Source organism: Streptomyces decoyicus (genome assembly GCF_019880305.1).
Classification (GTDB): Bacteria; Actinomycetota; Actinomycetes; order Streptomycetales; family Streptomycetaceae; genus Streptomyces; species Streptomyces decoyicus.
Genome location: NZ_CP082301.1, coordinates 230687 through 692059, shown reverse-complemented (window position 1 = coordinate 692059; position 461373 = coordinate 230687). Strand labels below are relative to the sequence as shown.

The following is a 461373-nucleotide window of genomic DNA, read 5'->3' as shown; positions in this document are numbered from 1 at the left end:
GTGAAATGCCCCCATTGCCGCGTATCTTGGCCCTGAGCGGCGGGCCGAGCCGCACCGGACGCGGCGGAGGGACGCCATGGAGCCGAGCGACCACGACCAGGGGGACGGGCCGCACCGCCCCCCGCCCGGCCGTCGTCCGGACAAGGCGGCCGCCGCCGGTTCATCCCGGGGGGAACGCCCTGAGAAGCCCTCCGCGGGCGAAGCCACCCGCCGGCATGCCGATGCCTCCTCACGGCCGGCCCGTGGCCGACGCGGCCTTCGCCTCCCCGACGGTCCCCCGCCCGGCCCGGCTCGCCCCGGGTTCTGGCGCAGTCCTCTGCGGGGGCCGTGGCTGACCTCGGTGTTCGGGCTGATCCTGCTCGTCGGCATCACCGTGCTCTTCGTGACCGGACTGCTGTCCTACGCCGCCTACAACCCCGATCTGGCTCCGGGCAACGACCGCACGCCGGGCAAGGGCTGGCTGGGCTTCTACCTCTTCTCCTGGCCGACCAGCCCGTATTGGCTCTACCGCCTCACCCAGGGCATCCATGTGACGCTCGGTGTGGTGCTGATCCCCGTGCTGCTGGCGAAGCTGTGGTCGGTCATCCCGAAGCTGTTCTCCTGGCCGCCGCTGCGCGCACCGAGTCATGCGCTGGAACGGCTGTCGTTGCTGCTCCTGGTGGGCGGGGCGCTGTTCGAGTTCGTCACCGGCGTGCTGAACATCCAGCTGCACTACATCTTCCCGGGCTCCTTCTACACCCTGCATTTCTACGGAGCATGGCTGTTCATCGGTGCGTTCGTCGTCCATGTCGCGTTCCGTATCCCCGTGATGGCGAAGGCCCTGCGCGGCCGCCGACTGCGCACCGAACTGCGCACGCCGCTCGCCCGGACGGTGAGCGAACCGGCCGACGACACCGGGCTGGTGACCCCCCGCCCCGCGCCTCCCACGATGTCGCGGCGTGGCGCGCTCGGCCTGGTGGGTGCGGGGTCGCTGGGTCTGCTCCTCGTCACGGCGGGGCAGAGCATCGGCGGCTCCCTCCGCAGGACCGCGCTGCTGGCCCCGCGCGGCCAGGACCCGGGGGAGGGGCCCAACGGCTTCCAGATCAACAAGACCGCGGCGAGCGTGGGGATCAGGGCCCGCGATATCGGCCCCGACTGGCGGCTGATCGTACGGGGCGACGGCCGCGAGCGGACCTGCACCCGCGCACAGCTCCTCACTCTTCCCCAGCACACGGCCGCCCTGCCCATTGCCTGTGTCGAGGGCTGGTCCACCGACGACCAGCACTGGAGCGGCGTCCGGCTGACCGACCTCGCTGCCCTGGTCGGGCTTGGTCGGAACCCGCCGGGCGTCTTCGTCGAGTCCGCACAGCGCGCCGGATCGTTCCGCTCGACACATCTGCGCGACAACCAGGTACGCGATCCCAGATCGCTGCTGGCCCTCCGGGTCAACGGCGCAGATCTCTCCCCGGACCACGGGTATCCGGCGCGCATCATCGTCCCCGCCAACCCCGGTGTGCACAACACGAAATGGGTCACCCGCCTCACCTTCGGGAGCACACCGTGAAGGGCCTCCGCGCACGCTACGGGGCGTCCCCTCTGCACCTCCTGCTGGTGCTGTGCTCCTTCTGTCTGGCCGGGTATGCGGGCGTTCGACTGCTCAAAGGGGACACCCTCGGCATCCTCGTCTGGTTCGTCGGCGCGGCCCTCCTGCACGACCTGGTGTTCCTGCCCCTGTACACCGCCACCGACCGTGTGGCGCAACGCCTCTTCCGGCGCCGGCGGCGCACGGCGAACCCTTCCGGCCCGGTGGTGGCAGGCGGGATCAACTACGTGCGGGTGCCCGCTTTCGTCGCGCTCCTGCTGCTCCTGGTGTGGTATCCGCTCATCCTCCGGCGCGTCCCGGGATTCTCCCTGTACACCGGCCTGCCGTCGGGTCAGTTCCTGGACCACTGGCTCCTGCTCACTGCGGCGCTCTTCGCGGCCTCGGCGGTGTGTCTGCTGGTGGCCCTGTGGCGCGCACACCGTCCACGCTCCGAGGACCCCCCGTCTCCGCCGGAGGCACCGTAGCTGCCGGCCCGCGTGGAGGCGGTCACCAGCCGGTCAGCAGCAGATGGTTGACCAGCAGCGCGAGGAGGGCCTGCGCGGCCAGCCACCAGGAGTGAACGCGGCGTGGCAGCAGGGCACTTGCGGGCAGCGTCCACACCGCGAAGGACAGCCAGATCCGTTCGGTCTCCGCCTTGCTCATCCCGGACACATCCGCGAGCAGCATCATGCACAGCCCTGCCGCGACCAGCACGGCGAGGGCCTCCCGCCCGCTCGGCGGCTCGCGCCGCATCCTCCGCACCGCATGCCACAGCGGACCGGCGGCGCGGCGCAGCCCGGCGACGGTGGCCAGGCCCACGGTCAGTAGCTGGGCCGCCAGGTTCGCCCAGAGGAAGTAGCTGTAGGGGCGTACTTTCGCGGCGCCCTGGTAGTAACGCTCGACCAGCGTCGTATACCCGTCCAGCCACCAGAACCCGGCCGAGGTGAAGGCCGCCGCCCATACCAGCACGCCCAGCAGCACATACGGCAACGGGCGGACCGAGCGCGCGAGCAGCAGCACCGCGGCGCCGAGGACGACGAGAACGGTCAGGCCGTAGGAGAGGTACCAGGCCCAGCCGAGCAGCAGCCCCGCACCCAGGGCGGTGAGACGCGGCACCCGCGTACTGCGGGTGGCCGCCAGGGCCAGCAGGGCGATGGCCCAGGCGGCCACCCCCGCGAAGTAGCCGTCGGCGCTGACCCCGATCCATACCGCCGCCGGGGCCAGTACGAGGAACGAGGCGGCCCGGCGCGCCAGTTCCTCACCACTCAGTGCGCGGACGGTCACCATGACGGCCGCGGTGAGCGAGCTTCCGACGGTGAGGCACCAGACGGCGGCCCAGGCGCCGCCGCCCAGCCCGATCCGGTCCAGGCCGACGAACGTCAGCAGCGCGCCGGGCGGGTGACCGGCCACATGTGCCGGCCAGATGCCGGGCGAGCCGACCAGAATGTGGTGCGTGAAGTCGCGCAGGAAAGCGCCCACGTCGTGCACGTCGTCGACGGATTGCAGGTACTCCAGGCTGGTGGTCAGCCGCTCGGCGACGCCACGGCTCCATCCGTCCACGAGTGCGAGCGACCAGGTCCAGGCCATCGCCGCGGTCCACACGGCCGGCACCAGCACCCGCCACGACAGACGCTGTGCGGTCGACGGACCGTAGACCACCACCGCCGCCGCGACGGCCACCGCCACCGGGGTGCCGGGGCCGACATGCGGCAGCCACCACGCGTACAACGGCGGCCACCCCAGCCGCAGGATCCCCTCGGAGCCGTAAACGGCCCGGTTGATGACGCGCCCGACGACTGCCGCCAGGACGAACAGTGCCACCGCACCCGCAGCCGCCCACAGGTCGCGGTGGCACTCCCGCTTCCGCACACTCGCTGTCACCCGGCCACGTTAGGCCAGGCCGGCGGCCGGAGTGCTGACCGCCACCGCTACGGCCGCGGGGAGTGGCCGCGTGCCGCCCCGGTGCCCCGCCCGGTGCTCCGCGGGGTCACTTGGGGTGGATGTCGGCGGCGACGATCACTCCGTCCTCCACGGTGTAGGTGCCGGTGAAGTGGCGGTGGGTTTCGTCGGTCAGCAGCTGGTCGAGCTCGACCTCGACCTTGTTGCCGACCACCGCATTGATGGTGACCTCGTACATGTTCGTGGTGTTGAAGGACTGCACGAAGGCGTCGAAGGTGTTCCCGGCGATGTGCTGCTTCCCGCCCAGCGCCCAAGCGGCAATGTAGTCACCCTCGTTGACGGCACTGAAATACGTCTGGACCACGTCCGCGGGATCCGGCGTGGATGACTGCGTCGGCGAGGCCTGGGGGCGGGGGTGGACGGCTTGTGTCCAGGTGTGGCCGAGCGAGGGGCCGACTGCCCTTCCCGCGACGGGGGTGGAGACCGCAGCCGTTCCGGAACCGGGGCTGTCCGCCCCGGCAAGGCCGAAGAACGCGCCGGTACCGGTGAGGGCCACGACAAGGGCCACGACGAGGGACACCCGCACACCGGTCGCCCTGGGAAGCCGGTGTGGGGGGTCGAGTGGCGCAGTTCCCGTCGGCGCTCGCGCCGAGCGGTCCTGCGGCACACGACGGCCGTTCGCACGGTGAAGTCCTGCATGCTCTGTCATGGGCCACCCCGAAGCAGTTCGAGGATCTGGATCTTCTTGTGTCCCCTATCGTGCGGGACACATCTCCTGGCTGCATCCGCTGGTCGAGTTGCGCGCATGGTCCTTCGGGGCTAGAGGCGGACGATGACCAGGGCGATGTCGTCGCGGGCACCGGCGCTGACGCCGAGGCGTGCCAGCAGTGCGTCGGCGAGGCGTTCCGGGCTGAACCTGCTGAAGCGGGAGAGGGCGTCGGTGAGGCGGGCGAGACTGGCGTCGATGTCTTCGTCGCGGCGTTCGATGAGCCCGTCGGTGTAGAGGACGAGGGTGTCGCCGGGGGTGTAGGCAAGGCGGGCCTGGGGGCGTGGCTCATGCTCGGGGTGGGCGCCCAGGGGCGGGTCGGTGGCCTGGTCCAGGAGCGTGTGGGTGCCGTCGGCGTGCAGCAGGACGGGGGGTGGGTGACCTGCGCTGCTGTAGGTGACCTCGTGGCGGCCGGTGTCGATCAGTACCTGGACGACGGTGGTGGCCAGCGCCTTGTCGACGGAGCGGGCGTACAGGCCCAGCACCTTCAGTGCCTGGGCGGGTCCCACGACCGAGCGGGCGGCGGCGCTGAGGGCGCTGCGGAGCATGCCCATGACGGCGGCGGCCTCCAGCCCGTGACCGACGACATCTCCGACCGCGACGGCGAATGCCTCCCCCGGGAGGTCGACGATGTCGTACCAGTCGCCGCAGATGTTCAGTGAGCCGATGGCGGGGAGGTAGCGCACCGCGATGTCGCGGTGCCGGGCGAGGTCGGGGGAGTGGAGCATGGCCTCCTGGAGGGTGAGCGCGACCTGGCGTTCGCGGGCATGGGCCCGGCGCAGTTCCTCGTTGAGGTGTTGCAGCGCACGCGCCCGGACGTACAGCTCGGCCTCCATCGCCTCCTCGCGCTCGCTCAGCTGCCCGCCCGGCATCTGACGGGCCCGGCGGGAGTGCACGAACGCCGTCACGTCCTCCACCCGGTGGATGATCCAGGCCACCGTGCCGCCCGGACCGATGACGGGAGTGTTGATGGTGGACCACCAGCGCTCCTCGAACAGGCCCGGCTGACCGGCAACGGGGATGTCGTACCGCTGGACCGCCATCGTGTCCGGCTCCCCGGAAGCCAGCACCCGGTTCAGCGAGGGATGCAGGTTCTGTACGCCTTCGGCGTCGGGGTCCGCGGGGTTGTCGGGGAAGGCGTCGAAGACGTACTGCCCGAGCAGATCGTCCCGGGTCCGCCCGGTTGCCTGGAGGTATGCCTGGTTGACGTCCACGATCACGAGGTCCGGGTCAAGGACCAGGCAAGCGCTCGGTGTCGCTGCGAACAGCGCCGCATGATCGAGCTCCGGTCTCCGCACGCGCTCCCTGCCCATCCTCCTCCGGCTCACGGTCCCCGCCCGTGCCAATCTATGAGGCGCCCGGTGCCCGCGCCCGCCGGGACACCTCCGCACCGCGCCACGGCCCGGCGGTGGCTTTCCCCGCACCCGGGCTCCGGGGCAGGGGGCGCGGCGGCGGCCGCGGTCCGGCCCGTCGTCGCGGTTCACCCGAATGGCTCGGGAGCTCCGGGGGCGGAGTCCGGCGCCCTTCGTCCGGGTCTGCCCCGGGGGACCCGGCGGGGGAGGGGACTCCTCGTCCGGTGGGCGTGCGGTGAGCGTGTCCGCCCCGTACGCCACCGGGCCGGCCTTCGGCGATCTCGGGAATTCGCCCGCGAGGCGCCACCGGCACGTAGCGTCGGGGGCATGCGTGCCTTCATCGTCGATGCGTTCACCGACCGGCCGTTCGCCGGGAACCCCGCCGGGGTGTGTCTGCTGGAAGAACCTGCCGACGCAGCCTGGATGCAGCGGGTCGCCGCCGAATTCAACTTGCCGGAAACCGCCTTTGTGCACCCGGTAGCGGAAAACACCTACGGGCTACGGTGGTTCACACCCACCGTGGAGGTCGATCTGTGCGGTCATGCCACCCTGGCCACCGCGCACGTCCTCCACGCGACACAGGGCATCCGGCCCGACGCCGCCCTGCGGTTCGACACCCTGAGCGGTGTGCTGACCGCCCGTCGGCACAGTCAGGGAGCATTCACCCTGGACTTCCCCGCGGATCCGCCGACCGCCGTCCCCGTGCCGGAGGGACTCGCCAAGGCGCTCGGGACCGAGCCGCGGTGGACGGGCAGCGCCCGGCACGATCTGCTCGTGGAGCCGGCGGACGCGTCGGCGGTGCGTGATCTGGCCCCGGACATCGCCGCGCTGGCCGAGTTCAGCGGCCGGGCGGTCATCGTGACCGCGCGTGCCGCCGACGGCGCCGACCACGACTTCGTCTCCCGGGTCTTCGCCCCCGCCGCCGGCATCCCCGAGGATCCGGTCACCGGCGCCGCCCACTGTGTCCTCGCACCCCACTGGGCGGGCCGGCTGGGGCGTACGGAACTCACCGGTGTGCAACTGTCCTCGCGCGGCGGGCGGGTGGGCGTCGAGCTGCACGGTGACCGGGTCACCCTGCTGGGGCAGGCGGTCACCGTCTTCGACGGCGAGCTGGCGCCCTGAGGCGCGTACGGCCTTGGGGACCAGCAGAACAGCCGGTAACGCCAAGCACTTGATGCGTCGGTCGACGCGCACATCCGGACCAACGGTCCGGTGATCTGAACGAAACCGCCTAGGCTGCAACGATGCAGTCTGCAGACCAGGCGAACGACTACGACAGCTTCGCCGCAACATACTCGGCAGAGAACGAGAACAGCCTCGTCAACGCATACTACGAGCGGCCCGCGATGTTGGCGCTCGCGGGAGACGTGACTGGCCGTCAGATTCTGGACGCCGGCTGCGGTTCAGGCCCCCTGACCGCTGCCCTGCGCGACCGTGGTGCAGTTGTCACCGGCATCGACGCCAGCGCCGGAATGCTGGCGCTGGCCAGGAGGCGGCTCGGTGACGACGCCTGCCTGCACGTGGCCGATCTGAGCGACCCCCTGCCGTTCGACGACGACAGTTTCGACGACGTGGTGGCGTCGCTCGTCCTGCATTACCTGGAGGACTGGGGGCCGACGCTTGCCGACTTGCAACGCGTGCTCCGGCCCGGCGGGCGGCTGATCGCCTCGGTGAGCCACCCTTTCACTGCCTACGCGCACCGGGACCCTCGGCCCGACTACCACGCGACCACCAGCTATACCTTCGACTGGACCCTCAAGGGGCAGTCCGTCCCGATACGGCTCTGGCGCAGGCCGTTGCACGCGATGACCGATGCCTTCACCACAGCCGGCTTCCGCCTTTCCGTCATCAGCGAGCCGCAGCCCGCCCCGGCCGCCCGTGAGCTGTTCCCGGACGGCTTCCGGGAACTTTCGACCCATCCCCACTTCCTGTTCTTCGTCGTCGAAGCACCGCAGTCGGCAACCGGCTCGGACAGCTAGCCGGTCGCGGATGGCCGGCGGAGCCGGATCCAGATCGGCAGCGGTCACAAGACCTGCCGGTCAGGACCCTACGAGAGCCGTTCGCCTGTCCCAGTACAGTGGCTGCGCATGACCGATTCCGAGATCGAGATCACCGCAGACCTCGTCCACAACCTGCTGCAGGATCAGCATCCGGACCTTGCCGGGCTGGCCATCCGCGAAGTAGCGGGTGGGTGGGGCAACCAAATGTGGCGCCTCGGGGACGACCTGGCTGTGCGCATGCCGCGTACAGAAGGTGCCCCGGACCTCCTGCGCAAGGAGTGCCGGTGGCTGCCCGTCCTGGCCCCGCGCCTGCCGCTTCCGGTCCCCCACCCCGTACGGATCGGTGAACCGTCTGCGCGCTTCCCGAAGCCCTGGACCATCATGACGTGGGTCCCCGGCGAGCCACTGGACTACACCTCCATCAGCCGCGGCGACCACGCGGCCGACACTCTGGCGGGCTTCCTCAAGGCACTCCACGTGGAGGCGCCCGAAGACGCGCCGATCACTGAGGACCGCGGCGACCACCCCAAGAAGTGCACGGACGGATTCGACCACTTCTTCCACGCCGTCGTCCCCGACGACCTCGCCGACGATGTCCGGGCTGTCTGGGACGACGCCGTCGCGGCGCCCGAGTGGGAGGGCCCGCCGCTCTGGGTGCACGGCGACCTTCATCCCGCGAACGTCGTCGTCTCGGACGGGACGCTCTCGGGCGTGATCGACTTCGGTGACATGTTCGCCGGCGATCCGGCGTGGGACCTCGCGGCCGCATGGGTCCTCCTTCCCGCCGACTCCGCCTCACCCTTCTTCGACGCATACGCGCAGGCAGACGAGGGGACGATCCGGCGCGCCCGCGGGCTGGCCGCCCTGAAGAGCCTGTTCCTCATGCTCATGGGCCAGAACGGCGACCGGGGCCTTCCTGGCGGCAAGCCGACATGGGGACCCGCGGGCCGGGCAGCACTCGACCGTGTTCTGAGAGGCGGTTCGCTGTAGGCACGGAGCGACCGAGCCTCATCAAGGCCGGTGTACCGCGGCCGGAGCGTTCGGGAGCCCCGCTTTCCGGTGCGACCGGGAAGCGGGGCGCACGATACGAGACGGTGCTGCGCAGGCCCGAGGGGCCGGCTCACGCCGTGGGCACCGCCTGCTGTGCGGTGAACTTCGCGCGCAGGCTTGCGCTGTAGCGGCGCAGGAGCAGGATGGCGGTGGCGGCGAGGCCGGTGAGCAGGCCGAGCCAGATGCCGAGGGTGTGGAGCCCGGCGGCGTAGCCCAGCAGCCATGCGGCGGGCAGGCCGATGGCCCAGTAGCCGACGAGGGTGATGCGGAAGCCGCTCTTGGTGTCGTCGAGGCCGCGCAGGAGTCCGACGCCGATGTTCTGGGCGCAGTCGAAGAACTGCAACACCATGATCACAAGGAGGAGGTGGGTGGCGATCGACACCGCCTGTGCGTCGCGGGCGCTGCTGGTGTCGAAGAAGGGGCTCAGTACCAGGTCGGGCAGGGTGATGTAGCCGATGCCCACCACGACCATGACGGCTCCGGCGCAGGCCAGGGCGGTGTTCTTGATGCGTAGCGCGGCCTCGGTGCGGCCGAGGGCGAGTTCCCGGCTGACGTTGATGGACGCGGCGTGGGAGAGGCCGACGGCGACCTGGAAGACGATGTAGACGAGCTGGTTGACGGCGGTGTGCGCGGCCAGGGCGGCGCTGCCGAACGAGCCGGCCATCAGGGCGGTGACGGAGAAGAAGCCGGCTTCGGAGCCGTAGGTCGCGGCGATGGGTATGCCGAGCCGGACCAGACGGCGGGCGGTGGCGCGGTCGGCCTTGGCGATGTTGAGGCTGAGGAGGGGGGCGAGGACCGCGTCCTTCTTCGCCGACAGGTAGAGGGCCAGGAAGGACAGCAGGTAGACCAGGGTGGTGGCCACGCCGACGCCCGGCAGGCCGAGCTTCGGCAGGCCCCAGGTGCCGTGGATGAGGACCCAGTTGATGCCGGCGTTGACGGCGACGGAGGCGATGGTGATCTGGAGCAGGGCCTGCGGACGGCGCATTCCGACGGTGAACTGGCGGATGGCCTGGAACCAGAGGCAGGGCACCAGACCGGGCGCGAGGGCCAGCAGCATGGTCTGCACGCGGGCGACGACGTCGGCCTCCTGTCCCAGGAGGGTCAGCGTCTGCCCGATGAGCAGCATGAGCACGGCGCCGGCGATACCGGCGAGGGTGGCCACGGCGAGGCTGGCGCGGACGATCTCGCGCACCTCGTCGTCGCTCTCGTCCCGCGCGGTGCCCGGCCCGGTGTCCTGGGCCGACTCCGCGCGGGCGGAGGCGGCGGCTATCTGGTTGCCGACGGAGGTGACGAGGCCGACGCCCATGGTGCGCAGCTGGTTGAAGAGGACGATGGCCAGTCCCCCCGCCGCGAGGTCGGCTGTGCCGAGTATGCCCATCATCACGGTGTCGGTGGTGGTCAGTGCGACCTGTGCGAGCTGCGTGAGGATCAGCGGGACGGCGAGGGTGGCCAGGGCGCGACTGTCGCGGAGGAGGGTGGTCAGCTGCATGGCGGGCATCAAATCCTGCGGAGTTTGGTGATCTTCTCGTCGATCTCCCGCTCCAGGGCGGGATCGAGGAGGTGGCGGGCGTTCATCCAGTCGTCGTTGAAGACGGTGTCCAGGTACTTTTCGCCCCCGTCATTGACCAGGGCGACCATGGTGCTGCCCGGCGGGAGCGAGGGCAGGCGGGTCAGGGCCTCGTGGACGACTCCGCCGGCCGAGCCGCCGATGAGCAGTCCCGTGCGGGCGAGCGCGCGAGCGGTGGCGAAGGCTTCGACGTCCCCGACCTTGACGCCCTCGTCGATCAGGTCGAAGTCGACGAGGGCACCGATCTCGGCGCCTTCGGGCGTGCCGGTCCCCGACTGGTAGTAGTCGTGCGCGGGGCCGCCGAAGGCAATCGACCCCTTCGGTTCGACGCCGATGGTGGTGAAGTCGGGTACGAGCTTGCGCAGTTCACGGGTGGTGCCGCAGAGCATGCCACCGGTTCCGACCGCGCCGATCACGACGTCGATCTCCCCGTCGAGTGCCTGGTGGAGTTCGTGGGCGACGGGGAAGTAGCCGACGCCGTTGGCGGGGTTGTTGTGCTGCTCGGTGAAGATGGTGTTGTCCTGGCCGCGGGCCATCTCCTCGGCGAGCTCTTCGCGGGCGGCGGTGGCCAGTTCCTCGGTGCCGTCGTCGACGACGTAGACCAGCTCCGTGCCGAGCGCCTGCATGCCGCGCAGTTTGTCGGCGGCGGCGTGGTGGTCGACGATGGCGGTGAAGGTGTAGCCGCGCTCGGCGGCGATGACCGCAAGGCCGAGGCCGGTGTTGCCGGAGGTGGATTCGATGATGCGGCCGCCGGGCCGCAGTTCGCCGGCCTGCTCGGCGGCGTCCACCATTGCGCGGGCCATGCGGATCTTGGCGGTGCCGGTCGGGTTGTACATCTCCAGCTTGAGCAGGAGGCGACTGCCCGTTTCGGTGCGGCACAGCTCCAGCAGCGGGGTGTATCCGATGAGGTCGGATATGCGGGAGACCACGGCGGGGCGCGCGAGGGCCTCGTTCATGGGAACACTCCTGGGCGGGTCGAAGGTCAGCATGCGGGGCGGCGGTCCAGGCGCCAGCGCGGGCGGTTGCCCAGTCGGTCCAGTACGACCTTGGGCGGCAGCGGCAGGTCGTGGAAGGGGGACTCGTTGGAGTCCATCTGGTAGCCGGCCGTGTTCGGGTAGACGAGGAGGTCGCCGACCCGCGGGCGAGCGGGGAAGGGGACCTTGCGCCAGGTGACCATGTCCGACTCCAGGCACGAGGCTCCCCCCACACACGCGGGGTGCGTTTCGCCGCCGTTTGGCCGGCCGGCGGGGGTCACCAGCTGCGGGTCGGGGAGGTATTCGCTGTTGAACCACTGCTCGGACAGGCTCAGGCTGGTGCCGTCGACGGTGATGATGCGGTAACCCTCACGGTCCTTGACGCCCTGGATGCAGAAGACCGTGGCGCCCGCTCCGTCCAGCAGTGCGCGGCCGGGCTCCATCATCAGCAACGTCCCGGTCTCCTTGAGGAGTTCGGCCAGGCTGGTCCGCCCGCCCTCGGGGACGGCGGCCAGGATGGTGCGCAGCGCGCCGGCTCCGGCGACGGGCGAGTGGTAGGGGTAGAAGTCGCCGCTCCGGAACGCCTTGTGTGCGTGGTAGTGCTCGGGGCGCTGGTCGGCGAGGAAGGTGCGCCAGTGGTCGGCGGGGCTGTAGTCGACGGCGAAGCCGCCGCCGATGCTGATGCGGTCGGCCTGCAGACCCAGCACCCGGGCCTTCAGGCACAGGTCGACGAGTTCGCCGGCGAGGTCGGCGCGCGGCTGGGTGGCATAGCCGGACAGATGGAAGCTGAAGCCTTCCATCCGTACCGCGTCCCCGGCCCGCACGCACCGGTCCAGCGCGGCCTCGACCTCGGCGGCGGTCAGGCCGAAGCGGCTGTGCGGCTGTGCGGGCGGCAGACGGCGCAGCAGCAGCCGGGCCGGGCGCACCGTACCGGTCAGCGCGAGCGTGATGAGCAGGTCCAGTTCGTCGAGCGCGTCGACGGCGATCAGACACCCCTGGAGGAGGGCCAGCCGCAGCAGCTCGTCGCTCTTGGCCGGTCCGGTGACGACGAGGTTCTCGCCGCGCACCCCGTGCCCGAGGGCCTCGCGCAGCTCCCCGACGCTGGCCACGTCGACGCCCGCCTGGTGGGCGGCGCAGCGCTCCATCCACACGGCCGCCTTGTTGGCCTTCTTCGCGTAGTACACCCGCCCCTCGACCCCGGCGTCGCTCAGCGCGGTGCGGAGGGCGGCGAGGTTGGCGTCGAAGCGGTGCGGGAGCAGGAAGTGGAAGGGGCCGCCGAAGGCGTAGGACAGCTCGTGCAGCAGGCCGCTGTCCAGCACCCGGTCGGTGTCCGGGTCGGTGTGGGCGGGCAGGGTCGGCACTGGCGCGGTGGGGAGGCCGGTCACTGCCACAGCGGCACCTGCACTCCCAGGCCCTGGTCGAGGGCGAGTTGGGCGAAGCGGTGGCCCAGCGCGATGTCGGTGACGACGAGGCCGCTGTTGTAGGCGAAGATGCGTTCCTGAGCCGAGCGGCGGCCCGCGGTGATGCCGGCGACGACGGGCGGGAACTCGGTGTCGACGGGCGGGAATTCGCCGTTGTCGCCGGCCATGTCGGTGCCGGTGACCTTCATTTGCGCCTCGCTGGTCGCCACGACGCGGTCGGCGCGGTGCAGGGTGGAGGGCGCCAGCCCGTGACCCACCAGGATGGACAGCGCGCCCGGCTTGAGCCACCCGGCCTCGACGGCTGCCGGGGTGTGCGCGCCGGCGGTGGCGACGACGATGTCGGCGTCGGCTGCCGCGGCCCGCAGATCGGTGACGATCTCCACGTCCCGGTCCGGGAAGTGCGCGCGCAACTCCGCATGTACGGCGTCGATGCCCTCGGGGTGGGTGCCGAAGAGCATCAGACGGTCCAGGTCCGGGAGGGTCGTCAGCAGGAACGGCAGGGCCAGGCGGCCTTGGGTGCCGGTGCCGATGACCAGGGCGCTGCGGGCGCCGGGCCGGGCGCATTCCCGGGCCAGGAGGGCGGAGACGGCGGGGGTGCGCAGTGAGCCGATGCGGCCGCAGTCCATCATCGCGACGGGCAGGCCGGTGACGTCGTCGTAGAGGGTGAGCGCGGTGTAGTAGTGCTGGTCGTCGCGGCCCTTGTCGAGTCCGTGCTTGTAGGAGGTCTTGATGGCGACGACGTTGCGGGAGCCGTCCCGGCCGAGCATCGCGTAGGAGACCGAGTGCCCGTCGTCGGGCTTGACGGTGAGCTTGCGGGGGTTGTCCGACCGGCCTGCGTGCAGCGTGCGGTAGGCGCCTTCGACGGTCGCGACGACGTCGGCCAGGGATATGTCGATCCCGGCGAGGTCCGTCGTCGACAGGATGCGCAGGTTCTTGTCGTCGGCGGGTATGGGGTGGGCTTCGTCGGCCACGGTGGTCTCGGTCATGTCCGTCCTTGGTGGGGCGTGGGGGCGGTCAGGCGGCGTGGGCTTCGATGGCGGCTTGACCGTAACCGTGCTCGTCCTGCTCGGCCAGGGGGCGTGTCCGGCGCGCGGGGACGCGGACGGAGGCGCGCTTGAGCCAGCGGTCGGTGCCGTCGTAGCGGGCCTGGAAGGGGACGCGGCCGTGCACGACGAGATCGTTGTCGACGACCAGGACCTCGCCGGGGCTCAGGCTCACGGCGCCCGAGACGCGGGCGAGTTCGGCCGAGAGACGCTCGTACGCGGCCCGGTGGGCGGGGGTCGCGTCATCGAGCGGGGTGTAGGCCGGGTCGAAGCGGAGGGTGAGGCCGTCCCGGGCGTGGAAGAGCGTCGGCACGCCGGGCGGCTTCCCGTCGTCGAAATTCCGGGCCTCGGTGTAGGCGTCGTCGGGCAGGATCGGCAGCCGTGGGCGGGTCAGCAGCGCGGTGTCCGCCTCGGAGAGCCGGACGTTGCGGATGCTGGCGGCGGTGGTGGCGATGTGGTCGTGGTTGCGCATGCAGCCGAGCATCAGCAGGTGGGCCCGCCCTGGGTGGAAGGCGTCCTCGGTGTGCGGGCTGAGCAGGACGGTGCTGCTGGCGCCGGTCTGCTCGGTCTCGTGACCGGGGGCGGGGACGATGTTGTGCACGAAGCGGCCGTCCTGCTGGCCTTCCCAGGCGATGGGGTTGCCCATGACGGTGGCGAGCAGCAGCAGGACGATGTCGTGGACGGCGGCGCTGTCGCCGGCCGTGGCCCAACTCGAAGGGGTGGGGCCTATCTCGGTGTCGTCGACCTCCGGCCCGCGCAGGACGAACAGGCCCGCGTCGGTGTCGACGGGGCGCAGCTCGTGGCGGATGGACTCGCTCAGCTGGGCGGCGAATTCGGCGACACGGGCGAGGAGTTCGGGGGAGGTGGCGGAGGTGCCGAATTCGGCGAGGATCTTCTCGGCGGCCTGGCGCAGTTCACCGGCGCCGGTGGCGTCGAGCTGACGGACGGGTGCGGCTCCCGTGCTCATGTCGAGGTGGTCCGTTCCGTTGCGGGTGGGGGACTGCGGGCCGGTTGAGGCGTGCGGGGTGGCGCAGCACTCGACAGCCCGGAAAGCAGGGCGACTTGGCGGTGCCACCGGTGCCACCCGGTGCCCGGAGTCCGGCGGACGGTGACGAAACTACCGACGGGAGTGAGGTAAGGCAAACCTAACTAGATATTGGGCGCTCTGGGTCGTTTTGCTCAACTCGCGCCTGATAAAGCCCTGTTGACGTCAATCAATCGATGTCTTCAGCGTCGCGCGCCCTTGCGGAAACGGTTGTCATTAGGGTAGGCAAACCTAAGCAAGCGACCCTGAGTGGAACGAGGCAACGTGAACTGGAACAGGCGTCAGGTGCTCTGGGCCGGCGGCGGTATGGGCGCGGCGGCGTTGCTCGCCGCATGCGGAGGCGGCAACGACGCGGCGTCCTCCGGCTCCGGTGGCAAGCCGAGAAAGGGCGGCACTCTCCGCATCGGCGCGCTCGGCCGGTCCTCGGCCATCGTCCGCGATCCGCACGGTGTCCAGGGCAACGAGAGCGACTACCTCGTCATCGCCCTCGTCCACGACACCCTCACCGCACCGGGTCTCAAGGACAACGCCGTCGGCCGCCTCGCGTCCTCCTGGAAGCCGTCGAAGGACCTCAAGACCTGGCGTTTCACCATCGCCAAGGGCGCGACCTTCCACGACGGGACGCCGGTCACCGCCGACGACGTGGTGTGGTCGCTGCGCCGCCTGCGCCACACCCCCGCCGGCGCTGCCCGCCTGCCCGGCATGAAGGCGGACCACATCACGGCGGAGGGCAAGGACACCGTCGTGGTCGTCTCCGACTTCGCCAATGCCGAACTTCCCGTGATGATGCGCCTGTCGACGTTCATCCTCAAGAAGAACACCCCCGACAAGGACATGGCCAAGGCCCCCGGAACCGGCCCCTTCAAGCTCGACTGGTACCGGGGCGGCAACGCCCGCCTGTTGCGCAACGAGCACTGGCACGGCGGCCAGGTCTACCTCGACGCCATCGAGGTGACCATGTTCGAGAGCCCGCAGGCGATGGCGAACGCCATGATGTCCGGCCAGATCGACGTGGCCTCCAACGCCGGTCCCGTGGCCGCCCGCACCGCCGACGCACGCAAGGACATCCAGGTCGTCCGGCGCCCCGACGACATGGCGATGCCGGTCGTGATGCGCACCTCCGGCGGCCCGTTCGCCGACCCCAAGGTCCGCGAGGCCATGAAGCTCGTCGTGGACCGCGAGGCGATGGTCAAGCAGGTCCTGTCCGGGTACGGCACGGTCGCCAACGACATCCTGGGCACGGCCGACCCCGACTACGCCAAGAGCATCCCGCAGCGCCACCGCGACCTGACCAAGGCCAAGAAGCTGCTCAAGGAAGCCGAGTTCGACCTCTCCCGGACCTACGAGCTGGTCACCACCGAGGACGTCCCCGGACTCGCGGAGTCCGCCACGCTGTTCGCCTCCCAGGCCCGCGAGGCCGGCGTCAAGATCAAGGTCGTCAAGCAGGAATCCGGCACCTTCTACCAGAAGACCTGGCTCAAGGGCGACCTCTACACCAACTACTGGGGCACCAACGACTCCCTCGTCTTCTTCGCCTCCAAGACCATGACCACCGGATCGGGCGAGAACGAAGCCGACTGGTCCGACAAGGGCTTCGACGCCGCCTACCACAAGGCCATCGCCGCGGCCGATCCAACGGCACGCACGGCCGCGCTGCGCGAACTCCAGCAGATCGAACACGACGCCTCCGGCTACCTGCTGTGGGGTATGGCCGACGGCATCGACCTGGCCGCCCCCAAGGTCCACGGCCTGCCCAAGCTCCCCGGCTACGGACGCGTCCAGCTCGAAAACGTCTGGCTGGCCAGGTGACCGACACGACCACGCGGCCGGCCGAGGCCGTCACCCGGCCCGTGGGGGCCTCGCCCGCGCGCCGCGCCGGTGTCCTCGGCCTGCGGGCCGCCGCCCTCGTGGGCAAACGCCTCGTGATGCTGCTGGTGCTGCTCGCCGTGGTGTTCGCCGCGATCGAGCTGCTGCCCGGTGACGCGGCCTCGGCCACTTCCGAACGCGGCGAGGGCGCCGCGGGCGTCGCCGCCCGCCGGCATCTGCTCGGCCTGGACCGGCCGGTGTGGGAACGCTTCTGGGACTGGATCACCGCCCTGCCCACCGGCGACCTCGGCACCTCGGCCCGCGGCGAGCGCGTCACCGACCTGCTCGCCGACCCCCTGCCCAACACCGTCCTGCTGGGCGCCACGGCGTTCGTCCTGACCGCTCTCGGCGCGCTCGCCCTCGGCCTGTGGGCCGCCGCCCGCCCCCGGGGCACCGTGGACCGCATCGTGGACCTCACCTCCACCGCCGCCTTCGCACTGCCCGAATTCGTGGTCTCCGTCGGCCTGTTGCTGGCCCTGTCCCTGTGGACGGGCTGGCTGCCGGCCGCCACGGTCACCAGCGCCGACGGCTCTCCGGCGAGCTGGAGCATGCTGGTGATGCCGGTGCTGGCCCTGACCATCCCGCAGACCGGCTGGAACACCCGGATCGTGCGGGCCGCGCTCGCCGACCAGGCCTCGACACCACATGTGGAGGCCGCCCACCTCGACGGCCTGCCCACCCGGCGGATCCTGCTGCGGCACGCCCTGCCCGGCGCCTGGCCCGCCATCGCCACCGGAGTGGCCACCGCCACCGGCCCCCTGCTCGGCGGCGCGGTCGTGGTGGAGACCCTCTTCAACTACCCGGGCATCGGGGCCGTTCTGGCCGGTGCCGTGGCCGACCGCGACACCCCCGTCATCGCCGGCGTCGTCGCCTGCGCGGCCGCGCTGATCACCGTCGTCCTCCTCCTCGCCGACCTTGTCCGCGCCCGCACCCTGGGAGCCCGCCCATGACCGCCACCGCGGTCCGCCGCCCGGCGGCGCCCGCCCGCCGCAGCCGGCCACGGATCCTCGCGCCGATCGCGCCCGCCGCCCTGCTGGTCCTGGTGGCGGTGACGGGCCCGCTGCTCGCCGCCCACCCCCTCGACAAACCCGTTACCGAGCCCTACGCCGAAGCCGGCGGTGCAGCCCTCCTGGGCGGTGACCAGCTCGGCCGCGACGTCCTCAGCCGGCTGCTGCACGGCGGCAGCGCGCTGATCGGCAACGCCCTGATCGTGGCCGTCACCATCACGCTGCTGGCCACGCTGCTGGGCTGCTTCGCCGTCCTCAGCCCCCGCCTGGGCCGACTCGTCGAACGCATCGCGGACACCGCGATCCTGCTGCCGCCCGTCCTGGGCATCATGCTGCTCGCCCTCGCCTGGCCCGGCGGGGGCCGCCTCGCCATCACCGTGGTGGCCATCTTCCTGGGCACCCCCTACGCCGTCCGCATCGTCGCCGGCGCAGCCGCTCCGCTCGCCACCACGGGATTCATCGAAGCGGCCACCGCGAGCGGCGAACGCATCGGGCACCTGGCCCTGCGGGAAATCCTGCCCAATCTCCGCGCCACCGTCCTGGCCCTGTTCGGTCTGCGCTTCGTCGACGCCGTCTACGTCATCTCCATGGCCGGCTTCCTCCAACTCGGCCCGCAACCTCCGGAAGCCGACTGGGCACTGATGATCCGTGAGAACGGAGCCGGCATCCTCCTCAACCCCTGGGCCGTCGTCGCTCCCGGACTTGCCATCGGCCTGCTCGCCATCAGCGTCAACCTCGCCGCCAACGCGTTGGCGCCCGCCACCGCCCGAAGGGCCGCCCTGCGATGACCACCACCGGCCGTTCCGCGCCCACCCCCCAGGACACTTCCTCGGCCATGACCGACTCCCTGCCGCCGGTGACGGTCACCGATCTCGCCATCGGCCTCCCCGACGGCCCGGCGCTGCTCCAGAACACCGGCCTCGGCCTGCGAACCGGCCGGATCACCGCGCTCACCGGCCCTTCGGGCTCCGGGAAGACCACTCTGCTCCGTGCCCTCATCGGAGACCTGCCCCCAGGGGCCCAGGTCACCTCCGGCTCCGTCGAGGTCTTCGGCCAGGACGTGTTCACCCTCGCGCCCGACGCCCTGCGCGCCCTGCGCCGCCACCGCATCGCCTACGTCGGACAGGATCCCGGCTCCGCACTCAATCCCCGGATGACCGCCGGACAACTGATCGCCGAAGTCGCCACCGACCCCACGCCCCGGGCCGTCGCGGCCCTGATGACCGAGTGCCGGCTGCCCGCCGAGCTCGCCCACCACCGCCCCGGCGCCCTGTCCGGCGGGCAGCAACGCCGGCTCGCGCTGGCCCGCGCCCTGGCCCGGCACCCCGATGTGCTTCTGCTGGACGAACCCACGGCCGGCCTCGACTCGGCCCTGCGCGACGAGATCGTCGCCCTGCTGCGCCGGCTCGCCACCGACCGTGGCATCGCCGTCATCCTGGCCTGCCACGATCCGCAGGTCGTCGAGGCCTGCGCGGACACCGTCAGCACCCTCCGCGCCCCCGCCCCGGTCCATGCGGCCCCCGCTCCGGTCCGCAAGCCCGGCCGCTCCCGCACCCCCGGACCCCCGGCCGCCCCCGATGACGGTCTGCGCGCCGCGCGTCTGGACGTCGCCTTCATCCACCGGGGCCACACGCACCAGGCCCTGAAGGAGGCCGACTTCCACGCCCCGCCCGGCTCGGCCACCGGTCTCATAGGTCCCTCCGGATCCGGCAAGACCACACTGCTGCGGACCCTGGCAGGCCTCCAGAAACCCGACGCCGGCACCCTCACCTGGAACGGCCGGCCGCTGCCCGCCACCGCCCGCAAGCGCAACCGTGACCAGCAACGGCGCATCCAGCTCGTCCCGCAGAACCCCCTGGGCGCCCTCAACCCCGCCCGCACCATCGGCGCGTCCCTCACCCGCCCCCTGCAACTCCACCGCACCGTCAGCAGGTCCGCGAGGCCGGCCCGCGTCGGCGAACTCCTCGACGACGTGGGCCTGCCCGCCGACTTCGCCGGCCGCTATCCCCATGAGCTGTCCGGCGGCCAGCGTCAACGAGCCTCCATAGCCCGCGCCCTGGCCACCGACCCCGACCTGCTGCTCTGTGACGAAGTCACCTCGGCGCTGGACCCGACGACGGCCACCGCGGTCATGGAACTCCTCACCCGCCTGCGCGCCGAACGCGGCCTGACCCTCGTCCTCGTCAGCCACGAACTCGACCTCGTCACCACCTACACCGACAGCCTCCACATGCTCCGCGAAGGACGCGTACACCTGGGAGGCGAGAGCGAGAGCAGCGAGGGCGAGAACGAGAGCGAGGGCGTCGCCGCGCAGCGGGCGTGAAGGTGTCGTGCCGGGCAGCGCGGGACCGGGGCGATGCGAGAGACGCGCCCCGGCGCCCCGGCGTCCCAGCGCGATGCGGTGCCCCCCGAAAGGACCGGCCCGGCGCGGAGAGTGACGGTGCCGCATGCGCCGGGCCCGCCGCCGGTCAGGTCAGTGCAGGTCAGTGCAGGTCACGTCAGGTCAGTGCAGGGAGGCCGCGGATCATGTCCGCCGCCTTCTCCGCGATCATGATCGTGGGTGCGTTGGTGTTGCCCCGCACCACGGTGGGCATCACCGAGGCGTCCACCACCCGCAGGCCGTCCACCCCGTGCACCCTGAGCCGGGAGTCCACCACCGGGCCGATCGAGCAGGTGCCCGCCGGGTGGTACAGGGTCTGGAGCTCACGACGGGCGAAGTCCAGCAACCCGGCGTCGTCCGTGGTGCGGGGAACGCGGTGGTCGGCGCGGCGGTGCTTGCGCAGACTGGGCCGGTCGGCGATGTCCAGCAGCATCCTCAGTGCCCGTACCATCGTCGCGCGGTCGTCCTCCGTGGCCAGATAGTTGTGCAGGATGTGCGGTGCGGCACTGGGCATCGCCGACCGCAGCGAGACCTTGCCCCGGCTGGTGGGGGTGAGCAGGACCGCGCCGAACATGAAGGCGTGGTCGGTGACGGGGCTGATGCCCTCCTCGTGGAACATCACCGGGGCGGCGTGTACCTGGATGTCCGGTGCGTCCAGCCCCTCGCGGGTCCGGTGGAAGCCGCCGACCTCGCCGACGTTGGACGTGAGCGGGCCGCGGGCCTCGGTCTCCAGCAAACGCACATTGTCCGGCGTCTCGGCGGTCAACAGGGTTGCGGTGTCGGTCAGATAGGACAGGCCGACATGCGGGTGGTCCTGAAGGTTCTCGCCCACCGGGAGGTCCACCAGAGGCGTGATACCGCAGGCCGTCAGTTCCCCGGCCACGCCGATGCCGGAAAGCATCAGCAGCTGCGGGGAGTTGTACGCACCGGCCGACAGCACCACCTCCCGCTCGGCGCGCCGTTGCAGCAGCTCCCCGCCCTGCTCCAGCTCGACGCCGATGGCGCGGTCGCCGTCGAACAGGATGCGGGTGCACTGGGAGCCGGTGAGCACTTCGAGGTTCGGCCGGGTCAGGGCCGGCCGCAGATAGGCAACGGCCGTGCTGCAGCGCAGGCCGTCGCGCTGGGTGAGGTGGTAGTAGCCGACGCCGTCCTGTTCCGGGCCGTTGAAGTCGGCGGTGAAGGGGTGGCCGGCCTCCTGGGCGGCCGCCACCCAAGCAGCCATCAGCGGATGCCGGGAGCGGCCTTCGCTGACGGTCAGCGGACCGCCGGCGGCGTGCCACGGTGGCAGCTCGCCCTGGAAGTCCTCGGCGCGCAGGAAGTAGGGGAGGACGTCGTCCCAGCCCCATTGCTCGGCGCCGGCCGCGGCCCAGGCGTCGTAGTCGCGCCGGTTTCCGCGGATGTAGATCATCGCGTTCATCGACGACGAACCGCCGAGCATCCGCCCCCGGGGCAGAAAGCGGCGCCGGCCGTCGAGGCCCGGTTCGCAGGCGCTGAGGTAGCTCCAGTCGTACTTCGTCTGGAACAGCTGGCTGAAGGCGGCCGGAACGTGGATCTCCTGGGCATCGTCCGCGGGCCCGGCCTCGATGAGCAGAACCCGGGTGTTCTCGTCCTCACTGAGCCGGGCGGCCAGAACGCAGCCCGCCGACCCGGCACCCACGATGATGTAGTCGTACACGTACACCCGTCCTTCGCAACCGGCGCATTCCCCGACCCTGTTCACCCAACCTGGAGGAACGGGTCGCACCACACCGGGAAACAAGCCATTGTCACCGGGCGCCGGGCCGCCGGGATCACGCGCGGGAGCGCGCGCCGCCGACGAGGGCGAAGGCGCCGCACTCACCGTGATTCTTCACAAACCAACACTGTCCGTTTTTGTCTGTGGTTTCGTGATACCTTCCTCCCGCTTCTTATGCTGCCGTTACATTCATGGGGGGACCGCGGTTGCGCCGTCGCCCTTCCCGGAAGGACCCCGGTGACCTCCCGCTCCCGCAGTCGGTTACGTGCTGTTGGAACAAGCTGCCGCTCCCGCGCGCCGAGAACGGCCATGTGACCTCGGCGGCCCCCGGCGTCCACGCCCGGAAGACCGCGCGGCACGCTGCCGGCGCCGCCCGTATTCCCGCTGACGGCACGACCGATGTCGCCAAGGTCTCCGGCCGCGGTGCCCGGGAACGGCCACCCGAGCGCCTGCACTGACGGCGCCGACGACACCCCGGCCCTGCCCGTGAAGCGCCGCGTCAGGACCTGACGCGGCCGCATCGATGTCACTTCTTCCATAGACAGGCTCATGAAACGAATAACCTGGGGGCGCGCCGCCGCCATCGGCGTCTGCGCCTCGATCGTTCCTGCCGTGCCGGCCGTCGCCGCTCACCCCTCGGCTCCGGCCGACGGGAATGAGATCACGTACCACGGCGCCTACCGGTCGCTGCCGGGCAACCGGCCGTCGCCGGCCTCCACCGCCCCCGCGGCGACTCCCGCACCGGACGACACGGCGAAGCCATCCAAGGGCGTGACGCCGGAGGAGATACGCAAGGCCCAGGAGGCGGAGCGCTACTGGACACCTGAGCGCATCCGTTCCGCCGTCCCCGTGGACGCGGTGCGGGACACCGAGAAGCTCCCGGACGAGCGGCGTCGCACCGGTGCGGCGGCGGGCAACCGTTCGTCGGCCGTGCCGAGCCATCCGGCGCACGCCGGAGTCGCCACGGTCGGGGTGTTCCTGATCCGCAACGACGACGGATCGCCCACCCCCAACCAGTTCTGCACCGCCAGTGCCGTGGCCTCGTCGACCAAGAGTCTGGTCCTCACGGCGGCGCACTGCCTGAAGAGCGACAAGCCGTACCGCAATGTCGCGTTCGTGCCGGGCTACCGTGCCGGGGCGTCGCAGGCGGGCCAGTCCGGGGAGACCCCGTACGGCATCTTCCCGATGGAGCAGGGCAAGGTCTGGATCGACAGCCGGTACCTGGCCAAGTCACCCAGCGACGATGTGGACTTCGCCTTCCTGCGCGTCGGCCCCAACTCCCAGGGGCAGCTGCTGGAAGACGCCGTCGGCCGCGGCAACAGCCTCACCTCCGTCCCCGCCACCCAGCTGGCCCGCCGTGATGTCACGGTCATCGGCTACCCGGGCGGTCAGAAGACGCCGTTGCAGTGCACGAACGACACCAGGGCCTTCCAGGGCCGGTTCATGGAAATCACCTGTGCCGGCTACCGTTCCGGCGTCAGCGGCGGACCGTTCCTGGAGAACTTCGACGGCAGCCGCGGCAACCTCGTCGGCGCCATCGGCGGCTACAAGACCGGCGGACTCAGCGACGACGTCTCCTACACCTCGCAGTTCGACAACGACGTCTTCCGTCTCTACCACCAGGCGGTCGACGACGCGGCGCCGGACACCGTCAACCCCCTGGGAAGCGCGTCCACTTGGCAGCACGCCACGGGCCTGACCACCGGCCGGTTCCATACCGACTCGGTGCGCAACGGCACCGGTGACCTGATCGTGCGCTGGTCCGACGGAGAGGTCTCGCTCTACCCCGGCAACCGCCGGTACGGCTTCGCCAAGGACATCCAGCTCGCCAAGAAGGACGGGCCCTGGAAGCAGGCGAAGGTCGTCACCGCGGGCGAATTCACCGGCAACACCACCGACGACCTCCTCGTCCGCTGGGCCGACGGCAAGCTGACCCTCTACAAGGACGTCGACGAAACCAACAAGTTCACCCAAGCGGTCCAGCTCAAGGGCCCCAACGACACCTGGACGCATGCCTCCGGCCTCACCGCCGGCCGTTTCGGCGGCGGCAACACCCGACGCGACGACCTGGTGGTGCGCTGGTCCGACGGCGAGGTGACGCTCTACACCAACGTCGACGGCAAGGGCCTGCACGCGGAGAAGCGGCTCACCAAGCGCAACACGACATGGCCGCACGCCCGTGACATCGCCGCCGGCGACTTCGCCACCGCGGCCGGCGACCAGGACCTGTTCGTCGCGTGGTCCGACGGTGAAGTCACCGTCTACGAGAACACCGGGGCCAAGGGCCTCACCGCCGCCGCGGAACGCCGGCTCCGGCCCGCGAAGTCCGCGTGGCGCAACACCGGCCTCGTCGTCTCCGGAGCCTTCGGCGGCGGTACCCGCCAGGACGATCTGATCGCTCGCTGGCCCGGCGGACAGCTCGTCCTGTACGGCGACACCACGACCAGGTCGCTGGGCCGTGAACGCGTCCTCGTTCCTCCGCAGATCAGCTGAACCACCACGTCACGCGCCATGGATGCCTTCCGGTTCTGCCACAGAACCGGAAGGCATTGTGCGTTCCCCGCGGCCCGGGCTGCCGCCGCCGGTCCTCTCGTGCCGTCGTCGTCCCGCCGGGTCGCATCATTTGGCCCCATTGAAGATGCACAGGTCACGAGGGCGACGAGACTTGGTGTATGGCAGAACAATCCCGAACGCGGGTTCGGTCGTCCTCGGCTGCCCGGAAAGACAAGAAGAAGCCGACGAACGATCCCGGTGCGGTGGCTCGCCGGGCCGCTGAGATGTTGCAGAGCCTGATCAGTCACCGGGTGGAAGGTGTCACGGCGGTACGGCGCACCGACGACGGCTGGTGTGTCGAGGTGGACGTGCTGGAGCTGGCGCGGATTCCGGACACCACGAGCCTTCTCGCGACCTACGAGGTGAAGCTCGACGACGACGGCGAGCTGCTCGAGTACTACCGGACCCACCGGTACCGACGTGGTGCGGCCGACCAGTGAACGCACCGCGCTGACCAGCTGAAAGGGCACTCCAGATGGCCACCACGACTTATTCAGGCATGTCCGGCGAGGTCATTCCCTGCCCGCCGAGAGCCGGCACGCTCTACGACGTGATGGAACTCATCCTGGACCGGGGGATGGTCATCGATGTGTTCATACGGGTGTCCCTGGTCGGGATCGAGATCCTCAAGATCGATGCCCGCATCGTGGTGGCCAGCGTCGATACGTACCTGCGTTTTGCGGAGGCGTGCAATCGACTGGATCTGGAGCGCGATTCGGGCAGCGTGACCGTCCCCGAGCTCTTCAGCGGCCAGGCCGCCAAGAGCATCGGAAAGCGCAAGGCGCAAAAGGCCGCCTCGTCAATCGGCGACACCGTCCGCTCGGTGGTGGGCGGGGGCGACGACTCGGACGACGACGCCGAGGAGGAAGCGCAGCCGAAGAAGAAGCGGCGCAGCGGTTCCGCCCGGTCCGGAGCCGCCTCCCGCCGGCGGCAGTCAGAGGAGGAGTGACCAGTGACGGACGACGGCATCTACGTCTACGGCATCGTCCGGGCCGAGCACCCGCTGCCCTCGCACCTGGGCGGAGTGGGGGAGCCCCCGGGGACCGTGGAGCGCATGGTCGAGGGCCGCGTTGCCGCGGTCGTGAGCCAGGCGCCGCCGAAGCTGCGCGCCCGTCGCCGCGACCTCATGGCGCACCAGGAACTGCTGCTGGCCCTGGCCGAAGACGGGCCGGTGCTGCCCATGCGGTTCGGCATGGTCGCGCCGGACGAAGCAGTGGTCCGCCGACAGCTTTCGGACGCCGAGGAGCGTCATCTGGAGGCCCTGGCGGACCTCGCGGGCCGGGTCGAGATCAACGTCAAGGCGATGCCGGCCGACGACTCGCTCGCCGCGCTGGTCAAAGGCGATGCCACCATCCGCGGGCTGCGGGAAGCGGTGCGCCGGCAACCGAGCTACGAGGCGAATATGCGTCTCGGAGAGGCGGTGGCCACCGCGCTGTCGCGCCGGGCCGCCGAAGCGGGTCACGAAATCGTGCGCGCGCTGACGCCCCGGGCGCACGCGGTCTCCGCCGGGCCGGAGGTCTCCGGGTGCCAGGTCAATGTGTCCTTCCTGGTGGACCGGAGCGACAGCGCCGACTTCGCCGCGGAGGCGGAGTCTCTCGCCCGGCACCGCCGCGATCGCGTCGTACTACGGGTGGCGGGCCCGCTGCCCTGCTACAGCTTCCTCGAACCACGCGCGCTCGCGGGCCGGGCCGGAGGCTGAGATGGGGCTGATCAGCGGCGTGCTCACCCTGCCGCTCGCCCCCGTGCGGGGTGTGGTCTGGGTGGCCGACCAACTCGCCCAGGCGGCCGACCGCGAGCTGCACGACCCGTCCGTGATCCGCGCCCGGCTCGCCGCGCTGAACCATGAATTCGAGTCCGGGCACCTCAGCAAAGAGGCGTTCGAATACGAAGAGGAGCAGCTGCTCGACCTGCTGTACGAGAGCTGACCGGCCGCCGGGGAGAGGTGTCACGCCCGGAGCGCCCGACGAACGGGAGCCAGGCCGGCAGCCGCCCTGGCCGGCGGTCACCTGCCGCACGCGACCACGACGAAGGAAGGAGGGACCACGTGACCGACGTCGATGAGAGATGGGGCGCTCCTCCTGCCAACGGTCCGACTACCTCGAACCTCGCCGACATCCTCGAACGCGTCCTCGACAAGGGGATCGTCATCGCCGGTGACATCAAGATCGACCTTCTCGACATCGAGCTGCTCACCATCCGGCTGCGCCTGTTCGTCTCGTCCGTGGAGACGGCCAGGAAGGCCGGTATCGACTGGTGGGAGACCGACCCCGCGCTCAGTTCCAAGGCGGCGCAGAACGAGCTGCGGGAGGAGAACCGCCGGTTGCGCGAGCGTGTGGACGCACTGGAGTCCGGCGACGACGACTCGCCCGCTGACCGGTCGAAGGACAAGGACACGGCAGGGGCGGCGACATGACGACGGAGTGGCCCGGTACCCCCGAGACGGCCACCGCGACCTATGTCTTTGCCGTGTGCCGGCAGCTCGATCCGGCGGCCCTCACCGGACTCGCCGGCCTGGCGGACGGCTTCCCCGTGCGCGGTCTGCGGTTCGGGGCCCTCACGGCGGTCGTCCAGCACGTACCCGCTGCCGGGTTCACCGAGGACGCATGGCAGCAGCGGCTGTCGGACCGGGAAGAACTGGAGCACTGTGCACGCGCCCACCACGATGTGGTGACCGCGGCCGCCGCCTGCGGGCCCACGGCGCCGCTGGCGCTGGCCACGCTCTACCGGGGCGACGAGCGGGCGCGGCAGGCACTGGAAGCCGATGCCGACCGGTTCGCCGCAGTACTGGCACGCGTCGAAGGCCACGCCGAATGGGGGGTGAAGGTCTATCTGCCCGCGACCGCCCCCGGGCCCGCCGCGACCGCGCCCCCCGGACCTCACCGGAGCGGCGGCGGGGCGGGGGGCGGAGCGGGCCGCGCCTACCTGGAACGGAAGCGGGGCCTGCACCGGGCACGGGAGCAGCACCATGACCGCGCGCTGCGGACCGCCGAGGACATCGACACCGCCCTGAGCCGCCTGGCCACCGCGACCCGCCGGCTGCGCCCGCACGGTCCGGAGCTGACGGGGGAGAAGCACCGCCTACAGATCCTCAATGCCACCTATCTGGTGTCATCCGTGCGCGTCAGGAGACTGCTGGAGGCGGTGGCGGGCCTGCGACACCGCACCGGAGCGGACGTCGAGGTGTCGGGCCCCTGGGTCCCGTACTCCTTCGTCGGGGAGGTATGAGCCGTGTCCGCTCCGCATCCCGTCCCCTGGGAGACGCCGGGCCCGCTCACCGGGCCCATCGGTGTCCCGTTGGTCGACCTTCTCGACCGCGTGCTGTCCACGGGGGTCGTCATCAGCGGGGACCTGGTCATCGCCATCGCCGATGTGCCTCTGGTGCGGCTCTCCTTGCACGCACTGCTGTCGTCGGTCAGCGAACGGGTGCCCGCGCCGTGGTCGGACTCGGGCCCGCTATGACGGATCGAACCGGTGCGCGCGAGGGCAGACTCGACATCGACCGTGAACAAATGGGGCGCGACCTGGTCTCGTTGGTACTCACCGTGGTGGAACTCCTGCGGCAGTTGATGGAACGGCAGGCGCTCCGCCGGGTGGAACAGGGAGACCTGAGCGACGCGCAGGTGGAACAGATCGGCGAGACCCTGATGCACCTCGAAGAGCGGATGACCGAGCTGTGCGATCAGCACGGCCTGCGCCTCGAAGACCTCAACCTCGATCTCGGCCCCCTGGGCTCCCTCCTGCCGCGGAACTGAGGGTTTTCAGCCGGCGGCCCTGGCGCCAGGGGCCGGTATGCCGGCGGCCCTGGCGTCGGGGTCCGGTACACCGCCGGCCGGGCCCCTGCCGGGGTCGCGCTTGCCCTTGGCCCAGGCGACCAGGACGAACGTCACGCTGATCAGGAGTGCCCAGGCTCCGATCTTCTCTCCGGCGACGGGCTGCCAGCCGTGCAGCTGATGGGGGTAGCGCCAGGCGCCGAGGTACGTGGCGATGTTCTCCGCCAGCCACAGGAAGAAGCCGATCAGGGTGAAGCCGAGCGCAAGGGGCATGCGGTGGCGGGTGTGCCCGACGGTGAATGCCACCTGGGTCCCGGCCGTGGCCGCGAGCAGCGCGACGGCGAGGGGCCAGCGCAGGTCCGGGAGCCAGTGATGGCTGAAGAAGTTCGCGTAGATCGCCACGGCCACCACCGAGGTGGCTCCGGCGCGGTAGCGGACCAGCTCCAGGTCCATCACATGCCAGGCGCGGCAGACGTAGCTGCCCACCGCGGCGTACAGGAACCCGCCGTACAGGGGCACGCCGGCGAACTTCAGCACGGCAGGCTCCGGATAGCTCCAGGACCCGAGGGCGACCTTCACCACCTCGAAGGCCAGCCCGATCACATGGCACACCGCGATGACCGCGAGGTCGCGCCCGCTCTCCCAGCGGCAGGCCAGGAACACCGCCGTCAGCAGCACTCCGTAGGCGACCAGCAGGTCATATCGGGCGATCGGCAGCTGCGGCAGCGCCTGGGACACGGCCACACCCGACAGCAGCGCGATGGCGAAGGCACAGCAGCGCGTCTCCAGCCAGGCAAAGAGAAGCGCCTTCCGCAGGAGGGAACCAACAGTCGACATATCTATGCCGACGCAACGGGCCCGCAGAACGGTTGCCCCGGCTCCGGCCCCCGGCCTTGCTCACGGGGCGCACCCTCGCCACGACCGGCGACCTCGCGGAGCTCTGGACCGCCCTCCAGGCCAGGGAACTCCTCCAAGGCCCCGCACGCACAGAGGGCTCTCGCTCCCACTTCCGTGGAGCCTTCCGTGGAGCGAGCCTTTAGGCGCGGCGGAGCCGGGCGGCCAGCATGTGGCCGAGGCACAGGTAGACCACGGCGGGCAGCCCGTAGTTCAGCACGGTCCGCACCCATGCGGTGTCCATGGTGAACAGGTCGTGCGACCAACCGGCCAGCCAACCGGCCACCGTGTGGACGAAGTTGACCAGGTCGTTGGCGCGATTTGCGTCGAGGAGGGCGAAGAGAATCCACAGACCGAGAATCAACGCAGTGAGGTCGGCAATGACGACGACGGCCTTCGCTGCTTCGTTGCTGCTGTAACGAGCGCGTCTGGACATGAACAACGCGTTACCGCTTTCCGCGCATTGAAACGCGCGACGCGCTCCCGCCCGCGCACCGCATCTCAGCAGGAGCGGCTCAGCGCGCGAGCAGTCGCTCCCAGTTGCCGTGGGCGATCCGACCTTCCGCCGGAAGCAGTCGCGGAGCGGCCGGTCGAGCTTGATCGTCGACAGGCCGTCGGGGCGGACGGCCCTAGTCGGCACGTGCAGACTCGTCGCCTTCCACGGCAGCGCCGACTGCAGCCACACCGCGGCGCCGCCGACGAGCGGCCACGGGCGCCCATGATCAGCTCCAGCCCCGACCGCCGCGACGGCGCTGTCCAGCCGCGCGGCGGGCCTACAGGGCCGTCCTCAGCCGTTGTCGGCCACGGCGGCGATGTGGGCGCGGTAGGCGGCGATCTCGGCCTCGGTGAGCGCCAGACGGCCGGGGCCGGGCTGGTCTGCCGGGAGCTTGGTCGCCTGGACCGCGGCCTCGTACAGGGGGCCGGGCAGGTTCAGCAGCAGTTGTCCCTGCTCAGCGGTCTCGATCACCACCCAGGAGTCCGCGTTCTCGTCGTGAACATCAGTGACGCCGATGGTGCTGATGGCGGTCACGGTCAAAACCGGAGGTATATCGCTCATGGCACCTCCCTATCAGGCATGGACCGCCACGGCGAATCGCTGTCGGCTACTCGTGAGTCCGGTACTCGGCCGCTGGGGTGTCGCTGCTGTTCCCCTGGCGTGACAGGGACGAAGGGCCCGGTGCGTGGAGGGAGCCGGTGGAGGCTCCGGGGCGGGCCCCACTACGGGCTGCTGCCGCGCCACGGGCTCCTCTCCACGGCTCCTCTCCACGGACAGTGACGACGCCGTCGACGCTCTTGGAGGAACAGGAACAGGAACAGGAACAGGAACAGGAACAGGAACAGGCACAGGAACAGGAACAGGAACAGGAACAGGAACAGGCACAGGGCCGGTGCCCGGGATTTCCTGCGGCGCCCTTTCCGCTCTCCGGTGAATGGCGGGGAAGTCCGGCCGGTCGCATTGACGAGGAGTGACGCATGTCAGGGAGGGGCGGGACCACACACCTGCGTGGTCCCGCCCCTCCCTGACACCCGCCGGGCGTCAGTCCTTGAGGGCGTCCTTGCCCTTTTCCTTTGCGTCACGCAGATATCCCTTGGACTCGCGCACGGCACCGTCGGCTTCGAGACGCTCATTGCCGACCGTGCGGCCGACTTCCTTTTCGGCCTTCCCGGTCGCCTGCTCGGTCTTGGCCTTCGCCTTCTCCACGGCGCTCATGATGCGATCCTTTCGTCGGCGTTATCACTCCGGTGCCTACAGGACTCTGCGGGAAACGCAGAAATTTCCCGGGAGGGCGCCGAGAGGTGCCCGGACGGACCGAGTGGGTGCGGCAACAAGGCTGTTGCCGCACCCACTCGGTGCTGTCGACTCGGGAGTCGGGGAGAGCCGATTGCGCCGATGCCGGCCCTTGCCGTCAGGCGGGGCGAATCGACCCTGGTGTCAGGCCCCGGTCCTAGCGCATGGCCCCGCCGCCGGTGTGCATACCGCCGACCGGACGGTGGTGGCGGTAGTGGTGCCTGTGGTGGCCGTGCTTGCAGTGGTGGTGCCTGTGGTGGCCGTACCAGTGGTGGTCGCGGTCGCGGTCACCCCTGCGGTGATGGTCGTCGCCGTCGCCGTGTGCCGAGGTTGCGCTGACCGTGGCGCTGTCCTCGACCGCGGGCGTGGCGATCGCGGTGGGAGCCGTCACCGCGAAAACCGCGGTGATGACGGCTGAGGCGAACAGGGTGCGGGCAGTGCGCATGGGCATGTTCCTTTCGGCCTACCACGAAGGACGACACAGTGTCGGCCTCCTGAATCGCAGTAGTAGCGACATATGACCCGCACTCAGCTGACTTGTCACGGCGCACCACTTGAGAAGGCCCTAAAGATCAGCTTTATGGGTGGCGTGAGGGGGAAGTCGACTCTTGGGACGGCGGGAGGGGAGGCGGGCGGAATCCGTTCCGCCATTTGTGCCGCGATGCGGTCTTCGCCGTTCGCCGCCGGTTGTCCACGGGCGGTTCGACGGTGACCGAGCGCGGCGCGCAGGACTCACCCGGGTGAAGGGTGTGCCCGATGCGCAAGGTCACCCACTTCTTCCTCATGTTTGTACGTCGCATCGAATTCCGGATGAATAATTGCCTCGCCGTGGCCGCCGCGCCTCTTCAAGGAATACCACTGCTCAGTCAACAGCTTGTTGCCGGTCCGTGAATGCTCCCTCCTCTGAGGCAGGCACGGCGGCGCTGATTTCCTGCATCGTCGGCGCGATCGCGGTGGTACTTGCGACGCGGGTGCCCGCCGAGCGCGGTGGCCTGTTCCCGGCGGCCCCGATCGAGTTCGAGGCCGTGATCGGCTGCGTCGGAAGTGGTGTGCCGGGAGTGAAGTGGCCCTCGACAAACCGACTTGCCAGTATAAATACTCAAACGCCAGCAGATCAGGGCGTGTTGGTGGTCTCGGCTCGCAAGTCCCCATGCGTGACGGTCTGTTACCCGGGTAGGGGAAGGGCGGGCCGGGGCGGGCCGCGGCGGCGGTCACCTCGCGGCAGCGCCCCGGCCCGTATCGCCACTCTCCCGGCCCGTATCGCCACTCTCCGGCCCCACATGCGAGGACCGCTAAAGCCGGTCGAGAGCCGCGCGCACCACGGTGTGCAGGTCCGCGCCCTGCAAGTCGAGGTGCAGGGCCGAATCCAGGACGTAGCGCGGTTGCGTCTGCCAGCCGCGGGTGTGCAGGCGGGTGCGATGGCGGGTGGTGTGCTGGTGCAGACCGCACAGGAAGTGCAGGCCCGTCACGTCCATGAACGGCACCTGCTGCATGTCCAGGACCACACTGGACAGCGTCGCGGGCAGTGAGGCAAGGGCTCGGTCGCATGCGGGATCGGCGGCGCGGTCGATCTCACCGCAGGCCATGAGCAGTACGGTGTCATCCAGATACTGGGTGCTGATGCTGAAAGGAATAACGCCCTCAAAGGGTTGGGGTGGCAGCCTCGAGCAGCCGAACACTGCGGGCACACGGCAGGCGCCGCGTGTGGTCCGGAGTTCGCGGGCCGCCACAGCAGGAGCTGCCGGGGGCCACATCCTGCCTTTCGGAGTGTCGCGTGAGTGAGGCTCACGAGCCGAACCAGGCTGTTCCGTCACCTCACTGTCCCATACCCCGTCGCCAAATCGTAACCATCGGCATGTCCTCCGACCGGCATACCGGGAGTGACGACGGGCGTGCGGGCGGTGCGCACGCGTCTCTGCGCCCTGCGGCGCTCGACGACGAGACCGTTGCGCGAGCCCCTCGACCGAGACCGTTGCGCGAGCCCCTCGTTTCGGCAGCCGTCCCGCTCGTGCCGGCCGCTCCGCACGCCGTCGTCGTCGTGTACGTGAAGCTGTCGAGCGGCAGGGCAACTCGGCTGCTCGGGGCCCGGGTTGAGCGTGAGGTGGGCAGTGCAGTGCTGTGACGGAGGGTACGGCAAGCCCCTTGTGCGCCCAGGTCTCATCGGGCGGCCGGCCCGGACGGTCCGGCCGGTGTGCCGGCCTGTCTGCTGCCCGGTGTTTCAGGCCGCGGGTCTGCCTGTCCCCGTCTGTCCCCCGTGGCGAAGCCGTGGACCGTCCGGCCAGGGCGACGGGCCGGCCGTAGGCATGTCCGGCGCTTCGTCGCCCGGTTGCTTGCACGCCGGCAAGTAATTCGTCCTCTCTTTCCGCGTAAGCGGCAGGGCAATTACCTGGGTATCCGCATCGGCCGCAAGGCATGGATTCCAGCCAATTAACCGACCGGCGAAAGTAAGCCATGGGGGGAGGGGTCGCCCTGGCCGACGAGCAACCGTGGATGCCGGCCACGATGGCCCATCGGCACCGTGGCAACGGTCTGGCCTGCCCTACCTCGATGCGGGCCGTCGGCCTGCTGAACCTCTTCGGGCTGACTGTGCCGGCCGTGGCCCTGGCCCGGATCTGCTCTTGAGGGCTTGCTCTCCCCGCAGTGGTTTTGCCAAGGTCTGCTTCTCGCCGAAAGCGGTGGTGGCATCATCGTGCGGCGGGGATGGGGGGTGCTCCTCGGAGAGCTGTTCCGCTCTCCAAGAAGTGCTCAATGCCCCTCTTCCCGCGTTCAGTTCGAACGGACGGTCGAACTCGCTTGTCTCACGCGCAACTAAGGTCGCTTGCGACCTGCTGGTTGGTGAAGGCAAATGGGTTTAAAAATCACTCTCAGTCAGACTGCGGGGGGTTGCTATTATATGACGGGGAGTGAAGACTGTCGGTCAAGCTGGACTGGCGTGAAAGCGCTCGGGGGCCCGGCTCGCTGACAACAGCAAACTGTACCTACCGGTAATGTTTACGTTTCTCTCGTTCCCTTTTGGGCGCCGGTGGCTCGTGTGCGGATCGCCACCCTTTTACTTGCGCGGGGTGTCTGGCACGCGCCATGTGCGAGGGGTTTTCAGTGGGGGATGTGTGGTAACGAGATGGTCAACGGCGGCTCCGCTGCCGTATGTCCGTGCAACGGTGAATGGCCGGGGAGGGGTTCTGCGGGCTTTTTCATCGAGTCGTGAGGCGGGTCCGTCAGCATGCTCTCGGTGGCCTGCGCCAAGGGCGAGGAAGGGTCTCGGTATGCGGAATTTCGCGCCCGGCTCTGTCCGTAATGGGCCGACGTTCCACCCACGGTGGCGTTCCGCTCGGCCGTCACGGCTGCTTATTTGTTGCTGTCGCCGCTGACCGCCCGGGCCGCGGTATCCCGGGCGCCGTCGACGCCGATCACTGCGCAGTGAGGCCGGCGCCGCCGTGCCCGCGCCGACACGAAAACCGGATTCAGGAGCCTGCGCTGTCGTTCCTTGCGGGGCCCGGAGGTTGGCCATATCGGCATGCCTTTAACCGATGTTCACGTTCGCGTTTCTTCATGAGCGGTCGTGCCGTCGGGAGGATTCTGGTGCCCTTTTTGGGTTACCGCGCCGACATTGTGACAGCCGTGCGCTCAAACCTGGCTCCGCTAATTCGCGCACAGGAAGTACAAAATTAATCAGAAGGCCGTCAAGGTCGCGAAAGGGCTGTGATAGTAAACCTGTTGCGTACACGGCGATCCGTATTTTCGAGGGGTACGGCCGCCGAACCAGTCCAGCGCTTAACTGCCGGGGAGGAACGAACCCTCCCGGACCTGCACTTCAGGGAGTACCGGTGACCAGCAACGAACTGAAAGAGGCACCTTTCGTCTTCGACGATCTGGTCGGCCGGTGGAGTGCCTTGAGCGAGGCCGACCCCGTACGCCATGACGAGCGGCAGAACCTCTGGCAGGTGCTGGACCACCGGAGCGTCGCCGCCGTGCTCGCCGACCCGGCGACCTACTCCTCGGACTTCTCCGGGCTGACCCCCACCCAGCCGGACTTCGAGACCTTCCGCCAGGGCAACTTCGTCGGCATGGACCCGCCGGAGCACCGCAAGCTGCGCACCCTCGTCAGCCAGGCATTCACTCCCCGCGTCGTCGCCGGGCTCGAACCCAGGATCCACGCCATCACCGCGGAACTGCTCGACGCCGTCGAGGACCGTGACCGGTTCGACGTGGTGGACGCGCTGGCCTACCCGCTGCCCATCCTCGTGATAGCCGAGCTGCTCGGGGTGCCGGCGAGCGACCGCGGGCTGTTCCAGGAGTGGGCGGCCACTCTCTTCGGCGGGGACGAGATAGGCGACGCGCTGGACATGAGCGATGTCGAGCGCGCGCTGGTGGCCATCGCGCCCACCGTGCGCGAGATGAACGGCTATATCCTCGAACACATCCGTCACCACCGGAGACATCCCGGGGAGGGCCTGACCAGCAGGCTGCTGGAGGCCGAAGTGGACGGGGTGCGCATGGCGGACCAGGAGATCGTCGGGTTCGTGGCCCTGCTGCTGGTCGCCGGGCACATCACCACCACCGCCCTGCTGGGCAACGCCGTGCTCTGCTTCGACCAGTACCCCGAGGCCGCCGCCCTGGTGCGCGCGGACCCGGGCCGGCTGCCGGACGCCATCGAGGAGGTGCTGCGGTGGCTGCCGCCCTTCCCCGAACTGGGGCGCCGCACCACCCGCGAGGTCGAACTCGGCGGCAGGACCCTGCCCGCCGACTCCATCCTGATGGCCAACCTGGCCTCCGCCAACCGCGACCCGGCACGGTTCGCCGATCCCGGCACGTTCCAGGTGACGCGCGATCCCAACCCGCACCTGACCTTCGGCCACGGCATCCATTTCTGCTTCGGCGCCCCCCTGGCCAGGCTGGAGGCGCACATCGCTCTGCGCCAACTGCTGGACCGCTTCTCCTGCATCACCGTCCCGGACCGCCGCGAGGTCGAGTTCCAGAACCCGGCCGTCATTGTCAGCGCGCGCCGTCTGCCGTTGGAGGTGCGGAGGGCATGACGCCGTTCGCACAGGAGGGCGCGCCCGGCTGCACGGGCCGGGCGCGCGTGAGGAGATCGGTCGCCGAGTGCCCTCGGCGACCAGGCCCAGGGGCTGGTTCGCCCACGCCGTGAGCGCGTTGGTTTCACGGTGAGCAGCGTGTCATTCCCCCGTGTTTCGAGTTCCGGGAGTTCCTTTCTCATGCCGCATGCTTCGAGCGCTCCGGTCGCGAGCCGGCAGCCGACACACATACGTCGCCTCTTACAAGAGCGCCTGGACACGCTCGCGCGTGCCCACCAGGTGCCGGGCGCCCAACTCGCCGTGCAGGTCGACTCGGTCACGTACACGGTCCAGACGGGCGAGGCGGACGTCGCCACGGGCGAGATGCTCACCGCGGACACCGCGGTGCCGCTGGGCTCCGTCACCAAGCCCTACACGGCCGCGATCGTCATGCTCCTGGCCGCCGACGGAGACCTCGAGCTGACCGATCTCGTCGGTACACATGTGCCGGAGCTGCGGCGGGCACCCCACCTCACCGTACGGCAGCTGCTCAGCCACACCGGGGGCCTGCCGACCGGGCCCGACTCCGATGACGCGGCGGTGCTGACCCCCGCCCGCTATCTGTCCGCGCACTGCTCCGGCCGGGACACGGTGTGCGCACCCGGCACCGGTTTCTCCTACTCCAATGCCGGATACGTCGCTGCGGGCCGGCTGATCGAAGCGGTCACGGGCATGTCCTGGCAGGAAGCCGTGTGCGCGCTGCTCCTGGAACCCCTGGGCACCGTGCCCTCCTTCCTCGGCGATGCCGCGCCGACGCGTCCGGTGGCCCGTGGCCACTCCGTGAACGTGACTGCCGGACGCGTGCGCCCGGTGCAGCAGACCCTGGCGCCGGTGGAGGCCCCGGCGGGTGCCCTGCTGGCGAGCGCGCTCGACCTGGTCGCGCTGGGCCGGGCCGTGATCGGAAACGGCCCCCGCGCGGTGCTGACGCCCGAGGCCGCCGAGGAGATGCGGCGCCCCGTACCGGGTGCCGCTCCGGGCGTCCTGGCGGACGCATGGGGCCTGGGCCTCGCGCTCTTCCAGCAGGGCACCCAGCAGTGGTGCGGACATGACGGCAACGCCCAGGGCACCTCCTGCCATCTGCGGGCCGAACCGGACAGCGGTGCGGTGGTCGCCTTCACCAGCAATGCCAACAACGGCACCGCCCTGTGGCACGAACTGGCCGAGGACATCGCCCTGATCACCGGGGTGCAGGTCCCGTCGGCCGCGCGCCCGCTCGACCGCGGCCGCGCCGTCGCACTTCCCCAGTGTGCCGGGACGTACCACAACGGAATGGTCGAATACCAGGTCATGACGGATGCGGAAGGCTCCCTGGCGCTGACCGTGAACGGCGATACCCCCGCGCCCCTGGTCTGCTACGCGGATCTGACCTGCGACCTGGTGGATCCCGCGTCGGGCCGCCGGGTTCCCGGCGGACGCTTCGTGCGCGATCCGGACAGCGGCGCCATCGACCGCCTCCAGATCTCCGGTCGCACGGCACGCCGTACCGCCACCGCCTGAATCGGGTCCGCCGCGGACGAACCCGGTGCGTCTCCCCGCTCCTTCGCACCGGATCGCCCGATTGCTCCGGCCGCTACCGCCCGGCACCGCTCCGCCGGGCTGCCCGATGCCCTGCTGCACGCACGCCCGTCCCCGCCTAGAAGGACCGACCTCCATGACGGACCAGCACGAGAGCTCAGCCCCGCAGTCCGCCTCGCCGCAGGCCCGGACCGTTCCTCCGGTCCCTGAGGGCGGCCAGGTCCGTCCGGTGCCCGGGTCATCGCTCGGTGACCTCTTCGCCGCATGGGCGGCCCGCACCCCGGATGCCCCCGCGGTGACGGACGGCCGGCGGACCTGGTCCTACCGTGAGCTCGACGCCCTGGCCAACCGCCTCGCGCACGACCTCATCGGACGCGGGGTGGGGCCGGAGCGGACGGTGGCGGTGGTACTGCCCCGCTCGGTGGAACTCGTCGTCGCGGAGCTCGCGGTGGCCAAGGCGGGCGGTGCGTTCCTGCCGGTCGACCCGGACTACCCCGCCGAACGCCGCACCCTGATGCTGTCCGACGCCGCCCCGGCGGCGGTCATCGACGATCCGGCGCAGACCCGGCCCGCAACGGGGCCGGACCACGCTCCGCAGGACGGCGACCGGCTCGCGCCGCTCCACGCCGAGCACCCCGCCTACGTCATCTACACCTCGGGATCCACCGGAACCCCCAAGGGGGTGACGGTGCCCCACACCGGTCTGGGCGACTTCGCCGCGGCGGCCGCCGCGCAGTACGACGTCACTCCGGGCGACCGCGTCCTCCAGTTCTCGTCCCCCAGCTTCGACGCCTCCGTACTGGAGCTGTGCATCTCCCTGCTGTCCGGCGCGACCCTCGTCGTGCCGCCCAAGGGGCCGTGGCTGGGGGACGAACTCGCGGCCGTCCTACGGGACCACCGCATCACCCACGCGCTCATCCCGCCGGCCGCGCTCGCGACCGTGCCCGCCCCCTCGGACGGCAACGCCCTGCCCGATCTGCGGACCCTGATCGTGGGAGCCGAAGCCTGCCCGGCGGAGCTGGTCGACCGCTGGGCCGTGGGGCGTCGGCTGATCAACTCCTACGGTCCCACCGAGGCCACGGTGGTGGCGTCCTGGACCGGACCGCTGGCCGTCGGCGGCGGTACCCCGTCGATCGGCAGGCCGCTGCCCCATGCCCGGGTCCATGTGCTGGACGCGGCGATGCGGCCGGTGCCGGCGGGGGGCACCGGTGAGCTGTACGTGGGCGGCACCGGGGTGGCACGCGGCTACCTCGGGCGCCCGGGTCTGACCGCCGCGCGTTTCGTGGCCGACCCGTACGGGCCGGCCGGCACCAGGCTCTACCGCACCGGAGACCTGGCGCGCCGGACCGCAGGCGGCGAGCTGGAATTCCTCGGACGGACCGACCGGCAGGTCAAGGTACGCGGCTTCCGCATCGAACTGGGGGAGATCGAGGCGGCGTTGGCCCGCCACCCCCGTGTCGGCGAAGCAGTGGTCATCGTGCGCGAGGACGAGCCCGGACGGCAGCGGCTCGTCGGTTATGTGACACCGGGCGACCCCCTCCGGGTCCCGCAGCCCGCGGAGCTGCGCGCCGCGGTCTCGCGCAGTCTGCCGGTCCATATGGTGCCGTCCGCCGTCGTCGTCCTCGACGCGTTCCCGCTGACCGCGCACCACAAGATCGACCGGCGTGCTCTCCCCGCGCCCGGCCCGGCCCGTGTCCCCGACGCGGGTCACGTGACACCCCGGACACCCGCCGAGCGGACCCTCGCCGCCATCTGGTCCGATGTCCTGTCGGTGCGCGGCATCGGCACCGGGGACGACTTCTTCGCACTCGGCGGCGACTCCGTCCTCGCCGTGAGGGTGTTGTCCCGCATCCGGGAGGAACTCGGCGACCGGCTGTCCGTGCGTGACCTGTTCACCGCCCGGACCATCGCCGCACTGGTGCCGCTCCTGGGCGACCCGGCCGCCGCGGATCCGACGACACCGGTCACCCCGGCCCCGCGCGACCGTCCGCTGCCGCTGTCCGGCGCCCAGCAACGGCTGTGGTTCCTCGACGACTTGACGGCCGGCGGCACCGAGTACAACACCGGGGTCGGGGTGCGGCTGGGCGGCCCGCTGGACGCCGGCGCGCTGGGCCGCGCCCTGGACCGGCTCGCGGCGCGCCACGACGCGCTGCGGACCACCTTCACCACGGTGGACGGGCGTGGTGTGCAACGGGTCGACGGCGCCGCCTCGCTGCCGTTGCGCACCGTCGACCTCGGCGCCCTCCCGGCCGGTGGCCGGGACGCGGAGGCCGAGCGGCTGCTCGCCGAGGAGCTGGCGGCCCCCTACGACCTGAGCGAGGGGCCCCTGACCCGGGCCCTGCTGCTCCGGCTGGCCGACGACGAGCACCTGCTGCTCCTGGCCCAGCACCACATCGTCACCGACGGCTGGTCGGTCGGCGTGCTGGTCCGTGAACTGGCCGCGCTGTACGCCTCCGAGGCGGACGGAAGTCCGGACGGCCTCGGAGAACCGATCCTGCAATACCCCGACTTCGCCGTGTGGGAGCGCGAGCACCCCACCCCCGCCCGGCACGCCGACGACCTGGCGTACTGGAAGCGGCATCTGAGCGGGATTCCGCAGCTGGACCTGCCCACGGACCGGCCCCGGCCACCGGTGCGCACCACCTCCGGCGCGGCACACCGCCATGAGCTGCCGGCGGACCTGGCCGAACGTCTCGGCAGACTCGCCCGGTCCAAGGGCACGACCGTGTTCACCCTGTTCGCCGGGGCGGCCTCGGTGCTGTTCTCCCGCTACACCGGCCAGCGCGACATCGCGTTCGGCACCGTCACCAACGGACGCAGCCGGCGCGAACTGGAGGAGGTGACCGGCTTCTTCGTCAACACCCTGGTGCTGCGCAGCGACGTCGACGGCACCGCCACCGTCGACCGGTTCCTGGACACGATGCGGGCGACGCTGCTGGACGCCTTCAGCCACGACAGCGTGCCGTTCGACCGGGTCGTCGAGGAGCTGGCACCGCAGCGGGACCCCAGCCGCACCCCGCTGGTGCAGGTCCTCGTCGTCCAGCAGACCGCGATGGTGCACCCCCGGGAGGCCGGCGGCGTACGGATCGAGGAGCACCCGCTGCCGCGCCCGGCCGCACGGTTCGACCTCGTGCTGGAGTTTTTGCCGCGCGGCGACGGGTCCTTCGGGCTGACCGTCGAGTACAACACCGACCTGTTCGACGGCCGGACCGTGGCCCGGATGAGCCGTCAGCTGCACCTCCTGCTGGAGGGCATGGCGGACGGACCGCACCGGAGGGTGGCCGAACTGCCGCTGCTGACGGACGACGAGCGGCGCACCATGCTCGACGCCTGGAACGCCCCGCGGCAGGACGGCCCGGACACCACGCTGCCCGAACTCCTGGAGGCGCAGACCGCCCGCACTCCCGGCCGGACCGCCGTCGGTTGCGGGGACACCCAGCTCACCTACGACGAGGTGAACCGGCGCGCCAACCGCCTCGCCCGGCTGCTGGCCGGCCGTGGAGTGGGCGCCGAGACCCTGGTGGCGCTGGCCCTGCCGCGCTCGGCCGACCTGGTCGCCGTCCTGTGGGCGGTGCTCAAGGCGGGTGCCGGATATCTGCCGGTGGACCCGGGCTACCCGGCCGAGCGCATCCGGTTCATGCTCGCCGACGCCGGTCCGGCCCTCGTCCTGACCACCCGGGACACGGCCGGCTGCCTGCCCGAGGGCACCGAGCGGCTGGTACTGGACGATCCGGAGACCGCGGAACAGCTGGCCGGGCACGCGGAGGACGACCTCACCGATGCCGAACGGGTGCGGCCGCTGGATCCGGGCCACCCCGCCTACGTCATCTACACCTCCGGCTCGACCGGCCGCCCCAAGGGTGTGGTGGTCACCCACCGCAGCGTGGCCGACCTGGCGGTCTGGGCAGGAGCACAGTTCGGCCGGCAGCGGCTGACCCACGTGGTGGCCTCCACCTCGCTCAACTTCGATGTGTCCGTCTTCGAACTCCTCTGCCCCCTGCTGTCCGGCGGCAGCATCGAAGTGGTGGCCGACCTGCCGGCCCTCGCCGACCGGCCGGGCACCGCGCCGCGGCAGGCCGGCCTCATCAGCGGGGTGCCGTCGGTGATCTCCCGGATGCTCACCCGGGGGGCCGGCACCGTCACGGCCGACACGGTGGTCCTGGCGGGCGAGGCGCTGCCCGCGCAGACCGTACGGGAGATCCGGGAGACGATGCCGTCCTCCCAGGTCGCCAACATCTACGGCCCGACCGAGGCCACGGTGTACGCCACGGCGTGGTTCGCCGGCGACGGCACGCCCGAGCAGGCCCCGCCCATCGGACGCCCCGTCGCCCGGACCCGCTGCTACGTCCTGGACAGCATGCTGCGTCCGCAACCCCCGGGGGTGACGGGTGAGTTGTACCTCGGGGGAGGGGGCCTGGCCCGGGGGTACCTCAGGCGTCCCGGGCTGACCGCCGCCCGGTTCCTCGCCGACCCCTTCGCCGGCCCCGGCAGCCGGATGTACCGCACCGGCGACCTGGTGCGGTGGACCTCCGACGGTGAGCTGGAGTACGTGGGCCGGGCCGACCAGCAGGTCAAGGTGCGGGGCTTCCGCATCGAGCTGGGCGAGGTCGAGGAGGCGCTGCTGCGCTGTGCGGGGGTGGCCCAGGCAGCCGCCGCCACCCGGGAGAGCGGCGGCCACAAGCGGCTGATCGGCTATGTCGTCCCGGCGCCCGGGGCGGAGCTCGTCCCGAGCGCCATCCGGCGCGCTCTGGGCCGCAGTGTGCCCGACTACATGGTCCCCGCTTCGGTCGTCGTCCTGGACGCGATGCCGCTCAACCCCAACGGCAAGCTGGACCGCGGCCGGCTGCCCGCCCCCGACTGGACGGCCGACGGCACGACGGACTACGTGGCGCCGCGCACCGCCACCGAACGGGCCCTCGCCGCCGTGTGGGCCGATGTCCTGCGGGTCGAGCGCGTCGGCGTCGACGACAACTTCTTCTCGCTGGGCGGCGACTCGATCCTCAGCATCCAGGTCGTCGCCCAGGCACGGCAGGCGGGCCTGGCCGTCACCTCGCGCGACGTCTACCGGCACCAGACGGTCGCCGCCCTCGCGCAGTGCGTGGACGCTGCCGGGCAGCCGGCCCCGGGCCCGGCCCCCGCGGCGGAGGCCACCGGCCCTGCACCACTGACGCCCATTCAGCACTGGCTGTTCGAGAGCGACGCCGAACGGGCCGGCCACTTCGGCCAGACGATGTCGGTCGAGCTGACCGACGACCTGGACGCCACGGCGCTGGAAGCCGCGCTGCACGACGTGGTCGCCCACCACGACGCGTTGCGCTCGCGCTTCGTGCCGGACGGCGACGGCCGGTGGCGCCAGCACATCGACAGCGAGGCGCCCGGATGCGCGCTGCACCGCCACACCGGCCCTGAGGACGACGCACCGCACCTCGGCCCGTTCGACCTGCGCCGCGGCCCCCTGCTGCGGGCGGTGCTCCACGACCGGAGTGACGAGCGGCCCCCCGTCCTGCACCTGGCCGTCCACCACCTGGTGGTCGACGGCGTCTCGTGGCGCCTGCTGCTGGAGGACCTGGACCGGGCCTACCGCGCACAGCGCGGGGGAGAGGGCGCCGCGCTGCCGCCGAAGTCCTCCCCGCTGCGCCACTGGGCGGGCCGGCTGACCGGGCACGCCGAAGCCGGCGGCTTCCAGGACGAGACGGCCTACTGGACGACGCTGGCCCGCACCTGCGACCCGGCGCTGCCGGCCGACCTCGCGGGCGCCAACACCTATGCGTCGGCCCGCTCGGTGACCGTGCGCCTCACCCCGGGGGACACCTCCGTCCTGCTGCACACCCTGCCCGGGGCCTTCCGCACCCAGGTCAACGACGTGCTGCTGAGTGCGCTGGGACGGGTGCTGCACGAGTGGACCGGACACGACCGGGTCCCGGTGGACCTGGAGGGCCACGGGCGGGAGGAACTCTTCCCGGACGTGGACCTGAGCCGCACCGTCGGCTGGTTCACGACCCGCTACCCGGTCGCCCTCGCCGTCGCCGGGGACGCGGACTGGGGCACCGTGCTGAAGTCGGTCAAGGAGCAGCTGCGCGCCGTGCCCCGCCGCGGTCTCGGCTACGGCGTCCAGCGGTATCTGACCCGGCCCGAAGACCTGCCGCAGCTGCCCACCGCGGGCATCAGCTTCAACTACCTCGGCCAGTTCGGCCTGCCGGGCGGCGACGGCTGCCTCTACCGCGGTCCGCACCGTGGGCTGGCGCTCGACGCCGACCCCGCGGCGCCGCGGCCGCACGCGCTGGAGGTCGTGGGCCGGCTGGACGGCGACGCGCTGGAATTCACCTGGTTCTACTCGACGCACCTCCACCACGAGGAGACCGTCGCCCGGCTGGCCGGCGAATTCGCCCGGGCGCTGGGCGACATCGCCCGGCACGGCGCCCGGCCCGGGGCCGGCGGCCGCACCCCGTCCGACTTCCCGCTGGCCGCCCTCGACCAGCCGACGGTGGACCGGCTGGTCGGCGACGGCGGCACCGTCGAGGACATCCACCCGCTCACCCCCACCCAGGCCGGCATGCTCTTCCACCGGCTCTCCCAGGACGACCAGAGCGTCTACTTCCAGCAGCTCACCTTCGTGCTGGACGGCGTGTCCGATCCGCAGACCCTGGCCGCGGCCTGGCAGCAGGTGACGGACCGCACCCCGGTACTGCGCGGGCGCGTCGTGTGGCAGGACGTGCCCGAGCCGCTGCTGGTGGTGGAGCGCGGCGCCACCGTGCCGGTCACCCACCTGGACTGGCGCGCCCTGCCGGACGGCGAGCGCCGGGCCCGGCTGCGGGAACTGCTCGACCGCGACCGGCGGCGCGGGATCGACCTCGAAACCGCTCCGCTGCTGCGCCTGGCCGTGGCCCGGCTGTCCGATACCGAGGTGCAGGTGGTGTGGTCCTTCCACCATCTGGTGCTGGACGGCTGGAGCCTGTTCCAGGTGCTCTCCGACGTCTTCCGGTGCCACGCCGCACTGCGTGACGCGGCGGCCGGGGACGGTGTCACGCCTCCGGACCCGGGCCTGCCCGGCCGCCGGCCCTTCCGCGACTACGTGGCCTGGCTGCGGGACCGCGACTGGGCGGAGGCCGAACAGCACTGGCGGACCCGGCTCGACGGACTGGCCGAGCCCACCGCACTGCCCTACGACCGTGAGCCCAGGGAGACCCACCGCGCGGAGTCCACCGAGGCGGTGCGCGTCACCCTGTCCGCCGGCACCTCCCGCCGGCTGGACGAGCTGGCCAAGGGCGCGGGCCTGACCATGAACACCCTGGTGCAGGGGGCCTGGGCGCTGCTGCTGGCCCGTCAGACGGGGCGGTCCGACGTCGTCTTCGGCACCACCGTGTCCGGACGGCCGCCGGAACTGCCCGGCGTCGAGGCCATGAACGGCCTGTTCATCGCGACCGTACCGACCCGGCTGACCGTCCCCTCCGACGGCACCCTGACGGACTGGCTGCGCCGGGTGCAGGAGATCCAGACCGACGACCGGCGCTTCGACTTCGTACCGCTCGCCCGGCTGAAGGCGTTCAGCGACCTGCCCGAGCGGGTCGGACTGTTCGACAGCATCGTGGTGTTCGAGAACTACCCCGTCGGCGACGACCTCGCCGCCGCGCACGGGCTGCGGCTGAGCGGCCTCGACGGCATCGAGACCACCAACTATCCGCTCAGCCTGGTCGCCTACCCCGGCCCGGAAATGGCCCTGCGGCTCGGCTACGACCCGGAACTGTTCGACACCGCCACCGTCGAGCGGATGGGCGAATACCTCACGGTGCTGCTGGAGGGCATGGCCGCCGACGACCGGCGCCCGCCCGCGCGGCTGCCGGTGCTCGGCGCGGCGCGCCGGCGCCAGGTGGTCGAGGAGTGGAACGACACCTCCGCCGCACTGCCCGAGGGCACGGTCGCCGGGCTGTTCGCCGCCCAGGCCCGGCGCACCCCCGACGCCACGGCCCTGGACGCCGACGGCGTCTGCGTGACCTACCGCGAACTCGACGCCCGTACCGATGCGTTGGCCCGCAGACTGACCGGGCTCGGCGTGCGTCCGGAGTCCCCGGTCGGCGTCCTCATGGACCGGTCGGCCGCACTGGTCGTCGCCCAGCTGGCCCTCGTCAAGGCGGGAGGGGTGTACGTCCCGCTGGACGGACGCGCCCCGCGGGAGCGGCTGCGGCAGGTGCTGGGGGAGACCACGGCGGACCTGGTGCTCACCGACACCGCATGGGAGGAAACCGCCCGCGAGGTGGCTCCCGGCGGGCACGCCCTGCTGGTGACGGACCAGGGCGCGCCGCCCGCGCCGTCCGGCACCGCCGCCGTGGAGGGCGCGCCCCTGCCCGTCCTCCACCCCGACAACGTGCTCTACCTGATGTTCACCTCCGGCTCCACCGGCCGCCCCAAGGGGGTCGCGGTGCGCCACCGGGACGTCGTGGCGCTCGCCTTCGACCGCGCCTTCGACGGACACGACCGGGTCCTGGTGCACTCCCCGCAGGCCTTCGACGCGGCCACCTACGAACTGTGGGTGCCGCTGCTGCGCGGCGGCCGGGCCGTCCTGGCCCCGCCGGCCGACGTGGACGCCAACACGGTGCGCCGGGCGATCTCCGAACACGGCGTCAGCTGCCTGTGGCTGACCGCCGGGCTGTTCCGCCTGCTGGCCCAGGAGGACCCCGAGTGCCTGCGGGGCGCCCGGGAGGTGTGGACCGGCGGCGAGGCCGTGCCGGGTGCCGCGGTACGCCGCGTCCTCGACGCCTGCCCCGGCCTGACCGTGGTCGACGGCTACGGCCCCACCGAGACGACCACCTTCGCGACCCGGCGCACCTTCCGCTCCGGTGACCCGCTGCCCGCGGCCCTGCCCATCGGACGTCCCCTGGACAACACCCGCGTCTACGTCCTGGACGACGCCTTGCAGCCCCAGCCGCCGGGCATCCCGGGGGAGCTGTACATCGCCGGTGCCGGGCTCGCCCGCGGCTACGGCGGCCGTCCCGGCGCGACCGCCGAACGCTACCTGGCCGACCCGTTCGGACCGCCCGGGACCCGGATGTACCGCACCGGCGACATCGTGCGCTGGAGCGCCGACGGCGAACTCCACTTCGTGGGGCGTGCCGACGACCAGATCAAGATCCGGGGCTTCCGTGTCGAACCGGCGGAGATCGAGGCCCAGCTCACCCGCCACACCGCGGTCGCCGAAGCGGTACTGACCGTCCCCGAGGACGGCGGCCGCAAGCGCCTGGCCGCCTACCTCGTACCCGCCCCGGGCGCGACGGTGCCGCAGGCGGAGGAGCTGCGTGCCTTCCTCGCCGCCGAACTGCCCGACTACATGCTCCCCGCCGCGTTCGTGACCCTGGACGCGCTGCCCCTCACGCGCAACGGAAAGGTCGACCGGCGCAGGCTGCCCGCCCCCGACTGGTCGGCCGCCGCATCCTCGGAGCACCTCGCGCCGCGCACCGAGGCCGAGCGGATCCTCGCGGAGATCTGGTGCGCGCTGCTGGGCGTCGACCGGGTGGGGGTCGAGGACAACTTCTTCATGCTGGGCGGCGATTCGATCCTCAGCATCCAGGTCGTCTCGCGGGCCCGCCGGGCCGGCCTGACCCTGACTCCCCGGGACCTGTTCCGGCATCCCACGATCGCCGCCCTGGCGGCCGCCACCGGCGCCGCCGCACCCGTCGCCGGCACCGGCCCGGTGACCGGGGACGTCGCCCTCACCCCGATCCAGCACTGGTTCCTCGACGCCCGGCCGCAACGCCCCGGGTACTTCAACCAGTCCGTCCTCATCGAACTGGCCGAGGACCCCGATCCGCAGGCCCTGCAACGGGCCCTGCACGCCCTGTGGACCCACCACGACGCCCTGCGGGCCCGCTTCGTGCAGCGCCCGGACGGGACCTGGCACCAGCACTGCCCGGCCCCCGACGCGCCGGAACCGCAGCTGCTGGAGGTGCACGACCTCAGCGGGCGGGACGACGAGGAGTGCGCGGCCGCGGCCGAGGCCGCCATGGCCGAGGCGCATGCCGGCTTCCGGCTGGCGGACGGGCCCCTGCTCGCCGCCCGGCTGTTCACCGGGGCGGGGACCCGGCCGCCGCGGCTGTTCCTGACCGTGCACCACCTGGTGGTCGACGGGGTCTCCTGGCGGGTGCTGCTGGAGGACCTGGAGAGCGCCTACCAGCAGGCACGCACCGGCGGGCCGGTGAGCCCGCCCGCCCGGACCACCTCGGTCCAGGAATGGGCCCGGCGGCTGCACGCCCACACCGAGTCCGGCGGGTTCGCCGGCGAGAGCGCGCACTGGAGCGCGGTGGCCGCCCACTGCGCGGCACCGCTGCCCGTCGACGCCGCCGGGACCAACACCATCGCCGACCTGCGCTCGGTCACCGTCCGTCTGGACCGGCAGCGGACCGGCGACCTGTTGCAGAAGGTGCCTGCCGTCTACCGCACCCAGATCAACGACGTGCTGCTCACGGCGCTCGGCCGGGTGCTGGCCGACTGGACCGGGCAGCGCACCGTCGCCGTCGGTCTGGAGGGGCACGGCCGTGAGGACCACCTCTTCGACGGCGTCGACCTGTCCCGTACGGTCGGCTGGTTCACCACCCTGTTCCCCGTCGCCCTGGACGTCCCGGCAGGCGACTGGGCCGCGGCGCTCAAGTCCGTCAAGGAGCAGCTGCGTGCGGTCCCCGGCCGGGGTCTGGGCCACGGGGCGCTGCGGCACCTCGGCACCGACGGCGAACTCGCTGCCACACCCCAGCCCCGGATCAGTTTCAACTACCTCGGCCGGTTCGACTGGTCGGGCGACGGCGGCCTGATCCGCGCGGTGCGCGGCGGACTGGACGGCGCCGCCGCGCCCGAGACGAACCGGCCGCACCTGCTGGACGTGGTGGGCCGGGTCGAGGAGCGATGCCTCGAACTGACCTGGTACTACAGCAGCGGAGTGCACCGTGAGGAGACGGTCACCGCGCTGGCCACGGGCATGCTCACGGCGCTGGAGGACATCGTCGCCCACTGCGCCGGGCCGGACGCCGGCGGCCGCACCCCCTCCGACTTCCCGCTCGCCCGCCTCGACCAGGCGTCCGTGGACCGGGTCGCGGCGGACGGCCGCGCCGTGGAGGACATCTACCCGCTGACCCCGATGCAGGCCGGGATGCTGTTCCACAGCCTGATGGACCCGGCCTCGCACACCTACTTCAACCAGGTCCAGCTGGTGCTCTCCGGTGTCACCGACCCCGTCGCGCTCGCCACGGCCTGGCAGCAGACGGCCGACGCCAACCCGATGCTCCGCACCCGACTGGTGTGGGAGGAAACCGCCGAGCCGCTCCAGGTCGTCCAGGCCCGTGCCACCGTGCCCGTCACCCACCACGACTGGTCCGGGCGGAGCGCCGACGCGGCCGAGCGCGCGCTGGCCACCCTGCTCGCCGAGGACCGGGAGGCCGGTCTCGACCTCGCCGCCGCCCCGTTGATGCGGCTGGCCCTGATCAGGCTGTCCGCCGACCGGGTCCGTCTCGTCTGGACCTTCCACCACATCCTGCTCGACGGCTGGAGCGCGGCCCAGGTCTTCGACGAGGTCTGCGAACGGTACGCGGCGCTCACCGGCGGCCGCCGCCCCCAGGTCCCCTCCCGCCCGCCCTTCGGCAGCTACCTGCGCTGGCTGGCGGAGCAGGACACCACGCAGGCCGAACGGCACTGGCGCACCGCGCTGGCCGGGTTCACCTCGCCCACCGAACTCCCGCGGGACCGCAAGCCCCTGGAGGCCCACCGCGCCTCCTCCTCGGGATCGGTCCGCGTCACGCTGGACGAGACGGACTCCGCGCGGCTGCGGGAGATGGCACAGCAGTCCGGCCTCACCATGAACACCGTCCTCCAGGGCGCCTGGGGGCTGCTGCTGTCCCGCTACAGCAACAGCGACGACGTGGTCTTCGGCACCACCGTCTCCGGGCGCCCCGCCGCGCTGCCCGGTGTGGAGTCCATGGTCGGACTGTTCATCAACACCCTGCCCACCCGGGTACGGGTCGACGGGCAGCGCGCTCTGCTGGACTGGCTGCGCGCCCTTCAGACGGCGCAGTCGGAGTCCCGGCGCTTCGACTTCGTCTCCCTGGCCGATCTCCGGACCTGGAGCGAAGTCCCGTACGGGACGAGCCTGTTCGACAGCATCGTGGTCTTCGAGAACTACCCCTTCGACAGCGACGCCCTCGCCCGGCACGGTCTGGGCATCCAGCAGGAACGTGACCTGGAGCCGACCAACTACCCGCTGAGCGTGATCGTCGCCCCCGGTGAGCGCCTCACCGTGGCCCTGGACTACGACCCGGCGGCCTTCGACGCCACGACGGTCGAGCGGCTGGGCGCGTGCCTGCGCGTCCTGCTGACGGAGATGGCAGCCGATCCGGACCGCCGGCTGGCGGACCTGCCGCTGCTCACCGAGGAGGAACGCGGACGCGTCCTGCGGGAGTTCGGCGGTCCGGCCGCCCCGCAGCCGCGGCGCGTGCTGCCCGAGGTGTTCGAGGAGCAGGCGGGCCGCACCCCGCACGCCGCGGCCGTGCTGGCCGGGGACGACCGCCTCACCTACCGGGAGCTGAACGAACGCGCCAACCGGCTGGCGCGGCTGCTGATCGCCTCGGGCGCGGGCCCGGAGCGGTTCGTCGCCCTCGCGCTGCCGCGCACGGCGGACCTGATCGTGGCCCTGCTGGCCGTGCTCAAGAGCGGCGCGGGCTATCTGCCGGTCGATCCCAAGTACCCGGCCGAGCGCGTCTCGTTCCTGTTCGACGACATCGGTCCGGACATCGTGCTCACCACCCCCGAACTGGCCGGCCGGCTGCCGGAGGGGCCCGCCACCCGGATCGTGCTGGACGACCCCGCGTGGGCGGACCGGCTCGCCGGGCAGTCCGCCGCCGACATCGGTGACGGAGAACGGACCGGTGCGCTGCTGCCCGCCCACCCCGCCTATGTCATCCACACCTCGGGATCGACGGGCCTGCCCAAGGGCGTGGTGGCGACCCACGGTTCGGTGGTGTCCCTGACCGACTGGGCGGCCGCCGAGTTCGGCGGCCGTGGCCTGTCCCACGTCGTGGCATCCACCTCGCTGAACTTCGATGTGTCCGTCTTCGAGATCTTCAGCCCGTTGCTGTCCGGCGGCTGCGTCGAGATCGTGAGCGACCTGCTGGCCCTGGCCGAACGCTCCGCCCCCTGGACCGCGAGCCTGCTCAGCGCCGTCCCCTCGGCCCTGGGCCGGCTCCTCGCCGAGGACACCGTCCACGTCACGGCGGACACCGTGGTGCTGGCCGGTGAGGGCCTCGCCGCCCGCACCGTCCGCGAGGTACGCGCCGCCGTCCCCGGCTGCCGGGTCGCCAACATCTACGGCCCCACCGAGGCCACCGTCTACGCCACCGCCTGGTACTGCGACCCCGCGGACCCGGACCGCACCCCGCCGATCGGCAGCCCCGTCGCCGGAGCCCGCGCCTACGTCCTCGACCCGTACCTGCGGCCGGTCCCGGTCGGGGCCCCCGGTGAGCTCTACCTCGCCGGTACCGGCGTGGCACGCGGGTACTTCGCGCGGCCCGGACTGACCGCCGGGCGCTTCCTGGCGGACCCGTTCGGCCCCGCCGGCGAGCGGATGTACCGCACCGGCGACCTCGTGCGCTGGGACGCCGAGGGCCGGCTGGAGTACCTCGGCCGGACCGACGACCAGGTCAAGGTGCGCGGCTTCCGCATCGAACTGGGCGAGGTGGAAGCCGCGTTGGCCCGGCACCCCGAGGTGGCCGAGGCCGCCGCGCGGGTCGTCGAGACCGACGGCCACAAGCGCCTGGTGGGCTATGTGGTCGCACGGGGCGCGGCGAGCGCCGACCCCGCCGCGCTGCGTGCCTTCCTCGCGCAGAGCCTGCCCGACCACCTGGTCCCCGCGGTCGTCGTCCCCCTGGAGCGGCTGCCGCTGGGAGCGACCGGCAAACTCGACCGGCGCGCCCTGCCGGCGCCCGACTGGGCCGCCCCGGCCGCCGGTTACGTCCCGCCGCGCACGGACACCGAGAAGGTGCTCGCCGGGATCTGGGCCGCCGTGCTGGGCGTGGACCACGTGGGCGCCGAGGACAACTACTTCGCGCTCGGCGGGGACTCGATCCTCAGCATCCAGATCGTCTCCGCGGCCCGCCGCGCGGGCCTTGCGCTGACCCCGCGCCATCTGTTCGTCCACCAGACCGTCGCCGCCCTGGCCGCGGCCGCCGGGCAGCTGCGGGCCGCGGTGTCCACCGCCGAACAGGGCCCGGTGGTCGGAGAGGTGCCGCTCACCCCCGTCCAGCACTGGCTGTTCGACAACGTCCCGGACAATCCCGGGCACTTCACCCAGTCGCTCTCCTTCCAACTGGCCGCCGAGGTCGACGAGGGCGCGCTGCGCGCCGCCCTGGCCGCGGTGCTGGAGCACCACGACGCCCTGCGCATGGGCTACGAGGCCACCGGCGACGGCCACTGGCGCCAGTACAGCGCGGCGCCCGGTGCGGCGCCCGCCCTGGAGGTGCACGACCTCTCCCGCCGGTCGCCGCAGGAGCGCGCGGCCGAACTGCGCGCGCTGACCCGCGACCTGTGCGCCGCCTTCGACCTGGCCGGCGGGCCGCTGCTGAAGACCGCGCTGTGCCACCTGGGCGACCAGGACCGCCCGGTCCTGGTACTGGCGGCCCACCACCTCGTCGTCGACGCGGTGTCCTGGCGCATCATCCTGGAGGACCTCGACACCGCCTACCGGCGGGTGCGGGCCGGCGGCCGGGCCGCGCTCGGCCCCAAGACCACCTCGTTCCGCGCCTGGGCGCAGCGGCTGCACGACCACACCGCCGCCGGCGGCTTCGACGACGAAATCGCCCACTGGAGCGGGCCGGACGGTCACACGGACCTGCCCACCGACCGCACGGGCCGCAACTCCGCGGACTCCGAGGACACCGTGACCGTCCGCCTGGAGGCCGAGGAGACCCGACGGCTGCTCCAGGACGTCCCGGACGTCTACCGGACCCGGATCAACGACGTCCTGCTGTGCGCCCTGGGCCGGGTGCTGGCCCGCTGGACCGGGCACGACCGGGTACGGATCGGGCTGGAGGGCCACGGCCGCGAGGAGATCTTCGACGACGTCGACCTCTCCCGCACCGTCGGCTGGTTCACCACCATGTTCCCGGTCGCGCTGGACCTGCCGCCGCACGCGGACGTCGCCACGGCGCTGAAGTCCGCCAAGGAGGGCCTGCGGACGCTGCCCCGCCACGGCCTGGGACACGGCGCGCTGCGCCACCTGCGCACCCCGGCGGCCACCGGGCTCCCGGCCGACCCGCAGATCGCCTTCAACTACCTCGGCCAGCAGGACCGGAGCGCGTCCGGGGGCGGCGGTCTGCTGCACGCACCGTACGGCGCGCTGGAAGGTGACATGGACCGGACGGCCGACCGGCCGCATCTGATCGACGTCGTCGGCCTGGTGACGGACAAACGGCTGGAGTTCACCTGGTCGTACTCGAAGAACCTGCACCTGCCGGCCACCGTGGCGAAGCTGGCCGAGGAGATGGCCGCCGAGCTGCGGGAGATCGTGCGGCACTGCGCGGAACCGGACGCCGGGGGCCGCACCCCCTCCGACTTCCCGCTGGCCGGCCTGGACCAGGAGACCGTCGACCGGCTCGTCGGCGACGGCCGGGACGTCACGGACGTCTATCCGCTGACCCCCACGCAGACCGGACTGGTCTTCCACGGGCTCGACGAACCCGACCAGGGGCTCTACGTGGAGCAGGCCACCTTCGTCCTGGACGGCGTACGCGACTCCCGGCTGCTGGCCGCCGCCTGGCAGCACGTCGTCGACCGCACCCCCGTGCTGCGCAGCGCGGTGGTCCTGCACGAGGTGCCGGTGCCCCTCCAGACCGTCCACCGCTCCGTCACCCTGCCCGTCACCGCACTCGACTGGAGCGCCCTGGCGCAGGACGAGCGCGACACCGCACTGGAGCGGCTGCTCGCCGACGACCGGGACCGCGGGCTCGCCCTGGACCGGGCGCCGCTGCTGCGGCTCACCCTCATCCGGCTCTCGCCGGCAGAGGTACGGGTCGTGTGGACCTTCCACCATGTGCTGCTCGACGGGTGGAGCGTCTTCCAGGTTCTCTCGGACGTCTTCGCCTGCCATGCGGCGCTCACCCGGGGCACCGACCCCGGGCTGCCGGACCGCAGGCCGTTCGCCGACTACGCCGCCTGGCTCGCCGCCCACGACACGGCCCCGGCCGAGGAGCACTGGCGCCGGGCGCTGGCGGGGCTGTCCGCACCCACCCCGCTGCCCTACGACCGCCGCCCGGCCCCGGGCGCCGCCACCCGCGCCGGCACCTGGCTCTCGCAGCGGCTCGGCGAGCAGGAGAGCACCGCCCTCCAGGACTTCGCCCGGCACCACCACCTCACCCTCAACACCGTCGTCCAGGGGGTGTGGGGCCTGCTGCTGTCACGCTGGAGCGGACAGCGCGACGTGTGCTTCGGCACGACGGTCTCCGGCCGGCCCGCGGACCTGCCCGGCGCCGACTCCATCACCGGCCTGTTCATCAACACCCTGCCGGTGCGGTGCGACGTGGACGGCGGTGCGGCCCCGGCCGATTGGCTGCAAGGGCTCCAGTCCGCGCAGGCCAGTGCCCGTGGCTTCGACCACGTCCCGCTGTCCGACCTGCGCGGCTGGAGCGAACTGCCCGCCGGATCACCGCTGTTCGAGAGCCTGGTGGTCTTCGAGAACTACCCGATCAACGACACCGCGGCCACCGCACACGGCCTGCGCGTCCGTGATCTGCACGCCCTGGAGGCCACCAACTACCCGCTCACCGTGGTGGTCTCGCCCGATACCCGTCTGAGCGTCGAACTCGGCTACGACCCACGGTACTTCGAGGAGTCCACCGCCGCGTCCCTGACCGCCCAGCTGGTGCACACCCTGAAAGCCCTGGCGGCACCCGGCGGCGCGGCGAGCGTGGACGCGCTCGACATCCTGCCGTCGGACGAACGCGAGCGGCTGACCGCGCGGCCGCCCGCCGACACGGTCCCGCCGGCCACCCTGGCCGCGCTCGTCGAGACGGCCGTCGACCGGTGGCCGGACGCCCCCGCGGTGACCGCACCGGACCGCCGGCTCTCCTTCGCGCAACTGGAGGCACGGGCCAACCGCCTGGCGCACCATCTCCTCACCCGGGGGGCGGGCCCCGGTGACGTCGTCGCCCTGGTCCTGCCGAGATCGGCCGACATGATCGTCGCCCAGCTCGCGACCGCCAAGGCCGGCGCCGCCTACCTGCCGGTTGACCCCGGGTACCCGGCCGAGCGGATCGCGCTGATGCTGCGCGACGCCGCCCCGGCCGTCACCCTGGAGGCCGACGAGGTACGAGACCTCCTGGCCGCCGAGGACGGGACCGCACCCGCCCATCGGCCCACCGACCGGGACCGCATCCGCCCGCTCGACCTCGACGACCCGGCCTATGTGATCTACACGTCCGGCTCCACCGGCACCCCCAAGGGCGTGGTCGTCACCCACCGCGGCCTGGCGGGCTTCGCCGGCGCCGAGGCCGACCACTACCAAGTGCGGCCGGGCGACCGGGTGCTGGCCTTCGCCACCCCCAGCTTCGACGCCTCGGTACTGGAGCTGTGCATGGCCCTGCCGGCCGGTGCCCGCCTCGTGGTGCCGCCGCCCGGACCGCTGCTCGGCGAGCAGCTGGCCGAGGTGCTGCGCGGTGAACGCATCACCCACACCCTGCTGCCGCCCGCCGCGCTCGCCACCGTGCCGCCCGCCACCGCGGGGACGCTGCCGGACCTGCGCACGCTCATCGTCGGCGCGGACGCCTGCGGCGCCGACCTGGTCGGCCGCTGGGCCCCGCACCACCGGATGATCAACTCCTATGGACCCACCGAGGCCACGGTCGTCGCCACCTGGTCGGGACCGCTCCTGCCCGACGGTGCGGCGCCCCCGATCGGCCGCCCGCGACAGGGCAGCGGGGTCTATGTGCTCGACGGGCGGCTGCGACCGGTCGCCGACGGAGTCGCGGGCGAACTGTGGATCAGCGGGCCCTCCCTGGCCCGCGGCTATCTCCACCGCCCGGGACTGACGGCCACGCGGTTCACCGCCGACCCGTACGGCGCACCGGGTGACCGGATGTACCGCACGGGCGACCTGGTCCGCCGCGACGCCCGGGGCGAGCTCCACTATCTGGGCCGCACCGACCACCAGATGAAGCTGCACGGCCACCGGATCGAGGCGGGCGAGGTCGAGACGGCCCTGGTGAGCCACCCGGCCGTGCGGGACGCCGTGGTGACCGTACGGGAGGACGAGCCCGGAACGCCGCGCCTGGTGGCCCATCTGCTCGCCGCACCGGACACCGACGTCCCGTCCGGCGCGGAGCTGCGCGCCCACGCCGCCCGGACCCTGCCCGGCCACATGGTCCCCTCGGCCTTCGTCGTCCTGGAGCGCTTCCCGCTCACCGAGAACGGCAAGACCGACCGAGCCGCCCTGCCCGCGCCCGGCCCGGACCCGCACGAGCCCGCCGCGCACGTCGCCCCGCGCACTCCCACCGAGGAATTCCTCGCGGACGTCTGGGCCCAGGCCCTGGAGACGACCGTGGGCGTCGAGGACGACTTCTTCGCCCTGGGCGGCGACTCGCTGCGCAGCCTGCTCATCGCCTCCCGGACCAACGAGACCTTCGGCGTCGCCCTCACCCCCCGGGACGTGCTGACCGCCCGCACGGTCGCCGCCCTGGCGGATCTGGTGGAGGAACACGTCCTGCGCGAACTCGAAGACGCCGCCCGCGGCAACAGCGACCACAACGAACGGTGAGGAACGACGACATGACGTCTTCGAACGCGAAGAAGGACCGTGCCGCGGCCCTGCCGCAGGAGTTGCAGGAGGCGCTGCGCCGCCGCCTGGCGGGGCAGGCCCCGCCGGGCGCCAAGGCCCGGCAGGGCATCCCGCGCGCGGACCGGTCACAGCCCCTGCCGCTCTCCTTCGCCCAGCAGCGGCTGTGGTTCCTCGACCAGCTCAGGCCCGGCGACTCCCGCTACAACAGCGCGGTCGCCCTGCGGCTGACCGGCACCCTGGACCGGGCCGCGCTGTCCCGGGCGCTCGACGCCGCGCCGGCCCGCCACGAGTCGCTGCGGACCACCTTCGACGACGTCGACGGACGCCCCGTCCAGACCGTGCACCCGGCCGCCCCCGTACCGCTGCCGGTACGCGACCTGAGGGCAGGACAGGGCCCCGCACCCGACGCGGGGGAGGGGACCGGAACCCGCCCGGACGCGCTGGACGACCTGCTGCTGGCGGAGTACTCCCGCCCGTTCGACCTGCGCACCGGTCCGCTGCTGCGGGCCCTGCTGGTCCGCGTGGCCGACGACGAGCACATCCTGCTGCTCACCGCGCACCACATCGTCACCGACGGCTGGTCCATGGGCGTGCTGCTGGACGAACTGTGCACGCGCTACGACGCCCTGGCCCACGGCGAGACGCCCGCGCCCGCCCCGGCGGCCACGCAGTACCCGGACTTCGCCGTATGGCAGCGCGAACGGCTGTCCGGCGCCCTGCTGGAGGAGCAGCTCTCCTACTGGACCAAGCAGCTGGACGGGACCGTGCCGCTGGAGCTGCCGCTCGACCGCGCCCGCGGCGGCGAGGAGGCCGGCGACGGCGCGGTCCACGAGTTCCGCGTCCCGGCGGCCACGGCGGCCCGGCTGCGGGAGGTGGCGGCACAGCAGCACACCACGCTGTTCGCCGCGCTGATCGCCGCCTGCCAGGCACTGTTCGCCCGCTGGTCGGGACAGGACGACATCGCCGTCGGGTCGCTGACCCCCGGGCGCGGACGCACCGAACTGGAGCGCGCGGTCGGCCTCTTCGTCAACACGGTCGTGCTGCGCGCTCCCGTCGACACCGCACGCTCCTACCGCGAGCTGCTGGACGTCTCCGCCACCGCCGTCCTCGATGCCTTCGCCCACGACGACACCCCCTTCGAGCGGATCGTGGAAGCCGCGGGGACGGTACGGGAAGCGGGCCGCAACCCGCTCTTCGACGTCATGGTCCTGCTCCACCCCGCCCCGCCCGCGGCCCCCGCCCTGCGGGGCATGACGGCCGGCACCGTCACCGTGCCCCGCCGCGCGGCGACCTTCGACCTGAGCGTCGAGTTCGTCCCGGACGGGGACGGGCTGGCCGGGCTGCTGGAGTACCGCACCGACCTCTTCGACGCCTCGACCGCCGCGCGGATGGCCGAGCAACTGGTCATCCTGCTCGGGGGCGTGGCGGCCGAACCGGACCGGCCGCTGGGCGAACTGTCCCTGCTGTCGGAGCGCGAGCGGCGGCGGCTGACCACCGAGTGGAACGAGACCGCCCTGCCGGTCGCGCCCACCACCTACCCCGCCGCCTTCGAGGCGCAGACCGCCCGCACCCCGCACGCGACGGCACTGGTGGCCGGGGACACCACGCTGGACTACGCCGCACTCAACGCCCGCGCCAACCGGCTCGCCCACCACCTCATCGACCGGGGAGCGGGCCCCGAGGGGCTCGTCGCGCTGCGGCTGCCGCGCACCGCCGACATGATCGTGGCGATCCTCGCCGTCCTCAAAACCGGCGCCGCCTACCTGCCGGCCGACCCCGAACTGCCCGAAGAGCGGCTGCGGTTCCTGCTCGACGACGCCCGGCCGACGCTGCTGCTCGACGAGGCGGACCTGCGCGCGGTTCCCGCCGCGGCCCCCGCGAGCGACCCCACCGACGCCGACCGCCGCGCGCCGCTGCACCCCGGCAACACCGCCTACGTCATCTACACCTCCGGGTCGACCGGCCGCCCCAAGGGCGTGTCCGTGGAGCACCGGTCACTGATGAACCTGCTGGCCGGGCACCGGCACGGCTTTGTCGCCGAGGCGGGCGGCGGCCCGCTGCGGGTGGCCCTGACCGCGTCGTTCTCCTTCGACACCTCGCTGGAGGGCGTGCTGCTGATGGCCGACGGCCACCCGCTGCACCTGGTCGACGAGGCGACCCGGCTCGATCCGGCCGCGCTGGTCGAGTACGTCGTCGAGCACCGCGTCGACTTCCTCGACCTGACCCCCTCCTACCTGCGTCAGCTCCTCCCCGCCGGGCTGCTCACCGACCCCCGCCACCACCCCCGGCTGCTGATGCTGGGCGGCGAGGCCGTCGGCCCCGCGCTGTGGCGGGACCTCGCCGCTCTGCCCGACGTTGCCGCGTACAACTTCTACGGACCCACCGAGTGCACGGTCGACGCGCTGGCCTGCCGCATCGACGGCACCGGGCGGCCCGTGGTGGGACGGCCGCTGGCCAATGTGCGCGCCCACGTCCTCGACCACCGGCTCCAGCCGGTGCCGCCCGGTGTCGGCGGTGAGCTGTACCTGGCGGGTGACCAGGTCGCCCGCGGCTATCTGCACCGCCCCGGTCTGAGCGCCGCGCGGTTCGTGGCCGACCCGTTCGGGCCGCCCGGCAGCCGGATGTACCGCACCGGCGACCTGGCCCGCCGGACCGCCGACGGACGGCTCGACTACCTCGGCCGCGCCGACGACCAGGTCAAGATCCGCGGACACCGCATCGAGCCCGGCGAGGTCGAGGCGGCGCTCACGGCCCTGCCGGCCGTCACCGGGGCCGCCGTCGTCGCCGTCGCCGACGAGCGCGGCCACGCCCGGCTCGCCGCCTACCTGGTGCCCGCCGCCGGGACCGGGCGCCCCGCCGCCTCCGAGCTGCGGGCGGCCCTTCAGCGCACCCTGCCCGGCCATATGGTGCCCGCGGCCTTCGTCGTGCTGGACGCCCTGCCGCTGACCACCAGCGGCAAGCTGGACCGCCGCGCGCTCCCCGCCCCCGACCTCGAAGCGACTCCCCGCGAGCGGGAGTTCGTGGCGCCGCGTACCCCCGCCGAGCGGGAACTGGCCGGGATCTGGTCCGCGGTGCTCGGTATCGCGCAGGTGGGGGTCACCGACAACTTCTTCGAGCTCGGCGGCGACTCGATCCTCAGCATCCAGGCCGTCTCCCGGGCCCGCGCCGCCGGACTGCGTCTGACCTCCCGGGACGTGTTCCGGCACCAGACCGTCGCCGAGCTGGCCGCCGCCGTGGAGCTGCGCGCCGCCCCGGCGCCCGCGGCGCAGCGGCCAAACGACGCGGGACCGGCCCCGCTCACCCCCATCCAGGAGTGGTTCTTCGCCACCCACGGACCGCTGCGGCACTTCAGCATGTCGATGCTGCTCGACCTGCCGCACGACCTCGACCCGGACGCCCTGGAGCGGGCCCTGCACGCCGTGGCCGCCCACCATCCCGCGCTGCGCACCCGCTTCGTCCGTACCGGCGACACCTGGCGCCAGCACCCCGTCGACGCCGTGGCGCCCGGCCTCCTGGCCCGGCACGACGTGTCCCGGACCACCGGCGCCGCCCGGGACGCCGCGCTCACCGCGGCGGCCGACGCCGCCCGCGCGGACCTCGATCCCGCCACCGGCACCCTGCTGCGCGCCGCCTTGCTCCTGCCGGAGCCGGGCGCGCGGGCACAGCTCTTCCTGACGGCCCATCACCTGGCCGTCGACAGCGTCTCCTGGCGCATCCTGCTCGCCGACCTGGAGACCGCCTACCGCCGGGCCGCCGCCGGTGAGCCGGTACAACTGGAGCCCGCCACCACGACGTTCACCACCTGGGCGGCACACCTGGCCCGGCACGTCCAAGGCGGCGGACTCGACGGCGACCTGGCGTACTGGAGAGCCCAGAGCGAGGTGGCACGCACCCCGCTGCCGGTGGACCATCCCGGCACCGCGCTCGCCGGCTCGGTCCGTACCGTACGCACCCACCTCGACCGCGACACCACCGAGGCCCTGCTGCGCCGGGTGCCCGGCGTGTACCGGACCCAGGTCAACGACGTCCTGCTCAGCGCGCTGGGCCGGGTGCTCGCCGACTGGGCGGGCACGGACCGGGTGACGGTGGCCCTGGAAGGGCACGGCCGGGAGGAGATCGACGGTCACGACGGCAACGACGGTCACGACGGCAACGACGGTCACGACGGCAACGACGGTCACGACGGCGACGCGGCAGCCGCTGCCGATGACACCGTCGACCTGTCCCGGACCGTCGGCTGGTTCACCACCCAGTACCCCGTGACCCTCACCCTGGACGGCCCGTCGCGGGAACCGGACTGGGGCGCCACGCTCAAGGCGGTCAAGGAACAGCTGCGGGCAGTACCCCGCCGCGGCCTCGGCTACGAGGCGCTGGCCCGCCTGGGCTCGCCCGACCCGGCCGCCCGTGCGCTGGGCGAACTGCCGCTGCCCCAGGTCTGCTTCAACTACCACGGCCAGTGGGAGAGCGCGCGGGGCCGGGACTTCGCGCCCGCCGGTGAGGTCCCCGGCCGCGACACGGCCGCCGGTGAAGCGCTCGACCACCTGCTGGACGTCTCGGCCGTGGTGGCCGACGGCGTGCTGGAGCTCACCTGGCACTACAGCGACCAGGTGCACGACGAGAGCACGGTACGTGAACTGGCGGACGGCACCGCCCGTGCGCTGGCCGCGATCGCCGCCCACTGCGAGCGGCCGGACGCCGGCGGCCGCACCCCCTGCGACTTCCCCCTCGCCCGGCTGGACCAGACCGGGGTGGACCGCCTGGCCGGGGACGGGCGGTCCGTCGAGGACATCCTCCCGTTGACCCCGCTCCAGGAAGGCATGCTCTTCCACCGCCTGATGGGCGGGGCGGACGACGTCTACCTCGACCAGGCCACCCTGCTGCTCGACGGCGTCGCGGACCCGTCGGCGTTCGCCCGCGCCTGGCAGCGGGTGGTCGACCGGACGCCGGTGCTGCGCACCTCGGTCGTCTGGGAGAACGTGCCCGTCCCGCTCCAGATCGTGCACCGCCGGGTGACGGTGCCCACCGTCCACCTGGACTGGCGGGATCTCGACGACGAGCGGCGGACGGCCGAACTCGCCCGGATCCAGGCCGAGGACCTGGCCCTGGGCCTGGACCTCGGCACCTCGCCCCTCATGCGGCTCACCCTGATCCGGCTGCCCGGCGGGAAGCTGAATCTGCTGTGGACCTCGCACCATCTGATCCTGGACGGCTGGAGCCTGGCGCAGGTCCTGACCGAGGTGTGCGAGGAGTACGCCGCACTCGTCGCGGACCGTGCGCCGGCGCCGCCCGTACGCCGCCCGTTCGGCGACTATGTGCGCTGGCTGTCCGGCCGGGACGGCCGCGCGGCCGAGGAGCACTGGCGCACCGTCCTCGCGGACTTCGCCACACCGACGCCGCTGCCCTGCGACCGCCCGCCCCGTGAGGCCCACCGGGCCCGCTCCGCAGCGGTGCGGACCGCGGGACTGCCCATCGAGCTGTCCCGGGAGCTGCTGCACACCGCCCGGCGCAGCGGACTCACCCTCAACACGGTCGTCCAGGGCGCCTGGGCGCTGCTGCTGGCCCGCTACAGCGGAGAGCCGGACGTGGTGTTCGGCACCACCGTCTCCGGCCGCCCGGACGCACTGCACGGCGTCGAAACCATGGTGGGGATGTTCATCAACACCCTGCCCACCCGGGTACGGGTCGACGGGCACCGCACGGCCGCCGAGTGGCTGCGGGACCTCCAGGACGCCCAGTCCGAATCCCGGCGCTTCGAGGCCGTCTCACTGGCACAGCTGGCGTCGCTCAGCGACGTACCGGCGGGCACCGCGCTGTTCGACAGCATGGTCGCCTTCGAGAACTACCCGTTCGACGACGCCCGCACCTCCGGTGCCGGGGTCCGCATCCTGGACGTCGCCTCGCGGGACGCCACCAACTTCCCGCTGGTCCTGCGCGCCCACCACAGCGACCGCCTCGGCTTCGACCTCGCCTACGACCCGGACCTCTTCGACGCCGCCACCGCCGACGCGCTCGCCGACCGGCTCTGCCTCCTGCTCACCGAGATCGCCGCCGGCCCGGACCGGCCGCTGCGCGAACTGGCGTGGACGACCGCCGAGGAGCGCCGGCGGATGCTCGTGGACTGGAACGGTACCGAGCACGGACGGCCCGAGCCGACCCTGATCGACCTGTTCGAGGACCGGGTGGCCCGTACGCCCGACGCCACCGCGGTCACCTGCGCGGGCACCTCGCTGTCGTACGCCGAACTCGACGCGCGGGCGGGCCGGCTGGCCCACCGGCTGGCCGAGAACGGAGCCGCCCCCGAGCGCTTCGTGGCGCTCGCCCTGCCCCGCTCCCCGGACATGATCGTGGCGATCGTGGCGGTGCTGAAGACCGGCGCCGCCTACCTGCCCGTCGACCCGGAGCTGCCCGGCGGCCGCATCGCCCACCTGCTCACCGACGCCGCGCCGGCCCTGCTGGTGACCACCGGTGCCGTCGCCGGGCGGCTCGGGGCAGCCGCCTGCCCGCGGCTGCTCCTGGACGATCCCGGGGTCCGCGCCGACCTGGCCCGGCGCCCCGCCACCGGCCCGGCCCCGGCCCGCCGCCCGCTGCCGGAGCACCCCGCCTACGTCATCTACACCTCGGGCTCCACCGGTCTGCCCAAGGGCGTGGTCGTCCCGCACGCCAACGTGGTGCGGCTGTTCTCCCGCACCCACGACTGGTTCGCCTTCGACGAGCACGACGTGTGGACGCTGTTCCACTCGTACGCCTTCGACTTCTCCGTCTGGGAGATCTGGGGCGCGCTGCTGCACGGCGGCCGGCTCGTCGTCGTCCCGAACGAAGTCACCCGTTCCCCCGAGGAGTTCCTGCGCCTGCTGGTGGACGAGCGGGTCACCGTGCTCAACCAGACGCCCTCGGCGTTCTCCCCCCTGATGCGCGCGGACGCCGAACACCCGGAGCTCGGGGCGCGGCTGGCCCTGCGGCGGGTGGTCTTCGGAGGGGAGGCGCTGGACCCGGCGCGGCTCACCGACTGGTACGAGCGGCACCCGGACACCGCGCCCGTCCTGGTCAACATGTACGGGATCACCGAGACCACCGTGCACGTCTCCTACGCGCCCCTCGACCACGCCACCGTGACGGGGGCCACCGCCAGTGCCATCGGCCGCGGCATTCCGGACCTGCGCATCCGCGTCCTCGACGGCGGCCTCGACCCGGTGCCGCCGGGCGCCGTCGGCGAGATGTACGTGGCCGGGGAGGGCCTGGCCCGGGGCTATCTGAACCGTCCCGGCCTGACCGCCGCGCGGTTCGTGGCGGACCCGTTCGGGCCGCCCGGCACCCGCATGTACCGCACCGGCGACCGGGCCCGGTGGCGGCCCGACGGGACCCTGGAGTACCTCGGCCGCGCCGACCAGCAAGTCAAGATCCGCGGGTTCCGGATCGAACCCGGCGAGATCGAGGCCGCCCTGACTGCCCACCCGGACATCGCCGAGGCCGTGGTCGGGGTCCGCGAGGACACCCCCGGGGTGCGGCGGCTGGTCGCCCATGTCGTGGCCGCCGGACAGGGCGCCCCACCGTCCGCCGCCGCGCTGCGCGCCCACCTGGACCACACCCTGCCCGCGCACATGGTGCCCGCCGCCTATGTCCCCCTGGACGCGCTGCCGCTGACCGTCAACGGCAAGCTCGACCACCGGGCCCTGCCCGCTCCCGGCCCCGACGGGTTCGCCGCCGGCGAGGACCGCACCGCACCGCGCACCGAGGCGGAGCGCCTCGTCGCCCGGGTGTGGGCCGAGGTCCTGGACATTGGGGACACCGGGGACATGGGCGTGACGGACAGTTTCTTCGCCCTCGGCGGCGACTCGATCCTCGCCATCCGCGTCACCTCGCGGCTCCGCGCCGTCCTCGGCGCCGAGATCTCTCCCCGCCTGCTGTTCACCCACCCCACCGTCGCCGCCCTGGCCGCCGCCCTGCCGGACCCGGCCGCGGCGCACCGGGCACCGGACGACACGATCCCGGCCGCCGACCGCGCCGCCGCACTGCCGCTGTCGTTCGCCCAGCAACGCCTGTGGTTCCTGGACACCTTCGAGCCGGACAGCACCGAGTATCTGACCTTCTTCGTGCTGCGCCTGCGCGGCCCCCTCGACGAAGCGGCCCTGCGCACCGCCCTGGACGCCCTGGTGGCCCGCCACGAACCGCTGCGCACCACCTTCGCCGAACAGGACGGCCACGCCCGCCAGCACGTCCACGCCCCCCGCCCGGTGGACCTGCCGCGGCACGACCTGTCGGACACGCCGCCGGACGACCGCCCCGGCGCGCTCGACGCGCTGCTGGCACGCGAGGGTGCCACCCCCTTCGACCTGGGCAACGGGCCGCTGCTGCGGACCCGGCTGGTCCACCTCGCCGCCGACGAGCACGTCCTGACCCTGGCCATGCACCACATCGTCACCGACGGCTGGTCCACCGCGGTGCTCGGCCGGGACCTGGGCGAGCTGTACGCGGCGGCCCTGCACGACCGCCGCCCGGAACTGCCCCCGCTGCCGCTCCAGTACGCCGACTACGCGGCCTGGCAGCGCACCCGCGCGGCCGAGGCCGACGCCGAGCAACTCGCCTACTGGCAGGAGAAGTTGTCCGGGGCCGCCCCGCTGGAGCTGCCGACCGACCGCCCGCGGCCCGCCGTACGGACCAAGAACGGCGCGCTGCTGGAGTTCTCGCTGCCCGCCCCGCTGACCGACCGGCTGCGGGAGACCGGCCGCGGCGCCGACGCCACCCTCTACATGACGCTGCTCGCGGCCTGCAAGGTCCTGCTCGCCCGCTGGGCAGGCCAGGAGGACGTCGCGGTCGGCACCGTCGCGTCCGGACGCGAGCGCCCCGAACTGGAGCACCTGGTCGGGATGTTCGTGAACACCCTCGTGCTGCGCAGCCGGGTGCCCGACGACCTGCCGTTCACCGCTCTGCTGTCCGAGGTGCGCACCACCGTGCTGGACGCCTTCGCCCACCAGGACGTGCCCTTCGAGCGGCTCGTCGATGTGCTCCAGCCGGAGCGCGACACCAGCCGCACCCCCCTGTTCCAGGTCATGGTGGCCCTGCACAACCTGGGCGGCGAGGCGCCGGACCTGCCGGGCCTCGACGTCGAAACGCTCCAGCCCCCGGGCCGGCACGCCGCCTTCGACCTCGGCTTCGACTTCGTGGAGCGCGACGGCGGAGTCACCTGCTTCGTCGAATACAACACCGACCTCTTCGACACGGCCACCGTCGAGCGGGCGACCGAACGGCTGCGCCTGCTGCTCGAAGCGGTCGCGGACGACCCCGGGCGGACGGTGGCCGAACTGCCGCTGCTGTCCGGCACGGAGCGGCGGCGGGTGCTGGAGGAGTGGCAGGGCGATACCCTGCCCGTACCGGACCTCACATTCGTGGACCTCTTCGAGGACCGGGCGGCCCGCACCCCGCACGCCACGGCCCTGGTGGCGCGGGACGCCACACTGGACTTCGCCGCGCTGAACGAGCGCGCCAACCGGCTGGCCCATCACCTCATCTCGCTCGGCGTCGGCCCGGAGCGCGTGGTCGCCGTCCAGCTGCCGCGCACCTCGGACATGCTGGTGGCGCTCCTCGCCGTCCTCAAGGCGGGCGGCACCCAGCTGTCCGTCGACCCGGAACTGCCCGCGGAACGCGTCGCGTTCCTCCTCGCGGACGCCGCGCCGCAGACCCTCCTGACGGCCGACGCGCTGCGTGACGCACCCCTGGACCGGCAGCCAGGGCACAACCCCACCGACGCCGACCGCACCTCGGCCCTCTGCGGCGCCCACACCGCCTACCTCAACTACACCTCCGGCTCCACCGGCCGCCCCAAGGGCGTCGCCGTCGAACACCGCCAGCTCGTCAACCTCTGCCACGACCACCTGGCGGGGCTCGTCACCCCGCACACCACCGACGGACGCCCGCTGCGCTTCGCGCTGAGCGCCGCCTTCTCCTTCGACACCTCGTGGGAGGGCCCGCTGCTGCTGGCGCTGGGCCAGGAGGTCCACCTCGTCGACGAGGACGTGCGCCTGGACCCGGCCGCGTTCGTCGGGCAGATCGCCGAACGCCGCCTGGACTGCGTCAATGTGACCCCGTCCTTCCTGCACGAGCTGATGGCCGCCGGACTGTTCACCGGCGACCACCGGCCCCGGATCGTCATGGTGGGCGGCGAGGCCGTCGGCACACCGCTGTGGCGGGAGCTGCGGGAGACCGCGGGCGTCACCGCGTACAACGTCTACGGCCCGACCGAATGCACCGTCGACGCCGTGTACGGCCGCTTCACCGACCACGCCGAGCGTCCCGTCATCGGCCGGCCGGGCCGCAACCTGCGGGCCTATGTGCTCGACGGCGCACTGCGGCCGGTACCGGTCGGGGTGCCGGGGGAGCTGTACCTCGCCGGCGCCCAGGTCACCCGCGGCTACCCGGGACGGCCCGGCCTCACCGCCGCGCGCTTCGTCGCCGACCCGTTCGGCCCGCCCGGCGCCCGGATGTACCGCACCGGCGACCGCGCGCGCCGGGACGGCCAGGGGCTGCTGGAGTTCCTGGGGCGCACCGACGAACAGGTCAAGGTCCGGGGCTTCCGCATCGAGCCCGGCGAGATCGAGGCCGCCCTGCTCGGCCACCCCGAGGTCGGCGACGCCGTGGTGGTGGCCCCCGAACACGCGGGCCGGAAGCGGCTGGTGGCCTATGTGGTGCCCACCGGCTCGCAGACGCCCCCGGCGGAGGAGCTGCGCGTGCGGCTGCGCCGGACCCTGCCGGACTACATGGTCCCCGCGGTGTTCGTCCCCCTGGAGCGGATTCCGCGGACCAGCAGCGGCAAGACCGACCGGCGCGCCCTGCCCGCACCCCCCGTCCAGCTCGACGCCGGGACGCCGTACGTGGCCCCGCGCACGGAGACCGAGACCTGCCTCGCCGGCATCTGGGCAGAGGTGCTGGGCATCCCCAGGGTGGGCGTCGAGGACAACTTCTTCGCCCTGGGCGGCGACTCGATCCTCAGCATCCAGATCGTCTCCCGGGCCCGCCGCGCCGGGCTCGCTCTCACCTCCAAGGACGTCTTCCGCCACCAGACGATCGCGGAACTCGCCCTGCGCACCGCAGCCGTGACCCCGCCGCCCGCCGACGGCACCGAGGCCCCGGCCGGACCGGCGCCGCTCACCCCCATCCAGCACTGGTACCTCGACGGCCGACGGCCCGGGGACGCACTGCGCTTCACCATGACCAACCGGCTGGAGCTGGCCCCGGACAGCGACGAGCCGGCCCTGCGGTACGCGGTCGACGCCCTGGTGGCCCACCACGACGCGCTGCGCACCCGGTGGTGCCGTACCGACGGCGCCTGGCGCCAGGAGGTGCTGCCCACCGCCCCCGGGGACGTCTTCGCACGCCACGACCTGACCGGCCTCGACGCCTCCGGGCAGGAGGAGGCCGTCCAGCGCGCGGCCGCCGATGCGCAGACCTCCCTGGACGTCACCGAGGGCCGGGTCGTGCGGGTCCTGTTCTTCGACTGCGGGCCCGGACGTCCCGCCCAACTCCTGCTCACCGTCCACCATGTGGCAGTGGACGGAGTGTCCTGGCGCATCCTGCTGGGGGACCTGGAGACGGCCTACCGCAATGCCGCCGCCGGACGGCCGGCCGGCCTGCCCCCGGCGAGCAGCGGCTACGGGCACTGGGCGGCCCGCCTGGAGCGGCACACCCGTTCCGGCGCCTTCGACGGCGACCTGGCCTACTGGACCCGGGCCTGCCGGGCTCCGGCCGGCATCCCCGTCGACCGTCCGGGCCCCAACACCCACGGCACCGCCGCCACCGTCACCGTCCGCCTGGGCCGGACCGAGACCGACGCCCTGCTGCGCCAGGTCCCGGACGTCTACCGCACCCAGGTCAACGACGTCCTGCTCAGCGCCCTCGGCCGCACCCTGGCCCGCTGGAGCGGCCGGGACACCGTACTCATCGGCGTGGAAGGCCACGGTCGCGAGGACCTCTTCGACGACCTGGACCTGTCCCGCACCGTCGGCTGGTTCACCGCCGAGTTCCCGCTCGCCCTGTCCGTCACCCCGGACGCGGACTGGCGCGACACCGTCCGGTCCGTCAAGGAGCAGCTGCGCGCCGTGCCGCTGCGGGGACTGAGCTACGGCGCGCTGCGCCACCTCGCACCGGAGAGCCGGCTGCCCGACGCGCCCGCCCCGCGCGTCGGCTTCAACTACCACGGCCAGTGGGACATCGCGTCCGGCGACCGCCCGGGTGACGACAGCCTCTACCGCGCCGCCCTGCCCCCGGCCGGGCAGGACACCGATCCGGACGAGACCCGCACCTACCTGCTCGATGTGACGGGCGTGGTCCAGGACGGCCGGCTCGAACTCGGCTGGACCTACCCGCCCGCCATGTACGACGAGTCCACCGTGCGCCGCCTCGCCGAGGAGACCGTCGCGGCACTGACCGACCTCATCGCGCACTGCGCCCGGCCGGACACCGGCGGCCGTACCCCGTCCGACTTCCCGCTCGCCCGGCTCGACCAGCACCAGGTGGACCTGGTCGCGGGCGACGGACGGGAGGTGGCGGACATCCATCCGCTCACCCCGCTCCAGGCCGGCATGCTCTTCCACGGGCTGGTCGACTCGGCGGGCGCCTACTTCGACCAGATGGCGGTCCGGATCGCCGGGGTCGCCGACCCGCACGCGTTCGCCGCGGCCTGGCAGACGGTCGCCGACCACACCCCGGCGCTGCGCAGCAGCGTCCGCTGGCAGGGCCTGCCCCGGCCCGTGCAGGTCGTCCACCGTCGGGCCGTCCTGCCCGTCGTCCACCACGACTGGCGGACCCTGACCCCCGCCGAGCGCGATCGTGCGCAGGAACGGCTGCTCGCCGAGGACCGCGCGGCCGGCATCGACGTGACCACCGCACCGCTGAGCCGGATCGCGGTGGCCGCGCTCCCCGGCGACCAGATCGTGCTGGTGTGGTCCTCGCACCACCTGATGCTCGACGGCTGGAGCACCGGAGCGCTCTTCGCCGACGTGTGCGCGCAGTACGCGGCGACGGTCGAGGGACGCACCGTCCGGCCGCCGGCCCGGCGGCCGTTCAGGGACTTCCTCCAGTGGCTGGGGGAGCAGGACGAGGAGGAGGCCGAGCGGCACTGGGCCGGCACCCTCACCGGATTCACCGCCCGCACCCCGCTGCCCTACGACCGGCCGCCCGTCGAGGCGCACCGCGCCCGGTCGAACGCGCTGGTGCACATGGAGCTCACCCCCGAGGTCTCCGCCCGGCTGCGGGAGACGGCCGGGCAGAACGGGCTGACCGTCAACACGGTGGTGCAGGGCGCCTGGGCGCTGCTGCTGGCGCGCTACAGCGGCCGCCAGGACGTGGTGTTCGGCACCACGGTCTCCGGCCGCCCGGCCGAACTGCCGGGCGTGGAGTCCATGGTCGGCATGTTCATCAACACCGTGCCGACCCGCGCCCGGACCGACGGTGACCGGGGCGTCCTGCCCTGGCTGCGCGACCTCCAGGCGCAGCAGAGCGACTCCCGGCGCTTCGACTTCGTCTCGCTCGCCCGTATCCAGGCGCTCAGCGAACTCCCCGCGGGCGAGGCGCTGTTCGACAGCATGGTGGTGTTCGAGAACTATCCCTTCGACGAGGCGGCCGCCGCCGGTGCGGGCATCCGCATCCAGGACGTACGCGCCGAGGACGCCACCAACTTCCCGCTGTGCCTGCGCGCCTACCTCGCCGACCGCCTCGGCTTCGACCTCGCCTACGACGGGGCGCTGTTCGACCGTGCGACGGTGGAGCGGGCCGCGGCCCATCTGGAGAACCTGCTGACCGCGGTGGCCGACGGCGCCGCCCGGTCCCTGGACGACCTGGGCCTGCTCACCGCCGCCGACCGTGCGGTGCTGCACCGGTGGAACGCCACCACCCGCCCCGCCCCTGCCGGCTCGCCGGTGGACCTCTTCGCCGAGCAGGCGCACCGCACCCCGGACGCGATCGCACTCGCCGACGTGGACGGGAGTGAGGTGACGTACCGTCAACTCGCAGACTGGTCGGACCGGGTGGCCCACCGGCTGACGGCGGACGGCCTGGCTCCCGAGGACCGGGTGGCGCTGTTCATGGACCGCTCGGCCGCACTCGTGGTGGCGCAGCTGGCGGTGCTCAAGGCGGGCGGCGCGTATGTGCCCGTGGACGGCCGCGCGCCCGAGGAGCGCCGCCGGACCCTGCTCGACCAGGCGGGCGTCACGGCCCGGCTGACCGCCGAGGAGGTGATTGCCGCGCGGACCGCCGACCCGGCCGGTGCGCCGGCGCTGCCGCCCGCGGACCCGGACCGGCTGGCGTACGTGATGTTCACCTCCGGCTCGACCGGCACACCGAAGGCCGTGGGGGTGCGCCACCGCGACGTGGCCGCGCTCGCCACCGACAGCCGCTTCACCGGACCCGCCTGCGAACGGGTCCTGCTGCACTCGCCGGTGGCCTTCGACGCCGCCACCTTCGAGGTGTGGGCGCCGCTGCTGAACGGCGGGCGCGTCGTGGTGGCCCCGCCGGGCGCGGTGGACGCGGCACTGCTGCGGCGGTCGGCCGCCGGGGGAGAGGTGACGGCGCTGTGGCTGACGGCCGGACTCTTCCGGCTGCTGGCCCAGGACGCGCCGGACTGCTTCGCCGGGCTGCGCCAGGTATGGACCGGTGGCGATGTGGTCCCCGCCGCCGCCGTACGCCGCGTGCTGGCCGCCTGCCCCGGTCTGACCGTCGTGGACGGCTACGGACCGACCGAGACCACGACCTTCGCGACGTCCTTCGCCATGACCGGCGCCGCGGCGGTCCCCGCCACCGTGCCCATCGGCCACCCGCTGGACGATATGCGGGTCCATGTCCTCGACGCACGGATGCGGCCCGTGCCGCCGGGCGTCGCGGGCGAACTCTTCCTCGCGGGCGAGGGGGTGGCCCGCGGCTACCTCGGCCGCCCCGGCGCGACCGCGGACCGGTTCGTCGCGGACCCCTGCGGACCGCCCGGCGCCCGGATGTACCGCACCGGGGACCTCGCCCGCCGCCGGCCCGACGGCACGGTGGAATTCCTCGGCCGCACCGACGACCAGGTCAAGATCCGCGGCTTCCGCGTCGAGCCCGGAGAGGTGGAGGGCGCCCTGGCGGCCCACCCCGGCGTCGCGGACGTGGCGGTGGTGGCCCGTGCGGAACGGTCCGGGACGAAGCGGCTGATCGCCTATGTGGTGGGGCATGACGGCCTCGACACCGAGACGCTGCGCACCCACGCCCGGGACACCCTGCCCGACTACCTGGTTCCCACGGCGTTCGTGGCGCTGGCGGCCCTGCCCCTGAGCGCCAACGGCAAGGTGGACCGCGCGGCCCTGCCCGCACCGGGTACGGGCACCGACCGGCCGGAGCCGGTCGCACCGCGCACCGAGGCCGAACGCCGCACGGCGGAGGTCTGGGCCGAGGTGCTCGGCGTGGAACGGGTCGGCGTGCAGGACGACTTCTTCGCGCTGGGCGGTGACTCGATCCTCAGCATCCGGCTGACCTCCCGGCTGGCGGAGGCGTTCGGGACCGACCTGACCCCGCGGGCGGTGTTCACCCACCCCACCCCGGCCGCGCTCGCCGCGCTGCTCACGCAACCGGAGACCGCCCCCGCGGGCCGGGGCGCCATCGTCCCCGCACCCCGGGACACCGCGCCGCCGCTGTCCTTCGCACAACAACGCCTGTGGTTCCTCGACGCGTTCGCACCCGGCAGCACCGAATACATCACCCCGCTGGCCCTGCGGCTGCACGGCCGGCTCGACACCGCCGCGCTCGGCGCCGCCCTGACGGCACTGGCGGCCCGGCACGAGTCGCTGCGCACCACCTTCGACTCGGAGGACGGCCAGGGCATCCAGGTCATCCACCCGCCGCAGGACGTACCGCTGCCGCTGCACGACCTGACGGCGCTGCCCGCCGACGACCGCGCGGCGCAGCTGGCACGGCTGCTGTCCGACGACCGCACCCGCCCCTTCGACCTGCGCCAGGGCCCCCTGCTGCGGGCCGGGCTGATCCGGCTGGCGGACGACGAGCACGTCCTGACGCTGACCCTCCATCACATCATCACCGACGGCTGGTCGACCGCGGTGCTCACCGGCGACCTGGCGCATCTCTACCGGGCCGCCATCGGCGTCACCACCACCGAACTGCCACCGCTGCCGGTGCAGTACGCCGATGTCGCGCACTGGCAGCGCACCGCTCACGGTGCGGCCGCCGAGGAGCAACTGCGCTACTGGCAGGAACGCCTGGCCGGAACCGAGCCCCTGCAGCTGCCCACCGACCGGCCGCGCCCGGCCGTACAGACCCGGAACGGGGCCACCGTCCCGCTCGTCCTCCCGCCGGAGACGGCCCGCAGGCTGGCGGAGTTCGGCCGGGCCCGGCAGACCACCCTGTTCACGACGCTGGTCGCCGCGGCGCAGACCCTCTTCGCCCGGCTGTCCGGACAGCAGGACGTCGCCGTCGGAACCGTCACCTCGGGCCGCGACCGCGCCGAGACCCAGCGCCTGATCGGCTTCTTCGTCAATACGCTGGTGCTGCGCTCGGCCGTCGACCCGGACCTGGCCTTCCCCGAGTTCCTGGCGCAGGTGCGGGAGACGGTCCTGGATGCCTTCGCGCACCAGGACGTGCCGTTCGAGCAGGTCGTGGACGAGGTCCAGCCCGTCCGCGACACCAGCCGCACCCCGCTCTTCCAGGCCATGGTCGTGCTCCAGAACGCGCCCGGAGCCGCGCTGGACCTGCCCGGTCTCCGGGTGAGCGACATCGAGCCGGACACCCACCACGCCGGCTTCGACGTCACCCTGGAGTTCGCCGAGACCGACACCGGCGCGCTGCACGGGCTGATCACCTACAACACCGACCTGTTCGACGCCCTCACCGCCGAGCGGATGGCCGGCCAGCTCACCACGCTGCTTACCGGCATCGCCGAGGACCCGCACCGCCCCCTCGGCGCGCTGCCCCTGGCCCCGGACGGCGAACTGCGGCGGCTGCTGGCCCACGGGTGCGCCGCCCCGGGCGCGGTGCGCCCGGCCACCCTGCCCGAGCTGTTCCAGCGGCAGGCGGCCCGGACGCCCGACGCGGTGGCGCTCGTCGACGGCGGGCACGAGCGGACCTTCGCGGAGCTGGAGCGCGCGGCCAACCGGCTGGCACACCATCTCATCGGCCGCGGCGTGGGCCCCGAGCGCGTGGTGGCGCTGGCGCTGCCCCGCTCGGCGGAGTCGGTGGTGGCACAGCTGGCCGTGGCCAAGGCCGGCGGCGCCTTCCTGCCCGTGGACCCGGCCTACCCGGCCGAGCGGCGGGACTTCATGGTGCGCGACTCCGCGGCCGCCGTGGTCCTCGACGACCCCGCCGACATCTGGCGTACGGACGGCCCCGACAGCGCGCCCACCGACGAGGACCGCATCGCCCCGCTGACCGACGGACACCCCGCCTACGTCATCTACACCTCCGGATCGACCGGCACCCCCAAGGCAGTGGTGGTCACCCACACCGGTCTTGCGGGTTTCGCCGCGGAGGCCGCCAACCGGTACGAGGTACGCCAGGGCGATCGGGTCCTCCAGTTCGCCTCACCCAGCTTCGACGCCTCCGTCCTGGAGCTGTCCCTCTCGCTGCTCTCCGGAGCCACGCTGGTCGCGGGCGAGGAGGGACCGCTGCTCGGCGAACGGCTCGCCGAGGTGCTCGCCGGGCGGCGGATCACCCACACCCTGATCCCGCCCGCGGCACTGGCCACCGTGCCGCCCGAGGCGGCCGACGGCCTGCCGCACCTGCGCACCCTGATCGTCGGCGCCGAGGCCTGCCCCGCGGACCTGGTGGAGCGCTGGGCCCCCGGCCGCCGCATGATCAATTCCTATGGCCCGACCGAGGCGACGGTGGTGGCCACCTGGACCGGCCCGCTGGCCCCGGGAGCCGGTACCCCGCCCATCGGCCGCCCCCTCGCCGGCACCCGGGCATACGTCCTGGACGCCGCCCTGCGCCCCGTGCCGGTCGGTGTGACCGGCGAACTGTACGTGGCGGGCGCCGGGCTCGCCCGCGGCTACCTGGCACGCCCGGGGCTGACCGCGGCCCGGTTCGTCGCCGACCCGTTCGGCGCCCCCGGTGAGCGGATGTACCGCACCGGGGACCTGGTGCGGTGGGGCGCCGACGGGGATCTGCGCTATGCCGGACGCGCCGACGAACAGGTCAAGGTGCGCGGCTTCCGCATCGAGCCCGGCGAGATCGAGAGCGCGCTGCGGCGCAGCCCCCAGGTGCGGGACGCGGTGGTCGTCGTACGGGCCGCGGCCGGGCAACGCCCCGCCGGCCCCGGGCGGCTGGTCGCCTACGTCGTGCCGGCCGACGGCACGCCGCAGCCACTGCCCGTCCCGGAGCTGCGCGACCACCTGGCCCGCCTCCTGCCGCCGCACATGGTGCCGTCGGCGTTCGTCCCCCTGGCGCGGCTGCCGCTCACCCCGAACGGCAAGACCGACCGGCGCGCCCTGCCCGAGCCCGACCCCGCATCGGCCTCCACAGGGCCGCACATCGCACCGCGCACCGACACCGAACGCCGGATCGCCCAGATCTGGGCCGACGTCCTCGGCCTCGACACCGTCGGAGCCGACGACAACTTCTTCGACCTCGGCGGCGACTCGATCCTGAGCATGCAGGTGGTGTCGCGGCTCCGCCGGGCCGGACTGCACCTGGCCACCAAGGACCTGTTCACCCACCAGACGGTGGCGGCACTCGCCACCGTCGTCACCACCGGGCCGGACCGGACCGACAGCGGCCCGGTGACCGGCGACCTGCCGCTCACCCCCATCCAGGAGTGGTTCTTCGCCACGCCCCGGGCCAACCACCACCACTTCAACCAGTCGGCGCTGCTCGAACTGGACGGCACCCCCGACCCGGCGGCCCTGGAGGAAGCGCTGACCGCCCTGCTGGAGCACCACGACGCGCTACGCATGCAGTTCACCGAGGACGACGGCCGCCGGCGCCAGCACAACCCGCCACCGTCCGCCCCTCATGGCCTCCTCACCCGGCACGACCTGACCGGTCTGCCGCCCGACGAGGCCGACACCGCCATGGAGAAGGCCGCCGACGATCTGCACACCGGCTTCGACATCGGCCAGGGTCCGCTGCTCCGGGCGGCGCTGTTCACCGGCGAACCGGACCGCCCCGCCTTCCTCCTCCTGGTGGCCCACCACCTGGTCGTCGACGCGGTGTCCTGGCGCATCCTGCTGGACGACCTGGAGACCGCCTACCAGCAGGCCGCAACGGGAGGGACCAGCACGCTCGGGGAGCGGACCACCGCCTTCCGGGACTGGGCCAGGGGCCTGGCGGCACATGTCGCCGACGGCGGCCTGGACCATGAACTGCCGTACTGGGAGGAGGCCGCGGCCTCCGCTCCGCTGCCTGTCGACCACGACACCGGCACCCCCGCCGGCGCGTCCCGTACGGTCACCGTGACCCTGGACGAGCCGGACACCACGGCGCTGCTGCGTGCGGCCCCCACCGCCTATCGCACCCGCATCAACGACGTCCTGCTGGCCGCGCTGGCCCTTTCGCTGGCGCGCTGGACAGGCCACGACCGGGTCTGCATCGACCTCGAAGGGCACGGCCGCGAGGACGTCCTGGACGGGGTGGACCTCTCCCGCACCGTCGGTTGGTTCACCACCGTCTACCCGGTCGGCCTCCAGGTGACCGATCCCACGGACCTCACTGCCTCGCGGGACTGGCGGGCCCTGGTCAAGTCGGTCCGGCGGCAGCTGCGCGCCGTCCCCGGCAACGGTCTAGGCTTCGGCGCCCTGCGTACCCATGGTCCCGCCGAGGTGCGCGAGCGCCTGGACCGCACCGGCCGCGGGCAGATCGTGTTCAACTACCTGGGCCAGTGGGACGCCCGGCCCGGCAAGGCCGCCGGCGCCCTCGTACGCGCCGAGCACGGCTCCTTCGGCCAGGACCACGATCCCCGCGACGGTGGCTCCCACCTGCTGGAGGCCGTCGGCGCGGTACAGGAGGGCCGCCTCTCCTTCACCTGGCACTACCGTCCCGACGTACACGAGGAGACGACCGTACGGGCGGTGGCCGGTGACTTCGCCGAGGCACTCCGCCGGATCGCCCAGCACGCCCGGGACAGCGCATGAGCGGGCGGGCCGGGGGCCGCGCGGCCGTGCTCGTCGCGGCCGCCGCCGTACCGGCGACGCTCGCCTACCTCGCCGCGTCGGTTTACCGAAAAGGCCGCCGCGCACCGGCCGTCGACGGCAGCCTGAACGGGATCACCCGCCCGCCCGGCCCCCTCGGACCGCACTACCGGACCGCACGACCCGGCCCCTGCTGCCACCCGATGAACCGCCCTACCACCTGATGAACCGCCCAACCACCCGATGACCTCCCCGACCGACAAGTCAAACCACGACAGGAGAGCGTGACATGGACGAGAACGCCCGATACCAGGTGCTGCGCAACGACGAGGACCAGTACTCGCTGTGGCTGGCCGACCTGGAGATCCCCGCCGGTTGGCACGCCGTGGGCAAGGAAGGCACCCAGGACGAGTGCTCCGCCTATGTCGACGAGGTCTGGACCGACATGCGGCCCCGCAGCCTGCGCGAGCGCATGGACCACGTCGGCTCCTGACCTGATCCGCCCCGCAGGGCCACAACTGACCGCCATGCCCTGCCCGTTCCCGCGCCACCCTCCGTGCGGGCCGCGGTCACCGGCCACCAGCCGGCGCGGCCCGCACGGACGCCCACGGCGACACCGCTGAACCGGGTTCGCCCCCTCACCCTGCAATACCGCGGCCACCAGGAGCGATTTCCTGGTGGCCGCTTTCCTTTCCCGGCCGGCCGCCGGCCGCAGCCCCTCGTATCCCTGCCTCCGACGCCCTACGGCAAATGACGTCGTACATCTCCATTACCCGGCATATCGGTTTTGGTGCAAAGTAGTGACGATAGGCGCCTATTACGCTATACCAGTGTCATGCGCCGCCCAGGCCGGATGCCTGAGAGTGGAGTTCGGGACTTCTACGGGGTGAGGAAACTGCGGATCGTGGGGGGACTTTCTCAGTGGCCGGCCCGTGACGAGGAGCCGTCGTGCCCGGCCGGTGGGTGCGGTGCCGCTCCGCTCCGTCGGTGAGCCGCCGCGTTCGACCGCATGAAGGGATAACTCCCGTTCCGTGGAACGGAGTTCAACGGGTGACATCGGGCTGAGATCACGGCCGCCCGCGGATGCCCGATAGCGGCCTGAGCGCCTCTCTCCGCACCGTGCACATCACCCGGAATCCGCCCCTCCCGCTCCGTACCGGCATTGCCTTTCACGCCACCGAGACCACGTGGCGTTCACGATGAGAAGGGAACCTGGAATGACCCCGATCCTGCGTACCGAACGACTGGTTCTTTCGCCCTACCGGCCCGAGGACGAGGATGCCTTCGTGGCCCTGCTCCGTGACGAAGAGGTCTGCCGGTGGATGGGGCAGGAGCGGTCACCCGAAGAAGAGATCAGGTCCGTATTCGCAGCAATTCTCAACGAGATCTATCCCAAGAACATGTTCGATGTGTGGGGTGTGTGGGCCGAGGGCGTTTATGTGGGCCACGCGGAGATCAAGAAAACGGGCAACGTCGACGGCTACGAGATGGTCGCCGCCCTGGTCAGGCAGAGCTGGGGGAAGGGCGTGGGCACCGAGTTGGTACGCGGTCTGCTGCACTACGCCGCCGACACCTTGAAGGTCGATGAGGTGTACGGCATGGTCGGCGCGGAGAACGCCGCCAGTCTGGCGCTTGGCAGGAAACTGGGATTCGCGCTCGTCCGCGATGTGGTCGGGGACGACGGCACGGTGACAAAAATGCTGGTCCTCCCCACCGCCAAGATCGAGAGACCCGGCGTGGACTCCGCCGCCGGACCGCGGGACGGCGGACCGCTCCTCCCACCCACCCCCACAGTCGTCTGACCCGCACGGCCCGGAGCGGACTCCGGCGCCCGCCGGCGCTCCCCTCCTGACGCGACGGCGGTACGGGAAGGGGCCGGGCCGGCCATGGCCGCATCCTGGGCACTCATGAAACCCTGGATGCGGCCGAGGCGCCGCCGAACCGGCCCCCAACCGGGGGATTTCACCCCCGGGCCCGTCAGAACTCAACCGAGCCCGTCAGTACGCACCGGAACTGTCAGAACACGGGACCGGTACGAGGCATCGCGGCCCCTCAGAACAGACCCTGCGTCAGGGCGACCGAGTCGGGCACGGCGATCTCCTCGGGTGCGCTCAGGGGCATGATGCCCAGAACCTGCTGGACGACATAGTGGGCCGACATCATGGCGCCCTCCTGCCAGCCGGGCAGTGGTGAGATCTGGTCGCCGGTGACGAAGAACGTGTCGGTGCCCTCGGGCTGGAGCAGTTGCTTGTACGCCTTCTTGTGGCTCTCCTTCTGCGGCGCCCACGCGGCCCATCCGCCCAGCTGGTAGGGCACCTTGTGCCAGGCGATGGAGACACCCTTGTCATCGGGTACGAGCTTTCGGTCCGCGAATTCGGGGTGCAGCTCGATGGCGCCGTCGCGGGCCAGCCGCAGGCGTTTGTCCGGGGAGAGCTTCCCGAGGGTTTCGGCCGCCGCCCCGAAGTTGTAGGCGCCGGTCAGGGTTCCCTTGTCGGAGAAGTAGTCGTTCGACGGGTACCACAGCTGGGTGATGTTGTGGCCGGTCCAGCTGATGCCGCCGTAGATCCCCTCGGTGTCGTCGATCCCGCCGAGGTCGCCCTCCCAGAAGCGGCGGTTCGCCTGCCAGCCGACCTTGCAGGTCTTCTCGAATTCCACGAGGCGGATCGCCTGCTCGAAGGGATCCGAGAAGCGGGTCAGTTTGACCTTGCGCAGCACCGGGACCGGGATGTTGCTGACGCAGTAGCGGGCGTCGGCATGGAACTCGTCGTCGCCCTTGCGGTAGGTGACAGTGGTCCCGAGGCCGCGCGGATCGATCTCGATCTCGCGGACCTCGGCGCCGAACACGAAGGTCGCGCCGGCCCGTCTGGCCTCCCGCGCGAGTGCCTTGACGATGTGGTCCATGCCGCCGACCGGCTGGAACATCGTGGCCTGCCACAGATAGTCGACCGGCTGGTAGAAACGGGCCTTCCAGAAGCCCGAGTTCACCAGGTCCTCGAAGGGCAGCGCCGGGGCCGGAACGGGCCACTCCTCGATCTCCGGTCTGTCGAGATAACCGGAGCGCGTCGAGCCACGGTACTTGCCGTTCGTGTCGAGCGCGCCGAACACCCGCAGCAGGTCGCGCAGTTCACCGGTGAAGGTGTCGGTGCTGACCAGTGTCTCGGCGAGCTTGGCCGCGAGGTGGCCCCGCGTGTCGTTCGCCACCCGCCGGTTGGGCCAGGTGACCTCGGCATGCGGCGGGCGGACGCGGTTCGCCGTGGTCTCCATGACGTACGGCTCCAGCTCCACACCGAAGTCACGGCAGTACTTGAGCACCCTGCGGTGGTGATATGGGATCCGGCCGGGCCCGAGGTTGAGGTACAGGCCGTCGTCGAATGCGCAGGTGTGCGTCCGGGTGACTGCTCCGTGCTCGTCGATCTCGTAGAGCTGGTCGCCCTTGCGCGCGGTGCGGTTGCGCCCGCCGACGCGTTCCTGCGCCTCCAGCACGGTGACACGGTAGCCGAGCGTGCTCAGTTCGTAGGCGGCCGTCAGACCGGCGACGCCGGCACCCAGGATCAGCACCTTCGCGCCCTCGCCGGGGCTTCCGGCGGGCCCTACGGTGCCGGTCCAGCCGGTGGCCTCCGGCCCGGACAGTCCGCTCATGGCGTGCCGGAGCGCCTTCGCCGAGGTGTCGAGCGTGACGCCCTTCGCCGTGGGCCGCTGTTCGTCCGGGCCGGTCATCCCACGCTCCCTTCCGACAGCGCGCCGCCGGACGGCGGACAGTTCTCGGTGATCTTGTACTTGAGTGCCTCGGGATAGTCGTGCCGCTTGAACTGCACCCGTACGACGACCGGGCCCTGGTTGATCTTGTCGCTGGGCTCGGCGATCCGTTGGAGGAGGGTGGCGAGTTCGTCGTGCGTACGGACGGCAACGCCGTGCATCGGGTGCTTGGTGGAGCCGAAGACCTCCGCGAGCTTCTCGTACTGCCAGGGGTGCAGTTCGTTGTAGAAGTCGGCGCCGTCGGAGGACGGTGCCCCGTCCTTGTAGTAGCAGGGGTGGACGAGCATCTGCTCGATGCCGTAGAAGGCCTCGTTGTCCAGGATGAAGACCACCGGGCGCAGACCGTGCCGCACATGGGTGGACATCTCCTGGCACGTCTCCTGGAAGGAGCCGTCGCCGACGAAGACCATCGGGCGCTTTCCCGCACGGCTCCGCCCGAGCGCCACCCCGGTGGCCGCGCCGACCGAGTAGCCGATGGACAGCCAGCTGTTCTGCGCCACGTACGAGGCGCGTTCCGCCATCCGCAGATTCATCGAGCCGATCAGCGCGAACGCGGCGTCGCACACCACGGTGAACGGGTTGCTGCGCTCGCCCGGGGGCTCAGTGGTCTGCGAGTCGAGGAAGGCGTTGATGTGGCGGAAGAAGCTGTCGTACGTCACGGTCTCCGGGTAGGGCCCGCCGGTCTGGGAAGCCAGGTAGGCGGCGGTGCTGTCGGGGACGTCGAGGCCCTCGCCATGGGCGCGGGCGAAGTAGTCCGCGGCGAAGGAGCCGCTTCCGAACTCGGCTACCAGGCGTTCGCGCAGCGCGGGGAGGAACCGGGCGAGCTGTACATCGGGGAAGTACGAGGCGCCGACATGCACCCCGTCATGGGCGGCGACCGCCCAGTCGTCGCCGATCGACCGCTCGCCGCCGAGGTTCTTCGAGGTCGCCCACGAACCCAGCCCGATGCGGCAGCCCGCGTTGTTGAAGACCTCGGCGACCTGCGGATTGCTGGCCTTGCCGTTGTAGACGCCGGAGAAGCCCGGGGTGTACTCCGACACCACGGACTTGGCGCCCACGGTCGTGCAGAACGGGATGCGGGTCTCGCGGACCAGCTTCTCGAACTCGTCGGACAGCCGGAAGCGGTCGATCTCCTCGCCGGCCCACAGAATCGGGTTCCGGTAAGTCCGGATGAGGTCCACACACGCCGCGACCGCCCGCTCGAGCATGCGCTGGTTCTTCGCGGTGACGGGCCGCTCGCGCCGCGTCAGACGGCCTTGCGGTGCGGGACACTGCGCCCCCCAGACGTCATCCATGATCTCCAGGTACACCGGCCTGCGATGGGAGAGACACGAGGTGATCGCGCTGTCGATCTGGGTGGGGGCCAGGCCCGGGTTGGAGAGGGCCTGGGCGTCCACCGTCACCTGACGGTAGACGTCCAGGTTGCTGTCGGGGCGCTGGGACATATGCGAGGTGAGCAGCCCGATCGCCTGCTGGTTGAGCCACGACTCGTACGACGGGGCGGCGTTGATCGCGATCAGCGGAACGTACTCGGCGAAGGCGCCGCCGATCGCATTGAGCAGGTTGAACGCGCCCACGCTGTAGGTGACCGCGACCGCGCCGATGCCCTGCTCGCCGAGCGTGATCTGCGCGTCGGCGGACTTCACCCGCGTATACGCGTCCGCGGCCTGGCCGGCGCCCCCCTCGGTGGGGGTGCCGACCCAGCGCACCGTGGTCTTCTCGTGCAGCGTCGACAGGAACGGGCCCAGGTGGTCGCCGGGAACGCCGAACAGATGGGTGATGCCGAGCTGTTCCAGCCTGAGGCCCAGGTACTCGGCCACCGTGCAGGTCCTGGATGTGGTCATGACGTCAGCACGTCCTCTCGTGACCGGTCCGGCGAGGTGGCGGAGCCCCGGCGCTCGCGGGGCGCCGCGGCCCGCCCGCCGAAGGCGCTCTCGTCCGCCGCTGGAGCCTCGTTGACAGCGATGGCGGCACGTACGGCCGTCTCCACCGCACCCTCGATCCAGGCATGCTTGAGCGACACATGCTCACCGGCGAAGTGCACAGGACCCTCGGCCCGCACCACATCGAGGTGGAAACTGGTCATCTGGTGCGGGGTGTAGACGGCCGCCTCACCGCAGGCATACGGGTCGCGCAGCCAGCTCTGGGTCTGGCCGGCACCGGTGTAGAAGACCTCGATCCGGCGGCCGTGCACGGACTGGAGGTTCTGGAGGGCGTAGCCGTAGCGCTCGTGGTCCTCGAAGGAGTCCCAGCGCGCGGCGTCGTCCGACCATGAGTAGCCGGCCAGCACCACGCCGCCCTGGCTTCCGGGGACGGGGTGGGAGGGGTAGTACATGAAACGGTTGGGGTTGTCGGTGGTGGAGCCGCCGCCGTAGGCGTTGGTGGCCGGCCGCACGCCGCCGCGCAGCCCGGAGTTCTGGTAGTACTCCACCTGCTCCCGGCTGATGCGCTTCTCGTCCACGCTCGGATGGGCGCCGAGCAGCCCGGTGGGCAGGTCCCGCAGGCTCTGCGGCACGGCGACCGCGGCCTCGGCGTCGTCCTCGCCCCACCGCTGGTAGTACTCGTACAGACCGGGCGCGACGGCGTCGAGCTCCCGCTTCCAGTCCTCCTCGGTGAACTCCCACCAACGGCGCGAGAACTCCAGGAGCACCTTGGTGGCCTGGTCGTAGTGCGTCTCGATGACGGCACGGCGCTTCTTGTACGAGAAGGGCGGGGTCACGGTGGTGAACCGCAGGCTGGAGAAGGGGATGGTGACGATCGCCAGGTCACCGGTCCAGGTCTGCACTTCACCGTACGGGTCGCCCTCGGGCACGGTCTGGATGGCGACGGCGGGGCCGCCCGGCCCGGCGAGCCCGCCGTGGTGGCCGTCGCGGCCCGCGTCGTAGTACTCCAGCCGGACCATCCGCTGGCCCATCACGATCTGGTCCCGCAGATCCTTGGCGAGCGCCTCGGGAAGCATCCGGCTGCCGCCCTCGATCTCCCAGTACGTGGCGGTGGGGTCGATGTCGCTGCGGCCCAGGAAGCTGTGGAAGAACGCGAGGTGCAGCCGTGACGTCATGTTCTCGATCGTGCCGATCGCCTCGATGGCCTCATCGCTGAACCCGGCGTACTCGCGCAGGAAGCGGCCCATCGAATAGCCGTCGAAGTCGCGGATGACCCCGGCCCAGCCGTCCAGCCACTCCTTGAAGGGCTTGTTGATCCGTTTCCCGTCGCTCTGGAGTACGGAGTAGTAGTCGCGTACCGGCTCCAGGGCCTGGTTGACCATCTCGCCGACGGTCAGCCGCGATTCGCAGCCGGTGAGGTGGAATCCCTCGTTGATCTGGGACGGGTCGGTGGCGTACTGGGCGCGCCGTGCCTGCGCGCGGTTGGTACGGATCCAGCTGTGATTGCGCTTGTCCGGCTCCCGGAACTCGGGGCTGGGGTCGCCGTTCGTCCAGATCTTGCCGTCCTTGAACGACTTGTAGACCACCGGGGGGACGGGGACGGTCTGGTTGCCCGTCGTGGGGTCGATGTCGACGTTGAAGAACAGCCGCCGCTTCAGGCCGAGTTTGTCGATCAGCGCCAGGGTCAGCGGATGGAAGCTGGGCAGGCGCATCGCCCCGGCTTCCGCGTACTGCGCGGGGTCGGTGAAGGGCGGTGGCTCGCCCTTCTTGGTGTGGAAGGTCTTGATCCGGCCGCCTACCCGGTTGGCGTTGGCCTCCAGGATCGTCACATCGTGCCCGGCGCGGGTCAGCAGATCGCCGGCGACCAGACCGGCGATGCCCGCTCCGACGATCAGGATGCGCTTGGGGGCTGCGGGGCGCTCCAGCCCCTGGTCGATCAGCACGTCGAGGTAGCGGAGCTTGAGGTCTTCGTTGGCCGGCTCGGGGCCGACCAGCAGGAGTTCGCGGGCGAGCTGCTGATAGGTCTTCTCGTTGGCGCGCTCGGCTCCGGTGTGCCGACCGTGCAGGTCATGGCGGGTGTCGTTCATGGCGGTCAGACCTTCTCGTGCAGGGACTGGTACGCGGCAAGCCGCCGCAGGGTGGTGATGGAGGGCGTGAAGGCGTACACCGCACCGGTGGTCCGCACGAACCGGTCCATCGACACGGTGCCTTCGTGGCCGTCGGCCAGCACGATCCGGGCGTCCGGGCTGCCGGGATCCCCCTGCTTGATGGTGCCGGTCACCTTGTCGATGCCGTTGGGCGCACCATTCGTTCCGGGCACGAAATTTGGGTTGTTCGACCAGATCCGCTGCACGAACTCGAACTGTCGCTCGAGCGAGGTGCCGTAGCACACGAACATCAGGCCGCGGTCCGTGTCGTCATTGTCCCCCGTGTACGCAGGACCGTACGGAATGCCGCGGCGCATGATGCGGTGACGCTGGGTGGGCTCGAAGCGGCGGGGAGTCGTTCTGCGGATATGCGCGGCGCACGGGGTCAGTTTCCCCTGCCCGTCGTTCTCGTAGGTGAAGTCATTGCGCCCCGGACCGACCCCGGTCACCGGGTTTTCGCCCTGCGCGAGGGGCGTGCCGTCTTTCATCCGACCGACCAGACACGCGCCCAGCCGCTCGGGGGAGATGCCGCTCGGCCGGAACTTGCCCGCCTCGCGTACCACTGCGTCATTCCAGGCGGCGACGTCCTGCCGCAGCCGGCGCACCACCTGAAGAGAACCGTTGTCCAGCCACTTGGGTCCCTCGGGCGGGTTTCCGCTCTCACTCTTGTGACCGAAGACGAATTCACCGGGCTCGACCAAGACGGCCCCCGCGCGGTTCTCGCGGAAGCCGGGGTTGTCCCGGTCCTCGCGGTGGAAGTCCTTGACTCCCGGCTGGGAGATGCCGTCCTTGTACCCGAAGTGCTCGTGCCCGCGCAGGTCGCCCGTCAGAGTACGGCCGTCATCCTGATGGACCAGCATCACACCGTGCGCCGAATCCGCTGCGGTGATGTTCTTGAGCTTTTCGTCGAGCGCCTCCTCCGTGTCCGCGGCGACGAGCAGTACGGCGTGTACGCCGGTGCGGTCCGAGCCGAAAAGCCAGTTCCCGGGGGCGCTCGTCCCCTCGTCCCCGAGGCTCGCCGCCATGCTGTCCGCGCCCTTCACGAACGAACCGAAGGAGGCCAGATCCTGTTTCACCTTTTCGGGCTCGCGGGCGACCTGAAGCAGGCCCTGGAAAGTTAAGGACACCCCCACCCAGGTGGCGGTGAGGGACGGATCCTGGCCGTAGGCCCGGCGGGAAAGGGAGAACTCCTCATTGAAGTCCTCGACCGCTTCGGTCACCGAGACGGTGTTCAGCATGACGGACAGCCAGCCGCGTCCACCTGCGCCCTTGTCGTCGGGGAAGCGCACATAGCGGAACGTCATGTAGTCCTTGTTGAAAGCGGCCAGGATGTTGCCCTGGATTTCCGTGGATCTGCGCAGTGGCGGTTCCGGCAGTTGCTCGATGTCCGGAGCGGCCGTCGGGCGCATGGAGGTAGTGGTCACTTCTCTCCTTTGCTGGAGCTTCGCGAGCGTCGGGGAGTTGCGCACCGGCGGATCCGGCTCCCGGCACGCTGAGGCGGCATGTGATGCGGAATGTGATGTGGAATGTGATGCGGAAAGACACAAGGGCACACCAAAGCCAGCCGGTGCACGGCTTGTGGAACCAGCCCAGCATCGAATCGGCCACCCCGCAAAGCACTGACGCCAACCGGAGCACAGGGTCACTCGCATTGGTGAGCACGCGTCCACCACGGTGCACGGCATCGCGCAGCGCACGGCATCGCGCAGTGCACGGCTTTGCGCAGTGCGCGGTCGGCGCAGGCCCGCGAGCCGCCCGACGGAACGATCCGGGGAGCCGTCGCCCCGAGCGCCAGGCGATCGTGCGCCGAGCGGGGGAGTGGGTATCTGGTCCGGGCCTTCGTCGGGCTCCTGCCGGGCGGGCCGCTCAACAAGCCCCGAAGACCGCCAACTCAGCCCAGGCGCAGGGGACTTCGTCCGCGTTCGCCGACGGGGGCGCTCGCGCTGCGCACTCCGTCGACGGGTCCTTCAACAGCGATGCCCCGCCGACCCGCTGCAAATGTGCGGGGGGCGGCGGGGCATCGCGGGCACGGCCCCCGGGCGGAACGGCGTCTCTCCGGGGGGACCAACCGTGATGTCAGAGGCGGCGTCCGAAGAGTTCCAGCAGATTGCGCCAATGACGCTCGGCCGCCTCGGCGTTGTAGGCGACGGTGTCGCTCTGGGTGTAGCCGTGGTGGGCGCCTTCGTACAGCTCGCTGCGGTAGGGCACGCCTTCGGCGTCCAGCGTCTGCTCCAGGATCTTGATCTTTTCGGCCGGCATCGAACCATCCTGGTCGGCGTGTCCGAAGTACAGCTCCGCCTTGATGCGGTCCGCGAGCCGGTGCGGGCTGTCCTCGTCGTCGGTGACCAGGCGGCCGGCGTGGAAGGACGCCGCGGCGGCGATGCGGTCGGGGCGGGCCGCGGCGGTGCGGAGGGCGAGGACACCGCCCATGCAGTAGCCGGTGGTGCCGACCGGGCCGTCGGTGACCAGAGGGGAGGCGGTCAGCCAGTCGAGGTAGGCGCCGGCGTCCCGCAGGGCCGGGCCGGGGGTGAGGGACCGCATCACCGGGGCGAGCTGCTCGAAGATCTCCGGCCGCCGGGAGGGGTCGATGAAATCGGGCAGGTCCACCACCGGGGCGCGCCCGGAGCGGTAGAAGACGTTGGGCACCAGCACCGTGTAGCCGTGCCCGGCCAGGCGCCTGGCCATCTCCTCCAGCGAGGGGCGCAGCCCGAAGGCATCCATGTACAGCAGGACGCCGGGGTGCGGCTCGCCGTCGTCGGGGTGGGCGAGATAGGCGTCGGCGGTACCGTCCGGGGTGGGGATGTCCAGAGGGGCACCGTGCACGCTTGTCATGTCCGCACCTTTCGTCGGGCTCTCCCAGGGCGGCGCGCGAGAGGCGGGCCGCCCGTCCGCCGGTTCCACGCCGGCGGATCCCCCCACAGTAATCGTCTGTGCGGAGGGAGCATCCGGTACGGCGGGGCGGGCCTCCCGCCGCCGGGGGAGGGACGCGCTTCTTCGGGCCGCCCGCCCCGGCCGATCTGTCCGGAGCCCACCACGGAGGCCCCGTAAGACTGTTCACGTCCGCACAAGTCCCTTGCGTTTCCCCTGTGTTGGAATCCAGGCATGGCCAGTACCTCTCCCGGAACCGTGTCACTCTCCCGGAACGAGCCCTCGCGCCGGCCGCGCGCCGAGGTCGAGCGGTTATGTGACGAAGCGACGCGACAGAAGGACCTTGCGCACCGCAGAGCCGAATTCTGGGTCAAGGTCGATATCGCCCTGGGCTTCCCCGCGGCCCTCCTCGCCGGCGTGTCCGGAGCGGCGGGGCTGGCATCGGTGGACGCACGTGTGCCCGCGGCGCTGGTGGCCCTGATCGCTGCCGGGTTCGCCGCCGGGGCCGCCTTCCTCCGGGGTGACAGCAGGCGTCTGGCCAACAAACGCGCCCGGCAGGCATGGGCCTTCGTGGAGGCCAAGGCCCGGATGAAGCTGGCGCAGGACCGGGTGGCCCCCGAGGACCTCGGCGAGGTACTGGAGAGCCGCCAAGCCGCGCTGGCGGCATACGAAGGGGAAGACGCCCAGGCCGGTCCGCCGCCGATGGTGTCGGGCTGAAACGGGGGAAGCTCGTCAGCCCGCGCGACGTATGCCCGCGCGGTGTATGGCCGCGCGACGTATGCCCGGTTGGCAACCGCCGAGCCGCGTTCCTCGATCCTTCTCCGTGGCAACGGCGGAGGCGGAGAGGAGCGTTGCGCCGGCGAGGCTGCCCCAGAGGGCGGCCGGGCCGTGTGGTGCGAGAGCGGTGATGACCGCCGGGGAGACGGCGAGGCCGAAGCCCGTGGAGAGCTCGAAGCGGGCGAGGGCGCGTCCCAGGACATGGGCCGGGGCGAGGGCGGTGACGAGCGCGGTGGCGCTGCCGGCATAGAGGATCTCGCCGAGGGTGCAGACCACGGACACCGTGGCGACGGCCGGGGCGCCCCAGCCGTGTCCCAGTGAGGTGGCCGCGAGGAAGCCGAGGTAGGACGCGGCCAGTACCACGCCGGCGAGAGCCAGCACGGTCCGCCGGGGGGAGCGGGACATCAGGACGGTGACCGGAACCTGGAGGGGGACCACCAGCACCGTCACGCCGCAGACCCCTGCTCGGGCGACCGACCCACACCGATCCGCGCAGTTGCCTAAGGGCTGTCCCGTTCGGCCAGCTTCTTGAGGGTCAGCAGCTGCTTGCGCATCATGACGAGATCGCCCCAGGCGAGCAGTCTGCGGCGCAGCCTCTGGGCGAGTGATCCCTTGACCTCGGCAACGACCTTGACCACCAGACGGCAGCCGCCCTCGTGCGGGCGCAGGGTGTAGCTCACCGCCATCTGCCCGTGCCGCTCGGCGAGCCGGGGCGGGAGGACACCGGTGAGGTGCGTGTCCGTCTCGAAGTCCGCGATCTCGAATACGAGGAACGGCTGTCCCGGGGCCGGATCCGGCAGTCCCTGGACGAGCTGCTGCGGGCTCTTGTGTCCGCGGAAGTCGATCCAGTCGTAGCTGTACGGGGCGATGGTCAGCTGCCGTACCCAGCGGAAGGTGAGGCCGGCCGGTGCCGACACGTCCACGGCCCGGATCCACCCCTCGGACGGGGCCTCCACAAGGCGATCACACGGATAGCGTGCTTCCTGCTCCGGCCCGGTGGCGCCCCAGACCTTCCCGGTCAAGTCCATGCCGCGACCCTAGGCGAACGCTGTTGCCGGCGGCGCCGCACGAACGCCGCCGGCAACCGGCAGGGCCCGGTCTGCGGCGCCGTGGGTGGCGGCGGCCGGCACCGTATGAGCAATGGCTGCTCATACGCCGACGGCCGGCAGGCATCATGCTGGGGAGGGCGAGGGCCGGACCCTGGCGCCTGTCGTCACGTCCGGGGCCGGGCACAGCGGTACGACAGGCAGGGAGCATCATGTGACGTCCGCCCCGTCATCTTCGGCACCGGACGGCCACGAGGCCGACGACCACGAGGGGTCCACAGCGGGTGCCGGCCGGCGCCACCGGTGGCCGTTCGCGGCCCGGTCCGAGGAGTTGGCCGCATTCGAGACGTACCTCGGCGGCGGCACGGTGTCCGCCCTGCTGGTGCACGGCCCGGCCGGCGTGGGCAAGAGCCGGCTCGCGGAGGAGTGCCTGCGCCACGCGGAACGGCGCGGCCATCGCACCGAACGGGTGGTCGCCACCACGACGGACGCCGCACTGCCGCTCGGCGCCCTCGGGCACCTGCTGCCGCCGGACGCGCCCGTGCACGACCCCGTCCTCACCTTCCACGCCGCGGCGAAGGCCTTCACCCCGTACCGCTCGGACGGGCAACCCCGGCGCGGGGTGGTGCTGGTCGACGACCTCCCGCTGCTGGACAACGCCTCCGCGGTGCTGCTCGGCCACCTGGCCCGGACGGGATCGGTCTTCCTGGTGGGCACGGTGCGCACCCCGGCCCCGCCCTCGGACGTGGTGGAGTCCTTCGAGCACGAGGAGAGCACCAGACGCATGGATCTCGGCGGGTTCGGCGAGAGGGAGGTCGCCGCTCTCGTCCGCGGCTGCCTCGGCGGCCCGGTGGAGCACGCCTCGTTGAGCACACTGGCCCAGGCCTCGCGCGGCAATGCCCTGGTGCTGCGCGAACTGGTCGCCGGTGCCCTCGACTCGGGTGCCCTGGTGTGCGAGGACGGGCTGTGGCGGCTGACCGGCCGGCTGGCCGGGACCCGCCGCCTGACCGGGATCGTCCGGCGCCGGCTGGAAAGCCGCAGCACAAGCCAGCACCGGCTGCTCGAACGCCTCGCCCTGTGCGAGCCGTTGCCCCTGGACGCCCTTCAGTACGGGGGCCACACCGACGACATCGAGACGCTGGAGGAGCAGGGGCTGGTACGCGTCCGGATGGACGGACGACGCACCGTGTGCGTGCTGGACCACCCCATGTACGGCCAGGTGCTGCGCCGCGGCATGCCCGCCGCGCGTCGCCGTGCCCTCTACCGGGAGCAGGCCGCTCACCTCGCCGCACTGGGCGCGCGGCGGCGTGAGGACGCGTTGCGCCTGGCGTCCTGGCGGCGGGCGGCCGGGCTGCCGGTCGGCCTCGACACGCTGCTTCCCGCGGCCCGGATGGCACGGCACGTATGCGACTACCCGACGGTCGTCACTCTGCTCGCCACGGTCCCGGCGCGGGACGCCACCTTGGAGGTCTGGCTGCTGCGCGGCGAGGCCCACCACCACACCGGCCGCTGGGCAGCCGCCGAGGAGTGCCTGCGCACCGCGGAACGCCTGGCGGAGCGGGACGAGGACCTGCTGACGGTCACCATGGAGCGCACCCAGAACCTCTACTGGGGACTCGGTGACACCGCCCGCACCCTGGAGGTCAACACCCGGGCCGCCGCCCGGCTGGACGAGAGCGGCCGGCGGGTGCTGCGGGTCAACGAGGCGGCTTACCTGCTGTACAGCGGACGGGTGCCCGATGCGCTGCGCCTGCTGGCCGACGCGGAGAAGATCGCCGTTCCGCGGCTTCGGATGTGGGCACAGTTGCAGCGTTCCCTCGCGCTGTCGTACACCGGCCGCGGCGGCGAGGCGGTGGAGCTGGCGCGGGCGGTCCACGAGGAGTTGACCGCCGCCGAGAGCGAGCGGCGGCACGGCAGAGCCTCCTCGCACGGCAGCGGGCCCGCGATCTACCGCATCGCGGCGCTGACCGATGCCGGCCGCACACAAGAGGCGCGCGAGGTGGGCCGGGCCGCGTTCTCCCAGGCGGTCGGGGCGCGGGCGCCGGCACCGCAGATCTGGCTCGCCGCGCACCTGGGGCGCTGTGAACTGATCGCCGGGCACCTCGGGCCGGCCCATGACTGGTTCACCGAGGCGCTGAGTCTGGCACGTGGCCAACAGGCGCGGCGGGCAACGGCCTTCGCGGGCGCCGGACTGGCCGTGGTGCTCGCCCAGACGGGCCGCGCCGACCGGGCGCGCACCGCGCTGGAGGCGGCCCGGTGCCCGGAGGAGGAGCGCCAGCACGCCTCCCGGCTGATGCGGCAGCTCGCCACCGCTTGGCATACCGCGGCACACGGCGCGACCGAGGAGGCGCAACAGGTGCTCGCCGAAGCGGCCGGACAGGCCCGTGAGGCGGGTATGTCCTCCTACGAGAGCTGGCTCCTGGCGGACGCCGCACGGCTCGGCGCCGCCGTCGAGGTCAGCGGCAGACTGGCGGAACTGGCCGCGGACGGGGACAGCCCCCTGGCCGGCCTCAGGGCACGGTTCGCCGCGGCACTCGCCGCCGACGACCACCGGCGGCTGCGCGAAGTGGCCAAGCGGTCCGAGGAACTGGGCGCGGACATGATGGGAGCCGAGGCCGCCACCGAGGCATCGGCCGCCGCCGAGCGGGCCGGTGATCCGCGGGCCGCCGCGGCCGCCGCCGTACTGGCCCGGCGGCTGCTGGACCGCTGCGGCGCGGCCCGTGTCACCGCTCCTCGGGCACGTGTTGCCGAGGTACGTCCGCTCACGGGGCGCGAGCAGCACGTCGCACGGCTCGCGGCGGACGGGCTGACCAGCCAGGAGATCGCGGCCCGGCTTGTGCTCTCGGTCCGTACCGTCGACAACCATCTTCAGCGGGCCTACGCCAAGCTGGGCGTCACCTCGCGCGGCGAACTCGCCCGGATCATGCGGTAGTTGCGGTAGTTGTGGCAGCCACGGCGCCTGCCGGGCCGGTGCCCGTACCTCACCCCGGCGGCCGCCGCACGTCGCCCCGGGGCCGCGGCGACGGGCCTCCGGGCCGCGACGACCGGGCTCCGGGCCGCGACGACGGGGCTCCGGCTCCGCCCCCGTCGACCCACGGCCCGTCACCTGCGCCCCGTTCGCACCGCTGCCCGCGGTTCACCGCACGACGGGCCTCGCGACGGGCCCCGTGGCGGAACGATGGACCGCCGCGCCCAGCGCCGTGCGGTCCGAGACCTCCAGCTTGGTGTAGATCCGCTGTAGATGGTTGCCGACCGTGCGGACCGCCAAGGTCAAGCGCGTGGCGATCGCACCGCTGCTGAGGCCGCTCGCCGCCGCCAGTGCCACCTCCAGTTCGCGTGCGGTCAACCGGGAGCGCACGAACGACGGCACCAGCCCCGGCGTGCGGGCACCCGGGGCCGGGCCCATGAGTGCCAGGGCACGCTCCTGGGCACCCTGCGCAAAGGCGTCGGCACCCGCGCGGAGGTAGGCGGTGGCGGCGGCGTTCCAGGCTTCCGCCGCGAGGAGCGCCGCCCCCAGGGAAGCCAGCCGTCCGGCACACCGCTCCAGCAGGTCGGCCCGTCCGGCGGCCAGCGCCCGCACCAGGTCGGCGCGGGCGGAGACCAGGGCGCTGTCGGACCCGGCAGCCAGTGCCCGCAGCGGCTGCTCGGCCTGCGTCGCCGCGCCCAGCCGTGCCGCGTCGCACAACAGGTGCGACTGCGCGGTCAGCAGACCGCGCCGGCCGGCCGCCCCGGCGGCGTCCAGCGCCACCCCGCGGGCCCGCCCCAACTGGCCCACCGCCGCCGCCATCCAGGCGCTGACCAGCGCCGCCTCCGGACGCCACCAGCGGTCGGGTCGCAGGGATCCGGCCTCCTCCCACCACTGTTCGGCGCGCTCGGCGTCGCCGCCCACCGCCGCGGTCAGTGCCTGCCCGCACAGCCCCGCCCACTCCCCGGAGCGCAGTCCCACCTCACGGGCGTGCGCCAGCATGCTGCCGTACCAGATGCGCGACTCGGGCAGCCGGCCGCGCAGGTAGCAGATCCAGCCCAGGTGCTCCGCCAGCCAGGTCTGGGCGCTGCCGGCGTGCGAGTCCATCGCCAGGTCGTACCCCTGCCGCGCCAGGTCCTCGGCCGCCGCCAGTGACCCGGACTCGGCCAGCGCGCGGGCCTCGGCGCCCACCAGCAGCGCCGGATGGGCCACGGCGTCCACGGCGGTGCACGGCCGGCGGCCGGCCCGCGACAGCCGGGCGGCCCGTACCGCCTCGCCGGTGCGGCCCGATTCGGTCAGGCAGTACACGCGCGGCACCGCCGCGATCACGTCGGCCCGTGAGCCAGGTTCCGGCGCGACCGCCCGCCAGGCCTGGTCCGCCCGCCGCACATCCCCCACCAGGCTCCACAGCGCGGTCTCGTTCGCGCCCAGCACCGCCTCGTCCGGGTGGCCGGCGAACGTGCGCCGGGCCGCCGCGTTGACCGTGAACGCCTCGTCCACCCGCAGCAGACCGAACGCCAGGCTCTGGGCATGCAGCACCACGGCGGCCAACCGCTCGTCGTCGCGGGTCGACTCGCGCAGCGCCCGCCGCACCGCCCGTTCCGCCTCCCGCGGATGCCCGTGTTCGTACAGTTCCTCGGCGAGCAGCAGCAGTGAACGGGGGCGCGGGCGGATCCGTGCCAACTCCCGTGCCAGCCGCAGCGCGAGGGCGTGGTCGTGGGTCCGGCGGGCCAGCACGAGGGCGTGCTCCAGCTCGTCCGGGTCGACGCCGTCGGCCGCGTCGAGGCGCCAGCGCACCGACCTCAGCCGCCCGGCAGGGCCGGTGTCCCGATCCCGCGACCGGATGGTCTGGTCCCGCAGGATCCGGCGGGTCCGCTGCACCGGCAGGGCCGCGCGCAGCACGTCCCCGTACAGCGGCCCGGCCAGTTCGGCGCAGGTGTACGGCCCCTCCTCGACGAGGCGTACCCAGCCGTCGTCCGCCAGGAAGTCCGCGGACGCACGGTGCGGCGGGTCCAGGGGGAGGCGCCCGCACACCGCCAACCGTTCGAGGAGGCCGCGGTGTTGCGGGTCGAGGTGTCGCAGCCGGGTCTCGATCAGCGCCCGCAGCCGCGGGGTCGCCGAGAGCGGGCCCACCAGGCGCCACAGGCCGCCCTCCGCCACCAGGGTCCGGTGCCGCACCGCACCGTCCACCAGTTCGCGCAGGTCTCGCGGTCGTCCGCCGCTGGCCCGGTGCAGCATGCGCACCGCTCTGCGCTCGACGGCCCCGCCCAGCACCCGCTCGACCAGATCGGTCACCACCGCCTGGGGCAGAGGCCGCAGATGGACGCGGTGCAGTGCAAGGTCCGGCCAGACGGGAGGACGCGCGGCATCGGTGGTGGCCACCAGGGCCACCCGGCCGGTGCGCAGCCAGGAGCCGAGCAGCCCGGCCGACGCCCCGTCCAGGTGGTGGGCGTCGTCCAGGAGCAGCACGGGTCGCTGCCCGGAGGCCGGCCCGGTGCCGCTCAGCGTGGGCGGGGCGCCGTCGGAGCCGGGCCGCAGCAGGTGGGCCAGGGCGCCGAACGGCACCGAGCGGGCCGCGGGGGTGGCCGTGACGCGCAACTCCGGATGACCTCGGCGGCGGGCCAACTGCGCGCACTCGTACGCCAGTCTGCTGCGGCCGGTGCCGCATGCTCCGGCCACCAGCACACCGGTGCCGCGCGGGTCGCACAGCGCGCGGGCCGCCTCGTCCAGCTCCGCGTCGCGGCCGAGCAGGGGCCAGGGGCGCTCGGGCCGGAGCCGGCCGGCCGGACTCGTTGTCTTCATCGGGGTGCTTCCTGCACGTCTCGGGTTGCTTCCTGCACGTCGGCGGTGCCGTGACGCCGTACGGCGACCCGTTGGTGACACCCTGCGGCTCGCCGTCACCGAATCGCCGTCACCGAAAGAGGACCAGTGGCTGAGCCAATGAACCGGACGGACGTAGCGTCACCCACCTGCCCGCCGTCCGTCAACGCGTCTGCACGGCCGGGGCGGGACGACGTGGGGACGACGCGGCCACCTGACGGGCCCGGGAGGCGGCCTTGTACGGTGGTGCGCGCACGGCACGGGCGGACGGCCGCTCGGGCGGCGCTAGTGGGGGAGAGCGGTGAGGGCGCCGGTGGAGGAACCGATCACCCGTGACACGACGGTCGACGCCTTGGAGCGCCGGCTGCGCGACGCGATCATCGACGGGCGGCACCCGGTGGGCGCACTGCTGCCGCCCGAGCGTGAACTCGCCGCCTCCTACGGGGTCAACCGCACCACACTCAAGCACGCGTTCGTCCGCCTGATGCAGTCCGGGCTGGTCGAGACCCGGCACGGCGTCGGTACCCGCGTGCGGGACTTCTGGCGGCTGGGCACGGCCGAGCTGCTGCCGGTCCTGGTGCTGCGCGACGACGCCTGGCTGGGTGAGATCTTCGAAGTGCGCCGCCAAGTGGGCGCGTTGCTCGGTGCTCTGGCCGCGCGCCGGGCCGGCCCGCCGCACATCGCGGAGCTGCGGCAGCAGGTCGCCGCGGTGCGCACCGGCAGCGACAGCGACCAAGTGCAGCTCGCCGACGCAGAGTTCCACCGCACGCTGGCCCGCGCCACCGGCAACCGCGTCTATCTGCTCATGACGAACACCCTGCTCGGCGGCTATCTTCCGGTGCGGCAGGCGCTCGCCCAGCCGTTCCAGGACGCCGAAGCCGCCGCGGACCGCCTCCACCCGGTGGCGGAGGCCGTGGCAGCGGGGGACGAGGACGCCGCCCGCCGGGCAGTCGAGGCCTACATGACGGACACCGAAGCGCTCATGCGTGCCCAGGGGGAAAAGCCGCCGGCGCGACGACGCCGCCGCTGAATCCACGCCCGGCGCCGGGCCGGCCCGCCCCGCCGGCCACCCGTACACCCGACGTCCCCGCCCGGTCCGACGCCCCCGCCCGGCCCGTCATGCGCAGGACGGAGCACCCGGGCCGTGCGGCCTCACACGGCGCTGCGCCGCGTCATCAGTACCCGTAGGTCCCGACGGTTCGCGGCGCCCACCTTCCGGTAGACCCGGTACAGATGGTTGTTGACCGTGCGCACCGACAGGCTCAGCCGCTCGGCCACCTCCTTGTCCGAGAGACCGCCCGCCGCGAGGCCGGCGATCAGTCTCTCCCGGTCAGACAGGAGCGCGGACCGACCGAGGAAGCGCAGGGGCGGGGTGTCCACCGGGCCGCAGCCGCGCAGCAGTTCCCGGGCCCTGGCCGTGGCGGCGGTGGCCGCCTTGGCGCCCCCGGCACGCTGGTGGAAGCGCGCGAGTTCGGCGTACGCCTCGGCCGCGAACAAGCCGGCCCCCATGTCCGCGAAGGCGCGCGCCACCCGCCCCATGAGCTTGGGCTCGCCCGACCGGCAGGCCTCCGCGTACGCCCACCGTGCCCGCAGGAACGCGCCCTCCAGGTGCAGATCGGCGGGGGCCCGCTCCGGGGCCGGCAGGGACAGCCGGGCGCACTCGTGCAGGCCGATGGCGGCGTCGGCGTGTGCCCCGTCCGCCAGCGCCCCCGCGACCGCGTCGTGCAACACCCGCCCGGCCGCGGCGGTGTCACCGCTCTCGTGGTGGCGCCGGGCCTGCACCACCGCCAGGAACATCGCGCAGTGCCCGGCATCCCCTGCCGTCAGCCCGTCGGGCAGCGGGTCGTCCGGCCGCCGGTCCGCCGGCAGGCAGCTCACCGCAAGCGCCGCGTGGATACCGGCCTTGACCTGCCACTGCCGCCACCCCACGCGGTAACTGGAGGTGAACGTGAAGTACTTCAGTGCGGCCTCGATGGTGCCCCGGTCGTGCAGCAGGTGCCCCAGGGCCAGACCACGCTGCGCATCGATGCGGACGTGGTGGCGCTGCACGGCCTGGGCGTACTCCCGCCAGTAGATCCGCTCCGCCTCGTCGAAGCGGCCGCAGTAGTGGAGCGCGGAGGCGTGCAGTTCCTCCAGGGAGTCGGCATGGAACTTCGTGGGCCCTCCCGGTGCGCGGTCCAACTCGGCGCGGAGCGCGGTGTACAGGGACAGCGCCTGCTCGGGCCGGCCCATGTGGCACAGCGAGCCCATCATGATCAGGCCCGCCTCCCACGCGTGTTCCGCCGGCCCGTTCCGGCGCAGGGCCCCCGCCAGCGCGCAGGCGTCGCTGAAGCGGCCCTGGAAATACCGGGAGGTCATCCGGAAGTAGGCCTGTTCGCCGGCCGGCAGCCGCGGCAGTAACCCGTCCAGCTCCTCGTACCGTGCCTGGAGCAGCATGCTGTGTGCCTCGGCCCGCTCCAGCGCACGGGCATACCCGGGGCCGCAGGCGCGCACCGTCGTGAGGAACGCCGCCAGCCGGGGGAAGTCGGCACTGGCCGTGAGAGCCCGTGCGTGCAGTTCGGCGGTGTCCGTGCCGGGATAGTGGCGCCACGCCGCCCGGGTCAGCCGTACCGCGCTCGGCAGCGCCAGGTCGCGCAGGCTCTGCTCGACCGCCCGGTCCAGCAGGGCCCGCGGCGGCGTCTCGTGGGCATCCAGGTGCCACTCGGCCAGACGCAGGCAGTCGTCGTCGGCCATCAGCGGAGTCAGCCCCTGATGGGCGGCGACCCAGTCCCGCAGCCGGCGACGGCGGCGCAGCGGCGGCAGGCCGCACGACATCGCGTACGACGCGAGCGGGTGGGCGATGCGCACCCGTGGTTCACCGGACGGGTCGGAGCTGCCGTCGACGACGCGCAACAGGTCCCTGCGCTCCAGCTCCTCCAGTTGTCCCGTGTCACAGAACTGCTCGACGGATGCCAGACGCGGACTGCCGGCCAGCGCCACCAGCTCCAGCACCGCACGGCTCGCCTCGTCGAGGTCCCGCAACTGCGGATCGACCAGCTCCAGCACGGAGGGCGGCATCGGAAGCCGGTCACCGGCGAAGTGCCAGCAGTCCTCCGACCGGACCAGGAGACCCTGTTCGACGGCCGCACGGGCCACCTCCCGCAGCAGACGGGGGCTGCCGCCGCACCACTGGGCCAGCCGGGCCGCACTGGTCTGCCCGAGCCCCCCTTCGAGCAACGAGTCCGTCAGTTCCTTCACGCCGGTGGCGTCCAGCGGCTGGAGGTCCATGCGCACCAGCGCCCGGTCGCTCCACAACGCCAGAAGTTCCGGCGGCAGCCCGTGTCCGTCGGTGGTCACCGAGACCAACAGTTTCCCCGCCGGATGCCGGGCAGCCTCGTGCAGCAGCGGCCACAGCTCCGGCCCCAGCAGATGCGCGTCGTCGACGCACAGCAGCCAGGAGTCGGCCGCGTCGCGCTCCGCAAGACGCGCGAGCTCGGCCGATGCCGCGGCCGTGGCGGGGGAGCGGTACGGGTCCGGACCGGGCCCCGAGACGGCGGCTTCGGCGGGCGGGTGCAGGCTGATCAGGCGTCGGCGTGGGGCGAGAGCCGGGGCCTCGTCCAGCAGGCGGGTCTTGCCGATGCCGGACGGCCCGGCGACCAAAATGCCGCGCGGGCCCCGCCGGGACAGCAACACCCGGCGGATCTGCTCCAGTTCACCGACCCGTCCGACGAAGGGGGAGCCGGTGGCGAGGACCGGCTGACGATCCGCCGCCGGCGGGAACGGGGAGAGCGGCATGGGTTCCATCGATTCCTGTGCGGGCGGCGGAAGGTGATCACCGGTCCCGGCCAGTCTCCGTGGCCGGTTCGCCACCGACCAGGGGAGCCGTTACTCAACTCGGCGCGCATACTCGCCGGCCGATCGCAGCCCGACCGTCCGCAGCCCCGGCCCGGCACTCCTACTCCGGCACCCCGGCCCCCGGCCCTCCTCCCTCGGCGCGAGGTTGGCGCGGGCGTGGCCGACCAGGAAGTACTCCGCCATGTTCCCGTCTCCCCGGGTGGTGAACCTGGCGGCACCCAGGATCACGCCGCCGCACTGCGATGTGAAGCCGCGTTGGCATGTCTCGCACTCGAAGCACGGCGTCACCCCGCTCACCGCCACCCGCTGCCCCACGTCCAGCCCGTCGACCGCCTCCCCCAGCGCGTGCACCACACCGACCGCCTCGTGCCCCAGCGTGACGTCGGGCGCGACGGTCATGGCACCCCTCTTCGTGTGCACATCGATGGTGCACACCATCGCGGCCGTCGTCCGCACCACCGCATCGTTCGGCCCAGGCCCGCCGCGTGAACGGCGGGCCTTCCTTGGGCGACGGCGGGCCTTCCCCGGGCGGTGGCGGTGGGCCCCGGGAGCCGACCGGGCCGCGGATCAGGTCTTCGGGATGAAGGCGTTGCTCAGCCCGATGGAGATGTTGCTCCCCCCGGAGGCGCCGAAGTACGTCAGGCCGGGGGCGCCGGAGTTCTGCGCCTTGGCGATGGCGCCATGGCTGACCGAGTACACCTGGTCCAGCTCGTCGGTGTCATCGGTCCACCACTTGTCCGGAATGGCGTCCATGATGGTGTTGGCGAGCGGGATGCCGGTGGTGCCGTAGCCGGTGACCGTCAGCAGCGCGTCGACGATCGCCTTGGTGAGGTCCTTGTAGTTGGTGCCGTCGTCCTCCTCCAGGAACACCAGGTCGGCGGAGTCGTAGCCGAAGTGACCCCAGTCGATCAGGTTCTGGTTCGGGTGGTAGTCGACGCCCGTCCAGTCGAGGTAGGGCAACTGGAGGGCCGGCTCGGCGAACGCCTTGTCGTTCTTGTCCCAGCCGCTGACGACCGCGAAGGCCTCGGCGCCGCCCTTCCAGAACGGCTCCTCGTTGCTCTTGTGCAGTTGGATGTTGTTGATGCGGGTGACGCTCTTGCCCTGCGGTGCGCCGGCCTTGCCGGCGGTGCCGCTCCCGGGCGCGGTGCCGTTTCCGGGCGCGGTGGCGCTCCCGGGCCAGGCGGCCTTGAAGCCGTCGCTCATCACCTTCGTGCCGGCCGCCACGATCCGGTCGCCGTCGGTGCCCACGATCAGCACCGGGACGTCCGCGGGCGCCGTGGCGCCGAGCTTCACCTCGGTGCCGTCGGGCCGGTAGGCGGTCAGCGAGGTGGCCTGCCGGTCGGAGGGCTCCGCGGCGATCAGCGGCTGTACGCCCTCGGCCAGCGCGGTCCGCGCCTGCGGATTGGCGAGCCGTACCTGCAGGACGTTGCCCGTCGAGGCGGGCAGTCCCTTGGCCGTGAGGATCGCGCTGTTGGACGACTGCACCGACGCACGGAAGCCACTGGCCGCCGAGCGGACCGGCAGCCGGTCCAGGCTCACCTCGTTCGCGGAGGTGAGCGTGCCGGCCATGACGTCCTTGACCTGGCCGGTGGCGTACGCCTCCCGCAGACTCCGCGCCGCCGCCTGCTTCGCGTGCTGCACGGCGTCCGCCCGTGTGGGCTGCGCCCCGGACGACGCGGTACGTGCCTCCGGCTGCGCCCACGCCCCCGAGGCGCCGCTCACCAGGCACACGGACGACGCGGCCACGGCCACCGCCGTCCTTATCAGTCCAGACCGGTACATGGTTTTCTCTCCATTGCTCGCGGCGGCGCGTTCGGATGCCGCGCCCGCCTCGGTCCACGTTTCGGCGCGGCAGCGGGACATCGCCGCCTTGTGGGCAGCGACCGCCCCGGACACATACCGCGTGTCGCGCGCCGAGGACCCATTAAGGCCATCCGCGGAGCACCTGTCGTGGGTATCCGCTACTCAACTGGCGTCAACTGGCCTTGGTGGCAAGGGAATCAGCCCAGCTCATGCGCACCCCGCGACCGGAGCCGCACATGATCGCCTCGCGGGCCTGGTGAACGGCGCACCACACCACCTATGTTCGCTCCTACTTCACGCGGCAAGGACGCAACCCAACGCTCCTTGTCGCAACGCCCTTGGCCGCCACGGCAGTTCCCCTCCCACGGGCGCCACCCCTCACTCCGGTCCCCCGGACCACACCACCGAAAGGCATCCCCACATGCCCCTGTCCCCACTTCGCCGGCCTCCCTGTCCCCTGCGCACGGCCCTGCTCACCACTCTCGCCGCCGTCACCCTCACGGCGACGCTCCTCACTGCTCCGCCGCCCGCACACGCAGTGGCGTCCGGCCACGGCACCGGATCCGCGGCCGGGGCCGAACAGGTCCCCGGGATGGACGTGAGCCGTTACCAGGGCACCGTCGACTGGCAGGGCGCATGGGACAACGGCGCCCGCTGGGCCTACGTCAAGGCCACCGAAGGGACGACGTTCCAGAGCCCGACCTTCCCGGAGCAGTTCCGGGGCGCCGGCGACGCAGGCCTGATCCGGGGCGCCTATCACTTCGCGCGCCCGGACCTCTCCGGCGCGGCAGAGCAGGCCACGCACTTCGTCGACCACGGCGGGGGCTGGACGGCGGACGGCAGGACACTGCCGCCCGCGCTCGACCTCGAACACAACCCGTACGGCCAGGACGCCTGTTACGGCCGTGGGCAGTCCGACATGGTGTCCTGGATCAGGGAGTTCAGCGATGCGGTAAAGGCACGCACCGGGCGCGCTCCCGCCCTCTACACCACCAGCGACTGGTGGACCCGTTGCACCGGCGGCGACACCAGTTTCGGCGGTACCCACCCGCTGTGGGTCGCCCGGTACGCCACGTCCCCCGGCACGCTGCCGGCCGGCTGGTCCGCTCACACCTTCTGGCAGTACGCCGACTCCGGTACGTTCCCCGGTGACCAGAACTGGTTCAACGGCTCCTACGACGAGCTGAAGGCCTTCGCCCGGGGGTGACGGGACCGCCCCTCCGGAGGCGGACCGCGCCGGAGCGACAAGCGTCCTCGACCGGGGCCAGGGCTCGGTCGAGCCCGAGTAGGACTACTCGTCCTCGACCGAGCCGCATGCCTCACCACGGCCAGGCATCAGCGCCGGGCCCTCTGGACGCGACGGGCAATTGTGGCGGTACGTCATGGCGGTCAGCCGTGGCGAACGGTCGCGCCGGTCACCGTTGGTGGCGCTGGGCCTGGGCGATCTGCTGGACGAGGGAGGCGGGCGAAGCTCTGCGCTGGGCAGCGGCCGCCAGGGTGGGGAAGAGCCCACCGATGGCGCTGCCCAGGCGCAGTTCGAGAGGTGCGACGTTGACTTCGGCACGGTTGCGTTCGATCGCGCTCACGGCGCCGGCCGCGACCTGTTCGGGGCTGACGGTCCGTATGCCGGCGGGTGGTACGGCGCCGGTGTCGGCGAACATCCCCGCCTCACGGACGAAGCCCGGCTGCACGATGGACACGCCTACGCCCGTGCCGTACAGATCCTGGCGCAGGCCATGGGCGAAGCCGCGCAGACCGAACTTCGCGGCGCTGTAGAGCGAGGTGCCGGGGGAGGACGTCCGGCCCGAGAGCGAGCCGATCATGACCAGGTGGCCGCGGCCGGCAGCCACCATGTGCGGGGCCAGGAGCCGGGACAGCAAGAGGGGCGCGCGCAGGTTCACGTCCAGCGACCGGTCGATCTGCCGGGGTGTGTAGTCGAGCAGGTGGCCACTGGAAGGCAGGGCGGCGTTGGCGACCAGGATGTCCACGGGCCCGGCCCGTTCGGCGAGATCCTCGACCGCCTCGCGGTCGCTGAGATCCGCGACCAGTGCACGGGCTCCCAAGGACGTTTCGAGTTGCTGGAGCACCTCGGCGCGTCGGCCGGTGACCACCAGGCGGGCACCTTTGGCCGCGAGCTTCTGGGCCAGGGCCGTGCCGATGCCTCCGCTGGCACCGGTAAGCAGAACGGTCGATCCCTTGATGTTCAACAAGTCGTCCTCCGTTACTGTTCGTTCGAACGAACAGTAACGGAGGACGGCGCTATCCGCGATGCCCGAGAGCAACTGCACGGTTCTCGGCGGCCGGGTGGCTGGGTGGCCGGGTGGCGGGGGGGGGGCGGAGAGCGGCCGGGGCGTCCTCCCGGCACCCGTCCGCCCCTGGTCACCACCGAGGTGGAGGACGTCCTGACCGGCCATGGGACGATGACGCCATGCCGAACACCTCCCAGGTCCGCGGACGCATCATCGCGGCCACGCTACGGATCATCGGCGACGACGGGATCGCCGCAGTCACCAACCGTCGCATCGCCAAGGAGGCCGGCGTCTCTCTCGGCTCCGTCACGTACCACTTCGCGACCCAACACGACCTGCTGCGCGAGAGCTTGCGTTCCTTCGTCGACCAGGAGACCTGTCGCTTCACCGACCTGGCCGCCCGCTACTGCGCGGACCGGACCACCACCCCGGAGCAGGCCGCCGCCCTGATCGGTGAGGTCGCCGCCGACACCGCCTTCGACAGCGAACACATCGCACCCTTCGAGCTCTACATCCAAGCCGGCCGAGACCCCCAGCTACGCGCTGCCGCGGCGGAATGCTTCGCCGCCTACGACCGTTTGGCCGCCTCTCTCCTGGGTGCGATCGGCACACCCGACGCCGAACGCCTGGCCGGCCCCACCGTCGCCCTCATCATCGGCCTGCAACTGCGCCGCCTGGCCACCGGCACCAGTACCGGCGACCTCGTCGATGCCCTGCTCCTGCTCGCGGGCGCTCCGCAGCAGGCGACTTGAGCGGCGACCGCGACGCGGTGACGAAAGGAGCGGCCGATGCGCCGACCGAGCCCGGCGGCGTGGCCGGCCCTGACCGTCGCCGCTTCGTGCCTGCTGGGGATCCAACCGCTGGGTAGTCTCGCGCTGAACCGCACCGGCGGAGGCGGGCGAGATGCTCCGGCCGGAGAGCAGCATGTGACCAACTCCGAGCAGTGACCGACCAGGACGGTGGTAATCCATGCCCGATCACGACTTGACCGGCTTCGACCGTGGCACGTTCACCCACGACGGCAGTACCCGCCGGATTCTGCGGCGTGGCACGGGGCCCGCGGTCATCGTGATGGCGGAAATACCGGGCATCACGCCCAAGGTGCTTCAGTTCGCGGAGCGGGTGGCCGCCATCGGCTGCACCGCCGTGCTCCCGGTGCTCTTCGGTACGCCCGGCCGCAACGCCGACCCCGCAGACGGAGGCGTGCTGAAGTCCGGTCTCTACACGGCCTCATCGATGTGGAAGGTCTGCGTGAGCCGGGAGTTCACCGTGCTGGCCACCGGGAAGTCCTCGCCCGTGGTGACCTGGCTGCGGGCTCTGGCCGCGCAGGAGCACCAGCGCTGCGGCGGGCCCGGCGTCGGGGCCGTCGGCATGTGTCTCACCGGCGGCTTCGCCCTGGCGATGGCCGCCGATGAGAGACTTCTCGCCCCCGTCCTGTCCCAGCCGTCCCTGCCACTGGCACTCACCAAGAGCCGGGCCGGCGGTATCGACATTTCCGCCGAAGACCTCGCCGCCGTCCGGGGCCGCTGCGAGCGTGACGGGCTTCAGGTCATGGGGTTGCGGTTCCGCGGGGACCGGTTGGTACCGGGCGACCGGTTCGCCTTTCTGCGCCGCGAACTCGGCGCCGCTTTCACCGCGGTCGAACTGGACGACTCCACCGCGAACCCCCATGCCGCGCTGCCGCCGCACTCCGTACTGACCGAGCACCTCATCGACGAACCCGGCCAGCCGACCCGCGCGGCGCTGGACGAGGTGCTCGGCCTCTTCCGTACACGCTTGCTCGATCAGCACCACGACACCCCCGACGCCCACGACGCCCCCGACGCCCACGACGCCCACGACGGAGCGTCGGACGGCCTGGATGGCTCAACCCAGGTGTCCTGAACGCCAGTTGAGGGAACGCCAGACCAACCAAGTGCTACGGCCACTGACGACGCATTTCGGCCGCCGCGACCGCTCGCCCCCGGGCGCCGGCCGGGGCCGTGAAACCCCGTCCGGAGCCGTGGCACTTCTCTCCACCCACGGTGGCTCTCAGGGCCCGGTGTTCTCCAGGTGGTCGTGAGGAGCGGTGACAGGGGCGGTGAGCAGCCCGACGATCGCGTCGGTGAGTGCGTCGGCGGTGCGCTCCCATGAGGAGTGCAGCGGCGCGCCGCCCTCCGCCAGGGCGCGTTCGCGCTCCGCGCAGGTGTGGGTGATCAGATGACGGGCCATGTCCCCGCGTTCGGCCCGTACTTGGGCCGACAGCGTGTGGAGACAGCGGCCCAGACCGTCGAGGGTCTGCCGCAGATGCGTCCGTACCAGGGCCTCGTCGGTGACGATCGCGCGCATCAGCGGGTCGGTCATGACCTGGACGGCGAAGCGGGCATGCCAGGACGGGATGCCGAGCGAGCCCAGATGCGCCGGTACGGGGCGCACCAGAGCGCCGACCCAGTCCCGGATGTCGTGGCTGTCGCCGATCTCGTCCAGGTACCGCTGCCGGATCCGGTCGACGGCCTCGCCGTGCTTGACCATGATGGCGCGCACCAGGCCGGGCTTGCCGCCGAAGTGATAACTCACGGCGGTGACATTGCCCTGCCCCGCCGCCTCGCCGATCTGACGGCTCGACACGGCGGACAGTCCGTGCTCGGCGAAGAGCCGCTCCGCGGACGACATGATCGCCTCACGGGTCTCCGCGAGACGGTCGGCCCTGGCGGTCCTGCCGCTGCCGCCGCTCACCACATCACCGGCAGTTCGCGCAGCGGGGTGGTCAGCAGCCCCTCGTGACGGCGCAGGTCCTCGGCGGCGACGCCGAGACGGAGGGTGGGCAGCCGGCGCAGCAGGACGGTGAGCACGGCCTGCAACTCGGTACGGGCCAGTGGCTGGCCCAGGCAGGAGTGCGGACCCGTACCGAAGGTGAGGTGCGGATTGGGGCTACGGCCCAGGTCCATGTCGTCCGCGCCCTCCCAGGCGCTCTCGTCGCGGTTGGCCGCGGCCATGCTGCACACCACCGTGGTGCCACGGGGCACCACGCCGCCGGGAAGCTCGGTGTCCTCGTGGACGTACCGGAGCATGCCGAAGCCGGCGCCGTTCGGGTCGAACCGGAGCACCTCCTCCACCGCTCGGCGGATCAGCGAACGGTCGGCCGGCAGCCGCTCCCAGCGCCGACGGTCGGCCAGCAGATGCGCCACCATCATGGCGATGAAGCCCGCACTGGTCTCATGGCCTGCGAGCAGCAGCGCCTGCCCGGTGGCCACCAGCCCGGCTTCCGACATGGGCTCGCCCTCGGCATCGGCGCCGTCCATGAGAAGGCTGAGAAGGTCGTCTCCCGGCTGTGCGCGCTTGTCGGCGATCAGGCCGGACATGTACCCGGCGAAGTCCTGATGCGCGGCCTCCGTCTCGGCCCGTGTGTACCGGGTCATGTTCAAGAAGGTGTCGGACCAGCTCTTGAACTTGTCCCGGTCGCTCTCCGGCACGCCGAGCATGCGGCAGATCACGAACACCGGAAGGGGAAACGCCAGGTGCGTGACCAGGTCCGCCGGCCGGCCGCGTTCCACCATCTCGTCGATGAGCTGGTCGGCCATCGCCTCCATGGCCGGCCGCAGCGCCGACATCCGCTTCGCCGTGAACCACTTGCCGACCATGCGCCGCCACCGCTCGTGGCCCTCGGCGTTGAGCGCCTTCGCCATCGGGCTGCTGAAGATGCCTTCCGAGTCACCGGCCGCCACGCGGGCGGCGTCGGGCGAGGCCAGCCCCTCGCGGCTCAGGCGCGGATCGGCGAGCGCTGCTTTGACGTCGCGGTAGCGAGTCAGCAGCGCGGCCTCGTCACCGCTCGGCAAGGTCACCCGCGCCACCGGGCATGTCCGTCGCAGCTCAGCCCACTGCCCCGGTGGCTCCAGCGCCGTCGGAGGGGTGATCGGGTAGCTCAACGACTCCGCGTCCCGGACTTCAGTCACGTGCGGCCTCCAGGGCTCAGCGATGCGGGCTGTGTCGTACCGCAGTCAAACGAATCCGCTGTTGTAAGTCAATCGACTGACTTACGGATTCAGGGCAGTGCAGCGATCAATGCGTCGGCCGGGCGTGCTCCGGGGCGGAGGCCGGTGGGGGCCGGTGGTGGCCGGAGGTTGCCGGCCTTGACCGCTCGGCCGCGGCGGCTTCCGGTCACCATGCCGTCACACCGGGTTGTCGGCGGGCCGACGGGCCCGGCACTGCGCACACTGGGAACATGGGCGGGTTGTCCGTGGACGCGACGGCGGAGCGCGAGGACATGCTGGCGGCGGCCGTCGTCAAGGCCGTGGAGGCGTCGGGCGCGTACGCCGGGAGCATTTTTCTCCGCTCCCGCGACCGCCGTTCGATCGTGCTCGCCGCGAGCTGTGGTGCGCCACCGTCTCTGCTGGGCGGCTGGCGCCGTATTGCGGTCAGCAGTCCGATTCCGGTCGCCGCGGCGTTCCGCTCCGGACGCACGATCCACCTGGCCGGCGCGGACGAGACGGCGCGCCGGTATCCCCAGCTCGCGGTGGCTTTGCCGTACGCGTTCGGCTCCTGCTCCGTGCCGGTGGGCGCGGGCGGGGAGACGTTCGGGGCGCTGGCGGTCGTATGGGCGGCGCCCCACGGCAGTGACAAGCTGCCCAAGAGCCGGCGCCGTCAGTTGCGGGCCATCGCCAACCGGCTCGGCGCCTCCCTGGCGGCCCTCCGGGCCCGCACGGGCGATCCGCTCGACTGCGACCCGCAGGCGGTCCCCGTCGAGACCCCGGCTCCCTCCGCCCCCTCGGTGCGGGCCGGCTTGTTCGACTGGGACCTTCTCACCGGCACCCTCACCGGGGACGACGAACTCTGCGCGATCTTCGGTATCGACCCCGGAGTCTTCGACGACCGGGCGGAGACGCTCGCGTCCCGCCTCCATCCCGGCGACCGCGCCGCCTTCCGGGCCGTGGCGCGCGTGGCAGCCGCCGAAGGCCGGTGCACGGCGCGGTCCCTGCGCATACGGGAGGGGGAGGGCGGCGAGCGGTACAGCACCGTGGAGTTGTGGGGCCGTGTCCCGAAGAGGGGAGAAGAGCGGGCGGGTCGCCATCTGGTCGGTGTGGTCATCGACGCGCGAGCCGGCCGTGCGGCTGCCGTGGCTGTCGACCGGCTGCGGGACGGGCTGTTCTCCCTGGCCCCGGACGGGCGGGTCGCCTACGCCAACCGCAGCCTGGGGCGACTGCTCGGCGTAGGGGGCGAGGCCCTGCTCGGGCAGTGTCTGTGGGACGTCCTGCCGTGGCTGGCAGACCCCGCCTTCGAGGACCGGTACCGGTCCGTGATGATCTCGCAGACGCCGGCTTCCTTCCTTGCCTGCCGCCCGCCCGACCAGTGGCTCGCCTTCTCCCTCCATCCGGGCGCGGACGGCGTGACCGGCCGGGCCGTCCCCGTCGGGCAGCCTCCCTCGGCCCAGGCGCCGCAGGCCGCGGTGGCCGCGCCGACACCTGTGGCCGCCACACCGGCGCGCCTGGGCGTCATGTACCACGTCTTGCAGTTGGGCAGCGCGCTGACCGAGGCGGTCACCGCTCGCGAAGTCTGCGAAGTCGTCGCCGACCAGCTCCTCCCGGCCTTCGGCGGCCAGCAGCTGGCCCTCTACGTGGTCCGTGACGGCTCGATGCACCTGATCTTCCACACCGGCCACCACGAGGGCTTCCTCGACTGGCTGGAGGGCATGCCGCTGCACGCCCACCTGCCCGGCACGGAGACCCTGACCTCCGGTGTTCCGCTGTTCATCGAGTCGCAGCAGGACCTCTCCCAGGGCTATCCGGGCATCCCCGTGGGCGAGGTGAGCTCCTGGGCGTACCTGCCGCTGATCGCCTCCAGCCGTCCCGTCGGCACCTGCGTTCTCGGTTTCGACGAGGCCCATCAGTTCACGACCAAGGACCGCGGCGTCCTGACCGCGCTCGCCGGACTGATCGCCCAGGCCCTGGAACGAGCACGGCTCTACGACGAGGAGTTCGCCCTCGCCCGCGGCCTCCAACGGGCCCTGCTGCCGCACCGGCTGCCCGTCCTCCGCGACTTCCGCACCACCGCCCGCTACCTGCCCGGCACCAGCGGGATGGACATGGGCGGCGACTGGTACGACGTCATCCGCACCGCCGACGGCGTGTCCCTGGTCATCGGAGACGTCGAGGGACACAGTATCCCCGCCGCGGCCACCATGGCCCAACTGCGCAGCGCCGTACGGGCCTTCGCGGCGGTCGGCCACTCGCCCGGCAACGTACTGGCAGGCGTCAATCACACCCTCATCGACCTCGATGCCGGGCTCCTCGCCAGCTGCTGCTACCTCCACCTCGATCCCGGCGGCCACCGCGCGTACGCCGTCCGCGCCGGTCACCCGCCGCCGCTGCTCCGCCACCCCGACGGGACCACCGAGGTGCTCGACCTGGAGGTCGGTCCCCTTCTCGGCGTGGACCACAGCAGCGCCTATCCGCAGACCCCGGTCGACCTCCCGCCCGGATCCGTCCTCGCCCTCTACACCGACGGTCTGGTCGAGGAACGCGGCACCGACATCGACGTGGGCATCGACCGGCTGCGGACGTCCATGGCCCACACCCGTGCCGACTCCCTGGACGACCTCGCCGACCGGCTCCTGCGTCACGCCCGGCGATCCTCCCACCGTGCCGACGACATCGCCCTGCTCCTCACCGAGGCCAAGGACGGTGACGCAGAGGCCTGTTGACCGGCCGAGGGGCACTCGGCCGGCTGGCCCCGCCGTTCCGTGCGCCGTCGGACGCACCCCGGTCGTGAACGGCACGGGGCCGCCGCCCGAAACCCGTATGCGCCGGCCCCTGTGGTTCTGGGATCATGCCGGAATGGGACACAGTCTCGAATCACTGGTTATCCGGCACACCCACCGCCTCCCCTTCCCCGCAGGACCCGCAGGGGACGGCGGCGTCGCGGCGCGGCAGTTCGACGGCGCCCTGATGCCGGTGGGCTTCAAACTCTCGGCGGACCTGCTGGAGCGTCTGTCGGGGCTGTCCGACGAGACGGTCGTCGACATCGCGGTGCGCACGCTGCGTACTGTCCGCGAAATGACCGGGGACCACGTCCAGCACAACGTCTACTTCATCGACTTCCCGGCCAACGTGCCCGACACGTTCGCCTTCTGGATGCAGTGCATCGTCGAGGCACTGGCCGAGGACGCCTCCCGTGAACGGACGGTTTCCCAGCTCCGGAGCGGTGTGGTCGACCTGCTCACCCTGCCGTCCTACGGCAACTACCGCCACACCTATGCCGAAATGCTCGCCGCCCACGACGAACTGATCGCGGCAGCGGGCGACCGTATGGCCGTGCTGCATCTGGGCGGCCCTCTGGACGACGAGGTCACGGCCCTGTACCTCGCCCTGGCCGGAAGCACCACCCCGCTGGGCGGTGACGACCTGGACGACCTGCGGGTGCTCGCCGGACACTGCGTGCACGGTCCGCAGCCCGAGGCGATCCCGGTCCGCGAGAACCGCGCCCTGATCAACCAAGCCCGCCTGGGCGTCGGCGCGGACCTCCTGGTGGACACCGTCACCGATGTGCTCCGCCTGGCCTGTGCGCTGTCGGACGGCGACGTGACCCTGCAGGAACCTACCCGCTTCAGGGCCCTCTCGCGCCCGGTGCGCCGTGCCCTGCTCGCGGCGCTCGACGGGGTTGTCGCCACGGCCCCCGCCAAGCTCGCCGACGTGCAGGCGCACCGCGAGCCGTTCAAGCGTCTCGGTGAACGTCTCCACCCGCACGAGTACCCGCGATGGCCGCACGCCGCCGCGGTGTTCGCCGTGGCCCGGGGCGAGCGGCAGGCCCGCTCCTTCGACAGCCGCGTCGAGGAGCTGCTCGGGATGCACGACGTCACCGGAGCGGTGGAACTCCTGAGGTCCGCGCCCGGCAAACTGTTCCGCGCCCTGGACCGGCTGCTGCGTATGGCCCTCACCGAGGAGGAGCGCGACGCCGTCGTGGCCGCTGCCGAGCAGGTCGCCCCACGGGTCTCGGGCCGGGTCGTCCTGTCGGTTCGCGAACACCTCCACAACCGTCCCGAGGAGACCGGCGAGCGCCGCGTCTTCGTCAACCGCCTCGGCCGCGCCTGGGTCGCCCCGGACGACCGGCCGCCCGTGCTGCCCGAAGGACGCAAGCGGCTGATCTCCGCTCTGGACGCCGAAATCAGCCGCCGCCTGCCCGCCCCGGACCAGCTGCTGATCGACCCCGACGTCCTCGATGTCGCGCTTCCCCTCAGCGGCAAGGCGGCCGCGTCCGGTCTCGGTGTGCTGCCCCGCGGCTCGGTCTCGCCGGTCGACGGCGAACTGCTGCGCTTCTTCGTCCACTGGAAGCAGGCACAGCGGACCACGGACTACGACCTGTCGGCGCTGATGCTCGACGCCGACTACTCGACCCTCTCCTGGCTGTCCTACACCGCCCTGACGGAAGTCGAAGGCGAGCACTCCGGCGACATCACGGAGGCGCCCGCGGGCGCCTCGGAGTTCATCAACCTGCGCATGGGCGCTGTCCGCGGCACTTTCATCGTCCCGCAGGTGAACATCTTCTCGGGGGAGGGCTTCGAAGACGTCGAGGAGTCGTTCTTCGGCTTCATGCTGCGCGACGCCGCCCAGCAGGGCCGCCCGTTCGAACCGCGCACCGTACGGCTGAAGTCGGAGCTGCGTGGCCCTGGCAGGGTGGCACTGCCGCTGGCGTTCCTGCGGGGGAGCGACGGCCGCTGGCGCGCCAAGTGGCTGCACCTGTACCTCAAGGGGTCCCCGAAGGCCAACCGGGTCGAGGGAAACCAGGTATCGGTCGCCACGCTGCTGCGCGGCATCGTCGAGCGCGACTACCTCACGGTCCGGTACCTCGTCGACCTGATGGCCGGCGGCACCACGACCGTGACGCCGTGGGACGGCAAGAGTCTCCCGGAGGGCCCGGTCACCTACCTAGGCATGGAACGCCCGGAGGGTCTGCATCCGGATTCCCGGGTCCTCACGCCCGAAAACCTGCGCGACCTGATCCCTGCCTGACTGTTATCGTTCATCGTGGCGAGGCCATGAAGGGGCTTCCTTCTCACACTCCTTGAACTAGTCCCTTCGCTTTCCTCGCCCTCGACGTTGCCTCGGGACGCGCCGGCCGAACGTACACGCCGTCAGCGCGTCCCGGGCGTGACCATCCGGCGGAAGCCTCGTATCAGCCGCTGTACGGGTCCGGGCCCGGGGCTGGACTCCCAGGCCCTCGGGGCGAGGTAGTGATTCGTGTGGCCCGCCTCAAGAACCGCGCACAGCGCGGAGAGGTGTTCGGTGCCGGGCGGAAGGGCCAGCCGCCGCAACAGAGCAAGTGCCGCACGCGGTTCGAGGTCTCCGTAAAGATCGTGGTAGCTGTGCAGGATGCCCTGGAACAGCGCGGTGTGGAGCGCAGGGACCGCTGCCGCCGTACGGTACGCAGAGTGTTTGACCGGCCAGGGCACGGGGCCGGAGGCTGCGAGAACGCGCTGAGCGCGACGGAACAGCGGGCCCTCGACGGCTTCCGAGGGCAGAGGACGGGCAGACAGCTCCGCAAAGTCGTTGCCCAGCACCTCGGCAAAGGCCGCTTCCGCCGTGGCCCGGTCCTCGAACCAGTCGACCCAGAGCGAGTAGGTCACCGCCTCGGGCGCTTCGACAGCCTCCAGCCGTTGCCGGTAGCCGTCCCAGAACGCCTCGGCCGGCAGCGGGTCCTGTTCTTCGTCGTCCTTCAGCGCGAAGCCGATCTCGCTCGTCACCCAGTACTCCTCCAGCAAGTCCAGCAGGCCGAAGGCGAGGCGCAGCCGGGTGGCCGCATCGAGGCCGGGGTCGTGCAGCGCGGCGCTCGTCCAGGTGTGCGCCACCTCGTTCGGTGTCAGTGCTGTCTCAGGCGCTCCGCGCTCGGCCCATACTCCGTCGCCGACCTGCGTCACGCCTTGCGTTTCCAGCCAGCGGCGAGCGTGTTCCGCGTCCTCGATGTTCACCACCCGAGTATGCGCCCATGTTCATCGGCGCGGAGCGGGAGGCGCCGCGCCCCCTCGGGTCCACGACTGGCGCAGACACCACCCCCGGCACGGCCTGTGCCGTGCCCGGCGCGGCTGCCAGGCTGGGCGGACAACGGTTCCCTAGACCTCTGGAGCGGAAACGTGCAATCCCCTTTGACCGCGGGGCAGCTGGAGATCTGGATATCGCAGGTGCTCGAACCGGGCAGTCCGGTCTACAACGTGGGTGACTACTACGAAATCACCGGCGCCGTCGACGCGAAGCTCCTCGAAGCCGCCGCCCGCACCGCCGTGGACGAAGCGGGATCGCTCGGCGCACGGTTCCTCGTCGCCACTGACGGCACGCCCTACCAGGAACTGGCGCCCGCGGAATGGTCCTTCGAGGTCCTCGACATGAGTGAGCGGCCCGACCCCGACGCGGAGGCGGTGGCCTGGATGCGCGCCGAGATGGCCCGCCCGGTCGACCTGACCTGTGGTTCTCTGCTGGCCGGTGCCCTGATCAAGGTATCGGGGGACCGCCACTTGTGGTACCGCCGCTTCCACCACATCATCACGGACGGCCATGGAACTGCCGCCGTTGCCCGCAGGACCGCCGCCCTCTACCACTCGATGCACACCGGTGCCCCCTGCGAACCCAACCCCTTCGCGCCGGTCACGGCCGCCGTCGAGCACGACCGCGCCTACCGGGCCGGCCGACTGTATGCGGCCGACCGGGAATTCTGGGAGAAGGTCGCGCTCGACTGGCCGGCCACCGGCCGGCTCCGGGCGGACGCTCCGCCCGCACCCGTCACCTTGCAGTACAGCCACCATCTGCCACGGCAGGTGGTCGACGCCGCCCGAGCCCGGAGCGAGCGGCTGGAGGTGTCCACCGCGCGCTTCCTGATCACCGCCGCCGCCCTCTATCTGTGGCAGGTCACCGGCGCCGACGAGGTGACCTTCGGCTGCTCCGCGACGAGCCGGCCCACCCGCCTGCTGCGCAATGTCGTCGCCCCGATGGCGAACCTCCTGCCGTTCCGGGTGCCCGTGGAGCCGGAGCGGTCGGTGACCGACACCTTCCGGCGGACGGATCGCCAGATCGGGCAGGCGCTGCGCCATCACCGATACCGCTACGAGGAGTTCCGGCGCACGCTCGCCGCGGCCCCGGAGCACCACGGCGTCGGACCGGTGGTCAATATCGTCAACTTCGACCGCGATCTGCGCTTCGGACCGGCCACCGGCGTGGTGCGCACCCTCGTCACCGGGCCCATCCCGGACCTCGGCCTGTACTTCGACGTGCACTCCGAGCACGCCGGCACCAGCGTGTGCGTGGAAGCGAACCCCGTCAACTACTCGGCGGAGGAAGCCGCCCGGCACGCCGAGGGCCTCGGCGGGCTCGTACGCGAACTGGCCGGTGTGGATCCGGGCCTCCCCGTACGAGCCCTGGGCCGGCTCCGGTGACGTGCGGGCGCCCCCCGGCTCACTCCCCGTCCCGCGCGACGGCGTGCAGCCGCCCGAGCACATATCCGGCCTGGAACCGGCTCTTCGCGCCGACCGCCTTCATGATTTCCGAGGCGTGGCGCTGACAGCTGCGTACGGACATCCCCAGGCGCCGCGCGATCGACTTGTCCTCCAGCCCCTCCGACAGCATGGCGACGATCGACTCCTGGATCTCGCCGGAGATCCGGACGGCAGCGGCCGAGTCGAAACTGACCGGGAAGAGCGAGGCATCGCGCCACAGACAGTCGAAGAACACCCGAATGTAGTGGACGACATGCGGCTCACGCACCAGCAGGGCCGCCTCCGGGTCGTCCCGCAGCCCCAGCAGGGCCACGCGGTGGTCGAAGACCAGCAGCCGGCACAGGCCGTCGGTCCGCGTCCGTACCTCCGCTCCGAGGTGCATGACGCGCCGGACGTGGTCAACCGTCGGCTGGTCGTAGCGGGCGGGATGCTGGTAGAGGGTGCGCATCTGCACGCCGCGCGCAAGCATCCGCCGGTCCCGCTCATCCGCCTCCTGGAGCGCGCGGGCGGAACGGGCGCCGCCCGGCTGGGCGGTGAGCACCTCCTGCCGGGCGCCGATCGTCAACTCCTCGATGGTCTCCTGGACGGTCCTCAGGTCGGTGAGCAGCTCGATCGGCTCGGCGTCCGAACGACGCGCCCGCCCCGACTCGTAGGCAGGGAGCAGCGAGGCGAACGTCTCCCGGAGCCGCTCGATCTCCTCATAGCGCTCCCGCACATGGCGCTCCAAGGGACGCAGCAACCGGTCTGCGGCGGTCCGGGGCGGCACCACGGTCAACCGGCCGGCCTCTCCTTCGGCGCGGCAGAGTAATCGCATTTCCACGAGTTCTTTCACCGCTCGTTCCGCGTCCGCACTGTCGAGTCCCATGGCGGTGAGTTCCTCGATGCCGCATACGGCGCGCTGCGCGGCGTAGCCGAATACGCGCGACGCTTCCTCGCTCAGCTCAATTCGTCCCAGTGGTTCTGACGTATTCATCATCCCTCAGCCCCATCAGAGATATCCCCCGATCGGAAGGCACGCTAGACATGCTTGATCAACAGCCAGTCAACATGGAGCAGACGGGCACCTCCCCGTGCCGGTGAAGAACGGGGGCCGGACGGCACGCAGCGCGGGCGGCGGACTGTTACGCCGCCACCGGGACTTCCGGCAGCTGTGGTACGGGGAGACCGCGGGCAAGTTCGGAGTGTCCGTCACGGGTGTGCTGCTGCCGCTGGCCGCCGTCTCCGTGCTGCATGCCGGAACCTTCGCGGTGAGCCTGCTCAACGCTGCGACCTGGCTGCCCTGGCTCGTCATCGGGCTGCCCGCCGGAGTCTGGGTGGACCGGCTGCGCCGCCGCACGGTCATGCTGGTCTGCGACGCCGTCTCGTGCGCCCTGTTCCTGAGCGTGCCGGTCGCCGCCTGGTTCGGTGTGCTCGGCATCGGCCAACTGCTGCTGGTCGCCCTGCTGGTGGGATCGGCGGCCGTCTTCTTCCAGACGGCGTACACCGCCTACCTCCCCACCCTGCTCAGCGCCCCGGACCAGGCCGAGGGGAACGCGAAGCTGCACGGAAGCGCCGCCGCGGCGCAGATCGCCGGTGTGGGATCCGGAGGTCTGATCGCGCAGGCCGCCGGTGCGGTCGACGGCATGCTGACGAACGCGGCGACCTTCCTCATCTCCTTCCTGTGCATAGGCCGCATCCGGCACCGTGAGCCGCCGGCTGCGGCCTCCTGGTCAGGACGCCGCGCGCCGCTGCTCGGGGACGTACGGGAGGGGGTGCGGCTGGTCGCGCGTGACCCGTATCTGCGCAGCCTCACTCTCTTCGGAGGCGCCTCGAACCTCGCCCTGGGGGGCTGCCAGGCCCTGCTCGTCGTCTTCCTGGTGCGGGACATCGGTCTGTGCTCCGGTGCGGTGGGGGCGCTGGTGGGCCTCGGCGGCGCGGGGGGTGTCCTGGGCGCGCTGCTGGTGCGCCGGGGCGCGGCCCGGCTCGGCACCGCTCGGGCCCTGCTGCTGTTCGAGCTGGGTGTGCCCGCCCTCGCCCCGCTGATGGCGCTCACCCGTGACGGCGCCGGACTGGCGTTCTTCGTCATCGGCTACGGAGCTGCCGCGCTCGGCGTGGTCGCGGGGAACATCATCAAGGCAGGCTTCATCCAGGGGTATTGCCCCTCCGGTGTGCTCGGCCGGGTGACTGCCTGCTCGGCGTTCCTCAATTACGGAACCCTGCCGCTGGGCGCGCTCCTCGCAGGTGGCCTCGGCACGCTGTGGGGGGTGCGGCCGACGATGTGGCTGCTGACCGCAGGCATGCCGCTGGCGGCGTTGATCCTGTTGTGGTCCCCGATCCGCTCCCGCCGCGACCTGCCCGTGCGCGAGGCCGAACCGAGCTGACCGGCCGACGGCCGTGGCCCTCGTGCGCGCTCCGCCGGCTCGTCCCCCGCCCGTCCGCGCCGTGCCGACGGGCACCGGCCGCTCCGGACCCGCAACCACGGATGCCCCTTTTGTCCCCTCTCCTTTATGCGACAGGCATGAACACCCTCCCCGAACACTCTTGGTGCACGCCTTTCCCGATGACAACGTGAGGCGCGTCGGCACGGCCGGAATTGCGACCGGCACCCGGAGCCGGAGCAATTCCGTGGCGCATTTCGGCAGAACGTTCTGTGCGCAGTGCGCAGTGCGCGGAACGGACCCGGCCGGGTGCGGTGAACCGGGTCGGGTGCGGTGAACCGAGCCCGGGTGCGATGAACCGAGTCGAGTCCGGTGCACCGTGCCGCGTCCGGTGAACCGAGCCGAGTCCGGTGCCGATCCGGCGTACCGCACCGTTTCGACGTACCGCGCCGATTCCCCCGCGGAACCGTCCGCCCCTTCCGAACGACGTGAAAGGAACGCCATGTTCCCGCTCTCCGGCCCCGCGCAGGACAGGCCCCAGCCGTCCGAGATCCGGCACGACACCGGATGGGGGTGACCTCCCCCGATCAGTGTCCGAGGACAACCGTCAGCAACGACACGAGAGGCAGCGCACAACCATGAGCTCTTCCCGGTCCGCCACCGCGGGACCCCCCGCCTGGACCCTCGAACCCGGTAAGCCGGCGATGGCACACGTCCCCCGCTTCGCCGACGCCGCCGAAGCAGCTGAGTGGCTCGGTTCGGTCCACGCGGAGCTGCGCACGGCACTGCACCGGCACGGTGCGGTATACCTGCGGGGCCTCCCGGTCCGTGACGTCGAGGACTTCGCGAAGGTACGCGACGTCCTGGTGCCCCGCCGCACTCCCTACCGTGAGAAGGCCACCCCCCGCAGCAGCTACGGGAACGACGTCTACTCCTCCACCGACCTCCCGCCCAACCAGCCGATCCGTATGCACAACGAGAACAGCTACACACTGACCTTCCCCGGTCTGCTGCTGTTCTCCTGCCTGACGGCACCGGAGGAGGGCGGCGCGACACCGGTCGCCGACTGCCGCGAAGTGCTCCGCCGGATACCCTCCCCGCTCGTCGAGCGGATGCGCTCGGCCGGCTGGCTGCTGACCCGCAACTACTCCGAGCACATCTCCCTGGACTGGCGCACCGCCTTCGCCGCCGACACCCGCGAGCGGACCGAGAAGTATTGCGCGGACAACCTCATCTCCTGCGAATGGGACGCCTCGGGCGGACTGCGGACGCGGCAACTGCGACCCGGGATCATCCGTCATCCGCAGACGGGGGAGGAGGTCTGGTTCAACCACATGGCTTTCTGGAACTCCTGGTCGCTGGACGAGGAGATCCGGGAGGCGCTGCTCGACGAATTCGGGCCGGACGGGCTGCCCTTCGAGACCGGCCTCGGCGACGGCGTGCCGCTGACCCGCGACGAACTCGACGCCATCAACGCCGCCTACGAGGGTGCGACGGTGCGCGAGACCTGGCAGCCGGGCGATGTGCTGCTCGTCGACAACGTGCTGGCCACCCATGGCCGCGACCCCTTCCGCGGCGACCGCCGCATCGTCGTCGCGATGGGCGAACCCGTCGACCTCGCGGGCTGCCGGCCCACGGTGCCGCCCGCCCCCGGAGAGGAGCGCGCAGCATGACCGAGCTCCTCGAAGGCCCCCGCCACACCGCACCGGACCACACCGTCGATCTGCTGACCCGCTTCCAGCAGGCCGTCGCGGCGGCCCCGGACCGGATCGCGGTCAGCCATCATGGTGCGCTCACCTTCGCCGAACTCGACCGGCACACCGCCCGGTTGGCGGGAGTGCTGGCCGGTCACGGTGCCGTGCCCGGCAGGCGGATCGGGATCAGCCTGCCCCGGGGCACCGACCTCGTCGTCGCACTGCTCGCCGTCTGGCGGACCGGCGCCGCCTACGTACCGCTCGACCCCGCCTATCCGCCGGAACGCCTGCACGCGATGGTGCGCGACGCGGGCATCGACGTGGTGCTGACAGGTGGCAGCGACGGCCCGGCGTGGCCGGAAGGAGTCCGCACCCTTCCGGTCGCACCCCACCCGGATACCCCGGAGCACACTCCGCCACCGCCCGTACCGGTCTCCGCTCAGACCCCGGCGTACGTCATCTACACCTCCGGCTCCACGGGCGTACCGAAGGGCGTCGAAACCACCCGGGGCGCGGTGGCGGCACTGGTCGCCGGGCTGGAGGAGGCGGGTCTCTACGACCGGCGGCACCGGGTCGTCGCCTGGAACGCCAGCGTCTCCTTCGACGCCTCGGTCCAGCAGTGGGCCCGGGTGTGCCGGGGCGACACCGTGGTCGTCCTGGGCGAGGCGGAGCGCACCGATCCGGCCCTGCTGCGGGCAGTCCTGGACGAGCACGGGGTGCACGACCTCGACCTGACCCCCTCGCACTGGCCGCTGCTCCGCGAGGACCTGCTCGGACGCTCCACCGAGGGACGGCCGCTCCGGCTGTTCATGGGCGGCGAGCCGGTACCGGAGGGCACCTGGCGGGAGCTGGCGGCCGCACACGACGCCCGGCGTCTCGAAGCGGTCAATCTCTACGGCCCCACCGAGTGCACGGTGGACGTCACCGCTGCCTGGATCGAGGACGTCGCTCCGCACATCGGACGTCCCCTGCCGGGAGTACGGTGCCATGTCCTCGACGCCGCGCTGCGGCCGGTGCCGTTCGGCGAGGAGGGCGAGCTCTACCTCGCCGGACGGCAGCTGGCCGTCGGCTATGTGAACCGGCCCGCGCTCACCGCCACGCGGTTCGTCGCCGACCCGTTCGCCGCCGACGGCACGCGGATGTACCGCACCGGAGACCTGGTGCGCCGACGCCCCGACAACTCCCTCGAATACCGGGGACGCAGCGACCGTCAGGTCAAACTCCGTGGGTACCGTGTGGAGTTGGGCGACATCGAGGCCGCGCTGACCGCCCATCCGGGCGTGGCGGCGGCCGTGGTCGCACTGCACAGCGGCACGGCCGCCGGCGAACAGCTCGCCGCGTACTACGTTGCGGCGACAGGTGCCGCGGGCGATACGCCTGCCACCGGCACACCCACTCCCGGGACGCTCCGCGCGCATCTGGCCGCCGTCCTGCCGCAGTTCATGCTCCCGACCGCCTACCTCGCGCTCGACGCGATGCCGCTGACCGTGAACGGCAAGGTCGACCTCGCCGCCCTGCCCGCGCCCGAACCGGCCTCGGCGGCCCTGGACAGCGCTCCGGAGGGCGAGGCCGAGACGCTGATAGCGGCCGTATGGTCCGAGGTCCTCGGCCGTGAGCACATCAGGGCCGACGACGACTTCTTCGCCATGGGCGGCCATTCGCTGATCGCGCTGCGTGTCGTGGCCCGGCTGAAGAAGCAGCTGGGGGTCGCCATGTCGGCCCGTGAGGTCTACCGCCATCCGCGGCTCAGGGACCTGGCGCGGCACGTCGAGAGCCTGCGCACCGGCCGCTGACGGGCCGGCATCCCCCTCCCGCGGCCACCGCGAACCTCTGCGCCACCGTCACCGCGTCGCCTGCGCGGATACCGCGATCCGTCACCACAGAGACGTCACAGAGACGCCACAGAGACGCCGAAGAGACACCGACGAGACATCGAAGAGACACCACACAGACAGGGAGACGACCACGATGGCCGGACCTCAGGACACCACCGTCATCCCGATCAAACCACCGGACCGCCACACCGTCCGCACGCTCCTCTGCCTGGGCTTCTGCGGCGGCGGCACCGGGCCGTACCACTCCTGGAGCGACAGCCTGCCCGCCGAGGTGGCCCTCTCCGCCATCTGCTACCCCGGCCGGGAGGGGCGCTTCCTGGAGCCGTACGCGGCCGACTGGGAGGAACTCGCCGCGGACGCCACCACCGCCGTGCTCTCCGCGGTCGACGGGCCGTACGTCCTGTTCGGCCACAGCATGGGCGGATGGATGGCCTTCGACGTCGCGGCCCGGATCGAGGATGCGGCCGGCCCGGCACCGGAGGCGCTGGTCGTCTCCTCGTGCAACGCGCCCGACCGCGGACTGACTCCACGGGACATGTTCCCCGCGCGCCAGGACACCGACGCCGAGCTGCTGGACTGGATGCGCACCAACGGCCTGATGCCCGAACACGTGCTGGCGGACCCGGGACTCCAGGAGATGGCCGTGGAGCTCATGCGTGCGGACATCCGGGTCCGTGACACTTTCCGCTGTCGGCCGGGGGCCACGGTGGGCGTCCCCGTCCAGATGCTCTCCGCGACGGACGACGACGTCATCGAGCCGGACGCAGGAAACCAGTGGCGCCGGGTCGCGCGGTGTGCGTACCGCCACGATGTGCTGCCCGGCGGGCACTTCTACACCCCGGGGATCTGGCGGCAGCTGCCGGTTCACATCGCTCCGCTCACCGCACCGGCCTCACACGCCGCAGTCTGAGCCCGCCGGACGGGGCCCGCCCGCTCCGCCCCACACCGCTCCGCCCCACGCGGCTCCATCCCGCACCGCCCCATCGCGCGCACCCCTCCGTCCCACACCGCTCCGTGCCACCTGAAAGGACCTTCCCCGTGACGCACACGCACCCCTTCGAAGACGTCGACGGCAGCTATCTCGTCCTGGTCAACCAGCACCACCAGCACTCCCTCTGGCCGTCGCACCTGGCACCTCCGCAGGGCTGGACGGTGACCCGGGGCGCGGACGGATATCAGGCCTGCCTCGACCACATCGAGGAGCACTGGCGCGATCTGACGCCGCAGCCCGCCACCGGCAACTGACCCATCTCCGTCTCCAAGGGAGGAGCACCATGACGCAAGCGCAGAGCCCCGCGGCCGCGGAGCAGACCGACGCCACAGTCCCGTCCGGGGACGCCCCCGGCCGTGCCCGGACGGGCGAGCGGGGTCCGCGGTCGGTGCGGGAGGAGGTGCTGTGCCGGCTGTTCGCCCAGGTGCTGGGTGTGCCGACGGTGGGGGTGGCGGACAACTTCTTCGCCCTGGGCGGCCATTCGCTGAGGGCCGCCCAGCTCCTGAGCCGGATCCGTTCGGTGCTGGGCGTGGAGCTGGGCGTCCGCGAACTGTTCGGTTCACCGACCGTGGCGGGGCTGGCGGATCTGCTGGCCGACGGGGCCGCGGCCCGGCCGGCGGTGACGGCGCGGGCGCGGCCGGCGGTGGTGCCGCTGTCGTTCGCGCAGCAGCGGCTGTGGTTCCTGGACCGTCTGGAGCGAAGCCCGACCTACCACGCACCGTTCGCGTTCCGGGTGCGGGGCCCGGTGGATGTGGACGCCCTCCAGCCCGCCGTCAACGATGTGGTCGGGCGCCATGAGGCGCTGCGCACGGTCTTCCCCGTCCGCGACGACGAGCCCATCCAGGAGATCCTGGCACCCGAGCAAGCGACGGTGAAGGTGGCGGTGGTGCCGTGCGCCGCCGAGGAGGTGGCCTCCCTCTTCCATGACGCGGCGTTCGCCCCCTTCGACCTGGGCGTCGAACTGCCCTTGCGGGTCTCGCTGTTCACGGTCGCTCCCGATGAGCACGTACTGCTGTTGACGTTGCATCACATCGCCAGCGACGGCTGGTCGGAAGCTCCGTTGCTGCGCGATCTGTCGGCCGCCTACCGCGCCCGCCGTACCGGAACCGCGCCGACGTGGCAGGTACTCCCGGTCCAGTACGCGGATTACACGCTGTGGCAGCGTGAGCTGCTGGCGGAGGTGGGTGGGCAGCAGGCGGATTTCTGGGCCGAGGCGCTCCAGGATCTTCCGCAGGAGCTGGCGCTCCCCACCGACCGGCCGCGTCCCCCGCAGCCCACCCACTCCGGCGGTCTCATACGCTTCGGACTGCCTGCCGATCTCCATGGGCGTCTTGAGTCGCTGGCGCGTGAGCAGGGTGCGACGCTGTTCATGGTGCTTCAGGCGGGGCTGGCGGCGTTGCTGACGCGGCTGGGGGCCGGTACGGACATTCCGTTGGGTACCGCGACGGCGGGCCGGACCGATCAGGCGTTGGACGGCATCGTCGGGTTCTTCGTCAATACGCTGGTGCTGCGGACGGACACGTCGGGCAATCCGTCGTTCGGTGAGCTGCTCGCCCGGACACGGGAAGGTGATCTGGCGGCGTTCGCGCACCAGGATCTGCCCTTCGAGCAGCTGGTGGAGAAGCTGAATCCGGACCGGAGCACGGCCCGCCACCCCCTCTTCCAGACCATGCTCGTCCTCCAGAACAACGCCGAGGGCACCCTCGACCTCCCCGGCACCACCATCGTCCCCGAACCCCTCGACACCGCCCCCTCCAAATTCGACCTCGGCTGGAGCTTCACGGAGGAGCGGGACGCCGACGAACGCCCCCTGGGCATGTCCGGCATCCTCCAGTTCGCCACCGATCTGTTCGACCACACCACCGCGGACACCCTGACCGGCCTCCTCGTCCGCGTTCTCGACGCCGCAGCGGAGGCCCCGGACACCGCCATCGGTTCGCTGGAGGTCTTCGCGTCGCGGGCAGAGGAGCGGGCATTACTGGGCCGGACGGCCGAGCATCGTCTCCCCACCCGCCGCGCGTCCGACCCTGACGGTGCCGCGGGTGCCGCAGGTGCCGGTGCGGCGTCCGGGGACGGCCCCGGCCGGGCCGGGAGGGGCGAGCGGGGTCCGCGGTCGGCGCGGGAGGAGGTGCTGTGTCAGCTGTTCGCCCAGGTGCTGGGTGTGCCGACGGTGGGGGTGACGGACAATTTCTTCGCCCTGGGCGGTCATTCGCTGCTGGCCACTCGACTGCTGAGCCGGATCCGTTCGGTGCTGGGCGTGGAGCTGGGCGTCAGGGAGTTCTTCGGGTCCCCGACGGCCGCGGGGCTGGCGGATCTGCTGGCCGACGGGGCCGCGGCCCGGCCGGCGGTGACGGCGCGGGCGCGGCCGGCGGTGGTGCCGCTGTCGTTCGCGCAGCAGCGGCTGTGGTTCCTGGACCGTCTGGAGCAGAGTCCGACCTATAACGCGCCGTTCGCCTTCCGACTGCGGGGCCCCGTGGACGTGGACGCCCTCCAGGCCGCCGTCAACGACGTGGTCGGGCGCCACGAGGCCCTGCGCACGGTGTTCCCCGCCCACGACGGCGAACCGCGCCAGCAGCTGCTCGCCCCCGACGAGGCCGCCGTCGAGGTCATCGTGGTGCCGTGCCCCGCCGCTGAGGTCTCCGCCCGCTTCCACGCCGCGGCCTTCACGCCCTTCGACCTCGCCGAGGAACTGCCCCTGCGGGTCACGCTGTTCACCGTCGGCCCCGACGACCACCTTCTTCTGCTGACGCTGCATCACATCGCCAGCGACGGCTGGTCGCTGGTGCCCCTGCTGCGCGATCTGTCCATGGCCTATCGCGCCCGCCTCACCGGCGGTGCTCCCGTGTGGCAGGCACTCCCGGTCCAGTACGCGGATTACACGCTGTGGCAGCGTGAGCTGCTGGCGGAGGTGGGTGGGCAGCAGGCGGATTTCTGGGCCGAGGAGCTGAGGGATCTTCCGCAGGAACTCGTACTCCCCACCGACCGGCCCCGCCCGCCCCGGCCCACCCGCTCCGACGGCCTCGTCCACTTCCAGTTGCCCGCCGAACTCCATGGGCGTCTTGAGTCGCTGGCGCGTGAGCAGGGTGCGACGCTGTTCATGGTGCTTCAGGCGGGGCTGGCGGCGTTGCTGACACGGCTGGGGGCCGGTACGGACATTCCGTTGGGTACCGCGACGGCGGGCCGGACCGATCAGGCGTTGGACGACATCGTCGGGTTCTTCGTCAATACGCTGGTGCTGCGGACGGACACCTCGGGCAATCCGTCGTTCGGTGAGCTGCTCGCCCGGACACGGGAAGGTGACCTGGCGGCGTTCGCGCACCAGGATCTGCCCTTCGAGCAGCTGGTGGAGAAGCTGAATCCGGACCGGAGCAGCGCCCGCCACCCCCTCTTCCAGACCATGCTCGTCCTCCAGAACAACGCCGAGGGCACCCTCGACCTCCCCGGCACCACCATCACCCCCCAACCCCTCGACACCGCCCCCACCAAATTCGACCTCGACTTCACCTTCACCGAACGGCACGGCGCCGACGGCAGCCCCGGCGGTGTCGACGGCCTGTTGCACTACTCGGCCGACCTGTTCGAACGTGCCACCGCAGAGGCCCTGACCCAGCGGCTGCTGCGCCTCCTCACCACCGCCGGCGCCGCCCCGGACACTCCCATCGGAGCGATGGAACTGCTCTCCCCGCAGGAGCGCGTCCGCATCCTCTCCCGGTGGAACGACACCGCCCTTCCGCTGCCGGACGACCGGCCGGTGCACGAGATCTTCGAGGAACAGGTACGGAACAACCCCGATGCCACGGCGGTGGTCGACGCCGACGGCACCCTGACCTTCCGCGAGCTGAACGCCCGCGCGAACCGGCTGGCGTGGCTGTTGATCAGCCAGGGCATCCGGCCGGAACAGCGAGTGGCCACTTTGCTCCCACGGGCCGGCGAGCACATCGTGGCGCTGCTGGCCGCGCTCAAAGCGGGCTGCTGCTACGTGCCCATGGACCCGGAGTACCCCAAGGACCGGATCGCCCTGATGCTGGCGGACGCCGCGCCGTCCTTCCTGCTGACCGACAGGGAGAACGTGGCCCGGCTCCGGCCGGGAACCAAATCCTCGATCGAGGTGCTGGTCCTCGACGACCCCGCCATGCGTCAGTCCCTCAGCCGGTACGCGCCGGTCGACCCGCACCCTGCGGACCGGCCCGTACCGCTGCGCCCGGACCATCTCGCCTACGTCATCTACACCTCGGGTTCGACGGGCCGGCCGAAGGGGGTGGCCGTGGAGCACCGCAATCTCAGCAACCTGTTCCACGCCCACTTCGCGGTGTTCGCGCCTCAGGTGGCGGCCTCCGGGGACCACCGGTTCCGTGCCCTGGTGACCGGACCGCTGACCTTCGACTCCTCCTGGGAACCGGTCCTGTGGCTGATAGGCGGCCATGAACTGCACCTCGTGCACGACGAGGTCCGCCGCGACCCGGAGGCGATGGCCGAGTACATCGGCGCCGCGGGCATCGACTACATGGAGCTCTCGCCGACGTACTGCCGGCAGCTGATGACGGCGGGCATGCTGTCCGCAGGGCAGCCGTCGCAACCGCGCATCGTCGAGCTCGGCGGCGAGGCCGTCGACCAGGCGCTGTGGAGCGAACTCCGCGCCACTTCCGGGACCGAGGGCTTCAACACCTACGGCCCGACGGAGTGCACGGTGTACGTCTCGCACGGCGCGGCGGCCGATCACGAGCGGCCGGTGATCGGCCGGCCGATCGGCAACAACCGTATGTACGTGCTCGACGTGGGCCTGCGGCCCCTGCCCGCCGGGGTGGTCGGCGAGCTGTATCTGGCCGGGGCGGGCACGGCACGCGGGTACCTGGGCCGGCCGGGACTGACGGCACAGCGGTTCGTGGCCTGCCCGTTCGGAGAGCCGGGGGAGCGCATGTACCGGACCGGGGACCTGGCGCGCTGGAGCGCCGACGGTGTCCTGGAATACGTGGGCCGCACCGACGACCAGGTGAAGGTCCGCGGCTTCCGGATCGAACCCGGCGAGGTGGAGTCGGTGCTCGCCGGACACGACGCGGTCCGCCAGGTGACCGTGATCGTCCGCGAGGACCGGCCGGGGGAGCGCAAGCTGGTGGCCTATGTGGTTCCCACGGAGCAGGGCCGGGCGGACGCCGGCGAGCTGCGCCGCCTCGCCACGGCGTCGCTGCCCCGCCACATGGTGCCGTCGTCGTTCGTGTTCCTGGACGCCCTGCCGCTGACCTCACGCGGAAAGCTGGACCGGCGGATGCTGCCGGCACCGGGTGACGGGACGGCGGAGCGCCGCCGAGGCCCGCGAACGGTGCGCGAGGAGCTGTTGTGCGGGCTGTTCGCCGAGGTCCTCGGGGTGCCCGAAGTGGGCATCGACGACGACTTCTTCGCCCTGGGCGGCCACTCGATGCTCGCCACCCGGCTGATCGCCCGGGGACGTTCGGTGCTCGGCGCCGAGCTGGGCATCAGGACCCTGTTCGATGCCCCCACCGTCGCCGGACTCGCCGACCGGCTCTCGCAGGACATGCCCGACGACTCCCTCGCGGTCCTGCTCCCGCTGCGCTCCGTACGCCGGGCGGTCACGCCGTCCCGCACACGGGGCGCCACACCCCCCGAGCCGCTCTTCTGCGTCCACCCGGCGGCCGGAATCAGCTGGGTGTACTCCGGGCTGCTCCGCCACCTGGCACCCGACCAGCCCGTGTACGGCCTCCAGGCACACGGGCTCACCGAACCCGATGCTGCTCCGGGAAGCATGGCGGAGATGGTGGAGGCGTACCTCGCGCAGATCAGGTCGGTACAGCCGGACGGCCCCTTCTCGCTCCTCGGCTGGTCCTTCGGCGGAGTGGTCGCCCACGAGATGGCGGTACGGCTCCAGGAGGCCGGACAGAAAGTCAACTCGCTGATTCTGATGGACAGTTACCCGTCGAACGCGACCGTCGACGGCCATGACAAGGGAAGGAGGAAGAAGAGCGGATCAGGGGCGGACGGGAGCGACGCACAGGACGCGGAAGAACTGAGGCAGGCCCTGTTCGACTCCCTCGGGCACCAGGCGGACTCCACGGCCGGCCCGCTCGCACTCCTCGGGGAACAGGGCCTGGCGGCCATGGTCCGGGTGTTCGCGCGCAACAGCCGCCTCCAGAACGGATTCGTTCCGCGCTCGTTCCGGGGCGATGTGCTGTTCTTCGAGGCCACCGAGGGCTGGGTTCCGGGCATGCAGCGGCCGCAGGCCTGGCGGCCCCACGTGACGGGCCGGCTCGCCGTCACACCCGTACGTGGCGCGCACGGTGAGCTGACCCGCCCCGAGCAGCTCGCGCAGATCGGCCCGGTGCTGGCCAACTGGTGTGCCAGGCACAGGAAGTGAGGCCACGGTGCGGCTGATCGCGTTCCGCCCGGATTCCCAGCGGAGTCCGGGCGGGACGTGGTCAGTGACCGACGGCAGCCCCGGAACCCGTATGCAGCCCGAGAACCCGGTACAGTTCCGCGGCCTTCTCCAGATGCCCCGCCGCTTCCCCGTCCACCTGCCCGGCCCGGACGGCCCGCAGAGACCTGCCGAGAGCCTGGTGACTACGCGCCATCAGCAGGTGTTCCTGGGCGAGTTGAGCGCCTTGGAGGGCCTGCCGCGCATGGTCGACGGCGGCATGGGTGTCCCCGGTCAGCAGCAGCGCCTCGGCGAGCCGGTACAGGCACTCGGTCTCGTTCCGGGCATGGCCGCTGGTCCGGGTGCGTTGCAACACCTGGCGGTAGAGCGCGGCAGCCTCCGCGGGACGCCCGCCGTACAACAGGGTGTCCGCCTCCGTCGTCCTCACCCGGATCAGCCACTTCACGTCATTGCCGCAGGTCAGCAGGCCGGCCAGCTCCCGGCACTGCTCGCGGATCCGGGCCAGGTCGCTTCCGCTGCCGGGGTCCTGGGCCCGGATCTGGAGCAGGAGGCTGCGCCGCCGGGTGACCAGCCCCTGATCGCCGGTGAGCACCGCCATCTCCACCGACCGCTCCGCATGGGCGCGGGCCGCGGTGAAGTCGGCGCACATGGCGTCGAGTTGGGCCAGCATCGCATGGGTGAAGAGAACCGTCAGGAAGGGCCGGAGGCCATCGGCGGGTGCGGGAGAATCACCGAAGATCTCCAGCGCCTTCAGCAGATGCGCCCGTGAGCGGTCGAGGCAGTCGAGCGAGGAGTGCTTCTTGAGGATCACCCCGGCCGCGTAATGAGCCGTGCCCACCACGTCCTCGTCGCAGTACGCCACCGCGGACCGCACCAGAGCGGTGGCCGCCGGCGCCAGCGTCCCGAGGGGCACGGTCTCCTCGAAGCAGGGAGCCAGCATCAGCCCGTCGACGGCGAGCGCCACCGCCTCCGGGTCTCCGCTGCCGGCCGCCTGCTCCGCCACCGCGGCCACGGTGGGCAGCGCGCCCCGTATCCACCGCATCGCCTCCTGGCCGGCCCCCACGTCCTCGCCCGCCGACCGCCGCGGTCGCAGCTCAGCGGTCAGCCGGCCGCCCAGCGGCTGGGTCGCCAGGACCGCTCCGGCGACACTGGCACACATGAAGTCGGCCGCCCGGCACACCACTTGGCGGCGCTCCTCCTCGGTCAGCGCCACTCGGGCCGTCGCCCGCGCGTACGCCCCGACCAGATCGTGATAGCGGTAACGGCCCGGTGCGCGGGTCTCCAGGAGTACCGCGTCGACCAGGGCTTCCAGCACGTCCTCCGCCTCCCGCTCCGGCAGTTCGAGAACCGCGGCGGCGCCCTTCACACCGAACTCGACGCAGTGCGGAAGGGACAATTCCAGAAACGCCCGGGCCCGCTGCGGGGAGAGCTGCGCGTACGACTGCTCGAACACCGCCTCGACCGTCAGCTCCCCCACCCGCAGTTCGCCGAGCAGCCTGGCCTCGTCGGACATCCGGGACAGCAGCGTGGCGACGGGCCAGGCCGGCCGGAGCGCGAGCCGAGCGCCGATCGCCCGCAGCGCCAACGGCAGATGGCCGCTGGCGGCGGCGAGTGCCGCGACGGCGTCCGGCTCCTCCTCGATCCGCCGGATACCGGCCACCTTGCCGATCAGCTCCACGGAATCGTGGGGTTCGAGGCCCTTCAGCGACACCTTGACGGCGGCCGGCAGCGTCGCCAGTGCACGGGCCGTCACCAGGACCGCGCACTGGTCGGCGCCGGGCAGCAGCGGTTCGACCTGGGCGAGGCCGGCGGCGTTGTCCAGCACCACCAGCACCGCACGGTCCGACAGCAGGGTGCGGTACAGCGCCGCGCGGTCGCTCACCGAAGCCGGAAGGCGCTCGTGCGGCACGCCCAGTGCGGTCAGGAAACCGGCCAGAATGTCGGCCGGGTCCCCCGGAGCTCCGCACGGTGCGCGCAGTTCGGCGTACAACTGGCCGTCGGGGAAGGACCCCATGACCGCATGCCCGGTGCGCAGTGCCAGTGAGGTCTTGCCGACGCCGCCCATCCCTGTGATGACCGCGACGGGGTGCGCGGCACGCCCGCTGAGCGCGGCTACCAGCGTGCAGACCTCGTCGTGCCGACCGGTGAAGTCGCACGGTACGGCCGGCAACTGGGCGGGCACCGCCGGCGCGGGGGCCGCCGGCCGCACCTGCACGTCGGCCGGGACGGCAGCGATCCTCGCCGTATCAGGAACCGCTAACAGAGCCCGGTCACCCGCCAGAACCGCGGCGTGCAACTCGTCGAGTGCGGGGCCCGTATCGATGCCCATCTCGTCCGCGAGTACCTGGCGGGCGTGATCGTAGGCCAGCAGCGCATCGGCGCTCCGCCCCGACCGGTACAGGGCCAGCATCAGTGCACCGTGCAGCCGCTCCCGGTACGGATAGGCCTCCAGGGCGCACAGGATCTCCGGCACCACCTCCTCATGCCGCCCGCACGCCAGCGACAGTTCCAGGTGGTGCTCCGTCGCCGAGGCCCGCTGTTCGGCCAGCGCCCGGCGCTGCTCCTGCGCGTAGGGCCCTGGAAGCCCGGCCAGCGCCGGGCCCTGCCACATATCGAGCGCCCCCTTCAGGACGGATGCGGCGTACGCGGGATCGCCCTGCGCGGCCGCCCGCCGGGCCCGCAGTGTGAGGTGGCCGAACAGCAGCGCGTCGACACGCTCTGCCGGCAGTCGCAGGACGTAGCCGTCCGCCATGGTCCCGATGGCCGTGGCCCCACCGTCTCCACCCGCCGCGGCGCCACCCTCCCCGCCCGCGGCGTGCGCGCGGTCGAGGTATGTCCGCAGCCGATGGACGTAGTTCACGATCACTCGGCGGGCGGAGGCAGGCGGATCGTCGTCGTACAGACCGTCCACCAGCTGGTCGATCGTCACCAGGGTCCCCGCACGGAGTGCCAGCGCCGTCAGCACGGCCTGTGGCCCCGGCGCTCCGGGCCGTCCTGCCGTTCCGTCAGCCGAAACATATTCGACGGGACCGAGCAGCCGGAGGTGGGCCACTCCGTGTAGTGCGGATAAGTGTGACATTGCTCCTGTATACCAACTAACCGATAGAAAACCGGTGTTGACGCGTCGGGCCGCACGAGCAGGGCTGAATGCCCACCGCAATACCGACGCCGCGGGTCCCTACGGCGCCGACGGACGCCCCCCCGGCAGCGCCACCACCACCGGCCACCACCGCCACCGCCCCACGCCCACCCCATGGCGGAGTTCGGCGATCTCGGCCATGGGGTGGGCGATGCGACTGAACGGGGAGTGGTGGCGGCGAGCGGGAGCCCCGCACGGCGTCCGAGCGGGACTTGCTCAGAAGTCGTAGGGCTTGGTGGTGTTCCAGTTGGTGACGTCGGCGCTGGTCCAGGTGAACTTCGAGGGCACGCCCTTGCTGTCGAAGGCGTCTTGCTCGGTGGCCGGGCCGGTGTCGCCGCTCTGGTCGCGCAGGGCGAGGGAGAAGGTCCCCGATGTGTGGGTGGCCGCGCTTTCGGTGAAGAGGTTCACGGCGGAGTAGACCTTGCCGCCGGGCTTGATGGTGATGCGGGTGTTGCCGCCCGGGGTGTCCTTGGGGGAGTGGTGCAGGACGTTGGAGGTGTCCCCGAGGATGACGGACGGGTACGAAGTGACCCAGCAGGGCTTGGAGTCGGCGTTCCGCGCGGTGATCAGGAGGTGCTCGCCCTGCTGCTTCGGGAAGCGGTGGAGTACGGAGTAGGAGATCTCGTCGCCGTGACACTGGCGGGTGTCCGTGGAGCCGACGGTGGTCACCTTGCCGGAGCCGGCCCGTGAGCCGGAGCCGGAGTCGTGCGAGCCGGAACCGGAAGCGCCGTGTCCGGTGCCGGTGGAGGCCCGGGACGACCTCGTCCCGTTTCCACCGCCCGTTCCGGCGGTTCCCTCCGTCCCGGCGGTTCCCTCCGTCCCCGCGGTCGTGTCCGAGGTCTGCGAGCCGTCGGCCGTGCTGCCGCTCCGGCTCGTGTCGGCCTTCGCTCCGTTGGCGCTGTCCGAGCCGCCGCAGGCGGTCAGGGTCAGGGCCAGTGCGGCGGTGGCGGCGGCCAGTGCGGTGGTGCCGATTCGCGATGTGCGCATGCTGAGGTCCCCCGTGTGATCGTGCGGGACTCGCGGAGTCGCTGTCCCGCTGCGAGACCAGCCTGGCCGGACCCGCTGGCGTTTGGCTCACGCCCGGCTGACGTCCCGCTAACGACCCGGCGCCCGGTTCGGCCTCCGTCGGCACCGATCGGGGTGTGGGCCCGTGTTCTTTGCACCGGGCCGGTTTGCGCCAGGCCGCTAGCGGTCGGATGGCGACTCTGCGGGTGTCGCGACTTCGGCGTCGGCCCGGTTGTACTCCAGCACCGCGTCGAGGTACTCGCCGATCGCGTCACGGTTGCGGATCAGACACCGGATGCGGTCCGTCATCCTGTCCCGTTCGTGTGTCAGCGTCGCGATCATTTCCGGTGTGGCATCGGGGAAGTAGAGGTCCCGGGGTTTGTCGAGGCAGGGCAGGATCTGCTTGATGATGCGCGTCGGCAGTCCGGCGTTGAGCAGCCCTCTGATCTGTAGGACGCGGTCGACGAAGCGTTCGTCGTACTCACGGTAGCCGTTGGCACTGCGACCCGCGGCGATCAGGCCCTGTTCCTCGTAGTAGCGCAACAACCGGCGGGGGGTGCCGGTGCGGTCCGACAGTTCTCCGATGCGCATATGGCCCACCTCACACATCACCGCATTGACGTTCTCATCAATGTGAGGGTTCGACGATACACACCCACGCATCCCGCAGAGCCCCACCGCAGGGCCCAACCCCCCTGCTCGCCCCCGGTGTTCAATCGTCACGAGGTAAGAACTGATGGACAATCAACTCTTCGACTACAGCCCTATCGTCGAGCGCGAACCGATCCGCTGGCCGAACGGCGCCCGGATCGCCTTCTACGTCGGGCTGAACGTTGAGCACTACCGGATCGACCGCCCCTCGACGAGCATCTTTCCCGATACCAAGGCGCTGGCGCCCGACCCACTGAACTATGGCTGGCGCGACTACGGGCCCCGGGTGGGCATCTGGCGGCTGATCGAGAGCCTCGACCGGCACCGGATTCGCGCAAGTGTGATGCTCAATTCCGACGTCGCCGGGCGCTACCCGCAGATCATCCGAGCGGGTCGGGACCGGGACTGGGTCTGGGCCGCCCACGGCAAGAACAACTCCGTCCTCCAAGCCGGTATGTCCCCGGAAGAGGAGCGCTCCTACTTGGCCGAGGTGATCGGCACCATCGAAAAGGCGACCGGACGCAAGCCGCGCGGCTGGCTGGGCCCGGCGCTCACCGAGACCTTCCGCACGCCCGAGCTGCTCGCCGAGCTGGGCCTGGACTACGTGCTCGACTGGGCCAACGACGACCAGCCCTACCGATTGAACGTGCCGGGCATGCTGAGCGTGCCCTATTCCATCGAGGTCAACGACGTCCAACTGTTCGTCGGCAAGAGCCTGAGCGGCCCGGACTTCCTCCAGCTCGTCAAAGATCAACTCGACCAGCTCTACGCCGATGCGGAGAACAGCGGCCGCGTGATGTCGCTGGTCCTGCACCCTTTCGTCATCAACCAGCCCTTCCGGCACAGGTACCTGGACCAGGCGCTCGAGTACATCGCCAACCACCCAGGGGTGTGGCTCACGACCAGCGACGAGATCGCCGATCACTACGCTGGTACCACGGCACCGGAAACGACCTGACCGCCGATGCGCTCCCCAAGCGTTCCCCGCGCTACCCTCACCGGGGCCGCCTCCTCAAAATGCCTCCCGAAGCCACTCGCGCGGAGAGCACCGGGCCTGCGGTCCACCCATCCGAACGTGGGAGGGCTCACCCCATGCGTCGTCCGACGCGCTTTGCCGAGCCCGATCACGTAACATGATCATCGAATAGAGGATCTGGAGCGATTCACAGCCGCTCGCCGACACTGACACCCGGTACGACGTCACACCGGACGGGCCCGAGAGCATCGTCTCCACGGCCGCGTCGGCGAAGCTGCACCTCGCCGACATCTGGGCCGCGGTATCGGCCCCCGACGTGCTGGCCGGCCCGCGCCGCATCCAGACCCTCGTCGAGGTGGGCCCGACCGAGCCACCATCGCAGCCTGACCACCGCTCACAGCCGTAAAACACCAAGGAACCACATGTCCCCTTCAGCACCGCAGCAGCACAACGAGGTCGCCGCCCATGTCCCTCGTCCCGCAAAGCCCGACTACAGCAACGTCTTCATCGAACCGGTCTACGGGGACAACTACCTCGAAGCCGACCCGGAGGACGAGCTCGAGATGCCTGCCACCTCCTCCCGCACCGCAAGCGTCTCTGCCCGGTCCCGTCGGACGAACTGAGACCGAGCGGTTCGGCCGGCCCCTGGACGTTCGAGCCGACCCGTGCCAGCGCCGTGCTCGGACCTGAACTGGACGCGCAACGAGCGGCGTTGGTCACCGGTCCGGGGCTGGTCTGCCCGGCCGGTCACTGGTCGGACTCCGCATCTCCTGCTGGAGGGCGAGAGCGCCGCGCGACCGAATGCTTCGGCGGACGGCGACTGGCAACAGGTGGCTCGTCCGGTGAGGTGCGCGGCAAGGATGCTTTGCGCGCGTACTGGTCCCGAGGGGCTCCGGCAGCTGCCTGATGTTCATTTCACTGTCGAGGATGTCCGCGCATCCGTGGACACCGTGGTCATCAACTACCGCAATGAGCGGGGCCAGGCCGTTGCTGAGGCACTGACCTTCCGTGAGGAGCTGGTCTGCCGGGGCTTCGGCGCCTACGGGCCCGAGGCCTGAACCACGCCGGCCCGGCCGAACGGCCCTGGCTTTGCGAGGTCGGCAGTGCCGTGGGAGCACACGGCCGGTGGGAGTAGACGGCCGGGTGCGGCTGAGGCGCCGGTGGGAGTACGCGGCTGGTGGGTGCAGCGGCCGGTGGCGGCAATGACGTATACGTGGCGAGAAGACCGGCGGCCGGCGTCAGCCCGAGCCCTTGTCGTCCGTCGTGCCGGAGGTGTCTCCCGGCCGTTCGTGATCGCCCGGTGGGGTCTGATCGCTCAGGAAGCGTTCGCTTTCCCAGGTCAGGGTGCGCTCGATCTGAAGAAAGTTCAGGCCCGTCACCTCGGCCAGCTCTTCTTCATCGAGGTCCGGCTGGGAGCCGAGGGCGCGGGCGATTTTGCCGGCCCAGAGCTCTTCCTTGACGTACGGACGCTGCCGGTACTGCTGCCGGAGCTCACCGAGGTGATCGGGGCCGCAGGCCACGAGGCGTCGCAGACCGTCCTGCTCCGGATCGTAGGGGTGGATGACGGAAGAGTCCGGCACCAGGCTGAAGAGCTGTGAGGCCGGAGGGGCGGCTACTCCGCACAGGTCGCACGGCACCGGATCAGGCCCGGTGGCTGCCGACTGGTCGCTGTCATGCATGCGGACTTTCTACTTCGATCCGCCCCGGGTCATGGTGTGCGGCTCGCGTGTGCCACGGGACAGCACGCCGATGGCCCTCCCGTCCGGGCAGTCATGCCGCCGCTGCCCCGGGGCGGCTCGCCCCGGGCTGCTGCGGGACCGGCTACTGTCCGAGAGGCCGGGCGAGGAGGTCCTGTTGCGGCAGGGGCCGGTGCAGGGCGAGGAGGGCCTGGTCGTCCTGGGGGGCGCCGCCGCTGTGGCGGCTGACGTCGCGGGCCAGGAGGTCGAGGACCGTCGACGGTTCCGGGAAATGGCTGGTCTGGCGCAGATAGGACTGCACCATGTGGGGGATCCGCTGCGCGGGGTCGTAGAAGGTGCCGGCAGGGTCGCGGGCCTCGGTGACGCCGTCGGTGAAGCACAACAGCATGGACCCGGGCGGGAACGGGTGCGTCTCCACCGGTGACGTCCAGGTCCCCAGGGCTGCGATGCCCAACGGCGGTGCTTCCTCTCCCGGCGTCAGTACGCGCGCTCGGCCGTCCGCGTGCAGCAGCAGCGGGGCGGGATGGCCGCGGTTGACGATATGGACCTGGTCCAGGTCGTGGGAGAACTGAACGATCAGTGCAGTGGTGAACCCCTCGGTCGCGTCCAGGCCCTCCCGGCGCTGGCTTTCGCGCAGCAGGGCCTCCTCCATGCAGTTCACCAGCGCGGGCAGGTCGGGTTCGTGGTCGGCTGCGTAGCGGAAGACCCCGATGTCGACGCTGACCGCCGTGACGGCGGAGAGGCCCTTGCCCCTCACATCGCCGACCATGGCGCGCACCCCGAACGGCGTCTCCTGCATCACGTAGAGATCGCCGCCGATCAGCGCCATGTCTTCGGCCGGCACATAGCGGGCGGCGATCCGCAGGTCCCCCAGCCGGCTGGGAGGTGTGGGCAGGACGGCGCGCTGGGCCACCTCCGCGGCGTAGCGGGCCCGGCTGGCGCTGACGTGCTGGGTGCGCAGGGACCGGTTCAGGCCGACGGCGAGTGCGGTGACGGCCGCCAGGGTGATCTGGACAGCCGCGTCGCCCTGCCAGGCGTAGGACCCGTCGACGAACGCCAGACCCGCCTGCACCGCCATCGCCGTAATGCCGATGCCGATGATGCCCGCCGGGCTGAGCAGCGAAGCCGCCGTCACCGGGGCCACGGCCAGCAGGGGAGTGGAGGACACCGAAGGAGGTGTCAGCAGATCTACCAACGCCGCGAGAGCGATCACCACGGCGGGAACCCAACGGCGTACCTGGGACAACACCGGCAACACCCTCATCAGGCCATTCTGCCCTCCGGCAGGCCCGCGACAGCGGAGCTGTCCGCGGTGACACTCCACAGCGGCCAAACGGCCGACATCGCGGGTGAGGTCAGCGTCCGACGGCCCTGCGCAGCTGCTCCTTGTTCATGGACGAGCGGCCGTCGACGTTCTTCTTCCTGGCCTCCTCGTACAACTGGTCCCTGGTGGGGCCCTGGGTCCCGCTGCGGGAGCGTTCGCCGCCGCGCTGCGGGGCGGATTTGGGGTCCCGGGTGGAGGTCCTGCTCGCGGACCCGGCCTCGCCGGAACTTGCACGTTCCTTGTTGACGGTACGCGCGGCGATCTCCTTCGCGCGCCGTTCGGAGACCCCGTGCTCCTTGGCGTTGTCCTTGATGTGCTCGTACTGCCGCTCGCGCTTCTTGCTCGTCCCTGCAGGCATGATGCAGCTCCTCGGTCGCTGTGCTGTCGGTCTCGGCGATGTGCGGCGCGCCCGCGGCCGACGCATGTTCCAGCTCACGGGCGTGCGCTTCCACTCCACTCCCAAAAGCCGCCGGACGCGACACGAAAGGACCGGCACGTCGCACTGACGGCCCGGCTCGGCGGTCGCCTGCGCCTGCCGCCGGTCGAGAGGGTTTCGGGGCCGATGATCGGCAGGGAATCCCCGCTGACGTGGGCGATCGTGCGGGCGGCATCCAGCACGCCGTCCTCGGCGCCGACGCATTCCGCCGATCGGGTCATGGTGTGGCGTGCAACCGGCAACAGGTGTCCGCCGTCCCCCGGGCGCCCGCTGTGTGCGGGACGACGGCCGAGAGACCAGCTGAGGTGCGTGCCGGCCGAGGTGCGTGTGCGCCGCCGACCGTTATGCCCTCGCTGACGTACCGGGGGCTCCGGCCGCACGCCGTGCGCGCCAGGTACGGCCCCCCGCGGATGCGGCGTCGGCCGCACCACAGCCCCACCACCACACCACAGCCCCACCACCACACCACAGCCCCCACCACTCCACAGCCCCACCACCCCGCCCCACGGCACCACCGCCGTATAGCCTCCGTCGCAGCCTTCGGACCCGTGCAGAATGGTGTCGGACAACTGCCGGCTCGGGTGGGGGTATTGGTGCGACCGCTGGCGAAGCATGATCCGCAGCAGATCGGCCCGTTCCGGATCATCGGGCTGCTCGGTGGCGGCGGTATGGGACGGGTCTATCTCGGCCGCGCGGCGGACGGGCGGCCGGTGGCGGTGAAGACCGCGCGCTCCGAACTCGCCGACGACCGGGGCTTCCGTGCTCGCTTCGCCCGTGAGGTATCCGCCGCCCAGCAGGTGGGCGGACCGTTCGTGGCGCCGGTGGTCGATGCCGCGCCACACGACGACGTGCCCTGGATGGCGACCGAGTACGTGCCGGGTGTCTCGCTGACCGATGCCGTGCACGACTGCGGGCCGCTGCCCGAGCACGCGGTGCGGCTGCTGACGGCGGGCCTGCTGCACGCCCTGACGGCGGTGCACGCGCACGGGCTGGTGCACCGCGACCTCAAGCCGTCGAACATCCTGCTCACCGCCGAGGGCCCGCGCGTCATCGACTTCGGTATTGCGCACTCCGCCGCGGACACCGCCCTGACGACGACCGGCACCGCCCTCGGCACCCCGGGGTTCATGGCGCCCGAGCAACTCGTCATGACGGGCCCCGAGGTCACGGGCGCGGCGGACGTGTTCGCGCTGGGCGGGGTGGTCGTGTACGCGGCGACGGGCGGCGGCCCCTACGGGAACGCCGATCCGCAGGTCCTCATGTACCGCACCGTGCACGAGGAGCCGCGCCTCGACGAACTCTCATACGACCTGCGGGAGTTGGCGGCGGGCTGCCTGGCGAAGGAGCCGGAGCGGCGGCCCGCTCTGCCCGCCCTCATGGCGCGGGTGGGCGCACCGGGCCCCTACGGCGACTGGCTGCCGGAGCCCCTCGCCGTACAGCTACGCCGCCTGTCCGCGCAGCTCAGCGACCCCAGGGCCCCGGACATGTCCGCGCTGCGGCCCCCGGCCGAGGGGCCCGCCGACGTCCCCTACGACCGGCTGCCGACCAGTACGACGGCGGACGGTGCACCGGCCCCGCCGTCGTACGACGTGCCGCCGCCCGCGAGCACCCCCGCGCCTCCGCAGCCCCCCACTCCGTCCCCGGGCCAGTACGGGCCCGGCCTCGCCACTCCGTCCCCGGACGGGTACGGCCCAGCTCTCGCCACTCCGCCGCAGGAGCGCCACAGTCCCGCTCCGCCGCCGGGGCCGCACGCCGTCCCCCCGGACCGGCCTCCGCACCCCCCTGAGCAGACCGCGTCCCCTGGGCAGCCCGCGTCCCCGGGGCCGAGCCGACGCCGTGTGCTCGCCGCGCTGTCCGTCGTCGGGGTCGGAGTCGGTGGCGGGGCACTGGCCTGGACGCTTCGGCCGGACGGCGGGGACGGCGGCAGTACCGGCGCCGGGGGCAAGCCCGGCGGCAGCAGGAAACCGTCCGGCGGCTCCAAGCCGGGCGGGAACCCTTCGGCCATCGGGGCCCCGTCCGCCCGGTTGCCGAAGGAGATGCGCGACAAGGGCATCGTCACCATCGGCTCGGACATCGCCTACCCGCCCATGGAGTTCGTCAGGGACGGCAAGCCCGCCGGTCTCGACGTCGACCTCGCGAACGCCCTCGGACGTGAGCTGGGCCTGCGCGTCAAGTTCGTGAACGTCACCTTCGACACCCTCCTCATCGGCCTGCACGTGAACCGCTTCGACCTGGTCATGTCGGCGATGACCGACACCAAGGACCGTCAGGAGGGGCGCGCGGACGGCACGACGACCGGCAGCGGCGTCGATCTCGTCGACTACTTCGAGGCCGGGCTGGTGCTCGTCGTCCGCAAGGGCAACCCGGAGGGTGTCAAGGCCCCCGGAGACCTGTCCGGCAGGAACGTCGCCGTCCAGCGCGGCACGCTCGCCCGTGACTACCTGGACCAGCTGAACCGGCAGGCCCCCGAGAAGTTGAAGATCCGGGAGTTCGACTCACCGGCTGAGGTCTACGACGACGTCGCCAAGGGCCGGTCCGCCGCCTGCCTCGACGACTTCCCGGTCGCGGCCCACACCGCCGCGACCCGCGCCGGCGGCACCGCCCTCGAACTCAGCGGCGAGCAGCTCGAACCCCTTCGCTACGGTGTAGCGGTCGCCAAGACCAACACGGCCCTGCGCGACGCCGTACGGGAAGCCCTCGACCGCCTCATCAGGAACGGGGAGTACGCGAAGATCCTCAAGACATGGCACGTCGAGGACGGCGCGGTGGAGCGGGCGGTCGTCAACGGGGGCTCGTAGGGCGACGGTCGGGCTCCGCTCGGGTGGGCGCAGCGACGGTGTGCCGCCGTCGGAAAGTGTTCAGCCGGCCCCTGACCTGGTTGCTCGTGCACAGCGGTCGACACCTACGGTGTAACTGGCCTGCCCGGCCCGCCCCGGACAAAGGAGACCCCCCGTGCCCGACGCCGCCGTCCCCGCCGAGCGCCCTGCCGTTCTGCACTACACCGAGCAGGGCCAGGGCAGCCCCGTGGTCCTGGTCCACGGTGCAGGAGGGAGCGGCGCCACCAGTTGGGGCAGCCTCCCCGAACACCTGGCCTCGCAGCACCGGGTCCTCCTGATCGACAACCCGGGTTCGGGCGGCAGCGCCCTGCCCGAGGGGCCGCTCCAGCTGGACACCCTCGCCGACAGCATTGCCCTGACAGCCGCACAGGCCGGACTCGAACGCTATGCGGTCGTCGGATACTCCATGGGCAGCGCCATCGCCGTACGGCATGCCGTACGCCACCCTGCCGAGGTCACCGCGCTGGCCCTGCTGACCGGCTTCGCCCGCCCCGACACCCGGCTGCGTATGGCCCTGCGCAACTGGCAACAACTGATGGACGCCGAGCCCACCCTGCTGGGCCGGTACCTCCTTCAGCTCTCCTGCGGTCCGGCCGCGCTCGACCAGCTGGACACCTCGGACCTCGACCGTCTGGCCAGGGAGACCGCTGCCGCTCTGCCGCCGGGCACACGGCAGCACATCGACCTCGCCCTGCGCATCGACGTCCGGGCCGAACTGCGAGAGCTCAGCGTCCGCACCCTCGTGATCGCCGCGTCCAACGACATCCTCGTCACCCCGGACCACTCCACCGCTCTCGCACAAGGCATCACAGGAAGCCGTCTGACACAGGTGACGTCCGGGCACGATGCGCCGACGGAGCAGCCGGCGGCCGTCGCAAACCGCCTCCGTAGTCTGCTGAACGGATAGGGAGGCGGGCCAGGTGCCTCACGGTCGCCGGACCGGACGAGCGAGGTGCCTGCAGATCGCCGTGACCAGCCCTCATCGCCCGAGGGCGCGCAGCAACCGGGTGCAGGTGACGGACAAGTGCCACACCAACAAGGCGGCGAGGCCAGGACTTTGCCCTAATGGCCCTGCCGACGAGGCGGGTTGAAGCCACAGAGCCACTCGGTCAGCCGGCCCCCTTGCCTCCTTGCCCCCTCGCCCTGGGAGCGCGTACGGAGGATGCGGCGGAGCCGGCTCCACCGTGTCCGTACGCAGTAACCGCACGGCGCGCCCTCCGCTGCCCGGCGCGTCGGCGGATCGACGTCCTAGGCTGCCACCCGGCACCCGCCTCGACCCAGGAGCGCACATCATGTCCGGCCACACCCCGAAGCACCCGTATCCCGACGCCTTGCGACCGGACGAAGCACCTGCGCCGCACGCACTGCTCGCGCCGGTGATCGGGCTCCTGGGCACCTGGGTCGGCCGGGGCCGTGGCGGGTACCCGACGCTGACCGAGGAGTTCGTGTACGCGCAGGAGGTCACCTTCAGCCATGACGGGCGTCCCTTCCTCCACTACGAAGCGCGCGCCTGGCTGCTCGATGCGGACGACACCCCGCTGCGGCCGTCGGCCCGGGAGAGCGGCTGGTGGCGGCTACAGCCCGATGGGCGGGTGGAAGCATTGATCACCCAGCCCACCGGCATCGCGGAGATCTCGGTCGGCCGTGCAGACGATGGAGCGGTCGACCTCACCACCCATGAGGTGGCTCTCGCCCCCACCGCCAAGGAGGTCAACGCCACCCGCCGCCGCTACACCCTGACCGACGAGGACACGCTCACCTTCGTCCACGATCTCGCGGCAGTCGGCCGGCCGCTGCAACACCACCTTTCGGCACAACTGCGACGCGGCGCCAGCAGCTAGGCCGCGCCAGGGGGTACATGCGCTGGTGCGGGTGTGCCGGGCCGGGACTGTCGGTGGGGGTCTGCCGGTGTGGGTCTGATTTCCGCGCCGGCGCCGCCTGCGGGACGGGAATGAGGCAGAGACCGCCCCTTCGCGTCAGCGGAGCCGCATCCGCATTCGCAATCGCGTCCGCAATCGCGTCCGCAATCGCGTCCGCATCCGCACGAGCCTTCCTGCGAGCCGGCCTCTGTCGCCCCGCCCCGCCCCGCTCCGCCCCACCCCGCTCCGACCCGCCCCGCCGTGCAGGAAGGCAACAGCAACAACGGTCGGCGGTTGAGGCAGGCTCCCGACGGCGGGGTATGGGCTTGCAGAGGCCATGGTGGGCGTCAACGTGCGTAGTAGCCGCCGCCGTTCAGCTGCTCGGGTAGCATCGGCGGCTCCAAGCGAGCGGCGTGGGGGAGAAGGCGGGAATGGTCGCGAAGTACTTGGTCTCGCCGGGCGGTGGTCGTCGTGCTTATCCCGACATCACGTCCGCCCTCGCCGCTGCGGCCGGACGGGGCCGAGCGGCGCTGGTCGAGATCGCGCCCGGCCGCTACGAGGAGGCGCTCACGGTCCGCGGCGAGGTCCAGTTGGCCGCGATCGGCGGCTCGGGATCCGTGGTGGTGAGCCGGCCCAGCGGTGCCGTCCTCGACGCCTTCGGGTCGGTTCGTGTCCACGGCCTCGTGCTGATCGGCCGCGATGCCGACGTCGTCGGCTGCCATGCGGGAACGCTCACGCTCGAACACTCGGAGGTCCGCGCGCACAACGGTGTCAGCGTGCACGCGAGGCCGAACACCTCCGTGACGCTGCGGGACAGCGTGATCCTTTATGGCCGGACCCTCTTTTCCGGGTCCGGCGGGCTCGTCGAACGGTGCCGGTTCACCGACGCCGCCGACAATGCTGTCGCGGTGATCGAAGGCGCCGATGTCTCGGTCCGTGACAGCTGGATCGGGGGCAGCAGGATCCACGGCGTGCGCGTCAGCGATGCGCGGGCCCAGGTCACCGGGTGCGAGCTGACCGCCACCGGAAAGGCGGCCATCATGGCCGACACACGGGCGGAACTCTCCGTGAGCGGCTGCGCGATCAATGCCGTGCACGCGGAGGCAGTCATGTTCATCGAGCAGTCCAGGGGCTCCGTGGACGGCACGCGCGTCACCGATGCGGAACATGGGATCGGAGTGGCGAGTGGTGCCGACCCGGTGGTGCGCGGCTGCGCGTTCACCGAGTGTCGCGACACCGGCATCAACGTCCAGACCTCGGGCCGTGGCAGGTTCGAGGACTGTGAGGTCCTCGACGCGGGCAACGTCGCGGTGTTCTCGACCAAGGGCGGCGCTCCGGAGGTCCACGGCTGCCGCATTGCGCGAGGAAACGTCGGTATTGCCGTCACCGACGCCGCCAGAGGCCGCTTCACCCGGGTGGACATCGAGGACCTGACGGGTACCGCACTGCGGGTCCTCGACGAGTCCAGGGCCGTGTTCGAGCAAGTCCGTGTGGAGCGCTGCCCGTCGGGCGTGGAGACCCGGGGCAACGGAGGCACGACGGCCGATGTCACCGACGCGGTGTTCCGTGGCTTCGACATGGCCGCGGTGGCCGTCCTCGGCCAGTCCCGGGTCACGCTCAAAGAAGTGGCGGCGGAGCGCGGCGTGCTGGGCTTCGGCGTCGGCGAGGACGCTCAGCTGTTCGTGCACGACTGTGACGTCGAAGCGGTGAGCGCCGGTGGGGCCATCGCCTTCGGCAAGGGGAGACTCGTCGCGAAAAACCTCACCGTGACCGGCTCGGAGGCGTTCGGCCTCTGCGGAAAGGACGACGCCTACCTCGATGTCGTGAACAGCGAGTTCGTCGACTGCGCGGCCGCGGGGGCGAGCTTCGACGACTCGTGCGGCGGTCGGCTGGTGGACTGTTCGGTGCAAGGAACACGAGGGGTGGCCGTACAGGACAACGGCCGCGTCGACCTGGTCTCGCTCCGCACGTCGCTGCCGGTCGTCAAGCAGGTCACCGAGCCGGTCGAGCTTCCCCCGACCATCGTCAACAATTACTACGGCCCGGTCTTCCACGCCGCGGTCCACGGTGCTCAGCTGGCCTGGAACAGCAACAACGCCACCCAGCAGCAGACGAATGAGGACGGTAACCGCACATGAGCGAGCCACAGAACGTCAACAACTACGACGGGCCCGTGTTCCACGCCGAGGTCTCAGGCGCTCAGTTCGCCTGGAACAACGACAACGTCACCCAGAACCAGCAGAACAACAGCACCGTCGCCCCGGGCTTCGAGGCACTCGCCGAGCTGGTCACCGACCTGCTCCGGCAGCTGCCCCAGGCAGGCCTCGCCGATCAGGACCGCGAGGACACCGAGTCCGCGGCCAGAGAGGTCCTCGCGACGATCACCCAGCCGGACCCTCCCGCGGAAGGCAGGCTCCGCCGTGCGCTCGGCATGCTCAAGGGGGCGCTGGCCCCGGTCGCGACCGGAGTGGTGACCGGTACGGCGGTGGGGGCACAGGAGTGGGCCCGGACGGCGATCGAGGGATTGACCGGCATCGTCTGATCAGCCGGGAGGAAGAACTGCGGGCGCGCCGGTCTTCGTCGCCACGGCCGCCACGAGGAGGTCCGCTCCATCGTCGCAGGCATCGCAGGCATCGCAGGCATCGCAGGCATCGCAGGCATCGCAGGCATCGCAGGGGTCGCAGGGATCGCAGGGATCGGAGTGATCCCGTCCGTAAGCCCGGCGCCGCGACGACCCGGGCCGGCGCCCCGGAGAAGCGGACCGGTCGCTGAGGCGTGTCTGTCTGCCCGGCGTCCCCCTTATACCTGTCTCACCTGCCTTCGGACGCGCGCTCTCCCGGCCCGGCAGACGTACACACTCGGACGCACACACTCGTCCGTCACCAAGACGGCGGCCCAAACCTTTGCATGATCATGCGCGATTATGCATAATCTTCCTATGTCTAAGGTCCTCACCTCCCTTCCCGCCGGCGAGCGCGTCGGCATCGCCTTCTCGGGCGGCCTCGATACCTCGGTCGCGGTCGCGTGGATGCGCGACAAGGGCGCCATCCCGTGCACCTACACCGCCGACATCGGCCAGTACGACGAGCCCGACATCGCCTCGGTGCCCGGTCGTGCGAAGACCTACGGTGCCGAGATCGCGCGCCTGGTCGACTGCCGCGCGGCGCTGGTCGAGGAGGGGCTGGCCGCGCTCACCTGCGGGGCGTTCCACATCCGTTCGGGCGGGCGTGCCTACTTCAACACCACGCCGCTCGGCCGAGCCGTCACGGGCACCCTCCTGGTCCGGGCGATGCTCGAGGACAACGTGCAGATCTGGGGCGACGGCTCGACCTTCAAGGGCAACGACATCGAGCGGTTCTACCGCTACGGCCTGCTCGCCAACCCGCACCTGCGGATCTACAAGCCTTGGCTGGACGCGGACTTCGTGACCGAGCTCGGCGGCCGCAAGGAAATGTCGGAGTGGCTTCTCGCCCACGGCCTTCCCTACCGCGACAGCACGGAGAAGGCGTACTCCACCGACGCCAACATCTGGGGCGCCACCCACGAGGCAAAGACCCTGGAGCACCTGGACACCGGCGTGGAGTCCGTGGACCCGATCATGGGCGTGCGTTTCTGGGACCCCTCGGTCGAGATCGCCGCCGAGGACGTGACGATCGGCTTCGACCAGGGCCGCCCGGTGACGATCAACGGCAAGGAGTTCGCCTCGCCGGTCGACCTGGTGATGGAGGCGAACGCCATCGGCGGCCGGCACGGCATGGGCATGTCGGACCAGATCGAGAACCGGATCATCGAGGCCAAGAGCCGCGGCATCTACGAGGCGCCCGGTATGGCCGTGCTGCACGCCGCGTACGAGCGCCTGGTCAACGCGATCCACAACGAGGACACCCTCGCCCAGTACCACAACGAGGGACGGCGCCTCGGCCGGCTGATGTACGAGGGCCGCTGGCTGGACCCGCAGGCGCTGATGGTGCGCGAGTCGCTTCAGCGCTGGGTCGGCGCGGCCGTCACCGGCGAGGTGACGCTGCGGCTGCGGCGCGGTGAGGACTACTCGATCCTCGACACCACGGGCCCGGCGTTCAGCTACCACCCGGACAAGCTGTCCATGGAGCGCACCGAGGACTCGGCGTTCGGCCCGGTGGACCGGATCGGCCAGCTCACCATGCGCAACCTCGACATTGCCGACTCGCGCGCCAAGCTGGAGCAGTACGCCGGGCTCGGCCTGATCGGCACTGCCAACCCCGCCATCGGTGCCGCCCAGGCGGCCGCGACCGGGCTGATCGGCACCATGCCGGAAGGCGGCGCCGAGGCCATCGCCTCCCGCGGCGAGGTCTCCGGTGACGACGAATGGCTGGACCGCGCCGCGATGGAGTCCGGCACGGACTGACCCGCCCCGTTGAGCGGAAGGCTCGACACCCCTGAGGGGGATGCACCACCGGAAAGGCCGGCTCGGCGCCCACGGCGTCGAGCCGGCCTTTCCGCGTGCCGCTTCCGCGTGCCGCTTCCGCGTGCCGCTTCCGCGTGCCGCAAAACCCCCGCCCAGGTCACCATGACCCTCTCCGCACTCGCCGCCACGGCGGCGACCCCGCGCCCCTCGGGGAAACCCTGCAAGAGCAGGCCCAGCGCGCCATGCGCGGCATCACCGCCCAGCTGAAGGACGTCACACTCGCCACTCACGGCACATGGCAGCTGATGTGGCTGGCGCTCAGCCCGGACAACGCGAACCTCGTGTACATCGCGTGGAACTCCGACGGCTCCAACCAGTTCGCCGTGGCCGTCCGCGGGACGATCGACAATCCGACCGACATGATGGAGGACTTCGGCGTCGGCACGGTGGTGCCCTTCACCGCCGGCGGATCGTCGAACGTCGCCGTCTCGTCCGGCGCCATGGCCGCGTTCACCCAGGTCGCCACCGCGCGCGGCATCACCGGGGCGGCCGCCGGGCAGGCACCCGAGGACCGGCCCGGCTCGCCGGGCGTCGCCGTCCCTACCAACGCGACCCTCAAGCAGGCACTCGCCGCCGCCCTCTCGGCCCGGCCGCCCATGCCCCAGCCGGTGGTCTACGTGACCGGCCACAGCCTCGGCGGCTGCATCGCCACCATGCTGGCCACGTACCTCCAGGCCCAGACCTGGGGAGCGAACAAACCGCTGTTCGCACTCGTCACCTTCGCCGCCCCCACCGCCGGCCTGAAGAGCTTCGCCGATTACGTCGACTCCCGGCTGTGGAGCCTGAACGAGCGCTACGTCAACGCGTACGACCTGGTCCCGCGGGCCTGGGCCGATCTGCCCACGGCCAAGAGCTGGTATCCGCCCCCGGGCCCGGCGGCCAACGAAGAGGTGAAGCTCCTGCTGACGGGGATCGACCTGCTCCGGAAGGGCAACGCCTACGTCCAGCCCAGCGCCACAAGCGCCAAAACGATGAACGCGAACTACTCGATGTACGACAAGGAGCTCGTCAACAAGACCACCGGCGACTACCTGGGCCAGGTCGCGTTCCAGCACGCCAACTCCACATATCTGACCCTGCTGGGGGCGCCCGTCGTCCCTGCCGGGCCGGTGGTGACCGCGGTGAACCCCACCGCCGGACAGGGCAATACGCAGGTCGTCATCACCGGCAGCGGGTTCGACGCCAACAGCGTCGTCGACTTCGGCCCGATCCCGTGCACCGATTTCAAAGTGGACCAGACCGGTATGCGGATCACCGCCATCGCCCTTGACGGGACCGGCATCGTCGACGTCCGTGTCACCAACAACCTCGGTACGTCGCCCGCCGTCGGGCTGGGGAGGTTCGCCTACGACAACGGCCCCGCGCCCGTGGTGGTCAGCGGGGTCGCCCCGCGCAGCGGGAAGGCCGACACCCGGGTCACCATCAACGGCTCGGGGTTCGCTTCGGGGGCGGTCGTACGGTTCAAGGACACCGTTGCGGGCTCGGTCACCGTCACGTCCCCGACGGTGATCACGGCGGCGGTGCCGGCGCGGCCGATCGACCCGGAGAAGACGGTGAACGTCACCGTGACGGTCGGCGTGGCCACGTCGCCCACCGGCACGGCCGACGAATTCACGTACGCGGGTTGAGCCCGGGGCCTGCTGTACCCGCCCGGTGGGTACGGCAGGCCCGCCGGCCCGGCGCCTCCGGCTGTCGCCTGACGCGCGGTGTCGCAGCCCAGGAAAAACCCGCGACCGGTCCGACCCGCAGCACGCCAACTCGCCGCACCACCCTGCACTCCGCGGCCGTGAACAAGGAAACCGCCGCCCCTTCTCGAACGCGCGATCCTATGCTGACGGCATGATCGACGTACCTCTTTCAGCGCTGGAAGTCGCGATGGTCCAAACGGGCACCCGGCCCGTGGAAACCCTGCGCGACACCACCGCCTTCGCGCAGGGACTGGAACAACTGGGCTACCACCGGATCTGGTACGCCGAGCACCACCACTCGCCCGCCATCGGAGCCTTCCCGCCCGTCGTGCTGACCGCGCACGCTGCCGCCTCGACCTCGGCCATCCGACTGGGCTCGGGCGGAGTACTGGCACCCAACCACGCCCCCCTCACGCTGGCGGAGCAGTTCGGAACGCTGGCCGCACTGCACCGCGGCCGTGTCGACCTCGGTATCGGCCGTGGCCCCGGCACCTTCCACGAGGCCACCGCGCGCGCACTGCGCCGCGGAGCCGGACCGACGACGGATGCCGAATACCACGACGACGTAGCCGCGATCCTGTCCTTCCTGGTCGACGAAGTCGCACTCGACCCGCTGCCGGAGCCATGGCTGCTGGCCTCCAGCACCGCAGGTGCCGCTCTCGCCGGAAGGCTCGGCCTGCCGATCGCCCTCGCACACCACATCCGGCCGGACAACACCCTTGCGGCGCTGGACCGTTACCGTGCGGCGTTCACCCCGTCCCGTTGGTGCGAGCAACCTCGGGTGCTGGTGTGCGTGGAGGCCGTGTGTGCCGAGACGGAAGAAGAAGCCGCGTGGCGCGTCGGACCGATGGACGTCGTCAAAGCCGGTCTCCTCAAAGGCCTGAGTGAGATCCCCTTCCCCACGCCCGCGGACGCGGCGGCCCACCCCTTCACGGAAGAGGAGCGACAGGCGCTGGCCGGCTTCCGCGCACAGCAAGCCGTCGGGACACCCGAGACCGTAGTTCAACGGCTTGCGCAACTGGCCGACGAGACCGGAGCAGACGAACTGATGCTGACCACTCCCGTCTACGACCTCCGCGACCGCATTCGCTCCTACGAACTCATCAAGAAGTACGCCGGGGCCACGACAGCGCCGTAGGCAGCACGAGAGGGAGGGCGGGGGGAGGGAGGAGGCCGGGGCCCGGCGGCGTCGAGCGGGCCGGTTTCGGGGTTCTCAGGGGCGTCGGTCCGACACCGTCGGCGCAGGCCGGCCGGCAACCGATATCGCCCATGAGAGGTAATAAAAACGGAAAATGGTCTGGTACGGTCCGAGTTCAGCGACTCGCGCGAAGGAATCCGCATGACCACGCCCGTACCTCCCGACGGCTCCACGCCTACGGGCCCTCAGCCGCAGGACCACGATCCGTGGGCCCCGCCGTCCCAGCCGGGTGGCGTGCCCCGCCCGCCGTACCCGATGCCGATGCAGGCTTCGCAGCCGCGTAACGGTATGGCGATCACCGCCCTGGTGCTCGGTCTGGTCGGCGTCGTCCTGGGCCTGTTCATCATCCTGTTCTGGATGACCTGGTTGCCGGCCCTGCTGGCCGTGATCTTCGGCTCCGTCGGGCTGAGCCAGGCACGCAAGGGCCTGGCCACCAACAGGGCGATGGCCCTCAGCGGTCTCGTCCTGGGCATCGTCGGCCTGCTGATCGCGGCCGGCAGCGCGGCGTTCACCGTGGTGGCGGTCAAACATGTCGTCGACAGCACTCGTGCGAAGGTCAAGGAAGCCGATGAGGCCAAGGAGTCGGCGGCAGCAGCGGAGAAGGCCCGTCACCTGTCCTTCGGCGAGCCGTACACCTTCGGCAACGGCCTGAAAGTCACGGTGTCGAAGCCGGCGCCGTTCACCCCGGACGAATTCGCCCACGGTCACGACAAGGGAAACAAGGCCGTTCAAGTCACGGTCACCGTGGTCAACACCGGTACCGAGCGGATCGAGGTCGAGACCGGCCTGCCCGATGTCAATGACGCCGACGGCGCCTCGGCCGAGTTGGTGATCGACGGAAGCGGCCGTCAGAAGGTCATCACCGGATATGTCCTGCCCGGCAGGAAAGCCGTCGGCAAGTACGCCTTCTCGCTGCCGCCCGATGCCGCCCATCGGATCGAGGTCGAGTTCAGCCCTGACGTGGCACGTTGGGACGACGCTTACTGGAGCGGCCCGGCCCGCTGACCGGCACACCGTCGAACGGTGCCTCAACCGCCTCAAAACCGCGTCGGGGCATCTCCCGGGCCTCCGTCGGAGAGCCGCCCGCGCGACCGGCCGAGGGCATGGTCGTGCGGCCGCCGGCCCCGCCCCCCGGCCGGGCGTATCCGGCAAACCGCTGCGGTCCACTCCGCGTTGGAGTGGGCCGGGGGTCCGGAGTGTCCGAGGGCTATTGCCTCGTGAAGTCGTCGCCGTCTTCTTCCAGGGCGGCCACGCCGGCCTTGTACGCGGCGTACGGGATCTGCCCTAGGACCGCGAGGCGTTCGAGTTCGGCGGCCTTGTTTTCATGGGCGATTCTGCGGCTCTGTTCTGCCTGTTCCCTGCTGTACTTGACGGCTCTGGCGCGCTGTCTGGAACGGTTGCGCTGTAGCTGCTCGGCGATCATCTGCGCGGTCTGTTCGAAGTAATCGTCATGCCTGCCCGACCACATTTCGCCCCCTCGCTTTCGATGACCAGGACCAGAAGCCGGATTCAGAATATCCGGGTTCCGACTTCCGGTGTTGCGGTCGGTTCGTGCCGGTGAGATTTTTAACTACTTGTCGTCGAGGGGTATTTGGCGGCGAGGAACGTTGTCCTGGCCGACGTCAGGAGCTCGTGAGGATGACGAGTTGCTGGGTCGCCCGGGTCATCGCGACATAGCGGTCGACCGCTCCTTCGACACCCTTGCCGAACTCCTCCGGGTCGACGAGGACGACCAGGTCGAACTCGAGCCCCTTCGAGAGCTCCGGGGGCAGCGACCGGACGCGGGGCGTCGCCCGGAACGTGGGGTCGCCGATGACGCAGGCGATCCCGTCGGCATGCGCAGCGAGCCAGGTGTCGAGGACCGTGTCCAGATCCGCAACAGATCCGTGGACGACGGGGGTGCCGCTGCTGCGGATGGAGGTCGGGACATTGGCGTCCGGGAGCCCGGCCCGGATGACCAGCTCGGCCTCCGCCATGACCTCTTCCGGCGTGCGGTAGTTGATGCTCAGGGAGGCCACGTCGATCCGGTCGAGCCCGACCCGCTCGAGCCGTTCCTGCCACGACTCCGTGAACCCGTGCCTGGCCTGGGCACGGTCCCCGACAATGGTGAAGCTCCGGGACGGGCAGCGGAGCAGCAGCATCTGCCACTCCGCGTCGGTCAGTTCCTGCGCCTCGTCCACGATGATGTGCGCGAACGGGCCGGAGAGCAGGTCCGGTTCGGCGCCGGGCAGTGCGCTCTCATCGATCAGGGTGTCCTGGAGGTCCTGTCCGCGCAGCATCCCCACCGCGCCTTCGCTCTCGTCGATCAGGACGTTCTGCAGCAGCCCGTCGATGGCATCGGCCCTGCGCGCGCGTTCGGCGGCCACAGAGGCATCGTGCCGCCGCTTGCGTCGTGACGCCTCCGGATCGCCGAGCCGCCGGCGTGCCGCGTCCAGGAGCGGCAGGTCGGACACCGTCCAGGCCTGGGCATCCGCGCGCTGTAGCTTGCGCACGTCGGCAGGGCTGAGCCGGGGAGCACACTTGCGCAGGTAGGCGGGCACCGACCACAGATCTCCGACGAGGTCACTCGCCTCGATCATCGGCCACGCACGGTTGAGGGTCCGGGCCAGCTCCCTGTCCTGGAGGAGCGACCTCCTGAGCAGCTCGGGCGGGGCGTCGCTGTCGTCCTTGTCCATCAGGATCGTGAGCAGCTCCTCCCGGATCTGGTCACGCGCCTCGTTGTGCGGAGTGCCGGCTTCCACTGCTTCGAACGCCGCCGCCCAGTCCGCGGCGCTCAGCCAGATGTCGGACCAGTGGGTCGAAACCGTCATCCCCTCGGTGGGCGGCTCCTCGTAGATGCCGACGGCCGGTTCGATCGCCTTCACCAGGTCCGCGGACGACTTCAGAAGGGCCACGTCCGGGTCGGTCTCGGTCGTTGCTCCGGCTCCTTCGGTGACGAGGTCCCGCAGGGTGCAGGTCTGCACGCCCTCCTCTCCCAGGCTGGGCAGGACATCGGCGACGTAGGCCAGGTAGGGCTGGTGCGGACCGACGAACAGCACGCCGCCCCGACGGTGGCCGAGGCGAGGGTCGGAGTAGAGGAGGTGGGCGGCACGGTGCAGAGCGACGACGGTCTTGCCGGTACCCGGGCCGCCGTCGACGACCAGAGCGCCGCGGGACCCGGCCCGGATGATGGCGTCCTGGTCGGCCTGGATGGTGGCGAGCACGTCGCGCATCCGGGCCGACCGGTTGCCGCCCAGACTGGCGAGGAACGCGGACTGGTCGTCGAGCGCGGCGTGCCCTTCGAGCCCGTCGGGGGTGAACACCTCGTCCCAGTAGTCGCTGATCCGGCCGCGCGTCCAGCGATACCTGCGGCGGCTCGCCATGCCCATCGGGTCGGCGTGGGTCGCCGCGAAGAACGGCTCGGCCGCGGGGGAGCGCCAGTCGAGCAGCAGCCGACGCCCCGCGCTGTCGGTGAGGCCGAGGCGTCCGATGTACACGGGCTCGGGATTGTCCGCACGGACGATATGCCCCAGGCACAGGTCCAGACCGAAGCGACGCAAGGCGCGCAGGCGGCCGGTCAGCCGGTGGATCTCCGCGTCCCGGTCCATCGCCGCCCGGCCGATGCCGCCGGGAGCCCTGCGCTCGGCATCGAGGCGGTCGGACAGTTCGGCGATCGCTTGCTCGAGGCTCTCCGCGATGGCCGCGAAGTGCTGCTCGTCGCCGCCGATCAGTGCCGGGTCCGCCTTGGGGGAGAGGTGGTCGGGAAGGTCGAACGCGCTGGTGGTCAGGGGGTTCATGTCATCAGCTCCGGTCCGCGGTCGCTGCCGCCATGTCCGACGGAGCGCACACCCGCACCTCGGTGCCGAGTGCCCGCAGCCGCAGCGCGCGTCCCACTATCGGCTCGGTGCCACCGCATGACTCATACACCGGCAAAAGCACACCCACTTCGTGAATCTCCCATTTCTGAAGTTTCTGACCTCGGCCGCGATTCTGCCCCACGACCGGGGCCTTGCCGCAAGACCCCCGGTGCGCTATAAGTTGAGAGTGGCAAGGAGTGGGTATTCCTCTCTGCCTTCGTCGCCCGCTGTGGACGGGCGAACCCTTCGCGAGGCGGCTACGCGCCGCGTATGGCGGTCTCTGCGGCCCAGGAGGATCTTCCAAGGGCCTGCGTGCAGCCGCGGAACGAGACGTTCCTACCCTCTTCGCCAAGGCGGGCTCGAAGGTCATCGGCGCGGCATCAGCGGATGTGCTTTCCGGAGTTGATCACGCGCGGGTTGCAGGCGTTGCAGGGCGCCGGGCGGGCGTCGGCGGCCGTCGGGGCGGGCAGCGGCGGACGGGCGGTGGCCCGTTCACTCGGCTTCTCGGGCCGGGCGGAGGGGAGTTGGGGTCGGCCAGTGGCCGCGCAGCGCTGCCAATGTCGCGTGGATGGCAGGTCTGCGGTCGGCCTGGGAGCGCCAGACGGCCGAGAGCCTACGGGAGGGCGCGGGCTGCATCGGTACGACACGGACGGTGGGCGGCAGGGCGACGCGGCCGAGCCGGGGAAGTATCGTGACGCCCAAACCCGCTGCCAGAAGCGCGACTTGGGATGCGTACTCCTCGATCTGGTAGGCGATGTCCGGTTCGACGCCGAGGCCGGAGAAGGAACGCACCAGCCACTCGTGGCACATGGCCCCGGGGCCCTGTCCGATCCACCGTTCTTCGCGCAGGTCGTACGGGGTCACCACGTCCCGGTCGGCGAGCGGGTGTCCTTCGGGCAGGGCGACGTCGGCGATGTCCTCGCCCAGCTCGGCGACGGACAGCGAGGCGGGCAGCGTCAGCGGGGTGCTGTGCCAGTCGTGTACGACCGCGAGATCCGCCTCCCCCCCGTACGACGAGGCTGATGGCGCGGTTGGGGTCGGACTCCACCAGCCGGCAGTCCAGGGCGTGGTGGCGCCTGGCGAGGCCGGCGAGCGCGGCGGTGGTGAAGCCTCGGCAGGCCGTGGGGAACGCGGCGAGCACCAGGCGCCCGGTGGGCTGGTCGCGCTGTTCCTCCAGGCGCGAGCGGGTCCGCTCCAGCACGGCCACGACCTCGTCCGTCGCCTCCGCGAGCAGCCAGGCGGCGGGCGTGAGCTCCACCTTGCCGCCCTGCCGGTCGAGCAGTTGGGAGCCGGTCTCGCGCTCCAGCTTGGCGATCTGCTGGGAGATGGCGGATGGCGTGTAGCCCAGAGCGGCGGCCGCTCCCGTCACCGAGCCGTGGGTGGCCACGGCACGCAGCGCACGCAGGCGATTGAGGTCGAACATGAAGCGATGCTAATGCCCCACCTTCAGTAACTTTTGCTGGTCTTTACGGAGGGCGGCTGTTGGGATGGAACATCCCGCAGGAGTGCGTCCCCCAGGAGCCATTGCATGAAGCCCGTACACGTCGCCTTGGCAGTGGTCGTCGCCGCCGTGTGGGGCGCGAATTTCGTGGTGATCGACGTGGGGCTGCGTGATTTTCCGCCGCTTCTCTTCTCTGCGGTGCGTTTCCTCCTGGCCGCGCTGCCCGCGGTGTTCTTCGTCGGGCGCCCGAGAGTCGCCTGGCGCTGGGTGATTGCGGTCGGTATCACGCTCGGCATCATGAAATTCGGGATGCTGTTCATCGGTATGCATGTGGGGCTGCCCCCGGGCCTGGCCTCCCTGGTGCTCCAGGGGCAGGCGGTGTTCACCGTGCTCTTCGCCGCGGCGCTGCTGAAGGAGCGTGCCCGGCGGGTGCAGATCCTCGGCATGGTCATTGCCTCGGTGGGCATCGTGCTGGCCGGGCTGGGCTCGACGGCCGGCACGCTTGCCGGATTTCTGCTGGTCGTGGGCGCGGCGGCGTGCTGGGGCCTGTCGAACATCGCGATGCGGAAGGCGGGCCCGCCGGATGCGTTCCGGTTCATGGTCTGGGTGAGCGTCGTGCCGCCCGTTCCGCTCGCGCTCCTCTCCGTGGCCGTAGAAGGCTGGGACGCGGACCTGCGGGCGCTACAGCATCTGAACCTCAGCGGAGTGGGCGCCGCGCTCTATGTGGCATGGGGGGCCACGCTGTTCGGATTCGCCGCATGGGGATATCTCCTGCGCACCTATGACGCGCCCACCGTTGCCCCCTTCTCGTTGCTCGTCCCGGTATTCGGCCTGGCATCGGCCTGGATTTTCCAGGGTGAGCGCATGACCGTGCTGACGTTCTGCGCCACGGCTCTTGTCGTCGTCGGCATTGCGGTCGGAATGCTGCGTCGTAGGGAGAAGCCGATGTCACCCGAAACGGAGCGAACTGCTGTAAAGGCTGCGGCCTCCGAGGTTCGCGACAAAACCCACGAACCGTCGAAGGTTCGAAGCTTCGAGGGGGCAGTCCCGTTCGCGGCGACGGCCTCTCCGGACCGGCCGACCCAGGATTAAATCGTTCGCCATTGAAGCATCGGCCTTGCAAGCTGCAGGTCACGTGCGCGGGTAGGGCGCACGCAGAAACAGAGTTTCCGGGAGGGTGCAATCGTGAGCCGACGGGTGGGAACAACGGCAGTGGAGGGCGGTGCCGGGGCCGTGAGCGGGGTGGATGGCCGCGCGGTCGTCGCAGCCTCCGTCACCGTGATGTTGTGGGCGTCGTCGTTCATCGCCATCCGCAGTTCCGCTGCGCATTTCGGGCCGGGCGCGCTCGCCTTCGGCAGGCTGGCGGTGGCGTCTGTCGTGTTGAGTGCCATCCTGCTGGCCCGGCGTGGTGGATTCCCGCCCCGTGAGGCCTGGCCCGGCATCGTCGCCTCGGGAGTCCTGTGGTTCGGCGCGTACATGATCGCGTTGAACTGGGGTGAGCGGCACGTGGATGCCGGAACGGCGGCCATGGTCGTCAATGTCGGCCCGATCCTGATGGCGCTCCTGGGCGGGTGGCTGCTGAAGGAGGGCTTCCCGCCCAAGCTGATGGCGGGCATGGCGGTGTCGTTCGCCGGGGCCGTGGTGGTCGGGCTGTCCATGTCCGGCGGGGGAGAGTCGTCTCTCCTCGGCGTACTGCTGTGCCTGTTCGCGGCGCTGGCGTACGCGGTGGGTGTGGTGCTCCAGAAGCCGACGTTGAAGCACGCCACCCCGATGCAGGTGACGACGTTCGGTGCGCTCGCCGGAGCGGTGACATGCCTGCCGTTCGCCGGGCAGTTGGTGTCGCAGGTGAGCCGGGCGCCTGTGTCGGCGACATTGCAGATGGTGTACCTGGGGGTCTTCCCGACGGCCCTTGCGTTCACCACCTGGGCCTATGCGGTGGCCCGTACGACCGTCGGGAAGATGGGTGCCACGACCTACGCCGTACCGGTGCTCGTCGTCGTCATGTCATGGCTGTTCCTCGGCGAGGTGCCCGGCTGGCTGACGCTCCTCGGTGGCCTTCTCTGCCTGTCCGGGGTCGCGGTGTCGCGGATGCGGGCGAAGGCGCAGGCTCCGGTCCCGGAGGGGGCGCGAGGAGGCCGGGCGGCTGCGCAGCCCGACGTGTCGGTGGACCCGGCGCGGTAGGCGACACCCAACTCCGTTGTATCTGCGGGGTGTTCCCCTCAGGGAAGTTGTCTTGTCGTGCGGCAACCGGTATCCGGGCTCGGGCGGGGGCGCAGAGGAGCTCCGGAGTACGGTGTGCCGTATGATCCGACCCGTTTCTACGGGGGTGGCGCCGATGCCGAATTTTTGCCGACTTGCTGCCCTAATAGTGCCCTCTCGCCTGCAATGATGGCTTTCCTTATCTCTTCGGCATCCATTGGCGCCACTTTCACCGCACGTGCAGCCTTGGTGGACTGACCAGTGTTTTCGCAGGTCAGAAGGGGTTCCAAAGGAATCACCGGGGGTGCGGGTGTCGGTATCCTTCGCCATTCTGACAGGGTGCATGCTGACCTACTGCTGAGTTACATGGGGCCTCGCCAGCTAATAAGTCACTGCGGGTCCGGCGTCTGATCTGCTCGTCGCCGACACCATGGTGTTCGTCAACGGCAGGCTGAAGGGATCGAGAATGTTCCGCAAGGTACTGGTCGCCAATCGTGGTGAGATCGCGATTCGCGCTTTCCGCGCCAGCTATGAGCTCGGCGCGAAAACCGTTGCCGTCTTCCCGCACGAGGACCGCAATTCACTGCACCGGCTGAAGGCCGACGAGGCACATGAGATCGGTGAGCCGGGACACCCGGTGCGTGCCTACCTCTCCGTGGAGGAGATCGTCCGGGCCGCGCGCCAGGCGGGAGCGGACGCGGTGTACCCGGGCTACGGGTTCCTGTCCGAGAACCCCGACCTGGCGCGGGCGTGCGAGGAAGCGGGCATCACGTTCGTCGGGCCGGGCAAGGACACGCTCGAACTGACCGGGAACAAGGCCCGCGCGGTGGCCGCCGCGCGCGCGGCAGGCGTACCGGTGCTCGGATCCTCGGAGCCCTCCACCGACGTGGACGAATTGGTCCGTGCCGCCGAGGACATCGGCTTTCCCGTATTCGTCAAGGCGGTCGCCGGCGGCGGAGGGCGTGGTATGCGCCGGGTCGAGGACCCCGGCACGCTGCGCGAGTCCATCGAGGCGGCGGCCCGTGAGGCCGCGTCCGCGTTCGGTGACCCCACCGTCTTCCTGGAGAAGGCCGTCGTCGACCCCCGCCACATCGAGGTGCAGATCCTCGCCGACGGGCAGGGCAACGTCATCCACCTCTTCGAGCGCGACTGCTCGGTGCAGCGCCGGCACCAGAAGGTGATCGAACTTGCGCCCGCGCCGAACCTCGACCCGGCGCTGCGCGAGCGGATCTGCGCCGACGCCGTGACGTTCGCCCGGCAGATCGGCTACCGCAACGCGGGCACCGTGGAGTTCCTGCTCGACCGCGACGGGAACCACGTCTTCATCGAGATGAACCCGCGCATCCAGGTCGAGCACACGGTGACCGAGGAGGTCACCGACGTCGACCTCGTGCAGGCACAGCTGCGTATCGCCGCAGGTGAGACGCTGCCCGAGCTCGGCCTCACACAGGACACGGTCGCCCTGCACGGCGCCGCGCTGCAATGCCGTATCACCACCGAGGACCCCGCCAACGGGTTCCGCCCGGACACCGGCAGGATCAGCGCCTACCGGTCGCCGGGCGGCTCGGGGATCCGTCTGGACGGCGGCACCACGCACGCCGGTACGGAGATCAGCGCGCATTTCGATTCGATGCTGGTCAAACTCAGCTGCCGGGGCCGGGACTTCGATACGGCCATCGGCCGGGCCCGGCGCGCCGTCGCCGAGTTCCGCATCCGCGGCGTGGCCACGAACATCCCGTTCCTGCAAGCCGTGCTGGATGACCCGGACTTCCGGGCCGGGCGGGTCACCACGTCGTTCATCGAAGAGCGCCCGCACCTGCTCACCGCGCGCCACTCCGCCGACCGCGGCACCAAGCTGCTCACCTACCTCGCGGACGTGACGGTGAACAAGCCGCACGGCGCACGGCCCGAGCTGATCGACCCGATCACCAAACTGCCGCCCGTGCCCGCCATCGAACCGCCGGCCGGCTCCCGGCAGCGGCTCGCCGAGCTCGGCCCGGAACGGTTCGCCCGGTGGCTGCGCGAGTCGCCGGCCATCGGCGTCACCGACACCACCTTCCGGGACGCCCACCAGTCACTGCTCGCCACCCGGGTCCGTACCAAGGACATGCTCGCCGTCGCCCCGGCGGTGGCGCGGACGATGCCGCAGCTGCTGTCGCTGGAGTGCTGGGGCGGCGCCACGTACGACGTCGCGCTCCGCTTCCTCGCCGAGGACCCGTGGGAGCGGCTGGCCGCACTCCGCGAGGTCGTACCGAACATCTGCCTTCAGATGCTGCTGCGCGGCCGCAACACCGTGGGCTACACGCCGTACCCCACCGAGGTGACCGACGCCTTCGTGCAGGAGGCCGCGGCCACCGGAATCGACATCTTCCGGATCTTCGACGCGCTCAACGACGTCGGGCAGATGCGGCCCGCCATCGACGCCGTACGGGAGACCGGTACTGCCGTCGCCGAGGTCGCCCTGTGCTACACCTCCGACCTGTCCGATCCGTCCGAGCGGCTGTACACCCTGGACTACTACCTCCGCCTGGCCGAGCAGATCGTGGAGGCCGGGGCCCATGTCCTGGCCGTCAAGGACATGGCGGGGCTGCTCAGGGCGCCGGCCGCCGAGACGCTCGTCTCCGCCCTGCGCCGCGAGTTCGACCTGCCGGTGCACCTGCACACCCATGACACCGCGGGCGGCCAGCTGGCCACCTATCTCGCCGCGATCCGGGCCGGCGCGGACGCCGTGGACGGCGCCGTGGCGTCCATGGCCGGCACCACCTCACAGCCGTCGCTGTCGGCGATCGTGGCCGCGACCGACCACTCCGAACGGCCCACCGGGCTGGATCTGAAGGCGGTCGGGGACCTGGAGCCCTACTGGGAGAGCGTCCGCAGGATCTACGCGCCGTTCGAGGCGGGCCTGGCCTCGCCGACCGGCCGCGTGTACCACCACGAGATCCCCGGCGGGCAGCTCTCCAACCTGCGTACCCAGGCAGTCGCGCTCGGCCTGGGCGACCGCTTCGAGGAGATCGAGGCGATGTACGCCGCCGCCGACCGGATTCTCGGCCGTCTGGTGAAGGTGACCCCCTCGTCGAAGGTGGTCGGGGACCTCGCGCTGCACCTGGTGGGCGCCGGGGTGAAGCCGGCGGACTTCGAGGCGACGCCGAACGAGTTCGACATCCCCGATTCCGTCATCGGTTTCCTGCGCGGCGAGCTGGGCAACCCGCCCGGCGGGTGGCCGGAGCCGTTCCGCGCCAAGGCGCTGGAGGGCCGTGCCGAGCCCAGGCCCGTGCAGGAACTGACCGCGGAGGACCGTTCGGGACTGGAGAAGGACCGGCGCGCGACGCTCAACCGGCTGCTGTTCCCCGGGCCGGCGCGTGACTTCGAGACGCACCGCCAGGCGTACGGCGACACCAGCGTGCTGGACAGCAAGGACTTCTTCTACGGGCTGCGTTCCGGAACGGAGTACGCCGTCGACCTCGAGCCGGGCGTACGGCTCCTGATCGAGCTGGAGGCCGTCGGCGAGGCCGACGAACGCGGCCTGCGGACCGTGGTGTCGACGCTGAACGGCCAGCTGCGGCCGATCCAGGTACGCGACACCGCGGCGGCCGCCGACGTACCGGTGACGGAGAAGGCCGACCGGGGCAACCCCGGCCATGTCGCAGCACCCTTCGCCGGCGTGGTGACGCTCGCGGTGGCCGAGGGCGACGAGGTGGCGGCCGGCACCACGGTGGCCACCATCGAGGCGATGAAGATGGAAGCGGCGATCACCGCGCCGAAGGCGGGTCGGGTGGCCAGGCTGGCCATCAACCAGATCCAGCAGGTGGAGGGAGGCGATCTCCTCGTCGACATCGGGTGAATCGTCTCTCGCCGTGGCCTTCGCCCGGCCGAGATGACGTGGTTCCGGAGCAGGGCTGCCGTGGCGGGCCGGGAGGGCCCGCCACGGCGCATGTCGCGGGCCGGGCACCCGGCCCGCCCGCGGCCCTTCCGCCCGCGGCCCCTCAGCCGGAGACGGCGTGGGGCTTCTTCCGGGGGAGGCAGAAGAGCGCGAGGGCGGCGGCCGCCAGGTACGCGGCCGCGCCGATGGCCATGCTGGTCCGCAGCCCGGTGGTGAAGCCGGCCACGGCGGCCAGCAGTGAGCCACCCAGCGCGACGCCTGCGGCGCTGCCTACCTGGCGGGTGGTGTTGAAGAGGGCGGAGGCGGTGCCGGAGTACGTGTCGGGGGCGGCTGACATCACGGTGGCGGTCGAGCCGGTGAGGGCGAAGGACGTGCCGAAGCCCGCCGCCATCATCGGCCCCACGAGCAGGACGTAGTCCGGATGCGGTCCGGCGGCGGCCCAGCCGGCCAGACCGGCCGCTCCCAGAAGCATGCCGGTGACCACAAGGGGGCGGTGTCCGGTGCGGCGGGCCAGTCGCCCGGACAGGACGGAGGCGAACATCGTCATGGCCACCGCCGGGAAGAGGGCGATCCCGGTGCGCAGCGCGGTCAGGCCGCGCTGGTGCTGGAAGTACAGGCTGGCGGTGAAGATCATGCCGTAGAAGGCGAAGTTGAACAGCAGACCGATGGCCGCCCCGCCGCTCATCGGGCGGGAACGCAGCAGCCGCAAGGGCAGCACGGGAGTGCGGGCCAGGCGCTCGCGCAGCACGAACGCGGCGGCTGTCAGCAGGCACAGGCCGGCCCCGGTGAGGATCAGCGGGTCCGCCCAGCCCCGTCGTCCGGCCTCGTTGAGGACGGCGGTGAGCAGGGCGACCGTGGCGACCAGCGCGCACTGGGCAGGCCAGTCCACGGGGCGGTCCGGGCGCCGGGCCGAAGCGCGCACATGGCGCAGCGTCAGCCACAGGCAGGCGCATCCGACGGGCAGGTTGATGAAGAACACCCAGCGCCAGCCCACGGTGGTGACCAGAAGGCCGCCGAGGAGGGGGCCGGCGGAGGCGGCGATGCCTGCCATGGAGCCCCAGAGGCCGAAGGCCCGGGAACGCTCGCCGGGTGACGGGTATGCCTGTTGGAGAAGGGCGAGGGAGCCGGGCACGATCAGGGCCGCTCCGAGTCCTTCCACCAGTCGGGCGGCGATCAGGGTCTCGGCGCTCGGGGCCAGTCCGCAGCCGGCCGAGGCGAGGGTGAACACCACCACCCCGGTGCAGAAGATCCGGCGGTTGCCCAGCCGGTCCCCGAGCGCGCCGCCGGTGAGCAGCAGGCCGGCGAAGACCAGGGTGTAGCCGTCCGTCATCCACTGGATCCCGGTGAGCGAGGCGGACAGTTCGCGTCCCACCACCGGAACGGCGACGTTGATGACGGTCACGTCCAGGATGACCATGAAGTAGCCCGCGCAGACCGCGAGAAGCGGGGCCCGCGACCTGCCCGGGGCCGCGGGCCCGCCCGGTCGACCGGCCTGGGGGCTACCAGCACGCACCATGGCGACACGGTATTCCTGGGACGAACGCCTCCGGCGACTTGAGCGGTCCGGCGGCGTGCCGGGCTCTCACAGGGCAGCGCTCGTCAACGGTGTGATGCGGGAGGCCGGTTCCGGCCGATGCCGGACCGCCGCTCAGGTGGACCGAACGACATGGCCTGGTCGTCGAGCCGGACTGAGGCGGCGGCCGTCAGCGCCCAAGGCGGAAGCGACGCAGGGCATCCTGGCCCTCGGGTCCGGAACCCGACTTTTCGGCCACGTACGCCGTGCTGTCCGCCGTTCGACGTGGTGGGGTTGGCGCCGGTGGTCAAGGTGTTGACGACGGTGCCCTTGTGCGGATCGACGACGGTGACCGTGGCGGCCGTACGGTTGGCGACCAGTGCGCGGCCCGAGGCCGTCCCGGGAGAGCGCGATCGAGAGGGGGCCGTCGCCGGCCGGGATGAGCCGCGGGCTGTTGGCGCGCGCAGGACGCACTGCGGGAGTTGGGGGGGGGAGAGGCCCGTCTGCCGGCGGTGGAGCTGCTCTGCAACTATCCGTCGTCGGCAGGGAATCGCGACGACAGCGGGACGGAAGCAGGATGGGAAGAAGACACGTCATGGCGGTGCAAGGCAATGTGGCGTCGACGGGGCAGCTGCGGTGGGTACGAGTCATGCGAATACCGCGAGTGAACGGCACGGCGTGGTTACTCGTCACAGCGCTGCTGGCATACGGGAGTTCCACCGGGGTGGCCATGGCACGGGCTCGGCCCGCGGTCGCGAGCGGCTACCTTCCGGGGCCGGTGACGTCTCCGGCCCGTACCCCGGGGCCCGTCACGCCCGCGAGCACGAACATCAGGGTCGGCGAGGGGCAGGTCGACGAGGTCGGGCCCGGTGGCAGCCTCACCTACCCCGGCGTGACCAGCTGTCTGACGGTGACCATCCGCCTCCAGGGCGGCGGAATGGTGGGCGCGCACGCCAGCCTGTTTCAGGTGCCGGGGGAGTACCGGTCGGATCGGATCCTCGCCGCGGTCAAGCAGCGGATCGGGGGCCGTGGGGTACGCGCGGTGGAGGTCAGGGGTGCCGTCGGCGCCTGGGATCCGAGCTACTTCGCCAAGGCGATCGAGAGTTACCCGGAGGGCGCGCAGGTACCCGTACCCACTGAGCCCGACCCGGACGGCCTGGCCAGGGTGGTGGCGGACGGACTCGACGTGCCGCGAGGAAAGGTGACGGTCGAGGATCTGCCCGACGGCGACCAAACGGTGCGCTGAGCCGGCCCGGCCGCAAACACCGCGGGCGCGGAGCAGCCTCAGTTCTGCTCCGCGCCCGTCCGGCGGCAACCGGGGCCCTCACCCCGGCCGCGTACCGGGGTCCCTCAGCCCCGGTCGTATGTGTGGAACCCCCGGCCCGTCTTGCGGCCGAGCAGCCCCGCCTCCACCATCCGCAGGAGCAGCGCCGGCGGTGCGTAGAGGGGTTCCTTGAATTCGTCGTAGAGGGACCGTGCGATGGAGGCCACGGTGTCCAGGCCGATCAGGTCGGCGAGCTTCAGCACGGCACCGGTGCCGCGCAGCCAGGCGTCGAAGTAGCGCAGCGCGACGGAGATGTTGGCGCGGACGCCGTCCTCGGTGGGTGGCCCGGCGGTGCGCCGAACGGCCAGCAGCTCGTCGGCCGAGACGTCCACGTCGTCCCGGGTGCGGTCGATCTGGTGCGGGCGCCCGCCCAGCACACCGTCGAAGATGCCGCGGCAGAAGGGGACGAGCCCGGGGTGGGCCACCCACGTCCCGTCGAAGCCGTCCTCGGCCTCGCGCTCCTTGTCGAGACGCACCTTGGCGAGCGCCGCCCCGTCGGCCTGCGCGTCGTGTCCGGGGACGTGGGCGGCCATGCCGCCGATGGCGTGCGCGCCGCGCTTGTGACAGGTGCGCACGAGGAGTTCGGTGTAGGCGCGCAGGAAGGGTGCCGTCATGGTGACCTTCGTCCGGTCGGGGAGGGAGAAGTCGGGGCGATGCGCGAAGATCTTGATCAGGCTGAAGAGGTAGTCCCAGCGCCCCGCGTTGAGCCCGGCGCTGTGTTCACGCAGCTCGTGGAGGATCTCCTCCATTTCGAAGGCCGCGGTGACCGTCTCGATCAGGACGGTGGCGCGGATGGTGCCCCGCGGGATGCCGAGCAGATCCTGGGCGGAGACGAAGACGTCGTTCCACAGGCGGGCGTCGTAGGCGTTCTCCAGCTTGGGGAGGTAGAAGTACGGGCCGGATCCGGCATCGATCTGCCGCTGGGCGCAGTGGAAGAAGTAGAGGCCGAAGTCGACGAGCGAGGCGGGCACGGGGCGCCCGTCGACGAGGAGATGATCTTCGGTGAGGTGCCAGCCCCGAGGCCGCACGACGATGGTGGCGAGCTGGTCGCCGAGGCGGTACTCCCTGCCGTCGGGCGTCGTGAAGTCGATCCGCCGCTCGATGGCGTCCCGCAGGTTCAGCTGGCCGCCGATGATGTTGTCCCAGGTGGGGGAGGTGGCGTCCTCGAAGTCGGCCAGCCACACCTGCGCCCCGGAGTTGAGCGCGTCGATGGTCATCCGCCGCTCCGGCGGCCCGGTGATCTCCACCCGGCGGTCGGCGAGCCCCGGCGCGGGCGGGGCGACCCGCCAGTGCGGATCGGCCCGGAGGGCGGAGGTGGCCAGTGAGAAGTCGAGCGGGGATCCGGACGAGAGGCGAAGGGCGCGGCGGCGGCGCTCGGTGAGGACGTCGCGGTACCGGTCGGCGAAGGTGCCGGCGAGGCGCCCGAGGAAATCGAGGGCGGCGGGCGTGAGGATCTCGTCGAAGCGGTCGCCCGGGGCGCCGAGCACCTGGACACGGCTGGTGAGTTCGGTGGTGGACATGCGCATCTCCTCAACGGGCGCGGTGGAGCGGGGGAGCGGTGCGGGCCGGACGCGGACGGCCGTCCGGCCCGCACCTGGATATGCGGTGGCTGGACGCATACGCGCCGAGCCACAGGGGTCAACAGCCGGGCCGACAGCCCGGTGAACAGCCGGGTCAACGGGCCCGGGTCGCCCGGAGAGACCGGGCCGTTCCTAGTGGAACTGCTCCTCTTCGGTGGAGCCGCGCAGCGCGGTGGTCGAGGAGGCCGGGTTGAGGGCGGTGGAGACCTGGTCGAAGTAGCCGGTGCCGACCTCGCGCTGGTGCTTGACGGCGGTGAAACCCTGCTCCTGGGCGGCGAACTCCTTCTCCTGGAGGTCGACGTAGGCCGTCATACCGGACTCCGCGTAGCCGCGGGCCAGGTCGAACATCGCGTGGTTGAGGGAGTGGAACCCGGCCAGGGTGATGAACTGGAAGCGGTAGCCCATCGCGGCCAGTTCCCGCTGGAACTTGGCGATCTGGTCGTCGTCGAGGGCGGCCTTCCAGTTGAAGGACGGCGAGCAGTTGTAGGCGAGCATCTGGTCGGGGTGCTCGGCGTGGATGGCCTCGGCGAACTCCCGGGCCTGCGCCAGGTCGGGCGTGCCCGTCTCCACCCAGATGAGGTCCGCGTACGGGGCGTAGGCCAGGCCGCGGGCGATGACCGGGGCCATGCCGTTCTGGACCCGGTAGAAGCCCTCGGCGGTCCGCTCGCCGGTGACGAACTGGGCGTCGCGCTCGTCGATGTCGCTGGTGAGGAGATTCGCGGCGAGCGCGTCCGTACGGGCCACGATCACGGTCGGCACATCGGCGATATCGGCGGCGAGGCGGGCGGCGTTGAGGGTGCGGATGTGCTGGCCGGTGGGCACCAGGACCTTGCCGCCCAGGTGCCCGCACTTCTTCTCGGACGCGAGCTGGTCCTCGTAGTGGATACCGGCGGCGCCGGCCTCGATCATCGCCTTGGTCAGCTCGAAGGCGTTGAGCGGCCCGCCGAAGCCGGCCTCCGCGTCGGCGACGATCGGCGCGAGCCAGTCGGTGGTGTCCGATCCGCCCTCGGCGGTGGCGATCTGGTCCGCGCGCAGCAGCGCGTTGTTGATCCGGCGCACCACCTGCGGGACGGAGTTGGCGGGGTAGAGGCTCTGGTCGGGGTAGGTGTGGCCGGCCTGGTTGGCGTCCGCCGCGACTTGCCACCCGGAGAGGTAGATGGCCTGAAGGCCGGCCTTGACCTGCTGCACCGCCTGGCCGCCGGTCAACGCTCCGAGGGCGTGAAGGTAGTCCTGGGTGTGCAGCTGCCGCCACAGCCGCTCGGCGCCCCGGCGGGCGAGGGTGTGCTCCTCGCGCACGCTGCCGGACAGCCGCACGACATCCTCTGCGGTGTAGGTACGCTCGATCCCCTTCCAGCGCGGGTCCGTTGCCCACCGCTGCGCCAGCTCCTCGGCCGTCGCCTTCGTCGTCCCTGCCTGCGTCATGACCGTCTCCCGGATCGCGTGAAGTGCATCGTGCTTGTCATGCCTGTGAAGTGTGCAAACGCATGTCACTTGGTGCCGCCTGTGGTGCACACGGCCCGCCGCCCCGCCCGGTGTGTGGAACGGTGAGCAATGCGCCCGGAGCGCCGGGCCGAGACACCGAATCGTGCGACGTCAGGGCGTGATATCGCTCCGGAGTCCCGGTTCGGCTGCCGCGGTGCGGCGGGCCGTAGGACGACTCTGGCAGTGGCACTTAGTGCCAACAAGCAGGGATGAATGCCAACTTCCGCGAATCTTTCCCCGGCACTTTGTTAAGTTTGCCAACCTCGCCTGAGGGAGCTGTTCCGCGTAGGCTCGGGCATCGGCGAAGGAGAGTTCCGGTGAGCAAGATCTATGCGGGCGCGCGACTGAGGCGGTTGCGGGAGGAGCGCAGGCTCAGTCAGGCGGAGCTTGCGCGGAGGCTGGAGATCTCGCCCAGCTACCTCAACCAGATGGAGCATGACTCACGGCCGCTCACCGTCCCGGTGCTCCTGCGGCTGACCGAGACCTTCGGCGTCGACGCGAGCTTCTTCTCGGAGCGGGACACCAGCCGCCTCGTCGCCGACCTGCGCGAAACCCTCGCGAACGAGGTCGCCACGGCCCAGGTCTCCCCGTCCGACCTGGCGCAACTGGCCACCCAGATGCCGGCCGCGGCCTCGGTCCTGCTGGAGCTCGGCCGGCGCAACCACGCCCTGACCCAGCAGTTGGCCGTGGCCGCCGAGGGCCGGGACGGGCACGAGTTGGCCCTGCCGCGGTCGCCGCACGAGGAAATCCGTGAGTTCTTCTACCGGCGGCAGAACTACCTCCACGATGCCGACCTGGCCGCGGAGGGCCTGGCCCGCGACATCGGCATCCGCCCCGGTGAGGTCCTGCGGGTCCTGTCCGCACGGCTCACCGGACACCACGGGGTACGCATAGCGTCGGACTCGGAACAACCGCACCGCTACGATCCCGTGGCCCGGGTGCTGCATCTGTCCAGTCTGCTGCGTCCGGGCCAGCAGGCTTTCCGGATGGCCACCCAGCTCGCGCTGCTCGAATTCGGCGACGAGCTGTCCGAGCTGGCGGCCGAGGACTATGCAGAGGGCTCCGACACCTGGTCGCTCGCCCGGATCGGCGTGGCGAACTACTTCGCCGCCGCACTGATCCTTCCCTACCGCGCCTTCCACACCGCAGCGGAGGAGGGCCGCTACGACATCGAGCGGCTCACCGACCAGTTCGGCCTCGGCTACGAGACCGTCTGCCACCGCCTCAGCACGCTTCAGCGCCCCCGGCTGCGGGGCGTGCCGTTCTCCTTCGTACGCGTCGACCGGGCCGGCAACATGTCGAAGCGGCAATCCGCCACCGGCTTCCACTTCTCGCGCGCCGGTGGCACCTGCCCGCTGTGGAACGTGTACGAGGCGTTCGCCGCTCCCGGCCGTATCCACGTCCAGATCGCCGCCATGCCGGACGGCCGGCGCTACCTGTGGACCGCCCGCGCGGTCACCCGCCACCGCGGCGGCTGGGGCGAGCCCGGCAAGACCTTCGCCATCGGCCTCGGCTGCGAGATCCGCCACGCCTCCCGGCTGGTCTACTCCGACGGCCTCGACCTCGACAACACCGCCGCCGCCACCCCCATCGGCATGGGCTGCCGCATCTGCGAGCGCCTCGACTGCCCTCAGCGTGCCGTACCGCCGCTGGGGCAGCCGCTGGCCATCAATGAGAACAGCAGCACCTTCGTGCCCTACCCCGTGGCGGACACACCGGCCTGAGCGGGGCCGGCTCCTGGACCCGGCAGCCTCCCGCTCTCAGCCTTCCGCCGCGGACAGCCGGGTCGCCTCACCCGGCAGCACGGGGTCGCCCGCGTCGGCGGAGTGCAGGACGTGGGCCAGGACTTCCGCACCCCGTACCACCCGGGGACCCGGCCGGTTGAAGTAGGCGGGCCCGTCCAGGACCCAGACGGCGTCCTTGCGCACGGCGGGCAGCTCGTCCCAGCCCGGCAGTTCGGTGAGCAGACCGCGCTCCCGCAGCGTCCGGTCGGGGCTGAAGCCGCAGGGCAGCACGAGGAGGACGTCGGGGCGCGCGGCGCGTACCGCTGCCCACTCCATCGGTCTGGTGTGCTCGCCCGGCGCCGCGAGCAGCGGCGTGCCGCCTGCGCAGGTGACCTGCTCGGGCACCCAGTGCCCCGCGGGCCAGAGCGGGTCGAGCCACTCGATGGCCACCACGCGCGGCCGCGGCAGTCCGGCGGTCAGCCGCTCCACCGTTGCCAGGCGTGCGCGCAGGAGCTCCCGCCGCTCCTCGGCCGGTTCGCGTACGCCCAGCAGCGCACCCACCGTGACCAGGCAGTCCAGCACATCGCCCAGGGTCCGCGGCTCCGAGACGATGCGCATGCTGTGACCCTAGGGCGTGTCTCTTTGCCGGGCAGGTCCGCCGACCGCCCCGTCGACTGGTCCGCCGGCCGGCCCCTCGACCGGTCCGCCGACTGTCTTTCGGGTAGGGCGGCCTCTGTCTTTCGGTAGAGGCGGATCGTCCGCAAGGCGCAGGGCAACCCGTGGTGAAGCCCCCGATAATCGACGTCATGTCGTCCAGCGCTCCACCGGTCAGCGAGAACAGCCCGTCCCGCAGCCCCTTCGCGGGGCCGGGGGAGCAGGGGCGACAGCTGTGGCGTGCGGCGGGTGAGGCGGTCCTGGCCGGGGCGCTGGTGCTGCTCACGTACCAGGGCGAGTCGTGGATCGAGGCGCGGCTGACGGGCGGGGCGCCGGCCCTGGCGCTCGTCGGCGTGGCGCTGGTGCTGGTGCGGCGCCGGTTCCCGGTGGCCAGTGTGCTCGGGCTGGCGGCGCTGATGGGGGCGGTGCCCGCGGTGGCGCTGCTGACCGCGGTGGCCGCCTACACGGCGGCCCGGCAGCTGGAGACGCCGCGACGGCGTGCCGGGCTGCTGCTCGGGGCGGCGGCCGCGGCGATGGCGGTCTGTGTGGTGTCCGCGCCCCATCTGGAGCTGGGCAGCTGGTTGTTCGGTCTGGCGCTGAGTGCGGTGCTCGCCGTCATTACGGTCGTCGTGCCAGGGCTGGTCGGCGTCGCCGCGGGACAGCAGGACCGGCTGCTGCGGGCGTTGCGGGAGCGGACGGCAGCTGCCGAGGAGGCGCAGCGGCTCGCGGACAGCGAGTCCCGTGTGCGGGAGCGGTCGCGTATCGCAGCGGAGATGCACGATCTGGTCGGGCACCGGCTGAGCCTGGTCTCCCTGCATGCGGGCGGACTGGAGATGGCGCTGCTCAAGGAGGCCCCCGGTCTGCGGGACGAGGCCGCCGTGGTGGGCCGTGCCGCCCGTGATGCGATGCAGGAGCTGAGGGAGGTGCTGGGGGTCCTGGGCCCGTTGGGGAGGGATACCGGCACCGAGGCGCTGACCGACGCGACGGGTACGCGTGCGGACATCGAGGCGCTGGTGGAGGAGTCGCGCGGCGTCGGCATTCCCGTCGAGTTCTGCTGGGAGGGGCAGGATCTCGACGCGCGGCCGGCCCGGGTGCGGCGGGCGGTGCACCGGGTGGTGCGTGAGTCGCTCACCAACGTGCACCGGTACGCGACCGGGGCCCATGTGACCGTCGTCGTCCGCCATACCGATGAGCGGGTGGAGGTGCGGGTACGCAACGGAGTGCCGCCCGTGCCGCCCGCCGCCGCGACCGGGCTCGGTTCCGGACGCGGGCTGACCGGGCTGCGGGAGCGCGTGGCGCTGCTCAACGGCAGCCTGGAGGCACACCGGACGCCCGGTGGCGGCTTCGCCGTGACGGCCGGCCTCCCCGCCGACCCCGGGCCCGGAGCGGAGACGGCGGAGGCGGCACCGTACGACGCCGGGCCGGCCGCCGTCGACGAGCCCGGCGGCGGGCTCTCCGCCTTCCAGCGGCGCCTTGCCGGCGCCGTCACCGGGCTGCTCGGCCTGGTGGGGGTGGGCGTGATGATGCTGTTCGGGGTCTTGCTGGTCTCCCACTCACGCTATGACCTGGCGTACCGGAGCCCCGAAAAGCCCCGGGTGGGGATGACCAAGGAGCGGGTGCTGCGCGCCGTGGCACCGGACGACGACGTGGCGCGCGCGGCCGCCGCCGGGCGCGAGCCACCGCGGCCGGGTTCCGCCACGGGCTGCCTGTATCCCTACACGGACCGGGCGGAGGGCGGGCGGCTGGAGATCGTCCGATACTGCTTCCGTGCGGACACGCTGATCGCGATTGACCGTTTCACGGTCCCTATAGTGACCGAAAAGGCGACCGAACCGCCCCATGGGAGCAGGAAGCATGACTGACCAGGCCAACTCCGTGCGCTCCGGGGCGGGTTCCGTGATCCGGGTGCTGCTCGCCGATGACGAGGAGATGATCCGGCACGGCCTCCGGCTGATCCTCCGGCACGCCGACGGCATCGAGGTGGTGGGCGAGGCGGCAAACGGCGCCGACGCCTTCCGGCTCGCCGCCGAGCACCGGCCCGATGTGGTGCTCCTCGACATCCGCATGCCCGTACTCGACGGGCTCGCAGCCATCGAACCGCTGGTCGCCCTCACCCCAGCACCGCAGGTGGTCATGCTCACCACCTTCGGCGACGAGGAGAACGTCACCAGGGCCCTGCGGGAAGGTGCCACCGGCTTCCTGCTCAAGGACGAGGGGCCGCAGGAGCTGATCAGTGCGGTACGGGCCGCGGCCGCGGGGGACGCCGTGCTCTCACCCGGCGTCACCGGAACCGTCATCCGCCGGATGCTGAGCGGCGGCGGGGCCGGGCCCCCGGCTCCGGACAGCAGGGTGGCGGGGCTGACGGACCGGGAGCGGGAGGTGCTGGTCACCCTGGGGGAGGGGCTGTCGAACGCGGAGATCGGCAGTCGGCTCGGCATCGGCGTGGGGACCGTCAAGAGCCATGTCCGGTCGATCCTGGAGAAGACGGGTTCCAGCAGCCGGGTGCAGGCGGGGCTGCTGGCGCACCAGGCCGGGCTGATGGACTGAGCGCCTCCCAGGTCGGGGCATGGGCTCTCCGGGCAGGCAGGGCTGTCGGCGCTCTCTCTTCGGGCAGAGGAGCTGTGGTCCATGAGGACGACAGGACTGGGGCGGGTCTGTCCTTGGGCAGGCGGCGCAGTCCCGACCTGAGGGCGACGGATCCGGGGGTGCCTCGCGGACACGATGGTCGGGAGTCCCGCACCCTTCCCAGGAGTACCCATGTCGCACCCTGCCACTGCTGCCACCCGCCTCGGCGCCTCTTCCGGCGTCGCCGCCCGCGCGACGGGGCTGACCAAGGTCTACGGCGAGGGCGAGACCCGCGTCGTCGCCCTCGACTCGGTGACCGTCGAGTTCGGGCGCGGCCGGTTCACCGCGATCATGGGGCCGTCCGGCTCCGGCAAGTCGACGCTGATGCACTGCATGGCCGGGCTCGACACCATCTCCCAGGGATCGGCCCGTATCGGTGACACCGAGCTGTCCCGCTTGGGAGACCGTCAGCTCACCAGGCTCCGCAGGGAGAAGCTCGGCTTCGTCTTCCAGGCGTTCAACCTGCTGCCCACGCTGAACGCCGTCGAGAACATCACGCTGCCGATGGATATCGCCGGCCGTAAGCCTGATCAGGAGTGGCTGGAGCTGATCGTGGGGACCGTCGGGCTCTCCGGGCGGCTGCGGCACCGCCCCTCGCAGCTCTCCGGCGGGCAGCAGCAGCGCGTCGCCGTGGCCCGCGCGCTGGCCGGGCGTCCGGAAATCATCTTCGCGGACGAGCCGACCGGCAACCTCGACTCCCGTTCCGGTGCGGAAGTCCTGGGCTTTCTGCGGGACTCCGTACGCGAGTTGGGGCAGACGGTCGTGATGGTCACCCACGACCCGGTGGCCGCCTCCTACGCGGACCGGGTGGTCTTCCTCGCCGACGGACGGCTCACCGACGATCTGCCCGCCCCCACCCCCGAGGCCGTGCTCGACCGCATGCGGCACTTCGAGACCCAGGGACGGACGAACTGACGCGGCTCTCTCGCACGTCTTCCTCTCCCGTCATCCCGTAAGTCCCCCCGCCTCCACTGGTTACTCCGGCTACTCCAGCTATCTCCCGATACTTCCAGGACTGACACATCACCATGCTGCGTACCGCTCTGCGCAACGTGCTTGCGCACAAAGCCCGATTGATCATGACCGCCCTCGCGGTCCTGCTCGGTGTCGCTTTCGTCTCCGGCACCCTCGTCTTCGCCGACACCACGGCGACCGCTTTCCGCAACGCCTCCGCCAAGAGCCTCAAGGGCGTGGCCGTCTCCGTGCGAGCGGAGGAGGCCCCCGCCACCCCGGCAGGCGGAGAAGGAGGCCGGCGGACCACCGCCCTGGACACCGCGCTGGCGCGGAAGATCCGCGCGCTGCCCGGCGTCGCCTCGGTGCGCCCCGCCGTCAACGGCGAAGCCACCTTGGCAGGCAGGGACGGCCGCCCGGTCAACGCCGGCGACAACTCGCAGAACCTGGCCACCAACTACCTGCGGGACAAGGACGGCAAGGACAGCCACTTCCCGCTGAAGGAAGGCCGCGTTCCGGCTGCCGAGGGCGAGTTGGCACTGGACGGCAAGACCGCCGAGAAGGCCGGCTACCGGATCGGCGACACAGTCCGCTTCGCCACCGACGGCCCCGCCCTGACCAAGAAGCTGGTCGGCATCGTCACCACGGACGACCCACAGGTCACCGCCGGCGGCACCCTGACGCTCTTCGACACCGCGACCGCACAGAAACTGTTCCGCCACCCCGGCCAGTTCGACGAGATCGCGGTCGCGGCCCAGGACGGTACCGACGAGGGCGCGCTGACCGACCGAGTGCGGGCGCTGCTGCCCGGCAAGGGTGCCCGCGCCACCAGCGGCACGGACCTGGCCGCCGAGCAGGCCGCCCAGATCGCGAAGAACACCCAGTCCCTCACCAAGACACTGCTGGTCTTCGCCGGAATCGCGCTGTTCGTCGGTGTGTTCCTCATTGCCAACACCTTCACCATGCTCATCGCCCAGCGCAGCCGCGAGATCGCGCTGATGCGGGCCGTGGGTGCCTCGCGCCGCCAGGTCGTCCGCTCCGTCCTCATCGAGGCCGCGCTGCTCGGCCTCGTGGCCTCCGCCGCCGGATTCGCGCTCGGCCTCGGCATCGCCACCGTCATGCGCCCGCTGCTCAATACGACTGGCGCCGGACTGCCCGACGGACCGCTGGTCATCACACCCGCGGCCCCGCTGTCGTCCCTCGCGGTCGGCGTCGCCGTCACGGTCCTGGCCGCCTGGCTGCCGTCCCGCAAGGCCGCGAAGATCGCCCCCGTAGCGGTGCTCAGCAGCGTCGACCAGGCCCCGCCCGCCCGCGCCCTGGTGGTCCGCAATGTGCTCGGCACGCTGCTCACCGCGGCCGGGGTGCTGGTGATGTTCTACGTCTCCACGCTCAGGACCAGCACCGAGTCCCATCTGATGACCGCGATGCTCGGCGGCGTACTGACCCTCCTCGGCGTGATCGTGCTGGCCCCGCTGCTGTCCAGGCCGCTGATCACCCTGGCGGGCAGGGCCACCACCCGCTGGTTCGGTGTCAGCGGCAAGCTGGCCAAGGAGAACGCACTGCGCAACCCGCGCCGCACCGCCGCCACCGCATCGGCCCTGATGATCGGGCTCGCCCTGATCACCGGCCTGACCGTCGGCGGGCACTCCGCCCAGCGCGCCATGGTCAGGGAAGCCACCCAGGGCCTGGCCGCCGACTACAAGGTCACCAACAGCACCACCCGCGGTCTCGACGCGGACGCGGCCGGCAAGGTGGCCCGGGTGCCCGGGGTCGCCGCGGCCGCCCCCGTCACGTCGGCGGGCCTGGACACCCAGGGCCGGTACGCCGTGATCACCGGCACGGACCCGAAGGCGTTCGGCACGGCCGCGCAACTCGACTTCCAGGCAGGCTCGTTGTCCGACATCGGCCCGGGGAGGATCGCGGTCTCCGACGAGTTCGCCCAACAGGCCGGGCTCCACGTCGGCGGCACCATCGACGCCGAGCTGGGCAACGGCACGGACTCCGGCACGACCTCCGGCACGACCTCCGGTACGGGCACCGGTACGGACTCCGCCAAGGACACCAGTACGGACACCGGTAAGGCCCGGAAGAAGCTGACGGTCGTCGGTATCTACGCCAGAACCCGCGCCGCCGATGACGCGCTGGGCACGCTCTCCGATGTGCTCCCGTACTCCACCAGCTCCAAAGAGCTCGAAAACGTACTGGTCAGGGCCGAGACCGGCCAGGCCCACGGCCTCGAGCGGAAGATCCGCGCCGCGCTCGGCGACAGCCCGCTGCTGAAGGTCCGAAGCCAGGAGCAGCTCGTCAAGGAGAACAACGGGCCCCTCACCATGGTCCTCAACATGATGTACGGGCTGCTCGGCATGGCCGTCATCATCGCGATCCTCGGCGTCGTCAACACCTTGGCCATGTCGGTCTTCGAGCGCACCCGCGAGATCGGGATGCTGCGGGCCATCGGCCTCGACCGCTCCGGGGTCAGGCAGATGGTCCGGCTGGAGTCGGTGGTGATCTCACTGTTCGGTGCGGTGCTCGGGATCGGCACGGGCATCTTCCTGGCCTGGGCCGGAGGCAGCCTGACGACGGCGTCCATGCCGCTGTACGAGACGGTCCTGCCGTGGGGGAGGCTCGGCGCCTTCCTGGCGCTGGCACTGGTGATCGGAGTCCTGGCCGCGATCTGGCCCGCCCGCCGGGCGGCCCGCCTGAACATGCTGCACGCGATTCAGTCGGCCTGAGCCGGGCCGGGGGCGGGCCAGGGAGGGAGGTCTCTTCGGTTCCGGTGGAGACAGCCCCACCCCCGACTGGGGGGGTGGGGCGCGTGGTCGATCTGTTGATGGCCACTCGCCCGTGATCGCGATGCCCCCAGGGGCGGCGTCGCCGCAAGAGATCGCTACGCGCTCAACCCCGCCGCGGCGGCGGCAGCTGTCGCCGTTGCGGGGTCCCAGCCCCGGTGTGGCACGGCCGCCAGCAGCGCCCGGGTGTACGGAGCGGCGGGCTCGGCGAGCACCTGTTCCGTGGGCCCCTGTTCCTCGACGCGGCCGCGCCGCATCACCAGCGTCTCATCGGTGAGGTGGCGGACCACGGCCAGATCGTGACTGACGAACACCAGCGCCACCCCCGTGTCGCGGCGGATCCCGGCCAGCAGTTGCAGGACCTGCGCCTGGATGGAGACGTCCAGGGCGGCCACCGCCTCGTCCAGGACGAGCACCTTGGGATCGACGGCGAGCGCACGGGCGATGGCGAGGCGCTGCCGCTGGCCGCCGGAGAGTCCGTGCGGCCGGGCGCCGGCCTCCCGCGTCCCCAGCCCCACCTGGTCGAACAGCTCCGTCGCCCGCTGTTCGGCGTGCCGTGGTGCCGTGCCGTGCAGCCGCAGCGCGGTGTGCAGACACTGGCGTGCGGTGAGCCGGGGATCGAGCGAGACATAGGGGTCCTGGAAGACCATCTGGATGTCCCGGGCCCTGGCCAGCCGCGCTGCCCGGCCCCGTGGCGTACGGGGTGCGCGGGCGTGCCCGTCGACGGTCACCGTGCCGGCGTCGGGACGCACCAGTCCGACGAGCATCCGGGCCACGGTCGTCTTGCCGGACCCGGACTCCCCGACGATCCCGATCGAACCGCCGCGCGGCAGCGCGAAGGAGATCCCGTCAGCGGCACGGTGCCGGCCACCGCCCGGCAGGGGATACGTCTTCGCCAGACCCTCGGCCGCCAGAACGGGCGGACCGTCGTGCGCGGGCCGGTGTGCCGGGTCGTGGAGCGGGTGTGCGCCGGTCATGGCTGCCTCTTCTCGTACGAGGGCGGGGGCGGGGAGGCGGTCGGTGCCGGGTCGTCCGGCAGTTTGCGGCAGGACGCGGAGCCGCCGCCGGGGAGCGGGGCCGGGGCCGGCGTCCAGGTCGCGCAGTCGTCGTCGGCGTGTGCGCAGCGCGCGTGGAAGGGACAGCCGGGGAGGGTGTCGGCGAGGGACGGCGGGCGGCCCGGGATGGGGCGCAGCACGCGCGGTGCCTCGGCCAGGTCGGGTGAACAGGCCAGCAGCCCGCGGGTGTAGGGGTGCCGCGGCGCGCTGAACAGGGCAGCGGCCGGCTGTTCCTCGACGACCCGGCCCGCGTACATGACGTACACCCGCTCGCAGTAGGCGGCGGCCAGTTGAAGGTCATGGGTGATGAAGAGCAGGCCCATGCCGTGCTCGTCGCGCAGGGTGCGCAGCAGGGCGAGGATCTCGGCCTGGGTGGTGACGTCCAGCGCGCTGGTGGCCTCGTCGGCGAGCAGCAGCCGGGGCGCGGCGGCGAGCGCGCCGGCGATGACGACGCGTTGCAGCATGCCGCCGGAGAGTTCGTGGGGACGCTGCCGGATACGGCGCTCCGGGTCGGGCAGGCCCACGGTGCCCAGGAGTTCGAGGGTGCGGGCGCGTACGGCGGCGCGGTCGAGTCCGCTGCGGGCGAGCCGTTCGGCGAGGAAGTCGCCGATCCTGCGGACCGGGTTGAGAGCCGAGCGCGGGTCCTGGTGGACCATGGCGACGGAGCCGGCGCGGTGTGCGCGCAGTGCCGCCCCGCTCAGGGACAGCACATCGGCGCCGGACACCTGGACGGTGCCCTCGGCGCGGGCGCCCTCGGGCAGCAGTCGCAGTGCGGCCTTGGCGGTGGTGGACTTGCCCGATCCGGACTCCCCGACCAGGCCGACGATTTCGCCGGGGCCGACGCGCAGCGAGACCTCGGCGAGGACGGGGCGGGCGGTGCCGGGCAGGTGGAGGGTCAGCCGGTCGATGTCCAGCAGCGGGGCGGCGTCCGGCGGGGGCGTGGAAGGGGCGGCGGCGGGGTGCGTGGTCGGGTTCGGCATGGTGGCTACCCCTTGGCGGAGAGTCGGTCGGCGGCCCGGACACCGGCGACATTGAAGGCCACCACGACGGCGGCCACGGCACAGCCCGGCACCATGGCCGGCAGCAGCGCCCCCTGGACGATCGCGGCCTGGCCCTCCTGCACCATCAGCCCCCAGTCGGAGCTGGGCGGCTGGGTGCCGAAGCCCAGATAACTGAGCGTGGCCAGGCTCATCAGGGCCTCCCCGAAGAGGACGACGAGGTAGCCGACGAGGGACCGGCCGAGGTTGGGGACGAGGTGGCGGACACAGATCCGGGCACCGCCCATCCCCTGGACGCGGTAGGCGTCGATATAGGGCTTGGCGCGTTCGGCGAGGGCGATGCTGCGGGTGTATTTGGCGATGGTGGGGGCGAAGGCCAGCCCCAGGGCGATCACCGAGGTGGTGATGCCGGAGCCGAAGACCGCGATGATCAGCACGACGAACAGCAGCCCGGGGAACGCGTACATGACGTCGGTGACCCGGCTGAGCAGGGTGTCGACCCAGCCGCCGCGCCAGGCGGCGACGGTGCCCAGGGTGACGCCCAGCACGGCGGCCAGCGCGAGCAGCAGCAGCGGTGCGATCAGGCTGGTCCTGGCCCCGTAGAGGACCCGGCTGAGCAGGTCCTGGCCCGAGGCGTCGGTGCCCAGCAGATGCTCCCGGCCGGTGCCGGTGAGTGAGGACGACAGATCGATGGCGTCCGGCGCGTACGGGGCGAGCAGCGGCGCGCCGAGCGCGGCGAGCACCACCAGCGCGAGGAAACCGGCGGCGGCCGTGGGACCGACCGGACGCTTGGTCCGCGGGCGGGGAGCGGCGGCAACTACGGGGCCGGGCCCCGCCGCCGGGCTGAGGGAGGTCATACGGTGCTCCTTGCGGCCTTGATCCGCGGGTCGAGCAGCGGGTGCACGAGGTCGACGACGGTGGTGGCGAGGATGTAGCCGGTGACCATCAGCAGCAGGACGGCCTGGGCGACCGGGAAGTCATGGGTGTTGATGGCCCCGACGAGCAGCGAGCCGATGCCGCTGATCCCGAAGGCGGTCTCGATGACGACGGTGCCGGCCAGCATGCCGGCGGTGACCAGACCGCACATCGTCACGATCGGGCCGAGGGCGTTGCGCAGCACATGCCGCAGCACGATCTCGCGCTCGGGGACGCCACAGGCACGGGCGACCTCCACATGGTCGGCGGCCGCGGCGTCCAGCATGGCCTGCCGGGTGACCCGGCTGATGATCGCCAGCGCGCCCAGTGCCATCGACAGCGCGGGCAGGGTGAGGTGGTGGACCGTTCCCGCGAAGCCCGTTCCGCCACCCGTCACCGGGAACCAGCCGAGCTGCACCCCGAAGAGCGAGATCAGCGCGATGGCGGCGACGAAGGAGGGGACGGAGCCGGCGAGGGTGGTGGCGCCGACGACGGCGGAGTCCACCCAGCCGCGGCGCACCGCCGCCAGCACCCCGGCGCCGACACCCAGCAGGACGAACAGCACCGTCGCGTAAGCGACGAGTTCGAGGGTGGTGGGCAGCCGGGCGGCCAGCAGATCGGCCACCTGGTCGCCGTATCGGAAGGACCGCCCCAGGTCGGTGTGCACGCAGTCCCACAACCACCGGCCGTACTGGACGACCAGCGGCTCGTCGAGGTGGTACTGCGCACGGACGGTGGCGAGTTTCTCGGGGGTGAGCTTGTCGCGGCCGCCGGCGAGGAAGACCGCCGGGTCCCCGGGGGCGGCGTAGACGGACGCGAAGATGACGAAGGAAGCGGCGAACAGCGTCGCGATCAGGCCGGCGATGCGCCGTACGAGTCTGCGGACCACGGCGGTTCAGTCCTTCCCTGGGGGCTGGTGGGAGGGGGCGGACCCGGGCTCGGTACCCAGCTCGGCGGCCCATGGGTAATAGAGGTGGGCCTGCGAAGCGGGCGGCCCGGTCAGCCCGTCCTTGAGGACGAGCACGGCAGGCACCTGCGCGACGGGGATCCACACCGCGGCGTCGGCGAACTCCTTCTGCACCTGTACGGCGAGCCGGGCGCGCGCACCGTCGTCCAGGGTGCGCATCGCCTGGTGCACCGTGCTGTCGTACGAACGGCTCTTGAAGCCGACCCAGTTGTTGGGGCTGTCCGACAGGGCGTTGTCGTAGAAGCCCATCGGGTCGCTCTTGGAGATGTACCAGTCGCCGACCAGCACATCGATCTCCGAGCGGGCCTGCGGGGAGCTGTAGAACTCCTCGAACTGGGCGGTCGGCACGGTCTTGATCACTCCGGCGAGCCCGATGCGCTGGAGCGCGGCGCGCACCGCGTTGGCGATGACGGTGCGGCCCTGGCTCGCGTCCGTGCCGATGACGATCGGTTCGGCGGGCGCCCCGGCCTCCTTCACCAGCTTCCTGGCCCGTGCGAGGCCGGCGGCGTCCGGCCGCTCGGGGGCGGTGGCGTTCAGCTTCCGCTGTGCCGCGGCGAAGGCGGGTTTCGCATAGCCCCAGGCACCGGAGCCGACGGGGGTCGCCCAGGGCTGGACGAGGCCGCCGTAGCCGGAGGCGGCGATGCCGGTGCGGTCCAGAGCGAGGGACAGCGCGCGACGGATCGCTGGGTCCTTGAGGCCGCCGCGCTCGGTGGGGATGAGGGCGAGGGAGGCGGTGCTGGGGCCGTAGTGCTCGCTGAGGCCCTTGCGGCCGGCCAGGGCGGCGGCGGTGTTGGGGGCTTCGGCGTAGCCGCCGTCGGCGGCGCCGGTGGTCAGGGCGTTGACGAAGGCGCTGTCGGAGGCCCAGCGGAAGACGACCTGCCGGGTCAGGGGTTTGCCGCCCCAGTAGCCGTCGTAGCGGTGGATGGTGAGCGAGTCACCCGACTTCCAGCTCTTGAGCTCATACGGGCCCGAGCAGGCGTCGCCGCGCCCCGGGGTACCGAAGTCCTTGCCGGCCGCCTGCACCTGGCTGCGGTGGTAGACCAGCCCCGCATCGCCCGCGAGCGCCTTGGTGAAGAGGGCGTCGGGCTGCTTGAACACCACGGTGATCTCGTGCGGACCCGTCTTGGCCATCTTCTTGACGTTGCCGAACTCGTCGGCCTGCTCCATGTCCGGGTCGGCGTGCCGTTTCAGGCTCCACAGCACGTCGTCGGCGGTCATCTTCGCGCCGTCGTGGAAGGTGACGTCGTCGCGCAGGCTCAGCACCAGAGTGGTGGGATCGGGGCGGGTGACCTTGCGGGCGAGGAAGGGGCGGACGGACATATCGGGCTGAAGCTGGTAGAGCCGCTCGCAGACGTTGGTGAGGACCGTCCGACCGGCGCTGGTGCCCTGGGTGTCCAGGTCGAGGGAGTCCGGTTCGTCCTCCAGCAGCCAGTTGACGGTGCCGAGCCGGCCGGTGGCCTGGGCGGTCGTGGGGGTGAGCTTGAGGTCGGCGGCGTTCAGGGGCTTGCCGCCGCCGAGGGCGTTGGTGGCGCCGCTGCACCCCGCCGCCCCCAGGGCGAGGGTGGCGACGGCCGCGGCCAGCAGGGGAGTGGCCGGTGTGCGCTTCATCGGTGGGCCCCCGGTCCGTCGTAGAGGTTCCACGGCGCCCGCTGGTATGCGTGCTCGCAGGGGGTGCCGGCGGTGGCGTGGTATTCGCCGCTGGTCAGATCCACGCACGAGGAGACCAGCGTCGTCCAGTGCCGGAGTGCCTGCTTCCGGGAATCGGGGTGGGTGCACAGCGACTCGGGGTGGCCGAGGTGGTCCGACATCGCCTGCCGGATGATCTTGCGCGACTCGTCGGGCCCGGTGGACGTGCGCAGTGCCCGCAGCCCGGCCTCGGCGCGCGGCACCCGCAGCAGGGAGTCGGACGACACCGGGCGGTACCTGGCGGCGAGCTCGGCCGGCACGCCGGCCTGGTAGTGGTTGCCGTGCACCAGGAGCCCGTCGGTGGGGTACATCCAGCCGTGCCCGGCCGGGGTGGTCTCCAGGTCGACGGCGAATCCCTCGCGACAGGTCAGCAGCGCGTTGCTGGCGATGTGCGCGCGGGTGCGGCACAGCACTTCGAGGGCGTCGGTGATGCTGACCTGGTCCAGGACGCTGCGCCGTACGACGGTCTGCGGCAGTCCGATCGCGTCGTCGAACCGCCCGCCGAGCCCGTTGGCATTGAGCGCGATACCGGCCGAGCTGGCGCCCTGGCGGCCGATCTGCCCGGCTTCGACCTGCATGATCAGGGTCGGTTTGGGCGGCTGGACGATCCGGATCAGCACGACGGTGTCGGCGACGCCGGCCCGCCAGTCCCAGTTCTGCCCGGCGTAGACATGGCCGTCGCCGCTGGCCTCCCCGTAGGCGGCGTAGGAGGTGCAGCCCTCGGCGGGCTCCTCGTCGTCCGCCATGGCCGCCTCGCTGATCTTGGCGAAGGACTTGTCGTACATGACCTCGCCACGGGCGTTGAGGGCGAGGATGTCGAGCAGGTCGACGGCCGCGCCGTCGGCGATCCCCTGCATCTCCTCGACCAGGTGGGGCGCGTAGTCGCGGACCGGCGCCAGCCAGCGGGCGGCACGGGCGGTGACCTGCTGCCAGGTCAGCCCGCTGGAGGCGCCGAAGGCGGCTTCGTAGTACGCGGTCGCGGCGTGGATGCGGTCGCGCACCGCCTCGCCGTACTGGCGGCCTCGCTCGGCCGGCGAACCGGCGATCTCGATGACCGGAAGGGTGCGCTGTGCCATGTCTCTCCCTGCGCAGGACCCGGTGCCGGGACGCGTGGTGTTGTAACGTCGATTTCAGCAAGTGGGTCTCTTGGAACGTGTTGCCCAGGAGAGTAATGCCGGTCTCATGAAAGTCAAGGGTTGTAATGGGGATTCCAGAAGAGTCCGCGGGCGAGGGCACCGGCTTGACGCGGCTGCGAGCCGCCGTCCGTGACGCCTGGGACGAGCTCTCCACCTCCGAACGCGCAGTGGCCCAGTACCTCGTGGGGGCCGAGCCCGAGCAGCTGCTCTTCGCCAGCGCGCAGGAGCTCGGCACCGCCAGCGGCACCAGCAACGCCACCGTCGTACGCGCCCTCCAGCGCATCGGCTACGCGGGCCTGCCCGCCCTCAAGCGCGATCTGACCACCGACTTCACCACCGCCGTCGCCCCCGAGGTCCGGCTGCGGCAGCGCATCGCCCATGTCGGCAAGGACCTCGCGGGCATCTGGGACGACGTCTTCGACGAGGCGGCGGAACGGATCGGGCACGCCCGGCGGCTGACCGACGCCGAGTCCTTCCAGCGTGCGGTGGCCGCGCTCGCCCCGGCCGGGGAGGTGTTCTGCTACGGCGTCGCAGCCTCCGAGATCGCCGCCCGGCACCTCGCCCTGATGCTCGCCCGCACCGGCCGCCGGGCCCGCTTCCTGGGCGCGACAGGCTTCGCATTCGCCGATGCGCTGCTGCCACTGGGACGCGGCGACGCGGTGGTGGTCTTCCAGCCGGGGCGCCCGCTGACGGAGTTCACCGTGCTGGTCGAGCGGGCCCGCGCGGTCGGCGCCAAGGTCGTCTTCGTCACCGATGAACTCGGCCACACCTTCGAGGGCCGCGTCGAAGCCGTACTGACCGCGCCCCACACCCCCACCGGCATCACCGCCGAGTCGCTGACCGGCCTGGTCATCGCCGACGCCCTGCTGCTCGCCCTGACCACGCTGGACGAGACCCGCGCGGTGGAGACCTCACACCAACTGACGGCGCTGCGCGAACAGTTGCTGCCGCCCGGGGTGAGGACGCGGGTCCGGAGGGACCCGTCGTCCTAGCACCGCACCAGGCAACGTTCGCCCTGCTCACGAGTGGGCGGGCGGTCGCCGGCGGCGGACCAGGAAGCGATCTTCTGTGGAGTGGAACTGGTGACCGCTCGGCGGCCCGCCAACGATGCCCGCCCTGGAGTGACCCGGTGGACAACCAAATGGATCAGAGTTCGCCGCAGGGCTCCGTGGCTGCCGCCGCAGGGCCCGTGCCGACCAACGTCGTGGGCCTGGCTCGACATCAAGCAGGCCGCGGTGTCCGCCGACCGCGAGACCGCCGCCTCACTCGTCGACTTGGTCTGCGCGGAAGCACGGCTGCACACCTCGTGGGACAACGTGGGGCCGGTCTCGGCGGTCCGGCGTCCGCCATGATCCGGTACGAGCTCCATCGGTTGCAGGTCACGGCCGGACGTGCTCCCGCGGACAGCTCTGGCTGGGACTTCTCACTGCGCAAGACCTACAGCTCCGCGCCGCTGGTGGAGGGGCAGCGGAGCGAGGTGTCCGCGCCCGAGCCGGCGGCTGAGTTGGACGCCCTGAGGTCGTTGCCCACCAAGCTCCGCGTCTGGTGGCGCTGAGTGCCGGCCTGAACGGTCCATGCCGCCTGCGCCGGCGCGCCCTCCCAGGAGCCCCGGCTACTCGCGACTGTCGTCCGTGGCCCGGCGCGGCTTCCGCCCACCGGGCCACGGTGCGCCGCATGACTCACCGTTGGCCGTACGGCGTCGTCAGCCCGCGACGGGAAGCGACTGGTAGCGGCTGCCCGCGAAGTGCCGCAGTGCGGTATCGAGGCCGTCCAGGCGGGCGCCCGTCTCGTTCGTCGCGGAGGAGACGATCGTGCACTTCAGCACGCCCGTCCCGGCGTGGAACGGGGAGGGGACCCGGGTGTCCGTTCCTTCTTCGAGGGCCGCCGTCAGGTCGATGCTGTGCCTGTTCCGCTTTCCGGTGAGTGTGACGGAGGAGATGTCCCGCCAGGGCACCGTGAGCGTGTGTCGGCCGTGCCGTACGAAGAGCCCGTCCGCTCCGACCCGCAGTGCCCTGCGCCTGAGGAGCGGCAACGAGACCTTCAGCCCGTAGAGCAGGTGCAGCAGCATGGCGAGGAACAGCAACGCGAACGCGGCCGGGGCCCCTTCGGCCAGCACTCCGATGAAGAGCAGGAAGCCGGCGACCGTCAACGCCGACACGGCCGGCCGTCGCATGCGGCGCCGGCACGCCGCGAGGCCCCATTTCTCCACGCTGAAGGTGGGGAGGGCGGCCGGCGGTTCAGCAACCGGCCGGTGCCGGCGCGGTGACGGCTCGGGTGGCTCGGTCGTGGCCGTCGAGCTCCCTCGCTGCGGCCCGGTGGCCGCCAGGGCATCCGCGTCGGAAACGGTCGTCGGCACGGTCCTCGGCGCGATGCGCGGGTCGGGGACCGCCGCCCGCGGTACGCCCGCGAGGCGCGCGAGAAGCGCATCGGCGGTGGGGCGGGCCTCCGGAGACTTGTGCAGACAGTCCTGCACCAGCCCCCGCAGCCCGTCCGGCACCGCGCCGAGATCGGGTGCCTCGTACACCACCCGGAACAGCAGCGCGTGGGAGGGCCCGTCACCGAAGGCGCCGGCGCCGGTGGCCGCGTAGACGAGCAGGGAACCGAGCGAGAAGACATCCGAGGGCGGGCCCACCGACTGCCCCAGCGCCTGCTCCGGCGACATGAAGCCAGGTGTGCCGAGGACGGTCCCGGCCTTGGTCAGATCGGTACCGCCGGTGGTCTCCAGGGCCTTGGAGATGCCGAAGTCGATGACCCTCGGACCGTCGTCGACGAGCAGGACATTGGAGGGCTTGAGATCGCGGTGGACAAGGCCGCCCCGGTGGAACGACGCGATTGCCTCGGCCAGCCCGGTGCCGAGCCTGCGTACCTCGGCCTCGCCCAACGGGCCCTGCTGGACGATGTGTTCGGCGAGCGAGGGGCCGTCGACGTACTGGCTTGCGATCCACGGCATGGTGGCGTCCGGGTCCGCGTCGACGACCGGCGCGGTCCAGAAGCCGCCCGCCCGCATCGCGAGCTTGGCCTCGCGCCGGAACCTGTCGCGGAAACCGGGCGTGGCCGCCAGATCCTCCCGTACGAGCTTCACGGCAACCCGCCGCCCTGTCACGGATTCTCCGACGAACACCCGGCCCATCCCGCCCGAGCCCAGACGTCCTATCAGCTGGTACGGTCCGGCGGCCCGTGGGTCCGCAGCTTCCAACGGCTCCATCAAGCTCCCTATCAAGCTCCCCCAGATTTTCCGAGGTCTCACCCTAGGGGGGTGTCCGGCCGATGACCACGGCGGGGTTCGCAGCGCCGGAGAACGAGCGAGCGCGGCGGAGCCCCGACCGGCTCGTAGCTGTACGCCTGTCCTGCCGGACGACTGCGACTCGTGGCGGGGTCGTTCGTTCTACGGGTGCGGGTCCGGCGCTGTCTGCCGTCGGGTGGCGTTGATGGCGCCGAGCAGGGACAGGGCTTCGGCATCGGTGCTGCCGGGTTCGGCGTGGTAGATGACGAGTTGCTGGCCGGGTGCGTCGCGGACGTCGAAGGCTTGGTAGGTGAGGGTGAGCGGTCCGACCTCGGGGTGGTTGAGCTGCTTTGCGTCCCGGGTCTTGCCGCGCACGGAGTGGGCCTGCCACAGCGCCGCGAACGCGCTGCTCTGCTCGGTCAGGGTGCCGATGAGCACGTTGAGCCGGGGATTGCCGGGCTCAAAACCGGCCGCCTGACGAAGGTTGGCCACGGTGACCTGTGCGGTCCAGTCCCAGCGGGTGTAGAAGTCGCGGCCGGCCGGGTCGAGGAAGGTCATACGGGCGAGATTGTCCGCGGGGTCGAAGGGCGCGTACAAGGCGTCGGCCAGGGCGTTGGTGGCCAGGATGTCCAGGGTGCGGTTCAGGACGAAGGCCGGGGTGTGGGGGTAGCCGTCCATGAGCTGGCGCAGCGCCGGGCTGACCGCGTCCCGCTGCGGCACCGAGCGGTCAATTGGCGCGGTGCCGGCCAGCCGGTGGAGGTGGGCGCCTGCCTCGGTGTCGAGGTGGAGGGCGCGGCTCAGGGCGTCGAGGACCTGGGGCGAGGGATGCCGTTCCCGGCCCTGTTCGAGGCGGGTGTAGTAGTCGACGTTCACTCCGGCCAGAACCGCGACTTCCTCACGGCGTAGCCCGGCGACCCTCCGCATGCCGTAGCTCGCCATGCCGATGTCTTCGGGCCGCAGGCCGGAGCGCCGGGCGCGCAGGAAATCTCCCAGGACGTTGTCGGACATGCCCCCAGGCTAAGCAGTCGATCGGTGCGCTGCCTGGGTGTGTGGCACCCAGGAAGCGAACGTCCCTGGTCAGTGGCTTGTGTGGCGTCGAGACTCGGTGGCGATAGGGGCGACGGGGCGTCGGCGACAGGGGCGATGGAGGCGACGGGGATGCCGTCGTCGCCGGCGGCCGCTTCACTGCCACCCGCCCCGGCACGGACCGCCCCGGCACGGACCGCCCCGTTCGAGCGCCGGGTCGGTACTGCCCGGCGAAGCCTGATCGAGAGAGAGGACGACACCGCAATGACGGGACAACGACTTGAGGGCAAGGTCGCGCTGATCACCGGTGCGACGGGAGGAATCGGCGCAGCTACCGCCAAGCTGTTCGCCCGCGAAGGCGCGCGACTGGTCGTCACAGACGTCCACCAGGAGCGCCTCACGGCACTCACGGAGGAGATCGAGGAAACCGGCGCGGACGTCATGTCCGCCTGCCTGGACGTCTCCTCCGCACGGCAGTGGGACGGGGTCATCACCACCGTCCGCGAGCGGTTCGCCACCCTGGACATTCTCGTCAACCTCGCGGGCATCCTGGACTGGCCAGGCATCGAGGACACCCAGGAAGACACGTGGAACCGCGTCATCGACGTGAATCAGAAAGGCACCTGGCTCGGGATGAAGGCGGCCATGCCCCTGCTGCGCGCCGGCGGCAACGCCTCGGTGATCAACACCTCGTCCGTCCTGGGCCTCGTGGGAAGCGGAGCAGCCGCCGCCTACCAGGCATCCAAGGGCGCGGTGCGCCTGCTCAGCAAGACCGCGGCTGTCGAGTACGCCCGTCAGGGAGTACGGGTCAACTCCCTCCACCCCGGTGTCATTGCCACGCCGATGATCCAGGACCTCCTGGACGAGGAGGGCGACCAGCAGCCGGACATCGTGCGTACCCCGATGCGCCGGGCGGGCCGCGCCGACGAGATCGCCTCCGCCATGCTCTTCCTGGCCGGCGACGAGTCCTCGTTCGTCACCGGTACCGAGCTGGTGGTCGACGGCGGCCTCACCGCCCACTGACCCCTCCCACGCGGACGGAGCAGACCGGACCAGCCGCTCGCTCACCAGCGGCTCCCGCTCCTCGACGCGTGGGGGGCACGTCCTTCGGGTGCGTGCAGGAGGGCATGTGCCGGGGCGGAAACCGGTCCTGCCGGTCTCCGCCCCGACGCGCGGACTCAGGCGGCGGCGGGTGTGTAGTGGGTGGCGTCGTCGCCTTCGACGGCGTGGCTGAGCCTGCCGTCGATACCGGCCGGGACATCGCCGGCCACGGTCACCCGGTGCAGCAGGCGCGGCAGATCGCCGTAGTCGTCGGGGGCGTAGTGCTGGGTGATGCGGTTGTCGAACAGGACGAGGTCGCCGGGAGTCCAGGCCACCCGCACGATGTTCTCGGGGCGGGTGACGTAGGACTGGAACAGGCGCAGCAGGTCGCGCGAATCGGACGGGCCGAGGCCGACGATGCTCTGGGCGAAGCCGCCGATGAACAGCCCCCGTTCCCCGGTCTCGGGATGAACACGAACCAGGGGGTGTTCGGTGCGGTACTTCCGCGAGACGAATCGCTTGCGGTGCTCGGCGGCCTTCTCGCTCCTCGGCGCGGCATAGTCGTAGCCGTTGGTGTGGACCGCCCGCAGCTTGTCGGCCAGCTCGCGCAGCGGCTCGGGAAGATCGCGGTAGGCAGCGGCCGTGTTGGCGATGAGGGTGTTGCCGCCGTAGGGCGGGACCACGATGCTGCGCAGCGTGGACGCCTTCGGGGGAGTGCGGACGAAGGTGACATCGGTGTGCCATCGGTTGGCCCGGATGCCCTCGTCCCCGTCGACGGGCAGGATGTTGGGCTGCCCGTCGACGGAAGGGACGGTGGGGTGCGCGGTGGTGAGCTCGCCGAAGAGGGAGGCGAAGCGGAGCTGACCGGCATCGTCGAGTTGCTGGTTACGGAAGACCAGCGCCTTGTGTTCCAGGAGCGCGGAGTTGATCTCGGTGACGAGGGCGGGATCGAGGTCGGCGGTGAGCTCCACACCGATGATCTCGGCGCCGATGCGTCCCCCGATCCTGCGGATGTCGAAGCTGGTGCTGCTGCCGGTGGCGGTCATGTGCGGTTTCTCCGTTCAGGTGAGTGATGGTTAGTCAATTGCCGTAGATGTGAGGTGAGTTGAGGCGCAGCCCCCCTTTCCCGGGCGGTCCGAGGTCAGCCGGTGGCAGGGACGCGCCAGGAACTGAGCCGCCGTTCCACGGTCACCAGGAACTGGTTGAAGGCCACGCCGATGGCGGAGATCGTGAGGATGCCCGCGTACATCTGCGGGATCGCGAAGTTGTACTGCGAGGCGTTGATCAGATAGCCCAGACCGGCCTTGGCGCCGATCATCTCGGCGGCGACCAGCACCAGGATCGACGCTGCTCCGGCCAGCCGGATGCCGGTGAACATGACCGGTACCGAGGACGGCAGGATGACCTTCTGGAACAGGTGTGGCGCGGACAGGTCCATCGACCTGGCCAGGCGGAGCAGCGTGGGGTCGACGTGGCGTACGGCGCTGACCGTGTTGAGCAGGATCGGCCAGGTGCACGCGTACATCACGATGGAGATCTTCGACGTCTCGCCGATCCCCAGCAGCAGGACGAACACCGGCAGCAGGGCGAGCGCGGCCGTGTTGCGGAACACCTCGAGCAGCGGACCGAGCAGGTCGGCGACCGGCCGGTACCAGCCGATCAGCAGACCGAGCGGAACGGCGACGACCACGGCCAGCGCGAATCCGCTGAACGACCGCACCAGGCTGGCGCCCGTGTTGTCGGCCAGTTGGCCGTCGGCCGCCAGCCCCCACCAGGCACCGGCGACCTCGCTGAACGGCGGCAGGAACGTCCGGTCGACCAGACCGAGTCGAGGGGCGGCCTCCCACAGGAGCAGCAGGGCGACCACCGCCGCGGACTTGGTGGCGCCCTTCAGCAGCAGGTACGGCAGTCGGCCGGCCGCCCGACGGAAGCGCGCCGTCGGGCCGGAGCCTCGGCGCACGCCCGGGGGTGGTGCCGGGGGCGGCACGGAGGAGGGGAGGGACGGGGACTGGACGGAAGGGGCCCGGACGGAAGGGGCCTGGGCAGCTGCGGTGGCTTCGGCGATGCTCGCCGAGCCGGGCGTAAGGGTCTTCCCGGTCGCCGTACCGGCCGTCGTGCCGGTTGGGGTGTTGGTGCTGCTTCTGCTGCCCGCGTTCGTGCCGGTGCCGGTGCCGGTGCCGGTGGGCGTGCTCGTGCCGGTTGCGGGGCTCATACGGATACCGCCTCCTTCTCCAACTGCTGGGCCCTGGCCACCTCGTCGTGCAGCAGCGACCAGATCTCGTGCCGGTAGCGTGCGAACTCGGTACTGGAGCGGAGGTCGTCCGTCGCCGTGCGGGAGTCGAAGGCGATCGGCACGACCTCCTTGATCCGGCCGGGCCGGGAGGTCATGACGGCGACCCGCTGCCCCAGATAGACGGCCTCCTCGATCCCGTGCGTGATGAAGACGACCGTCTTTCCGGTGCGCTGCCAGATCCGCAGCAGTTCGTCCTGCAACGACTCCCTGGTCTGGGCGTCCAGCGCGGCGAACGGCTCGTCCATCAGCAGCACATCGGGGTCGTAGGCGAGACTGCGAGCGATCGCGACCCGCTGCCGCATCCCACCCGACAGCTCGTGCGGATGGCGGTTCTCGAACCCGGACAACCCGACCAGGTCCAGGAACTCCCCGGCCCGTGCGGCGCGTTCGTGCCGTGGCACCCCGGTGGCCTCCAGGCCGAACTCGACGTTGCCCTGTGCCGTGCGCCAGGGCAGCAGAGCGTACTGCTGGAAGACGATGCCGCGGTCCAGACCCGGGCCGGTGACGGGCTCGCCGTCCAGCAGGATCCGCCCGCCGGTGGGGCGGGCGAGACCGCCGAGCAGATCCAGCAGAGTCGACTTCCCGCAGCCGCTGGGGCCGACCAGGACGACGAACTCGCCCGCCGCGATCTCCAGGTCGATGCCGTCGAGGGCAGTGAACTCGTGTGCCCGCCGTTCCCCCGCGCGATCCTTGTCCTTGCCCGACCGGCCCTTGCTCGCCCGGTCCTTGACGGTGAAGTCCTTGCGTACGCCCTCGAACGCGATCTTGGGTGTGATCGATTCCGGCATGGGATCACCTCCCGCTCTTCGAAGGGGAGGCGGACAGCGAGGGGGAGGAGGGCGACGAGGGGGCGGAGGACGAGGGGGTGGAGGACGATGCAGCGGACGGGAGGCCGGCGCCGCCTCCGCTATGGGCGTTGAACTCATTGGTGTACAGCTCGGACAGCGTCACCTGGCTCTTCTCGATGTCGCCGCGTTTGGCCAACCAGTCGATCCAGAGCTGGAGTTCCTTGCCCTTGATACGGCCAGCGGTCTCGACGACGCCGTACGACTTCCAGTACCTAAGGGGCGCTACCTCCTCATTGCGTCCGCGCTTCTTCACGATGTCCGTCATCCGGGCGACGACCTCCTCACGCGGAGTGGACCGGGACCACTCGATGGCCCGCCCCACCGCGGTGACGAAGGTCCGCGCCGTGTCGGGATTCTGTTGCAGGAAGCGGTCCGCTATCACATACGTGCCGGCGCTGAAGGCGCCGAGCAGTTCGTAGTCGGTGAACAGCCGGCGGATTCCCCCCTTCGCCAGGGCCTTGTCACGCAGAATGCCGCCGAGTACGGCCACCTCGATCTGGCGCTGACGCAGGCTCTGCTCGGTGTTGACAGGCGGCACCACCAGCGGTTCGACCTTGCCTGCCTGTCCTGGGGACAGGCCGCCCCGCTCCAGATAGATGTCGAGCAACGCCTCGGCGTGGGCTCCGAGGGTGTTCATCCCGACCTTCTTGCCGATCAGGTCACGGGCCGAGCGGATCGGGCTGTCATCGAGTACGTAGTAGCCGTTGTAGGCGTCCTTGTCGGAGCCGTAGTAGCTGATGACAGCCTTGACGGGAGCCTTGTTTGCGGCCAGTTTGACGACCGCGCCGTTGAACGCCCCGCCGAAGTCGGTCTGGCCGGTGGCCGTGGACTGGATGTCCTGCGGGCCGCTGGTCGTGTTGCCGACCCACTTCAGCTTCACGTCCTTCAGATACCCGAGATCCTCAGCCAGCTCCGGCAACGTCACCTGGCCCGCCCAGCCCTGATATCGGAGCGTCTTGGTCTGCCCCTTGCCGGAAGACGCTCCGTTCGCAGTCGTACCGCAGCTCACCGCGACCGCCGAAAGACCGAGCAGAGTGAGGAAATTTCGTCGGGTCGATGCATTCAGCGTGGTCATGGGAAGGTCCTGTTCGAGATCGTTGGAGCGGCCGGAGTGCGTTCCTGAGCTGCTGGAAGAGAGCGGGACTGACTGACCCGCTGAGAGGATTGCCGGAAGAGTTGCGCGCCCGGGTTTTGAGCAGGGCAGGAAAACACCCAGCGGGGGATAGGCCCTCGCCGGGAATGGCCGGCGAGTAATCCGCTCTTCACGGAAGCGGGCGAGAAACCCATGGTGCCGATAGGCGTGCCGTACGGGCTGTCCGACGACGCGGACAGACCGGATCAGCAGGCGTGACACGTTGCCGGCCGCATCAGCGGCCTGGCGTGAACGCGAACCGTGGAAGGAGTGGAGTCAGGAGACGGCACCGGTCGGCAGGGTTACTGGACGGTCCTCAGCTACCAGCGGCACAGATGGCGCTGGCCTGGCGTCGTAGATCGACGTGCAGGCGTGCGGCGAATTTCTCGGACTGGCTCACACCCGAGAGATTGGCAGCGAAAATCAGCCACGTCAACGCATCTTCCGGATGCGTCTCACATTCCGAATTCACTGTCATGCGCGTGAAGCACGGCGTTCACAACCGTGCGCAGACGCCCCGCCTAAGGGCTGTCCCGTAATCCCTGGTGGATCAGCGCACGGCGTCAGATGCGGTGCATCGCAAGGCGGAGGGACGTCCGGATACTGGGTGTATCCGGATGTTCCGACAACGCGGCGAGGTGCCGTAGCTGTCGTCGTGCGCCCGCCAGGGATTACGGGACAGCCCTTAGCGAGGTCCGGGAGCGCGTAGAAGCGCTGACATTTCCATAACCCGGGAAGGAAACCGACAACGCAAACGTCACTTTTCGGTGGCGCGTCGAGACCGTGCCCAGTGCTCGGTGCTCGGTGGTCAGCGGTCAGCGGTCAGCGGTCAGCGGTCAGCGGTCCTTGGTCGGTGGTCAGTGTTCATTGGTCGGTGATCGGTGTCGGCGCGCTCATGCCGAGGGGCGGCCCGCACCTGCGAGCCGCCCCCCTTGCGCGGAGCCGTCAGTCCGTGGTGATGGCCCGAGCGGCCTCTACCAGGACCTTCCTCCCATCCTGGCCAGTCATCACGAGCCGAGACAGCCAGGGTCCCTTACGGTCGTACGCATGGGTGACGTCCGCCTCGCTCGTCTCCCGCTGTGTACCGTCGCCGAAGTACCAGTGGTAGCGGTACCGGGGGGCGGGCGGCTTTCCACCCACCGTCACTGACATACGCACCTCACTGCCGACGTGCGCGCTCTCCGGGACGTTCAGCTGCGCCCGGGGCCCCTGCCGGGGAAGGTGGAACCACTCGCGAACACTCGGGTTGAGGAGAAAGGCTTCGGCGTACTGCCGGGCGCCCTCGATGTCGGGGTGAGCGACGGCCGCGGTCAGACACTGCGCCGGAGTCGCGCTGAGCTCGGGGCAGGCCCGTGTGCGCAGCGGGAACGCCGGGTCGGTCACCGGAGTGCCCCAGACCTTGGAGTCCCTGGTGAGAAGGGCATTGTCCACGGTGAACAGTCCATCGGCCGCCACCGCATACGGACCGTCCTTGGACGACTCGTTGGCGGCGGCCGCCGCCTGATGGTAGGCCGCGTTGGCCAGTTGGGTGTACTGCTCATAGCGCTCGGCCACGCTGCCGAGGGCGCCCTTGCAGGAGGTCAGCCGCGTACCGGCGACTCCCGGGGTCGAACAGGTCTTCACGGGGATCGGAGAACTGCTGCGGCTCAGCGCGTAGTAGAAGTCGGCCACGATCACCTTCGGCCGCCCCGGCAGGGCGTGAGCCTTCTCGATCGCCGCCTGCATCCCGCGTCCGCCGTATCCGACCTTCGCACCGCTGAAGTAGGGCACGTCCTTGGCGGGGTTCTCCGCTGCCGCGCCCACGCCGGAGCACTCGCGCCGCACTGCCTCGGGCAGGTTCTTCGAGCCGGGGGTGATGCCGACGCCGATGCCGAAGAAGGGATCGAGGTCGTTGATGCACCCGTTGATCACGACCAGATCGAGGCCGTAGCCGCCCGCCCGCGCCTGCGCGCCCGCCTTTTCCAGTTGGCAGAACACGTCCGGCATCTGCTGGGTGACCTCGCCGAACTCCATCTCCCCGTCGCCGTCCGGGTCCTGCTTCTCGGTGGTGCGCAGACAGGCCGCGTCATCGTTGCCCGCGGGCAGCTCGGGTGCGTCGAGCACCGCGCCGGAGATCGAGTAGTCCATGTGCTGATGGCCCCGGCCCGTCTCACGGCCGAGCAACTGACCCGTCAGGTAGGGGAACTTCTGATCGTGGTCCAGGCCCTGCCCCCAGACTACGGAGTCACCGACGGACGCCACCCGCACCGGGTCGCACCCCCGGCGTACCGTGTCCCGCCAGACCTTGCCGTAGTGGCCGGGGCCATGGCCGGACGAGGCGGCGATGCGGGCGTCGACCTGCAGGGCGGTCTCGGCTGCGGGCACCCGGTCGAAGGGGATGCTGAACTCCGCCGTGCCGCCATGGCCGGCCATGGCGAGGTGCCCGCCGGCCAGCTGCTCTACACCGGCCCGTACGCGCCACTCCACGGTGGCTCCGGCCTTCGCCGCGGCGGGGTCGTACACCTGCACCCGACCGCGTACCGGTCCGCTGCACACCGGATTCGGCGTCAGGTCCACGTCGAGGACGAGGGGGAACGCCGATCCCGGCAAGAAGCCGGCCTGCGCCGCGGCGGGGTGTCCGCCGAGGAGCTGGCCGAGGAGGACGGCGACCGCGCCGACCGCCGCGACACGCCTCGCCGCCCACGAGCGACGGGCCACCCCCGGCCCACTCGGAACGGAATCCGCGCCGGTGCCCGCCCGCCTCGGCGCAACCCACCGCGACCACGCTAATCTCACGCCAACACCCCTGTTTTCGCTGCCATTTACGTCATTGAAGTCTCTGCGGAACCAACTGAGGCCCGCGTCGCTAGGGATGATGACAGCCGGGCGGCCTGCATGGACCGCTGGTGGAGCCCCACACTGCGTGAAACTGATCACTTACCTGTAGTTACGGGTCCGCAGGGCAGGGCAGTGGGCCGCCGATCGAGCGGCCGACGGCCGGAGCAGGGAAGCCCCGCCCGCTCGCCGAACTCGATGCGGCGCCTCACGCCCGCCCGCTGCTCTCCGACGACGGCGCCACCTGGCTGGGCACGGCGGCGCTGGTGCGGGCGCCGGACCCGGACACGGCGCGCACTGTTCTCACCCCCGACCGGTACGCCGATATCGAGGTCCACGGCTGGCAGTTCGGCGGGCGGTCATGAGCCGAGGCGTCGTCAGCCTTGCACGGCACTGCGTCAGCCGCTCCCAGACCCTGCCCGGCGGGGCAATCAGCCGGCTGCCTGGGTGACCTGGCCGGGCCCTCGGATCCACGTGGGGAGGGCCCGGCCGGTACGTGTCGGTTCAATATGAGCTGTCAGTACGCGGTGTGCCGTGTGCCGTTTCGACTGGCCGGCCTTCTCCTACAGGCTCGGGAACTCCTGCGGCGAGTGCGGCGGATGCGTTCCTCTCCTTTGCCTCCCGGTGTTGCCTTTCAATGCGCTGCCCCCACCCGGCTCCCACAAGGATCAGGGTGGCACCCACCGCGCCATAGATCCCCAGGCGGTCCCCGCCGAGGACGACACCGACCAGGAGAGCCCAAATGGGCTCGGTGCCCAGCAGCAGACTGACCCGGGACGGCGAGGTTTTCCGCACTGCCCACATCTGGACGAAGAAAGCGAAGACCGTGCCGATCAGTGCCAGGTACAGCAGGACGGCCCAGAGACCGGGGTCGAGCCGGGAGGTCACAGTCCATGCGGGTACCCCTACCAGCGGACTGACTGCGCAGAACAACACTGCTGCTGTCGTCATCTGCACGTAGGTGAGGCTGAGCGAGTCGTACTGCTTCCGGGCCGACCTCCGGTGCATCACCGTGACGTGAACGGCACGTGCCGCCGCCGCAGCCAATACCAGCCAGTCTCCCGCAGTCGGGGGGCGCAGCCCGGTTCCGGATGCCAGGAGGCCGACGCCGACGACTGCCGCGGTGGCGGCGATGAAGAACTGCGGCGGGAGCCAGGACCTGCCTACGGCGCTGTCCAGGATGGGGGTCATGACAATGGTGAGACTGATGATGAGCCCAGCGTTTGTCGCACTGGTGTGAGCGATGCCGAACGTCTCGAAGAGGAGGACCACCGCCAGGATGACGCCGAGGAGCATCCCCGTGGCCACCTCATCGCGCCTGGCCGCGCGTAGTCTGCGGAGACAGACAGGCAGGAGTGCCACCGCCGTAACCGCGAACCGGAGGGCCAGAATGGCAATGACGGTGCTGGGTGTGACGAGTTCCTTCGCGGCGAGATAGGTGGAGCCCCATACGGCGGCCACCGCCAGCAGAAGAAGGTCCACCATCCGGATGCGTGATGGGTTTGCGAGCATGGTTGCGCTCTTTCATGAAGGGCACCGGAGCTCCTGGACCGCGAACCCGCAGAACGCAATCGGGCCTAGCCACAGGGAGCTTGGGCGTGATGCGGAAGTGCGGTCGGGGTCCGGTCGCCGTTTCCGACCGGACCCCCACCGCACCGGGCCGACTTCTCAGACGAGCTGATAGGGAGCGTTCTCGATATGGATCGAGAACTTCTCCCAGGCCTCGCGGTCGCGGAGATAGCGCGGCTCATCGGCTGTGATCGAGCGGGTCTCGGCCCCACCCGGCGTCAGCTTCCAACGCACGTATCCAGTCACCCGTACCGCGCAGGTGTCGATAAAGGACTGAAGCGCCTGGTGCAGCTCGCCGAACCAGCGGCCCTCCAGCGATTCACGCACCCACAGCTGCTCCAGATGCATCTTCTCGCGCATCGTCTCGGCCTCGAGGACGGCGGTTTCCAGATGCCGGTAGGTGCGCAGCAGCAGGCAGGCTGCCGGCATCTCCCTGATCTCCAGGACCTTCTCGCCGTTGTCGAGATGCTCCAGACCGCTGTAGCGGCCGATCCCGTACGCGCCGACGCGGGTATTCAGCGCGGCGATGAGTTCGGGCAGCGGCATATCGACCCCGTCGACACTCACCGGTACGCCCTCACGGAAGTGCACTTCGAGGGTCTCACCGGACAACTCCGGCTGCCTGGCGCTCCACTGATACATGTGCTCGGGCACCGCGTGGTCTTCGGGATCGTCGAGAATGCCGGATTCGAACTCACGGCACCACAGGTTCGAGTCACCGGAGACGATGCGCTCGCTCATCTGGTCCAGGCCCACCGCCTTGAGTTCCTGGATCTTCTGGTCACGGTCCACCGGGTCGAGGTCGTACGGGCTGCCGTACGGACCGGAGAAACCGAGCAGAGCGAGGGCTCCGTTGAGCCGCCGCAGCGTATTCTGCGAACGGTTCGCGGTGTGCAAGATGGCTACGGCCCCGAGTTCCTCGGCCAGCCCCACGGCGAGACGCGCGATAAGGGGGCGGCTCAGTGTGGAACTGACCGGGTGCGTGTCGAGGTAGACCGCCTGGGCTGCGATCGCAGGCCGGACGAACTCCTCCACGAACGCCTGGCGTCCGTCAATGATGTGCAGGCGGGCGCCGAGTTCATCCGCGATGCGCTGCTTGTGTTCGCTGCTCTCGTCTTCGCCGAGATTCACACTCACCGCGTGAATGTCCCGGAACCCCGCCTGCTTCAACCGGAGCAGCAGGTAGGTGCTGTCCAAACCACCGCTGAACAAGGTGACGATGGGCCGGCTCGGATCCAGGACCGCGGGTGTGAGCTGCCGGAAGGAACGGATGATCTGTTCTCGTATCACGGTAGTTCCCTGGTCAGCTCTCGGTACGGGTGAACATGGCGATCAGAACGTCCCGGTGGCCCCGGCCGTCGGCGGCAGCGGGGGTGAGCGCAGTCACGCTGTGCAGGAGCCGCTCGTCATCCGCGAACAGGAACTCGCCCGGATCGGAAAGCTCAACTTCCTGGAGGCACTCTCGAGTCTGCGCCTCGTAGACCGCGCTGACTCCACCGTCGATGGAATTCCGCTCGATCAGCAAAGTCAGCACGAAGTCGACACCGTCACGGTGCATCCCCTCGGGCGTGGGCTGTCCGTCTTCATCGCTCCGGGCCAGGATGCGGTTCTGGAAAGTCTGAATCTTCCAGGTGGCTTCTCCCACGGTCTGCGACAGCGAGTCGGCGCACCATTGGAAGACCGACCGCAGGACGGGACTGTCAGCGACATGCGGTTCGAAGGGCTCGAAGTGCCGCTCGATTCCCCCGTTCAGATAGTTGACCTCCATCGTCTGGGAGTAGGGCACGTGAGGGAGTAAGGTCATGCTGCCGGCGGCGGTGTCGTACGAGACCTCCGAGTAGCGGCGCTCACGATAGGTGCCGCCATCGGCCATATAGCCGTCCTGGCTCAGGTTGTTCCAACTGTCCGTGAACTGCTTCCATTCGGCGCTCTGGATAAACTGAGCACCCAGCTCCGTGCTGAGCTTTCCGTGGATGTATCCCTGACTCTTCAGGTGTGTTACGGGAGTGGGAGTGACAACGTCGTTCATGATTCATCCTCTCCTGCGGTGTACATGCGCTAGGCGTGCACTCGCGGGGTGTTCACAGGCGGCTGGACAAGGAAACGGATCCAGCAAGACGCGAACACGACGCGAACACGACGCGAACGGGATAGAAGTGGCCGCGCTGCTCGTAGCCGCGGACGAGCTGAACGCTCGGTGGTGTGAACGTATCGCCAACCGATCACTTGTGGATCTTGGATGGGGGAGCGTCGTCCGGGCTGCGCGCGGGCCGGACCTGACGGTGTGGCGGCAGACGGGCGTAACAAACCCCTCCCAGCGCCTGGTTGGAAGGACGATCTCCGCCCTTCTGTAATGCCCGCAGGAGAATCGGCGCGGCGAGTGCCGCAAAGGGAACACTTGTTGCGGATGTAAAGAAAACATCTCTTAAGCGCCACACCGAGTGAAGATGATCACAGGCGCGGCAGCGAGGGGATCTCGCCACCTGGCCGAGAGTGAGTCCTGGCGCCGCTGCACCCACACCGGCGGGCTCGAAGATGGCCGCCCTCAGGGGGTGGGGGCTAAGCCACCGGAAGGCGACGGCGGAACGTGACCGTCGCTGGAATCCGGTTGTGGCGGTGAGTGCGTCCGCCTGACGCGGAGGCCGGGCTGGGTAGGGCGCCGGGTTTCAATAGACGATGGACACGATCTGGCAGGCGGCTTCGGCCAGTTGCCGTTCGCCGTCGATGTGGGCGCGGGCGAGCGCGGTGGCCGGTGTGATGCCGCGGGTGCACAGCCGCCACGCAGAATCCGTGTCCATCTGGACGCGAGCAGCGGACTGCCCAGGCATGCAGCTCGGCCAGCGACCAGCAGTCCCCGGCAGCGGTGAACTTCCTCCTGGGCCCTGACTGCCGGGTCACTTGGTCCAGAGGAAGACTGCTCGCTCCACCGGTCGCCGCGACACGGCGACCGGTCAGGGAGCAACGGCTCGCTGCACGCCCACTGGGCATGGCGTCCGTCAACGGCACGTCATTCAGGCAACGATGAGGCGCCCCTCAACGACACGATCCAGGCACCCCCTCCCACGTGTCACGAGGCGCGCGGCAGCGCGAGCCAGTCCCGCCAGCTGATGTCGCGGCCCAGATAACGGGGCTGCTGGAAGGGCCAGTCGGCGGCGATCCACTGCGGGACCAGCGTGTCGAGCGCACGCTCCACCTCGCCGCCGGCCAGGTCGTCCACCACCCACCACGAGACTTCTCCGTCGGAGCCGGTGCGCTCGGGCGGGTCGATGTAGACGCAGCCGAGGAGCGCCGTCTCCTCCTCGTCCAGCAGCGCGTAGTTGAACGACTGGTGCGCGGCTATCTCTTTCTCGTGCCGCAGCAAGTCGATGCGGTCCTCTTCGTAGGTCATCGTCTCCTTGGGCCAAGCCCAGGCCGGGCCGAAGAGCTCCCACAAGCGTTCTCGGGAGCCCATCACGGCGGGGTAGTCGAGCGCGGTGTCCGCCTCCCGGATCGGCCGCAGGTGGAGCGCGGTGTGGGGCACGGGCACGTGGACGGGGTGGACGAAGTCTTCAGGCAGCCAACTCATAAGGGCTGAGGCTACAACCGGTCGGCGCGGGATGTTCCAGGCAACGCGGGCGCCACGGCGGACGACCACCGGGCTTCGACAGGACCGCCCCAGCTACCAAGCCGGGCCCCGTACATCGCAGCAAACCTCCTCAGGACCAGGTGATCCATCAGACGCCCACCAAGAGTCTCCGACGCGGGGGAGGTGCGACGATCGCGGTCATGAGCGATTCATGCACGCCGACAGGTGGCCTCCGTCGCATCCGGCGTGACCCAGCATTGGCAGCCCGATGGAGCCACGCTTGTCCTGTCGTGCTGGAGCGCCTGGTACAGCTGGTCGACCTGGTGGATCGATCCGCATAGCGACAATTTGGGTATCCGCGGGGGAACGGCGATGGGGGAGGTGAGCGGGTCGCTGCCGGGGTCAGCGAGGAGAGGACCCCGATCGGCACGGCACCTGGCTCACTCGACAGGGCGGACAACTCCACCACTGGACGCTTGCCGCGCCAGCTGGTAGCGAGACCGAGGGACATGCGCCGCGTGGTGCAGGCGCAGGGCGCCGCTGCGCGCATCGTGGATCTGTGGGCGTGGGGCTGTGCTCGCGGCCTTGCCACAGGCGGGCGGGCGGCTGGCCGGTGCTCGTTTCGTGTTCCTGTGTGCGCCGTACCCAGGAACAGCCCTGCCTGGCCGGTTCTTCCGCTGCCGCCCAGACTCCGGAGAGCTGAGAGGCACGTGACGGTGTGTTCCACCACGGGCCGGCACTTCGTTCTCTTCAAGGAGGAAAGCCATGGCACGGATCGCCAAGGTTGTAGCGATCACCGGTGCGAGCAGCGGTATCGGTGAGGCGACCGCACGCCGACTGGCGGCGGACGGGCACCGGGTCTTTCTCGGCGCGCGCCGCACCGCCCGACTGGAGCGACTGGTCGAAGAGATCACGGAGGAGGGCGACACCGCTGCCTTCGGAAAGCTGGATGTCACCGACGCGGCAGACATGCAGGCGTTCATCGATGCGGCGGTGTGCGAGTACGGCCGGATCGACGCCCTCGTGAACAACGCCGGTCTGATGCCCCTTTCCCCGCTGGGAGCGCTCAAGACCGACGAGTGGGACCGCATGATCGACGTGAACGTGCGGGGAGTCCTGCACGGCATCGCCGCCGCCCTGCCCGTGATGCGCGCACAGGGCGGCGGGCACTTCGTGAACATCGCCTCCGTCGGCGCGTACGAGGTCTCGCCCACCGCCGCCGTCTATTGCGCCACCAAATTCGCCGTCCGTGCGATCTCCGAAGGACTGCGCCAGGAGTCCGCCGGGGACATCCGGGTCACCCTCGTTTCTCCCGGCGTGACCGAGTCCGAACTCGCGGACAGCATCTCCGACCCTGCGGCCAGGGAGGCGATGAAGACCTACCGCGCCGTGGCACTGCCCGCCGCAGCCATCGCGGAGGCCATCGCCTACGCCGTTTCACAGCCGTCGCAGGTCGACGTGAACGAAATCGTCGTCCGTCCCACCGCAAGCGCCCAGTGACCCACCCCGGAAGGAAAGGAGCAGCCATGCCGCCCACTACCGCCGACTACGACAGCCTCGTGCGACGACTGCGGGACCTGGAGGACAAGGAAGCCCTGCGTGCCCTCATGATCCAGGGGTGGCGGTCACTGGACCAGAAGGACTGGCAGACCTGGATCGAATGCTGGGCCGACGATGCGGTGCTGGAGTTCGGGCCATGGGACAAGATCTATGGCAAGGACGCGATCCGCGCGACGGTGGAAGCAGCGGAATCGGCCTACCCGAGCATGCAGCATCACATCCTGAACATGCACTTCGACGTAGCGGGTGACCGGGCAACCGGCATCGGCTACATGTGGTTCGTCGCTGTCACCGAAGCCGGGAAGGCCGCCTCCCCCTACTCGATGGGCGGCCCCTATGACTGGGAATTCAGCCGGGGTCCGAACGGCTGGCTCCTGACGCGCCAGAGGCTCGGTGTCCTCTGGACCCAGGGGGAGGACACCCTGAAGGCCTTCGAGTAGGGGGTTCGGGACCATCCGCCGGGATGCTCCCGGCTGTCACGTACGGCACCGGAGGGGGCATACCGGCATCGGGAGTCAGGGCCGGTACGCCTGCCGCAGGGCACAGGTCCAGATGACGGCACGGGGGGTCGATGCGGCGTCGACCGCGGAGCCGCCGACACGTTGGTCGTCGCTGACGGCGTACGCCTCGGAGGCGCCCTTCGGGGAGAGCCGGGGCAGTGCCAGCAGGGGGCCCGTACCCGGCCATATCTGGGCCTGTGCCGGGGGCGCCGTCTCCGGCGGGAACGGTCCGACCATGTTGCTGTCCAGAGCGGTGCCCACACTTACGTTGGTGGTGGGGCTGATGGCCTCGAAGGTGCCGCTGGTGCGCTCCCCGAGCAGTCCCGGTTCGCTCTCGGTCGTGTACGGGGGGAGCCACTGAGTGGGGGTCCGGGTGTCCAGCCGTGTGAAGTCGTGGGTGCCCACGATCCGTCCGGCGCGGTCGATGTCCCGCGGGTACCAGTAGTCGTAGGGGACTCCCGCGGGCCAGAACCGCTGGAGCGGTACGGCCGCGTCGCTGCTCCGGGCGGACCAGAAGAGACCCGCCGACCACGACTCCTCGTCCTTGACGGACTCGCCGGAACCGGCGATCTGGCCTGCGTTGTTGATGGCGGTCACCGACGTGAGCGAGTATCCGGCCGGCGGCGCGAGCCGGCGGTGGATCCGGGCGCCGTCCCATTCGAGACCGGTGAGGGCGCCGCCCTTGCCCCCGTCGCCGACGATCAGACCCCGGTCGTTGACGTCCGCCGCGTGCGCCCCTTCCGGCAGCAGGGTCACTGTGCGGGCCCCCGCGCGGAAGCTGAAGGCCGCGGTACGGCCCGGGCCGTGCAGAGATCCGACCATCAGCCCCTTCGCGTTGACGGCCGCGACCTCACCGCCGGTGAACCCGGCGGGCAGCGGTACGCGGTGTACCCGTGTACCGGTCCAGTACACGGGCAGCTCGTGCGATGACCCCACCGCCAGGGCGCTCGTCCCGAGTCCCTTGACCTGGCTGCCTCCTGAACCGGGCAGGGAGGCCAGGACCTGGAGGGCGGGCCGGCAGTCCGCGGGCGTACGGACGCCGTCGGCGGGCCGGGCCGGTGAGGCCGGTGCCGGGCTCGCCGTCAGCAGGGGTGTGAGGAACGAGGTCGCGACAACCGCCACCGCGGTACGGATATGTCTTCGCATCATGGTCTCCGTTTCCGAGAACAGTGGAATGACCCCGTCAGCACTGGAACGACCCCCGTCAGCAACTGGAACGCCCCCGTCAGTACTGGAATGAGCCGTGAACTCGACGTCCCATGGCCTTCCATAGGCTTCCGTCCCGTCCCGTCCCGTCCCGTCCCGTGACGTGACGTGGAGGGGCGTGGATGGGAGAGGCGTGGCATGGCGTGCGGGAGCTTTCAAGGAATCAGTGCGGGAGGTCAGGGGGAAGGCGCCCTGGGCATCCGGACGATTCGCATCCGTCCGCGAACGGACGGTTCAGGTAGGCCCGCCGGTCGGGCGGGGCGCCCTGTCTCGGTGCGCCAACAGGCCGCGAGTGTGCCGTGTACCCGGGCCGACGCGGCGCGGACGGCGGTTCCGGTAACCGGCATTGCGGTGGGGCACTGCCCGGCCGTGCTGCCGCTGCGGCCGACTGAGCGTCGTGCACGTACCGTCCATGCCCTTCATGCACTTCCTCCGGTACCGGTTGGGGAAGTTCCGCGGACCGGCACCTTCCTACCGTATTCATGACCATTCGGGACAGTTGCGTCGACCAATGGCCGGAAAACGCCCGGGAGTGTCCGGGTCCGCTTCTCCCGTTTGCGGTGACCTCGCCGCCCCGGTGGAAGCGACGCGGTCGACCTGGCAGCTGCGGAGTCAACGATCCGCGCGCTCTCAGCGCGCTAACCGGGTTGACCTGGAGGGTTGTTCGGGCCTATTCGCCGTCCCACTGCACCGCGGTCAGGACGGCCCCGCCGTGCCGCCGTGCGTAGCGGCAACTCACCGGGAGGTCGAACAGCACCTCGGCAACTCCGGCGACCGGCCGCAGATCCGCGAGGAATGCGTCGTCCGGCAGTCCGGCCGCCGCCTCTCGCAGCACCGGGTCGTCGGCCGACCTGGCGTCGGTCGCACGGACGGGCGCAACCGGTACCGGATCCCCTGCCGGCTCGCACCACCGGTCGGTGAACGCCATCCCGAAGGCATGGGCAGCGAGAGTGCCAGCCGGCGGGTGTCGGTGGCGTCCCAGAACTGGAAGACCGGGCCCCAGGCACCGGTCTCCCGGTCGACGTCGACATAGAAGTGTCCGTCGCCGTGGTCCAGGTGGACGAACCAGTGGCTGCCCGGACCACCGGCGTGCTCCAGGTACCAGCTGACGTCGTGCCCGAGGTACTCACCGTTGTTGAAGGATTCGGTGAAGTCGACGTGCTCGGCCGAGGTATGTCCGTTCACCACGGAACGGCACACGGTGATCCGGATGCCGCCGACGGAGCGGAACAGCACGCGGATCTCTTCCGGCACCGGAACCGGCCAGGAGTCCATCCGGGCGTCGTCGATCCCGGGCTCCAACTCCACCAACCCACCGGAGACGTCCGGCAGTTGGCGCAACCGCGCCACCACCGCGTGGATGTCCGTCATCGCGCAGGTCCCCCTCCCCCTCCGTGCCAGGCAGGACTCTACTGGCCGGGCCGGGCCCGGTGGCCACAGGGGCCTCGGCGAGCAGATGACCGTGACGAGGGAGTGAGCGTGACCGCGGGATATCGGTGACTACGAGCAGGATGGCTACGCCGAAGGTGACTGCGACGAAGGTGACTACGAGGAGTACGTGCAGCCGTGCTCGCCGTAATACCACTCGTACTGGCCCATGACCCAGGGGTCCGCCGTGATCGTGAAGGTGCCGCGCGGGGCGGGGCAGTGGAACGTCGTGGTGACGGTGTCACGGCCCGGTGGAGGCCCCGGCGACGCGGGGGCCGCGGAAGCGATGCCGGCGCCTCCGGCGCCGAACAGTGCGGTGGCGAACACTATCGCGATGATCTTCTTCATCATGTCTCCCCGTTCCATCACGTGCGGGAACTGCCTCTGAGGACGATACACGCAACCGCCCAATATCGGACAAGAGGTAAATTCACCCGATGTCCCTGATGTCGGGGAGGGGTGTCCAGGCCTGCCGCTGCCCGCCTGAGAGGCGGAGGGCCTGAGGGTTGGAGGTCCGGAGCAAGCCCCGGTCGCCTCCGTGGCTCAGGGTGTCGACCAGCCGAGCCCGAGGGGCAGGTAGCTGCCGACGGAAACCCGACGTGCCGGCCGCTGTCAGTCGTCCCGAGGAGCCCTCGGGGGGCCTCACCCCCAGCTGTTTCCCTTTATCCATATTCACGGCTACGACGCGGGTGCCCATTTTCGAGTCTATGGGTTCATGGAGGTACGGGATGTTATTGAACATGCGAATCCCGCTGTTCAGGCTACCGCCTGGGACGGAATCAGAATAACGTTCAAATTCACTGGGGATAGCTTCGTCGAGTCGGCTCCAAGGTGTAAATCTTGTCACTGTAAATGTCCGCACCGCACCCGATCAGTAGACATTCGGCAGCCGCGGGGGTGAGGAAGTCCATGGTCTTCGCGCTAGCCATCGCGGCGACTGGCCACGATGGGCTGCCTGGTGGGTCACAGCTTGGGGGAGTCGCCACCTCGGAAACCGAGGCGGGACCTCCTCCATTGAATGCAAGTAGCTTGACGCGGTTGTAGTCGTCTCACATGCTGTTCGCGTATATCTTGCCGGTGAACCTGTATCCATTTGACATGGAGACATCGCCGTAATTGGTCGACCAGATGACAGTGCCGCCTTGTACTGAATGGTGAACCCGCACGCCGTTAATGGACAGAGTTTCATTGACATGCCCACCGATGTGGTGGGTATACCGCTGGCTACATTTCTGGCGGCTTTGTTCCAGTGAGGTGCGGCCCGGGGTGCTTTCATCCGTCACTGCGGGCACAAAGTGCTGTCGCCGGAGATGCGGGCCCCCGGACGGCTCGACCTGGCGCCGACGGTGATCGACAGCTCCCACGCCCGGGAGCTGAAGGGCGTCCCAAGATCTGGTTCGGTCGCCTACGCATCCGCCGGAGACCCGCGACGACATTCACGAAGCATTCTCAAGCTCGGCTGCGCCCCCGCCTGGGCCTGCGCCAACTCGCTGATCCGCCGGCGCGGCCGGTTCCCCCGCGTGGGACGCGACGTACGCGGCGTACTACGCGTCGATCGCTCAGACCGACGAGAGCCGTGACGGCACCGTCCGGCACCGGATCCGTCGCTCGGCTGCTGCAAGGGGTCGCCGGCAGTGCGGGGCTCGTCATCGGACGGGCGGTCATCAGCGACCGGTCATCAGCGACCGGTTTCACGGGCACCCGCGCAGCCCGCCGGCTCGCCAGGCTGAGCGTGATCGGGATGACCGCGCCGGTGCTGGCGCCGGTCGTCGGAGGCCTCATCCTCGGCGTCGGCTCGTGGCGTCTGGTGTTCGTGGCTCTGGCCTTGACCGGACTGTGGTTGCTGACCGCAGTCTGGGCATGGGTTCCCGAATCGCTCCCCGCCGAACGGCGCCGGACCGGCGGTCTGCCGGCCCTACTTGCCGCGATGGGCAGATTGCTCCGACGTCGCGAGCTGATCGGCTGCCTCCTCGTCATGGGTGGCTTAGCCGCCCTGTTCGCCTACATCACTGGCTCGCCCTTCGTCTTCCAGGACATCTACGGCTTGTCACCCACCGATTACAGCCTCGTCTTCGCCACAAATGCCGCCGGTACCGTCGTGGCCGGTGCGCTATTCGGGCGACTGGCCGGGCGCGTACGTCTCAACTCCCTGCTCGTCACCGGCGTGTTCACCACCGTCGCCTCCGTGATCGCGCTGGTGTTCCTGCTCGCCATCGGCATCAGCACGCTTCCCACCGCATGGGCCTGCCTGTTCGGGCTGACATGCGGGTTCGGAATAGTGCTGCCCGCGTCGACCACCATCATCCTCGCAGTCGGTAGCGATGCCCCCGGAGCCGCTTCCGGCGTACTCGGTGGCGCTCAGTTCGTGCTCGGCGCCGCGGCCGCACCTCTGCCCGGCTTACTGGACGGACCCACCACCGCCACATCGACGGCCCTTGTGCTGTTGGGCTTTGCTCTCCTGTCAGCGGTAGCGTTGATCACGCTCGCCCGACCGTGGCAGGGGCATGCTGAGCCAGCCGGCCGACACTGAGTTTGAGCCGCTGCGCAACGAAGAGGGGAGGGCAGGGTTGGCCTCCGTCGACCAGCACGCCCGCACCGACGTGCGTGCACCGCGGGTTTCAAGAGTTTCCTGGGACAACGTGGGCGGGAGGCGACGCCGGCAGATCAGCGGGCACGCGAGCTTGAGGAATGCGTGAGGAATGCTTCATGAGTGTCGTCGCACTCGCTGTCGGCAGCCCTACCTCTTGAAGCTCTTCGCCCATTTGCGTACCTGGACGACACCCATCGCCAGGATCACCAGCCCGATGCCGAACCACACAACGGACCCCAAGGTCGCCCCGACACCGACCTCCCGGAAGTGCCCCCCGCTGCCCACCCAGGACTCGACCACGTCACGCTTCTCGCCGGCCGAATAGTCGTCCGCGTTCTCGAGCCTTCCACTCCATACGTCGTCGGCATTCCCGCCACGAGGGGTGAAGTCGCCCCCGCACTCGTAGTCGGAGTTCTTCCTGCTGGGATTGGTATCGAGGCAGTAATCGACCGTGAATGTGCCGCGCGTGCCCACCAGACCGGTGGCTTGCACACCCTGGACACCGTTGAGGAAGACAGCTCCGGCGCCGACAAGCGTGAGCACGAGACCAAGGATCACCCCGGTGACCCGCCAACCCCACGCCGGCTTCGGCTCTCTCGGTCGTTTCTTGCTCTGCTCACGCGATATCGCACTGCTCACCTCAGCATCCTAGTGGTCAGGCAATGCTGACCACGCTGCCCTTCGACGCAGGGGCGACCATGGCGCGGGGGCCGCGGGCGTCCCTGGACGGCAGGACACTGCGCGACTGTTCCGATCCGGTCGGGCCCGGTGTTCCAGCGCCGCAATCGGCGGCGCTGGTCACCGCATGTTCATCACCGCATGTTCATCACCGCATGTTCATCACCGCGCGCTCGTCACCGCGCGCTCGTCACCGCACGTCCGTCACCGCGCGTTTGTCACCCCTCCAGCAGCGGACGCAGATGGGCATGAGCCCACCCGCCGAGCCGGGTGGGGGTGGTAGTGAGCAGGGCGCGCGGCTGCTCGGGCACCAGGTCGCGCGATCCAGCGGTCATCCCGACGATTCCCTCCACCGCCGATGGAGGCAACCCGGCCGCACGCAGCGCATCCCGCACCCCGTCGTCGCTGACGAGGTTGAGCCGGACCTGGCGCCCGAGCGCCTCGGTGAGGATCCGCGCGACCTGGTTGAAGGTGAGGTCCTCTGGCCCGTGGACGGCCTGCACCAACCGGCCCTGCCAGGCGTCGCTCAGCAGCCGGGCCGCGACCACATCGCCGATGTCACGCGGATCGACCCATGGCATCGGGTGGTCGGGATCGAACGCGGTGGTCAAGACGCCTCGGGAGAGTCCTTCGAGATCCAACAGCAGGTTGGTGAAGAAGTACGCGCACCGCAGATGCAGCACACCCACCCCGGTGGCATCGAGCCGTTCCTCGATCGCGGCCAGTGCGTCGATGTGACCGACCCCGTGCCGTTTCTCCGCCCCGATACTGCTCAACAGCACCACCCGCTTCACATCGCCGACCTGGGCGGCCTCCACCAAGGGCGCCGCGGTCCGCAGCGACGTCTCGATAGGATCTGCCGCCGAGTGCGGAGTGGGGTCGACCCAGAAGACAGACCGCGCCCCCGCCACCGCGTCACGGACGAACCCGGCGTCCGTCAGGTCACCCCGGCGGACATCGACCTGTGCACGGGTCGCCTCATCCAGGCGGGCCGGATCGCGGACCAGAACGCGGGGACGGACGCCGGCCTGGAGCAGCAGCCGCACCACGCGCGATCCCACCTGTCCGGTCGGGGTGGTGACCACGATGCTCATCGAGACCTCCCTTTCGTGGACTTCACTGGCGTTCCCTGCACTCTAGGGACCCGCGTTGCCGACAGCAGTAGCCTCACCGAGACCGGCAAGCCCACACTCGCGAGCGGTTGCACCCATCAGACGCCCACCCGACCCGACCCCACCCCAGCTCACTCCGCCCACCCCGCCCCCAGCGACCGGCCCGCCATGCGCATCGAAGACGAAGACTCCTAGTACCAGGACGACTTGCGCGACAACTGACGACCGCTCACACATAGCAGCCTCCCCTGGTGACCGGAGCCCGGCCCAAGCCCGGTCACCTCTACGCTGTGTCCAACGTTCCGAGACGAGTGAGAGGCCCGGCCGTGATGCCACCAGAGTGTGTCGCGTGCGCACAGTCGACAACCAGGAAGCGCACCCCCTCCGGCACCGGCAAGTTCACCGTCGTGTACTTCCACCCCACGGTCGACTACCCCGACGACTGGGCCGGCCACCCCGAAAACGCCGTGTGGTTCTGCGCCGAACACCTACCCCTGACCGAGGGCCTGACCCACCTCACCACCTTCGATGCAATCGACCGGATCCGCACTCGGCTGACCCAGGTCGAGGCGTAGTCAGGCTGACGCAGACGACGACACCACCGCAGCGCTGCGCCCACCTGCCGTTCGCAGACCGGTTCACTTTTCCGCCTGTAATTGCGGCGCTGCGTATCCGGACACGATCCCGGAGAAGCGCGACACCGCCGCCGCCCGGCTGCGTCGGGACCACACGGCGGGCGGCCTCCGGGCTTTGACCAGCAAGGCCACCAAGACCGCAACAGCATGGAACGCGCCGTGAACAAGCTGAAGCAGTGCAGAGCCGTCGCGACGCGCTGAGACAAGGGCGGATACGTCTAGCTCGGCACCATCGTCGCAGCACTCCTCACCTGGCTCCGATCGTGATCAGGAGGGAGCGATCCTGGTTGTTACGGGTCAGGTGGTTGGTGACGTGAGCTGTCGGCAGACCAGCTCGTGGGCAAGCTGCGCCGTCGCCAGCAGGTCCTCGCGGGCCGTGCCGAGGTTGGCCCGCACTGACAGTCCGTGCACGACGGACTGGACGAGTCCGGTCAGGGCCGCTGCGTCGGTCCCGGCGACGAGTTCCCCGTCCTGCACTGCTCGTTCGATGCGTGCGAGGAGAGCCCGCTCGTTCCAGCTGTGCAGTTCGGCGTAGTAGGCGCTGGTGTCGAGCGTGCTCGTGCTGTCGGTCATCGCGGCGCTGCTGAGAAGGCAGCCTGGATGTGCGTCACTTGGCTGGGTGAACTCGTGGACCGAGTCGATGAGGATCTGGTCGATGACGGTCCGGAGGTCCTGCTCGGCGACGGCCCGCCGGTAGATCTCCCGGTAGCGCTCGGCGTAGGTCCGCACTGCTTCCTCGAACAGCCCGGCTTTGCTGCCGAAGGCGGCGTAGAGGCTGGAGGTCGAGAGTCCGAGGGCCGCGGTGAGGTCGCGAGTCGACGTCCCGGAGTAGCCGCGTCGCCAGAAGAGGCGGGCGGCATCGAGGATCACGCGGTCGCGGTCGAAGGCTCGTGGTCGTCCACGGGTTGGTTGGGACACCATTGCATTGTAGAGCGTTTGCTCCATAATGCCTTTATGGAGCAAACGATTCAGAAAAATCTGTCGGTCGGCGGAGACAGTTGGGTCACCGTCGATGTGTACGGGGAGCCGCATGCGCCGGGTCTCGTCGTCGTCCCGGGCGCGATGAGCGACGCTCACGGGTGGCGTCACGTCGCGACCGCCGTCGACGCCTGGCCGTCGGTGACGGTCGTCAACCGCCGAGGCCGTACCCCCTCGGGTCCGTTGACCAGCACTTACTCGCTGCAAACGGAGGTCGAGGACCTCGGTGTGATCCTCGACGAGTTCAACGGCACACAAGCGCTCTTCGGCTGGAGCTACGGCGGCTTGATCGCGCTACTGGCCGCCAACGATCGTCCACTGCACCAGGTGATTGCCTACGAGCCGGTGATGCGACCGTTCGGCAGTCACGCACTGCCGGATCTGCAGGCCGCTGAAGAGGCGGCGGACTGGGACGCCACCGTCGAGATCGTCAACCGGCAGATCGCCGGCCTCGACACGGCGCATGTCGAGACCCTGCGGGCCGACCGTCAAGGATGGGCGGCCTTGCGACACTTGAGCAGGCCGGCGCACGCCGAGCTCGCCGCGCTCAACTCGGCGCCGCCACCGGACGAGATGGCACGACAGGCGGGCCGTGTCGACCTGATCATCGGCCAGTGCAATCGCGGAACGTCCGCTTACGGAACCGCTTACGAAACGTCCGCTTACGGAACGTCGTTCGACGACGTCCGGCAGCGCGTCACCCGTGCCGAAGTCCACGTGCTTCCCGGTCAGGGGCATATGGCCCACATACAGGCGCCGACAGAGCTCGGCCACCTGCTCAACGGCCTCGCCACCGTCCGATGAGCAACCATGCCCACCATGCCGGCGCCGGTGCCTCGTACAACCAGGTTCTGGCGCTCCGGTCATGACCGGAGCGCCAGAACCTAGGAAGTGACCCTCGCAGTCAGTCCGTAGTCCAGCTCCGCGCCATCGACGAGCAGCGCCTCGACCGTGCGCGTACTGGGGTCGATGTCGGCCACGATCCCGTTCCCGGCGTAGCGGGGGTAGCCCGAGGCGCCCGTCTCGCCCGTCGCCTCGACGACCGCCGATCGCACGGCTGAGTCCTCCGCGGAGGCGCCGCCGCTGTCCTCAACATGTTCGGGGACCAACAAGACCTTGAAGTTTTTCGGCTCTGTAGTCACGCTCCGATATTTAAGTGCCTGTGCCACCAGCCGTGGGACAGGCGCACGGTAGGTGGTGCAAATCGGCTCCGTCGGCTGGTTTCTCCACTCAGCACGGACGCACGACAGCGCTCCTGCCCCTCGTGGCAGCAGTGGGACTGCCGATCTGGGCAGTGGGCGTTCCGCCCTCGCCGGGGACCGGTTCCGGGCCGGGAGCGTGACGAAGAGTTTCGTGGCCACCGTCGTGCTTCAGCTGGTGGCCGAGGGCAAGGTAGGGATCGATGACGACATCGAGCGGCAGCTGCCGGGTGTGGTTCCCCATGGCGACCACATCACCGTGCGGCAGTTACTCGATCACACCAGCGGCCTGGCCAACTACACCGACGTGCTGCTGAAGAAGCCCGGCCCGTTACGGGACGCGCAGAAGGTCACATATCATCGCGTCCCGGCGGGAGCCAGACCCGCCCCTGCCGTCACTCCCCGGCTGCGTCGAGGAAGATCTGCGCCAGTTCCCGCGGCTGGGAGAACATCGGCCAGTGGCCGGTGTTCATCTCGACCAGTTGCCAGTGATTGCTGGTCAGCAGCTCGGCCACGTCGTCGCTGGGCTCGGCTCCGGCGAGCAGGCATGTGATGTATGTCGTCGGGAACTCGCCCAGTGGCCGTGCCAGCATGGCGGGCTCGGTCAGCGTGGCGCCCGGGTGCGGCGTCGAGCCACCGACGATTCGTGCGATCTGCTCGTCGGTGAGGCCCTGGCCTTCGTAGTGGGCTGCGGGCACGAGCGGCCAAAATCCTCCGTTCTCGGCGATGGATGCCTTCACCGCCGCCCCGCCGTCCGGCCAGGCGGAGACGAACGACTCGCCGTCGGTCGGAACACTGGAGTCGACGAAGACCACGCGGGCCGACCGGTCGCCGGTCCGCTCCGCGGCCTGGCCTACCGGGATGCCCGAGTAGCTGTGACCTACCAGGACGACGTCGCGCAGATCCTGGCGTTCGACCTCGTCGACGATGTCCTGGACGTGGGTCTGCTGTCCGGCCGGCACGCCCTGCTTTTCGGCAAGACCGGACAGCGTCAACGGGTGAGCGCCGTGGCCGGCCGCACGCAGATACGGCACCACCTCGTCCCACGCCCACGCCCCGAGTCGCGCGCCTGCAACGAGTACGAAATTCGCCATGGCTGAACCGTAGCGGAGCCGACTGACAACTGACCTGAAAACACTTTCGATACGCGTCCTGGGCGGCTGCGCCGCGTGGTGAGCCTCAGCCCCTTGACGAGGCTGCCGCCGGGCAGGTGCCTCCTGCCGCCTTGGCGAACACCACGGTTGAGCGCGTGCCGTTGCGTCCGCGGGCGATGTGCGAGAGGAGCGCGTCCGCGACTTTCCGACGCCGGGGGGACGGTGGAGGCGGCGTCCATCGGTCGGCCCGGCAGCTGCACCGCACGTCCGTACGTCCGTACCTCCGTGTCCCGCCCGCTGGTTCACCGTGGTCGGCCACGAACCCTTGTGCTCGTTTCTGTTCTACATAACACTCTCAATGCACAGAAGCGCGCACCATTGAACATGTTCGAACCTTGAGTGACGGTCGGTCGAGTCGAGGAGAGCAGCATGACGCAGTTCAGCCGACGGAGATTTCTGAGCGCGGCCATGGTGGGAGGAGCGTCCGTGGGGATCGCTCTGGGCAGCGGTCGTATGACCCTCGCCCAGGCCGAGAGCCCGCGAGGGCTGACCATCCGCGGGAGCGAATTCCTGCTGGACGGCGAGCCGTTCCGGATCCTCTCGGGTGCCTTCCACTACTTCCGGACGCATCCCAAGGACTGGCGGGACCGGTTGCTGCGGATGCGGGCCATGGGCCTGAACACGGTGGAGACCTACGTCGCCTGGAACTTCCACCAACCGTACGAGGAGAAGCTCGACTTCACCGGATGGCGCGATGTCGCTTCCTTCGTACGGACCGCGGACGAGGTCGGGCTCAAGGTGATCGTGCGGCCGGGGCCGTACATCTGCGCGGAATGGGACTTCGGCGGCCTGCCGGCCTGGCTCCTCAAGGACAAGGACGCGCCGCTGCGCCGCTCCGACCCCGCCTACGAGCGAACGGTCGACGCCTGGTTCGCCGAACTGCTGCCCCGGTTCGTCGATCTGCAGGCCACACGCGGCGGGCCCATCATCGCCATGCAGGTCGAGAACGAATACGGCAGCTACGACGACGACCATGCGCACCTGGAACATCTACGGGACACCATGCGGGCACAGGGCGTGGACAGCCTGCTGTTCTGCTCCAACGGGGCCACCCAGGAAGCGCTGAAGGCCGGGAGCCTCCCCGATCTCCTCTCGACCGTCAACTTCGCCGGGGACCCCACCGGACCCTTCGCGGAGCTGCGCACATTCCAGCCGGACAAGCCCCTGTTCTGCACGGAGTTCTGGGACGGCTGGTTCGACCACTGGGGAGAACAGCACCACACCACCGACCCGGCGCAGACCGCCGCCGACGTGGAGAAGCTCCTCGAAGCGGGGGCGTCCATCAACTTCTATATGGCGGTGGGTGGAACGAACTTCGGTTGGTCCGCGGGTGCCAACCTGAGCGGCAGCGGCTACCAGCCCACCGTCACCAGCTACGACTACGACTCCCCGATCAGCGAATCCGGCGAACTCACCGAGAAATTCCACAAGGTGCGTGACGTGCTGGCCAAGTACACCACCTTGTCGAGCACGCCCCTGCCGGCCACGCCGCGCCGCATGCCGGCCCAGAGGGTCGCCGTCCGAGAGTCGGTGGCGTTGATGGATGCGCTCGACGCGCTGAGCACTCCGGTACGGCAGACCGCGCCCGTCCACATGGAGGCGCTCGGGCAGCCGTACGGGCTGATCCACTACCGCACTCGGGTGCGGGGACAGCAGGGCTCCAAGGGCCTGAGGGTCACGGGCCTGGGCGACCGGGCGCTGGTGTTCGGCGACGGCAAGCGCATCGGCACCTTCGACCGCAACCAGCCGGACCACACAGTCGACTTCACCGTGGCCGACGCGTCCAGCACCCTCGATCTCCTGGTCGACCCCACTGGTCGGGTCAACTTCGGCCGGAGCTTCAACGACCCCAAGGGAATCAGCGGCAAGGTTCTCCTCGACGACGAGGAACTGAGCGACTGGGAGATTCGCCGGCTGCCTCTCGACAACCTCTCGGCTCTGACGTTCGGCAGCGGAGACATACCGACCGGCCCCGCCTTCCACCGGGCACGGATCCATGTCGACAACCCCGCCGACGGCTTCCTCGCCTTTCCGGGCTGGGACAAGGGCATGGTGTGGCTCAACGGGTTCGCGCTCGGCCGGTACTGGTCGCTCGGGCCGCAGGTCACCCTGTACGTGCCGAGCCACCTGTGGCGACGGGGGCGGAACGAGCTCGTCGTCCTGGAGATGGAGCGGACGGGGGACCGGATCGAGGTACGGGCCGAGCCCGACATCGGTTAGGTGCCAGGGACGCCTCGCCGATGCCGTCGCACGCATGCCGTCAGAATGCCGTGGGCCCCAGCTACTGTCGGTTTGTACGGGTGCCTTGGGCGTCTCAGCGGCTCGCGCCGGCGGAACTCGCGAGTGCGGCGGTCGCTGTGCCGTGCTCCATGTCGTGTGCCGGTCGCCGGATGAGCACGGCAAGCATGGCCGCCGCACAGGGCTCCAGTGGCCCTCCACACCAAGTCGTACGAGCTCAGGGCGTCCCGGGCCACTCCGCTGCCGAAGGTGACACGGGCTGCCGGCGAGCCAGGTCCTCCGAGCCGCCGTCGACGGCCTCGTAGCAGGCTTCGATCAGGGCACGCAGCGCGGCCCGGGGCGGACCGTTCCGCACCGCAAGGTAGGTCCGCATGACGGGCGACGGGCTGCTCAGGGGACGGAACACCACGCCGGGGACGGGAAGCTGGTCGGCGTGCGGGGCGTAGAAGACCGTCCAGGACGGCTTGCCGTAGCCGATGGCGGCCAGGGTGTCCTGGTCGTTGGTGAACTCCGGGCCCAGGACGGGCGCGTAGCCGGCCGCCCGGCAGGAGCGCATCACCAGGTCGTGCAGCGCGGGGTTGCGGGAGCGCGGGGAGAGCCGCAGCGGCAGTTCCGCGAGCCGGGCCAGTTCGACGGTCGCCCGCGCGGCCAGCTCGTGACCCGCGGGCAGTGCCGCCACCAGCGCGTCCTGCCACAGGGGCAGGAACTCCAGCTCAGGGTCGGCCCGTTCACCGCGCAGCAGGGCGGCGTCCAGGGAACCGGACCGCACCTGCGCCAGGCGCTCCTGGGTGCTGCCGGTGACGAGTTCCAACTGTGCGCGGTCGGCGTGCCGGGTGAACGCAGTGAGTACGCCGTCCAGCCGGACACCCAGCCCGGAGCTGGTGCCGAGGCGTACCGTCGCGGCCTGCTCGGCGCGTAGTTCGTCGACGGCCTCGCGCGCGCGTGCCTGGAGGGCGAGCATCTCCCTGGCATACGGGAGGAGCCGGTTGCCGGCCTCGGTGAGCCGGACGACGCGGGTGGAGCGGGCGAACAGCTCGGTACCCAGTTCGCGTTCGAGCCTGCGGAGTTGCTGGCTCACCGCGGACTGCACGATGTGCAGTCGGTCGGCGGCCCGGCCGAAGTGCAGTTCCTCCGCCACGGTGAGGAAATAGCGCAGCTGACGCAGCTCCATGCCCCCCGGGCCCCCTGCTCGCCGTGACCGGCATTGATCACCGTTCGTGATCAGTGTAGGCGCGGATCGCTCACTGGCCGGCGGGGGTGATCGCGGTTGGCTGGGGGCATCACGAACCGGACGGTCCGCAAGGGCCCACGCGGCAGAGGAGACCGCCATGCCCAGCCTGGACGTCAACGACACCACGCTCCACTACGAGGACGAGGGGACCGGCCCGGCGCTGCTGTTCCTGCACGGCTGGGGCACCAGCGGCCGGACCTGGGGCGCCCAGCTGCCCGATTTCACCCGGGATCACCGGGTCGTCACCGTCGACTGGCGGGGCTGCGGGCGGTCGTCCCGCCCTGCCCACGGCAACACCACCGCCGGGGTGGTCAGCGACCTGGTGGCGCTGATCGGCGCGCTGCGGTTGGACCGGCCGGTGGTCATCGGCTCGTCGATCGGCGGGGTCTTCGCCACGGAACTGGCGCTGCGGAGGCCCGAGTTGACCGGAGGCGTGGTTTCAGTGGGCGCGCCGGGGTACTGGCCGTCGGCGGAGGCTCAGGCGGAGCTCGTGGCCGCTCTGCGTCGCGACCGGGCCGGTACGGTCGCCGACTGGGTGCCGGGGTGGTACGCGCCGGGCACCGCACCCGCGCTCATCGACTGGGCGATCCGTCAGATCCTGGACTCCGGCGTCCACATCGACGAGCACCAAGCCACCGCCGACGGCTACGACCCGCGGCCGACACTGCCCGGGCTGCAGGTGCCGATCCACTACCTCCACGGTGAGCTGGACACCGCGGTCCCCCTGGAAGTGCCCCGGACCTGCGCCGCCCTTACGCCCGGCGCCGAGGTCGGCGTGATCGCCGGCGCCGGCCATATGCCGCACCAGGAGCGCCCCGAGCGCTTCAACGCCGCGCTGCGCGCAGGGCTCGCCCGGATGGTCCCGGCCGCCCGGATGCTCCCGGCCACCCGATGAGTGTGGTCGAGATCGGGCAGGTCGTGCGGGTCGGGGAAGATGCCGGCCCCGGCCCGGGAGTCGTCCCCGGCCCGGGAGTCGTCCCCGGTCCGGGACTCGCCCCCGGCCCCGGAGCCGTCCCCGGTCCCGGAGTCGTCCTTGGCCCCGGTGTTGTCCTTGCAGCCTCCGGGGGATCGCCCCCGGCCGGCGGCGGCCGATCGCCGAGGCCGCAATCGATGTGGTCTCCGTGGGGGCGGCTCTGACACACAGGGGGTCGGCTGCTTTTCCACCCCGCTTTCCCTCTCCTCGCGCAGGCCCTGTATGCCGGGCGGAGGCGTGGGTGACCGGGCGATGACCGGTGGTGTGGCAGGGTGGACGATATGTGCGGCCGATATGTCTCCACCCGCCGTCCGCAGGATCTGGTCGACCTGTTCGACGTCACGCGCTGGGATCCCGACCTGGTGCTCGACCCGAGCTGGAACGTGGCCCCCACCGATGACGTGTGGTCGGTGCTGGAACGCGTCGAGCGGGACACCGGCGAGGTCACCCGGCAGCTGCGGCCGCTGCGCTGGGGGCTGGTGCCGTCGTGGGCGAAGAGTCTGAGTGTCGGCGCGAAGATGATCAACGCCAGGGTCGAGACGGTTGCGGAGAAGCCTGCCTACCGCCGGGCCTTCGCCAAGCGCAGGTGCCTGCTGCCGGCGGACGGCTTCTACGAATGGCAGGCCGTCGCGGCGACCGAGACGACCAAGGCCCGCAAGCAGCCGTACTTCATCAGCCCCGAGGACGGGCAGGCCATGGCGCTCGCGGGCCTGTACGAGTTCTGGCGCGCCCCCGACGTCTCCGACGACGAGGAGCCGGGGGCGTGGTGGACCACCTGCACGATCATCACCACCGAGGCCACCGACACCGCCGGACGGGTCCACCCGCGGATGCCGCTGACCATCGCCCCCGCCGACTGGAGCGCCTGGCTCGACCCAGCCCACGAGGACCCCGGCGAGCTCCGCGCACTGCTCACAGCCCCGGCCGCAGGACACCTGGACGCCCGCGCCGTCTCCACCGCGGTCAACAGCGTGCGCAACAACGGGCCACACCTTGTGGACGAGGTCACCGACGCCCCGTCCGACGGCTGACGGCGATCGGCCGGCGCGCAGATGCGGTACCTGGTCAAGCCGCACCAGGGCTCCACGCAACCCGGGCCCGGTTCGGATTCACCGCTGCCCCCGGCCCCACGGAACCGAGGACCGACCAGGCAGCTGCTCCGGCATGTCGAAGAACCCGTTGCCGTCCGCCCGGACGAAGCCGCGCCGCATGGCGGGCGGTCCACGATCCCGTAGCCGGAGTGTCTGGACGGATGCAACTCGTCGCTGAGTTGCGCCGTTCACTGTCCTGTTCCTCGTCTCCGATATCCGGGGAACAACGAGCCGAGGCGACGCCCTGTCGGCCGACTCCCCGAGCCGGGCCGGAGGCTGGGAGGGTGCCTGGTTCTCTTTCTGCTGTCCACGGCGAGCAGTGCGTCCAGAGCAATGCGTTCGGCCCCCTGCCCCGGCTCACCGGGAGTTGGAGGATCAGTCGCCGACGGCCTCGGCCCAGTCCTCGCGGACGGTGCGCAGCGCCTTGCTCAGCTGCGGCTCGGTCGGGAACTGTGGTGTTCCCTCGACCGTCGGCAGTCGTGAGGCCAGGGCCTTGTTGAGGGTGCCGTTCTTCGCCATGGCGTCCATCAGCACCGGGCGGGCATAGTCCACGAGGCGGAGATTCTGGCCTTCCGGGCTGAAGAGGTACTCCTCCCACAGCCGCGCTGCGGCCGGGTGGGGGGCGTCCTTGTTGATCGCCTGTGCGTAGTACTGCGAGAAGCTGCCGTCGAAGGGAATGGAGACCTTCCAGTCCACGTCCGTCCCGCGGAGCTGGTCGATGTGCTGGAGGTTGAGGTAGTCCCACTCGATGCTGATCGGTGTCCTGCCCTTGGCGATCGCGGTCGGGCTGGGGTCTGCCCGGTTGTAGTTGCCTGCCTTGTCGAGCCGGGCGAAGAAGTCGATGCCTGGCCGGATGTTGTCGAACGACCCCCCGTTGGCGAGTGCCGCCGCGTACACGGCGGCGAAGGCCGATCCCGCGGTGGTGGGTTCGCCGTGGATCGCGACCAGGCCCTTGTACTCCGGCTGGAGCAGATCTGCGAAGGACGCGGGGCAGGTCCGCACGCGGGCGGCGTCGCAGCCGATGGAGACGTAGCCGCCGTAGTTGTTGTACCAGCGGGCCTCGGCATCCTTCTGCTCCGGTGGGATCTGGTCGAACTGTGCGACCCGGTAGGGGGCCAGCAGTCCCTGCCGCGCAGCCGACTGGGCGAAGGAATCCCCCAGGTCGAGCACGTCGGGGGCGCGCTCTCGGCCACGGTAGCGCTTCACGGCATCGATCTCCTGCTGGCTGTGGCCGCTCGGATTGTCGATGACGACCTTGATGCCGTACTTCTTCTCGAAGCCGTCGATCAGCGCGCTGTAGTTGGCCCACTGGCGCGGCAGCGCGATGGTGTTGAGCCTGCCCTCCCGCTTCGCTGCCTTGATCAGTGCCGCCATCCCGCCCACCTCCGCGGCGGAACCGGCCCGGGAAGGCTCGACCGGACGGGTGGTTCCCCCTTCCTCGCAGCCGACGAGACCGAGCGCCGTCAGGCCGAGACAGCAAAGGAGAGCGCCCACGCGGACCCGATGATGTGTAGCCACGACGCCTCCAGCAGGACCAGGTGGGGGAGCGGTCCGCCAGGTGGGTGGCGGACATGGACCAGAGCAGGCCATGGCACGGTGCGGTCGGATGGCCCGTACAGCGGCCCCGCTGCCAAGGACGGCGCACGCCCAGAGGCGGGGCGGTACGCCGACGGGGCCTCGCAGGTTCGCCGAGCGGGCGTCCTCGGCAACTCCCGCAGGGCCGTCGACGCCTTGGCGCGCGGGCAGGCCTGACGCCACCCCGCCGCGACGTGTCACTGCCCGAAGTCTCTCTGCAGCAATGGGTCCAAAACAGCGTACTCCGCCCCCTTCCAGGCCTCCGCCAAGACGGTGACCGGGCCAGGTCATGGCGGCGAGTAGGCGCCGAGCGCGGATGGCGGCACCCCGCTCGTCCCGGGCACTGGGCACCGGGCACCGGGAAGCGGGGGCGGAGTACGGGGGCGGGGTGCGGGGCGGTGGGTGCCACGCCACGGTCTCACCACTCCCCGTTGTGGCCCCAACGGTTGAGGAGGTCCTCCTGCGACTCCTCTTCCTCGGGCAGGGCGTCGGGGCCGACCGCCTGAGCGGCCCAGATCGTCTTGCCTCTGGGGGAGTAGCGGGTGCCCCAGTGTTCGGCGAACTGCGCGACGAGGAACAGGCCGCGGCCTTCTTCGTCGGTGTCCTTCGCCTGGCGGATGTGCGGGGAGGTGCTGCTGCCGTCGGAGACCTCAGAGATCAGGGTGCTGGGGGTCTGCAGGAGCCGCACGTGGATGGGCTCGGCGCCGTAGCGAATGGCGTTGGTGATCAGTTCGCTGAGGATGAGTTCGGTGCCGTAGGCGATGCGCACCAGACCCCAGTCCGCCAACTTGCGTGCGCAGTCGTTGCGGACCGGGCTCACCGCCGCCGGGTCGCGTGGCACGTCCCACTCGGCGACGTGTGCCGGGTCCAGCCGTCGGGTCCGGGCCACCAGCAGCGCGACGTCGTCGGTGGGCCTGGCGGGCAGCAGCGATTGCAGGACGGTGGCGCAGGTGTCCTCCGGCGTACGGTCCGGCCCGGCGAGGGCCGCCCGCAGTTCTTCCATTCCGGCGTCCAGGTCGCGGCTGCGGTTCTCGACCAGTCCGTCCGTGTAGAGCACCAGCCGGGAGCCCTCCGGCAGCGACAGTTCAGCGGTCTCGAAGGGCAGGCCGGTGCCCAGGCCGAGCGGTGGGGAGACCGGCGAGTGCAGGAACTCCACGCTCCCGTCGGGGTGGGCCACAGCAGGCGGGAGGTGGCCGGCCGTGGCCGCGGTGATCCGGCCGGAGACGGAGTCGTAAATGACGTACAGACAGGTTGCGCCGGTGATCGCCGGTCCGTCGTCGGTGTCCTCGTCCTGGACGTCGATGTGGGTCACCAGCTCGTCCAGGTGGCCCAGCAGCTCGTCGGGGGAGAGGTCCAGGGCCGAGAAGTTGTGCACGGCGATGCGCAACCGGCCCATGGTGGCCGCCGCGTGCAGACCGTGTCCGACCACGTCGCCGATGACCAGCGCCACCCGGGCGCCGGGCAGCGGGATGATGTCGAACCAGTCCCCGCCCACTCCCGCCTGGGCGGGGAGATAACGGTGCGCCACCTCCAGGGCGTCCTGGTCGGGCAGGCCGCGGGGCATCAGGCTGCGCTGGAGCGTCATCGCCATGGTGCGCTCACGGGTGTAGCGGCGGGCGTTGTCGATCCCCACCGCGGCCCGCCCCGCCAGTTCTTCGGCGAAGGACATGTCCTCGTCGTCGAACGGAGGGGAGCTCCCCGACCGCCAGAAGTCCACCAGCCCCAGCACCACTCCCCGGGCGCGCAGCGGTACGACAGCCAGGGAATGCACCCCGTGGTCCAGGATGCGCCGGGCGCGTTCCGGGTCCTGGGACCGCCAGCCGGAAGAGCCGGCCAGGTCCGGCTCCACCATGGAGCGGCCCTGGTCCACCCCCGCCGCCACCGGAGTGCCCGGGACGAACCCCATCAGCTCGCCGACGGGGTAGAGCGGATGGTCCGGCGCCAGGCCGGCGATGGCCGTCCGGCGCAGCTCGGTACCCGCCACGGCCGGCTCCTCACCTTTGAGGACCGGGTCCAGCAGCTCGACGGTGACGATGTCGGCGAACCGGGGGACCGCCACCTGCGCCAGTGCCTCGGCAGTGCGCTCGACATTCAGCGTGGAGCCGATCCGCATCCCGGCGTCGTAGAGGAGCCGCAACCGTTCCCGCGCCACCTCGGCGCGCCCTGACAGCCACCTCAGTTCGGTGGTGTCGCGCAGGGTAACCACGCTTCCCTGGTGGGCTCCGTAGGGGGTGGTCGACCGCTTGTTGACGGCCAGCAGTCTGTCCTGGGCCAGGTGCACCTCATCGGTGGCGATCCGGTCCGATGCCAGGAGCTCGGCGGTGCGGTGGTCCAGCCCGAGGTCGCCGACAGGGCGGCCCTCCGCGTCCGCCGGCAGGTTCAGGAGACGCCGTGCCTCGTCGTTGGCCAACAGCAGCCGCCCGTCGCGGCCGACGATGAGGACGCCCTCCCGCACCGCGTGCAGGACCGCATCGTGATGCTCGTACATCCGGGTCATCTCGGCCGGTCCCAGACCGTGGGTCTGCCGGCGCAGCCGACGGCTCACCAGCCCCGCGCCGCCTCCGGCGAGCGCCAGCGCCCCGACGGCGGTGCCCAGGAAGAGGGGCAGCTGCTGGTTGACCGATTTCTGCACCTTCTCCACCGTGACCGGTGCGGCGACGATGGCGACGACCTTGCCCGAGGAGTCCTTGACGGGGGCCGCAGAGACCACGGAGAGGCCCAGGGCGCCCTCGAAGGTCCCGGTGAAGGGCTTGCCCCGGGCGGCTTCGGCATACGGGCCGATGACGTGCTTGCCGATCTGCCGCGGGTCGCTGTGGGTGAGGGTGATCCCGTCGAGCTTGTACACGATGAGCGCGTCGACGCCGGAGGCCTTCCGGGCCGCCTCGGCGAGCGGCTGGAGCTTTGCGGTCGGATCGTCGCTGTTCAGCGCCTCCTGGAGACCCCAGGAGTGTGCGAAGGACTCAGCGGCGGCGAGCGTCCGGTGCCGGGCGTCGGTCATGGTGTCCCGCTGGGCCTGGACGACGATGGCCACCACTGCCGCCGCGACCAGCAGTACCACGAGCACCAGCTGGAGGAGGAAGACTTCCCGGGCGACGCTGCGGGTGGGGAACGAGGGCTGTATGTGCAGCGGACCCTCGGCGCCAGCAGGACGTTCGTCCTGCTGGTCGCCGGTGTCGTTCCCGGCGGGGGCCGCGCCCGGAGCTGCGGAACGGCCGGGCGCGCGGCTCAGCCAACGCCGGAACCGCCCCGAATGTCCGCTCATGATTCACATTTATCCTGCTTTGCCTCGGTGCTGGCAAGGCGCGCTACGGCAGTTGCCCCACGGTTCGGCTAGAGGGCGCCGCCAGGCTGCGGCCGCACCGGCCCTCGCCGGCCTTCACCAGCCTCGTCGGCCCCACGGCCTCGCTATGCGAGGGGCTTCGCCCGCCCGGGCCTGTTGCCTGGGCGTGCCCCAGATAGCTCAGGAATCGCATGTGAGGGGCGTGGTGATGCGTTGTTTGCCGCCGGCCGGCTTCGCGAGGGCCGGCGGCAGGCGCTACCTCAGGAGCCATTTCCTGGTCAGCTCCATCACTTCTGCGCGACTGCGACCGCCGTGGTCGGCGGCGATGAAGTGGCTGCCGATCCGGACAGAGAAGGTGATCATGCAGCGGACCTCCCGTCCCGCAAACTGCCTGCTCCGATGGCATGATCGAAGCGTGATCAGCGAACCCGGTCAGTCCGGTGCGATGAGGTATGTCCTGTTCGATGTCGATGGCACGTTGATCGATGCCGTGGACAATCAGCGCCTGGTCTGGCGAACGTGGGCAGAGCAATACGGACTGGACCCCCATGACGTCTACCGTGTGGCGCTGCGGACGAGGCCGCTGGAGACCTTCGCGCAGGTTGCTCCGGACCAGGACCCCGAGAAGTGTCTTGCCGCACTGCACGAGCTGGAGGACGAGGACGTCCGCTCCGGCGCCTATACGGCCTTCTGTGGCGCCTCGGAGTTGCTGAGTACTCTGCGGCCCGGGTCCTGGGCGCTGGTGACTTCGAACTATGAGCACCGGGTTCGTGGACGCTTCGCAAGGACGGGCTTGCCGGTCCCGGAGGTTCTCGTGGACGCGGCCGCCGTGGAGGAAGGCAAGCCGTCGCCGGTGCCGTATCTGCACGCAGCCGCGCGTCTGGGCGCCAGACCGGAGGACTGTCTGGTCGTCGAGGACGCCCCTTCCGGGGTGGAGTCCGGGCTGCGTGCCGGGATGACGGTGTGGAGTGTCAACGCCCCTGCGGCGGTGGACGGCGTGCACCGTCACTTCGGCAGCCTGCGCGAAGCGGTCCGCGACGTCCTTGCCTTCGTGTCCGGACCCCGCGCTCACGGGCTGGAGGGATCAGCCGCAGTGGAATGATCTTGATGCGGCCGCACCACGTACGAGCAGCTCGCCGCGGACGCGTCCGCGCGGGTCCGCGAAGAGAGCGCTCGTCTTCCCGGACTGCCGGCTCGGATACTGCACGCACTGCACGCACTGCACGCACTGCACGCACTGCACGCACTGCACGCACTGCACGCACTGCACGCACTGCACGCATTGCATGCATTGCACGCACTGGCCGCCGAGGTTGCCCGTCCGTACGGGCGGCGGCCTGCCGGAGAGCTTGGCCGCATCTGGACAGGACGGCTCGACTCGCGCTTTTCGATGCCCCCTACGGAGCCAGGGGTTGGACTGCCAGGACGCGACGGCGCTGCGATCCTGCGGCTCGGTCGTGAGGCGCCCGCCGAGGGAGGCGAGCCGGCCCGGCCGCGCGGTGCCGCCGCGGAGGGGAAGCGGCGGGCACCACGTCGGCCCGGGTGCGAGTCGCGGTCAGCCGGTAGCGGACACCGCCTAGCCCCAGCTCTGGGCGATGACGCCCTTGGCATTGCTCTGCTGGGTCTCGGTCGGGAAGGTCGGCGTGCCGGAGACCTTCGGCAGCTTCGTCGCCGCGGCCTTGTCGAGCGTGCCGGCCTTCTTCATGGCGTCCATCAGAGCCGGGCGGGCGTATCCCTTGAGCCTGAGGTTCTGGCCCTCGGTGCTGTAGAGGTACTCCTGCCACAGGCGCGCGGCGGCGGGGTGCGGCGCATCCTTGTTGATGGCCTGCGAGTAGTACTGGGAGAACTTGCCGTCCGAGGGGACCGTGACCGTCCAGTCGACGCCCTTGGACTTGAACTGGTCGGTGTACCCGGCGTTGAGGTAGTCCCAGTCGATGCTGATCGGCGTCTTGCCGTTCGCGATGGTGGCCGCGGTGGATTTGACGGGCGTGTAGTTGCCGTTCTTCTTCAGCTTGGTGAAGAAGTCCATGCCGGGCTGGATGTCGTCGAAGGAGCCGCCGCGGGCGAGGGCGGCCGCGTACACGGCGCCGAAGGCCGAACCCGATGTGGTGGGGTCGCCGTTGAGCGCGACCTTCCCCTTGTACTGCGGCTGGAGCAGATCCTTGAAACTGGTCGGGCAGGTCTGCACACGCTTGGCATCGCAGCCGAAGGAGATATAGCCGCCGTAGTCGTTTGCCCAGCGGCCGATCGAGTCCCTCTGGACATCGGGGATGTCAGCGAAACCGGCGACCATGTACGGCGCGAGCAGCCCCTGCTGGGCGGCGCTCTGCGCGAAGGAGCTGCCGAGGTCGAGGACGTCGGGCGCGCTGTCCTGGCCCTTGCGCGAGGTGACCGCGCTGATCTCGTCCTGGCTGGCTCCCTTCGGGTTCTCGACCTCGACCTTGATGCCGTACTTCTTTTTGAAGCCGTCCATCAGGGCGCCGTAATTGGCCCAGTCGCGGGGCAGTGCGATCGCATGCAGCGTGCCCTCCTTCTTGGCCGCCTTGGCCAGGGCGTCGATGCCGCCGAGGGCCTCGGCCGTGGTCGCGGTTGCCGCGCCCTTTCCACCCTCGGTGGTCGACGCGTCGGGGTCCGCGCTACAGGCGCTGAGGGCGACGGCGGCGACGGTGAGGACGCCGGTGAGGAGGGCTGTCCTCGGCAGGAACACGGTCACGGTCTCTCCAGGGGTACGCACAGAGCATTGAGGGGTTTCATGCGGGGCCACACAAGGGATGCACGTGGGGGGTGAGCACTTGTCCGACGACTTGTCTGACAAGTTGGGCCTCAGTAGGCCCAACTATGGTGTCCGCCAGGTAAACATTGGGAAAACTAATGACTTCAATTCCCTCGCAATCGCAGCTCGCAGGGGTCATCACGGCACCTCGGCCAGGCCGGCCGCGCTGCACACTCTGCGCACAACTCCGCGCGAAAGAGGAAGCATGGCGGCACGATGCGGGGAGATCGCCAAGAGTTGAGGCGGGGCGATGCGGGGAGATCGCCAAGAGTTGAGGCGGGGCGATCGATCGCGAGGACCGCACCGTGGGCAGTCTGCTCTCCGCGGAGACCGAACGTGCGGCCCACTGCGGCGTCTCGCGCGGCACGGTCTGCCAGGCCGTGGCGGTGCTGACCGCCGAGGAGGGACTCATCGGGGCATACCAGGGCGCTCGCCATGTGGTCCTGGCCGGCTGTCACGGCCGGAACTTCACCGAGTTGTACCGTTTCGCGTAGTGGGCGCATGCGAGGAGCCGCCACCGTGCAGTCGACAGCGCCCCGCCCGCCCTATTCGCTCAGCCCCACGACGCCCCAGCCCCGTCGGGCCGCTTCGGTGAGGACGCGGCCCCACTCCTCCAACAGGTCGGTGAACGCCTCGAAGTCGGGGAACCAGCGCGCGGCGGGAACGGCGGCATGCTCGTCAAAGGCCCCACGCAACCCGCCGAGCCGGGGCCGTACACCTTCCCATGTCGCGGCCAGTTCCCGAACACTGTCCGGCGACCGCCCGACCAGGAGGCCGTAGGAGACTCCTGGTTCATCACAGAAGAAGCCCGGATCCGTGTGCTCCGCCTCGCCGTCCGGCCCACCCCAGATCAGCCCCAGCAGCAAGGCGTCCAACCCGGTCCGCACCAGCGGGTCGGCATGGTCGCGGAGGGACTCCCAGCGCTCCCCGGCCCAGAAGTGCGCCTTGAACGAGCCGCAGGTGCGCAGGAACCCGTAGACGGCGAAGAAGGCGCCGTCGGGTCCCCGTGGCCATTCCCAGTCGCCCTTGACCGCCGGTGCGCCGTGGTCCCACAGCCCCGTCTCGTCGGCGTACCAGGCATCCCTCAACCGCGACAGCCGCTCCCGAGGTGGCACCTCCCCAAGCCATGACCAGTCGACGATCATCACGGTGATGTCCAGTCCCATGGAGGGAGGGTACTGATCGCCGGACGCACGGTGCCGGTGGTGGACAGCGGTGCTGGTTTCCTGGCGACAACCGTGGACGGAACGCCTGCCCTGGGGCAATCCTGGCTGCCCGGTCAAACTGACCGGACGAGCGCTCTTTGCGGACGTGCTGGTCCACGAAGTCGTCGTTCCAGAGCCGGACGGTCCGTGCAGTCCTGACTCGTCGCTGCCGGCCTCGTCGCACCGTCGCCAGGCCTTCCCGCAGCGGGACGCCGCTCCGCGCGGCAGCACCTGACGTACGCAAGACCGCTCAGCCACGGACGGTGGAGCTGGGATGAGGGGAGCCCCGCCGGACCCCGGGCGTAACCCGGACCCCGGGCATAACCCGGACCCGGCGGGGTGCCCTTAAGCGCGGGGGCCCTCAGACGGAGGCCATCGGGCGTGCGTCGTCGGGGGTGGCAGTGGGGGTCGGGGCGGTCTCGGCGGGGGACGGATCGCCGGTCAGGCCCCGTGCGTGGGCCCTGACCCCGGAGCGCACCGCCCAGAAGTAGAAGAGCGGGGCGGTGACCGCGATCAGGGCGGTGCCGAGCACGCCGGGGAGAATGTCCCGGCCGCCGAACTCCTGGCCGCCCAGCGCGGACACCGTGGCCGTCCACACCAGGAAGGCGATCATCCACCAGGCCGGGGCGAACTGCATGAGCAGGCTCGCCCCGCGCCCGCCCTTGCCGGACGCTTCGCGGCCCTTCGCGAGCTCGCCCCGGCGCCACAGCACCAGCGCCGCGACCGGTGCGGCCACCAGCGTCAGCACGGTGATCTTTCCGGTCTCCGGCCACTTCGACCAGTACAGCGCGCAGGCGGCGAAGGCGAAGGTGACCGGGCACAGCACCCCGGCGGCCGGCAGCCGGAAGGGGCGGGGCAGCTCCGGACGGGTCCGCCGCAGCACCCCCACCGCGATCGGGCCGATCAGATACGAGATGACCATGGCCGCCGACACAACACCGGCCAGCGCCTGCCAGCTGCGGCCGACGGTGAGCAGCAGCACGACGGAGAAGCCGAGGTTGAGCCACATCGCGGGGCGGGCGGTGCCATAGCGGGGGTGCACGGCCGCCAGCTTCCGGGGGAAGAACCGGGTCTCGGCGAGGTTGGTGACCATGTACGCGGCCGAGGCGACATTGGCGATGTTGGACCCGGCCGGCGAGATGAACGCGCCGAACTGCAGCATGGTGACCACCCAGTGCAGCATCAGCAGCCCCGCCAGGTCGGCGAACGGCGAGTTGAGGTTCACGCCTTGCCAACCGCCGGACCGCGCCGGCAGCTCGGGCGGCACCGCCCCCAGGTAGGCGGCCTGTAGCGCCAGGTAGATCACCAGGCCCAGTGCGAGCGCACCGACCAGGGCGACCGGGATGGCCCGGCCCGGGTTCTTCGCGGCCCCGCCGAGGTTGACCACGGCCTGGAAGCCGTTGAAGGCGAAGACCACACCGCAGGTGGTGACGGCGGTGAGCACGGCCGGCCAGCCGTACGGGGCGAAGCCGCCGTGCGCGGTGAAGTTCGAGGTGTGGAAGCCGGACCCGACCAGGGCGATTACCGCCAGCACCGGGATGGCGAACTTGACCAGTGTGAGCACGGTGTTGGCACGGGCCAGCAGCTGGACCGACCAGAAGCAGGTCAGCCAGAGCGCGAGGGTCAGGACCAGTGCCACCGCCGTGCCGGAGAGGGTCAGCTGGTGGGTGGCCGGATCGACCAGGCCCTTCGCCCAGCCGAAGCTCCAGGACGTCATGTACTGGGTGGCCGCGATCGACTCGATCGGGATCAGCGAGGCGGTAGCGATCCACACCGCCCAGCCGGTGAGGAAGCCGAGGACCGGGCCGTGCGAGAGATGCCCGTAGCGGGCCATGCCGCCGGGGATCGGGTAGGCCGAGCCGACCTCCGCGTACGACATCGCGATCATGCCGATGAAGAGGGCGCCGATCACCCACGCGACGAGCGCCGCGGGGCCCGCCACCTGGGCGGCGGCTCCGGCTCCGAAGAGCCAGCCGGAGCCGAAGATCGAGCCGATGCCGATCATGATGAGGGCGAAGAGGCTGAGCCCCTTGCGCTCGCCCGCGCTCATGTCCATGGGAAGTGTCGTCCGTCCTGGTGTTGCCGCATGCCCCCTCGCCGTTGAAGGGCCGCTGTCGTCTGCCGCGGACAGCTTATTTCCGGCCAATTGCCGGGAACGCCGCTGCGCTGCCGGAACACTGCGTCGACCGGCCCCTCTGGATCACGAACCCGGGATCAACGGCCCTGGGCTCGCGGCCCGTTCACTCCCGGACCGCCACGCGTCGGCGTCACGGGAGATCACTGCATGAGACACGTCACAGCTACGGGTGGCGCGGGCGCCTGCTCTCGACCTCCTCGAAGCGCGGGTGACGGACTGGTCCCCCTCAGGATTGCTGATGACGAAGAGATCAACAGAGCCGTCGGCATCGATGGGGCGATCGGGCGCCACCGTCTGGGTCCGAGACCGTACCTGCCCACCGCTGCACGCGTCCCGGTGGAAGTACGGGCTGCCGGTCACCTAGGGCGTTTCGTTTGTGGATCATCGTGCGGACCAGAGGAAGAAGCCTGCGATGCGGAGCCCGGCCAGGCAGACGGTCGCGGTCTTCCCGTAACGGGTTGCGATACCTCGCCACTGCTCCAGGCGGTTGATGCGCCTTTCTGCGGTGTTGCCCTGCTTGCTCACATCGCGTGTATCGCCGGCCTGTCCGGCGGTCGGTCAGGACGAAAACCACCGGTGGATAGTGGCCGCCGGACGGCAGTGGCCCTCGGACGGCAGTGGCCCTCGGCCGCGAGAGGGATCTTTGTGGTGAGTCCGGCCGCGGACCGTCCGATGGCGGCGCGGTCGTCCGGTTCGTCGGCCGGGGCCCTTTTTCATGCCATCGATCGAGCGCTCACCGCCGTACTGCGGCGACGCGTCCGTGCACCACGGCGGACGCGTGGGCGACCGCCGACGGCCCTACAGCTTGGTGTTGCCGCCCCTGTTGACGATGCTCGCCTTCTTGCAGTTGTTCCAGGTGAGCTTGAGGCCGGTGCTGCCGCCGCCCCTGCCGCCCCACTTGATCAGCGGGAGCCGCCTGACGGAGTAGCCGGTTCCGTACTTGTTGCTTTTGAAGACGTTGCCACGACCGCAGGTTTCGCCTCTCTCCAGCCGACCCCACTCGCTGAACATGGCGTACTGGCCGGACTTGGTGAAGGTGTTCCCGCTCACCGTGTTGTTCCGGCTGCCGTCCCTGATCCGTACGGGATCGCCGGTGATCGACGAGAACTTGTTGCCGGTGATGCTGCTGCCCGAGGTCTGTACCAGGTAGACGCCGTGCATGTTCCCGCCGTTGCGCAGCCCGGAGAAGGTGTTCTTCCGGATCGCGATGTCGGAGGAGTTCTTCACGTGGACGGCGGCGTAGCCGGTGGAGCCGCTGAGGTTCTTGAACGTGTTTCCGCTGACCGTGACGTTCGAGACGTTCCTCAGCAGGATCGCGTTGGCGTGGCCGGAGAACTTCCTGCCGCTGATGGTGAAGCCGCCGGGACCGCCGTCGATGCACAGCTGGTAGCCGCCCTTGGGGCACTTGACCTGCCCCGGGTACCTGGCGGCGGTGGCACCCCAGCTCGGCTCGGTCATGCCGCCGAGCATCAGCGCGGTGCCGACGGCGGTGGTGAGGGCGGCAGTCGGTATGAGACGGCGGGGACGCGGCGTATGCATGGGCATGGGACGACTCCTGTCCGGTGGTCGGGTGGGGTGCTGGGGCGCGGCGGCCGGCCCTTCCCCCGTGCGGCCGGCCGCCGCGACAGCAACCGAGCCTGGGTGACCGGACCCTTTCCGGCAATGGCTTTCGGTGTCCGGGACAGCCGTACGGCTGTCCGGGCAGGTCAGCGGCTTGTCCGGACAGGTCCGGCCGGATAACCGGTGTGCCGCCGGGACGGGGTTGTCGGCCATGCGGGCCGGGAGGACGAGGACCTCATGGCGCTCCGGGGGCAGCGAGCCCCAGGGGCGGGCGGCGCGGACCACGACCGAGTAAGTCGCCCTACTGCGACGGCGTACGGAGCGCAGCTGGCTGACCTCCGGACGCCGGCTAGCCGCCAGGACTACAGGTTCCTCAACCGAGATCGGAGGACCGGCGCGACGGACTCAGCGATGTCCTGGACCAGACTCAGCCGGTGTGCCCCCCCGCCGGGACTCGCCGCCATCCGGTCCTGGATCAAACGCCCGGTCAAGGCCGCCTGAAGGGCCGCCTGAAGAGCCGCTTGAAGAGCCGTCTGAAGAGCCGTTACTCCTCTTGTTGTTCCACGATCACCAACGTGCCCGGCTTCCTGGACGGACTGCGTGTTCAGCTCCCGCCGCAACCATGAACAGCTCGCCCGCCTGCACCGACACCGGCATGCCCTCCACCTCCAGCTCCAGCCTGCCGTCGAGGACCAGCAGCGCCTCGGCGGCCCCATGGCTCTCCTCCTCAACCGGCAGCTCATCCATGCGCAGCACCTTCACGCAGGCTGTCCCCACCAGACCCAGCCTGCGAGAACTCCACGCCTCCGGCAGCACGGCGGCAGTCTCCGTCAGGTTGACCGCACTCATGCCACGCCCTCTTCACGGACCCGGCCGGAGCTGCCGAACGGGCCCGTACATATAGCTCAATGGATGCCTTGAAAGCTACCTGACCAGGCAACTCTTCCGGCCCCGTTGGCGGGCTGGTCGCCGACGATCGCCGACTGTTGAGCAAGGGGGGCGGGGAGGAGGCCGAGGCGCTGATCGTACGTACGGTATCGAGATCGATGTCGCGGCGGAGCTCGCCGAGCGCGCCCGGGGCCAAGGCCAAGGGGGCGGCTTCCGCGCACTGTTCAGCCGTTGTCGTCTGCGCAGCACCGTCCTCGCAAGCGTCTTCTGGGCCGCCCTCGTGCTGCTGTCCTTCGCCATCCGCACGTTCTGGACGAAGGTCTTCGAGGCCCTCCACACGGGCGGCAACGCGTTGCGGAGCTGCTGGTCTGCTCCTCACCGCGGTGGCGCGGGTGACGACGGGACGCGTGGTCGTGGCCGAGCGCCCTGGACGGCGGTGCGGGACGCTGGATACGAGCACCGTGTCCGACTCCAGGACCATATGTCCCAGCAGTCCGTCCACCCACAGTCGGACACACCGTGCCCTGCTGGGGGATTCGCCCCAACTGCCCTGTGCGCAAGGGTGAGTGCGTCCCACACGTACTGACCCGAAGGGCCCCACGTGCGAAGCAGACGAATAGCCCCCGTGCTGGCGGCGAGTGCCGTCGCGGCGCTGATTCCGGCACTCACACCGGCGACCGCCTCCGCCGCTGAGAACTCCTTACCGCAGCACCTCAAGCAGAGACCGGCATGGCACCGCTGCAACAGCGCAGCCCCGGCCTCCTTTCAGTGCGCCACCCTCAAGGTCCCGTTGGACTACAGCCGTCCGGGCGGCAAGAAGATCGACCTCGCGATATCGCGGATCAAGGCGAGCAGTCCCGCCGAACGCCGCGGCGTCCTGCTGCTCAATCCCGGGGGGCCGGGCGGCCAGGGCCTCGATATGCCACAGTCGCTGTCGGCCGAGCTCCCCAAGTCCGTGCAGAGAAAGTACGACCTCATCGGCTTCGACCCACGGGGTGTCGGCCAAAGCTCCCCCGTCAGCTGCGGCCTGACCGCCGATGAGGAGAACTGGCAGCGGCCCTACAAGGCCGCGTCGTTCGCCAAGGACGTCAAGTGGGCCCGGACCGTCGCCGACAAGTGCGACGCCAAGCAGGGCGACAAGCTGCCCCACATCACCACGCGCAACACCGCCCGTGACATGGACGTCATCCGGGCCGTGCTGGGCGAGAAGAAGATCTCCTACCTCGGGTACTCGTACGGCACCTATCTCGGAGCCGTCTACACGCAGATGTTCCCGCGGCGCAGCGACCGGATCGTACTGGACAGCGCCGTCGACCCCGCGCGGATCTGGCGGGGCATGATGCAGGTCTGGGCGGAGGGCAGCGAGCCCGCGTTCACGAGGTGGAGCAAGTGGACCGCTAAGCGGAACGCGACCTACAAGCTGGGCAACACCCCGGGCAAGGTCCGCAAGACGTTCTGGGCTCTGGTCGCCCAGGCCGACCGGAAGCCGATCGAGCTCAACGGCACCCTCCTGAACGGCGATGACATCCGCGCGGGCCGTGCCATGTTCTTCAGTGTGCGCGAGGCCGCGGAGGAAATCGTCGAGCTGAAGAAGGCCGCCGACGGCAAGGGCGCGTCCTCCACCCCTGACAGCGTGTCGCCCGAGCGACCCGCACCGCCGGCGTTCGGCCCCGGCGTGCCCTCGGACAACTACAGCGCAAGCTTCTGGGCAGTCGTCTGCTCCGACACCCGCGCCTGGCCGCGCGACCCCGAGCAGTACCGCCGCGATGCGATCCGGGACAAGGCCAAGTACCCGCTGTACGGCGACTTCGCGTCCCAGATCAAGCCGTGCGCGTTCTGGAAGAAGAACGGCAGCGAACCCGCCACCACGATCGACAACAAGGTCGGGGCACTCACCCTGCAGAACGAGTGGGACTCCCAGACACCGCTGTCCAGTGGCCTCGGCATGCACCGGGCCATGAAGGGCTCGAGGATGGTCACGGTCGCCGGGGGCGTCGGACACGGCATCTACGGTTCCAAGTCGTGCGCCGACAAGACGGCCACCGCGTACCTGACCACGGGCAAGCTCCCCGTGAAGGACGTGACCTGCCAGGCACCCGCGCCCGCACATGAGCGCAGCAGCGCCACCAAGCTGCCGCTTCCCCTGCCTCCGGGCATCCCGGGGCTGCCCGCCCGCTCCTGACCCGTTCCGCCCGCCCGCTCCTGACCCGTTCCGGACGAGGTGATGTGACGTGGGGCTTCTGCCGAGCGGAGGCCCCACGTCGTGTGGAGACCGCGTAGCCGGCGGCCGTGATCTGCCTGGGCGGGCAGCGTCGCCGGATCTGCCTGGCGGGCAGCGTCACGGGATCTGCCTGGGGAGGATGACCTACCCGGAATGGGTGTCGGTGCGGGCGAAAATACCTTCCAGCATTCCGGTGGCCTGTCCGACCTCGATCAGGTAGCCATCAGGATCACGCAGGTACAGCGGACCTCGGCACGCCGGTCGATCGGCGGAGTCAGGAACTCCGCTCCCTTTGCGCTCCATTGGGCGTAGCAGGCCTCGATGTCGGCGACCCGCAGGTTCATGAAGCTGGAGACGGTGTGCGGTTCGCTGGGCGGGACCAGCGTCACGTCGGGCTTGTCCGGGGTCGGGCCGCCACCCGGATTCATGATGAGCCAGCTGTTGGCGAGCTTCACGATGCAAGGGTTCTCGTCCAGGACGACCTGCCCGCCGAGCACCTCGCTGTAGAAGCGGCGCGAGCGCGCCACATCACGCACCGTCAGGAAGTGCGTCATCAGAAGCCCCTCACTCGGGGCTGGAATACCGTCGTTGTCCATCTCCCGCCTCTCTCCGCCGGCCGCGATACCCGGCGCGCTATCAAGGTGAGGAGCCCGACGCCGCCGAGGCGCACACCGCTCGCGGGCGGCGTACCCATTCACCGGGACGGAGAGAAGCCGAAGGTGATCGACACCTCGGCGATGGCGGCGAAGCCCGTGGCGATGCTTCCCACGTAGCGGGCCTCCGCCTTCCATGGCATCGCGCCACGGTGCCCGCTGCAACCCGTGGGCGCGCGGCCGGCGCCCGAGCGGACTTTCTGCCTGCTCGCGGGACGTATGGCCGCCGCGGCCATCGACGGGATCGTGGGGCGCCTGCCGGGCGGGACGGGGCAAGGCGGGTGACGATGGAACTGGATCCATCTGACCGTGCTCTTCCTGGAGGAGGCAGACGGCATGACATACCCCTCCGATTCCTCAGGCGCCGGCTCTCCGCACGGCACCGAGCCCCGGGATGTCGCCCCGGCCGGGGGCCTGAACGCCCTGGCGAACATGGCCTGGCAATTCCTGCTCATCATGGGCCTGGCCGCGATCGCCCTGGGCGTCCTTGTCCTGGCCTGGCCGGCGCAGACCCTGCGGGTCGTCGGTGTGCTCTTCGGCATCTACCTGCTGGCAACCGGTGTCTTTCAGCTGGCCTCTGCCTTCGGCACGCACGTCCCTCGGCATCTGCGGGTGTTGCATTTCGTCGCGGGCGCGCTGTTCATCCTGCTGGGCCTGGTCTGCTTCCGCGGCACCCTGCAATCGATTCTGTTGCTCGCGCTGTGGATCGGCTTCGGCTGGCTGCTACGCGGCATCATGGTGACCGCCACGGCAGCCTCCGCCGAGGACATCCCGGCGCGCGGCTGGCAGATCTTCTCGGGAATCATCACCACTCTGGCCGGCATCGTGCTGATCGTGTCGCCGTTCAGCTCCATCGCCGCGCTGGCCTTGGTGGTGGGCATCATGGCCATCGTCGTGGGCGCTGTCGAGGTCTTCCACGCCATCAAGATGCGCGTCGAACTCGGCCGCCTCACCCAGGGAACCGCCGCCCCCAAACGGCGGCCCATGTTCCACTCCCGGCCCCACCCCCAGCACTGATCACGGGGCGCGGGGCGACCCGGGCAGCGAAGCGTGTCGAGTAAGTCGCGTACCGTCTGCCAACTACCGTCTTCCAACTGACGTCTGCCAACTACCGTCTGCCATCCGGCAACTGCCACCCCAGGGCGTCCGACTGCCTCGTCCGGCAGCAGCCCGGATCCGCGACCGGCCCGGAGGGGCCGGCCCGTGCCGAGGCCGGCCGGTGAGAGGTCGAGGACTGACCGCCCCCGTCATGCTCCTGATCTTGCGTAGCAAAGCTTGATATTCACACATAAAATGGGCACTGCTGGCGCACTGGCGAGCCAGACAGGCACACGAAGTCGGTGCGGAAGGATGATCGACTCGGGGACGGGATGCCTATGGATCAGGCCGCCGGTCCGGCGCGGACCGTCATCATGACCGTGGACGACGACCCGGGCGTGTCGCGTGCCGTCGCCCGTGACCTGCGGCGACGTTACGGCGCTGCGTACCGGATCGTACGCGCGGAGTCCGGCGAGTCCGCCCTGGATGCCCTGCGCGAGCTGAAGCTGCGCGGCGGCCCCGTCGCGGTGATCGTGGCCGACTACCGGATGCCGAAGATGAACGGCATCGAGTTCCTCGAGCAGGCTCTCGACATCTACCCGGGTGCCCGGCGCGTGCTGCTGACCGCGTACGCGGACACCAACGCGGCCATCGACGCGATCAACGTCGTCGACCTCGACCACTACCTTCTCAAGCCGTGGGAGCCGCCCGAGGAGAAGCTCTACCCCGTCCTCGACGATCTGCTTCAGGCCTGGCGGGCCACCGATCACCGGCCGGTGGCCGTCACCAAGGTCGTCGGGCACCGCTGGTCGGCGCGTTCGTCGGCCGTACGGGAGTTCCTGGCCCGCAACCAGGTGCCGTACCGCTGGTACTCGTCCGATGACCCGGAAGGCCGGCGGCTGCTGTGCGCGGCGGGCCAGGACGGTCTGCGGCTCCCGCTTGTGATCACTCCGGACGGCACGGCCCTCATCGAGCCCGAGGACCAGGAGCTCGCCGACCGGGTCGGCCTCGCGACGACCCCGGCCACCGACTTCTACGACCTCGTCATCATCGGCGGCGGGCCGGCCGGTTTGGGCGCGGCGGTGTACGGGGCCTCCGAGGGCCTGCGGACCGTCCTCGTGGAACGCTCCGCGACCGGTGGCCAGGCGGGCCAGAGCTCGCGCATCGAGAACTACCTCGGCTTTCCGGACGGAGTGTCCGGGGCACAGCTCACCGACCGGGCCCGACGTCAGGCGGCGAAGTTCGGTGCCGAGATACTGACCGCGCGCGAGGTCAGCGGGCTGGAGATCAATGGCGCGTCGCGCGTCGTCCGGTTCTCGGACGGTTCCGCCGTCGCCGCGCACGCCGTGATTCTCGCGACCGGCGTGTCGTACCGGCAGCTGGATGCACCCCACGTGACCGAGTTGACCGGCTGCGGAGTGTTCTACGGCTCGGCCCTGACCGAAGCGGCCGCATGCCAAGGCCATGACGTGTACATCGTCGGCGGCGCGAACTCCGCAGGCCAGGCCGCGATATACCTGGCCCGGAGTGCCAAGTCGGTCACCGTCCTGGTCCGCAGGCCGTCCTTGGCCGCTTCGATGTCGCACTACCTCGTCCAGCAGGTCGACGAGACGCCCACGATCTCTGTGCGCACCAACACGGTCGTCGACGCCGCCCACGGCTCGCGTCAGCTGGAACAGATCACCCTGCGCGACACAGCGACCGGAGACACCGAACTCGTCGACGCCCAGTGGATGTTCGTCTTCATCGGCGCGGCCCCGCTGACCGACTGGCTGGAGGGCACGGTGCTCCGGGATTCCCGCGGGTTCATCCTGACCGGCCCCGACCTGACCGCGGACGGGCGCCCGCCGGCCGACTGGGAGTTGGACCGGCCGCCCTACCACCTTGAGACCAACGTCCCGGGCGTGTTCGTGGCCGGAGACGCCCGCGCCGAATCCGCCAAGCGTGTCGCTTCCGCAGTGGGAGAAGGAGCCATGGCGGTCATGCTCGCCCACCGATATCTGGAGCAGTCATGAACGGCCGGCCGGTGCCGTGCAGCCAGGAGGAACTCGGCTCGCTGTTCCTGTTCGAGAAGCTGGCCCCCGACCAGATCGCCCTGCTCTGCCGCGAAGGCCGTGTGGAGGAGTACGAACCCGGGCCCGTGTACGGGGAGGGCGACGCCGCCACGTGCTTCTACGTGCTGCTCGAAGGGACCATCGTTCTCTCGCGCCGGATCGGGGACTACGACGTGGAGATCAACCGGAGCTCCAGCCGCGGGGTGTACGCGGGAGCCTTCCAGGCCTACCTGGGTGACCGCCTGCGGCAGGTGTACAACAGCTCCCTGCGTGTCATCGAGCCCGCACGCTTCTTCGTACTGCCGGCGGAGACCTTCGCCGCGATCATGCGTGAGTGGTTTCCCATGGCCGTGCACCTGCTGGAGGGCCTCTTCTTCGGCACCAAGAGCGCCCAGGAGGCCGTCGGCCAGCGAGAACGGCTGCTGGCTCTCGGGTCGCTGTCCGCAGGGCTGACCCATGAGCTCAACAACCCCGCCACCGCGGCCGTACGAGCCACCTCCGCGCTCCGCGAGCGGGTTGCCGGCATGCGCCACAAGCTCGGCATCATCGCGGCACGCCCGTACCGGCGCGGCAGCCTGGAGACACTCATCGACGTCCAGGAACGCACGGCCGAGCGCGTCGCCAAGGCCACCACCCTGAGCCCGCTGGAAGCCTCGGACCGGGAGGACACCCTCTCCGACTGGCTGGACGACCACGGCATCGGGGACGGATGGCAGCTCGCGCCGACCTTCGTGCAGGCCGGCCTCGACACCGACTGGCTGGACCAGATCGCCGCAACCGTCGACGCGGACACCCTCGAAGGTGCCGTGCGGTGGCTCAACTACACCGTCGAAACCGAACTGTTGATGAACGAGATCGAGGAGTCGACCAACCGTGTCTCGGCCCTCGTCACCGCGGCCAAGCAGTACTCGCAACTCGATCGAGCACCCCACCAGGTCGCCGACGTGCACGAACTGCTGGACAGCACCCTGCTGATGGTCTCCGCGAAGATCGGGCCCGACATCACCGTCGTCAAGGACTACGACCGCACCCTGCCGAAGATCCCGGCCTATCCCAGCGAGCTCAACCAGGTATGGACGAATCTGATCGACAACGCCGTCTCGGCGATGAACAGTACGGGCGCCGACGGCACGTTGACCGTACGCACCGCGCGCGACGGAGACCATCTTCTCGTCGAGTTCCGCGACACCGGCCCCGGAGTCCCCGAAGAGATCCGCGACCGCGTCTTCGACCCGTTCTTCACCACCAAACCGGTGGGTGAGGGCACAGGCCTGGGCTTGGACATCTCATGGCGCATCGTCGTCAACAAGCACCAGGGCGACCTGCGATTCCACTCCGCCCCCGGCGACACCCGCTTCCAGGTACGCCTCCCACTGGCCCCCGCCGACCCCCAACCCCCACAGGAGCCGTCATGAGTTCCCCGAACGGAATCGACCCTTCGGTCCCACCCAGCGGAGCCGGATGCGTCGAGTGCGACGCCGACGGCGGCTGGTGGTTCCACCTGCGACGCTGCGCACAGTGCGGTCACATCGGCTGTTGCGACGACTCGCCCGCCAAGCACGCGACGGCCCACGTGCGGGCCACCGGGCACCCGGTGATCCGCAGCTTCGAACCGGGCGAGAGCTGGTTCTGGAACTACGAGACCTCGGAGATGTCCGCCGCGGGCCCACACCTGGCTCCCCCCGAGAGCCACCCGGCCGATCAGCCCACCCCCGGCCCCGCGGGACGAGTCCCGAAAGACTGGGCCGACCGTTTGGGTTAGGCAGGTTTTGCCTGGCAGCCGCGTCCCGTCACTAGCGATGCAGGCGGTTTCGATCGCCGCCATGGGCCCGCCGCGTCGATTCGCTGTGTCGTATGGTCATGGCTTTGCCGGTGTGGGTGTCAGAGGGTGTCGAGGTCCACGGCTGCGGCGATGGCGTGGAAGCCGGCCTCGTTGGGGTGGAGGCCGTCTTTGAAGACGTAGCCGGGGCGCGGCAGGGTGGGATCGGCGGGGTCGGCCAGGGCCCGGTCGACGTCGAGGACCGCGTCGTAAGCACGGCCGGTGCGGATCCATTGGTTGACGGCGGCACGGACCTTCTCGCCCTGCTCGCTGTAGACGGGGAAGAGGGCGCCCTTCATGGGCAGGATGGTCGCACCGACGGCCTTGACACCGCGGGCGTGGGCGGCGCGGATCAGCTGTTTGTGGGCGTCGATGATCCGGCGTGCGGTCACGCGGGGTGCGGAGCCCATACAGGGGTCGGCCATCTCCGGGGCGCCGATGTCATTGGCGCCCAGGTGGATGATCACCGTGCGCACACCGGGGCGGTCGAGCACGTCGCGCCGGAAGCGGTCGGTGGCCTTGTCCCCGTAGCAGGGCGAGTCGTGGAGGATCCGGTTTCCGCCGATACCGGCGTTGACCACGTCCAGCGGTCGGCGGTCGGCCGCGAGGCGTTCGGCGAGCTTGTCCGTGAAGCGGTTGTCGGCGCCGGGTGTGGCACCTGTCCCGTCGATGAGCGAGTCGCCAAAGGCGACCACGGTGCCGCGCCGCGGGGAGGCGGCGCCGGACACCTCCACACCACTCAGGAAGTACCACGCGTTCGTGGACTCCTTGAACAGGTCGCCCGCCGGATCGGACAGTCGGCGTCCGGAGGCACGGTACGAGGTGGCCGTGGTGAACCGGTGGAAGGTGGCCGGACCCGTGCGGCCGGCGAAGTACAGGGTGACGGTCAGCTTCTCCAGCGGGGAGGTACTCAGGCCCTCGGCGTCGCTCACGAGCTCTCGTCCAGGGGGAATGGTGACGCCCTGGCCGCCGCCGAACGTCACCTTGCGTACGGTGCCCGGCCAGACCTGGGCGTCGCCGGCGGACCGGCCGACGGTCGCGGCAGTGATCCGCAGCGGAGTGGTGCCGTACGAGTTGGACAGCCTGATTCTCAACGCGGAGCCGCCGGTTGCGACGCGGACCACTTGGCGTACGGACTGGTCGGCGAATCCCTGCCGTGACCAGTTGGGCCCCCAGTCCTCGCTGCCCTCGACAGGCCGCTGCATGGCCGTGCCCCACGCCCCGGTCCACACCGGCCCCTCGCCGTCGCGGAGTTGCTGCCGCGCGTCCCCGTGTGCGACAGCCGTCGAGACAGCGAGCGCGGCGAGCACCGCCGCGGTGGCGGCGAACATGCCTCGTCGTCCCGTCCTCTTCAGGGGCCGCGGCTTTGCTGAACGCATCAGGTATCTCCTCGGGAAATGAGTGATGAGGAGATCTCAGCGTTCTTCGGGTCCGAGGTCACCAGGGCTGTCCCCCGAATCGGCCTTGGGGCCGGCCCTACCCATGGCCCGCTGCCTCCTTTGCCCGGCGGCAGGCCAGTGAGCGTGGGCTCGTAAGCTCGCCGGCGCGAGTGCGGGTTGCGGGGTCCTTCAGGGGGCGCGAAGGGCGAGTGATAGATTCTCAACAAGCGTTTAGTTTTCGAGAAGTCGACCGTGAAGTCCGGGGCGAGGCCCACACGTTGGCGCCCGCACCGCATCGTGGAGAGCGAGCACCATGCGCATCCTCATCACCGCACAGGCCATCTATTCGCACCTCGCGCCCCTGGTGCTGCCCGTGGCGGAGAGAGCTCAAGCGGCAGGTCATGAGGTGGCCATCGCCACGGGAGCCGGCGTTGTCCAGCACATCGAGAAGCGCGGACTCACCGCGTTGACGTTGCCCCATATGCAGTCGATGGGGGAAGCACTCCAGGGCGGTGCGCTCCGGCCCCCTCCGGAGATGGCGAAGGTCGGCTCCGTGACCGTCGAGCTGGCGCCGGAATTCTTCGCCGCGGCCTTCGTCGGGCACCTTGCCGAGGCCAGCACTCCCGACCTCCTGGAAGTGGCGAAGAGCTGGCAGCCGGACCTGATCCTCCACGAGTCGACCGAGTACGGCGGCTATCTGGCGGCGGAATGCCTCGGCATTCCGCACGGCGCTCTGGACATCGCGCCGATGGCGCCCTACGCCCACCCCGCCGTGACGGAGGAGCTCAACCGCCGGCGGGGCAAGCTCGGCCTGGCGCCGGTCAGCGACGCCTGGCACCCGTTCCGCGACTTCCGCGCCGGAGTCGTTCCGGAGGACTTCTACCCCACGGACAACCGACTGCCCGGCGCCCGCTACTACCAGGTCCCCACCCAGACGGCACAGGGCGGCCTCGACCCGGACATCGCCCAACTCCCCACGGAGCGGCCCCTGGTCCTCGCCACCCTCGGGTCGAACGCGCCCCGGCTCCCCGGAGGCGCCCGTGCCCTGCTGGAGGTCATCGTGGAGGCACTCGGAGAGCTGCCGGTCACCGGTGTCGTGGCACTGGGGGCGGACCGCGACCCGCGGCAGTGGGACGGGCCGCGCCCCGACAACGTCCATCTGACGTCGTTCGTCCAGCAGGAACTGCTGCTCCGGTCCAGCGACCTGTTCATCACGCATGCTGGTTTCAACGGGACCCGGGAAGCGCTGGCAGCCGGAGTCCCCATGGTGGCGGTGCCGTTGTTCGCCGAGCAGTCCCACAATGCGGGCCGGCTCCATCAGTTGGGCCTCGGGACCCGGATAGACGTCCAGGACGTCACCCGCGATTCGCTCGCCGCGGCGGCGCGCAACGTACTGGAGGACCGCTCCTACCGGTCCCGCGCCCAAGGATTCCAGCGCCGGTCCCACGCTCTGCCGGACCTCGACCGGCTGGTGGAGGATGCCGCGGCGCTGGCCGCCTGAGCCGGACGGCTCTCGTCCGCGCATCACCACGGTGACGGTTCCGCCCCGAACCGTTCCCGTCTCGCTCCGGCCGTTGCGACTCCACCGGCCGGGGCGCAGCGGTGGTGCGGACCGTCACCCCCGTGCCACGGCGCCGGTCCCTTCCCGTGCCACGGCGCCGGCCCCCTCCCGTGCCACGGCGCCGGCTCTTCCTCATGTGCCGGCGTCGGCCGCTCCCCCCGGAGCTTTTCGATCTGCCGTCTCCAAGGTGTCGGCGCCGCCCGGAGGTGCTTGTAGCATCAGGGCCGGCACCGGAAAGGGGACCGACTTTGACCTGCGCCGATGCAGCGACGAATGCGCCGGGACAGGCCGCGCTGCGGAAATCCGATTCAGCGGACCCGGCCGAGGAAGCAGCCCTTCCGGAGCGCAAAGGCGAGCGCACACGTCGGCGCATCCTGGCGGCCGCACGGCGGAAGTTCGCCGAAGTCGGCTACGAGCGTGCCACCATCCGCGCCATTGCGACCGAAGCCGATGTCGACAAGTCCTCCGTGATCCAGTACTTCGGCAGCAAACAGGACCTGTTCCGCGAGGCCGTCCACTGGCAGATCCCCCACGACGAACTCACCACCAGCGACCCCGGCCACACGGTGGAGAACCGCCTGCGCGGCATGCTGGACACCTGGGCCGCGGATCCGGACGGCCCCATGGCGGTGCTCCTGCGGACCAGCATGACGAGCGACGAAGCGGCAGAGCTGCTGCGCCGGCATGTCACCGTCGAGGTCACCGATCACATCGCTGCCACCATCGATGCCCCCGACGCGCGACTGCGTGCCGCGCTGTTCAGCGCGATCATGATGGGTCTCGCCGCCCAGCGCTATCTGCTGCACATGCCCGACCTGGCCGACGCAGAGGTGGAGGACATCGTGCGGATCGCCACTCCCTTGCTTCGTAGCCTCGTCGCTCCGGAGGCGTGAGCTCCCTCTACCGCGGATCCGTCCTGGCCGGACTCCGGGCCGAGATAGATTGCTTGATGTCAAGCAAGTAACTATCCCGGTGGGAGTGGGTGCCCCGTGGGACGTACTGCTGCCGATTCCGGCGACCGGGCCGCTGCCGGCCCGCGGCCGCGCCGCGCAGGGCGAGGGCTACCAATGGGTGGGACACCGGCATCCGTACCCCGGCCCGGCCCGAGTAGTGGGGCAACCTCACGTTCGTGGCCGGACTGATCGCCCTGCTGGCCGGGATCACCTACGGCATCCAGCCCTACGGCGGACACACCATGGGCTGGAGCAACCCCGCCGTGCTGTCCGCGATGGCGGGCGGGGCGCTACTGCTGGCCGTCTTCTGCGTCGTCGAGACACGGGTGGCGGCGCCGATGTTCCGGCTCGGGCTCTTCCGCATCCGCGTGTTCACCGCGGGCAACCTCGCCAGGCTGCTCGCCTCGCTCGGCCGCGGCGGCCTGATGTTCCTCCTGATCATCTGGCTTCAGGGGATCTGGCTGCCCCGGCACGGCTACGGCTTCCCCGAGACCCCGATCCCGGCCCCGTCACCGAGCAGCCGCCGCCATCCCGGGCCGAACCGGCGGAGCCGGCCGGGCGGCTGCGTGCCGTGATCCAGCAACTGCTGCCGCTGCTCCGCGGCCTGAGCCGGCACCGTGATCTCACCCCCAGCCGGACGGCCGCCCTCGCGGCACTCGCCGCCCACGGTCCGCTGCGGGTCGGCGAACTCGCCGCACGGATGAATTTCGCCCTGTCCACCACCTCGCGCATGGTGGATCTGCTGGACAACTGTGGCTGGATCGCGCGCCGTCCCGACCCCGCGGACCAGCGCGCCAGCCTGATCAGCCTCAGCGACGACGGGTTGGCGCTGCTGCGCACCGTACGCAGGGAGACCACCGGCCTGTTCTCCGAAAAGATCGCCCAATTGGCCTCCTACCGGCAGCAGTTGCTCTACGAGGCGCTCCCCGCGCTGGAAGAGCTAGTCGCATGGGAGAAGCCGCCGGCCGCCGCGCAGCCACGGTGATCAACAGCATTCTCGTCCGGCAGCGAACCGATATGCCATGGCGAGACGTGCCAGCGCGTTGGGGAAGTGGAAGACGGTGCACCAAGGCATCGTCGGTGGTCGGCGGACGGGATGTGAGGAAGGATCCTGCGGGCCCTCCCAGCCGAAGCAGATGCGGAAGGCCAGATCGACTGGAGCATGGTCGAGGAAGCCGTCCAGTGCCGTGGCGAGCGCAGCGCCAGCGCCCGGCCATATCGGTCGGCAGGGAGGCGTGCCGACTCGGCGTCGACCACTGACGACCGTGGCCCCGCCCGACTCGGCGGGGCCACCGTGCGTCACTCACCCGATGCTGACCGAACCTGAATCGAGGGCCCGCCGGTAGCAGTGAGGTGGGAACTGGGGAGGTCGGGGGACTCAGGAAGTGGTGCACGCCTCGGCGATCGACACGCTGTTCTCGTAGAGGTGGTGCCGGGTGATCCGGCCCTCCTCGACGGTGAGGCGCAACGCGAAGGGACCCTCGAAGGACTTGCCCGTCGCGCGCACGGTCCCCGAGAGGTGCCCCATCAGGACGGCGTCGGTGCCGTCCACGAGGAACGCGTCGACGGAGGCCCGCGCGTCCTCGGCCACCGTGTGCTCGGCCAACTCCGTGACCTGGGCGGCGCATTCGGCGCCGGTGGAGCGCGGCCGGATCCACGGGACAGCGGGGTTCTCGGCGAGCAGCCAGTCGACGTCGTCCGCGAAGAGCGCGACAAGCCGCTCGACGTCCCCGGCCATCCGGGCGGCGAGGAACTCCTGGACGACGTGGCGAGTGGTGTCCACGACAGAACTCGCGGTGGTGCCGGGCGACTTGACGGGCATGATGCGCTCCTCGGGCCTGCGGTGCCGGGACCCTCGTCGGGGTTCTGGTTGATGTGCACCACGCTGCCGCAGCGGGGGAGTGCGGTCCATTACGTCAGGGGTAATGGCCAGGGGCTCGTTGCTGCAGGCGGCTGTGTGGGCCGCACTGTCCGCACGGGCATCGAGTCCACCACCACTACTGGGCCGGCACCGCGGGGTCGTCGAGCGAACGGTCTCCCGGCAGACCGCATGCCGAAGCGTCGTTCCCCGAGTGCGCCGAGTGAGTTTCCGCGACGTTTTGGTCCCTCGCGGCCCGACTCCGCCGGGAGCGGTGCGGCTCTTGGTGCGGGCAAGTCACGTGCCCGGAACTCACGTGCCCTGCGTGCCGTACCAGCGCCACTCGGTGAGTCGTGGCCGTGGCCATCGGCGGCTTCGCGAGTCCGAACCTCGCGGCGTAGGCGAACAGGTCATCGGCCAGATGCTGGAGCGTCTCCCAACACGTCCAGTCGAGCGTTCCCGCTTGGCTTCCCAGGCCTGGGGATCTGCATCCCTCAGGGCCTGGAAGGGCCAGAGGGACGACCCGGCGCACGTCCTCGCCGTTGACGGAACGGGCGGACCGCCTCACCCACCGACCTGTCCCCTCCACTACGTATCCACACTGGGCGCTCCTACAGTCGCCGCGACATCGGCCCGACCGAGGTCGACGAGCTCACAACCGCCCTCACGCACACCGCAGGCTCGCCCGGCAAGTGGATGCCACACATGCGGCTTATCAGTGGCAGCGGCTCTCAGTTGCCGCGGCGCACCCGGGCCGCCTTGCGGGCCTCGGCGAGCTTGCGGGCCTCGCTGGCCTTGCGGGACTTGCCGCCGGTGCCGCGGGAGGTGTCCTTGCTGGTGCCCAGGCCGCGGAAGGGGGTGTTGGCGTTCTTGGCCCGGGGCGTGGCGGGCGCACCGTCGAGGGGGGTGCCGGAGGGAGCCTTGGCCCCGGTGATCCGGCTCAGCTCCGCCTCACCCGAGCGCACCTTGGTGATCGTCGGCTCGATGCCGGCCCCGGCTGTCAGCCGGCTCATCTCGCGGCGCTGGCTCGACAGCACCAGCGTGATGACGCTGCCGGACTCACCGGCCCGGGCAGTGCGGCCCGCGCGGTGCAAATAGTCCTTGGGGTCGGTGGGCGGGTCGACGTTCACCACGAGATCGAGGTCGTCGATGTGCAGACCACGGGCCGCGACATTGGTCGCCACCAGGACGGTGATCTGGCCGTTCTTGAACTGTGCAAGGGTCCGGGTGCGCTGCGGCTGGGACTTGCCGCTGTGCAGGGCCGCGGCGTGCACTCCGCTGGCCCGCAGATGCCGGGTGAGCTGGTCGACGGCGTGCTTGGTGTCCAGGAACAGCAGTACCCGGCCGTCGCGGGCGGCGATCTCCGTCGTGACGGCGTACCGGTCGGGGCCGTGGACGACCAGCACATGGTGGTCCATCGTCGTGACCGCGCCCGCGGACGGGTCGACCGAGTGGACGACGGGGTCGTGGAGGTAGCGGCGGACCAGGTGATCGACGTCCTGGTCCAGGGTGGCCGAGAACAGCATCCGCTGGCCGTCGCGGTGCACCTGGTCGAGGACCTCGGTGACTTGCGGCAGGAAGCCCAGGTCGCACATCTGATCGGCCTCGTCGAGCACGGTGATCCGTACCCGTCCCAGGCGGCAGGCCTTGCGCTCGATGAGATCGTGCAGGCGGCCAGGGGTGGCGACGACGACCTCGGCCCCGTCGCGCAGCGCGGCGACCTGCCGGCCGATCGACATGCCGCCGACGACCGTGGCCATCCGCAGCCGGAGCGCCTCGGCATACGGCGTGAGCGCCTCGGACACCTGTTGGGCCAGCTCCCGGGTAGGCGCCAGGATCAGGGCGAGAGGCTGCTTCGGCTCCGCGCGCCGCCCGGCCGTCCGTGCGAGTAGCGGCAGCCCGAAGGCGAGCGTCTTGCCCGATCCCGTACGCCCGCGCCCCAGGACGTCGCGTCCGGCGAGGGCGTTGGGCAGCGTGGCTGCCTGGATCGGGAAGGGCTCGTGCACACCGAGCTCGGTGAGCGTTCGCAGCACCTCGGGCGGCAGGTCCAGGTCGGCGAAGGAGGCGACCGGGGACCCCGTGGGGGTGGGGGGCACTGGCCGGGCGAGGTTGCCGTGCGAGGTGCCGAGGCGGTCCGGGTGGTTCATGAAGAGCCTTCCGCATGGGGAACGTACCGAGGAAGGCCCGGCAGGAATGAGCAGCCGACGAACAAGGGGAACGGCACGGACGAAGGCGCCAGCCGTCACAGTCGTCACAGCAGTCAAAGCATTTGAGGCTAACACGAAGTAACAGTTCGGCCTGGTGCTGTGGTGCTGCTCGCCCGACTGCTTCGGTGACGTGCTAAGCACGGAGCGTCATGTCCGACGTGTCCCCCCAGCCGCGCTCCCTGCGCGGTGGTCGTCCCGCGTCCGATCGCCTGGATGCCGACCATGTCCCACGACGGCAGGCCAATCTCGCACCTGCGAAGCTCCGAGGAAGATGCCATGGGCCCGGTGACGTAAGCGCAGGTCAGAGAGATCCCGCAAGGGCCGGTACCGGCGCCGAGATGCTGGGGGGCTGTGGTCGGGTAGCCGGGTCACCTTGAAAGGGCCGGTCAGCCTCGGCGGCGCCCAGCGCCAGAACCCGGGCTTCTGGAACCTCTACTACCGACTGGCTCATGACTCTTGGGGCTACGGATACGCCACCGAGATCTCGCGCGCCGCCATCCGCATCGCGGGGCAGCACAGCCCAGAGCTGCCCGTGGTCGCCTGGATCCACGCGCACAACACCGGCTCCCGAGCGGTTGCCGAGCGGCTCGGCCTCCGCGACTACGGCCTGCGGCCGGAGCCAGGCAAGGGCGAGCCGATGCACGCCTATGCCGACCGTGACCTGACGTTCTGACGACGCTCTGACGCTCGGACGACGCTCTGACGCTCTGACCACCTGACGACCTGGCGCATCCGCAGGACCGTCGGTCCGCCGATGAGGAAGAAGGCGAACGTCGAGACCAGGCAGAGCGTGCCGGTCTGCCGGTGGTCGGTGGTTCGTCCGCCAGGACGGTACCGCGGCCCCAGGGCCGAACAGCCCTTCTCCGCCCCGGCGACCGGCCCTCGGCGGGGGGACAGCCGGCCCCCGCCGCAGCGCCCTTCCGATGGCCGGCCGGCACCGGTGCCCGCCGGTGCTGCCGCGCTGATCGCGTAGGCTGCCGAGCAGACGTACGGGATCTTTGGAGCAGCGCGGTCATGTCCGAGTCGCAGCAGTACGCACCGGCCGTGAGCGGTCCGCACGGGCCGCAGCTCCACGAGCCGGACCGGGTGCGCGGCCTGCTCGACGCCGTGATGAGCCTGGGGCGGGGGCTTGAACTCCCGCAGGTGCTCAAGGGCATCGTGGAGGCCGCGGTCACCCTCACCGACGCGGAGTACGGGGCGCTCGGCGTGGTCGGGGAGGGGCAGCTGTCGCAGTTCCTGCCCGTCGGGATGTCCGACGAGCTCATCGGGCTGATCGGCCGGACGCCGTGCGGTCGCGGCATTCTCGGGGAGTTGATCCGCAACCCGGAGCCGCTGCGGCTCACCGACCTGACCAAGCATCCGCACAGCTTCGGCTTTCCGGCCAACCATCCTCCGATGCGGACCTTCCTCGGGGTGCCGGTACGGGTCCGCGACGAGGTGTTCGGCAACCTCTACCTCACCGAGAAGCGCGGCGGCGGCTCGTTCGACGCGGACGACGAGGCTGTGTTGACCACGTTGTCCATCGCGGCGGGAGTGGCGATCGACAACGCCCGCATGTACCACGAGAGCCGCCGCCGCGAACGGTGGTTGGAGGCGCTGGGCGAGATCACCCGCAGCCTGCTGTCCGGTACCGAAGCCGACGAAGTGCTACAGCTGATCGCACAGCGCGCGCAGGAGGTCGCCGGCGCGGACTGCGCGGCGGTCCTGCTGCCGGTGCCCTCGTCCACGGACCAGCTGACGGTGGCGGTGGCGTGCGGCACGGGCGCGAGCCGGATCCTGGGGCTGCGGGTGCCCGCAACCGGCATGTCGACGGACCATATCCGCCACGACCCGGTGCCGGGCCCACTGACCCCGGCGGCCGGCCGCGGGGAAGCTGACGGACCCGGGCCTGCATGTGTGGGAGGACTGGTTGACGGAGTGCCCCTCGACCTCAAGTGCGGGCGCGAGGTGTGGTCCGGCGCGTGGAACAACGACGGCTGAGCGCCTGCTGAGCTGTTCGCGAAGAGCCGGATCCAAGAGCGGATGACGGCATCGGCGAGCGGGAAAGGGGAGTCACGGCCGGGCCCGCCGACGCCTTCGCACTCGGTCGCCTGGGGGCCGACCCGCCGCCTCGCGACGCTGACCCCGCGCCGGCAGCTCGGTGCGGGCAGCGCCTGGCCGTACTCCCCGAACGGTATGGGGACGGCCAGGGCGGTGCGTGCTGCGGGAGGCGGGCTACTTCACGTTGACCGCGGTCCAGGCTTTCTGGACGGCCTTGTACTCGGGGCCGGCGTTGCCGTAGAGGGCGGCGGTGGTCTTCAGCGTGCCGGCCCGGGCGTTCTTGTAGTCGGTGGTCGAGGTGAACCGGGTGGTCAGGGCCTTGTACCAGATCTTTGCGGCTTTCTCGCGGCCGATACCGGTGACCTTCGAGCCGTCGTAGGTGGGGCTGTCGTAGGCCACGCCGTTGATGACCTTCTTGCCGCTGCCCTCGGCCAGCAGATAGAAGAAGTGATTGGCCACCCCTGCCGCGTGGTGGGCACTGTCGAGACGACCGCTGCCGGGCTTCCAGTAGTCCGGGGACTTGCCGTCCTTGGAAGGCCTGTCCATGTAGCGCATCGGCTTGCCGTCACCATGAGAATTGACCTTCTCGCCGATGAGGTAGTCAGGGGTGTCGGCGGCGAGGTTGGCGTGGAACTCCACCATCGTGCCGAAGATGTCGCAGGTGGCCTCGTTCAGACCGCGGAATTCGTCGCCCGTCCTGGCAAACCCGACGGTCGACTCGACGACGCCGTGAGTGAACTCGTGAGCCACGATGTCGAGTTCGGTCATCGGGCGCTTGTCGTCCTTGCCGTCGCCGAACCAGAGGCCGTAGTCGTATTCGGCCTCAGTGCGGCCCTTGCCGTAGTGGACGATCGTCGAGGGGCCCTGGCCGTTGCCCCGCATGCCCTTGCGGCCAAAGGTGTTCTGGTAGTAATCCCAGGTCTTTCCGGCAGCGAAGTAGGCGTCGACGGCGGCCGACTGGCGGCTGCTCACGGTGCCGTTGCCCCACACGTTGTCGCGGTCGGTGAACCGCTTGCCCGCCGATTCCTCCCGGTTGTCGCGGTTGCCGAAGTCGACGGTCGTCAGGCCGCCGCGGGTGGGGTCGGTGAGCTCGTACCTGCCGTTGCGCAGCCGGGTGGTGATTTTGACCTTGCCGACGTACACGCCGTTGCCGGTACCGATGCGGGCCTCAGCAGACCGTGCGGCCTTCGTGGCACTCGTGGTGCCCTTCGGCGCTGTCATGGCATCCGACGCCGAGGTGCCTTCGACGCGCTGACCGGCATCCTCCCGCGCCGGCGATATCGCCTCGGCGTTACTGCGTCCACCGGGTGCCGAAGCATTGCTGCTCGTCCCGGCGGAGGCCGAGACCGGTTGCACGGCGGCGGCCATCACCACTGCTGCGGCGCCCGCCGTAACTCCCCGGGCCAACTTCCTGCGCACTGTTCCTCCTTCTTGTTCCGTACCTGTGATCCGGTGGTGCGCGGTCGAACGTCGGTATAGCCAAGCGCGGTGGGCAGTGCGGTCAGGGGCAGGCGGGTGAGTGGGGCGGGGGCAGATAGGGCCAGGAGTTCCCGTGTGAGGCCGAGCCGGTAGGGAACGAGCGTAAAGAAGATTTCTGAGATCGCCTCTTAGATCTGCGAGGTGAAATTGCCGAGAGCCGCCCTGCGGTGGCGAAGAGATGGGTCGTGAGAGGACCACATCCGTGAACGACTCCGCAGCGGGCTAGGTATGCACATGAAATGACACCACGTCCCTGTCTGGAGCAGCTCGTGATATCGCCGCACACCCCCGCGCCCGATCGGTCCCGCCCCCCGCTCCCACTGCGTCCTGCGGCCGAGCAGCAGGTGCCCGGCGCCCTGCGTCGCACCCGTCGGACGCGCCGCACGCCGGTTGTCGCCGCGCTGCTCGCGGCGGGCGCGCTGGCGCTGTCCGGCTGTGGCGGTTCCTCGGCCGGCGGGAACGACGACGGCAAGAACGGCCGGCCGGGTGCCCACGGACCGGACGCCAAGATCACGGTCTCCTCGAAGGACGGCGCCACCAACGCCAGCATCAACGACACCGGTGTGAAGGTCACCGGCGGCAAGCTGACCGAGGTGAAGCTCACCGAGGCCGACTCGGGCAAGGACGTGGCCGGTGCCATATCGTCCGACGGCACGTCCTGGAAGCCCGGCGTCCAGCTGGAGCGCGGCACCAAGTACAAGATCGTGGCGAAGGGCAAGGACGCCAAGGGCCGGGCCGTCACCGAGAACTCCTCCTTCACGACGGTGTCCTCGGCCGGCAGCTTCATCGGCAGCTACACCCCCGACAACGGCAAGACCGTCGGCGTCGGCATGCCGGTGTCCTTCAACTTCGACAAGGCGATCACCAACAAGAAGGACGTCCAGTCCCACATCACGGTGACCTCCAGCAGCGGCCAGAAGGTCGTCGGCCACTGGTTCGGCACCCAGCGTCTGGACTTCCGTCCCGAGGACTACTGGAAGGCCGGCTCCAAGGTCACCATGAAGATCGACCTGGAGGGGGTGAAGGGCGGCCAGGGCATCACCGGCGTGCAGTCCAAGACGGTCTCCTTCACCATCGGGCGCTCGCAGGTCTCCACGGTCGACATGAACACCCAGCACATGACGGTCAAGCGGGACGGCAAGACCCTCAAGGACGTCCCGATCTCCGGCGGCAGCCCCGAGAACCCCACCTACAACGGCCAGATGGTGATCTCGGAGAAGTTGGAGCAGACCCGGATGGACGGTTCCACGGTCGGCTTCGGCGAGAAGGGGAAAACGTACGACATAGCTGATGTGCCGCATGCCATGCGCCTCTCCAAGTCCGGGACCTTCCTCCACGGCAACTACTGGGCCGACGCGTCCGTGTACGGCAACCGCGGCACGAGCCATGGCTGCGTCGGTCTGCGCGACCACCAGGGCGGCGGGGGCGACACCCCGGGCAAGTGGTTCTTCAACGAGTCGCTGATCGGCGACGTCGTCATCATCAAGAACTCCGACGAGAAGACCGTCAAGCCGGACAACGGCCTCAACGGCTGGAACCTGTCCTGGTCCGACTGGAAGGCGGGCAGCGCGGCCTGACGGAGCACGGTACGCACCGGCGTGGGAGGGGGCTACGTGTGAGGCACACCAGCCCCTCCCCCACTCCGGTCGTCGGCTCGCTATCTGCCGTCGCCAGATGACTGGGGCAGCGACGCGGGTACGCGGGTGAGGTGGAAGAAGAAGTCCGCGGGGGCTTCCTTTTTGTCCATCACGCACAGCAGGACGTTGTCAGTGAGCCGGCGGAAATGATCGATGATGGGCAGCTGGTCATAGACCATCGCTGTGGACTGCTTGCCGCGGTAGATGACCTCATGCAACGTTGCGAGGCCCATCTCCTCGTACGAGAAGACCGTCCCGTCCTCGTCGCGGCACAGCAGCGGCTCCACGTGCTCGGCGTCGACGAACCGCTTGCCGTACCACCGCATCTTCGTCAGCAGCGCGGCGTTCTCGCTGGTGTGCTCGAACCCGCCGCCCTGCCAGGTGCCGATGAGGAGATCGGTGTCGACCGGTTCGAGCTGGTCGAAGAGCTCCGCCAGTTTCGCGTTGTCGTACTGCCCTCCGGACACGATGACGTCCAGAACTTCCTGCTCGATGTTCATGGCCGGGGCCTCTCTCGGCTGGGGGACGAACGGTCTGTGCCGGGTGTGCGCGGCGCTGTCCGGTCCGACCGGCAGGGGTGAGATGGTGGCCTGGCCGGGCCGTACGGGGTCGAAGCGGTGGTACATCCGCGCATGCCAGAGCGCCACCCGCTCCAGTGCCACCGCGGAACCGTACCCGGCAGCGGTGAGCGGAGCCAGAGCCCGCCGGCAGTTTTCCAGCCCTTCCTCGGCGCGCCGGTACACCTCCTGCCCGGTCAGGCCGATGGCGAGTGCGTCGGTCTTCCCCTCGGACTGCTCTCGTTGGTGGCCGCGCAGGTCGTTGAGCAGACGGATGGCGGTCGCGGCCTGGCGCAGCGCGCCGAGCAGCACAGGAAGGCGGCGGGGCAGGCCGGGCTCGTCCATGAGGGCCCACAGGGCGGTGACCTGTTGCTCGACGCCGATGGTCCAGGCACCGTGCCGTAGATAGTCCGCCAGCCGGGGCATGCCGCCGCCTGCGGCCGATGTCCGGGCCGCCTCCCCTTCGCATCGCATGCCGACGAGCGTCTGATGCATGCTTTTCCGCCAGACGGCGGTGAGTTCGGGGCGGCCGTCGCGGTGCAGGTCCCGGGCGATCTCCGCCAGAGCGCGCGCCATGGGCTCGTCGCTGTCGCTGTCGCTGCCGCCGTTGCTGTCGCCGTCGCTGTCGCGCCCCGCGAGGACCCGGTGCCAGGCCCGGACGCGGGTTGCGGTCCCGTTCGGGCCCGCGGAGCCCGCGGAGCCCGGTGAGGCCGGTGCGTCCGGTGCGTCCAGGACATTGTCGATCGCCATCAGCCAGACGGTGAGCCGGGACACCTGGTAGCAGGTCTCCGGCGGCAGCCAGGGGGTGAAGAACGCCGTCTGAAGACACATCAGGGGTACCAGTGCGGTGTCCACGGGCAGCCCGCGCTCTTTGAGCCAGATCTCCAGCCGCGGCATGCTCTGCAATGCGGCGGAGCATGTGTCCGCTATGGAGACGATCTCCCGGGGCGAGTGGCCGTACGGTCGCGAGGTGTCCACACCGTCAGGCTACGTCCAGCGACCGTGCGGGCTCCGGCGCTCCGTAGCTTTTCGGCACACCCCTGGCCCTGGGCCGGCACACACCCGGGCCGGTACGTACCCGGTCCGGTGCGCACGCCCGCAGCCGCGTCGCCTCGCCTGGCCCCGGCGGTCCGGCAGCGCGTCGGGCCGCCATCCACGCCGGTGATCCACACCGGTGCGTCACGCCTACGAAGCGGAACGGAACTCGGGAAGACAGAGGCCAGATGTCAACAGGACCTGCGTTACCGTCGATACCGGACGCGCATGTATCGCCCACGCTCGCCACAGGTGTGAGCCGTGCGCTTGCCCTCGCCACCCGGCACACACTCTCCACCCAGCGGGACAACGGTTCATGGCTGGCCACCCCCGCCCCTCGTATCACTGAGACCGCACTGTGCACGCTGGCCCTGGCACACTCTCCGCACCCCGGCGCCGACCGCGCCGCCGAGCGGGGCAGGGCGTGGCTCGCCAAGGGCGCCGCCCCGCAGAACCACCATCCGGTGGCCCATGCCGTGGAGGCCGCGCTGCTGTCCCTGGCCCGGGACACCGGCGGCCCCATCGACGTGAGTCACCCCTCCTTCGCGGACCGGGCGCTGTCGGCCCGCGCCCGGCTCCTCCAGGCCATCGCCCTGCACACCGGCCGAGCGACCAGCGGCGGCACCGGTTCCGCCGCGCTGCGCACCCAGCTGGCCACCGCGGTCGCGGCCCAGGAGCGGCTCAAGCGCTGGACCCGGGTGGAACTCTGGTCCGCGCACGCACTGGTGGAGACCCACTTCGGCGACCGGACATCCGCCCGGCAAGCCGCCCGTATGGTCGCCGACGAGCAGTCCCCGTCGGGCGACTTCTTCGCCAATCCGGTCACCACCGCTCTCGCGGCGCTCGCGCTCCAGGCCGCCGCCCCCGGCACAGCTGCCGCCCGCCGCTGCGCGGAATACCTGCTCACCAGTCAACTCTCCGACGGAACATGGCGCTTCTCGGCCAGCGACGTCTGGGACACCGCGTTGACCGTGCGTGCCTTCCACGGCGCAGCGGCCTTCGACCGCCACGGACTGCCGGCCGCCGTCGCGTTCCTGGTCGCGGCACAGAACCCGGACGGCGGCTGGCCGTACCGCTCGGGCGTCGAGTCCGACAACGACACCACCGCGGCCGTCCTGACCGCTCTGGACGGCGCAAGCGGCGCGCCCGGCACGACGATCCGGGCCGGGCTCCGTCACCTGGTCGGGCAGCAGACGGCCGACGGCCTCTGGCGGACCTGGCAGTCAGCCGGGGACCCTCCGGTGGACGACGTGGTGGCCCATGTCGTCACCGCACTGGACCGTCACTCCGGCCACCCTCGCGTGCCACTGGCCGCGGCGCGCGGCTGGCTCGGCGAACGCCTCGGCAAACAGGGACGCTGGCACGCCGGGTGGTACCGGGGGCTGCCGTACGCCACCGCCGAGGTTCTTCCCGCCCTCGGCGCGGCGGTACATGCGGGAGGGCACCCTGCCGCCCGGACTCTGGCCGAAACCCGTAATCGCGATGGCGGTTGGCCCGTCGAAGCGGCCGGTCCGAGCACTCCTGCCGCAACGGGACTGGCGCTCGCAGCCCTGGAACGTGGCGGCCTGCTCCACGAGGAACACTGGGCGCCGGCGCTCGGCTACCTTGTGGAGACCCAGCGCGACAACGGCACCTGGCCGGGTGTACCGCTCATGTACGGCCCGCGTCCCCTCCTCACGCACTACCCCACCCACACTCATGCGTTTGCCGTCGGCGGCCTCTTTGCCGGGCAGCGCCGCCTCCACACCACCGCGGGGGTCTGCGCCTCCGCCGACAAGGAGGGCTGACATGCGGCCGGGCTCGAGAAGGATCGGCAGCAGCAGCGCGCGACTGCCCGGCGGACCAGGACGGACCACCGCCGATGCACCCTCCGAAGCCCCCGTCGCCCCCGGCCGTGTGCCGCTGGCCGGCCACGCCCCATTGATCCACCGTGACGCTCTGCGCTTCGTCCGTGAGCTGCGGCACCACGGACCGGTGACGAAGATCTACATCGGCCCCCGGCAGGTACATGTGGTCAACTGCCACGAAATCGTCCGGGAGTTGCTGACCGTACAGGCCCGCGCCTTCGACAAGGGCGCGATGTTCGACGCCCTGCGCGTGCCGCTCGGCGACGGGCTGATCACCGCCGAAGGCGAGCGTCACCTCCGCCACCGCCGGCTGATGCAACCCGTATTCCACCACGCCCGGATCGCCGGCTACGCCCGCATCATGTCCGAACGGTCCCTGGCGGGGGCCGCCCTCTGGGAGCCCGGTACCACTCTCGATCTGGTGCCGGAGATCCACCGCCTGACCCTCGACATCCTGCTGCGTACTCTCTTCGCGGATCCCCAGGACCCTGAACTGCGTACCGCTGTCATGGGCTGGCTGTCCGTCAAGTACCACTCGATGCGCCTTGCCCTCTCCCCGCTGCACGCCTGGGCGGAACGCCTCCCGCTGCTGCCGGGATGGCGGCCGCCGCACGCCGGCCCGCTACGCCGGCTGGTGGCCGTCCAGCACCGGATCATCGAGGCATACCGTGCCGATGGCCGGGACCGCGGCGATCTGCTGTCGATGCTCCTGGCCACGGGCGGCCCGGACGGCGCCCTGACCGACGCCGAAGTGACCGACGAACTGATCACCCTGTTCCTGGCCGGTACCGGCACCGTCAGCGCCTCCTTGGCCTGGGCGCTGCACGAGGTCTCCCGCCGCCCCGAAGTCCAACGACGGATCCACGACGAACTCGACACCGTTCTCGCCGGACGGCCCCCCGGCTTCGAGGACCTTCCCGCACTGGTCTACACACGACAGGTGCTGACCGAAGTGCTGCGGCTGCATCCACCGTCGTGGCTGCTGATGCGCCGCGCGGTGCGGCCGGTCACCCTCGGCGGCGTACGACTCTCCCCGGGCGCCGAGGTGTTCTTCAGCCCGTACGCCCTGCACCTCGATCCGCGACTGTACGAGAACCCGCACGACTTCGATCCTGAGCGCTGGTCGCACGACGCCGCAGCCAAGGCGCCGCGTCACACCTATCTGCCCTTCGGAGCAGGCAGCCGACTGTGCATCGGGGAAGACTTCGCCTGGACGGAACTGACCCTGGCGTTGGCCGCGTTCACCGCCCACCGGCACCTGACACCGGCCGACTCCACCCCCGTGCGGACCCTGGTCGGCACCGTCCTGCGCCCGGCCCGGTTGCCGCTCACGGCATATGCCCGCCCCTCCTGATCCGCGCCACCTCCCACGCCTGCCTTCACCCGCTTGCCCACGCCCTTGCGAGGAGCCGCACATGCCAGCGCACGCACAGAAGCCAGATGACGGACCAGAGGCCGGCCGGCTGCGGGACCGGGTCGCCCTGGTGACCGGTGGCGCCTCCGGGATCGGCGCGTCGTGTGCGCGGCGCCTGGCCGCGGAAGGCGCTGTGGTGGTGGTCGCTGACCTCGACGAGGACGGTGCGACCCGTGTGGCGCGGCAGATCACCGCAGCCAGTGGCACCGCCCTGCCCCGCCGCATCGACGTCACCGACCCGGACAGCGTCACCCACGTGGTCACGGAAGCTGCCGCCCTGCGCGACGGTCTGCGGATCGCGGTCAACAGCGCCGGAATCAACGGCCCCCTCAGCCCACTGGCCGAACTTCCGCCCGCCGACTTCGACACCGTGATGAGGGTGAACCTGTACGGCGTCTTCCACGCGATGCGCTGCCAGCTCCCCGCGATGGCCGACACGGGTGGCGTCATCGTCAACCTCGCCTCCATAGCGGCACATTCGGGCTTCCAGGGGCACGCCGCCTACGCCGCCGCCAAGCAGGGTGTCCTCGCCCTGACCCGGACCGCGGCGCGCGAATACGCCGCCCACGGCATCCGGGTCGTGTCGGTGTCACCAGGCATCGTCGACACCCCTATGGTCACTTCGCTGCCGCCCGGAGCCACCGACGGTCTCCTCACCGCCGTCCCCCTGCGGCGTACCGCGCAGCCGGCCGAAGTCGCCGCACTCATCGCGTTCCTGGTGTCCGACGACGCCTCGTACATGACGGGCAGCGACCATGTCGTCGACGGCGGTTACCTGGCCAAGTAGCCGTGCAAGTGCCGGCCTCGCAGCCGTCCGCGCGCCGCCGACGGTGCCGCCGAACTCTTCGGCCCGGGGGAGCGGTCGGCGGTCTCAGAGGTCCAGCACCAGACGCGGGCCCAGCGCACGCGACACACAGGCGTACATCCGGCCCGCGGGGGCGCCGATGTCGTCGCGGTGCTCAGGCTCGCCCTCCAGGACACCGAGTTCGCAGCTTCCGCAGACGCCCTCGCGGCAGCCGGACGGCAGTGGGTGCCCGGCGTGGGCCAGGGCGTCGGAGCTGCTTGTGTTCGGCATGGCGTGCTCGACGCAGATCCCGTTCCAGGGCGGCGAGCTCGCCCCCGTTGTGCTCCCGGCAGACCGGTCGGGCACCAGTCGGCGCCGGGAAGGTCGACAAGCCCCCCGCGCACCTCTGCCGCACACGCGGAATGACCGCGGCCTGCCTTTTCCGGCACCGGAGTTCGCGCAGGTCGACGTCCGAAGAGCATCAAGGCGGCTCTGGCCCGCTACGGGCTTCCGATTGCTGAGACGTGCTGGATGGAGAGGGCTGCTGTGTAGCCCGCGCCGCTTTCCACGCTCGCCCAGGTGACCGAGGCCAGGGCGCTGTACGGGGCGATATGACGGTACGGCAGGCCGGCGACGCCGGCCACGTGCGGGGCAAGGGTCCGCATCACAGGCACAAAACGGAAGATCAGGAGCGTTTGGCCGGCGCGCTTGTTCATGAGGGTTTCCCCTCGCTGCCACGCTGAGGCAGGAATGCGGCGGCCGAGCTTCCCGGTACGCAGGCGCTTGCCCAGCAGGTGACCGGTTCGATGGCCAAGAGCGTCCCCGATCACGACGGCGCCGGCGGCGACTGCAATGACCCAGAACAGGTTCATGCTGCCAGTACGGGCCAAGGCTCCCGCGGTGAGCATGAGAGCGAGAGTGGGAACGAGGGCACCCACCAGCAAAATGGATTCCGCGATGATTGCCGCGGCCAGCACCGTGTAGGCGGTGGCAGGGGGAATCTGGCCGAGCAGACTGGTGAGGGAATTCATCGCAATATGTCCGGCTGGACAGTCAACGCGCCTGGGGCGGTGACAGCATCCATGGGGCGGCGCAGTTGCCACACCTGCGCGGGTGGCAGATTTCCCCATACGGTCCAGCAGCCGACCGCGTACTGGTTGTGATATTGGTTCAACAGGCCTTTGACGTCGAGTTGACGGCGGGCCTCTGGGCGGGATGTCAGCAAGGTGCGGACCCAGCGACTTCCGCAATAGGAAAAGTAGGTGAGCGTGCCCCCGGGGCGGAGCAGATCCAGGTAGCGACCCATGATTTCCTCAACCTGCCGGGGGGCGAAGTTGGCGAACGGCAGGCCCGAGACGATCACGTCATAGCGGCGGTCAGTGGTGAGCTGCTCGACAAATACGTTATGGACGCGCACTTGCTCCTGCTTTTGGAGCAGGTTCGGGTAGCCACGAACCAGGCGACGCAGGTGCGCGGCAAAGTGGGCGTTGGCTTCCACGATGTCCAGTTGGCTTCCCTGAGACATCCGGGAGACCAGTACTCGTGTGACCGAGCCGGTACCCGCGCCCACTTCCAGGACGTTCGAAACCCGCGGCGCTCGTTCCAGCAACGGGTCGGTCAGCAGGTTGGCCAGCGACTTGCCGCTGGGGGCGATGGAACCGACGGTGCGATGGTTCCGTACCGATTCAACCAAGAAGTCCCATCCCTCTGTCGCACGCCGAGCCCGGCCGCGGCTGTGAGGCGGGGAATCCGGATCGGCTGCCGTGTAGGCCATGGGGGGCTCCTGGAAAGGGGACGGAGGATCAGGCGCCCCCATCCTCGAATGCACAGGTCAGCGCCGTCCTCCCCCACAGGGCCCCAAAGCCGGACAGTCCTGAAGTGCCACCACTGGCCCCGGCGTCATCCTCTGGACGGACGGCCGCCCACCCTGGGACCTAGGCGGTTCGTCTGGATCAGCTGGTCATTGGTCTGGAGGTGCCGTTGGCTGACGCGCAGGGGGTGCCGATCGAGCGGTTGCTTCCTGGCCGGCTGGCTGGCCGGTGGACCGGGCAGGCCGACGCCGGAGCGGCGGGGATGGGGGCTGGTGGCGGGATCACCGCGAGGGGAGCGAGGTGATCGTCACCTGAAAGTTCCAGACCGGAACGCAGTGGGTCAACCTGCCGGGGAACTAGGGAAATTGACGGGGACGTCCGGCCGTGCCGCGCTCCGCCGACCTCGGCTGTAGCCTGCCTTGCCGCTGGCTGGCACGCATGCACGTACCAAGGAGTAGGGATGTTCGACCTCATCGTCATCGCGCACGTTCCCAAGGCCGAAGACATCACTCCGGTCGCTGACGCCCTGGCCCGAATGCGCCCGCTGTGCCTTGCCGAGGACGGCTGCGTCAGTTGGGAGGCGTACCACTCGCACGAGGATCCGGCCCGGTTCGTCCTGGTCGAGCGCTGGGCGACTCGGGGGCACTGGGAGGCCCACGATGCTGGCGAAGCCATCCAGAAGATCTATGTGCCCGAGATCATGCCGCGCATCGAGCGTGAGGTGCACCCGAGCGCTCTGGTACGGCTCTGAAGCCAGGGTCTGCCCTGAGTCGTGATCAAAATGTGGGACGTCTCTTCCGGTGATCGTTTGCTGGCTGGTAGAAGCCTGGTACAGCGCGTACGGAACTCACGGATACCGAGTGGGAGTTGATCGAGCAGCTCCTGTCGATAGGCAGGTCCGGCCCGTGGCCCGTATCCGGAGCACCACGAGATCGAAACCGCCCGCCACCAGTACGACGCACGCCGGCAGATCGACTCCGACACCTTGTACCGGCAGGAAACGGACTGAATACCCGCCTGGGCCGACGCCGCCCACTCAGCCGCTGATCAGCGTCCCCACGCAACCTTCTACCGCCTCGCGCCGCCGGCCGCACCGCTCAGAGGGCTCCGACGACGCCGACCTCTCCAGCAGCCAGTCGCCCCCGCCGAGTCGCCGCGTCCCACCCGAACGGTCACCCTCGAAACAGCAGGTCCCCGGAACCACGTTCCGGGGACCTGCTGCGCATACGTCCGCGCGACCGGAGCGAGGGCGTATGCGGAGCCCACAGCGACGCTGGGCGATACGCCATAGGCGAGGTCAGAATGTCCAGGTGGTGTACCACGTCGCCTGACTGGTGGGATGGGTCAGGTCGGTGCTGGCTCCGCTGAGGCGGCCGTCGGAGCCGCGAGAGCCGATGTAACGGCCCCTTGCGCCGTCGCTCCAGGCGATGACGAAGTAGATGGAGCTACCGTCCACGAACCCCTGCTCGATGGTGCCCGTCGTCGAACTTCCCGTCCTGGCTATGCCGGTGAGGTTCCCCTGGGTGTCCTGAGTCACGGAGAGCGTCGCGTTGGCCGAGTTGCTCTGGTAGACGGTCCAGATACCCCCCACGTTGAAGTCGGCGGCCGCCGCCCTGGCAAGCGGTGCCACGGAGGGCCGGTGCGCCGCCGCGGCCTGGGCGGCAGGGGCGAGGGTGATGCCACCCAGGGCGACGGCGAGCGCCACGGCAGCCGTGGCGAGTCTGGCACGCATGAGGATTCCTTCCCATAAACGGGTATTTATGCGGCATGGGTGCTACTGCGAGCCATGAGCCTCGCAGTAGCGGCTGTTCCCGGACAGGCGAGAACCGGTCATTGCGGCGCGGACGGCAGCGTCCGGCGGCGAGCGGCGAGCGGCGGGCGGCGGGCGGAGCCGGGCAGTTTCAGAAGGGGCAGTTCGAGGTCCCGGCCGAGGGTTGCGGCACGAACCAGAGAGCGACGACCGGTCGAAGGGACGGGTCGCAGGGGCGGGTTGGAGTGGACGGGGTGGTGCGGGCCGGCGCCGGGCATTCACTCACCTCACCCGCACGCGCGACGCGACGGCCCGAGCCGCAAACACCTCGCACCTCAAGCCCCTTGCATTCACGCCGAGTTCCGGCCGTGGGGCGTCTCATGGTTTCCGCCGTCGGAGGAAAGAATCTGCGGCTGAGGGCGCTCCGCATCGCGGAATATCCGGTTCCGCGCACAGGCGCGGCGGGACGCGAGCACGATCACCGCCGTTGAACTCTGCACCTTCACCCGGGTGTTGTCTCGTTCGTTGCCTGATCCACCGGTGGAACTTGATGATCCGCTCGTCCCTGCCAGCATGTGGCGGCGCGGGCCGACCTTCGGCGCGCCGGCTCGAAGAACCCCTCTTGTGCGGTTCTGACGCGGAGGGGGGAGCCGAGACGAACAGAGGAGTGGAACATGTCGCGTCCCACCCGACGCCAAGTGCTGAACGGCAGCGCCGCGGCCCTGGCCGGAGCGGTGCTCGCCGCACCGGTCGCCTTGGCCGACAGCGCTGCCGCCCGTCCAGCCGCCGGCCACGGACACTCGGAAGGCCACAAGGCCCCTGGGGGGCACGAGATGCCGGAGCCCTTCGACGAGGTCTACCAGGGCCGCCATATCGAAGGCTGGCCGGCGGACGAGGAAGCGCCGGAGAACGGAAGCCGCGCACGCAGCGGAGGCCCTGCAAGCCATGGAACCCGTGCAAGCCGCGGAAGCCGTGCAAGCCAAGGAAGTCGCTCAAGCCACCGAGGCCGGGCACATCCCCAGAGTGGGCAGGCCGGACCTCACGACGGCATGGACTTCGTCGTCCGCATCGACAACGACGACCTCCATGTGATGCGGAACGCGGACGGCACCTGGATCAGCCTGGTGAACCACTACGAGACGTTCACCACGCCACGCGCCTTGGCGCGCGCCGCCGTTCGTGAACTCCAGGGCGCTGATCTGGTCCCCGTCGTCACCGGCTGAGGCCTGGCCCCTGACCGTCCCCCCACCGAGGAGTCCTCGACATGGCAGTCCGGAAGAACCAGGCGGACCTCACCGCCACCGAGAAGCGGAACTTCGTCGACGCGGTGCTGGAGCTCAAGCGCAGCGGCCGCTACGACGAGTTCATCAGCACCCACAACGCCTTCATCATCGGTGACACCGACAATGGAGAGCGGACCGGCCACCGGTCCCCGTCGTTCCTCCCCTGGCACCGCAGGTTCCTGCTCCAGTTCGAAGAAGCCCTGCAAAGCATCACCCCGTCGGTCACGTTGCCCTACTGGGACTGGACCGTCGACCGCTCACCCCGCAGCTCCCTGTGGGCCGACGACTTCCTCGGCGGCGACGGGCGCAGCGGTGACGGCCGGGTGCCTTCGGGACCGTTCGCCTTCGGCAACGGGAAGTGGCCGATGAACATACGCGTCGACGGCCGGACGTTCCTGCGTCGCTCACTCGGTGCCGGGGTCCGTGAACTGCCGACCCGGGCCGAGGTCGACCGGGTGCTCGCCATGACCGTCTACGACGCCGCCCCCTGGAACAGCTCCTCCGACGGCTTCCGCAACAACGTCGAGGGCTGGCGCGGACCGAATCTGCACAACCGGGTGCACGTCTGGGTCGGTGGGCAGATGACCACGGGTGCCTCGCCCAACGATCCCGTCTTCTGGCTGCACCACTGTTTCATCGACAAGCTCTGGGCCGAATGGCAGCGCCTGCACCCCAAGTCGGGGTATCTCCCCACCGGCAGCACTCCTGACGTCGTCGACCTCCACGACACGATGAAGCCATGGAACGACGTCACACCGGCGGACCTGCTGGACCACACCAAGTTCTACACTTATGCATGACAGGGGCATGACATTCCGGCCGACGTCAGGGTCACCTACGTCCGGGCCCGCGGCCTTCCGTTGCGGTGGGGAACGCGCAAGCGGGCGTCACGTCCGTGAAAGCGGGTGCGTCGCCGGCCGGCCCGGCGGGTCAGAACGAACGCGAGGGTTCGGCAGCGGGCATCTGTAGCGGGCATCTGTAGCGGGCATCTGTAGCGGGTGTCTGTAGCGGGCGTCTGCAGCGAGGCGGATCTTCGTGGTCAGCCCGCCGCGGGACCGGCCGGTCGCGTGGTCGGCCGGTCTCCGGCCGGCGCCCCATGTTGCGGGCCCCGGCCGCGTGCTGGTGAACCCGCACGTTCGTGGGCCCCACTGACACCGCCCAGGCCAGCTCCTCGTCGGCGTCGGCCTGAGCCATCAGCGCGAGCTGTTGGTCGGCGGGTAGGCCAGTTCCACGCTGCTCGCTGTGGCCGTCGCCGACCGGGGCGTTGTGGCGGGGCTGGCGAACTCCTCGCGTTCTCGCGTATCGACGGCAGTCAGCAGTCAGCAGTCAGCAGTCAGCAGTCAGCAGAGAGCAGAGAGCAGAGAGCAGACGGCAGACGGTGTCGAGGGCTTTGGTGGCGGCCTGCTCGGTCAGACTTCGCCGGCGGGGCCGGATCATGGCGCTTCTCCCGCTCGATGGTTACTGCCGCTGGCGCGACGATGTCGGAGCAACTGGGCATAGGGCGTCACCGAGGGCAGCGGACGCGGCCCGCGGCCGGAGCGGGCCCCGCGAGAATCGAGCGGCGCTGGGAGGACATCCTGCGGGCCATGGACGGTCGTCGTCATGGACGGTCGTCATGGGTTGTCCGTCAGTGCATTCCTAGCATTCCTCTTCGTGTCGATCCTGTGCATCTTTGCAGTCGGGGGTATGGAATCCGGACGAGGCCGCCCATCTCGCTGTGTAGCGCCTGTCTCTGCCGTGATAGCACGGAGTAATCCGATTCGAGGAAGGCTACGACCGCATGGGTATCTTCAGCCGTCGCCAGAGCGCAACTATCGAGCCGACGCAGGCTGTTGGCCCCCGTACGCCTTTCCCGGAGGCCGACGCCACCGGAGTTGCGCTCGACCCCGCACTTCGTGCGCTGACCGGGCAATGGATCATCGACCGCCCGCACAGTCGCATCGGATTCTCCGTGCGGCACGCGATGGTCACGACGGTGCGGGGTGCTTTCGCCGATTACGACAGCACGCTGTACTTCGACGGGGCCCGGCCCTCTCAGTCCCGGGCCGAACTCGTCATCCGGGTGGCCAGCGTCGACACGGGCGTGGAACAGCGGGACGCACACCTCATCGGCACCGACTTCTTCGACGCCCACCGCTACCCGGAGATGGTGTTCCGCAGCACCTCCACGATCCACGAGGGCGCAGAGAGCTTCCGTATGACAGGGGATCTGACCATCCGCGGAATCACCCGGCCGGTCGAGCTGCAACTCGACTACCTCGGCTCGGTCGTGGACCCGTTCGGCTATGAGCGGGCCGGCTTTGACGGCACCACCACCATCGACCGCACCGATTGGGGCTTGGTCTACAACCAACGCCTGGAAGCGGGCGGCGCCATGGTGAGCGAGAAAGTCCGGCTCCAGTTCGATATCTCCGCGATCCGGTCCGTACCCCCGGCGTAGTTGCCCGGGAGGCCCCCTGCGTTCCGTACGCCCACAGCCCCGACGAGACGAGCCGCGTGCCGTCACACGGAACTGGTCTGACGTGCAACCCGCTCACGGCTGCCTTATGGGGACTGCTCGTGCCGGGTGAACGCGGTGATCAGGTCGTGGGCTGTGTGGTTGTCGGCATCGGCTCCGTGGGCCTCGGCGCCTTCAAAGGTGGCAGTCTCGGCGCTGCGGGGGAACATGGCCTGCTCGTATTCGGTGAGCGCGGCTTCGATGTCGTCGGGGTGCGCGGCGAGGGCCTTGCCGAGTTCGGCGCCGTCGAGCATGGCCAGGTTGGCGCCTTCGCCGTTCGGGGCCGAGAGGTGGGCGGCGTCGCCGAGGAGGGTCACCCCAGGCACCCGGTCCCACCGGTGCCCGGTCGGCAGAGCGTAGAGGGGGCGCAGGGTCGGCGCGGTGTCGCTGTCGGTGATCAGCGCGGTGAGCTCCGGCGCCCAGCCGTCGAATTCCTGCGCGATCCGCGCGCTGGCCACGGCGGCATCGGCGAAATCGATGGCGGCGAACCAGTCCTGCGGCTCGGACAACCCCACGTAGGCGTGCAGAGTGTCACCCCTTTCCCGGTGAGCGAACATCTCCCTGCCCGGCGTGAGCGCGATCATCGACCCGCCGCCGACCGTTTTTGCGGCGGCCGGGTGCCGGGTGTCGGCGTCGAACAGGTAGGTCTCGACGACCGACTTGCCGACGTACTCGGGTGTGGCGGTGGAGAGCAGCGGCCGGGCCCGTGACCACGCGCCGTCCGCGCCGACCAGCAGGCTGGTGACGACGGTGCTGCCGTCGGCGAACGTCACCTGGTGGCGGCCCTCGCCGAGGGTACGGGTGCTGCTGACCTTGTGCCCCCACCGGACGGCGCCGGCCGGGAGCGAGTCGAGCAGGATCTGTCGCAGCTCGCCGCGCTGCACCTCCGGGCGTCCACCTGTGCCGTCGTCGGCTTGGTCGAACAGGACGGTTCCGTCCGGGTCGAGGACTCGCATTGCCTGGCGGCCCTCCAGGATGAGGCCGCGGAACTCGTCCATCAAGTCAGCTGATTCGAGGGCGAGTTGGCCGTTGTAGTCGTGGATGTCGAGCATCCCGCCCTGCGGACGCGCAGTCGGGGAGGGCTCCGCCTCGTAGACCGTGGCCGGTATTCCGTGGACGTGCAGGACGCGGGCGAGCGTGAGGCCGCCGAGCCCGGCGCCGATGATCGTGACGTAGGTGGTCATGGGGCTTTCTTCCTGAGCGTGGACCGCTGGGCGGACACCCGGCCGGTCGCGCCGGGAGCGCCGTTCCAGTAGGTCGGGACGATGCGATGCTGGTGGCCGGTGCCGTTGATGACCGGCGCCAACCGGCTCCAATGTCCCGGCAGCCATCGACAGACCACCGATAGCCCACCGACCACCGCCGATAACCACCCGACACCGCCCCGACACCTGCTGGATCCCGACCGTGCGGCCGGCGGTGGTGGGCATGCCGAGGTCGTTGAGGAGGGCCGCAGAGACGTCGGGGTGGAGCGATTGCCCTGCTCGGCGGCCCGGGGGCAGCCAGCGGGAGGCATGGTTGGTCGCCGTGTTCGTGTTGTCCCGACTCGCCACATGCACCGCAACAGAGCGTTTTGTCGTGACAGAGGTGCTTGAGAAGCGGGCGGCCGGTTGCGGCACCTGGGACTTCGTCGTGCTGAGGTGGGGCAGCGCTGACAAGATGAGTCAATGTTCGACTTCGGCATCGACGGATATCAGCCGGTGTGGTTGCACGGCCGCAGAGAAGTGGTGCGGGAGCACGGGCAGCGCCTGCGTGGTCTTGCCGGCCGGACTCTGACAAGTGTCTGGATGGTCTGGGACCTGGAGCATGACGAGTGGTTCTGTGACTGTCCCGTGCTGTTCGACTTCAATGGCGAGCAGCTTGAGGTCAACCATCACAAGTTCGACGATCTTTCCCTTACGTGGAACACGATCGACGTCGATCGTCCGGTCCGGTGGTCCGGCTTCGACCTGCAATGGCGTCCTGATCCTCTTCCTGAGTTGGATGCTCTGCGGGGTCGGTCCCTCAAGGGAGTCGAACTGCTCGAGTGGACCGGCAGGGATGTGGCTCAGGGGAATGTTGATGTCAGCTTCGACTTCGAGGTGAACCGGGCCACCGTCTTCAATGCTCTCGATGAGAACGGGCTGAGCTTCGGTCCCCCTGGCCCACGTCAGCGGGCCTTCGCGCTCGGCTGACGCACGTGGAGTTCAGGCACCCCGATCAGGTCGGGGTGCTTTCGGTCCCAGAACTGAGTGCTGATCCAGCGGGGTATATGGAAGCGGCTCCCGCTGTGAGCGGGAGCCGCCGGGGCGTCAGAGGAGTGTCCGGCGCCGGTTTGTGTGTCCGGCTTCGTGCCGGCCGATGGCCTGGTGCATCACTGCGATGACGGTGTCGAGGTCGTCGCCTTGGTGCGGGTCGTCGGCCATGGGGTTGCGGCCGCGGGTGCCGCAACCGGTGCATTGGTGGACGATCATGTAGCCCTTGGCGGAGTGCTCGACGGCCACCGGGCGCATCAGCGCACGACAGTCGTTGGCACGGTCTCCGGGCGAGACGTCCACGTGCAGCGAGTGCAGGCAGTGCGGGCAGTGGTTGCGGTAGCTTCCGTTGGTCGGCGCCGCGACTGCCTTCCCGCAGTTTCCGCAGGTGAAGCCGGTGTTTTCGATTGTTCTGCTGATGGTGCTGCTCCTCAGCGAGTCGAAGGGGTCTTCAACTCGGAGGCGCGCAACCGCCCCCGCACCTGGGTGAACCTCAGCGACGGCGGGCGGGCGGCGCGAGAGGCGCACGCGGCGGCTCTGCAACGGATCCTCGAGGAGTTTCGGCGTACGGCGAGCGGGGACGGCACCAACCTCTCCGGACAACACACCTGGGCGGGGTCGTTCGGATCAGCCGCTCGCGGGTGCGGGTGTGCCGTGAACAGCGAGGCATCGCCACCCGCTACGAACAGACCGCGACCATCTACCTGGCCGGACTTCACCTCACGGGCATCTGCCTCTGGATCGCCGGTGATCCCGACGAAGGCCCTGGGTCGTGTTTCAGAACTGGGGTCGGGGTCTCGTCTCGCGCCGTGACGATCTGGGTCTAGGGCGAGGGGGTGTTGTTTCGCTGTGCCCGTGGCCGGGTGGATCCCCGGCTGCCGGGCGGGCAGTGACCAGGCCCGATTCGTAGGCTGCGATGACCGCCTGGGCGCGGTCGCGGACGGCGAGCTTGTCGAAGATGCTGGTGATGTAGTTCTTGACCGTGGAGAGGCTGATGTCCAGGGCGCGGGAGATCTCGGTGTTGTCGAGGCCGGTGGCCATCAGATGCCACACTTCGACCTCGCGGGGGGTGAGTTCACCCAGGCCGGTAGGGGGCGGCGGCGCACCGTGGGGTGCCCGTACGTAGGTGGAGATCAACCGGGTGAGCAGGCGTGGCGCGACGGCGGCCTCGCCGGCGTGGACGGTGCGGATCGCCGCGCCCAGGTCCTCCGGGGAGCTGTCCTTGGGCAGAAACCCGTACGCTCCGGCGCGCAGGGCGCCCACGACGTACTCGTCGAGGTCGAAGGTACTGAGGGCCAGGACCCGGCAGTCGGGCACGGTGGCGGCGAGTTCCCCGGTCGCGCCGACTCCGTCGAGGACGGGCATCCGGATGTCCATCACCACGACGTCGGGGCACAGTTGGCGGGCGAGGGTGACGGCCTGCGCGCCGTTCTCGGCCTCTCCCACCACTTCGAGGGACGGGTCGGGGGAGAGGATCAGCGACAGGCCGCGCCGGACCAGCGGCTGGTCGTCCGCGATGAGCACCCTGATCCTCGGTGGGGTCGGGCCGGTTCCGGTCATCGACGCGCTCCCTCGTGCTGGACGGTGGCCTCGGCCGTCTCGTCCGTGGTCAGTGGTAGCTCGGCCATCACGGCGAACCCCCCGTCGGCCTGCGGGCCGACGGTGAGGGTGCCGCCGTGCAGGGCGACGCGCTCGCGCATGCCGATCAGGCCGTATCCGCCTGAGCCCACCGCCGACGCCCCCTCCTGCGGTGGTGTGCCCCCGCCGTCGTCCCGCACCTCGATGGTGACCCGGTCCTGGTGGTACGTCAGCTGTACGGACGCGCGGGCGTCCCCCGCGTACTTGCGGGTGTTGGTGAGGGCCTCCTGCGCGATCCGGAAGACCGTGAGGCCGACGGTCGGCGGCAGCGGGCGCTGCGGCCCGCGAACGCTGAACTCGGTCGGCACTCCGGCGCGGCGGGACTCGGCGACCAGGCGGTCGAGGTCGTCGATGCCCGGCTGGGGCAGCGACGGCGCGGCCTCCGGTTCGTCGCCGGCCCGCAGTACGTCGAGGAGCTGGCGCATCTCGCGCAGCGCGAGCCGCCCGGAGGACTCCAGGGTGATCAGGGCGTCTTGGACCACCTCCGGTTGGGCGAGGTTGGCCCGGGCTCCGCCGGCCATCAGCTGCATGGTGGTGATGTGGTGGGCCACGATGTCGTGCAACTCCCGTGCGATGCGGCGGCGTTCGTCGGCCACCGCGCGGTCGGCGAGGAGTCTGCGGTTGGCCGCCACCTCCTGCTGCCAGCGGTTGATCGCCAGGGCGGTGCCGACGACGATCAGGGTGGTGAGGGGCGGGGTGATGGCCTCCTGCCAGGGCGGAATCCGGCCGTTGCTCTGGCTCAGCAGCGTCAGCGACACCGTCGCGGTGGCTGCGACCGCCGTCACCCGACCGGGGCAGACCCTGGCGACCGAGTACAGGGCGACCACCAGGACGGCACCGAAGTGGCTGGGCAGCCCCACGGTCAGGGCGGCTGTCGCATCGAGTGCCAGTGCGGCGGCGAGCGCCGCCACCGGGTGGCGGCGCCGGGCCAGCAGCGGCATGGCCGCCACCGCGACGAGGAGGAACCCTGCCACGCTCACGGTGTGCTGCCCGTTGGGGTCGTTGAAGAACGCATAGCTGAGCAGGTTCAGCGCGCAGGCGCCGCCGGTCACGAGTGCGTCGTTACGGGTCCATGGTGGCTCGGCGCTGTCGATGTCCACCAACTCCTGGTCATCGTCAGGCCCGATGTCCACCGGCTCCTGGTCACTGTTGGGCTCGATGTCCACCGACTCCTGGTCACCGTTGGGCCCGATGTGTCGGCTCCTGGGCATGTCTGTCCCCCTGTGTCCGGCCTCCCGGCCCCCGGGACAGGGTTGCACAGCAGCCGCAGCCGCAGCCGCAGCCGCAGCCGCAGCCGCAGCCGCAGTGGTAGCGGTAGCCGTTCGCGGCCAATGGCCCGGGCGCTGACCCGGGTCGGGCCAGGACCAGAGCCAGGTCCAGGTCCAGGTCCAGGTCCAGGACCAGGACCAGGACCAGGGTCCTGGTCGTGGGCCGGGGAGGGCCCCAGGGCCCCGGTCCGGATCATCCGTTGCCACGACGCTCGGCGGCCCCTCGCAGTGATGGTCTGGAGACCGGCCGGGAGCACCCGGCAGACGCCGCATTCAAGTCCGTCCGCCGGAGGACATCGTGATTCGCGCCCTGACCGGATACTCCACCAGACACCCGTGGAAGGTCATCGCCCTCTGGGCGGTCCTGGGTGTCGTACTGAGCGCCCTGGTGCCGACACTGATCGCCCGCGTCACCCAGCACCAGACCGGGGACTTCCTGCCCCGCAGCTACGATTCGGCCGCCGCGCTGCAGATCGCCGAGGAGCAGTTCGGGGTGGACCCCGACGCCACCACGGTGACGGTGCTGGTTGCCCGGTCCGACGGCAGGGCCCTCAGCGCCGCCGACCAGAAGCGGGTCGAGGCCGAGGCGGCGCAGCTGGGCCAACGCCGGGTGATCATGCCCAGGGAGGACGACGGCCCGAAGTTCCTGGTCCCGGACCGCTCCCAGATGCCCCGGATCGCCCCCGCGATGACGGCGCCCGACCGGAGCTTCGAACTGTTCTCCGTCCAACTGACCGGGAATCCCTCGGACAAGGGGGTCCAGGGCGTCTACCGGGCCTTCCGGGACGCTGCCCGGACGCAGTTCTCGGAGGTGGGGATGCGCACCGGTTTCACCGGGGGGCTCGCCGACACCGTCGACACCACCGATGCCCACGAGACCGCCGCGAAGGTCGGGGGCGCCCTCGTCATGGGGTTCATCGTCCTGCTCAACGTGCTGGTGTTCCGAAGTGCGCTGGCGGCCCTGCTGCCGCTGCTCGCGGTCGCCATGATCGGCGGCGTGGCGATGGGCACCGTCGCGGGTGCCGCGATGCTGGCCGGGCGCAAGCTCGACGCGAGCACCCCGAACCTGATCAACGTGGTCCTGCTCGGCATCGGCATCGACTACCTGCTGTTCCTCTTGTTCCGCTTCCGCGAGCAACTGCGCAACCGGCCCGACCAGTCCGCCCGTGAGGCGGCCGAGCAGGTCTCCGGCCGGGTGGGTACCGCGATCACCTCGGCGGCGCTGACCATCGTGGCCGCGTTCGCCACGCTGGGCCTCGCGACCTTCGGGCAGTTCCGCTCGCTGGGCCCCGCGATCGCCGTCGCAGTACTGGTGATGCTGCTCGGCAGCCTCACCCTGTTGCCGGCGCTCCTCGCGGCCGCCGGACGCAAGATGTTCTGGCCCTCCCGAACCCTGCGTCACAAGCCGAGCGAGGGGCGTGCCGCCCGCTTCGGCGCGCTGGTCACGCGACGACCGCTGACGATGCTGACGGCCTCCGTCGCCCTGCTTGCCACGCTGGCCGCCGGGTTGGCCGGCATCCGCATGGACTACGGACGGGACGATTCCGGCGACCAGACGCCCGCCGCGGCCACTGCGGCCGAGATCTCCCGCGCGCTGCCGGCCGGAGTGTCGGACCCGACGAGCGTCTTCGTCACCGCCACGGACGGCGACACCCTCACCACCGCCCGGCTCGACGGCCTTTCCCATGCACTCACCCAGGTCAAGGGCGTGGGCCAGGTGGGGCGGACCATCCTGAACAAGGACCGTCGTGCCGCCCGGCTCGACCTTTACCCGACCGCGGACCCGCAGAGCCAGCAGGCCCGCGACCTGGCCTCCGGACCGATCCGGGACGCGATCGCCCAGCACACGCCCGCCGGGACGACGGCACACGTGGGCGGAACGGCGGCGATCTTCGCCGACATCTCCACCGCCGTCGACCGCGACCTGAAGATCGTGTTCCCGGTCGCAGCCGCGCTGATCGCGCTGATCCTCCTGCTGCTCCTGCGCAGCCTGCTCGCACCGGTGGCCCTGATGCTCTCCGTCGGACTCGGCTTCGCCGCCACCCTCGGCGCCGCCACCCTGCTGTTCCAGCACGGCCTCGGCAAGCCGGGCGTCAACTTCACCCTCCCACTGGTGCTGTTCCTGTTCGTCGTGGCCCTGGGCACCGACTACAACATCCTGATCGCCGACCGAATCCGGGAGGAGATGCAGCGACCAGGCCCGGCCCGCGCCGCCGTTGCCCGCGCGGTACGGCACACGACACCGGCCATTGCGACGGCCGGCCTGGTCCTTGCCGGCTCCTTCGCCACGCTCGCCACGACCCCGGGAAACGAACAAATCGCCTTCGCGATGGCGCTCGGCATCATGCTCTCCGCACTCGTCCTTTCGCTGGTGCTGGTCCCCGCCCTTGCCGCACTCCTCGGCCGGAGCATCTGGTGGCCGTTCCACCCGAGGCCCACCATGGGCGGCCACCCACAACACCAAGCGAACGCACCCGCCCCGGAGCCCGACCAGGTCACGGCATACTGACCGAGCGGCTCAGCCGGCCGGTGAGCACTTCAACTGCCCGGCGCGACCTCGCAGTGATCTGCACGAGCGCGTCCGATCGTCGCCGCCGGCCATTGACGATCGCGGAGCCGCGGCCGGCCGCGTAATTCGATGCATGCCTGGACGGCCGGCTGCCGACCGTTGTCCGACCTGCCGCCCAACCCGCACCTTAGCGGGCCGAGTTGGACACGTCCTCTTCCGCAGACCGGTAGGAAAGTACCGGTCACACGATGCGGAGCGGGCCCGGTCCGGAGGCCGCGGCCGCGGTGATGGGCCGGCCGGTGCGGGAGGCGCCGCGGCACTGCCCGCGTCGCCGCGGGCACGGGGGCGAGCACGCGCTGAAGGTCACGGTCTGCAGCGTGCCCTGAGCCCGCGGACGGATCTGGTGCTATGACGCCCAACTACTCGCGGACTCAGGCCCCTTCGGGGCGAGGGACCGAACAGCGCCCGGACTGTGCGGGCGCGCCCCTGGGCGTCCTGCGCGTCCTGCGCGTCCTGCGCGTCCTGCGCGTCCTGCGCGTCCTGCGCGTCCTGCGCGTCCTGGGTGCATCGTCCTACCATGCCCACGTCGCATCTCGTCGGCATGGTGGACATCCCCGGGCGCCGAGAAGGCGTCGGTCAGTCAACCCTGTGGAACCGAAGTTGACTGCTGAGCGTGACTATTTGTGTGTGCTCCGTGCATAGACGGAGGCTACAGTCGCTTTGACGGAGACGGTGAGGCTCGGGTGCCGACGGGCGTCGACTGGGGCGGCCGAGTCGTTCGAGGGGGAAATGGATGGGACACCGAAGCAGGCACACGGCCCGTGATGCGGCGATCGTTGCCTTGATGATCGCGTCGGCGGGGTGCGCCCACGCGGAGCCCGGCGGACGTGACGAGGGTTCCGGCCTCGGCCGGCCGAAGCCCGCGACCAGCGCTGATGCCCCGGCCACCCCTGGGTCAGCTGACTCGACTTCAGCGGCTCCGGCTCCGTCGGACCACGGAGCCGGCAGGGACCCCGGTGCTGTGGGTGGCCAATCGGCTGCCGGCGGTGCGGGTTCGGGAGGACAGAGGGACCCGTCAGGTGGCGGCCCTTCCTATGGCGGCCCTTCCTATGGCGGCGACCCCGTTCCTCCGGTCAAGCCTCCGCCCGTTGACCATGGTGCGCCCCCGGCTTCGGGCAGCGGTATGGATCCGACCGGTGGTGGGGACGGTGGTGGCGGCGACATGGGTGGCGCCAGCACCGGCGCCACCAGCGGGGAGGACGGCGAGACCTGTCCTCCGCCGGAGGGATCACAGCCCCCGTCTAACTCGCCGGATCCGACGCAACCTGCCCCGCCGTCACCCTCGCCTGACGCCAGCTCTTCGCCGGATGGATCCTGCGCTTCCCCCTCCGCTTCCTGAGCACCGGGACGAGCCAGGGAGGGGCTTTGACCAGCAGAGGAACCCAGCGGAACACCCAGTCAGGGCGACTTGACCCGCGCACGCGAGACAACGGTGCGGCTCGCCGCCCCCAGCTGAGCCGCAGGCCTCGGACTGGCCTGCGCACGCCCCCCACCCGCCGAGCAGCAGCCATCGCGCGGCGAGTGAGCCCGACCACGCCGGCTTCCGGGGTTTCCGGGCAGCCGGCCGGGGACCGTACGGCAGCCGGACTGCTCGGCGTAGTGGTAGCGCAGGCTTCCTTCCTCGTAGCGATCATGTACTTTTTGGGCGCCGTCTACCTGACGTCCTACTACCACTACTTCCGCCTGGACGCTTTCAGCCTGGGCTTTGGCTTCGCCGAGCTCTCGATCCAGAGCCTGAACGTACTGAAAGTGCCTGTCGTGATCGTCCTGACCGTGGCTGTTCTGACCGCACGTCACCTCACCACCAGGGCAACCACCCCTGCACAAGGGAGCCTGGCGCGCGTGCTGGAGAGATGGGGTCGGGCCGTGGTCCGAGCCCACCTGGCCTTCGTCTTCGCCGGGCTGGTTCTCCTTCTCTTATGGTCCCTCATCCAACCGTACGGATGGACGGCTCCCCTGCTGCTGGGGGCCGGAGTGCTCCTCGGGCAGGCCCCTTGGGCAGGTGGAGGTGCGATCTCCTCCACGCTGTGGAGCAAGGCGGTGCCCGTCTTCACCGGCGGCCTGTTGATGATGTGGGCGTTCAGCCTCGCCACCAGCCAAATGGGCGAACAGGAGGCCCAGCAGGCCGCCGGCCAACTCGTGCGCCGCACAGCCGTCGCGATCCTGAGCACCGACCGTCTCAGCCTGGCCGGGCCAGGGCTGAAAGTAGAGGACCTGGGAGGGAAAGCGCACTACCGGTACCGCTACACCGGGCTACGCCGGATCATCGAACGCAACGGCCGCTACTATCTGTTGCCCCTCGGCTGGGACCCGCGGACCGGACCTACCTACGTCATCCAGGACGGCGATGACGTCCGAGTCGAGCTGCTGCCCGGAACGCAATAGGGTCTGCCGACGGATCCGCCGGCAGAGCTTATTGCGCCGGCCAGGGAGGAGAGCAATGGGCGCGCGGTGCATCTCTACGTCGCCCGCTGGTACGGCCGCCACGGGACCTTCCGGCCCAAGGAGGTAGGCCACTTCGAGCGGCAAGTGCTCGCCTGTGTCCATGACTTCGGGCGGCAATCCGGAGGGCCATCGCGTTTGCGTCGTTCACGAGTTGCGGCACACGAGTGCCTCGGAGGCCCCCGACTGGATTTGCCGCCGCGGCCGGCTAGTCGGGCACTGGGCCGTGCCCGGCCGGGGTCGTAGGTGCTCAGTGATGGCACGCGGTGTTCAGTGATGGCACGCGGTGCTCAGTGTCGGTACACAGCCATGGCGATCTCGATGAACGAGCGGATCAACGGGTTGGTGTCGCCGTGGTTGAACACCGCGACCACTCGGCTTGGCGCCATGTCGACCAGCGGAACCGCGGCCAGGTTCTCGGGAAGGTCGTGTCCGAGTGGGGCCAAGCCGACCGTACTGTTCCAGAGCACGGCCTGAAGGCATTCCTGGACGACGCGCACCACCGGGCCCTCGCGCGGCGTGCCGCCGTTCCAGTACGACTGCCAGATCGGGTCGGTTCCCTGCGGGAACTGGAACCAGCGGCGGTCGGCCAGGTCGGCCAGCTTCAGGTGGTCGCGACGGGCCAGCGGATCGTCGGCGCGCAGTACCGCACCGACCGGATCGGCGCGCAGCTCACGCGCCGTCAGGGCAGTGTCGTCGAACGGCGCACGGGTCAGAGCGACGTCGACCATTCCGGCGCGCAGTCCGCAGGTCGGGTCGGTCAGATCGGCGTCGCGGATGCGGACGTCGACGCCGGGGTGGCTTCGGCGGAAGACGGCCGCCAGCCTGGTGATGCCGGGGTCGGTGCCGTCACCCAGGATGCCGATGGTGAGGGACGCGGCGCCGGCCGCCGCGGCCACGCGGACGCGGACGCGGTCGGCCTGGTCGAGCAGGGCCCGCGCTTCGTCGAGCAGCACTGCCCCCACCGGGGTGAGTGTGACGCCGGCAGGCGAGCGGGCGAACAGGAGGGCACCGATCTCCGTCTCCAGCTGCTTGATCGCCCGGCTCAGCGGCGGCTGACTCATGTGCAGCCGGACGGCGGCTCGGCCGAAGTGGAGTTCCTCGGCGACCGCCACGAAGTAGCGCAGGGTACGTAGCTCCACCCTGCAACGATACCCGCAAGGTATCGGCGTGGCGGAACAGGTCTTGGACACTCGCAGGGCACTGGCGGTGCACTCGGAGCATGACCGACGAAGCGAAGACCAGGGAACCGCAGGCCGGCCCCGACGTATCGGTGGTCGGCCCCGACGACGACGAGACGATCGTCATGGGCACCACGCGGATGCGCGTCCTCGAAGACGGCAGCCACACGGGGCACCGCCTGGGGATGGCCGAGTCCGTCCTCGCCCCACACACCCCCGGACCGCCGCAGCACCGTCACGCCCAGCATGACGAGGGCTTCTACATCATCTCCGGCACGGTGCGGTTCACCGTGGGGGACAAGGGATACGACGCGACGGCGGGCACGCTCGTGATGGTCCCGCCCGGCGCCCCGCACACCTTCGCCAACCTGACCGATGAACCCGCCGTCATGCTCAGCACGTTCACCCCCGGCCTGTATGTGCAGTACTTCCGAGACCTCCAGCGCATGACCGCCGACGGCACGCCGCTGACACCTCAGGCCGGTATCCACACGATGCGCCGCTACGCCACCGAGCCCGCTACCGACTTCGCCTGAAGCCGGCGCGCTGCCCCCGCGGACCGACACCGCCCGGCTGCCCGCCACCGGACCGGCGCAGCCAAGGCGCTCTCCCACCTCTCGGCGTCCGGGCCGCTCACACACGCTCACGCGTCGGCTCCGGGGGAGTACCCGGAACCGACGGGTCACCCACAAGCGGTGACCATGAAGGGAAATCATGACCATCGCCTACTGGATCGTCGCCGGACTGCTCGCCTCCTTTTACCTCTACGCGGGCGTGCTCAAGGTGATCCGCAGCCGCGATCTCCTCCGCCCGGTGATGGCTTGGGTGGACCGCATACCGCTGCCCGCCGTCAGGGCGCTCGGAACGGTCGAAGTTCTGGGCGCCGTAGGACTGTTACTGCCGCCGGTGACCGGCATCGCGCCTTGGCTGGCCCTGGCCGCGGCCATCGGGTTCGTGCTCCTACAGGTCGGTGCGATCACCGTCCACCTGACCGACGAAGACCGCCAGGTCATACTCAACATCGGGCTCATCGCCACTGCGGCTGTGACCACCTGGCTGGCCACCAGTTGGCTGTGATCGAACAGCACTCTCGACCCGCTGACGCGCCTGCGGGCCGACCCGGCGCCAGGGCCGACTTCATCGATGGGCATCGCCCAACCGCCGCCTGGAGCCGCTGCTGTCACTCCTCATGACCATCGAACACGTAGCCCTTCGCGTGCTGATCTGTGACATGCACATCGGCTGTCGCCACGCGTGAACAAGGTCGGGACTGCGGGCCTGCCTAATTACCGGTGTCTTACGGGGTGTCCTTGCCCGCGCCGCGACGGGGCGGGTGCGGGTTTGCTGTACGTATGACGGGCCCGCCGAGCGCGGTCGGCCCTTGTTCCCTTCAGGAGGCCCTGGTGTCCCGAGTGTCCCGCCGTACCGTCGTGCCCCTCTTGCTCGTGCTGGTGGTCGTCGCCGGAATCGGGCTTCATCTCTTCCAGCCTTGGAAGGCGTTCACCGATACCAAGGTGAACGAGGCGCTGCCCACTGCATCCGCCCCCGATGTGACGGACGGGCCGCAGACGAGGGGCAACACCGGCATGAAGGGCAACACGGGCATGAAGGGCGGGGAACCGCCGATGACAAGCACGAGACCGAAGGGCCTCGCCGAAGGCCGCTTCGTCACCCACGAGCACGACACCAGCGGCACCGCCCGTGCGGTCCGGTTGGCGGATGGCGGCCAAGTGCTGCGGCTGGAGGACCTCAAGACCTCCGAGGGGCCGGATGTACGGGTCTATCTTTCGGCCCGGGGCGGCGATGCGGCGAAGACCGGGCTCGGGGACGGGGCAGTCGCGCTCGGGAAGCTCAAGGGCAACCTCGGAAACCAGAACTACACCGTCCCGGCCGGCACGGACCTGTCGAAGTTCCGCAGCGTCGTGATCTGGTGCGAGCGGTTCTCGGTCTCCTTCGGCGCCGCCGATCTCGCCCCGGTGTCCGCCTGACCCGTTGAACATCGGGCCATGTACACGCGTGGCGGCTCTGCCACCACGCCTGCGAAGCGGCCACTCTGAGCCACGTACGCGACTGCCGCCTGCACCGCCTCTGCGCCCATGGGATCTCCTGGTCGTGAGCCTTCCGCGTGATGATCTCCTCGACGAGGAAGTCGCTGCACATCGACCGGTCCACCGTCTCAGTGACGGTGTTCTGCGGTGCCAGGAATGAAGATGTCGCGGAGGCAACCCCGTAAGTATGTGGGCAATGCGCCGGACGATCCGCCTCCCCGGTCGGGGCTCAATTCCCGGTCCCCGCCTGGCCGGGGTCTCGCGCCTGAGCCTTCCGGTGCCGGCGGTACCAGCTGCCCCAGGCGTCGAGCTGACCGATGATGTCCCGCAGGGTCTCGCCGGCCTCGGTGAGCGCGTACTCCACCCTCGGCGGCACTTCCGGGTAGACCGTCCGCGACACGAGGCCGTCAGCCTCCAGCTCTCGCAGCTGCCGGGTGAGCATCCGCTGGGTGACGGTGGGCATGGCCTGCCGGAGTTCGCCAAACCGGTGCGTACCTGCCAGGAGATACCTGAGGATCAGCAGCTTCCATTTTCCCCCGACGACCGACAGCACCACCTCGGTGTTGCACCACTCGGCCATCGCGTCGACCGGCTCGCGTTCTCGCCTCATGATCATCACTGTAACCAGGTATACCGAATGAGCCTATGCGGCAGGAAGGGCACCGAGGCACATCAAAGACCGTACTTGTGGCGGCAGATGCCCGCTGCACACAGTGGTGGAGTGCTTACTGAGACCCAACAGACGACCCCTCACCGATGGGCGGCGCTGGGCGTATTGTGCGCCGCCCTGCTCATGGTCGGGACGGACCTGACGGTGCTGCACGTGGCGGTGCCGACGATCAGCAGAGAGCTCTTGCCGAGCGGATCCGAGCTCCTCTGGATCGTCGACAGCTACGCGCTCACCGTGGCCGCCGGACTGATCACCTGCGGGACGCTCGGGGACCGGTTCGGACGCAAGCGGATGCTGATGGCCGGCTTCGTGGTCTTCGGGCTCGCGTCGGCGGGCGCGGCGCTGTCCGTTACTCCGGGACAGCTGATCGCCGCTCGGGCGGCCCTCGGGGTCGGAGGCGCGATGATGATGGCGAGTACGCCCGCCATCATCCGGGCCGTCTTTCCCGACGACCGGGAGCGGTCGGTGGCGATCGGCCTGTGGACCGCGGCGAACAGCGTGGGCGTCTCCGTGGGGCCACTCCTCGGCGGGCTGCTGATCGAGCACTTCTGGTGGGGCTCCGTCTTCCTGGTCAAGCCGGTGGTCTGGGCCACCGCGCTCCTCGGCGTGGCGCTCCTGGTCGGCTTCGTCGTCCGGCAGCGCCGGATCCCCCACCCGCTGTTGGACGTCACACAGTTCGCCGACCGCCGGTTCTCCCTCTCCGCACTGTGCATCCTGGGGTGTTACGGCACGTACACCGCACTGCTCTTCCTGCTCACCCAACGCTTCCAACTCCTGGAGGGCTGTTCGCCCTTGGGCGCCGGCCTGGCGCTGGTGCCGTTGGCGCTGGCCAATGCCGGTGGCGCGGCCGTGGCGCCACGCTTCGCCGCGCGGTGGGGACGCCGCCATGGCCTGGCCGGCGGACTGCTGTTGTGCGCGCTGGCGTTGGCCACGTTCACTCTGTTCGGTGCCACGGGCAACTACGTGGCCTTGGTGACCGCGGGCCTCGGCTCCGGAACGGTCATGACCCTGGGGTCGGACGCGATTCTGGGCGCGGCGAAACCCGAGCGGGCGGGAGAGGCCGGAGCCGTTCAGGAAACCTCCTTCTCCCTGGGAGCGGGGCTCGGCCTCGCCGTTCTGGGAACCGTGCTGGCCCTGGTGTACCGCTCCGACTTCGCCCCGGTGCCCAGCGCCTCGGCGCAGCAGTGGGACACCGCACGCAGTTCGCTCGGTGCCGCGACCGAAGAGGCCGCGCAAGCCGGGGGGCGGGTCGGCGATGCGCTGCGCGTCGCCGCCGGGCACGCCTTCGACACGGGCTTCGCGGTGGCGACCGGCAGCGCCGCCGCAGTCCTCGCACTGCTGGGCGTCCTGGCCTGGAGAGGGCTGCGCGAATCCGGCTGCCGTCGCGGGCACGACTGACTTCTGCGGTGATTGTCCCGCGTCCGATCGCCTGAGTGTCGAGCATGTCCCACGACGGCACGCCCAATCCGGCACCTGCGAAGTTCTGAGGAAAGCGGTATCGGTCCGTAGAACGTCAGCCCAGGGCGAGAGCTCCGGCAATGAACTGGCAGGGAGCTGCTTTCCTGGGCGAGCCACCCACAGCAGGTTCTTCGTCTGCTGGTGGTACAGCGCTCATAGTGGTACTGGCCTGCTGCAACGGCGGCTTTGACGGCCGTCGGAAGAGAGTTGGTCCGGGCATGGTCCGGATCTTGCCGTCGGCTATCCGACATGAAGGCGATCCACCAGTCGGCTCGATCCTGCGGTGAACCCGCTCGTCCGGGCGGGTGACGCAGGCCGTGTTCCCCACACTGGGCAGGCGGTGGCTGTGGACCTGGGCGATGATCAAGGTAATGGACTTTGTGCGCGGACACCCTGGTCTCCTGCACCTCGGCCGCGTAGGGCGAGCGGTGCCCGCATCTTGGGCCGGTTGAGGTTTCCGAAGTGGTCCCTTCCGTGTTCCACGTATGAAAGGTGTTCGTGATGAGCCGTGGCTTGATCGTCGTGGATGTGCAGAAGGACTTCTGCGAAGGAGGCAGCGTTCCTGTCGCGGGAGGCGCGCGGATTGCCTCGGCGATCGCGGAACTGGTTGAGCGGAGTGCGGGGCGTGACTACCAGTACGTTGTGGCCACCCGGGATCACCACGTCGACCCGGGCAGCCATTTCTCCGAGACTCCGGACTTCCAGGACAGCTTCCCCGTCCACTGCGTGGCAGGGAATGAAGGCGCTGAATTCCATCCCCATTTCGCACCTGTCGTCACGGACGGCAAGGTGCACGCCGTCTTCTTCAAGGGCGCTCACAGTGCCTCCAAGAGCGGCTTCGAAGGCGCGGACACGGAGGGAACTGCCCTGGCGGACTGGCTGCGCATCCGTGGGGTCGAGGACGTCGATGTGGTGGGCATCGCGACGGACCACTGTGTGCGTGCGACCGCTCTGGATGCCGTCGCCGCAGGGTTTCGCGCACGCGTACGCCTCGACTACTCGGTCGGGGTTGCCTCGCGCACAACAGCGGCCGCCTTGGACGACTTCCGCCAGGCAGGTGTCGCGGTATCCGGCGAGGCACCCGTCCCGGAATAGTCCGGGCGCACGGTGCAGATCGGCGAAGGCGCGACCGGGCCCGCCTCCGGAGGTGACGCGCGGGTGGTCTTACGTGGTGACGCTCGGAGCGGGCGGCGTCCAGCGGCTGATTCGGGGGTGCAGGAGGTGACGCCGAAGTTCTTCTTGAGCTGTTCGGGGGTGGCGTAGTGCATGATCCGGCCGCGGGTGAGAGAGCTGAGTTCGAGCAGGGTGGTGAAGGGGCCGAGGCCCGCCGGTCATGGCGCCCTGACAGATAGCCGCGCCGAGGCGGTCCCGGGGCAGCATCGTCGAGGGGAGCGTTGCACTGGGGTGCGCGCCGGACCCGGTCGGTGCTGTGACCCGTACCAGAGGAGTTCGGGTGGGGTTCAGTGTGCGAGGCCGGCCGAGACGCGACGGCGAAAGGCGGTCTGTGCCGTGTCGAGGAGGTGACGCAGGCGGAAGCCATCCGGGGCGACGGCAGTGACGAGCGCGGCGGGCCCCGCGAGTGGTGTCAGGATGGCTTGGCCGTCTTCCGGCTCGTCGACGAAGAGTTGGACTTCGGGGGGCTTGTTTTCGAGGGCCGGGTCGACGATGAGGATTTGCCCGGTCGCGCGGTGGTCGGCGAGGACGGCGGGGCCGTCCCAACCGGGGGTGTCCGGACCGTACTCGGTTTCCTGGTCGAGGAGCATGTGTCCGCCGCGTCGGACGGCGAGTCGGGTGGCCACATGGCCGGGCGGTTCGCCCGTACGTCCGAGTACCTGCTCTTCGCGCAGCACGAGCCGTGCGGTAGGGGCGAGGTCGACGGTCCACGTCTGCCGCAGATTACTGCCGGCGGCACAGATCAACGGCTTGGGCAGCCAGTGGAGCTCCGCGTCCTCTGCCACGGTCAGGTGTACGTCGTAGGTGGCGTGTTCCGGGGTGGGGCCTGGCAGGGCGAGGGTCGCAGCGGCAGAGGTGATGTGGAGGGCCGCGCTCTGCTGGGCGGTGGCTTCGATGCGCAGCCGGTCGCCGCCGAGGGGGGCGCACATGGCTCCGACAACGCACACGCGTGCCTCGTTGCCGCGCGAGCGCAGGCGCCGGAGTTCGAAGGGCCCGTCGCCGTCGAGGACGGGCAGGGTGGTGGTACCGCCCCTGGAGGCTGCCGTGATGCGGGCGGTGGCTTGTACGCCTGCGGCAGATGCCGTCTGGGCGGCCGGCGCGGTGTGTTCGGTTGCGAGGGTCATGCGGGGCCTTCGCTCCAGTTGGTGAGGCGTTCGCGGACCCAGTCGGCGACTGGTTTGACGCCGCCTTCGGTCTTGAGGGAGGTGAAGGCGACGGGGAGGGTGCCGCGCTGGGCCTTTGCGTCGCGGGCCATGCCCTCCAGGTCGGATCCGACGTAGGGGGCGAGGTCGGTCTTGTTGACGACGAGGAGGTCGGCGGTGGTGACGCCGGGGCCGCCCTTGCGCGGGATGTCGTCGCCACCGGCTACGTCGATGACGAAGATCTGCGCGTCCACGAGCCCCTTGGAGAAGGTCGCGGTGAGATTGTCGCCGCCGGATTCGACCAGGACGAGGTCGAGCGGGTCGACCTCGTCCTCCAGATCCTCGACGGCTTCGAGGTTGGCGGAGATGTCGTCGCGGATGGCGGTGTGCGGGCAGGCACCCGTTTCGACGGCTTTGATGCGCTCGGGCGGCAGCACTGCTTCACGCAGCAGGAAATCGGCGTCCTCGCGGGTGTAGATGTCGTTGGTGACGACGGCGATGGACATCTCGGCCCGCAGCGCCCGGCACAGGGCGGCGACTGTGGCGGTCTTGCCCGAACCCACCGGCCCGCCCAGGCCGATCCGCAGGGCGCGCCGGGTGCCGTCGGGGCGCTCGGGGGCGGCGGCGCTGTAGGTGTGCCGGTGGGGAAACTTCTGGTCGAGATCGTGACCGAGGTGCATGCGCATTCCCGTCTTGTGCGAGGTCTTGTGGTGGGTGGTCAGGAGGCGAACAGGCGTACCGGCCAGCCGGCGTGGTGCTGGGCGGTGATATCCAGCAGCGGGGCGGAGGCGGCGGGCAGGGCGTCGATGCCCTCGTCGGGGATGCGCCGGGCGGCATCGGCGGCGGCTGCGGCGACCTGGTCGAGTTCTGGGGCCAGGCGGGCGAGGACAGCGGTGGCGTCGAACGGGTCCAGGCTCAGCAGCCGGACCGTCGCCGTGGCCGGTCCGCTGATGGTTTCGTACGCCGCGGCATAGGCGGCGTCCAGTGGTGCCAGCCCGGCTGAACGGGCGGCCAGGCCCAGTACCACCGGCTGGTGCGCGCCCTGCGGCCGGGCCGTGGCCAGTTGGTCCAGCTCGGCCGAGGGCCATGTGGCGCGGGCGGCGCGCATCATCTGCCGCCCGAGTTTGCGGGCGGTGGTCCGAAGCGCCTGCACGGGGGTGCGGGCGTCAGCGGCCTCGTCCAGCTGAAGCGGATCGTGCCCCGCGGCGGCCGCGGCGGCCAGCGCCGCCGCGACCAGGCCCGCAGTATGCAACCGTCCCCGGCAGAAGTCCTCCAGCGTCTCCGCATCCCTGATGCGGCCCGCTGCGACGGCCGGTTCGGCTCCGCCGGAGTGCGCGTGCCCTCCGGCCGGGAACCGGCCGTCGGCCAGGACGAACAGCGCGGCACGGTTCATGGAGCGCAGGTCACCTTTCCTTCGTTTCTCCGCTGTGGGTCTGCTGCGTCACCGGTGGGTGTCTCTTGGTGGATCAGAAGAGGAAGTACCTCTGGGCCATGGGAAGTTCAGAGACGTAGGCACGGTCGACGATCTGGCCTTCGACAAAGGTCGTCACATCCGTCACCTTCGCTCCGCCGATGATGACCTCGTAGGTGTCGGGGTCGATGCGGACGTCGGGGGTGGCGTTGTTCTCCTTCATGTGTTCCTTGAAGACGCCACGCGTGTCCTTGATGGCCTTGAACCGCTTGTTCAGCGTGCGGCCCCTGGAAAGGTTCTTCTTGACGGCCCGCTCGGTGACGAAGTTGTAGGAGAGGGAGCCAGGAGCCAGACCGGTGGCCCCCCACATGGGGCGCGGCAGGACCGGCTGCGGCGTGGGAATGGACGCGTTGGCATCGCCCACCTGCGCATAAGCGATCTGTCCGCCTTTGATGACCATGTGCGGCTTGACCCCGAAGAACTTCGGTTCCCACAGCACCAGGTCGGCCAGCTTGCCCGTCTCCACCGAGCCGACGACGGCGTCGATGCCCTGGGCGAGGGCCGGGTTGATGGTGTACTTCGCGACGTACCGGCGGGCGCGCCTGTTGTCGGCCGGCGGCGGCTCAGGCTCCGGCGTCTTGTCCACCGGCGTCTGGCCCTTCACCTTCTTGCCCTTCGGCTTGTTCTCCGGCTTGTCCGCGGGCTGGTCTTCTTCCAGGAAGCCGCGGCGTACCTTCATCACGTGCGCGGTCTGCCAGGTACGCATGATCATCTCGCCGATGCGGCCCATGGCCTGGGCGTCCGAGGACATGATGGAGATGGCGCCGAGGTCGTGGAGGATGTCCTCGGCGGCCATCGTGGAGGGCCGGATCCGGGAGTCCGCGAAGGCCAGGTCCTCGGGGACGGCGGGGTTGAGGTGATGGCAGACCATCACCATGTCGAAGTGCTCCTTGACCGTGTTGACGGTCAGCGGCCGGGTGGGGTTGGTGGAGGCGGGCAGCACATTCGGCTCGCTCACCATCTTGATCATGTCGGGGGCGTGGCCGCCTCCTGCGCCCTCCACGTGGAAGACATGGATGGAACGCTTTTTGATGGCGTCGAGGGTGTCCTGAACGAAGCCGGCTTCGTTCAGCGAGTCGGCATGGAGCGCGAGCTGGACGCCGGTCTTCTGACACACCTGCAGGCACTTGTCGATGACGGCGGGGGTGGCACCCCAGTCCTCGTGAACCTTGAACCCGATGACGCCGGCATCCACCTGGTCGAGCATGGACTCCGTGGACATCGTGGCGCCCTTGCCGAGCAGCCCGATGTTGACCGGGTAGGCGTCCAGCGCCTCAAACGTACGGTCGATGTGCCAGGACCCGGGCGTCACGGTGGTGGCGGTGCTGCCTTCCGCCGGGCCGGTGCCGCCGCCGATGAGCGTGGTGACACCCGCGGCCAGCGCCTCATCGATCTGGTCGGGGCAGATGAAGTGGACGTGGGTGTCGATCCCGCCGGCGGTAAGGATCCTGCCCTTGCCCGCGATGACCTCGGTGTCGGGACCGATGACGAAGTCGGTGGGCTTTGGCCCGATACCGTTGTGGCTGAGCCCGTCCTCGTGCAGACGGTTCATCGTCTCGGGGTTGTACGCCTTGCCGAGCGCGACGATGTCGCCGTCGCGGATGGCGACATCGGCCTTGACGATGCCCCAGTGGTCCAGGACGACAACGCCGGTGATGACGGTGTCAGGAGGGAGGCCCGCAGCACTGCCGGCTGACGTATCCGTCTTGCCCCTGCCGGGGTCGCGCGGCACGACGGACTGCCCCATCGATTCACGGATGACCTTGCCGCCGCCGAACACCATTTCGTTGCCGCTGCGGCCGGGGCCGCCCGACCAGTCATCCTCGATCTTGATCCGCAGGGCCGTGTCGGCGAGACGGATGCAGTCGCGGGTTGTCGGGCCGAACCGGTCGGCGTAGTCGGGCCGGGGCAGCGGGTCGAAACGCTTCGTCTCTTCCGGGCAGCAGGAGCAGTTGGGGCACTCCGTCATCGAATTCACACCCGCTCCTTGTCGAACGAACCCTTGGTGTGGTCCAGCGAGCCGTTGATCTTCTCGGGCAGACCCTTGATCTTGCCGCGCAGACCGTGGACCACGCGCTCACCCTCGATGGGTACGAGCTCGACTTCTTCGGTGATGCCGGGCTCGAAACGTACAGAGCTGCCGGCGGGAATGTTCAGACGCCTGCCCCACGCCATCTTGCGGGGGAATTTCAGCCCGTCGTTGGCCTCGGCGAAGTGGTAGTGGGAGCCGATCTGGACGGGTCGGTCCGTCGGGTTTTCGACCGTGAGCTTCGTGATGCGGTCCCGTTGCCCGGGGCCGTCGTTGAAGGCGACCTCCTCGTCGCCCTTCCGCTGGGAGAAGTCCACCTTCCCCGGGGAGATGTTCGGCTCTTCGTCCTTGCCCACTTCAGGGAAGGGGCTGTGGATGGTGACCAGCTTCGTGCCGTCGGGGAACGTGGCCTCCACCTGCACGTTGTCGATCATCTCCGGAACGCCCTCCATCACCTCCTCCCGGGCAAGCACCTTCCGCCCGGAAGACATCAGGTCGGCAACGGTCCTGCCGTCCCGGGCCCCCTCAAGGACGTGCACGATCAACAGCGCCATTGTCTCGGGGTAGTTGAGCCGCACCCCCCGGGCTCGCCGTTTCTCGGCGACATCCGCCGCCAAATGAATCATCAAACGTTCTTGCTCATGCGGAGTCAGGTGCACTGCCATGTCCCTGTGTTCGCCCCTGCCCAGAACTTCTGTCCTGGGCCCGCGTGCTGGGACTGGCCATCCGCCATCGGCATGGGGCGAAGCCTCCACGGCAATTCACCCCATGCCACCGGCGCAGCACAGCCTCCGCCCTCGAGCGCTCGGCCCCAACCCGACGTAGGACCATCCTGATCACGCCGGCAGAGCAGAAACGGCACTCCTCCCGACCGGCACCCAAAAGAGTGGAAGCAGCTTGCAAGTCGGTCCTGGCTGCGCTGCTCAGCGAGCATGCGTGAACGATCAGAGTTGCTTCGCTTTCGTATCCACTACCTCAGCCTGACGGTCAGCCGCGATCGGCGCCCTGCACGCCCTGCGCGGGCTGTTGACCAGCTTGTCGAACGTCGCAGGGGTTACGCCGTCGGTGCCGTGCACGTGGACGGCTACGGGAAGCTCGTGGCGGTTGGCCTCAACCCCTTCGGACCTCTCCAGGCCACCCATCGCTGCCACGTAGAGCGCATCCACGCCCGTCAGAACGCCCTCTACCGGCACGCACGCTGCTTACGAACACCGCATCAGCGTCATCAACGCCTTCTTCGGCCTCGCGGATGCCGTTATCACCGTGCGCAGCCTGTTCCGACGCGCCTGAACCACCCACCGCTGGGAAGACCGCCCCACCCGCGACCCTGACCCCGCACCTGTCCGAGCGAGCACTAAACCACCTGAGAGGTCTCTCCTGCGGGCTGTGACCCGTGGATGTACTGGTCGGCCCAGGCGCTGATGATGTGGGCGGCTCGCTGTGCTTGTCCTCGGGCGGTCAGGAGATGGTCTGCTCCTTCGAGTGAGACGAAGCTTCGCGGGTGTCGTGCCTCGCGGAAGATCTCTCCGGCGTTGTCGATGTCGACGGTGTCGTCGGTCGGCGAATGCAGGACGAGTAGCGGCAGGTCCAACTCGCCGATCCGATCCCGCAGGTGAGCACGGCGGACGTCTTCGACGAAGGCGCGTTTGAGGACCAGGGTCCTCCCGCCGACGAACCACTCGTGCGACCCTTCACTGAGCACGCGATCCACGACCGCGTCGTACTGTCGCTCGACGTGGCTGGGATCGACCGGCGCTCCGATCGTGGCGACCGCACGGACGCCGGTTGCCTCGGCCGCCGCGGCGAGGACGGCGGCGCCTCCCCATGAGTGCCCCACCAGCAGGTCTGCCGGAGTCCCTCGCTCCGCCATCATGGCTGCGGCACGGATCGTGTCCTGGACCTTGACGGTGAAGGAACCGTCCCCCCAGTCGCCGTCGGAGTCCCCGATCCCGAGGTTGTCGAAGCGCAGCATTCCGATCCCCTCGCGTGCCAACTGCTTGCTGACACGCGACGCGGCCGGCGAGCCCTTGCCGAGCGTGAATCCGTGCACGAAGATCCCCCAGCCGCGGATCTCGCCGTCCGGCAGGTCGATCGCTCCGGCCAGTTCGGGGCCGACGACGCTCGGGAATCTCACTTTTTCGCTCATGTTGTGATCACCTAGGCAGGGGCTGTTCGTGGAGCAGGGAAGACAAGGGTGCCACCGGCCGGCGCCACGCGCGCGCTCCGGGCAGGGGAGCAGCGAGCGCGGTGCCGGCCGTGATCGGCGCGTCAGGCGGGCGGCTTCTGGTCGGAGGACTGCTCGGTGGTGAGCAGTGCGGTGATCTCCTCGGCGAGGTGCGGGCCGAGTTCGCCCCAGCCGTCCTTGTAGCCGTAGACGCCGGCCAGGGTGCGGGCCTCGTAGTCGCCGTTCATGATCTCGATGTCCGTGGCCGTGATGAGCGCCGGGTGGGCGACACCGACGGCCGCCGAGACCTTCATCAGCTCCTTGCGGAGGGTGCGCAGGTAGACGGCGGCCCGGGTGGCCTTCGAGGTCGGGTCGAGGCCGCGGGCCAGCCACGGGCTCTGGGTGGCGATTCCGGTGGGGCACTTGTCGGTGTGGCACTTCTGCGCCTGGATGCAGCCGATCGACAGCATCGCCTCACGGGCCACGTTGATCATGTCGGCACCCAGAGCGAAGGCGACCGCGGCGTTCTCGGGCAGCCCGAGCTTGCCGGAGGCGATGAAAGTCAGGTCGTCGGTCAGCCCCCGCTCGGCGAAGGCGCCATAGACCCGGGAGAAGCCCATCCGGAAGGGCAGCGACACCGAGTCGGAGAAGGTGAGCGGCGCCGCACCGGTGCCGCCCTCGCCGCCGTCGATGGTCACGAAGTCGACACCACGGTCACCACGCGCCATCAGCATGGCCAGCTCCTGCCAGAACTCCATCTCTCCCACCGCGCTCTTGATCCCGACCGGCAGGCCGGTCTCGGTGGCGAGCAGTTCGACGAAGTCGAGCATCGAGTCGACGTCGCCGAACGCGGTGTGCCGGGACGGGGACGCGCAGTCCTCGCCGAGCGGGATGCCGCGGATCTCGGCGATTTCCGGGGTCACCTTCGCGCCCGGCAGCATTCCGCCCAGCCCGGGCTTGGCACCCTGGGAGAGCTTGATCTCTATCGCCTTGACCGGGGCGCCGGCGACCACATCCTTGAGCTTGTCGATGTTGAAGCTGCCGTCCTCATTGCGGCAGCCGAAGTAGGACGTACCGATTTGAAGGACGAGGTCGCCGCCGTTGCGGTGGTACGGCGAGAGACCGCCCTCGCCCGTGTTCTGCAGGGTGCCCGCCAGCGCCGCCCCCTTGTTGAGCGCCGTGATCGCCGCGCCGGAGAGCGATCCGAAGCTCATCGCCGAGATGTTCACCACGCTCGCCGGCCGGAACGCCTTGGCGCGCCCGCGCGGCCCGCCCAGCACCTTGGCTGACGGCAGTGGGGCCTGCGGGTCGTGCATGTCGGGCAGCGTGCCGGCGAACGTGCGCTGCTTCAGGTATGCGTGCCCCTGCGTGTGTTCAACGTCGTTGTCGGTGCCGAATCCGAAGTAGTTGTTCTCCCCCTTCGCCGACGCGTAGATCCAGGTGCGCTGGTCACGACTGAACGGGCGCTCCTCGTCGTTGGAGGTCACTATGTACTGCCGCAGCTCAGGCCCGATCGTCTCCAACAGGTACCGGGCGTGCCCCAGCACGGGGAAGTTCCGGAGCAATGCGTGCTTCTTCTGGACAAGGTCACGAGCGGCCACCAGTGCCAATGCTGTTGCGGTGGCCGTGGCGATGGTCCGGGCGCGCATGAACGTTCCTCTCCTCGGTGCTCGACTCCATTGCCATGCGGTGGGGTCGTCGTGCCGGGCGTGGGGCGGCGGGCACGACCCAGCGGGCGTCGGCGTCCGTCGGAGGACGCCAAATGATATTAGGGGCTCGCCCGGATAGAGGGGCGCACGTGGGGTGGTCTTCCCGGTGTGGGTGGTCCAGGTACGGCGGAACAGGCTATGCACGGTGACGCTCGTGTAACACGGCGTAACCTCTGAGCGCCGGCCGGGCCGGGCGAGACAAGGACTGCCGGACGGTCTCGTCGCCGAGACCACGACCCAAGGAGCTGCGACCCGGCACATTGCCCGAGTCGTTGGTGCTTCCGGACTTGTCGCTGCCGGCAACCTCGACCGGCTCATGGACGACGAGCTCCTGGTGCTCGCCACGGACGGCGTGACTCCCGCTCTCCGGACCAGCCGGCTTCCTGACCGAAAACAATGCAGTGGCTGCATGCAACGGCTGCATCACCACCTGCGCGCCGCCGGTCGAGCCCCGCTGCTCGCGTCCTGCGACTGCCTCGCCGAGCACTGGTCACTCTGATCGTGTCGCTGCCCGTCCCCGGCACGCCGGGCCGGGACACAGTCGGTCACGGCCCGGAGCGGTCTGGATCTTCGCCGGCTGTGTCGCCTCCCAGGTGTCGGCTCCGCGTGTTCGCCCGTCGACGCTGCGTAGATCCCATATCCGGCTGTGACGGAGGAAACAGCGCAATAGCCGTGACTGTGAGCATGCTTCCCCGGGGGCAGCGAGAGAGCGAGAAGGGCGATGTCCATTCCCCGCCAGTCCACATCCTTGACCGCCGGTGTGTTGGCCGTCACCACCTTTGTGGTGACGGTGTGCGGTGTCGGAGGCGCCGCAGCGTCCCAGCCCGACGACGCCAAGGGCAGGAACACTTCCGTCCCGGCGTTGCCCGCGCACTTCGCGCAGCAGAAGGTCCGATGGACGTCCTGTGGCGTGGACGTCACCCCGAAGGCCGTGCCCGGTGCGGAGTGCGGCTGGGTGAAGGTGCCGGTCGACTACGCAGACCCGGACGGGAGGACCGTCAAACTGCGGGTGTCGCGGGTGCGGGCCACAGACCCCGGCCGTCGGCTGGGGTCGCTGATCTTCAACCCCGGCGGGCCCGGCGAGGGCGGTGCGGGCTTCGTGGCCGATGGAAACTGGCATGCCGGTGCAAAGGCTCGGGCCCGCTACGATCTGGTCGGCTTCGATCCGCGAGGCATAGCCGGTTCCGGGCAGATCAGGTGCCCGGACGGTGCGCCGGAGGAGCCCGAGAATCCGCCGCGTACCGAAGCGGAGGCCGAGAAGACGTTCGCCGACGCGACCCGGCGGGCCCGGGCTTGCCAACGGGCGAGCGGCGCCGTTTTCGCGCATATGGACAGCGTGAGCGTTGCGCGCGACCTGGACGTGCTGCGTACGGCCCTCGGCGACGCCAAGTTGAACTACACCGGCGTTTCCTACGGCACCTTCCTCGGCCAGCAGTACATGAAGCTGTTTCCCGGGAAGGTGGGCCGGATGGTGCTGGACGGTGTGGTCGATCCCGCCGCCGATATGCAGCAGGTCACCCTGACCGACGTCAAGATCTCCGAAAACGCGTTGCGTCGATACGCCCGAAACCTTGTCGCGCGCGGCGATGACCGGCTGGGGGACACGGCAGGGGAGGTCGTGAGCAGGCTCGCCCAGTTCGCCAAGGAGCTGGAGCGGAAGCCGCTGCAAGCGGTCGACGGTGAGGAATTCACCGACGCCGCCTTGTCCAGGTATCTGAGAACGGCCCTGAATGACGAAGAGAGCTGGAAGCAACTGACCAACGCGCTGGCGGCCGCCCTGGACGGGGACATGAGCGCCTTCGAGCATTTTGAATCCGGTACTGGCGGCGAGAGGCCGACACCACAGGAGGAACAGGCCGAGGAGAACATGTCCTTGAGCATGCCGGCGGTGCTGTGCCTGGACTCCCCGTCAGCGCCGAAGTCCCCGAAGGAGATGCTCCACACCGCGGACGCGTTCGCCGAACGATCGCCGCTCTTCGGTCGCTCCTTGGCCTGGCAGATGATCGACTGCGCGTCGTGGCCGCTCGCCCCCACCGGTGTGGTCGGGCCGATCAAGGGATCTGGGGCCGCACCGGTGCTGCTGGTCTCGTACACCGACGATCCGCGAACTCCGCTCACGAACGCGCAGGCGGTGCACCGGCAGTTGGACAACAGCTCTCTGCTCGTACGTAAGGGCCAGGGACACGGGGCGTACGCCTCGGAGGCTCCGTCCACGTGCACCGACCGTGCCGTCGACAGGTATCTGGTAGGGGGAAAGCTACCCGACAAGGTCGCCAACTGCTTGAGCTGACCCGTGGAGGCCGGCGAATGTTTCGGGGCCCGGCGTGCGGTATCACGCCGGGCCTCCGACGCCTTCACAGCTCAGCGCAGCCGATTACCGCGGCATCGCTCGGTGATCGACGCGATAGCCTTCAAGTTCCGGACGGGAACGCAGTGCGCCGTGCGGCCGATGAGCTTTTCCGGGCCTCGGTCGGACGGGCGGATCAGCGCAGTCCGGCGAAGAGATCGTTCTCGGGTACGGCCGCGCCGGTGGCGTCCTTGACACGTACGAAGGTCTCCATGCCCATCAACTCGCCGAACCTCTCCTTGCCCATCTTGAGGAAGAAGATGTTTTCGCCCTGACTGGCGTGCGCGGCCAGCGCATCGAATTTCTGACCACTGAACGCGGTGGTGTCCACCCACGTGGTGATCTCCTCGTCGGGGAGGCCGATTTCGGCTATCGCGGCGGCCTCGGCAGGGTCCGGCTCCGGCATGTCCTCTTGGAACTCGCGCATGGTCTCCCCGAACCGCTGCATTATCGAGCGGGGCATCGTCGTCCAGTACACCTTCGGTTTCAGTGCGGTCATCTCCAGCGCCGCCATCGTGATGCGGTGGGCCTGGATGTGGTCGGGGTGGCCGTAGAAGCCGTTCTCGTCGTAGGTGACGACCACATCGGGTCGGTAGTGCCGCATGAGTTCCGCGAGTCGGGCGGCGCCTTCCTCCACGGGGGTCTGCCAGAAGGATCCGGGAGCGTCGTTGCTCGGCCAACCGATCATCCCGGAGTCGGCATAGTCCAGCATCTCCAGATCGCTGACCTTCAGGACGTCACAGCTCGCCTCGAGTTCTTGGCGGCGCATCAAGGCGACGGCCGCCGGATCGTGCCCGGGATCGCTCGGCTTGACGCCCCCCGGTCCGTCACCGCAACCGCCGTCGGTACACGTCACGAGAACCGTGCGGATGCCCTCCGCCGCGTACCGCGCGAGGACCCCTCCGGTTCCGGTGGCCTCGTCGTCGGGGTGGGCGTGTACTGCCATGAGCGTCAAGGGCCGGTCAATCATGAAAAAGTCCTCCCACAGAAATACGTCTTGTTCCGAGGGCGCGGCGGGCGTACCGCGATCCTGGGGCCCGGATCCTGGTGGGGCGGACGACCTTGTGGTCTCCGTGTTCCCCGCCCGTGCGGCGCCGGTCCCTCGGTCGATGCAACCGTGCCGACCGGCCCGGCTGTTCCCGGCGCGGCCGTGGCCTTCCGATCTCCCGGGCGAGGGCATCCGCCTGACCGCGCAGTTCGGCGACCGGAAGCGCGGAAAGCATCATCAACTCGGACCGAATAGCTGCCGGTCGTACCCCCCGCTCGCCCTTACCCGCCGCCGCGCCCGCCGCTGCGGTGACCACGGAGTGACGCAACCGCAGTACGTCCCGGCGTGCGAAGGAAGGTGTCAAGCCAGGAGTCGCCCCAGGGCCGATCGCCGGTCTCTCGGTATGCGACCCGGGAGCGGACTGACCGAGTGGCACATCCGCCACGACCGCGTCTCCGCAGCGGCCGCGCAAACGGAGCTGCTGCTGAAACAGAAGGCGGCGGCCCGGACCCAGGTCACCAGGACCAGGCCGTGGGCGGTGAAATGGTCGGCGAACGCGGGGAGTTCGGTAGCGTTGCGGCCGAGGCGCTTCATCTCGTGGACGGCAAAGATGACGCGGAGTGTGGAGCGTGGGCCTCCATCTCGTGGGCAGCGGCGAGGTCCGCGGCCACCTCCTGGATACTGATCACCATGCGTACCGACTTTGATCCCGCTGCCATGTCCCGCAACGAGTTCTACAAGCTCCTGACCGCGGTGGTTGTCCCGCGTCCGATCGCCTGGGTGTCGACCATGTCCCACGACGGCACGCCCAACCTGGCACCGCACTCGTTCTTCACGATCGCCAGTGTCGCGCCGCCCGTGGTGCAGTTCAGCTCGGTCGGGCGCAAGGACACCCTTCGCAACATCGAGGCGACCGGGCAGTTCGTGGTCAACCTCGGATCGGAGGCCCTCTTTGAGCAGATCAATGACACGGGTACCGACTTCCCGCACGGGGTGAGTGAATTCGAGGCGGCCGCAATCGCTTCCGAGCCGGGTCTGCGGGTCAAGCCGCCGCGGGTGGCGGCCTCGCCGGTGGCGTTGGAGTGCGAGGTGCACAGCACGCTGGGCATCGGGGACTCCACCGTCGTGTTCGGGCGTGTGGTGCATGCCGTCGTATCGCAGGAAGTGCTGGTCGACGGGCACCCCGAGATCTCCAGGCTGAAGCCCCTGTCGCGGCTGGGGAAGGAGGAATGGGGGACGGTCGGCGGCGTGCGGGAGATCTCGCGCATTCGGCATGCGGACTGGCGGGGGCCGGCGGGCGGCCGGTAGGGGAACGGTTCCCGCAGAATCGGTGGGCTTGGGGCTTGGGGCTTGGGCTTGGGCCTGGGGCTTGGGCCGGGAGTCGGGACCGGGAGCCGGGCGGCGTGCGTGGCGCGTCACCTGCACTCCTCTTCCGCGTACGGTCGGTGTCTGAGCGATCACCTTCCGATTGTGTGTGGGGGCGTGGGAGGGGTGACGGTCACCCGCGAGGCTCGCGCGCAGCGGTGCGGGCCAGCAGTGGTGCGGGTGAGCGGCGGTTCGGGGCAGCAGCGTGATCCCTGGGCGGCGTGAAGTATGGGCCAGCCCGCGTGCAGGGGGCGACGGCCGGGGTCGGCCGGTCTGCCCGGGGGCCGTCCGTACCAGCGACGCCGGAGCTGCTGTTTCAGGGGTGTGAGTGCTGGCGGGCGGCGGAGCCACGGACCTGCAAGCCGTCGAGGAGTTCTTGGGTCGCGGCCGCCACGGCGTCCACGGCCTGGTCGAACACCTCGCGGTTGTGCGCGGCCGGGGCGCGGAATCCGGAGACCTTGCGGACGTACTGCAAGGCCGCGGCCCGGATGTCCTCGGCGCTGACCTCGGGGGTGGTGGGCGGACGGAGCGTCTTGATGCTGCGGCACATGAGTCCAGTCTGCCTCGCGGTGTGGCAGTTATCCCTCCAGACCGGTCACCCGCATCGTGATGTTGAGCCGCCCGCTGGTCAGGCCGGACGCCGGGTCGCCGGTACCCGGCCTGACCTTGGGCACGCCGTGGTACGCGAAGCGGGCGGGCCCGCCGAAGACGAAGAGATCACCGGAGGCCAGCTCGATGTCGGTGTACGGCTTGGTGCGGGTCTCGGTGTTGCCGAAGCGGAAGACGCAGGTGTCGCCGATGCTGAGGGATACCACCGGTGCGCCGGAGCGCTCCTCCTTGTCCTGGTGCATGCCGAGCTTCGCCTGGCCGTCATAGAAATTGATCAGCGCTGTGTCCGGCGTGTAGTCGTCGCCCGCGGCAGCGCCCTGATATGCCTCCACCAGCGCGCGACGGCCCAACTCGACCATCCAGCGCGGAAATTCGGCCACCCGGGCGCCGTTCACGTCGTCGGCGGTGCGGGTGTATGCGTACGGCTGCCAGTGCCAGCCGATGCACACGGTCTGGACGGACATCACACCGCCGCGCGGAAGCTTGGTGTGCCGGATCGGGGCCGGGCCGCGCGCCCAGTCGCGACAGGCGGTGACGAGCTCGCGCTGCTGGGCCGTGGTCAGCCAGCCGGGGAGATGGACGGCACCAGGGGCGATTTCTCGGCGGCCTGCGTGGGCATGGCCCTGGTCGGACGAGGTGGGGTGGAAGCGCCCGGCGGTATGAGGTCCGTCAGCTCCGTGGGGTCCGTCAGACCCTCCAGATCCTCTCGGGCCCGCAGGTTCCCCGAAACCTTCGAAGCCGGGAAGTGGCGTGCTCATGTGCTCCTGCCTTGCCTGATCGCTCGCTGCTTACAGCGTGCCACGGGGACGGGCCGTCGGCCGACGGGCAGGTAGTTGCTGGGTCACCCAGCTGCGGTCGACGGTCCAGATGCCGCCGTCCGCAGTGACACCGCGCATGCCGTGCAGCGTCGTCTGGCCGGCCAGGGCGGGGCCACGGGAGTCGCCGAGAGCCGCGAAGCCGTAGGTGCGTGCCGGGTCCCAGTCGGTGCTGTGGCGCAGCCGTCGGCTCATCTGCGCCCAGCCGAGAGGTGCGGCGGCCACCACCCAGGCATCAGGGGCCTCGGCCGTGAAGCGGTTGGCCGCCCGGAGCCAGGACGCGGCGGACTCCGGCCAGTCGACCACGGCGAGCACCGGCAGCCGCCCGAGAGCGCGCCAGGCTTCGGCGAACGCTGCCGCGGACGAACGTGACGCGGCGTCCCGGCTGTGCCCGACGACCACTGTGGCGATACGAGTGCCGGGTGCGGTCAACAGGGCGAGCAGGGCAGCAAGTTCGGCGTCGGAGTGCGGGGCGGGGGAGGGGAGGTCGCCGTACGCGGCCGCCTCCGCCGGGGAAATGAGGGGAGAGGCCATGGTCATGGGAGAGGTCATGGGAGGGGTCATGGGGGAAGGGATGTCCCGGGGGAGGGGCGGGGTATCAGATGAGTGTGGGCTGGAGTGCGCCCTCGTGCGTGAGCAGGGCGGTTTTGCGTTCGACGCCTGCTGCGTAGCCGCGCATCGTGCCATCCGCGCCGATCACGCGATGGCACGGGCGCAGAATCGGCAGCGGATTCGCGCCGATCGCGGCCCCTAGTGCTCGTACGTCGCTGCGCGGTACGCCGAGGGCCTCGGCCAGCCGCCCGTAGGTGGTCGTGGTGCCGTAGGGGATGGTCGCCAGCGACTGCCAGACGCGCTCCTGGAATTCCGTACCGGTCGTGCGGAACTCGAGCGCGAAGCGGGTGAGCTCGCCGCCGAAGTAGGCGCGGAGCTGGCGGACGGCCTCGGCGAAGGGCCGGGCGTCGCGATGCCAGTGCGGCTGCACGGTGGCGCCGCCCCGCTGCCGCGGCATGGAGAGGGAGGTCAGGGCGGTGCCGCCGGGCGCGGTGGGCGATTCTTCGCCGACGAGCAGCAGCTCACCCAGAGGGCTGTCGAGCGTGGTGTAGCTGGCGGTGGCGGTGGCGGTGGTGGAGGTGGTGGCGGTGGTGTTGGTCATGGTGCTTCCTCGTTCGTGTTCACTGCTTTCACTCTTCGAGTCTGCGGGGTCGTCCTCGCCTCGGCTGGCGGAAAACGGACGTCACGGTGGGTGCTGGTCGGTCCCAACCGCTGACCGCAGCCCGCCGGCCCGCCGGCACCCGGGGGTCACCCACTCCCCACCGACCGACCACCGATCAATCGCCCCCTCTCGCCCCTCTCGCCCCACTCGTGCGCCGGCCACCGGCGTGGTCCACCCGTCGCCCGGATAGCGGCCGACGCACCGATCACGTTCTGTGGGGGGAGAGCTACATGAGGTCGATCCGGAACACCTTGTCGGAGCCCGCCTCACCGTCGCCGTTGTTGTCGGCGTTGGTGGTCGTCAGCCATAGGGACTTCGTGCCGGGTACGGACTCGACCGTACGCAGTCGTCCGTAGTCGTTGGTGTAGTACGCCTTCGGGGTGCCCGCGGTGGTGCCGGCGACCGGGATGCGCCACAGCCGCTCGCCGCGCAGCGCGGCCATGTAGATCGCCCCGTCGGCGTAGGCGACCGCGCTGGGCGAGGCTTCCGCGACGGGCCACTGACGCTTGGGATCGGTCATCCCGGTGGTCGAGCATCCACCCTCGCATGCGGGCCAGCCGTAGTTCTTGCCCGGCTCGACGAGATTCAGCTCGTCGTACTTGCTGTCGCCCAACTCGCCTTCCCACAGACGGCCTTCGGCGTCCCAGGTGATGCCCTGAGGGTTGCGGTGGCCGTAGGAGTAGACCAGTGAGTGGAAAGGGTTCCCGGGGGCGGGCGTTCCGTCGGGAGCCATCCGCAGGATCTTGCCGTTGAGGGATGTCTTGTCCTGGGCGAGACCGGGCGACTGTGCGTCGCCCGTGGTGGCGTAAAGGTAGCCGTCGGGGCCGAATTTGATGCGCCCGCCGTTGTGGTACGTGCTCTTTTTGATGCCGTCGACCAGCACCTTGTAGTCGCTGAGGGCGCTGCCGTCGAAGGTCATGCGGGCTATGCGGTTGCCGTCGGCGGCGGTGTGCATCACGTACACGTAATGGTCGCTCTTCCAGGACGGCGATACGGCGATGCTCAACAGTCCCCCCTCGCCGCCCGTGGTGACGACGTTCGGGACCTCGCCGATCTGCCTCTTCGTACCGCCCTGGGTGAGCGTGTAGACCTTGAACGTGTCGCGCTCGGTGAGGAGGGCGGAGCCGTCCGGCAGCCAGCTCAGGCCCCAGGGGATGGACCAGCCCGACGAGACGGTCTTGGGGGAGCCGGGCTCGGAGGCGAGGGCCGGGTCCGGGCTCCCGGCGGTGTGGCTCGGACCGGCTATGCGGCTCGTACCGGCGGCGCGGCCTGTATCGGCGGTGTGGCTCGTACCGGCGGCATGGCCTGCGCCGGGGGCCGAGATGAGAACTCCGGCAGTCAGGGTGGCAGCGGCGGCCACGGTCCAAGTGGTGCGGCGCGCGGATCTGGTGCGCATGCGCATGGGGTCCTCCAGTCAGGACGATGCGACGAGGCGTTCCCTCGGGACGAGCATCACTAGCGTCGAGCTGACAGGAGAGATTCCTGTTGTATCGGCCCCGGAAACTACTGCGCCTCGGGGGGAGGGTCAAGGCTGGAGGGTGGGAAGTATCTGCCTTGTCTGCCAGGGGAGTTGATGCCAAGCGAAGGGGACTGTGGCCGGTTTGGGCGGCGATGGCCGGGCTGACGACGCCGCTGCGGACGGGGGGTGTCGGCGGCGGACTGGTCAGGGGAGGGGTACCGGCACACGCCAGGCGTAAAGGAGCGCTGAGCCGTATCTTCGACGCTCTCAAGGGTGGTAGTGCTCGACGACCTTTGTCGCTACGCCGCCCTCGAGGGTGACCCGGACCTCGAGCGAGTTCATCTTGGCCGCCTCCTCCAGCTGGGCCTCGGTGCACGGGGAGGTGCCGTAACCGCTTTCGTCCAGGGTGACATTGCCGTTCGACGCGCACATCGCGGCCGCGCCCAGGCTCTTGGTCTGTGAGTCGACGAAGAACCCCTGCTCGGGTCCGGAGTCCGGAGCCACGGTCATCTTGCCGGGAGCCAGGTACTTGAGGACGCCGTTCCAGGTGCCGCTCACACCCTTGCCCCGGGACGCAGACCCGGACCCGGCCGCCGAGCTGCCACCTGCGTCCGTGCCGCCCGTGCGGTCGGAGCCGCCCGCACGGTTGCCACCCTTCGTCCCGCCGTCGCGATCCGTTTTGTCGTCACTCGCCCCGCCGCCGGCACCGCCGGTCTTCCCGGTCGCAGACGGCTTCTGGCTCGGCGTCGACTTGTCCGTGGCGGCTGGTTCGTCCGCAACATCGCCCAGGGCCGCTGCCTCGTCCGCCAGGCGCGAAGGGTCGGGGGTCGACGAGACCTTGGTGCTCGCCTTCGTGCCGTCACCGCCGCTGCCGCAGGCGGTCAACGAGAGTGCGGCCACGGCAACCAGCGAAGCGGCGGCGACCCGGCGCCCTCGGCGTAAGGCGGAGCCGGCGGTGGGGGCGGACACGATGGCGCTGTGGGCGTCTGCATCGACGTCGGAGGCCTTCTTCCAGGACATGAAACCCCTTTATGTGCAAGGTGCCGCACAGCTTCTCTGGGGAATGCGCCGTTGCCACGTAGGAGCCGGCGTTGGCGTGTGCGTGTGCGTGGTTGGCTTTGGGCCACGACCGTTGGGTGCGGCCTTCGTTCCGCGTTCGTGAGCGGTACGAGCGCCAGCTTGGCGCCGGCCCCTGCCGATCTACTAACGCACCACTAACGCAGCATTCGCAGCCGCTTGTTCACCGCAAGCCGACCCTGGAGCGTTGGGCTGTCGCAGACGCTGTCCAGGCGGGAGGCGGGAGGCGGGAGGCGGGAGGCGGGACGCGGGAGGCGGGAGGCGGGAGGCGGGAGGCGGGACGCGGCACGAAGGCCGGGCGCGGGCCGTTGCGTTGACCGTGCGCGGACCTACGCCGCCTCGACAACCTCCGTGACCTCCGAGCGCACCGCCAACGTCCAGATCTCCAGCAGCACCGCATACTCCGCCATGTCCTGAGCCGACCACGCCACGCCGCGGCGGGCGCGCACAAATCGCCGGATCGATTCGTTCGCCTCGGAAGCAGGAACGGGCGCCCCCGTAGGGGCAGAAGGAGTTGGGGACATATGAGCCATGCTAGGGGCAGACACTGACAACGCGGCCCCGCTCGCGGCCTCCCGACGGATGCAGCCGGTGCCCCGGCCGACGTCCCTACGCCATCTCAACTTCCTGACCAGCAGAGACAGTCGGCCCGTCGCGCGGCCTTTGCTGCCTGCATGTGTCCATTCCCACACGCTCCGCGGTCACTCGCGGTCACTCACAGGCGGGAGCCCTGGCCCCGGCGCCAGGTTTGTATCGCGGGCCCGGTAGCCCGGCAGCCCGGTAGCCGGGCAGCCAGGCAAGCCCTGCTCCCGCTTCCTCCTCCGTCCTTCACTTCCTCCGTCCTTCAATGGAGGAAGGGGCAGAAGGGGTTACCAGGGCCGGGTTCGACATCGACCAGATCGACCCAGGCCCGTACGTCGAGGTGTGGGCCACTCGTTGATCGCGAGGTGTCTGGTCATCCGCCCTACCGAAGAGCGCGGGGCCAGGAAGGAGGAGGTCCTGGCGGTGAGGGCCGAGTTCGATCCCAAGGCCAGCCGCATCACCGTTTCCAAGTGTGTACTGGCGCACGAACTTGACGATGCGCCAACTCGTTCCACTGTTGGGCGTCTCGAAATCTGCAGCCGACCGGATCATTGACCATCTCGGCCCGCTTCTCCCGCTTCAGCCCCGACAGCGTTCCGCCAAGGGCACCGTCCTCATCGTGGACGGCACTCTGGTGCCCACTCGCGACCAGGCGATCGCCGGGCAGTCCAAGAATTACCGGTACTCCACCAACCACCAAGTCGTCGTCGACGCCGGCACAGGCATTGTCGTTGTGGTCGGCCAGCCACTGCCGAGCAACCGCAACGACTGCAGAGCCTGGGAGGAATCGGGAGCGAAGGCCCGCTGTCGGCACGACCACGACGATCGCCGACGGCGGCAATCTAGGAACCGGACTCGTGATGCCGCACCGCCGCCGGGCTGGCGAGGAACTGCCCGACCGGAAACAGGAACACAACCGCTCCCACCAGCAGATACGCGCCCGCGTCGAGCACACCTTCGCCCGTATGAAGACCTGGACGATCCTCCGCGACGGTCGCCTCAAGGGCGACGGCGTCCGCCACGCCATGCTCGACGTCGCCCGCCTGCACAACCTTGACCTCTCCAGATAGGTCGGCCGTCACACCGCGACCGGTCCCCACTCATCCGAAGATTATTGCGGGACAAGCCTTGGCCAATGCAGTGGCCGGCCATACGGCGGCCGGGCAATTGCCGTGTCCCGTTCGAGGCCGACGAAGATGGCGCGGGGCTGGGTGGTGGCTGGCCGGTGACTGGGCGGTGGCTGCGCGGACGATACTCCGATCGGGTGATACCGTTCTGGGCTCTCGCGGCTGGCGCCGACCGCCCGTACCTTCCGCCGCGGCCGGTGGCGACGGCCCGCACCCGCTTCGTCGCATGCGTGTGCGGCCGCGACCTCACCCCTTCTCGGGCGGGATGGCTCGCCATGAGCACCTCGCCGAGTTCCGCGGGGCCCGCCGTTGTCAGTGGTGCCCCGTACGGTGGCTCCCGTAACTATCCGAGCTGCTGGCGCTACTCGGACCGGCCCCGCTCCTGTGACAGCGCACGGGAGCGGGGCCACACATCCGCCCCGTATTCCTGCCGCTGCGCGAAGCCATCCTGCACCGCCCTGCACCGCCCTGCACTGCACTGCACTGCACTGCACTGCACTGCAGAGAATGCGCCCCGCATCCCAGCTCATGGAATTCCCTGAGCGTCTCGCCCAGGCCGCACGGTCGAGTCGTGGCCCGCCGAGGCCGCCCGGCGCGGGCAGTGCAGTCAATGCACTCAATGCAGGCAGTGCAGGCAGTGCAGGCAGTGCAGGCAGTGCAGGCAGTCCAAACAGTGCAGGCCACGCTGGGCCAGTCGATCGCCCGCCGAGGGGCGAGCCCAGCCGGCCGGCCTCCTGGGCGGGCAGCTCGGCTACGCCCGCCCGGCGGCATACATCCGCCAGGCGACGAAGCAACCGTCCGGGTCCTCCTCAGGCGCGCCGGGCCCGTGTGGGCGACGATGGAAGAGCCGAGGTGCAGCGGCGCGCGTACAGGGGCGGTGGGGGACGCCTGGAGCACCTGCCGAGTCTTGTCGGAGGCACCGATGGATTATCCGGAAAGCTATGAGCTGGTATTTCAAGCTCCTGCGGTCGAGGACGACGTAGTGATCGTCCGTCGTACCGAGCGGGCCGGAGCGGGCGGCTATCCCGTCTACGAGGACGAATCGGGGATCGTGCGCGCGGAAATCAGCGACCGGGGAGAGGTCCGCATGCTGGCCAGCGGGGGACATCAGATGCTCCGGACGCCGCTGCTGGCGCGACCTCTCACGCCGTGAGGGAATTCCGGCGTCTCGTCCGGCAGCGTTGCACGGGCAATTGCCCTCACGTTGTGTATGCGCTTGTTTGCGCTGTGTGTATTTCCGGGGGTGGGAATCACTGATCAGCTATCTCGATCAGCACAGGCGGGTAGCTGGATCCGCCCGTCAGGTGCCACTCCGTCGCCCCACGCCTGCACGGTTATCAGAGCCCGCGCAGATGATTTCGCCTTTTGGGTGTCCGTCGACCGTCGGGCGTGGTGGCGTTCTCGCCGCCCGCATTGCTCTCGCCGTGTGCGCTGTCCACGTCGGCCGCGTTGGCCTCACCGTTCTCGTCCGACGCGGGACCAGGATCGGGGTCGGTGTGGGGCTCGGATTGCGACCCGGAGGTGGTGGTCCGGCCTTCGAGGGCGGCCATGGCGCGTTCGAGCGTCTCACCGGTGACCTGCATCCGGATCCTGGCCAGTCGTTCTAACTCGGTACGCGACACCACGTCAGCGTACCTGCCGCGAGTTCAAACCTCGGCATGACCCAAGAATCCGTGACGATGGGGGAGTTGGCGGTCGCATTGCGCTCAACCCGGGCGATCCTAGAGGCTCCACCTTACGGTTCGTTCGCGCGAGGCTGGTCGGCACGGCAGTTGATCAGCGCTCCGTCCAGGAACCGCTCGTTGCCGGGCGTCATGCGGGGCGGGACGTCGCTGCCGGTAGTGGGGGATTAATGTGTGGCAGCGGTTCGCGGCCGGCTGCTTGGATGCGCGGTGTGACTTCTGTAGATCTTGATGATCGTCGTGAATTGCTGGACCAGCTCGAGGCGTACTACGACGCTGCCCCCCGCTCCGGCGCCCAGGCCGAGGACTTCGGGGCGTTGACGCTGTTCGTCCGGGAGGGGCAGGGGTGGCCCTTCTACGCACGCCCGACCCTGGGGCGGGAAGGAGCGGTGAGTGCTGACGAGGTGGCCCGAGTGCGCGCTCGGCAGCGGGAGTTGGGTCTCCCGGAGAGTTTCGAGTGGGTTGCCGAGACCGCGCCCACGCTGAAGGCCGCGGTCGAGCAGACGGGGCTTGCGGTGCACGCGCATCCCTTGATGGTGCTGGGCCCGGACGCCCCGACCCCCGAGGTGCCCGAGGTGGCCGACGGTGTGGTGCTGCGGACCGTCGGGCCGGACGACCCTGTGCTGCCCGCCGCGCTGACCGTCCCTCACCTGGCCTTCGCCGACCCTGGGACCGGTGTGGGTGTGGCAGGGGTGGCGGAATTGGACGAGGCGGTGCGGAACAGCGCCGGTGACGGGTCGGTGGAACGCTCGGCCGCACGTATTCGGGCCGGTCTGACGTGTGTCGCCGCCGCGGTGGAGGACGGCACCGCGCTGTGCGCCGGTCAGCACCAGCCGGTCGGGAAGGTCAGCGAGATCGTCGGAGTGGGAACGCTGCCGACCGCGCGCCGCCGTGGTCTCGGGCTCGCCGTCACCGCGGCGCTGGTGGCGGACGCACGATCGCGAGGTGTCGAGACGCTCTTCCTGTCCGCGGGCGACGACGATGTCGCACGGATCTACGCCCGGCTCGGCTTCCGCTCCGTGGCCACCGCACTGATCGCGGAGCCCGTCGAGTAGCGGCTCGCGGGGCCCGTAACCCGTGATGCGCGATGGCATTGCGGGTTACGGGTTACGGGTTTACGGGTTACGGGGCGTCGGCGAGTGCGCGTGTGACGGCTGCTTCGGCGTGCAGCCGGGTGGTGGGGAAGACCGGGACCGGGCTGTGCTCCGGCTCGATGAGCAGCTCGATCTCGGTGCAGCCCAGTACGATGCCCTCGGCTCCGGCGGTGACGAGATCACTGATGACGGCCATGTATGCCTGCCGGGATGTCTCGTGGACGATGCCCTGGCACAGCTCCTCGTAGATCACGCGGTGGACGGTTCCCCGCCCCGCGGCGTCCGGGACGAGGACGTCCAGACCGTGGCTTTCGAGTCGCCCGCGGTAGAAGTCCTGCTCCATGGTGAAGGCGGTGCCCAGCAATCCGACGCGACGCAGGCCGCTGGAGCGTACGGCGTCCGCTGTGGTGTCGGCGAGATGCACCAACGGGACGGTCACGGCGGCGGATATCTCATCGGCGACCTTGTGCATGGTGTTGGTGCAGAGCAACAGCATGTCCGCGCCGGCCGATTCCAGCGCCCTGGCGGCTTCGGCGAGCACCTGGGCGGCCTGTTCCCAGCGTCCTTCGACCTGGAGGCGTTCGATCTCTGCGAAGTCCACGGAGTAGAGCACACACTTCGAGGGGTGCAGGCCGCCCAGCCGCTCGCGCGTCAACTGGTTCAGCAGCCGGTAGTACTCCGCCGTGGACTCCCAGCTCATGCCTCCGAGCAACCCGATCGTTTTCATCGGGCCACCTTCGCACAGGACGCGGGCCGTTGCGTCAGCACTCCGGGGTCGTGGCCGGACTCGCCGTCGTCCCGGTCTCTCGCGGTGGCTTGACGACGACCGCTCCGCGGGGGATGTCATGCCTCTCCGGGGAGGGGGAATGGGGCGGTGCGCTGGGGCGGTGCACTGGGGCGGTGCACTGGGGCGGTGCATTGGTATGGACATGTTCAACGCGCTGCCCATAACCTGACGTTGGTCTAGACCGCAGCTCGTTACGGTCTCAGTCCGTCGCAGCTGAGTCGTGCCCGTACCTGTCCATGAATGTGCCGCTTGGTCGATCCGTGCTCCCACGCCGCTCGTACCGCGGGGAAGGGATTGATTCGTTGCCGACGCACGTTGACGCACGTCGACGCACGTCAACTCGCGAGCCCAGTAAGGCGATTAGCTCAGTCGGCACTTCCCCCCACATGCAGTGGCCGCTCCTGTCGGAGGCGTGCCGCGCGAAGGAGTCACCGCACATGAGATCGCGTATTGCCGCGCTGTTGGGCGCCACCGCCATAGCCGCAAGCGTGGCCCTCGTCGGACCCACGATGCCCGCGGCCGCCACCTCGGCCTGCTCCGGCTGCGCCGTGACCCCGGCCGGAAATGACACCCGCGCCGAGGGATTCGTCGTCAGCGAGGCCCAGTTCAACCAGATGTTCCCGAACCGGAATTCGTTCTACACCTACAGCGGCCTGACCGCGGCTCTCAGTGCCTATCCGGAGTTCGCGAACACCGGGAGCGACACCGTGAAGCGGCAGGAGGCCGCGGCCTTCCTCGCGAACGTCAGCCACGAGACCGGTGGCCTCGTCCACGTCGTGGAGCAGAACACCGGGAACTACCCCCACTACTGCGATGCCAGCCAGCCGTACGGGTGCCCGGCAGGACAGGCCGCCTACTACGGCCGTGGCCCGATACAGCTCAGCTGGAACTTCAACTACAAGGCGGCGGGCGATGCGCTCGGCATCGACCTGCTGAACAACCCCTACCTGGTGGAGCGGGATGCCGCCGTCGCCTGGAAGACCGCCCTTTGGTACTGGAACACGCAAACCGGGCCGGGCACCATGACCCCGCACCACGCCATGGTCAGCGGCGCCGGGTTCGGTGAGACCATCCGCAGCATCAACGGTTCCCTGGAGTGCAACGGCGGCAACCCCGGCCAGGTACAGAGCAGGATCAACAGCTACCAGAGCTTTGTGCAGATCCTGGGGACCACGCCTGGCGGCAACTTGAGCTGCTGACGAGGGAGTGTCCGGGTGTGGCCGGCACCGGGCGGCCCCTGACGCCGCGAGCGGTGGTGGGTGGCGCGTCCGGCCGGCCGGTCGTTCCGGTGCACCGGGAGTGTTCCGTTCCCCGGTTGAGCATTCCGGTGCACTGGACGGGGCCGGGTCGAGGCAGACATCCATGGCCAGGCCAGGCCGGGCCGGGCCGGGCCGGGGCAGCGCAGGCCGTCGCCAGGAGCGTTGCGCCTGGTAGGGGCGTCAGCAACGAGCGTGGGCGGTGATGTCGGCGTCGAATTCGTCGATCATCGCGGGGGTGACGGTCGGCCGGCACTGGGCGATGGCGGCGAGATAGTCCTCGGTGCTCGCCCCGAGCCGCCCGTGCGCACCCGCGCCGACGCCGATCGCCTCCAGATCCCGCTCGAAGGAAGTCTGGGCGGCCACCCGAGCGGCGTGTTCGATGTCGGCCGGGGTGAACAAGTCACTGGCCGCCACCAGCGCTGCCACATCCACATCGGCCCGGCCGTCCGTGTACCGGGACCAGATGGCCGCCCGGGCCGCTGTGTCCGGCGTACCGATCGGGATCAAGTAGTCGAACCGGCCGGGGCGCAGGAAGGCCGGGTCGAGCGAGCGGATGGAGTTGGTCGCGCACACCAGCAGCCGTTCGTCCCGCTCCCGGAAACCGGGTATCAGCTTGAGCAGCTCATTGGTCACGCCGTGCAGCCCGCCCGGCTGCGCGGGCTCGCTACGGAGCGGCGCGATCTCCTCGACCTCGTCGATGAAGACGAGGACCCGCTCCAGTTCCGCGATCCGGGCGAACGCGCTGCGCAGGGCCGCCGCCAGATTTCCCTCGTCGGCCAGCCGGGACGGCAGGAGCTCGACGAACGGCCAGCCGAGCCTGGCGGCGATACCACGGGCGAAGGTGGTCTTCCCGGTTCCCGGCGGACCGAACAGGGCGATCGCCCGCGGCGGCCTGACCCCGTGCCGGGCGGCGCGCTCCGGCTCCGCCAGCGGCAGCACGACACGCCGCTCGATGAGGTCCTTCTCCGCCTCCATGCCGGCCACCTTGGCCCACAGGTCGGTGGGCAGGAACCGCCCGCCGAGGTCCTCCAGGAGGCTGGCCGCCGGTCCGTGATGCGGCTCGACCTTCTCGAAGTAGGCCACGGCAGGCTGCCGGGTATAGCCGGCGTTGAGCAGTCCCTCCCCGAGAAGATCTTCCTCGGGGAGCACATAGGCGATACGGCTCACCCGGGCGGCGATCAGCCGCCGCTCCAGCTCCACCAGCAGCGCACTCGCCAGCCCCCGGCCGCGCCAGGCCGAAGAGATCGCGATCCGCATCACCCAGCCCCGCTCACCTGCGACACACGCGAGTGCCGCCCCGATGGGCGCACCCTGGTGGACGGCCACCACGGCCGGCTGCCGAGAGGTCAGCGCGCTGATGCACTCGGCGAGCGAGAAGACGGACTCCTGCCCGAGCTCGGCCGTGGAGTCGATCAGGTGGACCACTTCGGCGAGATCGTTCTCGCGGTAGTCGTGGATGAGCCAGTTCACCGGTACCGCCCCTCGTTGGTGATGTTGGTGATGTGGTGGCAGTGAGGCTAGGGGTGGCGGCGGAGCGGGGCCCGCTCCATCGTGAACAATCCGGGACGCAGATCGCTACGGTCCGTACGTAGCCAGATCCGCCACAGCCGCGGTCGGACCGCGGCGCGCCTCACTCGAGCTGCCAGGCGGGACGTTGCGGACACGCCCTGGGGCCGGTCCGGCGGAGCACGGTCGGACGTGGGGCAACCCGGGCCTGGTTCTCCCTCTGTGACCGGCCACAATGCGCTGGCCGGCCCGTCCCGCACGATGGCATGCTGTCCGGCGTGAACGGTCCTGAGATTCATGTCAGCTTCGCCCCTGAGCTGCATCTTTTCGTCGCGTCGGAGCACACCACCACCGCCCCTGCGCCCGTGGTGACCGACGGGGCATCGACGCTCGGCCATGTCGTCGAGTCGCTCGGCGTTCCGCTCACCGAGGTCGGGCGTGTCGTCGTGAACGGTGCGGAGGTTCCCGTCGCCCATGTCCCCGGGGCGGGCGAGACCATCGAGGTGCAGGCCGTCGAGCGCCCGCAGCGGGTCCCCGGCGCCCCCCTGCGCTTCCTGCTCGATGTGCATCTCGGCACCCTTGCCCGCAGGCTGCGGCTGCTCGGCGTCGACGCGGCGTACACGAACGAGGACCCCGGCGACGCGGCGCTGGCCGCGCTCTCGGCGAAAGAGCGACGAGTGCTGCTCTCCCGGGACCGGGGGCTGCTGCGACGCCGGGAGATCTGGGCGGGCGCTTTCGTCTACAGCGACCGGCCCGAGGACCAACTCCGGGACGTACTGGGCCGCTTCGCTCCCGCACTCGCCCCGTGGACGCGGTGCACCGCCTGCAACGGCCGGCTGGCCGACGCCGACAAGAACTCGGTCCGGGAGCACCTCGAGCACGGCACTCAGCGCACGTATGACGTCTTCGCGCAGTGCACTGCCTGCGGGCGCGTCTACTGGCGGGGGGCGCACCATGCGCGCCTGGAGGCAATCGTCGAAGAGGCACTCCGGGACAGCGCCACCTGAGGTGAGGTCAGGCGAGGGGAGGTCCGGCCCTCGATGCATTCAGGAGGAACAGAGACCGCCTGCGGGGTCGGCCCCACGGGCGTACGGCTTCCGCAATTCGGGTGGGTGGGAGCACTCGTGATGTCCGGCTGAACGAGGCGCCGGGAAAAGGCTGTTGAGAAACTCCGGGGGGCGATGGGTTTATTTCGCCGGCGGTCTCGGAAGGTGGCCCGGCCCCGAGGTCGGTACTCAGCCGGCATCTCTCAGAATTCCGGCGTGGAGCTACCGGGGAGCAGCGTCCCACCGTTTCCGCTTCGACCGGTTCCGCGCGGGTGGTGGTCCGCTGAACGGACCGTTGCTGTACGGGAGTTCGGCGCAATTCGTGCACTTCCCGCGCTACGGAGTGACAGCAGCCCGCCAGAGCCGCCATCGCAAGGCGCAGGGAGGGGCCCGTGGGTTTCGCCCGCATCAATCGCGTCGAGTTCCCCCTCGATATGCGCTCGCCGACCGGCCCTCGTCCTGGCATGGGCACGGGGCTGTCGCACCCTCGGCGTGTCGCGGAAAGGGCCGTTCGTCGCGCTCGTTCAAGGCTGAATTGCACCGCCGTGGAGGGCTGCGAAAGCGCCTCTAGCCCACTCGTTGCGCGACACGCCGACGACGCGCGCCATCCAATGGGTGAATCCACCGCCTTCGGCCACCCGAAGAGCCCATGGTGTCCCTCGAATGCGACGTTCTCCGGTGGTGCGAGGCCGCGATCCGGCTGACGGTGATCACGTCGCCACTGCGATCCGATGAGCCGACAAAGAGTCAGCCTTCGCAGTCGCGCCGAAAGGAACATGTCCCCATGCGCACTGCTCGCACCCTGTTCGCCTCAGCCGCCATTACGGCGGTGCTTGCCATCTCCGCTCCCGCTGCGAACGCCATGATCACGGCGGACATTGCCTCGGACAGCGCTTCTTCCGTCAGCAACAACGACCACGACAGGAACGGCGACCGCGACCGTGACCACGGGCGGGACAACGGCCGTGACCACGGACGTGACAACGGCCGTGGTGACCACCGCCGTGACAACTGCCGTGACAACGGTCGCGGCGGGTACGGCCGTGACAACGGCCGTGACAACGGCCGCGACAACGGACGTGACCGTGGCAACGGCCACGACAACGGCCGCGACAACGGACGTGACAACGGCCGCGACCACGGCCACGGTGGGTACGGCGACCGCGACCACGGCCACTGGGGTGACAACTGCGACCGGAGGCCGAGCGGCGGTATGCACACCGGTGGCGGCGCCATGGCCAAGACCGTGCTCGCCGACTGGGACCAGAGCAGCGGCTACGGAGACGACCACGACAAGCACGGGCGCGGCGGCGACCGCGACCGTGACCACGGCCGCGGCGGGTACGGCGACCGCGACCACGGCCGTGACCACGGCGGCTACGGCGACCGTGACCACGGTGGCTACGGCGACCGTGACCACGGTGGCTACGGCGAGCACCGCAAGCCTCACGGCGGCATCCACACCGGTGGTGGCGGCCTGGCGACCGGTGGCGGTCTGGCTGCCGGTTCGGTGCTGATGCTCGGTGGCCTCGGCGCCGGTGCGTACATGCTGCGTCGTCGCAACACCTCGGGCGCTGCGGCGGCCTGATCCGGCTGCCCCATGCGGGAGCCGCTGTGCTGTCGCGGCCACCGTTCCTCGCGGACGGTGGCCGCGGCGACGGCATTACCGCCGCTCCTCACGCCTCCCCGCCCCGTTCATGAAAGGCACCTCACATGACCGCCCAGCAGTCGCCCCAGCCGAATTCGCACCCACCTCGGACCGCCTCCGCGTCCCGCCCCGTCGGCCGCGGCCTGCTGTGGTCTGCGGGAGCGTTTCTGCTGGGCTCCCTGCTCGTCTACAACTCCGTGGACACGTCGGCAGACCCCAAGCCGCAGTCCCACTCCGCCGTGGCCTCCTCCGCCACGCCGAGGTCCTCCGCCTCCCCGGCGTTCCCCGATCTGGCCCTGCCCCGTTCCGCGCCGAAGCGGGTGAGGATTCCGGAGATCGCCGTCGACGCGCCCTTCACCCAGCTGACCATCGGCCCGACGGGACAGCTCGATGCGCCGCCCGCGGGGGACAAGAATCTCGTCGGCTGGTTCAAGGACGGCGCGGCGCCGGGCGAGCGCGGTTCGGCGATCATCGCCGGGCATGTGGACACCAAGACCGGACCCGCGGTGTTCCTGCAACTCGAATCGCTCAAGCCCGGCAGCACGATCAACATCACCCGTGAAGACGGCGTCATCGCGACCTTCAAGGTCGACTCCGTCGAGACCTTCAACAAGGCGAGGTTCCCCAGTGACCGGGTCTACGCCGATGCTCCCACCGCGCAGCTCCGGGTGATCACCTGTGGTGGCGCATACGACAGGAAGGTCAAGGACTACGTCGACAACATTGTGGTGTTCGCCCATCTCGCCTCGTTCAGACAGACCTGAGCCCCGCGACGCGCAGGAGGCATCCGGCACGGCTGAGTCATCGGACTCACCTCACTCGCCTGACTCGCCCCGCACGCTGAACCATTTCCACTCGCCGGGCCGGGCCGGCTGCCTTCGTATCCCGCAGATCACGCAGGCACCGCACCCCCCACGGCAAGCCCAGGTTGGCCCCCGTCGACCTGGGCTTTGTCATGGTCGGCGCCGGGCCGGATCGGACCGGAGCAGTGGGGTGAGCCTCTCACACAGCGGGGGCGGCCATGGGCGGGCGTTCCGTCGGCCGAAGCCGTCGGCCGAAGCCGTCGGCCGAAGCCGTCGGCCGAAGCTGCCGGCCGTGCGTGGCGACGGGCTGATACGGCGGGGCGGATGCGGCAGCGATCGGTCGACTCGACCGCGTACGCGACAGAGGATGGGGGAGGGGCCAGGTGTGGATCCGCTTCGGTGAGGGGGCACTCCGGCCGGTCCACGCTCTCGGGCGCGCCCGAGTTTCGCGGGACCCCGCCCTCATCCGGGGCCGGCCGGGCAGCGCCGTGACCGTGACCCGTAGGAACTGTCCGTCTTCGGCGAACGGGGTAACCACCCGGGCGCGCAACTTTTCCGGTTCGCGTTGCCCTTCGCGGTCCGGCACCCATGGCCCTATCAGATCGAGCCCTCCGCCACCTGAGATGGAGCACGGGAAAGGGGCCGGGAAAGGAGCACAGCTCACCGCGGGGGGCTGCGCCGGGCAAGCGGGCCCCGGCGCCAGGTGCACCACGTAGGCCTTCCTGGAGAACGTGACCGTTCGAGACCGGCCATCACCGTTCGAGGCCGATCATCAGGCGGCCCCTGGTCCCTGGCCCCTGGCCTCTGGCCCCTGGCCCGTGAACGACGTCGGTACTAACTCCTCGGGATTCCGACAACCATTCCCGTCTCTCCCGCCCCATGACGCCGACAGGCTGTCAGCTGGGGCGACACGCGGTGCCGTGGCTTTCTCCCGATACGGATGCCAGGGGAATAATGAACCGTCAATGAAACCATTGGCGCGCCCCTGATCTGCCGAGAGGCATTCATGAGGCACCCGATTCAGGCCTGTTGACGGGATGACATGAGCGCTGGACGCCAAGGACCGTCGAATCCCCGCAGGGGCCGGAAGCCGGCCCGCGGAGGCACTCCCGCCACCGACCGCATGCTCCGCATTCTGCTGCGCCGCCGTAAACGGCCGCTGAGTGCCGAGGATGTGACGGTCACCGACCGGCCCGCCGTGCACAAGGCGGTGTCGGCGGCGGCACTGGGCAACACCATGGAGTGGTTCGACTTCGGGGTCTATGCCTATCTGGCCGGCACCTTGGGAAAGGTCTTCTTCCCGTCGAGTTCCCCCGGAGCCCAGGTGGTCTCGACGTTCGCCACATTTGCCGCGGCGTTTCTCGTCCGGCCGCTCGGCGGCCTGGTATTCGGCCCGCTCGGCGACCGTATCGGCCGTAAACGCGTACTCGCCGCCACCATGATCATGATGGCGATCAGCACTTTCGCCGTCGGATTCCTGCCCACCTACAACACCATCGGCTTCGCCGCGCCGATTCTGCTGCTGATCTGCCGTCTGGTCCAGGGGTTCTCCACCGGCGGGGAATACGCGGGAGCCACCACATACATTGCCGAATACGCCCCCGACACTCGTCGCGGATTCCTCGGCAGCTGGCTCGACTTCGGCACCTTCGTCGGTTACGCGCTCGGCTCCGGGCTGGTGACCCTGCTCACGGGCGTGCTCGGTGACGACGGCTTGGTGGCCTGGGGCTGGCGGCTGCCGTTCCTCGTTGCCGGTCCCTTGGGGCTGATCGGCCTGTACATGCGGCTGCGGCTGGAGGAGACGCCGGCCTTCCAGCGTGAGGCCGAACAGGCACACCACGACGCGGAGGAGGCCCGTGCCGCGGGCGGCGAGGACCCGGTGGAGGAGGCCCGCCAGTCCGGTAAGGGGCGGCTGAAGGAGATCTTCACCCGGCACTGGGAGGCCGTGCTGATCTGCATGGGGCTGGTGCTGCTCTACAACGTCACCAACTACATGGTGACCTCGTACCTGCCGACGTTCATGACCGAGACGCTCGGGCAGGACGCCCTCACCGCCCAGCTGCTCGTGCTCGGCACGATGATCGTTGTGGTGCTCACCATCACCACCGTGGGCCGCACCTCCGACCGATGGGGCCGCCGGCCCGTGTTCATGGCGGGCAGCGCTGCCATGATCGTCCTTGCCGTGCCCGCCGTGCTCCTCATCCGCGGCGGCGGCATCCTGCTGCCGGCCTTCGGATGCCTGATCCTCGGGCTCCTGCTGGTGTGCTTCGCGGGCACGTCCGCCTCGACACTGCCCGCACTGTTCCCGACCCGGCTGCGCTACGGCGCGCTGTCGATCGCCTTCAACATCTCGGTCTCGCTCTTCGGCGGTACGACACCGCTCATCGCTTCCGCGCTGGTGCAGGCGACCGGCGACCAGATGGTCCCCGCCTACTACCTCATGTTCGCCGGTGTCGTCGGGCTCATCGCCACCTTCTTCCTGCACGAGACGGCGGGAAAGCCGCTGCGCGGCTCCGGCCCGATGGTGGAGAGCGAGGAGCAGGCCCAGGAGCTGGTGGCCAAGAGCCGGACCGAAGCCGGGCGGCGGGCCAGGGACCTCTGGCTGCGGCTGCGGCACCCATGGGCCCGGCACTGAGCGTGCCGACGGGCAGCGTGCTCAACGGCCCGACCAGGGCCGACGCTCACCCGGCCGGCGCAACCGTCCGAAACTGATCCTTCGCCAGGGGACCGACCCTTGCCCAGGACTGATTTTTCGCCAGGGACCGACCCTTCCGCACGGGACTGATCCCTCCGTCCGGAACCTGCCCTTCGCACGGGACTGATCCTTCGTCCGGAACCGAACCGTCGTCCGGAACCGAACCGTAGTCCGGCGCTTATCCCCGGACCTCGCCGTACCAGCGCCACGTGGTGCGGCGAGGGCGCCCCGGTAGTTCCGCGCGTCCGGTGGCCCACAGCAGGGTGCGCCAGGGGTCGGCCGTCTCCGTCACATCCGGAAACAGCCGGGCGAGTACCCGTGTGCACAGTTCGGCGGGCGGGTTCCAGGCGAGCCCGAGCCCCTCCGCCAGGTCATGCGTGTGCACCAGGGTCTCCACGGTGCCCATCGCGGCGAAGCCCCCGGGATCCGACACCCCGAACACATGGTGGGCACGCACCTGCGGCGGCATCGTACGGACCATGGCCACCAGCAGCGCGCCGCTCGCCTCCAGCACCTGAAGCAGGCCGGCAGGACCCGCCGCGCGGTCGGCGTGCACGGCATTGGCGGGGCCGCCGGGCCGCCGGCTCTCCCAGACGTAGGGCACATTGCCCTCCAACGGCGGCTTCTTCGGGCCCAGTTGGACGGCATAGGCGAAGAGGTCGTCGCTGAGGTGCTCGACGGTCTCCCAGCAGCCCCACTCCAGCGAGCCCGCCTTGCCGTCCCACGCCGTCGGGGGCGCCTCGCGCAATACGGTCACCGCGAGCTGTACGGCTCGGTCCAGATCGTCCGCGGCTACGGCGGACGGCGGGAGTTCGGTTTCGGTTGATCGGGACATGCTGGGACCGTACCGGAGTGCCGGTGGATTCGGGGCCTGCTGGTGGCCGTCGCACGCATCTGACGGTCTATCGTGGGCGCATGTCCGCCCCTGAACTGATCCGTATCGTCTCCCGCGACTCGCCGATGGCCCTGGCCCAGGTGGAGCGGGTCCGCGCCGAGCTCGGCGCCCTCCACCCCGGCATCGCCACCGAGGTCGTCCCGGTCAAGACGACCGGCGACCGTTGGATGGGCGCCCTCTCGCAGGTCGAGGGGAAGGGGGCGTTCACCAAGGAGGTGGATGCCGCCCTCCTGGCCGGCGAGGCGGACCTCGCGGTGCACTGCGTCAAGGACATCCCGGGTGACCGCCCGCTGCCGGCCGGCACCACCTTCGCCGCGTTCCTCGAACGCGATGACGTCCGGGACGCGCTGATCCACCCCGGCGGGCTCACCCTCGACGAACTCCCCGAAGGCACCCGGATCGGCACCTCGTCGGTCCGCCGGATCGCGCAGCTCGCCGCCTCTCACCCGCACCTTCAGTGTGTGCCGATGCGCGGCAACGCCAACCGCCGGATGGAAAAGCTTGCGGCCGGTGAGGCGGATGCGCTGCTGCTGGCCGTCTCGGGGCTGGAGCGCATCGGACGCACGGATGTGATCACCCAGATCCTGTCCGTGGACGAGATGTGCCCGCCGATCGGCGCAGGGGTGCTGGCGCTCCAGTGCCGCGAGGACGACACCGACACCATCGACGTGGTCAGCGGGCTGGGGCACCCCCGGACGTTCCAGGAGACCACCGCCGAACGCATGCTGCTGCACGTTCTCCAAGGCCACTGCAACAGCCCGATTGCCGGGTACGCCAGGACCGACCGCCGCGGCGAACTGTCCCTGCGGGCCTGCGTCTTCACCCCCGACGGCAAGACGGTCCTCAACGCGCACGAATGGGCCGGGCCGCTCACCCCGGAAACGCTCGGCACGTCCGTGGCCGTCGCCCTGCTGCGTCAGGGCGCCCGCGAGCTGATCGACGGCATCGCGCACTGAAGTCCGTTTTCCGGAGGGCAGGTTCCCCGGTCGGTGGCCGGCACCGGCTCTCCGGACTCCGGCCCTGTGTTGCGGCCCGAAGGCGGCGACGACGGGCCGTGGCGTCCGCCGGCGTGTGCTCAGGCCCATCCCGCGCCGATGGCGTCCTGCTTCCCTCGCCCGCCAGGCCGACCTCCCTCGCGCCCCCGGCCGACCGTCAGGTAGCCGCCACGAGGGCAGAGGCGAGCTGAGCCGTCGGTCCGTCCGGCATCTGGTGGTGCAGCGCCTCGGTGCGGTGGACCAGACGTGGTGTGCGCAGGGGGACCGCATGGATGCCGGGCAGGTCGTCGAGCTCCCGCTGGGGGAGCAGGGCGAGGCCGTGCCCTGCGGCGATGAGTGCGGTGAGTCCGCGGACATCGGTGCCTTCGTAGCGCAGGGACGTGCGGTAGCCGTCGGACCCGCTCGCGGTCCGTAGCTGTGCGAGCGGAATCGCGGTGTCGGGTGCCTCGATCCACTGGGCATCGGCGAGGTCGGACAGGCGGAGACCGGCCCGGTCGGCAAGCGGATGCTGTGCCGGCAGCGCCACGGCAAGGGGCTGTTCGGCGAGGGCCGTCGCCGTGAGGATTCCGGCGTCGGGCAGGTGGAGCGGATCGGCGGGGGCGGCCATCCCGTCGACCAGGCCGAGGTCCACGGTCGCGGTCGCGACGTCGCGGGTGAGGGCCGCACGGCCGAGGACGTGCACCGTCACGTCCAGGCCGGGCTGTGCTCCGCGTAGGTCGGCGAGCGTGCTGCTGAGCCAGGCCGTCATGGCCAGCGGTGCGACGCCGAGGACGATCCGGGTGGCGGGCGCCGTGGTCAGCCGGGCCATGTCCGCGCGGGCGGCGTCCCATCGGAGCAGCAGGGGCCTGGCGTGTTCGAGGAGCCGGACGCCGACACCGGTCGGGGCCACCGGTCGTCGTTGCAGCAGGACCGCTCCGAGATCCTTTTCGAGTGCGGCAATGTGCTGGGAGACCGCCGACTGTGTATAGCCGAGCTCGCGGGCCGCCTCGGAGAACGACCCGTGGCCGGCCACCGCAACGAACGTACGGAGAAGATGCGGATCCATGCCCTGCCCTCAAGTCCTGTTGGCCTTACCGGTGGCGAGCGACCGCCGCCTGCATCGGCCCGGCCCCGCTCATCAGTATCGCTAATGGGAGGGTCATGGATCATCGTTGGTGCTGAACTCGGTTGCCGGGTCAGGATGCCCGTATGCCCGAACCGCAGAAGTTTCCGACTGCCCGTATTGCCCTCGTGGGTGACCGCTCGCCCAGCGTCCGTTCCCACACCAGGATTCCCGCCCTCCTCGAGGCGCTCGCCCGGCGCGACCAGCTGATCCTGGACGCGTACTGGATCCCGACCCCGGACGCGGAATCCCCTGGTGCACTCGACGGGTTCGACGCCGTCTGGCTGGTACCGGGGAGCCCGTACCGCAGCGAGGAGGGGGCGCTCGCGGCCGTCCGCACGGCCCGCGAGCAGGGGATTCCGTTCCTGGGTACCTGCGCCGGATTCCAGCATGCACTGCTGGAGTTCGCCCGCAACGTATGCGGGCGCTCCGGTGCTGCCCATGCGGAGAACCGGCCCGAAGCGGACGACCTGTTGATCGTCCCGCTGGCCTGCTCCCTCGTCGGCCACGAAGGCGCGGTCGAGGTGACACCCGGATCGTTGGCGGAGCGCGTGCTCGGGGCCGAGCGGACCGTTGAGCGTTACCACTGTGCGTACGGCGCCGACCCGGCCTGTCCGGACGTGTTGCGTGCGCACGGAATGCACTTCAGCGGCGTCGACGAGGCGGGCGACGTACGCATCGCAGAGCTGCCGGACCACCCCTTCTTCCTCGCCACCCTCTTCCAGCCGGAACTCGCCGACGACGGCCGACGGCCCCATCCGATCATCCGGGCATGGGCCTTTGCGGCGGCCGAGCGGGCCGGCCGGCGGTCCGCTGCGGCGCTCAGGTAAGCCCGGCCGGGTCGGTCCCGGTGGCCTTGCCGGGGTCGAGCCCGACACCGCCGCCGGCGTCCCGGCGGGCCTCACACACCGGCAGCCCCTCACCGTACCGACCGGCAAGACCACCATGCCCACCATGACCGGCCTGAACTGCGGCACCCCGTCCGCCCTCGCCCGGCCCTACCTTCGCGACGGCCTCGATGCCGCCATCGCCATCGCCGTCACCGACGGTGCCCGCGCCGCCCATGACCTCGTCCACGGTCACCCGCCTGTGACAGTCCGCGTCAGGAGTCGAGACCGATCGCTGGGGTGGGACGAACTGCCCCACCCCACCCCAGCGGTGGCCCTGGGCTCAGCCCTTCAGCCGGGTGATCGTCGGCACGAGGTCTCCGTGTTCGGCGATACCCGCGGCCCAGAGATCGGCGCTCTTGGGCACCGTGGTGAAGCTCCGTACGACGATGTCCGGGCTGGAAGCCGTGTCCCACCGGCTGTTCCGCCCGTCCCACCGCAGGGCCACGGGCGCGGCGCCCTTACCGCCGACGGCCCAGAGTTCGCCGTCACCCGCCTTGCCGACGGCGCGCAGCCGGCCGTCGGCCACGTTCGGCGTCGTGGCCGTGGTCCAGGCTGTGCCGTTCCAGTGGACGGCGAAGGGACGCTCCGTGCTGCCGGACGTACTGCCGCCCACCGCCCAGATGTCGTCGGCGGCGAACGCGGTGATCCCGCCGAGCCAGGTGTGGGAGTCCTCCGGGCCGGGCGCGGTGACACGCTTCCAGCTGGTGCCGTCCCAGTGCAGCAGCAGCGCCGTCTGCGGCGACTTCGCGTCGGCGGCGTACGCGGCGCCGGCCGCCCAGATATCGTCCGGAGCGACGGCGGTTACGCTGCTGAGTTCGCCCTTGCCGACGTCGGGCAGGGCCTGCCGGTGCCAGCTCTTGCCGTCCCATGACTGGATGGCGGGGACTCCGTCCTTGACCGACCGGTCCATCGCCCGGCCCACCGTCCAGGCCTTCCCGTCGGATGTCGTCGTCACGGCGTCGGGAACGACCCGCCCGCCCGGGTCGCGGTCCAGTTGGTGGGTGGTCCAGTTGGTGCCGTCCCAGTGCACCGACGCGCTGCCCACCGCCCAGATATCGGAAGCCGTCCGGACGGCGAGGGCCTGCGGAAAGCTGTTCTCCGGCAGGGTGGACTCCTGGGCCCAGGACGTACCGTTCCAGCGCAGTGCGACGGCCTCGAGAGCGGTGGCACTCTTCAGCCGGTAGCCCACCGCCCAGGCCTGTTGGTCGCTCAGCGCCGCTATCGCGGTGAGATCGCCCTTCGCCACGGGCACCGGCGTCGTCTGCCATCGGTCGGCGCGTGACGCGGAGGAGGCGGGGGACGAGTCGGGGGCGGTGTGGGACGAGGCAGGCATCGTCGTGGCCGCGGACGCGGCCGGTTCACCGTTCAGGCCGGTCAGCACCAGCGTTCCGGTGGCCACGGTGACGGCCAGCGCCGCCAGCAGCGGCCCCCGGCCGGGACGCCGCCGGGGCAGGGAGGTACTCGATGGCATACGGACTTCCTCTTGTCTGGGGGCTCGGATCCGAGCGGCGGCGGCGACTGGTGAGCGCCCGACCGCCGGCTGTTCAGACCGTGGTAGTGATCACGAAGTCGAATGTGCCGGTGTAGCGGCCGTCCTTCGGGCCGGTGAGGCCGATGGTGCAGGCGCGGTTGAACAGCCGGTCGGCGGCGTTGAGGGCGGCGAAGTCCCTGCCGTACGCCTGGGTGTCGTCGGGGAAGTACAGCTGGGTGACGAGGACGGGGCCGCCGGACGCTTGCACCTGCGTGTGGATATGCGGTGCCCGTCGGCCCCAACGGCCCCAGTAGTCCCGGGGAATGATCGTCCGGAGCAGATAGCCGCCCCGGCTGTCCGTGTACTGATGCCCGCGGAGCGAGAACCCCGAAGTGTCGTAGTCGCCGTTCTGATCGCACTGCCAGAACTCGATGAGCGTTTCGGGCAGCGGTGTGCAGGTGGTGTCGTACACGACTCCGCTGAGGTCGATCCGTACTCCGCGCGTCGCCGACGTGATCAGGTCGCCCCGCGTGGGGGAGTTGGGCTTGAACAGCGGACCCTCGATGGACGCCGGGGTTTCCTGGCCCGAGCAGGCCGGGGTGACGGCGAGAGGAAGCGTCGCGCGGCGGGGCGACGAGGGCCGGCCCGTCTCCGCGGCCTCGGCCGCAGGGCCGGCCATGGAAGCCACGCCCGCCCCGAGCGCGACCGAGGTCACGCCGACGGAAGTGGACCTGATGAAGGACCTCCTCGAACTTCCCTGCTCGCTGTCTGCCCGTGACGGGGGCTGCGGACCGGTCGCAGCCCCCGGGCTCGTATCGTCGGCGTAGCGCATCGCATCTCCTTGCCGGAAGGAACTCGTTGGCGGGGCACCCCACGGGTGTGGGTCGTCCTTGACGGCCGGGTCAGCGGTGATGACGTGACGAACGGCTGACGATGACTGTCCTCGGCGGTGTCCTTGTGACAGTCATTCCCATGACGCCCACACCCCTCCTGGTGGTCGTCCCTGTGCCGGACGGCCCTCGGCGGGATGGCGGAGGACCGCGGTACGGCCGCCCCACGTGAGGTGCGCTCTCCCGCTCAGCCTCCGGTGCCGTGTCAGTCCCCACATCGGTCGGATGACCGGTGAGTTGTGCGCGTGACGAAACCTCGGCCAGGGCGCGAGGGCCAGGGCCAGTGGGGGAGTCCCGTCGCAGCGGACTCCCCGCACGGTCCGGGCCGCAGAACGGCTCACGGGGGAGGAGCGTCAGCTCTGGGCGGTGGGCCGGACGACGATCTCGTTCACATCGACCGTGGCCGGCTGCTCGATCGCGAACGCGATGGCCCGGGCGATGGCCTCAGGCGGAATCGCGATCCGGTCCCGGGTCTCCGTGATCTGCGCTCTGACCTGCGGATTCGTAGTTGCCTCGGCGAAGTCGGTGCCCACTATGCCGGGCGAGACGGTGGTCACCCGCAGGGAGTCGCCGGCCTCCTGGCGCAGGCCTTCGCAAAGGGCGCGCACCGCGAACTTCGTACCGGCGTAGACCGCCATGTTCGGCACGATGCGCAACGCGGCCGTGGACGCAGTGGTGATGAAGTGTCCGGCGCCCTGCGCCCGGAAGACCGGTAGCGCGGCACCGATTCCGTGCAGCACACCCTTGACGTTGACGTCGATCATCCGGTCCCACTCGTCGACGCGCAGATCGTCGAGCGGCGAGACCGTACCGACGCCGGCATTGCTGACCAGCACGTCGAGCCGGCCGAATCGCTCACCGGCCAGCGCGACCAGGGCGTGCAGGTCGTCCCGCCGGGTCACGTCCGTGCGCGTCTGCACGGCCGAACCACCCGCCTTCTCGATCCGGGCCACCAGATCCGCGAGCCGCTCGGACCGCCGCGCCCCCAGGACGAGCCGCGCGCCTCGCTCGGCGAGCAGCAGGGCGGTCGCCTCTCCGATGCCACTGCTGGCTCCCGTGATCGCCACGACCTTCCCGTCGATCCCCGACGTGATGCCTGTTTCCGACATGACGGCTTCCTCTTCTCTCTCGTTACCGGGTTCCGGTTGTTACCGGGATCCGGGCAAGCGCCGGAACCCGTCCGCGCGCCAGGGGCGCCGGACGCCGGGACGGGTCGTCCACCGGCCCTCGGTGAGGGCTGCACCCCCGACTCAAGGACCAGTCTGCGATGTCTTTAGCCTGGTATACAGAGCGCGTTTATTCTGGAACCAGAGGTGCCATCCACCATGCCGAAACAGCCGGATCAACGCCGTGAGCTGAGTGCTTTCCTGCGCAGCCGCAGAGAGCGGATCACCCCCGCCGAGGTCGGCCTGCCCCAGACCGGTCGCCGCCGGACCCCGGGACTCCGCCGCGAGGAGCTCGCACTGCTCGCAGGGATCAGTGCCACCTGGTACACGTACCTCGAACAGGGCCGGGACATCCGCGCCTCGGACCAGGTGCTCGACGCCCTCGCCTCGGCGCTGCGGCTCGACCGCCACGAACGCGGATACCTCTTCCAGCTCGCCGGTCACACACCGGCGGCCGAGGCCGAGGAACCCGAGCCGCTCGCCGCCGAAGTGGCGGCCGTCCCGCTCCTGATCCAGCCGCACCCGGCGTACATCATCGGCGGCAACTATGACGTGCTCAGCTACAACCAGGCGGCCGACGAGCTGTTCCCGGGCCTCACCGCGGCCGCGGACCGACCGGCGAACTTCGCCCGCTGGGTGTTCCTCGAACCTGCGGCCCGGGAGGTTCTGGTCGACTGGGAGCCCGAGGCGCGCGGCCTGCTCGCGCGGCTGCGCACGCTGGCCGGACGCCACCCCGGCGACCCCCGATACACCCGGCTGATCGACGAGCTCAACGCGGGCAGCCCGGAAGTGCGCGACTGGTGGCCGCGATACGACGTGCAGGCCCGGCGCGGCGGACGGAAACGGCTGCGGCGCCCGGGACGCGGCGCGATCGACTTCGCGTATACCGCATTTCACCTGGCCGAACAGCCGGAACAGACGTTGGTGATCTACTCCGACGAACGGGAATCGGTCGGCTGAGGCGGACTGGCCCCCGGCGACCGCGCAGAGCGCAGCGCCGGGTCAGCGTCTCGACCGGTTAATTCGATCGTGCGGCGGCGCGATCTCCGCTACACAGAAGCGGTGACTGACCCTTATCTACTCCGTCCCGTCACCGATGACGAGTTCGCACCATGGGCCCGCATGGTCGCCAACACCTACAACGAGGACCGGTCCGACGAGGAACTGGCCGACAAACGAGCCACCGTTGAACTGGCGCGCACGATTGGTGCGTTCGACGGCGAAACTCCCGTCGGCGGCACTGCGGCCTACGCCCGCTGCCTGGCTGTCCCCGGCGCCGTCCTTCCGGTCGCGGGCGTCACCTGGGTCGGCGTGGCCGCCACCCACCGGCGCCGCGGCATCCTCACCGCGATGATGCGCAAGCAGCTCACCGACCTGCACGAGTGCGGCGGTGAGCCGATCGCTGTGCTCCGTCCCTCCGAAGCCGCCATCTACGGCCGCTTCGGTTACGGGCCCGCCACACGCGGGGCCCAGCTCCGGTGTGAGAAGCGCTCGATGGTCTTCCGGCCCGGGACCGCATTCGGCGACGGGACCATCCGGCTTCTGGGACGCGACGAGGCCCGTCCGTTGATCGAGAGGGTCTACGACCAGGTCCGCACCGGTGCGGTCGGCCGGCCCGACCGAACCGACCGCTCCTGGGACAGCCGCCTGTGCGACGAACCGCAGGCGCGTGAGGGCGCGACGTCTCTGCGCTTCGCCGTGCACCAGGACCCTGGCGGTCACGTCACCGGGTACGCGCTCTACCGGATCAGGACCGCAGTCGACGTCTTCGGCAACAACAACGGCGCGGTGCAGGTCATGGAGTGCGTGACGACCTGCCACCAGGCGTACGCCGCACTGTGGCGTTTCCTCGCCGGTATCGACCTCGTGCCATGGATCGAGTACGAAGCTGCGGTCGACGAACCGCTGCCGCACCTGCTGACCGATCCCCGTGCGGTGCGCTCGACGCAAGTGGACCGGCTGTGGGTCCGGCTGGTCGACGTCGATCGGGCGCTGGCCGGGCGCCGCTACGCCACGCCGCTGGACCTCGTCCTGGACGTGGAAGACAGCTTCTGCCCATGGAACACCGGGCGCTACCGGCTTCAGGCCGACGGCGACGCGGTCGCCTGCAAGCGCACACATGCCCCTGCCGATCTCCAGCTGACCGCAACGGAGTTGGGCGCTGCCTTCCTCGGCGGTACCACTCTCGCCTCCCTCGCGGCCGCCGGCCGAGTCAGCGAACTGCAACCGGGCGCCCTGGCCCGCGCATCGAGCGCCTTTCGCGGAGACCGGGAACCGTTCTACCCGGGAGGTTGGGCGTTCCCCGCCTACTGAGTCCTGGGCGTCCATGGCTCTTTACGGGCCCTCGGAGGACCGGACGAGCCGACCGGGTACGGGGGCGGCGGCCCGAGCCGGCTCAGTTGCCGGGCCCGGGGCCTTCCGGCCGTCCCGCGACCCGGACGGCTATCTGCGTACGGGACCTGACCCCCAACTTGTCCCGCACCCGGTCCAGATGGCCGGCCACGGTGCTCTTGGAGAGGCCCAGATGAGAGGCGATCTGTTGATTGGTCATGCCCTCGGCGACGAGTTCGGCGACGGCCGATTCCCTTCCGGTCAGCGGGAGTTGGCCGATCGCCTGGGCCCGGCCACGGCTCTCGTCGTGAGCGCTTTCCTGGACCACGGAACGGACCTGAGTGCCGCGCAGCGCATACGCGACCAGCCGCGCGCCGCGCAGTCGACGGCCGGCCGCCATCGCCGCACTGACTCCGGAGGGATGAACCCGCTCCTTGACCCGTGCCACGACCGCCTCCACCTGCCCCCACCAGTGCGCCTCCGGCTCCGTGTCGATCCGCCGCCGTATCGCGGCGGCCGCCGCGTACAGCCGTAACGACCGCTGTAACTCCCCCCGTTCGGCTGCCACCATGACCAGCCCTTCCAGCGGATAGAGCGCATGAAAGCTCTCACCGGCAGGCGTCTTGAGCAGCACTTCGGCGAACCTCCGCTCGGCGGCAGCCAAGTCGCCCTGCGCCAGCCGGATCGCGCCTGCGGTGTGCAGAGCGGCCGTCAACTGGCCCGCCGGGGCACCCGCTTCCAGCTCGGGCAGGCACTCCTGCATCAGCCGCTCGGCCTCCGTCGTCCTGCCGGTCTGGAGCAGCGCCCAGGCCAGATGGTGCCGGCAGAGCGCGAGGTCCAGCGGACGGCCGAGCGTGCGGACCACAGCGAGGCACTCGGCGAAGACGGCGACGGCGTCGGAGAACTCGCCCCGGCACAGCCGAGCGGCCGCCAGCGCATCCAAGGCATTGGCCAGCCTGGCCGGATGCCGCCCCGCGCGCTCGACGGCGACGGCGTCCTGGGCGAGGGCGAGGGCCGCGCCATGGTCGTCCTGAAGACAGGCGGACCGCGCGGCCAGCGCCAGCGCCGCGCCACGGTCCTCGCAGTCCTGCACCCGCTCCAGCACCCCCGACAACAGAGCACGCGCGGCCGTCAACTGCTCCTGCCGGTACTGCAATCGGGCCAGCGCGAACGCGAGCGGGACATGCCGGCCGTCGGCACGCGCCGCGGCGTAGGCGACGGCCGCCGCGAGGTTCTCCTGCTCCTCGATGAGGGGGCCCTCTGCGGTGTCGGGGAACGCCCCTGACCCGGCGGCTCCGGCAGCCTGCCCGGCCAGCCAGTCGAGCGCCCGGCTCCAGGTGCCGTGCAGCTCCCTGGCTTCCGCGAGCCGGTCCATCCCGTAGGCCCGGATGGCACTCAGCTGCCGGAACCTCGCCGCGCCCCGCGGCTCGTCCCCGCGTACCCGGACGATCAGGGACTTTGCCTCCAGCGCGCAGATCACGCGCAACACCTGTTCGGGGCGTACGAAGTGATGCGAGGCCGGGTGACGAATGCCGTCCGTGCGGGGGACGTCGTCATGGCGGCCGAGGTGATCGATGCCGCCTGCGGGGAGGCTCCCGTCTCCGAATTCGTCTCGGTCCTCGCCCCTGTCCCCGCTCCTGTCCCTGTCTCCGCCCACGTCACCGCTTTCCTCTCCGTCGGCGCAGACTGCGGCCGCTCCCTCCGCGTCGAAGCCGCCCCCGAGCACCGACAGCCGTCGGAACACCACTCGTTCCAGCGGATCGAGCAGCCGATGGCTCCAGTCGATCGCGGCCCCCAGCTCGCGGTGCCGGCCCGGCCCGGTTCTGCTGCCATCGGTCAGCAGAGACAGCTGGTCGTCCAGGCCGTGCAGGATGCCGGTCAGCGAGAGTGAGCCCGCGCGGCCCGCCGCCAGTTCGATGGCCAGGGGCAGCCCGTCCAGCCGCCGGCAGATCTCGACCACGGTACGAGCCTCGCCGCGCCCGAGTTCGAACGTCGCGTCGCTCGTCCGGGCGCGCTCCAGGAACAGCCTGACCGCCTCCGAGCTCAGCAGCTCCGCCACGTCGTGGTCCTCGCCTGCGGGCCCCAGTGACAGTTCGGCGACACGGAAGACGACCTCGCCGGGTACCCGTAGCGTCTCCCGGCTGGTGGCGAGAATCCGCAGTCGGGGGCAACGGGCGAGCAGGGTCGCAACCAACTGTGCGCAGGCGTCGGCCAGATGCTCGCAATTGTCCAGCACGACCAGCATGGTGCGGGTGCCCAGCGCATGGACCAACGCCTCGACCCCTGCCCGGCCTCCGCGCTCGCGCACCCCGAGGGCCGCGGCAAGAGCCTGCGGCAGCAGCTCGCCGTCTCGCAGTGAATCCAGTGCCACCCACTGAGCGCGGCCCGTCCGGGCGCCCCGCACCCTGCCGGCGAGCTCCAGCGCCAGGCGTGTCTTGCCCACTCCGCCGGGACCGGTCAGCGTCAGCAGCCGTGAGGACCTCAGCAGCGTACGCAATCGGGAAAGCTCTCGCTCGCGCCCTACGAAGGCATCGAGCGAGGGCGGCAGTCCCCGACCTGCCGGCTCCGCCTGCGGCGGGGCGCGACGCTCCGTGCGCTGCCGGAACGCACGTTGCCGACAGGCACGGGAGCAGTACCGCGCGGGCCGGCCGCCCGGAGCCTTGCCGCCGCTTGCTGCCCGTGAGGGCGTCGGGAGCGGCGCACCACATGCTTCACATCCCCGCGACTTCGCCACACCAGGCATCCTGCCTAACAGGCGGCAGTCGCACCAGCGTTGCTTTCCGGAACGTCCGGGATCCGCCCAGCCGCGCCCAGCTGCCTCAGTCCAGGAGGTCGACGCGGAACGTCAGGAGGTTCGTACCGAGGGCCCGGACCGCGGCACTGTTGAGCCGGGGCAGGCTCTTGAGTCGTGCCCGAGCATCGTCCTGGGGGACTGGATGGGCGGTGCCGACATACCATCGTCCCCTGATCCGCACCCGAACCTGCGGATGCGCCTGGATGTTCCGTACGTACTGTGACTTGTCGCCGTACTCTGAAACGAACCAGAATTCCTTCCCGAAGCGGCGTCCGCCGATCGGTGTCCGCCGGGGCTGTCCGGACTTCCGTCCTGTTGTCTCCAACAGGGTCTGTTGCGGCAGCCGAGTGAGGAGGGGGTTCCCGATCCGCCGCTGGAACGATGTGACAGCGCGAAATTTGATCTCGCGGTAGCGCGACATCCGTGGCCTTCCGTTCTTTGCCGGTATTGCCCCCCCGGTGGTCAGGCTGTCAGAGTCCGTGGCCCCCTGGCTTCCTGCTCTCCCACGGTACGACGACGACTTGCTCGGCGTCCTCATAAATGATCTTCCCGGGGTTGCCGGATTCGACCCGCTCACAGGCCACGTCATGCGCCGCCAGGATCTCCAAGTAGCCCTCCACCCGGTCGATGAGATGCACGGCGGTGGCCTTGAGCCACGCCACCGCCCCCGGGTTGAGGTCGTGATCGTAGGTCGTGGGGTCGAGGTGCGACGGGTTGGTGTAGTGGGCGTCATACCAATCGTTGCCGGCGCGCCAGGGGGGTGCTGTGCGTCGCTCAACTGTTATTGCCGCGCAGGGTTGTTGGCGAGGTCGAAGATGCCGGGGAAGTGGCCCCTCGGACTGCGCCGGGCCCCCTGAAACCTTACGTACAACGCCTCACCCACATCGCTCCCGCCATGTCGCTACGGCGGTGTGCGCGGGACCCAACTAGCGGCTGTGACACAGCAGATAGGTGTCAACCCGAGGTTGACGACCTCTCGCTGTCAACCTAGGGTTGCCCCCATGGTGAACCCCCTTCGCATGACGAATTCGGTCCGGCTCGACGACCTGATCGAAGCCATCAAAAAGGTCCACTCCGATGAACTGGAACAACTCTCCGACGCCGTGATCGCCGCGGATCACCTCGGCGATGTGGCGGACCACCTGATCGGCCACTTCGTGGATCAGGCACGGCGCTCGGGCGCCTCGTGGACGGACATCGGCAAGAGCATGGGGGTGACCAGGCAGGCGGCGCAGAAGCGCTTCGTTCCCAAGACTTCCGGCGAACCGTCAGGCCTCGACCCCAGCCAGGGCTTCGGCCGCTACACCGACCGGGCGAGGAACGTGGTGGTGTCGGCGCAGAACGAAGCCCGTGCCGCAGGCAACGATGAGATCCGGCCCGAGCACTTGGTGCTGGGGCTCTTGCGCGAGCCGGACGGACTCGCCGCACGGGCGATCACCGCGCAGGATGTGCCGCTGGATGCCGTGCGCCAGGCGGTGGCCAGGGTGCTGCCGCCGGCCGCCGACGAGCTGCCCGAACTCGTCCCGTTCGACGCCGCGGCGCGAAAGGTGCTGGAACTCACCTTTCGGGAAGCCCTGCGCTTGGGCCACAACTACGTAGGGACGGAGCACATCCTGCTCGCGCTGCTGGAGCTCGAGGACGGCGCAGGCGTACTCACCGGCCTCGGGGTGGACAAGGCGACCTCCGAAGCCCACATAGGCAGCGCCGTCGCCGCCATCCTTGCCGCCCACGAGCAGAAGAGTCCTTGAGCGGCACTGTCGGACCGGCTGTGCCGGAGGTGGAATCCATCGGTTTTCGGCGACTTACTGCCGATCGGGCAATACGCCATCCGATCCACGGTGAGAAAAGGCGCAGCCGGTCAATTCACTGAATTGGACTGGACGTCGAGCGTGGTTCCGGCTCCGCTCCGGTTCACCGGCTCCTCGGTCAGGTCGCCCGCCCTCGAAGGATTTTTGTGCTGACGCATGTTCTGCGGAGTGGAGCTCACCCTCCCGAAGCAGTCTCACCTGGACGAAGACCCCAGTGGTCAGGGCGCAGGTCGCCACATCACGGGCGAATGGATTTCTGGGTTCCGCCGGGAGTGAGAGCGGGCAGGACACCGTAGTCCAGTGGTGCAAGTCCGAACTAACGCGGTGCGTGAGACCGCGCAAGAGCGGGAATGGCCTACGCGAAACGGACGTTCCCTCATCAACGGTCTCAGACGCGGGGCGATCTTTGCGTGCTCGCCGCGCTCATGACACGATGTCCAGCGCCGCACGGGGGAGCGGCGGACGAGTGGGGACAACCTCCCTTTGTGCACCGAGTATTCAACTGCGGTGCTCCCTACTTCCCAGGGCGGCGAGAACCTACCAAGCCGCAATCAATAAGTCACAAGGGAACGGGACACTGACATGACTACCTCTACGCACACCTCCAGCCCCACCCCCATCTACGAAGAGCTCGTCGAGGAGCACGGAGATATCCTCGCCGAAGCCCGCGAGGTCGCCGAGCGTTCTCAGCAGACGGCGTCCCAAGCGCTCGACTGGAGCGACCTGCGCCGCCGACATTGATATCTGCGGACGTCGCGCCGGGATCGTGGTGAGCGATTCCGTCGAGGGCGTGGCGTCGGGCAGCCATTGCCGGCCGGCTCATTCTGGTCGGGGGAAATCCTCCACCAGCCGCGTCGGAGCTGCCTGCTTCCAGGAGTCCACGAGGATGTCCTGCAGCTCATCCAGGTCTTCCAGCTCGGCGAGCCGCACCCGCACCCAGGCGGAGCCGGCCTCGTGCGGCGGCACCCAGAACTTTCTCGGTTCCGCGGCAATCAACTCCTGCCGCTCGTGAATCGGGCATCTCACGGCGAACGACGTCTCATCGTCGGGGATCGTGATGAACATTTTTCCGGCGACCCGGAACGTGGGCATCTCCCAGGCTTCCTTCTCCACCGTCTCGGGGAGGGAAAGGGCGATACGGCGGACATCAGCGGAATCGATCACGCTCGCCAGCTTAGACGGACAGGGAATGAGCCAACAGGCTTCCCCCCGCACGCTTCCTCGGGCCTCCTCGTGCTTCCTCGCGCTTCCGCAGGCTTCCGCTGGGTTCCTAGGGCTTCCCGCCGCGGTGAACCGCACGGCGCTGTTGGCGGCCCACGCCGTCCTCCGGCGGACGGTACGGAGCCGACGCCCAGGGCCCGCAATCCTCGTCGGCCCTCCTCGGTCAAGGATTGCCGCCCTCCTCGCTCAAGGGGCGGAGTGCGTACCTTTGTCCCGGATCAGATTCTCGACGTGGTCAAAACGCGCGTGCAGCGTACGCAATTCCGAACGCATCGCTTCGGCGTCCTCGCGGGCGTGGTTTCCCACCGTTCTGCCCAGGCGGATCATGTCCTGCTCCGCCTGGCCGACGAACCAGGTGGCGAGGGCTGCCGTGATGACGCCGAACGCCGTAATGGCGCTGAGCATCAAAAAGGAAGCAATGACGCGGCCCCACAGCGTTACCGGATAGAAATCCCCGTACCCCACTGTGGTCGCGGTCTCGATGGACCACCACAACGCTCTCGGGTAGGACGTGATATTGGCGCGAGGCGCGCCGGATTCGGCCACCACGACCAGAGCGGCACCCCCGAGAAGTACCGCGGTCATGACGACGGTGACCCAGAACGCCGCCTGTGCATGAAGTCGGCGCCACGATTCATTGCCGAAGAGGCGATTCAGGACGGACAAGAGAAATGACGGCACCAACGGGCGTCACCTTCCACTGCGGGCGGGCCTGGTGGGCAAACAGCCTTTAGCCATCGCTGACATTAACAGGGCCCAAGGCAATGCCCGGATATGTGGCAGGTGATGACGCGTCCGGCGTCCTACGAGAGACGGGGGACGACGGACGGCGGATGGCCGGATGACGGACAGCAGACTGCGGGACGGAAGAGGATGGAAGGGGACGGGAGGGGATTGAAGAAGGAAGTCCGGGGTTCATTCACCATCTATTCATTCGCCGTCCACTCATCAACACTTCCCACTCACTTCGACGGCGGACTCTGGCGCGGTCCGGCAGGTGTATCGCCGCGCACGGCGTGCAAGTAGAGCGCCAGCGTGTCGCCCGTGAAGTACGAGCTGTAGGAGACGTCCGGGAAGTCGCCCCCGGTGTGGTAGCCCCCGATGACGCCGATCAGGGCGTAACCGGTGAAGTCCCGTACCAGGAAGGGCCCGCCGGAGGTGCCGCCGATATAGCCCGCGCAGGCGATCTCCAGGAAGTCGCCGGGGGCGGCCGGGTCGGTACTGGTGTATCGGTGCGTGGAGGAGGTGCAGTCCAGCGGCTTGGGGTGGCTGGTGTCGCTGTTGCCGGGGTAACCGATGAGCCGTACTTTCCGGTGGTCATATCCCGGGTACGGCAGGAGGTCGAAGCCGCCGGTGACCGCCTCCACCTCGGCACCGTCCTCCCGCGCCGCGAGCCGTACCACCGCGTAGTCCCAGCGGGCGCCCGCTTTCGTTCCGAGGTCGTAGTACCGCTGGTCGAGGTAGATGCGGTCGACGGGGTAGATCCCGTGCGGCTTCAGGCCGTCGTGATACTGCGGCACGAACGACAGCTGCCGCTTCGGGTCGGGGGAGCGGAGACAGTGTGCGGCACTGACCACGAGGTCGCGGTGCGGACTGCGCACGACCGTGCCGCCGCAGAACCTGCCGGTGTTGCTGCCGTCCGTCCAGAAGAAGGTTCCCACCTGGGGGAGGCCGTCGAACGGGTGGCTCGGTGGAGTGGGGCCCGCTGCCGGGGGCGGCGTCTTCGACCTCCTGGTGACGACGGCCGGTTCCGCTGCCCGCATCCGCTGCGGGGTCCAGTACGAGTCGGCCGACGCGGCCGGGAGACCGGAGCCGCCCGGTGTACCCGCGGCGTGCGCACGCGGTCCGGGCGGGAGGGCGAGCGAGAGTCCGAGAAGCAGGGGGGTGAGCAGCAGGGTGAAGCGGCCGCGTGCAGCAATCGGTCTGCTCATGATCCGGGTCCTCCCCAGGGCACGGCGTACGGAACGGTCCGAGATGCGAGGCGAGCGTGCCATGGTCCTACGCCGGGGAGGCGTATGGCGAGAGGACGGGCCGGAATTCCTGCTGGTGGTGGGCCGCGTGGGCGCCGAGTGGGCAGTGGGATGCCCGTGACGGGTCAGCCGGCGGCTGCCGGGGGTCACCCAACGCTCGGGGCATCCGGACAGCGTTCAGGCCGAGGTCAGCCCTGCCAGCCGCAGTACCGCGTCCAGTCCGCGTAGCGAGCCGGGAGCGGCCCCCGCAGGAAGCACATACGAACGCAGGCCCGCCCCGACCGCGCCGCCGTCCTTGGCGGGGTGATCGCCCACCATGAGCGTCTCGGACGGATCAGCGTCCAGCTCGCGGCAGGCGTGGTGGAACAGCAACGGGTCGGGCTTCTCGGTGTTGTGCTCGTAGGAGTGCACCCAGGCCGAGATGTACCGGTCGAGGCCGTGGTGGGCGAAGGTGGCCCGAAGGTCCCAGCCGACGTCGCTCACCACTCCCAGGGGGAGGCCGCTTCGGGTGAGGCGGGCGAGCGTGGATGCGGTGTCCGCGTAGGGCAGCCACTGTTCGGGAGCCCGTAGCTGTTCGTAGAGCGCCTCGGCGCAGGGAGCGAGCTCGGGGACCGAGGCGTACCACGTGGTGAAGGCGTGCCGGTGAGCCTTCGCGGAGACGTCCCGCGCTCGTTGGGCTTCGAGGACGTCCGGGTGGGACAGGCTGGCTTCCAGCCCGTTCAGCAGACGGTCCATCGTCGCGTCGTCCACCGGGTCCGCGAGAGCTGCCCGGATCCTGTCCTCGTACGCTCCTATCTGGAACAGCGTGCCGGAGAAGTCGAAGAGCACGGCGCGTACGGCGGCCGGGCGCGGCGCTGTCGAGGCGGCTGTGACGCGGATGGGTCCTTCGGGACCGCAGACAGGGACGAGGCTCATGCGTTCTTCCTATCGCAGTTCAGGTGCGGCGGGCCGCCGACTTCGGTCAGTGCGCAGGCAGATGCCGGGCGAAGAAGGAGTGCAGGCAGCCGCGCAGGAGGGGAACCGACACGGCGGGGTCGATGGCGCCGACCGGCTTGTTCCGGCTGTCGGCGGTCATCAGCCCGGCGGATTGCAGCTGGGGGGCGAGGGTGGCGTAGTCGGTGAACACCCCGTGCGTGGCCTGGTCGAGCTGACGCCGGCGGGTGCGGCCGTGCGGATGGGCGAGCATCGCCGACCAGGAACGCTCCAGTTCCTTCTGGTAGCGGAAGCCATCCGTGCCCAGCAGGAGCAGCGGCCGGTCCACCCCGAACCGGGCGACCGGGTACAGCTTCCCTTTCCGGCCGGGCGCCTCCGGTGGATGGTCCAGAAACCCTTCCAGGTTGACCGCAGCGACGATGCGTCGGTCCTCGTACATCGCCTGGGCCGCGGTGGTGCCGCCGGCCGAGTGCCCGTAAATGCCCGTCCGCCGCAGGTCCAGCGCACGCCCGAGGCCCTGCGGCAGCGGGCGTCGCTCCGCGTCCGGGTTCCGCCCGACGGCCAGCGCTTCCAGCTGGTTCAGCACAAAGCGGATATCCGCGATCCGGGTGTCGATCACGCTGCGGAAGATTGCCGGATCCCTCCGGGGGTCTCCTCTGAAGGCGGTGGTGCGGACCTTCTTCCTCCCCTTCGTCCGGTGGGGGAACTCGACCTCACTGGCATCGCCGGGGTGGTCGACGGTGACGACCACGTAGCCGTGGCTCGCCAGCTCTTCGGCGAGACCGGTGCCCAGGGTGCGCGGGTCGCCGCCTCCCGGGCTGTACAGCAGTACCGGCCGTCGCGCGGGCAGTGCGGGCGCGCCCGTGTGTGAATGGGTTTTGGTGGCCGCCCAGTTCACCCCGCGGGTCGGCAACTCCTTGTGGAAGAGAGGATCGACATGCGGAAGGGTCTTCGCGGCACCCTCGGTCATCTGCGGCGCGACCGGGTAACCGTGGACGGTGCGGGCCGGATGGAACACCGTGACCATCACTTCCCGAACCGGGGAGCGGCTCCCATGGGTCGCGCCGGGAGCGATCCACCAGGTGCAGTGTGGTGACCCCGGTCCGGTGCGGTCCGGTGGGTGCCGGCAACCGTACGGTGACCTCGCCGGCGGTGTGCGCCTGCGCGGGTTGTGCCTGGGGTCGTGTTGGTGCGGGTCGTGCCGGCGCGCGCCCGGTGCCCGCGAGCAGCATCGCGGCCGTCAGTAGCGCTGACTTGGTGACGGTCCGTCGGACTGCCGCGGCCGTCATCCCCTCACCGCCCGTGGTGAGATCAACCCCCTTCCCGGAGGCGGAGGTTCGGCCCGCCCGCCTGCCGTCGACCACCTTTGTGCAACATGGCTCTCCCTTGTGCCGCGGCTTCTTCCGCTGCGACGTCATCCTTGTGCCTTCCGGCGACCCCCTGGGCGAAGGAAAGGGGGCACGACCTGGATGCTGGCACCAGCGGGAAGGGCCCGCCATCGTTGAGGCCCTGCCCTGAACGATGGCGTGCTGGCACCAGGGAGAGTAGTGATCCGGATCCATTTCACGGCCGCCGACTTCGCCCACGTCCGCTTCGCGCCCCGGCCGGCTCCTTTGCAGGAGCTGAACGTGGCGCTCATGAAAATGTGCCGCCCGGACGACGAGTTGCTCTTCGGCCGCTGGAGACGATGCCTGCTCCGGTCCCTGCCTCCCGCCGTCCTGCCGCTGAGGGACCTGGTCCCTGCGGAGGTGGCCCCCGCCTTCCTCGACGTGTTCAGCGACACGCTGGAGGAGGGAGCGGACACCGTACGGGCCACGCGCCCGGCCCTGGTCCGCTCCGAGATGGAGCGCGTGTACGCCCGGCAGACGTCCCCGGCTCCGCTGTGGATCCGTGGCCTGCACCGCGGTGACGCCGGGGCCTGGCAACTCCTCGTCCGCGCGCAGCGGGCGGCCTTCGATACGGCATTGCAGCCTGTGTGGCCCGTGGTGCAGGACCTCCACCAGAGGGAATTCCTCCGCCATGCGCTGGCCGCGGCGGAGCACGGCATCGGCACCGCACTTGCCGCACTCGTCCCCGGCGCCCGGGTGCACGAGAGCGGCTGGGAGCTCGAAGCACCCTATGAGCAGGACATCGAGCTGCGCGGTCGCGGCGTGCTGCTTCTGCCCACCTTCCACTGGACCGGCCGGCCCCTCATCTCCCACCTGCCCGACCGTCCGCTGACCGTGACCTACCCGGCCGGTCCGGGGGTACCGCTCCCGCCGGCCGGGGCGGATGACACGGACGCCGCGCTCGCCGGGGTGCTCGGGCGCACACGGGTCGAGATCTTGCGCCTGCTCGCGGACGAGCACACCACCAGCGAGCTCGCCCGGAGGCTGGCCGTCAGCAATGCCACCGTGTCCGCCCACACCGCCGCGCTGCGCGGCGCGGGCCTGATCACCACGGTCCGTGCCGGGCGCGCGGTCCTGCACCGGCGCACTGCCCTGGGGAGCTTGCTGGTGCGGCGCCGGGCCGGTACGCGCAGTACGCACGGCCGACCGGATGTCCCAGGTCAGAGGCGTAGCCAGTCCGGTCCGGCCGGGGGCCATCTGGGTCCAGCCGGGTCCGGCCGATCCGGCGGTGGTGGCGACGTCTCCCGGATCCCGGATTCCGGATCCCGCAGCTCGATCACACACAGTGACCCATCGTTGCCGTCGCCGGCCGCACATCGCCGGCTCGGCGCCCGCAACCGCGCGGAGGTAACCTGAATCCACTGCTCCCGCAGCCCCGTCCCGGGGAGGTCGGATGACCGCCGCTGTGAGCCTCCGCCCCAGTAAGGCGGACGCACTTCGCTACACCCCCATCGCCGAGCACGGCCTGATCGGGGACATGCGTACGGCCGCGCTCGTCGGGACCAACGGCACCATCGACTGGTATTGCTGCACACGCTTCGACGCACCCAGTGTCTTCGCGGCGATCCTGGACGCCGACCGTGGTGGGGCCTTCGAGCTGGCCCCGGACGTACCCGCGCGGACGAAGCAGTTCTACTTCCCCGACACCAACATCCTGATCACGCGGTTCTTCGCGGACCACGGTGTCGGTGAGGTCCAGGACTTCATGCCGATCGTCGACGACTCACGCGAGGCGGACCGCCACCGGCTGATCCGGCGGGTGCTCTGTGTGCGCGGGTCGCTGCCGTTCTCCGTCCGTGTGGCACCCCGCTTCGACTACGGGCGCAGCACGCACACGGTGAGTACGCGGCAGGGCCAAACCGTGTTCGACTCCCCGGACCTTTCTCTGGCGCTGACTTCCAGCGTTCCGGTCGAGATCGACGGCCCGGACGCCACTTCCTCGTTCACGCTGGCCGAGGGGGAGACCGCGGTTTTCGCGCTCGACCGGATCGGCCAGGGGGTGGAGCCGCGGGCCTGCCCCGTGACGGAGGCGGAAGAACTGTTCGGTGCCACGGTGCGGTATTGGCGCAGATGGCTGTCGCACTCCCGCTACCGGGGGCGCTGGCGGGAGATGGTGCACCGCTCCGCGCTCACCCTCAAGCTCCTCACCTACGCCCCGACCGGGGCCATCGTGGCCGCGCCCACGACCAGCCTGCCCGAACTGGTCGGCGGCGAGCGCAATTGGGACTACCGCTATGCGTGGGTGAGAGACGCCGCGTTCTGCATCTATGCGCTGCTCCGACTGGGGTTCACCGACGAGGCCAAGGCCTTTGTGCATTTCCTGTCCGAGAACGTCGGCCTCAACGACGGTACCGACGGACCGCTTCAGATCATGTACGGCATCGACGGCCGCAGCGAACTGCCCGAGGAAGAACTCCTCCACCTGGAGGGCCACTTGGGCTCGACGCCCGTACGGATCGGCAACGACGCCGTCAACCAGCTCCAACTGGATATCTACGGGGCCCTCATCGACTCCCTCTATCTCTACGACAAATGGGGAGAGCCGCTGTCCAGCGAGCACTGGGACACCGTGGGCACCCTGGTCAACTGGGTCTGTGACAACTGGGACCAGCCGGACGAAGGGATCTGGGAGACCCGCGGCAAAACCCAGCGCTTCCTGTACGCGCAGCTGATGTGCTGGGTCGCGATCGAGCGCGCGATGCGGATCGCCACCCACCGGGGCCTGCCGGCGGATATGCCCCGCTGGGCGCATGCCCGTGACGCCATCTACCACCGGATCATGGAGCGCAGCTGGTCCGCCGAGCGGAAGGCCTTCGTCCAGCACGAGGGCGACAACGTCCTTGACGCGGCCGTCCTGATGATGCCGCTGGCCAAGTTCATCTCTCCCACCGACCCCAAATGGCTGTCCACCCTGGACGCTTTGGGCGAGGAACTGGTCTCCGACTCCCTGGTCTACCGCTATGACCCGCGCCGCAGTCCGGACGGACTGCGAGGCGAGGAGGGCACCTTCTCGATCTGCTCGTTCTGGTACGTCGAGGCGCTGTCCCGCGCCGGCCGGGTGGACGAGGCCCGGCTCGCCTTCGAGAAGATGCTGACCTACGCCAACCACCTCGGGCTGTACGCCGAAGAAATCGGCCGTACCGGCGAACAGATCGGCAACTTCCCCCAGGCCTTCACCCATCTGGGACTCATCAGCGCCGCTTTCAACCTCGACCGGGCGCTGGGCTGACGAACTCCGCTCGCCCTGACCTCCATCGACATCTCCTGAACGCGGAGAGGGGGCCCGCGGAGGCTTGCGCGCTGACGCAGAAGCACCTCAACTGGGCTAAATGGCTTGGCTCTTGATGGTTGGTCAGGGCCGAGTTTGCGGATTCCCGACAGAAGTCTTGACGTGCCGTTCACATGTGATGAACATGCATCGGGCAAGAGAGCGCTCCCATGCACTTCACTCGTTCATTTCCTGAACTAGGAGAGCTGCGATGCCCACACCCCCCACAAACGCCACGGCCCCTCGTGCGCCGAAGCCCTCACGCCGTACGGTCCTGGCCGCGATGGCGGCCGCGCTTCCCGCCGCAAGCCTCCCGGTGCTGTCCTCCCGGGCCTCCGCGGCGCCCGCCGCAGCCGCCGAGCTTCCGGGTGGGGGCGATCTCGGACCGAACGTCCTGGTCTTCGACCCCGCCACACCCAACATCCAGGGGAAACTCGACGAGATCTTCAAGCAGCAGGAGTCGGCCCAGTTCGGCAACGGGAGGTACGCGCTGCTCTTCAAGCCGGGCACGTACAACGGTCTGAACGCCCAGCTCGGCTTCTACACCGCGATCGCGGGCCTCGGTCTGTCACCCGACGACACGACCTTCAACGGTGATGTGACCGTCGACGCCGGGTGGTTCAACGGCAACGCGACACAGAACTTCTGGCGGTCGGCGGAGAACCTCGCGCTCCGTCCCGTCAACGGCACCAACCGGTGGGCCGTTGCCCAGGCGGCACCGTTCCGGCGGATGCACGTCAAGGGCGGGCTGAACCTGGCGCCCGACGGCTACGGCTGGGCGAGCGGCGGCTATATCGCCGACAGCCGTATCGACGGCTCGGTGGGCCCGTACTCGCAGCAGCAGTGGTACACCCGTGACAGTTCGGTGGGCGGCTGGAACAACGCCGTGTGGAACATGGTGTTCTCAGGGGTCGAGGGAGCCCCCGCGCAGAGCTTCCCCGATCCGCCCTACACCACCCTCGACACCACTCCGGTCTCCCGCGAGAAGCCCTTCCTCTATCTCGACGGGCCCGACTACAAGGTCTTCCTGCCCGAGAAGCGGACCAACGCCCGCGGCACCACCTGGGGGAACGGCACACCGCGGGGCGAGTCCCTTCCGCTCGGCCAGTTCTATGTGGCCAGGCCCGGCGTCGACGCGGCGACCCTCAACGCCGCGCTGTCCCAGGGCCTCAACTTGCTTCTCACACCCGGGATTTATCACGTCGACCGGGCGATCGAGGTGCAGCGCGCGAACACCGTGGTCCTGGGGCTGGGGTACGCGACGATTGTTCCGGACAAGGGGGCGACGGCCTTGAAGGTGGCCGACGTCGACGGTGTGCGGCTCGCCGGTTTCCTGATCGATGCCGGTCCGGTCAACTCCGCCACCCTGCTGGAGGTCGGCCCCGAGGGCTCCTCCGTGAGCCACGCCGCCAACCCGACGACGGTCCAGGACGTCTTCCTGCGGATCGGCGGGGCGGGCCCCGGCAAGGCGACCACCAGCATGGTGATCAACAGCAACCACACCATCGTCGATCACACCTGGGTCTGGCGCGCCGACCATGGCGACGGAGTGGGCTGGGAGACCAACCGGGCCGACTTCGGGGTCCGCGTCAACGGTGACGACGTCCTGGCCACCGGGCTCTTCGTCGAGCACTTCAACAAGTACGACGTGGAGTGGCGCGGCGAGCGCGGACGCACCGTCTTCTTCCAGAACGAGAAGGCGTACGACGCTCCCAATCAGGCAGCGGTGCAGAACGGCAACATCAAGGGGTATGCCGCGTACAAGATCGCTGACGAGGTGACCACGCACGAGGGGTGGGGCCTGGGCAGCTACTGCTTCTACAACGTGGATCCCACCATCCGCCAGGACCACGGCTTCGAGGCGCCGAACAAGCCGGGTGTGAAGTTCCACGATCTGCTCGTGGTCTCCCTGGGCGGCAAGGGCCAGTACGAGCACGTGATCAACGGCATCGGCGCTCCCACTACGGGTACCTCCACGGTGCCGTCGACGGTGGTGTCCTATCCGTGAGGCGTGAGGCGTGAGGCGTGAGGCGTGAGGCGTGAGGCCTGTGAGACGTGGGCCCCGAGCCGTGAGTCCCGGTTCGTGGGCCGTGGCCCCGGTTGGTGATTGCTGATCCGGGCCGCGGCCCGGATCCCTATCCGGGTCCCCATCCGGTTCCGTGAGCCGCGCTTCGTGATCCCTGGTCTGCGACTTCAGGAGCCCTCGGATCCCCTGCCCCCGACCGCCCCCTGGGCCCCTCTCCGTCTCCATCCGGCACCGGCCGGTGGTACCGGGCCAGGGGGCCGTTGCGGTCGGGCCGGCTGTCCGGCCTACGGTAGGGCGCGCATCTGTTGAGCCTGGAGAGTCATGACCATCGAAGAATCCGCCTTCCGAGGGCGGATGCCTGCCCGGCCCGGTGACCTGGCGGTCGAGCGGCACGGTATCGATCCGGTGCCCGAAAGCAACCGCTACGGAAGGTCTGCCCGGCTTTTCACCGTGTGGTTCGCCCCCAACCTCACCATGACCGGAGTGTTCTCCGGTACCGTGGGCGTCTCCCTGGGGCTGGATTTCTGGACGGCTCTCACGGCCATGGTGCTCGGCACGATCGCCGGCGCGGTACCGGCCGCGTACCTCGGTACCTGGGGCAGCCAGACCGGGACCGGCCAGCTGCCGCTGGCGCGACTGGCCTTCGGCCGTGGAGTGGCGCTGCCCGGCATCATGCAGTGGCTCTCCTCCGTCGCCTGGGACGCGCTCATCGGCCTCTTCGGCGGCGAGGCGCTGGCCCAGCTGCTCGGCTGGCCGTTCTGGCTGGGCGCGCTGGTGGTCCTGCTCCTCCAGGGAGCCGTCGGTGTCTTCGGCTACGAGGCGCTCCATCAGCTCCAGACGGTGATGACCTTCGTGCTGGGCGCCGCTTTCCTGGTCCTGAGCGTCAAGCTGCTGTCCGGAGTGCCGCTTCCCGTATCGAGCTCCGCGCACGGTGCCGACCGTCTCGGCGCCTTTGTCCTGACCAGCACCATCGCACTCAGTCTGGCGATCTCCTGGGCCCCCTACGCCTCGGACTTCAGCCGCTACCTGCCCCGTACGACGTCCCGGCCCCGGATGTTCGGGTACTCCGTGCTCGGCATGGTGCTCTCCTTCGCCTGGGTGCAGGCGCTGGGGCTGTGGGGAGCCGAGCTCTTCACCGACCAGACGGCCGCCGGGGTGCACGGGCTGCTGGGCGGCGGGGTGCTCGGCGCCTTCGGCCTGCTGGCCATCGCGGCCGCCGCGGTGTGCAGCAACGCCATGAACGACTACAGCGGCTCGCTGGCGCTCCAGACGGCCGGCATACGGGTCCCCCGGCCGCTCGCCGCGGCGGCAGCGGCCGTACTCGGCTTTCTGCTGGTGCTGTGGATGCACGCCGCGGACACCACGACGCGCTTCCAGAACCTGTTGTTGTTCGTGGGCTACTGGATCCCCGGTTTCGTCGGCATCGTCCTCGTCGACGCGAGGCTGCGCGCCAAGGCCCGCCGCGGTGCGCCGATCGACGTCGAGGCCGAGTTCGCCCGCCCCCAGCCGTGGTGGCCCGCGTGTGCCGCCTTCGTCGTGGCGTTCGCGGCGGCCGTGCCCTTCATGGACACGACCCTGTTCGTCGGCCCCGTCGCGGCCGCACTCCATGGTGCCGACCTTGCGTACTACGTCGCGTTCGTTGTCTCTGTCGCCATATACGCACCTTTGCGGAGTTTTGCGGCTGCTCGTGCGGCCCGGACGTCCGAGCCGGCCGTGACTGCGCCGCGCGCTTGAACCCTTCGCGTACGACCGCTGGACCGAGGGATGTAGTCCCTGGCCGCGACAGGTCATGCCGCAGGAGGGTTTGCCGGGCCGTTCGTGTCGGGTGCGCCGGGGTGCGGCTTCATCGTCGGTGCCGCGGGCACACGTAGCTCTCGGAGAGCGCGGGGTACGGCGGTCCGGTGCCCGACCGGTACGTCCGGTCGGGGCGAGGTGTCGTCACCGGGCCCGGTTCGATGCGCACGGACGATTCCGGCGGACGCACCCGGACGTCCCTCCCGCTGATCGTGAAGGGAGAGCTGATGGCTACGACCTGCGGCATGACGACGCCGGTTCGGGGCTCCGTATGGCGGGCCTGGGGGAGAGCGCTGCTCGGCGGTGCGGTGATGGCGTGTGCGCTGGGGGCGGGCAATGCGCTGGGGGAGGCGCTTGCGCGGCTGCTCGGCGCCGAAGGCTATCTGCGGCAGTTGCTGCCTGCCGCACTGGTCAGTGCGCTGGCCGTCCCGGCCGTACTGGGCTTACGGGCCATGCGGTCAACCAGGCGTTGCCCCATGGGCCTTGGGCCCCGTTCCTCGGCGCCCCTCGGTTTCCTGCGCGGCCTGGCCGTCACCGCCTCGTGTGCCGCCCTCGCGCTGGGGGCCGGTACGGCCCTCGGGTGGGTCCGCTGGTCCGCCCTTGACCCGGCAGCACTCGCCTCGTTCCTGGTGGGCAACGCCTTGGTGGCCGTGCTGCTGGAGGCGCTGCCGGAGGAGGCGACGCTGCGTGGCTACGCCTGGGCCTCGTTGCGCGACCGGCTCGGCGGGGTGATCTCGGCACTGGGGACGACAGCGGTCTTCCTGCTGGTGCCGGCGGCATCCACCGTGGCGCAGACCGGAGTGTCCCGTCTCGTGGGCGTGGCGGCTCCGCCGATGGGTCTTACTCCCGCAGGTCAGGATCCGATCGCCTATCTGGTGCTGCTCTCGGTCTTCGGTCTCACGCTGCTGGCCGCACGGACGGCGCCGGGGTCCGCGCCCCTATGGGTGGCGATCGGCACACATGTGGCCTTCCTCAGTGTCAACCGCGTCGTGTTCGAGGGCGTACAGCGTGGCGCAGGCTGGTCGGCGAAGGTTGCCCCGGCCCACGCCGCGGTGCTCGAACTGGGATATCTGGCGGCCACGGCGATGGTGTTCGTCGGCGCGCGGGTCGTGTCGTCGTGGGTGCGGGTGTGGGTGCGGGTGCGGGTGCGGGCGCAGCGACGCGGGCCGGGACGCCCGGCCGCGGCGACGACACACAGCGCGGGCGTCTGGACAGGGGCCGGCCCGCGACTCGTCCCGGCCGGCCGGGAGTGGCCCTCGGCCGTCGGCCGGGAGTGGCCGTCAGCCGTCGGCCGGGAGTGGCCGTCACATGACCGAGGGGCGCGCATCATTCGACGTGGTGACGTTTGACGGCTGTAGGGTTGTTTGCCCGCATTTGAATGGATAGGGGCGGATCTGGTCGGTCAAGTGGTGTCGAGCCCGGCGCGGGAAGGTGGCGCCGGGCCGCTTCGCGTAAGGCTGCCGGATATTCGCCCTTTTCTGCCGTGCAACGACGGGAAGAGGGCAGCCCCTACCCGTCGGCCCACGAAGGAAACCGGGGAAATGCCCGATTGCTCGCGGCGGATTCGGGCACCCGACTGTCCGGAGGATGATGACGGTGGTGCCGCTTTTGCCGCTGCTGCTTCTCGCGCTGATCTTTTCGGCGCCGGAGGGGCACGGCAGGTCTTAGGGCGTGGCGGCGGCCGTACTCACTGTCCAGCTGCCGGGTCGGCGTGAGGTGTTCCACAGCACTCCGCTTGACCATGTCCGTTCGGGACAGGCGCGGGGTCGGTCTTTCCACCGTTACGGCGAAGAAACCATTTCGCCGGACCTCGGAGATTTGGGATTGGTGGCCCGGGAAGAGGGCACGCTTTCCGGCCTGAAGGCAAGACGACGCGATCTGAGGTGAGCTTTATCATGAGCACCGCCGAGGCTCCGCACACCAATACGGCGTCGCCGGTGCTGGAGCTTCAACTCGACTGCCATTCCGAAGCAGTCGGGCCCGCACGGCACCTTGCATCCGGCTTCCTGGAGCAGCTGGAGCCCTCCGTGGAAAGGGAAACCAGAGAGGAGGTGATCCTTGTCGTCTCCGAACTGGTTACCAATGCGGTACGGCACGCGGGCGGAAAGACCTGTACCTTGCGGCTGCGGGCCGGCCCGGAGTCGGTGGTGGTCACCGTAGGCGATTCCAGTCCTGTTCTTCCCCGTCCCCGTACCCCCGACGTCACCGGAGAGGGCGGAGGGTTTGGATGGTCGATGGTCTGCCGCATCGCGTCCGCCGTGGAGATCAGGCGAGAACAGGCCGGTAAAACCGTGAGCGCGACAGTCCCCCGCCAGGGGCGCGGCACAGAGTGACCGGCCAGGCCGCGGCCGATGAGCCACGGCCTGAGAACACGAGCCGTCCGCCACGGCGGACACCCGGGCCGGCCAACTGGTCTGATGATGACGCGGTGGATACCGACCCCGCGGCCGCCCGAATTTCCCTCGCCACGGCAGGACTTCCGTAAAGCGAGCGAACTCTTTCCCCTACTTGACGAACTCACCCTTTCAGTCAAGGGATGTCAGGGGGCGTCAGGAAAGAGGCGGCGGCCGACCGAAACCATCGGCTTCCCGGGGATCAAGAAGTGGCGTCCGGCCACGGAACCTGAGTCGCGGTCGGGGCCGTGTAGTCGATTCCCGGTACCGCAAAACCGTAGAGGCGCTGGACCTCGGCGTGGAACCAGTCGAGATCGGCGAGGCGGGTAATGGTCTCGGTGGTGGCCGAGTCCCACCTTTCGGTGACGGCGGCCTGGACCGCGCTGTTGAGTTCCCAGCCGTCGAGACGGACCCGGCCGTCCTCATCCGTGTCGAGCGGCCGGACGCCGGTCAGCTGGTCCCACAGGTCGGACAGCTGCGCAATCGGCGGCACCAGAGCCTCGCCGAGCACGCCGCGCAGCAGACCGACGTAGAGGGCGATTCCGGGGATGGCGGTGGAGGACTGCGTGACCGCGGCCCCGTTGACGGAGGTCACCGCGCGGCCGCCGACCAGCTTGTCCAGGCGCTCGTCGAGAGTGCGGGCGGTCGCTTCGAGATGGGCCTTGGCCGCGCCGATGGTGCCCTGCCGGTAGATCCCGTCCGTCAGCGGGGAACCGATGTACGACAGAGCGGCGGTGGAGAATCCGTCGGCGAGCAGATCGCGGTCGGCGAGATGATCGATCCACCGCTCCCAGTCCGCGCCACCCATCACCGCAATCGTCTGCTCGACGTCATCGCCCTCGGCCGGCTGCGTCTCCACCTCCTTGACCTCCGGAGTCCCGTCCCCGTCGAAGACGAGGGTCTTGGTGCAGTAGGCCTCGCCGATGGGCTTGAGGGCCGAGGCGTAGGTGATACCGGTTTCCGGGTCGGTGCGTCGCGGTGAGGCAACCGAGTAGATCAAGTGGTCCAGGCGGCCGAAGCGCTGGCGGAGGAGGTCTGCGACCTGATCCTTCATCTCGTCGGAGAAGGCGTCGCCGTTGAGGAACACCATGTCGTGGCCGTTCCGCCGGGCGAGTTCGGCGGTGGCGGCGGTGCGGTACCAGCCGGCCGTGGCCGTGCGCCGCTCGGTAGGGGCCTTCTCGAAGCAGACGCCGATGCCGCGGATCCCCGCACGGGCGAGTCCGGCGATCGTCGCGGCCAGCCCGTAGCCGGCCGACGAGCCGACGACGAGGGCCACCGGCGCGCTGTCCGGCACACGGGCGGGCGAGGGGGCGGCCTCCCACATGTCCTGCACCAGGCGCTCGCAGCCGGCCGGGTGGGAGTCGAGGAAGAGGAAACCCCGGCTTCGCGGAGTGATGACACGTTCGCTCATGACGCACGTCCTTCAGGTCGTCGCGGAGGAGGCGGGCCGTCACCGGAGCACGCACCGCCCCTGCAAGTCTGCGACCCCATACCTCCCCATGATCGTCTTGGCGGCCACAGTATTGGAGTGACGCATTTGGAGGTTTTCCCTCACGTCGAGCGGAGAGGAGCCTGCCGCTGCGCGGGCCCTGGCCCGCCGTCACACCGGCGGCCGTCCGCGGAGCCCGCCTCCGGACCGGACGCCCCGGCTCCGTACACTCACTGGATGCTTCCCGGACGTACCCCTTCCCCTGATGCCGCCATGTTCCCCTTCGGCAAGCAGCGGATGCGCCGAACCATGCCCGGCGCCATCGTCGCTCTCGCCCTCGGTCTGTCGATGCCGATCTCCTGTGTGGTCTACGGATACGGCGTCGGGACCTGGGTGTTCGCGGTGCTCTGGTTCCTGGTGTTCGGCGCGGCCGGGATGTTCATGGGCTGGGTCGGGTGGTCGGACCGCGACGCGTACCTGGCGTTCGACGCGACCGGCGTGTGGTGGTGGCACAACAAGACGGCGCACGCGGTCATCCCGTGGGACTCCCTCGACAGCGTGGGTCTGTTCCTGTGTCACCAAGGGCCGGACAACTCGGGGCACCGGCTGGCGAGTCTCGAACTGTGCCCCACCGGCGGGGTGCAGGAGCACGACCCGGCACTGGCCCCGCTCATCGTCGAGGAGCAGTCCGGTGTGCCGGGCGTAGCCGACCGCCGCTACCGCATCGGCATCCCCGTGTTCGCCACCCGCCACTACGGCCAAGCGCTGGTCGAGGCCGCCCGCTCCCGCGCCGCACACCGTTGGTTCGGCGAACACGAGCGCGCCACGGGGTACCTGCGTCAGCAGGATCTCATCAGCTAGGACCGGGCCCGCACTTCGTGGACGGGATGGCCACCGGCCGCCCGCTGAGGGCAGGCAGCTCTACGCGGCCAACTCCGGTGCGTGATGCAGCAGCAGCCGCTCGCCGAGCAGCACCGCGCATGCCCCGACGCTCAGCAGACCGCCGACGAGGAAGGCGCCCCGCACGTCGGCGAGCGGCAGGACCAGTCCCCCGAGCGCGGCGCCCGCCGCGATACCGGCGTTGTAGGCACCGGAGTTCGCCGCGAGTGCGATATCCGTGCGGCCCGGTGCGCAACGCAGCATCTCGTTCTGGGTGGTCATGAACACCGGCCCGAGTGCACCGCCCATCAGCACCAGGAACGCCACCGCCGCCACTTGACCGGTCCCGGCCGCGTACAGGCCGAGCATGCCCACCGCCTGGGTGGCGACGGCAGTGGTCAGCGCGGCGCGCGGAAAGCGGTCCAGCAGCGCTCCGGTGATGCTCACCCCGGCCAGACACGCCACTCCGAAAGCCACGAACAGGGCGCTGACCGTGCTCGGGGGGAACCCGCTCACGTGGCCCAGGAACTTGACGATGTAGGTATCTCCCGCGAACGCGCCGGTAGCGGACAGGGTTCCGGCTGCCGGCACGGTGCCGAACCGGGGGGCGTCGGGATTTGTTCCGTGGGCGGCGCGTTCTTCTTCCGGACGCGAGGTCGGCAGCAGAACGGCGATCGTCACCAGGGCGACGAGTCCCAGAGCCGCCGGAATGGCGACTGGTACCTGCCAGTCGCTCCGCCGGCCCAGCCAGGTTGCGGCGGGAACACCCAGCACGAGGGCGAGCGAACCGGCGACGGACAGTGCGCCGATCACACGCCCGCGGACCTCGGGGGCGAACAGGCCCGCCGCTACCGGCCCCATCACGGCCCAGAACAGCGCCTGGGCGAGCGCGGTCAGCAGCCGCGCCGCGAGCAGCAGCCAGTAGGAGGTCGCCGACGCCGCCACCAGACTGGACACGACCAGCGCAGCCAGTAGCCCCGTGAGCACACGCCGTCGGGGTACTGCCCGCATGACGTGGGCGAGTGGCAGCGACGCGAGGGCCACCGTCACGCCGTAGCCGGTGACCAGAAGGCCGACCGCTGACACCGACACCCGAAGGCTTTCGGAGATGAGCTCCAGGAGGCCGACCGGCAGGTTCTCCGCGGTGTTGAAGGTGAACGCGGCCAGCATCAGGGCTACGAGCACCACCGGCCTGTGCCACGGATCCGGTCGCGTCGTGACCTTACGGTCTCTTCCCGACCTCGCCGGTTGCGCCTGCTCCGTGGCACCGTCCATGGGGTACCTCACCGGGCTCACCGGTCCCGCCGCAACCGAATTCCTCTGCCGTGCCGCGGGCGAAGGGGGAGGTTCAAAGGATCAAGCATGGCCTTCGAGGCCGCCCCGTTCACCCTGGCAGCGCGGTCGGCTCGGCCGGTAGCCCGGTTCAGGGGCAGCGGATGATGCGTGCCAACCAACTCCCCGCCATCGCTGATGATCTCAACGATTCCGGAACGGAAGAAGGCAGCGAAGTGACCCGTTGCGCAAGGCCTCCTTCCTGCGGAGAAGGGGATTCGCCTCGCGCGAAGCGGAGCGTGATGAAACCGATAGCAAGCAATGTGTGAAGAGGATGTGAGAGTCGGTGTGATGCGTGGCACACTCCCTTCACCGGTCGCGAGCGATGAGGGGGGCGGGCGGGGTGCAGCGGATTCCTGTGCGGTTCGGGGCGGAGTTACGTCGGCGAAGGATTGAAGCGGGGCTGTCGCTGGGAGAACTGGCGACTCTGATTTGCTTTTCCAAAGGGCACTTGAGCAAGATCGAGCGCAGTGTGAAGGCGCCCAGCCACGATCTTGCCCAGTTATGCGACAGTGCCCTCAATGCCGGAGGGCACCTCAGCAGCCTGATTTCCGCACCTGAGCGCGGCTCTGCCGTGGTGCCCGTTGCGGAAGCGGATATCGGTACGCCCTGGACCTTGCGTATGCGCGCCGGCGGCCAGAGCGACTTCGTGGCATTCGACCAGGCATCGCTCGGCGCCAGGGCCATGCCCTCCACCCTCGTGAGTTGGTCGCTGGCGCCCCCGCTCCTCGAAAGCGGGGAGACGAATTCGGCCGTGCCGTACTTCCGCAATATCTTCGACGAGTTCCGCCGGATGGGGCAGCTCTTCGGGCCGTCCGTGGTCGCCCAGCTCTGCATCGCGGCCACCAGTGCCCTGCGGGGCATGGCACATCAGGCGCAGCCGGGCCACCGCGAAGTCGTGCTCCGGCTCGCCTCCCGGTTCGCCGAGTACACCGGGTGGATGGCGCAGGAGGCGGGCAGCGACGCGGCGTCGCTGTGGTGGACCGAGCAGGCGGTCCAGCTGGCCGCGGACGGCGGTGACGACGAGCTGGCCGCGTACGCCCTGGTCCGACGGGCGGAACTGGCCCTGTACACCGGTGATTCGGTGGCCACCATCCAACTGGCCCGGCGGGCCGGACAGCAGGCCCGCAGCGCACGCATCCGCGGGCTCGCCGCGCAGCGGGAGGCGCAGGGACACGCACTGGTGGGTGACCGCGACGCATGCCGCCGCGCTCTCGACCGCGGTGCGGAACTGACCTCCGGCGCGGCGCCCCCGGGCGGCGTGGACCCGGTCCTCGGCAGTATCCATCTGCCGGATCTGACGGCCTTCGTCGCCGGCTGGTGCATGCACGACCTCGGCTCCCCGGGAGAGGCGGTCACCCTGCTCGGGGACGGTCTGGACGCCATTCCGCCGGAATCCCGTCGGGCCAGGGCCCGATATGGCGCCCGGCTCGCGCTTGCACTGGCGAACGTCGGTGAAATCGAACAGGCCTGTGCGATCGCCGAATTGGTCGCCGGCCATGTTGCCCTCATCGACTCGGCCACCATCCGTGCCGATCTTCTGCGCCTGAGCCGTGCGCTCAATCGTTGGCCAAAGAATCCCACCGTCCGTCGGACCCTGCCGCATATCGCGAGGGGTCTGCATGCCAACCGGACCGGGCCGGAAACTCCGGCCTGACTGCTCACCCATCGGCCCGCCCCACGCAGAAGGCTGCCCGAAGAACCCGTACTCCCGATGTATCCGTGGTGTTCCGTTGCCCGGCCAAAAGGCCGAGGGCAACGCGTTGACCACGCCTGAAACCCCTGTGAATCTCGGCTTCATCCCCCTGTGCCCCGCGACAGCCCGAGTGGCCCGTGCAGCACACGGCTGCCGCAATCCACCGCTGTCATCTTGAGGAAAGGCAGAACAATCATGGCCGGAGTATTCATCAACTACCGGACCGGTGACGGCGCCGTGGCGGCTGTCCTGCTCGACGAGGAATTGAAGGACGTATTCGGGCCGGAGAACGTCTTCCGGGACCGCCGCACCACTCCGCCGGGCGTGCACTTTCCGCCCGAGTTGTGGCGCCACCTCGAAAACTGCGGAGTCCTCCTCGTGCTCATCGGCCCGAACTGGCTCTCCGTGCGTGACGAAGCCGGCCGGCGCCGCATCGACGTACCGGGCGACTACGTCCACGACGAGATCCGCACGGCCCTCCAGTGGCGCAAGACCGTCATCCCCGTGCTGATCGATTCGGCCGTGCTGCCGTCCCGGGACCAACTTCCATCCGATATCGCAGAACTGACGGAACGACAGTTCATGCAGCTAAGGATTTCGTACGCGCATCTCGACCTCCCCGACATCACGGAGGCACTGCGCAGCCACGTACCCGTGAGCCCGGCGGCCCGGCAGCCGGCCCCGGCGGACGGGACCGCGCAGCCGGGCGGGAACTCCACCTATGACCGGTGCGCCGTCAACAACGGAAGCGGCAACCCCAGCTACTACGAGGGCCGCGACGCACAGAGCGGAGGCAGGCCGTGAGCGAAACCGAACAGGCCGTGGCGGCGGGAGAGACGGCGGAGGGGCCGGGCGAGGACCTCTCCTCGGCGGCGGACTCCGCTCCGGCCGCGGACGACCCCGCACCGAGCGCGCCCGAACCGGTGGAGCCCGGCGCCGCCCCACCGTCCGACGGTACCGAAGCAACCCCCGCGGACGCCGCGGGCGACCACACAGCAGCCAAGAACGGCGCCCCCCGGCCGTCGGCCCAGGAGACCGGCCGGCAAGCACCCCGCCGGGAAACCGGCGACGGCGGCGACTTCACCCGCTACCAGCAGGCCCGGCAGCAGAACGCCCTGAACAAGCTCAAGCGCAGTGCCGTCGCCAACGGCAGCGGCTCCGCCTTCTACGCCGAGCAGCTGACCATCGGCGCCGACACCGGCATCGAGATCCAGGTGCTGAGCGTCTCCGCGCTGACCGTCGCCCAGCACCTGGACTCCCACCAGGACGTCGACCAGCAGGCACAGATGGCGTCCCGGCTCGCGGCGCAGCACGTCCTGGTGCTCGCCGGGCAGCCGGGAAGCGGTCGCCAGTCCACCGCGCTGAAGCTGCTCGCAGGATGCTGCCCCGACGACAGCATCAAGATCCTGCACAGCGAGACCCAGGGCATCCTCCAGGCACTGTGCCGGCGCGCCGACGAACTGCTCACCCCGGGCGGCTTCGTGGTGGACCTGGACGACCAGCCACTGAAACTGTCGACGCTCGAAACGCTCGGCCATCTCGCCCGCAAACAGCGCGCCTTCCTCGTCGTCATCGGCGAACCGGGCCCGGTGGACCCCGACCGGCTGCGGCCGCACGCCTTCGAGCACCGGCGCCCGGCCCTCGGCGACGTCCTGGCGGTGCACCTGCGCAGGCTGCTCGCCGGGCACCCGGGCGCCTGCACACAGCCGGACTGCACCGCCGAGCACACCACGGCGTTCATCACCCGGATGCTGGGGTCACAGCGGGTGCAGCGCACCCTCGACGGGGCCCCGTCCGTGCGCAGCGTCGTCGAGTTCGCCGATGTCCTGGCGCAGCGCGTCCACGCGGAGGACTCCAGCCTCGGCGAGGTCATCGGCCAGTGGCGTGACCGGCTGCGCCGGCTGGCGAAGCAACTGCTGCACGTCCCCGCCGAGACCTCGCAGGGCCCGGTCCTGGATCCGCACCGCCAGGCGTTCCGTATCGCCTATGCGTTCTTCCACGGCCATCCGCTCTCCGACGTCTTCGAAGCGGGCGAGGTCCTCAGCGCGACCGTCCTGCCGCGCTACGAGACCCGAGAACCGGCACCCACCAACCACGTCTTCGAACGGGAACTGGACCAGCTGATCCCGCAGGAGATGCGCGCCGGTGCCGACGCCACGCCCGGTGGCCGCGCCGACGACAACCCCCGCCGCGCCAGGCTGGTGGACGAGGAGCTGATGCACGCCGTCATCGAGGTCGTCTGGCACGACTACGACAGTCTGCGCGACCCGCTGCGGGAGTGGCTGACGGCGCTGGTCGCCGGTCCGCTGGAGCGGATACGGGTCCGTGCCGCGCAGATCGCCGGAATCCTGCTCAGCCATGACTTCGACAGCGTCTACCGGGACCTGATCCGGCACTGGGCAGGGGAGTCCGCGGCCTATCGGCAATCCGCGGCGCTGGCCCTGGAGATGGCGGCCCACGACCCGCGGCTGGTGCACCGGGTACGGGGCCAGATCAGAAGCTGGCTGAGCAGCCCCCGGTGGCAGCTCCAGGACAGCGCGGCCCGGGCCTACGGAACCCTGGTCGGTGCACAGGACGTCCCGGACACCCTCTGGGCACTGCGCGAACTGGGCAGCCGGCCGGAGCTGGCCTTCAGCAGCTCGGTGGCCTTCTCGATGTCCTGGCTCTACCTCGCCGGCGCGCCGGGCCCGACAGCCGACGCACTGGACCAGTGGATCACGTCGGACAACGACCATCTGTCCCAGCACGCCATCCGCACCCTGCTGATCCTCAGCCGCTACGGCGCCGGCCCGGACCGCCGCGACCGGCCCGTCCTGGCCGACACCGCCATGACCGACCCGGACCGTGCCGATGCCCTGGTGCGTCTCTGGCGCCACGCCCTGATGGGGAAGGACAGCTCGACCCGCGCCTGGGACCTGCTGCGGCGCTGGTTGCTCGCGGGGGACGCGGACAAGGAATTCGCCGCCTTCCTGGAAGTACTCGTACCGCGGATCTGCGCCCGGCCGCTGTCCCTGCGCGCCGGGTTCTACCTGGGCATGTGGGCCGGACGTCACCCGGACTCGCGCACCCTTCGGCAGCTCCGCCCCCAACCGCCCCGAGGCGGCCGCGCCACCGACTCCGCGTCCTGACCGACGCCCGTACGAAGAGGAGAGACCATGACAGAGCGCAAAGGACTGCGCGCCCGGCTCCGCAACTGGTGGCACCGGGTAACGGGCAAGAACGGCGCGGAGACCGTCGACGGCCCCGAGCCCGTCGACGAGGCGGACGGCACCGACACCACGGTCGCCGGACAGGCGGCGCAGGCCGAGGCGGCGGTCGAGCTGCCACCGGGCGAGGAGGCGCTGTCGGTAGCGGCGCGCGGCGATGTGTTCGCCTTTGAACTCGTCCCGCACTTCCGCTGGAGCAGCCGGGAGATGCCGCTGGACACCCTGCGCGAGCGCGCGGCGCTCCACGAGGAGGCAGCCCGGGGCAAGCTGCTGCGCCGCGCCTGGGCCGTCGCCCGGACCTGCGATCCCCTCGACCCGGTGGCCGCGGAGAAGGCCGTCAACAAGGAGCTGCGCGGCGGGTGGTGCTACAACGACGACAAAGGTCTGATCCGCTGCCGGCCGTCGGTGCGGATGCGTATCGACCCGGCCCTGCGCGAACATGTGCTGCCCTTCCACCTCGCCGAACTGAGGCTGACGGAGGAGCACCGCCTCGGTGAGCTCAAGGCCGGACAGGTGCAGGCGCGCACCGAGCGCTGGCTACAGGTGATGAGCGAACTGGAGCTCCTCGGCACGCTGGGCCCGGCCGAGCGGCGGCTGCTGGTGCCGTTCGCCGCGGCACTCGCCGACGAGGACTTCTTCAAGGTCATGCAGGCCCTCAAGAACACCCGCCGCAACGGGGCCGAAGCGCTCGCCGGCGTCCTCACGGCCGCGACCAAGCACCACGAGCAGGTCGGACTCTTCGAGTACGCCAACGCCTACGACAAGGCACTGAGCGAATTCTGCCGTCAGATGGGACTCAGCCCCTTCTCTTGGGTGGCCTCCACGGCCGACGTCGAGGAGCTGGCCCCGTGAACCCACCGGACACCGCAGCACTCCGGGCACCCGGGCGCCGTCAGGCAGCGCCCACGCTCGCCGGAGCCCTCGTGATGGTGCTCACGGCCGGCCTCCTCAGCGCATGCGGCGACGCGCCACGCCTGGACGCCTGCGCCTGGATGAAGGAGCCCGTGGACACCGCGGGCCGCACCGTGGTCCTCGTCGACGACTCCGCCTCCGTACGGGGCAAGACCGCCGGACGCGACTACGCCCACAGCATCGGCCGGCTCCTCGCGGAGGTGGTCGACCGCAAGGACACGATCTCGGTGGGCAGCTTCAGCGGCGACTCGGCACAGATCACCTGGATCGCCAAGGACCGCTCGACCGACTGGGTCAAGGACAACGACAACTCGATCAATCAAAAGAAGCGGAAGCAGCAAGCGGCCGGCTGCCTGACCGACCTCGTCGGCAAGGCCGAAAGCGCCACCCCCCAAAGCGGTGGCAGCAACGTCCTTGCGGCGCTCACGGCAGGCGTCTCCTCACTGGACGGCGCATCCGGCAGCCGCAGTCTCCTCGTACTGACCGACGGGCTCTCCACCACCGGCTGCGCCGATCTGCGCGCGGCCGCCTTCCGGGACACGAGCGAGGTCAACGCCATCGCCCGGGTCTGCGCGGCCCGGGACGAGATACCGTCCCTGACCGGAGTGGACCTCACGCTCGCCGGGCTGGGCCAGCCGGCCACCGACCAGCCCGCTCCCACGGCGGCCCAGCGCACCTGGCTGACCGCCCTGTGGCGCAAGCTGTGCGGCGCGGACACGGCCGCTCCCGGCACCTCCTGCACCCTGGCCCCGACGGCCATCGGCACCGCCGGACGTCGGGCGCCGGGCAAGAAGCAGCCCCAGGACCCGGCGATCCACTACGCCGACGACCGTCCCGAGACCTACCAACTCCCCGGCGCCGCACTCTTCGACACCAACTCGTCCACCGTCCGCCCGCAGGCCCTGCCGCTGCTCAACGATGTCGCGGTCAGGGCCCGCACCACCCCCGGCAGCAGGGTCGCCGTCCTCGGCTATGTCGATCCGCGCGGCCGTCCGGACAACAACCAACAGCTGTCGCAGGCACGGGCGAACGCGGTGAAGAAGGTCCTGACCGGACTCGGGGTGAAGCGGGTGACGGCACACGGCCGGGGCCTGCCGACGGGGTGCTCGAAACCGGCCCATGCCGCAGGGAGCCGGATGACCGCCGAGGAAAAGCTCCAGTGCGACCGGCGCGTCGACATCGAAATCATCAGAAAGTGAGGACGGCGGGCAGCGATGAACACCACCAACGGAAAGCACCGGCCAGGGCCGGCCGCCCGCTATCAGGCGGCGGTCGACTGCCCTCCCGGCAGTGACCCCACCTTCGTCGAACTGGACGTCAGGAAGCGGCCGTCCTCACGGCCGACGGACCAGACCGACAACCGTGAACAGGCCGCTCTCATGCGTGCCTTCACCGACGCCAACACCGTGCTGACCGCGGCGCAACCGGGGCTCGGCAGCGCGGCCACCGCGGTCGCCCGCACCTTCCAGGAGGCACAGACCACCATCGAAGCGGCCGAGCGGTTCACCGTCGCCCGGTCGTCCCGGCGGGCCCAGGAGCGCGTCGGGGAGCTGCGCACCCGCCATGCCGACGACGGGCCGGAGAGCCTGCGCCGTCCTCCGGTGCTCTGGCGGCGTCTGCTGTGGCCCACCCTGGTCGCCGGCGTGGCCTTCGACACGATGTTCATCGGCACGCTGATGCAGCGGTTCTTCGGACTGGGGGAGGAGCAGGCAGTCGCCTACTATCTGGCGTACTTGCCCGGGTTCGGAGTCGCCGTCTGCCTGCTGGCCGCGGGCAGTCTGCTGGCCGAGTCCGTCTTCCGGCGGCGTACCCGGGCCGCCCGCACGCTGGAGCGGACCCACCGCGGTCCGATCGCCGCCCTGCGCGAGGCGGTCTGGCCCAAGAGTCCGCGTACGGAGCGTCGGACGGCCGGTGAACTGCCCTGGCCGAACGCGGCCGGGCCGGTGCTCTTCGCCCTGGCCATTCTCACGATGGTCGGCATCTGGGCCCGTATGCGCGCGGCAGACGCGGTGCGCGAGCATGTGGACCTGGCACCGGACCAGAGCGCCGTCGTCCTCCTCACGCTGGTGCTCAGCACCGCCGCGATCGTGGTCAAGGTGCTCGCCCACAACCCCTGCGCCGACAGCGACCGGGAGGCCGAACAGTCCGTCGCCGCCGCGGAGAAGCGGGGCCGGGAGCTGCTGGGGGAGGCACGGCGCAGGCTGGTGGGGCACACCGAGACCTGGTGGCGACTGCGTGCCACGGTCGAAGCGGCGGCGAGCGATGCCCGCCGGACTCTCGACGAGGCATGCATCCGCATCGTCGAGGAGCGCGCCCGCACCGGTGTCGCCGGCCGCCACGACTTTCCGCTCACCATGCCCGCCTGGCCGTACCCCGCAGCGGTACGCAACGGAGCCGCCCCGCCCACCGACGAGCGGGCGCCCACCCGTCCCACACCGCCCCGGGCGCGTCTCGAACTCCTCGATCAGGCCTACACGGTGCTCGAACGCTACGCCCCCGAGCCGCTCGAAAACCGGCTCAACGGCATCGCCGACGACCTGAACGCACAGTTCCGTGAACCGCCCGAGCAGCGGACGGAGCAGCCCGCGGCGACGGCATCCGGCGAGGCCCGAGTACCTGATGAGGCCCAGGAACCCGGCGGGACCCGCATAGCCGGCGGGACCCATGTACCCGACGGGACCCATGTACCCGGCGAGGTCCAGACGACCGACGAGGCCGGGCAGCCCGACGACGCCCACGTACCTGACGACGCCCCCGCACCGGACGAGCCCCGGACGCCCCATGACGACCGGGCACCCGGTGAGTCCAGGACGGCCCCGCCGGGGGAGTCTCGTCACGCCGGCCCTGACCGCCCGCGGCCCGCGGAAGGAGGGGCGACGGCATGACCGTGCCACCGCGCTTCTGTCCGGAGGAAGTGAAACACCTGGAGTTCCTCCAGGCCGTGATCGCCCGGCATGCCAACACCTCCTTCGTCGTCAAGAGTTGGGCCATGACCGTCAGCGGTGCCTTCATCGCGGTCGCCACCCGTGGCCCGAGCTGGAAGACGGCGGTGGTCGCCCTGGGACTGGCGGCGGGATTCTGGCTGCTCGACAGCTACTACCTCGGCCAGGAGCGGAGGTTCCGCACCCTCTACGAGAAGGTCACCGACCGCAGCACCCCACAGGTGCCGCTGTTCACCATGGACGCCGAACAGCACGGCGACCGAGTGCCGTGGCGTGGCGTGGCGCTGTCCAGGACGATGCTCCTCTCCTACGGCGTCCTGGTCGCCATCGACACCATGACGGTCCTCTTCCTCGCCTGAGTGAGGGGGACCCGGCGGTCATCTCTCCGCGGGCCGGGCGGTGGTCCACGGCAGAAGCAAGCCGTCGCCGTCGGTGCGCGGGACGAGGTGGAGATGAAGATGGCGGACGGTTTGGGTGGCCGACGGACCGCGTGAGGTGATCACATTGCAGTCGCCGGCCTCCGCCGCGAGTTCGGCGGCGCGCAGCATGGTGGTCGCGGAGACCGACGGGTCCTCGGCGACATCGGCCACATGCACCTTGGGGATGACCAGCAGATGTCCGTCGGTGACACCTCCATGGCGCGGCCGGATGGCGATGGTCTCCGGCCACTCGCGCAGCACCGTTGCCGGTGCCCGGCCCCGGACGATGAGGCAGAAGGGACACCCGGGCCGATGAGCGCGACGGGGAGTCCGCGGATTCCGGGGGCCGGCGCCGGGCACGTCTCCGGCCACCTTGGGGAACTTCCCATGACCGGCCATCAATCCTCCACGGGGGCTGTTCGGGCCGGCCGCACCGGTCGGGGGCGGCCCCCGGTCAGGCCGGGCGGCCGGGCGTCACCGGACCGTCGGGCGCGCGTCTGCTGAAATCAATGATCGACCATGAAATCCGCTGACGCGGTGCTTGGCCTCAAACCGTCCAACGGAACGCTAGGTGCCCCCGCGGAGGACCGTCGTCACCACAGTCTGTCGATCTCGCCCGGGTACAACTCGATGCGGGAGTGCGGAAAGGACGACCGATGCCGGCGGCCCCGGGGCGAGAAGAAGTCGGCCATGGTGACCTTGTCGAAGCCGGGGCGGTCGCTGGGAAACGGGGCCAGGGGCGTACCGCCGACGAGTACCGCGCCGGGCAGGTGGTGCCAGCCCGCGCTCTCGTAGAAGGACCGGAGCGGCCGGTCGCAGGTGAACAGGCCGATGTCCGGATTCATGGCTGCCATTGCTTCACGGGCGGCCGTCACCAGACGGCGGCCGTGTCCCTGGCCGCGGGCGGCACCACGGGTCACCACCGTGCTCAGCCCCGCGGCCCGGAACCGCTCTCCGTCATGGACGAGTTGTTTGGTGAGGATGTCCAGCGCGGCGAGCACCGTGGCACCGTCGACGAGCAGCATCGACACCGGCCGCAGCGCCGGGTCGTGGGCGAAGGTGCCGGGCGCCGACGAGGAATCCGGCGGCCACGCCTCGTCCCGCAGCTCCGACACCTGCGTCTGGAGATCGGGTGGGACACCGGCTTCAGGGAAGGTCATGATCGGCACCCGCCCATTGTGACCGCCCGTGCAAGGAGGGCCAAGGGTTTTCCTGTGACCCGACCCGACCCGACCCGCCCTGACACCCTCCGCATGTGCATGGCGCACCAGGGCAGACGATCTCCATGGGATTGCTGATGCGTTGGGAACGAGTGGTGGAGGACTGCGAGAGCGCGCTGCTGGCCAAGATTTTCCGGACCGATCCGGTCCAGTTGTTCGACGCGCTACGGCAGGAGTGTGACGGCCATGCGGTCGTCTGCAGCCAGAGCAGAGTCCTCGTGCCCAATGACTACACGGTCGAACTCGCGAAAGAGGTGCACGATGAACTGGCCGAAGGCGGCGGGCAGGTGGGGCAGCAACTGACCGATGTGCTGGCCCGGCATGCCGTCGACCGCGGATACGAATGGGCGGGGCCCCTCACCGTCCACGTCACCGCCGCCGACGTGCCGAACGGCCGGTACCGCATATCGAGCGCGGCCCTCGCGCACATTCCTGCCGGTGCCGCCGGCCCCCAAGGGATGTGATCGAAAACCGGTTTCACCTGATCCGGCTGGATGCCGCGGTCTACGGGGAAGAGGCACTGCTCGGGCTGGCGGACTTCTCCCACCTGGAGGTGGTATTCCACTTCCATCGTGTGCCCGAGGATGAGATCGAGACCGGTGCCCGGCATCCGCGTGGCAATACCGACTGACCGCTGGTGGGCATCTTCGCGCAGCGGAGCAAGGACCGCCCCAACCGGCTGGGTGTGTCACGGTGCACGCTGGTGAAGGTCGACGGCATGGAACTCCACGTCCGCGATCTGGACGCGGTCGACGGGACCCCCGTGCTCGACACCAAGCCCTACCTCCGCGAGTTCGGCCCCGCGCCTGCGCCCGCACGCCGCCCACTGGCTCCGGTAGCGCGAAGACCCAGCGGATCGTGGTGGTGTGCGCGAGTGCCGGCGCCGCCGATGCGTTCTGTGCACGACCGGTCCGGCTCTCCTCGTCGTCCTCGTCGTGGGACAACGGACGGCCGTCCCCCCCCGTAACCGCAGACTTGCACGGGGACGGCCGTCCAGCTCGGGATTGCTACCTGCGTCCTACCGCTGAAATCCCGCGAGTCGGAGAGGGTTTAGAGGGGCCGGGCCCACAGGTCCCACTGGAGCCCCGAGCCGTCGCAGAAGGGGTCGGCCCACTTGCCGCTGCTGACCAGGTCGGTACCCGCGGCCTGGCAGCCGCCGAGGGTCCAGAACTTCTTGCCGGTCCAGACCGTTCCGGGCGGGCCGTCCATCGGCTTGGCCGGCGCGTGGAAGGCGGCCGGTGCGGCCTGGGCTCCGGTGGTCGCGTGGGCCTGGGCGGCGCCACCCAGCCCGATGACCGTGAGCGCGGCGGCAGCGAGTGCGGTGGTGAGAATTCGCTTGTTACGCACGAGAGGTCCTTTCCCCGTAGTGCCGGGCCCCGTGCGGGCCCGTCACCTTGCATACGGATGCGGCCCCTTCGGCGTATGACACGTCATTGTGTGACCTGGGTCACACCTCGGATCTGGGTTACACGTCCTCCTAGGTGTGTCGCCGGAGGTCTGCCGCCCCCGGCGGGTGAGCAGTGGGTCAGCTCAGCCGGGCATCGGCGTAGACGACCATCGCATCGCGCTGGTAGACGGCCAGCCCGTCGGCGATCTTGTCGTAGTTCGCGCGGATCTGCGGGTCGTCGACGTAGGTCTGGCCCAGGCCCTTGTACGCGGCCGAGTTCGGGGTCCAGAAGCGGCAGATGTCCTGGTAGTGGGCGTCCAGTTCGTCCTGCACCGCAGGATCGGCAGGCGGTGTGCCGGCCACCATGAACTCCGCGATGCGGATCATCCGCGCCGTCACCTCGCGCTGCCACTGCTCCATGTCCTCGGCGGTCATCGTCTCGATGGCCTGCCGGGACTGCTCCCACGCCTGAGGCCACCGCTCGCGCACCTCGGCCTCGGCGGGGTGGGGCTCGAATCCCTCGAAAAGGTTCTCCGGCCTGTTGATCCTTGTCATGCTGTCGGTGTCCCTTTCTTCCTCCAGTTCGGCGATGGTCCGCCCGACCGTGCGTGCCAGCGTCTCCAGCCGGTCCCGCTCCTTCAGCAGCCGCCGGTGGTGCTCGCGCAGCACGGCCACCTGATCGACCTGGCTGTCCAGAACCGCCTGGATCTCGCGCAGCCCCAGGTCCAGCTCCCGCATCAGCAGGATCTGCTGCAGCCGCAGCAGATCGGCCTCCTCGTAGTAGCGGTGCCCGTTGCTTCCGATCCACGCAGGCGGCAAGAGCCCGACCTCGTCGTAATGCCGCAGCGTCCGGGACGTCACCCCGGACATCCGGACCACCTCCGAGATCGACCAGGCCATTGCCGTGCCTCCCCTCACCTGGGCCGGTCTCTCCGGCCACACGGACGACCGTAGAAGTTGACGCAGCGGAAACCGCAAGCCGGACCGGCGTGCGGATCGTACGACCCGGCGTGCGGACAAGCCGGTGGGGGCCGTCACCCCTTGGAGGAGTGGCGGATCCCCGCTACTACCTGATGGCACGTCAGAAACGTCCATGGTCGGGTTACGCCCGCCGCACCGGGCCCTGGCGGCCACTGGGAGCAATGCGTGCCGACGAGCGGTGTTTCCGCGGTTTCCGGGCGGTGAGGCGCGGAGTCAGTCGCTGTCCTCTCCGGCGACGGAAAGGCGGGCCTCGCGGCGGCCTGCGTAGCGTTCCTTGCGGTTGTCGGCCCTGACCATCTGCTGGCGCTCCTTGATGCAGGAGCGCACATTGCACCCGGAGCAGCAGGTGCTGCCGAACAGCAATGTGCCGGGGTGCTCCCACCGGCCGTGGGTGCAGCCGACATGAAGCCGTCGGTCAGCGTGCTTCGGGCCGGTGGCCGGGCTCCGGGCGCATCACTGCTGTGCCGGAGTGCAGGTCCACGGAGCCGCGCGGCGGTGCGCCGGACTTCGTGTCGTCACGGAGGGTGAGGCGGCGTTCCTTCTCCTCCTGGACGTGCTGTCGTGAGGGTTGGAAGAGCTCGTCCCAGGGGCCGGATGTCGCGCCGCCGCCTCCGTACTTGCGCCGACGCCGGCCCGCCCACGCGAAGAGCAGTACCCAAAGGGCCACGATCACGCCTGCGACGATCGGTATCACCTGGCTTCGCCTCCGTATGCCGGTCTCCCGGGAGCCGGCAACCGAAGTCCTCGCCGTCGCTTGTCCGTTGCTCCCTCGGAGGAATCGTAAAGGGGCCGCCTCGGACGGACTGTGGATCCGATCCGGGGCGTCACACCTGAGGCGCCGAGCGCCCCCACGGTGATCGTGAAGCGTGCCGCGGAGTGCTCGGCGCCGCCGACGATGCGGCGCCCGATTTCGTCCGGTTGGGGGAAGTCGCGGACGGGCCGGTCATGGTGACGGGGCGTCCGGTGTCGCGGGCAGCCGCCCAGAGAAGTGGGAGGTGGCCGGGTGAACTATTCCGACCTGCCGGTTTACCTGATCTTTTCAGGGTGTTGTCCAGAGGTGCTTGCCTTGGAAGCGCGGGGATGGATAGCGTAACCGGCACCTAAAGCTTTCTGAACAGCTTTAGTGAAAGCTAAACATCGTATCGGTCCCGGGTGGGGGAGAAGCATGCAGATCAAGGTTGCGGTGGCGTATCACAGTGGATACGGCCACACCGCAAAGCAGGCGGCGGCCGTCGCGGCCGGCGCGGAAAAGGTTCCCGACACCCAGGTGCGCCTGGTCTCCCTCGCCGAGCTGAACGACGAACTGTGGGAGGTGCTCCAGGAGTCCGACGCCCTGATCTTCGGCACGCCGACCTACATGGGCGGCAGCAGCGCCGTCTTCCGCGCGTTCGTCGAGGCCACCAGCCAGGTCTGGGGCGACAACATGCGCTGGAAGAACAAGATCGCCGGTGGCTTCACCAACAGCGGCAACATGGCGGGGGACAAGCTCAACGCGCTGATCGACATCGCCCTGTTCGCCGCCCAGCACGGCATGGTCTGGGTCGGCCTCGCCGAGTACGGCGGCTGGAACACCTCCTCGGGCAGCCCCGAGGACATCAACCGGCTCGGCAGCTGGCTGGGCGCGATGTCCCAGTCCAACAACGACGAGGGGCCCGACGTCACCCCTTGCGCCAGCGATCTGCGGACCGCCGAGGCACTCGGCCGCCGCATCGCCGAGACCGCCCACGTCCACCGGGCCGGCCGCGCGGCTGTCGGGTTCGACGAGGTCTCCGACTGACCTTCGACGGCCCGTACCGAGGCAGCTGAGACCGGGAGGGGGGCCCGATGGACAGCCGTCAGGAACCGGTGGTGCCCGACGCGGGCGCGTCCGGGCAGGCCCGCAGCGACGCGAGCAGCCGTTACCCACGCATCGGGGCGGCTGCCGCACAGGGCGGGGCGGCTCGCGACGCACCGGTGGGGGTGCCGTGCCCGGGTCCGCCGCCGTCTCCCGCGCCGGTGGCGGCGACGGCCCTCTCCGTACCGCTGTCTTCTGTCGGGGGATCGCCGGGTGCGGGCCCGCCCGGTCCCGTATCCGGTTCGCCGGCCCCGACAGTGACGATCCGACGACCGGCAGGGCCAGTGGAACCGACTGTGCCGTCAGCCGCTCGCATCCCGGTGGAGCGTCGGTCGTCGGTCTCCCGCCAGGGGCGTCCCCCGGGTGATTCCTGCCCCGCGCCATCCGCGTCCGGCGCGTTCCGGGACGCCATGACATCGCCGCCCCACCGGCTCCGCCACGCACTGCCACCCGTCCCTGCACCGAACCGCTCCCGCTCGACCGCACACCGGCCGAGAACGCCGCTGCCCGGCTCCGTACCGGCTTCGCATACGAGGCCACCGGAGGAGTACCGGGCCCCTTGATGCCCTCTGTTGCTGCTGATGCCCTGCGTGGCCGCGTGGTCCGGGCGGCGGCCGGTTACTCCGGTGCCGTCACGGACGGGGCGTCGTCACCGGGCGGCGCGGCCGGAACCCAAGCTGAACACCACCCCGATGGGCCCCGCACCTCGGTGTGATCCATCACAGCCGCCACGGCGCGCAGCACATTCCCCCCTCGCCCTCGTGGCACAGCCGGAGCCGGTTCGCCCCATGGGCGCCTCTGCTCATCGGCCCCGGCCGGCTGAAGCTCGTCCCCGTTCGGCAGTCCCATCACCTTCGCCGTGCCCGCGGGCCGCCGCGAGCACGGTGTGTCCTGGCCGCGCGCCGTCGGCGCGGCTGTTGTCACCTGCCATCCTGAGGAGATCAGCCATGTTCAAGACCACTACCGATGCCGAGCTGGCGGGCAACCCGATCGATGAGGTGATCGGTTCCACCATCCGCTACGCGGCGCTCACCTCCGCCGCCAAGCTCGGCATCTTCACCGCCCTGGAGGAGGACGGCCCGAAGACGCTCGACGAGCTGGCCGCGGCGATCGGCGCGAGCACGGACGGCACCCGTGCGGTGGCCGACGTCGCCGCCGTCCTGGGCTGGCTCACCCTGGAGGACGGGCGCTACCGCAACGGCCCGCTCGCCGAGCGCTGGCTCGGCAAGAACGCCGAGTACGACTTCACCCCGGCGCTGTTGTGGGCGTACGAACTCACCAACGTCATGTGGGATCTGCCGCAGGCCGTACGGGACGGCAAGCCCGACCGGTCGCTGTGGGAGCGCTGGGCCGACAACCCCGATGCCGGGCGGGACTTCTCCGCGTACATGCGGGTCAAGTCGCGGCTGACCGTGCAGTCCATCGTCGACGCCGTACCGCTGCCCGAAGGCGCACGGCGCCTGTTGGACCTGGGAGGTTCGCACGGACTGCACTCCATGGCCATGTGCCGTCGCCACCCCGACCTGTCCGCCACCATCCTCGACCTGCCCGAGGCGCTCGCCGACACCGGCACCGCGATTGCGGAGGCGGGACTGACCGACCGGATCACCCTGGAGCGCGGCAGCTTCCTCAGCGGCGACCTCGGCACCGGATATGACGTGGTCTTCCTCTTCGAGATCGTGCACAACCACACCGACGAGGAGAACCGGGACCTGGTCGCGCGGGCCGCCAAGGCGCTGCGGCCGGGCGGCCGGATCGTGGTGCTGGAAGACGTACGCGGCGAGGAGCTCGACGAGCACAACGCGGCGTTCTCCCTGGCGATGTACGCCTGCTCCGGCGACCGCACCTACAGCCTGCCGGAGATCTCCGGCTGGCTCACCGACGCGGGGCTGAAGACCGTCGAGCGGATCGCGCTGCCCTCATCCGTCTCTCTGGTCGTCGGCACCAAGTAAGCCGGCAGCCGGGGAAGGGGGGAGCACCGTGCAGATCGATCTGGCACACCGGGCGAGCAGCTCATGGCTGGACGCCGCGGACCTCGCTCGCGAGGTGTACGCCCAGGCCTATGGCGCCGATGTGGCGCCCCGGCCCGACTCGTTCATCGTCGCCCGCCCGGACTGCGGCGGGGCGGCGGAGCCCTGCCCGCCACTGGCCTGCGCGGGGCTCACCTTCGGCAGGGACCAGGAACTGTTCTCCGAGCGGTATCTCGACACCGGGATCGAGGCCGCCGCACTGGACCGTCTCGGGGTCACCGTGGACCGCAGGCGGGTGGTGGAGGTGGGGGCACTGGCCACCAGACGCGCCTCGGTCGGCCGTGAACTGATCAGAGCCACCCCGATCATCTCCTGGTGCCTGGGCATGGAGTACATCCTGTGCACCGCCACCCGGAGCCTGATCACGACGCTGGCCCGTACCGGCATCTGCTTCGAACCGTTCGGGCCCGCCGACCCCGGCCGGCTGGCTCCCGACGAGGCGGCGCGCTGGGGCTCGTACTACGACCAGAAGCCGCAGGTCGGCGTCATCGCGCTGAACGCCCTGGACCGGCTGTTCTCCGACACCACCGGGCGCTACTCCGTCACCGATCTCCAACTGAGCATCAGCGCAATGGAGGTGGCCGGCCATGCGGGCCATTAGGGAGAGCCTGGTCAGGTTCGGTGAATCGCCGCGTCCGATGATCGAGGTGCTGGGGGAGGACGGTGTCCCGGCACGGACCCTCGGCTACCAGGAGGTGACGCGCCGGGCCGCGGACCTCGCCGAACGGATCGGCCACGGGGACGGCCGGCCGCTGCGCATCGGTGTGGTCTGCGGCAACACCCCCGAATTCGTGGTCGCCGATCTCGCACTGATCGTCGCACGCGCCATCGAGGTGCCGGTCCCGCTCGCCTTCTCCGCCGAACAGGCCGCCGGTCTGCTGGAGGAGACCGACCTGTGTCTTGCGGACGCGGCCGGACAGGAGCGTCTGACGCAGTGGGGGAGGGACCGGGTGCTGCGCCCGGACTGCACGGTGCTGCCGCTGTCCACCGACGGGCCCGTTCCGTCAGCGCCGCTGGTGCTGGCGCCGGCCGGCGGCGGCGAAGCGGACTGGGAGTGCAAGGTCATTCACACCTCCGGGACGACCTCACGTCCCAAGGGGGTGCGGATCCGGGCAGCCGCGCTGAATGAACTGCTGGGGTCACTGCGGTCGGTGATGCCCCGCGGGGCCTTCGCCCGCTATCTCTCCCTCGTTCCGTTCAGCCTGCTCATCGAGCAGGTCACCGGCCTCTACATGGTCCTGCTCGACGGCGGGACGCTCGTCCTGATGCCGCCCGGCAAGGCCCTGGTCGGCACCGCGGCCGCGGCCGCCGCCGACGCCATGCCGTACGTGGCCGCGTCCCGCCCGACCGCGATGGTCGCCACGCCCGCGCTCGTCGACGCCTTCGCCACCGCCGCGGACGAGGCCGAGGCCGGCGGACGGGCCGTGGCACCGGCCCTGTTCGGGAGTGCCGAGGCGCCGCTCATCTGCTGCGGCGGTGCGCCCGTGCACCCCGAGCTGCTGCGCCGTCTGGAGGAGCACGGCCTCCCCGTCCACGAGGGGTACGGACTGTCCGAGAACAGCTCCGTGGTCAGCTGGAACACCCCGGCCGCGCGCCGTCCGGGCACTGTGGGCCGCCCGCTGCCCCACGTCCGCGTCAAGCTCGCGGACGACGGGGAACTCCTGGTCAACAGCACCTCGTTGTTCGCCGGCTACACCCGGGACGACCCCTCCAGCCTCGTCCTCGACGCCGACGGCTGGCTCCGCACCGGCGATCTGGCCCGGATCGACGGGGAGGGGTTCCTCAGCATCACCGGCCGCAAGAAGAACGTCATCATCACCGCGGCGGGCCGCAACGTGGCCCCCGAGTGGGTCGAGGCGCAATACGCCCAACTCCCGTTCGTCCGCGCCGTCGCGGTGGTCGGCGACGGACTCACCGTCCTCCACGGTCTGTTCCTGGTCGAGGAGTCCACCGGCCTCGCGGAAGCCGAAGCAGCCGTCCGGGAGTTCGGCGCAGCACACCTCTCCGAGGTGGAACGGGTGGCCGTACCGCACCTCACCCTGGCCGACGAGCGCCTCTACCGCAGGTTCTTCACCGTCACCGGCCGGCCCATGCGGGCAGCCATCCGCACCGCTCTGTCCAACGGAACGCTGTACGACCACCAAGGAGCTGACGCATGACCACGATCGCTGACGTCCGGCCCTACGGCGCCGCCACGGGCCGGCTCGTCCTGCCCGCCGGGGACGGTTCGCTGCGTGCGCTGGACCCGGCATGGGTCACCGGGCTGCTCGCCGACGCCGGCTTTCTGCTCTTCCGGGGCTTCCGCACCGACCTGGAGGAGTTCACCTCGTTCGTGAAGGCGCACTCCAGCCGGATCACCCTCGACCCGGCACGCTCCTTCCACGGCGGTGAGGTCGCCCAGAAGGTGGACGCCGGCACCGGCGCCGTCGGCCTCCATCTGGAGAACGGCAACAGCCCCTTCGGACCCGATCTGACGTGGTTCCTGTGCGAGAAGGCCGCCGCCAGCGGCTCGCGGACCACGGTCTGCGACGGCTACCGCGTCTGGGACGCGGCCAGTGACACCGCCCGCGCGGTCTTCGGCATCAAGGACATCATGTACAGCCGCAGGGTGGAGGAGCCCAAGTGGAAGGCGTTCGTCTGCCACCAGACGGAAGGCCGCAAGGACCCCGGCGACATCACCTTCGCCGATATGAAGGAACTGGTGGGCAACAATGTCTCCACCACCCTCCAGCTCAACGACGACGGTTCCCTCCACTACGCGTACCGCACCGGCGCCGCCCGCGCCACGCTCTTCGGCAGCCGGCTCGCCTGGGCCAACAGCATCTTCGGCCCCTCGTACAACTACGAGACCCCGCACATCACCTTCGCCGACGGCACCGACATCCCCGAGGAACTCCTCGCCGAATTCCGCCGGCTCACCTCCGAACTGACCGAGGAGCTGGACTGGCAGGACGGTGACCTGGCGCTGATCGACAACACGCGGGTGATGCACGGCCGCCGCGAGATCCTCGACACCGACCGGACCATCTACAACGCACAGAGCTACCTGGACCCCGCACTGCTGGCCGCCGTGCGGAACGGGAAGGCGCAACGATGAGCCGCACGCCCACCGGGCTGGAGGACGCGCGTGTCGGCGCCGTCCTGGAGGAGATCGCCCGCACCGCCGAGCACCATGACCCGGACGTCATGAAGCGCGCCTACGCCACCGCGGCCGACTGGCCGCAGCCGCCCACCGCCCAGGAGGCCGCCGAGCTGTGTGCCCAGGCCGCGCTGCCCGTGCACCCGCAGGTCGGCACCTTCCTCTTCCAGCTCGTACGGAGCCTGCGCCCGGCGCTCGTCGTGGAATTCGGCACCTCCTTCGGCGCTTCGACGATCTATGCGGCGGCGGCGCTGCGCGACAATGGCGGCGGCCGCATCATCGGCTCGGAGCTGCATCCCGGCAAGGCCGACCGGGCACGCGGCCATCTGGAGCGCGCGGGGCTCGGCAGCCACGCCGAGATCCGGACCGGCGATGCCCGCGAACAGCTCGCCGCGCTCCCCGGGCCGGTCGACCTGGTGCTGCTGGACGGATGGAAGGAGCTCTATCTCCCGGTCCTCAAGGTGCTCGAACCCGCGCTGCGGGCCGGCTCCCTGATCGTCTCCGACAATCTGCCGATGCTGCCGCCCGAGTTCACCGACCACGTCCGCACGGCCGGCAACGGCTACCTCTCCCAGCAGCTGCCCCTGGGCGACGGCATCGAGTTCTCCCTCCGCCTCCAGGACGAGGCATGACGCCGCCGCTCTGTGGACCCGCCGGACGCCGCACCACCCCGTACGCACGGAAAGGGCTCTGAACACCTGTGAATCCCCGTACCCACCGCCGTACCCTGCTCCGGGCCGGCTTCGCCGCGCTGCCGCTGGCGGCAGTGACACCGGCCGCACACGCCGCCGAACGGTCCGGCAAGCTCACCGCCGCCCAGGTATCGAGCTGGACCGATGCCTATCTGGAGGCCTGGCGGACCAAGAACGACACGGCCGCGGTCCGGCTGTTCACCCCCGACGCCGTGTACGAAGCGGTGCCCGGCGTCCCCGCACAGACCTTCCGCGGGCGCGACGCCATCGGGCGCTACTGGCGCGACATCACCGCCGGCCAGAGCGACATGACGGGCCGTCACGGCACCCCGGTCGTCACCGGCAACCGGGCCGCCGTCGAACTCTGGGTCACCCTGCGGGCCCCCGCCATCAACCCCGACGGCGACCACTGGGTCACCTTCCTGGAGAGCAACATCCTGCTCTTCGCGCCCGACGGCCGCTGCCGGCGCAACACCGAGTACTGGAACCTCCAGATGGGCCGTCTGCAACCGCCCCAGGGGTGGGGCACTGCATGACCTCCGCTCGTACGCTCCTCACCGGTGGCCGTGTCCTCAGCATGGACCCGGCCATCGGTGAACTGCCGGCCGCCGACATCCTGGTGGAGGACGGCCGGATCACCGCGGTACGCCCGGACATCGACGCCACGGAGGCGGGCGAGCGGATCGACGCCCGGGGGTGCCTCGTGCTGCCCGGCTTCGTCGACACCCACCGGCACATGTGGCAGGCCGTGCTGCGCGGCAGTGGCGCGGACCAGACCCTCGACGAGTATTTCGCGACCGTGCTGCACACCCTGGCGCCCCGGCTCACCGCCGACGATCTCCACGTCGGGAACCTGCTGAGCGCGCTGGGTGCGCTGGACGCGGGGGTGACCACCGTGCAGGACATCTCCAACGTCGCCAAGCCGACCGAGGAGTACACCGACGCCCTGCTCGATGCGCTCACCGACTCCGGACTGCGCAGCGTCTTCGCCTACGGACACGGCACGGCACAGGATGCCCGCCGGGTCCGTACCCGCCGGCTGCACGCCAAGGACGGCCTGGTGACCATGGCGCTCAACGCCGAGGCCGGCACTGACGAGACCATCCGGCGCGGCTGGGCCCTGGCACGGGAACTGGACCTGCCGACCGCCCTGCACGTCCGGGGCGGCAGGCCGGTCTCCCGGCTGCGCCGCCTCGGCGTACTGCGTCCCGGCACGGTGTTCATCCACGGCACCGGGATGGAGGACGGTGAGCTGCGGATGATCCACGACAGCGGTGGCGCGCTGTCGGTCGCGCCCGCCATCGAAATGACGATGGGCCACGGGCTGCCGCCGTTCGCCGCGGCGGCGGCAGCCGGACTGCTGCCCAGCCTCAGCGTGGACGTCGAAGTCGCCGCGCCGAGCGATATGTTCACGCAGATGCGGGCCGCGTTCCAGATCGGGCGCTTCGCCGCGCTTCAGGGCCATGCGGGCCCGGAAGCGCCGTTGCTCACGGCGCGGGAGGTCCTGGAGTTCGCGACGCTCGGCGGCGCCGCGGCGCTCGGGATGGCGGACAGCATCGGTTCCCTCACCCCGGGCAAGCAGGCCGATCTGCTCGTGCTGCGGACCGACCGCCCCGGCGTGGCGCCGGTGCATGACGCCACCGCGGCCGTCGTGTCCTCGATGGACCGCGCCGATGTCGACACCGTGATGGTCGCCGGGCGGGTCGTCAAGCGGCAGGGACGGTTGCAGTACGCCGGGCTGCCGCGGCTGCTGGCACGGGCCCAGGACGTGCGCGACCGGCTGGCCGCCTGCTGACGTCGCCGGTCAGCGGCGGATCAGCACGCCTTCCTCGATGGCGGCAAGGGCGATCCGCAGTTGCTCACTGAGCGCCTTCGCGGTGGGTGCCGGAATGCGGTCGACGAGCCGGGCGTGCACGGCGGTGGTGGCGCGCACCGCCGCCTCGGCGGTCTCCACGCCGCTCGGCGTGAGCTGTACCCAGCTGCTGCGCGCATCGTCCTCGGCCGCCGCGCGGGTGACATAACCGGCGGCCACCAGGCGCTTGATGACATTGCTGGTGCCGCCGGAGGACAGCAGGAGAGCGTGGGTGAGATCGGTCGGCTTGAGGCGGTAGGGGGCGCCGATCCGCCGCAGGGTGGCGAGCACTCCGTACTCGGCCTGGGTGAGCCCCAGCTTCTCCAGCTCGGCGCCGGCGGCGATGTCGAAGGCCGAAACCAACAGGGCGGTCCGTTTGGCGAGTTCCAGCGGGAGACCGGCGATTTCGGGCAGCTCGTGTCCCCATGCCGAGATGATCTCGTCTACGTGGTCAGGCTCCACTGAGAACCGCCTTCCCTCTACCTAAGTGCTCGGTCCAAACATATCCCACCGTCCGGACAGGCACGTTCTGACCTGGGGAGACTGTGTGATTGCCAGATGTAGACACTGTGAAAAGCTTTCCATCTACCTTTCAATATAGCTTTTTCCAATGCTTTCTCTCTATGCTTCTCTCATGTTCAAACGTGAGTCGAGGCGTGCTCTGGCCATGACGGCGGTCCTGGTCCTGACCCTGACCGGCGCCACTGCCTGCGCCGGTGACACCGCGGAAAGGGCCCCACAAGAGAGCGCAATGGCGGAAAACCGTCGCTCCGCCGAGGAAGGAACTGTCGGAATGCGAGAGTTCAGCGCCGCACCGGACCGGCTGCCGTCCTGCTTCCGCGGCGTCCGGGGAGCCACCGCATACCGTCTGCCCGGTTCCTCGGACGGCGGTCGCCTGGTCACCCTGGGCACCGGACCGCACGGGGTCGTCTTCGCCCCCATCTCCTGGGGCGACGCCTGTGAATGGGCGGCCGAGGCCAAGCGGCTCGCCGCCGACGGCTACCACGTCGTCACCTTCGACTGGGGAGCGGACCGCCGCCGGACGGTGTCCGACGCGACCCGGTTGCTGCGCTCGCGCGGCACCAAGAGCGTGGCGTGGGTGGGCGGTTGTATGGGCGGCACGCTCATGCTCGGCATGCTGACGGACCGCACCGCCCGCCCGGCCGGCGTCGCCGGCATCAGCCCGCTCGCCTCGTTGGGCGGCTACACCGCCGGGAACGGCACGTCCTACGCCGGCGAACTGCTGCTCCTGGGGACCGCCGACGATCCGCTCTCCGACGAAGGGCGGCTGCGCGAGCTCGCCCACAGCTTCCCGAAGGCCGAGGTCAAGGTCCTGCCCGGCACTCTCCACGCCGCCGAGATCTTCGCCGGTCCGCACGGTGACACGGCCCGCCGCAATCTCGACGGCTTCCTCGACCGCACCTTCGCCCCGACAGGCGGCTGACCCCTCGGGCGGCTGGCCCCTCGCGCGGCTGACCTGCTAGGCGCCGCGGGACCCAGCAGTCCGGACCGGACGGGCCCGGACTGCTGGGGAATTTCGAGGCCTGCTGGAACGCGTGATCACCGCCCTTGGCAGGCGAAGCAGCCAGGGGATCGACCGCCGGGTGCGGTCAGGAGTGTGTGCCGAAGTCCTGGGTCCACCACGGACCGTTGGCGCTGAGATTGACGCCCACTCCGGTGGACTTGTAGGAGCAGTTGAGGATGTTGTCGCGATGGCCCGGGCTGTCCATCCAGCCCTTCACCGCCGTGGCCGGATCTTTGGGGCTCTTGAAGATGTTCTCGGCCCAACTGCCCCACTGGAAACCGGCTTTGGTCATCCGGGTTCCGGGATCGACGCCTTCCGGGGTGTTGTGCTCGTAGTAGTTGCGGGCGGCCATGTCGTCCGAGTGGGCCTGCGCCGCGGCCTGGATATGGGGGTCGACGGTGAGCGGGCCGCAGCCGTGCTGCGCCCGCTGGGCGTTGACCAGCTCGACGACCTTCTGCGCGAACGCCGCGGCGGTGCTCGTTGCCGCCCGCGTTCCGGCCGGCGCACCGGCTCCGGATCCGGACTCGCGCTGCGGGGCGCGGGGCGTCGTGCGCTTGACCGTGTCCGTGGTGCGGTCGGGGGTCTTGGCGTGCGGCCGGGCAGGGGTGTGCCGCTTGCCGTGTCGCTTGGCTTCGGACGGGGAGGCCGAGGGCTTGCGGCTCTTGGGCGGCTTCGAGGCCTTCGGCGCCGGGGAGGCGGAGGTGGCGGCGTCGGTCGTCACCGGCGCGGACCGGCCCTCTGCCGCGAGCGCCTGGTCGGCTCCGGAGTCGGGTCGTATCAGCACCGCACCGGTAGCGCCCACGACGATCACGGAAGCCACCGCCAGCAGCGTGGCCTTCCGTCGGGGATGACCGCCACCGCGGTGCAGACCGCCGCTCCGCCCGTGCCGTCCCCCCGAGCGGCTGTCGGTGCCGGACAGGCCGGAACGCCGGTGCGCGGCGGACCCGTTCGCCCGGCGGTCGCTCCCCGTAGGGGCCTCGTCGTGCAGATCCGTCTGAAGGTGGTCGTTGTTCATGGTTCCGTTTCCTGTGGGGGATGGGGATCCGTCGGGCCCGCGGTGCCGCGTGGTGCGTGGCCCGGGTGGTCCGACACATGGGAGATCCCGGGGGCGGGCCCCGATAACGAAAAGCTCGCAAGATTTTTTCTGCGTCCTCATGAGCGGTTCCTGGCGAGACCCTCGGTGGTCCTCCACGGGCCGGCTGCCGCGGCGCGTGGCCGGGCCGCCGGTGCCGGGCTGAGCCATACGCGTGGACCGGGGCGCGGGCGCCTTCCGGATCCGCGTAGGTTTTTCTGTTATCGCGACGTGCCCACGGAGTCACCTGAGTGCGGGGGTTACGAGTACGCACGACTGAACAGGGATGAATGGGCGTGAAGCAGGAAAACGGGACGGCAGCCGTCGAGGCTGCCAAGGCCGGGGACGAACATGCCCGGGAGGAGCTGATCGCCTCCTACCTCCCGCTGATCTACAACGTCGTGGGACGTGCACTGGACGGCCACGCGGATGTCGACGACGTGGTGCAGGAGACCATGCTGCGCGTCCTGGAATCGCTGACGGACCTACGGGAGCCGGCGTCCTTCCGCTCCTGGCTGGTGGCGATCGCCATGAACCAGGTACGCCGCCGGTGGACCACCGAGCGCAAGACACCCCTCGTCGGCCTGGAACAGGCACCGGAACGGGCCGACCGCTCCGCCGATTTCGTGGATCTGACCATCCTGAAGCTGGGCCTGTCCGGCCAGCGTCGCGAAGTGGCCGCGGCCACCCGGTGGCTGGACGAGGGTGACCGGTCGCTGCTGTCGCTGTGGTGGCTGGAGGCCGCGGGCGAGATCACCAGGCCGGAGCTGGTCGCCGCCGTCGGGATCGACTCCCGTCACGCGGCCGTCCGGGTACAGCGCATGAAGGAGCAACTCGAGGCCGGGCGCGTGGTGGTCCGTGCGCTCGCGGCGAGTCCGCCATGCCCCGATCTGGCCGATGTGACGGCCGCCTGGGACCACGAACCCTGCGCCCTCTGGCGCAAACGAATATCCCGCCATGCACGGCAGTGCACGGCCTGCTCCGGGCACTGGAAGGATCTCCTGCCCGCCGAGGGACTCCTGGCAGGCCTCGCCCTCCTGCCGCTGCCTCCGCACCTCGCCCCGCCCGCGGCCCTGGCCCCCACCGCCGCGACGGCTCCGGCGGCCGCGGCCCCCGCACACCACACTTCCGGGGCGCCCGGCGAACCCTCTCTGCCGACGCGGCTCCCCCGGCCCCGCCGACTGAAGAAGGGCACCGCCGTCACGGGTACCGCCACGCTCGCGATGGCCGTCACAGCCGCCTTGTGGTGGTGGCCCGCCACGCCCCCGGAGGAACGGAAGCACGAGCCGAAGGCGGCACCTACCGTGGCCGCGCCCCCGCCGGCGCCCCGCCCCACGCCCACGCCGACCCCGTCGCGCACCGCGACCGCGTCCCCCACCCCGTCCGCCACGCCGACCCCCACCCCGTCGGCCACCCCGCCCAGCCTCGAAGAACAGGCCACCGAACTCATCAACCAGCGGCGGGCACGGGCCGGCTGCGGACCGCTGCGCATCGACCGGAGACTGCACACCGCGGCGCGACGCCACTCCGCCGACATGGCGGCTCGTCAGTACTACGAGCACGACGCCCCGGACGGTACCGGCCCCGACGACCGGATCACCGCCGCCGGATATCGCTGGAGCAGCTGGGGCGAGAACCTCGACCGGGGTCCGCGCACCGCCGCCGCGGCGGTCAACGACTGGATGGGCGACGCCATGCACCGCGACAACATGCTCGACTGCAAGTTCACCGCGGTCGGCATCGGCGTCGTCGAGGGCGCGGGCGGGCCCTGGTGGACCCAGGATCTCGCCGCACCGCGCTGACCTTCGCCCGCCGGGGGCGACACCGACCGCTGCACCGACTGCTGCACCGGACGGCGTGCGACTTCGCCACCCTTCACCGTACGACAGCGGGGCAGCCGGCACGGCAGGGCAGCCGGACGGGAGAGCGCGGTGGCAGCGAGATGGCCCGGAGGGTATGACGCCCGCGGAGGATGCCCGGGGGCCCGTGAGAGGTCGGAACCCCGGTTCCGGGCGGGCGCGTTGCTGCGGCACGCCCGCCCGGTACCGGGGTGTTGTGCGAGGGGCTGACTAGGGGGAGACCCGCCAGCTCAGCGAGCCGGACAGCAGCTTGCGCAGTGCCGGGTCACGGGCCGCGGCCGTACGGTCGGTGGCCTTGGCCGTGACCGTATGGCTCCGGCCGTCGGCGGGGACCCCGAGGGTCCGCACCACTACGGTGGATCTGCCGCGTGCGGCCTTGCGCTCCCGGCCGTCGACATACCACTTCACCTGCGCGGAGGCGGGCACGGTGACACGGAGACGAGCCTTGCGGGGCACTGCGCGGTCGGTCGCCACCGGGCTGTTCAGCACGGTGGCATAGCGGTAGAAGCCCGCGATCATCGCTTCGCGGCCGGGGAGGTTGAACTCCCGGCCGAGCGTCCGCATGATCGAGTTGTCGGTGGGACGGTTGAGTCCGTACTGGTAATAACCGCCGCCTTCGAACGCGCCGACCGCGCCGCCGTCCGGCGACTCCTGGCCGATCCAGCGGTACCACTTCTGCCGCTGAGCGGTCATCTGGTCGGCGGAGAGGGTGGTGAGGTTGGCTTCGGTGGGTTCGGGGCCGGTGTAGGTGCCGGACTGGCCGTAGTCGTACTCGTCGGCGAGCTTGCCGAGCGAGTGACCGGTCTCGTGCACCGCGATCTGGTCGGACCGGTCGTTGTCGGAGGAGGCGGTGGCGATCCCGTCGTAACCGGCCTGCGAGGAGATGTCGTTGTAGCCCGCACCACCGTATTTGGTGGAGTTGCCGAGCATCACGACGAGGTCGGCGGCCGGGGCCTTGGAGGCGTAGGACTCGACCTTGCCGGTGTCGACGCAGAGCAACCGCTCGGTGCCCTCGCAGAAGAAGGCGGAGTCGAGGGCGGTGTCACGGACCACGTCCTGCGTCGGATCCCCGGAGACACCGGACTCGTTGGAGACGGCGTCGACGGCCCAGACGTTGAACAGGCCGGCGTACGAGGCGTAGGGCTCGACGGCGGAGATCTTGGCCCACTTGGCGCGGACGTCAGCGTGGAAGTCCTCCTGCTGGGCCGCGGTGTAGCCGTCACCGACGAAGACCACATCGAGCTTGCTGCCGACCGGGCCGTTCTGCACGATCGAGGTGACGTCACCGTCGGCGGCGATCGCGGCCCTGTCGGAGGGGGAGACCGGCTTCGAGGCCGGGACGGTGAGTTGGCGGGGGTGAGCGGTCGATCCGGTGAAGTACTCGACCTGCTGGGTGCGTTGGCCGTGCGGCGACGGGGCCGAGGCGGCGCCTTGGGCGGTGGCCGCGGCGGCTGTTGCCGCCAGTGTCACCACGACAAGGCCGGCCGACACGGCGGTGCGTATGGAAATGCGTCTGGAGGTGTCTCTCGAGGTGTGTCCGGAGGTGCGTCTGCGCATGGGGGGTCCTCCCGAAGCCCGCCGCACGAGCGGCGGGTTGAACCGAATTCAGGCGCGCTCAACGTAGAGGCTGCGGAGGTTTGAGGCAACGGACGGGGCCCGAGTGGCGTACCTGAAAGATGAGTTGGGGCCAGGCTGCCCCGGCCCCGCGGCCACTGGGGGCGGCCCCGGCCCCCCGGCAGCCCACCCACACAGGGCGCTGCGCCACAGGCAGGCTGCCTGTGGCGCACCGGGGGAGCGGAGGGTGGTGGCCGCTTGCGGCGGTCCAGGCCGGCGTCGTGACACATCGGCCGGCGCAGTCCTCAGATCTTGATGACAAACTTCAGATCTTGATGACCAACTTCCCTCGCACATGCCCCGCTTCGCTCAGCTCCTGGGCCTTGGCGGCGTCCGCGAGCGCGAAGGTCTCGACGACCGGTACGGCGAGCTTTCCCTCGACGGCGAGGCGGGCGTGCGCGGCCAGGATTTCCCGGACCTTCTCCGGGGGTGTACCGCCCGCCGAGAAGACCACGCCATGATCCGCGGCGTGCATATCGGCGATGGTGACGATCCGGTCGGTCGTTCCGCCGAGCAGTGCGATCGAGACCGGCAGCGCGTCCTGGCCGGCCGCGTCGAAGACCGCGTCGACGCCCTGCGGCGCAGCCGCCCTGACCCGGTCGGCGAGGCCCGCTCCGTATGCCACCGGGACCGCGCCCAGCGAGCGTAGGAAGTCGTGGTTGGCCGGGGACGCGGTGCCGACCACCGAGGCGCCCAGCGCCACCGCGAGCTGTATCGCGATCTGGCCGACGGCGCCCGCCGCACCGTGCAACAGCAGGGTCTCGCCTTCCCTCAGGCCCAGCAGGTCGAATACGCGCTGCGCCGTCTCACCGGCCACCGGGAGGGTCGCCGCGGCTTCGAAGGAGAGCGCCGCGGGCTTGCGTACGACGTCACCCGCGAGGGCGTACTCCGCGTAGGCGCCGGTGCTCGTCAAGCCGAAGACTTCGTCGCCGACGGCGAGGGCGTCCGCCGGGTCTCCGTCGGGGCCGCCGTCCGCCGCCGCACCGATCGCGTCCACCACCCCGGCGAACTCCAGCCCCGGCACGGCAGGAAACGTCGTCGGGTAGAACTGCTCCACCCACCCGTAACGCCGCTTGTAGTCCAGTGGATTGACGCCGACCGTCACCACCTTCACCCGCACTTCCCCCGGTCCGGGCACCGGCTTGTCGGTGTGCCCGAGGGCGAGCACCTCCGGGCCGCCGAATTCGTTGTAGATGATCGCTCGCATGTGGGTCTCCCCGTTCGATGTATGGAATGCCGGGTTACGCAATGCCCGGACTGTCGTGCCGGAGGCGCTGGATCGATGACTTCAGCCTCGTCCCCGTGAAGGGACATGGCGCCGATCATCGGGACAGTCCGACCTGGTCGAAAGGCCAGCGCCTGCCCTGGCGCCCCTGGTTACGCTGAGGCACATGGAGTTGACCGGTTCCGTGCCCGCCCTGACCGCCGCATACGAGGTGATCCGCCAGCCACTGGGCGAGATCCTGCCCCGGCTCTCCGCCGTCCTGGCCGAACTGGTGCCGCACCGGGCAGCCGCGGAACTGTCCACGCACTGTGCGCACTCACCCTTCAAGACGTACGGCGCCGCGGAGCTCACCGGCCGGCTGTCCACCGCCGACCTGGCGCCGCTGCTCGCCTCGGGCACTCCGGGCCGCCCGTGGCAGGGCATCCTCACGCTCGCCGGCGCCGAGCGGTGTGTGCTGGCCGTGACGAGCCATGCCACCCTCCGGGGCGCGGTCCTGTTGCTGGTACGGGACGCGGACGCCAACCCCGTCGACGAGCGCGCCGGCGCCCTTGTGCAGGCGCTGTGGGACGTGGTCACCAGCCACGTCGACCGGTTGGCGGCGGAGGCCGTGCCCGGTGCGCTGGCCCGCTCGCGGACCGCCGCCGGGACCCGGGCCCAGGTGATCGCGGAGCTGGGCGAGGCCTACTCGGCCGGGCTCACCGGCCTGCTGGCCGTCCTGCGAAGCCGCACCCTCGACGATGCGGCGGCCCGCGCCACCGCCACGGACCTTGCGGTCACGGCCCTGGTGGAGCTGCGTGCGGAGGCGGAACGGGACCAGGAGATCGCCGAGGAACCGGCCGCACAGGCCTTCGCCCGGCTGGCCGATGTGCTGCGGCCGCTCGTGCGGTACAGCCCCGTACGGCTGGAGTTGGGTGCTCCGGACTCCACACGGACCGTCGCCGCCGACGTGGCGCACACCGCGCGGGCCATCGGCCGTACGCTGTTGCTGAAGGTGCTGGAACAGGAGGCGGTGAGCCGCGTCCACGTCGGCTGGCAGATCACCGACGACGAACTGCGCGCGACAGTACGGGACGACGGGCCCGGCACGCTCACCCACGGCGTCCTGGCGCACGGAGGGGTCAGCGAACGGCTCGACGTGTTGAACGGGCGGCTGGACGTCGACGCCGTACCGGGGTGGGGGACCACCGTGTCGGCGACCATCCCGCTGCGGATCTCCCAGGACCCGGCCCCCGACCCCCTCATTGCGCTGGGCGAGCGGGAACTACAGGTGCTGACCCGGCTGGCGCTGGGGCACCGCAACCGGGCGATCGCGCAGGAGCTGCACATCAGCGAGTCCACGGTGAAGTTCCATGTCGCAAAGATCCTCACCAAACTGGGCGTCGAGTCGCGGGGCGAGGCGGCGGCGCTCTTCCACACCGTGGCTTAGCCGACTTCGTTGCCTTACTGCCCGGCTGCCCGGCTGCCCGGCTGCCCGGCTGCCCGGCTCTGCCCGGCTGCCTGACCCTGCCCGGCTGCCCGGCCGCCCCGGCGCAGATGACAGTGCAGGTGTCCGCGGCGCCCCACGGGCCGGACGCCGGACACCGATGCCGGGTCACGGCAGGTTCCCCCGCGCGCGCGGTGGCGGAAGGTGGCCGGGGTCTCGCCGGCTCGCTGCCGGAAGAACTTGGTGAAGACCATGGCATCCGGGAAGCCGAGCCGGTCGCCGATCGCGGTGGCCGTGAGACCGGTGTGGCTCCAGCAGGCGCTTGGCCTCCGGGAGGACCCGGTCGTCGATATAGCCTGCTGGGCTCGGACCACGATCGAGCTGGAGACCAGCCGCTCCGTCGTCCGTCGCCGAGGTGAGTGCCCTCGCCGATGTCACCCACCGCCCCGACGACCAGGGCGCGACCCTCTCGTCGGGCTCCTTCCGGACGGACGGCATGGTGATTGCGCCGTGCTCGATGAAGACCCTGGCGGTATCCGGTCCGGTTACGCCGACGGCCTGTTGGGGCGGGCGGCGGACGTGGTGCTGAAGGAGCGCCGCCTGCTCGTACTCGTACCGCGTGAGACACCGCTGAGCGAGATCCATCTGGAGAACATGCTCGCTCTCGCGCGCAAGGGCGTGCAGATGGTTCCGCCCATGCCTGCCTTCTACCACCACCCGCAGTCGGTGGACCCACCTTTCCTCCCACTTCACGAAGGGAACACGGCACGACATGACCGACGCCGCCACCTGCTGCCCGCGCTGCGCACACGCCACCGTCGAGCAGCTCTTCACCTCACCCGTCCCCGGCGCGTGGGACGTGTTGCAGTGCACGCGGTGCCTCTACTGCTGGCGCACCAGCGAGCCCGACCGTCGCACCCGGCGCGACGCCTACCCGGAGAGCTTCCGGCTGACCCTCGACGCCATCGAGAACGCCCCGGAAGTGCCCAACGTCCCGCCCCTGCGGCCTGCCGGATGAAGAGCGGTCCCGCATCGGGGAGTTGCTCGACCTCCTGACGGTCGAGGCCGTATGCGGGGGTGCCGCGGGTGTGGCGCGGCTGGGAGCGGTCCCCGTGGGCAAGGGGTGGAATCCACGGAACATCTTTGCTCGTGGCGGGATGTGAACGGTCGCGGGTGCCGCTCCGTATCTCTCCATATCCGTGCCCCGTGGGGCACCGGTCCACGATGTGAGGAGGGCACCATGACTGACCCTGGTATCCCGCAGCTCCAGGCCCTGCCGGACGGAGACGCCGAAGTTTCTCTGGTGGTTCGTTTGCAGTGGGAGGACGTTGCCGCGCTCGGTCAGGACGCCGCCCGGCTGGCTGCCCGTTGGAAGCGCCCGGTGACCCTTGATGAGGCCGCCAGTCAGCGGCTGCGCATCCGCCCGCCGGCCACCCACGCCAAGACGGTGACACAGGAGCGGGCGCAGCAGCCCGCCATGGCCTCCACCACGGTGTCGCCCCTGCCGTCCCGTTCTCCTCAGGAGCAGGCTCGTCAGGCGATAGAGAAGATCAACGGCAACGCCAGTCATGAGACGGCGTAGCGCGGCGACGGCCTGAGGACGACAACGAGGGAACGAGGACGACAACGAGGGGACGAGGAGGGCGACGAGGGGACGAGGGGGGCGACGGTCCGAGGACGGCGACGGTCCGAGGACGGGGACGGACGGAGGAGGGCGGCGACGAGTCCTGGTCTCCTGGGGCAGGGGGCCGGCAGTTCGGGACTGCCGAAGCCCCTGCCCTTCCTGAGGCACCGTTGACTCGCGGCTGGGCCGGTTGGGCCGGTTGGGCCGGTTGGGCCGGTTGGGCCGACCGGGCCGGTTGGGCCGACCGGGCGAAGCTCATCGGCCCAACGGCTCAATGCGGGCCCGTGGTGCGTGCTGCCCGCGCCCCGCCGGTGGTTCCGTGACGAGCCGGGTGCGAATCCGCGCTGTCCCGCAGCACCGGGCCCGGCGCTGTCCGCAGGACGGGGCCGAGCACCGAGGAGGCAGGCCATCGTGAACCCCACCGTCGGCGCAGCACGAGAGGGGAAGCCGGCGTCAGGTACGGGAGGCCCGGCCCGGCGGACCGGGCCGACGGCGTGGCCCGCCCGTCGGCGCCACCGAGGCGGCCCTCTCCTGAACGTCCCGAGCAGCAAAGGCACGTAGGCATGCACACCACGGTCACCCTGCTGGCGGACGCCCCGGCCCAACTGCTCCCGGCCAGGCAGCTGATGGCTTTCACCTTGGCGTCCCACATCATCCTGGTGCCGTTCGGCGTGGCGCTGCCGCTGATCACCCTGGTGATGCACTACCGCGGCCTCCGTCACCACGACCCCGTGGCGCTGCTCCTCGCCCGACGCTGGTCGGCGGTCATGGCGGTGCAGTTCGCGGTCGGCGTCGTCACCGGCACCGTGCTGTCCTTCGAGTTCGGCCTGCTCTGGCCGGGACTGATGGGCACCTGGGGCGGCGTCTTCGGGATCGGATTCGGGGTCGAGGCATGGGCCTTCTTCCTCGAAGCGGTGCTCATCGCCATCTATCTCTACGGCTGGCGGAGGCTGAAGCCCGGTACCCACTTCCTGCTCGGCCTGCCGCTGCCGGCCGCCGCCCTGCTCGGTGCGTTCGGGATTCTGGCGGCCAACTCGTGGATGAACACGCCCCAAGGATTCACGCTCGATGCCGAGGGCAAGCCCGTGGACGTCCACATCTGGTCGGCGATCTTCACCCCGATGTTCGGCCCCCAGTACTGGCACTTCGTCGTGGCGATGCTGGTCACCGCGGGATACACCGTTGCAGGGGTCTACGCCGTCGGCTGGCTGCGTGGCCGCCGCGACCGCTACCACCGGCTCGGCTTCACCGTTCCCTTCACCCTCGCCGCGGTGTTCACCCCGGTGCAGATGCTGCTCGGTGACTCCATCGCCCGGTCGGTCTTTCACAAGCAACCGGTGAAGTTCGCCGCGACGGAGATGGTCTGGCGGACCGACACCCGCGTACCGGAGTACATTTTCGGCCGTCTGCGCCCCGACGGCAGCATCTCCGGCGGCATCAAGATCCCCCAACTCGACTCGTACCTGGCCGGGTTCACCGCCGATACCAGGGTGACCGGGCTGACCTCCGTCCCGGCGAGCGACCGGCCGACGGCCGCCCAGGCCACCATCACCCACTGGGCCTTCGACCTCATGGTCGTGCTCGGCTCACTGCTGCTCCTTCTCGCCCTCTGGTACGGCTGGTGCCGGCTGCGGCGCCGTCGGCTGCCCCGGTCACCGTGGTTCTTCCGCGGCGCGGCGTGCGCGGGTGTCGCCTCCGTCGTCGCTGTCGAATGCGGGTGGGTCACCGCCGAGGTCGGACGCCAACCCTGGATCGTCTACCGGCACATGCGGATCGCCGAGGCGGTGACGGCGACCCGGTCCACCAGCCTGTGGATCATGCTCGGCCTGGTGATCGTGGTGTATGTGTTCATCTTCGGCTCGCTGCTCGCCGTGCTGCTCAAGATGCGTACCGGCTGGCGGCTCGCCGACGCGCGACCGGCGGCGGGGGAGCGGCACGAGGGACCGGAGACCGGCACGCCCTACGGGCCGCGCTCGCCGGTGCCGGCCGGCGACCCCCGGTCGTCCGGCGATACGGGAGCGGCACCGGCCGAGGACGGCCGGCCATGATCGCCGCTGTGATCGCCGTGGCACTGCTGCTCGCCGTGGCCGCCTATGCCTGTGCCGGCGGCACCGACTACGGAGCCGGATTCTGGGACCTGACCGCCGGGGGCGCCGAGCGCGGCAAGCGCCCCAGATGGCTGATCGACCATGCCATGGCCCCCGTATGGGAGGTCAACAACGTCTGGCTGGTCTTCATCTTCGTCATCATGTGGACCGGGTTCCCGATCCTCTTCCAGACCGTGTTCTCCGCGATGTGGGTGCCGCTGGCCCTGGCCGCCATCGGCCTGGTCCTGCGCGGCGCCGGTTTCGCACTGCGCAAGCCCGTCCGCCGTATCGCGGGGCGACGCCTCTACGGCGCCGTTTTCGCCCTCTCCTCGCTGCTCACCCCGTTCTTCCTCGGCGCGGCCGTCGGCGGAATCGCCTCGGGCCGGGCGGTACCGGGCACGGAGGCGTCGGCTCATGCCTGGGCCAACCCGACCTCCATCCTCTTCGGGCTGATCGCGATCGTCTCGACGGCCTTCCTCGGCGCCGTGTTCCTGGCCGCCGACGCCACCCGCTTCGACGCACCCGACCTGGTCGGCTACTTCCGGCGGCGGGCACTGGGCAGCCTCGTCGCACTCGCCGTACTGGCGGGGATCATGCTGTCCGTCACCCGGAGCGACGCCCCCCACGTCTGGCACGGTCTCACCCACGGCGTCGGCCTCGGCCTCGTCGTCCTGGCGGGAGCCTGCTCCCTCGCCACGGGGTTGCTCCTGCTGCGCCGGTCCGGAGCCTGGTCCCGGCTCACCGCAGTCGGTGTCGTCGCCGCGGCGGTCCTCGCCTGGGGTGCCGCCCAACGCCCCTATCTCATCCCCACATCCCTGACCGTGGCCGAGGGCGCCGGCCCTCCCAGCAGCCTGCGCTGGGTCGGCCTGGTCTCCCTCGTGGCCGCCGTGGTCGTCTGCCCGGCCGTGGCCTTCCTGTACTGGCTGGACACCCACGGCCAACTGGAACCACTCTCCGACGACGACCTGCACCGGACCGAGCCGGGCCGCGATGACCCGCCCGGCCGTGGCCGTACCGACCGGAAGGACCCGGTGCACGGCGGCACGACCGATCCGGGCCCTGACGGGCCGAGGGACCCTCGCTGACGCGCAGTGCGTGGCGGACCGAGCATTTTTTGCCGCATCGGACGGCTCACTAAATGCGTGGTGGTGCACGCAACTTCGGCGGTAGGGTCCGGCCCGGCCCCCGAGCTTCCGTCAGGCTCGGCCGAGCGATTCGGCTGATCATGAGAGGAGCGTGACGTGGAGGGATTCGATCCCAAAACGAGCTTCGGATATGAGGTGTCCCAGCGGTACGACGACGAGCCCCGCGGCGACGAGGCCGAGACCGTCACGTTCCTGGCAAGGCTTGCCGGTCAGCAGAACGCCCTGGAACTCGCCGTGGGCACCGGCCGCATCGCGCTCCCCCTGATGCAGGCGGGCGTACGGGTGGACGGGATCGAGCTGTCGCCGGACATGGTCGACCGGATGCGCGAGAAACCAGGTGGCGAGCAAGTCGACGTGACCATGGGCGACATGTCCCGCGTCACCACCGGCCGCACCTACGGGCTGGCCTACCTGGTCTTCAACACGATCGGCAACCTGCTCAGCCAGGAAGACCAGGTCCGATGCTTCCAGAACGCCGCCGGCCATCTCACCGACGACGGTGTGTTCGTCGTCGAATGCCGCATCCCCACCGCGCCCTCACGCCCCGGTCATCAGTACCTCGACACCGAGCAGGTCGGCCTCGATCACGTCGACCTCGACGCCGGCCGGTACGACCCACTGACCCAGGTCCTCGACCTGAACCACATCCGCATCAGCAGCGGGGGCATCAGACTCTCTCCCATCAGGCTGCGCCTCGCCCACCCGCCCGAGTTCGACCTCATGGCCCGCATCGCCGGCCTCCGGCTGCGCGAACGGTGGGGCGGGTGGAACGGCGAGCCGTACACCGCCGCAAGTTGGCGCCACATCAGCGTCTACGAACGCGCAGCCAGCACTGGGTAACAGCACTGGGTAACAGCGCTGCGTCACAGACACCGGGTGAGACCCACGACGACCCGCTCACCCCCCACCCGACGGCGCATCAGGCAACGGCACTCCCGGGCCGACGACAGCTGATCCGCACAAAACGCCTTGTTGTCAGCAGCGCTCAGAGACATGGCCCGAGGCTCCGACGGGGCGGACATCGCGATCGCGCAGGGAGAGGGAGAGGGTTTTCCCCCAGGCGCGGCAGGCGGCGGTGAAGTCCTTCTTCCGGTATTCGATGACGAAGACCCTGTCGGCGTAGGCGTCCCCGAAGTCGGTGCACTCCTTGTAGCGGGCGCACTCCTCGACCACGGCGAAGTCGAAGCCGATGCGATGGCGCTGTGGCAGCAGGTCGGTGGTGTTCTTCTGGGCGACGGCCAGATGCCGCTGGTGGGCGCGGCGGGTCAGGAGCTGGGCGAAGGCCGCGGCGTGCCGGGAGGTGAGCCTGCCGTCGGAACGCTCGTAGGAATCGAGGTTGTCGGGTTCGACCGCGTCGTAACCGGCCTTGGCGCAGCCGTCGATCCAGGGACCGACGATGTCCATGAGGGCCTGGCGTTTGGCGCCGGTGGAGATGTCGAGCAGGGGCTCGTCCCAGTCCTCGTCGATGACGGGCTCTCCCTGCTCATCCCGCAACAGGAGTTCGGGGTGGCGGTCCTCCCAGATGTCGGCGTCGGGCTGTGCCTGGAAGGCGTTGACGTAGCAGACGTTGTAGAGACCGGGGGCGGGCTCGGCCGTGCGGTCGCGGGAGACGGCCCGAACCCCGGCGGGCGGTGGATAGGCGCCGCCGAGCTGGTAGTCGAAGACGGCGTTCGCGGCCGGCGGCCGTACCGCGGTCGGGGCTGCCGACCCGCCGGGCGGCGCCGGCGTCCCGGAGCCGGCGGACTGTCCGGGGCGAGCGGCGGAGCAAGCCGTGCTGAGCGCCATGACCAGGACGAAGGCGCCGACGGCGAGGGGACGTAAGGAGTGCACGAGCGGAGCCTATGCGCGGTCGGCGCCCGGAGGTGCCGGCGAGGGCGCCCTCGGGAACGCTTCGCTCACACCAGACGGGCGGCGATGCCCTGGGCGCAGGTGTGCAGCGTGTTCAGATGGGTGATCAGTTCGTCCCGGGAGGTGAGGATGACCGTCGCGCCCAGGGATACGGCCAGGGGCGGGCGGCCGGGGGTCTCGCTGCCCGGCACGGCGACCGCGAGGGAGCGCACACCGATCTCGTTCTCCGCGTCGACCGCCGCCCAGCCCTGGGCCCGTACCCGCGACCACGGACCTGTTCGGGGCGAAGGTGGTCGAGCTGGTGCGCCGCTTCGCGGCCGGTGTCCCACTGAGCAACGCGGAGCCGGCCTGACGGGGCGGACGGGGCTGGCCGCAGCCGGCGGCGGGGTCCCTTCGGTCATCGGCCCGGGGCCCGGCGCAGGGGAGGAGAGAGGAACGCCGGAGCGGCGCCGGGGAGGTGCTGAGACGAGTGTGCCTCCCGGCCCGTAGGAGCCGGGAGGCACGTTCGCCGACAGCCGCAATGGTCTGCCCCGTGCCCGAGTGCGCGAGGCAGCCCCCCGATGCGGCCGTTCGGCTCCGCCGTGGTCAGCTCAGTGCTTGACCACGAACGCCTGGCCCTTCTTCGCGTCGGCCGAGCAGGAGCTCTTCTCCGCCGCGGTCATCTCGCGCGTCTTGACGGTCACCGCATTGCTCTTGCCGTCGGTTCCGTTGGGCGCGGGGCCGGTGACCGTGTCCGGCACGAACCAGAAGTAGTGCCCCCACTTCGGGCTGTCGTAGTGCGTCTGCCAGGTCCCGGAGACGGTCTGCATGACCTGCGCACGGGAGATCCAGCCCACCTCGCCGGGCTTGACCGTCATGTTCAGCGAGCTGTTCTCGGTGTGCGAACTCGACCAGGTGTGGCTGTACGTCGCCGTGACACTCAGGTCGATGAGACCGGCGATGTTGCCGCCGGCCGTGACGGAGACGCCCGCGGAGTCCGTGGAGCCCACGGTGTCCGCCCAGCCCATCGACTGCGTGGCGTCCGACGTACTGCAGTTGTAGAGAGAGTTGGAGACCTGGCGGAAGTCCCCGAGATATGCCTCGCCGAGCTTCGGCTCGTTGAAGCTGCACTTCCCTTCACCGGAAGCGCAGTCGGCTATGAGCTGGTCCCGCGTGGGTTGGTCGTCCGCGGCAGCCGGCATGGCCATCGCCGCGACCAGGCCCAGTGACGCCGTGGACAGCGCCAGCAGCCGGCTTCCGTGGCGGATCGTTCTGCTTTTCGTCATCGTGCTGTTGCCTCTCGCCCAGCCTTGTGAAAGCGACGAGTCCGTGTGGCATTCGTCGCTGTTGCGTTTGAGACTGGTGTGAAATCTGTGACAACTACACCAAGAATTAGTAAAGTTGTAGTTGATAGTGAAACAGACCCTTTACAAGGGCCCGAAACGGAGGCAGCATCAGGTCCCGCCGTAGCTCCTGGAGAGCCGGTCGCCGGGCGTTACCCGGCGGCGCGCGCCCCGTTGAGGACGGTGTGTACGGCCCGCGCCGCAAAGTCCTTCTCGAGGGGGAGCTGGCGCAGCGCGACACGCACCCACGCGGCCCCGGCCAGCAGGTCCACCAGCAGCATGCGGTCGGTGTCCGCCGCGATCTCGCCGCGTGCGACGGCCCGGTCGAACACGGGCTGCTCGCGGGCGATCCGGTCGGCGAGGAAGTCCTTCACGTGTGCGGCGAGTTCCGGGCTGTGGGTGACGGCTCCCAGTACGGAGACGGTGATATCGGAGGCCGGTCGCGTGGTGAGCAGGGTCACGATCGTGCGCAGCAGGGCCTCCAGGTCCCCTTCGAGGCTGCCGGTGTCGGGGGCCGTGAGCTCCAGTTGGCGCGCGCCGATGAGTGCGGCGCCCAGGAGGGCTCCCTTGGACGGCCACCAGCGGTAGATCGTGGTCTTGTTGACGCCGGATCGCTGGGCGACCCCCTCGATGGTCAGCCCCTCGTAACCCTTTTCCGCGAGCAGATCCAGTGTGGCGTCGAAGATTTCCTGCGCCTTCCGTGGGCCGCCGCCCTGCCGCGCCTCGCTCCGCTTCTCACTCATGGGGCGAGATTAGCACCAAAAACAACGCAACGTTGCGTTGTGTTTGCTGTAGCGTGCCGGGCATGGAGCCCAATGAAGCCGGTCTGCCCATCGTTTTCGTGCACGGCACGCGTGTGAGCGGTGCGATGTGGCGACCCGTGATCCACACGATCGGAAAGCGCCATCCCGTGGCGGCGCCCGACCTGCCCGGCCACGGGAGCCGGAGAGGCGAGCCGTTCAGCATCCCCGGCGCCGTGGCGGCGGTGACCGCAGCCGTGGACGAACTCGGCGGCCGCGCACTGCTGGTGGGGCTGTCCCTGGGCGGCTATGTCGCCCTTGCCACCGCCGGTGCCCATCCGGACCGCGTCCTCGGCATGGTCGCCATGGGCTGTACGGCGGTCCCGCGCGGGCTGTTCGGTGCCGTCTACCGGGGGGCGGCGCGGCTCGCGGCCGGACATCCTCGACAGGCCGATCGGCTCAGCGCCTTCGCGTTCCGCCGTGCCCTGCCCCGCCCCCAGGCGCACGCCATGGTCTCCGGCGGACTGAGCAGCGAGGTCGCACCGAGCGTCGTCAAGGCGGTTCGTGAGATGGATCCGCGGGCATCGCTCTCCGCGTATCCGGGTCCGGTCTGGCTGGTGAACGGCGAGCGCGACCACTTCCGCCGCGACGAACGCCTCTTCCTCAACGCCTGCCGCGACGGGCGCCTCATCATCCGGCCGGGCTGCGGACACATCACCAGCCTCACTGATACGCCGGACCTCACCCGTCATGTTCTCGATGCCGCCACGGTCGTCACGGCCGGGATGCGCGGCTCGTGGGCGCCGGAGACCGCGCAGTGACCGCCCGGGTATGGAGCGTGGAGGAATCCCTGGAGGTCCCCCTCCCTCCGCAAGCCGTCTACGCGGCCCTCGCGGACATCCGGCGGATGAAGGACTGGAGCCCCGAGGTCATCGGGGTGTGGCCCCGCGGCGACCGCTTCGTGGGAGTCAACCGGAAAGCCTGCTGGATCTGGTTCGCCACCTGCCGGATCGTCATCGCCGACCCCGGCAGGGAGTTCGCCTTCGACAACATCACGTTCGGCCTGCCGGTCGCGCGCTGGGGCTATCGCCTGATCCCGACGGAGCACGGCACGCTGGTCACCGAATACTGGATCGACCTCCGGCGCCGCGGATGGCGTCGCCGGATCGCCGAACTGCTGGGACTGGTCTTCACCGGAACCCCGGCCGCCCGCCGCGCCGCCCGCAATCGCGTCGGCATGCGGGTGACCCTTCGCCGGCTGCGCGCCGCGTGCAGCACGGCCGTCTGAAACGTCGCGGGACCGGAGCTCTGCCTTGCCGCTCACAGCATCCGGTCAGCAGACACGGCATACCTCCACAAAACGCCCATTTCTCTGCGTCCGCCGGCTGCCCGGCAGAGACGTTCCCGGCGCAAAGCACAAGATCCGCCCCCTCTTCCGCTTCCGGTCCACGGCGGGGTACTTCTGTTGTCGGCGTGCGCTGACCACTCATTCACCTGCCCATCCGGACCAGAAGGGACGGACCTGTCATGACCGAGAAGCTGTTACCCGCGGGGGTACCGGAGGAGGAGACCGGCGGAGGCTGGCACGTCGACGCGCGCTGCACCAACTGTGATGTCGCCAGGCAGCTCGCACCTGAGGTGATCCGCGAGAGGAACGGACGCGCGGAAGTGTTCCGGCAGCCGGAAAACGAGGCGCAGAACCGGCAGTTGTATGCCGCCGCGTTCGCCTGCCACACCCGGTCGATCCGGCACCCCGCCCGGCGCCTCACCCCCGACCTCGACCCCTTTCCCCTCGCGCTGGACGACACCGTCCAGCTCTGCGGCCACAACTCCCGCCACACGGCCGGTGCGAACTCCTACCTGCTGCGCCGGCCCGCCGGACACCTGATGATGATCGATACGCCCCGGTGGAGCAGCGGTCTGGCCGACCGCTACGAGGCGCTGGGCCCGGTCACCGACGTCCTGCTCACGCACCGGGACCACGCGGCACACGGCCGCCGCTACGCCGACCGGTTCGGGGCCCGGCTGTGGATCCACGAGGGCGATCTCGACGCCGCTCCGGACGCGGACCGCATCATGCGGGGCACCGACCCGGTCGAGATCGGCGAGGGCGTCACCGCGTATCCGCTCCCCGGCCATACGCGCGGCAGCGTGCTCTACCTCGCCGATACGCGCTACTGCTTCAGCGGCGACAGTTTCTACTGGTCACGCACCACAGGAGATCTGGAGGTAGCCGCCTCCGTCACCTGGTACTCGATCGTGGAACTGGCCGCCTCCCTGGCACGCACCACCCCTCGGCTGCGCTTCGAGTGGGTGCTGCCCGGCCATGGTGACCGCAAGCAGCTCCCCGCAGGGGAGATGACGCGCCGCCTCGGACAGCTGACGGCGCGTACCCGCGAACTCCGGCCGCAGCCCGTCGACTTCACCGAAGTGCGGTGGTGACGGCGCGCCCCCTCCTCAGGCAGCCCGCGTGGCCACCACCAGACGGCACCGCGGGCTGCCGTCGGGGCGCCGGCCGAGCTCCGGCAGGGCGTACAGCTGCACATCGAAGCCCGTACGCATCAGCTCCGCACGCACGTCGGCGAGCCGGAACGTCCGGTAGTACATGACGAAGCTCGGCCGCCACAGTGCATTGCGGACCCGCATCGCCGCGTCGAAAGCCAGCAACGTCCAGTAGCCGGGCGACCCCGGCCGCGGCGGAGCCCCGATCGGGAAGACGAACCGGCCACCGGGCCGCAGAACGGAGTGCACCTGCGCGAACAGCCCCGGCCGCTCCCGGGGCAGAAAATGCCCGAACGCACCGAAGCTCACCGCGAGGTCGAAGACCGGCCCGAAGGGCAGCGCCCGCGCGTCCGCACGCACCCACTCGGTACGCGGCGCGCCCGCGGTCACCCGCTCACCGGCGCGGCCCTCGGCCAGCATGCCCGCGCTGAGATCGATTCCGGTGACCCGCTCCCGGCAGACCTGCCCCAGTACGTCCATGCCCGCCCCGGTCCCGCAGCACAGGTCGAGGCCGCTGTCGAACGGCCCGAGCCTCCGCAGTGCTTGTGCCACGGGCGTCAGCACCGCTTCCGGGGTCCGGAACGGCGTGTGGTCGAATTTCGGCGCGAGCAGGTCATAGCCGCGCTCGACGGAGGACAGCGCCTGCACGGCGAGTTCACGGACGGTGGGACCCTGAGGTGCGAACATTGCCCTCAGCATAGAACCGGTCCGCACCATGCCGCATCGGCCGCGCCGTGTGGTACCGTGCAAACGGAACGCATTTGTGCTTGCCGCAATTTCGGCGCCGGTGCTTAACTTCCCTTGCATTGTTTGCGCATCACTGTCGCGCCCGTCTTTTCTCGACCGGCGATCCAGCACGGACAGTTCCACACCCGCAGTTCAGCGATGCGGCTCCACTTTTCCTTTCCGGCCGCGGGCCTTCTGCCCGCCTGCGGGGCGTGATCTCACCGCCCTTTGCTGCCGGATTCCCCTCCCACAACGGCCCCTGTAGGAAGGTCCCGAGAGGACACCATGACGACTGATACCCACATCGGCACGTCCACCATGAACGTTTCCCGTTCTGCTGCCGTCCCCCTTGAACGGCCTGCTGCGGCAGCCTCGGCGCAATCCGCCGTCTCGGCGGCCGGCGTCCTGGATATCGCGAACGACCGGCAGGAATGCGGGTTTCTTCGCAGGGCGGGCTGCCTTGCCTCGCCCGTCGACGTCCGGGTGCCCGCAGCGCTGATCCGTGGAGCGGGCCTGCGCAAAGGCGATTTCGTCGTAGGGACGTGCAGCCGGCCGCGCTCGCTCGCGCAGCTCGAATCGGTCAATGGACGCCGGCCGGACGCCTTGCGCGGGCGGCCGCATTTCCGTGATCTCACGCCGCTGCACCCGCGGCACCGTATGCGCCTCGAAAGGCCGAACGGCGGCCTGACACCGCGCATCGTCGATCTGGTCGCACCGATCGGCAAGGGACAACGGGGGCTGATCGTGGCCCCGCCGAAGACCGGAAAGACGGTACTGCTGCAACAACTCGCCGCCGCCGTCGCCGAGAACCACCCCGCATCCCACTTGATGGTCGTGCTGATCGACGAACGACCGGAGGAAGTCACCGACATGCGCCGTTCGGTGCGCGGAGAGGTGCTCGCCTCGACCTTCGACCGGCCGGCGAAAGAGCACATCGCCCTCGCCGAACTGGCAGTGGAACGCGCCAAACGACTCGTCGAGCAGGGCCAGGACGTCGTGCTGCTCCTCGACTCCCTCACCCGTCTGTGCCGGGCGCACAACAACGCCGCCACGTCGGGCGGCCGGACGCTGAGCGGAGGTGTGGACGCCGCCGCGCTCCTCGGCCCCAAGCGGCTCTTCGGCGCGGCACGTCTCGCGGAAGAGGGCGGGTCGCTGACCATCCTCGCCACGGCGCTGGTGGAGACCGGTTCCCGGGCCGACGATTACTTCTTCGAGGAATTGAAGAGCACCGGCAATATGGAACTCCGCCTGGACCGCGCACTCGCCGGCAAGCGGCTCTATCCGGCGGTCAATGTCACCGCCTCGGGCACCCGCCGCGAGGAACTATTGCTTCCGGAAGCCGAGTTGACCGCCACGCGCCGACTGCGCCGCGCCCTCCGGACCGGGGACGGGCAGACGGGTCTGGAGTCTCTGCTCGACAAGGTCCGGCGCACGCCCGACAACGCGACGTTTCTGCGGCAGGTGCAGCTCACCGCCCCGGGCGGCTGAACTGCGCCCCGTCAGTAGTAGCCCTTCTGGCCGTCGAGAAGCTCCCGGATGGCCTCCATATGCCCGGCGTGCGGCCCCACGCCCGGCCGGCCGAGAAGGACGACCTCGAACCAGCAGTGTTCGACCCGGGCATCAGCGCTGACGCTATACCGGCCCACGACGCCGCGCACGGCGTTTTCCGGCGTGAAAGCGGCCCCCGGGATTGCACCCGGGGGCCGCATCGGGCGGCGGACGTCGGGAGACGCCGGCCGCCCGAACCACCATGCGCCGAGAGGGCGTCAGTCGCTCAGCAGGGGTCGCCGAAGGCGGGGTTGAGCAGTCCGATGACGCTGATGGTGTTGCCGCAGACATGGACCGGAATATGGATGGGAGCCTGGATGACGTTGCCGGACACGATGCCGGGTGAGTTGACGGCGGCCGACTGGGCGCCGCTGTCGGCGGTGGCCATACCTGCCCCGCCGAGGACGACGGCGCAGGCGCCCGCAGTCGCGAGGGCAGTCTTGATCCGGTGAGCCATCGGTCAGTCTCCTTAACTGGTGGAAGAACTACGGCACATGGCGCTGCGACACCCCCTAGGGCGCGTTGCGCCACGGCTGTGAGCCGCCCGTACAAGGCTGTCGTTCCCCACCGGCTCCCACTCCAGAGACAGCGGACGCGAAGAGCAGACTTTTAGGTGATATGGCTGTCGGTGTTGACTGCCGTGGCCGCTGTATCAAGCAGGCGCCGCCGGCAGGACGTGAGCACCGGTCCTGTCGGTGCTCAGGCACAGGGAGCAGACCACCGCGGCATGACGGTGGCAGGCGGCGAGGTCCGGGCGCTCGAACTCCTGTCGGCAGACATGGCACTCGTACAGGGCCGCACTGGGGTTGCCGTCCGGATCCAGCAGCGGAGCGTCGATCCCGTCGGAGGTGCGCCGCAGATAGAACCGGCCCTTGGTCAGGACGGCCATCAACGGGGTGAGGACGAAGGCGAGGAGAGCTGCCGCGACAGGCGAGTACGGCTGGAGAGCGTCACCCAGGGCGTGGAAGTACATGGCGATCGACAGGCCGGAAGCGGCGGTGAAGGCGACCACTCCCACCGGGTTGACCGCGTAGAGCATCCCGCGGCGGAACTCGGGGGCCTGCGGGGAGATTTTGAGCAGGTACTTGTTGACGATGATGTCGGTGGCGACCGTGACGATCCAGGCGATGGCGCAATTGGAATAGAACCCCAGGATGCTGTTGAGGAAGCTGAACATGTCCGCCTCCATCAGCGTCAGTGCGAACGCCAGATTGGCGAGCACGAACACCATCCGGCCCGGATAGCGCTTGGTGACCCGGGTGAAGGAGTTCGTCCACGCCAGCGAACCGGAGTAGGCATTGGTGACGTTGATCTTGATCTGGCTGATCACGACCAGCACCACGGCCAGCGGGATGACCAGCCAGGACGGCATCATGGCCGTGAAGGCGCCGGTGAACTGCTGGATGGGCTCGGTGGCCGAGGCCGCGCCCGCCTCGGCGAGGATGTAGACGGCCAGGAAGACACCGATGGCCTGCTTGAGTGCGCCGAGTACGACCCATCCGGGGCCCGCCATCACCACGGCCGTCCACCAGGCGCGCCGGTTCTGCGCGGTCCTGGGAGGCATGAAGCGCAGATAGTCGACCTGTTCGCCGATCTGCGCGATCAGCGACAGACACACGCCCGCGCCGAGCAGCACCGAGGCGGCGTTGATCCCCCCGTCGCCCTGGGAGCCTTTGTACGTGAGGAAGGTGTGCACCGTGCCGGGGTCGGTGGCGACCAGGTAGAGCAGCGGTCCCACCATCAGCAGCAGCCAGATCGGGGTCGTCCAGACCTGAAGCTTGCTCAGCGCCTTCATCCCGTAGATGACCAGGGGGATCACCATGCAGGTCGACATCACATAGCCCAGCCACAGGGGCAGCCCGAAGCCCAGCTTCAGGCCCTGCGCCATGATCGAGCCTTCGAGGGCGAAGAAGATGAAGGTGAAGCTGGCGAAGATGACGCTGGTCAGTACCGAGCCGTAGTAGCCGAAGCCCGAACCCCGGGTGATCAGGTCCAGGTCGATGTTGTAGCGCGCCGCGTAGTAGGCGAGGGGGAAGCCGGTGACGAAGATGACCACCGCGGCGAGGAGGATCGCGGCCAGTGCGTTCCCCGTGCCGTGCGTGAGGCCGATGCCCGCACCGATCGAGAAGTCGGCCATGTACGCAATGCCGCCCAGTGCGGTGGTCGCCACGACCATCGGTGTCCAACGGCGGTAGCTGCGCGGGGCGAACCGGAGGGTGTAGTCCTCCAGGGTCTCGTCGGTGGCTTTGCCGACGGGTGCCTCGGTGGGCGGGGGCCGATGGCTGCTGGCGGGGGCTGTCAGTTGTGGCTCGACGCTCATGCCGGACCTCCTGAGGGGGCAGTGGGAATGCGACGCCCGTCCGCGCCCACGGCAGGGGCGGCCGAGTCACGCGCGCGGGCGGGGGGCAAGCGGGAGTGCGGTGATGCGCACGAGGGGGACCGGGCTCGTACGGTGTGGTGCCGGACCACCCGATCGGGTCCTGTGTCCATGGCGGGACATTAGGGAGCCTGTGTTTCCCGCAACGTCTTCCCAGATGAAGCGGACGTTTCCACGGTGGTCCGGGAGTGGGGGCGGAAGGGTGGGGCCTCGCGGCTCGTAGCACGGGGCGTTGCACTGCCCAGCGGGTGCTCGGGCTGTCTCATCCGCCGGGCGGCTCGTGTCTCAGGACGGGTGGCATTTCCTCACGCCCGCTTCTGGAGTCGTGACAGCCGGGCGGCGACCTGCCGGCGAGCGGTCTCCCGGATCTCCTCGAACTCCGGCCGCTGCGACGGGTCAGTTCGGGCCCTTCGAGAAGGGACGGTTCGACCTCACCGTGCGCACAACCGGTCCAATGCCGACCGGCTCTCATCGTCCGCCGCGCGGTAGATCACCAACCGCTGGTCCGGATCTTGAAGTGGCATCAGCACTTCGAAATGCACTGCGATCACACCGACGTCAGGATGCCGCATCACCTTGCGCCCGCGGCCGTTGACCTTGATGTCCCGCTCGGCCCACCATCGCGCGAATTCCTCGTCACGAGTGGTGCATTCGGTGATGAGGTCGGTCAACGCCTGATCCTCCGGATGCGCGGCCCACGCAGCGCGCAGGTGGGCGATCCCCTCCCGCACGACGCGTTCGCGGTCGGCATAGAACTCACGCATCTCCGGATGCATCAGGCACAGCCACATCGCATTGCGCTGCGACGACGGCAGGGTGTCGAAATCCAGGAGCAGCCTCGCCATTTCGCGGTTCCAGGCCAGGATGTCGTAGCGGTGGTTCATCAGCATGGCCGGCAGCGGCGCCAGGTCGGCGACCAGCCCGGCCAGCGGCGGCGCAGCAGTGGTGGCGGGCTTGTCGGCGGTGCGGGGGCGCTGCTGGGCCAGGTTGAAGAGGTAGGCACGCTCGTCGGGGGCCAGGCGCAGCGCCCGGGCCAGCGCCTCCACCACGTTCGCTGACGGCCGCAGCCCGCGGCCCTGTTCCAGCCGCACGATGTAGTCGATGCTGACCCCGGCCAGTTCGGCGACCTCTTCGCGGCGCAATCCCGGCGTCCGCCGGGCCTGCCGACGCGACGGCAGACCGAAATCGTGGGGATCCAGGCGTTCGCGCCGGGCCCGCAGGAACGCGGCCAACTCCTGTGTCGTGTCCACGGTGCGGGGCATCATGTGCGATCCAACAGCCAGGGTAGGACTGGCATTCCCAGGAACTTCTCTCCCTTATCCCCGGCAGGCGGCGGTCCCAGAGTTGTTTTCGACAACAGATCACAAGCACAGGAGGACACGATGTCGCTCACCCTCGACACCTACCGGCTGCTGGGCCGCTCCGGGCTGCGTGTCTCACCGCTGGCCCTGGGCGCGGCGACCTTCGGCACCGATTGGGGCTGGGGCGCCGAGCGGGACGAGGCGCGCAAGCTGTTCGACCTCTACGTCGAGCGCGGCGGCAACTTCATCGACACCGCCAGCACCTACACCCATGGCAGATCCGAGTGCCTGCTGGGCGAATTCACCCGCGACAACCGCGAAAGCCTGGTGCTGGCAACGAAATACGCGACGCTGCGCCGGCCCGGCGATCCGAATTCCGGGGGCCCGCACCGCAAGAGCCTGTTCGCCTCGGTGGACGCCAGTCTGCGACAGCTGAATACGGACTACATCGATCTGCTCTACCTGCACGTGTGGGATTTCACGACGCCGGTCGAGGAGATCCTGCGCGGCATGGACGATCTGGTCCGGCAGGGGAAGGTCTTGTACGTGGCGATGTCCAACGTTCCGGCCTGGCAGGTGTCACGCATGCAGGCGATCGCCGACCTGCGCGGCTGGTCGCCGCTGGTCGCGCTGCAGATCGAATACAACCTGATCGAGCGTACCGGCGAACGTGACCTGATCCCCATGGCACGCGAGGTGGGGTTGGGCGTGGTGCCGTACTCGCCCCTGGCCGGCGGGGTGCTCACCGGCAAGTACAGCCGCGACGACCTGACCGCGACGAACGCCGCGGTCGACGACGGCACCCGTAGGAATTTCAACATCGCCAACGGCGGGCTCACCGAACGCAACTTGGACATCGCCGATGTCGTGAAGGAGGTCGCCACGGAGCTGGGCCGCACCACCGCCCAGGTCGGGCTGGCCTGGACCCTGCAGAAACCGGGTGTGACGGCATCGCTCATCGGCGCCCGCACTCTCGCACAGCTGGAGGACAATCTGGGCGCCCTGGAGGTGGACTTCACGGCCTCCCAACTGGCCCGCCTCGACGCGGCCGGCGTGATCGAGCTCGGCTTCCCGCACGGCATGCTCGCCGGCGACAGGATGCGCGCGGTGACCCACGGCGACCTGAAGGTCGAAACCCGCCGCTGAGACCTGATCGAGAGCCGAGGGCAGCACTACCGTCCACCTCGCCGACGAGGAGGCGGTCCGCGTCGGTGAACTGCGGGGCACCGCAGGTCCGCTGCAGACCGACGCGGTGATGTGACTGTCTTTCACGCACCGTCGCTGCCGCCGACAGCCTCGGCCTCGGCCTCGACGAGGATCGCGCCGGTCGCCTGCCGCGCGAGAGACAGCAAAGGGGTGCCACTCGATCGAGTGGCACCCCTTTGCTGCGATCTCGGAAACGTGTCAGAAATGCCGGGCATCAGCTCTGCCTCCAGGCTTCCGCGCACGGCCGCAGGCCGTCGCGGCTTTTGCCACAGAGCGGGTAGACATGGAGCTGCCGACGGCAGGTGTCGGCCCGGCATCGGGGACCGAAGGCGCGAACACCGGCTGCGCGCCCGGTTCCCGGATGCGGGACGGTCTCCGAACCCCCTACGCACGCGGCAGGAGTCACCCATGACAGCGGACCGCCACGGTCACCTGATGAGCGGAACCGGCGCCGAGGCCCTTACCCACTACGAACAGGCTCTGGACGACCTGCTGTTCTTCCGGCCCCAGGTCGCAGAGACCGCACAGTCCGTACTGGCGGCCTCGCCGCGGTCGGTGATGGGCCAGACGCTGGTCGCTTATCTGGGGGTGCTGGGAACGGAGGAGAAGGATGCGGCCGAGGCCCGGGAGCACTTCGTCTGCTTCCGTTCCGCCCTGGACGCCGACGGGCTGACACCCCGGGAACGTATGCATCTCTCCGCCGCAACGGCATGGCTGGACGGCGACCTCCATGGCGCCGGCCGCATCCTCGGTGACCTCACCATCGCCTTTCCGCGCGATGCGCTGGCGCTCTTCGCAGGGCATCAGCACGACTTCCTCACCGGGGACGCCCAGCGCCTCCGGGACCGCGTCGGCGGAGCACTGCACGCCTGGGACGAGGACGACCCGCACCACGGTCCACTGCTCGGCATGTATGCGTTCGGCCTGGAGGAGTCGGGCCATTACGAACGGGCGGAGGAGGTCGGCCTGGCGGCCCTTGGGCAGCATCCCGGCGACGTATGGGGCATCCACGGCGTGGTGCACACCTACGAGATGCGGGGACGCTTCACGGACGGGATCCGCTTTCTCGACGCCCGTACGGACGACTGGGCCCACGGCAGCCTGCTCACCGTGCACAACTGGTGGCACTACGCCCTCTACACACTGGAGCTGGGAGACGTCGCCGGGGTGCTGGAGATCTATGACTCCGCGCTTCATCACGAGGGTTCGGCGGGGGTGGCGATGGAACTGCTGGACGCCGCGGCCCTGTTGTGGCGGCTGTATCTGGCAGAGGACGAACAGAGCGCACGGTGGGCCAGGCTCGCCGACGCCTGGGAGAGCCGCCAGGACGGCCCGCACTACGCCTTCAACGACGCACATGCGGTCATGGCCTATGTCGGGGCAGGTCGCGTCGCCCAGGCACAGCGCCTGGTCCGGGACCGGGAAGGCTGGGTGGCGGCGGAGCCCGGCGTGTCCAACCACGGAATGACGGCAGAGATCGGGCTGCCCGTATGCCGCGCACTGATCGCCTACGGACAGCAGGACTACGGCCGGGCCGTCGATCTGCTGCTGCCGGTCCGCCACCGCCTGCACAGCTTCGGCGGCAGTCACGCCCAGCGGGACGCGATCCAGCGGACGCTCGTGGAAGCGGCCATCCGCGCGGACCGCGCCGACCTGGCGCGGACGCTGCTCAGCGAGCGTATCCAGCTGCGCCCGGTCTGCCCGTACAACTGGTCGGCCATGTCCCGGCTCGAGGAACGGCACGGCGACCCGGCCCGCGCCGCGGCGGCCCGCGAACGCGCCGCCGCACAGGCGTCGGTGTGAGTGGTCCTGGTGAGCGGTCCTTTCAGTGGCGCCCGGCGGGAAGGTCCGCGTGATCGACGGCCGGTGAGGCGCCGGGCGAGGTGAACTCCGGGTCGGGTTCGAGGAAGCGGATGGCGACGGCGGTGGCGAGGTGCAGGGCGGCGAAGACCCACACGATGCCCTCGACGCCGACCGGGCCCAGGGCAATGGCGACGATGGCCGGGCCCGCGAAGGTGCTCGCTCCGGCGCCCAGGTTGAGGGCGGACATGGCCTGCCCCTTGTGCCGTGGCGCCAGCGCGGGGACCAGGGCCGAGATCGGTACGTAGCCGGCGAGGGCGATGCCGTAGAGCGCGGCGGCCGCCGCCGCCGCGCCGAAGTGCGGGCCCGCCACGACCGGTACGTAGTAGAGCGCCAGACAGGTCACGGCGCAGGCCACGGCACCGAACCAGGTCATCGTGCGCTGCCATCCGAGGCGGTCGCCGACGGCGCCGAAGAACAGGTTGGCGAAGATGTTCGCGGCGAACATCACGCTGAGCAGACGCAGCCAGGCCGAGGTGCTGAAGCCGACCGTCTCGGTGAAGAAGAACGGCAGACAGACCAGGAAACCGAACTGCGAACCGGTGCTGAAGACGCGCACCGCGGCGCCGACCGCCACCCGCGGGCGCCGCCGCATGATCGAGATGCTGCCCGCCAGCGTGGCCAGCGCACGCCCGCCGTCCGGAGCGAGTCCGGTCCGGCCGGTGGGCTCGCGCACCAGCAGCAGGGCGAGCAGGCCGCCGAGTGCCACCAGGCCGAGGGCGATCCAGAGGGTGTCGTAGGAGCCGACCAGCGGGATCGTGGTGCCGGCGACCAGCGAGCCGAGGGTGGGCAGGCCGCCGGTGAAGGCGAACCAGTACCAGCCGACCGCCGTACCCAGCCGATGCGGCGGCGTCGCCGCGGTGACCCACACCAGGAACCCGTAGGCGAACAAGGGGTACCCGAACCCGCGCAGTCCATAGAGGAGCAGCAGCAGCCAATAGTTCATGGCCGGCAGTGCCACGGTCAGCATGAGCACTTGGAAGACGAGCCAGATGGCGAAGCCCGCCGTCATGACCCGCCGCGGCCCCCACAGGTCCGAGAGGGCTCCCGAGAGCCAGGCGCCGACGGCGACCGTGATGCCGTAGACCGCGATGATCACCGCCGCGTCAGCCTTGGCCAGACCATGGTCGGCCAGATACTTCGAGAAGAAGCCGGTCTCCACGCCGTCGCCGGTCATGAACAGCAGGACTCCCACGAAGCCCCAGGTCAGAGCCGGAGGTATGCCCAGACGGGCGGAGCGCGAGCGGCCGGTCGGCGGGGGACCGGTGACCGGTGTGCGCGCCGGTCGGGGGTGAGCGGAGCTGCGCATGGACTCTCCAAAGGGCTGATCTTGAACCGGGTGAGCAAGGGGGAGGGACGCATCCGCACAGACGTCGGCCGGCGGTGAGTCCGCGCAAAGTCTTCTCGCATTTTGTGCGAAGTCAAGACTCCTCTGATAAAAAAAGAAGCGGTACCGTGCTGAAAAACAAGGGGCGCGCACCGGTCCGGAGCCGGATCGCGCCACGCCCCGCCCCATCCCCGCCCCCGAGAGAGCCGTGAGCCCGCCATGACCGTCACATCCGGGATTCCCGCCACCATGCGTGCCGCCGTACTGCACGGACCCGGGCAGCTGAGCATCGAAGAACGCCCCGTGCCCGCCCCCGGCCCGGGGGAGGTCCTGGTCCGTGTCGAGGCGGTCGGGACCTGCGGCTCGGATGTGCACTACTACCGGCACGGGCGCATCGGCGACTTCGTCGTACGGGAGCCGCTCGTGCTGGGGCACGAGGCGGCCGGCACGGTGGTCGCCTGCGGGCCGGGGGCCGACGCGCGCCGGATGGGCCGGCGCGTCTCCATCGAACCCGGCACGCCCTGCGGCAGCTGCGGCGAATGCCGTCCGGGCCGCTACAACCTGTGCCCGGACATGCGCTTCCTCGCCACGCCGCCGGTCGACGGCGCCTTCTGCGAATACCTGGCCGTGCACCAGGACTTCGCCCACGAGGTCCCCGATTCCCTCACCGTCGAGGAGGCCGCGCTGCTGGAACCGCTGTCCGTGGCGGTCTGGGCCTGCCGCAAGGCCCGCGTCGCCCCCGGTGACCGCGTTCTGATCACCGGCGCCGGGCCCATCGGCCTGGTCGCCGCCCAGACCGCACGGGCCTACGGCGCACGGGAGGTGCTGGTCACCGACGTGCTCCCGCACCGCCTCGACCTCGCCCGGGCCACCGGCGCCACCGCCGTCGACGTCTCCCGCACCCCGCTGTCCGCGGCGGACTACACGCCCACCGTCCTGCTGGAGTGCTCCGGCGTTCCCGCGGTGAGCAGCGAGGCGATCCGTACCGTGGGCCGGGCCGGCCGGGTGGTGCTCATCGGCATGGGCGGCGCCGAGGTGCCCCTGCCCGTGAGCCGGGTGCAGAACTACGAGCTGGAAGTCACCGGTACCTTCCGCTACGCCCATACCTGGCCCGCCGCGACGGCCCTGGTGGAGTCGGGAACGGTCCGGCTCGACTCCCTGGTCTCGCACGGTTACGGTCTTGCCGAGGCCGAGAGCGCACTGACCGTCGCCACCCACGACGCGACTGCCGTGAAGGCCGTCATCTACCCGCAGCGGTAGGCGCGCCGCCGCTGTCCGACCGGAAAGGGGCGGCCCCGATGGCTTCCACACGGTCGTCGCTGGCCGAGGTCGACCGGCGACGGCAGGACGTACTGGCGCATGTCGTCGAGCACGGAGAAGTGCGCATCGACGACCTCGCCAGACGCTTCGGGGTCAGCCTCGCGACCATGCACCGCGATCTGGACCAGCTCGCCGAACGCCGGCTGCTGCGCAAGGAACGCGGCCGCGCCGCGCCGTTCCCGTCCCTCACCATGGAGACCGCCACCCGCTTCCGGATCGGCGTGAACCGCGCGGTGAAGGAGGCGCTGTGTGCCGCCGTCGCCGACGAGATCCGCCCCGGCAGCACCGTCGTGCTGGACGACTCGACCACGGTCTTCCCCCTCGCGGCCCTCATCGCGCGGACCGAAGCGGTCACCGTGGTCACCAACTCCCTCGGTGTGGCCCGGCTGTTCGACGAGACACCGGGGGCCGATGTCACCCTCCTCGGCGGCCGCTACCGGGGCGAGTTCGGCTCCTGTGTCGGCCCCGACGTGCTGCGCGCCCTCGGCCGTATCCACGCCGACCTCGCCGTGATGTCGGCGGTGTCCGTCCTCGGCGGCCGGCTCTTCCATCCGATCCGCGACTACGCCGAGATCAAGGAAGCCGTGCTGGACTGCGCCCAGCGGTCGCTGCTGCTGGTGGACCACACCAAGTTCGGCAAGACCGCCACCCACGCCTACAGCGACATCGCCCGCTACGACCGGGTCGTCACCGACCGCGGCGCGCCGGCCGAGGAGCTGGCCGAACTGCGGCGCAGGGGCGTGACCGTCGACGTGGTCGACGCCTGACGGCTCGCCGCGGCGCCGTCCCGCCGGAGTGCGCCGGGCGCTGCCCCGAGGCTTACTCCGGCAGCGGCGACGGCGCCCCCGCATCGGGGGCGAGCAGGCCCGCCAGCACCCGGCGGACCACCCACTCGGACAGGGCCTCGGCATCCTGCGCCGGGTCTGCCGCCGCTTGCCCGGCCAGCGCCTCCGCGAGCAGCGGATGCGCGCCCTGCCGGGCCGCCTTCGTGAGGTAGGCGGCCTGTGCCGCCTGACGGGCAGTGGGTGCCCTGCGGCTGTGCAGCGCCGCCCGGGAGAGCATCGCGACCAGCGCGCTCAGTACGGCGACGGCCTCCAGCTTGGCCTGGCCAGTCATCCGCACCGGAGCCAGGGCCCCGAGGGCGTATTCGAGGTAGTCCAGGCCGCACGGGCCCACCCGCATCGCCTCCGGCGTCACCTCCAGCAGCCAGGGGTGCCGGAAATGGGCCTGCTGGGTACGGGAGGCCAACGCCACCAGGTCCGTCACCGGATCCCCGGTCAAGGCCACGGTGAGGTCGATCCCGCCGGTCGCGGCGTCCACCATGAGATCCACCAGATCGTCACGGCCGGCGACATACCGGTAGAGGGACGCGGGGCCGGTGCCCAGCTCCTTGGCCACCTGCCGTACGGACACGGCCGTCAGCCCGTCCGCATCGGCCAGGCGGGTCGCGGCTCGGGTGATCTGCCCACGGCTGCGCTCGGGCGCAGGCCCTCGCGCTCCCCGCTCGGGGCGTTCCCACACCGTCCCGGGTTCCTCGGCCACTGCCCTCACCTACGCCTCTCCGTCATCCGGCGGCTATGCTAATAACTGCGAACACCGATCGCAGTATTGAGGGGGCATCATGACCACCTGGACTCCTGTCCGCTGGGCTCGCAACGGCGGCATCGAGCTGGCCCATGACCGGTTGACGGAACGTCAGGACGGGGAACCGCTGCTGTTGGTGACCGGACTCGGCGTTTCCCGGCTCTGGTGGCCCGGCGGCCTCGCCGAGGCGCTGGCCGCGCAGGGCTTCGCGGTGGCCCGTTACGACCAGCGCGACGGGGGAGAGTCGACCCACCTGCCGCCGACCGCGACCGGCAACCCCATCACCGCGCTCTTCCGTAAACGCGGCGAGTCCTACACCGCCGAGGACATGGCCGACGACGCCATCGCCGTGCTGGATGCGCTGGGTTGGGACTCGGCCCATCTGTTCGGCCAGTCGCTCGGCGGCGCGGTCGCGCAGCGCATCGCACTGCGCCATCCCCGGCGGGTACGGACCCTGACGTCGGTGTCGGCCGTTCCCGGTGACGTCGCGGGCCTGGGCGCGCTGCGCTATATCCGGCTGGGGACGCTCGGCAGGCTCGCCCGGATGCGCTACCCCGCCACCCCCGAAGGAGACGTCGAGGCCGGGCTCGCCCTCGTCCGCCTCCTGCACTCACCCGCCCATCCGCTCGACGAGCAGGCCACCAGGGACATGATCACCGGTCTCGTCGATGCGGGGAGCCGCGACCGGCACAGTCAGAGCCGTCAGATCGGCGCCCAATGGCACGGTCCCGCCATCAGCCGGATCGCGGTGCCGACCCTGGTCCTGCACGGCGCGGACGATCCCCTCGTCAAACCGGCCGCCGGTCGCGCCGTCGCCGCCCGCATCCCCGGTGCGCAGTTCGTCTCGCTGCCGGGGGTCGGCCATGACCTCCCGGAACCGGTCTGGAATGACGTCGCGCTGCGGGTGCGCCGCCTGGCCGACCGCAAGGACACCGGGAGCATCGGGCGAACCGAGCGCGGCGGCGACGGGCCCCGCCCGGAAGGCTCCGACTGATCAGCAACCCCGATTTCGCGACAACTTGGCCCTGCCACCGGCCGAAAGTCGACGGACGGACAACGCCTCCGCAACCCCGCCCGTCCTACCGCACGCACTGTATTCAGCTCTCTGGAGGTAATTTATGCGACGGTTGGCGACAATGGCCGCGGCGTTCGTGCTGGCGGGCGCCGGGGTGGCGGCCACGGCCGGGGTGGCCGGAGCCGCGAACGGCCCGGCGGGCAAGGCCCTCTCGGCCTGCTCGACCGCTTGGGGCAGCGGCAGCAAGTCGGCGACGGACGCGAACACCAAGCCGTTGAAGAACATCAAGACCAGCCGCACCACGTGCTACGACCGGATGGTCTTCGACGTCAGCGGTGCCACCGGCAAGGTCGGCTACCACGTCGGTTACGTCGACGCGTTCCACCAGGACGGTTCGGGCGACCGGATACCCGTCAAGGGCGGCGCCATTCTTGAGATATTCGTGTCCGCGCCCAGCTACGACCCGGCCACCGGCAAGCGCACCTATGCCGGGACCGCCGGCAAGGCGCTGCCCGGGGTGAACATCACCGGATACAAGACGTTCAAGGACACCAAGTTCGGGGCGAGCTTCGAGGGGCAGACCCAGGTCGGCCTGGGTCTGCGCACCAAGCTGCCGTTCCGGGTGCACCAGTCAGGTCACCAGCTGATCGTGGACGTCGCCCACAAGGGCTGACCGGACGCGTTGCCGAGGCCTGCCCGGTCGCTCCGACGGAAGGCATGAGGTGACCGGGCAGGCTCTCGCGTAAAGCTCGCGCAGTACACAGAGAAATACCCCGGACCGAATTGACGGCCGGGGTATTTCTCTGTGTATATTGAGGGCTTCTGTGTCTTCGTGAATGCGGGAAGCAAGCCCAACTTCATTCCGAACTTTATCCGAGCGGAGTCGAATTGTCAAACGAGGAATGGCAGGACGAGCAGGAATTCATTGATCTGCTCTATGAACGCCTCGCCGAACTGCGGGTCGGCGCCGAAAGGGCGGTCGACGAAGCCCTGCCGCTGGGCGGGACCAACGCCCAGGCGCGACTGGAGCGCGATGTGCTGGTGGCCGAGCACTCGGGTCTGCTGGCCGCTTTCGACGCCGGCGAGAACGGCCTGTGCTTCGGACGGCTGGCATTCCGGGACGGCCGCGATCACCACATCGGCCGCATCGGCATCCGCCGCGACGACGCGGAACGGACGCCGCTTGTCATCGACTGGCGGGCCGAGGTCGCCCGCCCGTTCTACCTCGCCACCGGACACACGCCGATGGGGCTGCGACGCAGGCGGCACATCACCTCCGAGGGCCGGCGGGTCACCGGCCTCCATGACGAGATCCTCGACCTCGCCGACACCCTGCGCACCGGGCACGAGGGCGCCGACGCGGACGCCGTGCTGCTGGCCGCGCTGGACGCGGCGCGCACCGGACGGATGCACGACATCGTGCAGACCATCCAGGCGGAGCAGGACGGGATCATCCGCGCACCGCACCGCGGCGTCCTCGTCGTGGAGGGCGGCCCCGGCACCGGCAAGACCGTGGTCGCGCTGCACCGCGCCGCGTACCTGCTCTATGCGCACCGTGAACTGCTGGCCCGCCGCGCCGTGCTGATCGTCGGGCCCAACCCCGCATTCCTCGGCTACATCGAGGAGGTGCTGCCCTCGCTCGGCGAGACGGGCGTCCTGCTCGCCACACCCGCTGAGCTCTTCCCGGGCGTGACCGCGACCGGAACCGACACCGCCGAAGCCGCCACGGTCAAGGGCGGTGCGGCGATGGCGGACGCCCTGGCGCGCTTCGTACAGGACCGGCAGACCCTGCCCGACCCCGTGATCGTGATCGACCACGAGGACGGCGAGCTGCGGCTGGACGCGGACATGGCGCACGAGGCACGACGCCTGGCCCGCGAGACCAAGCTGCCGCACAACCTCGCCCGCCCTCACTTCGCGTTCCGCATCATCGACGCACTCACCGGGCAACTGGCCGACCGGCTCGGTGCGGACCCCTTCGGCGGGCCGAATTTCCTCGGCCCCGACGACCTCGCCCAGCTCGGCAAGGCGATCGCCCTCAGCCCCGAAGTGCACTGTGCCATCGAGGAGTTGTGGCCCCTCCTGACACCGCAGCGGCTGGTCGCGGACTTCCTCGCCGCACCCGCCCACCTCCCGGAGGCCGACGCGGAGGCGCTCCGCCGGGCGGACGGCGACTGGACCCCCGCCGACATTCCCCTGCTGGACGAGGCCGCCGAACTTCTCGGCGAGGACGACTCGGCGGCCCGCGCCGCCGCCGAGGCGGAACGCCAGGAGCAGATCCAGTACGCCCAGGGCGTGCTCGAACTCTCCTACGGCTCCCGTACCCAGGAGTTCGAGGACCGTGACGACGACGATTCGGAGGTGCTGGCCGCGCACGACCTGCTGGACGCGGAACGGCTCGCCGACCGGCACGAGGAGGCCGACCACCGCACCGCCGCCGAACGCGCCGCAGCCGACCGGACCTGGGCATTCGGCCACATCATCGTGGACGAGGCGCAAGAGCTGTCCGTGATGATGTGGCGGTTGCTGATGCGCCGCTGCCCCACCCGCTCCATGACCCTGGTCGGCGACCCGGCGCAGACCGCCGAGCCGGGTGGCTGCGGCTCGTGGGAGAGCATCCTTGCGCCGTACGTCGAAGACCGCTGGCAGCACGTCAGGCTCGGCGTCAACTACCGGACGCCGGCCGAGATCATGGAGGTGGCGGCGCAGGTGCCCCGGTCCACGGACCCCTCCTTCGAACCGCCGCGCTCCATCCGCTCCACCGGCGTCCGCCCCTGGGCGTACCGCACCGACGACCTCGCTCGCGCGGTCGCCGAGGCGGTCGCACGGGAGACCGGCGAGGAAGGCCGCCTCGCGGTGATCGCCCCGCATTCCCACCACGAGGCCCTCTCCGCTGCCCTCCCCGCCGCCTCCGCCGGCGCCTCCCCGGATCTGACCAGCGCCGTGGTGCTGATCGACCCCCGGCAGGCCAAGGGCCTGGAATTCGACACGGTGCTCGTGGTGGAACCGGCGGAGCTCGGAGCCAGCGACCTGTACGTCGCACTCACCCGGGCCACGCAACGGCTGGGTGTCATACACACGGGGCCCCTGCCGGCCGGACTGGAGACGCTGCCCTCGCCGGCCGCCGCCCTCTCCGGGCGGTGACTGTGCATTGCCCAGGGCGCCGTATGGGCACATGCGGCGCCCGGGGTGAGGGGAGCGGAGTGACGGCTTCTCCGGCTCGGACCGGCCTTCACACGTCGGCCAGGACCTCGGCGATGGCCGGCAAGCCCATGCCGAGCCGGCGCATGAGCAGGATCCGCTGGAGCCGGGCGACCGCGCCCGGGTCGTCGTAGCGGAACCCGTTCGCGCCGCCCCGGGGCGGGGCCGAGAGCCCGACGCGGTCGTAGTGACGCAGGGTGCGGCTGATGATGCCGGCCCGCGTCCCGAGCTCCTGGATCGTCGACTCCATTGTTCCGGTGTTACCCGCGGCCGAGCGTGGCGGCGATGATCTCCGAGCTGTCGGCGTGCAGGGCCTGCGCCGCGGTCTGTCCGGTCGCCGCCAGGTAGGTGTCGACCAGCCTGTTGCCCGCGGCGTAGCCGGCGCCCATCGGCAGTCCCACCGGGGTGACGCCCAAGTGCTCGGCGCCGGGGTCGCCGTGCACCCAGGCAGTGAAGTTCTCCATGCCTGTCACGTCGAGCCCGGTGAGCACCTTGCCGAAGACCTCGTCGTCGTGCAGGTGCGGCACGCCGACGCGGGCGGGCCCGAGCTCGTCGCCGTAGAGCTGTCGGGCGAAGGCGTCGGCCAGGCCCTCGCCGACGATGTGCTCGCCGACCGTGACGGTCATCGGATCCCACACGACCCCGCCCGGGGCCCATCGCAGGTTGTGGTGGAGTTCGTGCACGGCGGTGGCCTCCAGCCGCTCCACGTTCTCGGGAAAGGGCCAGAACGTGATAGTGATGTGGCCCGCGATGCCGCCGAACCCGGTCAACCCTTTGCAGGGACCCATGAAGTGCTCGTCACCCGGATCGCCGAGTACGAACAGCACGGTGATGTCCGGGGTCTCCAGGCCCGGCGTCGCCTCCAGCAGTACGGTGAGAGCGGCGTCGAGGGCGCGTTGCATCCGCTCCCAGGCGCCGGCCGCCGCCAGGGTTTCGAGCGCGTCGAGGCAACGCTCCTCGTCGCGGTCGATGGGGAACCCGGACGCTTCGAGGTGCAAGGCCACCAGGTCGACCTCGCCGGGGTAGTAGCGGTACATGCCCCTGGTGGGCTCCAGCATCGCACGCAGCAGGTCAACGCGGTCCGTGACCGGGGCCAGCAGGATCCGCCTCATGGCGGAGTAGGTGTCAAGAACAGTGATCGACATGGCCCCGATGCTAGAAGTTGACGCAGCGTCAAGGGCAAGCCACCGGCGCTCTTCATCGAGGTACGGCCGGCGTGCCGTCACGTCACCCAGTCCCGTCATGACCCCGGCGGTTCGCCGCCGCGACGGACTCTCGCAACTTGGTCAGCCGCACCGCTTAAGTACCGCACCGCGCTCGACGGCACCGGTGAACATCACCGCCCCGTCCTCACGCGTGCTTCTTGGCCCGCTGCTCCTCGGCGGAGATCCGGTAGACCACGCTCCGGCGCAGCGGGCCGGCGGGCACGCCGGGGTCGTCGAAGTCGTCGGCGGGATTGCGGGTCATACCGATGCGGCGCATCACGGCCTGCGACCGGAGGTTGGTGGTGGTCGTCACCGCGAGGATCTCCGGCAGGGCGAGGGTGGTGAAGCCGTAGGCCAATGCGGCCTCGGCGGCCTCGGTGGCGTAGCCGTGCCCCCAGGCGGGTCGGGCCAGACGCCAGCCGGCCTCCACTCCGGTGAACGGCATGGCCTCCTCCACCGGATCCAGCCCGGTGAATCCGATGAATTCTCCGGTGGCACGCACCTCGACCGCCCACCACCCCCAGCCGCGCGCCTCGAATGCCGCCTGGAAACGAGCGACGGACGCCTCGCTCTGCTCACGGGTGAGCACCCCGGGGAAGTGCGCCCGGACCTCGGGATCGGCATTCATAGCCGCCCAGGGGGCGAGGTCGGACTCCCGCCAGCCGCGCAGCAGCAGACGCTCGGTTCGCAGTTCGGACATCCCGCCAACCTAACCCGCGCACGCTGAGGGGACGATCGAATAACGAGCCGAGTGAAGAGCGAGCCGAGTGAAGAGCGAGCGGAGTGAAGAGCGAGCGGAGTGAAGAGCGAGCGGAGTGAAGAGCGAGCCGGGCGAATACCGAGCCGGGCGAATACCGAGCCGGGCCCGCCCGCGCCGCAATGGCGCCGTCGGCGGGCCCGGATATCGCACCGTCACCAGTGGGGTTCCTACTTGACCGAACCCGCCATGATCCCCTGCACGAAATGCCGTTGGAAGGCGAAGAACACGATCAGCGGCACGATCAGGGACAGGAACGCGCCGGGCGCCAGTACGCCGATGTTGCTGCCGAACTGCCTCATCTGCGACTGGAGGGCCACCGTCAGCGGCTGTGACGTGTTGTCGGCGAAGAGGAGCGCGACCAGCATGTCGTTCCAGACCCACAGGAACTGGAAGATGGCCAGGCTGGCGATGGCGGGACGGCCCAGCGGCAGGACCAGTTGGGAGAAGATCCGCCACTCGCCGCCGCCGTCCATGCGCGCGGCCTCCAGCATCTCCTTGGGGATCTCCGCGAAGTAGTTGCGCAGCAGGAAGATGGCGAACGGAAGCCCGTAGGCGGTGTGGAAGAGGACCACGCCGGGGATCGAGCCGAACAGGCCGAGCGCACCGAACATCTGGGCCACCGGCAGCAGTCCGATCTGGACCGGCACCACCAGCATGGCGACCACCACCAGGAAGATCCAGTCCCGGCCGGGGAACTCCATCCAGGCGAAGGCGTAGCCGGCCAGTGCGGCGATCACGACCACGAGGAGGGTGGTGGGCACCGAGATCAGTACGGTGTTCCAGAAGGCCTGGACGATGCCCGATTCCTTCAGCAGCGCCGTGTAGTTGTCCAGCGACAGCTGACCGGGGGCGGTGAGCGCGGTCCACCAGCCGCTGCCGGCGTTCTTCTCCTCCGTACGCAGCGAGGAGAGGAAGAGTCCGGCGGCAGGCGTGACCCAGACCAGGCCGACGAGGAGCAGGAACAGCTGGATCGCGCCGCGGCTGAGACGCTTCACCGGCCGTGCCGTCGCCCGCCTGCGGGGTGCGGCGGTTCCGGGGGCGGTGGTCATGACTGGCTCCTGCGGAAACGTCGGATGTTGAGGGCCATGGCCGGGACCACCAGGAGCAGCAGCAGGACACCGAGGGCGCTGCCGAGGCCCTGGTTGTTACCGCCGCCGAAGGAGACCAGCCACATCTGCAGGGCCAGGACGTTGGCGTCCTGCTGCACGGGACCGGGGGCGATGATGTAGACGAGGTCGAAGACCTTCATCACATTGATCACCATCGTCACGAACACCACGCCCAGGACGGGGCCGAGCAGCGGAACGGTGATCCGGCGGAAGACCTGCCACTCGTTCGCGCCGTCCATGCGGGCGGCTTCCAGCACATCGCGCGGCATCGAGGAGAGTCCCGCGCCGATGAGGACGAGCGCGAAGCCGGTCCAGATCCACATATAGGCGCCGATGATGGCGGGGGTGATGAGGGCCGGGCCGAGCCAGGAGATGCCCTCGTAGGGGGCGGCGAAATCCTTGGCGGGGAGCTGGACTTTGTAGGACCCCGGAGCCAGACGGGGCAGGCGGTAGGAGCCGTCCGAGGCGGTGGTGGTCGTGGCCACCACTTTGCCGTGCGAGTCGACCGCCTCGACGGAGAGCTGCGGCAGTCCGCGCTCGTCGCGGTCCACCGTGCCGGGTGTGCCGCCACCACGGGGGGTGAAGTCGAGGTAGACCACACCGCGCAGTTCCCCGTCGCCGGCCGGGGACTTGGCTGCCGGGGCGGCCGGCCGTGCCTGCGGGGGCATGTCCTTGGGCGCGACGCCGACCAGTCCGAGGTTGACGGTGTTTCCCGGGCCGGCGCTACGGGCGGTGCGGTAGGAGCCGTCGTTCCCCTTGACCAGACGCTTGTCGCCGATGCGCGTCTTGGCGGTGGGGAAGGAGACGGACTCGCCCTGGACCTTGTCGTGGATGCCCACGGTGATCGCGTTGAGCACACCGCGCTGCGGATCCTGCTCGTAGGCGAGGCGGAAGATGATGCCGGCGGCGAGGAAGGAGATCGCCATCGGCATGAACATCAGCAGCTTGAACGCCGTCTTCCAGCGGATCTTCTCGGTCAGGACGGCGAGGACCAGGCCGAGTCCGGTCAGCAGGGCGGGAGCGAAGACGACCCAGATCGCGCTGTTGCGGATGGCCCGGAGCGTGGCGGGGTCCTGGAACATCGCGGTGTAGTTGTCGGCGCCGACGAAGGTGTCGCCCGACGCGTCGTACAGGCTGCGGATGACCGAGAACACGATGGGGTACGCGACCAGGGCGCCCAGCAGCAACAGCGCGGGAAACAGGAAGGCCACGGCGATCCGGCGACGGCGCCGGGCGGCGCGCCGCACGGGGTCAGGTGCCCTGCCGGGTGTGCCGCCCGGGGGGAGGGACGCGGTGCCGCGCGACGTGGCGGGCGGCACCGCGGGAGTGGTGACAGGCATGGATCGGGCCCTTGGTCCTTACTTTCCGTATGCCTTGGCCGCGGCGGCCTCGAGCTTGTGGGCCGTGCCCTTGGGGTCCGAGGGGTCGCGCAGGAAGTCCTGGAGCAGCTTCCACTCGCCGGCTCCCTGGGTGCCGCCGAACGCCGCGGGGGCCTGGTCGGACATGTCGAAGCGCACGGAGTTCCCGGCGTCGGTCAGCGACTTGGCGGCCTTGCGGGCGACCTCGTCGTGGTACGCGTCGGCGGGCACCTTCTTGTTGGGCGAGATGTAGCCGCCCGCCTTGGCCCAGACGCCGGACGCCTCGGGAGTGGCCAGGTACTTCACCAGCTCCATCGCGGCCTTCTTGTTCTTCCCGGCCTTGAGCACCACCGCGGCGTCGCCGCCACTGACCACCGGCGCCTTGCCGCCGTCGACCGCGGGGAAGGGGAAGAACTTGGCGTCCTTGCCGACCTCCTTGTGGAGCTCATCGGTGACCAGCGCGCTGACGAAGTCACCTTCGTAGACCATGGCGGCCTTCGGTTCCGGACCGAAGACCTGCTGGACGGACTCGGGGAAGTCGGTGCGCAGTGCGCCCGAACCGCCGCCCGCCACCAGGTTCTTGTCGCTGAACAGCTTGCCGAGCGCGGTGAGCGCCTTGACCACGCTGGGGTCCGTCCACGGGATCTTGTGGGCGGCGAGCTTGTCGTACTTCTCCTGACCGGCCTGGGAGAGGTAGATGTTTTCGAACCAGTCGGTCAGCGGCCAGCCGGCCTCGCCCGCGACGGAGAACGCCGGCACACCCGAGTCGGACAGCGTACGGCCCGACGTCAGCAGCTCCTGGTACGTCTTCGCGGGTGTGACCCCGGCCTGGGTGAACGCTTCCGGGCTGTACCAGACCGTCGACTTGTGCGAGGCCTTGAAGTACAGGCCGTAGTAGGTCTTGTCGACCGTGCCGTAGTCCTTCCACACCTGCGCGAAGTTCTTCTTGGCCTCGGCGCCGACCTCCGCCGACAGGGGAGCGAGCCAGCCCTTCTTGGCGAACTGCTGGAGCACACCGACCTGGGGGACCATCACCACATCGGGGGCGTTGCCGCCTTCGACCTGGCTGCCGATGACCGTCGAGACGTTGTCGCCTGTGGAGGAGAAGGTGACCTTCGCGCCGGTCTTCTCGGAGAACGCGTCCAGGACCTTCTTGAAATTCTGCTGTTCCACGCCGGTCCAGACGCCTGCCACGCTCACGGTCTGGCCGTTGAGTTCCTGCTTCTTGCCTCCGGCGGACACATTGCCGCCGCATGCGGTGGCGCAGAGCGCCAGACCGAGCACGGCGGCGCCGGACACGGCGGCTCGGGTGTGTCGTACTGCGGGTCGTCTCATCGTGGGTTCCCTTCGGAGGACTGACGGGGAGGGGGCTGTGGAGAGGTGGGGCTATCGGGGGGCGGGAGCGTGCATCCACCAGGCGGCTGTGGAGCCCGGGAGCGTTCCTGCGGGGCAGTCACCGCTCGCCAGCAGCGGGGTGCCGGGTACGGGGGCCGGCACCGGTTCGGTGCCGAAGTTGATGGCGCAGACCAGACCGTCGCCACGGACGAACGCCAGCACCTGGGGCGGGGACTCCAGCCAGCGCAGGGTGCCTTCGCCGAGCTGCGGAAGACTGCGGCGCAGCGCCAGCCCTTCGCGGTACAGGTGCCAGAACGACCGGGTGTCGGCCAGCGCCCGGTCCGTGGCGTGTTCGGCGAACCACGCCGGCTGCGGCAGCCAGGGCCGCGCCGCGTCGGTACCGGAGGTGAAGCCGAACGGGGAGGCGTGCCCGGACCAGGGCAGTGGCACCCGGCAGCCGTCGCGGATGTGCTCCCGGCTGCCCGTACGGTGGTAGATCGGGTCGGTGAGGACCTCGTCGGGTAGGTCGACGACCTCCGGCAGGCCCAGTTCCTCGCCCTGGTAGATGTACGCGGCGCCGGGCAGCGCCAGCATCAGCAGGGCGGCCGCGCGGGCGCGTGCCGGGCCCAGACCTCCCTCGGACTCTTCCCCGGCTGCCGCTGGGGCTGACTCCGGGGCGGTGCTCCCGGCCCTGCCGCCGGGTTCGGTCGCGTACCGGGTGACGGTGCGGACCTGGTCGTGGTTGTTGAGCACCCAGGTGACCGTGGAGCCGGTGCCCGCGATGTCGGTCAGCGCCTCGGAGATGACCCGGCGGAAGGTGTCGACGTCCCAGAGCGCGGTCAGCAGGTGGAAGAAGAACGCCTGGTGCAGCTCGTCCGAGCGGACGTACGCGGCCTGTTCGCTCGGCGTCCGTACGGAGACCTCGCCGACCAGCAGCCGGTCATGGCCGTCGCGGGCCGTGTACTCCTCGCACAGTGCACGCCAGTCGCGCCACACCTGGTGTACCTCGGGCTGGTTCCAGGCCAGCGGATTGACCGAGTCGCGGGTCCGCTCGTCGGCCGCCGGGTCGGGGGAGTCGGGGAGCTCGGGGTGTTTGAACAGCCCGGCGGCCACGTCGATGCGGAAGCCGTCGACACCGCGGTCCAGCCAGAAGCGCAGCACCTGGTCGAAGTCGGCGGCCACGGCGGGGTTGCGCCAGTTCAGGTCGGGCTGCTCGGGCGTGAACATGTGGAGGTACCACTGGCCCTCCGCGCCGTCCGCCTCCTTGATCCGGGACCAGGCGGGCCCGCCGAACATCGCCCGCCAGTTGTTGGGCGGCAGCTCACCGGACTCCCCGCGCCCGTCGGCGAAGTGGAACAGCGACCGTGCCGGGCTGCCCGGAACGTCCGCCAGCGCGGCCCGGAACCACGGGTGCTCGCTGGAGCAGTGGTTGGGGACGATGTCCAGGAGCACCTTCAGACCCAGCCGGTGGGCGTCGGCCACCAGGAGGTCGAACTCGGCGAGGTCGCCGTATACGGGGTCCACGTCTCGGTAGTCCGCGACGTCGTAGCCGTGGTCGTGCTGGGGGGAGGGGTAGAAGGGGCTGAGCCAGATGCCGTCCACCCCGAGCTTCTTGAGGTAGGGCAACCCGGTGCGGACGCCGGCCAGATCGCCGATGCCGTCGCCGGTGCTGTCGAGGAAGCTGCGGACGTAGACCTGGTAGATCACCGCGTCGCGCCACCAGCGCTGTGTCGTGTCCTGGGACGGGGTCCCGGTGGCGGCCGGTGAGAGCGCGGGGGAGGGGGAGGGCGTGGAGTCGGCGGAGGAGCCGTTCCCTGCCGTGGCTATGAGCATCTGCCGTGATCCCGTTCTTGCATGGGGCATGCCGTGCGGCTGCGATCGCTGTTATGCATGCATGTTAAGTAGGCGTGTCGTTTGAGTGTCAACGAAATGGTCAAAAGTCGCTGCGAGATGCCCGGATTTATGGGAGATTGGGAGGCCAGCCTGTACCTAACAAGTAACTAGGGCAGGGGTGGTGGGACTGCTGAAGGCCGTGAGGGTTCAGCCGCGGCCGACGATGGCCCGCAACTCTCTCGTCAGCCGCGCGACGGTGGCATCCGTGCTCCGGCGATGGAGCAGCGCGTCATGCATGACGGCCTGAACCGCCAGGCTCACCTGGTCGTAATGCGGGCTCTTGAGGCGCGGCTTGGCCGCCAGGACGCCCCGCTTGAGCGTCGGCAGGTACGGGAAGCGACGCACCAGTTCCGGATCCGAGTACAGGTCGGCCCACACCGGTGGCAGCGCGCCCTCGGTGAGCACCCGGCGCTGTACCGACTCGGTCGTCAGATAGGAGATCAGCTCGGTGGCCGTCTTCTGGTGTCGCGACTGCGCGTTGACCGCAAGATTGGACCCGCCCAGCGCGCTGGAGCCCGGCCCGTCAGGACCCGGCAGCGGCACCGCGCCGAACTTTCCCGCCACCTTCGACGACCGGGCGTTGGCCAGCGCGTAGGCATACGGCCAGTTCCGCAGGAACAGCAGCCGGCCGTCCTGGAAGGCCTTGCGGGACTCCTCTTCCTTGTATGTCAGCGCCCGCGGCGGGATCCAGCCCTCGCGCACCCCGTCGAGCAGAAAGGACAGGCCACGACGGGCCGCGGGGGAGTCCACCGTCACACGCGCACCCTCGCCCGCGAGCACCGAGCCGCCCGCCGACTGAACGGCCTCGCCGACATTGGCGGTCAGCCCCTCGTACGGCAGGAACTGGCCCGCGTAACCGTCCATCCCGTACTTGGGCGCGACCGTCTTCGCCAGCCGCTCCAGCTCGGCCCAGGTGCGAGGCGGCCGCGCACCTTCACGGGCGAGCACGTCCTTGCGGTAGTAGAGCAGCCCGGCGTTGGTGACGTACGGGACCGCGTAGAGCCGCCCCCGGAAGGTGGCGGTGTCCACGACGGGAGGAAGGAAGTGCTTCAGCGGGAACTGCGCACCGTTCACGGGCTTGATCCAGCCCGCGGCTGCGAACTCCGATGTCCATGCCACGTCGATGTTCAGCACGTCGAAGCGGTCGCTGCGGGAGCGTAGCTCCGTGACCATCTGGGCGCGTACCTCGTCGGCCGCGTCCGGCAGCTCGACCAGCGTTACCTTCTCGCGTGGGTGCCTCTCGTTCCAGCCGTCGAGGACACCCCGCAGATAGCCCGTGAGGTCGCCGCCCGTCACCAGGGTGATCGGGCCCCGTCCGTCCGGACCGCCGGCCGGCTCTCCGGCCCGCGCACCGGCCTGGCCCGCGAACAGCAAGGAGCAGACCAGCAGAGCCCTTCCCGCGGCACGCTTCCACCGCATGGGCTCCTCCTCTTACCAGGCGTCGACGGGACACTGGACCGACAGCCCGCCCCATGTATACCTGTTAGCCATGCGGGATACTAGATGCTGCAGGAAGATGCGACGGCGACCCGGCTCACAGTCGGATGAGTCCAGATGACGGTCAACTAGGGCGGGGAGGGAGAGGGAGAGCGTGCGGCTGCCACTCCTGGCGCTGTTGGTCAGCGGCCCCGCACACGGCTACGAACTCAAACAGGCCCTTGAGAACCTCCTGGGCGCGGCATACCCTCAGCCGAACGTCGGCCAGATCTACGTCACCCTGGGCAGGCTGGAGAAGGCGGGCCTGATCGCGGGGGAGGACGTCGAGCAGTCGGACCGCCCGAACAAGCGCATCTACCGGATCACCGAGGCGGGACGCGAGACGGTGGACGCCTGGTTCGAGGAATCCACCGCCGAACCACGGGTACGGGACGAATTCTTCATGAAGCTCGCCCTGGCCCCCCACACCGGGACCGCAGACCAGATCGCCCTGATCAACAAGCAGCGCCGCCACTACCTCAACACCATGCGTGACCTGTCGAAACTCGCGGCGGGCGAGGACCGGGACAACCGGGTGGCACAGCTGCTGATAGAGGGCGCGATGCTGCATCTGCAGGCGGATCTCGACTGGCTGGAGCGCTGTCAGGAGGAATTGGAATGAACCGGGACGAGCCGTCCGGCCCGATAGTCCGGGCAGCCGGCCTGGTCAAGACCCACCGGCCGGAAGGTGCCGCCCCCGTGCCCGCGGTGCGGGGCGTCGACCTCTCCATCGAACGCGGTGAGTTCGTCGCCGTCACCGGGCCCTCGGGAGCCGGCAAATCCACGCTGCTGCACCTCCTCGGCGGCCTCGACCGGCCCGACAGCGGTGCGCTCTGGCTCGACGGCCGCCAGGTCGACGGCTACAGCGAGGCACGCTGGGCGGAGCTGCGCCGCCACCACATCGGCATCGTCTTCCAGTTCTTCAACCTGGTCTCGAACCTCAGCGTCGCCGACAACGTCGAACTCCCCGCACTACTGGCCGGCAGGTCCCCCCGGCAGGCCCGCACCGACCGGGCGGAACTGCTCGACGAACTGGGCCTGACGGGCAAGGAGAACTGCACCCCGGGCGAGCTGTCCGGTGGCGAACAGCAGCGCGTCGCGCTGGCCCGCGCCCTGGTCAACACCCCCAGCCTGCTGCTCGCCGACGAACCCGCCGGCAGCCTCGACAGCAAGGGCACCAGGGAGGTACTGCGGCTGCTCGCCCGCTTCCACCAGCGCGGTCAGACGATCTTGTTGGTCACCCATGACGCCAGAATGGCCAGCGCCGCGGACCGGGTGATCAGCTTCTACGACGGCCAGGTGGCCGACGACGCTCACCTCGGCGGCAGCCGGAACCGGCCCGCGGCCGGTGTGGCCGACGTACTCAAGCTCAAGGGCTGACCCGTGCGAGCAGCGGCACGCTGGACACAGGCGCACCTGAGAGCACACCGACCGGCCGCGGTCCTCATCGTGCTGGCGACCGCCGGGATCACCATCTCGCTGTTGCTGGCCACCGCGCTGTTCGCCTATGCGACCGACCCGTGGCAACGGGTCTTCACCCAGTCCTCCGGCGCCCACGTATGGATCCACACCCAAGCCGGCACCGCCACCGGGTCGCTCGCCGAACTGGACGAGGTACGAGCCACCTCAGGCCCGTTCCGTACGGTCCGCACCACCGCGAGCCTCCAGCCCGGCGGCGCCAAGGCGACGGTGGAGCTGCGCGGTGCGGCACGGCGCCCCGCCACCGCGTCGCCCCAGATCGTGGCGGGCCGCTGGCTCGACGCGGGCACCGACGCGGGCGCCACCAAGGGCATCGTGCTGGACAGCTCGGTCGCCCGCGCGATGTGGGCAAAGCCGGGCGACACCCTCGTGCTGAGCGGTATCGCAGCACATCTGCGAGTGGTGGGTGTCGCGGACACCGCCGAGGTCGCCTTCCGCGCGGGCGAGTCGCCGGGAGTCGGCTGGGTGCTCCCCGAAACCCTCGCCGCCTCCGACGCGGGCCGCGACCAGCGCGGCCGCACCATAGGCCTCCAGCTCACCGACCCCGCGGACACCGACTACGTCGTCCAGCGGGCGGTCACCCGGCTCGGCGCCGATCAGATCACCGATGTCTCCACCTGGCGGCAGGCCAAGGCCGAAGCCGAGGGGGACAACCAACTCCTCGGACGGCTGCTCGGCCTCTTCGGACTCGGTGCGCTGCTCGCCGCCGCCCTGGCCGTGGGCGGCGCCATCAGTACCCGGATCCGCGGACATCTGCGGGACATCTCGGTCCTCAAGGCCATCGGGTTCACGCCGGGCCAGGTGGTCCGGATGTTCCTCGCGCTCCACCTCGGCCTGGCGCTGCTGGGCGTCGCCCTCGGAGCACTGCTCACCCAGGGGCTCGGCACTCTGGTCCCCGGCCGGATCGGCGAGGCGATGGCCCTGTGGCACCGGCTTCCCGAGCACGCCTGGCTGCCCTTGGTGATCTCCGGTGGTGTGGTGGTCTTCATCGGTTCGGCGACCTGTCTGGCGGCCTGGCGTGCCGGGCGGGTACCGCCGGTGCCCGTCGCCCGTGCCGCCACCGTCACCGGCAGCCGGACGTCCGGCCTCACCCGGCGGGCTCTCGGCCTGCGGATCCCACCGGCCCTGGTCCTCGGCTGGCGCGGTGCCTTCCACCGCCCGCTGCGCTCCTCGGCGGCGGTGGCACGGCTGGCCGTCCCGCTGCTGCTGATCACCATCGCGCTGGGCACCTGGACCACCCTGGACCGCTTCACCTCCCACCCCGGGAACGTCGGCCTGCCCGCGGCTCTCACCGCACGCTCCGACACCCTCGACGACCGGGAGCTACGCCAGCTCCTGACCGCGGGGCCACGGATGAAGGCCTACCCCGGCGCCGAGGAACAGGCACTCGTACCGGGCCAAACCGGGACGATTACCCTGCGCGGGCTCGGTACGGACGCCAAGCCGTACCCCTTCGCCGTCGTGGAAGGCCGCGCCGCCCACGGCCCCGATGAAGCGGTCGCCGGACAGGGCCTGCTGGAACTCCTCGACGCACACGTCGGCGACTGGGTCCGGATGACCGTCTCCGGCCGGCCTTACGTCCTCCACATCGTCGGCCGCAACATCGAGACCGCCGACGCCGGCCGGGTCATCTCCACCAGCCTGGACACCCTGCTCGACGGCGACACCGCCGACGCCACCCCCTCCGGCCCGCACCCGCCCCGCCCGGACTTCTACAACCTGGTCCTGAACCACGATGCCGATCCCGGTGCCGTACGCGACGCCCTGACCGAGGCGTCCGCCGGCCGCCTCGAAGTGCGCGAGGTCCCCAACCCCGCAGACCAGCTGTCGGCGGTCCGTGCCGTCAGCATCGGCCTGATCGGGGTGCTGATCCTGATCGGGCTGGCGGAACTGGCGACGACGGTCGGTGCCGCCGTCCGCGACCGCAGTCGTGACCTGCTCGCCCTCAAGGCCGTCGGTCTCACTCCTCGCCAGATCACCGCGGTCATCGTCTCGGCCACAGCCTTCGTCACGCTCGCCGCCGCGCTGGCCGGCACGGCGCTGGGCCTGCTCGCCTCCGAGTGGCTCATCAACCTCCAGGGCCGCACCAGCGGCTGGGGGACCGGCATCGCCCAGCGTCCCGCCACGGGCATCCTGCTGCTGGTCATTGCCGTCGCCGTGGCGATCGCCGCCATCGCCTCGGCCCTGCCGGCCGCCCGCGCGGTGCGGCGCCGGCTCGCGGATTCGGCCAGCGCCCAGCTCTAGCGGCGGTGATCTCGAGGTCAGCCTCTGGTCAGGCAGAAGGGGTGCCCGGCCGGGTCGGTGAAGACCCTCCACCTGTCCCCGCCCGGTTGGTGCTCCGGCTTGACCGCGCCCCACTTCAACAGCAGGGCCTCGGCCTCGTCGAGGTCATCGACCGCGAAGTCGAGGTGGAATTGTTGTGGTGCGGCCTGGTCGGGCCAGCGCGGAGCCTGGTAGTCGTCCACCCGCTGGAAGCCGATGACGAGCCCGTCCTCGCGGACGAGTGCAGCGAAGTCACCGTTGGATCCCGGGGCGAGTGCATGTCCGGTGGCCTCCCGGTAGAAGGCGGCCAGTGCCTGGGGATCGGGGCAGTCGAGTGTGATCGCCGTCAGCTTCAACTTCGGTGGCATGGCGACTCCATGGCGTCCATCACGCTCTCGGCAAAGGCGCGTCACACCCTACGGATCAGCTGCACACGCCGCGACTGCTTCTTCGTCGTCGCACGCCGAGGTCCCCGGCCGGGATTCCGGTCGGGGACCTTCATGCGCTGCACAGGGTGCCGAGGAAAGGAGGCCGGGGAAGTGGCGGCCGGTTTCCTGGTGCCGGCTATCCCGCTGCTCCGAAGTCCTGCGTCCAGTAATCGTCGGGCTGCGCATGGCCGACGCCGATCTCCTTGAACGAGCAGTCAAGGATGTTCTTCTTGTGGCCGGGGCTGGACATCCAGCCCTTCATGACCTCCTCGGGCGTGGAGTAACCGTAGGCGACGTTCTCGCCGTAGGAATTCCACTGGTAACCGGCCCGGGTGATCCGGTCATCCGGAGAGGAGCCGTCGGAGCCCGTGTGCGACATATTCCGATGGTCCGCCATGTCCTTGCTGTGGTCCTGGGCGGCCTTCGTCAGTTTCGCATTCACGGTCAGCTTCGAGCACCCGGCCTTGCTGCGCTCTTCGTTGACGAGTTCGACCACGCGGTCCGTGGCGGCGGAAGCCTTGGCAGTGGTTTTCGAAGAGCTGGTCGTCTTCGAAGCGGCAGGAGTCGCGGCGGGCTTCTGAGCTGCCCCGGTAGTCGTCTTGGACCACTCGTGCGCCTTCGATGCCCGGTGCTCGAATGCGGCATTCCGCCAATGGCCGTGGTGGCGGCCGGCCTCATTCTCCTGCCCCAGACACGCCATGGCGGCGGAGGGCACGCCGACAGCGCCTATGGCCAAGGCAGCGACGGTTATCTGCCGGTAGCGCCGCGTCCTGCGATGTTTCCTCATGCGTGACCTCAATCGGTAATTGCGGAGCGTCCCTGGCGCGGCTGGCTCTGTGCAATTCACGCGCCTGAGCTGCGGAGACGCCTTGCGGGTCGCATTCTTCGGGCCGCCTGCGGACAAGGCAACAAAGTCTGAGTACTACTGCGCTTAGTAGAGCGGGACGGCTCTTGTCATGGCGGTACGGGCGTGCTGTCGGAATCGTCGATCTTTCGCGAATTCCTGTTGCTCCGTCAGAAGCCGTTATGCAGTGACCGTGCGGGCAAAAGTGGGGCACGGGCCGAATACCACTTATCCCTGCGTGAGGCATTCATCGGCCAAGACGGACAAATCTCTTATGTCCCGCCGGCGCCATCTACTATCCAGCTTAGTTAGTGCGGAAAGGTGCTATGACGCATGTCACGAGACAGCTGAATCCGGTGCATGTCGGTGGATGCCGGTGGGTGTCGGCGTTCCCTGGCGAGGGCCCGGCGTGGGCGCCGCCCGCCGCGCCGCGCCGCAACCGCGATACCGTCCGTGCCGCACCGCTTCTGCCGGGCTGCGGAACCACACCGCGCACCCCGGCGTCCACCAGGGCATCCGAAGATCGTGAACACCGACGGAGGACCTGAATCGTGACGGGAACGGCTACGCGCTACCTCTACCTCGCACGGCACGGTGAGGCCTCACCGGACGAGAGCGAGCTGACGGACCGCGGTCGCCGTCAGGCCGTACTGCTCGGTGAGCGGCTCCGGCGCACCCCTCTCTCGGTGTGCCGTCACGGGCCGCTCCCGCGCGCGGAGCAGACTGCCCGGCTGGTCCGTGACCAGCTCGACGACGTTCCCCTCTGCCCGTCGGAACAGGCCGGGGACTATATCCCCTACCTGCCGCAGAGGCACGAGCTGCCTTCGGAGTCGGCCGACGACATGCTCCACCGCCTGGCCCAGTTTCCGGCGGAGGAGCGCGAACGTGGTCCGGCGCTGGCCCGGGAAGCTCTCGCCCGGTTCGCCGGACCGGTCGCCGGTGACGCACCTCGTCACGAACTTCTCGTCACCCACAACTTCCTGATCGGCTGGCTCGTCCGCGCCGCCCTCGACGCGCCCGAGTGGCGCTGGATGGGCCTCCACCACGCCAACGCCGCGCTGACCGTCATCCGCTACGCGCCCGGCCGGCCCGCCTCCGTGCTCTTCTACAACGACATGGGGCACCTCCCGGCGGAGCTCCGCTGGACCGGCTTCCCGCCCGAACTTCACGTCTGAGCCGACGATCGAGCTGACGGGGCGCAGCGCCCCTGCACGGGGCGCTCTCTTCCTTGTGGCGGCCAGGTGAGCCGCCCCGACCCGGCACTGTGCTTCCCGCGTCCGTCATGCGTGGCGACGTACATTGCCGGTGGGTCCCGTCGGCCTGCCTCACGAGATCGGAAATCTGCCATGAACTGCTATGACTGCACGCCGGCCGGAAACGCCGCCGCGGTGGCGATCTGCCGGAACTGCGGTGCCGCGCTGTGCCACCAGCACGCCTGGTCCGCACCGCAGACCGTGACCCGGGTGCAGGGCGTAGGCCAGAGCACGCTGCCGGACCCGGCACGCCGCATCGTGTGCAAGATCTGCCGGGGAGCGACACAGTCGATCTGAGCGAGCCCCGAGGTGTTCTCGTCGTGGCACGGGCGCGAGGCGGAGGCCGGTGGCATGATGCGGCCGATGACGACCTTTGTGCTGATTCCAGGCGCGGCGTGCGACTCGTGGCATTGGCATCTGCTGGCCGCGGAGCTGCGGGCCAGGGGGCGTGACGTGGTGAGCGTGGATCTGCCGTGCGACGACGACGCGGCAGGCCTGGACGAGTACGCGGACGCCGTCGTCGCCGCGGTTGCGGGGCGGGGGCGGCTCACGCTCGTGGCGCACTCGTTCGCCGGGTTCACCGCGCCCCTCGTCTGCGCGCGGGTGCCGGTGGATCTGCTGGTGTTGTTGGCCGCGATGGTGCCCTTGCCGGGTGAGGCGCCGGTGGACTGGTGGGCGGCGACGCGCCACCCGGACGAGCAGGTCAGGCGGGCCGGGCGGGCCGCGCAGAAGGCGGGGGCGGACACGGCCGGGAAGCCGGTGCCGGAGTCCGCTGTGCCGGGCTCTGCCGCGGATCCGTTCTTCCAGGACCTGCCGCCGGAGCTGGCGGCCGAGGCCGCGGTCCGGTGGCGGCGGCAGTCCGGGACCCCTGCTTCGCGGCCCTGGCCGATGGCGGCCTGGCCCGCGGTGGCGACCCGCTTTCTGCTGTGCCGTCAGGACCGCCTTTTCCCGGCACCGTTCCTGCGCACAGTGGTGACCGAGCGTCTGGGGGCGGCACCCGACGAGATGGAGGGCGGGCACTTCCCGATGCTGTCCCGTCCGGCCGAGCTGGCCGACCGGCTGGAACGCTACAGCCGGACGGCGGCCGGGTGACGGTCTCACCGGGCCGCCCCTGACAGGCGAGTCGACAGCGGAGTCGGCATCCTCCACTCGCCGTCCCTCCGGCTCGTGCCTGCCGAGCGGCGCCCAGGGTGTGTCCGCGAAGTCCCGTCGGGACCGAAGAGGAGCGACCTCGGGGGAGGGGGAAGGTGCTCCCCGGGGCGAGCCTTCCCCCTCCCCGCCAAGGCGCCGCAGTCGCTCCTCAGGCGTCCGGGCCCTCGCGACGGCCGGACGCGGCACCTGCGACACCGCTCACGTCGCTACCACCTCGCTGCCCGCCATGACCTCTGCCGTGCGGCCCCCGGCCGGTTGCGCGACGGGTGACGTGGTGGGCTGAGCGCCTCAACGCTGTTCGGTGGCCGCCGCGTTCCCGTGGGGAAGATGGGCGAGGGCGGCGATCAGCGGCACCGGCAGGTACGCGGGCCACTTGGGCCGGGCGGCCTGGTAGGCGACGAACCCGAGTGAGGCGCTTGCCTGTACCTCATCCGTGGTCTCCGCCTGGTACACCACCCGGCAGTGGCCCGATGCCTTCTTGGCGCGCTTCCACAGTGCCGGCGCGGGCTTTCTTTCCGCCTCGGTCCGCGGGGTGAAGATCCGGTCGCCGAAGTCCGACCAGGCGAACGGACGGCTGTCCGCCCAGTCCTTGTCGATCACCTTCTTCAACTCCGCTGCCCGCTCCGCGTCGGTGGCGCCCCACGACGACGGAACGTTGGTGATCAGCCCGACGGGGATGTGGCGGGCGCGCAGCGCGCGCAGATACCTGGCGGCTCCCGGCATGTAGCGGACGCTCTTGTCCTCGGCCGTGTGTACCAACGTTTCACCGAGGTCGAAATACACCACGGCACACCCGCCGACCCGGCCTCCTCCCCCGGTAGCGCGCGGTACGGCCTCGGCGGCTCCCGCGGTAGGCACGGCTAACGCTGCCACGCCGCCCAGGGCGAGCAGCATGCGCCAGGTGACTCTGCGAGCGGATGTCTTCTTCATGGGGGATGCCTTTCCCGTAGGGGGGCATCCGATCGTACGCGCCATGTGCACGTCATCGGTGGCTTCGATGGAGTCAGGCTACGGATCTCAGCCCAGGAAAGAAGGATCTGAGTAGCGGTACTCATGACAGCGCCCTTCGGTGGCCATGACGCTGAAACGGATGACCTGGCGCGGTCAAGAGATCGCCGGTTGTGCGGTGTTATATCGGTTTCGGCCGGTGTGTGCGCCGTACGGCCGGGGCCTGTCCGTCCGCCCCCGTGGCGGTGCCGCGCCGACCCGTACCCGATGTCTTCGAGGCTGATCCATGAAGGCCATGACCACGTCCCGCACGCTTCCCCCGGCCCTGGCCGCAGGAGTGCTCGTCGCCCTGGCCCTGTCGGGGCTGGGGCCCCGTGACCGCGCCACATGGATCATGGAGACCTGCTGGGTGCTCGTCGGCCTGCCGTTGCTGGTCCTGGTGTGGCGACGCTTTCCGCTCAGCCCGCTGCTGTGCTGTCTGCTCGCCGTGCATGCACTGGTCCTGATCGTCGGCGGTCACTACACCTACGCAGAGGTCCCCTTGGGGCACTGGCTTCAGGACGCTCTGGGCCTCTCCCGCAATCCCTACGACCGCATCGGGCATCTGGTGCAGGGCTTTGTGCCCGCCATCCTGGTCCGCGAACTTCTGGTTCGCACGTCCCCGCTGCGCGGCAGCGCCTGGCTGGCCCCGCTGACGGTCTGCGCCTGCCTGGCCTTCAGCGCGTTCTTCGAGTTGATCGAGTGGTGGGCCGCGCTGGCCGGCGGATCCGCCGCCGACGCGTTCCTCGCCACTCAGGGGGACCAGTGGGACACCCAGTGGGACATGGCCTGCGCCCTCCTCGGGGCGGTCGTCTCGCTGCTGCTCCTCAGCCGCCTCCACGACCGCCAGCTGGCCCGCTACGGGGCGGGAGGGGGCCGGAGCGCGGTGCGCCCGGCTGCCTGATCCCGCTCCGGCCGCGTGAGCGGGTGGTGAGCCGTTCCTGGAGGGCGCGGTCCTTGTCGTCCGCACGTCCGACAAGGGCCGCTCGTCGTTCTTACGGCCTCAACGCTCCCGGATCCGGGACGAGGTGCCCGGTGGTGGCCCGGTCGACCCGCGAGGCGCACCGTCCACCGACTCGACGCCGTTCCCTCACACCCGAGCGGAGAAGGGGCAGGCCCAGTCGGCCGGTTTGCGCCGGCCCGAATAGCGCCGGGCCTCGGAGAGCTGCTCGTACTCCACGAGGTTGGGGTTGATATTGCCCTGGAGCTCGATGTCCTGCTTGCGGATCTTCTCCTGGAGCCGGTCCCACAGGCCCGCGGCCTTTATTCGGTCGAACTGGTTGTGGGAGTTGAAGGCGAGCATCGGGAAGGGCGGGCGGCGGCCGATGCGGCTGTGCGTTTCGTGCAGCCCGATCACGAAGAACGGATGCCCGGCGACGCTGTACGCGAAGGCACCGGACGACGGGTCGCGGTCGTAGCCCTCGGCCCAGGGATGCGTGAGACTGTCATGATCGTGGACGGCTTGGAGCTGCTGCCACATCAGAGCCTCGAACTCGATGTCCGTCACGTCGAGGGGGCCCGAGAAGGTGGCCACGAAGCTCGTGAAGGGCTTGGCGGCCCAGTCCACCGTCTCCACATACGCCTGGAGATCAGCTGCCATGTCCCGGGCGACTTCGTCATCCCCGAACCACGTGTAATGGCGGTGGGTGATGCCACCTTGTCGCCATGCCGAACGGCCGGCCAGGCAGGGGAAGGCGTCGCCGAGCAGGAACCGTCCGACTTCGGTGGCGGCGTCCACTTCGGTGGCGGCGGTGGCGTCAACCGTCATGTTCGTGACCTTCGGTAAGGGGGGCAACACCCCTGGTGGGGGCCCTGCGGCGGGGGGACCCTGGCAGTCAAGATCGGGCAGGGCCGGTTCGTCAAGACTCGGCCGTATTACCCCTCTGCGACTGCCCTTACCGACGGCGTCTGCACCGCTTTTGCGGTGATTTGACCCCTATCGGGCCGCGACCCAGTCTCGGCCGTCGGACAGCTCGCTCTCCCCGCAGGGCTTCTTATCGATCTTCATCGTCTCAGACGTCAAGGGCACCTGATCGCCACGGTGGCCCCTCGACGTCCCCGAGCCCCGCTCCGCCAACCCCTCTGCGCCGCTCCGCGCGCCCTCGGCGGGCGGCTGCTCCCGGCGCGAGGCAGACGCCCGTCCCCGCTCCGCACGCCGATCGCGGCCCGTCCGCACGCCGATCGCGGTCCGTCTGTCGTGCGCCGGCCGCGCCCCGTCTGCTGGCTGCACGGGGCGGCACCGGCAGACGGGAGCGGGACCCGGGTCAGGCGCGGGCGGTCGCGGCCTCCTCAGGGGCGTCCGCGGCATCGGTTTCCCGGGCCTCGGCGCCGGCCTTGGGGGCGGCGGCGGGGAGGGAGTAGAAGACGCTCCTTCCCTGCTTGCTGCGGTGTGCCAGACCCTTGGCGACGAGCGAGGTCTCCAGGGTGTTGCGCACGGCGGTCTCCGGCGCCGTGTGGTCCGGGTGCTCCTGCGCCAGCAGCTTCGTCAGCTCCGTCACCGTACGCGGCTGCTCGTCGAGCAGTCCGAGCACGCGGTCGACGCGGGTGGAGTTCCGCTGCCGGGCTTTGCCCTTGGCCGGTGTGGCCTTCCGTGCCTTCTTCGCGCTGCTCGCTGTCTTGGCCGTCTTGGCCGGGGCCTTCTTCGCCGGCTTGGCCTTCGGTGCGGCAGGCTTTGCGCGTCGGGCCGCGGGTACGGTCACCGGTTTCGGCGCCGTGGTGTTGTCGGTCTCCACGGGCTGCGCTGCGACAACTGCTTCTTCCTGAGGATCCGTTCCGAGGTGCTGTTGCAGATCCTCCAGTTTGGCCCGGAGCTTCTGTAGCTCGTCGATCTCCTTCGCGATGCCCTTCAGCTTGGCGGCCACCTGCACAGCGAATTCCGAGTCTGACATGAAACAGCCTGCTCTCTCTTGCCTGATCGATCTACGGTTGGCTGGATGTTACTCATCTCGCTCCGCAATTAACCCGGCCGCGCTCCGTTTTGTCGTCGCGCGCATGGTGTCCGCGCTCGGATATGCGAGCGAACAAGCCCACCGTCATGGGGTGTTCGGATGCTGCCCAACCCGTCTTTGGCGGTCAAGAAAGGGGACATGAATGAGCCATACGGGCTTTGGTCGCGGCCCCCCACCGGGTTGACGGAGGAGCTGAACTCCGTCCGCTTGTCACTCCTTTGAGTCTTCCCGTCGGCGCTTCCGTCATGGTCTCGGCACCCCTGCCGGGGGTGGAGCCACTGCGACGCGACGGCATCGAGTTCAGATCGCCGCCCCAGGAGTGGAGCGTCTCGACACTGGCCGACCGGCAGGAAAAAAATCACCGTCGCCGTCCAGAGCACCACCGGTCGCCAGTGGCCAGTCGCCGGTCGCCCTTCCCCTGTCGCGCTGCGGGGCGGACGTCCCACCCCGCGTAGTCCTCGGATGGCCCACCACCACGTGCGCAGCACCGCGACCGGTTGTAGGACGGACTCGACGGGTGTGGCGGTGGGAGGAGCGGCTCGGGATGAACATCGTTGTTGACCTCAATCGATGTCAGGGGTATGCGCAGTGCGCGTTCGTCGCTCCCCGTGTCTTCACGATGCACGGCGAGGAGGCCCTGCTGTACACCCCGGCCGTCCCGGACGACCAGCAGGGACGTGTCCTTCGTGCCGAAGCCGCGTGTCCGGTGCAGGCGATTCTCGTGGGCGAGGAGGCGGGCGCCGGTGCACGGTGAACCACGCGATGGCCGCATCGTGATCGTCGGGGCGTCGCTCGCGGGGCTGCGGGCCGCCGAGACGCTGCGCGAGGAGGGGTTCGCCGGCACGCTGACTCTGATCGGGGAAGAGCCGCACACCCCCTATGACAGACCGCCGTTGTCCAAGCAGGTGCTGCTCGGGACGGTGTCGGCGGACAAGACCGGGCTGCCGCAGCGCCGCGAGGTGGACGCGGAATGGAAACTCGGTGTGCGCGCCACCGGACTCGATCCGGTCGGGAAACAGGTTCTCCTCGCCGACGGTGAGAAAGTGCCTTTCGACCGGCTGCTGATCGCCACCGGAACCCGTGCCAGGCCCTGGCCGAACCCTGCCGAGGCCGCCTTGGACGGCGTGTTCACCCTGCGCACCATCGAGGACGCCGGCCGTCTTGCGGAGCGCCTCGATGCCGGACCGCGACGGGTCCTTGTCGTCGGTGCCGGGTTCACCGGGTCGGAGATCGCCTCCGCCTGCCGGGAGCGCGGTCTCGAGGTGACGGTCGCGGAGCGGGGTCCGGCGCCGCTGGTCGGTGCGCTCGGCGGAACGTTGGGGGCGCTTGCAGCGAAGTTGCAGCGCGCGCACGGTGTCGATCTGCGGTGCGGAGTGACCGTCACCGCGCTGGAGGGCAACGGCCGGCTCACCGGCGCCCGGTTCTCCGACGGTACGGGGATCGATGCCGATGTCGCCGTGGTGGCCCTCGGCGCGGTCCGCAACACCGAGTGGCTGGCCGAGTCGGGGATCGCCGCGGGCCCGCGAGGAGTGACCTGCGACGCGGGGTGCCGGGCTTTCGACATGTACGGGATCGTCACCGACGACGTCTTCGCCGCCGGCGACGTGGCCCGCTTCCCGCACCCGCTCTTCGAGTATCAGCTGCTCTCTCTGGAGCACTGGGGCAACGCGGTCGCCCAGGCCGAGGTGGCGGCCCACAACATGATCCATGCGGGGCCGCGCAGACGTCCCCATCTGACGGTTCCGGCATTCTGGTCGAGTCAGTTCGGCCTCAACATCAAGTCGGTCGGAGTGCCCACCTTCTCCGATCAGGTGGTCATCGCCCAGGGCTCACTGAAGGACGCCCGTCTGGTCGCCGTCTACGGCTACCGGGGACGCGTCACGGCAGCGGTGAGTGTGAACCAGGCCAAGTCGCTGGAGTACTACCAGCGGCTGATCGAGACGGCGGCGCCGTTTCCGCCGGCGCCGGGCGCCGCCGACCGGATCGAGTCCCCCGAGCCCGTCCCCTCCGACGTGCCGGACCCGAAGGTGCTCTCGCACGGTCCGACCGTCGCCCTCACCGGTCATCTGCCGGACCGCCGACTGACCTTGGTGCAACCGGCCCGCTGAGTCCACCGCCCCTCCCTAGCGATGAGGAGCCCGCGCATGGCTGCGGACACCCTGTTCCACCGGATCACCGACTACGCCAACCGCGCCGACCCCTATCCGCTCTACGCCGAGCTGCGCGAGGCGGGGGTGGCACGGCAGGAGGACGGCAGCTACCTGGTCGGGACCTACCACGCCATCGAGGCGCTGCTGCACGACCCGCGGATCAGTTCGGACCGCCGCAAGCGCACCGTCCCGGACGAGACCGCCGAGGAGGGGCTTCCGCCGGCCTTCATCGGACTCGACGACCCCGAACACCACCGGCTGCGCGCCCTGGCCATGCGCTCCTTCGGCCCGCCCCACACGCCGGACCGGATCGACGGCATGCACGACGAGATCACCAGGATCGTCAAGGACCTCATCGGCTCCTTCCGGGGCGAGGAGCGGATCGACGTCGTCGACGACTTCGCCTATCCGCTCCCCGTCACGGTGATCTGCCGTCTCCTGGGTGTACCGATCGAGGACGAGCCGCGGTTCCGTGAGTGGTCGGACGCGATCGTCGCCGGCATCGATCCCACCCCCGGGGAGGACCCCACCGAGCGTCCGCGCGCAGCCGCGGAGGCCCGGAAGGCGATGGGCCTGTACCTCGGTGAGCTCGCCGAGAAGCGCCGTACCCATCCGTCCGACGACATGCTCTCCGCATTCGTCGGCGGAGACAGCTCCGAGGGGCAGCTCACTCCGCTCGAAATCATGACCACCTCCGTGCTGCTGCTCATCGCCGGTCACGAGACAACCGTCAACCTGATCAGCAACGGCATCCTCACCCTGCTGCGCCACCCCGACGAGCTGGCACGCCTCCGCGCCGAACCCGCCTTGATGCCCCACGCGGTGGAGGAACTCCTGCGCTACGAGCCTCCTGTCCAGATGCTCCCGCAGCGCACCCCGTTGGCCGACATCGAGGTCGCGGGCGTCACCATCCCCCAAGGCGCGCCCCTCATCCTGCTGCTCGCCTCCGGCAACCGCGACCCCCTGCGGTTCCCCGACCCCGACCGCTTCGACCCGACCCGCGACGACCACCAGCACCTCGGCTTCGGCAGTGGCATCCACAGCTGCTTCGGCGCACCACTCGCCCGTCTGGAGGCGCAGATCGCACTGAACGAGCTCATCCAGTACCTCGACCATCCCCGACTGGTCGAGGACCCGCCTCCTTACCGGCGCAGCCCCGTACTGCGAGGCCCCCGGCACCTTCTGGTCGAGAGCGGCTGAGGGCGTCCAGGGCGCCCGCCGAAATGCGCGGCGGAATCAGCCCGCGGCCGGCTTTCCGAAGGCCGCCACGATCAGGTCCATCACGGTCTTGCTGGTGTCCTGGCCCTTGGCGTTGGTGGAGTTGACGCTGTACACGAGGGTGCGCGAGAGGTCCCGGGTGCCTCCGATGCCCGAGTTGTAGCCCCGGCGGCCGCCGGACTTGCCCCATACCTGGCGGCCGCCCAGCTTCCAGGAGGTGAGGCCGACGGAGAAGGCGGCGGGTCTGCCGGTGGAGTAGTCGCGCACCGAGTCGTCCGGCAGCGTGAACATCTCCTCGAGCAGCGGGCCGCGTACCACCCGCCCGCTGAACAGGGCCTTGGTGAAGCGTTCCAGATCGGCGGTGGTGGAGATGAGGTCGCCCGCCGCCCAGCCGTCGGTGGTGCCCCATACGCTGACGTCACGCAGCCCGGTGCTCCCGTCGTCCGGAGTCATCCGCTGATAGCCGTGGTTGTGCGGGCCGTGGATACGGGGGTCGGTGCCGGGGAACGAGGTGCCGTGCAGGGCCAGCGGCTTCAGGATGCGGCGCGTCACCTCGCTCTCGTACCGGTGGCCCGACACCCGCTCGATCAGCAGACCCGCCACCGTGTAGCCGATGTTCGAGTAGTTCTGCTGCGTTCCCGCCGGGAACAACCGCTTCTTGGCGGTCGCGTCGGCGACCATCTCGCGCGGCGAGAAGACATGGAAGCGGTTGGCGTACCACTCCTCGACCGTTGTCCCCGGGAAACCGGGGGAGGGCAGTCCGCTGGTGTGGTTCAGGAGCTGGCGCACGGTGACCTTCTCGTACGCCACCGGGATCAGGTCCGGCAGATAGCCGCGGACCGGGCGGTCCAGGTCGACCTTCTTCTCGGCGGCCAGTTGAAGCACGGTGGCCGCGGTGAAGACCTTGGTGACGGAACCGGCGCGGAAACGGGCGTCCGGGTCGGCCCGGCGTCCGGACGTCAGATCGTGCACACCGGAACTGCCGCGCCAGCGGCCGTCACTGCCGGAGATCCGCACCAGAGCGGCCGTGGCACTCGCGTCCGGCAGCCCGGCGATCGCGGCCGTCAGCGCCTCGGCATCCGGGGCGCTGTACGCGGGCGTGGTGGCCGCGGCCCTCGGGGCGGAGGCGAGGGCCGGGCCGGCCGCGCCCGTTGCGATCCCGAGGACCAGGGCCGTGGCGAGGACGGTGCGGGCGCGAGCGTTCATCGTGGGACCTCCGTGGCGTGGCATCCGGGACGGTCACCGTGTTGACCACACGAATCGTCAACTCCCCACCCCCATGGGGGAGGTTACAAGCGGGATCCTCGCCCGGACCCGGAACCCCCGGCCGCCGGGCCCCGCCCCGGTGCCGACGGAGCCGCCGTGCGCGGCGGCACGCTCCCGGATGCCGATCAGTCCGTGCCCTGTCGTGGTCCCGGGACCACGCCCGTCATCGGTGACGGTGATCATCAGTTCAGCTGCTGCGTAAGCGAGTCGGACGGACACCTGCTCCGCCGCCGCGTGCTTGACCGCATTGGTCAGGGCCTCCTGCACGATCCGGAACACCGTGGCCTCCGTGTCCGGCGGAAGCGGCCGGACTTCCCCCGTCGTGCCGTACACGACCGTCAGACCGCTGGTGCGGACCCGCTCGACCAGGTCCGGCAGCTCGGCGAGGGCGGGCTGCGGCTCGCGGGGCACGGATGCGGCGGCGCCGTCCTCGCGCAGCACGCCGAGCATCCTGCGCAGTTGCACCATCGCGTCCCTGCCGCTCTCCGAAATCGCGTCGAACGCCGCCTCCGCCCGCTCCGGCGCGGTACGGACCGCGACCGGGCCGGCCTCCGCCTGCACGATCATCAGGCTCACCGCGTGGGACAGGATGTCGTGCATCTCCCGGGCGATCCTGGCCCGTTCCCGGGCGGCGGCCTGTTCGGCCTCGATGCGATGGGTGAGCTCCAGCTGCCTGGCCCGGTCCTCCACGGCCCGGGTGTAGGCCCGCTGGGTGTCGGTGAGCCGCCCGAAGACGTAGGCCGCCGAGAACGTCATCAGCGAGAACACCAGCTCCCGCGTCTCGCCCGTGTTCCCCGCCGCGGCGGGGAAGACCGACGCGAGTGTCAGCGCGCCCACGATCCGACGGGCGAACCGCGGCGCGTGGGCGGCGACCGAGCAGAGCGCCACCAGGCCCGTGTACGGAAGCATCTGCCCCGGGCCGTCCACGGCGATCGCGTACAACGCCTGGGCCGCCATGACCGCGAGCAGCACCCGTACCGGCGCCCGGCGCCGCCACAGCAGCGGGAGTACCGTGAGCGTGGTCAGAAGGTAGGCAACCAGGGTCGCGGGTTCCAGGCGCGGGTCGCGCGGGATGACCCATGGCACCGACACCGCCGCCTGGACCAGCAGTGCGCCCCCGATGTCCGTCAGCCAGGGACCGGTGTCCGACAGCGCCCGTATCCGTGCCCATGCACCCCGTATGTTCATGGGCCGAGCAGCTTACGCCTGACGGCACGAGCCGGCGTTGGCGGCCGCTCCCACCGTCCCTGAGGGCCTGGAGCGGAGGGTCAGCGGGCGCCGAGCCGGGTCAGGACTTCGTGGGCGGCTCGCTCGCCGGAGCGCACCGCTCCCTCCATCAGTCCGTGCATCAGCGTTGCCGACTCGGTACTGGCCCAGTGGATCCGGCCCACCGGCTCCCGCAGCGCGCTGCCGTAGTTGGTCAGCGTGCCGGGCGGGAAGTGGCCGATCATCCCGCCCAGCGACCACTGTTGGGCGGACCAGTCGGTCTCCAGATACTCGGTGGGGCGGCGCGCCTGCGGACCGAACCGCTCGGCCAGCGCGTCCAGCCAGACTTCTCGCCGCTCGGCCGGGTCCAGGCGAGAGATGCGCAGGGCTCCGGTGCTGAACGCGTAGCTGCTGAGTACACCTGGCCGTCCCGACCGAGGCGTCTGGTCGATGGTGAGCTGGACGGCGGACTGCGGCGCGAGCGTCTGACCCGACAGGTGCTGCTCGCGCCAGAACGGCTGGGGGTACGCCGTGTGCACCCGGATGATCGCCCCTGGTACCACGCGCTGCAACAGATGGCCGCACGCGGTGGGAAGCGGCGGGTCGAAGCTGATCCGTCCCGCCAGCACCGGCGGCGCCGCCACGATCACGCGCTGCGCCCGCACGACACACGAGGTGGAGACGACCTTCACGCCGGTGCCGTCGTGCGCGATCTGCTGAACGGGGCTGGACAGGTGCACCCTCTCTCCCAGGTGCTCGGCCATCCGCCTCGCCAGTTCGGGGGCTCCGCCGTCCACGAGATGGGTTTCGGTTCTGCGGGAGTCGGTGTAGTAGTGGAAGCCGCCGCCGCCCCGGGCCAGGGTGAGGGCGCCCAGCAGCGAGACCTCCGCCGGGTCGGTGCAGAACAGCAGATTCATGGCCGACCCGAGCAGGGTGCGGGCGGTCGCCGAGGGCACGTTCAGCGGGCCGGAAAGCCACTGCCCGAGCGTACGAGCGTCCCGCGCCCGGGCACCCCGGGCGCGCCAAGGGGCATCCGCCGGGAGGCGCCGCGCCATCAGATTCAGCCGCACAAGCGCCAGACCGAGGGCGATGAGCGTCCCCGGGCCCGCGGCGGGGATGCCACCGCGGTAACGGTGGTTGACTCCGTCCAGGCGCAGGATGTGAGCGCCCCGCTTGTACTGGGGATACACCTCAAGTCCCAGCTCCTTGCAGAGCTGGAACATGCGGTCCTGTCCCTTGCCCAGCCAGGTGCCGCCTGCCGATACCACCGTGCCGTCGGGCAGCGCCCGGTTCCACACCCGCCCGCCCACCCGGTCCCTGGCCTCGAGTACCACCACCTCGAGACCGCACTGCACGAGTCGTCTCGCGGCTGCGAGCCCGGCGAAACCCGCGCCCACCACGCATACGTCTGCCTGTAGCCGTTCCATGATCCACCTCCACGGTTCAGCCTCGCCCACCGAGCCCGGCTCCGCCCGGCGAGTGGGCGCGCCGGGCGGTGTTCCTGCGGCGTCACTCCGCCAAGAGAGCGGCCGGGCTCCAGGTGCCCCACGTGGCTTGCCGGCCCGTATGGGTGATCGTGCGCGTCACGACGTCGTACGCCCCAGCCAGGACACGGTGGCCGAGGAGTACGCGGCCGGGTGGCGTGACGCGTTCGAAGGGAAGCCGTTCGGCCGGGCGCTCCGACGGCCGGCCGGCGAGGAAAAGGCGTCGCCCGTTCCGGGAGCGGGTTGCGATCATGGGAGGTCCGTCTGCCGCACGTTGTGAGGAAGCGTCATGGTGCCTGCCGTTCCTGCCGTTCCTGCCGATCCGACCGTGGTGCACCCGATGCCCGAGCAGCCCCGGGTGGTGCTGCTGAAACCGCTGGTGACCTCGCCGTTGATCGAGGTCGGGGAGTTCTCCTACTACGACGATCCGGACGATCCGACTGCTTTCGAGACCCGCAATGTGCTCTACCACTACGGGCCGGAGAAGCTGGTCATCGGGAAGTTCTGTGCGCTGGGGGAGGGGGTGCGGTTCATCATGAACGGCGCCAACCACCGTATGGACGGACCCTCGACGTTCCCGTTCCCGATCATGGGCGGCTCCTGGGCCGCACACTTCGATCTGATCACCGGTCTGCCCGGCCGGGGGGACACCGTGGTCGGCCATGATGTCTGGTTCGGATACCGCGCCACGGTGATGCCCGGCGTCCGCATCGGCCACGGAGCGGTCATCGCCTCCGGTTCCGTTGTCGTGGATGACGTCCCCGACTACGGGATCGTCGGCGGCAACCCGGCCCGTCTCATCCGTCGTCGCTTCGACGAGGCGGACATTGCCCGTCTTCTGGCGGTGGCCTGGTGGGACTGGCCGGTGGAGCACCTCACCGAACACATCCCGGCGATCATGTCGGGCAGCATCGACGCGCTGGAGGCCGCCCTCCCGGAGAAGCGGTAGCCGCGCTGCACGCCCCCCGTTCGCCGGCGCGCGCTCGGCCCGGCCTGCCTCCGGGAGCGGGACATACGGAGCGAGGGGCGCCGGCGAACGGTCAACGGGGCTCAGGGCGTGGGCAGTCCGGGCCCCGAGCAGTGCACATCGGCAGGGGGCACGGTCCCGTCGACCAGATATGCCACAGCCGTACCGTCCACGCACCCGTTGCCGCGGCTGGCGAACACCCCGTGTGAGTAGTCGTGGCGCAGGGAGACCAGACGTGAGCCGGGCAGTCGCCGCTGGAGCGTCCGGGCTCCTTCGACGGGGGTGACCGGGTCGTGCGCGGAGGCGATCAGCAGGACCGGCGGGGCCTGGGGGCTGCCCAGCGGCGTACGGTGCGCGGGGCGGTGGTGCCAGTACGCGCACACCGAGGCCTCCACGCCCGTGAGCAGCGGCTGCGGGTCGAGCCGCCGCATCCGCCGGACGTCGGCCATGACGCGGGCGGGCGTGGGGGCCGGGCCGTCCGCGCACTTGACGGTGCGGTTGGCGGCCTCGTACGTACGTGAGGCGGCGCCGTCGAAGGGCTCTGCCGGGCGCAGCGGTCCGGTGGTCCCGTCGCGCAGATACGTCCGCAGGCCGTCGGCGAGGCCCGCCCAGCGCTCGGTGCGGCCCAGCGCCCGGTACACGGTGCGGTCGAACTCCGCCGGCCCGAAGCCGTCCACGGGGTGCTTCGCGAGGCCGTTCCGCACCCGCTGGTACGCGGCGCGGACCGCCGCACCGTCGGCACCGAGCCCGAAGCGCTTCTCGTGCCGGGCGGCCCAGGCGAAGAAGACCGCCCGCTGGCGCACCAGAGCCCGGCTCTGGACGAGATCGAAGTCGTACCACGCCCAGGGTCCGACGACGCTGTCCAGCACCATCCGGCCGACCCGCCGGGGGAATTGGGCGGCGTAGGCGGCGCCCAGATAGCTGCCGTACGAGACGCCGAGGAAGCCGATCCGCTGTTCGCCGAGCGCCGCCCGTATGGCGTCCATGTCCCGGGCGGTCTCGGTGGTCGACAGATACGGCAGGGCGTCCTTGACGCCGTGGGCGCAGTCGTCCGCGGTCCGCCGCAGGGTGTCGAGATAGGCCTTCCCGGCCGCCCGGCCCTCCGGGACGGGGTCCGGCCCGGGGCTGTCGAAGAGGCCGCCCATCGGTCCGCAGTCCGCGGGGGCGCTCGCGCCGGTGCCGCGCGGGTCAAACCCGATCACGTCGTACGAACGCCGCACGCGCTCCGGCAGTTTGGCGCGTTTGGTGACCGCGTAGGGGAGCCCCGAGCCGCCCGGCCCGCCCGGGTTGACCAGCAGGACGCCGCGCCGTTCGGACGCCGGTCCCGAGGCGCGGATACGGGAGACGGCGATGCGCAGGTGCCTGCCGTCCGGGTGGCTCCGGTCCAGCGGCACGCTCAGCTGGCCGCATTCGACGTGTGCGGGCGGGGGCGGAGCCGGCAGGGAGTCCGGGCAGGCGCCGAAGCGGAGCGCCGGCGCCGGCGGGGGAGCGGCGGGGGCGGGGGTGGCCGGAAGCAGGGCGGCGGTGGCCGTCAGGGCGCAGAGCAGCCCCGTGCGGCGTACGGCAGGAATCACAGGTCTCGCATTCGGGAGCGCGGCGACGGGCGCCGCAGTACGTGGTGGCAATGAAAATGATTATCGTTTACAGTATGGGCCGGTCAAGCCGGACGGCCCTCACCGAGGGGCCGCCGGCCCGTCAAAAACCGCCGCAACACGCACGGACAACGCCTGCGAAGAAGGGAAACCGTGGCTCATCTGCTGATGGTCGAGAGCTGGGTCGGAGCGATGAGCAGGTTGCTCCCACGCGCGATCCGTGAGGGCGGACACGAGTTCACCTTCCTCACCCGCGATCTGCACCACTACCTGCGCTCCGCACCCGAGGGCGCCGCCCACCCGCTGCTCGGCGCCCGCAATGTGCTGACCGCCGACACCAACGACCTCGAAACGCTGCTGCCGTATGCCGAGCGGCTGCACTCCGTGCTCGGCTTCGACGGTGTGCTCACTTCCTGCGACTACTACCTCCCGACGGTCGCGCGCATCGCCGGCCGCCTCGGACTGCCCGGCCCGGCGCCCGAGGCGGTCGAGAACGCCTGCCGCAAGGACGCCACCCGGCAGGTGCTCGCCGCTGCGGGAGTACCCGGGCCGCGCTTCGCGGTCTGCGCGGACCGGTCCGAAGCCGCCGCAGCGGCCGCGGAGATCGGCTATCCGCTGGTGCTGAAGCCGGTCGACCTGTGTGCGGGGATGTTCGTCCGGCGCATCGACGACGAAGCGGAACTGACCCGCGCCTACCGTGCGCTCGACGGCTTTCCCGTCAATGCGCGCGGGCAGCGCCGGGCGCCCGTCGTCCTGCTGGAGGAGCTGCTCCACGGCCCCGAAGTCAGCGTCGAGACCGTGACGTTCGACGGCAGTACCCAGGTGATCGGGGTGACCGACAAGAGCGTCGGCGGAGCACCGGCCTTCATCGAGACCGGCCACATGTTCCCCGCGGCGCTCCCGGCGGCCGACCGGGCGGCGGCGGAGGAGACCGCCGTACTCGCCCTGGAGGCCCTCGGACTCGACGGCGTCGTGGCGCACACCGAGATCAAGCTGACTCCCGACGGACCGCGCCTGGTCGAGGTCAACCCCCGGCCCGCGGGCAACCGCATCACCGAACTGATCCGCCATGTCACCGGCATCGATGTCGCCGCAGCCTGCGTGGACGTGGCCCGGGGCGAGCGGCCCGACCTGCGCCTCCGGGACACCGGACTGCGCAGCGCCGCCATCGGCTTCCTCGTGCCGCAGACCGCCGGCGTCCTGGAGGCGGTCGACGGCGGCGACCTCGTGCGCGCGGCGCCGGAAGTGCTCGAACTCCAGCTCGCCGAGCCCGGCACGGCGGTCAAGGAGACCGGCAGCAACAACGCCTACCTGGGACACCTCATGGCCGGCGACGCCGAAGGCCCGGCCGCCCGCCGACGTGTCGAAGCACTGCTCGCCGAGCTGCGCCCGCGGGTGGTGACCCGATGAACCAGGTCGTCACGCGCACCCCCGCCGGCAACGCCCCCGCCCCTGCCGCTTCGTACGACGATCTCGTGGCCCGCGTGCGGGCCGGCGAGTTCGGGCCCGACCCGTCCACCCAGCGGATCGCCGTCGCCTTCAGCACCCGGCAGGCCGTACGCCACGAGGGCCGCGAAGGGGGCTACCGCAATGAGGTGCTGAGCCTGCGGCTCGCCGCGGCGGTCGGCTCCTGCGCGGTGGAGCCCGGTGAGCTGCCGGACGCCGCGATCGAGGACTGCGTCGGCGCGGACCTCGACCGCCTCCTGGGGCACGAGCTGCGCCCGGTGCGGGTGGCCGCCCTCGACGCGTACCTGATGCACGTACGCCCGCACACGCCCGCGAACGGCGCGCGCCCCTGGTCGCTGCCGGCCGGGTCGTCCCTGCGGAAGTCACGGGCCAGGGCACGGGCCGTCACCGGGCTGATCGACGTCGTGCCCGGCGCGCGGGTGCTCGTGATCGGCGTGGTCAATTCGCTGCTGGAGGCGCTGCGGGAGCGCGGTCTGGCGTATGTGCCGTGCGACCTCAAGGGCGGCACGACGGAGTGGGGCGAGCCCGTACGCACCGATGCGCTGGCCGAGTTGGAGCGCTGCGACGCGGTGCTCGCCTCCGGCATGACGCTGGGAAACGGCAGTTTCGAGCCGCTGCGGGAGCATGCACTGCGGCACCGCAAGCCCCTGGTGATGTTCGCCCAGACCGGGAGTGCGGTGCTGCCGCGGTTCCTCGGCTCAGGGGTGAGCGCGGTGTGTGCGGAGCCCTACCCGTTCTTCTGGCTCGACGGCGGATCCGGCATCGTCCACCGCTACCACGGCGAGGCACCCGGAGCCGCCCGGTGACCACCGCCCTCGTGCACCCCACCGGCAACCGGGAGCTCCTCGGTCTGCTCGGCCGCACCCCGCTCGCCCGCGTCACCGCCGATCTGCCCTGCCCGCACCCCGGCTTCTGGGCCAAGCTCGAAGGGCTCGGCGCGGGCGGCATGAAGGCGCGAGCCGCCGTCTCGATGCTGCTCGGCGCCAAGGAGCGCGGCGAACTCCGGCCCGGCGCCCCCGTGGTGGAATCCACCTCCGGCACCCTCGGCATCGGCCTGGCCTTCGCGGGCCAGGCATTCGGCCACCCCGTCGTCCTGGTCGGTGACACCGAGCTGGAGCCCTCGATGCGCCGCTTGCTGCGGACGTACGGAGTCCGGCTCGAACTGGTCGACCGGCCGGCGGCCGAGGGCGGCTGGCAGGCGGCCCGGCTGGCCCGGCTGCGGCAGCTGCTCGCCGAACTGCCCGGTGCGTACTGGCCCGACCAGTACAACAACCCCGACAACGTGGCCGGTTACGGCTCCCTCGCCGCCGAGATGGCGGCCGAGCTGGACCACCTCGACTTCCTGGTGTGCAGCGTCGGCACCGGAGGCCACAGCGCCGGAGTCGTCGCCCCCCTGCGCAGACACTGGCCGCACCTGCAGCTGATCGGTGTGGACGCCACCGGTTCGACGATCTTCGGCCAGCCCGCCAGGACCCGGCTGATGCGGGGCCTCGGCAGCAGCATCCACCCGCGCAATGTCGCCTACGACGCGTTCGACGAGGTGCACTGGGTCGGCCCGGCCGAGTCCGCCGACGCCTGCCGCAGGCTCGCCGCCGGCAACTTCGTCAGCGGCGGCTGGAGCACCGGCGCCGTCGCACTCGTCGCCGCGTGGGCCGCCCGCGTCCATCCCGGTGCCGTGGTCGCCACGGTCTTCCCCGACGGGCCGCAGCGCTACCTGGGCAGCGTCTACGACGACGACTTCGCCACCGCCCACGGCCTGGACCTGACCTGTGCCGCCACCCGCCCGGTCGAGATCCCGCACCCGCAGGCGGCGGAGGCGAGGGGATGGACCCGCTGCCGGACGGTCACCGACCCGCTGGCGCCCCCCGCCGCGGGCGACCACTCGCCCGCTCCGACCGCCCAGCGCCCCGCAGCGCCCGGCCCCGGACCCGTCCAGGCGCCCGCCGCCGGACCACACCTACCCACCCACCGCACCACCCGGAAAGAAGCCCCGTGAAGGTCAGTCAGCGCACCGTACGACTCGCACTCACCGAGCCGCTACGGATATCCCGCTCCACGATGGCGGCCCGCGACGCCGTATGGCTCGGCATCGAACACCACGGCCGACGCGGCTACGGAGAAGCCGTCACCAGCACCTACTACGGACTGGACGCCACCACCCTCGGCCGGCTGCTGAACGGGACCGCACGCGAACTCGCCCGCTGTGCCGACCCGGAGACCGCACTCGAAGCCCTGCGCACGGGCGAGCTGCTCGCTCCCGGCACGCCCGCCGCGGTGACCGCGGCGGTGGAGTCCGCGCTGCTCGACCTCGTCGGCAAGCGCGCGGGCCTCCCCGTGCACCGGTTGCTCGGCAGCACCGGAGCGCCGCGCGCCGCCACCGCCCGCACCCTCGGCATCACCTCGCGCCGCGCGGCCGCGGAGCAGGCGGGCCGCTTGGTCCGGCAGGGCTTCTCCGTCCTCAAGATCAAGGCGGGTGCCCCGGACCCCGAGGACGACCTCGACCGCGTACGGGCCGTGCGCCAGGCCGCGCCGCACGCCCGGCTGTTGCTCGACCCCAACGGCGCCTGGGCCCCCGCCCTGGCACAGGCCCTGCTGCCCCGTTACGCGGACCTCGGGGTCGAGGCCGTGGAGCAGCCCATCGCCCCCGGCGACCCCGAGACGCTGGCCCGGCTCGCCGAAGGCTCGCCGCTGCCGGTCATCGCCGACGAGGACGCGGTCGGCTTCGAGGACGCCCGGCGGCTGGCCGGCCGGGTGCACGGCATCAACGTCAAGCTCGCCAAGTGCGGCGGTGTCGGCGCGGCACTGCGCATCGCCGACCTGATCGCCGGCAGCGGCACCGAGCTGATGCTCGGCTGCCTCACCGCCAGCACGCTCGGTCTCGCGCCCGCCGTCCACCTCGCCGACCGCGCCCGCTGGACCGACCTGGACGGCCACCTGTTGCTCGCCCACGACCCCTGGACCGGCATCGGCGGGACGGACGGCACCGTAGGAGCCGGCGGGCAGCCGGGCCTCGGCGTACGGCCTGCGCGCGGCGGGATACCGCCGGGCGAGACGGCGCCGGAGCCGGTCCGCAGTGCGGAGGCGACGCAGTGAAGATCTGGCACGAGATGCGCCGCTTCCCGTTCGCGATCCGGCTGCTGCTGATCAACCAGCTCGGTGTCAACACCGGCTTCTATCTGCTCATCCCGTACCTCGCCGTGCACCTGGGCGAGGACCTGGGGATGTCCGCCGCGGTCGTCGGCATCGTGCTCGGCGTCCGCAACCTGAGCCAGCAGGGGCTGTTCCTCATCGGCGGCTCGGCGTCCGACCGGCTGGGCGCGCGCGGGGTCATCATCGCCGGCTGTGCGCTGCGGACCGTCGGCTTCGGGCTCTTCGCGCTCGGCGACGGCCTGGCCGTACTCGTCGCCGCCTCCGTCCTCAGCGGGCTGGCCGGCGCGCTGTTCAACCCCGCCGTCCGGGCCTACCTCGCGCAGGAGGCGGGCGACCGCAAGGCCGAGGCGTTCGCCCTCTTCAACGTGTTCGCGACCACCGGCGCCCTGATCGGGCCGCTGCTCGGCAGCGTCCTGCTGCTCGTCGACTTCCGGACCTCCGCGCTCACCGCCGCCGGCCTCTTCGCGCTGCTCACCGTCGCGCAGGCCCTGGTGCTGCCGGCCCACACGGTCGCCCCGGCCACGAACAGCGTCCTCGGCGACTGGCGCGAAGTCCTCGGCAACCGCGTCTTCGTGGCCTTCGCGCTGGCCATGGTCGGCATGTTCACCCTCCAGAACCAGCTGTACCTGCTGCTGCCCGAGGGCGCTCGGCGGGCCACCGGCTGGGACGGCGCGGCCGGCCTCGTCTTCCTCGTCGGAACCGTCGCCAACCTCTCGCTCCAGATGCGGATCACCCGCGCGCTCAAGGGGCGCGGCGACCGGGCGTGGTGGATCGGCGCGGGGCTCGTCCTGATGGGCCTCGCCTTCGTACCGCCGATGGCCGTCGCCGGCCCGGTGCCGCCGTCCGGCGGTCCCGGCGGCGCCGCGCTGCGCGTACTGCCCGTACTGGCCGGGGCGTTGCTGCTCTACCTGGGCGTCATGATCGCCCAGCCGTTCGTGATGGAGCTCATCCCCGCCTTCGGCCGGGCCGAGCTCACCGGCACGTACTTCGGGCTGTTCTACGTGGTCTCCGGCATCGCCGCGGCGGTGGGCAACACCGTCGTCGGCTGGGCCATGGACACCGGTGAACACACCCGTGCGCCGTGGCTGCCCTGGGCGTGCTGTCTGGCCTTCGGACTCGTCTCCGCGGCCGGTGTCGCCTGGCTGCACCGGCTGCGGGGGCTGCCGGACCGGGCGGCCGAGGCGGCGGCCACGGCACCGGCCACGGCGGCGGGAAAGGCGTGACACCACCCATGGACACCACGCGCAGCAACGACAACCTGCTGACCGACAACCCGGAACTCTACGAGGCACGCTTCCCCGACACCGGCCGCCTGGCCGGCCGCTGGGCCGAGGACTGCCTGCGACGGCACGGTGCGGGCCCCCGCGTCCTGGACATCGGCTGTGGCACCGGACGCGACGCCGCATATCTGCACGCGGCGGGCCGTACGGTCGTCGCGGCCGATCTCTCCGAAGCGATGCTCGCGTACGCCCGTATCCACCACCGGGGGCCGGACTACGTACGGGCCGATCTGCGGGACTTCGACCTCCACGACGATCCCGTGGACGCCGTCGTCTGCCTGGACAGCGCCCTGCTCTACTGCCACACCAACGCCGAACTCGACGGCTTCCTCGCGTCCTGCCGGCGCAGCCTCACCCCCGGCGGGCTGCTCGTCGCCGAGATGCGCAACGGCGCCTTCTTCCTCGGCCGCACCGAACTGCTCGACGCCCCGGCCGTCAACGGCTTCACCTGGCACGGCACCGCCTACACCTCCACGACCACGCTGTCCGTCGACCGCACCGCCCAACTCCTGCGCCGTACCCGCATCTGGACGGCCGACGACGGCTCCCCGCCGCACGAGCAGCGCTCCGCATGGCGGCTGCTCTTCCCCCAGGAACTGCGCCATGTCCTCGCCGCGCACGGCTTCGAGGTCCTCGACCTGCACGACGGGCCGGGGCCACGGACGGAACCGCCCTGGCAGGAGGGCGCCGGACCGGGGGAGCGCACCGACCAGGACCGGCTCCACCTCGTCGCCAGGCTGACCCGGCACGACTGACGCCCGCCCCCTCTCCTTCGCCTCCGCTCTCCGCCACCTCCGCCCGCACACAGCAAGGAAACCGGCATGTACGACGGTCCCGTCCACCCTCCCCGCTTCCCCGGCCTGCACCGCCGCGGCTTCCTCGCCGCGGCCGGCGGTGCGGCCGGACTCGGCGCGCTCGCCCTCGCCGGATGCACAGGCCCCTCCGGTGACGCCGCCGACGGCGGCGGCAAGCCCCGGCGCGGCGGGAAGCTGCGCGCCGCGTTCGCCGGCGGTGGCGCCGGCGAGACCCTCGACCCGCACCTGGCCAACCTCTTCGCCGACGCGGCCCGCGCCAAGGCCCTCTTCGACAAGCTCGCCGACTTCGGCGCCGACCTCTCCGCCGAACCGCGGCTCGCCGCGTCCTGGGAGCCGAACGCCGGACTCGACCGCTGGACGGTGAAGCTGCGCAAGGCGTCCTTCCACAACGGCAAACCGGTCACCGCCCGGGACGTCCTCTACAGCTACCGCCGTATCGCCGACCCCGAGAAGGCGTTCCGCGCCAAGGCCTCGCTGGAGCCCCTCGACCTCAAGGCGAGCCGGGCTCTCGACGAACGGACCGTCGAGTTCGCGCTGAAGCGGCCGACCGCCGAATTCCCCAACCTCCTCGCCGCGTTCGGCGCCTATGTCGTCCCCGACGGCGCGCACGACTTCGACCGCAGGCCGGTCGGCAGCGGCCCTTTCCGCTTCGTCTCCTTCACGCCCGGACGGTCCGCCGTCTTCCGGCGCAACGACGACTACTGGGAGGGCGCGCCCTACCTGGACCAGCTGGAGTTCCTGGTCGCCAACGAGGAGTCCGCACGCCTCAACTCCCTGCTCGGCGGCCAGGTCGAGTACGCCCACGAGCTGGCGCCGACGACGGCCCGCGCACACGAGGGCAAGGGGCAGATCGAGATCGTACGGCTGCGCAACAGCGCGATGCAGTCGTTCGCGATGAAGACCGACCGGGCGCCGTTCGACGACAAGCGGGTGCGCGAGGCGTTCTTCCTCCTCACCGACCGCAAGGAACTGGTCGACGGTGCGCTCTCCGGCGCCGGCGAGATCGGCAACGACCTGTTCGGCAAGGGGTACGAGTACTACGAGGACGGCCTGCCGCAGCGCGAACAGGACCTGGACCGCGCCCGCCATCTGCTGAAGAAGGCCGGCGCCGACGGACTGCGGGTCACCCTGGACACCTCCGCCGTCGCCGCCGGGTTCACCGAGGCCTCCGCCATCTTCCGCGATCAGGCCGCCAAGGCCGGAGTGCAGGTGAAGGTCGCGATGGGCAGCAAGGACAGCTACTGGCAGGACACCCTCGACTCCGGATCCCTGTGCTGCTACCGCTCCGGCGCGATGCCGATCGAATCGCACTTCTCCCAGCGGCTGCTGACCGGCTCCACCACCAACGCCACCAAGTGGCAGCACAAGGACTTCGACGCCCTCTACCAGCAGGCCCAGTCCACCAGGAGCAAGAAGGACCGGGCCGCCGTGTACGCGCGGATGCAGCGCCGGCTGTACGCCGAGGGCGGCTTCCTGGTCTGGGGCTTCGCCGACTGGATCCTGGGCACCGCCCGCAATGTCCGCGGCGTCGCGCACCAGGCCCCCGCCAACACGCTCGACTGGGCCCGCTTCGACAAGGTGTGGCTCGCATGACCGGCCTGCGGTCATGGCTGCTCCGCCGGCTGCTGCTCGGCGCCGGGCAGACCGTCGCCGTCGTCCTGCTCGTGTTCGCCCTCACCGAGGCGCTGCCCGGCGATGCCGCGGTGGCACTCGCCGGTGACCAGCCCGACCCCGGGCGGATCGCCGCCATCCGGGAGGCCATGCACCTGGACCGGCCCGCCTACGTACGCCTGGGGGAGTGGGCGGCCGGACTGCTGCACGCGGACCTCGGCAGCTCGCTGACCTCCGGCCGGCCGGTCAGCTCCTACCTCGCCGACGGGTTCGGACCGACCGTGGTGCTCGCCGCGCTCACCCTGCTCCTGCTCGTGCCGGTCGGGGTCGGCCTCGGCGTCCTGGCCGCCCGGTACGAAGGACGGCTCGGCGACCGCCTCATCAGCTCGGTGACCCTCGGCGTGTACGCCGTACCCGAGTTCGCCCTCGGTGTGCTGCTGGTCGCGGTCCTCGCGCTGCGCCTGGGCTGGCTGCCACCGACCGCCGTCGGCTACGGCGGCGATCTGCTCGCCCACCCGGCGGCGCTGGTGCTGCCCGTGGCGGTGCTGCTGTCCCGGCCGGTGTGCTCGCTGGCGCGGCTGGTCCGCGCCGGCATGATCGACGCCCTGGCCTCGCCGTACGTCGCGCACGCCCGCCGCTACGGCATCCCCGGCGCACGCATCCGCTACACACACGCCCTGCCGCATGCCCTGGCGCCCGCCGCCCAGCAACTGGCCCGCACCATCGACTGGCTGCTGTGCGGAGTCATCGTCGTGGAGGCCCTCTTCGTGATCCCCGGACTCGGAACGGTCCTGATGAACGCCGTGACGGAACGCGACGTCCCCGTCATCCAGGGCCTGGCGGTCGTCTTCGGATGCACCGCCGTCGTCCTCAACCTCGGCGCGGACCTGGTCATCCACCGCTTCGTGCCCCGGACCGGGGCGGCGGCATGAGACGACGTACGACCGGCGGCCCGGCACGCTTCACCTTCGCCGTGCTGATCATCGCCGTACCGCTGCTGCTCGCCCTGCTCGGGCCGTTGTTCGCCGGGGAACCAGGCCCCCGGGCCGCTTCCTTCACCATCGGCGGCGGACACTGGGCCGGGACCGACTTCGTCGGCCGGGACGTCTGGCGGCAGGTGCTGCTCGGCGGCCGCCCCGTGGTCCTGGCCGCGCTCGCGGCGACGGCGCTGGCCTACGCGGTGGCGCTGCCGTTGGGCCTCATCAGTGCGCTCACCCATCGCAGCTGGCTGGAAGAGCTGTTGATGCGCCCGTTGGACGTGCTGCTCGCCGTGCCGTCGCTGCTGGTCATCCTGCTGGTGTCGGCAGTCATGACGCCCGGCGCCGGGGGGCTCGCGCTCCTGGTGGCGCTGGTCAATGTCCCGGACGCCGCCCGGACGGTACGGGCAGCCGCCGCGGAGGCGGCCGCCTCGCCCGCGGTCGAGGCGCTGCGGATGCAGGGCGAGACCTGGTGGCGGATGGCCGTGGGCTACGCCGGCCGCTCGGCCCTGCGCACCCTTGCCGCCGACGCCGGGGTCCGGCTGACGGGAGTGCTGTACCTGGTGGCCACGGCCGCCTTCCTCGGCGTCGGCGCCGAACCGGACGCCGCCGACTGGGCGGTGATGGTCGACCGCAACCGGACGGGCATGTTCGTCCAGCCCTGGGCCGTTGCGCTGCCCGCGTTCCTGATCATGGCCCTGACCATGGGCTGCAACCTGCTCTTCGACGCGGCCCTGACCCGACGCGACCCACGACCGCGGCCGGACCGTCCACCGCGTCCCCCGGGCCCTGACCACCCGCCCACCGACGGTACGGCCCCCGGGCCGAGGCGAAGCGAGAAGAGCAGTCCATGAACGCAACCGAAATCGCTCGGCTCCAGGATCTCCGGGTCGAGATCGGCGGCCGGACCCTTGTCGACGGAGTGAGCCTCCGGCTGGCACCCGGCAGGATCACCGCCCTGGTCGGTGCCTCCGGCAGCGGCAAGACCACCACCGGCCTCGCCCTGCTCGACGAGTATCCGCCCGGCGCCGTGGTGACCGGCGAGGTGAACGTCCCCGACACCCTCGTCGGGTACGTACCGCAGCACCCCGCCACCGTCCTCAACCCCGCCCGGCCCGTGGCCGCCCTCCTCCAGGACATCGCGCGCACGCAGGTATGCCATCTGCCGCGCCGCGCCCGCCGCTCCGCGGCCCGGCAACGTGTGCTGCGCGCGTTGGACCAGGCCCAGCTGCCCGACGGCGAAACCCTGCTGCACCGCTACCCCCACCAGCTCTCCGGCGGCCAACAGCAACGTGTGGTCCTCGCCCAGGCTCTCCTGACCGGTGCCACCACCCTCATCGCGGACGAACCGACCACCGGTCAGGACGCACTGACGAAGCAGCAGATCACCGGCCAACTCGCTGCCCTGGCCCGGCAGGGCCTCTCGATACTGCTCCTGAGCCACGACCTGGATGTCGTCCACGCACTGGCCGATGACGTCCACGTCATGCGCGCCGGCCGCATCGTGGAATCCGGCCCGCCGGAAGAACTCCGGCTCTCCCCCCGGCACCCCTGGACCCGCGAACTCCTCGCCGCGGCCGACCCCGCCGAGCCGCCAGAAGGTGTGCCGGCGCTCCGCGACGCCGCCACAACAGGCGCCGGCGCAACAGGTGCCTGCACACGGCGCAGCCGCCCCGGGAGCCCCCTCGCCGCCCAGGCCCCCGTACTTCAGGTGCGGTCCCTCACCGCCCGCCACGGCAGGTCCACCGTCCTGCACCCCACCGATCTCGTCCTCCCGCCGGGCTGCACGGCCGTCGTCGGCCGCTCGGGCAGCGGCAAGACCACCCTCGCCCGCTGCCTGGCCGGGCTCCACCGGACCTACGACGGGGAGGTCCTGCTCGACGGCGCCGTGCTGCCCCGCAGCCTGCGCGACCGTACCCGCGAACAACTGGCGGCAGTGCAGTACGTCTTCCAGGACGCCCGGTCCGCCTTCGACGAACACCGCCCGGTCCTCGACCAGGTGAGCCGCACTGCCATCCGCCTGCGCAAGGTTCCCGCGCCGGAGGCGCCGGCCGACGCCGAGCGCATCCTGAGCTCCCTCGGTCTGGCCGGCGACCTCGTCCGCCGCATGCCCGCGGAGCTCTCCGGCGGCGAACTCCAGCGTGCCGCCCTGGCCCGCGCGCTGCTGGCCCGCCCGAGGGTCCTGCTCTGCGACGAAATCACCTCCGGCCTGGACACCGTCGCCCGCCGGAACCTCCGCACCCTTCTCGCAGAGCTCCTGCGGACCCATCCGGACCTGTCCCTGGTCCTGATCACCCATGACCGCGACACCGCAGCCCTGGCCGCCCGCACGGCCGTGCTCGACAACGGCCGCCTCGTCGAACAGGGCCCGACCGACCAGCTCCTCGCCGACCCCCGGCACCCCCTCACCGCCTCGCTGCTGCGGGCCTCACCCGACCGAGGGGCCATGCCGAGCGCCGCGTCCCCCGATGCCGGCGCGGCACACGGGACGTGAGCAGGCGGCGCCGCTCCCTGCACGGCCCCTACCGGGACGAGCCTTCCACCAGCCGCAGCGGCAGCGACTTCAGCCCATTGATGAAGTTCGACACCAGCCGCTGCGGCGGACCGGCGACCGCCAGAGCGGGCAGCAGGTTGCCCGTCTCCTCGTACAGCACCCGCAACTGCAACCGGGCGAGATGCGCGCCCAGGCAGACGTGCGGGCCGTCGCCGAACGAGACATGGGGGTTGGGGGACCGGGCCAGGTCCAGACGGTGCGGGGCGGCGAAGACCCGCTCGTCGTAGTTCGCCGAGCCGTGGAAGACCACCACTTTGTCGCCCGCGCGGAGGTGGCGGCCGGCCAACTCGGTGTCGCACGCCGCGGTCCGGCGGAAGCTGAGCACCGGCGGATGCCAGCGCAGCAGCTCCTCCACACAGGCCGCCGCCCCCACCGCCCCGCTGCGCAGCCCGCGGTAGGCGTCCGGATGCCGGGCCAGCGCCAGCAGGCCGCCGGGCGCCGCGCTGCGTACCGTGTCGTTGCCCGCGATGGTCAGCAGGAAGAAGAACATCTCCAGTTCGGGTGTGGCCAGTTCGTCGTCCGCCGCGAGCACGGTCATGACGTCGTCGCCCGGATGCCGTCGCTTGTGGGCGGCCAGCTCCCGCGCGAAGTCGAACATGTCCTGAAGCATCGACGGGGACCGCGGATCGGCGGGACCTCCGTCCGGCCCCGATGGCGACGGGCCCGATTCGTCCGGGTCCTGGTAGCCGATGACCCGCCGGGTCCAGGCCAGGAGCAGCCCGCGTTCGGCGGGCGGCACCCCGAGCAGGTCGGCGAGGTTGAGCAGGGCGAAGTCGTCCGTGACGTCGGTGACGAGGTCGCGCACCCCGCTCCCCGTGCGCGCCGCGTCGACCGCCGCGGTCAGCAGGCCACGGGCCCGCTCGCGTACGGCCGTCCCGAAACGCTCGACGCGCCGCGGCGTGAAGGCACGGCTCACCAGGCGCCGCAGCCGCCCGTGGTCCGGGGGGTCCTGATTGAGCATCATGCGGCGGATGAACGGCAGGTCGGCGGGGTCGGGGTCGCGGATCTGGGTGGCCCCCAGGTGCGAGGAGAAAGTGCGCGCGTCCTTCAGGACCCGTACGACGTCGTCGTGACGCGTGACCGCCCAGAAGCCGGGGCCGGCCGGCCAGCCGAGCACCTCGTGCTCCTCCTGCCAGGCCACCGGATGATGATCGCGCAACAGCCGGTACGCCGCGTGCGGCAGCCCGTCCACGTAGCCGCGCGGGTCGAAGACGTCCGGCACGTCCGGAGGGGCGGTTTCCCCGGCGGGCACGGTCACCCGGCTGCCTGCACGTCACCCTCGGCGCGCAGAAAGTCCTCCACGGCCCGGATCAGTTCCAGCGGGGTTTCGTCCATGGCGTAGTGCCCCGCCGATCGCAGCTCGACCAGCTCGCTGCGGGCGTACCACCGCATCCATGTCTGACGCGTCAGTTCGGCGGTCAGAGCGGGATCCAGCGCCCCGGTCACCGCCAGCGCCGGCACCGCCGAGCCCTCGACCTCGGCGGCGAACGCCTCCCCGGACCAGGAGTCCAGCCAGGACCGGAACGCCTTCGGATCGCTGCACGCCAGTGACCGCTGCACCATCCGGTCCAGCCAAGCGGCCGGGCGCCGCCCGCCGGTGGTGAGGTCGATGATGGCCCGCCGGTTCTCCGGCACATGGGCCGCGGAGGAGAACAACTCCCACTGCGGCGGCGGCAGGGGCAGCCCGGATGCGGGGACCGGCGAGATGCCCACGAGCCTGCGCACCCGGTGCGGAGCCGCGGCCAGGACCCGTTGGACGACACTGGCGCCCATCGAATGGCCGACCGCCGAGAACCGGTCCCAGCCCAGCCGGTCGGCGAGCGCGAGCACATCGGCCGCCCCTTCACCGGAGGTGTACGAGCCGGTCTCGCCTCTCGCCTCGCCGTAGCCACGGAGATCGACCAGCGCGTACTGGAACGCCTCCTGATCGAGATCCGGCAGGACCGGGTCGAAGGCGGACCTGTCGGCGAACCACCCGTGCACGGCGATGACCTTGTGCGGTCCCCGGCCGTGCAGGGCATGAGGCAGTACGAAGGAAGCCACGCGCACTCCAAATGTGTGACGGCACTCGCCGACGGTCAACGGCCATGTCCGACCACAGTGGCCGTAACACCCCTGCCCTGCAAGGGCGCCACGAGGCCGGTGAGGCCGCCGCGGAGGTCAGCCGCCTGACAGCGTCTCCTGTAGCCAGTCGAAGACGACCTCGCAGTGCTGCTGCGGGGCCATCGGGGAGCAGTGCAGCTGCGCGCCGGTGGCCGCGGTGAGCTTCACGTAGTCCTTGGGAGCCGTCAGCTTGTCGAACATCTGGCGCGGCTGCCCCGGATAGAACTGCTCGTATGCGTAGTCGAGGACCAGGGTGGGCATCTTGATGCGGCCCACGACGTCCGTGATGTCCAGCGACTTGATGAGTGTGGCGGGGGTGTGGAAGTCCGTGAACATCTTGCCCTGGCGGGCGGCGAGCATCGCCGGCACGGAGAAGGGCTCGATGCGCTTCTTCATCGTCGCCGCCGCGGACGGCGGCAGCTCGGGGACGACCTCCTTGTTCCAGATGGTGTTGGTCTTCTCCTTGTCCGGGGTGAGGATCTCCCGGACTTCCGGCGGGAAGCCCAGCCAGGGCGAGAGCACGCCGGGCATCGCCACCAGAGCGGCGATACGGCGCTCGAAGGCGGCGGCCCGGGGGGCCAGATCCCCGGCCATGCTCAGCCCGGTCAGGGCGATCCTGCCGGTGTCCACGTCCGAGCGGGCGGACAGCCAGTCGACGAGCGGCGTCACGACGGTCTCCCAGCGCGGAGTGAAGACCACCTGGTCGACGAAGAGCAGCTGACCCTGTCCGGGCCCGTCGTACACCAGGGCGTTCCAGCCACGGTCCAGAGCCGCCGGAACGCCGTAGGTCCACATGTCGACGTTCTGTCCGTCGCTGCCGTTCGTGAGGATCACGGTGGGGCGCCGCCTGCCGGAGTCGTCCGGCCGGAAGAACCACACGGGCAACGGGGTCTTCTCGTACGGGATGTGTGCCGTCACCGGCGCCGGGTCGCACAGCCCGCAGAACTTGTCCCAGGCTCCGCGCCCGGCCTTGTACAGCTGCTCCTCGATACCGGGGGTGTCGGAGCCGAGGACGAAGAACAGTGCCTGGGCGTAGTACTGCGCGGCGCGCAGCGCACGGAAGCGTGTGGTCTGCGCTCCGGGCCTGCTGCCCTGGGGCGCCGCCATCAGCTGGTCGCCGAGTTTCCTGAAGGTCTCGGTGTACGTCTGCGCGGAGAGGCCGGCCTTGTTGATCGTGTTCACCGCGGTGAGCACCTCGCCCACCTCACCGGCGCCGTAGCCGGACGAGCCGAGGGCGAGGAGCCCGTTGAAATTGAAGCCCGGGTCCTTGAAGAGCGTCATCACCCCGGGCGTGGGATCACTTGCCGGGGCGTATGCGCCTGCCCTGCGCCGGAGTTCGGGTTCGTTCGAGGGCGACGCACCCGAGGGGCTGCACCCGGCGGCCAGCACGGCCCCGGCCCCGCCGACGAGCCCGGCAAGCGTGGTGCGGCGGGTGGGGCCGGATACACGATCACCCGAGAGGTACGTCATGCCGACCGAACGTACGAGCCGGGCCGCCCGGCCGCTCTCCGCGACACCCGCCGTTCCCCCGAACGGGCACGTCACCTCGTCCCGGGCTCAGCCATGCGGCGGCTGTGCTCCCATGCCCCGCGTCCGGTCGCGCCAGGCGTCGCGGGCCCGGGGCGATCCGGGGGGATCCGGGGGGATCCGGGGTGATCCGAAAGACATGCCTCAGGCACCGGACCGCTGAGCGGCCGCGCGCAGGCGCTTGCCCCGTTTGCCCGTCACCACTCTGACCGGGATCAGTACCGTCCACCACAGCTTCGCGCCCGTCGGGGAGACGAAGGCGAGCGGCACGGCGACGGCGAAGACCAGCACCGTCGCCGCGAGGTCGGCCACATCGTTGCGTGCGACGGGACCGGGCAGCGCCGCCCTCCCCAGCCACGGGCGCTTCCACAGGACGACCGTCAGTGCGAGCTGGGTGGCCCCCAATCGCCGCGACGGCGCCGGAGTAGACGGCCACCGATTGCGACAGGTCCCCGTACTCGGCCAGCAGAGTGGTGGGGAAGGGCATCAGGGCGATCAGCCCCAGGCCCAGCAGACCGAGCCGGATGACCGTCCCGTCCACCTCCCGCACATACCGGAAGATCTGGTGGTGGCCCCGCCAGAACGCCGCGATGACCAGCAGACTGAGGGCGTACGCCCATACCTTGGGCATCACGTCGCTCAGTGCCCGCTCGAAACCGGCGGGATCCAGTCCGGCGGGCAGTGTGATGTCCAGCGCCAGCAGCGTTATCGCGATGGCGAACACACCGTCCGACAGCGCGAGGAGCCGGGCCGCGCTCCCCTCGTCGTCCTCTACTCGCTGGTGGCCGTTCACGACGCCACCCTAGGGTCGCCTGCGCCGGAACGTCCCGATTGATCCCTTGAACGCGTCGAGTCGCCCACCGGGCTTTGCGACCCGGTCGAGGGCATGGCGATTCCCGCCGGCCACTTCGTCCGCGCGGCCGCCACCGGGCCTCCGGCGGCAGGTGGGGAGGGTGGGGAAGGTGAGGCCCTCGGTGCGTACCCACTACCTCCGCTGTCGTAAAGTCTTCGTCAACTACCCGCGCGCCACATCACGTTCGCAGGGCGTCCGGATATCGGTAACGCCCCGCCGGGGAGCGGTCCATGCCTGGGAATCGAAAGTGATCCTTCGTCACTTCCGTCGAATCTGGTAATGGTGTCCACAATGCCCTTGTTCACCAGGGGAGTTGACGTTACCCATCCGTAAACATCTCGTTATCGACAAACGTGTTGAATACATGAAAGATGTGCTCGATCCGCACCGACCCCCACTTCGGCTGAACATGGCTGAATCGGTGCGCGCGAGGGAGAGACATCGGCATGGGCCGTTACTTGCTGCGCAGGCTGGCGAACTATCTGGTACTGGTCATCGTGGCTGCCTCCCTCACCTACTTCCTGGCCGGGCTCAGCCTCAACCCCCGCGCCAAGTTCGAGGGCCGTAACCCGCCGCTGCCCGCATCGTCGATCACCAAGACGCTCGACGACTACAACATGAACCCGGACACCCCGATCCTGTCCCGGTTCGGGCACTGGGCGGAGGGCGTTCGTCCACGGCGACCTCGGCAAGACCATCGAAGGTGACGACGTCAACGACGACTTCGGCCGCCGGGTGGGCGTCTCCACCCGGCTGCTGCTGATCGCCACCCTCATCGGCTCCCTCGGCGGTGTCGCGCTCGGCGCATTCGGCGCCATCCGCCAGTACCGCTTCTTCGACCGGTTCACCACCCTCGCCTCCTTCTTCGTGCTGGCCATGCCGGTCTTCGTGATCGGCGTCGCACTGAAGATCGGCGCCACCGCGCTGAACGACGGCTCCCAGACCATCAAGGTGCTCGGCGAGTACGACCCGCAGTACGCGGGCCAGTGGAACTTCGACGCCCTCGTCAACCGCGCCCAGCACATGCTGCTCCCCGCGCTCACCCTGATCATCCTGCAGGTCGCGCTCTACAGCCGCTATCAGCGCTCCACGATGCTCGACGTCCTCGGCAGCGACTTTCTGCGCACCGCCAGGGCCAAGGGACTGCGCCGCCGAAAGGCCCTGGTCAAACACGGGCTGCGCACCGCGATCCTGCCCGTCGTGCCCCTGCTGGTCTACAACATCGTGCTGCTCTTCACCGGCGCGACCTTCACCGAGAAGACCTTCGGCTGGCACGGCATGGGTGAGCTGCTCGTCGACTCGATCAACAAGCAGGACGTCAACTCCGTGGCCACCGTCGGGCTGTTCACGGCCGTCCTGGTGCTGATCGCGGGCCTGCTGTCCGATCTGCTGTATGCGGCGCTCGATCCGCGCGTACGGGTCCGCTGACTCCCCCAGCCACCGCTGGGAGGTGCCCCACCCCCAGCCACCGCTGGGAGGTATCCCCGTCGCCGACCGGCCCCCACCCCCCCCACCGCCCCTCAGGAGAGCGCGCGATGAGCGTCCAGCTGCCCCCCGCGACCGAACCGGTTCCCGGCCCCGTCCCGCCCACCGAAGCCGAAGGCCGCCCCGCCAAGGCCCGTACCTCCCGGCTGCGGCTGACGGTCCGTCGCTTCACCCGGAACCGACTGGCACTGTTCGGACTTTTCCTGCTGGTGCTGCTGTTCCTCGGCGCATACGGCGGCCCGCTCCTCACCAAGTGGGACTACCAGCAGCACGACTTCATGAACTTCCTCGCCAGCCCCTCCGAGGACCACTGGTGGGGCACCACGCAAGGCGGCGTCGACCTCTTCTCGCTCACGATGCGAGGTCTCCAGAAGTCCCTGATCATCGGCCTTCTCGTCGGTGTCATCTCCACCTTCCTGGCCGCCACGGTCGGCGCCTTCGCCGCGTACTTCGGCGGCTGGACCGACCGGGTGCTGATGTGGATCGTCGACCTGCTGCTGGTGATGCCCTCGTTCCTGATCATCGCCGTCCTGTCGCCCGCCTTCCGCGGCGCCACCTGGCTGATCTTCGTGGTCCTGCTCGGCGCCTTCAGCTGGATGGTCACCGGCCGCGTCGTACGCTCGATGACCTTCACCCTCAAGGACCGTGAGTTCGTCAAGGCCGCCAAGTACATGGGCGTCCCCGCGCCGGTCATCATCTTCCGGCACATCCTGCCCAGCATGGCCTCGATGCTCATCATCGACACCGTCATCCAGGTCGGCGCGGCGGTCATCGGCGAGAGCAGCCTGTCGTACTTCGGATTCGGCGTGCAGGCACCCGATGTCTCCCTCGGCACGGTGATCGCCGACAACACCACCAACGCTTCCACCTACCCGTGGCTGTTCTTCTTCCCGGCCGGCTGTCTGGTGCTGATCGGCGTCTCCATCTCCTTCGTCGGCGATGGGCTGCGCGACGCTCTCGACCCCAACGCGTCGGGCGCAAAGGCACGTTCGCCCCGCAAGAAGAAGCAGCCGAAGCAGCAGCGACCGGCCACGGGCGCGGTGCTTCCGGCTCAGGCGACGGCTTCCGGCACGCGCCCCGACGAGCCCGAGACGTCCGCCGGCAGCCAGGGCGCCGCCTCGTGAAGCGCGTCGTCCACCCCCAGCATCAGCACCAGTACCCCGCGCACCGCGCGCCCCAGGAAGGACCCCGACGGTGACCGAGACCAGGCCGTCCCAGCCCACCGAGGCTCCCGACGCGGCGCAGCCCGTCCTCGACGTCAGCGATCTGACGGTCTCCTTCCCGAGCGAAGCGGGCGACGTGCAGGCCGTACGCGGCGTCTCCTACGCCGTGCGTCCGGGCGAGGTGCTCGGCATCGTCGGCGAGTCCGGCTCCGGAAAGTCCGTCTCGTCCATGGCCGTACTCGGGCTGCTCCCCGAGAGCGCCGAGGTCGCCGGGTCGGTCAAGCTCGCCGGGCGCGAACTGCTCGGCCTCGGCGACGCCGCCATGTCGAAGATCCGCGGCAAGGACATCGGCATGGTCTTCCAGGACCCGCTGTCCGCGCTGACCCCCGTCTACACCATCGGCGACCAGATCATCGAGGCCGTCCAGGCCCATCAGTCGCTGGACAAGAAGGTCGCCCGCAAACGGGCCGTCGACCTCCTCGACGTGGTCGGCATCCCCGACTCCAAGCGCCGGGTGGACGCGTTCCCCCACGAGTTCTCCGGCGGTATGCGCCAGCGCGCGATGATCGCCATGGCCATCGCCAACGACCCCAAGGTCATCATCGCCGACGAGCCCACCACCGCCCTGGATGTGACCATCCAGGCCCAGGTCCTGGAGGTGCTCAAGACCGCCCAGGAGGTCACCGGCGCCGCCATCGTCATGATCACCCATGACCTCGGTGTCATCGCCGGTTTCGCCGACCGCGTGCAGGTCATGTACGCGGGCAAGCCGGTCGAGGCGGGCCCGGTGGACGAGGTCTACTACCGGCCGCGGATGCCGTACACCATCGGCCTGCTCGGCTCGATCCCGCGGCTGGACGAAGCCAGGACGGAGGGCACCGCGCGCCGTGCCCTCACCCCCATCGACGGCAATCCGCCCAAGATGGTCGACCTGGCGCCCGGCTGCCCGTTCGCCCCGCGCTGCCCGATTGCGATCGACGAGTGCCACACGGTGGAACCGGAGTTGACCGTCGCCGAGGGTTCCGGCCATCCGACCGCCTGCCATCGCGCGCACGAGATCGGCGCCGGGCTCGACCGCGACGCCGTCTACCCGGTGCCGGTCCTCCCGGAAGCCGGCGCGATCGAGCGGCTGCCGCGCCACGAGCGCCCCACCGTTCTCGCACTCGACGGGCTCGTCAAGCACTTCCCCCTCACCAAGGGCGCCATCGTCAAGCGCACCGTCGGCACCGTACGGGCCGTGGACGGCATCAGCCTGGACATCCGCGAGGGCGAGACGCTGGGCCTGGTCGGTGAGTCCGGCTGCGGCAAGACCACCACCCTGCTGGAGATCCTCGACCTGCCCAGCGGCCAGGCCGGCACCGTCACCGTCTTCGGCAAGGACATCCGCGGCCTGAGCCGGGCGGACCGCAAGGGGCTCCGCCGCGACATGCAGATCGTCTTCCAGGACCCGATGGCGGCGCTCGACGCCCGGATGCCGGTCGGCGACATCCTCGCCGAGCCGCTGAAGACACACGGCTGGGACAAGGAGCGCATCGCCGCCCGCATCCCCGAACTCCTCGACATGGTCGGCCTGGAGGCCGAGCACGCCGACCGCTACCCGCAGGAGTTCTCCGGCGGCCAGCGCCAGCGCATCTCCATCGCCCGAGCCCTCGCGCTGGAACCCAAGCTGGTTATTCTCGACGAGCCGGTCTCCGCCCTCGATGTGTCCATCCAGGCGGGCGTCCTCAACCTCCTCGACGAGCTGAAGACCCGCCTCGGGCTCAGCTACCTCTTCGTCGCCCACGACCTGTCCGTCGTACGGCATATCGCCGACCGCATCGCGGTGATGTACCTCGGCCGGATCGTGGAGCTCGGCGCGGCCGACGACGTCTTCGCCGCGCCGTCCCACCCGTACACCCAGGCGCTGCTGTCCGCGGTCCCGCTGCCCGACCCGCGCAAGGAGCGGGAACGCACCAGGATCCTGCTCAGCGGCGACCTGCCCAGTCCGGCGGACGTGCCGTCCGGCTGCCGCTTCGCCGGCCGCTGCCCGAAGTACGCCGGGCTCAACGACAGCGAGCAGGCGCGCTGCCGGGACGAGGACCCGGCCACGGCCGTCCTCGGCACGGACCACGCTGCGGCCTGCCACTACGCGACGCCGCTCGATGTCGTCGAGCCCGCAGCGCACTGATCCGCCCGCACGTCCGCTCCGCACCCGCACATCCGTAGCCGGCACGTTTTCGACAGCTCAGGAAGAGGCATCCGTGAAGGTCTCCCGATATCCACTCGCCCTCGTCGCGACCCTCACCGTGTCGTCGCTGGCACTGACCGCCTGCGGCGGCTCGGACAGCGACGACGCCCAGCAGAAGGCTCCGCCGGGGACGACCGCCGTCAACATCAAGGCGACGGACCCCGCGAAGCTCAAGCAGGGCGGGACGATGAACTGGGCCATCCCCGTGTTCGCCACCCAGTGGAACATCGCGGAGGTCGACGGCCTGCAAGTCGGTCCTACGGATGTCATGAAGTCCCTGATGCCGAGCCTGTGGCATTCGAACGCGCACGGGGTGCAGAACCCCAACAAGGCGTTCCTGCTGGACGCCTCGTCCGCGACGGTCAAGGGCAAGCAGGTCGTCACCTGGCATCTGAACCCCAAGGCCAAGTGGTCCGACGGCACGCCCATCACCTGGAAGGACCTCGCGGCCAACACGAAGGCCCTCGACGGTCACGACAAGGCGTACAAGGTGGGATCCACCGTCGGCTTCGACCAGGTGGAGGACGTCAAGAAGGGCAAGGACGACTACGAGGCCGTCATGACCTTCGTCAAGCCGTTCGCGGACTGGAAGGGCATGTTCAACGCATCGGCCAACCAGCCGCTGTACCCCGCGAAGTACGTCTCGGAAGCCAAGGCCTTCAACACCGCCTACGTCAACAAGATCCCGGTCACCGGCAACGCCTTCAAGCTGGGCAGCATCGACAAGTCCGCCAAGACCGTCACCGTGGTGGCCGATCCGAAGTGGTGGGGTGACAAGCCCAAGCTGGACAAGATCGTCTTCCATGCGATGGACAGCACCTCGATGCCCGGCGCCTTCGCCAACGGTGAGGTCGACTACTTCGACGTCGGCGGCGACTCCTCCGCCTTCAAGCAGGCGTCCAAGGTGTCGGCCGGAGAGCTCCGTGAAGCGGGCGGCCCCAACTACCGTCAGCTCACCTTCAACGGCGAGAGCGGCAAGCTGAAGGACCCCAAGGTCCGCCAGGCGCTCTTCATGGCCACCGACCGCGCGACGATCGCCAAGTCGGACCTCAAGGGCCTGGGCTGGAAGCCCTCCACCATGGACAACCACCTCCTGATCGCCAACCAGAAGGGGTACCAGGACAACTCGGGCAAGCTCGGCAAGTACGACCCGAAGGCGGCCGGAAAGCTGCTCGACGAGGCCGGCTGGAAGCTCAGCGGCAAGACCCGTAAGAAGGGCGGCCAGGAGCTGTCGCTGCGGTTCATCATCCCGGCGAACACGCCCGCGGCCACCAACGAAGGGTCGATGCTGACGCAGATGTACCAGCAGGTCGGCGTCAAGCTTCAGGTCCAGACGGTGCCGTTCAACGACTTCTTCGACAAGTACATCACCCCCGGCGACTTCGACATCACGCCCTACACCCTGCTCGGCACGCCGTTCGCCGCCAGTGGATCCACCAACGTCTACAGCGCCAAGGGCGGCAACAACGACGCCAACGTCGGCAGCAAGAAGCTGGACGACCTCCTCCACGCCGCCAGCGCCAATGCCGCCGACCCGGCCGGCGCGCTCAAGCAGACCAACCAGGCCGACGCCGAGGCGTGGCAGCTCGCCGGAGTCCTGCCGCTCTACCAGCGCCCCGACATCGCGGCGATCAAGAAGAACCTCGTCAACATGGGTGCGCTCGGCATGACCGACGTGGTCTACGAGCGCATCGGCTTCACCAAGTAGCCCGCTGAGCAGCAGGAGCACTGACGCCGGTGGCCGTACCCGAAGGGTGGGGTACGGCCACCGGCGTTCGTACGTTTCGTACGGAGCGGCGGAGCTGACCGACCGATCGCCAACGCCACCATCCGCCGGGATGCCCTGCCGGCAAGGTCCCTCACGACCAGCGGACGGGAAGACTCCGCGGACCACGGAGCAAGGCGCCCAACCGCCAGGACAGGTCGGCGGGATGGGCGTCCAGCTCCAGTTTCGGGCAGCGCTCCAGGAGCGTGCGCACCGCGATCCGCGCCTCCAGCCGGGCGAGCGGGGCCCCGAGGCAGAAGTGGATGCCATGGCCGAAGGCCACATGGCCCCTGGCGTCGCGGGTGATGTCGAAGCGGCCGGGATCGTCGAACCGGAGGGGGTCGCGTCCCGAGTCGGCGATCACGGGGAGCACCACCTCGCCGCCACCTGGGACCACCGTGCCCGCGATCTCGGTCGGCTCGAGGGTGAAACGGAACGTGGAGGTCTCCAGTGGCCCCTCATAGCGCAGCATCTCCTCGACCGCGCCGTCGATGAGGGACAGGTCGGCGCGCAGCAGGGCGAGTTGATCCGGGTGGGTGAGCAGCGCCAGGACACCGTTGGAGATCAGATTGGCGGTGGTCTCGTAGCCCGCGATCAGCAACAACTGTGCCATTCCCAGGAGTTCCACCTGGCTGAGCCGGTCGCCGTCCTCGTCGCTCACCGCGATCAGATCGGTCAGCAGATCGTCGCCGGGCCGGGCGCGCTTCGCCTTCACCAGGTCGTCGAGGTAGCCGGCCATGGCTGTCAGGGCTTCCCTGGTCTGCGGCGTCGCGGCACCGACCATCAGGATGTCGGTCCAGGTGCGGAAGACGTCCCGCTCCAGGAAGGGCACTCCCAAGAGCTCGCAGATGACGGTGACCGGGAGCGGGAAGGACAGCGCCTCGACGAGGTCGGCGCGGCCTTCGGGTACGGCGAGCATCGCCGCCAGCAGCTCGTCGGTCATCTCCTGGATGCGTGGCGCGAGGGACGCCACCCGACGCGCGGTGAAGGCACGGGCGACCAGTCCGCGGATGCGGGTGTGCTGCGGCGCATTGGAGCGGAGCATCGACACACCGATGGACACCGGCTGCATGGGCTGCGCGGACGAGACGTGCCGCCACTCCTTCGACAGGCGGGGATCGCTGAGGGCCGCGCGCACCTCGTCGTAGCCGACGACCAGCCAGACGACCGTGCCCTCCGGGAGACGTACGCGGTGCACGGGCCCCCGCTCGCGCAGCCGCGCGTACACCTTGTGCGGATCGCGGACGTAATCCTCCCCTAACGCCGCCAGGTCGAGGGCCTCCACCGGTTCCGTTGCCATCTGGTCTCCTGTCCCCGTGACCTGTGCCGCGGTACTTCTGGGTACGGGGGAACTATCCGTGGCGGCCGCTCCGCAAACCGTTACGCCGACGCTCAACTGCGCGCGTCCGATGGGGCGTTCGGCAGTGCGGTGCCCGGCCACCGGTGCGTGGTGGTGGGTCGGCCGACGCGGGCGGGGAGAAGCCCTCGGAGGTGGCCGTCGTCAGCCCGCACCGGCAGCTGACCCTTGTTTCGGACCGAAGCCCATCACTTCCTCGCCCGCTCGCCCGCTCGGCCACCCCCGCGCTCCTGAGGCG

Annotated in this window: 349 protein-coding genes and 19 pseudogenes; 192 read left to right on the top strand and 176 right to left on the bottom strand. The window is 70.5% G+C overall.

Annotated features, from left to right (window positions below):
* The first annotated feature begins 76 nt into the window (after nucleotides 1-76).
* Together K7C20_RS02825 and K7C20_RS02820 are read left to right on the top strand one after the other, a co-directional pair.
* The gene (locus K7C20_RS02825; protein ID WP_078953604.1) at nucleotides 77-1543 is read left to right on the top strand and encodes a molybdopterin-dependent oxidoreductase; all 1467 of its coding nucleotides are present in this window, start codon (nucleotides 77-79) and stop codon (nucleotides 1541-1543) included.
* Nucleotides 1540-2046: a hypothetical protein gene (locus K7C20_RS02820; protein WP_030078039.1), complete on the top strand. Its 507-nt coding sequence runs from the start codon at nucleotides 1540-1542 to the stop codon at nucleotides 2044-2046. The genes K7C20_RS02825 and K7C20_RS02820 overlap by 4 nt, the downstream gene beginning before the upstream one ends.
* Nucleotides 2047-2068: 22 nt before the next feature.
* Here the strand turns inward: K7C20_RS02820 and K7C20_RS02815 are convergent, their stop codons facing one another.
* From K7C20_RS02815 to K7C20_RS02805, 3 genes are all read right to left on the bottom strand, one after another.
* Nucleotides 2069-3442 carry a hypothetical protein gene (locus K7C20_RS02815; RefSeq protein ID WP_053210393.1) on the bottom strand — a complete coding sequence of 458 codons (1374 nt, stop codon included), beginning with the start codon at nucleotides 3440-3442 and terminating at the stop codon, nucleotides 2069-2071.
* Nucleotides 3443-3548: 106 nt separating this feature from the next.
* Nucleotides 3549-4040, bottom strand: coding sequence for a hypothetical protein (locus K7C20_RS02810; RefSeq protein WP_052414271.1), 492 nt, complete (start codon nucleotides 4038-4040; stop codon nucleotides 3549-3551).
* Nucleotides 4041-4279: 239 nt separating this feature from the next.
* A complete protein-coding gene (locus tag K7C20_RS02805; protein ID WP_030078032.1) occupies nucleotides 4280-5539 on the bottom strand; it encodes a PP2C family protein-serine/threonine phosphatase in 1260 nt (419 codons plus the stop codon).
* Nucleotides 5540-5905: 366 nt separating this feature from the next.
* On the opposite strand from K7C20_RS02805, the gene K7C20_RS02800 reads away from it, so the two are divergent.
* The 3 genes from K7C20_RS02800 (at nucleotide 5906) to K7C20_RS02790 (ending at nucleotide 8568) form a co-directional block, all read left to right on the top strand.
* The gene (locus K7C20_RS02800; protein ID WP_030078030.1) at nucleotides 5906-6700 is read left to right on the top strand and encodes a PhzF family phenazine biosynthesis protein; all 795 of its coding nucleotides are present in this window, start codon (nucleotides 5906-5908) and stop codon (nucleotides 6698-6700) included.
* A 122-nt stretch (nucleotides 6701-6822) separates the two neighbouring features.
* Complete coding sequence (locus K7C20_RS02795; RefSeq protein ID WP_053210394.1) at nucleotides 6823-7557, top strand: class I SAM-dependent DNA methyltransferase; 735 nt, start codon at nucleotides 6823-6825, stop codon at nucleotides 7555-7557.
* 108 nt (nucleotides 7558-7665) lie between these two features.
* Nucleotides 7666-8568 (top strand): aminoglycoside phosphotransferase family protein, encoded by a 903-nt coding sequence (locus K7C20_RS02790; protein WP_030078027.1) that lies wholly within the window; start codon nucleotides 7666-7668, stop codon nucleotides 8566-8568.
* Nucleotides 8569-8698: 130 nt separating this feature from the next.
* On the opposite strand, the gene K7C20_RS02785 is transcribed toward K7C20_RS02790, so the two are convergent.
* Genes K7C20_RS02785 through K7C20_RS02765 form a run of 5 tightly spaced genes read right to left on the bottom strand, consistent with a single transcriptional unit; the run spans nucleotide 8699 to nucleotide 14600 of the window.
* Nucleotides 8699-10117, bottom strand: coding sequence for an MATE family efflux transporter (locus K7C20_RS02785; RefSeq protein ID WP_409351297.1), 1419 nt, complete (start codon nucleotides 10115-10117; stop codon nucleotides 8699-8701).
* Nucleotides 10118-10125: 8 nt separating this feature from the next.
* On the bottom strand, nucleotides 10126-11151 hold the full coding sequence (locus tag K7C20_RS02780; protein ID WP_030078023.1) for a cysteine synthase family protein: 1026 nt from the start codon (nucleotides 11149-11151) through the stop codon (nucleotides 10126-10128).
* 26 nt (nucleotides 11152-11177) lie between these two features.
* Entirely contained in the window at nucleotides 11178-12560 is a 1383-nt protein-coding gene (locus tag K7C20_RS02775) for a type III PLP-dependent enzyme domain-containing protein (protein ID WP_030078021.1), read from the bottom strand.
* Nucleotides 12551-13576 (bottom strand): ornithine cyclodeaminase, encoded by a 1026-nt coding sequence (locus K7C20_RS02770; protein ID WP_030078019.1) that lies wholly within the window; start codon nucleotides 13574-13576, stop codon nucleotides 12551-12553. Before K7C20_RS02770 ends, K7C20_RS02775 begins: the two co-directional genes overlap by 10 nt.
* A 28-nt stretch (nucleotides 13577-13604) precedes the next feature.
* Nucleotides 13605-14600, bottom strand: coding sequence for a TauD/TfdA family dioxygenase (locus K7C20_RS02765; RefSeq protein WP_030078017.1), 996 nt, complete (start codon nucleotides 14598-14600; stop codon nucleotides 13605-13607).
* 342 nt (nucleotides 14601-14942) lie between these two features.
* On the opposite strand from K7C20_RS02765, the gene K7C20_RS02760 reads away from it, so the two are divergent.
* The 4 genes from K7C20_RS02760 to K7C20_RS38950 all read left to right on the top strand — a co-directional run bounded on the left by K7C20_RS02760 (nucleotide 14943) and on the right by K7C20_RS38950 (nucleotide 19874).
* A complete protein-coding gene (locus K7C20_RS02760; protein ID WP_030078015.1) occupies nucleotides 14943-16487 on the top strand; it encodes an ABC transporter substrate-binding protein in 1545 nt (514 codons plus the stop codon).
* Nucleotides 16488-16603: 116 nt separating this feature from the next.
* The gene (locus K7C20_RS02755; protein ID WP_030078013.1) at nucleotides 16604-17494 is read left to right on the top strand and encodes an ABC transporter permease; all 891 of its coding nucleotides are present in this window, start codon (nucleotides 16604-16606) and stop codon (nucleotides 17492-17494) included.
* Nucleotides 17491-18339, top strand: coding sequence for an ABC transporter permease (locus K7C20_RS02750; protein ID WP_053210395.1), 849 nt, complete (start codon nucleotides 17491-17493; stop codon nucleotides 18337-18339). Before K7C20_RS02755 ends, K7C20_RS02750 begins: the two co-directional genes overlap by 4 nt.
* Nucleotides 18336-19874, top strand: coding sequence for an ABC transporter ATP-binding protein (locus K7C20_RS38950; protein ID WP_053210396.1), 1539 nt, complete (start codon nucleotides 18336-18338; stop codon nucleotides 19872-19874). The genes K7C20_RS02750 and K7C20_RS38950 overlap by 4 nt, the downstream gene beginning before the upstream one ends.
* Before the next feature lie 175 nt (nucleotides 19875-20049).
* Here K7C20_RS38950 and K7C20_RS02740 read toward each other — a convergent pair whose 3' ends face one another.
* Nucleotides 20050-21606, bottom strand: coding sequence for a GMC family oxidoreductase (locus tag K7C20_RS02740; RefSeq protein ID WP_030078009.1), 1557 nt, complete (start codon nucleotides 21604-21606; stop codon nucleotides 20050-20052).
* 609 nt (nucleotides 21607-22215) lie between these two features.
* On the opposite strand from K7C20_RS02740, the gene K7C20_RS02735 reads away from it, so the two are divergent.
* The 9 genes from K7C20_RS02735 to K7C20_RS02695 all read left to right on the top strand — a co-directional run bounded on the left by K7C20_RS02735 (nucleotide 22216) and on the right by K7C20_RS02695 (nucleotide 27971).
* Entirely contained in the window at nucleotides 22216-24159 is a 1944-nt protein-coding gene (locus tag K7C20_RS02735; RefSeq protein WP_150127341.1) for a trypsin-like serine peptidase, read from the top strand.
* Between the two features lie 179 nt (nucleotides 24160-24338).
* Nucleotides 24339-24659 (top strand): gas vesicle protein GvpO, encoded by a 321-nt coding sequence (locus tag K7C20_RS02730; RefSeq protein ID WP_030078003.1) that lies wholly within the window; start codon nucleotides 24339-24341, stop codon nucleotides 24657-24659.
* Nucleotides 24660-24694: 35 nt separating this feature from the next.
* Nucleotides 24695-25168, top strand: coding sequence for a gas vesicle protein GvpJ (gvpJ, locus tag K7C20_RS02725; protein WP_030078001.1), 474 nt, complete (start codon nucleotides 24695-24697; stop codon nucleotides 25166-25168).
* A gap of 3 nt (nucleotides 25169-25171) precedes the next feature.
* The gene (locus tag K7C20_RS02720) at nucleotides 25172-25918 is read left to right on the top strand and encodes a GvpL/GvpF family gas vesicle protein (protein WP_030077999.1); all 747 of its coding nucleotides are present in this window, start codon (nucleotides 25172-25174) and stop codon (nucleotides 25916-25918) included.
* Nucleotide 25919: 1 nt separating this feature from the next.
* A complete protein-coding gene (locus tag K7C20_RS02715; RefSeq protein ID WP_030077997.1) occupies nucleotides 25920-26144 on the top strand; it encodes a gas vesicle protein GvpG in 225 nt (74 codons plus the stop codon).
* 119 nt (nucleotides 26145-26263) lie between these two features.
* Complete coding sequence (locus tag K7C20_RS02710) at nucleotides 26264-26632, top strand: gas vesicle protein (RefSeq protein ID WP_030077995.1); 369 nt, start codon at nucleotides 26264-26266, stop codon at nucleotides 26630-26632.
* Nucleotides 26629-27444 (top strand): GvpL/GvpF family gas vesicle protein, encoded by an 816-nt coding sequence (locus K7C20_RS02705; protein WP_053210398.1) that lies wholly within the window; start codon nucleotides 26629-26631, stop codon nucleotides 27442-27444. Before K7C20_RS02710 ends, K7C20_RS02705 begins: the two co-directional genes overlap by 4 nt.
* Before the next feature lie 3 nt (nucleotides 27445-27447).
* The gene (locus K7C20_RS02700) at nucleotides 27448-27678 is read left to right on the top strand and encodes a gas vesicle protein (protein WP_030077989.1); all 231 of its coding nucleotides are present in this window, start codon (nucleotides 27448-27450) and stop codon (nucleotides 27676-27678) included.
* The gene (locus tag K7C20_RS02695; protein WP_030077987.1) at nucleotides 27675-27971 is read left to right on the top strand and encodes a gas vesicle protein K; all 297 of its coding nucleotides are present in this window, start codon (nucleotides 27675-27677) and stop codon (nucleotides 27969-27971) included. Before K7C20_RS02700 ends, K7C20_RS02695 begins: the two co-directional genes overlap by 4 nt.
* Nucleotides 27972-27977: 6 nt before the next feature.
* Here K7C20_RS02695 and K7C20_RS02690 read toward each other — a convergent pair whose 3' ends face one another.
* From K7C20_RS02690 to K7C20_RS02680, 3 genes are all read right to left on the bottom strand, one after another.
* A complete protein-coding gene (locus tag K7C20_RS02690) occupies nucleotides 27978-28826 on the bottom strand; it encodes a DUF817 domain-containing protein (RefSeq protein ID WP_053210399.1) in 849 nt (282 codons plus the stop codon).
* A 199-nt stretch (nucleotides 28827-29025) separates the two neighbouring features.
* Nucleotides 29026-29319 carry a hypothetical protein gene (locus K7C20_RS02685; protein WP_030077983.1) on the bottom strand — a complete coding sequence of 98 codons (294 nt, stop codon included), beginning with the start codon at nucleotides 29317-29319 and terminating at the stop codon, nucleotides 29026-29028.
* Nucleotides 29320-29670: 351 nt separating this feature from the next.
* Nucleotides 29671-29940 (bottom strand): hypothetical protein, encoded by a 270-nt coding sequence (locus K7C20_RS02680; protein WP_150127342.1) that lies wholly within the window; start codon nucleotides 29938-29940, stop codon nucleotides 29671-29673.
* Nucleotides 29941-30155: 215 nt separating this feature from the next.
* Here K7C20_RS02680 and K7C20_RS02675 point away from each other — a divergent pair, with 215 nt between their 5' ends.
* Nucleotides 30156-30353: a hypothetical protein gene (locus K7C20_RS02675; protein ID WP_078953605.1), complete on the top strand. Its 198-nt coding sequence runs from the start codon at nucleotides 30156-30158 to the stop codon at nucleotides 30351-30353.
* 67 nt (nucleotides 30354-30420) lie between these two features.
* On the opposite strand, the gene K7C20_RS02670 is transcribed toward K7C20_RS02675, so the two are convergent.
* Nucleotides 30421-30594, bottom strand: coding sequence for a CsbD family protein (locus K7C20_RS02670; RefSeq protein ID WP_078953606.1), 174 nt, complete (start codon nucleotides 30592-30594; stop codon nucleotides 30421-30423).
* Between the two features lie 235 nt (nucleotides 30595-30829).
* A complete protein-coding gene (locus K7C20_RS02665; RefSeq protein ID WP_048828987.1) occupies nucleotides 30830-31117 on the bottom strand; it encodes a hypothetical protein in 288 nt (95 codons plus the stop codon).
* Nucleotides 31118-31428: 311 nt separating this feature from the next.
* Here K7C20_RS02665 and K7C20_RS38945 point away from each other — a divergent pair, with 311 nt between their 5' ends.
* A complete protein-coding gene (locus K7C20_RS38945) occupies nucleotides 31429-31563 on the top strand; it encodes a hypothetical protein (RefSeq protein WP_280922035.1) in 135 nt (44 codons plus the stop codon).
* A 401-nt stretch (nucleotides 31564-31964) separates the two neighbouring features.
* Here the strand turns inward: K7C20_RS38945 and K7C20_RS39220 are convergent, their stop codons facing one another.
* The gene (locus K7C20_RS39220; RefSeq protein ID WP_343236128.1) at nucleotides 31965-32426 is read right to left on the bottom strand and encodes an STAS domain-containing protein; all 462 of its coding nucleotides are present in this window, start codon (nucleotides 32424-32426) and stop codon (nucleotides 31965-31967) included.
* A gap of 697 nt (nucleotides 32427-33123) precedes the next feature.
* Between K7C20_RS39220 and K7C20_RS02655 the strand changes: the two genes are divergently transcribed.
* The 8 genes from K7C20_RS02655 to K7C20_RS02620 all read left to right on the top strand — a co-directional run bounded on the left by K7C20_RS02655 (nucleotide 33124) and on the right by K7C20_RS02620 (nucleotide 77947).
* Nucleotides 33124-33294 carry a hypothetical protein gene (locus tag K7C20_RS02655; RefSeq protein WP_160328773.1) on the top strand — a complete coding sequence of 57 codons (171 nt, stop codon included), beginning with the start codon at nucleotides 33124-33126 and terminating at the stop codon, nucleotides 33292-33294.
* Between the two features lie 1202 nt (nucleotides 33295-34496).
* Nucleotides 34497-35705 (top strand): cytochrome P450, encoded by a 1209-nt coding sequence (locus K7C20_RS02650; protein ID WP_030077975.1) that lies wholly within the window; start codon nucleotides 34497-34499, stop codon nucleotides 35703-35705.
* A 180-nt stretch (nucleotides 35706-35885) separates the two neighbouring features.
* The gene (locus K7C20_RS02645; protein ID WP_030077974.1) at nucleotides 35886-37241 is read left to right on the top strand and encodes a serine hydrolase domain-containing protein; all 1356 of its coding nucleotides are present in this window, start codon (nucleotides 35886-35888) and stop codon (nucleotides 37239-37241) included.
* A gap of 154 nt (nucleotides 37242-37395) precedes the next feature.
* Complete coding sequence (locus K7C20_RS02640; protein WP_053210400.1) at nucleotides 37396-56034, top strand: non-ribosomal peptide synthetase; 18639 nt, start codon at nucleotides 37396-37398, stop codon at nucleotides 56032-56034.
* An 11-nt stretch (nucleotides 56035-56045) separates the two neighbouring features.
* A complete protein-coding gene (locus K7C20_RS02635; RefSeq protein ID WP_053210401.1) occupies nucleotides 56046-76148 on the top strand; it encodes a non-ribosomal peptide synthase/polyketide synthase in 20103 nt (6700 codons plus the stop codon).
* Nucleotides 76145-76369, top strand: a complete 225-nt coding sequence (locus K7C20_RS02630) for a hypothetical protein (protein WP_053210402.1) — start codon at nucleotides 76145-76147, stop codon at nucleotides 76367-76369. The genes K7C20_RS02635 and K7C20_RS02630 overlap by 4 nt, the downstream gene beginning before the upstream one ends.
* Before the next feature lie 65 nt (nucleotides 76370-76434).
* On the top strand, nucleotides 76435-76638 hold the full coding sequence (locus K7C20_RS02625; RefSeq protein ID WP_030077941.1) for an MbtH family protein: 204 nt from the start codon (nucleotides 76435-76437) through the stop codon (nucleotides 76636-76638).
* 724 nt (nucleotides 76639-77362) lie between these two features.
* A complete protein-coding gene (locus K7C20_RS02620; protein WP_078953608.1) occupies nucleotides 77363-77947 on the top strand; it encodes a GNAT family N-acetyltransferase in 585 nt (194 codons plus the stop codon).
* A gap of 250 nt (nucleotides 77948-78197) precedes the next feature.
* Here K7C20_RS02620 and K7C20_RS02615 read toward each other — a convergent pair whose 3' ends face one another.
* The 5 genes from K7C20_RS02615 to K7C20_RS02595 form a co-directional block, all read right to left on the bottom strand.
* Complete coding sequence (locus K7C20_RS02615) at nucleotides 78198-79862, bottom strand: flavin monoamine oxidase family protein (RefSeq protein ID WP_030077938.1); 1665 nt, start codon at nucleotides 79860-79862, stop codon at nucleotides 78198-78200.
* The gene (locus tag K7C20_RS02610; protein WP_030077936.1) at nucleotides 79859-81745 is read right to left on the bottom strand and encodes an alpha-keto acid decarboxylase family protein; all 1887 of its coding nucleotides are present in this window, start codon (nucleotides 81743-81745) and stop codon (nucleotides 79859-79861) included. Before K7C20_RS02610 ends, K7C20_RS02615 begins: the two co-directional genes overlap by 4 nt.
* Entirely contained in the window at nucleotides 81742-83871 is a 2130-nt protein-coding gene (locus K7C20_RS02605) for a flavin monoamine oxidase family protein (protein WP_053210403.1), read from the bottom strand. Before K7C20_RS02605 ends, K7C20_RS02610 begins: the two co-directional genes overlap by 4 nt.
* Before the next feature lie 5 nt (nucleotides 83872-83876).
* Nucleotides 83877-85355, bottom strand: coding sequence for a Dyp-type peroxidase (locus K7C20_RS02600; protein WP_209444035.1), 1479 nt, complete (start codon nucleotides 85353-85355; stop codon nucleotides 83877-83879).
* Nucleotides 85356-86007: 652 nt separating this feature from the next.
* Nucleotides 86008-86763, bottom strand: coding sequence for a dienelactone hydrolase family protein (locus tag K7C20_RS02595; RefSeq protein WP_030077932.1), 756 nt, complete (start codon nucleotides 86761-86763; stop codon nucleotides 86008-86010).
* Between the two features lie 270 nt (nucleotides 86764-87033).
* Here K7C20_RS02595 and K7C20_RS02590 point away from each other — a divergent pair, with 270 nt between their 5' ends.
* Nucleotides 87034-87516, top strand: a complete 483-nt coding sequence (locus K7C20_RS02590; RefSeq protein ID WP_030077931.1) for a hypothetical protein — start codon at nucleotides 87034-87036, stop codon at nucleotides 87514-87516.
* Nucleotides 87517-87531: 15 nt separating this feature from the next.
* On the opposite strand, the pseudogene K7C20_RS02585 reads toward K7C20_RS02590, so the two are convergent.
* A pseudogene (locus K7C20_RS02585) lies at nucleotides 87532-88023 on the bottom strand (MFS transporter); the annotation flags it as partial.
* Nucleotides 88024-88076: 53 nt separating this feature from the next.
* Nucleotides 88077-88604, bottom strand: coding sequence for a hypothetical protein (locus K7C20_RS02580; RefSeq protein WP_030077928.1), 528 nt, complete (start codon nucleotides 88602-88604; stop codon nucleotides 88077-88079).
* Nucleotides 88605-88836: 232 nt separating this feature from the next.
* Here K7C20_RS02580 and K7C20_RS02575 point away from each other — a divergent pair, with 232 nt between their 5' ends.
* Nucleotides 88837-91554 (top strand): LuxR C-terminal-related transcriptional regulator, encoded by a 2718-nt coding sequence (locus K7C20_RS02575; protein ID WP_053210404.1) that lies wholly within the window; start codon nucleotides 88837-88839, stop codon nucleotides 91552-91554.
* Nucleotides 91555-91758: 204 nt separating this feature from the next.
* Here K7C20_RS02575 and K7C20_RS02570 read toward each other — a convergent pair whose 3' ends face one another.
* The gene (locus K7C20_RS02570) at nucleotides 91759-94389 is read right to left on the bottom strand and encodes a LuxR family transcriptional regulator (protein ID WP_053210405.1); all 2631 of its coding nucleotides are present in this window, start codon (nucleotides 94387-94389) and stop codon (nucleotides 91759-91761) included.
* 331 nt (nucleotides 94390-94720) lie between these two features.
* Between K7C20_RS02570 and K7C20_RS02565 the strand changes: the two genes are divergently transcribed.
* Nucleotides 94721-95437, top strand: a complete 717-nt coding sequence (locus tag K7C20_RS02565) for a FadR/GntR family transcriptional regulator (protein WP_053210406.1) — start codon at nucleotides 94721-94723, stop codon at nucleotides 95435-95437.
* A 122-nt stretch (nucleotides 95438-95559) separates the two neighbouring features.
* Here the strand turns inward: K7C20_RS02565 and K7C20_RS02560 are convergent, their stop codons facing one another.
* From K7C20_RS02560 to K7C20_RS02550, 3 genes and pseudogenes are all read right to left on the bottom strand, one after another.
* Nucleotides 95560-98190, bottom strand: a complete 2631-nt coding sequence (locus K7C20_RS02560) for a helix-turn-helix transcriptional regulator (protein ID WP_053210407.1) — start codon at nucleotides 98188-98190, stop codon at nucleotides 95560-95562.
* A gap of 81 nt (nucleotides 98191-98271) precedes the next feature.
* Nucleotides 98272-98703, bottom strand: a pseudogene (locus K7C20_RS02555) (alcohol dehydrogenase catalytic domain-containing protein); the annotation flags it as partial.
* 105 nt (nucleotides 98704-98808) lie between these two features.
* Complete coding sequence (locus K7C20_RS02550; protein ID WP_222892558.1) at nucleotides 98809-99987, bottom strand: DUF3103 family protein; 1179 nt, start codon at nucleotides 99985-99987, stop codon at nucleotides 98809-98811.
* 478 nt (nucleotides 99988-100465) lie between these two features.
* Here K7C20_RS02550 and K7C20_RS02545 point away from each other — a divergent pair, with 478 nt between their 5' ends.
* Nucleotides 100466-101251: a lysozyme gene (locus tag K7C20_RS02545; RefSeq protein ID WP_048829492.1), complete on the top strand. Its 786-nt coding sequence runs from the start codon at nucleotides 100466-100468 to the stop codon at nucleotides 101249-101251.
* 208 nt (nucleotides 101252-101459) lie between these two features.
* On the opposite strand, the gene K7C20_RS02540 is transcribed toward K7C20_RS02545, so the two are convergent.
* Nucleotides 101460-102251, bottom strand: a complete 792-nt coding sequence (locus K7C20_RS02540; protein WP_030081981.1) for an SDR family NAD(P)-dependent oxidoreductase — start codon at nucleotides 102249-102251, stop codon at nucleotides 101460-101462.
* Nucleotides 102252-102472: 221 nt separating this feature from the next.
* Here K7C20_RS02540 and K7C20_RS02535 point away from each other — a divergent pair, with 221 nt between their 5' ends.
* Both K7C20_RS02535 and K7C20_RS02530 read left to right on the top strand, forming a co-directional pair.
* Nucleotides 102473-103045, top strand: coding sequence for a TetR/AcrR family transcriptional regulator (locus tag K7C20_RS02535; RefSeq protein WP_030081973.1), 573 nt, complete (start codon nucleotides 102473-102475; stop codon nucleotides 103043-103045).
* A 217-nt stretch (nucleotides 103046-103262) separates the two neighbouring features.
* The gene (locus K7C20_RS02530) at nucleotides 103263-104177 is read left to right on the top strand and encodes a dienelactone hydrolase family protein (protein ID WP_078953611.1); all 915 of its coding nucleotides are present in this window, start codon (nucleotides 103263-103265) and stop codon (nucleotides 104175-104177) included.
* A 147-nt stretch (nucleotides 104178-104324) separates the two neighbouring features.
* Here K7C20_RS02530 and K7C20_RS02525 read toward each other — a convergent pair whose 3' ends face one another.
* Both K7C20_RS02525 and K7C20_RS02520 read right to left on the bottom strand, forming a co-directional pair.
* Complete coding sequence (locus K7C20_RS02525) at nucleotides 104325-104945, bottom strand: TetR/AcrR family transcriptional regulator (protein ID WP_048829504.1); 621 nt, start codon at nucleotides 104943-104945, stop codon at nucleotides 104325-104327.
* A gap of 59 nt (nucleotides 104946-105004) precedes the next feature.
* Nucleotides 105005-106225 carry a cytochrome P450 gene (locus K7C20_RS02520; RefSeq protein WP_030081969.1) on the bottom strand — a complete coding sequence of 407 codons (1221 nt, stop codon included), beginning with the start codon at nucleotides 106223-106225 and terminating at the stop codon, nucleotides 105005-105007.
* 269 nt (nucleotides 106226-106494) lie between these two features.
* On the opposite strand from K7C20_RS02520, the gene K7C20_RS02515 reads away from it, so the two are divergent.
* Together K7C20_RS02515 and K7C20_RS02510 are read left to right on the top strand one after the other, a co-directional pair.
* On the top strand, nucleotides 106495-108969 hold the full coding sequence (locus tag K7C20_RS02515) for a SpoIIE family protein phosphatase (protein ID WP_053210409.1): 2475 nt from the start codon (nucleotides 106495-106497) through the stop codon (nucleotides 108967-108969).
* 133 nt (nucleotides 108970-109102) lie between these two features.
* The gene (locus K7C20_RS02510; RefSeq protein WP_053210417.1) at nucleotides 109103-111274 is read left to right on the top strand and encodes a TerD family protein; all 2172 of its coding nucleotides are present in this window, start codon (nucleotides 109103-109105) and stop codon (nucleotides 111272-111274) included.
* A 122-nt stretch (nucleotides 111275-111396) separates the two neighbouring features.
* Here the strand turns inward: K7C20_RS02510 and K7C20_RS02505 are convergent, their stop codons facing one another.
* The gene (locus K7C20_RS02505; RefSeq protein ID WP_209444036.1) at nucleotides 111397-112230 is read right to left on the bottom strand and encodes a hypothetical protein; all 834 of its coding nucleotides are present in this window, start codon (nucleotides 112228-112230) and stop codon (nucleotides 111397-111399) included.
* 162 nt (nucleotides 112231-112392) lie between these two features.
* On the opposite strand from K7C20_RS02505, the gene K7C20_RS02500 reads away from it, so the two are divergent.
* A complete protein-coding gene (locus tag K7C20_RS02500; protein WP_245171849.1) occupies nucleotides 112393-113685 on the top strand; it encodes a condensation domain-containing protein in 1293 nt (430 codons plus the stop codon).
* Nucleotides 113686-113704: 19 nt separating this feature from the next.
* Here the strand turns inward: K7C20_RS02500 and K7C20_RS02495 are convergent, their stop codons facing one another.
* On the bottom strand, nucleotides 113705-114721 hold the full coding sequence (locus K7C20_RS02495; RefSeq protein ID WP_063753959.1) for a helix-turn-helix domain-containing protein: 1017 nt from the start codon (nucleotides 114719-114721) through the stop codon (nucleotides 113705-113707).
* Nucleotides 114722-114815: 94 nt separating this feature from the next.
* Between K7C20_RS02495 and K7C20_RS02490 the strand changes: the two genes are divergently transcribed.
* The 6 genes from K7C20_RS02490 to K7C20_RS02465 all read left to right on the top strand — a co-directional run bounded on the left by K7C20_RS02490 (nucleotide 114816) and on the right by K7C20_RS02465 (nucleotide 126989).
* Nucleotides 114816-116105 (top strand): MFS transporter, encoded by a 1290-nt coding sequence (locus K7C20_RS02490; protein ID WP_245171851.1) that lies wholly within the window; start codon nucleotides 114816-114818, stop codon nucleotides 116103-116105.
* 635 nt (nucleotides 116106-116740) lie between these two features.
* On the top strand, nucleotides 116741-117775 hold the full coding sequence (locus tag K7C20_RS02485) for a TauD/TfdA family dioxygenase (RefSeq protein ID WP_030081951.1): 1035 nt from the start codon (nucleotides 116741-116743) through the stop codon (nucleotides 117773-117775).
* Nucleotides 117772-119589, top strand: a complete 1818-nt coding sequence (locus tag K7C20_RS02480) for a non-ribosomal peptide synthetase (protein WP_048829490.1) — start codon at nucleotides 117772-117774, stop codon at nucleotides 119587-119589. The genes K7C20_RS02485 and K7C20_RS02480 overlap by 4 nt, the downstream gene beginning before the upstream one ends.
* Before the next feature lie 175 nt (nucleotides 119590-119764).
* Complete coding sequence (locus K7C20_RS02475) at nucleotides 119765-120541, top strand: thioesterase II family protein (RefSeq protein ID WP_030081947.1); 777 nt, start codon at nucleotides 119765-119767, stop codon at nucleotides 120539-120541.
* Nucleotides 120542-120669: 128 nt separating this feature from the next.
* A complete protein-coding gene (locus K7C20_RS02470) occupies nucleotides 120670-120876 on the top strand; it encodes an MbtH family protein (RefSeq protein WP_030081945.1) in 207 nt (68 codons plus the stop codon).
* A gap of 29 nt (nucleotides 120877-120905) precedes the next feature.
* Complete coding sequence (locus tag K7C20_RS02465; RefSeq protein WP_222892557.1) at nucleotides 120906-126989, top strand: non-ribosomal peptide synthetase; 6084 nt, start codon at nucleotides 120906-120908, stop codon at nucleotides 126987-126989.
* A gap of 61 nt (nucleotides 126990-127050) precedes the next feature.
* Here the strand turns inward: K7C20_RS02465 and K7C20_RS02460 are convergent, their stop codons facing one another.
* The 3 genes from K7C20_RS02460 to K7C20_RS02450 all read right to left on the bottom strand — a co-directional run bounded on the left by K7C20_RS02460 (nucleotide 127051) and on the right by K7C20_RS02450 (nucleotide 131742).
* Nucleotides 127051-129936 (bottom strand): AfsR/SARP family transcriptional regulator, encoded by a 2886-nt coding sequence (locus K7C20_RS02460; RefSeq protein ID WP_245171853.1) that lies wholly within the window; start codon nucleotides 129934-129936, stop codon nucleotides 127051-127053.
* A 426-nt stretch (nucleotides 129937-130362) separates the two neighbouring features.
* Nucleotides 130363-131133 carry a DUF4232 domain-containing protein gene (locus K7C20_RS02455; RefSeq protein WP_053210413.1) on the bottom strand — a complete coding sequence of 257 codons (771 nt, stop codon included), beginning with the start codon at nucleotides 131131-131133 and terminating at the stop codon, nucleotides 130363-130365.
* A 198-nt stretch (nucleotides 131134-131331) separates the two neighbouring features.
* Nucleotides 131332-131742: a MerR family transcriptional regulator gene (locus K7C20_RS02450; protein ID WP_048829488.1), complete on the bottom strand. Its 411-nt coding sequence runs from the start codon at nucleotides 131740-131742 to the stop codon at nucleotides 131332-131334.
* A gap of 145 nt (nucleotides 131743-131887) precedes the next feature.
* Between K7C20_RS02450 and K7C20_RS02445 the strand changes: the two genes are divergently transcribed.
* Both K7C20_RS02445 and K7C20_RS02440 read left to right on the top strand, forming a co-directional pair.
* On the top strand, nucleotides 131888-132760 hold the full coding sequence (locus K7C20_RS02445) for a polysaccharide deacetylase family protein (protein WP_030081931.1): 873 nt from the start codon (nucleotides 131888-131890) through the stop codon (nucleotides 132758-132760).
* Between the two features lie 440 nt (nucleotides 132761-133200).
* Nucleotides 133201-133401, top strand: a complete 201-nt coding sequence (locus K7C20_RS02440) for a hypothetical protein (protein WP_030081927.1) — start codon at nucleotides 133201-133203, stop codon at nucleotides 133399-133401.
* Between the two features lie 615 nt (nucleotides 133402-134016).
* Here K7C20_RS02440 and K7C20_RS02435 read toward each other — a convergent pair.
* The 3 genes from K7C20_RS02435 to K7C20_RS02425 form a co-directional block, all read right to left on the bottom strand.
* Entirely contained in the window at nucleotides 134017-134457 is a 441-nt protein-coding gene (locus tag K7C20_RS02435; protein WP_063753958.1) for a hypothetical protein, read from the bottom strand.
* A gap of 142 nt (nucleotides 134458-134599) precedes the next feature.
* Nucleotides 134600-135739, bottom strand: a complete 1140-nt coding sequence (locus tag K7C20_RS02430) for a PP2C family protein-serine/threonine phosphatase (protein WP_209444037.1) — start codon at nucleotides 135737-135739, stop codon at nucleotides 134600-134602.
* Nucleotides 135740-135830: 91 nt separating this feature from the next.
* On the bottom strand, nucleotides 135831-136157 hold the full coding sequence (locus K7C20_RS02425) for a plasmid stabilization protein (protein ID WP_030081921.1): 327 nt from the start codon (nucleotides 136155-136157) through the stop codon (nucleotides 135831-135833).
* Nucleotides 136158-136828: 671 nt separating this feature from the next.
* Here K7C20_RS02425 and K7C20_RS02420 point away from each other — a divergent pair.
* The 9 genes from K7C20_RS02420 to K7C20_RS02380 all read left to right on the top strand — a co-directional run bounded on the left by K7C20_RS02420 (nucleotide 136829) and on the right by K7C20_RS02380 (nucleotide 149266).
* Nucleotides 136829-139033 carry a bifunctional serine/threonine-protein kinase/transporter substrate-binding domain-containing protein gene (locus K7C20_RS02420; RefSeq protein WP_160328776.1) on the top strand — a complete coding sequence of 735 codons (2205 nt, stop codon included), beginning with the start codon at nucleotides 136829-136831 and terminating at the stop codon, nucleotides 139031-139033.
* Nucleotides 139034-139187: 154 nt separating this feature from the next.
* Nucleotides 139188-139979 (top strand): alpha/beta fold hydrolase, encoded by a 792-nt coding sequence (locus K7C20_RS02415; protein ID WP_053210415.1) that lies wholly within the window; start codon nucleotides 139188-139190, stop codon nucleotides 139977-139979.
* Nucleotides 139980-140364: 385 nt separating this feature from the next.
* Entirely contained in the window at nucleotides 140365-140913 is a 549-nt protein-coding gene (locus tag K7C20_RS02410; RefSeq protein ID WP_030081913.1) for a nitrobindin family protein, read from the top strand.
* Between the two features lie 449 nt (nucleotides 140914-141362).
* Nucleotides 141363-143069 carry a right-handed parallel beta-helix repeat-containing protein gene (locus K7C20_RS02405; protein WP_030081911.1) on the top strand — a complete coding sequence of 569 codons (1707 nt, stop codon included), beginning with the start codon at nucleotides 141363-141365 and terminating at the stop codon, nucleotides 143067-143069.
* On the top strand, nucleotides 143066-143473 hold the full coding sequence (locus tag K7C20_RS02400) for a hypothetical protein (RefSeq protein WP_030081909.1): 408 nt from the start codon (nucleotides 143066-143068) through the stop codon (nucleotides 143471-143473). Before K7C20_RS02405 ends, K7C20_RS02400 begins: the two co-directional genes overlap by 4 nt.
* Nucleotides 143474-143869: 396 nt before the next feature.
* Nucleotides 143870-145315, top strand: a complete 1446-nt coding sequence (gene argG / locus K7C20_RS02395) for an argininosuccinate synthase (protein WP_030081907.1) — start codon at nucleotides 143870-143872, stop codon at nucleotides 145313-145315.
* Nucleotides 145316-145557: 242 nt separating this feature from the next.
* Nucleotides 145558-147003 (top strand): lipase family protein, encoded by a 1446-nt coding sequence (locus tag K7C20_RS02390; protein ID WP_245171669.1) that lies wholly within the window; start codon nucleotides 145558-145560, stop codon nucleotides 147001-147003.
* A gap of 211 nt (nucleotides 147004-147214) precedes the next feature.
* Complete coding sequence (locus K7C20_RS02385; protein ID WP_053210063.1) at nucleotides 147215-148201, top strand: LLM class flavin-dependent oxidoreductase; 987 nt, start codon at nucleotides 147215-147217, stop codon at nucleotides 148199-148201.
* 201 nt (nucleotides 148202-148402) lie between these two features.
* Nucleotides 148403-149266 (top strand): DUF4190 domain-containing protein, encoded by an 864-nt coding sequence (locus tag K7C20_RS02380; RefSeq protein WP_030081901.1) that lies wholly within the window; start codon nucleotides 148403-148405, stop codon nucleotides 149264-149266.
* A 202-nt stretch (nucleotides 149267-149468) separates the two neighbouring features.
* Here K7C20_RS02380 and K7C20_RS02375 read toward each other — a convergent pair whose 3' ends face one another.
* From K7C20_RS02375 to K7C20_RS39660, 3 genes and pseudogenes are all read right to left on the bottom strand, one after another.
* A complete protein-coding gene (locus tag K7C20_RS02375; protein ID WP_150127320.1) occupies nucleotides 149469-149684 on the bottom strand; it encodes a hypothetical protein in 216 nt (71 codons plus the stop codon).
* A gap of 199 nt (nucleotides 149685-149883) precedes the next feature.
* On the bottom strand, nucleotides 149884-152037 hold the full coding sequence (gene helR / locus K7C20_RS02370; protein WP_053210064.1) for an RNA polymerase recycling motor ATPase HelR: 2154 nt from the start codon (nucleotides 152035-152037) through the stop codon (nucleotides 149884-149886).
* 552 nt (nucleotides 152038-152589) lie between these two features.
* A pseudogene (locus K7C20_RS39660) lies at nucleotides 152590-153520 on the bottom strand (LysR family transcriptional regulator).
* 105 nt (nucleotides 153521-153625) lie between these two features.
* On the opposite strand from K7C20_RS39660, the gene K7C20_RS02360 reads away from it, so the two are divergent.
* From K7C20_RS02360 to K7C20_RS02350, 3 genes are all read left to right on the top strand, one after another.
* Nucleotides 153626-154630, top strand: a complete 1005-nt coding sequence (locus K7C20_RS02360; RefSeq protein ID WP_063753956.1) for an EamA family transporter — start codon at nucleotides 153626-153628, stop codon at nucleotides 154628-154630.
* 189 nt (nucleotides 154631-154819) lie between these two features.
* Nucleotides 154820-155719 (top strand): DMT family transporter, encoded by a 900-nt coding sequence (locus K7C20_RS02355; RefSeq protein ID WP_245171680.1) that lies wholly within the window; start codon nucleotides 154820-154822, stop codon nucleotides 155717-155719.
* A gap of 484 nt (nucleotides 155720-156203) precedes the next feature.
* Nucleotides 156204-159578: a pyruvate carboxylase gene (locus K7C20_RS02350; RefSeq protein ID WP_209444002.1), complete on the top strand. Its 3375-nt coding sequence runs from the start codon at nucleotides 156204-156206 to the stop codon at nucleotides 159576-159578.
* Nucleotides 159579-159720: 142 nt separating this feature from the next.
* Here the strand turns inward: K7C20_RS02350 and K7C20_RS02345 are convergent, their stop codons facing one another.
* On the bottom strand, nucleotides 159721-161133 hold the full coding sequence (locus K7C20_RS02345) for an MFS transporter (RefSeq protein WP_078953484.1): 1413 nt from the start codon (nucleotides 161131-161133) through the stop codon (nucleotides 159721-159723).
* 646 nt (nucleotides 161134-161779) lie between these two features.
* Between K7C20_RS02345 and K7C20_RS02340 the strand changes: the two genes are divergently transcribed.
* On the top strand, nucleotides 161780-162376 hold the full coding sequence (locus K7C20_RS02340; RefSeq protein WP_048829496.1) for a hypothetical protein: 597 nt from the start codon (nucleotides 161780-161782) through the stop codon (nucleotides 162374-162376).
* A 104-nt stretch (nucleotides 162377-162480) separates the two neighbouring features.
* Here the strand turns inward: K7C20_RS02340 and aceB are convergent, their stop codons facing one another.
* Both aceB and aceA read right to left on the bottom strand, forming a co-directional pair.
* Nucleotides 162481-163974 carry a malate synthase A gene (gene aceB, locus K7C20_RS02335; RefSeq protein WP_078953486.1) on the bottom strand — a complete coding sequence of 498 codons (1494 nt, stop codon included), beginning with the start codon at nucleotides 163972-163974 and terminating at the stop codon, nucleotides 162481-162483.
* A 192-nt stretch (nucleotides 163975-164166) separates the two neighbouring features.
* Nucleotides 164167-165456: an isocitrate lyase gene (aceA, locus tag K7C20_RS02330; protein WP_030081890.1), complete on the bottom strand. Its 1290-nt coding sequence runs from the start codon at nucleotides 165454-165456 to the stop codon at nucleotides 164167-164169.
* Between the two features lie 377 nt (nucleotides 165457-165833).
* Between aceA and K7C20_RS02325 the strand changes: the two genes are divergently transcribed.
* Nucleotides 165834-167240 (top strand): short-chain fatty acyl-CoA regulator family protein, encoded by a 1407-nt coding sequence (locus K7C20_RS02325; RefSeq protein WP_030081889.1) that lies wholly within the window; start codon nucleotides 165834-165836, stop codon nucleotides 167238-167240.
* 36 nt (nucleotides 167241-167276) lie between these two features.
* On the opposite strand, the gene K7C20_RS02320 is transcribed toward K7C20_RS02325, so the two are convergent.
* Nucleotides 167277-167858, bottom strand: coding sequence for a TroA family protein (locus K7C20_RS02320; protein WP_245171673.1), 582 nt, complete (start codon nucleotides 167856-167858; stop codon nucleotides 167277-167279).
* 188 nt (nucleotides 167859-168046) lie between these two features.
* Here K7C20_RS02320 and K7C20_RS02315 point away from each other — a divergent pair, with 188 nt between their 5' ends.
* The 4 genes from K7C20_RS02315 (at nucleotide 168047) to K7C20_RS02300 (ending at nucleotide 174202) form a co-directional block, all read left to right on the top strand.
* The gene (locus K7C20_RS02315) at nucleotides 168047-169756 is read left to right on the top strand and encodes a sensor histidine kinase (protein WP_053210066.1); all 1710 of its coding nucleotides are present in this window, start codon (nucleotides 168047-168049) and stop codon (nucleotides 169754-169756) included.
* Nucleotides 169749-170441 (top strand): response regulator, encoded by a 693-nt coding sequence (locus K7C20_RS02310; RefSeq protein WP_048829486.1) that lies wholly within the window; start codon nucleotides 169749-169751, stop codon nucleotides 170439-170441. The genes K7C20_RS02315 and K7C20_RS02310 overlap by 8 nt, the downstream gene beginning before the upstream one ends.
* A gap of 210 nt (nucleotides 170442-170651) precedes the next feature.
* Entirely contained in the window at nucleotides 170652-171434 is a 783-nt protein-coding gene (locus K7C20_RS02305) for an ABC transporter ATP-binding protein (RefSeq protein ID WP_053210067.1), read from the top strand.
* A 113-nt stretch (nucleotides 171435-171547) separates the two neighbouring features.
* Nucleotides 171548-174202, top strand: coding sequence for an ABC transporter permease (locus K7C20_RS02300; RefSeq protein WP_053210068.1), 2655 nt, complete (start codon nucleotides 171548-171550; stop codon nucleotides 174200-174202).
* 155 nt (nucleotides 174203-174357) lie between these two features.
* On the opposite strand, the gene K7C20_RS02295 is transcribed toward K7C20_RS02300, so the two are convergent.
* From K7C20_RS02295 to K7C20_RS02270, 6 genes are read right to left on the bottom strand one after another with little or no spacing between them, the layout of a single operon-like run.
* Nucleotides 174358-175236, bottom strand: a complete 879-nt coding sequence (locus K7C20_RS02295; protein WP_053210069.1) for an ABC transporter ATP-binding protein — start codon at nucleotides 175234-175236, stop codon at nucleotides 174358-174360.
* Nucleotides 175233-176294: an ABC transporter ATP-binding protein gene (locus tag K7C20_RS02290; protein ID WP_048829484.1), complete on the bottom strand. Its 1062-nt coding sequence runs from the start codon at nucleotides 176292-176294 to the stop codon at nucleotides 175233-175235. The genes K7C20_RS02295 and K7C20_RS02290 overlap by 4 nt, the downstream gene beginning before the upstream one ends.
* 5 nt (nucleotides 176295-176299) lie before the next feature.
* Nucleotides 176300-177169 (bottom strand): ABC transporter permease, encoded by an 870-nt coding sequence (locus K7C20_RS02285; protein WP_030081873.1) that lies wholly within the window; start codon nucleotides 177167-177169, stop codon nucleotides 176300-176302.
* Nucleotides 177166-178116: an ABC transporter permease gene (locus K7C20_RS02280; protein WP_030081871.1), complete on the bottom strand. Its 951-nt coding sequence runs from the start codon at nucleotides 178114-178116 to the stop codon at nucleotides 177166-177168. Before K7C20_RS02280 ends, K7C20_RS02285 begins: the two co-directional genes overlap by 4 nt.
* A 6-nt stretch (nucleotides 178117-178122) precedes the next feature.
* Complete coding sequence (locus K7C20_RS02275; protein ID WP_048829483.1) at nucleotides 178123-179802, bottom strand: ABC transporter substrate-binding protein; 1680 nt, start codon at nucleotides 179800-179802, stop codon at nucleotides 178123-178125.
* Nucleotides 179799-180956 (bottom strand): C45 family autoproteolytic acyltransferase/hydolase, encoded by a 1158-nt coding sequence (locus K7C20_RS02270; protein WP_030081867.1) that lies wholly within the window; start codon nucleotides 180954-180956, stop codon nucleotides 179799-179801. Before K7C20_RS02270 ends, K7C20_RS02275 begins: the two co-directional genes overlap by 4 nt.
* Nucleotides 180957-181081: 125 nt before the next feature.
* Between K7C20_RS02270 and K7C20_RS02265 the strand changes: the two genes are divergently transcribed.
* Both K7C20_RS02265 and K7C20_RS02260 read left to right on the top strand, forming a co-directional pair.
* A complete protein-coding gene (locus K7C20_RS02265) occupies nucleotides 181082-182008 on the top strand; it encodes a MurR/RpiR family transcriptional regulator (RefSeq protein ID WP_048829482.1) in 927 nt (308 codons plus the stop codon).
* A 356-nt stretch (nucleotides 182009-182364) separates the two neighbouring features.
* The gene (locus K7C20_RS02260) at nucleotides 182365-182571 is read left to right on the top strand and encodes a hypothetical protein (protein WP_030081863.1); all 207 of its coding nucleotides are present in this window, start codon (nucleotides 182365-182367) and stop codon (nucleotides 182569-182571) included.
* Nucleotides 182572-182718: 147 nt separating this feature from the next.
* Here K7C20_RS02260 and K7C20_RS02255 read toward each other — a convergent pair whose 3' ends face one another.
* Nucleotides 182719-184146 (bottom strand): serine/threonine-protein kinase, encoded by a 1428-nt coding sequence (locus K7C20_RS02255; protein WP_052414313.1) that lies wholly within the window; start codon nucleotides 184144-184146, stop codon nucleotides 182719-182721.
* 255 nt (nucleotides 184147-184401) lie between these two features.
* Nucleotides 184402-185247 carry a helix-turn-helix transcriptional regulator gene (locus K7C20_RS02250; protein ID WP_030081859.1) on the bottom strand — a complete coding sequence of 282 codons (846 nt, stop codon included), beginning with the start codon at nucleotides 185245-185247 and terminating at the stop codon, nucleotides 184402-184404.
* A gap of 282 nt (nucleotides 185248-185529) precedes the next feature.
* Here K7C20_RS02250 and K7C20_RS02245 point away from each other — a divergent pair, with 282 nt between their 5' ends.
* Nucleotides 185530-186288, top strand: a complete 759-nt coding sequence (locus K7C20_RS02245) for an SDR family NAD(P)-dependent oxidoreductase (protein ID WP_030081857.1) — start codon at nucleotides 185530-185532, stop codon at nucleotides 186286-186288.
* A gap of 155 nt (nucleotides 186289-186443) precedes the next feature.
* Here the strand turns inward: K7C20_RS02245 and K7C20_RS02240 are convergent, their stop codons facing one another.
* From K7C20_RS02240 to K7C20_RS02220, 6 genes are all read right to left on the bottom strand, one after another.
* Nucleotides 186444-187352, bottom strand: coding sequence for a TauD/TfdA dioxygenase family protein (locus tag K7C20_RS02240; RefSeq protein WP_053210071.1), 909 nt, complete (start codon nucleotides 187350-187352; stop codon nucleotides 186444-186446).
* 95 nt (nucleotides 187353-187447) lie between these two features.
* Nucleotides 187448-188518 (bottom strand): ABC transporter permease, encoded by a 1071-nt coding sequence (locus K7C20_RS02235; protein ID WP_209444003.1) that lies wholly within the window; start codon nucleotides 188516-188518, stop codon nucleotides 187448-187450.
* Nucleotides 188515-189387: an ABC transporter ATP-binding protein gene (locus K7C20_RS02230; protein ID WP_030081851.1), complete on the bottom strand. Its 873-nt coding sequence runs from the start codon at nucleotides 189385-189387 to the stop codon at nucleotides 188515-188517. Before K7C20_RS02230 ends, K7C20_RS02235 begins: the two co-directional genes overlap by 4 nt.
* Nucleotides 189388-189391: 4 nt before the next feature.
* Nucleotides 189392-190522: an ABC transporter substrate-binding protein gene (locus tag K7C20_RS02225; protein WP_048829481.1), complete on the bottom strand. Its 1131-nt coding sequence runs from the start codon at nucleotides 190520-190522 to the stop codon at nucleotides 189392-189394.
* Between the two features lie 373 nt (nucleotides 190523-190895).
* Nucleotides 190896-191057, bottom strand: coding sequence for a putative leader peptide (locus K7C20_RS39400; RefSeq protein ID WP_409351296.1), 162 nt, complete (start codon nucleotides 191055-191057; stop codon nucleotides 190896-190898).
* A gap of 467 nt (nucleotides 191058-191524) precedes the next feature.
* Nucleotides 191525-193276 (bottom strand): PKD domain-containing protein, encoded by a 1752-nt coding sequence (locus tag K7C20_RS02220; RefSeq protein ID WP_030076253.1) that lies wholly within the window; start codon nucleotides 193274-193276, stop codon nucleotides 191525-191527.
* A gap of 332 nt (nucleotides 193277-193608) precedes the next feature.
* Here K7C20_RS02220 and K7C20_RS39655 point away from each other — a divergent pair.
* Nucleotides 193609-193758 (top strand): annotated as a pseudogene (locus K7C20_RS39655) (YciI family protein); the annotation flags it as partial.
* 139 nt (nucleotides 193759-193897) lie between these two features.
* On the opposite strand, the gene K7C20_RS02215 reads toward K7C20_RS39655, so the two are convergent.
* The 5 genes from K7C20_RS02215 to K7C20_RS02200 form a co-directional block, all read right to left on the bottom strand.
* On the bottom strand, nucleotides 193898-194905 hold the full coding sequence (locus tag K7C20_RS02215) for a DMT family transporter (RefSeq protein WP_078953489.1): 1008 nt from the start codon (nucleotides 194903-194905) through the stop codon (nucleotides 193898-193900).
* A 156-nt stretch (nucleotides 194906-195061) separates the two neighbouring features.
* Entirely contained in the window at nucleotides 195062-196252 is a 1191-nt protein-coding gene (locus tag K7C20_RS02210) for an argininosuccinate synthase-related protein (protein WP_030076255.1), read from the bottom strand.
* 13 nt (nucleotides 196253-196265) lie between these two features.
* Nucleotides 196266-196991: a 2OG-Fe dioxygenase family protein gene (locus K7C20_RS02205; RefSeq protein WP_048828765.1), complete on the bottom strand. Its 726-nt coding sequence runs from the start codon at nucleotides 196989-196991 to the stop codon at nucleotides 196266-196268.
* A 637-nt stretch (nucleotides 196992-197628) separates the two neighbouring features.
* Nucleotides 197629-197760 carry a hypothetical protein gene (locus K7C20_RS38940; RefSeq protein ID WP_280922027.1) on the bottom strand — a complete coding sequence of 44 codons (132 nt, stop codon included), beginning with the start codon at nucleotides 197758-197760 and terminating at the stop codon, nucleotides 197629-197631.
* Nucleotides 197761-198029: 269 nt separating this feature from the next.
* Nucleotides 198030-198527 carry a GNAT family N-acetyltransferase gene (locus K7C20_RS02200; protein WP_030076257.1) on the bottom strand — a complete coding sequence of 166 codons (498 nt, stop codon included), beginning with the start codon at nucleotides 198525-198527 and terminating at the stop codon, nucleotides 198030-198032.
* 765 nt (nucleotides 198528-199292) lie between these two features.
* Here K7C20_RS02200 and K7C20_RS02195 point away from each other — a divergent pair.
* Nucleotides 199293-200027 carry an SDR family oxidoreductase gene (locus tag K7C20_RS02195; protein ID WP_030076258.1) on the top strand — a complete coding sequence of 245 codons (735 nt, stop codon included), beginning with the start codon at nucleotides 199293-199295 and terminating at the stop codon, nucleotides 200025-200027.
* 26 nt (nucleotides 200028-200053) lie between these two features.
* Nucleotides 200054-200527 (top strand): nuclear transport factor 2 family protein, encoded by a 474-nt coding sequence (locus K7C20_RS02190; RefSeq protein WP_030076263.1) that lies wholly within the window; start codon nucleotides 200054-200056, stop codon nucleotides 200525-200527.
* Nucleotides 200528-200602: 75 nt separating this feature from the next.
* Here the strand turns inward: K7C20_RS02190 and K7C20_RS02185 are convergent, their stop codons facing one another.
* The 3 genes from K7C20_RS02185 to K7C20_RS02175 all read right to left on the bottom strand — a co-directional run bounded on the left by K7C20_RS02185 (nucleotide 200603) and on the right by K7C20_RS02175 (nucleotide 203572).
* Nucleotides 200603-201736: a hypothetical protein gene (locus K7C20_RS02185; protein WP_160328765.1), complete on the bottom strand. Its 1134-nt coding sequence runs from the start codon at nucleotides 201734-201736 to the stop codon at nucleotides 200603-200605.
* A 792-nt stretch (nucleotides 201737-202528) separates the two neighbouring features.
* On the bottom strand, nucleotides 202529-203164 hold the full coding sequence (locus tag K7C20_RS02180; protein WP_030076268.1) for a hypothetical protein: 636 nt from the start codon (nucleotides 203162-203164) through the stop codon (nucleotides 202529-202531).
* A 174-nt stretch (nucleotides 203165-203338) separates the two neighbouring features.
* Nucleotides 203339-203572 carry a hypothetical protein gene (locus K7C20_RS02175; protein ID WP_030076270.1) on the bottom strand — a complete coding sequence of 78 codons (234 nt, stop codon included), beginning with the start codon at nucleotides 203570-203572 and terminating at the stop codon, nucleotides 203339-203341.
* A gap of 1225 nt (nucleotides 203573-204797) precedes the next feature.
* On the opposite strand from K7C20_RS02175, the gene K7C20_RS02170 reads away from it, so the two are divergent.
* Nucleotides 204798-205751 carry an MFS transporter gene (locus K7C20_RS02170; RefSeq protein WP_245171678.1) on the top strand — a complete coding sequence of 318 codons (954 nt, stop codon included), beginning with the start codon at nucleotides 204798-204800 and terminating at the stop codon, nucleotides 205749-205751.
* Between the two features lie 207 nt (nucleotides 205752-205958).
* Here the strand turns inward: K7C20_RS02170 and K7C20_RS02165 are convergent, their stop codons facing one another.
* Together K7C20_RS02165 and K7C20_RS02160 are read right to left on the bottom strand one after the other, a co-directional pair.
* Nucleotides 205959-206450, bottom strand: coding sequence for a hypothetical protein (locus K7C20_RS02165; protein ID WP_150127322.1), 492 nt, complete (start codon nucleotides 206448-206450; stop codon nucleotides 205959-205961).
* A gap of 257 nt (nucleotides 206451-206707) precedes the next feature.
* Nucleotides 206708-207583 carry an NmrA family NAD(P)-binding protein gene (locus K7C20_RS02160; RefSeq protein ID WP_222892555.1) on the bottom strand — a complete coding sequence of 292 codons (876 nt, stop codon included), beginning with the start codon at nucleotides 207581-207583 and terminating at the stop codon, nucleotides 206708-206710.
* A gap of 347 nt (nucleotides 207584-207930) precedes the next feature.
* On the opposite strand from K7C20_RS02160, the gene K7C20_RS02155 reads away from it, so the two are divergent.
* Nucleotides 207931-208176 carry a hypothetical protein gene (locus K7C20_RS02155; protein ID WP_063753844.1) on the top strand — a complete coding sequence of 82 codons (246 nt, stop codon included), beginning with the start codon at nucleotides 207931-207933 and terminating at the stop codon, nucleotides 208174-208176.
* A gap of 357 nt (nucleotides 208177-208533) precedes the next feature.
* Here K7C20_RS02155 and K7C20_RS02150 read toward each other — a convergent pair whose 3' ends face one another.
* The gene (locus K7C20_RS02150) at nucleotides 208534-209154 is read right to left on the bottom strand and encodes a TetR/AcrR family transcriptional regulator (RefSeq protein WP_030076281.1); all 621 of its coding nucleotides are present in this window, start codon (nucleotides 209152-209154) and stop codon (nucleotides 208534-208536) included.
* Nucleotides 209155-209190: 36 nt separating this feature from the next.
* Between K7C20_RS02150 and K7C20_RS02145 the strand changes: the two genes are divergently transcribed.
* The gene (locus tag K7C20_RS02145) at nucleotides 209191-210018 is read left to right on the top strand and encodes an alpha/beta fold hydrolase (protein WP_030076283.1); all 828 of its coding nucleotides are present in this window, start codon (nucleotides 209191-209193) and stop codon (nucleotides 210016-210018) included.
* 80 nt (nucleotides 210019-210098) lie between these two features.
* Here K7C20_RS02145 and K7C20_RS02140 read toward each other — a convergent pair whose 3' ends face one another.
* Nucleotides 210099-210356, bottom strand: coding sequence for a hypothetical protein (locus tag K7C20_RS02140; protein WP_030076285.1), 258 nt, complete (start codon nucleotides 210354-210356; stop codon nucleotides 210099-210101).
* A 52-nt stretch (nucleotides 210357-210408) separates the two neighbouring features.
* Here K7C20_RS02140 and K7C20_RS02135 point away from each other — a divergent pair.
* Nucleotides 210409-210708, top strand: a pseudogene (locus tag K7C20_RS02135) (serine hydrolase domain-containing protein); the annotation flags it as partial.
* Between the two features lie 100 nt (nucleotides 210709-210808).
* Here the strand turns inward: K7C20_RS02135 and K7C20_RS02130 are convergent.
* The gene (locus tag K7C20_RS02130) at nucleotides 210809-211507 is read right to left on the bottom strand and encodes an alpha/beta fold hydrolase (RefSeq protein WP_030076287.1); all 699 of its coding nucleotides are present in this window, start codon (nucleotides 211505-211507) and stop codon (nucleotides 210809-210811) included.
* Between the two features lie 486 nt (nucleotides 211508-211993).
* Between K7C20_RS02130 and K7C20_RS02125 the strand changes: the two genes are divergently transcribed.
* The gene (locus K7C20_RS02125; RefSeq protein WP_245171771.1) at nucleotides 211994-213787 is read left to right on the top strand and encodes a glycoside hydrolase family 35 protein; all 1794 of its coding nucleotides are present in this window, start codon (nucleotides 211994-211996) and stop codon (nucleotides 213785-213787) included.
* Nucleotides 213788-214022: 235 nt separating this feature from the next.
* Here K7C20_RS02125 and K7C20_RS02120 read toward each other — a convergent pair whose 3' ends face one another.
* On the bottom strand, nucleotides 214023-214976 hold the full coding sequence (locus K7C20_RS02120; RefSeq protein WP_078953549.1) for a LysR family transcriptional regulator: 954 nt from the start codon (nucleotides 214974-214976) through the stop codon (nucleotides 214023-214025).
* A 157-nt stretch (nucleotides 214977-215133) separates the two neighbouring features.
* Between K7C20_RS02120 and K7C20_RS02115 the strand changes: the two genes are divergently transcribed.
* Together K7C20_RS02115 and K7C20_RS02110 are read left to right on the top strand one after the other, a co-directional pair.
* On the top strand, nucleotides 215134-215931 hold the full coding sequence (locus K7C20_RS02115) for an alpha/beta fold hydrolase (protein ID WP_030076293.1): 798 nt from the start codon (nucleotides 215134-215136) through the stop codon (nucleotides 215929-215931).
* Between the two features lie 359 nt (nucleotides 215932-216290).
* Nucleotides 216291-217040: an SOS response-associated peptidase gene (locus tag K7C20_RS02110; RefSeq protein ID WP_030076295.1), complete on the top strand. Its 750-nt coding sequence runs from the start codon at nucleotides 216291-216293 to the stop codon at nucleotides 217038-217040.
* Between the two features lie 435 nt (nucleotides 217041-217475).
* Here the strand turns inward: K7C20_RS02110 and K7C20_RS02105 are convergent, their stop codons facing one another.
* Both K7C20_RS02105 and K7C20_RS02100 read right to left on the bottom strand, forming a co-directional pair.
* Nucleotides 217476-218618 carry an ABC transporter substrate-binding protein gene (locus K7C20_RS02105; protein ID WP_030076297.1) on the bottom strand — a complete coding sequence of 381 codons (1143 nt, stop codon included), beginning with the start codon at nucleotides 218616-218618 and terminating at the stop codon, nucleotides 217476-217478.
* Between the two features lie 475 nt (nucleotides 218619-219093).
* On the bottom strand, nucleotides 219094-221937 hold the full coding sequence (locus tag K7C20_RS02100) for a SpoIIE family protein phosphatase/ATP-binding protein (protein WP_078953548.1): 2844 nt from the start codon (nucleotides 221935-221937) through the stop codon (nucleotides 219094-219096).
* Nucleotides 221938-222370: 433 nt separating this feature from the next.
* Here K7C20_RS02100 and K7C20_RS02095 point away from each other — a divergent pair, with 433 nt between their 5' ends.
* Complete coding sequence (locus K7C20_RS02095; RefSeq protein ID WP_030076301.1) at nucleotides 222371-223057, top strand: HAD-IA family hydrolase; 687 nt, start codon at nucleotides 222371-222373, stop codon at nucleotides 223055-223057.
* A 474-nt stretch (nucleotides 223058-223531) separates the two neighbouring features.
* Here K7C20_RS02095 and K7C20_RS02090 read toward each other — a convergent pair whose 3' ends face one another.
* On the bottom strand, nucleotides 223532-224668 hold the full coding sequence (locus tag K7C20_RS02090; RefSeq protein WP_030076303.1) for an ABC transporter substrate-binding protein: 1137 nt from the start codon (nucleotides 224666-224668) through the stop codon (nucleotides 223532-223534).
* 344 nt (nucleotides 224669-225012) lie between these two features.
* Here K7C20_RS02090 and K7C20_RS02085 point away from each other — a divergent pair.
* Nucleotides 225013-225219 (top strand): annotated as a pseudogene (locus K7C20_RS02085) (GntR family transcriptional regulator); the annotation flags it as partial.
* Nucleotides 225220-225273: 54 nt separating this feature from the next.
* Here K7C20_RS02085 and K7C20_RS02080 read toward each other — a convergent pair.
* From K7C20_RS02080 to K7C20_RS02065, 4 genes are all read right to left on the bottom strand, one after another.
* Nucleotides 225274-225894, bottom strand: a complete 621-nt coding sequence (locus K7C20_RS02080; protein ID WP_030076307.1) for a hypothetical protein — start codon at nucleotides 225892-225894, stop codon at nucleotides 225274-225276.
* Nucleotides 225895-226294: 400 nt separating this feature from the next.
* The gene (locus tag K7C20_RS02075) at nucleotides 226295-227989 is read right to left on the bottom strand and encodes an APC family permease (protein WP_030076309.1); all 1695 of its coding nucleotides are present in this window, start codon (nucleotides 227987-227989) and stop codon (nucleotides 226295-226297) included.
* Between the two features lie 879 nt (nucleotides 227990-228868).
* Nucleotides 228869-229615, bottom strand: a complete 747-nt coding sequence (locus K7C20_RS02070) for a right-handed parallel beta-helix repeat-containing protein (RefSeq protein ID WP_030076313.1) — start codon at nucleotides 229613-229615, stop codon at nucleotides 228869-228871.
* Between the two features lie 582 nt (nucleotides 229616-230197).
* Entirely contained in the window at nucleotides 230198-230479 is a 282-nt protein-coding gene (locus K7C20_RS02065; RefSeq protein ID WP_048828768.1) for a cupin domain-containing protein, read from the bottom strand.
* A 640-nt stretch (nucleotides 230480-231119) separates the two neighbouring features.
* On the opposite strand from K7C20_RS02065, the gene K7C20_RS02060 reads away from it, so the two are divergent.
* Nucleotides 231120-232700: an alpha/beta hydrolase gene (locus K7C20_RS02060; RefSeq protein ID WP_030076315.1), complete on the top strand. Its 1581-nt coding sequence runs from the start codon at nucleotides 231120-231122 to the stop codon at nucleotides 232698-232700.
* Between the two features lie 183 nt (nucleotides 232701-232883).
* Here the strand turns inward: K7C20_RS02060 and K7C20_RS02055 are convergent.
* A pseudogene (locus tag K7C20_RS02055) lies at nucleotides 232884-233335 on the bottom strand (VOC family protein).
* Nucleotides 233336-233728: 393 nt separating this feature from the next.
* On the opposite strand from K7C20_RS02055, the gene K7C20_RS02050 reads away from it, so the two are divergent.
* From K7C20_RS02050 to K7C20_RS02035, 4 genes are all read left to right on the top strand, one after another.
* Nucleotides 233729-234409, top strand: coding sequence for an HdeD family acid-resistance protein (locus tag K7C20_RS02050; RefSeq protein ID WP_053210244.1), 681 nt, complete (start codon nucleotides 233729-233731; stop codon nucleotides 234407-234409).
* A 359-nt stretch (nucleotides 234410-234768) separates the two neighbouring features.
* Nucleotides 234769-236445 carry an NAD(P)/FAD-dependent oxidoreductase gene (locus K7C20_RS02045; protein ID WP_030076321.1) on the top strand — a complete coding sequence of 559 codons (1677 nt, stop codon included), beginning with the start codon at nucleotides 234769-234771 and terminating at the stop codon, nucleotides 236443-236445.
* Nucleotides 236442-237899, top strand: coding sequence for an ATP-binding protein (locus K7C20_RS02040; protein WP_030076322.1), 1458 nt, complete (start codon nucleotides 236442-236444; stop codon nucleotides 237897-237899). The genes K7C20_RS02045 and K7C20_RS02040 overlap by 4 nt, the downstream gene beginning before the upstream one ends.
* Nucleotides 237896-238246: a UBP-type zinc finger domain-containing protein gene (locus K7C20_RS02035; RefSeq protein ID WP_030076324.1), complete on the top strand. Its 351-nt coding sequence runs from the start codon at nucleotides 237896-237898 to the stop codon at nucleotides 238244-238246. The genes K7C20_RS02040 and K7C20_RS02035 overlap by 4 nt, the downstream gene beginning before the upstream one ends.
* A 119-nt stretch (nucleotides 238247-238365) precedes the next feature.
* Here K7C20_RS02035 and K7C20_RS02030 read toward each other — a convergent pair whose 3' ends face one another.
* Nucleotides 238366-239682, bottom strand: coding sequence for an SGNH/GDSL hydrolase family protein (locus K7C20_RS02030; RefSeq protein WP_107083512.1), 1317 nt, complete (start codon nucleotides 239680-239682; stop codon nucleotides 238366-238368).
* Between the two features lie 313 nt (nucleotides 239683-239995).
* Between K7C20_RS02030 and K7C20_RS02025 the strand changes: the two genes are divergently transcribed.
* From K7C20_RS02025 to K7C20_RS02010, 4 genes and pseudogenes are all read left to right on the top strand, one after another.
* Nucleotides 239996-241183, top strand: a complete 1188-nt coding sequence (locus K7C20_RS02025) for a glycosyltransferase (RefSeq protein ID WP_030076327.1) — start codon at nucleotides 239996-239998, stop codon at nucleotides 241181-241183.
* A gap of 308 nt (nucleotides 241184-241491) precedes the next feature.
* Complete coding sequence (locus K7C20_RS02020) at nucleotides 241492-242136, top strand: TetR/AcrR family transcriptional regulator (protein WP_078953546.1); 645 nt, start codon at nucleotides 241492-241494, stop codon at nucleotides 242134-242136.
* 182 nt (nucleotides 242137-242318) lie between these two features.
* Nucleotides 242319-242696 (top strand): annotated as a pseudogene (locus tag K7C20_RS02015) (MFS transporter); the annotation flags it as partial.
* Nucleotides 242697-242767: 71 nt separating this feature from the next.
* The gene (locus tag K7C20_RS02010; protein ID WP_245171767.1) at nucleotides 242768-243181 is read left to right on the top strand and encodes a MarR family winged helix-turn-helix transcriptional regulator; all 414 of its coding nucleotides are present in this window, start codon (nucleotides 242768-242770) and stop codon (nucleotides 243179-243181) included.
* Nucleotides 243182-243574: 393 nt separating this feature from the next.
* Here the strand turns inward: K7C20_RS02010 and K7C20_RS02000 are convergent, their stop codons facing one another.
* Together K7C20_RS02000 and K7C20_RS01995 are read right to left on the bottom strand one after the other, a co-directional pair.
* Nucleotides 243575-244018 (bottom strand): nuclear transport factor 2 family protein, encoded by a 444-nt coding sequence (locus tag K7C20_RS02000; protein ID WP_030076333.1) that lies wholly within the window; start codon nucleotides 244016-244018, stop codon nucleotides 243575-243577.
* A 767-nt stretch (nucleotides 244019-244785) separates the two neighbouring features.
* Nucleotides 244786-246201, bottom strand: a complete 1416-nt coding sequence (locus K7C20_RS01995) for a DEAD/DEAH box helicase (RefSeq protein WP_030076335.1) — start codon at nucleotides 246199-246201, stop codon at nucleotides 244786-244788.
* A gap of 433 nt (nucleotides 246202-246634) precedes the next feature.
* Here K7C20_RS01995 and K7C20_RS01990 point away from each other — a divergent pair, with 433 nt between their 5' ends.
* Both K7C20_RS01990 and K7C20_RS01985 read left to right on the top strand, forming a co-directional pair.
* Nucleotides 246635-246934, top strand: a complete 300-nt coding sequence (locus tag K7C20_RS01990; RefSeq protein ID WP_052414244.1) for a GNAT family N-acetyltransferase — start codon at nucleotides 246635-246637, stop codon at nucleotides 246932-246934.
* A gap of 321 nt (nucleotides 246935-247255) precedes the next feature.
* Nucleotides 247256-248208 (top strand): annotated as a pseudogene (locus tag K7C20_RS01985) (GAF domain-containing protein); the annotation flags it as partial.
* A gap of 267 nt (nucleotides 248209-248475) precedes the next feature.
* On the opposite strand, the gene K7C20_RS01980 reads toward K7C20_RS01985, so the two are convergent.
* The gene (locus tag K7C20_RS01980; protein WP_078953550.1) at nucleotides 248476-249522 is read right to left on the bottom strand and encodes a M4 family metallopeptidase; all 1047 of its coding nucleotides are present in this window, start codon (nucleotides 249520-249522) and stop codon (nucleotides 248476-248478) included.
* Nucleotides 249523-250037: 515 nt separating this feature from the next.
* On the opposite strand from K7C20_RS01980, the gene K7C20_RS01975 reads away from it, so the two are divergent.
* Nucleotides 250038-251357 carry a L,D-transpeptidase gene (locus K7C20_RS01975; RefSeq protein WP_246655324.1) on the top strand — a complete coding sequence of 440 codons (1320 nt, stop codon included), beginning with the start codon at nucleotides 250038-250040 and terminating at the stop codon, nucleotides 251355-251357.
* 80 nt (nucleotides 251358-251437) lie between these two features.
* On the opposite strand, the gene K7C20_RS01970 is transcribed toward K7C20_RS01975, so the two are convergent.
* A complete protein-coding gene (locus tag K7C20_RS01970; protein WP_245171692.1) occupies nucleotides 251438-252952 on the bottom strand; it encodes a DUF4334 domain-containing protein in 1515 nt (504 codons plus the stop codon).
* A 311-nt stretch (nucleotides 252953-253263) separates the two neighbouring features.
* Between K7C20_RS01970 and K7C20_RS01965 the strand changes: the two genes are divergently transcribed.
* The 3 genes from K7C20_RS01965 (at nucleotide 253264) to K7C20_RS01955 (ending at nucleotide 257057) form a co-directional block, all read left to right on the top strand.
* Nucleotides 253264-254796, top strand: a complete 1533-nt coding sequence (locus K7C20_RS01965; protein WP_048828737.1) for a prenyltransferase/squalene oxidase repeat-containing protein — start codon at nucleotides 253264-253266, stop codon at nucleotides 254794-254796.
* A gap of 1 nt (nucleotide 254797) precedes the next feature.
* Nucleotides 254798-256210: a cytochrome P450 gene (locus K7C20_RS01960; RefSeq protein WP_245171694.1), complete on the top strand. Its 1413-nt coding sequence runs from the start codon at nucleotides 254798-254800 to the stop codon at nucleotides 256208-256210.
* Nucleotides 256211-256271: 61 nt separating this feature from the next.
* Nucleotides 256272-257057, top strand: a complete 786-nt coding sequence (locus tag K7C20_RS01955; protein WP_342452595.1) for an SDR family NAD(P)-dependent oxidoreductase — start codon at nucleotides 256272-256274, stop codon at nucleotides 257055-257057.
* A gap of 84 nt (nucleotides 257058-257141) precedes the next feature.
* Here the strand turns inward: K7C20_RS01955 and K7C20_RS01950 are convergent.
* The 3 genes and pseudogenes from K7C20_RS01950 to K7C20_RS01940 all read right to left on the bottom strand — a co-directional run.
* Nucleotides 257142-257333 (bottom strand): annotated as a pseudogene (locus K7C20_RS01950) (2Fe-2S iron-sulfur cluster-binding protein); the annotation flags it as partial.
* A 221-nt stretch (nucleotides 257334-257554) separates the two neighbouring features.
* A complete protein-coding gene (locus K7C20_RS01945) occupies nucleotides 257555-258085 on the bottom strand; it encodes a DedA family protein (RefSeq protein ID WP_030076076.1) in 531 nt (176 codons plus the stop codon).
* A complete protein-coding gene (locus tag K7C20_RS01940; protein WP_030076073.1) occupies nucleotides 258082-258828 on the bottom strand; it encodes a class I SAM-dependent methyltransferase in 747 nt (248 codons plus the stop codon). Before K7C20_RS01940 ends, K7C20_RS01945 begins: the two co-directional genes overlap by 4 nt.
* A 497-nt stretch (nucleotides 258829-259325) precedes the next feature.
* Here K7C20_RS01940 and K7C20_RS01935 point away from each other — a divergent pair, with 497 nt between their 5' ends.
* Nucleotides 259326-259616, top strand: a complete 291-nt coding sequence (locus tag K7C20_RS01935; protein ID WP_030076072.1) for a putative quinol monooxygenase — start codon at nucleotides 259326-259328, stop codon at nucleotides 259614-259616.
* Between the two features lie 546 nt (nucleotides 259617-260162).
* Here K7C20_RS01935 and K7C20_RS01930 read toward each other — a convergent pair.
* Entirely contained in the window at nucleotides 260163-260597 is a 435-nt protein-coding gene (locus K7C20_RS01930; RefSeq protein WP_030076070.1) for a hypothetical protein, read from the bottom strand.
* Nucleotides 260598-261289: 692 nt separating this feature from the next.
* Here K7C20_RS01930 and K7C20_RS01925 point away from each other — a divergent pair.
* Nucleotides 261290-261838 (top strand): tyrosinase family oxidase copper chaperone, encoded by a 549-nt coding sequence (locus K7C20_RS01925; RefSeq protein ID WP_030076068.1) that lies wholly within the window; start codon nucleotides 261290-261292, stop codon nucleotides 261836-261838.
* 41 nt (nucleotides 261839-261879) lie between these two features.
* Entirely contained in the window at nucleotides 261880-262698 is an 819-nt protein-coding gene (melC2, locus tag K7C20_RS01920) for a tyrosinase MelC2 (RefSeq protein WP_030076066.1), read from the top strand.
* Nucleotides 262699-262905: 207 nt separating this feature from the next.
* Here the strand turns inward: melC2 and K7C20_RS38020 are convergent.
* Nucleotides 262906-263022: pseudogene (locus K7C20_RS38020) on the bottom strand (IS5/IS1182 family transposase); the annotation flags it as partial.
* Nucleotides 263023-263678: 656 nt separating this feature from the next.
* Here K7C20_RS38020 and K7C20_RS01915 point away from each other — a divergent pair.
* On the top strand, nucleotides 263679-264338 hold the full coding sequence (locus K7C20_RS01915; protein WP_030076064.1) for a YceI family protein: 660 nt from the start codon (nucleotides 263679-263681) through the stop codon (nucleotides 264336-264338).
* 104 nt (nucleotides 264339-264442) lie between these two features.
* Here the strand turns inward: K7C20_RS01915 and K7C20_RS01910 are convergent, their stop codons facing one another.
* The gene (locus tag K7C20_RS01910) at nucleotides 264443-265579 is read right to left on the bottom strand and encodes an FAD-dependent oxidoreductase (RefSeq protein WP_030076063.1); all 1137 of its coding nucleotides are present in this window, start codon (nucleotides 265577-265579) and stop codon (nucleotides 264443-264445) included.
* A 483-nt stretch (nucleotides 265580-266062) separates the two neighbouring features.
* Here K7C20_RS01910 and K7C20_RS01905 point away from each other — a divergent pair, with 483 nt between their 5' ends.
* Complete coding sequence (locus K7C20_RS01905; RefSeq protein WP_030076062.1) at nucleotides 266063-266569, top strand: hypothetical protein; 507 nt, start codon at nucleotides 266063-266065, stop codon at nucleotides 266567-266569.
* A 117-nt stretch (nucleotides 266570-266686) separates the two neighbouring features.
* On the opposite strand, the gene K7C20_RS01900 is transcribed toward K7C20_RS01905, so the two are convergent.
* The 3 genes from K7C20_RS01900 to K7C20_RS01890 all read right to left on the bottom strand — a co-directional run bounded on the left by K7C20_RS01900 (nucleotide 266687) and on the right by K7C20_RS01890 (nucleotide 269478).
* Entirely contained in the window at nucleotides 266687-267157 is a 471-nt protein-coding gene (locus K7C20_RS01900; protein ID WP_209444006.1) for an RNHCP domain-containing protein, read from the bottom strand.
* 249 nt (nucleotides 267158-267406) lie between these two features.
* Nucleotides 267407-268189 (bottom strand): response regulator transcription factor, encoded by a 783-nt coding sequence (locus K7C20_RS01895; protein ID WP_209444007.1) that lies wholly within the window; start codon nucleotides 268187-268189, stop codon nucleotides 267407-267409.
* Nucleotides 268186-269478, bottom strand: coding sequence for a sensor histidine kinase (locus K7C20_RS01890; RefSeq protein ID WP_078953496.1), 1293 nt, complete (start codon nucleotides 269476-269478; stop codon nucleotides 268186-268188). Before K7C20_RS01890 ends, K7C20_RS01895 begins: the two co-directional genes overlap by 4 nt.
* A 355-nt stretch (nucleotides 269479-269833) precedes the next feature.
* Here K7C20_RS01890 and K7C20_RS01885 point away from each other — a divergent pair, with 355 nt between their 5' ends.
* Together K7C20_RS01885 and K7C20_RS01880 are read left to right on the top strand one after the other, a co-directional pair.
* Nucleotides 269834-272044 (top strand): MMPL family transporter, encoded by a 2211-nt coding sequence (locus K7C20_RS01885; protein WP_048828735.1) that lies wholly within the window; start codon nucleotides 269834-269836, stop codon nucleotides 272042-272044.
* Between the two features lie 1581 nt (nucleotides 272045-273625).
* Nucleotides 273626-274489, top strand: coding sequence for a hypothetical protein (locus tag K7C20_RS01880; RefSeq protein WP_245171696.1), 864 nt, complete (start codon nucleotides 273626-273628; stop codon nucleotides 274487-274489).
* A 347-nt stretch (nucleotides 274490-274836) separates the two neighbouring features.
* Here K7C20_RS01880 and K7C20_RS01875 read toward each other — a convergent pair whose 3' ends face one another.
* A complete protein-coding gene (locus tag K7C20_RS01875; protein WP_245171698.1) occupies nucleotides 274837-275688 on the bottom strand; it encodes a LysR family transcriptional regulator in 852 nt (283 codons plus the stop codon).
* 80 nt (nucleotides 275689-275768) lie between these two features.
* On the opposite strand from K7C20_RS01875, the gene K7C20_RS01870 reads away from it, so the two are divergent.
* From K7C20_RS01870 to K7C20_RS01860, 3 genes are all read left to right on the top strand, one after another.
* Nucleotides 275769-276263 (top strand): cupin domain-containing protein, encoded by a 495-nt coding sequence (locus K7C20_RS01870; RefSeq protein WP_030076052.1) that lies wholly within the window; start codon nucleotides 275769-275771, stop codon nucleotides 276261-276263.
* Nucleotides 276264-276441: 178 nt separating this feature from the next.
* The gene (locus K7C20_RS01865) at nucleotides 276442-276804 is read left to right on the top strand and encodes a DoxX family protein (RefSeq protein WP_030076050.1); all 363 of its coding nucleotides are present in this window, start codon (nucleotides 276442-276444) and stop codon (nucleotides 276802-276804) included.
* Between the two features lie 326 nt (nucleotides 276805-277130).
* The gene (locus K7C20_RS01860) at nucleotides 277131-277715 is read left to right on the top strand and encodes a DM13 domain-containing protein (protein ID WP_063753838.1); all 585 of its coding nucleotides are present in this window, start codon (nucleotides 277131-277133) and stop codon (nucleotides 277713-277715) included.
* A gap of 289 nt (nucleotides 277716-278004) precedes the next feature.
* Here the strand turns inward: K7C20_RS01860 and K7C20_RS01855 are convergent, their stop codons facing one another.
* Nucleotides 278005-278385 (bottom strand): winged helix-turn-helix transcriptional regulator, encoded by a 381-nt coding sequence (locus K7C20_RS01855; protein ID WP_245171700.1) that lies wholly within the window; start codon nucleotides 278383-278385, stop codon nucleotides 278005-278007.
* Between the two features lie 111 nt (nucleotides 278386-278496).
* Between K7C20_RS01855 and K7C20_RS01850 the strand changes: the two genes are divergently transcribed.
* Both K7C20_RS01850 and K7C20_RS01845 read left to right on the top strand, forming a co-directional pair.
* The gene (locus K7C20_RS01850; RefSeq protein ID WP_030076046.1) at nucleotides 278497-279843 is read left to right on the top strand and encodes an MFS transporter; all 1347 of its coding nucleotides are present in this window, start codon (nucleotides 278497-278499) and stop codon (nucleotides 279841-279843) included.
* 561 nt (nucleotides 279844-280404) lie between these two features.
* Nucleotides 280405-280998, top strand: a complete 594-nt coding sequence (locus K7C20_RS01845) for an isochorismatase family protein (RefSeq protein WP_030076044.1) — start codon at nucleotides 280405-280407, stop codon at nucleotides 280996-280998.
* Between the two features lie 69 nt (nucleotides 280999-281067).
* Here the strand turns inward: K7C20_RS01845 and K7C20_RS38015 are convergent.
* From K7C20_RS38015 to K7C20_RS01820, 6 genes and pseudogenes are all read right to left on the bottom strand, one after another.
* Nucleotides 281068-281225 (bottom strand): annotated as a pseudogene (locus K7C20_RS38015) (oxygenase MpaB family protein); the annotation flags it as partial.
* A gap of 138 nt (nucleotides 281226-281363) precedes the next feature.
* Nucleotides 281364-282200, bottom strand: a complete 837-nt coding sequence (locus K7C20_RS01840; protein WP_030076043.1) for an urease accessory protein UreD — start codon at nucleotides 282198-282200, stop codon at nucleotides 281364-281366.
* Nucleotides 282197-282898, bottom strand: coding sequence for an urease accessory protein UreG (gene ureG / locus K7C20_RS01835; protein WP_030076042.1), 702 nt, complete (start codon nucleotides 282896-282898; stop codon nucleotides 282197-282199). Before ureG ends, K7C20_RS01840 begins: the two co-directional genes overlap by 4 nt.
* A gap of 38 nt (nucleotides 282899-282936) precedes the next feature.
* Nucleotides 282937-283611 carry an urease accessory protein UreF gene (locus K7C20_RS01830; RefSeq protein ID WP_030076040.1) on the bottom strand — a complete coding sequence of 225 codons (675 nt, stop codon included), beginning with the start codon at nucleotides 283609-283611 and terminating at the stop codon, nucleotides 282937-282939.
* Between the two features lie 73 nt (nucleotides 283612-283684).
* Entirely contained in the window at nucleotides 283685-285658 is a 1974-nt protein-coding gene (locus tag K7C20_RS01825) for an urease subunit alpha (RefSeq protein ID WP_048828741.1), read from the bottom strand.
* A gap of 5 nt (nucleotides 285659-285663) precedes the next feature.
* Nucleotides 285664-286377 (bottom strand): urease subunit gamma, encoded by a 714-nt coding sequence (locus K7C20_RS01820; protein ID WP_030076038.1) that lies wholly within the window; start codon nucleotides 286375-286377, stop codon nucleotides 285664-285666.
* A 465-nt stretch (nucleotides 286378-286842) separates the two neighbouring features.
* On the opposite strand from K7C20_RS01820, the pseudogene K7C20_RS01815 reads away from it, so the two are divergent.
* Nucleotides 286843-287008 (top strand): annotated as a pseudogene (locus K7C20_RS01815) (IS5/IS1182 family transposase); the annotation flags it as partial.
* Between the two features lie 64 nt (nucleotides 287009-287072).
* Here the strand turns inward: K7C20_RS01815 and K7C20_RS01810 are convergent.
* Both K7C20_RS01810 and K7C20_RS01805 read right to left on the bottom strand, forming a co-directional pair.
* On the bottom strand, nucleotides 287073-287864 hold the full coding sequence (locus tag K7C20_RS01810; RefSeq protein WP_030076036.1) for an alpha/beta hydrolase family protein: 792 nt from the start codon (nucleotides 287862-287864) through the stop codon (nucleotides 287073-287075).
* Between the two features lie 122 nt (nucleotides 287865-287986).
* The gene (locus tag K7C20_RS01805; protein WP_030076034.1) at nucleotides 287987-289531 is read right to left on the bottom strand and encodes an FMN-binding glutamate synthase family protein; all 1545 of its coding nucleotides are present in this window, start codon (nucleotides 289529-289531) and stop codon (nucleotides 287987-287989) included.
* Nucleotides 289532-290312: 781 nt separating this feature from the next.
* On the opposite strand from K7C20_RS01805, the gene K7C20_RS01800 reads away from it, so the two are divergent.
* Nucleotides 290313-291881: an alpha/beta hydrolase gene (locus K7C20_RS01800; protein WP_053210088.1), complete on the top strand. Its 1569-nt coding sequence runs from the start codon at nucleotides 290313-290315 to the stop codon at nucleotides 291879-291881.
* A 193-nt stretch (nucleotides 291882-292074) separates the two neighbouring features.
* Here K7C20_RS01800 and K7C20_RS01795 read toward each other — a convergent pair whose 3' ends face one another.
* Complete coding sequence (locus tag K7C20_RS01795; protein ID WP_030076030.1) at nucleotides 292075-292908, bottom strand: PIG-L family deacetylase; 834 nt, start codon at nucleotides 292906-292908, stop codon at nucleotides 292075-292077.
* A 190-nt stretch (nucleotides 292909-293098) separates the two neighbouring features.
* Nucleotides 293099-293314, bottom strand: a pseudogene (locus K7C20_RS39205) (DIP1984 family protein); the annotation flags it as partial.
* A gap of 302 nt (nucleotides 293315-293616) precedes the next feature.
* Between K7C20_RS39205 and K7C20_RS01790 the strand changes: the two are divergent.
* Nucleotides 293617-294234, top strand: coding sequence for a flavin reductase family protein (locus K7C20_RS01790; RefSeq protein WP_030076028.1), 618 nt, complete (start codon nucleotides 293617-293619; stop codon nucleotides 294232-294234).
* A 373-nt stretch (nucleotides 294235-294607) separates the two neighbouring features.
* On the opposite strand, the gene K7C20_RS01785 is transcribed toward K7C20_RS01790, so the two are convergent.
* The 7 genes from K7C20_RS01785 to K7C20_RS01755 all read right to left on the bottom strand — a co-directional run bounded on the left by K7C20_RS01785 (nucleotide 294608) and on the right by K7C20_RS01755 (nucleotide 299988).
* Nucleotides 294608-294841 (bottom strand): DUF2277 domain-containing protein, encoded by a 234-nt coding sequence (locus K7C20_RS01785; RefSeq protein ID WP_053210089.1) that lies wholly within the window; start codon nucleotides 294839-294841, stop codon nucleotides 294608-294610.
* A 28-nt stretch (nucleotides 294842-294869) separates the two neighbouring features.
* Nucleotides 294870-295658 (bottom strand): alpha-ketoglutarate-dependent dioxygenase AlkB family protein, encoded by a 789-nt coding sequence (locus tag K7C20_RS01780; protein ID WP_409351295.1) that lies wholly within the window; start codon nucleotides 295656-295658, stop codon nucleotides 294870-294872.
* 30 nt (nucleotides 295659-295688) lie between these two features.
* Complete coding sequence (locus tag K7C20_RS01775) at nucleotides 295689-296267, bottom strand: hypothetical protein (RefSeq protein WP_209444008.1); 579 nt, start codon at nucleotides 296265-296267, stop codon at nucleotides 295689-295691.
* 46 nt (nucleotides 296268-296313) lie between these two features.
* Entirely contained in the window at nucleotides 296314-296868 is a 555-nt protein-coding gene (locus K7C20_RS01770) for a methylated-DNA--[protein]-cysteine S-methyltransferase (protein ID WP_048828732.1), read from the bottom strand.
* Between the two features lie 286 nt (nucleotides 296869-297154).
* Nucleotides 297155-298324 carry a PQQ-dependent sugar dehydrogenase gene (locus K7C20_RS01765; protein ID WP_030076022.1) on the bottom strand — a complete coding sequence of 390 codons (1170 nt, stop codon included), beginning with the start codon at nucleotides 298322-298324 and terminating at the stop codon, nucleotides 297155-297157.
* A gap of 330 nt (nucleotides 298325-298654) precedes the next feature.
* Entirely contained in the window at nucleotides 298655-299407 is a 753-nt protein-coding gene (locus K7C20_RS01760) for a hypothetical protein (RefSeq protein WP_048828731.1), read from the bottom strand.
* Nucleotides 299408-299793: 386 nt separating this feature from the next.
* Nucleotides 299794-299988 carry a hypothetical protein gene (locus K7C20_RS01755; protein ID WP_150127259.1) on the bottom strand — a complete coding sequence of 65 codons (195 nt, stop codon included), beginning with the start codon at nucleotides 299986-299988 and terminating at the stop codon, nucleotides 299794-299796.
* A gap of 530 nt (nucleotides 299989-300518) precedes the next feature.
* Between K7C20_RS01755 and K7C20_RS01750 the strand changes: the two are divergent.
* Both K7C20_RS01750 and K7C20_RS01745 read left to right on the top strand, forming a co-directional pair.
* Nucleotides 300519-301116, top strand: a pseudogene (locus K7C20_RS01750) (transposase); the annotation flags it as partial.
* Between the two features lie 979 nt (nucleotides 301117-302095).
* Entirely contained in the window at nucleotides 302096-302326 is a 231-nt protein-coding gene (locus tag K7C20_RS01745) for a DUF6296 family protein (protein ID WP_030074926.1), read from the top strand.
* Between the two features lie 184 nt (nucleotides 302327-302510).
* On the opposite strand, the gene K7C20_RS01740 is transcribed toward K7C20_RS01745, so the two are convergent.
* On the bottom strand, nucleotides 302511-302795 hold the full coding sequence (locus tag K7C20_RS01740) for a hypothetical protein (protein ID WP_150127260.1): 285 nt from the start codon (nucleotides 302793-302795) through the stop codon (nucleotides 302511-302513).
* 263 nt (nucleotides 302796-303058) lie between these two features.
* Between K7C20_RS01740 and K7C20_RS01735 the strand changes: the two genes are divergently transcribed.
* A complete protein-coding gene (locus K7C20_RS01735; protein WP_048828491.1) occupies nucleotides 303059-303910 on the top strand; it encodes a GNAT family N-acetyltransferase in 852 nt (283 codons plus the stop codon).
* Nucleotides 303911-303977: 67 nt separating this feature from the next.
* Here the strand turns inward: K7C20_RS01735 and K7C20_RS01730 are convergent, their stop codons facing one another.
* The gene (locus tag K7C20_RS01730) at nucleotides 303978-304676 is read right to left on the bottom strand and encodes an aspartate/glutamate racemase family protein (protein WP_030074929.1); all 699 of its coding nucleotides are present in this window, start codon (nucleotides 304674-304676) and stop codon (nucleotides 303978-303980) included.
* Nucleotides 304677-305173: 497 nt separating this feature from the next.
* On the opposite strand from K7C20_RS01730, the gene K7C20_RS01725 reads away from it, so the two are divergent.
* The gene (locus K7C20_RS01725; protein WP_030074930.1) at nucleotides 305174-305935 is read left to right on the top strand and encodes a chitinase; all 762 of its coding nucleotides are present in this window, start codon (nucleotides 305174-305176) and stop codon (nucleotides 305933-305935) included.
* A 240-nt stretch (nucleotides 305936-306175) separates the two neighbouring features.
* On the opposite strand, the gene K7C20_RS01720 is transcribed toward K7C20_RS01725, so the two are convergent.
* Nucleotides 306176-307465, bottom strand: coding sequence for an ATP-binding protein (locus K7C20_RS01720; RefSeq protein ID WP_053209457.1), 1290 nt, complete (start codon nucleotides 307463-307465; stop codon nucleotides 306176-306178).
* A gap of 314 nt (nucleotides 307466-307779) precedes the next feature.
* Between K7C20_RS01720 and K7C20_RS01715 the strand changes: the two genes are divergently transcribed.
* The 4 genes from K7C20_RS01715 to proP all read left to right on the top strand — a co-directional run bounded on the left by K7C20_RS01715 (nucleotide 307780) and on the right by proP (nucleotide 313633).
* Entirely contained in the window at nucleotides 307780-308508 is a 729-nt protein-coding gene (locus K7C20_RS01715) for a Mut7-C RNAse domain-containing protein (RefSeq protein ID WP_030074932.1), read from the top strand.
* 823 nt (nucleotides 308509-309331) lie between these two features.
* Entirely contained in the window at nucleotides 309332-310135 is an 804-nt protein-coding gene (locus K7C20_RS01710) for a hypothetical protein (protein ID WP_053209458.1), read from the top strand.
* A gap of 125 nt (nucleotides 310136-310260) precedes the next feature.
* On the top strand, nucleotides 310261-310959 hold the full coding sequence (locus tag K7C20_RS01705) for a class F sortase (protein WP_030074936.1): 699 nt from the start codon (nucleotides 310261-310263) through the stop codon (nucleotides 310957-310959).
* 1162 nt (nucleotides 310960-312121) lie between these two features.
* A complete protein-coding gene (proP, locus tag K7C20_RS01700) occupies nucleotides 312122-313633 on the top strand; it encodes a glycine betaine/L-proline transporter ProP (RefSeq protein WP_209443960.1) in 1512 nt (503 codons plus the stop codon).
* Nucleotides 313634-313871: 238 nt separating this feature from the next.
* Here proP and K7C20_RS01695 read toward each other — a convergent pair whose 3' ends face one another.
* The gene (locus K7C20_RS01695; protein ID WP_053209460.1) at nucleotides 313872-314528 is read right to left on the bottom strand and encodes a maleylpyruvate isomerase N-terminal domain-containing protein; all 657 of its coding nucleotides are present in this window, start codon (nucleotides 314526-314528) and stop codon (nucleotides 313872-313874) included.
* An 80-nt stretch (nucleotides 314529-314608) separates the two neighbouring features.
* On the opposite strand from K7C20_RS01695, the gene hemC reads away from it, so the two are divergent.
* Nucleotides 314609-315544 (top strand): hydroxymethylbilane synthase, encoded by a 936-nt coding sequence (gene hemC / locus K7C20_RS01690; protein ID WP_030074939.1) that lies wholly within the window; start codon nucleotides 314609-314611, stop codon nucleotides 315542-315544.
* 196 nt (nucleotides 315545-315740) lie between these two features.
* Here the strand turns inward: hemC and K7C20_RS01685 are convergent, their stop codons facing one another.
* A complete protein-coding gene (locus K7C20_RS01685; protein WP_030074940.1) occupies nucleotides 315741-316628 on the bottom strand; it encodes a LysR family transcriptional regulator in 888 nt (295 codons plus the stop codon).
* A 143-nt stretch (nucleotides 316629-316771) separates the two neighbouring features.
* On the opposite strand from K7C20_RS01685, the gene K7C20_RS01680 reads away from it, so the two are divergent.
* Nucleotides 316772-317515, top strand: a complete 744-nt coding sequence (locus K7C20_RS01680; RefSeq protein ID WP_030074941.1) for a CTP synthase C-terminal region-related (seleno)protein — start codon at nucleotides 316772-316774, stop codon at nucleotides 317513-317515.
* Here the strand turns inward: K7C20_RS01680 and K7C20_RS39200 are convergent.
* From K7C20_RS39200 to K7C20_RS01660, 4 genes are all read right to left on the bottom strand, one after another.
* Nucleotides 317508-317762, bottom strand: coding sequence for a hypothetical protein (locus K7C20_RS39200; RefSeq protein ID WP_160328732.1), 255 nt, complete (start codon nucleotides 317760-317762; stop codon nucleotides 317508-317510). The genes K7C20_RS01680 and K7C20_RS39200 overlap by 8 nt on opposite strands.
* A gap of 93 nt (nucleotides 317763-317855) precedes the next feature.
* Entirely contained in the window at nucleotides 317856-319046 is a 1191-nt protein-coding gene (locus K7C20_RS01670; protein ID WP_053209461.1) for a hypothetical protein, read from the bottom strand.
* A 73-nt stretch (nucleotides 319047-319119) separates the two neighbouring features.
* Nucleotides 319120-319725 (bottom strand): dioxygenase family protein, encoded by a 606-nt coding sequence (locus K7C20_RS01665; RefSeq protein WP_245171324.1) that lies wholly within the window; start codon nucleotides 319723-319725, stop codon nucleotides 319120-319122.
* 564 nt (nucleotides 319726-320289) lie between these two features.
* Entirely contained in the window at nucleotides 320290-321045 is a 756-nt protein-coding gene (locus K7C20_RS01660; RefSeq protein WP_030074945.1) for an SDR family oxidoreductase, read from the bottom strand.
* A gap of 216 nt (nucleotides 321046-321261) precedes the next feature.
* Here K7C20_RS01660 and K7C20_RS01655 point away from each other — a divergent pair, with 216 nt between their 5' ends.
* Nucleotides 321262-322062 carry a helix-turn-helix transcriptional regulator gene (locus tag K7C20_RS01655; RefSeq protein WP_053209462.1) on the top strand — a complete coding sequence of 267 codons (801 nt, stop codon included), beginning with the start codon at nucleotides 321262-321264 and terminating at the stop codon, nucleotides 322060-322062.
* Nucleotides 322063-322164: 102 nt separating this feature from the next.
* Nucleotides 322165-323415 carry a GNAT family N-acetyltransferase gene (locus K7C20_RS01650; protein WP_030074948.1) on the top strand — a complete coding sequence of 417 codons (1251 nt, stop codon included), beginning with the start codon at nucleotides 322165-322167 and terminating at the stop codon, nucleotides 323413-323415.
* Between the two features lie 82 nt (nucleotides 323416-323497).
* Here the strand turns inward: K7C20_RS01650 and K7C20_RS01645 are convergent, their stop codons facing one another.
* From K7C20_RS01645 to K7C20_RS39395, 3 genes are all read right to left on the bottom strand, one after another.
* Nucleotides 323498-326176 (bottom strand): LuxR C-terminal-related transcriptional regulator, encoded by a 2679-nt coding sequence (locus K7C20_RS01645; RefSeq protein WP_107083426.1) that lies wholly within the window; start codon nucleotides 326174-326176, stop codon nucleotides 323498-323500.
* Between the two features lie 76 nt (nucleotides 326177-326252).
* Nucleotides 326253-326648 carry a nitroreductase/quinone reductase family protein gene (locus K7C20_RS01640; RefSeq protein WP_053209464.1) on the bottom strand — a complete coding sequence of 132 codons (396 nt, stop codon included), beginning with the start codon at nucleotides 326646-326648 and terminating at the stop codon, nucleotides 326253-326255.
* Nucleotides 326649-326697: 49 nt separating this feature from the next.
* The gene (locus tag K7C20_RS39395; protein ID WP_409351294.1) at nucleotides 326698-326889 is read right to left on the bottom strand and encodes a hypothetical protein; all 192 of its coding nucleotides are present in this window, start codon (nucleotides 326887-326889) and stop codon (nucleotides 326698-326700) included.
* Nucleotides 326890-327228: 339 nt separating this feature from the next.
* On the opposite strand from K7C20_RS39395, the gene K7C20_RS01630 reads away from it, so the two are divergent.
* Nucleotides 327229-327975 (top strand): Clp protease N-terminal domain-containing protein, encoded by a 747-nt coding sequence (locus K7C20_RS01630; protein ID WP_030074952.1) that lies wholly within the window; start codon nucleotides 327229-327231, stop codon nucleotides 327973-327975.
* A gap of 642 nt (nucleotides 327976-328617) precedes the next feature.
* Nucleotides 328618-328776, top strand: a complete 159-nt coding sequence (locus K7C20_RS01625; RefSeq protein ID WP_167352518.1) for a hypothetical protein — start codon at nucleotides 328618-328620, stop codon at nucleotides 328774-328776.
* 78 nt (nucleotides 328777-328854) lie between these two features.
* On the opposite strand, the gene K7C20_RS01620 is transcribed toward K7C20_RS01625, so the two are convergent.
* From K7C20_RS01620 to K7C20_RS01600, 5 genes are all read right to left on the bottom strand, one after another.
* On the bottom strand, nucleotides 328855-329199 hold the full coding sequence (locus K7C20_RS01620) for an MmcQ/YjbR family DNA-binding protein (RefSeq protein WP_030074953.1): 345 nt from the start codon (nucleotides 329197-329199) through the stop codon (nucleotides 328855-328857).
* Nucleotides 329200-329442: 243 nt separating this feature from the next.
* Nucleotides 329443-329940 carry a potassium channel family protein gene (locus K7C20_RS01615; RefSeq protein ID WP_030074954.1) on the bottom strand — a complete coding sequence of 166 codons (498 nt, stop codon included), beginning with the start codon at nucleotides 329938-329940 and terminating at the stop codon, nucleotides 329443-329445.
* Nucleotides 329941-330218: 278 nt separating this feature from the next.
* Nucleotides 330219-331187 (bottom strand): trypsin-like serine peptidase, encoded by a 969-nt coding sequence (locus tag K7C20_RS01610; protein ID WP_053209465.1) that lies wholly within the window; start codon nucleotides 331185-331187, stop codon nucleotides 330219-330221.
* Nucleotides 331188-331403: 216 nt separating this feature from the next.
* Nucleotides 331404-332141 carry an HAD family hydrolase gene (locus K7C20_RS01605; protein WP_048828495.1) on the bottom strand — a complete coding sequence of 246 codons (738 nt, stop codon included), beginning with the start codon at nucleotides 332139-332141 and terminating at the stop codon, nucleotides 331404-331406.
* A gap of 46 nt (nucleotides 332142-332187) precedes the next feature.
* Nucleotides 332188-333186, bottom strand: a complete 999-nt coding sequence (locus K7C20_RS01600) for an alpha/beta hydrolase family protein (RefSeq protein ID WP_342452581.1) — start codon at nucleotides 333184-333186, stop codon at nucleotides 332188-332190.
* A gap of 610 nt (nucleotides 333187-333796) precedes the next feature.
* Between K7C20_RS01600 and K7C20_RS01595 the strand changes: the two genes are divergently transcribed.
* From K7C20_RS01595 to K7C20_RS01570, 6 genes are all read left to right on the top strand, one after another.
* Entirely contained in the window at nucleotides 333797-334903 is a 1107-nt protein-coding gene (locus tag K7C20_RS01595; protein ID WP_342452582.1) for an ArsR/SmtB family transcription factor, read from the top strand.
* Between the two features lie 37 nt (nucleotides 334904-334940).
* Nucleotides 334941-336776 carry a glycoside hydrolase family 15 protein gene (locus K7C20_RS01590; protein WP_030074959.1) on the top strand — a complete coding sequence of 612 codons (1836 nt, stop codon included), beginning with the start codon at nucleotides 334941-334943 and terminating at the stop codon, nucleotides 336774-336776.
* A gap of 250 nt (nucleotides 336777-337026) precedes the next feature.
* Nucleotides 337027-338823, top strand: a complete 1797-nt coding sequence (locus tag K7C20_RS01585; protein WP_053209466.1) for a hypothetical protein — start codon at nucleotides 337027-337029, stop codon at nucleotides 338821-338823.
* A 339-nt stretch (nucleotides 338824-339162) separates the two neighbouring features.
* Entirely contained in the window at nucleotides 339163-340575 is a 1413-nt protein-coding gene (locus K7C20_RS01580) for a purine-cytosine permease family protein (RefSeq protein WP_078953285.1), read from the top strand.
* A 287-nt stretch (nucleotides 340576-340862) separates the two neighbouring features.
* Nucleotides 340863-341984, top strand: coding sequence for a CPBP family glutamic-type intramembrane protease (locus K7C20_RS01575; RefSeq protein ID WP_246655287.1), 1122 nt, complete (start codon nucleotides 340863-340865; stop codon nucleotides 341982-341984).
* Nucleotides 341985-342530: 546 nt separating this feature from the next.
* Entirely contained in the window at nucleotides 342531-342968 is a 438-nt protein-coding gene (locus K7C20_RS01570; RefSeq protein WP_078953289.1) for an ATP-binding protein, read from the top strand.
* A 262-nt stretch (nucleotides 342969-343230) separates the two neighbouring features.
* On the opposite strand, the gene fabV is transcribed toward K7C20_RS01570, so the two are convergent.
* Entirely contained in the window at nucleotides 343231-344439 is a 1209-nt protein-coding gene (gene fabV / locus K7C20_RS01565) for an enoyl-[acyl-carrier-protein] reductase FabV (protein ID WP_030074966.1), read from the bottom strand.
* Nucleotides 344440-344694: 255 nt separating this feature from the next.
* Here fabV and K7C20_RS01560 point away from each other — a divergent pair, with 255 nt between their 5' ends.
* The gene (locus tag K7C20_RS01560) at nucleotides 344695-345318 is read left to right on the top strand and encodes a hypothetical protein (RefSeq protein ID WP_150127262.1); all 624 of its coding nucleotides are present in this window, start codon (nucleotides 344695-344697) and stop codon (nucleotides 345316-345318) included.
* A gap of 60 nt (nucleotides 345319-345378) precedes the next feature.
* Here the strand turns inward: K7C20_RS01560 and K7C20_RS01555 are convergent, their stop codons facing one another.
* On the bottom strand, nucleotides 345379-346506 hold the full coding sequence (locus K7C20_RS01555; RefSeq protein WP_107083429.1) for an MFS transporter: 1128 nt from the start codon (nucleotides 346504-346506) through the stop codon (nucleotides 345379-345381).
* 505 nt (nucleotides 346507-347011) lie between these two features.
* Here K7C20_RS01555 and K7C20_RS01550 point away from each other — a divergent pair.
* The 7 genes from K7C20_RS01550 (at nucleotide 347012) to K7C20_RS01520 (ending at nucleotide 355783) form a co-directional block, all read left to right on the top strand.
* Nucleotides 347012-348325, top strand: a complete 1314-nt coding sequence (locus K7C20_RS01550) for a helix-turn-helix domain-containing protein (protein WP_160328733.1) — start codon at nucleotides 347012-347014, stop codon at nucleotides 348323-348325.
* 234 nt (nucleotides 348326-348559) lie between these two features.
* Nucleotides 348560-349168: a toll/interleukin-1 receptor domain-containing protein gene (locus K7C20_RS01545; protein WP_048828498.1), complete on the top strand. Its 609-nt coding sequence runs from the start codon at nucleotides 348560-348562 to the stop codon at nucleotides 349166-349168.
* Nucleotides 349165-351492 (top strand): hypothetical protein, encoded by a 2328-nt coding sequence (locus tag K7C20_RS01540; protein ID WP_030074972.1) that lies wholly within the window; start codon nucleotides 349165-349167, stop codon nucleotides 351490-351492. The genes K7C20_RS01545 and K7C20_RS01540 overlap by 4 nt, the downstream gene beginning before the upstream one ends.
* A gap of 27 nt (nucleotides 351493-351519) precedes the next feature.
* Nucleotides 351520-352422, top strand: coding sequence for a hypothetical protein (locus tag K7C20_RS01535; RefSeq protein WP_030074973.1), 903 nt, complete (start codon nucleotides 351520-351522; stop codon nucleotides 352420-352422).
* A complete protein-coding gene (locus K7C20_RS01530) occupies nucleotides 352419-353681 on the top strand; it encodes an OmpA family protein (protein ID WP_150127264.1) in 1263 nt (420 codons plus the stop codon). Before K7C20_RS01535 ends, K7C20_RS01530 begins: the two co-directional genes overlap by 4 nt.
* Nucleotides 353682-353696: 15 nt before the next feature.
* On the top strand, nucleotides 353697-355367 hold the full coding sequence (locus K7C20_RS01525) for a hypothetical protein (protein WP_030074975.1): 1671 nt from the start codon (nucleotides 353697-353699) through the stop codon (nucleotides 355365-355367).
* Nucleotides 355364-355783, top strand: a complete 420-nt coding sequence (locus K7C20_RS01520; protein WP_048828500.1) for a hypothetical protein — start codon at nucleotides 355364-355366, stop codon at nucleotides 355781-355783. The genes K7C20_RS01525 and K7C20_RS01520 overlap by 4 nt, the downstream gene beginning before the upstream one ends.
* An 18-nt stretch (nucleotides 355784-355801) precedes the next feature.
* Here the strand turns inward: K7C20_RS01520 and K7C20_RS01515 are convergent, their stop codons facing one another.
* Nucleotides 355802-356203, bottom strand: coding sequence for an HIT family protein (locus K7C20_RS01515; protein ID WP_280922007.1), 402 nt, complete (start codon nucleotides 356201-356203; stop codon nucleotides 355802-355804).
* Nucleotides 356204-356436: 233 nt separating this feature from the next.
* A complete protein-coding gene (locus K7C20_RS01510) occupies nucleotides 356437-357003 on the bottom strand; it encodes a GNAT family N-acetyltransferase (protein WP_245171326.1) in 567 nt (188 codons plus the stop codon).
* A 125-nt stretch (nucleotides 357004-357128) separates the two neighbouring features.
* Here K7C20_RS01510 and K7C20_RS01505 point away from each other — a divergent pair, with 125 nt between their 5' ends.
* Both K7C20_RS01505 and K7C20_RS38005 read left to right on the top strand, forming a co-directional pair.
* Nucleotides 357129-357527, top strand: a complete 399-nt coding sequence (locus K7C20_RS01505; protein ID WP_030074978.1) for a DUF3662 domain-containing protein — start codon at nucleotides 357129-357131, stop codon at nucleotides 357525-357527.
* A pseudogene (locus K7C20_RS38005) lies at nucleotides 357524-357865 on the top strand (SAM-dependent methyltransferase); the annotation flags it as partial. The gene K7C20_RS01505 and the pseudogene K7C20_RS38005, both read left to right, overlap by 4 nt.
* Before the next feature lie 248 nt (nucleotides 357866-358113).
* On the opposite strand, the gene K7C20_RS01495 reads toward K7C20_RS38005, so the two are convergent.
* The 4 genes from K7C20_RS01495 to K7C20_RS01480 form a co-directional block, all read right to left on the bottom strand.
* Entirely contained in the window at nucleotides 358114-358410 is a 297-nt protein-coding gene (locus tag K7C20_RS01495) for a hypothetical protein (RefSeq protein ID WP_030074979.1), read from the bottom strand.
* Between the two features lie 178 nt (nucleotides 358411-358588).
* Nucleotides 358589-359350, bottom strand: coding sequence for a MerR family transcriptional regulator (locus K7C20_RS01490; protein WP_030074980.1), 762 nt, complete (start codon nucleotides 359348-359350; stop codon nucleotides 358589-358591).
* A gap of 294 nt (nucleotides 359351-359644) precedes the next feature.
* Nucleotides 359645-359794 (bottom strand): hypothetical protein, encoded by a 150-nt coding sequence (locus tag K7C20_RS01485; protein ID WP_160328734.1) that lies wholly within the window; start codon nucleotides 359792-359794, stop codon nucleotides 359645-359647.
* 52 nt (nucleotides 359795-359846) lie between these two features.
* Nucleotides 359847-360104 carry a DUF6191 domain-containing protein gene (locus tag K7C20_RS01480; protein ID WP_150127265.1) on the bottom strand — a complete coding sequence of 86 codons (258 nt, stop codon included), beginning with the start codon at nucleotides 360102-360104 and terminating at the stop codon, nucleotides 359847-359849.
* 492 nt (nucleotides 360105-360596) lie between these two features.
* Here K7C20_RS01480 and K7C20_RS01475 point away from each other — a divergent pair, with 492 nt between their 5' ends.
* The 8 genes from K7C20_RS01475 to K7C20_RS01440 all read left to right on the top strand — a co-directional run bounded on the left by K7C20_RS01475 (nucleotide 360597) and on the right by K7C20_RS01440 (nucleotide 368921).
* Nucleotides 360597-361208: a flavodoxin family protein gene (locus K7C20_RS01475; protein ID WP_030074981.1), complete on the top strand. Its 612-nt coding sequence runs from the start codon at nucleotides 360597-360599 to the stop codon at nucleotides 361206-361208.
* A 1004-nt stretch (nucleotides 361209-362212) separates the two neighbouring features.
* Nucleotides 362213-363217 (top strand): methyltransferase, encoded by a 1005-nt coding sequence (locus K7C20_RS01470; RefSeq protein ID WP_030074982.1) that lies wholly within the window; start codon nucleotides 362213-362215, stop codon nucleotides 363215-363217.
* 28 nt (nucleotides 363218-363245) lie between these two features.
* Nucleotides 363246-363896 (top strand): thermostable hemolysin, encoded by a 651-nt coding sequence (locus K7C20_RS01465; protein WP_030074983.1) that lies wholly within the window; start codon nucleotides 363246-363248, stop codon nucleotides 363894-363896.
* Nucleotides 363883-365454, top strand: coding sequence for an AMP-binding protein (locus K7C20_RS01460; protein ID WP_030074984.1), 1572 nt, complete (start codon nucleotides 363883-363885; stop codon nucleotides 365452-365454). Before K7C20_RS01465 ends, K7C20_RS01460 begins: the two co-directional genes overlap by 14 nt.
* The gene (locus tag K7C20_RS01455; protein ID WP_030074985.1) at nucleotides 365451-366392 is read left to right on the top strand and encodes a TauD/TfdA family dioxygenase; all 942 of its coding nucleotides are present in this window, start codon (nucleotides 365451-365453) and stop codon (nucleotides 366390-366392) included. Before K7C20_RS01460 ends, K7C20_RS01455 begins: the two co-directional genes overlap by 4 nt.
* The gene (locus tag K7C20_RS01450) at nucleotides 366389-367066 is read left to right on the top strand and encodes an O-methyltransferase (RefSeq protein WP_030074986.1); all 678 of its coding nucleotides are present in this window, start codon (nucleotides 366389-366391) and stop codon (nucleotides 367064-367066) included. Before K7C20_RS01455 ends, K7C20_RS01450 begins: the two co-directional genes overlap by 4 nt.
* Nucleotides 367067-367134: 68 nt before the next feature.
* Nucleotides 367135-367662 (top strand): nuclear transport factor 2 family protein, encoded by a 528-nt coding sequence (locus tag K7C20_RS01445; protein ID WP_030074987.1) that lies wholly within the window; start codon nucleotides 367135-367137, stop codon nucleotides 367660-367662.
* Entirely contained in the window at nucleotides 367659-368921 is a 1263-nt protein-coding gene (locus K7C20_RS01440) for an amidohydrolase family protein (RefSeq protein WP_053209470.1), read from the top strand. The genes K7C20_RS01445 and K7C20_RS01440 overlap by 4 nt, the downstream gene beginning before the upstream one ends.
* A gap of 9 nt (nucleotides 368922-368930) precedes the next feature.
* On the opposite strand, the gene K7C20_RS01435 is transcribed toward K7C20_RS01440, so the two are convergent.
* The gene (locus K7C20_RS01435; RefSeq protein ID WP_051817687.1) at nucleotides 368931-369440 is read right to left on the bottom strand and encodes a MarR family winged helix-turn-helix transcriptional regulator; all 510 of its coding nucleotides are present in this window, start codon (nucleotides 369438-369440) and stop codon (nucleotides 368931-368933) included.
* A 331-nt stretch (nucleotides 369441-369771) separates the two neighbouring features.
* Here K7C20_RS01435 and K7C20_RS01430 point away from each other — a divergent pair, with 331 nt between their 5' ends.
* Entirely contained in the window at nucleotides 369772-370422 is a 651-nt protein-coding gene (locus tag K7C20_RS01430) for an alpha/beta hydrolase (RefSeq protein ID WP_053209469.1), read from the top strand.
* Between the two features lie 166 nt (nucleotides 370423-370588).
* Here the strand turns inward: K7C20_RS01430 and K7C20_RS38000 are convergent, their stop codons facing one another.
* Entirely contained in the window at nucleotides 370589-371518 is a 930-nt protein-coding gene (locus tag K7C20_RS38000; protein ID WP_245171330.1) for a CAP domain-containing protein, read from the bottom strand.
* A gap of 353 nt (nucleotides 371519-371871) precedes the next feature.
* Here K7C20_RS38000 and K7C20_RS01420 point away from each other — a divergent pair, with 353 nt between their 5' ends.
* Entirely contained in the window at nucleotides 371872-373377 is a 1506-nt protein-coding gene (locus tag K7C20_RS01420; RefSeq protein ID WP_409351293.1) for a sigma-70 family RNA polymerase sigma factor, read from the top strand.
* A 267-nt stretch (nucleotides 373378-373644) separates the two neighbouring features.
* Here the strand turns inward: K7C20_RS01420 and K7C20_RS01415 are convergent, their stop codons facing one another.
* Together K7C20_RS01415 and K7C20_RS01410 are read right to left on the bottom strand one after the other, a co-directional pair.
* Entirely contained in the window at nucleotides 373645-374991 is a 1347-nt protein-coding gene (locus K7C20_RS01415) for a M64 family metallopeptidase (RefSeq protein ID WP_053209267.1), read from the bottom strand.
* A gap of 322 nt (nucleotides 374992-375313) precedes the next feature.
* Nucleotides 375314-376255 (bottom strand): NADP-dependent oxidoreductase, encoded by a 942-nt coding sequence (locus K7C20_RS01410; RefSeq protein WP_030074994.1) that lies wholly within the window; start codon nucleotides 376253-376255, stop codon nucleotides 375314-375316.
* Between the two features lie 184 nt (nucleotides 376256-376439).
* On the opposite strand from K7C20_RS01410, the gene K7C20_RS01405 reads away from it, so the two are divergent.
* From K7C20_RS01405 to K7C20_RS01375, 7 genes and pseudogenes are all read left to right on the top strand, one after another.
* Entirely contained in the window at nucleotides 376440-377699 is a 1260-nt protein-coding gene (locus K7C20_RS01405; protein ID WP_030074995.1) for a LuxR C-terminal-related transcriptional regulator, read from the top strand.
* A 249-nt stretch (nucleotides 377700-377948) separates the two neighbouring features.
* A pseudogene (locus K7C20_RS01400) lies at nucleotides 377949-378428 on the top strand (UbiX family flavin prenyltransferase); the annotation flags it as partial.
* Between the two features lie 40 nt (nucleotides 378429-378468).
* On the top strand, nucleotides 378469-378714 hold the full coding sequence (locus tag K7C20_RS01395; protein WP_030074996.1) for a non-oxidative hydroxyarylic acid decarboxylases subunit D: 246 nt from the start codon (nucleotides 378469-378471) through the stop codon (nucleotides 378712-378714).
* A gap of 222 nt (nucleotides 378715-378936) precedes the next feature.
* Nucleotides 378937-379278 (top strand): hypothetical protein, encoded by a 342-nt coding sequence (locus tag K7C20_RS01390; protein WP_053209266.1) that lies wholly within the window; start codon nucleotides 378937-378939, stop codon nucleotides 379276-379278.
* Between the two features lie 605 nt (nucleotides 379279-379883).
* Entirely contained in the window at nucleotides 379884-381368 is a 1485-nt protein-coding gene (locus K7C20_RS01385) for a cytochrome ubiquinol oxidase subunit I (protein WP_053209265.1), read from the top strand.
* Nucleotides 381365-382492, top strand: coding sequence for a cytochrome d ubiquinol oxidase subunit II (locus K7C20_RS01380; protein ID WP_078953197.1), 1128 nt, complete (start codon nucleotides 381365-381367; stop codon nucleotides 382490-382492). Before K7C20_RS01385 ends, K7C20_RS01380 begins: the two co-directional genes overlap by 4 nt.
* Before the next feature lie 156 nt (nucleotides 382493-382648).
* Nucleotides 382649-383392 carry a class I SAM-dependent DNA methyltransferase gene (locus K7C20_RS01375; protein ID WP_030074998.1) on the top strand — a complete coding sequence of 248 codons (744 nt, stop codon included), beginning with the start codon at nucleotides 382649-382651 and terminating at the stop codon, nucleotides 383390-383392.
* 135 nt (nucleotides 383393-383527) lie between these two features.
* On the opposite strand, the gene K7C20_RS01370 is transcribed toward K7C20_RS01375, so the two are convergent.
* The 4 genes from K7C20_RS01370 to K7C20_RS01355 form a co-directional block, all read right to left on the bottom strand.
* The gene (locus tag K7C20_RS01370; RefSeq protein ID WP_078953201.1) at nucleotides 383528-384337 is read right to left on the bottom strand and encodes an endo alpha-1,4 polygalactosaminidase; all 810 of its coding nucleotides are present in this window, start codon (nucleotides 384335-384337) and stop codon (nucleotides 383528-383530) included.
* 110 nt (nucleotides 384338-384447) lie between these two features.
* Nucleotides 384448-384612, bottom strand: coding sequence for a hypothetical protein (locus tag K7C20_RS39650; protein WP_245171179.1), 165 nt, complete (start codon nucleotides 384610-384612; stop codon nucleotides 384448-384450).
* A 378-nt stretch (nucleotides 384613-384990) separates the two neighbouring features.
* Complete coding sequence (locus tag K7C20_RS01360; protein ID WP_030075000.1) at nucleotides 384991-385665, bottom strand: hypothetical protein; 675 nt, start codon at nucleotides 385663-385665, stop codon at nucleotides 384991-384993.
* A 209-nt stretch (nucleotides 385666-385874) separates the two neighbouring features.
* A complete protein-coding gene (locus tag K7C20_RS01355) occupies nucleotides 385875-386465 on the bottom strand; it encodes a TetR/AcrR family transcriptional regulator (protein ID WP_048828503.1) in 591 nt (196 codons plus the stop codon).
* A 62-nt stretch (nucleotides 386466-386527) separates the two neighbouring features.
* Here K7C20_RS01355 and K7C20_RS01350 point away from each other — a divergent pair, with 62 nt between their 5' ends.
* The 3 genes from K7C20_RS01350 to K7C20_RS01340 all read left to right on the top strand — a co-directional run bounded on the left by K7C20_RS01350 (nucleotide 386528) and on the right by K7C20_RS01340 (nucleotide 388904).
* On the top strand, nucleotides 386528-387283 hold the full coding sequence (locus K7C20_RS01350; protein ID WP_048828504.1) for an alpha/beta fold hydrolase: 756 nt from the start codon (nucleotides 386528-386530) through the stop codon (nucleotides 387281-387283).
* On the top strand, nucleotides 387280-387750 hold the full coding sequence (locus K7C20_RS01345) for an SRPBCC family protein (protein WP_048828505.1): 471 nt from the start codon (nucleotides 387280-387282) through the stop codon (nucleotides 387748-387750). Before K7C20_RS01350 ends, K7C20_RS01345 begins: the two co-directional genes overlap by 4 nt.
* Before the next feature lie 239 nt (nucleotides 387751-387989).
* Complete coding sequence (locus K7C20_RS01340; protein WP_030075004.1) at nucleotides 387990-388904, top strand: MBL fold metallo-hydrolase; 915 nt, start codon at nucleotides 387990-387992, stop codon at nucleotides 388902-388904.
* A 15-nt stretch (nucleotides 388905-388919) separates the two neighbouring features.
* Here the strand turns inward: K7C20_RS01340 and K7C20_RS01335 are convergent, their stop codons facing one another.
* Nucleotides 388920-389651, bottom strand: coding sequence for a class I SAM-dependent methyltransferase (locus K7C20_RS01335; protein ID WP_030075005.1), 732 nt, complete (start codon nucleotides 389649-389651; stop codon nucleotides 388920-388922).
* A 357-nt stretch (nucleotides 389652-390008) separates the two neighbouring features.
* On the opposite strand from K7C20_RS01335, the gene rho reads away from it, so the two are divergent.
* The gene (rho, locus tag K7C20_RS01330; protein ID WP_030075006.1) at nucleotides 390009-391178 is read left to right on the top strand and encodes a transcription termination factor Rho; all 1170 of its coding nucleotides are present in this window, start codon (nucleotides 390009-390011) and stop codon (nucleotides 391176-391178) included.
* 11 nt (nucleotides 391179-391189) lie between these two features.
* Here the strand turns inward: rho and K7C20_RS01325 are convergent, their stop codons facing one another.
* From K7C20_RS01325 to K7C20_RS01310, 4 genes are all read right to left on the bottom strand, one after another.
* On the bottom strand, nucleotides 391190-391336 hold the full coding sequence (locus tag K7C20_RS01325) for a hypothetical protein (protein WP_160328716.1): 147 nt from the start codon (nucleotides 391334-391336) through the stop codon (nucleotides 391190-391192).
* 128 nt (nucleotides 391337-391464) lie between these two features.
* The gene (locus K7C20_RS01320) at nucleotides 391465-391695 is read right to left on the bottom strand and encodes a chaplin (RefSeq protein WP_053209263.1); all 231 of its coding nucleotides are present in this window, start codon (nucleotides 391693-391695) and stop codon (nucleotides 391465-391467) included.
* A gap of 195 nt (nucleotides 391696-391890) precedes the next feature.
* Nucleotides 391891-393558 carry a purine-cytosine permease family protein gene (locus K7C20_RS01315; protein WP_053209262.1) on the bottom strand — a complete coding sequence of 556 codons (1668 nt, stop codon included), beginning with the start codon at nucleotides 393556-393558 and terminating at the stop codon, nucleotides 391891-391893.
* Nucleotides 393559-394046: 488 nt separating this feature from the next.
* On the bottom strand, nucleotides 394047-394865 hold the full coding sequence (locus K7C20_RS01310) for a helix-turn-helix transcriptional regulator (RefSeq protein ID WP_245171177.1): 819 nt from the start codon (nucleotides 394863-394865) through the stop codon (nucleotides 394047-394049).
* 132 nt (nucleotides 394866-394997) lie between these two features.
* Between K7C20_RS01310 and K7C20_RS01305 the strand changes: the two genes are divergently transcribed.
* Both K7C20_RS01305 and K7C20_RS01300 read left to right on the top strand, forming a co-directional pair.
* Nucleotides 394998-396062: an aldo/keto reductase gene (locus K7C20_RS01305; RefSeq protein ID WP_030075008.1), complete on the top strand. Its 1065-nt coding sequence runs from the start codon at nucleotides 394998-395000 to the stop codon at nucleotides 396060-396062.
* Between the two features lie 468 nt (nucleotides 396063-396530).
* On the top strand, nucleotides 396531-397925 hold the full coding sequence (locus K7C20_RS01300) for a tetratricopeptide repeat protein (RefSeq protein ID WP_053209261.1): 1395 nt from the start codon (nucleotides 396531-396533) through the stop codon (nucleotides 397923-397925).
* 22 nt (nucleotides 397926-397947) lie between these two features.
* Here the strand turns inward: K7C20_RS01300 and K7C20_RS01295 are convergent, their stop codons facing one another.
* Nucleotides 397948-399291: an MFS transporter gene (locus tag K7C20_RS01295; protein ID WP_078953193.1), complete on the bottom strand. Its 1344-nt coding sequence runs from the start codon at nucleotides 399289-399291 to the stop codon at nucleotides 397948-397950.
* A 237-nt stretch (nucleotides 399292-399528) separates the two neighbouring features.
* On the opposite strand from K7C20_RS01295, the gene K7C20_RS01290 reads away from it, so the two are divergent.
* Both K7C20_RS01290 and K7C20_RS01285 read left to right on the top strand, forming a co-directional pair.
* Entirely contained in the window at nucleotides 399529-400569 is a 1041-nt protein-coding gene (locus K7C20_RS01290; protein ID WP_209443921.1) for an NAD(P)-dependent alcohol dehydrogenase, read from the top strand.
* Between the two features lie 38 nt (nucleotides 400570-400607).
* Entirely contained in the window at nucleotides 400608-401396 is a 789-nt protein-coding gene (locus tag K7C20_RS01285) for a DeoR/GlpR family DNA-binding transcription regulator (protein ID WP_053209260.1), read from the top strand.
* A gap of 52 nt (nucleotides 401397-401448) precedes the next feature.
* Here K7C20_RS01285 and K7C20_RS01280 read toward each other — a convergent pair whose 3' ends face one another.
* The gene (locus K7C20_RS01280) at nucleotides 401449-402171 is read right to left on the bottom strand and encodes a TetR/AcrR family transcriptional regulator (protein WP_053209259.1); all 723 of its coding nucleotides are present in this window, start codon (nucleotides 402169-402171) and stop codon (nucleotides 401449-401451) included.
* Between the two features lie 79 nt (nucleotides 402172-402250).
* On the opposite strand from K7C20_RS01280, the gene K7C20_RS01275 reads away from it, so the two are divergent.
* The 3 genes from K7C20_RS01275 to K7C20_RS01265 all read left to right on the top strand — a co-directional run bounded on the left by K7C20_RS01275 (nucleotide 402251) and on the right by K7C20_RS01265 (nucleotide 406372).
* On the top strand, nucleotides 402251-403207 hold the full coding sequence (locus K7C20_RS01275) for an alpha/beta fold hydrolase (protein WP_048828506.1): 957 nt from the start codon (nucleotides 402251-402253) through the stop codon (nucleotides 403205-403207).
* 124 nt (nucleotides 403208-403331) lie between these two features.
* Nucleotides 403332-403901, top strand: coding sequence for an AMIN-like domain-containing (lipo)protein (locus K7C20_RS01270; protein ID WP_030075017.1), 570 nt, complete (start codon nucleotides 403332-403334; stop codon nucleotides 403899-403901).
* 215 nt (nucleotides 403902-404116) lie between these two features.
* Entirely contained in the window at nucleotides 404117-406372 is a 2256-nt protein-coding gene (locus K7C20_RS01265; RefSeq protein WP_048828508.1) for a HelD family protein, read from the top strand.
* 100 nt (nucleotides 406373-406472) lie between these two features.
* On the opposite strand, the pseudogene K7C20_RS01260 reads toward K7C20_RS01265, so the two are convergent.
* The 8 genes and pseudogenes from K7C20_RS01260 to K7C20_RS01225 form a co-directional block, all read right to left on the bottom strand.
* A pseudogene (locus K7C20_RS01260) lies at nucleotides 406473-406679 on the bottom strand (MerR family transcriptional regulator); the annotation flags it as partial.
* A gap of 10 nt (nucleotides 406680-406689) precedes the next feature.
* Nucleotides 406690-407574, bottom strand: coding sequence for a DUF2268 domain-containing protein (locus K7C20_RS01255; RefSeq protein WP_030075020.1), 885 nt, complete (start codon nucleotides 407572-407574; stop codon nucleotides 406690-406692).
* Between the two features lie 205 nt (nucleotides 407575-407779).
* Nucleotides 407780-408334 (bottom strand): GNAT family N-acetyltransferase, encoded by a 555-nt coding sequence (locus K7C20_RS01250; RefSeq protein ID WP_030075021.1) that lies wholly within the window; start codon nucleotides 408332-408334, stop codon nucleotides 407780-407782.
* A gap of 227 nt (nucleotides 408335-408561) precedes the next feature.
* Complete coding sequence (locus K7C20_RS01245; protein ID WP_048828509.1) at nucleotides 408562-409443, bottom strand: carbohydrate ABC transporter permease; 882 nt, start codon at nucleotides 409441-409443, stop codon at nucleotides 408562-408564.
* Nucleotides 409440-410843 carry an ABC transporter permease gene (locus K7C20_RS01240; protein WP_030075023.1) on the bottom strand — a complete coding sequence of 468 codons (1404 nt, stop codon included), beginning with the start codon at nucleotides 410841-410843 and terminating at the stop codon, nucleotides 409440-409442. Before K7C20_RS01240 ends, K7C20_RS01245 begins: the two co-directional genes overlap by 4 nt.
* An 18-nt stretch (nucleotides 410844-410861) precedes the next feature.
* Nucleotides 410862-412196: an ABC transporter substrate-binding protein gene (locus K7C20_RS01235; protein WP_030075024.1), complete on the bottom strand. Its 1335-nt coding sequence runs from the start codon at nucleotides 412194-412196 to the stop codon at nucleotides 410862-410864.
* 51 nt (nucleotides 412197-412247) lie between these two features.
* Nucleotides 412248-414029, bottom strand: a complete 1782-nt coding sequence (locus K7C20_RS01230) for a glycoside hydrolase family 13 protein (protein ID WP_030075025.1) — start codon at nucleotides 414027-414029, stop codon at nucleotides 412248-412250.
* A gap of 207 nt (nucleotides 414030-414236) precedes the next feature.
* Nucleotides 414237-415508, bottom strand: a complete 1272-nt coding sequence (locus K7C20_RS01225; RefSeq protein ID WP_030075026.1) for an ABC transporter substrate-binding protein — start codon at nucleotides 415506-415508, stop codon at nucleotides 414237-414239.
* A 172-nt stretch (nucleotides 415509-415680) separates the two neighbouring features.
* Between K7C20_RS01225 and K7C20_RS01220 the strand changes: the two genes are divergently transcribed.
* Genes K7C20_RS01220 through K7C20_RS01210 form a run of 3 tightly spaced genes read left to right on the top strand, consistent with a single transcriptional unit; the run spans nucleotide 415681 to nucleotide 419288 of the window.
* Nucleotides 415681-416187: a PadR family transcriptional regulator gene (locus K7C20_RS01220; RefSeq protein ID WP_030075027.1), complete on the top strand. Its 507-nt coding sequence runs from the start codon at nucleotides 415681-415683 to the stop codon at nucleotides 416185-416187.
* Nucleotides 416184-416945 (top strand): ABC transporter ATP-binding protein, encoded by a 762-nt coding sequence (locus K7C20_RS01215; protein ID WP_030075028.1) that lies wholly within the window; start codon nucleotides 416184-416186, stop codon nucleotides 416943-416945. Before K7C20_RS01220 ends, K7C20_RS01215 begins: the two co-directional genes overlap by 4 nt.
* A gap of 3 nt (nucleotides 416946-416948) precedes the next feature.
* Entirely contained in the window at nucleotides 416949-419288 is a 2340-nt protein-coding gene (locus K7C20_RS01210) for an ABC transporter permease (RefSeq protein WP_053209258.1), read from the top strand.
* A gap of 17 nt (nucleotides 419289-419305) precedes the next feature.
* Here the strand turns inward: K7C20_RS01210 and K7C20_RS01205 are convergent, their stop codons facing one another.
* The gene (locus tag K7C20_RS01205; RefSeq protein ID WP_030075031.1) at nucleotides 419306-419674 is read right to left on the bottom strand and encodes a VOC family protein; all 369 of its coding nucleotides are present in this window, start codon (nucleotides 419672-419674) and stop codon (nucleotides 419306-419308) included.
* Nucleotides 419675-419870: 196 nt separating this feature from the next.
* The gene (locus K7C20_RS01200; RefSeq protein ID WP_030075032.1) at nucleotides 419871-420521 is read right to left on the bottom strand and encodes a CAP domain-containing protein; all 651 of its coding nucleotides are present in this window, start codon (nucleotides 420519-420521) and stop codon (nucleotides 419871-419873) included.
* A gap of 608 nt (nucleotides 420522-421129) precedes the next feature.
* Here K7C20_RS01200 and K7C20_RS01195 point away from each other — a divergent pair.
* The 3 genes from K7C20_RS01195 (at nucleotide 421130) to K7C20_RS01185 (ending at nucleotide 422923) form a co-directional block, all read left to right on the top strand.
* Nucleotides 421130-421753: a histidine phosphatase family protein gene (locus K7C20_RS01195; RefSeq protein WP_030075033.1), complete on the top strand. Its 624-nt coding sequence runs from the start codon at nucleotides 421130-421132 to the stop codon at nucleotides 421751-421753.
* A gap of 171 nt (nucleotides 421754-421924) precedes the next feature.
* Nucleotides 421925-422128 (top strand): DUF2180 family protein, encoded by a 204-nt coding sequence (locus K7C20_RS01190; protein ID WP_030075034.1) that lies wholly within the window; start codon nucleotides 421925-421927, stop codon nucleotides 422126-422128.
* A 66-nt stretch (nucleotides 422129-422194) separates the two neighbouring features.
* A complete protein-coding gene (locus K7C20_RS01185; RefSeq protein WP_048828528.1) occupies nucleotides 422195-422923 on the top strand; it encodes an alpha/beta fold hydrolase in 729 nt (242 codons plus the stop codon).
* A 348-nt stretch (nucleotides 422924-423271) separates the two neighbouring features.
* Here K7C20_RS01185 and K7C20_RS01180 read toward each other — a convergent pair whose 3' ends face one another.
* A complete protein-coding gene (locus K7C20_RS01180) occupies nucleotides 423272-423913 on the bottom strand; it encodes a hypothetical protein (RefSeq protein ID WP_245171175.1) in 642 nt (213 codons plus the stop codon).
* A 313-nt stretch (nucleotides 423914-424226) separates the two neighbouring features.
* On the opposite strand from K7C20_RS01180, the gene K7C20_RS01175 reads away from it, so the two are divergent.
* On the top strand, nucleotides 424227-424874 hold the full coding sequence (locus tag K7C20_RS01175; protein WP_048828511.1) for a DUF2238 domain-containing protein: 648 nt from the start codon (nucleotides 424227-424229) through the stop codon (nucleotides 424872-424874).
* A gap of 186 nt (nucleotides 424875-425060) precedes the next feature.
* On the opposite strand, the gene gntA is transcribed toward K7C20_RS01175, so the two are convergent.
* Together gntA and K7C20_RS01165 are read right to left on the bottom strand one after the other, a co-directional pair.
* Nucleotides 425061-425738 carry a guanitoxin biosynthesis heme-dependent pre-guanitoxin N-hydroxylase GntA gene (gntA, locus tag K7C20_RS01170; RefSeq protein ID WP_030075038.1) on the bottom strand — a complete coding sequence of 226 codons (678 nt, stop codon included), beginning with the start codon at nucleotides 425736-425738 and terminating at the stop codon, nucleotides 425061-425063.
* Between the two features lie 496 nt (nucleotides 425739-426234).
* Nucleotides 426235-426858 carry a hypothetical protein gene (locus K7C20_RS01165; RefSeq protein ID WP_150127229.1) on the bottom strand — a complete coding sequence of 208 codons (624 nt, stop codon included), beginning with the start codon at nucleotides 426856-426858 and terminating at the stop codon, nucleotides 426235-426237.
* Between the two features lie 604 nt (nucleotides 426859-427462).
* Between K7C20_RS01165 and K7C20_RS01160 the strand changes: the two genes are divergently transcribed.
* The 3 genes from K7C20_RS01160 to K7C20_RS01150 are packed head-to-tail and all read left to right on the top strand — an operon-like array spanning nucleotide 427463 to nucleotide 430268.
* Nucleotides 427463-427672 carry a ferredoxin gene (locus tag K7C20_RS01160; RefSeq protein ID WP_030075041.1) on the top strand — a complete coding sequence of 70 codons (210 nt, stop codon included), beginning with the start codon at nucleotides 427463-427465 and terminating at the stop codon, nucleotides 427670-427672.
* The gene (locus K7C20_RS01155) at nucleotides 427662-429026 is read left to right on the top strand and encodes an NAD(P)/FAD-dependent oxidoreductase (protein WP_030075042.1); all 1365 of its coding nucleotides are present in this window, start codon (nucleotides 427662-427664) and stop codon (nucleotides 429024-429026) included. The genes K7C20_RS01160 and K7C20_RS01155 overlap by 11 nt, the downstream gene beginning before the upstream one ends.
* Before the next feature lie 36 nt (nucleotides 429027-429062).
* Nucleotides 429063-430268: a cytochrome P450 gene (locus K7C20_RS01150; protein WP_030075043.1), complete on the top strand. Its 1206-nt coding sequence runs from the start codon at nucleotides 429063-429065 to the stop codon at nucleotides 430266-430268.
* A gap of 36 nt (nucleotides 430269-430304) precedes the next feature.
* Here K7C20_RS01150 and K7C20_RS01145 read toward each other — a convergent pair whose 3' ends face one another.
* The 3 genes from K7C20_RS01145 to K7C20_RS01135 all read right to left on the bottom strand — a co-directional run bounded on the left by K7C20_RS01145 (nucleotide 430305) and on the right by K7C20_RS01135 (nucleotide 434185).
* Nucleotides 430305-431492, bottom strand: coding sequence for a serine hydrolase domain-containing protein (locus tag K7C20_RS01145; protein ID WP_030075044.1), 1188 nt, complete (start codon nucleotides 431490-431492; stop codon nucleotides 430305-430307).
* A 57-nt stretch (nucleotides 431493-431549) separates the two neighbouring features.
* Nucleotides 431550-432740, bottom strand: a complete 1191-nt coding sequence (locus K7C20_RS01140; protein ID WP_030075045.1) for a sensor histidine kinase — start codon at nucleotides 432738-432740, stop codon at nucleotides 431550-431552.
* An 80-nt stretch (nucleotides 432741-432820) separates the two neighbouring features.
* Nucleotides 432821-434185, bottom strand: a complete 1365-nt coding sequence (locus tag K7C20_RS01135) for a flavin monoamine oxidase family protein (RefSeq protein ID WP_053209256.1) — start codon at nucleotides 434183-434185, stop codon at nucleotides 432821-432823.
* Nucleotides 434186-434531: 346 nt separating this feature from the next.
* On the opposite strand from K7C20_RS01135, the gene K7C20_RS01130 reads away from it, so the two are divergent.
* Nucleotides 434532-435191 (top strand): CatB-related O-acetyltransferase, encoded by a 660-nt coding sequence (locus K7C20_RS01130; protein WP_030075049.1) that lies wholly within the window; start codon nucleotides 434532-434534, stop codon nucleotides 435189-435191.
* Between the two features lie 101 nt (nucleotides 435192-435292).
* Here the strand turns inward: K7C20_RS01130 and K7C20_RS01125 are convergent, their stop codons facing one another.
* A complete protein-coding gene (locus tag K7C20_RS01125) occupies nucleotides 435293-436783 on the bottom strand; it encodes an alpha/beta hydrolase (RefSeq protein ID WP_245171173.1) in 1491 nt (496 codons plus the stop codon).
* A 171-nt stretch (nucleotides 436784-436954) separates the two neighbouring features.
* Here K7C20_RS01125 and K7C20_RS01120 point away from each other — a divergent pair, with 171 nt between their 5' ends.
* The 10 genes from K7C20_RS01120 (at nucleotide 436955) to K7C20_RS01075 (ending at nucleotide 448595) form a co-directional block, all read left to right on the top strand.
* A complete protein-coding gene (locus tag K7C20_RS01120) occupies nucleotides 436955-438211 on the top strand; it encodes an ATP-grasp domain-containing protein (protein ID WP_209443920.1) in 1257 nt (418 codons plus the stop codon).
* The gene (locus K7C20_RS01115) at nucleotides 438208-439074 is read left to right on the top strand and encodes a Rossmann-like domain-containing protein (protein ID WP_030075052.1); all 867 of its coding nucleotides are present in this window, start codon (nucleotides 438208-438210) and stop codon (nucleotides 439072-439074) included. The genes K7C20_RS01120 and K7C20_RS01115 overlap by 4 nt, the downstream gene beginning before the upstream one ends.
* Nucleotides 439071-440264: a PLP-dependent cysteine synthase family protein gene (locus K7C20_RS01110; protein ID WP_053209255.1), complete on the top strand. Its 1194-nt coding sequence runs from the start codon at nucleotides 439071-439073 to the stop codon at nucleotides 440262-440264. The genes K7C20_RS01115 and K7C20_RS01110 overlap by 4 nt, the downstream gene beginning before the upstream one ends.
* Nucleotides 440261-441361 carry a dipeptide epimerase gene (locus K7C20_RS01105; protein ID WP_053209254.1) on the top strand — a complete coding sequence of 367 codons (1101 nt, stop codon included), beginning with the start codon at nucleotides 440261-440263 and terminating at the stop codon, nucleotides 441359-441361. Before K7C20_RS01110 ends, K7C20_RS01105 begins: the two co-directional genes overlap by 4 nt.
* A complete protein-coding gene (locus tag K7C20_RS01100) occupies nucleotides 441358-442641 on the top strand; it encodes an MFS transporter (protein WP_063781281.1) in 1284 nt (427 codons plus the stop codon). Before K7C20_RS01105 ends, K7C20_RS01100 begins: the two co-directional genes overlap by 4 nt.
* A gap of 8 nt (nucleotides 442642-442649) precedes the next feature.
* Nucleotides 442650-443453, top strand: coding sequence for a class I SAM-dependent DNA methyltransferase (locus K7C20_RS01095; RefSeq protein ID WP_053209253.1), 804 nt, complete (start codon nucleotides 442650-442652; stop codon nucleotides 443451-443453).
* 66 nt (nucleotides 443454-443519) lie between these two features.
* Nucleotides 443520-445106, top strand: a complete 1587-nt coding sequence (locus tag K7C20_RS01090; protein ID WP_030075056.1) for an ABC transporter substrate-binding protein — start codon at nucleotides 443520-443522, stop codon at nucleotides 445104-445106.
* Nucleotides 445103-446056 carry an ABC transporter permease gene (locus tag K7C20_RS01085; protein WP_030075057.1) on the top strand — a complete coding sequence of 318 codons (954 nt, stop codon included), beginning with the start codon at nucleotides 445103-445105 and terminating at the stop codon, nucleotides 446054-446056. Before K7C20_RS01090 ends, K7C20_RS01085 begins: the two co-directional genes overlap by 4 nt.
* Nucleotides 446053-446955 carry an ABC transporter permease subunit gene (locus K7C20_RS01080; RefSeq protein ID WP_053209252.1) on the top strand — a complete coding sequence of 301 codons (903 nt, stop codon included), beginning with the start codon at nucleotides 446053-446055 and terminating at the stop codon, nucleotides 446953-446955. Before K7C20_RS01085 ends, K7C20_RS01080 begins: the two co-directional genes overlap by 4 nt.
* Nucleotides 446952-448595 (top strand): ABC transporter ATP-binding protein, encoded by a 1644-nt coding sequence (locus tag K7C20_RS01075; protein WP_030075060.1) that lies wholly within the window; start codon nucleotides 446952-446954, stop codon nucleotides 448593-448595. The genes K7C20_RS01080 and K7C20_RS01075 overlap by 4 nt, the downstream gene beginning before the upstream one ends.
* 28 nt (nucleotides 448596-448623) lie before the next feature.
* On the opposite strand, the gene K7C20_RS01070 is transcribed toward K7C20_RS01075, so the two are convergent.
* From K7C20_RS01070 to K7C20_RS39190, 5 genes and pseudogenes are all read right to left on the bottom strand, one after another.
* Nucleotides 448624-449907 carry a cytochrome P450 gene (locus K7C20_RS01070; RefSeq protein ID WP_107083398.1) on the bottom strand — a complete coding sequence of 428 codons (1284 nt, stop codon included), beginning with the start codon at nucleotides 449905-449907 and terminating at the stop codon, nucleotides 448624-448626.
* 2 nt (nucleotides 449908-449909) lie between these two features.
* Nucleotides 449910-450698, bottom strand: a complete 789-nt coding sequence (locus K7C20_RS01065) for an alpha/beta fold hydrolase (protein ID WP_030075062.1) — start codon at nucleotides 450696-450698, stop codon at nucleotides 449910-449912.
* 117 nt (nucleotides 450699-450815) lie between these two features.
* Nucleotides 450816-452228 (bottom strand): alpha/beta hydrolase family protein, encoded by a 1413-nt coding sequence (locus K7C20_RS01060; RefSeq protein ID WP_030075063.1) that lies wholly within the window; start codon nucleotides 452226-452228, stop codon nucleotides 450816-450818.
* A gap of 201 nt (nucleotides 452229-452429) precedes the next feature.
* Nucleotides 452430-452690, bottom strand: coding sequence for a hypothetical protein (locus tag K7C20_RS39195; protein WP_342452576.1), 261 nt, complete (start codon nucleotides 452688-452690; stop codon nucleotides 452430-452432).
* 136 nt (nucleotides 452691-452826) lie between these two features.
* Nucleotides 452827-453009, bottom strand: a pseudogene (locus K7C20_RS39190) (TMEM175 family protein); the annotation flags it as partial.
* 575 nt (nucleotides 453010-453584) lie between these two features.
* Here K7C20_RS39190 and K7C20_RS39185 point away from each other — a divergent pair.
* From K7C20_RS39185 to K7C20_RS01035, 5 genes are all read left to right on the top strand, one after another.
* Nucleotides 453585-453845, top strand: a complete 261-nt coding sequence (locus K7C20_RS39185; RefSeq protein WP_342452574.1) for an ABC transporter permease family protein — start codon at nucleotides 453585-453587, stop codon at nucleotides 453843-453845.
* A 28-nt stretch (nucleotides 453846-453873) separates the two neighbouring features.
* Nucleotides 453874-454566, top strand: a complete 693-nt coding sequence (locus tag K7C20_RS01050; protein WP_342452573.1) for an ABC transporter permease — start codon at nucleotides 453874-453876, stop codon at nucleotides 454564-454566.
* Between the two features lie 107 nt (nucleotides 454567-454673).
* A complete protein-coding gene (locus K7C20_RS01045) occupies nucleotides 454674-455747 on the top strand; it encodes an ABC transporter permease (RefSeq protein WP_078953236.1) in 1074 nt (357 codons plus the stop codon).
* A gap of 70 nt (nucleotides 455748-455817) precedes the next feature.
* Complete coding sequence (locus K7C20_RS01040) at nucleotides 455818-457953, top strand: ABC transporter ATP-binding protein (protein ID WP_053209366.1); 2136 nt, start codon at nucleotides 455818-455820, stop codon at nucleotides 457951-457953.
* A 73-nt stretch (nucleotides 457954-458026) separates the two neighbouring features.
* On the top strand, nucleotides 458027-459721 hold the full coding sequence (locus tag K7C20_RS01035; protein ID WP_030075067.1) for an ABC transporter family substrate-binding protein: 1695 nt from the start codon (nucleotides 458027-458029) through the stop codon (nucleotides 459719-459721).
* A gap of 151 nt (nucleotides 459722-459872) precedes the next feature.
* On the opposite strand, the gene K7C20_RS01030 is transcribed toward K7C20_RS01035, so the two are convergent.
* Nucleotides 459873-461078 carry a cytochrome P450 family protein gene (locus K7C20_RS01030; protein ID WP_053209367.1) on the bottom strand — a complete coding sequence of 402 codons (1206 nt, stop codon included), beginning with the start codon at nucleotides 461076-461078 and terminating at the stop codon, nucleotides 459873-459875.
* Nucleotides 461079-461373: the final 295 nt, after the last annotated feature.

Bases quoted from the DNA above. Each gene is read 5' to 3' on its own strand.
- K7C20_RS01680 (WP_030074941.1), top strand. From the start codon at position 316,772: ATGCCCGAACCGCAGAAGTTTCCGACTGCCCGTATTGCCCTCGTGGGT.
- K7C20_RS02410 (WP_030081913.1), top strand. From the start codon at position 140,365: ATGTCCGGCCACACCCCGAAGCACCCGTATCCCGACGCCTTGCGACCG.
- K7C20_RS02405 (WP_030081911.1), top strand. From the start codon at position 141,363: ATGGTCGCGAAGTACTTGGTCTCGCCGGGCGGTGGTCGTCGTGCTTAT.
- aceA (WP_030081890.1), bottom strand. From the start codon at position 165,456: ATGACGCAGGCAGGGACGACGAAGGCGACGGCCGAGGAGCTGGCGCAG.
- K7C20_RS02595 (WP_030077932.1), bottom strand. From the start codon at position 86,763: ATGACAAGCGTGCACGGTGCCCCTCTGGACATCCCCACCCCGGACGGT.
- K7C20_RS02350 (WP_209444002.1), top strand. From the start codon at position 156,204: ATGTTCCGCAAGGTACTGGTCGCCAATCGTGGTGAGATCGCGATTCGC.
- K7C20_RS02155 (WP_063753844.1), top strand. From the start codon at position 207,931: ATGCCACCAGAGTGTGTCGCGTGCGCACAGTCGACAACCAGGAAGCGC.
- K7C20_RS01555 (WP_107083429.1), bottom strand. From the start codon at position 346,506: ATGCTGGCCGCGTTCACCTTCAACACCGCGGAGAACCTGCCGGTCGGC.
- K7C20_RS01800 (WP_053210088.1), top strand. From the start codon at position 290,313: ATGTCCATTCCCCGCCAGTCCACATCCTTGACCGCCGGTGTGTTGGCC.
- K7C20_RS02435 (WP_063753958.1), bottom strand. From the start codon at position 134,457: ATGCATGACAGCGACCAGTCGGCAGCCACCGGGCCTGATCCGGTGCCG.
- K7C20_RS02680 (WP_150127342.1), bottom strand. From the start codon at position 29,940: ATGAGCGATATACCTCCGGTTTTGACCGTGACCGCCATCAGCACCATC.
- K7C20_RS01805 (WP_030076034.1), bottom strand. From the start codon at position 289,531: ATGCGCGCCCGGACCATCGCCACGGCCACCGCAACAGCATTGGCACTG.
- K7C20_RS02450 (WP_048829488.1), bottom strand. From the start codon at position 131,742: ATGCGCATCGGAGAACTGTCGGACCGCACCGGCACCCCCCGCCGGTTG.
- K7C20_RS02665 (WP_048828987.1), bottom strand. From the start codon at position 31,117: ATGCGCACTGCCCGCACCCTGTTCGCCTCAGCCGTCATCACCGCGGTT.
- K7C20_RS02175 (WP_030076270.1), bottom strand. From the start codon at position 203,572: ATGATGAAGAAGATCATCGCGATAGTGTTCGCCACCGCACTGTTCGGC.
- K7C20_RS01135 (WP_053209256.1), bottom strand. From the start codon at position 434,185: ATGGAACGGCTACAGGCAGACGTATGCGTGGTGGGCGCGGGTTTCGCC.
- K7C20_RS01905 (WP_030076062.1), top strand. From the start codon at position 266,063: ATGTTCGACTTCGGCATCGACGGATATCAGCCGGTGTGGTTGCACGGC.
- K7C20_RS02250 (WP_030081859.1), bottom strand. From the start codon at position 185,247: ATGTCCGACAACGTCCTGGGAGATTTCCTGCGCGCCCGGCGCTCCGGC.
- K7C20_RS01600 (WP_342452581.1), bottom strand. From the start codon at position 333,186: ATGGTCACGGTGTTCCATCCGGCCCGCACCGTCCACGGTTACCCGGTC.
- K7C20_RS01115 (WP_030075052.1), top strand. From the start codon at position 438,208: ATGAACCAGGTCGTCACGCGCACCCCCGCCGGCAACGCCCCCGCCCCT.
- K7C20_RS01415 (WP_053209267.1), bottom strand. From the start codon at position 374,991: ATGCGCAGACGCACCTCCGGACACACCTCGAGAGACACCTCCAGACGC.
- K7C20_RS02770 (WP_030078019.1), bottom strand. From the start codon at position 13,576: ATGACCGAGACCACCGTGGCCGACGAAGCCCACCCCATACCCGCCGAC.
- K7C20_RS01645 (WP_107083426.1), bottom strand. From the start codon at position 326,176: ATGCCTGGTGTGGCGAAGTCGCGGGGATGTGAAGCATGTGGTGCGCCG.
- K7C20_RS02340 (WP_048829496.1), top strand. From the start codon at position 161,780: ATGCGAATACCGCGAGTGAACGGCACGGCGTGGTTACTCGTCACAGCG.
- K7C20_RS02685 (WP_030077983.1), bottom strand. From the start codon at position 29,319: ATGTCCAGACGCGCTCGTTACAGCAGCAACGAAGCAGCGAAGGCCGTC.
- gvpJ (WP_030078001.1), top strand. From the start codon at position 24,695: ATGGCCACCACGACTTATTCAGGCATGTCCGGCGAGGTCATTCCCTGC.
- K7C20_RS01080 (WP_053209252.1), top strand. From the start codon at position 446,053: ATGAGACGACGTACGACCGGCGGCCCGGCACGCTTCACCTTCGCCGTG.
- K7C20_RS01185 (WP_048828528.1), top strand. From the start codon at position 422,195: ATGACGACCTTTGTGCTGATTCCAGGCGCGGCGTGCGACTCGTGGCAT.
- K7C20_RS01180 (WP_245171175.1), bottom strand. From the start codon at position 423,913: ATGAAGAAGACATCCGCTCGCAGAGTCACCTGGCGCATGCTGCTCGCC.
- K7C20_RS02190 (WP_030076263.1), top strand. From the start codon at position 200,054: ATGCCGCCCACTACCGCCGACTACGACAGCCTCGTGCGACGACTGCGG.
- K7C20_RS02305 (WP_053210067.1), top strand. From the start codon at position 170,652: ATGTCGCACCCTGCCACTGCTGCCACCCGCCTCGGCGCCTCTTCCGGC.
- K7C20_RS38000 (WP_245171330.1), bottom strand. From the start codon at position 371,518: ATGAACAACGACCACCTTCAGACGGATCTGCACGACGAGGCCCCTACG.
- K7C20_RS02510 (WP_053210417.1), top strand. From the start codon at position 109,103: ATGGGACACAGTCTCGAATCACTGGTTATCCGGCACACCCACCGCCTC.
- K7C20_RS01360 (WP_030075000.1), bottom strand. From the start codon at position 385,665: ATGACGAAAAGCAGAACGATCCGCCACGGAAGCCGGCTGCTGGCGCTG.
- K7C20_RS02425 (WP_030081921.1), bottom strand. From the start codon at position 136,157: ATGCCTGCAGGGACGAGCAAGAAGCGCGAGCGGCAGTACGAGCACATC.
- K7C20_RS01450 (WP_030074986.1), top strand. From the start codon at position 366,389: ATGAGCCGCACGCCCACCGGGCTGGAGGACGCGCGTGTCGGCGCCGTC.
- K7C20_RS02145 (WP_030076283.1), top strand. From the start codon at position 209,191: ATGGAGCAAACGATTCAGAAAAATCTGTCGGTCGGCGGAGACAGTTGG.
- K7C20_RS01925 (WP_030076068.1), top strand. From the start codon at position 261,290: ATGTCGCGTCCCACCCGACGCCAAGTGCTGAACGGCAGCGCCGCGGCC.
- K7C20_RS01190 (WP_030075034.1), top strand. From the start codon at position 421,925: ATGAACTGCTATGACTGCACGCCGGCCGGAAACGCCGCCGCGGTGGCG.
- K7C20_RS02180 (WP_030076268.1), bottom strand. From the start codon at position 203,164: ATGACGGACATCCACGCGGTGGTGGCGCGGTTGCGCCAACTGCCGGAC.
- K7C20_RS01315 (WP_053209262.1), bottom strand. From the start codon at position 393,558: ATGAGCGTCGAGCCACAACTGACAGCCCCCGCCAGCAGCCATCGGCCC.
- K7C20_RS39220 (WP_343236128.1), bottom strand. From the start codon at position 32,426: ATGTGGCCCCCGGCAGCTCCTGCTGTGGCGGCCCGCGAACTCCGGACC.
- K7C20_RS01995 (WP_030076335.1), bottom strand. From the start codon at position 246,201: ATGAACCACCCGGACCGCCTCGGCACCTCGCACGGCAACCTCGCCCGG.
- K7C20_RS01890 (WP_078953496.1), bottom strand. From the start codon at position 269,478: ATGCCCAGGAGCCGACACATCGGGCCCAACGGTGACCAGGAGTCGGTG.
- K7C20_RS02355 (WP_245171680.1), top strand. From the start codon at position 154,820: ATGTTGTGGGCGTCGTCGTTCATCGCCATCCGCAGTTCCGCTGCGCAT.
- K7C20_RS01430 (WP_053209469.1), top strand. From the start codon at position 369,772: ATGCGAGAGTTCAGCGCCGCACCGGACCGGCTGCCGTCCTGCTTCCGC.
- K7C20_RS01640 (WP_053209464.1), bottom strand. From the start codon at position 326,648: ATGTCGCGCTACCGCGAGATCAAATTTCGCGCTGTCACATCGTTCCAG.
- K7C20_RS02480 (WP_048829490.1), top strand. From the start codon at position 117,772: ATGACCGAGCTCCTCGAAGGCCCCCGCCACACCGCACCGGACCACACC.
- K7C20_RS01575 (WP_246655287.1), top strand. From the start codon at position 340,863: ATGGCTACGACCTGCGGCATGACGACGCCGGTTCGGGGCTCCGTATGG.
- K7C20_RS02495 (WP_063753959.1), bottom strand. From the start codon at position 114,721: ATGATGAATACGTCAGAACCACTGGGACGAATTGAGCTGAGCGAGGAA.
- K7C20_RS01940 (WP_030076073.1), bottom strand. From the start codon at position 258,828: ATGGCCTACACGGCAGCCGATCCGGATTCCCCGCCTCACAGCCGCGGC.
- gntA (WP_030075038.1), bottom strand. From the start codon at position 425,738: ATGACGGTTGACGCCACCGCCGCCACCGAAGTGGACGCCGCCACCGAA.
- K7C20_RS02615 (WP_030077938.1), bottom strand. From the start codon at position 79,862: ATGACCGGCCCGGACGAACAGCGGCCCACGGCGAAGGGCGTCACGCTC.
- rho (WP_030075006.1), top strand. From the start codon at position 390,009: ATGAACGTTTCCCGTTCTGCTGCCGTCCCCCTTGAACGGCCTGCTGCG.
- K7C20_RS02070 (WP_030076313.1), bottom strand. From the start codon at position 229,615: ATGCCCATGCATACGCCGCGTCCCCGCCGTCTCATACCGACTGCCGCC.
- K7C20_RS02800 (WP_030078030.1), top strand. From the start codon at position 5,906: ATGCGTGCCTTCATCGTCGATGCGTTCACCGACCGGCCGTTCGCCGGG.
- K7C20_RS02385 (WP_053210063.1), top strand. From the start codon at position 147,215: ATGATCGACGTACCTCTTTCAGCGCTGGAAGTCGCGATGGTCCAAACG.
- K7C20_RS02655 (WP_160328773.1), top strand. From the start codon at position 33,124: ATGGGGGGAGGGGTCGCCCTGGCCGACGAGCAACCGTGGATGCCGGCC.
- K7C20_RS01410 (WP_030074994.1), bottom strand. From the start codon at position 376,255: ATGCGAGCGATCATCTACAACGAATTCGGCGGCCCGGAGGTGCTCGCC.
- K7C20_RS02715 (WP_030077997.1), top strand. From the start codon at position 25,920: ATGGGGCTGATCAGCGGCGTGCTCACCCTGCCGCTCGCCCCCGTGCGG.
- proP (WP_209443960.1), top strand. From the start codon at position 312,122: ATGCTCCGCATTCTGCTGCGCCGCCGTAAACGGCCGCTGAGTGCCGAG.
- fabV (WP_030074966.1), bottom strand. From the start codon at position 344,439: ATGAGCGAACGTGTCATCACTCCGCGAAGCCGGGGTTTCCTCTTCCTC.
- K7C20_RS01945 (WP_030076076.1), bottom strand. From the start codon at position 258,085: ATGAATTCCCTCACCAGTCTGCTCGGCCAGATTCCCCCTGCCACCGCC.
- K7C20_RS02225 (WP_048829481.1), bottom strand. From the start codon at position 190,522: ATGACCACGCTGAATGCATCGACCCGACGAAATTTCCTCACTCTGCTC.
- K7C20_RS01460 (WP_030074984.1), top strand. From the start codon at position 363,883: ATGCGGGCCATTAGGGAGAGCCTGGTCAGGTTCGGTGAATCGCCGCGT.
- K7C20_RS01785 (WP_053210089.1), bottom strand. From the start codon at position 294,841: ATGTGCCGCAGCATCAAGACGCTCCGTCCGCCCACCACCCCCGAGGTC.
- K7C20_RS39185 (WP_342452574.1), top strand. From the start codon at position 453,585: ATGGGCCGTTACTTGCTGCGCAGGCTGGCGAACTATCTGGTACTGGTC.
- K7C20_RS01755 (WP_150127259.1), bottom strand. From the start codon at position 299,988: ATGTCCCCAACTCCTTCTGCCCCTACGGGGGCGCCCGTTCCTGCTTCC.
- K7C20_RS01830 (WP_030076040.1), bottom strand. From the start codon at position 283,611: ATGAACCGTGCCGCGCTGTTCGTCCTGGCCGACGGCCGGTTCCCGGCC.
- K7C20_RS02630 (WP_053210402.1), top strand. From the start codon at position 76,145: ATGAGCGGGCGGGCCGGGGGCCGCGCGGCCGTGCTCGTCGCGGCCGCC.
- K7C20_RS01525 (WP_030074975.1), top strand. From the start codon at position 353,697: ATGAACACCACCAACGGAAAGCACCGGCCAGGGCCGGCCGCCCGCTAT.
- K7C20_RS02705 (WP_053210398.1), top strand. From the start codon at position 26,629: ATGACGACGGAGTGGCCCGGTACCCCCGAGACGGCCACCGCGACCTAT.
- K7C20_RS01775 (WP_209444008.1), bottom strand. From the start codon at position 296,267: ATGACCTCTCCCATGACCATGGCCTCTCCCCTCATTTCCCCGGCGGAG.
- K7C20_RS01810 (WP_030076036.1), bottom strand. From the start codon at position 287,864: ATGAGCGAAAAAGTGAGATTCCCGAGCGTCGTCGGCCCCGAACTGGCC.
- K7C20_RS02755 (WP_030078013.1), top strand. From the start codon at position 16,604: ATGCTGCTGGTGCTGCTCGCCGTGGTGTTCGCCGCGATCGAGCTGCTG.
- K7C20_RS01305 (WP_030075008.1), top strand. From the start codon at position 394,998: ATGTCGCTCACCCTCGACACCTACCGGCTGCTGGGCCGCTCCGGGCTG.
- K7C20_RS01585 (WP_053209466.1), top strand. From the start codon at position 337,027: ATGCCCACACCCCCCACAAACGCCACGGCCCCTCGTGCGCCGAAGCCC.
- K7C20_RS01235 (WP_030075024.1), bottom strand. From the start codon at position 412,196: ATGAGACGACCCGCAGTACGACACACCCGAGCCGCCGTGTCCGGCGCC.
- K7C20_RS02310 (WP_048829486.1), top strand. From the start codon at position 169,749: ATGACTGACCAGGCCAACTCCGTGCGCTCCGGGGCGGGTTCCGTGATC.
- K7C20_RS01215 (WP_030075028.1), top strand. From the start codon at position 416,184: ATGAACCGGGACGAGCCGTCCGGCCCGATAGTCCGGGCAGCCGGCCTG.
- K7C20_RS01250 (WP_030075021.1), bottom strand. From the start codon at position 408,334: ATGTCCGAACTGCGAACCGAGCGTCTGCTGCTGCGCGGCTGGCGGGAG.
- K7C20_RS02285 (WP_030081873.1), bottom strand. From the start codon at position 177,169: ATGACCTCCCTCAGCCCGGCGGCGGGGCCCGGCCCCGTAGTTGCCGCC.
- K7C20_RS01225 (WP_030075026.1), bottom strand. From the start codon at position 415,508: ATGCGGTGGAAGCGTGCCGCGGGAAGGGCTCTGCTGGTCTGCTCCTTG.
- K7C20_RS01275 (WP_048828506.1), top strand. From the start codon at position 402,251: ATGACCACCTGGACTCCTGTCCGCTGGGCTCGCAACGGCGGCATCGAG.
- K7C20_RS02160 (WP_222892555.1), bottom strand. From the start codon at position 207,583: ATGAGCATCGTGGTCACCACCCCGACCGGACAGGTGGGATCGCGCGTG.
- K7C20_RS02400 (WP_030081909.1), top strand. From the start codon at position 143,066: ATGAGCGAGCCACAGAACGTCAACAACTACGACGGGCCCGTGTTCCAC.
- K7C20_RS02260 (WP_030081863.1), top strand. From the start codon at position 182,365: ATGATCCGGTACGAGCTCCATCGGTTGCAGGTCACGGCCGGACGTGCT.
- helR (WP_053210064.1), bottom strand. From the start codon at position 152,037: ATGAACCCCCTGACCACCAGCGCGTTCGACCTTCCCGACCACCTCTCC.
- K7C20_RS01160 (WP_030075041.1), top strand. From the start codon at position 427,463: ATGAACATCGTTGTTGACCTCAATCGATGTCAGGGGTATGCGCAGTGC.
- K7C20_RS01510 (WP_245171326.1), bottom strand. From the start codon at position 357,003: ATGACCTTCCCTGAAGCCGGTGTCCCACCCGATCTCCAGACGCAGGTG.
- K7C20_RS02215 (WP_078953489.1), bottom strand. From the start codon at position 194,905: ATGCTCGCAAACCCATCACGCATCCGGATGGTGGACCTTCTTCTGCTG.
- K7C20_RS02300 (WP_053210068.1), top strand. From the start codon at position 171,548: ATGCTGCGTACCGCTCTGCGCAACGTGCTTGCGCACAAAGCCCGATTG.
- K7C20_RS02440 (WP_030081927.1), top strand. From the start codon at position 133,201: ATGTCCCCTTCAGCACCGCAGCAGCACAACGAGGTCGCCGCCCATGTC.
- K7C20_RS01685 (WP_030074940.1), bottom strand. From the start codon at position 316,628: ATGGATCCGCATCTTCTCCGTACGTTCGTTGCGGTGGCCGGCCACGGG.
- K7C20_RS39400 (WP_409351296.1), bottom strand. From the start codon at position 191,057: ATGACAGTGAATTCGGAATGTGAGACGCATCCGGAAGATGCGTTGACG.
- K7C20_RS02360 (WP_063753956.1), top strand. From the start codon at position 153,626: ATGAAGCCCGTACACGTCGCCTTGGCAGTGGTCGTCGCCGCCGTGTGG.
- K7C20_RS01655 (WP_053209462.1), top strand. From the start codon at position 321,262: ATGCCGAAACAGCCGGATCAACGCCGTGAGCTGAGTGCTTTCCTGCGC.
- K7C20_RS02795 (WP_053210394.1), top strand. From the start codon at position 6,823: ATGCAGTCTGCAGACCAGGCGAACGACTACGACAGCTTCGCCGCAACA.
- K7C20_RS01475 (WP_030074981.1), top strand. From the start codon at position 360,597: ATGCAGATCAAGGTTGCGGTGGCGTATCACAGTGGATACGGCCACACC.
- K7C20_RS38940 (WP_280922027.1), bottom strand. From the start codon at position 197,760: ATGGACACGGATTCTGCGTGGCGGCTGTGCACCCGCGGCATCACACCG.
- K7C20_RS02620 (WP_078953608.1), top strand. From the start codon at position 77,363: ATGACCCCGATCCTGCGTACCGAACGACTGGTTCTTTCGCCCTACCGG.
- K7C20_RS38945 (WP_280922035.1), top strand. From the start codon at position 31,429: ATGCGCAAGGTCACCCACTTCTTCCTCATGTTTGTACGTCGCATCGAA.
- K7C20_RS01380 (WP_078953197.1), top strand. From the start codon at position 381,365: ATGATCGCCGCTGTGATCGCCGTGGCACTGCTGCTCGCCGTGGCCGCC.
- K7C20_RS01660 (WP_030074945.1), bottom strand. From the start codon at position 321,045: ATGTCGGAAACAGGCATCACGTCGGGGATCGACGGGAAGGTCGTGGCG.
- K7C20_RS02080 (WP_030076307.1), bottom strand. From the start codon at position 225,894: ATGGGACTGGACATCACCGTGATGATCGTCGACTGGTCATGGCTTGGG.
- K7C20_RS02805 (WP_030078032.1), bottom strand. From the start codon at position 5,539: ATGGGCAGGGAGCGCGTGCGGAGACCGGAGCTCGATCATGCGGCGCTG.
- K7C20_RS02295 (WP_053210069.1), bottom strand. From the start codon at position 175,236: ATGACCGGCGCACACCCGCTCCACGACCCGGCACACCGGCCCGCGCAC.
- K7C20_RS02045 (WP_030076321.1), top strand. From the start codon at position 234,769: ATGGATCAGGCCGCCGGTCCGGCGCGGACCGTCATCATGACCGTGGAC.
- K7C20_RS01075 (WP_030075060.1), top strand. From the start codon at position 446,952: ATGAACGCAACCGAAATCGCTCGGCTCCAGGATCTCCGGGTCGAGATC.
- K7C20_RS01320 (WP_053209263.1), bottom strand. From the start codon at position 391,695: ATGGCTCACCGGATCAAGACTGCCCTCGCGACTGCGGGCGCCTGCGCC.
- K7C20_RS01915 (WP_030076064.1), top strand. From the start codon at position 263,679: ATGGGTATCTTCAGCCGTCGCCAGAGCGCAACTATCGAGCCGACGCAG.
- K7C20_RS01520 (WP_048828500.1), top strand. From the start codon at position 355,364: ATGACCGTGCCACCGCGCTTCTGTCCGGAGGAAGTGAAACACCTGGAG.
- K7C20_RS02120 (WP_078953549.1), bottom strand. From the start codon at position 214,976: ATGGAGCTGCGTCAGCTGCGCTATTTCCTCACCGTGGCGGAGGAACTG.
- K7C20_RS01255 (WP_030075020.1), bottom strand. From the start codon at position 407,574: ATGTCGATCACTGTTCTTGACACCTACTCCGCCATGAGGCGGATCCTG.
- K7C20_RS01980 (WP_078953550.1), bottom strand. From the start codon at position 249,522: ATGACAGCGCCGAAGGGCACCACGAGTGCCACGAAGGCCGCACGGTCT.
- K7C20_RS02255 (WP_052414313.1), bottom strand. From the start codon at position 184,146: ATGGGCCGGGTGTTCGTCGGAGAATCCGTGACAGGGCGGCGGGTTGCC.
- K7C20_RS02515 (WP_053210409.1), top strand. From the start codon at position 106,495: ATGGGCGGGTTGTCCGTGGACGCGACGGCGGAGCGCGAGGACATGCTG.
- K7C20_RS02195 (WP_030076258.1), top strand. From the start codon at position 199,293: ATGGCACGGATCGCCAAGGTTGTAGCGATCACCGGTGCGAGCAGCGGT.
- K7C20_RS02115 (WP_030076293.1), top strand. From the start codon at position 215,134: ATGCCCAGCCTGGACGTCAACGACACCACGCTCCACTACGAGGACGAG.
- K7C20_RS02610 (WP_030077936.1), bottom strand. From the start codon at position 81,745: ATGACCACATCCAGGACCTGCACGGTGGCCGAGTACCTGGGCCTCAGG.
- K7C20_RS01295 (WP_078953193.1), bottom strand. From the start codon at position 399,291: ATGCGCAGCTCCGCTCACCCCCGACCGGCGCGCACACCGGTCACCGGT.
- argG (WP_030081907.1), top strand. From the start codon at position 143,870: ATGTCTAAGGTCCTCACCTCCCTTCCCGCCGGCGAGCGCGTCGGCATC.
- K7C20_RS01090 (WP_030075056.1), top strand. From the start codon at position 443,520: ATGTACGACGGTCCCGTCCACCCTCCCCGCTTCCCCGGCCTGCACCGC.
- K7C20_RS01205 (WP_030075031.1), bottom strand. From the start codon at position 419,674: ATGCCACCGAAGTTGAAGCTGACGGCGATCACACTCGACTGCCCCGAT.
- K7C20_RS01725 (WP_030074930.1), top strand. From the start codon at position 305,174: ATGAGATCGCGTATTGCCGCGCTGTTGGGCGCCACCGCCATAGCCGCA.
- K7C20_RS02390 (WP_245171669.1), top strand. From the start codon at position 145,558: ATGCGCGGCATCACCGCCCAGCTGAAGGACGTCACACTCGCCACTCAC.
- K7C20_RS01030 (WP_053209367.1), bottom strand. From the start codon at position 461,078: ATGGCAACGGAACCGGTGGAGGCCCTCGACCTGGCGGCGTTAGGGGAG.
- K7C20_RS01960 (WP_245171694.1), top strand. From the start codon at position 254,798: ATGCGGCCGGGCTCGAGAAGGATCGGCAGCAGCAGCGCGCGACTGCCC.
- K7C20_RS01245 (WP_048828509.1), bottom strand. From the start codon at position 409,443: ATGACCACCGCCCCCGGAACCGCCGCACCCCGCAGGCGGGCGACGGCA.
- K7C20_RS02825 (WP_078953604.1), top strand. From the start codon at position 77: ATGGAGCCGAGCGACCACGACCAGGGGGACGGGCCGCACCGCCCCCCG.
- K7C20_RS01930 (WP_030076070.1), bottom strand. From the start codon at position 260,597: ATGCGTGCCAGACTCGCCACGGCTGCCGTGGCGCTCGCCGTCGCCCTG.
- K7C20_RS01405 (WP_030074995.1), top strand. From the start codon at position 376,440: ATGGAGTTGACCGGTTCCGTGCCCGCCCTGACCGCCGCATACGAGGTG.
- K7C20_RS01535 (WP_030074973.1), top strand. From the start codon at position 351,520: ATGACAGAGCGCAAAGGACTGCGCGCCCGGCTCCGCAACTGGTGGCAC.
- K7C20_RS01340 (WP_030075004.1), top strand. From the start codon at position 387,990: ATGACCGAGAAGCTGTTACCCGCGGGGGTACCGGAGGAGGAGACCGGC.
- K7C20_RS01665 (WP_245171324.1), bottom strand. From the start codon at position 319,725: ATGGCCGGCCCTGCGGCCGAGGCCGCGGAGACGGGCCGGCCCTCGTCG.
- K7C20_RS02690 (WP_053210399.1), bottom strand. From the start codon at position 28,826: ATGTCGACTGTTGGTTCCCTCCTGCGGAAGGCGCTTCTCTTTGCCTGG.
- K7C20_RS01910 (WP_030076063.1), bottom strand. From the start codon at position 265,579: ATGACCACCTACGTCACGATCATCGGCGCCGGGCTCGGCGGCCTCACG.
- K7C20_RS02635 (WP_053210401.1), top strand. From the start codon at position 56,046: ATGACGTCTTCGAACGCGAAGAAGGACCGTGCCGCGGCCCTGCCGCAG.
- K7C20_RS01490 (WP_030074980.1), bottom strand. From the start codon at position 359,350: ATGGCCTGGTCGATCTCGGAGGTGGTCCGGATGTCCGGGGTGACGTCC.
- K7C20_RS01455 (WP_030074985.1), top strand. From the start codon at position 365,451: ATGACCACGATCGCTGACGTCCGGCCCTACGGCGCCGCCACGGGCCGG.
- K7C20_RS01590 (WP_030074959.1), top strand. From the start codon at position 334,941: ATGACCGCCGCTGTGAGCCTCCGCCCCAGTAAGGCGGACGCACTTCGC.
- K7C20_RS02780 (WP_030078023.1), bottom strand. From the start codon at position 11,151: ATGAACGAGGCCCTCGCGCGCCCCGCCGTGGTCTCCCGCATATCCGAC.
- K7C20_RS01395 (WP_030074996.1), top strand. From the start codon at position 378,469: ATGACCGACGCCGCCACCTGCTGCCCGCGCTGCGCACACGCCACCGTC.
- K7C20_RS02735 (WP_150127341.1), top strand. From the start codon at position 22,216: ATGAAACGAATAACCTGGGGGCGCGCCGCCGCCATCGGCGTCTGCGCC.
- K7C20_RS01290 (WP_209443921.1), top strand. From the start codon at position 399,529: ATGACCGTCACATCCGGGATTCCCGCCACCATGCGTGCCGCCGTACTG.
- K7C20_RS02110 (WP_030076295.1), top strand. From the start codon at position 216,291: ATGTGCGGCCGATATGTCTCCACCCGCCGTCCGCAGGATCTGGTCGAC.
- K7C20_RS01145 (WP_030075044.1), bottom strand. From the start codon at position 431,492: ATGAACGCTCGCGCCCGCACCGTCCTCGCCACGGCCCTGGTCCTCGGG.
- K7C20_RS02000 (WP_030076333.1), bottom strand. From the start codon at position 244,018: ATGCCCGTCAAGTCGCCCGGCACCACCGCGAGTTCTGTCGTGGACACC.
- K7C20_RS01060 (WP_030075063.1), bottom strand. From the start codon at position 452,228: ATGACGTACCTCTCGGGTGATCGTGTATCCGGCCCCACCCGCCGCACC.
- K7C20_RS01355 (WP_048828503.1), bottom strand. From the start codon at position 386,465: ATGAGTGAGAAGCGGAGCGAGGCGCGGCAGGGCGGCGGCCCACGGAAG.
- melC2 (WP_030076066.1), top strand. From the start codon at position 261,880: ATGGCAGTCCGGAAGAACCAGGCGGACCTCACCGCCACCGAGAAGCGG.
- K7C20_RS01825 (WP_048828741.1), bottom strand. From the start codon at position 285,658: ATGACGGAGTGCCCCAACTGCTCCTGCTGCCCGGAAGAGACGAAGCGT.
- K7C20_RS01670 (WP_053209461.1), bottom strand. From the start codon at position 319,046: ATGCCATCGAGTACCTCCCTGCCCCGGCGGCGTCCCGGCCGGGGGCCG.
- K7C20_RS01840 (WP_030076043.1), bottom strand. From the start codon at position 282,200: ATGACCCTCGCAACCGAACACACCGCGCCGGCCGCCCAGACGGCATCT.
- K7C20_RS02475 (WP_030081947.1), top strand. From the start codon at position 119,765: ATGGCCGGACCTCAGGACACCACCGTCATCCCGATCAAACCACCGGAC.
- K7C20_RS01440 (WP_053209470.1), top strand. From the start codon at position 367,659: ATGACCTCCGCTCGTACGCTCCTCACCGGTGGCCGTGTCCTCAGCATG.
- aceB (WP_078953486.1), bottom strand. From the start codon at position 163,974: ATGTCCACCACCGAACTCACCAGCCGTGTCCAGGTGCTCGGCGCCCCG.
- K7C20_RS01580 (WP_078953285.1), top strand. From the start codon at position 339,163: ATGACCATCGAAGAATCCGCCTTCCGAGGGCGGATGCCTGCCCGGCCC.
- K7C20_RS02205 (WP_048828765.1), bottom strand. From the start codon at position 196,991: ATGAACGACGTTGTCACTCCCACTCCCGTAACACACCTGAAGAGTCAG.
- K7C20_RS02545 (WP_048829492.1), top strand. From the start codon at position 100,466: ATGCCCCTGTCCCCACTTCGCCGGCCTCCCTGTCCCCTGCGCACGGCC.
- K7C20_RS02670 (WP_078953606.1), bottom strand. From the start codon at position 30,594: ATGAGCGCCGTGGAGAAGGCGAAGGCCAAGACCGAGCAGGCGACCGGG.
- ureG (WP_030076042.1), bottom strand. From the start codon at position 282,898: ATGCACCTCGGTCACGATCTCGACCAGAAGTTTCCCCACCGGCACACC.
- K7C20_RS01865 (WP_030076050.1), top strand. From the start codon at position 276,442: ATGACCATCGCCTACTGGATCGTCGCCGGACTGCTCGCCTCCTTTTAC.
- K7C20_RS02790 (WP_030078027.1), top strand. From the start codon at position 7,666: ATGACCGATTCCGAGATCGAGATCACCGCAGACCTCGTCCACAACCTG.
- K7C20_RS01385 (WP_053209265.1), top strand. From the start codon at position 379,884: ATGCACACCACGGTCACCCTGCTGGCGGACGCCCCGGCCCAACTGCTC.
- K7C20_RS02605 (WP_053210403.1), bottom strand. From the start codon at position 83,871: ATGAACGACACCCGCCATGACCTGCACGGTCGGCACACCGGAGCCGAG.
- K7C20_RS02345 (WP_078953484.1), bottom strand. From the start codon at position 161,133: ATGGTGCGTGCTGGTAGCCCCCAGGCCGGTCGACCGGGCGGGCCCGCG.
- K7C20_RS01595 (WP_342452582.1), top strand. From the start codon at position 333,797: ATGAAAATGTGCCGCCCGGACGACGAGTTGCTCTTCGGCCGCTGGAGA.
- K7C20_RS01955 (WP_342452595.1), top strand. From the start codon at position 256,272: ATGCCAGCGCACGCACAGAAGCCAGATGACGGACCAGAGGCCGGCCGG.
- K7C20_RS02230 (WP_030081851.1), bottom strand. From the start codon at position 189,387: ATGCCGGAATCGATCACACCCAAGATCGCGTTCGAGGGCGTACGCAAG.
- K7C20_RS02075 (WP_030076309.1), bottom strand. From the start codon at position 227,989: ATGGACATGAGCGCGGGCGAGCGCAAGGGGCTCAGCCTCTTCGCCCTC.
- K7C20_RS02025 (WP_030076327.1), top strand. From the start codon at position 239,996: ATGCGCATCCTCATCACCGCACAGGCCATCTATTCGCACCTCGCGCCC.
- K7C20_RS01085 (WP_030075057.1), top strand. From the start codon at position 445,103: ATGACCGGCCTGCGGTCATGGCTGCTCCGCCGGCTGCTGCTCGGCGCC.
- K7C20_RS02525 (WP_048829504.1), bottom strand. From the start codon at position 104,945: ATGTCGTCCGCGGAGCGGCTCTTCGCCGAGCACGGACTGTCCGCCGTG.
- K7C20_RS02035 (WP_030076324.1), top strand. From the start codon at position 237,896: ATGAGTTCCCCGAACGGAATCGACCCTTCGGTCCCACCCAGCGGAGCC.
- K7C20_RS02275 (WP_048829483.1), bottom strand. From the start codon at position 179,802: ATGAAGCGCACACCGGCCACTCCCCTGCTGGCCGCGGCCGTCGCCACC.
- K7C20_RS02695 (WP_030077987.1), top strand. From the start codon at position 27,675: ATGACGGATCGAACCGGTGCGCGCGAGGGCAGACTCGACATCGACCGT.
- K7C20_RS02785 (WP_409351297.1), bottom strand. From the start codon at position 10,117: ATGCAGCTGACCACCCTCCTCCGCGACAGTCGCGCCCTGGCCACCCTC.
- K7C20_RS01095 (WP_053209253.1), top strand. From the start codon at position 442,650: ATGGACACCACGCGCAGCAACGACAACCTGCTGACCGACAACCCGGAA.
- K7C20_RS02270 (WP_030081867.1), bottom strand. From the start codon at position 180,956: ATGGCACAGCGCACCCTTCCGGTCATCGAGATCGCCGGTTCGCCGGCC.
- K7C20_RS01285 (WP_053209260.1), top strand. From the start codon at position 400,608: ATGGCTTCCACACGGTCGTCGCTGGCCGAGGTCGACCGGCGACGGCAG.
- K7C20_RS02235 (WP_209444003.1), bottom strand. From the start codon at position 188,518: ATGAGCCCCGCAACCGGCACGAGCACGCCCACCGGCACCGGCACCGGC.
- K7C20_RS01790 (WP_030076028.1), top strand. From the start codon at position 293,617: ATGCGTACCGACTTTGATCCCGCTGCCATGTCCCGCAACGAGTTCTAC.
- K7C20_RS01710 (WP_053209458.1), top strand. From the start codon at position 309,332: ATGCGCACTGCTCGCACCCTGTTCGCCTCAGCCGCCATTACGGCGGTG.
- K7C20_RS02750 (WP_053210395.1), top strand. From the start codon at position 17,491: ATGACCGCCACCGCGGTCCGCCGCCCGGCGGCGCCCGCCCGCCGCAGC.
- K7C20_RS38950 (WP_053210396.1), top strand. From the start codon at position 18,336: ATGACCACCACCGGCCGTTCCGCGCCCACCCCCCAGGACACTTCCTCG.
- K7C20_RS02445 (WP_030081931.1), top strand. From the start codon at position 131,888: ATGGACAATCAACTCTTCGACTACAGCCCTATCGTCGAGCGCGAACCG.
- K7C20_RS02065 (WP_048828768.1), bottom strand. From the start codon at position 230,479: ATGAGTGCGGTCAACCTGACGGAGACTGCCGCCGTGCTGCCGGAGGCG.
- K7C20_RS01150 (WP_030075043.1), top strand. From the start codon at position 429,063: ATGGCTGCGGACACCCTGTTCCACCGGATCACCGACTACGCCAACCGC.
- K7C20_RS02315 (WP_053210066.1), top strand. From the start codon at position 168,047: ATGTCGTCCAGCGCTCCACCGGTCAGCGAGAACAGCCCGTCCCGCAGC.
- K7C20_RS01470 (WP_030074982.1), top strand. From the start codon at position 362,213: ATGTTCAAGACCACTACCGATGCCGAGCTGGCGGGCAACCCGATCGAT.
- K7C20_RS01175 (WP_048828511.1), top strand. From the start codon at position 424,227: ATGACCACGTCCCGCACGCTTCCCCCGGCCCTGGCCGCAGGAGTGCTC.
- K7C20_RS02100 (WP_078953548.1), bottom strand. From the start codon at position 221,937: ATGAGCGGACATTCGGGGCGGTTCCGGCGTTGGCTGAGCCGCGCGCCC.
- K7C20_RS01045 (WP_078953236.1), top strand. From the start codon at position 454,674: ATGAGCGTCCAGCTGCCCCCCGCGACCGAACCGGTTCCCGGCCCCGTC.
- K7C20_RS01350 (WP_048828504.1), top strand. From the start codon at position 386,528: ATGGAGCCCAATGAAGCCGGTCTGCCCATCGTTTTCGTGCACGGCACG.
- K7C20_RS01140 (WP_030075045.1), bottom strand. From the start codon at position 432,740: ATGAACATACGGGGTGCATGGGCACGGATACGGGCGCTGTCGGACACC.
- K7C20_RS02455 (WP_053210413.1), bottom strand. From the start codon at position 131,133: ATGCGCACATCGCGAATCGGCACCACCGCACTGGCCGCCGCCACCGCC.
- K7C20_RS01895 (WP_209444007.1), bottom strand. From the start codon at position 268,189: ATGACCGGAACCGGCCCGACCCCACCGAGGATCAGGGTGCTCATCGCG.
- K7C20_RS01625 (WP_167352518.1), top strand. From the start codon at position 328,618: ATGACTACCTCTACGCACACCTCCAGCCCCACCCCCATCTACGAAGAG.
- K7C20_RS02560 (WP_053210407.1), bottom strand. From the start codon at position 98,190: ATGGAACCCATGCCGCTCTCCCCGTTCCCGCCGGCGGCGGATCGTCAG.
- K7C20_RS02185 (WP_160328765.1), bottom strand. From the start codon at position 201,736: ATGATGCGAAGACATATCCGTACCGCGGTGGCGGTTGTCGCGACCTCG.
- K7C20_RS01770 (WP_048828732.1), bottom strand. From the start codon at position 296,868: ATGACCAACACCACCGCCACCACCTCCACCACCGCCACCGCCACCGCC.
- K7C20_RS01570 (WP_078953289.1), top strand. From the start codon at position 342,531: ATGAGCACCGCCGAGGCTCCGCACACCAATACGGCGTCGCCGGTGCTG.
- K7C20_RS01870 (WP_030076052.1), top strand. From the start codon at position 275,769: ATGACCGACGAAGCGAAGACCAGGGAACCGCAGGCCGGCCCCGACGTA.
- K7C20_RS01545 (WP_048828498.1), top strand. From the start codon at position 348,560: ATGGCCGGAGTATTCATCAACTACCGGACCGGTGACGGCGCCGTGGCG.
- K7C20_RS02430 (WP_209444037.1), bottom strand. From the start codon at position 135,739: ATGAGGGTGTTGCCGGTGTTGTCCCAGGTACGCCGTTGGGTTCCCGCC.
- K7C20_RS01845 (WP_030076044.1), top strand. From the start codon at position 280,405: ATGAGCCGTGGCTTGATCGTCGTGGATGTGCAGAAGGACTTCTGCGAA.
- K7C20_RS01735 (WP_048828491.1), top strand. From the start codon at position 303,059: ATGCGCGGTGTGACTTCTGTAGATCTTGATGATCGTCGTGAATTGCTG.
- K7C20_RS01855 (WP_245171700.1), bottom strand. From the start codon at position 278,385: ATGAGGCGAGAACGCGAGCCGGTCGACGCGATGGCCGAGTGGTGCAAC.
- K7C20_RS01335 (WP_030075005.1), bottom strand. From the start codon at position 389,651: ATGTTCGCACCTCAGGGTCCCACCGTCCGTGAACTCGCCGTGCAGGCG.
- K7C20_RS01560 (WP_150127262.1), top strand. From the start codon at position 344,695: ATGCTTCCCGGACGTACCCCTTCCCCTGATGCCGCCATGTTCCCCTTC.
- K7C20_RS02765 (WP_030078017.1), bottom strand. From the start codon at position 14,600: ATGAGCACGGGAGCCGCACCCGTCCGTCAGCTCGACGCCACCGGCGCC.
- K7C20_RS01695 (WP_053209460.1), bottom strand. From the start codon at position 314,528: ATGTCCCGATCAACCGAAACCGAACTCCCGCCGTCCGCCGTAGCCGCG.
- K7C20_RS01230 (WP_030075025.1), bottom strand. From the start codon at position 414,029: ATGCTCATAGCCACGGCAGGGAACGGCTCCTCCGCCGACTCCACGCCC.
- hemC (WP_030074939.1), top strand. From the start codon at position 314,609: ATGTCCGCCCCTGAACTGATCCGTATCGTCTCCCGCGACTCGCCGATG.
- K7C20_RS02380 (WP_030081901.1), top strand. From the start codon at position 148,403: ATGACCACGCCCGTACCTCCCGACGGCTCCACGCCTACGGGCCCTCAG.
- K7C20_RS02320 (WP_245171673.1), bottom strand. From the start codon at position 167,858: ATGCGCATCGTCTCGGAGCCGCGGACCCTGGGCGATGTGCTGGACTGC.
- K7C20_RS01240 (WP_030075023.1), bottom strand. From the start codon at position 410,843: ATGCCTGTCACCACTCCCGCGGTGCCGCCCGCCACGTCGCGCGGCACC.
- K7C20_RS01505 (WP_030074978.1), top strand. From the start codon at position 357,129: ATGGGATTGCTGATGCGTTGGGAACGAGTGGTGGAGGACTGCGAGAGC.
- K7C20_RS01780 (WP_409351295.1), bottom strand. From the start codon at position 295,658: ATGAGCACGCCACTTCCCGGCTTCGAAGGTTTCGGGGAACCTGCGGGC.
- K7C20_RS02130 (WP_030076287.1), bottom strand. From the start codon at position 211,507: ATGGCGAATTTCGTACTCGTTGCAGGCGCGCGACTCGGGGCGTGGGCG.
- K7C20_RS01705 (WP_030074936.1), top strand. From the start codon at position 310,261: ATGACCGCCCAGCAGTCGCCCCAGCCGAATTCGCACCCACCTCGGACC.
- K7C20_RS02265 (WP_048829482.1), top strand. From the start codon at position 181,082: ATGGGGATTCCAGAAGAGTCCGCGGGCGAGGGCACCGGCTTGACGCGG.
- K7C20_RS02730 (WP_030078003.1), top strand. From the start codon at position 24,339: ATGGCAGAACAATCCCGAACGCGGGTTCGGTCGTCCTCGGCTGCCCGG.
- K7C20_RS01610 (WP_053209465.1), bottom strand. From the start codon at position 331,187: ATGAGCAGACCGATTGCTGCACGCGGCCGCTTCACCCTGCTGCTCACC.
- K7C20_RS01730 (WP_030074929.1), bottom strand. From the start codon at position 304,676: ATGAAAACGATCGGGTTGCTCGGAGGCATGAGCTGGGAGTCCACGGCG.
- K7C20_RS02590 (WP_030077931.1), top strand. From the start codon at position 87,034: ATGGCCAGTACCTCTCCCGGAACCGTGTCACTCTCCCGGAACGAGCCC.
- K7C20_RS02375 (WP_150127320.1), bottom strand. From the start codon at position 149,684: ATGATCGCCGAGCAGCTACAGCGCAACCGTTCCAGACAGCGCGCCAGA.
- K7C20_RS02050 (WP_053210244.1), top strand. From the start codon at position 233,729: ATGACATACCCCTCCGATTCCTCAGGCGCCGGCTCTCCGCACGGCACC.
- K7C20_RS01760 (WP_048828731.1), bottom strand. From the start codon at position 299,407: ATGTCCTGGAAGAAGGCCTCCGACGTCGATGCAGACGCCCACAGCGCC.
- K7C20_RS02580 (WP_030077928.1), bottom strand. From the start codon at position 88,604: ATGGACTTGACCGGGAAGGTCTGGGGCGCCACCGGGCCGGAGCAGGAA.
- K7C20_RS01795 (WP_030076030.1), bottom strand. From the start codon at position 292,908: ATGATTGACCGGCCCTTGACGCTCATGGCAGTACACGCCCACCCCGAC.
- K7C20_RS01370 (WP_078953201.1), bottom strand. From the start codon at position 384,337: ATGGCGCTCAGCACGGCTTGCTCCGCCGCTCGCCCCGGACAGTCCGCC.
- K7C20_RS01130 (WP_030075049.1), top strand. From the start codon at position 434,532: ATGGTGCCTGCCGTTCCTGCCGTTCCTGCCGATCCGACCGTGGTGCAC.
- K7C20_RS02465 (WP_222892557.1), top strand. From the start codon at position 120,906: ATGACGCAAGCGCAGAGCCCCGCGGCCGCGGAGCAGACCGACGCCACA.
- K7C20_RS02535 (WP_030081973.1), top strand. From the start codon at position 102,473: ATGCCGAACACCTCCCAGGTCCGCGGACGCATCATCGCGGCCACGCTA.
- K7C20_RS01300 (WP_053209261.1), top strand. From the start codon at position 396,531: ATGACAGCGGACCGCCACGGTCACCTGATGAGCGGAACCGGCGCCGAG.
- K7C20_RS02040 (WP_030076322.1), top strand. From the start codon at position 236,442: ATGAACGGCCGGCCGGTGCCGTGCAGCCAGGAGGAACTCGGCTCGCTG.
- K7C20_RS02485 (WP_030081951.1), top strand. From the start codon at position 116,741: ATGAGCTCTTCCCGGTCCGCCACCGCGGGACCCCCCGCCTGGACCCTC.
- K7C20_RS01630 (WP_030074952.1), top strand. From the start codon at position 327,229: ATGGTGAACCCCCTTCGCATGACGAATTCGGTCCGGCTCGACGACCTG.
- K7C20_RS01165 (WP_150127229.1), bottom strand. From the start codon at position 426,858: ATGTCAGACTCGGAATTCGCTGTGCAGGTGGCCGCCAAGCTGAAGGGC.
- K7C20_RS02570 (WP_053210405.1), bottom strand. From the start codon at position 94,389: ATGAAGACAACGAGTCCGGCCGGCCGGCTCCGGCCCGAGCGCCCCTGG.
- K7C20_RS02030 (WP_107083512.1), bottom strand. From the start codon at position 239,682: ATGCGTTCAGCAAAGCCGCGGCCCCTGAAGAGGACGGGACGACGAGGC.
- K7C20_RS02530 (WP_078953611.1), top strand. From the start codon at position 103,263: ATGCCCGATCACGACTTGACCGGCTTCGACCGTGGCACGTTCACCCAC.
- K7C20_RS02645 (WP_030077974.1), top strand. From the start codon at position 35,886: ATGCCGCATGCTTCGAGCGCTCCGGTCGCGAGCCGGCAGCCGACACAC.
- K7C20_RS01270 (WP_030075017.1), top strand. From the start codon at position 403,332: ATGCGACGGTTGGCGACAATGGCCGCGGCGTTCGTGCTGGCGGGCGCC.
- K7C20_RS02640 (WP_053210400.1), top strand. From the start codon at position 37,396: ATGACGGACCAGCACGAGAGCTCAGCCCCGCAGTCCGCCTCGCCGCAG.
- K7C20_RS01935 (WP_030076072.1), top strand. From the start codon at position 259,326: ATGTTCGACCTCATCGTCATCGCGCACGTTCCCAAGGCCGAAGACATC.
- K7C20_RS02245 (WP_030081857.1), top strand. From the start codon at position 185,530: ATGACGGGACAACGACTTGAGGGCAAGGTCGCGCTGATCACCGGTGCG.
- K7C20_RS01765 (WP_030076022.1), bottom strand. From the start codon at position 298,324: ATGCGCACCAGATCCGCGCGCCGCACCACTTGGACCGTGGCCGCCGCT.
- K7C20_RS02625 (WP_030077941.1), top strand. From the start codon at position 76,435: ATGGACGAGAACGCCCGATACCAGGTGCTGCGCAACGACGAGGACCAG.
- K7C20_RS01745 (WP_030074926.1), top strand. From the start codon at position 302,096: ATGGATTATCCGGAAAGCTATGAGCTGGTATTTCAAGCTCCTGCGGTC.
- K7C20_RS01200 (WP_030075032.1), bottom strand. From the start codon at position 420,521: ATGAGGAAACATCGCAGGACGCGGCGCTACCGGCAGATAACCGTCGCT.
- K7C20_RS01605 (WP_048828495.1), bottom strand. From the start codon at position 332,141: ATGAGCCTCGTCCCTGTCTGCGGTCCCGAAGGACCCATCCGCGTCACA.
- K7C20_RS02200 (WP_030076257.1), bottom strand. From the start codon at position 198,527: ATGAGTTGGCTGCCTGAAGACTTCGTCCACCCCGTCCACGTGCCCGTG.
- K7C20_RS02290 (WP_048829484.1), bottom strand. From the start codon at position 176,294: ATGCCGAACCCGACCACGCACCCCGCCGCCGCCCCTTCCACGCCCCCG.
- K7C20_RS01390 (WP_053209266.1), top strand. From the start codon at position 378,937: ATGACTGACCCTGGTATCCCGCAGCTCCAGGCCCTGCCGGACGGAGAC.
- K7C20_RS02240 (WP_053210071.1), bottom strand. From the start codon at position 187,352: ATGACCGCCACCGGCAGCAGCACCAGCTTCGACATCCGCAGGATCGGG.